Source organism: Streptomyces sp. NPDC087300, from assembly GCF_044744425.1.
Lineage (GTDB): Bacteria > Actinomycetota > Actinomycetes > Streptomycetales > Streptomycetaceae > Streptomyces.
Genome location: NZ_JBIUYI010000002.1, coordinates 255,168 through 708,950 on the forward strand (window position 1 = coordinate 255,168; position 453,783 = coordinate 708,950).

General features: G+C 71.2%; 406 protein-coding genes, 2 tRNA genes, 2 pseudogenes and 1 riboswitch (1 of these 411 cut by a window edge). Of the genes and pseudogenes, 217 read left to right on the forward strand and 193 right to left on the reverse strand.

Annotated features, from left to right (window positions below; translation table 11 throughout):
• Positions 1-235 precede the first annotated feature (235 nt).
• On the forward strand, positions 236-739 hold the full coding sequence (locus ACIO9J_RS06750; RefSeq protein WP_401993668.1) for an ATP-binding protein: 504 nt from the start codon (positions 236-238) through the stop codon (positions 737-739).
• 19 nt (positions 740-758) lie between these two features.
• Here the strand turns inward: ACIO9J_RS06750 and ACIO9J_RS06755 are convergent, their stop codons facing one another.
• On the reverse strand, positions 759-1,013 hold the full coding sequence (locus ACIO9J_RS06755; protein ID WP_401995861.1) for an LAETG motif-containing sortase-dependent surface protein: 255 nt from the start codon (positions 1,011-1,013) through the stop codon (positions 759-761).
• A gap of 167 nt (positions 1,014-1,180) precedes the next feature.
• Between ACIO9J_RS06755 and ACIO9J_RS06760 the strand changes: the two genes are divergently transcribed.
• From ACIO9J_RS06760 to ACIO9J_RS06790, 7 genes are all read left to right on the forward strand, one after another.
• Positions 1,181-1,513 carry a hypothetical protein gene (locus ACIO9J_RS06760; RefSeq protein WP_401993670.1) on the forward strand — a complete coding sequence of 111 codons (333 nt, stop codon included), beginning with the start codon at positions 1,181-1,183 and terminating at the stop codon, positions 1,511-1,513.
• A 265-nt stretch (positions 1,514-1,778) separates the two neighbouring features.
• Positions 1,779-3,041 (forward strand): Ig-like domain-containing protein, encoded by a 1,263-nt coding sequence (locus ACIO9J_RS06765; RefSeq protein WP_401993673.1) that lies wholly within the window; start codon positions 1,779-1,781, stop codon positions 3,039-3,041.
• A 176-nt stretch (positions 3,042-3,217) separates the two neighbouring features.
• Positions 3,218-3,904, forward strand: a complete 687-nt coding sequence (locus tag ACIO9J_RS06770) for an ABC transporter ATP-binding protein (RefSeq protein ID WP_401993675.1) — start codon at positions 3,218-3,220, stop codon at positions 3,902-3,904.
• Between the two features lie 200 nt (positions 3,905-4,104).
• Positions 4,105-7,434 (forward strand): S8 family peptidase, encoded by a 3,330-nt coding sequence (locus ACIO9J_RS06775; protein WP_401993678.1) that lies wholly within the window; start codon positions 4,105-4,107, stop codon positions 7,432-7,434.
• 225 nt (positions 7,435-7,659) lie between these two features.
• A complete protein-coding gene (locus ACIO9J_RS06780; protein ID WP_401993681.1) occupies positions 7,660-8,430 on the forward strand; it encodes a group II truncated hemoglobin in 771 nt (256 codons plus the stop codon).
• Positions 8,431-8,516: 86 nt separating this feature from the next.
• Positions 8,517-9,008, forward strand: a complete 492-nt coding sequence (locus ACIO9J_RS06785) for an ASCH domain-containing protein (protein WP_401993684.1) — start codon at positions 8,517-8,519, stop codon at positions 9,006-9,008.
• 6 nt (positions 9,009-9,014) lie between these two features.
• Entirely contained in the window at positions 9,015-9,839 is an 825-nt protein-coding gene (locus tag ACIO9J_RS06790; RefSeq protein ID WP_401993687.1) for an alpha/beta fold hydrolase, read from the forward strand.
• Here ACIO9J_RS06790 and ACIO9J_RS06795 read toward each other — a convergent pair.
• A complete protein-coding gene (locus ACIO9J_RS06795; protein ID WP_401993689.1) occupies positions 9,836-10,207 on the reverse strand; it encodes a VOC family protein in 372 nt (123 codons plus the stop codon). The two genes, ACIO9J_RS06790 and ACIO9J_RS06795, sit on opposite strands and share 4 nt — an antisense overlap.
• Before the next feature lie 189 nt (positions 10,208-10,396).
• Positions 10,397-11,449, reverse strand: a complete 1,053-nt coding sequence (locus ACIO9J_RS06800) for an NAD(P)-dependent alcohol dehydrogenase (protein WP_401993692.1) — start codon at positions 11,447-11,449, stop codon at positions 10,397-10,399.
• 129 nt (positions 11,450-11,578) lie between these two features.
• On the opposite strand from ACIO9J_RS06800, the gene ACIO9J_RS06805 reads away from it, so the two are divergent.
• Both ACIO9J_RS06805 and ACIO9J_RS06810 read left to right on the forward strand, forming a co-directional pair.
• Complete coding sequence (locus tag ACIO9J_RS06805) at positions 11,579-12,502, forward strand: helix-turn-helix domain-containing protein (RefSeq protein WP_401993695.1); 924 nt, start codon at positions 11,579-11,581, stop codon at positions 12,500-12,502.
• Positions 12,503-12,635: 133 nt separating this feature from the next.
• The gene (locus ACIO9J_RS06810; protein ID WP_401995863.1) at positions 12,636-12,998 is read left to right on the forward strand and encodes a helix-turn-helix domain-containing protein; all 363 of its coding nucleotides are present in this window, start codon (positions 12,636-12,638) and stop codon (positions 12,996-12,998) included.
• A gap of 26 nt (positions 12,999-13,024) precedes the next feature.
• Here the strand turns inward: ACIO9J_RS06810 and ACIO9J_RS06815 are convergent.
• The 5 genes and pseudogenes from ACIO9J_RS06815 to ACIO9J_RS06835 all read right to left on the reverse strand — a co-directional run.
• A pseudogene (locus ACIO9J_RS06815) lies at positions 13,025-13,723 on the reverse strand (ClpP family protease); the annotation flags it as partial.
• A complete protein-coding gene (locus ACIO9J_RS06820; RefSeq protein ID WP_401993698.1) occupies positions 13,684-14,340 on the reverse strand; it encodes an ATP-dependent Clp protease proteolytic subunit in 657 nt (218 codons plus the stop codon). The gene ACIO9J_RS06820 and the pseudogene ACIO9J_RS06815, both read right to left, overlap by 40 nt.
• 196 nt (positions 14,341-14,536) lie before the next feature.
• Entirely contained in the window at positions 14,537-15,472 is a 936-nt protein-coding gene (locus ACIO9J_RS06825) for a DUF5829 family protein (RefSeq protein WP_401993701.1), read from the reverse strand.
• 93 nt (positions 15,473-15,565) lie between these two features.
• Positions 15,566-16,273 (reverse strand): peptide-methionine (S)-S-oxide reductase MsrA, encoded by a 708-nt coding sequence (gene msrA / locus ACIO9J_RS06830; RefSeq protein WP_401993704.1) that lies wholly within the window; start codon positions 16,271-16,273, stop codon positions 15,566-15,568.
• 71 nt (positions 16,274-16,344) lie between these two features.
• The gene (locus tag ACIO9J_RS06835) at positions 16,345-17,463 is read right to left on the reverse strand and encodes a hypothetical protein (protein WP_401993706.1); all 1,119 of its coding nucleotides are present in this window, start codon (positions 17,461-17,463) and stop codon (positions 16,345-16,347) included.
• Between the two features lie 101 nt (positions 17,464-17,564).
• Between ACIO9J_RS06835 and ACIO9J_RS06840 the strand changes: the two genes are divergently transcribed.
• Positions 17,565-18,719 (forward strand): cystathionine gamma-synthase, encoded by a 1,155-nt coding sequence (locus ACIO9J_RS06840; protein WP_401993709.1) that lies wholly within the window; start codon positions 17,565-17,567, stop codon positions 18,717-18,719.
• 12 nt (positions 18,720-18,731) lie between these two features.
• Here ACIO9J_RS06840 and ACIO9J_RS06845 read toward each other — a convergent pair whose 3' ends face one another.
• From ACIO9J_RS06845 to ACIO9J_RS06855, 3 genes are all read right to left on the reverse strand, one after another.
• Positions 18,732-18,983 (reverse strand): hypothetical protein, encoded by a 252-nt coding sequence (locus tag ACIO9J_RS06845; RefSeq protein ID WP_401993712.1) that lies wholly within the window; start codon positions 18,981-18,983, stop codon positions 18,732-18,734.
• A gap of 16 nt (positions 18,984-18,999) precedes the next feature.
• Positions 19,000-19,482 carry a sigma factor-like helix-turn-helix DNA-binding protein gene (locus ACIO9J_RS06850; protein WP_401993713.1) on the reverse strand — a complete coding sequence of 161 codons (483 nt, stop codon included), beginning with the start codon at positions 19,480-19,482 and terminating at the stop codon, positions 19,000-19,002.
• A 64-nt stretch (positions 19,483-19,546) separates the two neighbouring features.
• Positions 19,547-20,065, reverse strand: coding sequence for a MarR family winged helix-turn-helix transcriptional regulator (locus ACIO9J_RS06855; RefSeq protein ID WP_401993716.1), 519 nt, complete (start codon positions 20,063-20,065; stop codon positions 19,547-19,549).
• A 157-nt stretch (positions 20,066-20,222) separates the two neighbouring features.
• On the opposite strand from ACIO9J_RS06855, the gene ilvA reads away from it, so the two are divergent.
• The 3 genes from ilvA to ACIO9J_RS06870 all read left to right on the forward strand — a co-directional run bounded on the left by ilvA (position 20,223) and on the right by ACIO9J_RS06870 (position 23,545).
• Complete coding sequence (gene ilvA, locus ACIO9J_RS06860) at positions 20,223-21,452, forward strand: threonine ammonia-lyase (RefSeq protein ID WP_401993719.1); 1,230 nt, start codon at positions 20,223-20,225, stop codon at positions 21,450-21,452.
• A gap of 201 nt (positions 21,453-21,653) precedes the next feature.
• Positions 21,654-22,679 (forward strand): ATP-binding cassette domain-containing protein, encoded by a 1,026-nt coding sequence (locus ACIO9J_RS06865; protein WP_401993722.1) that lies wholly within the window; start codon positions 21,654-21,656, stop codon positions 22,677-22,679.
• Entirely contained in the window at positions 22,676-23,545 is an 870-nt protein-coding gene (locus ACIO9J_RS06870) for an ABC transporter permease (protein WP_401993725.1), read from the forward strand. The genes ACIO9J_RS06865 and ACIO9J_RS06870 overlap by 4 nt, the downstream gene beginning before the upstream one ends.
• A 71-nt stretch (positions 23,546-23,616) precedes the next feature.
• On the opposite strand, the gene greA is transcribed toward ACIO9J_RS06870, so the two are convergent.
• Both greA and ACIO9J_RS06880 read right to left on the reverse strand, forming a co-directional pair.
• A complete protein-coding gene (gene greA / locus ACIO9J_RS06875) occupies positions 23,617-24,114 on the reverse strand; it encodes a transcription elongation factor GreA (RefSeq protein ID WP_401993728.1) in 498 nt (165 codons plus the stop codon).
• Between the two features lie 166 nt (positions 24,115-24,280).
• A complete protein-coding gene (locus tag ACIO9J_RS06880; RefSeq protein WP_401993731.1) occupies positions 24,281-24,688 on the reverse strand; it encodes a DUF4307 domain-containing protein in 408 nt (135 codons plus the stop codon).
• A 116-nt stretch (positions 24,689-24,804) separates the two neighbouring features.
• Here ACIO9J_RS06880 and mca point away from each other — a divergent pair, with 116 nt between their 5' ends.
• Both mca and ACIO9J_RS06890 read left to right on the forward strand, forming a co-directional pair.
• Positions 24,805-25,686, forward strand: coding sequence for a mycothiol conjugate amidase Mca (gene mca / locus ACIO9J_RS06885; RefSeq protein WP_401993734.1), 882 nt, complete (start codon positions 24,805-24,807; stop codon positions 25,684-25,686).
• Between the two features lie 19 nt (positions 25,687-25,705).
• Positions 25,706-25,912 carry a hypothetical protein gene (locus ACIO9J_RS06890; protein ID WP_401995866.1) on the forward strand — a complete coding sequence of 69 codons (207 nt, stop codon included), beginning with the start codon at positions 25,706-25,708 and terminating at the stop codon, positions 25,910-25,912.
• A 28-nt stretch (positions 25,913-25,940) separates the two neighbouring features.
• Here the strand turns inward: ACIO9J_RS06890 and ACIO9J_RS06895 are convergent, their stop codons facing one another.
• Positions 25,941-29,156, reverse strand: coding sequence for a tetratricopeptide repeat protein (locus tag ACIO9J_RS06895; protein WP_401993737.1), 3,216 nt, complete (start codon positions 29,154-29,156; stop codon positions 25,941-25,943).
• Between the two features lie 396 nt (positions 29,157-29,552).
• Here ACIO9J_RS06895 and ACIO9J_RS06900 point away from each other — a divergent pair, with 396 nt between their 5' ends.
• The 9 genes from ACIO9J_RS06900 (at position 29,553) to ACIO9J_RS06940 (ending at position 36,594) form a co-directional block, all read left to right on the forward strand.
• Entirely contained in the window at positions 29,553-29,747 is a 195-nt protein-coding gene (locus ACIO9J_RS06900; protein WP_401993739.1) for a cypemycin family RiPP, read from the forward strand.
• 215 nt (positions 29,748-29,962) lie between these two features.
• The gene (locus tag ACIO9J_RS06905) at positions 29,963-31,612 is read left to right on the forward strand and encodes an alpha/beta fold hydrolase (RefSeq protein ID WP_401993742.1); all 1,650 of its coding nucleotides are present in this window, start codon (positions 29,963-29,965) and stop codon (positions 31,610-31,612) included.
• Positions 31,602-32,162, forward strand: a complete 561-nt coding sequence (locus ACIO9J_RS06910; protein WP_401993745.1) for a hypothetical protein — start codon at positions 31,602-31,604, stop codon at positions 32,160-32,162. Before ACIO9J_RS06905 ends, ACIO9J_RS06910 begins: the two co-directional genes overlap by 11 nt.
• Positions 32,159-32,731 carry a CypD family RiPP peptide-cysteine decarboxylase gene (locus ACIO9J_RS06915; RefSeq protein WP_401993748.1) on the forward strand — a complete coding sequence of 191 codons (573 nt, stop codon included), beginning with the start codon at positions 32,159-32,161 and terminating at the stop codon, positions 32,729-32,731. The genes ACIO9J_RS06910 and ACIO9J_RS06915 overlap by 4 nt, the downstream gene beginning before the upstream one ends.
• Positions 32,724-33,491 (forward strand): class I SAM-dependent methyltransferase, encoded by a 768-nt coding sequence (locus tag ACIO9J_RS06920; RefSeq protein WP_401993751.1) that lies wholly within the window; start codon positions 32,724-32,726, stop codon positions 33,489-33,491. The genes ACIO9J_RS06915 and ACIO9J_RS06920 overlap by 8 nt, the downstream gene beginning before the upstream one ends.
• Complete coding sequence (locus ACIO9J_RS06925) at positions 33,488-34,120, forward strand: ATP-binding cassette domain-containing protein (protein WP_401993753.1); 633 nt, start codon at positions 33,488-33,490, stop codon at positions 34,118-34,120. Before ACIO9J_RS06920 ends, ACIO9J_RS06925 begins: the two co-directional genes overlap by 4 nt.
• Positions 34,117-35,664 (forward strand): hypothetical protein, encoded by a 1,548-nt coding sequence (locus tag ACIO9J_RS06930; protein ID WP_401993756.1) that lies wholly within the window; start codon positions 34,117-34,119, stop codon positions 35,662-35,664. The genes ACIO9J_RS06925 and ACIO9J_RS06930 overlap by 4 nt, the downstream gene beginning before the upstream one ends.
• Positions 35,665-35,846: 182 nt before the next feature.
• Positions 35,847-36,086 (forward strand): hypothetical protein, encoded by a 240-nt coding sequence (locus tag ACIO9J_RS06935; protein ID WP_401993759.1) that lies wholly within the window; start codon positions 35,847-35,849, stop codon positions 36,084-36,086.
• Between the two features lie 43 nt (positions 36,087-36,129).
• Positions 36,130-36,594 (forward strand): hypothetical protein, encoded by a 465-nt coding sequence (locus tag ACIO9J_RS06940; RefSeq protein ID WP_401993762.1) that lies wholly within the window; start codon positions 36,130-36,132, stop codon positions 36,592-36,594.
• On the opposite strand, the gene ACIO9J_RS06945 is transcribed toward ACIO9J_RS06940, so the two are convergent.
• A complete protein-coding gene (locus tag ACIO9J_RS06945; RefSeq protein ID WP_401993765.1) occupies positions 36,577-37,365 on the reverse strand; it encodes a polysaccharide deacetylase family protein in 789 nt (262 codons plus the stop codon). The genes ACIO9J_RS06940 and ACIO9J_RS06945 overlap by 18 nt on opposite strands.
• Before the next feature lie 318 nt (positions 37,366-37,683).
• Here ACIO9J_RS06945 and ACIO9J_RS06950 point away from each other — a divergent pair, with 318 nt between their 5' ends.
• Positions 37,684-38,079, forward strand: a complete 396-nt coding sequence (locus ACIO9J_RS06950; RefSeq protein WP_401993768.1) for a transposase — start codon at positions 37,684-37,686, stop codon at positions 38,077-38,079.
• Between the two features lie 268 nt (positions 38,080-38,347).
• Positions 38,348-38,692: a hypothetical protein gene (locus ACIO9J_RS06955; RefSeq protein ID WP_401993771.1), complete on the forward strand. Its 345-nt coding sequence runs from the start codon at positions 38,348-38,350 to the stop codon at positions 38,690-38,692.
• Between the two features lie 403 nt (positions 38,693-39,095).
• Here ACIO9J_RS06955 and ACIO9J_RS06960 read toward each other — a convergent pair whose 3' ends face one another.
• The 3 genes from ACIO9J_RS06960 to ACIO9J_RS06970 are packed head-to-tail and all read right to left on the reverse strand — an operon-like array spanning position 39,096 to position 46,294.
• Complete coding sequence (locus ACIO9J_RS06960) at positions 39,096-40,160, reverse strand: alcohol dehydrogenase catalytic domain-containing protein (RefSeq protein ID WP_401993774.1); 1,065 nt, start codon at positions 40,158-40,160, stop codon at positions 39,096-39,098.
• A gap of 6 nt (positions 40,161-40,166) precedes the next feature.
• Complete coding sequence (locus ACIO9J_RS06965; protein ID WP_401993777.1) at positions 40,167-44,888, reverse strand: SDR family oxidoreductase; 4,722 nt, start codon at positions 44,886-44,888, stop codon at positions 40,167-40,169.
• Complete coding sequence (locus ACIO9J_RS06970) at positions 44,885-46,294, reverse strand: acyltransferase domain-containing protein (RefSeq protein WP_401993780.1); 1,410 nt, start codon at positions 46,292-46,294, stop codon at positions 44,885-44,887. Before ACIO9J_RS06970 ends, ACIO9J_RS06965 begins: the two co-directional genes overlap by 4 nt.
• 901 nt (positions 46,295-47,195) lie before the next feature.
• Between ACIO9J_RS06970 and ACIO9J_RS06975 the strand changes: the two genes are divergently transcribed.
• On the forward strand, positions 47,196-47,642 hold the full coding sequence (locus ACIO9J_RS06975) for a LuxR C-terminal-related transcriptional regulator (RefSeq protein ID WP_401993783.1): 447 nt from the start codon (positions 47,196-47,198) through the stop codon (positions 47,640-47,642).
• Positions 47,643-47,670: 28 nt separating this feature from the next.
• A complete protein-coding gene (locus tag ACIO9J_RS06980) occupies positions 47,671-48,414 on the forward strand; it encodes a 4'-phosphopantetheinyl transferase family protein (RefSeq protein ID WP_401993786.1) in 744 nt (247 codons plus the stop codon).
• An 88-nt stretch (positions 48,415-48,502) separates the two neighbouring features.
• On the opposite strand, the gene ACIO9J_RS06985 is transcribed toward ACIO9J_RS06980, so the two are convergent.
• Entirely contained in the window at positions 48,503-48,985 is a 483-nt protein-coding gene (locus ACIO9J_RS06985; protein ID WP_401993789.1) for an SMI1/KNR4 family protein, read from the reverse strand.
• Between the two features lie 169 nt (positions 48,986-49,154).
• Here ACIO9J_RS06985 and ACIO9J_RS06990 point away from each other — a divergent pair.
• Positions 49,155-51,196, forward strand: a pseudogene (locus ACIO9J_RS06990) (thioredoxin domain-containing protein).
• 87 nt (positions 51,197-51,283) lie between these two features.
• Here ACIO9J_RS06990 and ACIO9J_RS06995 read toward each other — a convergent pair.
• The 3 genes from ACIO9J_RS06995 to ACIO9J_RS07005 all read right to left on the reverse strand — a co-directional run bounded on the left by ACIO9J_RS06995 (position 51,284) and on the right by ACIO9J_RS07005 (position 53,514).
• Entirely contained in the window at positions 51,284-52,036 is a 753-nt protein-coding gene (locus ACIO9J_RS06995) for a Mut7-C RNAse domain-containing protein (protein WP_401993792.1), read from the reverse strand.
• A 63-nt stretch (positions 52,037-52,099) separates the two neighbouring features.
• Positions 52,100-52,723 carry a TetR/AcrR family transcriptional regulator gene (locus ACIO9J_RS07000; RefSeq protein WP_401993795.1) on the reverse strand — a complete coding sequence of 208 codons (624 nt, stop codon included), beginning with the start codon at positions 52,721-52,723 and terminating at the stop codon, positions 52,100-52,102.
• Between the two features lie 74 nt (positions 52,724-52,797).
• On the reverse strand, positions 52,798-53,514 hold the full coding sequence (locus ACIO9J_RS07005) for a hemolysin III family protein (RefSeq protein ID WP_401993798.1): 717 nt from the start codon (positions 53,512-53,514) through the stop codon (positions 52,798-52,800).
• 247 nt (positions 53,515-53,761) lie between these two features.
• Here ACIO9J_RS07005 and ACIO9J_RS07010 point away from each other — a divergent pair, with 247 nt between their 5' ends.
• Both ACIO9J_RS07010 and ACIO9J_RS07015 read left to right on the forward strand, forming a co-directional pair.
• Positions 53,762-55,624 (forward strand): phosphoenolpyruvate carboxykinase (GTP), encoded by a 1,863-nt coding sequence (locus tag ACIO9J_RS07010; protein ID WP_401993801.1) that lies wholly within the window; start codon positions 53,762-53,764, stop codon positions 55,622-55,624.
• Positions 55,625-55,847: 223 nt separating this feature from the next.
• On the forward strand, positions 55,848-57,566 hold the full coding sequence (locus ACIO9J_RS07015; RefSeq protein WP_401993804.1) for an Ig-like domain repeat protein: 1,719 nt from the start codon (positions 55,848-55,850) through the stop codon (positions 57,564-57,566).
• A gap of 77 nt (positions 57,567-57,643) precedes the next feature.
• Here the strand turns inward: ACIO9J_RS07015 and ACIO9J_RS07020 are convergent, their stop codons facing one another.
• Positions 57,644-58,054, reverse strand: a complete 411-nt coding sequence (locus tag ACIO9J_RS07020; protein ID WP_401993807.1) for a hypothetical protein — start codon at positions 58,052-58,054, stop codon at positions 57,644-57,646.
• Between the two features lie 81 nt (positions 58,055-58,135).
• Positions 58,136-59,347 (reverse strand): pyridoxal phosphate-dependent aminotransferase, encoded by a 1,212-nt coding sequence (locus tag ACIO9J_RS07025; RefSeq protein WP_401993810.1) that lies wholly within the window; start codon positions 59,345-59,347, stop codon positions 58,136-58,138.
• Between the two features lie 253 nt (positions 59,348-59,600).
• Here ACIO9J_RS07025 and ACIO9J_RS07030 point away from each other — a divergent pair, with 253 nt between their 5' ends.
• The 3 genes from ACIO9J_RS07030 to ACIO9J_RS07040 all read left to right on the forward strand — a co-directional run bounded on the left by ACIO9J_RS07030 (position 59,601) and on the right by ACIO9J_RS07040 (position 61,407).
• Complete coding sequence (locus ACIO9J_RS07030; RefSeq protein ID WP_401993813.1) at positions 59,601-60,452, forward strand: trypsin-like peptidase domain-containing protein; 852 nt, start codon at positions 59,601-59,603, stop codon at positions 60,450-60,452.
• 149 nt (positions 60,453-60,601) lie between these two features.
• A complete protein-coding gene (locus tag ACIO9J_RS07035; RefSeq protein WP_401995869.1) occupies positions 60,602-60,883 on the forward strand; it encodes a MerR family transcriptional regulator in 282 nt (93 codons plus the stop codon).
• Positions 60,884-61,203: 320 nt separating this feature from the next.
• The gene (locus ACIO9J_RS07040) at positions 61,204-61,407 is read left to right on the forward strand and encodes a cold-shock protein (protein WP_030788646.1); all 204 of its coding nucleotides are present in this window, start codon (positions 61,204-61,206) and stop codon (positions 61,405-61,407) included.
• 95 nt (positions 61,408-61,502) lie between these two features.
• On the opposite strand, the gene ACIO9J_RS07045 is transcribed toward ACIO9J_RS07040, so the two are convergent.
• Positions 61,503-62,093 (reverse strand): hypothetical protein, encoded by a 591-nt coding sequence (locus tag ACIO9J_RS07045; RefSeq protein ID WP_401993816.1) that lies wholly within the window; start codon positions 62,091-62,093, stop codon positions 61,503-61,505.
• 110 nt (positions 62,094-62,203) lie between these two features.
• On the opposite strand from ACIO9J_RS07045, the gene ACIO9J_RS07050 reads away from it, so the two are divergent.
• Positions 62,204-63,682 carry a cellulase family glycosylhydrolase gene (locus ACIO9J_RS07050; protein WP_401993817.1) on the forward strand — a complete coding sequence of 493 codons (1,479 nt, stop codon included), beginning with the start codon at positions 62,204-62,206 and terminating at the stop codon, positions 63,680-63,682.
• A gap of 108 nt (positions 63,683-63,790) precedes the next feature.
• A complete protein-coding gene (locus ACIO9J_RS07055) occupies positions 63,791-64,651 on the forward strand; it encodes a trypsin-like serine peptidase (RefSeq protein WP_401995872.1) in 861 nt (286 codons plus the stop codon).
• A gap of 12 nt (positions 64,652-64,663) precedes the next feature.
• On the opposite strand, the gene ACIO9J_RS07060 is transcribed toward ACIO9J_RS07055, so the two are convergent.
• Both ACIO9J_RS07060 and ACIO9J_RS07065 read right to left on the reverse strand, forming a co-directional pair.
• The gene (locus ACIO9J_RS07060; RefSeq protein ID WP_401993820.1) at positions 64,664-66,541 is read right to left on the reverse strand and encodes an amidohydrolase family protein; all 1,878 of its coding nucleotides are present in this window, start codon (positions 66,539-66,541) and stop codon (positions 64,664-64,666) included.
• 18 nt (positions 66,542-66,559) lie between these two features.
• Positions 66,560-67,867 (reverse strand): amino acid deaminase, encoded by a 1,308-nt coding sequence (locus tag ACIO9J_RS07065; RefSeq protein ID WP_401993823.1) that lies wholly within the window; start codon positions 67,865-67,867, stop codon positions 66,560-66,562.
• 129 nt (positions 67,868-67,996) lie between these two features.
• On the opposite strand from ACIO9J_RS07065, the gene ACIO9J_RS07070 reads away from it, so the two are divergent.
• From ACIO9J_RS07070 to ACIO9J_RS07085, 4 genes are all read left to right on the forward strand, one after another.
• Positions 67,997-69,067, forward strand: coding sequence for a sugar kinase (locus tag ACIO9J_RS07070; protein WP_401993826.1), 1,071 nt, complete (start codon positions 67,997-67,999; stop codon positions 69,065-69,067).
• Positions 69,064-69,864 (forward strand): IclR family transcriptional regulator, encoded by an 801-nt coding sequence (locus tag ACIO9J_RS07075; RefSeq protein ID WP_401993829.1) that lies wholly within the window; start codon positions 69,064-69,066, stop codon positions 69,862-69,864. Before ACIO9J_RS07070 ends, ACIO9J_RS07075 begins: the two co-directional genes overlap by 4 nt.
• 7 nt (positions 69,865-69,871) lie before the next feature.
• Entirely contained in the window at positions 69,872-70,282 is a 411-nt protein-coding gene (locus tag ACIO9J_RS07080) for a RidA family protein (protein ID WP_383331629.1), read from the forward strand.
• Positions 70,283-70,394: 112 nt separating this feature from the next.
• Positions 70,395-71,879 (forward strand): GntP family permease, encoded by a 1,485-nt coding sequence (locus ACIO9J_RS07085; protein WP_401993832.1) that lies wholly within the window; start codon positions 70,395-70,397, stop codon positions 71,877-71,879.
• Between the two features lie 74 nt (positions 71,880-71,953).
• On the opposite strand, the gene ACIO9J_RS07090 is transcribed toward ACIO9J_RS07085, so the two are convergent.
• Genes ACIO9J_RS07090 through ACIO9J_RS07100 form a run of 3 tightly spaced genes read right to left on the reverse strand, consistent with a single transcriptional unit; the run spans position 71,954 to position 73,219 of the window.
• Positions 71,954-72,145: a hypothetical protein gene (locus ACIO9J_RS07090; protein ID WP_401993835.1), complete on the reverse strand. Its 192-nt coding sequence runs from the start codon at positions 72,143-72,145 to the stop codon at positions 71,954-71,956.
• A 20-nt stretch (positions 72,146-72,165) separates the two neighbouring features.
• Positions 72,166-72,357, reverse strand: a complete 192-nt coding sequence (locus ACIO9J_RS07095; protein WP_401993838.1) for a hypothetical protein — start codon at positions 72,355-72,357, stop codon at positions 72,166-72,168.
• Between the two features lie 10 nt (positions 72,358-72,367).
• Positions 72,368-73,219 carry a helix-turn-helix domain-containing protein gene (locus ACIO9J_RS07100; protein ID WP_401993841.1) on the reverse strand — a complete coding sequence of 284 codons (852 nt, stop codon included), beginning with the start codon at positions 73,217-73,219 and terminating at the stop codon, positions 72,368-72,370.
• Between the two features lie 271 nt (positions 73,220-73,490).
• On the opposite strand from ACIO9J_RS07100, the gene ACIO9J_RS07105 reads away from it, so the two are divergent.
• Positions 73,491-74,000 carry an ATP-binding protein gene (locus ACIO9J_RS07105; protein WP_401993844.1) on the forward strand — a complete coding sequence of 170 codons (510 nt, stop codon included), beginning with the start codon at positions 73,491-73,493 and terminating at the stop codon, positions 73,998-74,000.
• Between the two features lie 54 nt (positions 74,001-74,054).
• Here ACIO9J_RS07105 and ACIO9J_RS07110 read toward each other — a convergent pair whose 3' ends face one another.
• Together ACIO9J_RS07110 and ACIO9J_RS07115 are read right to left on the reverse strand one after the other, a co-directional pair.
• Positions 74,055-75,635, reverse strand: coding sequence for an alpha/beta hydrolase (locus tag ACIO9J_RS07110; protein ID WP_401993847.1), 1,581 nt, complete (start codon positions 75,633-75,635; stop codon positions 74,055-74,057).
• A 158-nt stretch (positions 75,636-75,793) separates the two neighbouring features.
• Positions 75,794-77,140: a M14 family metallopeptidase gene (locus ACIO9J_RS07115; protein WP_401993850.1), complete on the reverse strand. Its 1,347-nt coding sequence runs from the start codon at positions 77,138-77,140 to the stop codon at positions 75,794-75,796.
• 180 nt (positions 77,141-77,320) lie between these two features.
• On the opposite strand from ACIO9J_RS07115, the gene ACIO9J_RS07120 reads away from it, so the two are divergent.
• Complete coding sequence (locus ACIO9J_RS07120; RefSeq protein WP_401993853.1) at positions 77,321-78,658, forward strand: Nramp family divalent metal transporter; 1,338 nt, start codon at positions 77,321-77,323, stop codon at positions 78,656-78,658.
• A gap of 55 nt (positions 78,659-78,713) precedes the next feature.
• Here the strand turns inward: ACIO9J_RS07120 and ACIO9J_RS07125 are convergent, their stop codons facing one another.
• A complete protein-coding gene (locus ACIO9J_RS07125) occupies positions 78,714-79,715 on the reverse strand; it encodes a chitinase (protein ID WP_401993855.1) in 1,002 nt (333 codons plus the stop codon).
• Between the two features lie 272 nt (positions 79,716-79,987).
• On the opposite strand from ACIO9J_RS07125, the gene ACIO9J_RS07130 reads away from it, so the two are divergent.
• The 11 genes from ACIO9J_RS07130 to ACIO9J_RS07180 all read left to right on the forward strand — a co-directional run bounded on the left by ACIO9J_RS07130 (position 79,988) and on the right by ACIO9J_RS07180 (position 89,469).
• Positions 79,988-80,938, forward strand: a complete 951-nt coding sequence (locus tag ACIO9J_RS07130) for a hypothetical protein (RefSeq protein ID WP_401993858.1) — start codon at positions 79,988-79,990, stop codon at positions 80,936-80,938.
• 110 nt (positions 80,939-81,048) lie between these two features.
• Entirely contained in the window at positions 81,049-81,759 is a 711-nt protein-coding gene (gene cpaB / locus ACIO9J_RS07135; RefSeq protein ID WP_401993861.1) for a Flp pilus assembly protein CpaB, read from the forward strand.
• Between the two features lie 10 nt (positions 81,760-81,769).
• Positions 81,770-83,389, forward strand: a complete 1,620-nt coding sequence (locus ACIO9J_RS07140; RefSeq protein ID WP_401993864.1) for a CpaE family protein — start codon at positions 81,770-81,772, stop codon at positions 83,387-83,389.
• Entirely contained in the window at positions 83,386-83,799 is a 414-nt protein-coding gene (locus ACIO9J_RS07145; protein WP_401993867.1) for a TadE/TadG family type IV pilus assembly protein, read from the forward strand. The genes ACIO9J_RS07140 and ACIO9J_RS07145 overlap by 4 nt, the downstream gene beginning before the upstream one ends.
• Positions 83,800-83,833: 34 nt before the next feature.
• Positions 83,834-85,171 carry a CpaF family protein gene (locus ACIO9J_RS07150; RefSeq protein ID WP_401993869.1) on the forward strand — a complete coding sequence of 446 codons (1,338 nt, stop codon included), beginning with the start codon at positions 83,834-83,836 and terminating at the stop codon, positions 85,169-85,171.
• Positions 85,168-86,109 carry a type II secretion system F family protein gene (locus ACIO9J_RS07155; protein WP_401993872.1) on the forward strand — a complete coding sequence of 314 codons (942 nt, stop codon included), beginning with the start codon at positions 85,168-85,170 and terminating at the stop codon, positions 86,107-86,109. Before ACIO9J_RS07150 ends, ACIO9J_RS07155 begins: the two co-directional genes overlap by 4 nt.
• A gap of 40 nt (positions 86,110-86,149) precedes the next feature.
• The gene (locus ACIO9J_RS07160; protein ID WP_401993875.1) at positions 86,150-87,040 is read left to right on the forward strand and encodes a DUF5936 domain-containing protein; all 891 of its coding nucleotides are present in this window, start codon (positions 86,150-86,152) and stop codon (positions 87,038-87,040) included.
• A gap of 286 nt (positions 87,041-87,326) precedes the next feature.
• Complete coding sequence (locus tag ACIO9J_RS07165) at positions 87,327-87,530, forward strand: hypothetical protein (protein ID WP_401995875.1); 204 nt, start codon at positions 87,327-87,329, stop codon at positions 87,528-87,530.
• Between the two features lie 11 nt (positions 87,531-87,541).
• Complete coding sequence (locus tag ACIO9J_RS07170; RefSeq protein WP_401993878.1) at positions 87,542-88,132, forward strand: pilus assembly protein TadG-related protein; 591 nt, start codon at positions 87,542-87,544, stop codon at positions 88,130-88,132.
• 32 nt (positions 88,133-88,164) lie between these two features.
• Positions 88,165-88,758, forward strand: coding sequence for a hypothetical protein (locus tag ACIO9J_RS07175; RefSeq protein WP_401993881.1), 594 nt, complete (start codon positions 88,165-88,167; stop codon positions 88,756-88,758).
• Positions 88,759-88,761: 3 nt separating this feature from the next.
• Complete coding sequence (locus ACIO9J_RS07180; RefSeq protein WP_401993884.1) at positions 88,762-89,469, forward strand: OmpA family protein; 708 nt, start codon at positions 88,762-88,764, stop codon at positions 89,467-89,469.
• Between the two features lie 66 nt (positions 89,470-89,535).
• On the opposite strand, the gene ACIO9J_RS07185 is transcribed toward ACIO9J_RS07180, so the two are convergent.
• Positions 89,536-89,844 (reverse strand): hypothetical protein, encoded by a 309-nt coding sequence (locus tag ACIO9J_RS07185; RefSeq protein ID WP_401993886.1) that lies wholly within the window; start codon positions 89,842-89,844, stop codon positions 89,536-89,538.
• 245 nt (positions 89,845-90,089) lie between these two features.
• On the opposite strand from ACIO9J_RS07185, the gene ACIO9J_RS07190 reads away from it, so the two are divergent.
• Positions 90,090-90,869 (forward strand): class I SAM-dependent methyltransferase, encoded by a 780-nt coding sequence (locus tag ACIO9J_RS07190; protein ID WP_401993888.1) that lies wholly within the window; start codon positions 90,090-90,092, stop codon positions 90,867-90,869.
• A gap of 123 nt (positions 90,870-90,992) precedes the next feature.
• A complete protein-coding gene (locus ACIO9J_RS07195) occupies positions 90,993-91,352 on the forward strand; it encodes a winged helix-turn-helix transcriptional regulator (RefSeq protein WP_401993891.1) in 360 nt (119 codons plus the stop codon).
• A gap of 227 nt (positions 91,353-91,579) precedes the next feature.
• On the opposite strand, the gene ACIO9J_RS07200 is transcribed toward ACIO9J_RS07195, so the two are convergent.
• On the reverse strand, positions 91,580-91,951 hold the full coding sequence (locus ACIO9J_RS07200; RefSeq protein ID WP_401993894.1) for a DUF192 domain-containing protein: 372 nt from the start codon (positions 91,949-91,951) through the stop codon (positions 91,580-91,582).
• A gap of 347 nt (positions 91,952-92,298) precedes the next feature.
• On the opposite strand from ACIO9J_RS07200, the gene ACIO9J_RS07205 reads away from it, so the two are divergent.
• Positions 92,299-92,835, forward strand: coding sequence for a hypothetical protein (locus ACIO9J_RS07205; protein WP_401993896.1), 537 nt, complete (start codon positions 92,299-92,301; stop codon positions 92,833-92,835).
• A gap of 97 nt (positions 92,836-92,932) precedes the next feature.
• On the opposite strand, the gene mgrA is transcribed toward ACIO9J_RS07205, so the two are convergent.
• A complete protein-coding gene (gene mgrA, locus ACIO9J_RS07210; protein ID WP_401993899.1) occupies positions 92,933-93,970 on the reverse strand; it encodes an L-glyceraldehyde 3-phosphate reductase in 1,038 nt (345 codons plus the stop codon).
• A gap of 111 nt (positions 93,971-94,081) precedes the next feature.
• On the opposite strand from mgrA, the gene ACIO9J_RS07215 reads away from it, so the two are divergent.
• The 4 genes from ACIO9J_RS07215 to ACIO9J_RS07230 all read left to right on the forward strand — a co-directional run bounded on the left by ACIO9J_RS07215 (position 94,082) and on the right by ACIO9J_RS07230 (position 99,165).
• A complete protein-coding gene (locus ACIO9J_RS07215; protein ID WP_401993902.1) occupies positions 94,082-94,855 on the forward strand; it encodes an isoprenyl transferase in 774 nt (257 codons plus the stop codon).
• 333 nt (positions 94,856-95,188) lie between these two features.
• Positions 95,189-96,511: a PhoH family protein gene (locus ACIO9J_RS07220; RefSeq protein ID WP_401993905.1), complete on the forward strand. Its 1,323-nt coding sequence runs from the start codon at positions 95,189-95,191 to the stop codon at positions 96,509-96,511.
• A gap of 382 nt (positions 96,512-96,893) precedes the next feature.
• Positions 96,894-97,640, forward strand: coding sequence for a lytic transglycosylase domain-containing protein (locus ACIO9J_RS07225; RefSeq protein ID WP_401993908.1), 747 nt, complete (start codon positions 96,894-96,896; stop codon positions 97,638-97,640).
• A 136-nt stretch (positions 97,641-97,776) separates the two neighbouring features.
• Positions 97,777-99,165 carry an AI-2E family transporter gene (locus ACIO9J_RS07230; protein ID WP_401993910.1) on the forward strand — a complete coding sequence of 463 codons (1,389 nt, stop codon included), beginning with the start codon at positions 97,777-97,779 and terminating at the stop codon, positions 99,163-99,165.
• Positions 99,166-99,260: 95 nt separating this feature from the next.
• Here the strand turns inward: ACIO9J_RS07230 and ACIO9J_RS07235 are convergent, their stop codons facing one another.
• Positions 99,261-99,794: an alkyl hydroperoxide reductase gene (locus ACIO9J_RS07235; RefSeq protein ID WP_401993913.1), complete on the reverse strand. Its 534-nt coding sequence runs from the start codon at positions 99,792-99,794 to the stop codon at positions 99,261-99,263.
• A 15-nt stretch (positions 99,795-99,809) separates the two neighbouring features.
• On the reverse strand, positions 99,810-100,364 hold the full coding sequence (locus ACIO9J_RS07240) for a peroxiredoxin (RefSeq protein ID WP_098244520.1): 555 nt from the start codon (positions 100,362-100,364) through the stop codon (positions 99,810-99,812).
• 158 nt (positions 100,365-100,522) lie between these two features.
• Between ACIO9J_RS07240 and ACIO9J_RS07245 the strand changes: the two genes are divergently transcribed.
• A complete protein-coding gene (locus tag ACIO9J_RS07245; protein ID WP_401993916.1) occupies positions 100,523-101,476 on the forward strand; it encodes a LysR substrate-binding domain-containing protein in 954 nt (317 codons plus the stop codon).
• A gap of 35 nt (positions 101,477-101,511) precedes the next feature.
• On the opposite strand, the gene ACIO9J_RS07250 is transcribed toward ACIO9J_RS07245, so the two are convergent.
• From ACIO9J_RS07250 to ACIO9J_RS07260, 3 genes are read right to left on the reverse strand one after another with little or no spacing between them, the layout of a single operon-like run.
• Positions 101,512-103,929, reverse strand: coding sequence for an FtsX-like permease family protein (locus tag ACIO9J_RS07250; RefSeq protein ID WP_401993919.1), 2,418 nt, complete (start codon positions 103,927-103,929; stop codon positions 101,512-101,514).
• Positions 103,926-104,612, reverse strand: coding sequence for an ABC transporter ATP-binding protein (locus ACIO9J_RS07255; protein ID WP_401993922.1), 687 nt, complete (start codon positions 104,610-104,612; stop codon positions 103,926-103,928). Before ACIO9J_RS07255 ends, ACIO9J_RS07250 begins: the two co-directional genes overlap by 4 nt.
• A complete protein-coding gene (locus ACIO9J_RS07260) occupies positions 104,609-105,136 on the reverse strand; it encodes a PadR family transcriptional regulator (RefSeq protein ID WP_401993925.1) in 528 nt (175 codons plus the stop codon). The genes ACIO9J_RS07255 and ACIO9J_RS07260 overlap by 4 nt, the downstream gene beginning before the upstream one ends.
• Positions 105,137-105,374: 238 nt before the next feature.
• Here ACIO9J_RS07260 and ACIO9J_RS07265 point away from each other — a divergent pair, with 238 nt between their 5' ends.
• The gene (locus ACIO9J_RS07265) at positions 105,375-107,612 is read left to right on the forward strand and encodes a transglycosylase domain-containing protein (RefSeq protein WP_401993927.1); all 2,238 of its coding nucleotides are present in this window, start codon (positions 105,375-105,377) and stop codon (positions 107,610-107,612) included.
• Between the two features lie 84 nt (positions 107,613-107,696).
• Here the strand turns inward: ACIO9J_RS07265 and ACIO9J_RS07270 are convergent, their stop codons facing one another.
• The 5 genes from ACIO9J_RS07270 to ACIO9J_RS07290 form a co-directional block, all read right to left on the reverse strand.
• On the reverse strand, positions 107,697-109,139 hold the full coding sequence (locus ACIO9J_RS07270) for a catalase (protein WP_401993930.1): 1,443 nt from the start codon (positions 109,137-109,139) through the stop codon (positions 107,697-107,699).
• Between the two features lie 93 nt (positions 109,140-109,232).
• Positions 109,233-111,317: a SpoIIE family protein phosphatase gene (locus tag ACIO9J_RS07275; RefSeq protein WP_401993933.1), complete on the reverse strand. Its 2,085-nt coding sequence runs from the start codon at positions 111,315-111,317 to the stop codon at positions 109,233-109,235.
• Positions 111,318-111,379: 62 nt separating this feature from the next.
• On the reverse strand, positions 111,380-112,021 hold the full coding sequence (locus tag ACIO9J_RS07280; protein ID WP_401993936.1) for a class I SAM-dependent methyltransferase: 642 nt from the start codon (positions 112,019-112,021) through the stop codon (positions 111,380-111,382).
• Positions 112,022-112,137: 116 nt separating this feature from the next.
• Positions 112,138-112,821 carry a DUF402 domain-containing protein gene (locus ACIO9J_RS07285; protein ID WP_401993939.1) on the reverse strand — a complete coding sequence of 228 codons (684 nt, stop codon included), beginning with the start codon at positions 112,819-112,821 and terminating at the stop codon, positions 112,138-112,140.
• 32 nt (positions 112,822-112,853) lie between these two features.
• The gene (locus tag ACIO9J_RS07290) at positions 112,854-114,266 is read right to left on the reverse strand and encodes a class II fumarate hydratase (RefSeq protein ID WP_401993942.1); all 1,413 of its coding nucleotides are present in this window, start codon (positions 114,264-114,266) and stop codon (positions 112,854-112,856) included.
• 122 nt (positions 114,267-114,388) lie between these two features.
• Here ACIO9J_RS07290 and ACIO9J_RS07295 point away from each other — a divergent pair, with 122 nt between their 5' ends.
• On the forward strand, positions 114,389-115,930 hold the full coding sequence (locus tag ACIO9J_RS07295; RefSeq protein ID WP_401993945.1) for a ricin-type beta-trefoil lectin domain protein: 1,542 nt from the start codon (positions 114,389-114,391) through the stop codon (positions 115,928-115,930).
• A 142-nt stretch (positions 115,931-116,072) separates the two neighbouring features.
• Here the strand turns inward: ACIO9J_RS07295 and ACIO9J_RS07300 are convergent, their stop codons facing one another.
• On the reverse strand, positions 116,073-117,749 hold the full coding sequence (locus ACIO9J_RS07300; RefSeq protein WP_401993947.1) for a fumarate hydratase: 1,677 nt from the start codon (positions 117,747-117,749) through the stop codon (positions 116,073-116,075).
• 182 nt (positions 117,750-117,931) lie between these two features.
• Between ACIO9J_RS07300 and ACIO9J_RS07305 the strand changes: the two genes are divergently transcribed.
• Together ACIO9J_RS07305 and ACIO9J_RS07310 are read left to right on the forward strand one after the other, a co-directional pair.
• Complete coding sequence (locus tag ACIO9J_RS07305; RefSeq protein WP_401993950.1) at positions 117,932-118,621, forward strand: DUF1707 domain-containing protein; 690 nt, start codon at positions 117,932-117,934, stop codon at positions 118,619-118,621.
• Positions 118,622-118,746: 125 nt separating this feature from the next.
• Positions 118,747-119,121 (forward strand): WhiB family transcriptional regulator, encoded by a 375-nt coding sequence (locus ACIO9J_RS07310; protein ID WP_401993952.1) that lies wholly within the window; start codon positions 118,747-118,749, stop codon positions 119,119-119,121.
• A 99-nt stretch (positions 119,122-119,220) separates the two neighbouring features.
• On the opposite strand, the gene glpX is transcribed toward ACIO9J_RS07310, so the two are convergent.
• The gene (glpX, locus tag ACIO9J_RS07315) at positions 119,221-120,252 is read right to left on the reverse strand and encodes a class II fructose-bisphosphatase (RefSeq protein WP_401993955.1); all 1,032 of its coding nucleotides are present in this window, start codon (positions 120,250-120,252) and stop codon (positions 119,221-119,223) included.
• A 154-nt stretch (positions 120,253-120,406) separates the two neighbouring features.
• On the opposite strand from glpX, the gene ACIO9J_RS07320 reads away from it, so the two are divergent.
• Complete coding sequence (locus ACIO9J_RS07320) at positions 120,407-120,925, forward strand: DUF4245 domain-containing protein (RefSeq protein WP_401993958.1); 519 nt, start codon at positions 120,407-120,409, stop codon at positions 120,923-120,925.
• Positions 120,926-121,003: 78 nt separating this feature from the next.
• Here ACIO9J_RS07320 and ACIO9J_RS07325 read toward each other — a convergent pair whose 3' ends face one another.
• The 4 genes from ACIO9J_RS07325 to ACIO9J_RS07340 form a co-directional block, all read right to left on the reverse strand.
• Complete coding sequence (locus ACIO9J_RS07325; RefSeq protein WP_401993960.1) at positions 121,004-121,594, reverse strand: malonic semialdehyde reductase; 591 nt, start codon at positions 121,592-121,594, stop codon at positions 121,004-121,006.
• A gap of 240 nt (positions 121,595-121,834) precedes the next feature.
• The gene (locus ACIO9J_RS07330) at positions 121,835-122,092 is read right to left on the reverse strand and encodes an exodeoxyribonuclease VII small subunit (protein WP_401993963.1); all 258 of its coding nucleotides are present in this window, start codon (positions 122,090-122,092) and stop codon (positions 121,835-121,837) included.
• 9 nt (positions 122,093-122,101) lie between these two features.
• A complete protein-coding gene (gene xseA, locus ACIO9J_RS07335) occupies positions 122,102-123,319 on the reverse strand; it encodes an exodeoxyribonuclease VII large subunit (protein ID WP_401993966.1) in 1,218 nt (405 codons plus the stop codon).
• Between the two features lie 149 nt (positions 123,320-123,468).
• Positions 123,469-124,860, reverse strand: a complete 1,392-nt coding sequence (locus ACIO9J_RS07340; protein ID WP_401993968.1) for an APC family permease — start codon at positions 124,858-124,860, stop codon at positions 123,469-123,471.
• A gap of 85 nt (positions 124,861-124,945) precedes the next feature.
• On the opposite strand from ACIO9J_RS07340, the gene ACIO9J_RS07345 reads away from it, so the two are divergent.
• On the forward strand, positions 124,946-125,929 hold the full coding sequence (locus ACIO9J_RS07345; protein ID WP_401993971.1) for a 4-hydroxy-3-methylbut-2-enyl diphosphate reductase: 984 nt from the start codon (positions 124,946-124,948) through the stop codon (positions 125,927-125,929).
• A gap of 54 nt (positions 125,930-125,983) precedes the next feature.
• Positions 125,984-126,727: a polyphosphate--glucose phosphotransferase gene (ppgK, locus tag ACIO9J_RS07350; protein WP_401993974.1), complete on the forward strand. Its 744-nt coding sequence runs from the start codon at positions 125,984-125,986 to the stop codon at positions 126,725-126,727.
• 124 nt (positions 126,728-126,851) lie between these two features.
• On the opposite strand, the gene ACIO9J_RS07355 is transcribed toward ppgK, so the two are convergent.
• Entirely contained in the window at positions 126,852-127,556 is a 705-nt protein-coding gene (locus ACIO9J_RS07355; RefSeq protein WP_401993977.1) for a DUF6542 domain-containing protein, read from the reverse strand.
• A gap of 202 nt (positions 127,557-127,758) precedes the next feature.
• Here ACIO9J_RS07355 and ychF point away from each other — a divergent pair, with 202 nt between their 5' ends.
• Both ychF and ACIO9J_RS07365 read left to right on the forward strand, forming a co-directional pair.
• Positions 127,759-128,847, forward strand: coding sequence for a redox-regulated ATPase YchF (gene ychF / locus ACIO9J_RS07360; protein ID WP_401993980.1), 1,089 nt, complete (start codon positions 127,759-127,761; stop codon positions 128,845-128,847).
• A 144-nt stretch (positions 128,848-128,991) separates the two neighbouring features.
• A complete protein-coding gene (locus tag ACIO9J_RS07365; RefSeq protein WP_401993983.1) occupies positions 128,992-130,404 on the forward strand; it encodes an amidase in 1,413 nt (470 codons plus the stop codon).
• An 8-nt stretch (positions 130,405-130,412) separates the two neighbouring features.
• Here the strand turns inward: ACIO9J_RS07365 and ACIO9J_RS07370 are convergent, their stop codons facing one another.
• A complete protein-coding gene (locus tag ACIO9J_RS07370) occupies positions 130,413-132,863 on the reverse strand; it encodes a discoidin domain-containing protein (protein ID WP_401995878.1) in 2,451 nt (816 codons plus the stop codon).
• Positions 132,847-133,800, reverse strand: coding sequence for a sigma factor (locus ACIO9J_RS07375; protein WP_401993986.1), 954 nt, complete (start codon positions 133,798-133,800; stop codon positions 132,847-132,849). The genes ACIO9J_RS07370 and ACIO9J_RS07375 overlap by 17 nt, the downstream gene beginning before the upstream one ends.
• A gap of 196 nt (positions 133,801-133,996) precedes the next feature.
• On the opposite strand from ACIO9J_RS07375, the gene ACIO9J_RS07380 reads away from it, so the two are divergent.
• From ACIO9J_RS07380 to ACIO9J_RS07415, 8 genes are all read left to right on the forward strand, one after another.
• Positions 133,997-135,571, forward strand: coding sequence for a S8 family peptidase (locus ACIO9J_RS07380; protein ID WP_401993989.1), 1,575 nt, complete (start codon positions 133,997-133,999; stop codon positions 135,569-135,571).
• A 286-nt stretch (positions 135,572-135,857) separates the two neighbouring features.
• Positions 135,858-136,721, forward strand: coding sequence for a DUF4190 domain-containing protein (locus tag ACIO9J_RS07385; RefSeq protein ID WP_401993992.1), 864 nt, complete (start codon positions 135,858-135,860; stop codon positions 136,719-136,721).
• Positions 136,722-136,815: 94 nt separating this feature from the next.
• Positions 136,816-138,027, forward strand: coding sequence for an alpha/beta hydrolase (locus ACIO9J_RS07390; protein ID WP_401993995.1), 1,212 nt, complete (start codon positions 136,816-136,818; stop codon positions 138,025-138,027).
• Positions 138,028-138,139: 112 nt separating this feature from the next.
• Positions 138,140-138,895, forward strand: a complete 756-nt coding sequence (locus ACIO9J_RS07395) for a GntR family transcriptional regulator (protein ID WP_401993998.1) — start codon at positions 138,140-138,142, stop codon at positions 138,893-138,895.
• 348 nt (positions 138,896-139,243) lie between these two features.
• The gene (locus tag ACIO9J_RS07400; RefSeq protein WP_055547635.1) at positions 139,244-139,429 is read left to right on the forward strand and encodes an SPOR domain-containing protein; all 186 of its coding nucleotides are present in this window, start codon (positions 139,244-139,246) and stop codon (positions 139,427-139,429) included.
• A gap of 188 nt (positions 139,430-139,617) precedes the next feature.
• The gene (locus tag ACIO9J_RS07405; protein ID WP_401994001.1) at positions 139,618-140,019 is read left to right on the forward strand and encodes a (deoxy)nucleoside triphosphate pyrophosphohydrolase; all 402 of its coding nucleotides are present in this window, start codon (positions 139,618-139,620) and stop codon (positions 140,017-140,019) included.
• Between the two features lie 126 nt (positions 140,020-140,145).
• Positions 140,146-140,553: an ATP-binding protein gene (locus ACIO9J_RS07410; RefSeq protein ID WP_401994004.1), complete on the forward strand. Its 408-nt coding sequence runs from the start codon at positions 140,146-140,148 to the stop codon at positions 140,551-140,553.
• A 173-nt stretch (positions 140,554-140,726) separates the two neighbouring features.
• Complete coding sequence (locus ACIO9J_RS07415; protein ID WP_401994007.1) at positions 140,727-143,387, forward strand: SpoIIE family protein phosphatase; 2,661 nt, start codon at positions 140,727-140,729, stop codon at positions 143,385-143,387.
• Between the two features lie 50 nt (positions 143,388-143,437).
• Here ACIO9J_RS07415 and ACIO9J_RS07420 read toward each other — a convergent pair whose 3' ends face one another.
• The 6 genes from ACIO9J_RS07420 to ACIO9J_RS07445 form a co-directional block, all read right to left on the reverse strand.
• Positions 143,438-144,151: a PspA/IM30 family protein gene (locus ACIO9J_RS07420; protein WP_401994010.1), complete on the reverse strand. Its 714-nt coding sequence runs from the start codon at positions 144,149-144,151 to the stop codon at positions 143,438-143,440.
• A gap of 154 nt (positions 144,152-144,305) precedes the next feature.
• Positions 144,306-146,402, reverse strand: coding sequence for a TPM domain-containing protein (locus ACIO9J_RS07425; RefSeq protein WP_401994013.1), 2,097 nt, complete (start codon positions 146,400-146,402; stop codon positions 144,306-144,308).
• A 313-nt stretch (positions 146,403-146,715) separates the two neighbouring features.
• The gene (locus tag ACIO9J_RS07430) at positions 146,716-147,921 is read right to left on the reverse strand and encodes a glycoside hydrolase family 1 protein (RefSeq protein WP_401994016.1); all 1,206 of its coding nucleotides are present in this window, start codon (positions 147,919-147,921) and stop codon (positions 146,716-146,718) included.
• 78 nt (positions 147,922-147,999) lie between these two features.
• Positions 148,000-148,911, reverse strand: coding sequence for a carbohydrate ABC transporter permease (locus ACIO9J_RS07435; protein WP_401994019.1), 912 nt, complete (start codon positions 148,909-148,911; stop codon positions 148,000-148,002).
• The gene (locus ACIO9J_RS07440; protein WP_401995880.1) at positions 148,908-149,786 is read right to left on the reverse strand and encodes a carbohydrate ABC transporter permease; all 879 of its coding nucleotides are present in this window, start codon (positions 149,784-149,786) and stop codon (positions 148,908-148,910) included. Before ACIO9J_RS07440 ends, ACIO9J_RS07435 begins: the two co-directional genes overlap by 4 nt.
• A gap of 162 nt (positions 149,787-149,948) precedes the next feature.
• A complete protein-coding gene (locus ACIO9J_RS07445; RefSeq protein ID WP_401994022.1) occupies positions 149,949-151,193 on the reverse strand; it encodes a sugar ABC transporter substrate-binding protein in 1,245 nt (414 codons plus the stop codon).
• A 353-nt stretch (positions 151,194-151,546) separates the two neighbouring features.
• On the opposite strand from ACIO9J_RS07445, the gene ACIO9J_RS07450 reads away from it, so the two are divergent.
• A complete protein-coding gene (locus tag ACIO9J_RS07450) occupies positions 151,547-152,533 on the forward strand; it encodes an acetylxylan esterase (RefSeq protein WP_401994025.1) in 987 nt (328 codons plus the stop codon).
• 306 nt (positions 152,534-152,839) lie between these two features.
• Here the strand turns inward: ACIO9J_RS07450 and ACIO9J_RS07455 are convergent, their stop codons facing one another.
• Positions 152,840-153,904, reverse strand: a complete 1,065-nt coding sequence (locus tag ACIO9J_RS07455; RefSeq protein ID WP_401995883.1) for a LacI family DNA-binding transcriptional regulator — start codon at positions 153,902-153,904, stop codon at positions 152,840-152,842.
• A 187-nt stretch (positions 153,905-154,091) separates the two neighbouring features.
• On the opposite strand from ACIO9J_RS07455, the gene ACIO9J_RS07460 reads away from it, so the two are divergent.
• Positions 154,092-154,826 (forward strand): SMI1/KNR4 family protein, encoded by a 735-nt coding sequence (locus ACIO9J_RS07460; protein WP_401994028.1) that lies wholly within the window; start codon positions 154,092-154,094, stop codon positions 154,824-154,826.
• 65 nt (positions 154,827-154,891) lie between these two features.
• On the opposite strand, the gene ACIO9J_RS07465 is transcribed toward ACIO9J_RS07460, so the two are convergent.
• The 6 genes from ACIO9J_RS07465 to ACIO9J_RS07490 form a co-directional block, all read right to left on the reverse strand.
• Complete coding sequence (locus ACIO9J_RS07465; RefSeq protein WP_401994030.1) at positions 154,892-155,815, reverse strand: hypothetical protein; 924 nt, start codon at positions 155,813-155,815, stop codon at positions 154,892-154,894.
• Positions 155,816-155,852: 37 nt separating this feature from the next.
• Entirely contained in the window at positions 155,853-157,130 is a 1,278-nt protein-coding gene (locus ACIO9J_RS07470) for an alpha/beta hydrolase family protein (protein WP_401994033.1), read from the reverse strand.
• 91 nt (positions 157,131-157,221) lie between these two features.
• Positions 157,222-157,992, reverse strand: coding sequence for a succinate dehydrogenase/fumarate reductase iron-sulfur subunit (locus tag ACIO9J_RS07475; protein WP_401994036.1), 771 nt, complete (start codon positions 157,990-157,992; stop codon positions 157,222-157,224).
• Positions 157,989-159,935, reverse strand: a complete 1,947-nt coding sequence (locus tag ACIO9J_RS07480) for a fumarate reductase/succinate dehydrogenase flavoprotein subunit (RefSeq protein ID WP_401994039.1) — start codon at positions 159,933-159,935, stop codon at positions 157,989-157,991. The genes ACIO9J_RS07475 and ACIO9J_RS07480 overlap by 4 nt, the downstream gene beginning before the upstream one ends.
• The gene (locus ACIO9J_RS07485) at positions 159,935-160,771 is read right to left on the reverse strand and encodes a hypothetical protein (RefSeq protein WP_401994042.1); all 837 of its coding nucleotides are present in this window, start codon (positions 160,769-160,771) and stop codon (positions 159,935-159,937) included. The genes ACIO9J_RS07480 and ACIO9J_RS07485 overlap by 1 nt, the downstream gene beginning before the upstream one ends.
• Before the next feature lie 79 nt (positions 160,772-160,850).
• Positions 160,851-161,153: a hypothetical protein gene (locus tag ACIO9J_RS07490; RefSeq protein ID WP_401994045.1), complete on the reverse strand. Its 303-nt coding sequence runs from the start codon at positions 161,151-161,153 to the stop codon at positions 160,851-160,853.
• A gap of 389 nt (positions 161,154-161,542) precedes the next feature.
• On the opposite strand from ACIO9J_RS07490, the gene ACIO9J_RS07495 reads away from it, so the two are divergent.
• The 8 genes from ACIO9J_RS07495 to ACIO9J_RS07530 all read left to right on the forward strand — a co-directional run bounded on the left by ACIO9J_RS07495 (position 161,543) and on the right by ACIO9J_RS07530 (position 173,060).
• Entirely contained in the window at positions 161,543-163,858 is a 2,316-nt protein-coding gene (locus ACIO9J_RS07495) for an ABC transporter family substrate-binding protein (protein ID WP_401994048.1), read from the forward strand.
• A gap of 318 nt (positions 163,859-164,176) precedes the next feature.
• Entirely contained in the window at positions 164,177-166,051 is a 1,875-nt protein-coding gene (gene typA / locus ACIO9J_RS07500; protein WP_401994051.1) for a translational GTPase TypA, read from the forward strand.
• Between the two features lie 542 nt (positions 166,052-166,593).
• Positions 166,594-168,219: an ABC transporter substrate-binding protein gene (locus ACIO9J_RS07505; RefSeq protein ID WP_401994054.1), complete on the forward strand. Its 1,626-nt coding sequence runs from the start codon at positions 166,594-166,596 to the stop codon at positions 168,217-168,219.
• A gap of 90 nt (positions 168,220-168,309) precedes the next feature.
• Complete coding sequence (locus ACIO9J_RS07510) at positions 168,310-169,239, forward strand: ABC transporter permease (protein ID WP_401994057.1); 930 nt, start codon at positions 168,310-168,312, stop codon at positions 169,237-169,239.
• Positions 169,232-170,182: an ABC transporter permease gene (locus ACIO9J_RS07515; RefSeq protein WP_401994060.1), complete on the forward strand. Its 951-nt coding sequence runs from the start codon at positions 169,232-169,234 to the stop codon at positions 170,180-170,182. The genes ACIO9J_RS07510 and ACIO9J_RS07515 overlap by 8 nt, the downstream gene beginning before the upstream one ends.
• 11 nt (positions 170,183-170,193) lie before the next feature.
• Positions 170,194-171,255 (forward strand): ABC transporter ATP-binding protein, encoded by a 1,062-nt coding sequence (locus ACIO9J_RS07520; protein ID WP_401994063.1) that lies wholly within the window; start codon positions 170,194-170,196, stop codon positions 171,253-171,255.
• Positions 171,248-172,402: an ABC transporter ATP-binding protein gene (locus ACIO9J_RS07525; RefSeq protein WP_401994066.1), complete on the forward strand. Its 1,155-nt coding sequence runs from the start codon at positions 171,248-171,250 to the stop codon at positions 172,400-172,402. Before ACIO9J_RS07520 ends, ACIO9J_RS07525 begins: the two co-directional genes overlap by 8 nt.
• Positions 172,403-172,502: 100 nt before the next feature.
• Positions 172,503-173,060, forward strand: coding sequence for a GNAT family N-acetyltransferase (locus ACIO9J_RS07530; RefSeq protein WP_401994069.1), 558 nt, complete (start codon positions 172,503-172,505; stop codon positions 173,058-173,060).
• Positions 173,061-173,209: 149 nt separating this feature from the next.
• Here ACIO9J_RS07530 and ACIO9J_RS07535 read toward each other — a convergent pair whose 3' ends face one another.
• From ACIO9J_RS07535 to ACIO9J_RS07555, 5 genes are all read right to left on the reverse strand, one after another.
• Positions 173,210-174,286, reverse strand: a complete 1,077-nt coding sequence (locus tag ACIO9J_RS07535; protein WP_401994072.1) for an ABC transporter ATP-binding protein — start codon at positions 174,284-174,286, stop codon at positions 173,210-173,212.
• Positions 174,287-174,312: 26 nt separating this feature from the next.
• Positions 174,313-175,338 (reverse strand): ABC transporter ATP-binding protein, encoded by a 1,026-nt coding sequence (locus ACIO9J_RS07540; RefSeq protein WP_401994075.1) that lies wholly within the window; start codon positions 175,336-175,338, stop codon positions 174,313-174,315.
• Positions 175,339-175,358: 20 nt separating this feature from the next.
• A complete protein-coding gene (locus ACIO9J_RS07545; protein ID WP_401994078.1) occupies positions 175,359-176,339 on the reverse strand; it encodes an ABC transporter permease in 981 nt (326 codons plus the stop codon).
• Between the two features lie 110 nt (positions 176,340-176,449).
• Positions 176,450-178,234, reverse strand: coding sequence for an ABC transporter substrate-binding protein (locus ACIO9J_RS07550; RefSeq protein WP_401994080.1), 1,785 nt, complete (start codon positions 178,232-178,234; stop codon positions 176,450-176,452).
• A 105-nt stretch (positions 178,235-178,339) separates the two neighbouring features.
• Positions 178,340-179,365, reverse strand: coding sequence for an ABC transporter permease (locus tag ACIO9J_RS07555; protein WP_401994083.1), 1,026 nt, complete (start codon positions 179,363-179,365; stop codon positions 178,340-178,342).
• A gap of 386 nt (positions 179,366-179,751) precedes the next feature.
• On the opposite strand from ACIO9J_RS07555, the gene ACIO9J_RS07560 reads away from it, so the two are divergent.
• The 5 genes from ACIO9J_RS07560 (at position 179,752) to ACIO9J_RS07580 (ending at position 185,526) form a co-directional block, all read left to right on the forward strand.
• The gene (locus ACIO9J_RS07560; RefSeq protein ID WP_401994086.1) at positions 179,752-181,383 is read left to right on the forward strand and encodes an ABC transporter substrate-binding protein; all 1,632 of its coding nucleotides are present in this window, start codon (positions 179,752-179,754) and stop codon (positions 181,381-181,383) included.
• Between the two features lie 67 nt (positions 181,384-181,450).
• Positions 181,451-182,374: an ABC transporter permease gene (locus ACIO9J_RS07565; protein ID WP_401994089.1), complete on the forward strand. Its 924-nt coding sequence runs from the start codon at positions 181,451-181,453 to the stop codon at positions 182,372-182,374.
• Positions 182,367-183,338 (forward strand): ABC transporter permease, encoded by a 972-nt coding sequence (locus ACIO9J_RS07570; protein WP_401994092.1) that lies wholly within the window; start codon positions 182,367-182,369, stop codon positions 183,336-183,338. The genes ACIO9J_RS07565 and ACIO9J_RS07570 overlap by 8 nt, the downstream gene beginning before the upstream one ends.
• 15 nt (positions 183,339-183,353) lie before the next feature.
• On the forward strand, positions 183,354-184,391 hold the full coding sequence (locus tag ACIO9J_RS07575) for an ABC transporter ATP-binding protein (RefSeq protein WP_401994095.1): 1,038 nt from the start codon (positions 183,354-183,356) through the stop codon (positions 184,389-184,391).
• A gap of 61 nt (positions 184,392-184,452) precedes the next feature.
• A complete protein-coding gene (locus tag ACIO9J_RS07580) occupies positions 184,453-185,526 on the forward strand; it encodes an ABC transporter ATP-binding protein (protein ID WP_401995886.1) in 1,074 nt (357 codons plus the stop codon).
• A 3-nt stretch (positions 185,527-185,529) separates the two neighbouring features.
• On the opposite strand, the gene ACIO9J_RS07585 is transcribed toward ACIO9J_RS07580, so the two are convergent.
• Positions 185,530-187,716 (reverse strand): prolyl oligopeptidase family serine peptidase, encoded by a 2,187-nt coding sequence (locus tag ACIO9J_RS07585; RefSeq protein ID WP_401994098.1) that lies wholly within the window; start codon positions 187,714-187,716, stop codon positions 185,530-185,532.
• A 146-nt stretch (positions 187,717-187,862) separates the two neighbouring features.
• On the opposite strand from ACIO9J_RS07585, the gene ACIO9J_RS07590 reads away from it, so the two are divergent.
• From ACIO9J_RS07590 to ACIO9J_RS07625, 8 genes are all read left to right on the forward strand, one after another.
• Positions 187,863-188,057, forward strand: coding sequence for a hypothetical protein (locus tag ACIO9J_RS07590; RefSeq protein ID WP_401994101.1), 195 nt, complete (start codon positions 187,863-187,865; stop codon positions 188,055-188,057).
• 31 nt (positions 188,058-188,088) lie between these two features.
• On the forward strand, positions 188,089-189,012 hold the full coding sequence (mshB, locus tag ACIO9J_RS07595) for an N-acetyl-1-D-myo-inositol-2-amino-2-deoxy-alpha-D-glucopyranoside deacetylase (RefSeq protein WP_401994104.1): 924 nt from the start codon (positions 188,089-188,091) through the stop codon (positions 189,010-189,012).
• Between the two features lie 152 nt (positions 189,013-189,164).
• Positions 189,165-189,533, forward strand: a complete 369-nt coding sequence (locus ACIO9J_RS07600; protein WP_401995888.1) for a DUF6113 family protein — start codon at positions 189,165-189,167, stop codon at positions 189,531-189,533.
• A 166-nt stretch (positions 189,534-189,699) separates the two neighbouring features.
• A complete protein-coding gene (locus tag ACIO9J_RS07605; RefSeq protein ID WP_401994107.1) occupies positions 189,700-191,856 on the forward strand; it encodes a hypothetical protein in 2,157 nt (718 codons plus the stop codon).
• Between the two features lie 129 nt (positions 191,857-191,985).
• Complete coding sequence (locus ACIO9J_RS07610; protein ID WP_401994110.1) at positions 191,986-192,918, forward strand: ABC transporter ATP-binding protein; 933 nt, start codon at positions 191,986-191,988, stop codon at positions 192,916-192,918.
• Entirely contained in the window at positions 192,915-193,673 is a 759-nt protein-coding gene (locus tag ACIO9J_RS07615; RefSeq protein WP_401994113.1) for an ABC transporter permease, read from the forward strand. The genes ACIO9J_RS07610 and ACIO9J_RS07615 overlap by 4 nt, the downstream gene beginning before the upstream one ends.
• On the forward strand, positions 193,670-194,866 hold the full coding sequence (locus ACIO9J_RS07620) for a sensor histidine kinase (protein WP_401994116.1): 1,197 nt from the start codon (positions 193,670-193,672) through the stop codon (positions 194,864-194,866). The genes ACIO9J_RS07615 and ACIO9J_RS07620 overlap by 4 nt, the downstream gene beginning before the upstream one ends.
• Complete coding sequence (locus ACIO9J_RS07625) at positions 194,863-195,471, forward strand: DNA-binding response regulator (protein ID WP_401994118.1); 609 nt, start codon at positions 194,863-194,865, stop codon at positions 195,469-195,471. Before ACIO9J_RS07620 ends, ACIO9J_RS07625 begins: the two co-directional genes overlap by 4 nt.
• Before the next feature lie 30 nt (positions 195,472-195,501).
• On the opposite strand, the gene ACIO9J_RS07630 is transcribed toward ACIO9J_RS07625, so the two are convergent.
• The 3 genes from ACIO9J_RS07630 to ACIO9J_RS07640 form a co-directional block, all read right to left on the reverse strand.
• Positions 195,502-196,356 (reverse strand): transglutaminase family protein, encoded by an 855-nt coding sequence (locus tag ACIO9J_RS07630; protein ID WP_401994121.1) that lies wholly within the window; start codon positions 196,354-196,356, stop codon positions 195,502-195,504.
• A 79-nt stretch (positions 196,357-196,435) separates the two neighbouring features.
• Positions 196,436-197,284, reverse strand: coding sequence for a tetratricopeptide repeat protein (locus tag ACIO9J_RS07635; protein WP_401994124.1), 849 nt, complete (start codon positions 197,282-197,284; stop codon positions 196,436-196,438).
• An 84-nt stretch (positions 197,285-197,368) separates the two neighbouring features.
• On the reverse strand, positions 197,369-198,370 hold the full coding sequence (locus tag ACIO9J_RS07640) for a GNAT family N-acetyltransferase (protein ID WP_401994127.1): 1,002 nt from the start codon (positions 198,368-198,370) through the stop codon (positions 197,369-197,371).
• A 143-nt stretch (positions 198,371-198,513) separates the two neighbouring features.
• Between ACIO9J_RS07640 and fdxA the strand changes: the two genes are divergently transcribed.
• Together fdxA and ACIO9J_RS07650 are read left to right on the forward strand one after the other, a co-directional pair.
• Entirely contained in the window at positions 198,514-198,834 is a 321-nt protein-coding gene (fdxA, locus tag ACIO9J_RS07645; RefSeq protein ID WP_030573070.1) for a ferredoxin, read from the forward strand.
• A 136-nt stretch (positions 198,835-198,970) separates the two neighbouring features.
• Positions 198,971-200,068: a bifunctional succinyldiaminopimelate transaminase/glutamate-prephenate aminotransferase gene (locus ACIO9J_RS07650; protein WP_401994130.1), complete on the forward strand. Its 1,098-nt coding sequence runs from the start codon at positions 198,971-198,973 to the stop codon at positions 200,066-200,068.
• Positions 200,069-200,137: 69 nt separating this feature from the next.
• Here ACIO9J_RS07650 and ACIO9J_RS07655 read toward each other — a convergent pair whose 3' ends face one another.
• Together ACIO9J_RS07655 and ACIO9J_RS07660 are read right to left on the reverse strand one after the other, a co-directional pair.
• The gene (locus ACIO9J_RS07655) at positions 200,138-200,581 is read right to left on the reverse strand and encodes an ATP-binding protein (protein WP_401994133.1); all 444 of its coding nucleotides are present in this window, start codon (positions 200,579-200,581) and stop codon (positions 200,138-200,140) included.
• A gap of 325 nt (positions 200,582-200,906) precedes the next feature.
• Positions 200,907-201,863 (reverse strand): heavy metal transporter, encoded by a 957-nt coding sequence (locus tag ACIO9J_RS07660; RefSeq protein WP_401994135.1) that lies wholly within the window; start codon positions 201,861-201,863, stop codon positions 200,907-200,909.
• Between the two features lie 62 nt (positions 201,864-201,925).
• On the opposite strand from ACIO9J_RS07660, the gene dapE reads away from it, so the two are divergent.
• On the forward strand, positions 201,926-203,005 hold the full coding sequence (gene dapE / locus ACIO9J_RS07665) for a succinyl-diaminopimelate desuccinylase (protein ID WP_401994138.1): 1,080 nt from the start codon (positions 201,926-201,928) through the stop codon (positions 203,003-203,005).
• A 98-nt stretch (positions 203,006-203,103) separates the two neighbouring features.
• Positions 203,104-203,862: a TIGR00730 family Rossman fold protein gene (locus ACIO9J_RS07670; protein WP_401994141.1), complete on the forward strand. Its 759-nt coding sequence runs from the start codon at positions 203,104-203,106 to the stop codon at positions 203,860-203,862.
• A 71-nt stretch (positions 203,863-203,933) separates the two neighbouring features.
• On the opposite strand, the gene folP is transcribed toward ACIO9J_RS07670, so the two are convergent.
• Entirely contained in the window at positions 203,934-204,794 is an 861-nt protein-coding gene (gene folP, locus ACIO9J_RS07675; RefSeq protein WP_401994144.1) for a dihydropteroate synthase, read from the reverse strand.
• Between the two features lie 125 nt (positions 204,795-204,919).
• On the opposite strand from folP, the gene ACIO9J_RS07680 reads away from it, so the two are divergent.
• A complete protein-coding gene (locus ACIO9J_RS07680; protein ID WP_401994147.1) occupies positions 204,920-205,321 on the forward strand; it encodes a DivIVA domain-containing protein in 402 nt (133 codons plus the stop codon).
• A complete protein-coding gene (locus tag ACIO9J_RS07685) occupies positions 205,318-205,908 on the forward strand; it encodes a DNA-3-methyladenine glycosylase I (RefSeq protein ID WP_401994150.1) in 591 nt (196 codons plus the stop codon). The genes ACIO9J_RS07680 and ACIO9J_RS07685 overlap by 4 nt, the downstream gene beginning before the upstream one ends.
• 7 nt (positions 205,909-205,915) lie before the next feature.
• On the opposite strand, the gene ACIO9J_RS07690 is transcribed toward ACIO9J_RS07685, so the two are convergent.
• Complete coding sequence (locus tag ACIO9J_RS07690; RefSeq protein ID WP_401994153.1) at positions 205,916-206,716, reverse strand: enoyl-CoA hydratase-related protein; 801 nt, start codon at positions 206,714-206,716, stop codon at positions 205,916-205,918.
• A gap of 39 nt (positions 206,717-206,755) precedes the next feature.
• On the opposite strand from ACIO9J_RS07690, the gene ACIO9J_RS07695 reads away from it, so the two are divergent.
• Together ACIO9J_RS07695 and ACIO9J_RS07700 are read left to right on the forward strand one after the other, a co-directional pair.
• Positions 206,756-207,037: a hypothetical protein gene (locus ACIO9J_RS07695; protein WP_401994156.1), complete on the forward strand. Its 282-nt coding sequence runs from the start codon at positions 206,756-206,758 to the stop codon at positions 207,035-207,037.
• Positions 207,025-207,192: a DUF3117 domain-containing protein gene (locus tag ACIO9J_RS07700; protein WP_003966491.1), complete on the forward strand. Its 168-nt coding sequence runs from the start codon at positions 207,025-207,027 to the stop codon at positions 207,190-207,192. The genes ACIO9J_RS07695 and ACIO9J_RS07700 overlap by 13 nt, the downstream gene beginning before the upstream one ends.
• A 172-nt stretch (positions 207,193-207,364) precedes the next feature.
• Here the strand turns inward: ACIO9J_RS07700 and ACIO9J_RS07705 are convergent, their stop codons facing one another.
• Entirely contained in the window at positions 207,365-208,063 is a 699-nt protein-coding gene (locus ACIO9J_RS07705; RefSeq protein ID WP_401995891.1) for an O-methyltransferase, read from the reverse strand.
• A 153-nt stretch (positions 208,064-208,216) separates the two neighbouring features.
• Here ACIO9J_RS07705 and sigE point away from each other — a divergent pair, with 153 nt between their 5' ends.
• The 5 genes from sigE to ACIO9J_RS07730 all read left to right on the forward strand — a co-directional run bounded on the left by sigE (position 208,217) and on the right by ACIO9J_RS07730 (position 213,435).
• Positions 208,217-208,990 carry an RNA polymerase sigma factor SigE gene (sigE, locus tag ACIO9J_RS07710; protein WP_401994158.1) on the forward strand — a complete coding sequence of 258 codons (774 nt, stop codon included), beginning with the start codon at positions 208,217-208,219 and terminating at the stop codon, positions 208,988-208,990.
• Complete coding sequence (locus tag ACIO9J_RS07715) at positions 208,987-209,985, forward strand: anti-sigma factor family protein (protein ID WP_401994161.1); 999 nt, start codon at positions 208,987-208,989, stop codon at positions 209,983-209,985. The genes sigE and ACIO9J_RS07715 overlap by 4 nt, the downstream gene beginning before the upstream one ends.
• 130 nt (positions 209,986-210,115) lie before the next feature.
• Complete coding sequence (locus ACIO9J_RS07720; RefSeq protein WP_401994164.1) at positions 210,116-212,026, forward strand: trypsin-like peptidase domain-containing protein; 1,911 nt, start codon at positions 210,116-210,118, stop codon at positions 212,024-212,026.
• Positions 212,027-212,175: 149 nt separating this feature from the next.
• Entirely contained in the window at positions 212,176-212,646 is a 471-nt protein-coding gene (locus ACIO9J_RS07725) for a sec-independent translocase (protein WP_401994167.1), read from the forward strand.
• 120 nt (positions 212,647-212,766) lie between these two features.
• Positions 212,767-213,435 (forward strand): hypothetical protein, encoded by a 669-nt coding sequence (locus ACIO9J_RS07730; protein WP_401994170.1) that lies wholly within the window; start codon positions 212,767-212,769, stop codon positions 213,433-213,435.
• 75 nt (positions 213,436-213,510) lie between these two features.
• Here the strand turns inward: ACIO9J_RS07730 and ACIO9J_RS07735 are convergent, their stop codons facing one another.
• The 3 genes from ACIO9J_RS07735 to ACIO9J_RS07745 are packed head-to-tail and all read right to left on the reverse strand — an operon-like array spanning position 213,511 to position 216,513.
• Positions 213,511-214,644, reverse strand: coding sequence for an Mrp/NBP35 family ATP-binding protein (locus ACIO9J_RS07735; protein ID WP_401994172.1), 1,134 nt, complete (start codon positions 214,642-214,644; stop codon positions 213,511-213,513).
• Between the two features lie 44 nt (positions 214,645-214,688).
• Positions 214,689-215,246 carry a DUF1003 domain-containing protein gene (locus tag ACIO9J_RS07740; RefSeq protein ID WP_401994175.1) on the reverse strand — a complete coding sequence of 186 codons (558 nt, stop codon included), beginning with the start codon at positions 215,244-215,246 and terminating at the stop codon, positions 214,689-214,691.
• Positions 215,236-216,513, reverse strand: coding sequence for a magnesium transporter MgtE N-terminal domain-containing protein (locus tag ACIO9J_RS07745; RefSeq protein WP_401994178.1), 1,278 nt, complete (start codon positions 216,511-216,513; stop codon positions 215,236-215,238). Before ACIO9J_RS07745 ends, ACIO9J_RS07740 begins: the two co-directional genes overlap by 11 nt.
• Positions 216,514-216,760: 247 nt before the next feature.
• Between ACIO9J_RS07745 and ACIO9J_RS07750 the strand changes: the two genes are divergently transcribed.
• Complete coding sequence (locus tag ACIO9J_RS07750; protein ID WP_401995894.1) at positions 216,761-217,477, forward strand: hypothetical protein; 717 nt, start codon at positions 216,761-216,763, stop codon at positions 217,475-217,477.
• An 80-nt stretch (positions 217,478-217,557) separates the two neighbouring features.
• Here ACIO9J_RS07750 and ACIO9J_RS07755 read toward each other — a convergent pair whose 3' ends face one another.
• Both ACIO9J_RS07755 and ACIO9J_RS07760 read right to left on the reverse strand, forming a co-directional pair.
• Positions 217,558-218,070, reverse strand: coding sequence for a hypothetical protein (locus tag ACIO9J_RS07755; protein WP_401994181.1), 513 nt, complete (start codon positions 218,068-218,070; stop codon positions 217,558-217,560).
• A 53-nt stretch (positions 218,071-218,123) separates the two neighbouring features.
• Complete coding sequence (locus ACIO9J_RS07760; protein ID WP_401994184.1) at positions 218,124-219,260, reverse strand: magnesium and cobalt transport protein CorA; 1,137 nt, start codon at positions 219,258-219,260, stop codon at positions 218,124-218,126.
• Positions 219,261-219,760: 500 nt separating this feature from the next.
• Here ACIO9J_RS07760 and ACIO9J_RS07765 point away from each other — a divergent pair, with 500 nt between their 5' ends.
• Positions 219,761-220,345, forward strand: a complete 585-nt coding sequence (locus ACIO9J_RS07765) for a suppressor of fused domain protein (RefSeq protein ID WP_401994187.1) — start codon at positions 219,761-219,763, stop codon at positions 220,343-220,345.
• Positions 220,346-220,363: 18 nt separating this feature from the next.
• Here ACIO9J_RS07765 and ACIO9J_RS07770 read toward each other — a convergent pair whose 3' ends face one another.
• Positions 220,364-221,617 (reverse strand): MFS transporter, encoded by a 1,254-nt coding sequence (locus ACIO9J_RS07770; RefSeq protein ID WP_401994189.1) that lies wholly within the window; start codon positions 221,615-221,617, stop codon positions 220,364-220,366.
• Between the two features lie 163 nt (positions 221,618-221,780).
• Here ACIO9J_RS07770 and ACIO9J_RS07775 point away from each other — a divergent pair, with 163 nt between their 5' ends.
• From ACIO9J_RS07775 to ACIO9J_RS07785, 3 genes are all read left to right on the forward strand, one after another.
• A complete protein-coding gene (locus ACIO9J_RS07775; protein WP_401994192.1) occupies positions 221,781-222,422 on the forward strand; it encodes a DUF6758 family protein in 642 nt (213 codons plus the stop codon).
• A 302-nt stretch (positions 222,423-222,724) separates the two neighbouring features.
• Complete coding sequence (locus ACIO9J_RS07780) at positions 222,725-223,600, forward strand: PHP domain-containing protein (protein ID WP_401994195.1); 876 nt, start codon at positions 222,725-222,727, stop codon at positions 223,598-223,600.
• 114 nt (positions 223,601-223,714) lie between these two features.
• A complete protein-coding gene (locus tag ACIO9J_RS07785) occupies positions 223,715-224,320 on the forward strand; it encodes a MarC family protein (RefSeq protein ID WP_401994198.1) in 606 nt (201 codons plus the stop codon).
• A 111-nt stretch (positions 224,321-224,431) separates the two neighbouring features.
• On the opposite strand, the gene ACIO9J_RS07790 is transcribed toward ACIO9J_RS07785, so the two are convergent.
• Positions 224,432-224,584, reverse strand: coding sequence for a hypothetical protein (locus ACIO9J_RS07790; protein ID WP_401994200.1), 153 nt, complete (start codon positions 224,582-224,584; stop codon positions 224,432-224,434).
• Positions 224,585-224,823: 239 nt separating this feature from the next.
• Between ACIO9J_RS07790 and ACIO9J_RS07795 the strand changes: the two genes are divergently transcribed.
• Complete coding sequence (locus ACIO9J_RS07795; protein ID WP_401994203.1) at positions 224,824-225,777, forward strand: NYN domain-containing protein; 954 nt, start codon at positions 224,824-224,826, stop codon at positions 225,775-225,777.
• 26 nt (positions 225,778-225,803) lie between these two features.
• On the opposite strand, the gene ACIO9J_RS07800 is transcribed toward ACIO9J_RS07795, so the two are convergent.
• From ACIO9J_RS07800 to ACIO9J_RS07810, 3 genes are all read right to left on the reverse strand, one after another.
• Positions 225,804-226,676 (reverse strand): alpha/beta fold hydrolase, encoded by an 873-nt coding sequence (locus ACIO9J_RS07800; protein ID WP_401994206.1) that lies wholly within the window; start codon positions 226,674-226,676, stop codon positions 225,804-225,806.
• A 110-nt stretch (positions 226,677-226,786) separates the two neighbouring features.
• On the reverse strand, positions 226,787-227,314 hold the full coding sequence (locus ACIO9J_RS07805; RefSeq protein ID WP_401994208.1) for a DUF4232 domain-containing protein: 528 nt from the start codon (positions 227,312-227,314) through the stop codon (positions 226,787-226,789).
• A 140-nt stretch (positions 227,315-227,454) separates the two neighbouring features.
• A complete protein-coding gene (locus tag ACIO9J_RS07810) occupies positions 227,455-229,704 on the reverse strand; it encodes a DEAD/DEAH box helicase (RefSeq protein WP_401994211.1) in 2,250 nt (749 codons plus the stop codon).
• 461 nt (positions 229,705-230,165) lie between these two features.
• Between ACIO9J_RS07810 and ACIO9J_RS07815 the strand changes: the two genes are divergently transcribed.
• Positions 230,166-230,903 carry a ferritin-like fold-containing protein gene (locus ACIO9J_RS07815; RefSeq protein WP_401994214.1) on the forward strand — a complete coding sequence of 246 codons (738 nt, stop codon included), beginning with the start codon at positions 230,166-230,168 and terminating at the stop codon, positions 230,901-230,903.
• A 201-nt stretch (positions 230,904-231,104) separates the two neighbouring features.
• On the opposite strand, the gene ACIO9J_RS07820 is transcribed toward ACIO9J_RS07815, so the two are convergent.
• From ACIO9J_RS07820 to ACIO9J_RS07835, 4 genes are all read right to left on the reverse strand, one after another.
• The gene (locus tag ACIO9J_RS07820) at positions 231,105-231,374 is read right to left on the reverse strand and encodes a hypothetical protein (protein WP_401994217.1); all 270 of its coding nucleotides are present in this window, start codon (positions 231,372-231,374) and stop codon (positions 231,105-231,107) included.
• 164 nt (positions 231,375-231,538) lie between these two features.
• Positions 231,539-231,766: a DUF3107 domain-containing protein gene (locus tag ACIO9J_RS07825; RefSeq protein WP_055543834.1), complete on the reverse strand. Its 228-nt coding sequence runs from the start codon at positions 231,764-231,766 to the stop codon at positions 231,539-231,541.
• A 139-nt stretch (positions 231,767-231,905) separates the two neighbouring features.
• Positions 231,906-232,547: a TetR/AcrR family transcriptional regulator gene (locus tag ACIO9J_RS07830; protein ID WP_401994220.1), complete on the reverse strand. Its 642-nt coding sequence runs from the start codon at positions 232,545-232,547 to the stop codon at positions 231,906-231,908.
• Positions 232,548-232,711: 164 nt separating this feature from the next.
• On the reverse strand, positions 232,712-232,939 hold the full coding sequence (locus ACIO9J_RS07835; RefSeq protein WP_401994223.1) for a hypothetical protein: 228 nt from the start codon (positions 232,937-232,939) through the stop codon (positions 232,712-232,714).
• A gap of 191 nt (positions 232,940-233,130) precedes the next feature.
• Between ACIO9J_RS07835 and ACIO9J_RS07840 the strand changes: the two genes are divergently transcribed.
• From ACIO9J_RS07840 to moeZ, 12 genes are all read left to right on the forward strand, one after another.
• A complete protein-coding gene (locus ACIO9J_RS07840; RefSeq protein ID WP_401994226.1) occupies positions 233,131-234,117 on the forward strand; it encodes an alpha/beta fold hydrolase in 987 nt (328 codons plus the stop codon).
• Between the two features lie 8 nt (positions 234,118-234,125).
• Positions 234,126-235,514 (forward strand): DUF3152 domain-containing protein, encoded by a 1,389-nt coding sequence (locus ACIO9J_RS07845; protein WP_401994229.1) that lies wholly within the window; start codon positions 234,126-234,128, stop codon positions 235,512-235,514.
• A gap of 67 nt (positions 235,515-235,581) precedes the next feature.
• Entirely contained in the window at positions 235,582-235,674 is a 93-nt protein-coding gene (locus tag ACIO9J_RS07850; protein ID WP_317850838.1) for an Ms4533A family Cys-rich leader peptide, read from the forward strand.
• A gap of 180 nt (positions 235,675-235,854) precedes the next feature.
• Complete coding sequence (locus ACIO9J_RS07855; RefSeq protein ID WP_401994233.1) at positions 235,855-237,579, forward strand: ABC transporter substrate-binding protein; 1,725 nt, start codon at positions 235,855-235,857, stop codon at positions 237,577-237,579.
• Between the two features lie 2 nt (positions 237,580-237,581).
• Positions 237,582-238,508: an ABC transporter permease gene (locus tag ACIO9J_RS07860; protein WP_401994236.1), complete on the forward strand. Its 927-nt coding sequence runs from the start codon at positions 237,582-237,584 to the stop codon at positions 238,506-238,508.
• On the forward strand, positions 238,505-239,494 hold the full coding sequence (locus ACIO9J_RS07865; protein ID WP_401994239.1) for an ABC transporter permease: 990 nt from the start codon (positions 238,505-238,507) through the stop codon (positions 239,492-239,494). The genes ACIO9J_RS07860 and ACIO9J_RS07865 overlap by 4 nt, the downstream gene beginning before the upstream one ends.
• Positions 239,491-241,125, forward strand: coding sequence for a dipeptide ABC transporter ATP-binding protein (locus ACIO9J_RS07870; protein ID WP_401994242.1), 1,635 nt, complete (start codon positions 239,491-239,493; stop codon positions 241,123-241,125). Before ACIO9J_RS07865 ends, ACIO9J_RS07870 begins: the two co-directional genes overlap by 4 nt.
• Before the next feature lie 201 nt (positions 241,126-241,326).
• The gene (locus ACIO9J_RS07875; RefSeq protein ID WP_401994245.1) at positions 241,327-243,105 is read left to right on the forward strand and encodes a DUF3492 domain-containing protein; all 1,779 of its coding nucleotides are present in this window, start codon (positions 241,327-241,329) and stop codon (positions 243,103-243,105) included.
• Positions 243,102-244,358 (forward strand): hypothetical protein, encoded by a 1,257-nt coding sequence (locus ACIO9J_RS07880; protein WP_401994248.1) that lies wholly within the window; start codon positions 243,102-243,104, stop codon positions 244,356-244,358. The genes ACIO9J_RS07875 and ACIO9J_RS07880 overlap by 4 nt, the downstream gene beginning before the upstream one ends.
• A gap of 198 nt (positions 244,359-244,556) precedes the next feature.
• Complete coding sequence (locus tag ACIO9J_RS07885) at positions 244,557-245,510, forward strand: NAD-dependent epimerase/dehydratase family protein (RefSeq protein ID WP_401994251.1); 954 nt, start codon at positions 244,557-244,559, stop codon at positions 245,508-245,510.
• Positions 245,498-246,247 carry a spherulation-specific family 4 protein gene (locus ACIO9J_RS07890; RefSeq protein ID WP_401994254.1) on the forward strand — a complete coding sequence of 250 codons (750 nt, stop codon included), beginning with the start codon at positions 245,498-245,500 and terminating at the stop codon, positions 246,245-246,247. Before ACIO9J_RS07885 ends, ACIO9J_RS07890 begins: the two co-directional genes overlap by 13 nt.
• Positions 246,248-246,310: 63 nt before the next feature.
• Positions 246,311-247,489, forward strand: coding sequence for an adenylyltransferase/sulfurtransferase MoeZ (gene moeZ / locus ACIO9J_RS07895; protein WP_401994257.1), 1,179 nt, complete (start codon positions 246,311-246,313; stop codon positions 247,487-247,489).
• Positions 247,490-247,549: 60 nt separating this feature from the next.
• Here the strand turns inward: moeZ and ACIO9J_RS07900 are convergent, their stop codons facing one another.
• From ACIO9J_RS07900 to ACIO9J_RS07935, 8 genes are all read right to left on the reverse strand, one after another.
• A complete protein-coding gene (locus ACIO9J_RS07900) occupies positions 247,550-249,133 on the reverse strand; it encodes an alpha/beta hydrolase (protein WP_401994260.1) in 1,584 nt (527 codons plus the stop codon).
• Between the two features lie 140 nt (positions 249,134-249,273).
• The gene (locus tag ACIO9J_RS07905; protein WP_401994263.1) at positions 249,274-250,821 is read right to left on the reverse strand and encodes an alpha/beta hydrolase; all 1,548 of its coding nucleotides are present in this window, start codon (positions 250,819-250,821) and stop codon (positions 249,274-249,276) included.
• 647 nt (positions 250,822-251,468) lie between these two features.
• Entirely contained in the window at positions 251,469-252,866 is a 1,398-nt protein-coding gene (gene hemG, locus ACIO9J_RS07910) for a protoporphyrinogen oxidase (protein WP_401994266.1), read from the reverse strand.
• Positions 252,863-254,125 carry a TIGR04053 family radical SAM/SPASM domain-containing protein gene (locus ACIO9J_RS07915; protein WP_401994269.1) on the reverse strand — a complete coding sequence of 421 codons (1,263 nt, stop codon included), beginning with the start codon at positions 254,123-254,125 and terminating at the stop codon, positions 252,863-252,865. The genes hemG and ACIO9J_RS07915 overlap by 4 nt, the downstream gene beginning before the upstream one ends.
• Positions 254,122-254,844, reverse strand: coding sequence for a respiratory nitrate reductase subunit gamma (narI, locus tag ACIO9J_RS07920; RefSeq protein ID WP_401994272.1), 723 nt, complete (start codon positions 254,842-254,844; stop codon positions 254,122-254,124). The genes ACIO9J_RS07915 and narI overlap by 4 nt, the downstream gene beginning before the upstream one ends.
• On the reverse strand, positions 254,844-255,461 hold the full coding sequence (gene narJ, locus ACIO9J_RS07925; RefSeq protein ID WP_401994275.1) for a nitrate reductase molybdenum cofactor assembly chaperone: 618 nt from the start codon (positions 255,459-255,461) through the stop codon (positions 254,844-254,846). Before narJ ends, narI begins: the two co-directional genes overlap by 1 nt.
• On the reverse strand, positions 255,458-257,026 hold the full coding sequence (gene narH, locus ACIO9J_RS07930) for a nitrate reductase subunit beta (protein WP_401994278.1): 1,569 nt from the start codon (positions 257,024-257,026) through the stop codon (positions 255,458-255,460). Before narH ends, narJ begins: the two co-directional genes overlap by 4 nt.
• Positions 257,027-257,047: 21 nt before the next feature.
• On the reverse strand, positions 257,048-260,698 hold the full coding sequence (locus ACIO9J_RS07935) for a nitrate reductase subunit alpha (protein WP_401994281.1): 3,651 nt from the start codon (positions 260,696-260,698) through the stop codon (positions 257,048-257,050).
• A 159-nt stretch (positions 260,699-260,857) separates the two neighbouring features.
• Here ACIO9J_RS07935 and ACIO9J_RS07940 point away from each other — a divergent pair, with 159 nt between their 5' ends.
• Positions 260,858-261,625, forward strand: coding sequence for a YwiC-like family protein (locus ACIO9J_RS07940; protein ID WP_401994284.1), 768 nt, complete (start codon positions 260,858-260,860; stop codon positions 261,623-261,625).
• Positions 261,626-261,734: 109 nt separating this feature from the next.
• Here ACIO9J_RS07940 and ACIO9J_RS07945 read toward each other — a convergent pair whose 3' ends face one another.
• Entirely contained in the window at positions 261,735-264,548 is a 2,814-nt protein-coding gene (locus ACIO9J_RS07945) for a lysylphosphatidylglycerol synthase domain-containing protein (RefSeq protein ID WP_401994287.1), read from the reverse strand.
• 173 nt (positions 264,549-264,721) lie between these two features.
• On the opposite strand from ACIO9J_RS07945, the gene ACIO9J_RS07950 reads away from it, so the two are divergent.
• The 6 genes from ACIO9J_RS07950 to nudC all read left to right on the forward strand — a co-directional run bounded on the left by ACIO9J_RS07950 (position 264,722) and on the right by nudC (position 276,741).
• The gene (locus ACIO9J_RS07950; protein WP_401994290.1) at positions 264,722-265,132 is read left to right on the forward strand and encodes an MGMT family protein; all 411 of its coding nucleotides are present in this window, start codon (positions 264,722-264,724) and stop codon (positions 265,130-265,132) included.
• A 473-nt stretch (positions 265,133-265,605) separates the two neighbouring features.
• A complete protein-coding gene (locus ACIO9J_RS07955) occupies positions 265,606-269,109 on the forward strand; it encodes a UvrD-helicase domain-containing protein (RefSeq protein WP_401994293.1) in 3,504 nt (1,167 codons plus the stop codon).
• 151 nt (positions 269,110-269,260) lie between these two features.
• Positions 269,261-269,959 (forward strand): hypothetical protein, encoded by a 699-nt coding sequence (locus ACIO9J_RS07960; protein WP_401994296.1) that lies wholly within the window; start codon positions 269,261-269,263, stop codon positions 269,957-269,959.
• 619 nt (positions 269,960-270,578) lie between these two features.
• Positions 270,579-274,292: a UvrD-helicase domain-containing protein gene (locus ACIO9J_RS07965; protein WP_401994299.1), complete on the forward strand. Its 3,714-nt coding sequence runs from the start codon at positions 270,579-270,581 to the stop codon at positions 274,290-274,292.
• 10 nt (positions 274,293-274,302) lie between these two features.
• Positions 274,303-275,706, forward strand: coding sequence for a dipeptidase (locus tag ACIO9J_RS07970; RefSeq protein WP_401994301.1), 1,404 nt, complete (start codon positions 274,303-274,305; stop codon positions 275,704-275,706).
• Positions 275,707-275,793: 87 nt separating this feature from the next.
• A complete protein-coding gene (nudC, locus tag ACIO9J_RS07975; RefSeq protein WP_401994304.1) occupies positions 275,794-276,741 on the forward strand; it encodes an NAD(+) diphosphatase in 948 nt (315 codons plus the stop codon).
• A 22-nt stretch (positions 276,742-276,763) separates the two neighbouring features.
• On the opposite strand, the gene ACIO9J_RS07980 is transcribed toward nudC, so the two are convergent.
• The gene (locus ACIO9J_RS07980; protein ID WP_344522160.1) at positions 276,764-277,003 is read right to left on the reverse strand and encodes a mycoredoxin; all 240 of its coding nucleotides are present in this window, start codon (positions 277,001-277,003) and stop codon (positions 276,764-276,766) included.
• 94 nt (positions 277,004-277,097) lie between these two features.
• Here ACIO9J_RS07980 and ACIO9J_RS07985 point away from each other — a divergent pair, with 94 nt between their 5' ends.
• The 5 genes from ACIO9J_RS07985 to ACIO9J_RS08005 all read left to right on the forward strand — a co-directional run bounded on the left by ACIO9J_RS07985 (position 277,098) and on the right by ACIO9J_RS08005 (position 281,054).
• Entirely contained in the window at positions 277,098-279,365 is a 2,268-nt protein-coding gene (locus ACIO9J_RS07985; RefSeq protein WP_401995897.1) for an ATP-dependent DNA helicase UvrD2, read from the forward strand.
• A gap of 162 nt (positions 279,366-279,527) precedes the next feature.
• A complete protein-coding gene (locus tag ACIO9J_RS07990) occupies positions 279,528-279,869 on the forward strand; it encodes a hypothetical protein (protein WP_401994307.1) in 342 nt (113 codons plus the stop codon).
• 170 nt (positions 279,870-280,039) lie between these two features.
• Entirely contained in the window at positions 280,040-280,411 is a 372-nt protein-coding gene (locus tag ACIO9J_RS07995) for a WhiB family transcriptional regulator (protein WP_401994310.1), read from the forward strand.
• Entirely contained in the window at positions 280,408-280,731 is a 324-nt protein-coding gene (locus ACIO9J_RS08000; RefSeq protein ID WP_401994313.1) for a hypothetical protein, read from the forward strand. Before ACIO9J_RS07995 ends, ACIO9J_RS08000 begins: the two co-directional genes overlap by 4 nt.
• A 140-nt stretch (positions 280,732-280,871) precedes the next feature.
• Positions 280,872-281,054, forward strand: coding sequence for a hypothetical protein (locus ACIO9J_RS08005; RefSeq protein WP_401994316.1), 183 nt, complete (start codon positions 280,872-280,874; stop codon positions 281,052-281,054).
• 31 nt (positions 281,055-281,085) lie between these two features.
• Here the strand turns inward: ACIO9J_RS08005 and ACIO9J_RS08010 are convergent, their stop codons facing one another.
• Complete coding sequence (locus ACIO9J_RS08010; protein ID WP_401994319.1) at positions 281,086-282,498, reverse strand: ABC1 kinase family protein; 1,413 nt, start codon at positions 282,496-282,498, stop codon at positions 281,086-281,088.
• Positions 282,499-282,539: 41 nt separating this feature from the next.
• Positions 282,540-283,664 carry a ThiF family adenylyltransferase gene (locus tag ACIO9J_RS08015; RefSeq protein WP_401994322.1) on the reverse strand — a complete coding sequence of 375 codons (1,125 nt, stop codon included), beginning with the start codon at positions 283,662-283,664 and terminating at the stop codon, positions 282,540-282,542.
• A gap of 201 nt (positions 283,665-283,865) precedes the next feature.
• Between ACIO9J_RS08015 and ACIO9J_RS08020 the strand changes: the two genes are divergently transcribed.
• From ACIO9J_RS08020 to ACIO9J_RS08035, 4 genes are all read left to right on the forward strand, one after another.
• Complete coding sequence (locus ACIO9J_RS08020) at positions 283,866-284,489, forward strand: M48 family metallopeptidase (RefSeq protein ID WP_401994325.1); 624 nt, start codon at positions 283,866-283,868, stop codon at positions 284,487-284,489.
• 117 nt (positions 284,490-284,606) lie between these two features.
• Positions 284,607-286,313, forward strand: a complete 1,707-nt coding sequence (locus ACIO9J_RS08025) for a TerD family protein (RefSeq protein WP_401994328.1) — start codon at positions 284,607-284,609, stop codon at positions 286,311-286,313.
• 11 nt (positions 286,314-286,324) lie between these two features.
• On the forward strand, positions 286,325-287,008 hold the full coding sequence (locus tag ACIO9J_RS08030) for an AIM24 family protein (protein ID WP_401994331.1): 684 nt from the start codon (positions 286,325-286,327) through the stop codon (positions 287,006-287,008).
• Between the two features lie 16 nt (positions 287,009-287,024).
• Positions 287,025-287,780 (forward strand): AIM24 family protein, encoded by a 756-nt coding sequence (locus ACIO9J_RS08035; protein ID WP_401994334.1) that lies wholly within the window; start codon positions 287,025-287,027, stop codon positions 287,778-287,780.
• Between the two features lie 104 nt (positions 287,781-287,884).
• Here the strand turns inward: ACIO9J_RS08035 and ACIO9J_RS08040 are convergent, their stop codons facing one another.
• Both ACIO9J_RS08040 and ACIO9J_RS08045 read right to left on the reverse strand, forming a co-directional pair.
• Positions 287,885-288,409 carry an NUDIX hydrolase gene (locus tag ACIO9J_RS08040; RefSeq protein ID WP_401994337.1) on the reverse strand — a complete coding sequence of 175 codons (525 nt, stop codon included), beginning with the start codon at positions 288,407-288,409 and terminating at the stop codon, positions 287,885-287,887.
• Positions 288,406-289,878 (reverse strand): zinc-dependent metalloprotease, encoded by a 1,473-nt coding sequence (locus tag ACIO9J_RS08045; RefSeq protein WP_401994340.1) that lies wholly within the window; start codon positions 289,876-289,878, stop codon positions 288,406-288,408. The genes ACIO9J_RS08040 and ACIO9J_RS08045 overlap by 4 nt, the downstream gene beginning before the upstream one ends.
• Positions 289,879-290,066: 188 nt before the next feature.
• Here ACIO9J_RS08045 and ACIO9J_RS08050 point away from each other — a divergent pair, with 188 nt between their 5' ends.
• The 4 genes from ACIO9J_RS08050 (at position 290,067) to ACIO9J_RS08065 (ending at position 293,435) form a co-directional block, all read left to right on the forward strand.
• Positions 290,067-291,179 carry an SDR family oxidoreductase gene (locus tag ACIO9J_RS08050; RefSeq protein ID WP_401994343.1) on the forward strand — a complete coding sequence of 371 codons (1,113 nt, stop codon included), beginning with the start codon at positions 290,067-290,069 and terminating at the stop codon, positions 291,177-291,179.
• Positions 291,180-291,392: 213 nt separating this feature from the next.
• Positions 291,393-291,857 carry a molybdenum cofactor biosynthesis protein MoaE gene (locus tag ACIO9J_RS08055; RefSeq protein WP_401994346.1) on the forward strand — a complete coding sequence of 155 codons (465 nt, stop codon included), beginning with the start codon at positions 291,393-291,395 and terminating at the stop codon, positions 291,855-291,857.
• A 130-nt stretch (positions 291,858-291,987) separates the two neighbouring features.
• Positions 291,988-292,239: a hypothetical protein gene (locus ACIO9J_RS08060; protein WP_401994349.1), complete on the forward strand. Its 252-nt coding sequence runs from the start codon at positions 291,988-291,990 to the stop codon at positions 292,237-292,239.
• Between the two features lie 110 nt (positions 292,240-292,349).
• Positions 292,350-293,435: a PDZ domain-containing protein gene (locus ACIO9J_RS08065; RefSeq protein WP_401994352.1), complete on the forward strand. Its 1,086-nt coding sequence runs from the start codon at positions 292,350-292,352 to the stop codon at positions 293,433-293,435.
• A 73-nt stretch (positions 293,436-293,508) separates the two neighbouring features.
• Here ACIO9J_RS08065 and ACIO9J_RS08070 read toward each other — a convergent pair whose 3' ends face one another.
• Positions 293,509-294,048, reverse strand: a complete 540-nt coding sequence (locus tag ACIO9J_RS08070) for a PPA1309 family protein (RefSeq protein ID WP_401994355.1) — start codon at positions 294,046-294,048, stop codon at positions 293,509-293,511.
• A gap of 148 nt (positions 294,049-294,196) precedes the next feature.
• Between ACIO9J_RS08070 and ACIO9J_RS08075 the strand changes: the two genes are divergently transcribed.
• From ACIO9J_RS08075 to ACIO9J_RS08090, 4 genes are all read left to right on the forward strand, one after another.
• A complete protein-coding gene (locus ACIO9J_RS08075) occupies positions 294,197-297,139 on the forward strand; it encodes a UPF0182 family protein (RefSeq protein ID WP_401995900.1) in 2,943 nt (980 codons plus the stop codon).
• Positions 297,140-297,190: 51 nt separating this feature from the next.
• A tRNA-Met gene (locus ACIO9J_RS08080) sits at positions 297,191-297,264 on the forward strand.
• A gap of 226 nt (positions 297,265-297,490) precedes the next feature.
• Positions 297,491-299,302: a sel1 repeat family protein gene (locus tag ACIO9J_RS08085; protein ID WP_401994358.1), complete on the forward strand. Its 1,812-nt coding sequence runs from the start codon at positions 297,491-297,493 to the stop codon at positions 299,300-299,302.
• A 66-nt stretch (positions 299,303-299,368) separates the two neighbouring features.
• Positions 299,369-299,442 (forward strand) — tRNA-Met (locus tag ACIO9J_RS08090).
• A gap of 86 nt (positions 299,443-299,528) precedes the next feature.
• Here ACIO9J_RS08090 and ACIO9J_RS08095 read toward each other — a convergent pair.
• The 4 genes from ACIO9J_RS08095 to ACIO9J_RS08110 form a co-directional block, all read right to left on the reverse strand.
• Positions 299,529-300,662: an ABC transporter substrate-binding protein gene (locus ACIO9J_RS08095; RefSeq protein WP_401994361.1), complete on the reverse strand. Its 1,134-nt coding sequence runs from the start codon at positions 300,660-300,662 to the stop codon at positions 299,529-299,531.
• A gap of 64 nt (positions 300,663-300,726) precedes the next feature.
• Entirely contained in the window at positions 300,727-301,605 is an 879-nt protein-coding gene (locus ACIO9J_RS08100) for an ABC transporter permease (protein WP_401994363.1), read from the reverse strand.
• A complete protein-coding gene (locus ACIO9J_RS08105) occupies positions 301,602-302,378 on the reverse strand; it encodes an ABC transporter ATP-binding protein (protein WP_401994366.1) in 777 nt (258 codons plus the stop codon). The genes ACIO9J_RS08100 and ACIO9J_RS08105 overlap by 4 nt, the downstream gene beginning before the upstream one ends.
• 210 nt (positions 302,379-302,588) lie before the next feature.
• Positions 302,589-302,999, reverse strand: a complete 411-nt coding sequence (locus tag ACIO9J_RS08110) for a Fur family transcriptional regulator (RefSeq protein WP_401994369.1) — start codon at positions 302,997-302,999, stop codon at positions 302,589-302,591.
• A 127-nt stretch (positions 303,000-303,126) separates the two neighbouring features.
• Between ACIO9J_RS08110 and ACIO9J_RS08115 the strand changes: the two genes are divergently transcribed.
• Entirely contained in the window at positions 303,127-304,596 is a 1,470-nt protein-coding gene (locus ACIO9J_RS08115) for a catalase (RefSeq protein WP_401994372.1), read from the forward strand.
• A 99-nt stretch (positions 304,597-304,695) separates the two neighbouring features.
• On the opposite strand, the gene ACIO9J_RS08120 is transcribed toward ACIO9J_RS08115, so the two are convergent.
• Positions 304,696-305,103 carry a cyclic nucleotide-binding/CBS domain-containing protein gene (locus ACIO9J_RS08120; protein ID WP_401994375.1) on the reverse strand — a complete coding sequence of 136 codons (408 nt, stop codon included), beginning with the start codon at positions 305,101-305,103 and terminating at the stop codon, positions 304,696-304,698.
• A gap of 210 nt (positions 305,104-305,313) precedes the next feature.
• Positions 305,314-306,114, reverse strand: a complete 801-nt coding sequence (gene hisN / locus ACIO9J_RS08125) for a histidinol-phosphatase (RefSeq protein ID WP_401994378.1) — start codon at positions 306,112-306,114, stop codon at positions 305,314-305,316.
• Positions 306,115-306,323: 209 nt separating this feature from the next.
• Between hisN and ACIO9J_RS08130 the strand changes: the two genes are divergently transcribed.
• A complete protein-coding gene (locus tag ACIO9J_RS08130) occupies positions 306,324-306,929 on the forward strand; it encodes a TetR/AcrR family transcriptional regulator (RefSeq protein ID WP_401994381.1) in 606 nt (201 codons plus the stop codon).
• A 30-nt stretch (positions 306,930-306,959) separates the two neighbouring features.
• On the opposite strand, the gene ACIO9J_RS08135 is transcribed toward ACIO9J_RS08130, so the two are convergent.
• The gene (locus ACIO9J_RS08135; protein ID WP_401994384.1) at positions 306,960-308,642 is read right to left on the reverse strand and encodes an ABC transporter family substrate-binding protein; all 1,683 of its coding nucleotides are present in this window, start codon (positions 308,640-308,642) and stop codon (positions 306,960-306,962) included.
• A gap of 205 nt (positions 308,643-308,847) precedes the next feature.
• On the opposite strand from ACIO9J_RS08135, the gene ACIO9J_RS08140 reads away from it, so the two are divergent.
• The 3 genes from ACIO9J_RS08140 to ACIO9J_RS08150 are packed head-to-tail and all read left to right on the forward strand — an operon-like array spanning position 308,848 to position 312,831.
• Entirely contained in the window at positions 308,848-309,831 is a 984-nt protein-coding gene (locus ACIO9J_RS08140) for an ABC transporter permease (protein ID WP_401994387.1), read from the forward strand.
• Positions 309,832-309,874: 43 nt separating this feature from the next.
• Positions 309,875-310,744 (forward strand): ABC transporter permease, encoded by an 870-nt coding sequence (locus ACIO9J_RS08145; protein WP_401994390.1) that lies wholly within the window; start codon positions 309,875-309,877, stop codon positions 310,742-310,744.
• Positions 310,741-312,831 carry a dipeptide ABC transporter ATP-binding protein gene (locus ACIO9J_RS08150; RefSeq protein ID WP_401994392.1) on the forward strand — a complete coding sequence of 697 codons (2,091 nt, stop codon included), beginning with the start codon at positions 310,741-310,743 and terminating at the stop codon, positions 312,829-312,831. The genes ACIO9J_RS08145 and ACIO9J_RS08150 overlap by 4 nt, the downstream gene beginning before the upstream one ends.
• 7 nt (positions 312,832-312,838) lie before the next feature.
• Here the strand turns inward: ACIO9J_RS08150 and ACIO9J_RS08155 are convergent, their stop codons facing one another.
• The 4 genes from ACIO9J_RS08155 to ACIO9J_RS08170 form a co-directional block, all read right to left on the reverse strand.
• A complete protein-coding gene (locus tag ACIO9J_RS08155) occupies positions 312,839-313,162 on the reverse strand; it encodes a DMT family transporter (protein WP_401994395.1) in 324 nt (107 codons plus the stop codon).
• A gap of 111 nt (positions 313,163-313,273) precedes the next feature.
• Entirely contained in the window at positions 313,274-314,284 is a 1,011-nt protein-coding gene (rsgA, locus tag ACIO9J_RS08160) for a ribosome small subunit-dependent GTPase A (RefSeq protein WP_401994398.1), read from the reverse strand.
• Positions 314,285-314,301: 17 nt separating this feature from the next.
• Complete coding sequence (gene aroA, locus ACIO9J_RS08165) at positions 314,302-315,627, reverse strand: 3-phosphoshikimate 1-carboxyvinyltransferase (protein WP_401994401.1); 1,326 nt, start codon at positions 315,625-315,627, stop codon at positions 314,302-314,304.
• 32 nt (positions 315,628-315,659) lie between these two features.
• Entirely contained in the window at positions 315,660-316,382 is a 723-nt protein-coding gene (locus ACIO9J_RS08170) for a M50 family metallopeptidase (protein WP_401994404.1), read from the reverse strand.
• A 49-nt stretch (positions 316,383-316,431) separates the two neighbouring features.
• On the opposite strand from ACIO9J_RS08170, the gene ACIO9J_RS08175 reads away from it, so the two are divergent.
• The 10 genes from ACIO9J_RS08175 (at position 316,432) to ACIO9J_RS08220 (ending at position 326,690) form a co-directional block, all read left to right on the forward strand.
• Positions 316,432-317,247: an SOS response-associated peptidase gene (locus tag ACIO9J_RS08175; protein ID WP_401994407.1), complete on the forward strand. Its 816-nt coding sequence runs from the start codon at positions 316,432-316,434 to the stop codon at positions 317,245-317,247.
• 49 nt (positions 317,248-317,296) lie between these two features.
• Positions 317,297-317,968 carry an alpha/beta family hydrolase gene (locus tag ACIO9J_RS08180; protein WP_401994410.1) on the forward strand — a complete coding sequence of 224 codons (672 nt, stop codon included), beginning with the start codon at positions 317,297-317,299 and terminating at the stop codon, positions 317,966-317,968.
• Positions 317,969-318,199: 231 nt separating this feature from the next.
• On the forward strand, positions 318,200-318,883 hold the full coding sequence (locus ACIO9J_RS08185) for a sigma-70 family RNA polymerase sigma factor (protein ID WP_401994413.1): 684 nt from the start codon (positions 318,200-318,202) through the stop codon (positions 318,881-318,883).
• Complete coding sequence (rsrA, locus tag ACIO9J_RS08190; RefSeq protein WP_401994415.1) at positions 318,880-319,188, forward strand: mycothiol system anti-sigma-R factor; 309 nt, start codon at positions 318,880-318,882, stop codon at positions 319,186-319,188. The genes ACIO9J_RS08185 and rsrA overlap by 4 nt, the downstream gene beginning before the upstream one ends.
• A gap of 192 nt (positions 319,189-319,380) precedes the next feature.
• Positions 319,381-320,727 carry an HD-GYP domain-containing protein gene (locus tag ACIO9J_RS08195; protein ID WP_401994418.1) on the forward strand — a complete coding sequence of 449 codons (1,347 nt, stop codon included), beginning with the start codon at positions 319,381-319,383 and terminating at the stop codon, positions 320,725-320,727.
• A 62-nt stretch (positions 320,728-320,789) separates the two neighbouring features.
• Positions 320,790-322,001 carry an HD-GYP domain-containing protein gene (locus ACIO9J_RS08200; protein WP_401995903.1) on the forward strand — a complete coding sequence of 404 codons (1,212 nt, stop codon included), beginning with the start codon at positions 320,790-320,792 and terminating at the stop codon, positions 321,999-322,001.
• Positions 322,002-322,160: 159 nt separating this feature from the next.
• Complete coding sequence (locus tag ACIO9J_RS08205) at positions 322,161-323,141, forward strand: tetratricopeptide repeat protein (RefSeq protein ID WP_401994421.1); 981 nt, start codon at positions 322,161-322,163, stop codon at positions 323,139-323,141.
• A gap of 113 nt (positions 323,142-323,254) precedes the next feature.
• Positions 323,255-323,905 (forward strand): peptide deformylase, encoded by a 651-nt coding sequence (gene def / locus ACIO9J_RS08210; protein ID WP_401994424.1) that lies wholly within the window; start codon positions 323,255-323,257, stop codon positions 323,903-323,905.
• Positions 323,906-324,207: 302 nt separating this feature from the next.
• Positions 324,208-325,320, forward strand: a complete 1,113-nt coding sequence (cyc1, locus tag ACIO9J_RS08215; protein ID WP_401994426.1) for an epi-isozizaene synthase — start codon at positions 324,208-324,210, stop codon at positions 325,318-325,320.
• Positions 325,317-326,690 (forward strand): cytochrome P450, encoded by a 1,374-nt coding sequence (locus ACIO9J_RS08220; RefSeq protein ID WP_401994428.1) that lies wholly within the window; start codon positions 325,317-325,319, stop codon positions 326,688-326,690. Before cyc1 ends, ACIO9J_RS08220 begins: the two co-directional genes overlap by 4 nt.
• A gap of 66 nt (positions 326,691-326,756) precedes the next feature.
• On the opposite strand, the gene ACIO9J_RS08225 is transcribed toward ACIO9J_RS08220, so the two are convergent.
• From ACIO9J_RS08225 to ACIO9J_RS08260, 8 genes are all read right to left on the reverse strand, one after another.
• Positions 326,757-327,779 carry a ribonucleotide-diphosphate reductase subunit beta gene (locus ACIO9J_RS08225; RefSeq protein WP_401994431.1) on the reverse strand — a complete coding sequence of 341 codons (1,023 nt, stop codon included), beginning with the start codon at positions 327,777-327,779 and terminating at the stop codon, positions 326,757-326,759.
• The gene (locus tag ACIO9J_RS08230; protein WP_401994434.1) at positions 327,779-330,172 is read right to left on the reverse strand and encodes a ribonucleoside-diphosphate reductase subunit alpha; all 2,394 of its coding nucleotides are present in this window, start codon (positions 330,170-330,172) and stop codon (positions 327,779-327,781) included. Before ACIO9J_RS08230 ends, ACIO9J_RS08225 begins: the two co-directional genes overlap by 1 nt.
• A gap of 127 nt (positions 330,173-330,299) precedes the next feature.
• A riboswitch (cobalamin riboswitch) is annotated at positions 330,300-330,431 on the reverse strand.
• An 80-nt stretch (positions 330,432-330,511) separates the two neighbouring features.
• Entirely contained in the window at positions 330,512-331,006 is a 495-nt protein-coding gene (locus ACIO9J_RS08235; protein WP_401994437.1) for a GNAT family N-acetyltransferase, read from the reverse strand.
• 77 nt (positions 331,007-331,083) lie between these two features.
• Positions 331,084-332,730, reverse strand: a complete 1,647-nt coding sequence (mctP, locus tag ACIO9J_RS08240) for a monocarboxylate uptake permease MctP (RefSeq protein ID WP_401994440.1) — start codon at positions 332,728-332,730, stop codon at positions 331,084-331,086.
• A complete protein-coding gene (locus ACIO9J_RS08245) occupies positions 332,727-333,002 on the reverse strand; it encodes a DUF3311 domain-containing protein (protein WP_401994443.1) in 276 nt (91 codons plus the stop codon). The genes mctP and ACIO9J_RS08245 overlap by 4 nt, the downstream gene beginning before the upstream one ends.
• Positions 333,003-333,112: 110 nt before the next feature.
• Positions 333,113-333,289: a YbdD/YjiX family protein gene (locus ACIO9J_RS08250; RefSeq protein ID WP_401995906.1), complete on the reverse strand. Its 177-nt coding sequence runs from the start codon at positions 333,287-333,289 to the stop codon at positions 333,113-333,115.
• Between the two features lie 17 nt (positions 333,290-333,306).
• Positions 333,307-335,421: a carbon starvation CstA family protein gene (locus ACIO9J_RS08255; RefSeq protein ID WP_401994445.1), complete on the reverse strand. Its 2,115-nt coding sequence runs from the start codon at positions 335,419-335,421 to the stop codon at positions 333,307-333,309.
• Positions 335,422-335,540: 119 nt separating this feature from the next.
• Entirely contained in the window at positions 335,541-336,323 is a 783-nt protein-coding gene (locus tag ACIO9J_RS08260) for a GntR family transcriptional regulator (protein WP_401994448.1), read from the reverse strand.
• Positions 336,324-336,690: 367 nt separating this feature from the next.
• On the opposite strand from ACIO9J_RS08260, the gene ACIO9J_RS08265 reads away from it, so the two are divergent.
• The 4 genes from ACIO9J_RS08265 (at position 336,691) to ACIO9J_RS08280 (ending at position 341,473) form a co-directional block, all read left to right on the forward strand.
• A complete protein-coding gene (locus ACIO9J_RS08265) occupies positions 336,691-337,965 on the forward strand; it encodes an extracellular solute-binding protein (protein WP_401994451.1) in 1,275 nt (424 codons plus the stop codon).
• 182 nt (positions 337,966-338,147) lie between these two features.
• Positions 338,148-339,137: a carbohydrate ABC transporter permease gene (locus ACIO9J_RS08270; protein ID WP_401994454.1), complete on the forward strand. Its 990-nt coding sequence runs from the start codon at positions 338,148-338,150 to the stop codon at positions 339,135-339,137.
• On the forward strand, positions 339,134-339,964 hold the full coding sequence (locus ACIO9J_RS08275) for a carbohydrate ABC transporter permease (RefSeq protein WP_401994457.1): 831 nt from the start codon (positions 339,134-339,136) through the stop codon (positions 339,962-339,964). Before ACIO9J_RS08270 ends, ACIO9J_RS08275 begins: the two co-directional genes overlap by 4 nt.
• Before the next feature lie 9 nt (positions 339,965-339,973).
• The gene (locus tag ACIO9J_RS08280) at positions 339,974-341,473 is read left to right on the forward strand and encodes a glycoside hydrolase family 3 protein (protein ID WP_401994460.1); all 1,500 of its coding nucleotides are present in this window, start codon (positions 339,974-339,976) and stop codon (positions 341,471-341,473) included.
• Positions 341,474-341,585: 112 nt separating this feature from the next.
• On the opposite strand, the gene nagB is transcribed toward ACIO9J_RS08280, so the two are convergent.
• A complete protein-coding gene (gene nagB / locus ACIO9J_RS08285) occupies positions 341,586-342,371 on the reverse strand; it encodes a glucosamine-6-phosphate deaminase (protein WP_401994463.1) in 786 nt (261 codons plus the stop codon).
• Between the two features lie 307 nt (positions 342,372-342,678).
• Here nagB and ACIO9J_RS08290 point away from each other — a divergent pair, with 307 nt between their 5' ends.
• Positions 342,679-343,785 carry an SIS domain-containing protein gene (locus tag ACIO9J_RS08290; protein WP_401994465.1) on the forward strand — a complete coding sequence of 369 codons (1,107 nt, stop codon included), beginning with the start codon at positions 342,679-342,681 and terminating at the stop codon, positions 343,783-343,785.
• Positions 343,786-343,818: 33 nt separating this feature from the next.
• Here ACIO9J_RS08290 and ACIO9J_RS08295 read toward each other — a convergent pair whose 3' ends face one another.
• Entirely contained in the window at positions 343,819-344,577 is a 759-nt protein-coding gene (locus tag ACIO9J_RS08295) for an SDR family oxidoreductase (RefSeq protein ID WP_401994468.1), read from the reverse strand.
• Positions 344,578-344,671: 94 nt separating this feature from the next.
• On the opposite strand from ACIO9J_RS08295, the gene ACIO9J_RS08300 reads away from it, so the two are divergent.
• A complete protein-coding gene (locus ACIO9J_RS08300; protein ID WP_401994470.1) occupies positions 344,672-345,289 on the forward strand; it encodes a TetR/AcrR family transcriptional regulator in 618 nt (205 codons plus the stop codon).
• Between the two features lie 367 nt (positions 345,290-345,656).
• On the forward strand, positions 345,657-347,123 hold the full coding sequence (locus ACIO9J_RS08305; RefSeq protein WP_401995909.1) for a sensor histidine kinase: 1,467 nt from the start codon (positions 345,657-345,659) through the stop codon (positions 347,121-347,123).
• A 201-nt stretch (positions 347,124-347,324) separates the two neighbouring features.
• Here the strand turns inward: ACIO9J_RS08305 and ACIO9J_RS08310 are convergent, their stop codons facing one another.
• Together ACIO9J_RS08310 and ACIO9J_RS08315 are read right to left on the reverse strand one after the other, a co-directional pair.
• Positions 347,325-347,582 carry a WhiB family transcriptional regulator gene (locus ACIO9J_RS08310; protein ID WP_016639615.1) on the reverse strand — a complete coding sequence of 86 codons (258 nt, stop codon included), beginning with the start codon at positions 347,580-347,582 and terminating at the stop codon, positions 347,325-347,327.
• 316 nt (positions 347,583-347,898) lie between these two features.
• A complete protein-coding gene (locus ACIO9J_RS08315; RefSeq protein WP_401994473.1) occupies positions 347,899-348,867 on the reverse strand; it encodes a diacylglycerol/lipid kinase family protein in 969 nt (322 codons plus the stop codon).
• An 80-nt stretch (positions 348,868-348,947) separates the two neighbouring features.
• Between ACIO9J_RS08315 and ACIO9J_RS08320 the strand changes: the two genes are divergently transcribed.
• Positions 348,948-349,406: a hypothetical protein gene (locus ACIO9J_RS08320; protein WP_401994476.1), complete on the forward strand. Its 459-nt coding sequence runs from the start codon at positions 348,948-348,950 to the stop codon at positions 349,404-349,406.
• Here the strand turns inward: ACIO9J_RS08320 and ACIO9J_RS08325 are convergent, their stop codons facing one another.
• The 3 genes from ACIO9J_RS08325 to ACIO9J_RS08335 all read right to left on the reverse strand — a co-directional run bounded on the left by ACIO9J_RS08325 (position 349,407) and on the right by ACIO9J_RS08335 (position 351,368).
• Positions 349,407-350,438 carry an RNA polymerase sigma factor SigF gene (locus ACIO9J_RS08325; RefSeq protein WP_401994478.1) on the reverse strand — a complete coding sequence of 344 codons (1,032 nt, stop codon included), beginning with the start codon at positions 350,436-350,438 and terminating at the stop codon, positions 349,407-349,409.
• Positions 350,435-350,848, reverse strand: a complete 414-nt coding sequence (locus ACIO9J_RS08330; RefSeq protein ID WP_030780840.1) for an anti-sigma regulatory factor — start codon at positions 350,846-350,848, stop codon at positions 350,435-350,437. Before ACIO9J_RS08330 ends, ACIO9J_RS08325 begins: the two co-directional genes overlap by 4 nt.
• Before the next feature lie 259 nt (positions 350,849-351,107).
• Entirely contained in the window at positions 351,108-351,368 is a 261-nt protein-coding gene (locus tag ACIO9J_RS08335; RefSeq protein WP_055551725.1) for a UBP-type zinc finger domain-containing protein, read from the reverse strand.
• Between the two features lie 46 nt (positions 351,369-351,414).
• Between ACIO9J_RS08335 and ACIO9J_RS08340 the strand changes: the two genes are divergently transcribed.
• Positions 351,415-353,013, forward strand: a complete 1,599-nt coding sequence (locus ACIO9J_RS08340; protein WP_401994481.1) for a Na+/H+ antiporter — start codon at positions 351,415-351,417, stop codon at positions 353,011-353,013.
• On the opposite strand, the gene ACIO9J_RS08345 is transcribed toward ACIO9J_RS08340, so the two are convergent.
• The 4 genes from ACIO9J_RS08345 to ACIO9J_RS08360 all read right to left on the reverse strand — a co-directional run bounded on the left by ACIO9J_RS08345 (position 352,992) and on the right by ACIO9J_RS08360 (position 357,736).
• Complete coding sequence (locus tag ACIO9J_RS08345; protein ID WP_401994484.1) at positions 352,992-353,951, reverse strand: 1-aminocyclopropane-1-carboxylate deaminase/D-cysteine desulfhydrase; 960 nt, start codon at positions 353,949-353,951, stop codon at positions 352,992-352,994. The two genes, ACIO9J_RS08340 and ACIO9J_RS08345, sit on opposite strands and share 22 nt — an antisense overlap.
• A gap of 88 nt (positions 353,952-354,039) precedes the next feature.
• Positions 354,040-354,630, reverse strand: a complete 591-nt coding sequence (locus ACIO9J_RS08350; RefSeq protein ID WP_401994487.1) for an N-acetylmuramoyl-L-alanine amidase — start codon at positions 354,628-354,630, stop codon at positions 354,040-354,042.
• A 140-nt stretch (positions 354,631-354,770) separates the two neighbouring features.
• Positions 354,771-355,007 (reverse strand): hypothetical protein, encoded by a 237-nt coding sequence (locus ACIO9J_RS08355; RefSeq protein WP_401994490.1) that lies wholly within the window; start codon positions 355,005-355,007, stop codon positions 354,771-354,773.
• Between the two features lie 101 nt (positions 355,008-355,108).
• Positions 355,109-357,736: a rhomboid family intramembrane serine protease gene (locus tag ACIO9J_RS08360; RefSeq protein ID WP_401994493.1), complete on the reverse strand. Its 2,628-nt coding sequence runs from the start codon at positions 357,734-357,736 to the stop codon at positions 355,109-355,111.
• 183 nt (positions 357,737-357,919) lie between these two features.
• Here ACIO9J_RS08360 and ACIO9J_RS08365 point away from each other — a divergent pair, with 183 nt between their 5' ends.
• Both ACIO9J_RS08365 and ACIO9J_RS08370 read left to right on the forward strand, forming a co-directional pair.
• Complete coding sequence (locus ACIO9J_RS08365) at positions 357,920-359,326, forward strand: family 2B encapsulin nanocompartment shell protein (RefSeq protein WP_401994496.1); 1,407 nt, start codon at positions 357,920-357,922, stop codon at positions 359,324-359,326.
• 150 nt (positions 359,327-359,476) lie between these two features.
• Complete coding sequence (locus tag ACIO9J_RS08370) at positions 359,477-360,610, forward strand: family 2 encapsulin nanocompartment cargo protein polyprenyl transferase (protein ID WP_401994499.1); 1,134 nt, start codon at positions 359,477-359,479, stop codon at positions 360,608-360,610.
• Between the two features lie 178 nt (positions 360,611-360,788).
• On the opposite strand, the gene ACIO9J_RS08375 is transcribed toward ACIO9J_RS08370, so the two are convergent.
• The gene (locus ACIO9J_RS08375) at positions 360,789-361,265 is read right to left on the reverse strand and encodes a hypothetical protein (RefSeq protein ID WP_401994502.1); all 477 of its coding nucleotides are present in this window, start codon (positions 361,263-361,265) and stop codon (positions 360,789-360,791) included.
• A gap of 799 nt (positions 361,266-362,064) precedes the next feature.
• Here ACIO9J_RS08375 and ACIO9J_RS08380 point away from each other — a divergent pair.
• The 3 genes from ACIO9J_RS08380 (at position 362,065) to ACIO9J_RS08390 (ending at position 364,191) form a co-directional block, all read left to right on the forward strand.
• Positions 362,065-362,679, forward strand: coding sequence for a GNAT family N-acetyltransferase (locus tag ACIO9J_RS08380; protein WP_401994505.1), 615 nt, complete (start codon positions 362,065-362,067; stop codon positions 362,677-362,679).
• A 47-nt stretch (positions 362,680-362,726) separates the two neighbouring features.
• Positions 362,727-363,116 carry a hypothetical protein gene (locus ACIO9J_RS08385; RefSeq protein WP_401994508.1) on the forward strand — a complete coding sequence of 130 codons (390 nt, stop codon included), beginning with the start codon at positions 362,727-362,729 and terminating at the stop codon, positions 363,114-363,116.
• 100 nt (positions 363,117-363,216) lie between these two features.
• The gene (locus ACIO9J_RS08390) at positions 363,217-364,191 is read left to right on the forward strand and encodes a hypothetical protein (protein WP_401994511.1); all 975 of its coding nucleotides are present in this window, start codon (positions 363,217-363,219) and stop codon (positions 364,189-364,191) included.
• A 33-nt stretch (positions 364,192-364,224) separates the two neighbouring features.
• Here the strand turns inward: ACIO9J_RS08390 and ACIO9J_RS08395 are convergent, their stop codons facing one another.
• Complete coding sequence (locus ACIO9J_RS08395) at positions 364,225-364,737, reverse strand: CGNR zinc finger domain-containing protein (protein WP_401994514.1); 513 nt, start codon at positions 364,735-364,737, stop codon at positions 364,225-364,227.
• 26 nt (positions 364,738-364,763) lie between these two features.
• Here ACIO9J_RS08395 and ACIO9J_RS08400 point away from each other — a divergent pair, with 26 nt between their 5' ends.
• Positions 364,764-365,678 carry an EamA family transporter gene (locus ACIO9J_RS08400; protein ID WP_401994518.1) on the forward strand — a complete coding sequence of 305 codons (915 nt, stop codon included), beginning with the start codon at positions 364,764-364,766 and terminating at the stop codon, positions 365,676-365,678.
• A 95-nt stretch (positions 365,679-365,773) separates the two neighbouring features.
• On the opposite strand, the gene ACIO9J_RS08405 is transcribed toward ACIO9J_RS08400, so the two are convergent.
• On the reverse strand, positions 365,774-366,556 hold the full coding sequence (locus ACIO9J_RS08405) for a tyrosine-protein phosphatase (RefSeq protein ID WP_401994521.1): 783 nt from the start codon (positions 366,554-366,556) through the stop codon (positions 365,774-365,776).
• An 81-nt stretch (positions 366,557-366,637) separates the two neighbouring features.
• Between ACIO9J_RS08405 and ACIO9J_RS08410 the strand changes: the two genes are divergently transcribed.
• Positions 366,638-367,276: an HAD-IA family hydrolase gene (locus tag ACIO9J_RS08410; protein ID WP_401994524.1), complete on the forward strand. Its 639-nt coding sequence runs from the start codon at positions 366,638-366,640 to the stop codon at positions 367,274-367,276.
• A gap of 19 nt (positions 367,277-367,295) precedes the next feature.
• Here ACIO9J_RS08410 and ACIO9J_RS08415 read toward each other — a convergent pair whose 3' ends face one another.
• Positions 367,296-368,201: an aminoglycoside phosphotransferase family protein gene (locus ACIO9J_RS08415; RefSeq protein ID WP_401994527.1), complete on the reverse strand. Its 906-nt coding sequence runs from the start codon at positions 368,199-368,201 to the stop codon at positions 367,296-367,298.
• A 92-nt stretch (positions 368,202-368,293) separates the two neighbouring features.
• Here ACIO9J_RS08415 and ACIO9J_RS08420 point away from each other — a divergent pair, with 92 nt between their 5' ends.
• Complete coding sequence (locus ACIO9J_RS08420) at positions 368,294-369,211, forward strand: sigma-70 family RNA polymerase sigma factor (RefSeq protein ID WP_401994530.1); 918 nt, start codon at positions 368,294-368,296, stop codon at positions 369,209-369,211.
• Between the two features lie 44 nt (positions 369,212-369,255).
• Here the strand turns inward: ACIO9J_RS08420 and ACIO9J_RS08425 are convergent, their stop codons facing one another.
• A complete protein-coding gene (locus ACIO9J_RS08425; protein ID WP_401995912.1) occupies positions 369,256-371,397 on the reverse strand; it encodes a GTP-binding protein in 2,142 nt (713 codons plus the stop codon).
• Positions 371,398-371,598: 201 nt separating this feature from the next.
• Positions 371,599-372,705 (reverse strand): lysostaphin resistance A-like protein, encoded by a 1,107-nt coding sequence (locus tag ACIO9J_RS08430; RefSeq protein ID WP_401994533.1) that lies wholly within the window; start codon positions 372,703-372,705, stop codon positions 371,599-371,601.
• A 101-nt stretch (positions 372,706-372,806) separates the two neighbouring features.
• Here ACIO9J_RS08430 and ACIO9J_RS08435 point away from each other — a divergent pair, with 101 nt between their 5' ends.
• Both ACIO9J_RS08435 and ACIO9J_RS08440 read left to right on the forward strand, forming a co-directional pair.
• Positions 372,807-374,915 carry a sensor histidine kinase gene (locus ACIO9J_RS08435; protein WP_401994536.1) on the forward strand — a complete coding sequence of 703 codons (2,109 nt, stop codon included), beginning with the start codon at positions 372,807-372,809 and terminating at the stop codon, positions 374,913-374,915.
• Positions 374,915-375,565: a response regulator gene (locus tag ACIO9J_RS08440; RefSeq protein WP_401994539.1), complete on the forward strand. Its 651-nt coding sequence runs from the start codon at positions 374,915-374,917 to the stop codon at positions 375,563-375,565. Before ACIO9J_RS08435 ends, ACIO9J_RS08440 begins: the two co-directional genes overlap by 1 nt.
• 92 nt (positions 375,566-375,657) lie before the next feature.
• On the opposite strand, the gene sodN is transcribed toward ACIO9J_RS08440, so the two are convergent.
• Positions 375,658-376,053, reverse strand: a complete 396-nt coding sequence (gene sodN / locus ACIO9J_RS08445) for a superoxide dismutase, Ni (protein ID WP_401994542.1) — start codon at positions 376,051-376,053, stop codon at positions 375,658-375,660.
• A gap of 144 nt (positions 376,054-376,197) precedes the next feature.
• Here sodN and sodX point away from each other — a divergent pair, with 144 nt between their 5' ends.
• Positions 376,198-376,632: a nickel-type superoxide dismutase maturation protease gene (sodX, locus tag ACIO9J_RS08450; RefSeq protein ID WP_401994545.1), complete on the forward strand. Its 435-nt coding sequence runs from the start codon at positions 376,198-376,200 to the stop codon at positions 376,630-376,632.
• On the opposite strand, the gene ACIO9J_RS08455 is transcribed toward sodX, so the two are convergent.
• Positions 376,515-377,165, reverse strand: a complete 651-nt coding sequence (locus tag ACIO9J_RS08455) for a CGNR zinc finger domain-containing protein (RefSeq protein ID WP_401994548.1) — start codon at positions 377,163-377,165, stop codon at positions 376,515-376,517. The genes sodX and ACIO9J_RS08455 overlap by 118 nt on opposite strands.
• Positions 377,166-377,256: 91 nt before the next feature.
• On the opposite strand from ACIO9J_RS08455, the gene ACIO9J_RS08460 reads away from it, so the two are divergent.
• The gene (locus tag ACIO9J_RS08460; protein WP_401994551.1) at positions 377,257-378,042 is read left to right on the forward strand and encodes a class I SAM-dependent methyltransferase; all 786 of its coding nucleotides are present in this window, start codon (positions 377,257-377,259) and stop codon (positions 378,040-378,042) included.
• A 109-nt stretch (positions 378,043-378,151) separates the two neighbouring features.
• Here the strand turns inward: ACIO9J_RS08460 and ACIO9J_RS08465 are convergent, their stop codons facing one another.
• From ACIO9J_RS08465 to ACIO9J_RS08475, 3 genes are read right to left on the reverse strand one after another with little or no spacing between them, the layout of a single operon-like run.
• Positions 378,152-378,904, reverse strand: coding sequence for an amino acid ABC transporter ATP-binding protein (locus ACIO9J_RS08465; protein ID WP_401995914.1), 753 nt, complete (start codon positions 378,902-378,904; stop codon positions 378,152-378,154).
• Between the two features lie 11 nt (positions 378,905-378,915).
• Positions 378,916-379,857 (reverse strand): amino acid ABC transporter permease, encoded by a 942-nt coding sequence (locus ACIO9J_RS08470; RefSeq protein WP_401994553.1) that lies wholly within the window; start codon positions 379,855-379,857, stop codon positions 378,916-378,918.
• A gap of 34 nt (positions 379,858-379,891) precedes the next feature.
• Positions 379,892-380,848, reverse strand: a complete 957-nt coding sequence (locus ACIO9J_RS08475) for an ABC transporter substrate-binding protein (protein WP_401994556.1) — start codon at positions 380,846-380,848, stop codon at positions 379,892-379,894.
• A 493-nt stretch (positions 380,849-381,341) separates the two neighbouring features.
• Between ACIO9J_RS08475 and ACIO9J_RS08480 the strand changes: the two genes are divergently transcribed.
• The 4 genes from ACIO9J_RS08480 to ACIO9J_RS08495 all read left to right on the forward strand — a co-directional run bounded on the left by ACIO9J_RS08480 (position 381,342) and on the right by ACIO9J_RS08495 (position 384,655).
• On the forward strand, positions 381,342-382,565 hold the full coding sequence (locus ACIO9J_RS08480; protein WP_401994559.1) for an NADP-dependent malic enzyme: 1,224 nt from the start codon (positions 381,342-381,344) through the stop codon (positions 382,563-382,565).
• A 254-nt stretch (positions 382,566-382,819) separates the two neighbouring features.
• Positions 382,820-383,782, forward strand: a complete 963-nt coding sequence (locus ACIO9J_RS08485) for a zinc-binding dehydrogenase (RefSeq protein WP_401994562.1) — start codon at positions 382,820-382,822, stop codon at positions 383,780-383,782.
• Positions 383,783-383,873: 91 nt separating this feature from the next.
• The gene (locus ACIO9J_RS08490) at positions 383,874-384,083 is read left to right on the forward strand and encodes a helix-turn-helix domain-containing protein (RefSeq protein ID WP_098244732.1); all 210 of its coding nucleotides are present in this window, start codon (positions 383,874-383,876) and stop codon (positions 384,081-384,083) included.
• Positions 384,083-384,655, forward strand: a complete 573-nt coding sequence (locus ACIO9J_RS08495) for a Clp protease N-terminal domain-containing protein (protein WP_401994566.1) — start codon at positions 384,083-384,085, stop codon at positions 384,653-384,655. Before ACIO9J_RS08490 ends, ACIO9J_RS08495 begins: the two co-directional genes overlap by 1 nt.
• Before the next feature lie 554 nt (positions 384,656-385,209).
• Here ACIO9J_RS08495 and ACIO9J_RS08500 read toward each other — a convergent pair.
• Together ACIO9J_RS08500 and ACIO9J_RS08505 are read right to left on the reverse strand one after the other, a co-directional pair.
• Positions 385,210-386,268, reverse strand: a complete 1,059-nt coding sequence (locus tag ACIO9J_RS08500; RefSeq protein ID WP_401994569.1) for a helix-turn-helix transcriptional regulator — start codon at positions 386,266-386,268, stop codon at positions 385,210-385,212.
• 1 nt (position 386,269) lies between these two features.
• Positions 386,270-387,163, reverse strand: a complete 894-nt coding sequence (locus ACIO9J_RS08505) for a DUF4097 family beta strand repeat-containing protein (RefSeq protein WP_401994572.1) — start codon at positions 387,161-387,163, stop codon at positions 386,270-386,272.
• Between the two features lie 166 nt (positions 387,164-387,329).
• On the opposite strand from ACIO9J_RS08505, the gene ACIO9J_RS08510 reads away from it, so the two are divergent.
• On the forward strand, positions 387,330-388,154 hold the full coding sequence (locus ACIO9J_RS08510) for a hypothetical protein (RefSeq protein ID WP_401994575.1): 825 nt from the start codon (positions 387,330-387,332) through the stop codon (positions 388,152-388,154).
• Positions 388,155-388,221: 67 nt separating this feature from the next.
• A complete protein-coding gene (locus tag ACIO9J_RS08515; protein ID WP_401994577.1) occupies positions 388,222-388,578 on the forward strand; it encodes a hypothetical protein in 357 nt (118 codons plus the stop codon).
• Positions 388,579-388,626: 48 nt separating this feature from the next.
• On the opposite strand, the gene ACIO9J_RS08520 is transcribed toward ACIO9J_RS08515, so the two are convergent.
• The 6 genes from ACIO9J_RS08520 to ACIO9J_RS08545 form a co-directional block, all read right to left on the reverse strand.
• Positions 388,627-388,812 (reverse strand): DUF6104 family protein, encoded by a 186-nt coding sequence (locus ACIO9J_RS08520; protein ID WP_024761804.1) that lies wholly within the window; start codon positions 388,810-388,812, stop codon positions 388,627-388,629.
• 158 nt (positions 388,813-388,970) lie between these two features.
• Positions 388,971-392,756: a multifunctional oxoglutarate decarboxylase/oxoglutarate dehydrogenase thiamine pyrophosphate-binding subunit/dihydrolipoyllysine-residue succinyltransferase subunit gene (locus ACIO9J_RS08525; RefSeq protein WP_401994580.1), complete on the reverse strand. Its 3,786-nt coding sequence runs from the start codon at positions 392,754-392,756 to the stop codon at positions 388,971-388,973.
• Between the two features lie 277 nt (positions 392,757-393,033).
• Entirely contained in the window at positions 393,034-394,113 is a 1,080-nt protein-coding gene (locus tag ACIO9J_RS08530; RefSeq protein ID WP_401994583.1) for an ATP-binding protein, read from the reverse strand.
• 13 nt (positions 394,114-394,126) lie between these two features.
• Positions 394,127-394,867 carry a response regulator transcription factor gene (locus tag ACIO9J_RS08535; RefSeq protein ID WP_135330435.1) on the reverse strand — a complete coding sequence of 247 codons (741 nt, stop codon included), beginning with the start codon at positions 394,865-394,867 and terminating at the stop codon, positions 394,127-394,129.
• Positions 394,868-394,932: 65 nt separating this feature from the next.
• A complete protein-coding gene (locus tag ACIO9J_RS08540) occupies positions 394,933-395,664 on the reverse strand; it encodes a spermidine synthase (protein WP_401994587.1) in 732 nt (243 codons plus the stop codon).
• 63 nt (positions 395,665-395,727) lie between these two features.
• Complete coding sequence (locus tag ACIO9J_RS08545) at positions 395,728-397,323, reverse strand: glycoside hydrolase family 3 protein (protein WP_401994590.1); 1,596 nt, start codon at positions 397,321-397,323, stop codon at positions 395,728-395,730.
• A gap of 20 nt (positions 397,324-397,343) precedes the next feature.
• Between ACIO9J_RS08545 and ACIO9J_RS08550 the strand changes: the two genes are divergently transcribed.
• From ACIO9J_RS08550 to lon, 3 genes are all read left to right on the forward strand, one after another.
• Positions 397,344-397,853, forward strand: a complete 510-nt coding sequence (locus ACIO9J_RS08550; RefSeq protein ID WP_401994593.1) for a TetR family transcriptional regulator C-terminal domain-containing protein — start codon at positions 397,344-397,346, stop codon at positions 397,851-397,853.
• Between the two features lie 102 nt (positions 397,854-397,955).
• Positions 397,956-398,849, forward strand: coding sequence for a rhomboid-like protein (locus tag ACIO9J_RS08555; protein WP_401994596.1), 894 nt, complete (start codon positions 397,956-397,958; stop codon positions 398,847-398,849).
• Between the two features lie 89 nt (positions 398,850-398,938).
• Positions 398,939-401,344: an endopeptidase La gene (gene lon, locus ACIO9J_RS08560; protein ID WP_401994599.1), complete on the forward strand. Its 2,406-nt coding sequence runs from the start codon at positions 398,939-398,941 to the stop codon at positions 401,342-401,344.
• Positions 401,345-401,414: 70 nt separating this feature from the next.
• On the opposite strand, the gene ACIO9J_RS08565 is transcribed toward lon, so the two are convergent.
• Positions 401,415-402,248 (reverse strand): lysozyme, encoded by an 834-nt coding sequence (locus ACIO9J_RS08565; protein WP_401994602.1) that lies wholly within the window; start codon positions 402,246-402,248, stop codon positions 401,415-401,417.
• 257 nt (positions 402,249-402,505) lie between these two features.
• Here ACIO9J_RS08565 and ACIO9J_RS08570 point away from each other — a divergent pair, with 257 nt between their 5' ends.
• Positions 402,506-402,994 (forward strand): MarR family winged helix-turn-helix transcriptional regulator, encoded by a 489-nt coding sequence (locus ACIO9J_RS08570; RefSeq protein WP_401994605.1) that lies wholly within the window; start codon positions 402,506-402,508, stop codon positions 402,992-402,994.
• A 46-nt stretch (positions 402,995-403,040) separates the two neighbouring features.
• Here ACIO9J_RS08570 and ACIO9J_RS08575 read toward each other — a convergent pair whose 3' ends face one another.
• Entirely contained in the window at positions 403,041-403,886 is an 846-nt protein-coding gene (locus tag ACIO9J_RS08575; protein ID WP_401994608.1) for a hypothetical protein, read from the reverse strand.
• A gap of 359 nt (positions 403,887-404,245) precedes the next feature.
• Here ACIO9J_RS08575 and ACIO9J_RS08580 point away from each other — a divergent pair, with 359 nt between their 5' ends.
• The 5 genes from ACIO9J_RS08580 (at position 404,246) to ACIO9J_RS08600 (ending at position 410,097) form a co-directional block, all read left to right on the forward strand.
• The gene (locus ACIO9J_RS08580; RefSeq protein ID WP_401994611.1) at positions 404,246-407,209 is read left to right on the forward strand and encodes a nitrate- and nitrite sensing domain-containing protein; all 2,964 of its coding nucleotides are present in this window, start codon (positions 404,246-404,248) and stop codon (positions 407,207-407,209) included.
• Between the two features lie 8 nt (positions 407,210-407,217).
• On the forward strand, positions 407,218-407,772 hold the full coding sequence (locus ACIO9J_RS08585; protein ID WP_401994614.1) for a roadblock/LC7 domain-containing protein: 555 nt from the start codon (positions 407,218-407,220) through the stop codon (positions 407,770-407,772).
• Complete coding sequence (locus ACIO9J_RS08590; RefSeq protein WP_401994616.1) at positions 407,769-408,188, forward strand: DUF742 domain-containing protein; 420 nt, start codon at positions 407,769-407,771, stop codon at positions 408,186-408,188. Before ACIO9J_RS08585 ends, ACIO9J_RS08590 begins: the two co-directional genes overlap by 4 nt.
• On the forward strand, positions 408,169-408,786 hold the full coding sequence (locus tag ACIO9J_RS08595) for a GTP-binding protein (RefSeq protein WP_401994619.1): 618 nt from the start codon (positions 408,169-408,171) through the stop codon (positions 408,784-408,786). The genes ACIO9J_RS08590 and ACIO9J_RS08595 overlap by 20 nt, the downstream gene beginning before the upstream one ends.
• A 72-nt stretch (positions 408,787-408,858) precedes the next feature.
• Positions 408,859-410,097 carry a styrene monooxygenase/indole monooxygenase family protein gene (locus ACIO9J_RS08600; RefSeq protein WP_401994622.1) on the forward strand — a complete coding sequence of 413 codons (1,239 nt, stop codon included), beginning with the start codon at positions 408,859-408,861 and terminating at the stop codon, positions 410,095-410,097.
• Here the strand turns inward: ACIO9J_RS08600 and ACIO9J_RS08605 are convergent.
• The 4 genes from ACIO9J_RS08605 to ACIO9J_RS08620 form a co-directional block, all read right to left on the reverse strand.
• On the reverse strand, positions 410,067-411,224 hold the full coding sequence (locus ACIO9J_RS08605; RefSeq protein WP_401994624.1) for an NlpC/P60 family protein: 1,158 nt from the start codon (positions 411,222-411,224) through the stop codon (positions 410,067-410,069). The genes ACIO9J_RS08600 and ACIO9J_RS08605 overlap by 31 nt on opposite strands.
• Positions 411,225-411,452: 228 nt before the next feature.
• The gene (locus ACIO9J_RS08610; RefSeq protein WP_401994627.1) at positions 411,453-411,725 is read right to left on the reverse strand and encodes a hypothetical protein; all 273 of its coding nucleotides are present in this window, start codon (positions 411,723-411,725) and stop codon (positions 411,453-411,455) included.
• 22 nt (positions 411,726-411,747) lie between these two features.
• A complete protein-coding gene (locus tag ACIO9J_RS08615) occupies positions 411,748-412,473 on the reverse strand; it encodes a TetR/AcrR family transcriptional regulator (RefSeq protein ID WP_401994630.1) in 726 nt (241 codons plus the stop codon).
• 82 nt (positions 412,474-412,555) lie between these two features.
• Complete coding sequence (locus ACIO9J_RS08620; protein ID WP_401994633.1) at positions 412,556-413,494, reverse strand: diiron oxygenase; 939 nt, start codon at positions 413,492-413,494, stop codon at positions 412,556-412,558.
• 157 nt (positions 413,495-413,651) lie between these two features.
• On the opposite strand from ACIO9J_RS08620, the gene ACIO9J_RS08625 reads away from it, so the two are divergent.
• Entirely contained in the window at positions 413,652-414,758 is a 1,107-nt protein-coding gene (locus ACIO9J_RS08625) for a ferritin-like domain-containing protein (RefSeq protein ID WP_401994636.1), read from the forward strand.
• 24 nt (positions 414,759-414,782) lie between these two features.
• On the opposite strand, the gene ACIO9J_RS08630 is transcribed toward ACIO9J_RS08625, so the two are convergent.
• The 7 genes from ACIO9J_RS08630 to ACIO9J_RS08660 all read right to left on the reverse strand — a co-directional run bounded on the left by ACIO9J_RS08630 (position 414,783) and on the right by ACIO9J_RS08660 (position 421,814).
• On the reverse strand, positions 414,783-416,240 hold the full coding sequence (locus tag ACIO9J_RS08630) for a peptidoglycan D,D-transpeptidase FtsI family protein (protein ID WP_401994639.1): 1,458 nt from the start codon (positions 416,238-416,240) through the stop codon (positions 414,783-414,785).
• On the reverse strand, positions 416,237-417,601 hold the full coding sequence (locus ACIO9J_RS08635; protein WP_401994642.1) for an FtsW/RodA/SpoVE family cell cycle protein: 1,365 nt from the start codon (positions 417,599-417,601) through the stop codon (positions 416,237-416,239). Before ACIO9J_RS08635 ends, ACIO9J_RS08630 begins: the two co-directional genes overlap by 4 nt.
• Positions 417,602-417,679: 78 nt before the next feature.
• Positions 417,680-418,030, reverse strand: a complete 351-nt coding sequence (locus ACIO9J_RS08640) for an SH3 domain-containing protein (RefSeq protein ID WP_401994645.1) — start codon at positions 418,028-418,030, stop codon at positions 417,680-417,682.
• Positions 418,031-418,241: 211 nt separating this feature from the next.
• On the reverse strand, positions 418,242-419,552 hold the full coding sequence (locus ACIO9J_RS08645) for an ATP-binding protein (protein ID WP_401994648.1): 1,311 nt from the start codon (positions 419,550-419,552) through the stop codon (positions 418,242-418,244).
• On the reverse strand, positions 419,549-420,283 hold the full coding sequence (locus ACIO9J_RS08650; protein ID WP_401994651.1) for a hypothetical protein: 735 nt from the start codon (positions 420,281-420,283) through the stop codon (positions 419,549-419,551). The genes ACIO9J_RS08645 and ACIO9J_RS08650 overlap by 4 nt, the downstream gene beginning before the upstream one ends.
• Before the next feature lie 51 nt (positions 420,284-420,334).
• Complete coding sequence (locus tag ACIO9J_RS08655; protein ID WP_401994654.1) at positions 420,335-420,994, reverse strand: class F sortase; 660 nt, start codon at positions 420,992-420,994, stop codon at positions 420,335-420,337.
• Between the two features lie 142 nt (positions 420,995-421,136).
• Positions 421,137-421,814, reverse strand: coding sequence for a hypothetical protein (locus ACIO9J_RS08660; protein ID WP_401994657.1), 678 nt, complete (start codon positions 421,812-421,814; stop codon positions 421,137-421,139).
• A 264-nt stretch (positions 421,815-422,078) separates the two neighbouring features.
• Here ACIO9J_RS08660 and ACIO9J_RS08665 point away from each other — a divergent pair, with 264 nt between their 5' ends.
• Positions 422,079-422,888, forward strand: coding sequence for a nuclease-related domain-containing protein (locus ACIO9J_RS08665; RefSeq protein ID WP_401994660.1), 810 nt, complete (start codon positions 422,079-422,081; stop codon positions 422,886-422,888).
• Positions 422,889-422,921: 33 nt separating this feature from the next.
• On the opposite strand, the gene ACIO9J_RS08670 is transcribed toward ACIO9J_RS08665, so the two are convergent.
• The 3 genes from ACIO9J_RS08670 to ligD all read right to left on the reverse strand — a co-directional run bounded on the left by ACIO9J_RS08670 (position 422,922) and on the right by ligD (position 425,234).
• On the reverse strand, positions 422,922-423,350 hold the full coding sequence (locus ACIO9J_RS08670) for a nuclear transport factor 2 family protein (RefSeq protein ID WP_401994663.1): 429 nt from the start codon (positions 423,348-423,350) through the stop codon (positions 422,922-422,924).
• 103 nt (positions 423,351-423,453) lie between these two features.
• On the reverse strand, positions 423,454-424,341 hold the full coding sequence (locus tag ACIO9J_RS08675; RefSeq protein WP_401994666.1) for an ATP-dependent DNA ligase: 888 nt from the start codon (positions 424,339-424,341) through the stop codon (positions 423,454-423,456).
• Positions 424,338-425,234 (reverse strand): non-homologous end-joining DNA ligase, encoded by an 897-nt coding sequence (gene ligD, locus ACIO9J_RS08680; protein ID WP_401994669.1) that lies wholly within the window; start codon positions 425,232-425,234, stop codon positions 424,338-424,340. The genes ACIO9J_RS08675 and ligD overlap by 4 nt, the downstream gene beginning before the upstream one ends.
• Positions 425,235-425,294: 60 nt before the next feature.
• On the opposite strand from ligD, the gene ACIO9J_RS08685 reads away from it, so the two are divergent.
• Positions 425,295-426,443: a Ku protein gene (locus ACIO9J_RS08685; protein ID WP_401994672.1), complete on the forward strand. Its 1,149-nt coding sequence runs from the start codon at positions 425,295-425,297 to the stop codon at positions 426,441-426,443.
• A gap of 30 nt (positions 426,444-426,473) precedes the next feature.
• Here ACIO9J_RS08685 and ACIO9J_RS08690 read toward each other — a convergent pair whose 3' ends face one another.
• The 9 genes from ACIO9J_RS08690 to ACIO9J_RS08730 form a co-directional block, all read right to left on the reverse strand.
• The gene (locus ACIO9J_RS08690; RefSeq protein WP_401994675.1) at positions 426,474-427,244 is read right to left on the reverse strand and encodes a thioesterase II family protein; all 771 of its coding nucleotides are present in this window, start codon (positions 427,242-427,244) and stop codon (positions 426,474-426,476) included.
• A 201-nt stretch (positions 427,245-427,445) separates the two neighbouring features.
• Positions 427,446-428,684 (reverse strand): NADase-type glycan-binding domain-containing protein, encoded by a 1,239-nt coding sequence (locus ACIO9J_RS08695; protein ID WP_401994678.1) that lies wholly within the window; start codon positions 428,682-428,684, stop codon positions 427,446-427,448.
• On the reverse strand, positions 428,681-429,355 hold the full coding sequence (locus ACIO9J_RS08700; protein ID WP_401994681.1) for a phage tail protein: 675 nt from the start codon (positions 429,353-429,355) through the stop codon (positions 428,681-428,683). The genes ACIO9J_RS08695 and ACIO9J_RS08700 overlap by 4 nt, the downstream gene beginning before the upstream one ends.
• A gap of 29 nt (positions 429,356-429,384) precedes the next feature.
• A complete protein-coding gene (locus ACIO9J_RS08705; protein ID WP_401994684.1) occupies positions 429,385-431,376 on the reverse strand; it encodes a putative baseplate assembly protein in 1,992 nt (663 codons plus the stop codon).
• 6 nt (positions 431,377-431,382) lie between these two features.
• Positions 431,383-431,796, reverse strand: a complete 414-nt coding sequence (locus ACIO9J_RS08710) for a GPW/gp25 family protein (RefSeq protein ID WP_401994687.1) — start codon at positions 431,794-431,796, stop codon at positions 431,383-431,385.
• A gap of 55 nt (positions 431,797-431,851) precedes the next feature.
• Positions 431,852-433,771, reverse strand: a complete 1,920-nt coding sequence (locus ACIO9J_RS08715) for a VgrG-related protein (RefSeq protein ID WP_401994690.1) — start codon at positions 433,769-433,771, stop codon at positions 431,852-431,854.
• Entirely contained in the window at positions 433,768-434,517 is a 750-nt protein-coding gene (locus ACIO9J_RS08720) for a LysM peptidoglycan-binding domain-containing protein (protein WP_401994693.1), read from the reverse strand. Before ACIO9J_RS08720 ends, ACIO9J_RS08715 begins: the two co-directional genes overlap by 4 nt.
• A gap of 1 nt (position 434,518) precedes the next feature.
• Positions 434,519-434,956 carry a phage tail protein gene (locus ACIO9J_RS08725; protein ID WP_401994696.1) on the reverse strand — a complete coding sequence of 146 codons (438 nt, stop codon included), beginning with the start codon at positions 434,954-434,956 and terminating at the stop codon, positions 434,519-434,521.
• A gap of 65 nt (positions 434,957-435,021) precedes the next feature.
• Entirely contained in the window at positions 435,022-436,803 is a 1,782-nt protein-coding gene (locus tag ACIO9J_RS08730; RefSeq protein WP_401994699.1) for a hypothetical protein, read from the reverse strand.
• Positions 436,804-436,951: 148 nt separating this feature from the next.
• Here ACIO9J_RS08730 and ACIO9J_RS08735 point away from each other — a divergent pair, with 148 nt between their 5' ends.
• Positions 436,952-437,812, forward strand: a complete 861-nt coding sequence (locus tag ACIO9J_RS08735; protein ID WP_401994702.1) for a hypothetical protein — start codon at positions 436,952-436,954, stop codon at positions 437,810-437,812.
• 833 nt (positions 437,813-438,645) lie between these two features.
• Here ACIO9J_RS08735 and ACIO9J_RS08740 read toward each other — a convergent pair.
• The 4 genes from ACIO9J_RS08740 to ACIO9J_RS08755 form a co-directional block, all read right to left on the reverse strand.
• Entirely contained in the window at positions 438,646-438,807 is a 162-nt protein-coding gene (locus ACIO9J_RS08740) for a DUF6760 family protein (RefSeq protein WP_401994705.1), read from the reverse strand.
• Positions 438,804-439,268, reverse strand: a complete 465-nt coding sequence (locus ACIO9J_RS08745; RefSeq protein WP_401994708.1) for a hypothetical protein — start codon at positions 439,266-439,268, stop codon at positions 438,804-438,806. Before ACIO9J_RS08745 ends, ACIO9J_RS08740 begins: the two co-directional genes overlap by 4 nt.
• On the reverse strand, positions 439,268-439,711 hold the full coding sequence (locus ACIO9J_RS08750) for a phage tail protein (RefSeq protein ID WP_401994711.1): 444 nt from the start codon (positions 439,709-439,711) through the stop codon (positions 439,268-439,270). Before ACIO9J_RS08750 ends, ACIO9J_RS08745 begins: the two co-directional genes overlap by 1 nt.
• 91 nt (positions 439,712-439,802) lie before the next feature.
• Entirely contained in the window at positions 439,803-441,392 is a 1,590-nt protein-coding gene (locus ACIO9J_RS08755; RefSeq protein ID WP_401994714.1) for a phage tail sheath family protein, read from the reverse strand.
• A gap of 986 nt (positions 441,393-442,378) precedes the next feature.
• On the opposite strand from ACIO9J_RS08755, the gene ACIO9J_RS08760 reads away from it, so the two are divergent.
• Genes ACIO9J_RS08760 through ACIO9J_RS08770 form a run of 3 tightly spaced genes read left to right on the forward strand, consistent with a single transcriptional unit; the run spans position 442,379 to position 448,748 of the window.
• On the forward strand, positions 442,379-445,714 hold the full coding sequence (locus ACIO9J_RS08760; protein ID WP_401994717.1) for an AfsR/SARP family transcriptional regulator: 3,336 nt from the start codon (positions 442,379-442,381) through the stop codon (positions 445,712-445,714).
• Positions 445,715-445,767: 53 nt separating this feature from the next.
• Complete coding sequence (locus tag ACIO9J_RS08765; RefSeq protein WP_401994720.1) at positions 445,768-447,363, forward strand: peptidoglycan-binding protein; 1,596 nt, start codon at positions 445,768-445,770, stop codon at positions 447,361-447,363.
• A 5-nt stretch (positions 447,364-447,368) separates the two neighbouring features.
• Positions 447,369-448,748: a hypothetical protein gene (locus ACIO9J_RS08770; RefSeq protein WP_401994723.1), complete on the forward strand. Its 1,380-nt coding sequence runs from the start codon at positions 447,369-447,371 to the stop codon at positions 448,746-448,748.
• 160 nt (positions 448,749-448,908) lie between these two features.
• Here the strand turns inward: ACIO9J_RS08770 and ACIO9J_RS08775 are convergent, their stop codons facing one another.
• From ACIO9J_RS08775 to ACIO9J_RS08785, 3 genes are read right to left on the reverse strand one after another with little or no spacing between them, the layout of a single operon-like run.
• Positions 448,909-451,002 carry an ATP-binding protein gene (locus tag ACIO9J_RS08775; RefSeq protein ID WP_401994726.1) on the reverse strand — a complete coding sequence of 698 codons (2,094 nt, stop codon included), beginning with the start codon at positions 451,000-451,002 and terminating at the stop codon, positions 448,909-448,911.
• Complete coding sequence (locus ACIO9J_RS08780; protein ID WP_401994729.1) at positions 450,999-451,643, reverse strand: DUF4255 domain-containing protein; 645 nt, start codon at positions 451,641-451,643, stop codon at positions 450,999-451,001. Before ACIO9J_RS08780 ends, ACIO9J_RS08775 begins: the two co-directional genes overlap by 4 nt.
• Positions 451,643-452,335, reverse strand: a complete 693-nt coding sequence (locus ACIO9J_RS08785) for a response regulator transcription factor (RefSeq protein WP_401995917.1) — start codon at positions 452,333-452,335, stop codon at positions 451,643-451,645. Before ACIO9J_RS08785 ends, ACIO9J_RS08780 begins: the two co-directional genes overlap by 1 nt.
• A 199-nt stretch (positions 452,336-452,534) precedes the next feature.
• Between ACIO9J_RS08785 and ACIO9J_RS08790 the strand changes: the two genes are divergently transcribed.
• Positions 452,535-453,311 (forward strand): endonuclease VII domain-containing protein, encoded by a 777-nt coding sequence (locus ACIO9J_RS08790; RefSeq protein WP_401994731.1) that lies wholly within the window; start codon positions 452,535-452,537, stop codon positions 453,309-453,311.
• Positions 453,312-453,457: 146 nt separating this feature from the next.
• Here ACIO9J_RS08790 and ACIO9J_RS08795 read toward each other — a convergent pair whose 3' ends face one another.
• Positions 453,458-453,783 carry the 3' portion of a hypothetical protein gene (locus ACIO9J_RS08795; RefSeq protein WP_401994734.1) on the reverse strand. Its footprint extends 334 nt past the window's final position, so only the last 326 of its 660 coding nucleotides appear in the window; its start codon lies beyond the right edge, outside the window; the stop codon is at positions 453,458-453,460.

The following is a 453,783-nucleotide window of genomic DNA, read 5'->3' on the forward strand; positions in this document are numbered from 1 at the left end:
GGGCGGCATCGGCGTTCACTTTCCTTGCTGCGTACCGGAGTTGTCACCCACACGAGTGGGAATGGAAGCTCTTCCCGCCTTTGATGTAAGACCTTACATTTTCGCCGCTACGGTGTGTGGAGTACGCCGCTCAACTGGCTCCGCCCTCAAGTCGGAAGCGCACCGCAAGCCGCGACACTGCCACCGCCCGGCGCAGCCGAAGAGCATCCAAGTCCCGCCACCGCAGGAGGCATTCATGGTCACCGTATCCCCGCCGAAGCCCACCTCGGACCCGCTCGTCGAACCCGTCCCCTGGGCGTACGCCCTTCAGTTGCCGCATGACGCCCGTGCCCCGCGCGTCGCCCGCAGCACGCTCCGCGTGGTCCTGGCCACCCATGGGCTCATGGCGTTCGCCGAGGCCGCCGAACTGTTGACGTCGGAGCTGGTCAGCAACGCCTACCTGCATGCCGAAGGAGACGCCACCCTGCGGCTGCGCGCGCTGGACGGTGGGCGGCGGTTGCGGGTGAGCGTGTGGGATTCGAATCCGCACATCCCACCCCCGTTCGACCGGCGGCCCGGCGGCCCGGGGCTGTGCTCCGTGCCGGTCGAGGCGGACGGCGGGCGTGGGCTCTTCCTCGTATGCCACTACGCGGACGCGTGGGGCGGCTACCCGCTGGGCGACGACCTCTTCGGGCGCGGCGGAAAGCTGCTGTGGTGCGAGCTGGGGCGCCACGCGGCGCGGCAGGGGGCAGCGGCGTGACCGTCAGGGGCGCGGCCCCTCAGTAAGCCGTCCCGTCCGACCTCTCCCTGCGTACCGAGAACGCCACGAAGCCCGCCCCCAAGCCCAGGAACGCCGTTCCGCCGATCACGTACGGCGTGGTGTCGAAGCCGCCCGTCTCGGCCAGGCGGGCGCTCTCGTCCGCGGCCGTGTACGCGTCGGTCTCCTGGTGGGCGGTGGCGGTCGCCGCGGGGCGCTCGCGGGGTATCCCGTGCGACGCGGGGGACGTCGCGTTCGCGGAGGGGACGAACCACATCGCGCCGAGCAGGGCTCCTGCGGCGGTGGCGGTCAGCAACGATCGGCGTGCGGACACGGAATCGGATCCCCCTTGTGGCGCTGGCGAATTGGCCGTGTGGGGCGATGGTAATGAAAGCCGCGGGTCGCGGGAAAGTCGCGGGGGACACGGGCCTTACGCTCCGTCGTATGAGTGCAGATGACACATCACGTTTTGTACGCCTGAGGGTCGAAATGGTCGTCGAGGTGGACGACGCGCAGAAGCTGACCGGCGCCGCGCTCGCCCGCGTCGCCGAGGACGAGCAGATGCCCGCCGACGAGCGCGCGCACGCCGAGGCCGCCGTCAAGGCGGACGAGGCGGAGGCGCTCGCCTATCTCGTGGACCCGTTCGACCTGGTCAGCCAGGTCCCCGGGGTCGAGCTCACCCAGGCGTCGTGGAGCAGCGAGCAGATCGACTACGACCCCGATTCGCCGGACTGGGACCCGGACGAGGATGATGGCGGCGAGGACGACGACGTGTAGCGACCCCGGGCACCGGAAAGAAGCGGAACCAGGGGCCCCGGACGGCAACCGTCGTCCGGGGTTCCGGCGTCTCAGGATGCACGGCGAGTGGCCGTCACTCGCCGCACAGTGACGTTCGGCCGTCATTCCAGCACCACGGACGTGGTGTTCCCCACATTCCCCGCGGATGTGGAACGGGACGAACCGGGCAGGACGTTATGCGGGCGGGATTTCGGGGACTCTCGGGGTTGGTTTTGGGGATTCGGCAACTATGGAGATGCGTGTGATGACGGACAGTAGGCGTCCCGGGTCCAGGCGCGGGCGCAAGAGCCTCGCGGCCGTGTCCGCCCTGGTGGGTGGCGTCCTGGTGCTCTCGGCCTGCAGCAGCGACGACGGTGACAAGGCGTCGGGCGGCAAGGAGTCGCAGAGCCAGGTCGACGAGGCCGCGGCCAAGAAGACCTCGGCGGCGCGGATCAAGATCGCGCCGAAGAACGGCTCCGACAACGCAAGCATCAACAGCGCGGCCAAGGTCACCGTCAGCGACGGCACCCTCTCGGACGTGACGATGAAGACCGACGCGGGCAAGACGGTCGCCGGTCAGATAGCCGCGGACAAGAAGAGCTGGAAGCCCAGCGCCCAGCTCGAGCGCGCCACGAAGTACGAGATCTCGGCCACCGCCAAGGACTCCGAGGGCCGCAAGGCGCACGAGAACTCGACGTTCACCACGGTCTCGCAGGCCAACAGCTTCATCGGGAACTTCACGCCCGAGGACGGCTCGACCGTCGGCGTCGGCATGCCCGTGTCGATCAACTTCGACAAGGCGATCACCAACAAGAAGGACGTGCAGTCCTCGATCAAGGTGTCGTCCACCAGCGGCCAGGAGATCGTCGGTCACTGGTTCGGGAACAACCGCCTGGACTTCCGCCCCGAGGACTACTGGAAGGGCAACTCGACCGTCACGCTGAAGATGAGCCTGGACGGCGTCGAGGGCGCCGACGGCGTCTACGGCGTGCAGCAGAAGACCGTCCAGTTCAAGATCGGCCGCGACCAGGTCTCCATCGTCGACGCGAAGACCAAGACGATGAAGGTCACCCGCGACGGCAAGGTCGTGAAGACCATCCCGATCTCCGCGGGCTCGCCCGAGAACAAGACGTACAACGGCAAGATGGTGATCTCCGAGAAGTTCAAGGAGACCCGGATGGACGGCGCGACCGTCGGCTTCAAGGACGGCGACGGCAAGGGCGAGTACGACATCAAGGACGTGCCGCACGCGATGCGCCTGTCGAACTCCGGCACCTTCATCCACGGCAACTACTGGGGCTCGCCCTCGATCTTCGGCGGCGCCAACACCAGCCACGGCTGCATCGGCCTCCAGGATGCCAAGGGCGCGGGCGACAAGAGCACCCCGGGCTCCTGGTTCTACGAGAACTCGATCACCGGTGACGTCGTCGACGTCCGCAACACCGGTGACAAGGTGATCGCCCCGGACAACGGCCTCAACGGCTGGAACATGGACTGGGCGCAGTGGAAGGCCGGCTCCGCCGTCTGATCCCACGCGCTCCCGCGTGAGCCCGCGCGCCCCGGCGCGACACGGTGGCCCGCACCCCCACGGGGGTGCGGGCCACCGTCGTCGGTGGCGCCGCCCGCCTCGCCGCCCACTCCTTCTCATCCTGCTTTCAAGCGCGCCTTATCCGTTCATCACCGGGCGTACCTACCTTCGCGACCATGTACGAGCTCAGAGGCGTCACCAAGCGGTACTGGCGCGACGGGGAGACGGTGGACGCGCTCGCCGGTGTCGACCTGGTCGTCGGCGACGGGCACCGGCTCGTCGTCCAGGGCCCCGCCAGGAGCGGCAAGTCCACGCTCCTGCGGCTGCTCGGCGGCTTCGGCAGGCCCACGGCGGGCAGCGTCGAACTGGACGGCACCGATCTGGCCGCGCTGCCCGAGGCGCGGCTCGCGGCGGTCCGTGCCGAGTCGATCGGCTATGTCTCGGGGGACGGCGATCCGGTGCCCGCGCTGAGCGTCCTGGAGAACGTCGAGACGGCGCTCGCGCCGCTGGGGTTCGGCGGGGCCGCCCGCCGTGCACGGGCCGTCGACGCCCTGGAGTCGGTGGGCCTCGGCGCGTTCGGCGACCGGCTGCCCGGTGAGCTCCACGACGGCGGCAGACGGCGCCTGGCCATCGCCCGCGCCCTGGCCAGACGCCCCAAGGTGCTGCTCGCCGACGAGCCGACCGCCGATCTGGCGGGGGCCGTCCGCGACGAGATCATGGAGCTGCTCGAAGAGATCTGGAAGACGCACGGCCTGACCTTCGTGATGGTCACCCACGACGGCGCCGTGGCGGGCCGGGCACCGCGGCTGGCCAGGATCGCGGGCGGGCGCGTTTCGGTCGCGCGGAACGTGGTGCCGAGGTAGCGGCGAGCGGGCTCCGGGACCTCCACCTCGGCCTGCTCCCGGCCCCGCCCGGATCGGCCTCCGTTACGCCCCCGTGAATTCGCCACCGCCTCAACTCCCCACATCTGTCTCACTATTGAGCAGATGTTCCCCCCTGGGCATACTTCGACTTCCGAGGGGCGGCAGCCCCTTAACCTCCAGGGGGAGACTTGCACAGACAAGTGAAGAGAGCGTGCGGGGCCGGTATCGCCACGGCGGTCGCCGTGGCACTCGCGGCGGGCATGACCAGCCCGGCCACCGCGGACCCGGCCGCCGCGGGACAGTCGGCGGGGAAGACCGCGGGTGAGCTGACGGCCAAGCGCCACGTCACGCTGATCACCGGTGACCGCGCGACGCTCGACGCCCGAGGGAACGTGGTCGGGTTCGACCGTGCCGAGGGGCGCGAGCACATACCCGTACAGGTGCGCCGCAGCGACGGCCACACGCTGCTCATACCCGCGGACGCACGGCGTCTGATAGCCGAGGGCCGGGTCGACCGACGGCTCTTCGACGTCACGGAGTTGAGCGCCAAGCGCACCCTCGCGGCCCAGCGCAAGGGCCTCAAGCTGATCGTCGGCTACAAGGGCGCGGCGGCCGGCGCCAAGGCCGATGTCCGCGGCGCGGGTGAGACCACCGTGCGCCGGTCCCTGAAGTCGCTGAATGCCGACGCCCTCACCACCCCCGAGCGGGACGCCGCCGACCTGTGGAAGGCGCTGACCAGCGAGCAGGCGGGCGTCCGTACGACGGCGTCCGGCATCGCCCACGTCTGGCTCGACGGCATCCGCAAGGCGAGCCTGGACAAGAGCGTCAAGCAGATCGGCGCCGACAAGGCGTGGGACGCGGGCTACGACGGCAAGGGCGTGAAGATCGCCGTCCTGGACACCGGTGTGGACGCCACGCACCCCGACCTCAAGGACCAGGTCGCCGCCGAGAAGAACTTCACCGGCTCCGCGGACGCCAAGGACCACTACGGACACGGCACCCACGTCGCCTCCATCGCGGCGGGCACCGGCGCCAAGTCGGGTGGCAAGTTCAAGGGCGTCGCGCCCGGTGCCAAGCTGATCAGCGGCAAGGTCCTCAGCGACGAGGGCTACGGCGAGGACTCCGAGATCATCGCGGGCATGGAGTGGGCGGCAGCCGAGAAGGCGGACGTCGTCAACCTCAGCCTGGGCGGCGGTGACACCCCCGGTGTCGACCCGCTGGAGGCGACGGTCAACAAGCTCTCCGCGGACAAGGGCATCCTCTTCGCGATCGCCGCGGGCAACGACGGGATGCCGGGCTCGGTCGGCTCGCCCGGCAGCGCGGACGCGGCCCTGACCGTCGGCGCGGTCGACGACGACGACAAGCTGGCGGACTTCTCCAGCCAGGGCCCCCGGGTCGGCGACGGCGCGATCAAGCCGGACGTGACGGCCCCCGGTGTCGACATCACGGCAGCGGCCGCCCCCGGTTCCGTCATCGAGAAGGAGGTCGGCCAGAACCCCGAGGGCTATCTGACGATCTCCGGCACCTCGATGGCGACCCCGCACGTGGCGGGCGCCGCCGCGCTGCTCAAGCAGCAGCACCCGGACTGGAAGTACACCGAGCTCAAGGGCGCGCTGACCGCCTCCACCAAGGGCGGTAAGTACACGCCGTTCCAGCAGGGTTCGGGCCGCATCGCGGTCGACAAGGCCATCAAGCAGTCGGTGATCGCCGACCCGGTCTCGGTCAGCTTCGGCACGCAGCAGTGGCCGCACACCGACGACAAGCCGGTCACCAAGAAGGTCACCTACCGCAACCTCGGCAAGGACCCGGTCACCCTCGACCTGACCGCCGAGGCCACCGACCCCAAGGGCCGTCCGGCCCCGGCAGGTTTCTTCACGCTCGGCGCGAAGAAGGTGACCGTCCCCGCGGGCGGCACCGCCTCCGTGGACCTGACCGCCGACTCGAAGCTGGGCGGCACGGTCGACGGCACCTACTCCGCGTACGTCGTGGCCAGCGGCGGCGGCCAGTCCGTGCGCACCGCCGCCGCGGTCGACCGCGAGGTGGAGTCGTACGACCTGACGCTGAAGTTCATCGCTCGTGACGGCAGCCCCGCCAAGACCTACGACGGTGACCTGGAGGGTCTGAGCGGCCTCGCCACGGGCAAGTCGTACAACCCCTACGACGAGTCCGGCACCGTCAAGGTCCGGGTCCCCAAGGGCGGTTACATCCTGAACTCGGGCATCTACGTCGACCCGGCCGACTTCAGCAAGGGTGCCGACTGGATCGCGCAGCCGAAGCTGAACGTCACCAAGGACACGACGATCACGTTGGACGCGCGGACGACGAAGCCCGTCGACATCACGGTGCCCCAGGGTGGGGCCAAGTTGGATTTCGCCTCTGCGGACTTCAGCGTCGACACCCCGAACGCGGGCTACGGCTTCGGCTGGTGGCTCGACTCGTACGCGAACTTCCGATCCAAGCACCTCGGTCCGCAGGTCACCGACGGTTCGCTGTTCCAGCAGTGGAGCGGGCACTGGACCAAGGGTGACGACACCGAGTACGACATCGTCACCGGTGGCCGGGTCAAGCAGATCGCGACCGGGTACACCAAGCACTTCAAGGCGGCCGAGTTGGCCAAGGTGAAGGTGGACGTCGGCGCGTCGTACTCAGGCAAGAAGGGTTTGCTGAGTGCCATGGGTGTCCTCCCGGGCAGCTTCAGCAGTTCCTCGGCCGGTGTGCTGCGTCCGCTGCCCACCACCCGGACGCTGTATCTGTCGAGCGTGGACAAGGCGAAGTGGAGCCTTGACATGGAACAGCACGGAACCCTGCCGGACGGTCGGCCCACCGTTGAAGCCGGTTACACGCTCGGCGCCGCGCAGACCTTCAAGGGTGGGCAGAGCTACGAGAAGACCTTCAACACGGCCGTGTTCGGGCCGCGCATCGGCGGCGACTACGGCGTCTACCGCGACGGCAACGAGATCACCGGCTCCCTGCCGCTGTTCGCCGACGGCAAGACGCACGCGGGCTCCTCGGTGTACTCGTCCGTGAAGACGACGCTGTACCGCAACGGCACGAAGGTCGGCGAGAACGACGACCCGCTGGTCGGCGAGAAGCCGTTCAAGGTGCCCGCGGCCGACGCGGCGTACAAGCTGTCGACGTCCGTGAAGCGCAGCGTCAACGTGGCCGCGGCCTCCACGCGCATCGACGCGAGCTTCACCTTCCGCTCCAAGAAGGTCGACAGCGCCAAGCTCCCGGTCTCCACGGTGCGGTTCAGCCCCGCGGTCGACCTGAGCAGCAGGGCGGAAGCGGGCAAGAAGCAGTCCGTGCCGGTCTCGGTCCTGGGCGCGGCGGCCGGCTCGAACCTCAAGTCCCTGGCGGTGTACGTCTCCTACGACTACGGCCAGACCTGGAAGAAGACCACGGTCAGCGGCGGCAAGATCTCCGTGCAGAACCCGGCCGCGGGCAAGGGAATCTCCTTCCACGCCAAGGTCGCGGACAAGAAGGGGAACAAGTCGACGCTGTCGATCTACAACGCGTACTACGGGAAGTGAGCCTCCCGTACTGACCGACGCGCGGACAGCGCGTCGACGCGGGCGCGGCGCCGAAGGGGCAGGCGATCTGAGATCGCCGGACACCCGTCGGCGCCGCGTCGTCGTCCGTGCTACGCGCACAGCGAACTGGCCATCCCCCAGGGGCAGTTGTCGGCCACAGTGCTTCTGGAACATCGGTGCCGGTCCGGCGGCATCGGGGCCCGTCCCGGAGGAAGCCGCCGTCTCATGACCCTGCACACCGTCGAGTACATCCGCTATCGCATACCGGCCGACCGCTCGGCGGAGTTCCTCGCCGCGTACACCCGCGCCGCCGTGCCGCTCGCCGCCGCCCCGCAGTGCGTGGACTATGAACTCACGCGCTGCGAGGAGGACTTCGAGCACTTCGTCCTGCGCATCACGTGGACGTCGACCAAGGACCACATGGAGGGCTTCCGCGGCTCGGAGCGGTTCAGGGAGTTCTTCGCGGAGATCCGGCCCTATGTGGAGCACATCGAGGAGATGCGCCACTACACGCCCACCGCGGTGCGCGGCACCGGCGCCTCCACGCCCACGCTGTACGCCTGGGCGGGCGGTGCGGAGCGGCTCTCCCGGCTGACGGAGATCTTCTACGAGAAGGTCCTCGCGGACGATCTGCTGGCACCCCTCTTCGCCGGTCTCGACGAGGAGCACGCCGCGCACGTCGCCCAGTGGCTCGGCGAGGTCTTCGGCGGCCCCGCACGCTACTCCCAGGAGCACGGCGGCCACTCCCACATGGTCACCAAGCACCTCGGCAAGGGCATCACCGAGCCCCAGCGCCGCCGCTGGGTCAACCTCCTCCAGGACGCCGCGGACGACGCGGCCCTGCCCACCGACGCCGAATTCCGCTCGGCCTTCGCCGCCTACATCGAATGGGGCACGCGCCTGGCGGTCCACTTCTCCGGCCCCGAGGCCACCCGCCCCACCGACCAGCCGGTCCCGCTGTGGAACTGGGGGGCGGCGCCGCCCTACCAGCCCTGAGCCCGATCAGCCCTGAGCGGCGGCCCGGTGGCACGGCGGGCCTGAGCGGCGGCCCGGTGGCACGGCGCGGCGATTACTGTGAGGTCATGACGACCTTCCCGCCCTCGCCGTCACCCGCGGACCGCACCGCCCACGACGGGCTCCCCAAGGCCGAGTTCGCCTTCCCCGGAGCGCTGCGCGACCAGCTCGTCGCGGCGATCCTGGACGGGTCCAAGACCTCCACCACCGGGCTCGTGGCCGGCTACGAGCACGAGGGTGAACCGCTGCCCCGGGCCGGGGAGCGGTCCGTGGTCGTCGACTCCGAGGGGCGGGACGTCGCCGTCATCGAGGTCACCGAGGTGCGGATCGTGGCGCTCGGCGAGGTGGACCTCGCGCACGCCGTGGACGAGGGCGAGGGGTTCACGACGGTGGCGCAGTGGAGGGCCGGGCACGAGGAGTTCTGGCACGGGGCCGAGATGCGGGAGGCGATCGGGGACGCGGGGTTCACCGTGGACGACGGGACCCGGGTCGTCCTCGAACGCTTCCGGCTCGTCGCCGACCTGCGCGAGCGGCCCGCGGCCGGTCCCGGGGAGAAGTGAGCGGACGTGCCCTTCGCCGAAGCGGCCGACGGCGTCGCGCTCCACTACGAACTGCACGGCCAGGGGGAGCCGTTGGTGCTGCTGAGCGGGCAGTCCAACGACCACCACTGGTGGGATCCGGTGCGCGCCGACTTCGCCGCGCGCTTCACCGTCGTGGTGACGGACCACCGGGGGACCGGCCGCAGCGACCGGCCCGACACCGACACGTACAGCACCCCCGGCTTCGCCCGTGACGTGCTCGCGGTCCTCGACCACGCGGGGATCGGGCGCGCCCACGTCTACGGCACGTCGATGGGCGGGCGGATCGCCCAGTGGCTCGCCGCCGACTTCCCCGAGCGCGTCGAACGCCTCGTGCTCGGCTGTACGTCGCCCGGCGGCCCGCACGGCGTCGAGCGCGGGCCCGACGTCCGCGCGGCCCTGACCCAGGCCGATCCGGACGCCGCGCGCCGCGCTCTGCTGGAACTCATGTACACCCCGGCCTGGCTGGCCGAGCAGGAACGCCTCAGCCCCGGGCGGACGTACCACACCGTGGGCGATCCCACGATGCCCGCGTACGCCCGCCGCCGGCATCTGCGGGCCAGCGCCCGGCACGACGCCTGGGACGCGCTGCCAGGGATCAAGGCCCCCACGCTCGTCGTGCACGGCACGGACGACGTGTTCAACCCGGCAGCCAACGCCCCGCTGCTCGCCGGGCGCATCCCGGACGCGCGGACCCTGCTCGTGCCCGGCGCCCGGCACGCCTACTTCGAGGAGTTCGCGGACGTGGCCACCGAGCCGGTGCTCGCGTTCCTCGCCGGGTCCCCGGAGCCGTGCTGGCCCCCGGAGGCCTAGGCCCTGGTGAGGATCTCCAGGATGTGGCCGTCCGGGTCGTCCCAGTAGACGCCCCGGCCGCCGCCCCTGGTGTTGATCTGATCGGGGTGGTGGTGGTGCGGGTCGGCCCAGTGCGGAAGGCCGCGCTCCTTGATGCGTCCGAAGATCGCGTCGAAGTCGTCCTCGGACACCAGGAAGGCGTAGTGCTGCGACACGATCGGGCCGCCGTCGCCGTCGGCGTAGTCGAGGGTGACCCCGTTGGGGATCGTGACGGGGAGGAACGGGCCGTCCTGCGGGCCCACTTCCAGGCCGAGGACGTCCGCGAGGAACTGCGCGGACGCCTTCTTGTCCGTGGCCGTGACGATCGTGTGGTTCAACTCGATGGACACCGTGTGACCTCCTCGGCTGCCGTGACTCCCGCTGGATCGCGGTGACATGGCAACCGTAGGCGCGGGCCCCGCGAGCCGTATCGGTCACAGGGCCCCGGTGCGCTGCGCATTGCGGACTAGGCCCCGGGACCCAGAACGGTTCCGGCCACCGGTGTCCGGCGCGGCCGTCGCCGCCCGCGCCGGCCGGGATCAGATCGTCGCGTTGTCGATCACGAAGCGGTAGCGCACGTCGCTGGCGAGCACCCGCTCGTACGCCTCGTTGATCTGGTCGGCGCCGATCAGCTCGATCTCCGCGCCCAGCCCGTGCGCCGCGCAGAAGTCCAGCATCTCCTGGGTCTCCTGGATGCCGCCGATGCCGGAGCCCGCGAGGGTCTTGCGGCCGGCGATCACCGAGAACAGGTTGAGCGAGACGGGCTCCTCGGGCGCGCCGACATTCACGAAGGCGCCGTCCGTGCGGAGCAGGCCCAGGTACTTGTCCAGCGGCAGCGGCGCCGAGACCGTCGAGACGATCAGGTCGAAGGACGAGGCGAGCGCCTCGAAGGTGGCGTCGTCGCTGGTCGCGTAGTAGTGCTCGGCGCCCAGCTTCAGGCCGTCGTCCTTCTTGCGCAGCGACTGGCTGAGCACGGTGACCTCGGCGCCCATCGCGTGCGCGATCTTGACGGCCATGTGGCCGAGACCGCCGAGACCGACCACGGCGACCTTCTTGCCGGGGCCCGCGTTCCAGTGCGCGAGCGGGGAGTACGTGGTGATGCCGGCGCAGAGCAGCGGCGCGGCCACGTCGAGCGAGAGCCCGTCGGGGATGCGGACGGTGAACGCCTCGTCCACGACGATGTGCGTGGAGTAGCCGCCGTACGTCGGCTCGCCGTTCTTGTCGAGCGCGTTGTACGTGCCGATGTTGCCCTGCGCGCAGTACTGCTCCAGGCCCGCCCGGCAGTTCTCGCACTCGCGGCAGGAGTCGACCATGCAGCCGACGCCGACGCGGTCACCGACGGCGAACTTGGTGACACCGGGACCGACCTCGGTCACGACTCCGGCGATCTCGTGGCCCGGCACCATCGGGTAGATGCCCTCGCCCCAGCCGTCGCGGGCCTGGTGGATGTCCGAGTGGCAGATACCGGCGTACTTGATGTCGATCAGGACGTCGGACTCGCCGACGGTGCGGCGGGGGACGGTGGTGCGCTCCAGGGGCGCACCCGGAGCGGGAGCGGCGTAGGCGGTAACGGTGGTGATCTGCTTCGTCATGCTTTCGAGCATGCCGATGACCTGCGGACTTACCCAGACACCTGTTCTGCCTACGTCCAGCGGTCCTACCACTGGCGGGGTCAGGCTCGGAATCGTACGACTCCGGGGACTGGCTGGATACTGGAGAGCATGGACGGACGGATGGGCGGACGCGAGGACGGCACGGACGGGGTACCGGAGGCGCAGGCCCTGGACCGCAGGGCCGAGCTCAGCGAGTTCCTGCGCACCCGCAGGGCGCGGCTCCAGCCCGCCGACGTCGGCCTGCCCGACTTCGGCCGCCACCGCAGGGTGCCGGGGCTGCGCCGCGAGGAGCTCGCGCAGCTCGCCGGGGTCTCCGTCGCGTACTACACCCGTCTCGAACAGGGCAACGGCCGCAACGTCTCGGCGGAGGTGCTCGACGCCATCGCCCGCGCCCTGCGCCTGACCGACGCCGAGCACGCCCACCTCATGCACCTCGCCAAGCCCAAGGCGCACAAGAAGAAGAAGGCGGGCCGCCCGCAGTCCCTGCGGCTCGGGCTGCGTCAGCTGCTCGACGCGATGGACGGCGTGCCCGCCTACGTGGTCGGCCGCCGCGCCGACATCCTCGGCTGGAACGCGCTCGCCGCCGCGCTCTTCGGCGACTGGGGCGAGCTCGCGCCCAAGGACCGCAACTGGGCGCGGATCTCCTTCCTCGACCCGCGCTCGCGCGAACTGTTCGTGGACTGGGAGCAGAAGGCGTCGGACGTCGTCAGCCACCTGCGGATGGACGCGGGCTGCTACCCCAACGATCCGCAGCTCTCCGCCCTCGTCGGTGAACTCTCCGTCAAGAGCGAGGAGTTCAGGAGCCTGTGGGCCCGGCACGACGTCCGCGAGAAGGGCCACGGCACCAAGCGGATGCACCACCCGCTGGTGGGCGACCTGACCCTGTCGTACGACACGCTGCGGCTGCCCGACGACGGTGACCAGTCCCTGATCGCCTATCACGCGGCGCCCGACTCGGCCTCGGCGCAGTCCCTGCGGCTGCTGGCCAGTTGGGGCAAGGACGCGTCGTCGGTGGGGTCGGCGCGGTCCTGATTTCGCGAGGGGCGGAACGCCGGGCGCTGTCCTGTGGCGTTCTCGCTCCTAGGCTGGGGGAGTGAGCAGCCATGAGGCGTATGAGTCGAAGCGGAAGCCGCAGCAGGAGCCGGGGCGCGAGCCGCGGCAGGAGGTGCGGCGGAAGCCGGGTGTGGCCCGCGTCATTCCGCTGCGGCCCGCGGGCCCGGAGGGAGCGAAGGAGGCCAAGGAGCCGCTCTGGCGTGACCTCGTCGGGGACGTCCTGCGCCGTGAGCGCCTCGCACAGGAGCGCACCCTGAAGGACGTGGCGGACGCCGCCCGGATCTCCATGCCCTACCTCTCCGAGCTGGAGCGCGGCCGCAAGGAGGCCTCCTCCGAGGTCCTCGCGGCCGCCGCCCACGCGCTCGGCCTCGGCCTGCCCGAGCTGCTCTCGCTGGCCCAGACGCGCCTGGCCGGCCTCCCCCGTGCGAGGCCGGCCAGGGCGTCGTTCCAGGGCGAGGTCAGGCTGGCCGCCTGATGTCCTGGGCCGTCTGACACCCGGGATCAGGCGGCCACGGGGACGACCCGCCTGCTGAGCACCTGGTCCGCCAGGCCGTACGCCACGGCCTCCTGCGCGGTGAAGAACTTGTCCCGGTCCATGTCGGCGCGCAGGGTCGCCACGTCGTGCCCGGTGTGCCGGGACAGCACCTCCTCCACCTGGGAGCGGATCCGCAGCATCTCCTTGGCCTGGAGGCTGAGGTCGGAGACCGTGCCCTGCTGGCCCCGGCTCGCGGGCTGGCCGAGCAGCACGCGCGCGTGGTCGAGCACGAACCGCCGTCCCGGGTCGCCCCCGGCCAGCAGTACGGCGGCGGTGGAGGCGGCCTGGCCGACGCAGAACGTCGAGATCGGCGCGCTGATGAAGCTCATCGTGTCGTAGATCGCCATGAGTGAAGTGAACGATCCGCCCGGCGAGTTGATGTAGATCGCGACCTCGCGGTCGGGCGCGGACGACTCCAGGTGGAGGAGTTGCGCGATGACGACGTTGGCGACGCCGTCGTCGATCTCCGTGCCGAGGAAGATGATGCGCTCGGACAGCAGGCGGCTGTAGACGTCGTAGGAGCGTTCGCCCTGCGGGGTGCGTTCGACGACGGTGGGAATGGTGTACTGACTCATCTTCGGCTCCATTCTCTGAACGATCCTCTGGCCCGACATCTGACTCCCTCTCAAGTCCCCAGCCCGATACGGTGCTTGGGTCCCGCGGGGCGCACGTCCGTCAGCGACTCGACGACCTGGTCGACCATGCCGTACTCCTTGGCCTGCTCGGCCGTGAACCAGCGGTCGCGGTCGCCGTCGCGGGAGATCGTCTCCTCGCGCTGGCCCGTGTGCTCGGCGGTGATCCGCTCGATCGCCTTCTTCGTGAACTCCAGGTTCTCGGCCTGGATGGCGATGTCCGCGGTGGTGCCGCCGATGCCGGCCGACGGCTGGTGCATCATGATCCGCGCGTTGGGCAGCGCGAAGCGCTTGCCCGGGGTGCCGACGCAGAGCAGGAACTGGCCCATGCTGGCGGCGAATCCCATGGCGAGCGTGGAGACGTCGTTGGGGATCAGGCGCATGGTGTCGTAGATGGCGAGTCCGGCGGAGACGGAGCCGCCCGGACTGTTGATGTAGAGCCCGATGTCGGTCTTGGGGTCCTCCGCGGACAGCACCAGGAGCTGTGCGCAGACGCGGTTGGCGGAGACCTCGTCGACCTGCGTTCCGAGCAGGATGATCCGCTGGTCCAGCAGTTGCTCGGCGAGCCGGTCGTCGATCCGCGAAGGAGCGGTGTCCCCGTCCGCTCCCCGGGGCCGCGCCACGTCCCACCCGCTGTCGTTCACAGACATGGTTCCTCCCACGATTCCCGCGGCTCTCGACGCCGCGCCCTGCCCTCACTGTTGCCCGGGGCGGGCCCCGCTGTCAGAGATCTCGGCTGGTGGCAGATTCGCTGAGGGCAGAGGGGCGGCACGGACGGGCACGGCCCCCGTCGGCGCCGAGGGGCGGGGACGGGGGCCGTGCCACGTGCCGGATCGTGGGCGGCGGTTACTTGGGAGCGGGGAAGGTCCAGACGGCGTGGGCGCCGGGGCCGACCGTGAGGGTGGAGCCGCCGAGCCGCTCCACGTGGCGCTTCACGGGGTGGTTCAGGGACATCTCGACCTGTCGCACCCCCGCACGGTCACGCGTGGCGGGCGTGAGACGGATGGTCGTGCCACCGCCCCGTGCGACGACGCCGTCGTCCGGCGTGGTCGACACCTGGAACCCGCCGGCCCGGAGCAACGGCACCGTGTTGTCGAGGTCCCGGGGAGTGACCGCGATGCTGAGGGACGTCACGTCGCGCATCAGGTGGTCGCGGTAGGCGTCGGAGAGGTAGCGCTCACGGCCCACGTCGCCGGGGTAGGCCGCCGGTTCGGTGTTGCTGCGCGGGTCCGCGAAGTACTCGGGCCTGTACTCCATCCCCCAGGCGCCGAACGCGTCGTACTGGTCGGTGGTGAACACCGCGTCGAACCACGGCACCCGCACTCCGTCGCCGAAGTCCCGCGTCTGGGCGAACTGCACCGGCTTCTCGACGCCGAGGTCGCGCAGCCGGTCCAGGACCTTCGCCATGTCACCGGCGCGCTCGGTGGAGATCCCCATTCCGGCGGAGCCGAGGGTGCCGTCCGGCCCGGAGATGTCCCCGATGCCGAAGAGTTCGAGGTACGTCTCGCGGCCCATCAGATAGCGGCCGGTCCAGGTCTGTCCGTCGGCGCCGGTCGTGGTGCGCACCTGGAAGTTGGCGAACTCCCGCAAGTAGGTGGAGTGTTCGATCGCGTCGGCGGTCTCCCGGTCGAACACTCCGTAGGCGTGGTTGTAGAAGAGCAATTGCCGGCCGGAGGGCGGCTTCCCCTCGTCGGCCTGCACCGTCGCGCTCCCCTGTACTGCCCCCACCAGGGCAAGCGCGACAACCATGACGACCCGCAACACTCTGCGCAGCAGCATCATGCGGGTCATCGTAGGAGGTGGGGGCGGGGTTCGCCGCGGGTTGCCGGAACTACCCGAACTACCGGAACCCCGCAACAAACGGAACTACCGCATCTACTCGGCGGGCTCCGGAGCCGTGGCCACCCCGGTCGGGCAGGACGCGCCCCAGTTCGTCTCGAACGGCTCCTCCAGCGTGACGCCGGTGCCGCCGATCCCGCAGTACCCGTCGGGGTTCTTGTCGAGGTACTGCTGGTGGTACGCCTCGGCGGGCCAGAAGGGCCGCTCCGCGGCGGGCAGCACCGTCGTGGTGATCGTGCCGTGCCCGGCGGCCGTCAGGACCTTCTGGTACGCGTCCCTGGACGCGGTGGCGACGGCCTCCTGGTCGGCGGAGTGGGTGTAGATCGCCGAGCGGTACTGCGTGCCGACGTCATTGCCCTGGCGGAAGCCCTGCGTGGGGTTGTGGGACTCCCAGAAGAGCTTCACCAGCGCCGCGTACGACACCTTGGACGGGTCGAAGACGACACGCACCGCCTCGGTGTGGCCGGTCAGGCCGGAGCACGCCTCTTCGTAGGAGGGGTTCTCGGTGAAGCCGCCCTGGTAGCCCACGTACGTCGTCCAGACGCCCTCGGTCTGCCAGAACTTGCGCTCGGCGCCCCAGAAGCAGCCGAGGGCGAAGTCCGCGACCTCCAGGCCGTCGGGGTAGGGGCCGAGCAGCGGGTTGCCGAGCACCGTGTGGCGCGAGGGGACCTCGAATTCCGGGGTCGCCCGGCCCTTCAGAGCCTGCTCGGGGGTGGGGAGCTCGGGCGTGCGTCCGAAGATCATGTGGGTCTCTCCTCGTGCGTGACAGGGGTCCTCCGTGAGAACGCTCGTCCGGCCTCCGGCATTCCTGCGGCTCAGTGCGACAGCGTCGCCGGGTTGCCGCCGTTCGCCTCGTACCCGGCGACCGCGAGCGCGCGGTACACCGCGTAGTCCGCGGCCGGGTCCTGCGACAGCGTCCAGGGCAGCGCGCCGACGTGGCCGTCCACGCGCACGAGCTGGTTCATCGCCTCGGACCAGCGCTCGCAGCGCACCAGGAAGAAGACCAGGAGGTGGCGCACGTGCGCCAGCATCGGGTCGTCCGCGCGCGCGGCGTGCACCGCGAAGAGCGCGCCCTCGACGGCCTTGGTGACGATCTCGCTCTGGTAGAAGCCGCGGACCAGATTGACCTCGGGCAGGTGCTCGTACACCGCGAAGAGCGGCAGCGCGGCGAGCAGCGAGCCCCGGGGCGCGCGGGCCGCGGCGGCCTCCGCGAAGCCGTACGCCAGGTCGCGCGAGCCGTGCCACTTCTCGCACCAGTAGTGCAGCGCCGCCAGGTGCGCGCCCATGTGCGCGGGCGCGCGGTCCAGGATCTTCAGCCACAGCTGCTCGAAGTCCTCGCGGGAGTACGCGAGGCCGCGCGCGATGGAGAGCTCGACGATGTACGGAACGGGGTCGCCGGGGGCGAGCAGTGCCGCCTGCCCGCAGGCCGCCTTGGCCTCCTCCAGGATGATCCGGAACTCGTCCGTGCCCTGCGTCGAGGTGCGCCACGCCTGCTGGACCAGGAACTCCGCGTGCACCGCCGCGCCGCCCGCGTCCTTGGGCGCCTCGGCCCGCCACACCCGCAGCCACTGCCCGCCGGGGCCCTCGCTCACGCCGCCGGGCCGCTGCTGGAGCTCCAGGGAGGCCGCGCCGGCGAAGGCCTGCACCCGCTGCCAGCGCCGCTCGCCGTGCGTCTCGGTGCCCGCCAGGAGCTGGGAGGCGGCCTTCCACTCCTGCGTGCGCTGCACGAGGTCGAGGACTTCGAGGAGATCGGCGTCCGGGCCCGGCATGCGGATGTCCAGCTCCTCCTGGCGCAGGAAGCCGTAGTTCGCCGGGTCCGCGGCGTCCGGAGCGCCCGGGTCGACCTGCCGGATTCCGCCGCGCCTGCGCAGCAGTACGGGCCCGAGGACCGCGCCGATCATGACCACTGCCATCAGGACCCAGAGAATCTCCATGGGACAAGCGAACCAGACGCGTCCGACAATTGGCCAACCTGGCGGGACGTACCCGTACCGACCCGGCGGAAGGACCCGTGCGCGCACTACGCTCAGGCCGCATGAGTGACTCGCACAGCACGCAGAATTTCGAGACGGTGGCGATCCACGCGGGCAACACCGCCGATCCCCTCACCGGCGCGGTCGTCCCGCCCATTTACCAGGTCTCCACCTACAAGCAGGACGGCGTCGGCGGCCTGCGCGGCGGCTATGAGTACAGCCGCAGCGCGAACCCGACGCGCACCGCCCTGGAGGAGAACCTCGCCGCCCTGGAGGGCGGCAGCCGGGGCCTGGCCTTCGCCTCCGGTCTCGCCGCCGAGGACTGCCTCCTCCGTACGCTGCTCGCCCCCGGTGACCACGTGGTCATCCCCAACGACGCGTACGGCGGCACCTTCCGCCTGTTCGCCAAGGTCGTCTCGCGGTGGGGCGTGGAGTGGTCGGTGGCCGACACCTCCGACCCGGAGTCGGTGCGGGCCGCGCTGACCGACCGTACGAAGGCGATCTGGGTGGAGACCCCCTCCAACCCGCTGCTCGGCATCACCGACATCGCGGCGGTCGCGCAGATCGCCCGCGAGGCCGGTGCCCGCCTGGTCGTCGACAACACCTTCGCGAGCCCCTACCTCCAGCAGCCGCTGGCGCTCGGCGCGGACGTCGTCGTGCACTCCATGACGAAGTACATGGGCGGTCACTCCGACGTCGTCGGCGGCGCCCTGGTCGTCAACGACGCGCAGCTGGGCGAGGAGCTGGCGTACCACCAGAACGCGATGGGTGCCGTCGCGGGCCCCTTCGACGCCTGGCTGGTGCTGCGCGGCATCAAGACCCTCGCGGTGCGCATGGACCGGCACGGTGAGAACGCCACCCGCGTCACCGAGATGCTGACCCGGCACGCACGCGTGACGCGCGTCCTGTACCCGGGCCTTCCGGAGCACCCCGGTCACGAGATCGCCGCCAAGCAGATGCGGTCCTTCGGCGGCATGGTCTCCTTCCAGGTCGAGGGCGGCGAGGAGGCGGCCGTCGAGGTCTGCAACCGCGCCAAGCTGTTCACCCTGGGCGAGTCCCTCGGCGGCGTCGAGTCCCTCATCGAGCACCCGGGCCGCATGACGCACGCCTCGGTGGCGGGTTCCGCCCTTGAGGTCCCCGCGGACCTGGTGCGCCTCTCCGTGGGCATCGAGTCGGCGGACGACCTCGTCGCCGACCTCCAGCAGGCCCTCGGCTAGAGCCCTGGCCCGTTACCAGCGGGTGAGCGGTGGAGTCGTCCGCGAGGGCGGCTCCACCCAGGGCTGTGCGAAGGACGCCCAGACGGCGAAGGCGACCGCGGCCGCCAGGAGCAGCGTCCAGAACAGCCGCCGTGCCGCGGTACGGCGGCGCAGCATCCGCCCGCCGCGCCGCACCGCGTCGGTGTACAGCTCGGGCGGGACCGGCGGCGGAGTGCCCTCCAGGAGGCGCCGTACGGCCGTTTCCTTGCGCTCGTGCTGGCTCATCAGCGTGCCGCCCGCCTCATGAGGGTGCCGCCCCGCTCAGCGCGCGCGTGGGCGCGGGGCCGCGCGGGGGATGCAGGACCGTCGCCATCGCGCGGGCGCAGATCGTGTGCACCCGGTCGGTCGGCAGCCCGAGGAGCGCCGCCGTCTGTTCCTCGGCCACGCCTTCGTACATCCGCAGGACGAGCACGAGGCGCTCCTGCGGGCCGAGCCGCTCCAGTACGCCGCCGTGGCCGCGGTGCCTGCGCCAGGCCGCCCGGCCGAAGCGCAGGGCGAGCTGCTGGCGGGTGCGGTCGTAGGGGTCCTCACCGCGCAGCCGGTCCCAGATCGCGTACGTGTGCGCGAGGGAGGCGGTCAGCAGGGCACGCGCGCGTGGATTGTCGTCGGCGGGTTCGGCGGTGAGCAGTGTGGCGGCATGCAGCAGCCGCCCTGCCGCGCCCGCGACGAACGCCTCGAACTCCCGGGCACGGCGGGCGTTCTGGAACGCCTGCCGTTCGCGCACCGCACCTCCCGGCCACCAGGAACGGGGATCCCGGTCTCATCTGAGGCCAGACGCGGGGCCGGGGTCAAGACTCCGGAGCGGGCGGAACCTCTCCACCGGGCGCGGAGTGTGACGTCTGGCGCGCCGAGAGGGCGGAATTGAAGCGCGTGAGGAGCGCGCAGAAGCTCTCGCGCTCCGCCGGGTCCCAGTCCTGCGTCAGCTCGGCCATCAGCTCGCGCCGCGAGGAGCGCACCTCGTCGAGGCGGGCCTGGCCGCGCGGCGACAGCTGGAGCACCACGGCCCGGCCGTCCTCGGGGTGCGAGGTGCGCTTGACGAGCCCGGTGTCGACCAGCGGTGCGACCTGCCGGGTGACCGTCGACGAGTCGATGCCCATGCTCGCCGCGAGCGCCTTGACGCCCATCGGGCCTTCCTTGTCGAGCCGGTTGAGCAGCAGATACGCGGCGCGGTCCATGGAGTTGCGGACCTGGCCTACGCCGCCGAGGCGGGTCTGCTCCGCGCGGCGGGCGAAGACGGCCACCTGGTGCTGCAAGGTGTCGAGCAGGCCGGGGTCGCTGGCGGTCGTCATGTCCGGAGTTGTGGGCATGGCCGGGGGCTCACTTCATGCGAGGGCAGTGGGTTGGGGGACAGGGTACGCGGCCGGAGCCCGGACCGTACCTGCGCTGCGCAAACCTACGGGGAGAACGGTCTCGGCCCTTGGTCACCGCAGGAGGAGTCGGACGACGGCTGCAAGACTTGCCGTCATGAGCTACCGCACGCGCGACCCCTTGCCGACGGTCACCCTCGACGATGTGCGCGGCGCGCAGAAGATGCTCTCCGGAGTGGCCCGGTCCACGGCGATGGAGGGCAGCAGGCACCTGTCGCGGCTCGTCGGCTCCCCGGTGCACCTCAAGTGCGAGAACCTCCAGCGGACCGGCTCCTTCAAGCTGCGCGGCGCCTATGTGCGCATCGCGGGCCTGCTCCCCGAGGAGCGCGCGGCCGGTGTGGTCGCCGCGAGCGCGGGCAACCACGCGCAGGGCGTGGCCCTTGCCTCCTCGCTGCTCGGGGTGCGCTCCACGGTCTTCATGCCGGTCGGCGCGCCGCTGCCCAAGGTCGCGGCGACCCGGGACTACGGCGCCGAGGTGCGGCTGGAGGGGCAGGTGGTCGACGAGACGCTGGCCGCCGCGCAGGAGTACGCGCGCGAGACGGGCGCCGTCTTCATCCACCCCTTCGACCACCCCGACATCATCGCGGGCCAGGGCACGGTCGGCCTGGAGATCCTGGAGCAGTGCCCCGAGGTGCGCACGGTCCTCGTCGGCGTCGGGGGCGGCGGTCTCGTGGCGGGCGTCGCGGTCGCGGTCAAGGCGCTGCGGCCCGATGTGCGCGTGGTCGGCGTGCAGGCCGCGGGCGCGGCGGCGTACCCGCCCTCGCTGGCCGCCGGGCACCCGGTGTCGATCGTGAACCCGGCGACGATGGCCGACGGCATCAAGGTCGGCCGCCCCGGAGACGTACCGTTCCTGCTGGTCGAGGACCTGGTGGACGACGTCGTCACGGTCTCCGAGGACGCCCTGTCCAGCGCGCTGCTGCTCTGCCTGGAGCGGGCCAAGATGGTCGTCGAACCGGCCGGCGCGAGCCCGGTGGCCGCGCTGCTCAGCGAGCCGAAGGCGTTCGAGGGCCCGGTGGTGGCACTCCTTTCCGGCGGCAACGTGGATCCGCTCCTGATGCAGCGGATCCTGCGCCACGGCATGGCGGCGGCGGGCCGCTATCTGTCGCTGCGGCTGCGCCTGACGGACCGGCCGGGCGCCCTGGCCACGCTCCTCGGGGTGCTGTCGGAGGTGGACGCCAACGTGCTCGACGTGAGTCATGTGCGCACCGATCCGCGGCTCGGGCTGACGGAGGCGGAGGTCGAGCTGCACCTGGAGACGAAGGGGCCCGCGCACTGCGTCGAGGTGGGCGCGGCGCTGCGGGACGCGGGCTACACGGTCATCGGCTGAGCCCGGAGGTCTTCGGCGGAGCCCCCGAGATCCTCGGCGGAGCCCTGAGACCCGTCCTTGGGGAGCTTCTTCGGAAAAACAGCGGCGCGGACGCGATGTATCGCGTTATGGTGTGTCCTGCGTCACCGGTCGCCGGGCGAGTGAAGTCCGGCAAATCTAAGCTTTTCCGTAGGAAGTCACCCACACCACGGGAGAACCCACATGCCAGGCGCCATCTACGCCGAAGGCCTGGTGAAGACCTTCGGCGATGTAAGGGCTCTGGACGGCGTCGATCTGGATGTCCCGGAAGGCACCGTCCTCGGCCTCCTCGGTCCGAACGGTGCGGGGAAGACCACGGCGGTCCGCTGCCTGACGACGCTCCTCACACCCGACAGCGGAAAGGCCGTCGTCGCGGGCATCGACGTCCTCAAGCACCCGAACGAGGTGCGCCGTTCGATCGGCCTGTCCGGCCAGTTCGCCGCCGTGGACGAGTATCTGACGGGCCGTGAGAATCTCCAGATGGTCGGCCAGCTCTACCAGATGCGGGCCAAGGAGGCGAAGGTCAGGGCGGTCGAGCTGCTCGACAGGTTCCACCTCACGGACGCCGCGGACCGGCCCTCCAAGACGTACTCAGGAGGCATGCGCCGCCGCCTCGACCTCGCCGCCGCGCTCGTCGTGTCGCCGCCCGTGATGTTCATGGACGAGCCGACCACCGGCCTCGACCCGCGCAACCGCCAGCAGCTCTGGGAGGTCATCCAGGAGCTCGTCGCGGGCGGTACGACGCTGCTCCTGACCACCCAGTACCTCGAAGAGGCCGACCACCTCGCGCACGACATCTGCGTCGTCGACCACGGCCGCGTCATCGCGCGCGGCACCTCCGACCAGCTCAAGGCGCAGACCGGCGGCGAGCGCGTCGAGGTCGTGGTGCACGAGCGCGAGCACATCACCCCCGCCGCCGAGGTGCTTCGCGGCTTCGGGAAGGGCGAGGTCGCCGTCGCCGAGCACACGCGCAAGCTGACCGTGCCCGTCACCGGCGGCGCCAAGCTGCTCGCCGAGGTCATCCGCGAGCTGGACGGCCGCGGCATCGAGATCGACGACATCGGGCTTCGCCGCCCGACCCTGGACGACGTCTTCATCTCCCTCACCGGCCATGTCGCCGAGCTGACGGACGACGGCGCCGGCGCGGACGCGGAGGGCGCGCCGGACACCCAGGGCAGGACCAAGGGCAAGAAGGAGGCCGACCAGTGAGCACCGTCACCGACACCGTGCGCACGACGGGTCCCAGGCCCGCGGGCGGCATCGGCCAGTCCGTCAGGGACTCCCTGGTCGTCGCCAAGCGCAATCTGATCCGCATGACCAGGATTCCGGAGATGATCCTCTTCGGGGTCATCCAGCCGGTGATGTTCGTGGTCCTGTTCACGTACGTCTTCGGCGGCTCGATCAACATCCCAGGGGCGCCGGCGGGCAGTTCGAGCGCCTACAAGGAATTCCTGATGGCCGGCATCTTCGCCCAGACCGTCACCTTCGCCACCGCGGGCGCGGGCGCGGGGATCGCGGACGACATGCACAAGGGCCTGATCGACCGGTTCCGCTCGCTGCCGATGGCACGCGGCGCGGTCCTCACCGGGCGCACCCTCGCCGACCTCGTGCAGACGGCCGTGACGCTCGCCGTCCTCGCGGTCGTGGCGCTGCTCGTCGGCTGGCGCACCCACGAGAACATCGGCAAGGTGCTGGCCGGCTTCGCCCTGCTCCTGCTGCTGGGCTACGCGTTCACCTGGATCGGCGCCCTGATCGGCCTCTCGGTCCGCACCCCGGAGGCCGCGACCTCCGGCGGCCTGATCTGGCTCTTCCCGCTGACCTTCATCTCGAACGCGTTCGTCCCGGTCAACGGCATGCCGAAGGTCCTCCAGTACGTGGCCGAATGGAACCCCTTCAGCGCCACGGTGGCAGCGGCCCGCGAGCTCTTCGGCAACACGATCGACGGCGTCCCCAAGTCGGTCACCGGCGCCTGGCCGATGGAGCACCCGGTCTGGGCCTCGCTGATCTGGTCGGTCCTGATCATCGTCTTCTTCCGCACGCTGGCGGTGCGGAAGTACCGCAGGGCGGCGGGCTGAGACACGGCGAAGGCCCCCGGCGCCGTGCGCCGGGGGCCTTCGTCGTGGACAAGGACGCGGAAGAGCCGCGCTCAGGCCTGGTACGGCTTGGCCGCGAGGATCTTGACGGAGGCGAGCTTGCCGTTCGGCAGCTCGTACTGCGCGTCCTCGCCGATCTTCTTGCCGTTCACGCCGGTGCCCAGCGGGGACTGCGGCGAATACGTCTCGATGTCGGTGCTCGCGTACTCACGGGAAGCGAGCAGGAAGGTCACGGTGTCGTCCTCGTCGCCGTCGAAGGCGATGGTGACGACCATGCCCGGCTCCACGACACCGTCGTCGGCGGGGGCCTCGCCGACCCGGGCCGTCTCCAGGAGCTGGGTCAGCTGGCGGACGCGGAGCTCCTGCTTGCCCTGCTCCTCCTTGGCCGCGTGGTACCCGCCGTTCTCACGCAGGTCGCCCTCCTCGCGCGCCGCGGCGATCTTGGCCGCGATCTCGGTGCGCGCAGGACCAGACAGGTACTCCAGCTCGGCCTTGAGCTGGTTGTACGCCTCCTGGGTCAGCCAGGTGACGTTCTCGCTCGTCTGGGTCACAGGTGCTCCTCGTAGGTACTGGGAATACAAAGCATCGCCCTACCCAGAAGGATGTTCCCTCACGGGTGGGCGAAACCACGAGCCTAACAATTCAGGCGCGCCAGGGGGAGGACATAAGCCATCAGAAATACGTCAGCGCAGGTGAGCGCCGCAAAGGCGGTGAGCCTCAGTCGGAGTGGCAGCCGAGCAGCTCGGCGTTGGTGCCCCGGGCCCTGGTGCGCAGCGTGACGAGCTTGTCCACGCGGTCCTTCCGCTGGTCGAAGCGGAAGTCCGCGCGGCCCACCTCGGCGCCGTCCTCGGACTGCGAGCGCAGCGTGCAGTAGCCGCGGGCGTCGCTGTCCTTGCGCACTTCCAGGTGGACCTTGACGGTGTCGTCCGAGACGACGTCGAAGGTGATGACCTCGGCGCTCAGCTTCGTACCGTTGATGTAGTCGTAGCCGAACCAGCCGACGACGGCGAGGAAGAGGACACCGAGCACGGCGCCGACCAGCTTGAGCTTGCGATCGGCGGCCTCGTCGGCCGTACGCGAGCGGCCGTAACGGCCCTCGGGGAGCTTCGAGCCCACCGCCGCCATGATCGTCCTCCAGGAACAGGGGATGCCGGAATTTTCCGCCCCCCGGTTCCGTCACTATAGAAGCCTCCCATCGCGCCGAAGCACCCAGGGGCGCCCGATTATCCAAGGATCGAGTCTTGACTGAGCAGCTGCGACTGATGGCCGTGCACGCCCACCCCGACGACGAGTCGAGCAAGGGCGCGGCCACCATGGCCAAGTACGTGTCCGAGGGGGTGGACGTGCATGTCGTGACCTGCACGGGCGGGGAGCGCGGCGACATCCTCAACCCCAAGCTCCAGGGCGACACGTACATCCAGGAGAACATCCACGAGGTGCGCCGCAAGGAGATGGACGAGGCGCGCGAGATCCTCGGCGTCAAGCAGGACTGGCTCGGTTTCGTCGACTCCGGGCTGCCCGAGGGCGACCCGCTGCCGCCGCTGCCCGAGGGCTGCTTCGCCCTGGAGGACGTGGACAAGGCGGCCGGTGAGCTCGTCCGGCAGATCCGCTCCTTCCGTCCGCAGGTCATCACGACGTACGACGAGAACGGCGGATACCCGCACCCCGACCACATCATGACCCACAAGATCTCGATGGTCGCCTTCGACGGTGCGGCGGACGCAGAGAAGTACCCGGAGTCGGAGTTCGGCCCGGTCTTCCAGCCGCAGAAGCTCTACTACAACCAGGGCTTCAACCGGCCGCGCACCGAGGCGCTGCACCGGGCGATGCTCGACCGCGGCCTGGAGTCGCCGTACGGGGACTGGCTCAAGCGCTGGGACGAGTTCGAGCGGGTCGAGCGCACGCTGACCACGCACGTTCCGTGTGCCGACTTCTACGAGATCCGCGACAAGGCCCTGATCGCGCACGCCACGCAGATCGACCCCGACGGCGGCTGGTTCCGCGTCCCGATGGAGATCCAGAAGGAGGTCTGGCCCACGGAGGAGTACGAGCTCGCGAAGTCACTCGTCGATACTTCCCTCCCCGAGGACGACCTCTTTGCGGGCATCCGCGACAATGCCTAGCGTGAACGCACATCTGGCAATGACGCAGCTCGTCCCTCTCGCCAAAGAGGTCGACGAGAACAAGGTGACTCCCGGCGTCCTCGGCTTCATCGTGTTCGCGGTGATGGCCGTGGCCGTCTGGGGCCTGATGAAGTCCATGAACCGGCACATGGGGAAGGTCGACTTCAAGGAGCCGGAGGACACCGCCGCGAAGGCGGCGTCCGACGCCGAGCCCCAGCGGAGCTGACCCCCGCGCGCACCCGCGGCCGCGGTGATCAGGGGGTCGGCACCGTCACCCCCATCACCTCCCGCGCATGGCGGCTCGGCACCATGCCGAGGCGCCATGCCTGCCATCCCGTTTCCAGGTCGGCGCCCCGCTCCAGGAGCAGGGCGAACGCCTGGACGTAGTCGGCGAGCTTGCCGTCCCGGGTCGGGTGCTCCTCGCGTGCAAGAACCGCCAGCTCCTCCTGGGCGACCGCCGTGCCGATCTCCCAGCCGCCGGGCGACGCGTACGGCAGCAGGGTGCAGCGCAGGAAGCGCGCCCAGTCGCCGCCGCGGCGGTCGCCGTACGAGGCGAACAGCTCGATGGTGTCGTCGCACAGGGCCAGCGCCTGCTGGGTGCGGTTGTTGCCCGCGTCCACGACGACCAGCTCCAGGCACGTCCAGGCCTCGCCGTGCGCGACGCCGATGCGCTGGAAGTCGGCGCGGGCGTCCATCAGGAGCTGGCGGGCGAAGCCGGAGTTGCGCAGCGAGCCCGTCTGGGCGGCGCGCTGGTCGCGGGTCACGCGCGCCGAGTGGTGGCGGGCGCACGCCAGGCCGTACACGTCCCGCATCCGGGAGAACATCGTCCGGGCCCGCTCCAGCTCCCGCACCGCCTGGTCGAGGCTGCCGGTCTCCTCAAGTGCCTGGCCCAGGTAGTACAGGGACCAGGCCTCGCCGCGCGCGTCCTCGTTGTCGCGGTGCCGGGACACCGCCTGGCGCAGCCCGTCGACGGCGGGCGAGGGGTCGCCGTCCACCAGGCGGGCGCGCGCCAGCTGCGTCATCGCCCAGGCCTCGCCGCGCGGGTCCCTGGTGCGGCCGTACAGATCGAGGGCGCTGCGCAGCTCGCCCTCCGCGCGCGGCACGTCGCCCATGCGCAGCCGGAGCTGGCCGAGCTGGAAGTGCGTCCAGGCCTCGCCGTGCACCGAGCCGCCCGCGCGGTGCAGGACCAGGGCCGTCTCCAGCATGGTGAGGGCCTGCGCGAGACGGGCGCGGTCCCGCTCCACCGCGGCGAGCGCGTGCAGCGTCCAGGCGCGGTCGCCCGCCAGCTCGTCGGCTGACTGGAGTTCCAGGGCCTCGTTGAGGCGGGCGGCGGCCTCCTTGAGGTTGCCCTGGTGGTGCAGCGTGATGCCGAGCGAGCCGAGGGCGCGGGCGGCCGCCGCGTCCTGGTGGGCCTCGAAGTAGAGGTCGACCACGGAGTTCAGCGTCGTACGCGACTGGTCGAGCTCGCCGAGCTGGCGGGCCGCGATGCCGGTGCGCCACTGCACGCTGCGGCCGAGCAGGCCCTGGTCGATGGCGTGGGTGAGTTCGTTGATCTCGCCGAGCCGGTAGAGGTCGCCGCGCAGCAGGCAGTAGTCGCACAGCGCGCCGAGGAGGCTCAGTACGGCCTGCTGGTCGACGCCCTCCGCGTGCCGCAGCGCCGCCGTGATGAACGTCGACTCGTCGTCCAGCCAGCGCAGCGCCGCGTCCAGCGAGGTGAAGCCGTGCTGTCCGAACTGGTCGGCGCGGGTGGAGGTCTTGCCGTCGACGAGGCGGATCACCGTGTCGGCCAGCTCGCCGTAGCTGGCGATGAGGCGTTCCTGCGCGGCGGTGCGCTCGGCGGGCTCCTCCTCGTCAAGGAGCCGGGCCTGGGCGAAGGTCCGTACGAGGTCGTGCAGGCGGAAGCGGCCGCCCCGCAGCTGGTCGACGAGTCCGGCCCGGGAGAGCGCGGACAGCCGGCGGGCGGCCTCCTGCTCGTCGGTGGCGAGCAGCGCGGCGGCCGCGGCGGTGCCGAGCGAGGCCCGGCCGGCCAGCGCGAGGCGCCGCAGCAGGCGGCGGGCCGACTCCGCCTGGTCGGTGTAGCGCAGCCACAGGACGCGCTCGACGGGGCCGACCTTGTCGACGGGGCCGTACGCGGAGAGGTCACCGGCGAGCCGGCGCGGTGAGCGCGGGCCGAGCGCGGAGCCCGCGGCGCGCAGCGCCAGCGGCAGGCCGCCGCACAACTCCCTTACCTCGTCGGCCGATTCGGCGTCGTAGGGCCCTGAGAGGTCCTCGGCGCTCTCCCGCAGCAGCTCCTCGGCGCCCGCCTCGTCCAGTGCCTCGACCGGCAGCAGGTGCACCCAGGCGGGCAGGTCCGAAGGGAGCTCCAGGGGTTCGCGGGTGGTGACGAGGACGAGGCTGTCGGAGCGCTCGGGGACCAGGGTGCGGACCTGCTCGGCGTCGCTCGCGTCGTCCAGGACGATGGTCACCGCGAGGCCGGTCAGATACTGGTGGTACAGCTCGCTGAGCCGCTTGACCTGTTGCTCCTGCGAGGAGCGCTCGCGGAAGAGCAACTGCTCGCGCGGGGCGCCCAATCGATTCAGCAGATGCAGCAGGGCGTCCCGGGTGGACAGCGGGGTCTCTCGCGGGGCGTCGCCGCGCAGGTCCACCACGCACGCGCCGCGGAACTGGTCGCGCAGGTCGAGCGCGGCCCGCACCGCGAGTGAGGTGCGCCCCGATCCCGGCACGCCGTGCAGCATGACGACGGTGGGCCGGGTGTCGGTGCTGGCGCGCGCGGCGTGCACCCACTGCGCGATCCGTGCGAGTTCGGTCCTGCGGCCCGCGAAGGGCCCCGAGTTCTCCGGGAGTTGGGCGAAGGACTGTTCAAGGACGGAGCGCCTGCGCGCCGCCGCGCTCTTGTCCGTGCCGCGCAGTTGGGGCGCCGGCTTCTTCGCCGTCCGTGCGCCGGTCGACGCGGCGAGCACCCGCTGCTGGTCCAGGAAGGGCCGGATGCCGCGTACTTCGAGCGCCGTCAGCCATTGCAAGCGCAGCTGCTCGGGTCCGCCCGGCTGGCTGAGCGCCCCCGCGCGGCGGCTGGCCGCGGGCAGATGGGCGGCCGTCACCTTCGCGACGGTTGCCGCCGCGCCCGCCACGGCGACGACGGCGCCGGTGCCGAGGGCCGTGCCGATGCTCGTGCCGAACGAGAGGTCGGAGACGCCGGCGGCGATCGCCGCGACCACCGCTACCAGAAGAGGAGTCCCCGCGCCCTCGCGTGCGTATCGCTGGCCGAAAGTGAGCTGTCCGGCTTGTGCCTCGTCGAGGGCGTGGGTGTACGTGTCGTACTCCTCGCCGGCCGTCTGGGCCATCGCGTCCAGGGCGCCGCGCGCCCGCGAGAGCAGGACGCCCCCGTCGACGCGTCCGCCCGCACGCCGGACCTCTTCCTCGACCGCCCGTGCCAACAGCCGCTCGGCCTCGGCCCGATGGCTGTCCCGCATATGGGTTCCCCCTCCGAGAGCAACAGTTGCCCGCCGTGCACAAGTGTCCTGCGTACGGGGCCCGGAAGCGAGGGCACCGGCGAATTGGTGACCTTTCCGCGGGGGCGTCAGGACGTGATCCTCCGGCGTGGCGGGGCGGCGAGCCCGCTCCACGGTTGGCTGAAAATGTAGTGGCGCATGTGGCGCGACAACTCCCTTGTGGCGCAAGGTTGTTGAAGGGTCAATTGTGCTTGACGCGTTCTTGAACGTCTGCTTATGGTCGGTCCGCGACGTCAAGTTGCAGACGTTGTGCGGCACGTTCACTCAGAGCGGGCGACGGGGGTGGCAACGTTCGGTACGCCGAAACCATTCGCTCGCATTGTCCACCGACGAAAGGTTAGTGAAGTGCGATCTGAATTGACTGTTAAGCGAACCGATTCCGCTGCCGTCCGCCCCGAGGCGATGGCCGCACAGGACTTCGCGAACACCGTTCTCAGCGGTGCGGCGCCGGGCTTCCACGCGGACTGCGAGACCCCCGCCATGGCCACCCCGGCCACGCCGACCGCAGCTCAGTTCGTCATCCAGGGCAGCACCATATGCCTCGTCTGCTGACGAACGATTGACCCACGCGCCGGAGGAGCCCGGTTTTCCGGGCTTCTCCGGCGCGCGGTTCCTGAATGCTCGTGACGGCGACCAGGTGTGCGGGGGAGACGAAGAAGCCGGTGAATTGGAAGCCGTGGAGACAGCGCGCCACGAATGCCACCACCGCCCAACAGGCGGCTGATCGCGTATTTCTGCCGATAGCGGTCGGACAAATCTTTGCGTCCGTGGAGACTCTCTTTCTCCGGGAGGAATTCGAGGACGACGGATATCTGCGGGGCACCTCGGCGGCGCAGTATCCGCAGGGCAGTCTGCGCAACAGGCTCGGCCGCGTCCTCGACCATCCGCGCACCCCCAGGGTGCTCGCCGGAGTGACCCTCGCCGCGTCGGCGGGGCTGCTGCTGGCCCGCGGGAACCGGAAGGCGCAGATCGCCGCCGCCACGGTCATCGGCACCTGCAACCGGCTGAGCGAGGTCCGCACGCCCTACGGCAGGGACGGCGCCGACCAGATGACCGCGGTCATCACCCAGTACCGCGCCCTCACGGCGCTGATCCCCGACGAGAAGGTCTCCGACGACCTCTTCCTTCGGGCCGTCAACTTCCAGGCCGGGCTGAGCTATGCGGTCTCCGGCATCGCCAAGGCCTTCGGCAGCAGCTGGGTCCAGGGCGACGCGCTGCTCGAAGTCCTCCAGACGGAGGCCTACGGCAGCGGCCCCGCCGCGGCGCTCCTGCGCAAGTACCCGAAGATCTGCCGGGCCCTGACGGTCGGCACGGTGGCGTGGGAAGCGTCCTTCCCGCTCGTCTACCTGCTGCCGCGCGACCAGGCCTCGCACGCGCTCACGGCGGTCAAGGTCTTCCACGCGGGCGTGGCAGCGGCGATGGAACTGCCGCGCTTCGTCTGGGGGTTCTACGGCTCGCACGGCGCGGTCGGCTATGTCCTTGACACCCGTGGAGCGCGGCGCACGTTCGAGAAGACCGTGGTCGGCATCGCCGGCGGCGTCGGCCTCGCGAGCGCGCTGATCGCCCGCGAGAAGCGCGCGATCGCCGCGCAGCGCAGGCTCGGACCCAAGGGCGCGGCCCGGCTCCGGCACGCCGACGGCGACGTCGAGTACCGCGTGGACCGGCCCGCCGACGGCTTGGCGTCGCGCTCGGTGATCGTCCTCGAATGCGGCCTCGGGCAGTCCCTCGAATCGTGGGAGTGGGTCGCGCAGAGCCTGGCCACGCACCACACGGTCATCCGCTACCACCGCGCCGGGTACGGCCTCACGACGTCGCGCGCGCCGAGCGGGGACCTCCTCGCCGCGGTGCTCGACGAGGTCGGCGCCGAGGGCGAGGTCGTGGTGGTCACCCACTCGATCGGTTCGCTGAGCGCGGCCTCGTACGTGGGCGACGAGCGCTTCGCGGGCCGCGTCGACAAGCTGGTCGTCGTCGACGGCACCGACCCGGTGCTCCTGGACGAGGACCGCACGGACCGCAGGCGGCTCGGCAAGTTCCTCCAGGCGCAGGTCTACACGCTCTTCGCGGCCGTGACCGGGATCTACGAGTGGGCGCCCAACGCGGTGGAGCGGCAGGCGGGTTACACCCCCGACACCCAGTACAGCCACGTGCAGTTCGTGTTCTCGCCGCGGAACATCGTCAACTCGGTGCGGGAGTACCGGGGGATGGGCACCGGCGACGCCGTCGCGCGCCTCGGCGCCGTCGAGTCGGTCCTGGTGATCGCCTCGGACGAGTTCGCCGAGCAGCAGGCGGTCCTCGCCGAGAAGCTCGGCGCGAAGATCCAGGTGGTGCACGGCTCCGCGCACCGGTCGATCATCGGATACCGGGACCATGCCGAGCAGGTCGAAGGCGCTATCAGAAGGTTCATCGATGCTTGCTGACCGGATCAAGGGCGCGACGGGCTCCGTCGCCGTGGGCGTGCTCACGGCGCACCTGGTGGCGACCGTCCTGCAGAACACCCCCGACTCCTACAACCAGGACCTGCGCAAGTTCACCGGCGGCTGGCCCATTCCCGGCTGGCGGTTCTTCGCACCGAATCCGGGCGTGCAGAACGTGCACCTGCTGATCCGCGAGACGACCCCCGAGGGCCCGACGCCGTGGCGCGACGTGACCCCCGTGGTGCCGCACGGGTGGACGCAGGTCCTCTACAACCCGCGCAGCCGCGGTCCCAAGGCGCTGTTCGACGCGATGCAGCAGCTCTCCGTCATGAGCGCCAACCAGGCCGACTTCTCCTGGGTCACCCAGAGCCTGCCGTACGACCTGGTGCTCGCGGCGAGCCGGGCCGCGGCGGTGGAGGACGCGCAGGCCCTGCAGTTCCTGCTGATGAACGTGTTCCCCAGCGCGCCGGTCGAGCACCGGATGAAGCCGATCCTCACCTCCGAGTGGATCCCGCTGGGCACCGCCCCGCGCCTGGCGGGAGCCGCCGGGTGAACGTGGAGAAGTTCGAGGGCACGGAGCTGCACGTCCACATCACGGGCTCCATCAGCGCGGCGCTCGTGCCGTGGTGGATCCACTGGCTGCGGGAGCTCCATCCGGAGCTGACCGTGAACGTGTCGGTGACGTCGGCCGCCTCGCGGTTCCTCGCCGTCCGCTCGCTCCGGCACCTGGCCAACGGCAAGGTGTGGGTGGACTCCTGGGACGACGAGGGGACGCCGCCCGAGGTCAACTCCGGCCGGAGCGGCGGCTCCGAGTGCTTCCTCGTCTTCCCCGCGACCCTGGACACCGTGATGCGCCTGGCGCAGGGGCGCGCGGACTCGCCCGCCCTCCTGATGCTCCAGGTGACCGACGCGCCGATCGTGATCGCGGATACGTTCCCGGGGTCCAACGAGATCGTCGAGAGTCATGTGCGCACGCTCAAGCTCCGGCCGAACGTCGCGTTCGCGCCGCGGGTCAACGGCGTACGCGCGAGCAACCGGGCGACGGCCGAGGTGGGCTTCAACCTGCCCGGTGCCCTGGCCGTGGCCAACAGAATGCTGAAGGAAGGTCGACCCGGTGAGTGACCCGAGCGTGTACGACGAGGCGGCGATCGAGGCCTACGACCTGGTCTCCTCGATGCTCTCCCCAGGGGCCGGGCTCGCCGCCTGGGTGTCGGCGCACCGGCCGCTGGACGGCCTCGACGTCCTGGACCTGGGGTGCGGCACCGGCGTGTCCTCGTTCGCGCTCGCCGAGGCCGGCGCGCGGGTGGTGGCCGTCGACGCCTCCCGGCCGTCCCTCGACGTCCTGGAGAAGAACCGTCTCGACCGGACCGTCGAAGCGGTGGAGGGCGACTTCCGCGAGCTCCGGTTCGACTCCGCGTTCAACGTCGTCACCCTGTCGCGGAACACCTTCTTCCTCGCCCAGGAGCAGGAGGAGAAGATCGACCTCCTGCGCGTCATCGCCCGCCACCTGAAGCCGGGCGGCGCGGCCTTCCTGGACTGCACCGACCCCGCCGAGTTCCTGCGCACCGGCGGCGACGCGCACTCGGTCACCTACCCGCTGGGCCGCGAGCGCATGGTGACGGTGACGCAGACGGCGGACCGCGCGGGCCAGGAGGTCCTGAGCATCTTCCTGGTGCAGAGCGCGTCGACCCTCACCGCGTTCCACGAGAAGGCCACCTGGGCTACGCTCGCGGAGATCCGGCTGATGGCACGGATCGCAGGCCTGGAGGTGACGGCCGTCAACGGTTCGTACGCGGCGGAGCCCTACGGCGCGACGTCGCGGAACATGCTCGTGGTCCTTGAGCTGCCCGGTGAGTCTCGTGATGCTGGAGCCGCCCGGTGAGTGACGTGCCCGCGATCGCCGCGGCGGGCGCCTCGGTCGTCCTGGACGGCACCACGCTCCTCGCACCGACGACGTTCGAGGTGATGCCCGGCGAGTTCTGGTGCCTCACCGGCAGCAACGGCTCGGGCAAGACGACCCTCCTGCGCGCCTTCCTCGGCAGCCGCAGGCTGACGGACGGCGCCGTCCTGGTGCGGGGCGAGTCCATCGACCTGGCCAGGCCCCGGCACCGGCGCCTTGTGGCATCCCTGGTCGAACCGGTGCCCGTGGCCCGCGACATGACGCTGCGCGAGCAGGTGACCCTGGTCGCCGCCTCCTGGTACGGCAACACCAGGGCGACCGCCGAGCGCGCCGAAGAGGTCATCGGACAACTGGGCCTGGACGAGCTGGACGAGCGGTTCCCCTCGCAGCTCTCCTCCGGTCAGCTCCAGCTCTTCAACCTCGCGCTGACCCTGGTCCGCCCCGCCGACGTCATCCTGCTCGACGAGCCCGAGCGGCACCTCGACAGCGATCGCGTCGACCTCGTCGCCACGCTGCTCACCGAGCGTGCGGAGGAGGGAACCGCGTTCCTCGTCGCCACCCACGAGGCCGCCATGGTGGACGCCTGCGACGGCGTCATGGAGTTGGGATGACGACGGACAGCATCACCGCGGTCGAGTCCGACCCCAGGGCCCGCGTCCACGCCGTACGGCACCGGTACGCCCGCCGCGGCGACCGCGCCACGGCGCACGACTGGGCGTACACCATCTACCTCTGCGTCATCCTCGCCTTCGTCTACGTGGCGCCCGTCGTCTACCTCGTCAGGACCTCGCGGGCACTCCTCTCCCTGGAGTCCGCGGAGGCGGCGACGCCCGTGGCGTGCCTGGCCGCGGCCGCGGTGGTCTGGGGCGCCCAGCTCACCGGACGGTTCTGGGGACCGCTGGTGCTCAAGCCGTTCCTGCTGCACGTCTTCACGTCCACGGACCTGTCCCCGACGCACTACCTCGGCACGATCGCCCGCCGCCGCCTGGCGTACGCCGGACTCGGCACGCTGCTCGCGGTGTGCACGGCGACGTTCCTCGCCACCGACCTGTTCGACCGGCAGGGCGCCGCGCTCGTACCGCAGGGCGTGGCCGTCGCGGTCGGCATCGGCGCCGTCGCCCCCGTGGCGTGGCTGTGGGGCCAGGTCAGGACGGTGCGCGAGAACCTGCTGCTGGCCGCCGCGGTGGGCGCCGCGGCCGCCGTCGTGGCGCTGCTCGGCCACTCCGACTTCCTGGGCGGCGGCGGCCTGTGGCCGGCCGCCGCCGTGCTCGCCCTCTCCGCAGTGGCACTCGGCCGCTCCGCCTTCCGGTCGGTGCCCACCGTCGACCTCGCCCGGCTCGCCCGCGAATCGGCGCGCGCCGCCGAGGCCCAGACCTTCGCCTGGACGGGCACCCTGCACCACGCGCTCGACCTGTACCGCCCGGCGCCGCGCGGACTCACGAAGGCCCTGGTGCGTCCGGACGGGCGCCTGCGCGGTCACCTCGCCCAGGGCGCCATCCGCGCGCTGCGCACACCGGGCCGCGCGTGCGCGGGCGCCGCGTTCCTGCTGGCCGGCGGCGCCCTCCTGACGCTCGGCGTCGCGGAACCTGACGCCCGCCTCGCGACGCTGACATGGGTGACCGGCGCGGTCGCCGTCTACTGGGGCTCGGGGTGGGTCGGCGAGACCTGGCGCGGCCTGCGCGACGAGCTGACCCTGGCCCCGCTGTTCGGCGAGTGGTGGGGCGGCCTGCTCGCCCGCACCGTGGCCTGGCCGGTCGTCGCCGTGCTGGCCGCGGTGGGGCTCGCGAGCGGCGTCACGGCCCTGGCCCTGTGGCCGTTCGGGAGCGGGACGGCGGACGCGTCGCTGCTCGCCGCGGGCTCCCTGGTACTCGTGCTCGGCGCCAGGTTCCTGCGCGAGATGAAGATGAACCTGCCGATCGAACTGCTGCTCCCCATCATCACACCGCTGGGCGACCTCTCCGGACTCCGCGTCTTCATCTGGCAGTTCGACGGACTCGTCGTCGTCCTGGCCGGCGTCCTGATGATGAACGAGATGCCGTCCGCGTCCGGCGCACTTCTGGTCGCCCTGGGCACCACGTCCTGGTGCGTCTGGGCGGGCCTGCGCCGCACGGGGTGGGCCCGACGGGGCCTGTTCACGCGCCTGGGCCGGGTGTAGCGGCGCGCTGCCCCGCCGCTCACGGGGCGGCGGGGGACGGGCTCACCCCAGGTCAGAACTACCTGGTTGTGTTCAGCTACTGGCACCAGTGGCAGCCGGTCGACGCCTTCGAAGAGGCGCGCGAACGCGGCGTGCCGGTCCTGCTCAGCGTCGGCTGCAGCACGATGGCAAGGAGTGTCACTGTGGATACACAGGATGACCAGGTGGGCGGCGAGATCGACGCCTGGGGCGCCGACCAGCTAGCCGCCTCTCCCGAATGGGCTCCCGAGCAGTATGTGCACGTCCGCTCGTGCCTGGAGGGCGACTCCGTCCTCGAACAACTGCTCACGGCCGGGCACGGATTCGACGCCGGAGCACGAGGACCGCCCCGCACCTGCGAACGCCGAGCCGACCACGCCTTCGGAACCCACGCCGACGGCTGACCGTCCATACGCTCACCTCGGTAACTCGGCACTTCGTGACGCTGTGCGCAAGGCGGCCATCGCCGCCCGTGCCACGAGGACGGCGGCCGACAAGGCGGAGACCGCCGCCGATTGCGCCGAACGGGCCGTGGCCATCCGAGAAGTCCGGTCGCTGGACGGCACGATCGCGGAACGTACCGCCCGACTGCACGGCGCTGAGGCCCGAATCGAGGACCTTGAACAGCAGTTGGCCGCGACGGGCCGTTTCGGACGGGCGGCGCTCCGCGGAGACGAGCGTGCTGCGGTCGAGGCGGACCGGGAAGCCCTCCTTCGTACGCGCGAGGAGACCGCCCGGGAGCTGGAGCAGATGGGCACCCGGCTCCAGGACGTTACCCGGCAGGCCGGACCCGTCAACGAGCACGAAGCCGTGCTGACCGAAGCTGACATGCCGCAGCAGGAGAAGGCCGCGCTGCTTCGGCGGGCCGAGGCCCTAGGGAGAGGGGCACTCCAGCTAGAGCGCCCCTTCTGACCTGGTGAGGAGCATGCGGAGGTCGATGAAGCGGTAGCCGCGGGCGACCACGGCGTCGAGGATCCGTGGCAGGGCCAGGGCGTCGAGCACGGCGCCGCTGCCCGTACGCGTGCCGACGTGCATCTGGAGGATCATCCCGGGCCGCAGGGCCTCAAGCGCCCTGCCCACCGCGAGATCCACGGTCATGCCGCCCTCGGCGCCCTTCCAGCCGTTGGTGTCGGCGGTGAACTCGATGTCGGCGAATCCGAGCGCGTTGACCTCCCTGATGAGGGCGGGTCCCGTGGCGCTGTAGGGGAACCGGAAGAACGGGGTCAGTGCGCTGCCCGCCCCTGCCATGCGCAGGGCCACGTCCGCCGCCCTGACCTGACGGGCCCTCACCTCGGCGGTCACCTCACGGAAACGGGGATGGCTGTAGGAGTGGTTGCCGAGGCCGTGCCCTTCGCGCACGATCCGCCGTACGGCCTCGGGTTTCCGGTCGGCGAAGTCGCCGGTCAGGAAGAACGTGGCGGGCGCCTGCCGCCGGGCCAGTTCACCGAGGACGGAGTCCAGCCCGCCGACGTCCCAGGCCGCGTTGAAGGTCACGGCCATGACCCGCTCGCGCGTGCGCATCACGCGGTTCTCCGACCCGAACAGCGCCCGCAGTCCCGAGTCGTCCGGGACGGCGGCGCGACCTCCCGGAGCGGCTTGGGCCGACCCGGCGGTGAGCCCCGGCAGTACTGCCCCCGCGAGGCCGAACAGCCCGGTGCCCAGCACGCTTCGGCGACGCGCCACGGCACGGTTCACAGCATCCGAGGAGTTCATCAGCATGTGCCCTTCGGAATCGGACCATCGACGTCGATCGTCGCGGTCGACGCATACCGACCCTGCCCGACGGCTCCCTGACGCCCCGGCCGCCACGCCGGATCCACGCCGCGCTCACACCGGAACGATCAGCCTCCGAGCGGCAGCCGCGCCGTCAGCCCCGGCCACGGGAACCACATGTCCGGCCGCCCTCATGTCGATCACTCCCCCCGCGCTCCCTGATCACTCCGGTACGCCTCCATTTCGCCGAGCGCCAGGGCCCATCTGGTGGGTCAGTGACGATCAGGCGTGGACGCTCGTTCCAGGCGTGTGGGGCGAGGCGGGCGTTGGAAGTGTCACCGCAGGGTGATCAATGGGATTCTGTTCCGGTTGCGGACTGGTATCCCGTGGCGCACCACGAAGATCCACCTGGTCGGTGAAGGCGGCCTGCGGCCTTTGGCCCTGCTGATCACTCCGGGGCGGTGGGGCGACGCACCCCAGATGATTCCGGTCCTGGACCGCATCCGCGTCGCACGGCCGAACGGTGGGCGCTCGCGCACCCGCCCGGACCACCTCAGCGGCGATCGCGCCTACAGTTCCCGGCGCAATCGCCGCTACCTGCGCCGCCGATGGTTCGACAAGCGGGCCTATGTCTTTCACGACACTGTGACCGTTGCCGCCGTTCGCCTGTGGCTTCGTGCATGACCCGCCAGACGGAACCCAGCCACACGCAGGACAGCCGCAGGACTGAGAGGTCGCGTTGAGCCGAGCCGAAGGCGAAGCCAACGCGACCGCGTAGCCCGGATGGCAGAGCGCGCGAGCGCCCCCCGGCGAGCAGGGAAAGTTGCTCCTGTACGCCCCTTGATCACCTCTGAGCGCCTTCGGATCGGGGCTCACGGAAGCGATCTACCGGAGACGATCATTCCGGATGGCTGACATCTGGTCGGCTGCCACTGAAGAGAGGAACCCCCCCGTGCGTCTTCGTCATGCGGTCGGCGCCGCCTTCGGCGCCCTCGCCCTCATCGCGACCATCCCCGCCTCGGCCAACGCCACCGACGGCTTCTTCATGTACCAGTACGGCGACTCGGCCAACCCAAGTAGTGGGCAGCTGGAAAATCCGAGCACGGCCGTATGCATCAATATCCCCGAGGTCGAGGGCAAGCCCGGCAGCGCGTTCTCGGCGAAGAACGACGTAGGCGACACCCTGGGCATGATCTACAGCGAAGAGGACTGCCAGGGCGTGGCCACGGAGATCAACTTCGGCGCCGAGCTCGGCCGCGATGTGAAGTTCAAGTCCGTGATCCTTGAGATTGAGTGAGCCGCCACACTCCGCCCCGGTGCGAGCCGCCACACTCCGCCCTGGTGCGAGCCGCCACACTCCGCCCTGGTGCGAGCCGCCACGGCCCGCACCGGGGCGGAGCCGCGTGCGAGGTGGCGCCCGGGCGCGTGCGTACTCGGCCACCGTGCGCCGGTCCAGACCCAGCTCACGGGCCATTGCGCGGAGTGAGCGGCCTGAGTCGGCGACTGTGTGCACCGCCTGGAACAGCCGCTTGGCGTGACGCCGGGCGGGAGTGTCATCCGCTGCGGACGGTTCCGGCGACGGCGGTGGCATGCCGACGGGCGTCGAGCCGCACGAGCGGCGTCCGTTGCTTCCTCTGCCCCGGGCCCGGGCGCGTCCGTCCGGCCGCGGGGCGAGCCAAGGCCCTTGGCTCGCCCCGCGGTCACGGGCACAGTACGGCCCTGCCTCGGATCCGGCCCGCCTTCAGATCGGCAGCGGCGCGTGCCGCGTCCGCCAGCGGGTAGCGGCGGACGTGCCCGAGGTCGAGGCGTCCCGCGTGGGCCAGTTGCAGCAGATCGTGCAGTTCGGTGAGGCCGCCCCAGACGCTCGTGGACAGTTCGGTCTCGAAGGGCACGTCGGGGCTGCCGACCCCGAGGGAGACGGTGCCCCCCTTCGCACCGACGACCAGACAACGGCCGGAGGGGCGCAGCACGGCCGCGGCCAGTTTCATCGACTCGGCGGTACCGACCGTATCGATGACCGCGTCCACCTCACCGCCGGGCGCCAGGTCGCGCAGGCAGCCGGGCCCGTCGGCGAGCCCTGCGAGGGCATCGGCGCCGAGCCGCCGCGCATGGTCGGCGAGTTCGGCCGGGCGTCGTACGCAGCTGACGACCATGGCCGGGGCGAGCAGCCGGGCCAGTTGGACGGCGAAGGAACCCACACCGCCCAGACCGATCACGACGACCGCCCCGCGTGGACCACGGGAGGCCAGTGCGGGGAGCGCGCGGCGCACGGCATGGTAGGCCGTCAGCCCGGCATCGGTCAGCGGGGCCGCCTGCTCGGCCGGAAGCCCCTTGAGGGGGAGCAGGTGGCGGGCGTCGGACACAGCGACGTACTCCGCGAAGCCGCCCGCACGGCCCACGCCGAGCCAGCCGCCGGCGCCGGGGCACAACTGCTGGTGGCCGGTCGTGCAGCGTGCGCAGTCGCCGCAGCCGCCGGGGCCGTACACCGCGACCGGGCTGCCTTCGGCCACGTCGGCGGGTGGCCGTGCGTCCGGGCCCAGTTCGGCCACCACCCCTGCCACCTCGTGCCCGAGGACCCAGGGGAACTCCGGCAGCGGGAACAGGGGCGCCAGCTCACCGGCGGCCAAGTGCAGGTCGGTGCCGCACAGGCCGCACGCCCGCACCTGGACGAGTGCCCCGTGCGGAGGGACCGGAGGCAGCGGGTGGTCCCAGGCCGCGAGCGGGGAGCCGTAGGCGGTGAGCAGAACGGCCTGCATCGTGGGCATGGCGGATCACAACGCCTTTCCGGGGGAGGCGAGGGACGGGACGCGGGAGGCCAGGGTGCGGTGCTCGGCCGAGCCCAGTTGCAGGACCACCGGAGCGGTGACCCGGCCCCGGATGAGTTCCGCCAGGAAGTGCGCCGCGCCTTCGTCCTGGGTGAGCCCGCTGAGCTGGGCCCGGCGCGCGCCCAGCGCCTGGGTGAGGGGCGCGGAGCCCATGCCGACGTCCCGCCACAGGGTCCATGCGATGGTCTGTTCGTCGTGCCCGGTGGCATGGGCCAGTGCCGCGCAGGCGCCGAGGTAGTCGTTGGCGGCGGCGTAGTCGGCTTCGCCGGGCTGGCCCAGGGTTCCGGCGAGCGAACCGAAGTTGACCCAGCGACGGCAGCGGGTGCCGAAGGCGTCCTTGAGGTGGTGGTAGCCGGTGGTCTTGACCTCGGACACGGCGCGGAAGTCGGCGAGGGACTTGCGGCCGGGGACAGTGGAGCGGTTGATGCCCGCGCCGTGCACGAAGAGATCGATGCGGGGGTGCTGATGGAGGACACGGGCGGCCGCGGCGGTGACGGAGTCGGCGTCGGTGACGTCGCAGCGGACGTAGTGGACGCGCTCGGAGCCGAGAAGAGAGCGCAGCTCACCGAGGGTTCGGCTGGTCTCGGAGGCGGCACCGGCACGTTCGTGGGCGCGGACGGCGTCGGCGAGGGAACGGCCAGGGTGGGCGGCCAGCCAGTCGCGTAGGAACGCCTTCCGTTCCTGACCGACGGCTGCATCCGGGTCCTCGTCGGGCTCGGGTGAACTCCCCAGGAGCCACAGGTGGACCCGGGCGGTCGCGGCCAGTGCGCGCAGACAGGCCGCGGTGATACCCCTGGCGCCGCCGGTGGCGACCACCACCGCGTCGTCGGACACCAGTGCTTCGCCGGCTGGCGGCCCGGCGGCCCGGACGCGTTCCGTGTAGCGCCGTCCACCCCGGTGATGCACCCCCTGTGCAGCGGGCGCGCAGGCCGTTTCCGCGGCGAGCCCGCGCAGCCCTTCGTCCAGGTCGGTGCTGTCGGTGAGCACCGTGGTGAAGCGCAGGCCGGGCAGGTCCAGGGTCAGGCTCTTCGCCAGGCCGGTGAGGAGGGCGGTGTCGGGATGCGGCGTGGAGCCGAGGAACGCGCGCAGACACAGCGTCAGGAACGAGCCGGCGTCGGCGTTCTCCTGCCACAGTCGGCGGGCGGCGAGGAATCCGAGTTCCTGGAGGCGGACGGTGGCTGCTTCGGCATGCGGGACGTGCGGTGGTTTCGGTGCGGCGCAGAGGTTCACCAGACGGACGTGGCGGAAGCCCACCGCGAGGGTGTCCAGGCTGGTGTCGGTGACCTCGGTGAGGGTGTGAACGGCGGGGTGCGCGGCGCCCGACCGCGTGCAGACGACGACAGAACCGGAGTGCCGTTCGGCCAGCGTGTCGGCGATGTGGCTGTCGTCGCAGATGACGAGGGTTCCCGGGGGCATGGCCTCGACGGGGGTGCGTACGGCGGTCGGGGCCTCCTGAACACGCCCCAGGACGTGGCGACGGGCGGTGAAGGCCGCGCCCGGGGCGCCGACGTCGCTCTCGGCCTGCTTCTCGCCCACGGCCGCACCGCCCCGAGCGGAGCGGCGCAGCACCAGGGAACGGGCCCGGCCCGGTACCCGTACCACCGGCGTGTCCGCCTGGCGCAGTGCGGTCGCCAGCGCCGCTGCCGGGTCGTCGCACTGCTGAGGGCTGTCGGGCACGGTGCGGGTGGCCGCTGCCACCCGATCCGCCGTGACTTCGGCGAGCACCGGCCAGCCGTGGGCGCGGGCACGGTCGGCGCGGGCGAGGGCGAAGAGGTGGGTGGTCGCCGCGGTCTGCGGGCCCGCGTGGGTGAGAGCGGTGGCCCAGGGATCCGGGTTCGTCGGAGGGGACAGCACGAGCGCCAGTTCCAGGTCGCCGCCGCGCAGGTAGCGGGTGGCGAGGTCGACGGCCGCGTGCAATGAATCGGGGCCGTCGCACACGGCCATGGCCAGGCCTCGCAGGTTCTCCCGGTTGGTGATGCGGGACGGGGTGACGTTGGGCATCAGACCCGGTGCGGTGTCGGGGCCGATCGGCGCGGCCCGGTTCTGAAGTGCGGTGAGCCCGGAGCGTACGCCGACAGCGGCGCGGGGCATCCCGGACGCGGACAGGTCGTCGGCGATGCGTGCGACCACGGTGCGGTAGGCGCGGGCCGTGACGTCCGCCGAGCGGGCGGGCGGTTCCCACATCGCCGAGATCACACCGGTGCGTTCGGCGATGTCGGGGTCCTGCCACAGACGTCCGTGCTCGGCCGCGAATCGCTCGGTCACGAGCAGGGCCTGGACCTGCGTCGCGTCGATCTCCCGCACCGTCCGTGGGGTCAGGCGCAGTTGGCCCGCCGGGGGAGGGGTTGGGGAGGTGGGCGGCGTCGGCAGGGCGGTGAATGCGAGGAGTACCAGAGGCACGTCGCTGTCGGCCTGGGAGGCCGGGGCGGGAGCGGGTTGGTACGGGTCGCTGACCAGGAGATGGGCGTCCGTACCGCCGAAGCCGAATCCGGAGATCCCGGCGACGCGCGGTGACGTGTTCCCGGACCGGCGCCAGGGCACTTCCACGGTCGGTACCTCTACGGCCGGCAACTGTTCGGCGAGGCTGGCCGGCAGGCGTGTGAAGCGGGCCTGGGCCGGGATGAGGCCGGCGTCGAGCGCGGTCACGGCCTGGACGAGGGAGACGGCGCCCGCCGCCCAACCGGTGTGTCCCAGTACGGACTTGTTCGCCGTCACGGTGACGGGGCGCTCGCCCCTGCTCTGCTGGATGACGGTCAGTTCGGTGCTGTCGCCTGCCACGGTGCCGGTGGCGTGGGCGAGCAGCCACTGGGACGGGGTGCTCCGGGGATCGCGGTGGCGTGCGGTGGCCCGTTCGATCGCGTGGCGCTGGCCTTGGGCGTTGGGGGCGCTGATGCTCTTGCCCCGGCCGTCGCAGGCGGCGCCGAAGCCGCTGAGTACCGCGAGGACACGGTCTCCGTCCGCGCGCGCCCGGTCGAGACGTTTGAGAGCGACGATCGCCGCACCGTCCGTGAACATGGTTCCGTCGGCGGCGGCGTCCAGCCCGCGTACGTCTCCGGAGACGGAGAGGCCCTGGAGCTTGCTGAACATCACCGAGTAGCGGGGCGTGTTCTGGTAGACGCCGCCGCACAGCGCCACCTCGCAGCGTCCCTCGCGCACGGCCCTCGCCCCCAGGTCCACGGCGTACAGGGAGGAGGAGCAGGCGGTGTCGACGACGAGCCTCTCGGTGAGCTGCGGGAACAGTCCCTCCAGCGCGGCGTCCAGGACGGCCTCGGGCAGCAGGGTGCTCGGATCGTCGGTCAGCCGGGGCAGGTGCTTGCGCAGTACCGCCTGAAGCCGGGTCGTGTCCGCGGTGCCGGCCCAGGTACGCAGCAGCAGCCCGAGAACGTTCTCCTCCAGGTCCTGGTTGCCGTCCACCCACTGACCGCTGTAGCAGGCCACGCGGTGGGCCTCTTCGATGCGTACCTGCTCCGCGGCCTGGATGAGGCTGTGCCGCAGCCAGTGCGCACAGTCGCCGCCCGATGCGGGGCGCGCGGCCTTGGGATGCGGTACGAAGTCGTGCAGGTATCCGGAGAGCCGTGAGTACGTCTTGTCCTCGGCGGTACGGTCGGCGGACCAGAAGTCGTCGATGTCGAAACGGTCGTGCGGCTCGTCGAAGACCGGACGGCCTTCCTTCACCAGCCGGTGCAGTTCCTCGGGCGAGGAGGCGCCGGGAACGGCGATGCCGCAACCGACGACGGCCACCAGATCGCCGTCCGTGCCCGGGGCGGCCCGGGGCGCGGGCTCGGAGACCGACAGTGAGGCCGTACCTACCCCTGCTCCAGCCGTACGGGCCCCTGTTCCCGGTGTTTCCGGGAGCCCGGGGGCCGCCGGCCGTCGGGGTGGCGACAGCATCACGCCGCCCAGCGACAACCCTCCGTCCGCCATCACGGACTGCCCCGTGACCCACTCGGCCGCCGGGGAGGCGAGGAACCCGACGACTGCGGCAAGGTCTTCGGGGCGTCCCATACGCCCCATGGGGGTCGCTGTCGTGACCGCCGCGCGCACCTCGTCCGGGTGCGGGAACAGTCCCGTGACCCTTCCCTCGATGAAGCTGGCGTTCGCCGTGTTGACCCGGATGCCGAGCGGTGCGTACTCGTACGCCAGATAACGGGTGTACGCCTCCTGCGCCGCCTTGGAAGCGGCCACGGCAGCGTAGTTGTCGATAATGAACTGTGTGCCGATGGAGGAGACGTTCACGATGGCCGCGTGCTTCCTGCCGCGCATGAGCGGAATCGCCTCGGCGCAGGACCAGCGGACGCCGTGGAAGTTGAGGCCCATCACCCGGGCCCAGTCCTTCTCGGTCAGCTCGGGGAGCGGCACGAAGCTGCCGTACGCGGCGTTGTTCACGAGGACGTCCAGTCCGCCGTGGCGTTCCCGCACCTCGGCGAACATCTGCCGGACGCTGTCCTCCTTGGCGACGCTGGCACGGATCAGCTCCGCCGACAGCCCGTCACCCGTCAGCTCCGCCAACGTGTCCTCCGCCGCCTCCTGGGAGTGGAACCAGTTGATCAGAACGTGGGCGCCCCGTTCGGCGAAGTACCGTGCTGTCGCCCGGCCGACCCCCTTGCTGGCGCCCGTGATCAGTACGACGCGTCCCGTGAACTCGCCCGTGGCAGGCTCGCCGCTCATGCCACCGCTCCCGTCCCGGCCTGGGTCTCCAGCAGTGCGGCGACCTCACTCAGGGTGGTGTACTGAGTGATCCGGAGCGTGTCCGGAAGGTCTCCCAGGCCGTACTGCTCCATGGCCTGCGCGAGTACTTCGGTCTGCCGGATGGAGTCGACTCCCAGGTCGCCTTCCAAGTCCGCCTCGGCATCGATGAGTTCCTCGGGATACTCCAACGCCTCGGCGTACAAGGTGCGCAGGTCGGCGAGGAGTTGGCCGTGCGCGGGCAGAGTGCCGGATTTCCGGGCCTGTCCGGTCCTCGCGTCTGTTGTCGTGGCAGCCGCTGTTGCCGGCTGCGGCACGGAGGCGACCGGACCCAGGCCGGGGGAGGTGTCGGTCACCGGTTCCGCGGCGCCTCGGGGGCGTACGACATGGGGTGCTGCGGAGGCGGGCAGCGCTGTCACGACCCGCAGCAGACCCCGCAGTTCCTCCCCGGAGACGGTTGACTCCAACGGCGCCACCGTCTGGATCTGCGCGACCGCCGCACGGGCCAGTCCCGTCAGCGTGGAGCGGGCTCCGGCCTCGACGAAGAAGTCCGTTCCGGCCGCCTGCAGTTCACGCACGGCACGCAGGAATCCGACCGGGTGGGTCAGATGCGCGCACATCAGCCCGGTGACGTCGTCACCGTCCGCGTACCAGCGGTGATGCAGGGTCGAGTGCACGGGAAACCGCATCGGCCGCACCGGGACATCGGCGAGAGCCTGCTCCAGGTGCCGGGCTACGGGTTCCAGGAACCGGTGGTGGTAGGGGTGGGGAGACTCCAGCCGCTTGCGCGGAACACCGAGTTCACCGGTGATCGCGGCCAGCTGCTCCAGGGATGTGTCAGGGCCTGAGAGCATCGTCTGGCGCGGACCGTTGACCGCGGCCACGTCGATGTCGACCAGCCCCGCACCGGTGACGAGCCGGTGCGCCCGCTCGGCGGACAGGCCCACTGCCAGGAGTCCTCCGGCCGGTACGTCGTAGGCGCCCATCGCCTTGTCACGTTCGCACAGGACCCGGGTCCCGTCAGCGACGGAATAGGCACCTGCGGCGGTGAGCGCGGTGATCTCACCCACGCTGTGCCCCACCAGTACGACATCGCTCAGGCCGAGTTCCTCGACGGCCAGCGTGGCGAGGACCAGTGACGCCGCGAAGATCGCGACCTGAAGCCGGCCGGGGTCATCGGCCAGGAGGACGTCGAGCGAGGGCGAATCGGAGTCGGTGAGAAGCGGTGACACAGGAGCGACGCCGTACTGCGCCGCCGTTCGGTCGATGGTGTCGAGTTGCTCGGCGACCAGTTCGTGGTCGCCGTGCAACTTGTGCAGGGCCCCCGGCAGGTAGGCACCTTTCCCGGGGAAGAGCAGCGCGGTACGGGGAGCGGTCAGGACAGTCATACGGACATACCTCCGGGACGAAGGGCACAGGGACGAGGTGAACGGGTCGGACGGCACAGGCCTGGGACCCAGCCGGCCACAGGGCCTCGCTGCGGGGCGAGGTCCAGGACCGCGCGCGGACATTCGGGCCGGGGCGGAACCCGCCGAGTCCCGGGGTTCCAAGGGGACATGACGGATGCGGCGGGCAGCCTGATCGGCAGTCGTGACACCGCCGGGGCATCGTTCGGCCAGAGGCGTGGATGCCAGGGCCCGCGACAGGGCGCTTTCCTTGCTGCCCTTTCCCGACCCGTGCTGCGTCTTCGGCGTGGGTCACGCGCAGGCGCGAATCCCTCCACGGAGCGGTAGTTCATGAAGAAGCAGGTGCCGTTGAGCTGTTCGCGATCCGGAGTACGTCCGTCACCCGTGGCAGCGCGACGGCGTCGCACCACCGCACGGTGCGCACTCCCGCTCGGCAACCGCCGCCTCCAGGGCACCGGCGAGCCGCACCGGCTGGGCCATGACGTCGCCGACCTGGCCGCCTCACCGTCCCTCGTACGCGTACATCTGCCGCTGACGGCACAGCGGTTCGGGTGTCACCTCCTGTCCCGCTCGGAGCAGGGGGGCTTTGGGCGGTTTTCCGGCAAGACGAGGACAAGGGGCCCGCAACCCGCCGAGTCGGAGCCGGCACGGTGACCGCCCCTCCGCACGAGGCCACCGGCGGCCGTCAGGAAAGGGTGGGTCCCGGGCCGAACTCCGCCTCCATGGGGACCGACTCCTCGTCCTGCTCCACCGCCATCGCGCTCCTCGGCATCTGTGACGACTTCACCTGCTGGATTTCACAATGAATCTCAACATTCCTGATAGCAATAGCCCTAAAGGGCTACTACCACACATCAGGGACAACTCCTTATAGTTTGCAAACGTGAGCGCATGTGATCCTGTTGACACCTCCCACGGACTCCAGCCACTCGAACCTCTGGCCGACCAGGACCTCCCCCCATACGAACTCACCGTCGCCATCAGGCACGCCGTCATCCAACTGGGCGATAGCGCGGACCAGTTGGCTTCAGACGCGAAACCACTACCGGAAGACGCGGAGCCAACCACCGACGACACGGGGCTCCGGGCCCCCCAGGCCCCCCGGGCCGCCTGCAGCCTGAGCCGCCGAGAGCTCGGCGTGGCGCTCCTGATTGCGCAAGGACACACCAACCAACGGATTTCCAGGACCCTGGGGATCTCTCTCAACACGGTCAAGAACCACAACAAGAAGATCCTCGCGAAACTGGGGCTGCGCAGCAGGACCGAAGTGGCCATCGCCGTCCACCGCGTACCTGGGCAATGCCGGGGAAACCGGAACGGCGATGCCTGACGGCACTTCCCCCCGCTGGTCCCAGGGCATGCCCTCTCCCGAAGGGCTGGTCGCGCAACCCGGCCCGGCCTCAACGTCCCTGTACTGGTGGCCCGTTCCACAAGTGCGTCCCGTGTCGGCTCCCCAGGTGCTGACCCTTCGGGAGAGACGCCGTGTCACAGCACTTCCGCCCAGCCCGGGGGCCATCTACGAGTCCACCCGGACAGGAACTCGTATCCTCCTGGCGGCCTTGCTCGACGAGGATCCGCGTCGCCTCGTCGTGCGTCGTACTCGCTGCCCCTTGTGCGGTGCCCACCGGCACGGTCCACCTGAGGTCGCCACCCCTCGTGGCCCGTCACCGGTACAGATCGCGCTGACGCATACGGCCGGCGTGGTTCTGCTCGCCGTGTCGACGGAGCATCGGCCCGGTGTCGATGCAGAGATGCCGCACCGTAGTCGTGCCCAGCCGTCCCCGGCAATGCTGCGACTGCTCTCCGGGCCGGTGGAAGCAGCCCACATCACAGCGGCGAATTACCTGAGGGCCTGGACTCGCAAAGAAGCGATCGCCAAGGCCATGGGGGTCGGTCTGGGCGTCCCGCTGCCCGCGCTCCGGGTTCGGCCTGAACATGAGAGTCCTCTGGAGATCCGCGTTCTCCCGGGCCCCTGGTCCGATGTCTGGCGCGTGGACGACCTGAGGTGTCCACTGCCCGGCGCGGAGGGCACGGTCGCGGCACTGGCGACACCGAGCCGGGGGAGCCGTCCTGGCCCGGACGGACGACGTCCTCGAACCTGAACGACACCCAGTCCAACAGCGGAGTCGTCCACGCTCGCGCTTGCCCTCTGCGCACGACACCTCGACGTAGGGCACGACCACGTCCGCCTCAGCCGATGCCGACATTTGACACCCCCAGCAGCTCCCCCAGCGAAGAGGCGTAAGCCTTCGCGTTGTCGGTTTCACGGAAGCGCAGGACCGGTACGGTCCCGCCTGGATGCCCGGCATCCAGAAGCAGCCCGTAGTGCGCGTCCGTCTCGGCCAGCGCAGGGATCCATGACGGCTTCCACCAGTCCTCGTCGCCGATGTCATCGGCAATGCGGAGATGGTTCTGGTACCGGTCGATGATGCCTTGACAGTCGAGGAACACCTCCCCGCCGGGAAAGATCTTGGAGCCCAGGTGAGGAATGAGCTTGAAGCCTCCGGCCTCCGGCCTCCGGGAGTCCTTCGCCGTGCTTCCGTTGTTCAGGCGGAGCCATGCTTCAAGAACATCGGGAATTTCACACCTAAGCGCTCTGCCGAGCGTAGCGATGTCCTCATCTGTCGCTGGTTGGCTCAGCGCCTGCGCACTGAGCGGGGCGTTCACCTCCATCCACCGGACGATCCTCGTCCACGCTGACATGACGTCATCGACCTCTCCGGTTGTGCTTCCTCGGCCGGAGCGGCAGACTCCTGATCACGTGTTGCATGCGAGCTCCTACTCCTGGCCTACCCGGTGGAAGATGCGGGCCGGACGGAGTGGATCGTGAAACTATGCCGGTATGAACCGACTGGCTAACTCGCAGTCGCCCTACCTGCTCCAGCACGCCTCCAATCCAGTGGACTGGTGGCCATGGGGAGAGGAGGCGATGACGGAAGCTAAGCGGCGGGACGTGCCCATTCTCTTGAGTGTGGGCTATGCGTCCTGCCACTTATGCTTCTACTAATTCACTGGTGCCACGTCATGGCCCACGAATCCTTCGAGGACGCGGCGACGGCCGCGCTCATGAACGAGAACTTCGTGAACATCAAGGTCGACCGGGAGGAGCGGCCCGACGTCGACGCCGTCTATATGGAGGCCGTGCAGGCCGCGACGGGGCAGGGCGGCTGGCCCATGACCGTGTTCCTCACGCCCGACGCCGAACCCTTCTACTTCGGCACCTACTTCCCGCCGGAGCCCCGGCACGGCATGCCGTCCTTCCCGCAGGTCCTCGACGGCGTCCACCGGGCGTGGACGGACCGGCGCGGCGAGGTCGCCGAGGTGGCGGGCAAGATCGTGCGCGACCTCGGCGAGCGGCAGCTCACGCAGGGCGGGGACGGCACGCCGGGCGAGGACGAGCTGGCGCAGGCGCTGCTCGGCCTGACCCGTGACTACGACGCGGCGCACGGCGGATTCGGCGGCGCCCCCAAGTTCCCGCCGTCGATGGCCGTCGAGTTCCTGCTGCGGCACTACGCCCGCACCGGCGCCGAGGGCGCGCTCCAGATGGCCGCCGACACCTGCGAGCGGATGGCCCGCGGCGGCATCTACGACCAGCTCGGCGGCGGCTTCGCGCGCTACTCCGTGGACCGCGAGTGGGTCGTGCCGCACTTCGAGAAGATGCTCTACGACAACGCCCTGCTGTGCCGCGCGTACGCCCATCTGTGGCGGGCCACCGGATCGGACCTGGCGCGCCGCGTCGCCCTGGAGACCGCGGACTTCATGGTCCGCGAACTGCGCACGAACGAGGGCGGGTTCGCGTCCGCGCTGGACGCGGACAGCGAGGACCCGGCGACCGGCGCGCACGTCGAGGGCGCCTACTACGTATGGACGCCCGCCCAGTTGAGGGAGGTCCTGGGCGACGCCGACGCGGAGCTCGCCATCGCCCGCTACGGCGTGACCGAGGAGGGCACCTTCGAGGAGGGCGCGTCCGTCCTCCAACTCCCGCCCACCGAAGGACCGGTGGCGGACGCGGCGCGGCTCGCGTCGATCCGTGAGCGGCTGCTCGCCGCGCGCGGGGAGCGCCCCTCGCCGGGACGCGACGACAAGGTGGTCGCCGCCTGGAACGGCCTGGCGATCGCCGCGATCGCCGAGGTCGGCGCGTTCTTCGACAGGCCCGATCTGATCGCGGCCGCGGTGGGCGCGGGAGACCTCCTCGTACGCCTCCACATGGACGCCCGCGCCCGGCTCGCCCGCACCTCCAAGGACGGCAGGGCGGGCGCCAACGCGGGTGTCCTGGAGGACTACGCGGACGTGGCCGAGGGCTTCCTCGCGCTGGCCTCGGTGACGGGGGAGGGCGTCTGGCTGGAGTTCGCCGGCTTCCTCCTGGACCACGTGCTCGCGCAGTTCGTGGACGCGGAGAGCGGCGCGCTCTTCGACACGGCGGCCGACGCCGAGCAGCTGATCCGCCGCCCGCAGGACCCGACGGACAACGCGGCGCCCTCCGGCTGGACGGCGGCCGCGGGCGCCCTCCTGTCGTACGCGGCGCAGACCGGCGCCGAGCCGCACCGCACCGCGGCGGAGCGGGCGCTCGGCATCGTCAAGGCGCTCGGCCCGCGGGTGCCGCGCTTCATCGGCAACGGACTCGCCGTCGCCGAGGCCGCACTCGACGGACCGCGCGAGGTGGCCGTCGTCGGCGAGGTCCTCGGCGACCTGCACCGCACGGCGCTGCTCGGCACGGCGCCGGGCGCGGTCGTCGCGGCGGGCGCGGAGGGCGGTGACGAGCTTCCGCTGCTCGTGGGGAGGGGGCGGATCGCGGGTCGCCCGGCCGCGTACGTCTGCCGCGGTTTCGTCTGCGACGCGCCGACGACCGACCCGGCGGACCTGGCGGCGAAGCTGTCGGGGTGATCCTTCGGGGTGATCCCCGGGGCTCCGCCGTCCCGGCCGCCGTCCCGGCCGTCGTCCCGGCCGCCGTCCCGCCCCAGACCCCGCTCCTCAGTCGCCGGAGAGGCTGAGGCGTTCGGCTCCCCCGAACTCCTCCACCGCCCGCCCCACGATCGTCTCGAGGCGATCGTGGTGGGCGCCCCGCCAGAACACGCGGGCGCAGCCCTCGCACTCGGCGAACACGTCGTACGTCCCCTTCGTCCCGCCCTCAAGGCGGTCCGCCACCTCCTCCTTGGTGGCGGACCGCAGGGTGCCGTTGCAGGCCGTGCAGCGCGTCCAGGGGGCCAGGCGCGGGGCGAACCTGCCGAGCACGTCGCGGAGTTGGTCGTCGGGGCGGTCGCTGTAGACGTAGCCGCCCGCCCACAGCTCGCGGCGGCGCAGCAGGCCCCGGTCGCGGCTGAGCAGGACGCGGCGCTCGGCGGCCGAGAGCGCGGCGAGCGCCGGGTCGCCGATGTCCGTGCTCTCGTACGCCGCGTCGACGCCGAGGAGCCGCAACCGCCTGGCAAGTGTGCCGAGATGGACGTCGAGGAGGAAGCGGAGCGGGGCGCCCGGCACCTCCTGGGGGCGGGACACGGCGCGGACGGCGACGGTCTCGCCCGCCACGGGGACGTGCCCGGCGGCGGCCTCGCGGCCGTCGACCACGAGCGCGCCGACCTCGGTGAGGGGCACGCCGAGCGATTCGACGACGTGGCCGAGCGTGGCGGCGCCGTCCGTGACGGCCCGGGTGGGGCCGCCCCTGCGCTCGTGCGGGACGAACAGGGCCAGCTCGGGGGCGAAGCTGACGAGGATCTCCGGACCGTTCATGCGGTCAGGATGGCACGGCAAGTGCCGTGGCCACCCGGGGTTTTCGCGCGTTCCTCAGGGGCTCTACGGGCCGGCGAACCCGCTCGTCAGCATGGCGAAGGTGCGGTCCACGAGGGCGCTCAGATCGTCCTCGTGGTCGTGCTCGGCCCAGTACGCCGTGGTCTCGGTGAGCGCGCCGATCAGGCCCATGGAGAAGACCCGCACCTCCAGGTCGCCCGCGTCGCGGCCGGTGCGCTCGGCGATGACGCGGCACAGGACGGCGCCGGTGACCGACATGCTCTCCAGCATCCGGGAGCGCACGGCGGGCACCTCGGTCATCAGCTTGGTGCGCAGCCGGGTGACCTCGGGCTCCTCCGCGAGGCCGAGCGAGACGGCCCTGCGGAGCACGTGCCGCAGCGACTCCACGATCGGCTCGTCGGCGGGCCTGGCCCGCAGTTCGCTCTCCAGGAGCGGGTCGTACTCGTCGGTGAGGACGATGTCCTCCTTGGTGGGGAAGTAGCGGAGGACGGTGGAGGGGGAGACCTCCGCGGCCTCCGCGATCCGCTCGACCGTCGTCGCCTCGTACCCCTGTTCCCTGATCAGCCCGTAGGTCGCCGCGCGGATCGCCAGACGGGTCTTGAGCTTCTTGCGCTCGCGAAGGCCAGGACGGGGGGCGCTCGCGGGGGCGGGGGCGGATGCGGCGGTCATGACGTCATTGTCCCCGCGGGCAGGAAGAAAAGTGGCCGCGGCTGGTGAGCCGCGGCCACTGGAGAGGGGGCGCGTCAGCCGTGCTGGTACGCCACCAGGGAGATGCCTACGTAGTGCACGGCGAAGGCCGCGAGGGTCAGGGAGTGGAAGACCTCGTGGAAGCCGAAGAAGCGGGGCGAGGGGTTGGGGCGCTTGATGCCGTAGATCACGCCGCCCGCGCTGTAGAGCAGTCCGCCGACGACGACCAGGACGAGCACCGCGATGCCGCCGGTGCGCATGAAGTCCGGCAGGAAGAAGACCGCGGCCCAGCCCATCGCGATGTAGCACGGGGTGTAGAGCCAGCGCGGGGCGCCGACCCAGAAGACCCGGAAGGCGATGCCCGCGACGGCGGCGCCCCAGATGCCCCAGAGCAGCCACTGCCCCGTCGCGTCGGGGAGCAGCAGCATCGTCAGCGGGGTGTAGGTGCCCGCGATGATCAGGAAGATGTTGGAGTGGTCGAGTCTGCGCAGTACGCCGTCGGCCCGCGGGCCCCAGTTGCCCCGGTGGTAGAGCGCGCTCACGCCGAAGAGGAGACACGCGGTCAGGGCGAAGATGCCGCAGGCGATCCGGCCGCGGGTGGAATCCGCGAGCGCGGTGAGCACCAGGCCGGCGATCAGCACCGCCGGGAACATGCCGGCGTGCAGCCAGCCGCGCATCTTCGGCTTCGCGGGGAGCGGCAGGGGCAGTGCGGGTGAGGCGAGGGAACCGGCGCCCGTGGGCTCCGGGATCGCTTCGGGGACGGGGGCGGTCATGAGCGGCATCGTACCTACGGACCCGTAAGTCGGACATCAATCGCACCGAACCCTGACGTCCTCGTACAAGTGGCGATGCTCACGCCGCTCAGGTGTGAAGCCCTCTGGACAGATGCGCGGTTGCGTCGGATGATCAAATGAGTGCGGTCGGCACCGGATGAGCGCCAGAGGGAAATTCACGTGAAGCGTCCGGGTCGCGGCCCCCACGGGGCATACATCATCAAAAACCCCTCGATTAGGAGCAATCGTGGCGCGCGACATCGCGGCTCCCGTGTCCTTGGACACTGTCCCGACCAACCACCAGGAGCTGGCCTCCTGGGTGAACGAGATCGCCGAACTGACGCAGCCGGACAGGGTCGTCTGGTGTGACGGCTCAGAGGCCGAGTACGAGCGCCTGTGCGAGGAGCTCGTGGCGAAGGGCACGTTCAAGAAGCTCGACCCGATCAAGCGTCCGAACTCGTACTACGCGGCCTCCGACCCGACCGATGTCGCGCGCGTCGAGGACCGCACCTTCATCTGCTCCGCGAAGGAGGAGGACGCGGGCCCGACCAACCACTGGAAGGACCCCGCCGAGATGCGGGAGATCTTCGCCGGTCAGCAGGGCGTCTTCCGCGGCTCCATGCGCGGCCGCACGATGTACGTCGTGCCCTTCTGCATGGGCCCGGTCGGCTCCCCGCTCTCCGCCATCGGCGTCGAGATCACCGACTCCGCGTACGTCGCCGTCTCCATGCGCACCATGACCCGCATGGGGCAGCAGGTCCTCGACGAGCTCGGCGCGGACGGCTTCTTCGTGAAGGCCGTCCACACGCTCGGCGCCCCGCTGGCCGACGGCGAGGCCGACGTGCCGTGGCCCTGCAACTCCACGAAGTACATCTCGCACTTCCCCGAGGACCGCGAGATCTGGTCGTACGGCTCCGGGTACGGCGGCAACGCCCTGCTGGGCAAGAAGTGCTACGCGCTGCGCATCGCCTCCGTCATGGCGCGCGACGAGGGCTGGCTGGCCGAGCACATGCTCATCCTGAAGCTGACCCCGCCGCAGGGCGAGTCGAAGTACGTGGCCGCCGCGTTCCCGAGCGCCTGCGGCAAGACGAACCTCGCCATGCTGGAGCCCACGATCTCCGGCTGGACCGTGGAGACCATCGGCGACGACATCGCCTGGATGCGGTTCGGCGAGGACGGCCGCCTCTACGCGATCAACCCCGAGGCGGGCTTCTTCGGCGTGGCGCCCGGCACCGGCGAGCACACCAACGCCAACGCGATGAAGACGCTCTGGGGCAACTCCGTCTTCACGAACGTCGCGCTCACGGACGACGGCGACGTCTGGTGGGAGGGCATGACGGAGGAGACTCCCGCCCACCTCACCGACTGGAAGGGCAACGACTGGACCCCCGAGTCCGCCCGCGAAGCAAATGGATACCGTCCCGCCGCGCACCCGAACGCGCGCTTCACCACGCCCGCCTCGCAGTGCCCGATCATCGCGCCCGAGTGGGAGGACCCCAAGGGCGTGCCGATCTCGGCGATCCTCTTCGGCGGCCGCCGTGCCTCTGCCGTGCCGCTGGTGACCGAGTCCTTCGACTGGAACCACGGCGTCTTCCTCGGCGCGAACGTGGCGAGCGAGAAGACCGCCGCCGCCGAGGGCAAGGTCGGCGAGCTGCGCCGCGACCCGTTCGCCATGCTGCCGTTCTGCGGCTACAACATGGGCGACTACATGGGGCACTGGGTCAATGTCGGTAAGGCCGCCGTGTCCAAGGGGGACCAGGCCAAGCTGCCCAAGATCTACTACGTCAACTGGTTCCGGAAGAACGCCGACGGCAAGTTCGTCTGGCCCGGATTCGGTGAGAACTCGCGCGTCCTGAAGTGGATCGTGGACCGCCTGGACGGCAGGGCCGAGGGCGTCGAGACGCCGATCGGCATCCTGCCGACGGTCGACTCGCTGGACACGGACGGCCTCGAACTGGCCCAGGACGACCTGGAGTTCCTGCTCACGGTCGACAAGGAGGTCTGGCGCGACGAGGCCTCGCTGGTGCCCGAGCACCTCAACACCTTCGGCGACCACACGCCCGCGGAGCTGTGGGACGAGTACCGCGCCCTGGTGAAGCGTCTCGGCTGACGCCCCACCTTCCGGACGGGCCCCGCACAACGGCGTGCGGGGCCCGTCCGCGCGTGCGGGGCCCGTCCGCGTCCGCCGGGCGGCCCCGCCGCGACGCGCGCACAACTTGAACGCCTTGCCTTCACATCCCCCTCACATGCTTCAATGAGCCGCACGGGGCCCGACGATCACCACGGGCCGTCAAAAATGCCTGTGGGGGGCCAAGTTGAAGAATTCTCAGGGGTTGAGACGTGTCACGGGTGCCGCGCTCGCGGTGGTGCTCGGCTCGGCGGGTCTGGTCGCGGTCGGCACGCCCGCCGCGTACGCCGCCACTCCCTCCGACGAGGTGGCCAAGCTGCCGATCTCGTCGTTCGGCGCGCTGGTCGTCGACTCCGCGCACGAGCGCGTCTACGTCACCGACGGGAGCAAGGGGAGCGGGGCCAGCCAGGTCCTCGTCTACAACTTCCAGGGGCAGCGGGTGGGCTCGCTCCCCACCGACAAGGCCGTCTCCGGCATGGCGCTCAGCGCGGACGGCGCGACGCTGCACGTGTCGCAGTCGAACCGGATCCTGACCTTCGACACGGAGACGCAGGCCAGGACCGGCGCCAAGTACACGTCGTACGACGTGTACTGCGGCCGTGAGATGGCCCTGGCGGGCGGCAAGACGTGGTTCACCGAGACGGCGTACACCGACTCGTACTGCGACAGGACCGACAACACCACGACGCTCAACCAGGCCGCCGACCCCTCTCCGGTCAGCACCGGCTGGAGCACCCAGGGGCGGATGCGCCTGGAAGCGGGCCCCGAGGCCCCGGACCGGCTCGTGATGGGCCAGGCGGCCGCGGACCCGGCCGCCAACCCGTTCCTGACCACGTTCGACGCGAGCGGCGACACCCTGGTGCGCGGCCCCCAGCGGCGCTTCGCGGACGCCGCGGGCAAGGGCGCGCTCGACCTGAAGGACATCGCGCAGAGCACCGACGGCAAGCGGATCGCCGTCGCCGACGCGGCGTACGGCACCCGGCTGCTCGACGCCGGGGACCTGTCGGACGCCCCGCGGGGCTACCAGCCGCTCCCCCAGGGCGCGAAGGCCACCGCGGTGGCCTTCAGCGGCGACGGCAAGTACGTGGCGCGGGGCGCCGCGGCCACCGGCAGCACCGCCGATCTGCTGATCCAGCCGGCCGACCCGGCGGACGGCACCGAGCCGCTGGAGTTCGCCTTCGAGAGCGAGCTCGACGGCGCGCGGGTCGTGCCGCAGGGGCTCGGCTGGTCCAAGGACGGCGCGCGGCTCTTCGCCGTGACGTCCAGCGGCTACCAGCACTGGCTGCACGTCATCAAGCCGCCGGCCGCGCAGTACGACTCGCGCTTCACCGGCACGCTCGGCACCACGCCCGCCAAGCCGGTGGTCGGTGAGCCGCTCGGCATCCGCGGCAGGCTGGAGCTGACCGGGCCCGCGGCCGCCGAGCCCGCCAAGGTCGTCGCGGTCCGCAAGGACGCCGAAGGGACGCAGGAGGTGGCGGCCGCCAAGGTCGCGGCCGACGGCAGCTTCACCGTCCTGGACGTGCCCGACCGGCTCGGCGAGGCGACGTACACGCTGCGCTTCCTCGGCGACGTCACGCACCGGCCCGCCGAGGACGTCACGGTCACCGTCGACGTCGCCAAGGCGCCCACGTCGGTCGAGCTGACGGCGCCCGCGGAGGCGACCCGCACGGGCGGTGTGGAGATCACCGGCAAGCTGACCGGACAGGGCCGCGCGCTGCCGTCCGGGATCGGTCTGAAGGTGACCCGCACGGACCGGTTCGGGACGACGGGCGAGCTGACGTCGGCGTCGGTCGCGGCCGACGGCACGTTCCGGATCAAGGACCTGCCGAACAAGCGCGGCAAGACGGTCTACGAGGTGGGCTACGCGGGCGACGAGCTGCACACGGCGGCGTCGGCGCGGGCCACGGTCAAGATCACCGGCTAGGGGGGCGGGTACCCCCAGCCGTCACCCTCGCTGGTGGCACCCGGTCCGCGGCCTCCCCGGCCGCGGACCGGGGCCGTTCAGGAGGCGCCGACCAGGCGCGTGGCGTCCGCGTGGACGTCCATGCGCTCGGCGGCCAGGATCGCGGCCGCGGTGTCGGCGCGCGATGCCGCGACGACCAGGGCGCGGCCCGCGAGGGCGTGCGCGCGCTGGTGCAGGGCGGCCACATGGGGCTCGTGGATGGCGGCGGCGACGGACGAGCGCGGCGGCAGCACGCCGTGCCGGAGCCGGGCGACCTGGTGCGCGATGCGCTCGGCCGCGGTGTCGAGTTCGCCGGACGGGGCGAGGGCGCGCAGCTCGTCGGTGACGGCGAGCAGCGCCGCGAGGTGCCCGGCGAGCTGGATGTCCAGCTCCTCCTCGCGGGAGCGGTGCGGGAAGACCGCGTCGTCGGCCATCGAGTGGACCGACTTGGTGCGGATCGGCTCGTACATGGGATGGCCTCCAAGCGGTTTCTTGAAAGCCATCCTAGCTTAGATTCTGTCTAAAGTTGAGCCGGACCCGTGGAAGGCCCCTCACGGCTGGCTGTAGCCGTCCAGGAAGTGGCCGATCCGGGTGACCGCCTCCGCGAGGTCCGTCGCGGTCGGCAGGGTCACGACCCGGAAGTGATCGGGCTCGGGCCAGTTGAAGCCGGTGCCGTGCACCACCATGATCTTCTCGGCCCGCAGCAGGTCGAGGACCATCTGCCGGTCGTCCTTGATCTTGAAGACCTTCGGGTCGAGCCGCGGGAAGAGGTAGAGCGACCCCTTCGGCTTCACACAGCTCACGCCGGGGATCTGGGTGAGCAGGTCGTACGCCGTGTCGCGCTGCTCCAGGAGGCGGCCGCCGGGCAGCACCAGATCGTTGATCGTCTGGCGTCCGCTCAGCGCCGCGACGACGCCGTGCTGGCCCGGCATGTTCGCGCACAGGCGCATGTTGGCGAGGATCGTCAGGCCCTCGATGTACGAGGAGGCGTGCGCCTTCGGGCCCGAGATCGCCACCCAGCCCACCCGGTACCCCGCGACCCGGTACGCCTTCGACATGCCGTTGAAGGTGAGGGTCAGCAGGTCGGGGGCGACGGCGGCGGTCGGCGTGTGCGTCGCGCCGTCGTAGAGGATCTTGTCGTAGATCTCGTCCGAGCAGACCAGGAGGTTGTGCCGGCGGGCGATGTCGGTGAGGCCGCGCAGCATGTCCTCGCCGTAGACGGCGCCGGTCGGGTTGTTCGGGTTGATGATCACCAGGGCCTTGGTGCGGTCGGTGATCTTGCGCTCGATGTCGGCGAGGTCCGGCATCCAGTCCGCCTGCTCGTCGCAGCGGTAGTGCACCGCGGTGCCGCCGGAGAGGGAGACCGCGGCCGTCCACAGGGGGTAGTCGGGGGCCGGGACGAGCACCTCGTCGCCGTCGTCGAGCAGGCCCTGCATGGCCATCACGATGAGCTCGGACACGCCGTTGCCGATGAAGACGTGTTCGACGTCGGTCTCGATGCCGAGGGTCTGGTTGTGCATGACCACCGCGCGGCGGGCCGCGAGCAGGCCCTTCGCGTCGCCGTAGCCGTGCGCGTCGCCCACGTTGCGGAGGATGTCCTCCAGGATCTCGGGCGGGCACTCGAAACCGAAGGCGGCGGGGTTGCCGGTGTTGAGCTTGAGGATGCGGTGGCCCGCGGCCTCCAGGCGCATCGCCTCCTCTAGGACCGGGCCCCGGATCTCGTAGCAGACGTTGGCGAGCTTGGTGGACTGGATGACCTGCATGTCCGCGAGGGTAGCCGTCCGGCCGGGGCGGGGCGGGCCTTTTCCCGGCCGGTGATCCCCGGGCGCGGGCCCCGCGCGGCGGAGCACGGGAAGCCCCCGCACCCCTCGCGGACCGCTCCCGAAGGCAAATCTGTTCTGTCAGCGGTCAGTTGTGTCCGTATGCGGTCTTGTCCTCGGGCCCCGGGGCCTCAACAATGCGCATGACAAAACCGAAGTCACTTCGGTCACACAGTTACTCAGAGGGGACCCCCACATGAAGAAGCCTCTCGTCGGTGCGTGCTTCGCCGCCCTCCTGATCGGAGCGACGGCGGCGCCCGCGACGGCAGTGAGCAACGAGGCACCCGCGAAGCCGAGAGCCAAGGCCGTCAACTTCGCGGGAACGGTCGCGCTCAGCAACTGTTCCGGCTCCGTCGTCCGCGTGCCCGACTCGAAGCCCGGCGACCCCGCGCTCGTCCTGTCCAACGGCCACTGCCTGGAGAGCGGCTTCCCCGGTCCCGGTGAGGTCCTCGTCGACCGGCCGTCGTCCAGGAGCTTCACGCTGCTCAATGCCTCGGGCGGCAACGCGGGCACGGTCAAGGCGAGCAAGATCGCGTACGGCACGATGACCGACACCGACATCTCGCTCTACCAACTCACCAGCACCTACACCCAGATCGAGAGCAAGTACGGGATCAAGGCGCTCGAACTGAACTCCGCGCGCCCCGAGCAGGGCCGGGCGATCACCGTCGCGTCCGGCTACTGGAAGAAGCTGTACAAGTGCAACGTGGACGGCTTCTCGTACCGCCTCAAGGAGGGGAACTGGACCTGGAAGGACTCGGTCCGCTACACCCCCGCCTGCCAGACGATCGGCGGCACCTCGGGCTCCCCGGTGATCGACGACCAGACCGGCAAGGTCGTCGCCGTCAACAACACCGGCAACGAGAGCGGTGAGCGGTGCACGGACAACAACCCGTGCGAGGTCGACGAGAACGGGAAGGTCACGGTCCGCAAGGGCATCAACTACGCGCAGCAGACCTACTGGATCGTGCCGTGCGTCGCGCCCGGCAACAAGATCGACCTGAGCCGTTCGGGCTGTGAGCTGCCGAAGCCCTCGGCCGTGAAGTAGTCACCGGCGGGCGCCCGCGCCCCTGCGAAGGCCGCGCAAAGCTGTCACGGCCGAAGCAGACATGCGCGGGCGCCGTTGGTAGCGTTCCACCGGTGAAGCCCACGCACGGCCCCGACCGGCTCGATGACGACGACTACCCCGCCTACACGATGGGCCGGGCCGCCGAGATGATCGGTGCCACCCCCGGCTTCCTGCGGGCGGTCGGCGAGGCCCGGCTGATCACGCCGCTGCGCTCCGAGGGCGGCCACCGCCGCTACTCCCGCTACCAGCTGCGCATCGCCGCGCGCGCCCGGGAACTCGTCGACCAGGGCACACCCGTCGAGGCGGCCTGCCGCATCGTCATCCTGGAGGACCAGCTGGAGGAGGCGCTGCGCGTCAACGAGGAGCTGCGCGGCGGGGACGGCGCCGGAGCCGGGACGCGGGCCGGGTGAATATCTGGTCCGGCAAATAGAGAATTTCGCACGATGCGCGATGAGGGTTATTCGCGTACGGCGGTTCGGTGACAGTTCGGGCGCAGTTCCGGGCAACAGTTCCAAACAGGAAATCCGGCGCCGACGAGAGTGCCGTGCTACTGTCGATATCAGTTGCAGTTGTGGTTCCCAGAGACTTCAGGTGCTCCGGTCGGCGATCCGTGCCGACGGGGCACTTTGTTTTTCCGGCCGTTTTCGGACGGCTGGACGGGGCAATCATCGCGGCGACGTGGAGTCCGCACAGTGTGGGCTCCCGGGCACTGCCCCGAAGGAGATATGACATGGCTACTGGCACCGTGAAGTGGTTCAACGCGGAAAAGGGCTTCGGCTTCATCGAGCAGGAGGGTGGCGGCGCCGACGTCTTCGCCCACTACTCCAACATCGCCACCCAGGGCTTCCGCGAGCTCCAGGAAGGCCAGAAGGTGACCTTCGACGTGACGCAGGGCCAGAAGGGCCCGCAGGCCGAGAACATCGTTCCCGCCTGACGCTCACGCGTACTTCGTAGCTGGGGCCCGCACTTCGGTGCGGGCCCCAGCTCGTTGCGTTTCGGGGGTTTCAATTCACGCGCCCGAATTGTTTTTCATTTATTCTCCGCGGGTTCCGTTTGCGCGCGGGATGCCGCATCCGTCGTTTCCGGGGTGAATTCCCGGGCGCCCGCCCGGCCCGTGCAGGCCGCCGCGACGCCCGGCAGCCAGCCGAGGGCCAGGCCCCATAGCGCACCGGCCAGCGCCCCGGCCAGTACGAGACCAGGCCAGCCCCAGAGGCCCGCCTCGACCATCCGGGCGGCGACCAGGCCCCGCCAGACGCCCGCGGCGGCCGCGCCCGCGATCAGCGCCGTCCAGCCCGCGAGCAGCCTGCGTCCCCCGCCGGACGCGGGGCGCAGCCGCAGATGACGGCGCATCCGCGCGGCGGCCACGGCGATCAGGAGCAGGGCCGCGAAGTTCTCGCAGAGCTGCCAGGACCAGTCCGTCGCGCCCAGCGGGGTCGCGCGCAGGCCCGGCAGGGCGAAGGGCACGCCCAGCGCGCTCGGCGCCACCGAGAGGCCCGCCCGCGCGGTGAACGCGGTCAGCAGGGTCGCGCTGCCGTGCAGCAGTACGAGCAGCAGGCAGACGCAGGCCACCACGGCCGTGCCGTCCGCCCGTGCCCGCAGTGCGTCGATCGTCGTCCGCATGGCGCGTCACTGTAGGGCGCGCGGGCCGCGGCCGACAGGGGTCCGGCCGGGGAAAGTGAACAATGCTCAGGTCTGTTGCGGCGGGGTCCCCGCGATCTACCATCCGGGCCATGAAGTCCCCCTGGGCGATGAAGTCCCTCCGGGCCGTGAAGTCCCGTGGGGCGGCGCGTACTTGGGCCGTCGGCGGCCTCGTGCTGGCCGTCGCGGCCGCGCTGCTCGTCGCGGTCGGCCCCGAGGGCGCGGGCGCCGGCCGCGCCGACACCGCGAGCGGCCACCGGTGGATCACCGACCGGCAGGGCAGGGCCCTGGTCCTGCGCGGCCTGTCCACGGCGAGCAGCGCCAAGCAGGCGGCCGACGGCATGCCGTGGATCGAGGAGAAGGACGTCGCGCGCGAGCGGCGCGACCTCGGCACGAACTTCGTCCGCTTCCTCGTCCAGTGGCGCAACATCGAGCCCGCCCCGGGGGACTACGACAGGACGTATCTCGAACGGGTCGCCGAGCGCGTGCGCTGGTACGGCGAGCGGGGCTATCACGTGCTGCTCGACCTGCACCAGGACGTGTACGGGCCCGCGGTCGGCGGCAACGGCGCACCGCCGTGGGCCACCGAGACCGACGGGCTGCCCGCCGCCCCCACCGACCCCTGGGAACTCGGCTACGCCGAACCCGGGACCGTCCGCGCCTTCGACCGTTTCTGGGGGACGGTCGAAGGCGGCGGGCGCGATCTGCGCGGGCACTACGTGGGCGCGCTGCGCGAGCTGGCCCGGTACTTCGCCGACGACGACACCGTCATCGGCTACGACCTGATGAACGAGCCCTGGGGCGGCAGCGTGCAGGGTCCCGCGTTCGAGTCGGGGCCGCTCGCCCGGCTCTACCAGGACGGCATCGACGCGGTCCGCGCCGTCGACCGCGACCACTGGATCTTCGTCGAACCCTCCGCCATCGGCGCCAACTGGGGCTTCGCCACCGGCCTGCCGCGGCTGACCGACCCGCGCGGCGACGGCGAAGCGGCCAGGATCGCGTACGCGCCCCACCTCTATCCCCTCCCCATGGACCTCGGCGGCGGCTACACCTCAGACACCAAGGGGCAGGTCGACGCGTCGCTGCGGTCCTGGCGCGAGCAGACCGAGAAGGCCGCGCGGCGGCTCGGGGCGCCCGTGCTCATCGGGGAGTTCGGGCTGGACGTGGGGCTGCCCGGCGCAATGGAGTACGTCGAAAAGGTGCAGCGGACCGCCGACGAGATGGGGGCGGGCATCGCCTACTGGTCCAACGACCCCGGTTCCTGGGCCCCTTGGGACGCGAAGCTGCGGCCGACCGCGCTGCTGCCCGTGCTCGACCGGCCCTATCCCCGGGCCGTCGCGGGCGATCCCGTCGGCTACCGGTGGGACGCGGCGGACAAGGCGCTCACCGTGCGCTGGCGGGGCAAGGCCGGGGTGCGCGGCGGCACGGAGGTGTATCTGCCCGCGCGGCACTTCCCCGACGGCGGGCGCGTGACGGGCGCGGAGCAGGGCTCCTGGGACCCCGAGTCCCGGATCCTCACGCTCGGTTCGGGACCCGGTGAGCACGCCGTCCGCATCACGCCGCGGGGGTGAAAGGGAAGAGTTCCGACCTCTTGTCCGTCCGCAACAGGGACCCCAAGAATGCCCGTGACAACCGCACGATCGGCGTACGTCACAAGGGGGGCTCCACAGATGGGAAAGATGGGCAAGGCGCTCACGGGCGGACTGCTCGCGCTCGCACTGGCCGGCGCGGGGGCGGCACCGGCCTTCGCGGGGAACACCCAGCCGGCCGGGAAGACACCGGCGAAGAAGGCCAAGGCGGTCGACTTCGCGGGGACGGTGGCGCTCAGCAACTGCTCGGGCTCCGTCGTCCGAAGCCCCAAGTCGAAACCGGGCGACCCGGCGCTCGTCCTGACCAACGGCCACTGCATCGAGTCCGGTTTCCCCGGTCCCGGTGAGGTGGTCGTCGACCAGCCGTCCACCCGCACCTTCAAGCTGCTCGACGCCAAGGCGGGCGAGGTCGCCACGCTCACCGCGTCCAAGGTGTCGTACGCGACGATGACGGACACCGACATCACGATCTACCAACTGACCAGCAGCTACCGGGACATCACCAAGAAGTACGGCATCAAGCCGCTGGAGCTCGCGGACAGCCACCCGGTGAAGGGGCGTGCCATCACGGTCGTCTCCGGCTACTGGAAGAAGACCTACAGCTGCGACATCGACGGCTTCGCCTACCGGCTCAAGGAGGGCGACTGGACCTGGAAGGACTCGGTCCGCTACACCCCGGCCTGCCAGACCATCGGCGGCACGTCGGGTTCGCCCGTCATCGACCACAAGACCGGCAAGGTCACCGCGATCAACAACACGGGGAACGAGGACGGCGAGAAGTGCACGTTCAACAACCCCTGTGAGGTCGACCGCAAGGGCAAGGTGACCGTGCGCAAGGGCATCAACTACGCGCAGGAGACGTACGGGATCGTGCCGTGCGTCGGCAAGGCGAGCCGGATCGACCTCGACCGGCCGGGCTGCAAGCTGCCCCGGCCGGCCGCACAGCGGTAACGAGCGGGTCCGTCAGGGGGTCCGGCGTACGGAGCGTCCCGCGATGACGTCCGTGCGTCGGCCGTCCCGCATCACGAACCTGCCGTCGATCAGGACGTGCGGGATGCCGGTCGGCAGCGTGCGGGGGGCCTCGAAGGTGGACCCCGCCGCGACCGTCTCCGGGTCGAAGAGGACCAGGTCGGCGCGGTAGCCCTCGCGGACCGTGCCCCGGTCGGCCAGGCGCAGCCGGGCGGCCGGGCGCGAGGTGAGGTGCGCGACGGTCTCCTCCAGGGTGAGGACGCCCAACTCCCGTGCGTAGCGCCCCAGATACTGCGGGAACGTGCCGTACGCGCGCGGGTGCGGCTTGAAGCCCTGGAGGATGCCGTCGCTGCCGCCGGTGTGCACCCGGTGGCGCATGATCGCCTGGACGTTCTCCTCGTGGCCCACGTGCTGGAGGATCGTGGAGCCCAGCTTGTCGTTGATGAGGAGACGGCGCGCGGTGACCCACGGCTCCTCGCCGCGCTGGGCGGCGGACTGCGCGATCGTCTTGCCGACGCAGGAGGCCAGGCCCGGGTCGCTCACCCCGGAGATCTCGATGGTGTCCCACTCGATGGGCACGCCGTGGCAGCCGTCGGCGCCGATGACCTCCATGTGGTGGCGGATCTTCTCGGCGGTCCCGTCGTCCTGGAGCCGCGTGAGGATCGCGTCGGGACCGCCCTCGCTCGCCCAGCTGGGCAGCATCGCGACCAGCGTCGTACAGCCCGGCGTGTAGGGGTACGTGTCCAGGGTGATGTCGGCGCCCTTGGCGAGCGCGTCGTCCAGGAGCGCCAGCAGGTCGGGCGCCTTCCCCTTGTTCACGCCGAAGTTCATGGTGGCGTGGGCGAGGTGGAGGGGGCAGTGCGCGGTACGGGTGAGCTGCACCATCTCCTCGTACGCCTGGAGGGCGCCGGCGCCGTAGCTGCGGTGGTGGGGGCAGTAGTAGCCGCCGAACCGGGCCACCACCTTGCACAGCTCGGTGAGTTCGGAGTCGTCGGCGTACATGCCGGGCGTGTACGTCAGGCCCGACGACATGCCGACGGCGCCCTCCCGCATCCCCTCGGCGACGAGCTGCTTCATGCGGTCCAGCTCGGCGGGGGTCGCCGGGCGGTCGTCCCAGCCCATCGCGTGCATGCGGACGGTGCCCTGCGGGATCAGGTACGCGGCGTTCACCGCGATGCCGTGGCCGCCGTGGGCGTTGTCGAGCGCGTCCAGATAGCCGCCGACCGTACGCCACGAGAAGTCGATGTCGCTGCCGTCGCCGTTCCAGCCGGTGATGGCCTGGCGGACCTGGGCCAGGGTGCGGTCGTCCACGGGGGCGTAGCTCAGACCGTCCTGGCCGATGACCTCCAGGGTGACGCCCTGGGCGGCCTTCGCGCTGTGCGCGGGGTCTCTGAGCAGGGCGAGGTCGCTGTGCGCGTGCATGTCGATGAATCCGGGCGCCAGCGCCAGGCCCTCGGCGTCCAGGTTGCTCTGCCCCGTGGGGCGGGGGCCCGCGCTCCCCTCCTTGTGGATGGTGCTGATTCTGCCCTCGTGTATGCCGACGTCGGCGCGGTAGGAGGCACCTCCGGTGCCGTCTATGACGCGTGCGTCCCGGATCACCAGGTCCATGGTGGTGCCTTTCCTCTGCGTTCGGCTTTGGCTGTGTCTGCGGCTGCTCTGTGGTGCACCCGGCCTCCGGCCGGGTCTGTCGCTCCCACCCGCACCACCCGTGCGGGTTTCGTTGCCGGGTGCGGGTGGCCCTGGCGGTGGGGGCTTCGGGTCCCTACGTTCAGGGCCCGGCGCGGAGAAACGGGTGGGCGGGTGGGAAGGATCCGGCGCGGAGCGGCGGTTTAGGCCCCTACGCAGGGGAACCGGTGCGGACAAGCCACCCACCCGCCCAAGACCCCCCGGTCAGAAGTACGTGCGGATGTAGTCGACGACCGTCCCATCCCCCTCCACCAGGGGGATCAACTGCCACTTGTCGAACGCCGTGCACGGGTGCGAGAGGCCCATGCCGATCCAGTCGCCCACGGCGAGTTCCGCCTCGGGCGTCGTACGGACCCAGCCGTGCTGGTCGGAGAGGCCGGTGACCGTGACGCCGGTCGCGGGGGACTCCACCCCACCCCGCCGTACGACCTGCGCCTCCGGCAGATCGAGGTCGTACGCCGCGTCCCGCTTGCCCGCGTTGGTGAACGCCTGCTCGGCGGAGGGCCGCGAGACCACCTGGGCCCAGAGCCGGAAGGCGGGCTCAAGGGCGCCTTCCTCGGGCACCCGGTTGAACGGCGTGAGGTGCCGGTAGTGGCCGTCGTCGTGCGAGACGTACGCGCCCGAGCGCAGCAACTTCAGTACGGGCAGGGACAGTTCGGGGATCTCCGCGAACACGTCGGCGACCGCGTCGAACCACGCGCTGCCGCCCGCGCTGACCACGACCTCCGGCAGATCGGCGAACCGCCCCGCCTTGTCGAACTCGACGAGCAGCGCGACGAGCCGGCGCAGCCACGCGGTGACCGTCCCGGTCGACGCGTCGGGGACCTCGCCCTCGTACCCGGCGATGCCCACCAGGCGCAGCGTGTCCGAGCCCGCGACGGCGTTGGCGATCTCGAAGCACTCGGCCTCGGTGCGCGCACCGGTCCGCGCCCCGTCGCCCGCGGCCAGTTCGACCACGACGTCGACCGGACGGGTGGCGCCCGCCTCGCTGAGCGCGGCGTGCATGAGGTCGGCTCCGCGTACGGAATCGACGTAGCAGATGAAGCGGAAGCCGGGGTCGGCGGCGAGTTCACCGGCCAGCCAGCGCAGCGCCGCCGCGTCGACGAGTTCGTTGGCGAGGAAGATGTTCGGGACGCCGAACGCCCGTGCCACGCGCACCTGGTGGGGGACCGCGAGGGTGATGCCCCAGGCGCCGCGGTCCAGTTGGCGACGGAAGAGCTGGGGGGCCATGGACGTCTTGCCGTGCGGGGCGAAGGCGAGGCCGTGCCGCTCGGCGTACGTCTCCATGAGCGCGAGGTTGTGTTCGAGGCGCTCGGCGGAGAGTGCGAGGACCGGGGTGGTGAAGCCGTCGGTGAAGAGGTTCCTGCGCTGGGCCGCGAGCTCGCCGACGGTGAGTCCCTCCGCGTCCGGCGGCAGTCCCTTGAAGCGGTGGTCCACCCGCTCGTCGGCGAGCCGGGCGAGCCGGTCGTCCGGTGACTCGGCGGGACGGACGACGGCGTTGTCGGCGGCCATGGGCGCCTCCTCCAGGAGTGCGTTGCATCATCTGCAACGGTCATTGCGTATGTCGCTTACTGCTGTCTAACATCCGAGCCAACGCCGGGTCAACGGATCCGGAGAGTCGGTTGAGGGGCTGAAGAGATCGTGACCGCACAGGCAGCCGCAGGAGCGGCCGCACCCGCAGCAGTGGACGTCGTGGCGCTCGGTGAGTCCATGGTCACGTTCCTGCCCGCGCGGCCCGGACGCCTCGCCGACGTGCCGTCCTTCGGCCGCGGGATCGGCGGCGCCGAGTCCAACGTGGCCTGCGCGCTCGCCGCCGCGGGGCACACCGCCCGCTGGGTCAGCCGGGTCGGCACCGACGGCTTCGGCGACCACCTCGTCGAGACGATCGGCCGCTACGGGGTCGACACCTCCGCCGTCGGCCGCGACCCGCACCGGCCCACCGGCATCTACTTCCGCACCGCCGACGACCGCGACACCGACGCCCACGAGGTCGTCTACTACCGCGCGGGCTCCGCCGCCTCCGCCATGTCGCCGGGCTCCGTGGACGCGGACGCGCTCACCTCGGGCCGCATCCTGCACCTGTCGGGCATCACGCCCGCGCTCTCCGCCGACTGCCTCCAGCTCGTACGCCACCTGTGCGCCCGGCGCGAGGACCGCCGCCCGCTCGTCTCCTTCGACGTCAACCACCGGCCCGGCCTGTGGAAGGGCGCGGCGGCGGGCCCGGACGTCCTGCTCGACCTCGCCCGCGGCGCCGACCTGGTCTTCGTCGGCGAGGACGAGGCCGCCGCGGCCTGGGGCGTCACCGGCGGCCCCGAGGCCATCCGCGCCGCCCTGCCCGAGCCCGCCACCCTCGTCGTCAAGCAGGGCAGCAGCGGCGCCACCGTCTTCGAGCACGGCGCGGAGCCCGTCTTCAAGGCCGCCCTGCGCGTCGACGTCGTCGCACCGGTCGGCGCGGGCGACGCCTTCGCCGCCGGTTTCCTCTCCGCCACCCTGCGCGGCCTGACCGCCGCGCAGCGCCTGCGGCACGGCCACCTGATGGCCGCCGCCGCCCTCACCGTCCCCGGTGACCTCGCCACACCCCCTGCCCGCGCACACGCCGACCGCCTCGCCGCCCTGGACGACGCCGCCTGGGGGACACTGCGTCTCGGCCCCGGCTGGACGGCGCACGTCCCGGAGGACACCGAGGCCGAGGAGGAGGTACGTACCCCATGAGCCAGACCGTCGACCGCGCGCTCTCGATCCTTCCGCTGCTCGCCGAGGGCCCCGCCGACCTGGGCCAGGTCGCCGACCGGCTCGGCGTCCACAAGTCCACGGCGCTCCGACTCCTTCGCACCCTCCTGGAACACGGCCTGGTCTTCCGCCAGTCCGACCAGCGCTACCGCCTCGGCGCGCGCCTCTTCGCGCTCGCCCAGGAGGCCGTCGAGAACCTCGACGTACGCGAGATCGCCCACCCCCACCTCCTCGCGCTCAACGAGAAGTGCGGCCACACGGTCCACCTCGCCGTGTACGAGGAGCAGGAGGTCGTCTACATCGACAAGGTCGAGAGCCGCTACCCGGTGCGGATGTACTCCCGCATCGGCAAGCCGGTGGCGATCACCGTCGCCGCCGTCGCCAAGCTGCTGCTCGCCGACTTCCCGGAGGCCGAGCGCCGCGCCATCGCGGAGAAGCTCGACTACCCCACCTACACGTCCCGTTCCACACCCAACGCCCCCGCCTTCCTGCGGGAGCTGGACAAGGTGCGCGAACAGGGCTGGGCCACCGACCTCGGTGGCCACGAGGAGTCCATCAACTGCATCGGGGCCCCCATCCGCGGTGCGGACGGGCGTGTCGTCGCCGCGATGTCGGTCTCCGCGCCGAACGTGGTCGTCACGGCCGAGGAACTCCTCACCCTGCTCCCGCTGGTGCGCCGCTCGGCGGACGCCATCAGCAGGGAGTACTCCGGCGCCGTCCCCGAGGCGAAGGCCGAGGCGACAGCCGATCCGAAAACCACCCCTCTCAAGGAAGCCTGATCAGCGAATGACCGAGAAGACCGCCCTCACCCCGGCCACCCACACCACCCCGCCCGCGAAGTTCTCCCACGGCGTGAAGAAGGGCAACATCCTTCAGGTCGCCGGCCAGGTCGGCTTCCTGCCCGCCGAGGAGGGCAAGGCCCCCACCCCCGCGGGCCCGACCCTGCGCGAGCAGACCCTCCAGACCTTCGCCAACGTCAAGGCGATCCTCGAAGAGGGCGGCGCGACCTGGGACGACGTGATGATGATGCGCGTCTACCTCACGGACGTGGACCACTTCGCGGAGATGAACGAGATCTACAACGCCTACTTCGAGGAGCAGGGCCTGAAGGCCCCCGCCTCCGCCCGCACCACCGTCTACGTGGGCCTGCCCAAGGGCCTGCTCATCGAGATCGACGCGCTCGCCGTCCTCGGCTGAGCCGCATCCACCACCAGCAAGCCGTTCGTCGTCACGGCGCGGCGCCTCTCCGCAGGGCGCCGCGCCGCGATCCCCCCTGCTCCGAAAGCCCCATGCACTTACGAGGTCAAAGATGTCCCCGTCCCCCTTCACCGCGCTCGCGGCCGCCCCCGAGGCGCCATCGCACACCGGCGGAATCCTCACCCTGATCGACGGCACGGCGGGTCTCCTGACCGTCGCCGCGCTCGGCATCGTGCTCCTGCTCTTCCTGATCATCAAGATCAGGCTGCAGCCCTTCGTGGCGCTGCTCGCGGTCTCCATAGTCGTCGGCCTCTCGGCCGGCCTCTCCGTCACCGAACTCTTCGGCACGGTCCAGAAGTCCGACGCCGTCTCGGTGATCGAATCGGGCATGGGCGGCATCCTCGGCCATGTGGCGATCATCATCGGCCTCGGCACGATGCTCGGCGCGATCCTGGAGGTCTCCGGTGGCGCCGAGGTACTGGCCTCCCGCCTGCTCGGCCTCTTCGGTGAGAAGCGCGCGCCCCTGGCCATGGGCCTGACGGGTCTGATCTTCGGTGTCCCCGTCTTCTTCGACGTCGGCATCTTCGTCCTCGCGCCGATCGTCTACGCCGCCGCCAAGCGCTCCGGCAAGTCGATCCTCCTCTACTGCCTCCCCCTGCTCGCGGGTCTCTCCATGACCCACGCGTTCCTGCCCCCGCACCCCGGGCCCGTGGCCGCGGCGGGACTGCTGAAGGTGGACCTCGGCTGGGTCATCCTCATGGGCATCGTCTGCGGCATCCCCGCGGTGCTCGCCGCCTGGGCCTTCTCCGCGTGGATCGGCAAGCGCATCTTCGTGCCCGTGCCGCAGGACATGGTCGAGGCGGCCGACGAGGCGAAGGCCGCGGTCATCGCCGAGCAGCGCGCGGCGGGCGTCCAGCCCAGCGAGAAGCCGGTGCCGCTCGGCGTCGTCTTCACCATCATCGGTACGCCGCTGCTCCTGATCCTGCTCGCCACCTTCTCCTCGATCGCCTTCGACCCCTCCACCTTCCGGTCGGTCATCGAGTTCTTCGGCAGCCCCTTCGTCGCCCTGACGATCGCCCTGCTGATGGCGTACTACCTGCTGGGCATCCGGCGCGGCTGGTCCCGCAAGTCCCTGGAGACGGTGTCCACCTCGTCCCTGAAGCCGGTCGGCAACATCCTCCTGGTGGTCGGCGCGGGCGGCATCTTCGGCGCGGTCCTCAAGGCCAGCGGCGTCGCCACGGCCATCTCGGACACCTTCCAGGACGTCGGCCTGCCGATCATCGTCCTCGCCTACCTGCTCTCCCTGATCCTGCGCGTCGCCCAGGGCTCGGCGACGGTGGCGATCGTCACCACGGCGGGCATCGTGGCCCCCCTCCTCTCCGAGGGCGACTACTCGCAGGCGTTCGTGGCCCTGGTCATCATGGCGATCTCGGCGGGCTCGATCTTCGCCTCGCACGTGAACGACGGCGGCTTCTGGATGGTCGCGAAGTACTTCGGCATCTCGGAGCGGGACACGCTGAAGACGTGGACGGTCCTGGAGTCGGTGCTGTCGGTGGCCGGGTTCGCGGTGGCGGGTGTGGTCAGCCTGTTCGTGTGACGGCTCTCGCCCTCGTACGCCGACGGGGCACCTGGCAGCGCTTGCCGGGTGCCCCGTCTCGTCTGTGCGCGACCCTAGAGGAGGTGGTCTGCTTTGCCTGCTTTGATGTCTCGGATGAGGGTGCGGAGGGCTTCGCGGGTGTCGGTGAGGGGGTTCTCTTCTTGACCGGCTACGGCGATGTAGGCGTTGCCGGTGGCGTCGGTGCCTATGCGGAAGCAGCTGGCGCCCTCGCCGCAGAAGGGGTCTTCCCACGTGATCTCGGGCATGGTGTCGCTCCTGGAGATCGCTAGAGGAGGTGGTCTGCTTTGCCTGCTTTGATGTCTCGGATGAGGGTGCGGAGGGCTTCGCGGGTGTCGGTGAGGGGGTTCTCTTCTTGACCGGCGATGGCGATGTAGGCGTTGCCGGTGGCGTCGGTGCCTATGCGGAAGCAGTTGTTGCCTTCGCCGCAGAAGGGGTCTTCCCAGTTGATGCCGGTCACGGTGTCGCTCCTAGAGGTCACGGGCGATGGTGCGGATGAGGTCACGCGAGGCTGTGGGCGACAGTGCCGCGTGGTCCATCCAGGCCAAGTGGGCACGGTACTTGGTGAGCTGCGCCTCGGCGTGAGTGAACTCCGGCCCGTGTGCGGAGTCCAGTTGAACGGTGTCGAGTTGTGGCACGGCCCCGTCCGCGTACAGCAGCGCGTGCCCGGCTCCAGGGAATCCGCCCACGCTGGTGGGGATGACGCGCACCTCGATCGTTGCGTGCTCGGATTGCTTGCTCAGGTGGTCGAGTTGCTGCCGGGTCGCCTCGGTGCCGCCGAAGGGCATACGCAGAGCCGCTTCGTGGACGTAGGCAATGTAGGGAAGGGGGTCGGCCCGCTCGAAGACCCGCTGGCGCTCCATGCGATGTGCCACGCGTAGCTCGACTTCGAGGCGGGTCAAGGGAGGTAGCACGGCGGCGAAGATCGCTCGGGCATACTCCTCGGTCTGGAGCAGCCCGGGCACATGGACGACCTGGGCGGTACGTACGCGCGTGGCGCACCACTCCAGCTCGGCGATGTCCAGGAGCCCGGACGAGAGCGTGCCTCGGTGTCTCTCCCACCAGCCGCGAGCCTTGCTGTCGGCCATGGATACGAGAGCCTCAACGTAACTCTCGTCCGCGCAGGCGTAGTTGCAGGCGAGGGTGCGGACACGCTCACCGGAGAAGTGGCGAACTCCCGACTCCATGTTGGACAGCCTCGTCCGGTCGATCCCGAGGAGTCCTGCGGCGTACTCCGTCGTACGGCCCGCGGCTAGACGCATCTTGCGCAGCTCGGCCCCGAGGCGCTTCTGCCGTTCCGTCGGTGTTGTTCTGGTCGCCATGCCGCCCCTTCTTTTGCCGTGGTGGCCCAGTCTGCCTGTGCGGGGCACCGCCGTCCATCTCGTTAGGGGTAATTACCCCTTAGTTATATGGACACTGTTGCCCCAGCTCTACTACCTTAAGTAACGCACAAGCTACACACGGCAGTTGGCAGTGCATCGCGCGAGCCTGCCCGCAACCTCCTCCCCTGGGAGGGGCGCGGCCCGCGTCAGGGAGACGAGCCACCGACGGCCGAGGTCAGGACAACACCCGCTCGCTCCGAAGGAGTTCCGCATGTCCACACCCGTAGGGCAAGCAACCGTGACGATCTGCCCCACCCGGAGTGACCACTCCGCCCCCACCCCCGAAACCCTCGCGTACAGCCTCACCCTGCCCTCCACCCTCACGTCCCCGGCGATCGCCCGCGCAGCGACCCGCACCGTGCTCGCCGCGCACGGGCTTGCCGTACTGGTCGACCCGGCGACGCAGCTCGTGGGTGAACTGGCCGCGACCGCCTGTCAGTTCAGCACCACGGCCGAGATCTACCTCTCCCTCCGCTTCCGTGAAGGAACCCTCCGCGTCATCGTCTACGACAGTCACCCCAGCCACACGCACCCGCGACTCGCCGCCGCCTGTGACGCCCGTCGCCGCGCGGCGCTGCGACTGCTCGCGTGCGTGGCGCGGGCCTGCGAGGGGGACTGGGGATTCGGGGAGGCGCGGGAACCGGGCGGAGGGACGCGGATGTGGGCGACGGTGCCGTACGCCGGGGGAGCGACGTACGGGGCGGCGGCGCCACTGGGGTGACGCGGAAACGGGGCACCCGGCGGCGTGCTTGCCGGGTGCCCCGCGTGTAGCGCCCTAGCCGGACCTCCGGGAGCAGGTCCGGTCGGAAGCGGGCAGCTTGCCGGTGGCCAGGTAGCGGTTGACCTGGTTGTCGACGCAGGCGTTCTCGTAGAGGCCGTAGACCGCGTGCCGGTTGGCACCCTTGACGGTGATCAGCTTGGAGCTCGGCAGCAGGCCGTGCAGGGCGACGGCGCCCTTGTGCGGGGTGCGCGGGTCGCCGGTGGCGGACACGATCAGGGTCTTGGCGTCGCGCTTGACCTGGGTCGGCCGCTCCTGGGGCCGGTCCCAGAAGGCGCACGGGCCGATGTTGTTGTTCACCGCGGCGAAGCGCGGGAACGCGGCGCGGCCGCGCTGGATGTCCCGCCAGTAGACCTCGGGGTCGCGCGGGGCGGCCTTGTCCCCGCAGATGACCGCGGTCTGCGCACTGCCCATGGTCGACTGCTCGCCGGTCGTCGCGAGCCGCAGGAGCCCGGCGAACTGCGGTGAGAGCGTGGTCGGTTGACCGGCCGCGGCCTTGTTCAGCACGGACAGCTGCTCGCCGAGGGACGCCCGCGAGGCGTCGGTGTCGCTGTCGAGCCCGGCGAGCAGGACGAACGGGACCTGGCTGTCGTCGAGCCGGAAGGTGTCCGGGCCGGCGCCGACGGTCAGCGGGCCGCGCGCGGACTTCTTGATGACGCGGTCGATGGTGGCGAGGACCTGGGCGCGGCTGCGTCCGAGGCCGTAGGTGTCGTCCCGCCGGGCCGCCCAGGCGGCCCAGTCGGCGAGCGCCCGCTCGTTCTCGCCGACGGCCTCCTTCAGCAGCCGGGGGCCGAACTCGCGCGGGTCGATGGCGCCGTCCAGGACCATGCGGTCGGTGCGGCCGGGGAACATCTGGGTGTAGACGGTGCCGAGGTAAGTGCCGTACGAGTAGCCGAAGTAGGAGATCTTGCGCTCGCCGAGCGCGCCGCGGATGACGTCCATGTCGCGGGCCGTGTTGCGGGTGCTCACGTGCGGCAGCACGTCGGCGTTGGTGGCGCGGCACTTGGCGGCCAGGTCCTTCTGCAGGTCGACCTGGCGCTCGAAGCCCGCCCGGCCGAGACCGGCCGAGAAGAGCGTCGTGCCGACGTTCCAGCCGCAGTCCAGCGGGGTGCTGCGGCCGACGAAGCGCGGGTCGAAGCCCACGATGTCGTACCGCGGACCCGTCTTCTTCATCCACGCGTGGAACTCCGGCGGTGACTGGACGGCGCCGTTGCCGGGGCCGCCGTTGTTGAGCAGCATCGAACCGATGCGGTGGCGGGTGTCGGTGGCCTTGAGCCGGGATATCGCGACGGTGATCGTACGGCCCCGGGGCTCGGAGTAGTCGAGCGGCACGGTGACGTCCGCGCACCGCACGCCCGCCTCGTCCAAGTCGCGGCCCATGGCGTCGTCAGGCCCCTTGACGCAACTGCCCCAGCCAAGGCGCTGGTCGTAGTAACGGTCGAGCCCGGCAGCGGACTTGGACGCGGTGGTGGGCTTCGGCGCGGCGGCGGTCGCGGTCGTGGCGGTCGCGGCCGTCGCGGCGGGCGCGGCGCCGAGGCAGGTGGCGAGGACGAGGCCGACGTTCCGTATATGTCTCATACCGTCAGACGCTAAGCGGAACACCAGCCCCCGCTCACTACGGCTGTCTCCCCGGCTTTCGTTGGGGGCTGCCCCCGCCCGTCGTCCACTGGACCCGGCCGAAGGCGCGCCGCGGCCCCGGACCCCTGCGTGGGCCCGGGGCCGCTCCGCCGCGAGCGTCAACTCGTGCAGTACTGCTGCTCCTTCCCGATCGACCGGTACATGCAGTCCGAGTTCTCCAGGAGTTGGAGGACCGCGTCCCGGTTCCTGGCCGTCTCCCGCTCGATGACCTCGTCGGGCGGGTAGAAGCCGCCGCCGCCACCTCCGGACGACGGGTACATCTCGAAGGTGTAGCTGAAGATCTTCTGGTTGCCCCACAGCCAGTCGTCGATCGAGCCGTCCGTGATGTAGAGGTCACTGGACTGCTCGGGCGTGTAGCCGTTGCTCGCGGCCATCTTCCTGCCGACCGCGGCGTGTGCGTCGCGGTCGTCCTGGGTGAGGCCGGGGGCCGTGTCGCTGTACGTGTAGCCGTACGGCCACAGGACCAGCTCGCTGTAGGTGTGGAAGTCGATGGCGGCCTTGATCTGCTGCTTGCCGCCGACGACCCGGCTGCGTACGAAGTCCGCGACCACCTTCACCTCGGGGGCCGACTCGCCGCTCTTGCCGCGGTAGGTCTCGGAGCCCGTGGAGCCCGAAGAGCCGCCGCAGCAGCCCCACTTGAAGTTCCAGTTGCGGTTCAGGTCGGTGCCGACGTTGGAGGAACCGCTGTTGGGCTGCCGGTTCTTGCGCCAGCTGCGGTAGGAGCCGGTGGCGATGTCGTACTCGCCGCCGTCCGGGTTCATGTCGGGCACGATCCAGATCTCGCGGGAGTCCACCATCTTCTTGATGCGCGCGTCGGAGGCGTAGCCCGCGCCGAGTTCGCGCAGGAGGTACAGCGCCATCTCGACGGTCAGGTGCTCGCGGGCGTGCTGGTGGTGGGTGAAGAGGACTTCCGGCTCGGCCTCGTCGGTGGCGGCGTTGTCGCTGACCTTGATGGCGACGATGTCCCTGCCGGAGTACGACTTGCCGATGACCTTCTTCGTCATCAGGCCCGGGTAGGCCGCGATGCGCTGGTCGATCTCCGCGTTCATCTCGGCGTAGTTGTGGTACCTGGCGTCGGCGGGCGGGAAGTCCTTGACCTTCACGCCCGGTCCGGCGCCGCGCTTCGGGGGGCCTGCCAGGGCCGTGAGCGAGTAGCCCGACTCCCGTAGCTTGGCGGCCTCTTGTCCGTCGGCGGAGACGACGACCGCGCGGGCGTCGATCTCGTCGATGGCGACGCCGGTGCGGGCGAGCGCGGTGCGGGCCGCGCGGTCGTCGCGGAGCGGGATCTCGTACTGGCGTATCTCGTCGTCGTCCGTGGCGGCGGCCTTCCGGGGGGCCTGGCCGGCCTGGCCCGGTGAGGCGTTGGCGGTGATGGGGGCCGCCACGGCGAGTGCGAGAAGTGCCGCTAGCGCGGCGGATCTTCTGCCGCGTATCCGAAGTCGCATGAAGTCTCCTCGGGGGTGGGGGTGGGTTCAGTGCGACGCGTGCGGTGCGGGCCCATCGTGGAGGTGTGGCATGCTCCGGTCAATGCTGTCTTTGGCCAAACCGTCACGCACCGCGCTGACCGGCACGGCGGCCCGCACCAACCCCTTGTGCACCAGCTGTCTTTGCGGTTTCTTGATCGCATGGCTGAAACCACGGGTGGCGGGACCGGAACGGGTGAAGGCACGGGCGAAGGCGTCGTCCGGCTCCGCAAGGCGAGCTGGAAGTACGTCGGCCCGGGCATCGTCGTCGCGGCGACCGGCGTCGGCGCCGGCGACCTGGTCGCGACGCTCATCGCGGGCAGCAAGTTCGGCTACACCCTGATGTGGGCCGCGATCATCGGCTGTCTGGTGAAGATCTCCCTCGCCGAGGCGACGGGCCGCTGGCATCTGGCCACCGGGCGCACCCTCTTCGAGGGCTGGCGCAGCCTCGGGCAGTGGACGACCTACTACTTCGCCATCTACGTGGTCATCTGGGGCTTCGTGTACGGCGCGACGGCCATGTCGTCCAGCGCCCTGCCGCTCGTCGCGCTCTTCCCCGACGGGCCGAGCCTGAAGACCTGGGCGATCCTGTGCGGACTGCTCGGCCTCGCCTTCGTCTGGTTCAACCGGTACGCCGTCTTCGAGAAGGTCATGACGGTCGTCATCGGCATGAAGTTCCTGATCGTGGTGTACGTCGCGATCCGTGTCGCCCCCGACCTCGGCAACGCCTTCGCGGGCCTCGCGCCGGTCCTCCCCGACGGTTCGCTCCTGTACACGCTCGGACTGATCGGCGGCGTCGGCGGCACCATCACCATGGCCGCGTACGGGTACTGGGTGAACTCCAAGGGCTGGACCGACATCAGCTGGCTCAAGGTGATGCGGCTCGACAACCGCGTCGCGTACATCACCACCGGCGTCTTCGTCGTCGCCATGATGATCATCGGCGCCGAGCTCCTGCACTCCACGAACGTCGCCCTCACCTCCGGCGACCGGGGCCTCATCGACCTCGGCAAGGTCCTGGAGGACAAGTTCGGCGCGGTCACCGCCAACCTCTTCCTGATCGGCTTCTTCGCCACGTCCTTCGGCGCGCTGATGGGCGTGTGGCACGGCGTGAGCCTGATGTTCGCCGACTTCGTGGAGCGCATCCAGCGTGAGCGCGGCGGCCCGGCCGGTGCCGAAGAAAAGGCGGAGGGCATGGTCGCGGAGGTCGCCGCGGGCAAGCGCGAGAAGTCGGTGCCCTTCCGGGCCTATCTGCTCTGGCTGACGTTCCCGCCGATGGGTCTGCTCTTCCTCGACCAGCCGTTCGGCCTGGTCATCGCCTACGGCGTACTCGGCGCGTTCTTCATGCCCTTCCTCGCCCTGACCCTGCTCTGGCTCCTCAACACCTCGCGCACGCCCAAGGAGTGGCGCAACGGCATCCTGAGCAACGTGATGCTCGCGGGCGCCGGACTGCTCTTCCTCGTCCTGTGCGTGCAGCAGGTGCGCGACCTGCCCTGGTGACGCGCGCAGCGCCGCCGGGGGAGCGGCGGCGCTGCGGTCCTTGAGGGGGGAGGGGTTACGGCAGGCCGTGGACGTGCGCGCCGACCGACTTGGACCAGGAACTGCCGTCCGTCGCGTCCCAGTTGGTGGACCAGGCCATCGCGCCCCGGATGTCCGGGTACGTCTTGGACGGTTTGAACGAGCCGCAGCCGGTGCCCTTGGCGAGACAGTCGAGGGCGTCGTTCACCACGTCGGGCGCCGCGTAGCCGCCGCCGGCCGCCCGGCTCGACGCGGGCACGCCGATGCCGACCTGGGACGGCGCGAGGCCGTTCTCCAGCTGGATGCAGGCCAGCCCGGTGAGGAAGTCGACCGTGCCCTGGCTGTAGACCTTGCCGTCGCAGCCCAGCATCGAACCGCTGTTGTAGTACTGCATGTTGACCACCGTGAGGATGTCCTTCACGGCGAGCGCGGTCTTGAAGTACTCGTTCGAAGGCGACTGCATGTCGATGGTCTGCGGCGCCATCGTCAGCACGAAGCCCGAACCCGCCTTGGACCCGAGGGACTTGAGCGCCTGCGTCATATAGGTGGAGTTGAGGCCGTTCTCCAGGTCGATGTCGACCCCGTCGAAGCCGTACTCCTGCATGAGCTCGTACGCGGAGTCGGCGAACGCGGCCGCCGATGCGGCGTCGTTGACCGCGACCGCGCCCTTCTCGCCGCCGACGGAGATGATCACCGACTTGCCCGCGGCCTGCTTGGCCTTGATGTCGGCCTTGAACTGGTCGACGGTGTAGCCGCCGAGTCCGGCCGAGTCGAGGTTGAAGGTGATCTGGCCCTGGGTGGCCGTGGCGTCGGCGAAGGCGACGGCGACGATGTCGTACTCGTCCTGCACGTCGGCCAGCTTCTGCACCTGGGCACCGTTGTCGAAGTTCTGCCAGTAGCCGGTCACCGCGTGCTTGGGCACGGCGCGGGTCGCCGCGTCCGCGCTGCCCGCGCCGCCGGTGATCAGGCCGGTGACGGCGAGTGCCAGGGCCGTGAGCGATCCGAGTACTGCTCCCGCTCTGCTCCGTGTGCGGTCCACTGTTGCCTCCGGTGGGGGGAGTTGGTGGGGGGAGATGCTGGGGGAACGGTGGCCACCGTCGTTCGCCAGGGTGGTGCCCGCTCGGCATGGTGTCCCTGGCTTGGTCGTACAAGTTGGTCCAGACCAATTGAGTTGTCAAGGCCTCAAGCACCACTTGGTTCACGCCGCGCCGCACCCACCTCCACATGAACAGTGCGAAGTTGGGTGTTGAGGCGACCATGACGTGGATATGGTGCTGAGGCAGGAGTGCACGAGGACCGGGGGTGTACGCGTTGCCGACCGCCATAGCCGTCACCGGCCCCGATCTCGTGCTGCCGTCACCCGACCGGCACACCCCCTCGGCAGCCGTGCTGCAGAGCGCGGTGCGCTCCTCGCGGGCGTACTCGCTCGACCAGTCGATCACCGAGATGGACACGCTCATCGAGCACCACGGCTATGTGGTCGTGCTGTGCCCGGCCTCCGCGCCCCCGGCCGTCGTCCACCGGCTGCACGCGGTGCGTGCGGTCCTGGAGAGCGACCGCGTCGCCATCCTCCGCTCCGACCTGCCGCCGCTCGGCATCGCCGTACTCGCCCTCCAGCTGCGGCAGTTGTCGATCTGCGACTTCAGCCCCGGCGTGCTCGCCTCCGCCGCGCGGCTGCTCTCGCACTACATCTACGCGGGCGCCCTGCTCGGCTCCGTCGCCAAGCTCGACCGGGTGCCCGTCACGCTCCAGTCGCACGCCAAGTCCTGGGTGCCCGGCACCCAGTTCGCCGTCCTCGCGACCCCCAGGCCCGAGCTGGTCAAGGTCAGCGGAGACGGCGAGGCCCGGCTCCAGGGCCCCGGCTTCGGCACCAAGCTGCTCTACGCGCCGGGCCGGATCTCCCCCGACTGGGTCACCACGACGCTCGCCCCCGCCTGGCACGCCCAGGGCGTCGAGGAGGCGCGCCTTCCCGCGGAGTCCGCGCGCTGGTGGGCGACCGGCAAGCTCGTCGAGTTCGCCGCCGCCATCCCGGACATCTCCGTCCTCTACCAGCTGGTCTCGTCCGTACGCCGCGACGACTGCCACTGGTGCGGGCTCGAACTCATCGGTGACCGCTGCGCGTTCTGCGCGGCACCGCTGCCGCCGCCCGCCGAACGCCCCGCGCAGCAGACCCGCGCCCTGACACCGCCGGGTGCCCGGCTCCGCCCGGCCGGGTCAGGCCCCGGCCGCGGCCCGACCGCCCTGCCCAGAGGCGCCACCTAGGCCCGCCCGCTCCGCCTCGCACCCGCACCTCGTACGCGACCGACGACCGCACGCGCGCCACCCCGCTCACCGTCCGTAGCCAACCGCACCCGATCGAGGTAGTCCGGCCCATGAACTCACGCCAGCGCCGCGGCGTCATCCTGCTGGTCCTCTCGGTCCTGTGTGCGCTCGGCGCGTTCGCGGGCGTCCTCTCCGTGATCCGCGACGTGAACTCGAAGGTGGGCCCCGAGGTCGCGGCGTACAAGCTCAAGGGCGACATCGCGCCCTACAAGGAACTCACCTCCGGGCAGTTCGAGAAGGTCGAGATGCCCGAGCGGTGGCTGTCCGACAACGCGGTCACCGACCTCCGCGAGATCCGCGGCAAGATCGCCGTCACCCAGCTGCGCAAGGGCTCGCTGCTCCAGTCCGACATGATCGTGAAACAGCCCGAACTGGAGCCGGGTCAGCAGGAGATCGCCATCATGATCGACGCGGCCACCGGCGTCGCGGGCAAGATCACCCCGGGCTCGACGGTCAACATCTACGCCACGTTCAAGGGCGAGACCGACAAGGCGAAGGACCAGTCCAAAGTCATCGTGGAGGGCGCCAAGGTGCTCGACGTCGGCAAGCTGACCCCGCTCGAACCGAACCAGGACGACCGCACGCGCCGCAAGGCGACGGAGGCCGTGCCGATCACGTTCGCCCTCGGCACGGCCGACGCGCAGCGCGTCGCGTACGCCGAGTCGTTCGCGACCCACGTCCGGCTCGCCCTCGTCGGCGCGGGCGGCGACGCCACCGTGCCGCCCAGGGACCGGACGTACACCCTCGACGAGGACAAGTAGGAGGTCTCGTATGGCCACTCGGATCCTCCCCGCCGTCGGCGACATCGACGCCGCGAGGGCGCTGTCCACCCTCGTGGGACAGCTGCCCGACGCCGAACCCGCGCTGCCCGTCGGGGACTCCACCGCGCTCCTGGACACCCTCGCCAGGCTCGCCGCCGAGTCCCTCGACGAGCTGCCCGAGGTCGTCCTGGTGCACGAGCGGATCGGTCCCGTCGCCGCGCTCGACCTGATCCGCGACCTCGTGCTGCGCTTCCCCGCCGTCGGCGTCGTCCTGATCACCGCCGACACCAGCCCCGGCCTGCTCACCGCCGCCATGGACTCCGGGGCGCGGGGCATCGTCACCTTCCCGCTCGCCTACGACGCCCTGGCCGAACGCGTCCAGGCCGCCGCGTCCTGGTCCACCGGGATGCGCCGCCACCTGGGCAGCGGGGGCATCGAGCTGTACGGGGGCGGCGGCGCTCCCGGGGCGCCGGGCGCGGGCACCGTCGTCGCGGTCAGCGGGGCCAAGGGCGGCGTCGGCGCGACCGTCACCGCCGTCCAACTGGCCCTCGCCGCCCAGGCGTCGGGGCGCTCCGTGGCCCTCCTCGACTTCGACCTCCAGTCCGGCGACGTCGCCTCCTACCTCGACGTGCAGTTCCGGCGCTCCGTCGCCGACCTCGCCGCCATCACCGACATCACGCCCCGCGTCCTCCAGGACGCCGTCTACACCCACGAGACCGGCATGGGCCTGCTCCTCGCCCCCGCCGACGGCGAACGCGGCGAGGAGGTCACCGACCGGGTCGCCCGCCAGACCGTGGGCGCCCTGCGCGCCCGCTACGACGTGGTGGTCGTCGACTGCGGCGCCTTCGTCACGGCGGCGAGCGCGGTAGCCGTCGAACTCGCCGACCAAGCCCTGCTGTTGGTGACGCCGGATGTGGTGGCCGTACGCGCAGCCAAGCGCATGGTGCGGCTCTGGGACCGCCTCCAGATCCGCAAGGCCGAGGAGACCGTCACCGTCGTCAACCGGCACGGCAAGGCCTCCGAGATCCAGCCCTCCCTCGTGGAGCGCGTCACCGGCACGAAGACCGCCAGGTCCACCGTGCCCGCCGCCTTCAAGGAACTCCAGACCGCCGTCGACGCGGGCCGCATGCAGGACCTCGACAGCCGCTCCTCGGTGAAGCAGGCGCTGTGGGGCCTGGCCGGCGAGCTCGGCCTGATCGACCAGGAGGCCGCGGGCCACGGCAGGCGCGGCGGGCTCGCCCTGCGCAAGAAGGCGGCGTCCGCCGACCGGGGCGCGGTCACCCTCGAATTCGCCGGGATGTTCCCGCTGCTGCTCGTCGTCATGACCCTGCTGTGGCAGTGCGCGCTCTACGGCTACTCGTACTCCCTCGCGGGCAACGCGGCGGACGAGGCGGCGCGGGCGGCCACGGCGGCGTACGCGACGGGCGACGGCGGCGGGGCGGCCTGCGCCACGGCGGCCAAGAAGCACTTGCCGGACGCCTGGCAGAACGCGGGGATCTCCTGCAACGACGAGGGCCCCGTGTGGAAGGCCCACGTCTCGGTCAAGGTCCCGGTCTTCTTTCCGGGCATCGACGCGGGGTGGACGGTCAAGGCGGAGGCCGGGGCGGCGAAGGAGGGGGAGGACGGGTGAGGCCCGCCGCGAGCAGGCGGGGGAGGGCCGGGACGGGAGCGCCGCGTCGGCGCCGCTGGGACGACCGCGGAGTATCGATCCTGGAGTTCGCGGGCTTCCTGCCGATCCTGCTCCTCGTGGGGCTGGCGGCGATCCAACTGGGCCTCGTCGGCTACGCCGCGAACCAGGCCGGTTCAGGCGCCCGCGCGGCGGCCCGCGCCGCATCGCAGGGCGACTCGGGCGAGGCCGCGGGGGCGGCGGCCATGGACAGCGGCCTGAGCGCCGAGGTTCACGTGGGCAAGGGCGACGCCACGACTACAGCCACCGTAGAGGTCCAGGTCCCCAGGCTGCTCCCCTTCATCGGCACGGACTGGCGCGTCACCAAGGAGGCCACGATGCCGAACGACCACGATGACGGCGACACCGGCTGAATCCCCGTACCGCCTAAGGAGGTTGAAGCACACCATGAGCCTGCGCGACCGCGTCGCCCCCACCCACCACACCGAGCCGAGCCGCGACGACGGCCTCGTAGCCATATACCGCTCCAAGCTCCTCGAAGAGATCGACCTCGCCGAGATGTCCTCGCTCGCCGCCGCGGACCGCCGCGTCCGCCTGGAGCGCGTACTCGGCCACATCATCAGCCGCGAGGGCCCGGTCCTCTCCACCTCCGAGCGCTCCCAGCTGATCCGCCGCGTCGTCGACGAGGCGCTCGGGCTCGGCGTCCTCGAACCGCTCCTCGCCGACGCGTCCATCACCGAGATCATGGTCAACGGCCCCGACTCGATCTTCGTCGAGCGCAACGGCCGCGTGGAGCAGCTCCCGCTCCGCTTCGCCTCCAACGACCAGCTCATGCAGACCATCGAGCGCATCGTCTCCACGGTCAACCGCCGCGTGGACGAGTCGAATCCGATGGTCGACGCCCGGCTGCCCACCGGCGAGCGCGTCAACGTCATCATCCCGCCGCTCGCCCTCACCGGCGCGACCCTCACCATCCGCCGCTTCCCGCGCGCCTACACGCTGCCCGAACTCATCGGCCTCGGCTCGCTCGACGAGCACATGCTGATGCTGCTCGCCGCGTTCGTGCGGGCCCGCTTCAACCTCATCGTCAGCGGCGGTACGGGCACCGGCAAGACGACCCTCCTCAACGCGCTCTCCGGACTGATCCCGGCCCATGAACGCATCATCACCATCGAGGACTCGGCGGAGCTCCAGCTCCAGCAGGAGCACGTCATCCGCCTCGAATCCCGCCCCCCGAACGTGGAGGGCAAGGGCCAGATCACCATCCGCGACCTGGTCAGGAACTCACTGCGCATGCGCCCCGACCGCATCATCGTCGGCGAGGTCCGCGGCGGCGAGACCCTCGACATGCTCCAGGCCATGTCGACCGGCCACGACGGCTCGCTCGCCACCGTCCACGCCAACACCGCCGAGGACGCCCTGATGCGCCTGCAGACCCTCGGCTCCATGTCGGAGGTGCAGATCCCGTTCGAGGCGCTCAAGGACCAGATCAACTCGGCGGTGGACGTGGTCATCCAGCTCTCCCGGCACGGCGACGGCTCCCGCAAGGTCTCCGAGATCGTCCTGCTCGTCTCGCACGGCCGCCAGCAGTTCCGCATCGTGCCCGTCACCCGCTTCGTGCCGCGCCCGCTCGGCGCCGACCGCGTCGTGCACGGCTACTTCGAACACCTGCCGCTGCCGCGCGAGGTCGCGGACAAGCTGTACGTCGCCAACGAGCCCGTGCCACCGGCGTTCGGCGTGGCGGAGGCCGTCGACGTCATGAACACGAGGGAAGCCATCGGATGAACGACCCCGCCCTCCTCGCGCTCGGCGCCACGATCCTGACCGGCACGCTCGCCGTCGCGGGCATCCATACGTACGCGTCGGGGCGGGCCCAGCGCCAGGCCCTGGTCGACCGTCTCGCGCTCGGCCCCGGCGACGGCGGCGCGCAGGGCCGCACCCGCCGCTTCGCCTCCGTGGACCGCCGCCTGCGCCGTACGCGCCTCGGCCGCGACATCCACCTGCGCCTCTCCTCGACCGGACTCGACCTGACGGCGGGCGAGTTCTTCACCTACGTCGTCGCGGTCGTCGCCGCGCTCTGGCTGATCGCGGCCGCCACCCTCGCCCCCTTCTTCGGCCCGATCGCGGGCATCGTGGCGATATGGGGCGCGATCGCCTTCCTCAACTGGCAGCGCCAGAAACGCATCGAGGCGTTCATCAACCAACTCCCCGACGTGGCCCGCATCCTGGCGAACGCCACGGCGGCGGGCCTGGCCCTGCGTACGTCACTGGCGATGGCGGCGGAGGAGCTGGAAGCCCCCGCGGGCGAGGAACTCTCGCACGTGGCCGACCAGTTGACGCTCGGTCGCTCGATCGACGACACCCTCGGTGAACTGGCCGAACGCCTGCCGTCCCGCGAGCTGATAGTCCTCGTGACCACCCTGGTCCTGTCCAACAAGGCGGGCGGCACGGTGGTGAACTCCCTCCGCAACCTCACCCAGACCCTGGAGGACCGCAAGGAGACGAGGCGCGAGGTCCGCACCATGCTCTCGGAGGTCCACGCGACGGCCTTCACGGTCCCGCTGCTGGGTCTGGGCTCGCTGCTGTTGATCAACTCCTCGAACGAGGGAGCGCTGGAGCGGGTGACCGGCTCACCGATGGGCCAGACACTGATCCTGATCTCGCTGGGCCTGTACGGCATAGGTTTCTTCGTGATCAGACGCCTGGGCAAGATCGAAGTCTAGAAGAATCCTTGGAAAGCACCGACCTGGCAGGGGAGTTACGTTGATAGCGCTGGCGTTGGCGGCGGTGATGGGCCTGGCCGTGGCGGGTGTCTGCCAGGGCATCCGCATGTACCGCGCGGACGCGAAGCTGCCCACCGACCTGGCCGTCGCCCTGGAGGTCGGCGCGACCCGCGTCTCGGTCGCGGGATCGGCGGTGGACCGCCTGGGCATGCGCTTCGCGCCCCTCGTGCTGCGCCTGATGGGCCCCCGCAGGGTCGACGCCAAGCGCCGCAGGATCGACATGGCGGGCAACCCCGGCGGCCTCACCATCGACCGCTACGCGGCCCGCCGCGCGGTCTACGGCATCTTCGGGGTCGTCCTCGGCCTCGTCTTCCTGACCAACGGCTCCCCGCTCTTCGGCCTGCTGACCCTCGCCTTCGGCGCGACGGCGGCGGACGGACTGATCTGGCAGGCGATCAGGGAACGCAAAGAGGTCATCGACCGCACGCTGCCCGACTTCCTCGACGTGCTCGCGGTGGTCGTCTCGGCGGGCCTCGGCTTCCGCCAGGCACTCGACCGCGTCGCGGAGAAGTACGAGGGCCCGTGGGCGGACGAACTCCGCATCACCCTGCGGCAGATGGACATGGGCGTCAGCCGCCGCCAGGCCTTCGACGAACTGCGCCGCCGCAACGCGTCCGAGCAGGTGGCCCAGTTCGTCTCCGCGCTCCAGCAGGGCGAGGAGCTGGGCTCCCCGATCGCGGACACCCTGATCCAGCTCGCCACGGACATGCGCCGCACGGACGCGCAGAACTCCCGCCGCAGGGCGGCGAAGACGATCCCCAAGGCGACGATGGTGACGCTCGTCTTCATGCTGCCCGCGACGATGATCCTCATCGCGGCGGGCATGTTCCTCGGCTCGGGCTCCGACTTCGGCTCCATCCTGGGGCGTTGAAGTGCGCCGGGCGAAGGCAGGGACATCGACTCCGCGAAAACCCTTCGCGGCTGCAACTCGATGTGGGACAGTCGGGTCTGAGTTCACGGTTCGCGGGAGGGGACTTCGTGCATGGTGATCTCAACGAGGGGGAAGAGAACCCGCCAACTTACGGACCGGGCGACCGGGATACCGCATACGTTGCGCAGAGTTGCTGCCGATGCACGCCTTGTGGCGTACGTTTCCTCTGACCACAAAGGGCGCGGTATCTGGTGGGAGAGAAGGAGCCGTCGTGCTGAAGGAACGCGTGCTCAGAGTCTGGGTCGACTGGACGGTGGCGGTCGCTTCCCGGGTGCGGGGGAGGGAGCGGGATGCGGGGGCCGGGTTTGTGGAGTATGCGGGGCTCATGATTCTTATTGCGGGGATCTACACGCTGATCGACGGACTGGCCCTCGACAACAAGATCTCCACGGCAATCGGCAATGCGGTGAGCGACGTCGTAGGAGGATGACGCGTCGCTGCTTGCGAAACGACCGAGGGCAGACTCTTCCCATCTACATTTGGCTCACGGGGATTTTGCTCTTTGTTGCGTTCGCCTTCTTCGCGTTCGCCCAGGCCGCCTCGGCTCGGAACGGAGCCCAAACAGCTGCTGACGCCGCTGCGTTGGCGGCTGCCCAGGACGCCAGGGATGAGCTCATCGATGGATTGGTGCTGTCCATCGGTGAGAGTGACGACTGGCTCGACTGGCTGGCCGGAGACAGGTTCACCGGCGAAGGAGCCCAGCAGGCGGCATCTGCGCTGGCTGCGGAGAACGACTCCACCGCCACCGTTTCACCCGCCGAAGTGAACGGCTATCCGGGCTTCCGGGCGGAGATCGAGACCAACTACACGGTGGGCGACTCGATTATCCCTGGCACGGAGTCCAAGCACGCCAAGGCCGATGCCACAGCCATCATCAAGCCCCGCTGTGACGTCGATCCGTCGGCCGACCCGAAGAAGGCCGTGGAGCTCAAGTGCGACGGTGAACTTCCCTTCGAGATCGACCCCGATGAATTCGAACCGGGCGACCTCCCGGATGCGTCCGTCCTCTTCTCTGTCCACCTGGCCGACTGACCGGTGATCGACGAAAGAAGGAAGCCGTAGCGATGAACACTCGGCGCACCATGTTGGCCCGCAGGGCAATGACCGCTGTGGCGATCACGACTGGGCTGGTCCTCACGGTCGCCGGTTGTGGCGGCGGCGGTGACGGGGATGAGAAGAAGTCCGACAAGAACTCCCAGCCTTCGTCGCCCGCCAAGAAGGGCGACGGCAAGGAGGAGTCGCAGAAGCCTGCTGCCGATGAGGTCCTGGCCGAAGCCAAGGGTGACGGAGTCACGCTTGTGATCACGTCGGCGAAGCGGGACGGAGGCGGCTTCCTCACCGTCTCGGGCAAAGTCACCAACTCGTCCGGAGGCCTCTGGACGGGTGGCCAGTGGCGCGGGGACGAGAAGGAGCTGCAGAAGAACGGAGGCTCCGTCGCCGGGGCCAGTCTCGTGGACGGGCAGGGCAAGAAGCGTTACCTGGTCCTGCGGGACACGAGCGGGCGCTGCCTCTGCACCAAGTTCGAGGGCGGCCTCGACTCAGGGCAGACGGTTGACTGGTTCGCCCAGTTCCCGGCCCCGCCGGAAGGCACCGACAAAGTGACCTTCCAAGTCGGATCGATGCCCCCCGCCCCCATAGAGATCTCCGAGGGCGAGTGACCCATGATCCGCCACCCACTCACCCGCACCGCAGGCGCGGCCACCCTCACGGCGCTGGTGATCCTGCTGGCCCCGTGCCCGGCGGTCGCCGCGGACGACGACCCCACCGCCCCCCCTGGCAGCACCACCACCTCCCCACCCCCCGAAGTCGACTCCAACAGCCCCGGCCTGAAGCTCGCCGACGGCGCCACGCTCGCGCCGGCCAAGGTGCTGGACATCAAGTCCGTCGTCGAGGACCTCGGCGGCGAGGAGCGGCGCGAGGACACCAACACGGATGTGAAGTTCGCGCTCCAGGCGGAGGTCCTGTTCCCCAAGGACAGCGCGAAGCTGAACCCGGAGGCGAGCGCGCGGATCAAGGCGATCGCCGAGGAAGCGAAGACGCAGAAGGCCACGGACGTCCGCGTCTTCGGCTTCACGGACGACCTCGGCTCGTACTCCCACGGAAAGAAGCTCTCCCGCCAGCGCGCGGAAGCCGTGCACGACCAGCTGTCGAAGTACCTCGGCCCCGAGGTGACCTACGCCGTGCGCGGCTACAGCGAGGACTACCCGATCGCGGACAACGGCTCGGAGGAGGGCCGCAAGAAGAACCGCCGCGTGGAAGTCTCCTTCCCACGAGGCGCGTCCGGCACCGGCGGCGACTCCGGCACCAGCGACGCCCCTGGTAACGGAAGCGACTCCGGCACCGGAAGCGACTCCGGAACTAGCCGCTGAGCCACGGATACCGCGCCACGTCCCCGCCCGCGTACTCCGGATCCAAGTAGACGAAGCACCGCTGGATCAGCCAGTCCCTGATCTCGAAGACGTCGCAGAAGCGGCCCGCGCCCCACGCGGGCAGATCCGCCCGCCACGGCCCGTCCCGGTGCTCCCCGTGGGGAAGTACACCTGGGCGTCGTCCGCGAAGAGATCGAGGAGCGGGACGCCGTCGACGGTCTTGCCGCCGTGGTCGAGCGCCTTGAGATAGGCGAGCACGACGGACTTGCGCTGCTCGTCGGTCATGGCCGGGCGATGCGGGGCCGGACGATCCGGGGCCGGGCTGTGCGAGGTCTGGCCGGGCACGGTCATGGCGTGGTCCTCCCGTAGACGCACCTTCGACGCACCTTCTGCGCGCCCTCTGTGCTCTGCGCACGCTGGAGATCCCGTAGTCCCCCGTAGTCCGGAGTGTGACGGCCCCGCGGTCCCGCCGTCACGCCCGGTGCCTGAACCCGCACCGCAACCCGCACCGCGCTCCCACGCCGAGAACCCGACACCGCCCCCGTGACCTGCACCTTCCGCGCAACCGTCCGCCGAAAACCGCCGTGCGTCCCGCCGTCCCCGATGCGATCATGGGGTTCATGAGTGCCACGAGCCCCGACCGTCCCCGCAGCTTCGACGACCTCGTCGAGGAGGCCGTCGCCGCGCCCACCGCGGGGTGGGACTTCTCCTGGTTCGACGGCAGGGCGACCGAGGCGCGGCCCTCGTGGCGGTACGCGGAGGCCATGGCGGATCGGCTCGCCGGTGCCACCGCGTCGCTCGACATCCAGACCGGCGGCGGCGAGGTCCTCGCCTCCGCGGCCACGCTGCCCCCGCTGGCCGTCGCCACCGAGGGCTGGCCGGCGAACGTGGCCAAGGCCACCGCCCTGCTGCATCCGCGCGGGGTCGCCGTCGTCGCGTCGCCCGAGGACGCGCCGCTGCCGTTCGCGGCCGAGGCGTTCGACCTGGTGACCAGCCGGCACCCGGTGAAGGCCCACTTCCACGAGATCGCGCGCGTGCTGCGCCCCGGCGGCACGTACTTCGCACAGCACGTCGGGCCCGCCAGCGTCTTCGAGGTCGTCGAGTACTTCCTGGGGCCGCAGTCGGCTGAGACCAGGAACGGACGCCATCCGGACCTGGAGCGCGCCGAGGCGGCGGCCGCGGGTCTGGAGGTCGTCGAGCTGCGGGCCGAGCGGCTGCGGATGGAGTTCTTCGACGTGGGCGCCGTCGTGCACTTCCTGCGCAAGGTCATCTGGATGGTGCCCGACTTCAGCGTCGAGAAGTACCGGCCGAGGCTGCGTGAGCTGCACGAGCGGATCCAGGCGGAGGGCCCGTTCGTGGCGCACAGCGCCCGCCACCTCTTCGAACTCCGCAAGCCGTAGCGGGCAGCCGCACGCGTGGCGATAGCGATAGCGGTACCCGTAGTCGTACGCATATGACAGCTCCGCCGGCCCCTTAGGTACTGTCGATTCGGCAAGTGACCTGGCGGATCAGAGGAGTTGACCATGCGGAAGGACGACGAGCCGTACTCCTGCGGACTCGACGCCGCGGTGGATGTCGTCGGCGGCAAGTGGAAGCCCATGATCCTGTGGGCGCTGAACGACGCGACGACGCTGCGCTTCGGCGAGCTGCGGCGGCAGATCATCGGGGTCAGCGAGAAGGTGCTGATCCAGCAGCTGCGGGAGCTGGAGTCGGACGGCATCGTGCACCGTGAGGTGTACCGGGAGGTGCCGCCGAAGGTCGAGTACTCACTGACCGCACTCGGCACCTCCCTCAACACGGCCCTCATTCCCCTCGGGTTGTGGGGCGATCAGCACATGCAACAGGTGATCGCCAACAAGGCGGGGGCGGAGAGCGCCGCCTGAGGGGTAATTCCGGCATACGGGATCAACTGTGCGTGGCGCGCAAGTCGTGCATACGTCGTGGACGGTGACGTACGTCCCGGAATCGAAGCCTTGATTCCGCATTGTTATCAAGACTGGCTCGTTCCGCCCCTAAGCGTCACGTAAGTTCAGACCAAGGCTAATTCGCGTGAGCAAAGCTCTGCGTGCGGTGCCGTGCGGCGGAGGGGGCCGCGCGGCACCGCGAGCCGTCACTCCGTACCGTGCAGGGCGATCCGCGCACCCCGGCGTACGCCCCATCCGTCCATCGATCCGGCCGCCGCTTCGAGGACGTGCCGGGCCCGTGGTCGCGGCAGTCCCACCCGGCCTGGACGCATCGTCCGCACGGACAGCACGCGCAACTCACGGTCCAGATACGCCACATCAATGGCGAAGCGCATCCCGAGGGTGTGTACGCCGCGCGCCGGAGTCAGCAGGAGCGCCCCCGCGATCCCCGCGCGCCCGAGCAGCCCGCGCCGCCGCGCCCGCGCCGAGTCCGCGATCTCCACATCGATCTCCGGGCCCCGCGCTCCGGTCTCCCGCGGCGTCGCCGTCGGGGCTCCGGAGACCGTCATCGTCGCCATGGCCGCGACGGTAGCGGCCGGGCGTCCCGATGCGTCAAGCGCGCGAACCGTGCCGGGGTCCCTCTTGGGGGGTATCGCCGCGCCCGGCCGAAATCCGCCTCAGAACGCCGAATTCCGCTGCCAGAACGGGGTCTCGCAGTTGTCGGCCGGTCTCGGAGAGTAGTTGTGGAGCGCCAATGCACGCAGCATCACTTACGAAGGGTTATGGTGGAAACCCCCCCTCGGGCCGGTCCGTCTCCCCCCCACGGACCGGCCCGTTTTTTTGCCCGCGCGCCCGGCGGCCCCGCCGCCCCCGCGCGAAGGCCCGTACGACGGCGGAAGATCGACATCCAGTTATGGTCAGGGACATGTCGAACCAGTTCCCCCCACCGCCCGGCCCGCAGCACGATCCCCAGCCCGGTCCCCAGGGCGCCCCCCAGACCAATCCCCAGGTCAACCCCCAGGCAGGTCTCCCCACTTACACCGGCCCCGCGCAGGACGCCGGCTACGGATACGGCCCCGGCTACGGATACGGCCCCGTGCCCCCGCACCAGATGCCCGGTGTCGTCCGCGCCGCGCAGATAGTCCTCTGGGTCTTCGCCGGACTCATCGTCCTCGGCACGGTCGGCCTGATCTTCACGGTCAACCCGGAGACCGCGGGCGCCGCGCTCGGCGTGAACATCTGCCTGCTGGTCTCCGCGGGCATGGCCTTCCGCTACGGGACCGTCGGCAACGGCATCCGCGTCACCTGCATCGTCCTGATGAGCGTGCAGATCGCCTTCGCCCTCGGCGGCGCGGCGAGCGGCAGCCCGGCCGGCCTGCTGCCGCTGGCCGGCGCCATCGCCGTCGTCGTGCTGCTCGCCCAGCGCACGGCGGGCGCGTGGTTCAAGCGCCCGCGCGCCTGACGGCGGACGGACCCACAGGAAGTACGGGAAGTACAGGAAGTAGGGGAGGGCCCCGCACCGGACACCGTCCGGTGCGGGGCCCTCCGCGTCACACCCGTCAGGCCCGGCCGGCCCAGATGTTGGTGCCGGGCGTCGACACCGCGAACGTGTCGATGGCCTTGAGCTCCTCGTCCGTCAGCTTCGGACCCGCGAGCGCCGCCACGTTCTCCTCCAGCTGCTTGACGCTGGAGGCGCCGATCAGCGCCGAGGTCATCCGCTCGTCGCGGAGCACCCAGTTGAGGGCGAGCTGGGCGAGGGACTGGTCCCGGCCCGCCGCGATGTCGTTCAGGCCGTTGAGACGACGTACGACCTCGTCGCTCAGCAGGCCCGGGTCGAGCGACTTGCCCTGCGTCGCGCGGGAACCCTCCGGGATGCCCTTCAGGTACTTGTTCGTGAGCAGGCCCTGGGCCAGCGGCACGAAGGAGATGCAGCCCATGCCCGCCGCCTCCAGGGTGTCGAGCAGGCCGTCGTCCTCCGTCCAGCGGTTGATCATCGAGTACGACGGCTGGTGGATGAGCGCGGGCACGCCCATCTCCCGCAGCAGGCGTGCCGCTTCGGCGGTCTGCTCGCTGTTGTAGGAGGAGACGCCGACGTACAGGGCCTTGCCCTGCTGGACGGCGGAGGCGAGCGCGCCCATCGTCTCCTCGAGCGGGGTGTCCGGGTCGAAGCGGTGGGAGTAGAAGATGTCCACGTAGTCGACGCCCATCCGCGCGAGCGAGGCGTCGAGCGAGGAGAGCAGGTACTTGCGGCTGCCCCACTCGCCGTACGGGCCGGGGTGCATCAGATAGCCGGCCTTGGTCGACAGGACGAGCTCGTCGCGGTGGGAGGCGAAGTCCTGCGCGAAGAGCTTGCCGAAGTTCAGCTCCGCCGAGCCGGGCGGCGGCCCGTAGTTGTTCGCCAGGTCGAAGTGGGTGACGCCCAGGTCGAAGGCGCGGCGCAGGATCGAGCGCTGGGTGTCGAGGGCCTTGTCGTCGCCGAAGTTGTGCCAGAGGCCGAGCGAGACGGCGGGCAGTTTCAGGCCGCTGCGCCCGGTGCGCCGGTACTCCATCGAGTCGTAACGGTCCGTTGCCGCGCGATAAAGAGACGTGTCGTTCATGAGGACGAAGCTACGTCAGAGCGCCGGAAGCCGGTGGCGCGTGCCCCGGTTTCACGGCGGTACGCTTTCGCCTTCGGGGACTGCCGTCTGCACGGAGGGGTTGGAAACACCGTGAACCTGCGGGACAGGCTGCGCGGCCTGCTGGTCAGGCTGTACGCACGCCGGGTGGAAGGTCACCTGGACCATGACCAGGTGCCCAAGCACATCGGGGTCATCATGGACGGCAACCGACGCTGGGCGAAGGCCGCCGGGTCCACCACGGCCCAGGGCCATCAGGCCGGCGCGGACAACATCGGCGAGTTCCTCGGCTGGTGCAGCGAGACGGACGTCGAGGTCGTCACGCTGTGGCTGCTCTCGACGGACAACTTCGACCGCCCCCAGGACGAGCTGGGTCCGCTGCTCGGCATCATCGAGGACACGGTCCGCTCGCTGGCCAGGGACGGCCGCTGGCGCGTCCACCACGTCGGCGCCACCGACATCCTGCCCTCGGGGATGCACAACGTCCTCAAGGAGGCGGAGGAGGCCACCGCCCACGTCAAGGGGATAGTGGTCAACGTGGCGATCGGCTACGGCGGCCGCCAGGAGATCGCCGACGCGGTCCGCTCGATGCTGCTCGACGCCGCCGACAAGGGGGAGTCGCTGGACGAGGTGGCCGAGAAGGTCGACGTCGACCTCATCGGCAAGCACCTCTACACCCGGGCCCAGCCGGACCCGGACCTGGTGATCCGAACGAGTGGTGAACAGCGCCTGTCCGGGTTCATGCTCTGGCAGACCGCTCACTCCGAGTACTACTTCTGCGAGGTCTTCTGGCCGGCCTTCCGGAAGGTCGACTTCCTGCGCGCGCTGCGGGATTACGCGGCACGGCACCGTCGCTACGGGGGCTGACTCCCGCACGCCCCTGAGGTCGGGGTAACCCAGAGTTAACCAACGCGTCGTCATATGCCCTGGCATGGCTGCGCTTGTTCGAGGGAATAAGCCTTCCAGGCCGACATCCGATTCACGGATGTCGGATCTCAGCGGACGGCACGGGGCCGTCCGCCCGGGAGGCCCTTTGCACCAGGACGACCGCACGGAGAGTACGTACTCCGTCGGGAACCGGGAGGGCCGGATTCCGGCCCGCGCATCGCGGTCCGAGACCGGCCGGGATTTCTCCCGCCCGACCCGGCCCAGCAAACCCTCCGTCGCTCCCCGACCTCATCCGAGGGGGTACGTCCTTCCGTGGTGACCAGCACAAAGCGCCGCATGCCCGACAGGCGCACCTATGTTCTCGACACCAGCGTCCTGCTGGCCGATCCCAATGCCCTGACCCGCTTCGACGAGCACGAAGTCGTGCTGCCGATCGTCGTGGTGACGGAGTTGGAGGCCAAACGGCACCATCCGGAGCTCGGTTACTTCGCCCGGCAGGCGCTGCGCCTGCTGGACGACTTCCGCATCCGGCACGGCCGTCTCGATGCCCCGATCCCCATCGGGGACCTGGGCGGCTCGCTGCGCGTCGAGCTCAACCACTCCGATCCCGGCGTGCTCCCGGCCGGCTACCGGTTGGGGGACAACGACTCACGGATCCTCGCCGTCGCCCGCAACCTCCAGGCGGAGGGGTACGACGTCACGGTCGTGTCGAAGGACCTGCCGCTCAGGATCAAGGCGTCGTCGGTCGGTCTGCTCGCCGAGGAGTACCGCGCCGAGCTCGCCATCACGGACTCCGGCTGGACCGGAATGTCCGAACTGACCCTCTCCGGCGAGCAGGTCGACCTCCTCTTCGAGGAAGACACCCTGTACGTCCCCGAAGCCGCCGACATGCCGGTGCACACGGGACTGACCATCCAGTCGGAGCGCGGCAAGGCGCTCGGCCGCGTCACGGCCGAGGGCAACGTCCGCCTCGTGCGCGGCGACCGGGAGGCCTTCGGTCTCAAGGGCCGCAGCGCCGAGCAGCGCATCGCGCTGGACCTCCTGCTCGACCCGGACATCGGCATCATGTCGATGGGCGGGCGCGCGGGCACCGGCAAGTCGGCCCTCGCGCTCTGCGCGGGCCTGGAGGCCGTCCTGGAGCGCAGGCAGCACCAGAAGGTGATGGTCTTCCGGCCGCTGTACGCGGTGGGCGGGCAGGAGCTCGGCTATCTGCCGGGCACCGAGGCCGAGAAGATGGGTCCCTGGGCGCAGGCCGTCTTCGACACGCTCGGCTCGGTGGCGGGCAAGGAGGTCATCGAGGAGGTCACGGCGCGCGGGATGCTCGAAGTGCTCCCGCTCACCCACATCCGCGGGCGCTCGCTGCACGACGCGTTCGTGATCGTGGACGAGGCGCAATCCCTGGAACGGAACGTCCTGTTGACCGTTCTGTCCAGGATCGGGGCGAACTCCCGGGTCGTCCTGACCCATGACGTGGCCCAGCGCGACAACCTGCGCGTGGGGCGGTACGACGGAGTGGTCGCCGTCGTCGAGAAGCTGAAGGGCCATCCGCTCTTCGCCCACGTCACGCTCACGCGCTCGGAGCGTTCGCAGATCGCGGCCCTGGTGACCGAAATGCTGGAGGACGGTCAGATCTGAGGTAGTAGGCGGCAGTTGTGCCGCATGGGGCGCCGCCCGGCAAAGCGAAGGAGCTTAGCCGGGCGGCGTCTTGATGCGCGCCTCTTTCCGTAAAACTCCTGGGGCAAACGAGGTGTGAGCTTTCCCACGCAACGGAGAATTGCCTCGCGGCGTTCGGCTGGGGCAGAGTCTGGGTCCTGTCAGGCCCCGCATGCGACACACGTGTACCCCCAGCGGTACGGCACAACAGAACTTCATAGTGGCCGTCGCATGCCGCCCGAAGCACCACGCGGCGCTCCCACACCGGGAGTTGTCCACCGGGCCCGTGCCTCCCGTGACCGATTTGCCAGCGGAGGCCAGCGCCAGGGGCACGATTGCGTCCGCGGGGTCACCTATGCGGGCGATGCTGGAAGGAAACCGTGTGAGCCGGATTTCGGTCCGGGGATTCGCCGTGGCATCCGCCACCGCGGTCACCACCGTCGGCGCTGTCGTGGGTGTGGCTTCGGGCGACACCCAGCCCTCGAACACGAACGATCTCGAGGCAGCGGCAAGCGACGCGACGCTCCTCGCAGACATACCCGCGGGCCAGCAGGCCCAGGTCCAGACCGCTTCTCTGACGCAGCAGGCCGACGCCCAGGCGATGGCCGCGGACACCGCTGCGAAGAAGACCGCCGCGGAGGAGGCCCGTAAGCAGGCCGCCGCATCGGCGATCGAGAAGCAGAAGGCCGCGGCGAAGGCGGAGAAGGAGGAGGCAGCCGCCAAGGCCGCCGCCAAGAAGGAGCGCGAGGAGAAGGCCGAGACCAAGGCCAGCCGTTCCTCCGGACGCGATGCTTCCAGCTTCGCTCCCCAGAGCTCTTACTCGGTCTCGCAGGTCCAGGCGATGGCACGGCAGATGGTCCCCGGGGACCAGTTCCAGTGCTTCAGCAACATCGTCAACCACGAGTCGACGTGGAACTACAAGGCCACCAACGCCTCTTCGGGCGCGTACGGCCTCGTTCAGGCACTGCCGGGTTCCAAGATGTCGTCGGCCGGCGCCGACTGGCAGACGAACCCCGCCACCCAGATCAAGTGGGGCCTGAACTACATGAACGACCGCTACGGCAGCCCGTGCGGTGCCTGGAGTTTCTGGCAGGCGAACAACTGGTACTAGGCCCCCGCAGGCCCGTACCGTGCTCAACCTTTCGAGGCCCCTCACCGTCCTTCGGTGAGGGGCCTCGCACGTGTACGGTCGGTCCGGACAGCTCCAGGGGGGAGTGGTGGGGAAAGACGGGGGAAGAGGACGGATCATGTCGCGAGTGCCAGGGTGGCTCGGACGGCTCGGTGCACGACTGAGCGAGATGAGCGAGCGGTTGAACGAGCAGCGCCGCGACAAGGACGTCGACGACGCCGACGACGTGGTGCGTGAGGGCCGCGACGACCCGGCCGGGGAGGCCGGGGCGCGCGAGGCCGTCCACGACCGCGCCGCCGACGGCCCGGACGGGCAGGGCGCCGAGCAGGAGCAGGAACACGTGCCCCCGCCGCCCGCCTACGCGCCGGCCATAGCGGCAAGGCCCGACCCCGTCGCGGCGGTGCCGTGGGGGATGCGGGTCGCGGCCGAGGCCGGCTGGCGGCTGCTCGTCCTCGCGGGCACGCTCTGGGTGCTCATGAAGGTCATCAGCGCCGTGCAGTTGGTGGTGCTCGCCTTCGTGGCCGCCCTGCTGATCACCGCGATGCTCCAGCCCACGGTGGCCCGGCTCAAGCGGCTCGGTCTGCCGCGCGGTCTGGCGACGGCCGTGACGGCCATCCTCGGCTTCGTCATCATGGGCCTGGTCGGCTGGTTCGTGGTCTGGCAGGTCATGGACAACGTGGACGAACTGTCGCGCCAGGTCCAGGACGGCATCGAGGATCTGCGCAAGTGGCTGCTCAACAGCCCCTTCCACGTGACCGAGGACCAGATCAACAACATCGCCAAGAGCCTGCGCGACGCGGTCGGCGCCAACACCGAGGAGCTGACCTCCGCGGGCCTCGAAGGCGTCACGGTCATCGTCGAGGCGATGACGGGCATCCTGCTCGCGATGTTCTCGACGCTCTTCCTGCTCTACGACGGCAAGCGCATCTGGCAGTGGACGCTGAAGCTGGTGCCCGCGCAGGCGCGGCCGGGTGTCGAGGGCGCGGGCCCGCGGGCCTGGCGCACGCTCACCGCGTACGTGCGCGGCACGGTGATAGTGGCTCTGATCGACGCGATCTTCATCGGCCTCGGCATCTACTTCCTCGGGGTGCCGATGGCGGTGCCGCTCGCCGTCTTCATCTTCCTGTTCGCGTTCATCCCGCTGGTCGGCGCCGTCGTGTCCGGCGCGCTCGCGGTGGTCGTCGCACTGGTCACGCAGGGCGTGTTCACCGCGGTGATGGCGCTGGCCGTGGTCCTCGCCGTACAGCAGATCGAGGGCCACATCCTGCAGCCGTTCATCCTGGGCCGCGCGGTGCGGGTGCATCCGCTCGCGGTCGTGCTCTCCGTGGCGGCGGGCGGCCTGGTGGCCGGGATCGGCGGCGCGGTGGTGGCGGTGCCGCTGGTGGCCGTGACGAACACGGTCGTGGGCTACTTGCGGGCGTACTCACGGGAGGCGGCGCTGAAGCAGTCGCCGCAGCCGCGGGGCGCGACGGCGACGGATGCCGCTCCCGTGGAGTCGCCGAAGTAGCGTCGGCGTACGCGAAACGCCGGACGGGCTGAAGGGATTCAGCCCGTCCGGCGTTTGAGGACGAACCCGGCGGAGCCGGTGATCGACAGGGCGGACTACTCCGCCAAGTGAGCCTCAGAGTCAAGCGTGACGCCGACCGCCTGGATGACCGAGGCGACCTTGAAGGCCTCCTGGATCGTCTCGCGGTCGACGCCGGCCTTGCGCAGCACCTGCTCGTGCGAGTCGAGGCACTGGCCGCAGCCGTTGATCGCGGAGACCGCGAGGGACCACAGCTCGAAGTCGACCTTCTCGACGCCCGGGTTGCCGATGACGTTCATCCGCAGACCGGCGCGCATCGTCCCGTACTCGGAGTCCGAGAGCAGGTGACGCGTGCGGTAGAAGACGTTGTTCATCGCCATGATGGCGGCGGCCGACTTGGCGGCCGTGTACGCCTCGGGGGAGAGGTTGGCCTTCGCCTCGGGCTCCAGCTCGCGCAGCACCTTCGGGGAGCGGGACGCGATCGCGCAGGCGAGCACGGTGCCCCAGAGCTGCTGCTTCGGCAGGTCGCTGTTGCCGATGACCGAGCCCAGGTTCAGGCGGAGGTCCTTGGCGTAGTCCGGTATGGCGGACTTCAGTTCGTCGAGTGCCATGTCAGAAGGCTCCGTTCACTCGCCCGAGAGGAGCGCGACCGGGTCGAGGGTCTCGTCGCCCTTGGACCAGTTGCAGGGGCAGAGCTCGTCCGTCTGGAGCGCGTCCAGGACCCGGAGGACCTCCTTCGGGTTACGGCCGACGGAGCCCGCGGTCACCATCGTGAACTGGATCTCGTTGTTCTGGTCGACGATGAAGACGGCGCGCTGCGCGAAGCCGTCCTCGCCCTCGATGCCGAGGTCACGCATGAGCTCGTGCTTCGAGTCGGCCAGCATCGGGAAGGGCAGGTCGGTGAGGTCCGGGTGGTCCTTGCGCCAGGCGTGGTGCACGAACTCGGAGTCACCGGAGAAGCCGAGGATCTGGGCGTCACGGTCGGCGAACTCGTCGTTCAGCTTGCCGAAGGCCGCGATCTCGGTCGGGCACACGAAGGTGAAGTCCTTGGGCCACGCGAAGACGATCTTCCACTTGCCCTCGTAGGTCTTGTGGTTGATCTGCTCGAACTCCGAGCCCTTCTCCAGCGAGACACAGGCAGTCAGGTCGAACTCGGGGAACTTGTCACCGACAGTGAGCACGCGCTCTCCTTGCAGCAAAGAAAATCCCTTTTGGGGAGTTTCCTGGGGGGTTGGACTGCTGTCGATGGTGGCACAGGGTGCATTGATTAGGGAAATAGCTAGAGTGGGTCATGTTGATCGGTTCCAGCTATCAGTCACCGTCGTATAGAGGAGTGCCCGTGGCCACCCCCAAGGCCGTCACCAAGAGAGGCGTGCGCCAGCCGAGCCTCGCCCAGCTGCGGGCCTTCGCCGCCGTCGCGGAACACCTGCACTTCAGGGACGCGGCCGCCGCGATGGGGATGAGCCAGCCCGCGCTCTCCGGCGCCGTCTCCGCCCTGGAGGAGGTCCTCGGGGTGACGCTCCTGGAGCGTACGACGCGCAAGGTGCTGCTCTCACCGGCGGGGGAGCGGCTCGCGGTGCGCGCCAAGGCGGTGCTCGACGAGGTCGGCGCGCTGATGGAGGAGGCCGACGCGGTCCGCGCGCCGTTCACCGGGGCGCTGCGGCTCGGTGTCATCCCGACCGTGGCGCCGTACCTGCTGCCCGCCGTGATCACGCTGGTCCACGAGAAGTACCCGGACCTCGACCTCCAGGTGCACGAGGAGCAGACCTCCTCGCTCCTGGAGGGGCTCACGGCGGGGCGGCTCGACCTGCTGCTGCTCGCCGTGCCGCTCGGGGTGCCCGGGGTGAGCGAACTCCCGCTGTTCGACGAGGACTTCGTGCTCGTCACGCCCCTGGACCACTGGCTCGGCGGCCGCGAGGGCATTCCGCGCGAGGCGCTCAAGGAGCTGAACCTGCTGCTCCTCGACGAGGGGCACTGCCTGCGCGACCAGGCGCTCGACATCTGCCGCGAGGCGGGCCGCGCGGACGCGCCCGTCACCACGACCGCGGCCGGGCTCTCCACGCTGGTCCAGCTGGTGGCGGGCGGGCTCGGTGTGACGCTCCTGCCGCGCACCGCCGTACGCGTCGAGACCAGCCGCAGCAATCAGCTCCTGACCGGGTACTTCGCCGATCCCGCGCCGACCCGGCGGATCGCGCTCGCGATGCGTACGGGGGCCGCGCGGGCCGCCGAGTACGAGGAGTTGGCGCTCGCCCTCAAGACGGCGGTACGGCCGCTGCCGGTGCGGGTGGTGTGAACCCGCACCGGCAACGTGCCTGAGGACGCGCGGAGTTACTCCGTGCGCAGGCCGTCCGGGCGCATCATCCTGCGCAGGGGCGGCAGGCTCAGGAGGGTCACCGCCACGACCATCGCCGCGCCCGCGCCCGTCAGCGGCACGAACGACCACCAGTCGGTGACGCCGTGGTCGATCATGCGGGTCATCACCACGCCCAGGCCGAGCCCGCCGCCGATCGCGAGGGCGAGGCCCAGGGCGACGGGGAGCGCCGTCTGCCACAGCAGCGACCACGCCATCGACGAGCGGCGCGTACCGAAGGCGGTGAGGACCGCGAGCAGCCGCTTGCGCTCCCGCAGTTGCTCGATCATCGACACCAGCATGGACGCCGCGATCAGGGCCATCGTGGCGCTCGCGCCGATCTGCAGACCGCGCGCGATCGAGGCGTACTGCTTGTCGCGGTCGACCGCCTGGAGCGAGTCCACGCCGATGAAGGGACCGAGCCGCGCCGCCGTGTTGCGCACGTACTCCTCGGCGTCGGGCACCTTCGGGTCGATCTTGACCCAGGAGGTCGTCGACGCGTCGTCCAGCTTCTTGATGTCGACGGCCGAGGGCGTGGCGAAGATGCCGTCGATCTTCGTGCCGGACGGGTTGGGCCTGGCGTCGACGGTGGTCGTGCCCTTCGGCAGCGTCCACAGGACCGGCTTGGCGTTCTTGTCGAAGTCGGGGTCGGGGCCGACGTTGACCGGCTTGCCGGGGCGCGCCGTCTGGTCCACCCAGCCGTTCTGCTCCTTGCTCCCGGTGTGCGCGACGAACGTGTCGCCGTCCTTGCAGGAGCCGATGTGCGCCAGCTCGCGCAGGGTCGCGCAGCTGCCGATGGTCAGCTGCGTGGTCGGCGTCATGTCGTTGACCTTCTTGCCGCCGGGCCGGGTGACGAACGCCTGCACGGTCCCGACGACCTTGGTGACGCCCTCGGTCGCGGTGAAGTCGTCGATCATCCGCTGGGCGAGCGGGCCGCTGGCGGTCCCGCTGCGGACCGTGAGCTCGGCGCGCGTGGTGTCCTGCCCGGTGACCTTGTTGAAGTCGTCGTGCATGGAGGCGAACATCATCTGGAGCGCCACCGCGCCGGCCACCGCGACGGTGATCCCGCTGACCGCACGGGATGCCGTGCCGGTGGTCAACTGGAGCCTGCGGACGGCGAGCTGCCAGGGCACGGGACCGCCGCGCAGGCGTCCCACGACGGCCTCGACGAGCCAGGGCAGGAGCGCGCTGAGCCCGATCAGGGAGAGCGCCGAACCCACCGCGATCGCCGTCACGTTGACCGCGTCGTTCCCCATGGAGCGGTCGATGCGGCCGGAGTAGAGCAGGGTGCCGATGCCGACGACCGGCAGGAGCACCCGCCACCACAGGCGGCGCTTGCGCTGCTTGGCGCCCCGGAACACGCCGAGCGGTTCGATGGCGACCGAGCGCAGCGAGACCAGCGTCACCAGGACCGCCGACACCGGCACGGCCATCGCGACCAGCGCCACCAGGGCGGCCGACGGCACCATGTCGGACGGGTAGGCGCTGACGTTCGTCAGGTCGACCACGCCCACCAGCTGACGGAGCAGCAGGAAGAGCACGGCGCCCACGGCGAGGCCGAGGACCGCGCCGAACAGCGCCTCACCGGCCGCGATCCTGCGCACCGCGCGGGCGTCGGCGCCGACCAGGCGCAGGGCCGCGAGCCGCCGGTCGCGCCGGTCGCCGCCGAACCGCACGGCCGTACCGATGAAGATCGCCACGGGGGTGAGGAGGACGACGCAGATCAGGACGACGAGTGCCATCAGGAACGGGTCGAGGGGCAGTGAGTCGTCCTGCCCGAACTGCTCGACGCGGTAGTTGTTGCCGGTCGCGGTGATCTTGTCGCTGCCCGCGTAGTAGAAGAGCTCCACCGGTGAGAGGAGGCCCGCCTCGCCGATGGTGCCGGTCACCCGGACGTCGGGGAAGCGCTCCTTCAGCAGCTTGTTCGCCGGGTCGTCGAGCAGATCGCGCATCGCGGGCGAGACGACCATCTCGCCGGGCCCGGGGATCTTGTCGAGTCCCGGCGGCAGCGCCGGGCTCTTGCCGTCGGCGCGCAGGAAGAGGCCGGTCAGGCTCTTCCCGTGGAAGGTGGTGCCGGTGTTGCGGATGACCACCGTCGAGTCGCTCGCCTTGAGCGGCTCGCCGTCGAAGGAGGAGTGCGGCGTGCGCGCGAACGACCGGTCGTCGCGGTTGTGCAGCAGGTTGGGCACCGACGCCGCGCCGAGCAGCAGCGCGACGCCGAGGCCGACGCCGACCGCGGTCAGGATCGTGCGGGTCCAGCCCTCGCGCCCGCCGCCCGCCGCGAACCTGATGCCCATGCCCAGGTCGCGCAGCCAGGCCGCGACGCCCTGGGGCGCGACGGCGGCGGGGGCGGGGCCGGTCGCGGCGGCCGGCGGGTGCACCTTGGTGGCACTCATGCGATCCGCTCCATGTCGCGGGACTTGCCGTCGCGCACGACGATCTCGCGGTCCGAGTACGCGGCCACCCGGGTCTCGTGCGTGACCAGGACGACGGCGGCGTTGGTGGAGCGGGCGGCGTCGGTGAGCATCTCCATGACGCGCTCGCCGTTCAGGGAGTCCAGGGCGCCGGTCGGCTCGTCGGCGAAGATCACCCGGGGGCTGGTGGCGAGGGCGCGGGCCACGGCGACGCGCTGGCCCTGGCCGCCGGAGACCTCGCCGGGCCGCTTGGCGCGCACCTCGCCGACGTCGAGGCGGTCCATCCAGGTCAGCGCGGTGGCCTCGGCCTGCTTGCGCTTGACGCCGTTCAGGCGCAGCGGCAGCGCGACGTTCTCCACACAGGTCAGCTCGGGGACCAGCTGGCCGAACTGGAAGACGAACCCGAACTCGCTGCGGCGCAGGGCGCTGAGCTCGGCGTCCGACATGCCGGTCAGCTCGCGGCCGCCGTAGGTGATGGAGCCCTTGTCGGGCCGGACGATGCCGGCCAGACAGTGCAGCAGCGTCGACTTGCCCGAACCGGAGGGGCCCATGACGGCGACGACCTCGCCGGGGTGGATGGAGAAGTCCGCGCCGTCGAGCGCGGTCGTCGGGCCGTACTCCTTGTGGAGTCCGTCGGCCGTCAGAAGGGAACCTGCGGGGGTCATGCGGAGCGCACCTCCTGGGCGAGCTTGCCGAGACGTGCGGCGGCCAGTTCCAGCCAGCGCAGATCGGCTTCGAGATGGAAGAGCGCGTGGTCGCAGATGAGCTGATCGGCGAGATCGCCCTTGCGCTTGCGGTCGGTGAGGATGCGCATCAGGCGCAAGTGTTCGGCGCGCTGCACGTCGAGCAGCTCGGCGGCGTCGCGGCCGGTGAGCAGGGCCAGGACGACCTTGGTGTAGAGGGTCGACTGGAGGTAGGGCTCCGGCTTCTCCGGGGTGCCCAGCCAGCGGTGGACGTCGGTGATGCCGGCCTCGGTGATCGCGTACCGCTTGCGCTCGGGGCCCTCGCCCGCCTCTATGCCGTCGACCTCGACGAGGCCGTTCTTCAGCAGCCGGGACATGGTCGAGTAGACCTGCCCGTAGTGCAGGGGCTTGTCGTGCCCGAAGCGTTCGTCGAAGGCGCGCTTGAGGTCGTAGCCGTGCCGGGGGCCCGACTCGAGGAGTCCCAGAAGGGTGTGGCCAATGGACATGCGGAGCACTCTACACGGTGTGTATACCTGCGATGTATATCCACCGTTTAGAGCTCACAGGTTCGATATCTGGGCAACCATCTGGGCCTTGGGATCGTCGGTTTCATAGGGGCAGGTGCTCATTGTCACGTCCGGAAAAGACCGGATCGGCAGGAGTTTGCCCCGAGGTGCGGTGTTAGCTTCATGAGCTGACTCGACGTACGCATGAGGACTAGACGGAAGCGGAGCACTCTCAGTCATGGGCCGAGCCGAAGAACGACAAGCGCGGCAGCGCGGTGCCCGCCGGGCAGCGCGCGGGCGCACGTCCGGCGGCAAGCGCACCGGCATACGCCGCTTCTTCACCTGGAAGAAGCTCCTCGGGACGTTCTTCGGGTTCATCCTGCTCGGCATGCTCGGTTTCGTGATCCTGTACCTCGTGGTGGACATACCCGAGGGCAATGCCGCCGCGAAGAAGCAGAGCAACGTCTACCGGTACAGCAACGGCAAGGTCATCGCGCGCACCGGCGACGTGAACCGCGAGATCGTCGACCTGGACAAGGTCCCCGAGGCCGTCCAGAAGACCTTCGTCGCCGCCGAGAACAAGTCCTTCTACAAGGACGAGGGCATCGACTTCAAGGGCACCGCCCGCGGCGTCCTCAACACGGTGACCGGCAAGGGCAAGCAGGGCGGCTCGACGATCACCCAGCAGTACGTCAAGAACTACTACCTCAGCCAGGACCAGACCGTCAGCCGCAAGCTGAAGGAGCTCGTCGTCTCGCTGAAGGTGGACCGCGAGAAGAGCAAGGACGACATCCTCGCGGGCTACATCAACACCAGCTACTACGGCCGCGGCGCCTATGGCATCCAGGCCGCCGCCCAGGCCTACTACGGCATCGACGCCAAGAAGCTGGACGTGAACCAGGGCGCCTACCTCGCCGCGCTGCTCCAGGCCCCCAGCCAGTACGACTGGGCGGTCGCGTCGCCGACCGGCAAGAAGCTCGTCAAGCAGCGCTGGAACTACGTCCTCGACAACATGGTCGAGGAGGGCTGGCTGGACTCCGGGAAGCGGGCCGGGCTGAAGTTCCCCACGCCCGAGCCGCCCAAGGCGCCGCCGGGACGCGAGGGCCAGATCGGCTATCTGGTCGAGGAGGCCAAGCGCGAGGTGCTGCGCGACAGCGGCCTCAGCGAGGCCGAGTTCGAGGCCGGCGGCTACACGGTCACGCTGAACATCGACCCGAAGAAGCAGAAGCAGCTGGAGAAGGCCGTCGACGCCAAGCTGAACGACAAGCTCGACCGCAAGAAGAACAAGGCGGACGCCCGGGTCCAGGCGGGCGCCGCGTCCGTCGACCCCAAGACGGGCAAGGTCCTCGCCATGTACGGCGGCGAGGACTACGTGAAGCACTACACGAACAACGCGACCCGCCGCGACTACCAGTCGGCCTCCACCTTCAAGCCGCTGATCCTCGCCGCGGCCCTGGAGAACGGCGCACGGACGCAGGACGGCAAGCCGATCACGGCGAGCACCGTCTACGACGGCACCAGCAAGCGCCCGGTCAAGGGCAGCGACGTCGCCTTCGCCCCGCCGAACGAGGACGACGTCAGCTACGGCCCCGTCACCGTCCAGAAGGCGATGAACAAGTCCGTGAACTCCGTCTTCGCGCAGATGGGCGTGGACGTGGGGATGTCCGAGGTCATGGACATGGCGGGCAAGCTCGGCATGAACGTCAAGGGCCTGCCCGCGGTGCCCGCCCAGACCCTCGGCTCCATGGGCGCGAGCCCCCTGGAGATGGCGGGCGTCTACGCCACGCTCGACAACCACGGCAAGAAGGTCACCCCGGCCCTGGTCGCCTCCGTCGAGCACAAGGACCGCACGGTCGACCTGCCGAATCCGATCGGCGAAGAGGTCATCAAGCGCGGCACCGCCGACTCGATCACCTCGGTCCTTACCGGCGTGGTCGACGACGGTACGGGCCGCGCGGTGCGCAACGACTCGCAGGACATCGCGGGCAAGACCGGTACCTCCGACGACAACAAGTCGGCCTGGTTCACCGGCTACACGCCCAAGCTGGTCACCTCGGTGGGCCTGTTCGGAGAGGGCGAGAAGGGCAACCAGGTGTCCATGCGGGGCGCGGGCGGCTTCAAGCGCATCAACGGCTCCGGCTTCCCCTCCGAGATCTGGGCCGCGTACACGTTCGACGCGATGGGCGCGCCGAGCGAGTTCGACCTGGACACGAGCATGGGCGCGGCCGTCGCGCCGCCCGCGGAGCCGACGACCGAGGAGCCCAAGGACCCGACGGGCGAGCCGACGAAGCCGGACGACGATCCGACGACGAAGCCGACGACCAAGCCGACGCCGACGACCGATCCGACCCCCACGACGGATCCGACGCCGACCACGCCGACTCCGACGATCACCCAGCCCACCGGTGATCCGGACCCGTCGAGTTCCGTCGGGATCCCGGAGGATCCGGACGACTCGCTGTCGGGCAGGGACTGACGTCCGGGACCGCACGGCGGCACGGCGACGAAGGCGCCCCGAACCGGATGGTTCGGGGCGCCTTCCGCGTGCCGCGGGGGTCCGTCAGCCGTCGCTGACCTTCGCCGCGACCCGGTCGCCGAGGTCCTTGTCGACGTTGCGCCAGTACTGCAGGGCGCGCTCCAGCACCGGCTTGGAGACGCCGTCGAGCAGATGGCCGCTGATGTTGCCCACCAGACGCTCCCGCTCGGCGTCGTCGAGGACCTGCCTGACCTGGGTGCCCGCCTGGCCGAAGTCGTCGTCCTCGGCGTGCGGGGCGTAGGCCTCGCGGACCATCTCGCCCACCACCTGCCAGCCCGCGGGGTCCACGGACTGCTGGACGGCCGCCGCGGGGCCGCCGTAGGAGTTGGGGGCGTAGGGCCGCGCCACGTTCGCCGGCTCGTAGCGCATCGGGCCGTCCTTCGCGTACGAGGAGATCGGCGAACGCGCGTGGTTGGGCGGCAGCTGCGCGTAGTTGGGGCCGATCCGGTAGCGGTGCGTGTCCGGATAGGAGAAGAGCCGGCCGAGCAGCATCTTGTCCGGGGACGGGCCGATGCCGGGCACCATGTTGGAGGGCTCGAACGCCGCCTGCTCGATGTGGACGAAGAAATCCTCGGGGTTCTTGTTCAGGGTCATCCGGCCGACGTCGATCAGCGGGTAGTCGCCGTGCGGCCACACCTTCGTCAGGTCGAACGGATTGAAGCGGTAGTCCGCCGCGTCCTCGAACGGCATGATCTGGACCTTCAGCGTCCAGCTCGGGTGCTCGCCGCGCCCGATCGCGTCGTACAGGTCGCGGCGGTGCGCGTCGCCGTCGGTGCCCGCGAGCGTGTCGGCCTCGTCCTGGGTGAGGTACTCGATGCCCTGATCCGTCTTGAAGTGGTACTTCACCCAGAACTTCTCGCCGCCGCCGTTGATCCACATATAGGTGTGCGAGCTGTACCCGTTCATGTGGCGGTACGTCTTCGGGATGCCGCGGTCGCCCATCAGCCACGTCACCATGTGCGCGGACTCGGGCGAGAGGGTCCAGAAGTCCCACTGCATGTCGTGGTCGCGCACCGCGCTGCCCAGGGTGCGCTTCTGGGAGCGGATGAAGTCCTGGAACTTGATCGGGTCGCGGACGAAGAAGACCGGTGTGTTGTTGCCGACCATGTCGTAATTGCCGTGCTCGGTGTAGAACTTCAGCGCGAAGCCGCGGGGGTCGCGCCAGGTGTCGGGGGAGCCCTGCTCACCCGCCACGGTCGAGAAGCGCGCCAGCATCTCGGTGCGCCGGCCCACCTGGAAGAGGTCGGCCTTGGTGAACTGGCTGACGTCGTTGGTGACTTCGAAGGTCCCGTAGGCGCCGGAACCCTTGGCGTGCACCACGCGCTCGGGGACCCGCTCCCGGTTGAACTGGGCCATTTTCTCGATGAGGTAATGGTCGTGGAGCAGGATCGGGCCCGTCGAGCCGACGGTGAGCGAGTGTTCGTCGCTCTCGACCGGGATCCCGGCGTTGTTGGTCGTGTACGTCATGAGCGTCCTCCCATCGGACGGAGCTCGGGCAACACACGCCAGTGAACTCTTCCGACAGGCTGTCGGCAACATTTGGAGAACGTCGATTCCGGTTCAGGGCATCGGCTGGTTCCGGTTCAGTTCGAACCAGACCACCTTTCCGGTGCTCAGCCGCGTGGCACCCCACCGCCGGGCCATCTTGTTGACCAGGTAGAGGCCGCGCCCGCCCTCGTCCGTCGCCCGCGCCTGGCGCAGCCTGGGCAGCTGCGGCACGTCGTCGCCGACCTCGCAGCGCAGCACGTCGGTGCGGAGCAGACGCAGCGTGATCGGCCGCGACGCGTACCGCACGGCATTGGTGACGACCTCGCTGACCAGCAGCTCCACCGAGTCCGTCATGTCCTCGAGGCCCCAGCGCACCAGCGCGCTGCGGGCGAGCCTGCGGGCCCGGGACGGCGTCGCGTCCTCCGGTTCCAGGAACCAGTACGCGACGTCGCTGGGCGCGATGCCGTCGAAGCGGGCGGCGAGCAGCGCGATGTCGTCGTCCCGGTCGCCGGGGCCGAGCATGTCGAGCACCTCGTCGCAGAGGGCCTCCAGGGGTGGCGGGTGGTCCGGCCCCGTCAACTGGGCGGTGGCGGCGAGACGTTCACGCAACTGCTCTATGCCGGTCCACACGTCCCGGAGCCGGGACTCGACGAGCCCGTCCGTGTACAGGAGCAGCGTGGCGCCCGCGGGGGCGTCGAGCTCCACCGCCTCGAAGTCCACACCGCCCACACCGATCGGCGCCCCCGGCGGCACCCGGAGCACCTCGGCGCGGCCGCCCAGGTGCAGCAGGACGGGCGGCGGGTGTCCCGCGTTGGCGATGGTGATGCGGTGCGAGACCGGGTCGTACACCGCGTACAGGCAGGTCGCCATGCGGTCCGAGCCGAGCCGCTGGGCCTGCTCGTCCAGGTGGTGCAGGACCTCCTGGGGCGGCAGGTCGAGCCCGGCGAGGGTCTGCGCGGTCGTCCGCAGCTGGCCCATGATCGCCGCCGACGTCATGGAGTGCCCCATGACGTCGCCCACGACCAGGGCGACGCGGCTGCCGGGCAGCGGGATCGCGTCGTACCAGTCGCCGCCGACCCGGGCCGTCTCGGCGGCCGGCAGATAGCGCGAGGCGAGCCGGACCCCGGTGGGGCGCGGCAGCGTCTCGGGCAGCATCGTGCGCTGCAGCTCGTCGGCGATGTACGCCTCGCGGCCGTACAGGACGGCCTTGTCGATGCCGAGCGCGCTGTGCGTGGCCAGCTGCGCCGCGACGAGCAGGTCGTCCGCCTCGAAGGCGGCCCTGTCGGGGCGGCGCAGGAACACCGCGGCGCCGATCACCCGGCGCCTGCCCCGCAGCGGGGCCAGGATCGCCCGCTGCCCCGAGGGCACCGTGCGGCCCTCGCCGAGCAGCTCGGGCAGCGCCGCGCGGGCCGCCGCCGAGTCCGCGAAGACCGGGCGCACGCCCCGCAGCACCTCGGCGAGCGCGCCGCCGGGACGCACCTCGCACAGCTCCGCGGTGGACATCACCTCCGTGATGTCGGGCTGCACCACCTGGAGCGCGGGCATCGTGCCGCCGCTCTCGGTGTCCGGGTCCTCGGAGGTCTCGTCGATGGAGCGCAGCCGGTCGGTACGGCGCAGGCGCAGCACCAGCGGTCCGATGGGGCGCTCGTCGCCGACCGGGAGCGGGTCGCGCAGATAGACCAGGATCGCGTCGGAGAACGTCGGCACCGTGGCCCGGCACAGGCCCATCACGATCTCGTCGAGGTCGATGCCGCGGGCGATGCGCCGGGTGGCCGCGCCCACGTAGCGCAGCCGGTCGCCGTCGCGCCGCATCGCGGCGGGCCCGGTGCCGGGCGGCCTGGGCGCGCCGACGCGCCGCTCCTCGCCGTCCGGCGGGCCGGGCGCGGCGGGTGCCGGAAGGGCGGGGCCGCCCTCGGGCTCCGGGCGCGGCCGGTGCGGGTCGGGCTCGGCGGCGGAGGACTGGGAGTGCTCGTCACCTGACGTCATCGGGGCTCCCGAGGGCGCGTCGCCCGTGCGTGCCTGTGCCGGTAAGGCGGCGGTGCCCCCGCTCTCCGGCGTCTCGGGGGAACGCAGCAGCGCCCCGCGGGGATCCGCGGGGGCGGTCGTCCCGGCACCTGGTGCCTTGCGACCCTCGTGGGGGGTGAGGTGCTCCGTCACGCGTTTCGAATCCGTCCGTCCGGGGCTGCGCGCCGTGCGCGCCGTCCAGCGTTGCACGTTGCTCAGCCGCGTCGGCAGTGCAGAAAGACCTGGTGCTCGGGTGGTGCGTCGGTGCTCGCGGGGGCGTACGAGTACGTGTCCTCGCCGGTGATCTCGAAGCCCGCGTCCTGTACGACCCGCCGCAGTTCGTCCCGCAGGTAACCGGATACCCGGATCGTGTGCCCCAGGAACGGAATTGCCGAGTCGTCCAGATCGGCCTCGACCATGGACAGCTCCATCAGGCCGCCGGGACGCAGCAGCGAGTGCAGCCGCCGCAGCGCACCGGGGATCTCGGCGCGCGGCAGCATCAGCAGGGCGAAGAAGCACGCGACGGCGTCGAACGTGCCGACCCCGTCCGGGCCTTCGGCCCTGAGGTCGGCGATGTCCAGCAGCCGGAACTCCGCTGCCGGGACGTTCTTTCCCGCCAGTTCGAGCATGCCCGAAGAGATGTCCGTGCCGAGCACGGTGTGACCCGATCCGGCCAGCTGCAGAGCGGTCGGCAGACCCGTTCCGCAGCCCACGTCGAGGATCCGGGAGCCGGGCGCGAGCGCGTCGAGCAACCGGCGTCCCGCGGCCAACTGGCCCTCCTTGTGGGGGAAGGCGTCGTCGTAGTGCTGCCCGATGGCGTCAAAGGCCTCGGCCTGGCCCCTGCGGTCCTCGCTCACGTTCTGCCGCCCCTCGATGACTTCCTGTCAGGCACCGTGCAGACCCACCGAGTTACTGCTGTGCGCCCTTGCGGAGGACGATCCTACGTTTGAACCACGGGGGCGCATCAAGGGTCTCATGAGGACACATGCGCGGGCGTACGGTCCCAGTCATCCGGCAGCGGCGGTACGACCCAGGACGGATCGGGACGCCAGTGCTGCCAGCCGTCCGAAAAAGGTGCCCCCCAGGCGCCGATCACGTCAAGGGCGGCCCGGCCCGCCGCGCGGACGTCAGCGGCCTTTCCCGCGTCCAGCAGGCCCACCCGCAGGGCCTGCGCGAACTCGTCCTCGTCGTGCCAGCGCCAGCTGCGGTCGGGGCGCACGGAGATGTCCAGAAAGTGATCCTCGGAGTCCACGCCGCCATCCCAACGGGTGCGCGGCTCCTCGAGGTTCACGTACCAGTTCTTGAACGTCCAGTCCGGATCCCAGAACAGCCAGACCGACCACGGCTCGCCGGTCCGGGCGAGCTTGAGCACGCCGGTGCCGAACCAGCGGTCCCTGCGGACGGCGCGCGGCCTGGTGTAGCGGGTGGCGAGCGGCTCGCGGTGCACCGGGGTCCCGTCGGCGATCACCGGCTTCACCAGCTCGGTGCCCGGCGCCATCCACACGGCGAGCAGATCCTCGCTGTCCCGCACGACGGTGACGGGGCGACAGATGTGGAACCGGCGACCGGCGTTCTCCCGGTACCGCCACAGAATGTGCTCCCCGGGCGCCCACCGAGCCGCCCCACCCGTCGCCGTCTTCCCGTCGAGCTCTGTCATGAACAGATACTAGACGCCCGGGGAGCGCGGGCTCAGGGGTGTGTCATGCGCAGCACATCGAGCGCCTCGTCCAGCTGCTCAAGGGTGAGATCGCCCCGCTCGACGTACCCGGACTCCAGAACGACCTCACGGATCGTCCTGCGCTGGGCGAGGGACTTCTTCGCGACCTTCGCCGCCTCCTCGTACCCGATGTACTTGTTCAACGGCGTCACCACGGACGGCGACGACTCGGCGTACTCGCGGGCCCGCTCGCGGTCGGCGGTGATCCCGTCGACGGTCCGGTCGGCGAGCAGCCGCGACACGTTGGCCAGCAGCCTGATCGACTCCAGGACGTTCTTGGCGATGACGGGGAGCATCACGTTGAGCTCGAAGTTGCCCGCGGCGCCGGCCGCGGCGACCGTCGCGTCGTTCCCCGTGACCTGCGCGGCGACCATCAGCGCGGCCTCCGGGATCACCGGGTTCACCTTGCCGGGCATGATCGACGAACCGGGCTGGAGGTCCGGCAGGCTGATCTCGGCGAGACCCGTGCGCGGCCCCGACGCCATCCAGCGCAGATCGTTCGCGATCTTCGTCAGGCCGACGCCGATCGTCCGCAGCTGCCCGCTCGTCTCGACGATGCCGTCCCGCGCGCCCTGCGCCTCGAAGTGGTCGCGGGCCTCGGTCAGCGGCAGCCCGGTCGTCCGCGCGACCTCGGCGATCACGGCGGCGGAGAAGCCGGGCGGGGTGTTGATGCCGGTGCCCACGGCCGTGCCGCCGAGCGGCAGTTCGGCCAGGCGCGGCAGCGAGGCGCGCAGCCGCTCGACGCCGTAGCGCACCTGCGCCGCGTAGCCGCCGAACTCCTGGCCGAGGGTGACGGGCGTGGCGTCCATCAGGTGGGTGCGCCCGGACTTCACGACGTCCGAGAACTCCTCGGCCTTGCGCTCCAGGGCGGCGGCGAGGTGTTCGAGGGCGGGGATCAGGTCCCCGGTCACCGCGCCGGTCGCCGCGATGTGGATCGAGGAGGGGAACACGTCGTTCGACGACTGGGAGGCGTTGACGTGGTCGTTGGGGTGCACGTCGCGGCCGAGCCGCTCGGTGGCGAGCGTGGCCAGGACCTCGTTGGTGTTCATGTTGGACGAGGTGCCGGAGCCCGTCTGGAAGACGTCGACGGGGAACTGGTCGTCCCAGCGGCCCTCCGCGACCTCGCCCGCCGCGTCCGCGATGGCGTCGGCGACGTCCTCGTCGAGCACCCCGAGCCCCGCGTTGACCTTGGCGGCGGCTGCCTTGATCCGCGCGAGGGCGGCGATGTGCGCCCGCTCCAGGGTCTGCCCCGATACGGGGAAGTTCTCCACCGCGCGCTGGGTCTGCGCACGCCACTTGGCGTGCGCGGGAACCCGCACCTCACCCATGGAGTCGTGCTCGATCCGGAACTCGCCGGTGCGGTCGTCGCTGGCGTCGCTGGTCATGCTCTCGAACCTACCTCTCGTTCAAACCCCGTAAAAAGTTGAGCACTTGTCTTGTTCCAGGTATTCCCAAGCCTGCTACTGACCAGTAAAAACCCTGGGTAACACCGAACCGGGGAGGCGCAATGAAGCGCATCAGGCGCAGCGGACGGAGCCGGCTGCGATGTTCGTTCGCGGCAGCCGTCGCGATGACGGCCGTGCTCGGCACGGCGGCGGCCGTGCCCGCCCAGGCCGCACAGGACGACGGGACGAAGGTGGCGCCGAAGGCGACGCCGCTCCCGCCGGACCTGGAGAAGATCCGCGCGGACGAGGCCACCAAGCTCTACGGCAGTCCGGGCGAGCGCCCCATGGCCGACCGCAAGACCGGCCTGATCTCGCTCGGCGACAGCGAGATCTCGGGCGAGGGCGTCGGCACCTACGAACCCGGCACGAACGGCCCGGACAACTGGTGCCACCGCTCGCCGGACGCCGCGATCCACCGCACCGGCATCCCGGCCGACGTGACGTACAACGTCGCCTGCTCGGGGGCGCAGACCGCCAACATCAGGATCGGCGGCCAGAAACAGTACGCCGACGAGCTGGTGCAGAGCGACAACCTCGCGATCAAGGCCCGCAACACCAGGATCAAGACGGTGATGCTCGTCATCGGGGCAAACGACGACCTGGACTTCTCCGGGGTGATGACGGACTGCGTGACGCGCTACCTGCTCAGCCAGGGCGCGTGCGCGGGCAAGTACAACGACGGCTGGCAGGCGCGGGTCGACGGCCTGGTGCCCAAGGTCGAGCAGTCCATCCGCGACCTGAAGACCGTCATGAAGGACGCCGGCTACCAGGAGGGCGACTACAAGCTCGTCGCCATGGGGTACCCGAGCCCGATCGGCCCGGACTTCCGCGACAACCCCCAGTTCCCCGGCAAGCTGGCCTGCGGCGGACTCGGCTACGACTCCGACACCGAGTGGGGCCGCAACTACGCGGTGCCGACCTTCGAGACCGGCATGCGCAAGGCCGCCAAGAACGCGGGCGCGACGTACCTCGACAACTCCCGGCTCTTCCAGGGGCACGAGGTCTGCATGGAGGACACCTGGGCGCGCGGTCTCTACATCGACCTGTCCAACCCCTTCCCGCCGGACTCCAACTCGGTGCGCCAGTCCTTCCACCCGAACGCCCGCGGCCACGCGGCCTTCGCGTCCTGCCTGACCCAGATCTACAACTCGGGCCAGCGTGAGGGCAGTTGCGCGGACCCGGCGAGCACGGGCAGCCCGAAGCTGTACCCGGGCGCGTGGGACGACCTGTACAAGCCGCTGAAGAACGAGGCCACCGGCACCTGCGTGGACGTCGACGCCTCCAAGAGCCGCAACGGCACCAAGGTCCAGGGCTGGGACTGCACCGGCAACCGCAACCAGACCTGGTGGTACGACGGCGCCCAGCAGTCGCTGCACACCGGCCTGACCCAGGACCGGTGCCTGGACGTGCCCGACAGCGCGTACAAGGAGGGCGCCGCGGTCACCCTGTGGAACTGCCACGGCGGCGGCAACCAGAAGTTCGTGCGGGAGGCGGGCACGGTGCGTCCCGCCGCCGCCGGCGGGCTCTGTCTGACCCTCTCGGGGGCCAAGGAGCCGGTGCGGCTGCAGAAGTGTGACGGGTCCGCGGGCCAGCGGTTCGCCTGACGGTTCGTCATGCCCGCGGGTGCGTCGTGGCCGGGCGCGCCCACGCGGCGGAGCCGCACGTGTCAGGGCCCCGCGCCCTGAAGGGGCGCACCCGGCGCCGATCGCAGAAGGGCCCTCTCTCCGGAGAGGGCCCTTTTCCGTCCTACGCCTGGCCGGGCCCGCGCACCGGAATGTGCGTGAACGTCGGCTCCGGGGCCGGGTTCTGGAAGAAGTCGTTGCCCTTGTCGTCGACGACGATGAACGCGGGGAAGTCCTCCACCTCGATCTTCCAGACCGCCTCCATGCCGAGCTCCTCGTACTCGACGACCTCGACCTTCTTGATGCAGTCCTGCGCCAGGCGCGCCGCCGGGCCGCCGATCGAGCCCAGGTAGAAGCCGCCGTGCGCGTCGCACGCGTCGGTGACCTGCTTGCTCCGGTTGCCCTTGGCCAGCATCACCTTGGAGCCGCCCGCGGCCTGGAACTGCTCTACGTAGGAGTCCATCCGGCCCGCCGTCGTCGGCCCGAAGGAACCGGACGCGTAGCCCTCGGGGGTCTTCGCGGGACCGGCGTAGTAGACGGGGTGGTCCTTCAGGTACTGCGGCATCTCCTCGCCCGCGTCGAGCCGCTCCTTGATCTTGGCGTGCGCGATGTCGCGGGCCACGACGAGGGGGCCGGTCAGCGAGAGGCGGGTCTTCACCGGGTGCTTGGTGAGCTCGGCGAGGATGTCGTCCATCGGCTGGTTGAGGTCGATCTTCACGACGTCGGCCGACTCGTCCAGGTGGGAGTCCTCGGTCTCCGGCAGGAAGCGCGCCGGGTCCGTCTCCAGCTGCTCCAGGAAGACGCCCTCCGCGGTGATCTTCGCGGTGGCCTGGCGGTCGGCCGAGCAGGAGACGGCGATCGCGACGGGCAGCGAGGCGCCGTGCCGGGGCAGGCGCACCACGCGCACGTCGTGGCAGAAGTACTTGCCGCCGAACTGCGCGCCGATGCCGATCTTCTGGGTGAGCTCGAAGACCTTCTTCTCCAGCTCCTCGTCCCGGAAGCCGTGGCCGAGCGCCGAGCCCTCGGAGGGCAGCTCGTCCAGGTAGTGCGCGGAGGCGTACTTGGCGGTCTTCAGGGCGAACTCGGCGCTCGTGCCGCCCACGACGATCGCCAGGTGGTACGGCGGGCACGCGGCCGTGCCGAGCGAGCGGATCTTCTCCTCCAGGAACTTCATCATGGAGGCCTCGTTGAGGACGGCCTTCGTCTCCTGGTAGAGGAAGGACTTGTTCGCCGAGCCGCCGCCCTTGGCCATGAAGAGGAACTTGTAGGCGCCGCCGTCGGTCGCGTACAGCTCGATCTGGGCGGGGAGGTTGGAGCCGGTGTTCTTCTCCTCCCACATGGTCAGCGGGGCCATCTGGGAGTAGCGCAGGTTCAGCTTCGTGTACGCGTCGAAGATGCCCTTGGAGAGCGCCTTCTCGTCCTCACCTTCGGTGAGGACGTGCTGTCCGCGCTTGCCCATGACGATCGCGGTGCCGGTGTCCTGGCACATGGGGAGCACGCCCGCGGCCGCGATGTTCGCGTTCTTCAGCAGGTCGAGGGCCACGAACTTGTCGTTGCCCGACGCCTCCGGGTCGTCGACGATGCGCCGCAGCTGGGCCAGGTGCGCGGGCCGCAGGTAGTGCTGGATGTCGTGGATCGCCTCGGCGGCGAGCTTGCGCAGCGCCTCCGGGTCGACCTTGAGGAACGTCCGCCCGTCGGCCTCGAAGGTGGCGACACCCTCGGAGGTCACCAGCCGGTACGGGGTGGTGTCCTCTCCCAGCGGGAGCAGATCGGAGTACGCGAACTCAGGGCTGGGTGACATTACGGCCATTCCTCACTCGGCAGACAGCGGCGCGGCCTCCATTGGCGACGCGCCAACCAGCGTAGAGCGCGCGGTGCGGGCCGGGTTTGTGAGGTAAGGCTCAGTAAATCCGCGGCCCCTCGGTCTCCCGGGTTGTCCACAGGGGGTAGTCGCGATCTATCGCGTTTGGGTACGCTGCTGATGTGGACCTCGAAAAGCGCCCCTCGCAGCCCGCTCCCGCCGTGACCGACGAGCCGGGCTCGCTCCGTGCCTCCGACGCCGACCGGGACCACACGGCGGACATCCTCCGCGAGGCCCTGGCCGAGGGCCGCCTCACCGCCGAGGAGCACGCCGAGCGCATCGAGGGGGTCTACAGCGCGCGGACCATGGCCGAGCTGGAGCCCTGGGTCAGGGACCTGCCCGCGGCGCACGGCCGCGCGCCGGTGGGCAGCCACGCCCCCGCACCCGCCCCCGCCAGGCCGTCCCCGGGCGCCGTCCCGCCGGTCGCCGACGAGAACCTGGTGGCGGTGCTCAGCAGCAGCGTCCGCAAGGGCCGCTGGCGCGTGCCCCGCCGCACGCATGCGTACGCGATCTTCGGCAGTGTCGAGATCGACCTCAGCGAGGCGATCTTCGAGCAGCGCCAGGTGGTCATCAAGGCGGTCGCGATCTTCGGTTCCGTCGACGTCCGCGTCCCGGAGAACGTCTCGCTGCGCGGCAGCGGCACCGGCGTTCTTGGCAATTACGAGGTGGACACGCTCGACTCCGCCGACCAGGACGCCCCCGTCGTCTTCGTGGACGGCATGGCGATCCTCGGGAACATCGAGGCCCGGCCCAAGCGCGGCCGGATCGTCCGCGATCTGCACAAGCAGCTGCGCAAACACCTCGGACACTGACGGCGCACGGACCTCTGACGGCGGCTGAACTTCCGTACATCGGAACTCAGTGCATAGGCGCGCACACAGCGGGTAGAGCTTGCTGCATCGTCTCTCGCTCGCGAAGCCGTCGTCAGGAGTAGACCGTGCTGCAACCGTCGCATCAGTCCCCGCAGGTCGCCGCCGTACCGGCTCAGCGGGGGCCAGTGCGGGACCGGAACGATGACGCCCCATGGCACACCGAAGCCGTGTGCCGCCGAGACGAAGCCGGACTGTTCTTCGCCCCGTCCAAGGAACCGACCGCGGCCAGGCTCTCCCGCGAGGAGGCGGCGAAGCGCGTCTGCGCCCGCTGTCCCGTGATGGTCGAGTGCCGCGAACACGCCCTGCTCCAGCCCGAGCCGTACGGGGTGTGGGGCGGCCTGACCGCCGCCGAGCGCCGCGTGGTCCTGGCCCGCCGCCGGCGGCGCGACCTGGAGCTGAAGAAGGCCGCGCACACGGCGGGGATCGCCGCCGCGGGCTAGGGCCCGCACCGTTACCGCGCACGCCGAAGGGGGCGTCCCCCGCACGGGACGCCCCCTTCGGCGTGGGTGCGCTCGGCCGGCCGCGGCCGACGGCTCAGCTCACTTGGCGCGGTCGAAGTCGATCGCGCTGTACGCGCGCAGCTTCGACAGCCGGTGGTCGGAGTCGATCTTGCGGATCGTGCCCGACTTGGAGCGCATGACCAGCGAGGACGTCGACGCGGTCGCCGCGCGGTAGCGGACGCCCTGGAGCAGCTCGCCGTCGGTGATGCCGGTCGCCACGAAGAAGACGTTGTCCCCGCGGACCAGGTCGTCGGTGGAGAGCGTGCGGTCCAGGTCGTGGCCCGCGTCGATGGCGCGCTGGCGCTCGGCGTCGTCCTTGGGCCACAGCTTGCCCTGGATCACACCGCCGAGGCACTTGATCGCACAGGCCGAGATGATGCCCTCGGGGGTGCCGCCGATGCCCATCAGCAGGTCGACGCCGGTGCCCTCGCGCACGGCCATGACCGAGCCCGCGACGTCGCCGTCCGAGATGAACTTGATGCGGGCGCCGGTCTCGCGGATCTCCTTGACGATGCCCTCGTGCCGGGGGCGGTCCAGGATCATGACCGTGACGTCCTCGGGCGAGGAGTTCTTGGCCTTGGCGACGCGGCGGATGTTGACCGACGCGGGCGCGTTGATGTCGACGTAGTCCGCGGCCTCCGGTCCTGTGACCAGCTTGTCCATGTAGAAGACGGCCGACGGGTCGAACATGGCGCCGCGGTCGGCGGCGGCGAGCACGGCGATGGCGTTCGGCTGGCCCTTCGCGGTCAGCGTGGTGCCGTCGATCGGGTCGACGGCGATGTCGACCTCGGCGCCGGTGCCGTCGCCGATGCGCTCCCCGTTGAAGAGCATCGGGGCTTCGTCCTTCTCGCCCTCGCCGATGACGACGACGCCGTTCATCGAGACGGTGTGGACGAGGGTCCGCATGGCCCTGACAGCGGCGCCGTCCGCGCCGTTCTTGTCGCCGCGGCCGACCCAGCGGCCCGCGGCCATGGCGGCCGCCTCGGTGACCCGGACCAGCTCCAGGGCGAGGTTGCGGTCGGGAGCCTCGGGAGAAACCACGAGCTCGGAGGGGAGATGATGCTCGGTCATCGGAGCGCACCTTTCTGCTTGATACGACGACGGCCGGATGAGGGATTTGTGAATGACTCTATCCGCAGGCTGACAAAATGAGCAGAGGGCCCCACGCATGAGCGGACCGGGCACCGGGGGAAGGGCTGGATCCGGCGCCTGAGACCATGGGTGCGTGGCAGGCAGACAAGGCAACCAGACCGTCAAGAACATGCTGTGGTCGTTGGTGGTGATCGCTCTCGTCGCGGGCGTGATCTACATCTTCATCCCGCATGACGACTCCAAGAGCCCCGTCGAGCGGAAGGACTACCGCGTGGAACTCCTGACCGCTCGCCGCGCCGCGCCCTATCCGGTGGCGGCGCCCGAGGGGCTCTCCAGGGACTGGAAGGCCACGTCGGTGCGGTACAAGGGCGAGGAGCACAACAGCTGGCACCTCGGCTTCCTCGACCCGCAGGACGAGTACGTGGCGATCAAGCAGTCCACGGACAAGCCCTCGAAGTTCGTCGCGGACGTCACCAAGGAGGCCAAGCGCACCAAGGCCACCGAGGAGATCGGCGGCCAGGAGTGGCAGCGGTACAAGGGCGAGACGTACGACGCCCTGGTGCGCACCGAGAAGGGCGCCACGACGGTCGTCCTCGGCACCGCGCCCTTCGACCGGCTGACGAAGATGGCGGAGTCCCTGAAGACGTCCTGAACACCTGACGGCACCCGGGTACGGGTACACGAGAGGCCCCCGGCGGTTGCCGGGGGCCTCTCGTCGTACGCGGGTCGCTCAGACCGTCGTGACGACGTCCTCGTAGGACAGGCGCGGGGAGCGCGGGAACCAGGGGTTCTCGCCCGGCTTGCCGATGTTGACGACCATCAGCGGGGTGTGGTCGTCGTCCAGGAACTCCTTCTGGATGCCCGCGGCGTCGTAGCCGGTCATCGGGCCCGCGGCCAGGCCGGCGGCGCGCACGCCGATGATGAAGTACGCGGCCTGGAGGCCGGCGTTCAGCGACGCGGCCTGCTCGCGGACCGGGCGCTCGGCGAAGAAGGCGTCCTTGGCCTGCGGGAAGTGCGGGAACAGCGCCGGGAGCTCCTCGTGGAACTCGTTGTCGGCGGAGAGGATCGCGACGAGCGGCGCGGTGGAGGTCTTCGGCCGGTTGCCCTCGGCCATGTGCGCGACCAGGCGCTCGCGGGCCTCGGGGGAGCGGACCAGGGTGACGCGCAGCGGCGACTGGTTGAACGCGGTCGGGCCGTACTTGACCAGGTCGTAGATCGCCTGAACCTGCTCGTCGGAGACCGGCTCGTCGGTGAAGGTGTTCGCGGTGCGGGCCTCGCGGAAGAGCAGGTCCTGGGCGGCGGGGTCAAGGGCGAGAGACATGGATCTACCTTCTCGATACGTACGGGGCTGTCGGGCATGCCCGTTTCCGGGCTTGCGTCCACGACAATACGCCGTCACTGTTCAACTTTCAACAAAAGCCTGTGCTACGTGATCCGCTTCACAAGCGGCGGGCCGGAGAGGTGCCGCCGTGGAAGTCGGCGAGGTGCCGCCTCGGACGTCGGTGACGTGCCACCTCGGAGGTCAGTGACGTGCCACCTCGGAGGTCAGTGACGTGCCGCCTCAGGAATCGGCGTCGTCGTCCGGGTCGCCGTCGGCCGCCGGGGCCGCGAGGGCCGCGTCCAGGCGGGCGCGGGCGCCGTCCAGCCAGCGGCGGCAGACCTTCGACAGTTCCTCGCCGCGCTCCCACAGGGCCAGCGACTCCTCCAGGGTCGTGCCACCGGCCTCCAGGCGGCGCACCACCTCGATCAGTTCGTCCCGCGCCTGCTCGTAGCCGAGGGCGTCCGCCGGGCCCGCGGCCTCGTCCGTTGTGCTGGTCATGAGCCCACCCTAAATGTCGTCTCGTGTGGTTCGTACGGTGAATTCGCCCCCGGCGACCCGGGCCCGCAACTCCTCGTCGCCGCCCACCTCTTCGGGGTCGCGCACCACGGAGCCGTCCGCCTTCTGCAATACCGCGTACCCCCGCTGGAGGGTCGCGGCGGGGGAGAGGGCCACCACGCGCGCGTGGGTGTGCGTCAGCTCCGAGCCCGCCCGGTCAAGGAGGTGCCCGAGCGTGCGGCGGCTGCGGTCGACGAGCGCGGCGACCTGCTCCTCGCGCTCCTCGATCATCCGGTGCGGATGCTCCATGGAGGGCCGGGCCAGGGCGTGCGCGAGGCCGCGCTCCTCGCGGTCGAGGTAGGCGTCGATGCTGCGCCGCGCGCGGTCCCGCAGCCAGCGCACCCGCTCGTGCTCCTCGCCGACGTCCGGCACGACCTTCTTGGCCGCGTCGGTCGGCGTGGAGGCGCGCAGGTCGGCCACGTGGTCCAGGAGGGGGTTGTCCGGTTCGTGGCCGATCGCCGAGACCACCGGCGTACGGCACGAGGCGACCGCCCGTACCAACTGCTCGTCCGAGAACGGGAGCAGGTCCTCCACGCTGCCGCCGCCCCGCGCCACGATGATCACGTCGACCGCGTCGAGCGCGTCGAGGTCCTTGACGGCCTGGACGACCTGCGGCACCGCGTGCACGCCCTGGACGGGCACGTTGCGCACCTCGAAGCGGACGGCGGGCCAGCGGTGCCTGGCGTTCTCCAGGACATCGCGCTCGGCGGCCGACGCGCGGCCCGTGACCAGCCCGATGAGCTGCGGCAGGAAGGGCAGCGTCTTCTTGCGCTCGGGTGCGAAGAGCCCCTCGGCGGCCAGGCTCTTCTTCAACTGCTCGATCCGCGCGAGCAGTTCACCGACGCCGACGGGCTTTATCTCCGCGGCCCGCAGCGAGAGCTGGCCACGCGGCGCGTACCACTCGGGCTTGGCGTGCACCACGACGCGGGCGCCCTCGGAGACGACGTCCGCCACGGCGTCGAACACCTGTCGGTAGCAGGTCACGCTCACGGAGATGTCGTGTGACGGGTCGCGCAGCGTCATGAAGACCACGCCGGCGCCGGGCCTGCGGGACAGCTGCGTGATCTGTCCCTCGACCCAGACGGCGCCGAGCCGGTCGATCCAGCCGCCGATGAGGCGTGACACCTCCCCGACGGGTAGCGGGGTGTCCGCGGACGTGTTGAGAGCCATGCGTTGAGCCTAGTCGGCGGGTATGACACCGCTGTGGCGTCCGCACCGGGGTGACGCCCTGCCGGGAGGTCGGATCCCGGGTGCGGGTCGTCCTTGGCTGAGCGCGCAGTTCCCCGCGCCCCTTACGGGGCCGCGGTTCCCCGCACGCCTTACGGGGCGACCACGCGCCGCCCCCGCCGCTGTACGAACAGGACCACCAGCCCCACCGCCAGCCAGACCGCGCCGACCACCTGGGCCGAGCCCGACGCCTCCCAGATGACGGCCACCACGATCGCGGCGCCCAGGACCGGGAGCAGGATGTGCCGCCACCAGCTGAAGGCCGCGTCGCGCTGCCGGATCGCGAACCAGCCCACCACGCTCGCGTGCAGCAGCAGGAACGCCGTGAGTGCCCCGATGTCGACCACCGACACCAGGTGGTCCATCCCGTCGTCCCGCCGGGCCGCCCAGACCGCCGCGACCATCGTGACCACGGCCGCGCACAGCAGCGCGACCCGCGGCGTCCCCGAGTCCGTCCTGGACAGCGCCTTCGGCAGCCTCCGGTCCCGCGCCATGGCGAACAGCAGCCGCCCCGCCGCGGCCTGCCCGGCGAGCGCCGCGAACGCCGCCCCGATCGCCTTGCTGACCGCCACCAGCTTGGACAGCCACACTCCGGCCGCCGCCTCCGACGCGTCGTAGAAAGCGGTCCCCTGCTTGCCGGGGTCCGCCGCGAGCTCGGCCGACGACAGCGGTTCGATGAGCGCCACCAGATACGTCTGGAGGATGAACAGGAAGCCCGCGAGCGCGAGACAGATCAGCACCGCGCGGGCGACCTTCGCCGAGCCGCCCGTGACCTCCTCGGCGAACGACGCGATCGCGTCGAAGCCCAGATAGGAGAGCACGGCGATCGACACAGCGCCGATCACCGCGGAGAGCGCGAACGTGCCCTGCGAGCCGTCACCGGTCAGCGGCGAGAGCCAGCCCCGCTGGGCCCCGTCCTGGACGAGTACGACGACGGCGGCGACCACGAAGACGAGCAGCACCACCACTTCCATCGCGAGGACCGCGAAGCCGACCCGCGCCGCCGCCCGTACGCCCCACAGGTTCAGCGCGGTGGTGATGAGCACGGCGAGCGCCGTCCACACCCACCGGGACACCGAGGGGACCAGCGAGTTCATCGCGATCCCGGAGAAGAGATAGGCCACCGCGGGGATGAGCAGGTAGTCGAGCATCGCCATCCACCCGGCGATGAACCCGGGCCCCTGGCCGAGCCCCACGCGCGCGTAGGCGAAGACGGAGCCCGCAAGGGGGACCACCTTCACCATCTGCGCGTAGCTGAATGCGGTGAACGCCATGGCGACCGTCGCGATCAGATAGACCAGGGCGACCGCCCCGTGCGACTTCGCGTCGAGCGTTCCGAAGACGCCGACCGGGGCCATCGGAGCGATGAAGAGCAGGCCGTAGACCACGAGGTCCCGGAAGCCCAGACTTCGCCGCAGCCCTTCGCCCTCGGCGGGTTCGGTGCCCCCGGCGGGTACTCCGGTACTGGCGGACTGTCCGGACATGGTGCCTCCGTAGCTCAGCGCAGGCCCCCAGTGTCTCCAAGAAGCCGATCTTTGACGCGCTGAACGCGGCCTTACGATGGTGGGTATGACTGCAACGCCTGGCACCCGCCGTGTCCTGCTCGCCGCTCCCCGTGGCTACTGCGCGGGCGTCGACCGTGCCGTGATCGCCGTCGAGAAGGCCCTGGAGCAGTACGGGGCCCCGATCTATGTCCGCCACGAGATCGTCCACAACAAGTACGTGGTGCAGACCCTGGAGAAGAAGGGCGCCATCTTCGTCGACCAGACGGCGGAGGTCCCCGAGGGCTCCATCGTGATGTTCTCGGCGCACGGCGTCGCCCCGACCGTCCACGCGGAGGCCGCCGAGCGCAAGCTCGCCACCATCGACGCCACGTGCCCGCTGGTCACCAAGGTCCACAAGGAAGCGGTCCGGTTCGCCAAGGAGGACTACGACATCCTCCTGATCGGGCACGAGGGCCACGAGGAGGTCATCGGCACCTCCGGCGAGGCCCCCGACCACATCACCCTGGTCGACGGCCCCGACGACGTCGCGAACGTCGAGGTCCGCGACCCCGACAAGGTCGTCTGGCTCTCCCAGACCACCCTCTCCGTGGACGAGACCATGGAGACGGTCGACGCCCTCAAGGGCAAGTACCCGAACCTCCTCTCGCCGCCCAGCGACGACATCTGCTACGCCACGCAGAACCGTCAGATCGCGGTGAAGAAGCTCGCCGAGGACGCCGAGCTGGTCATCGTCGTCGGCTCCAAGAACTCCTCGAACTCGATCCGCATGGTCGAGGTCGCCCTGGAGGCGGGCACGCCCGCCTCGCACCTGGTGGACAACGCCGAGGAGATCGACGAGGCCTGGCTGGAGGGCGTGACCACGGTCGGCCTGACCTCCGGCGCCTCCGTGCCCGACGTCCTGGTCGACGGCGTCATCGAATGGCTGGCCGAGCGCGGGTACGGCGACGTGGAGACCGTGAAGACGGCCGAGGAGTCGATCACCTTCTCGCTGCCCAAGGAGCTCCGCAGGGACCTGCGCGCCGAGGCGGCCGAGCTGTCCCAGCGCTGACAGCGCCGACCGGTCGAGCTGTCACCGCGGTGACCGCCCCGTAACGTGGAGTCCATGCAGATCTTCGGTGTGGACATCGGCGGATCCGGGATCAAGGGCGCTCCCGTGGACCTGGACCGCGGAGACCTTGCTCAGGAACGGCACAAGGTACTGACCCCGCATCCGGCGACGCCGGACGCGGTGGTCGGGGGCGTCGGCGAGGTCGTCGGGCACTTCGACTGGACGGGCCCGGTCGGCGCGACCTTCCCCGGCGTGATCACGGACGGCACGGCGCGCACGGCGGCCAACGTCGACAAGAGCTGGATCGGTACGGACATCAGGGCGCTGCTCTCCGACCGGCTCGGCGGCGTCCCCGTCACCGTCCTGAACGACGCGGACGCGGCGGGCGTCGCCGAGATGCACTTCGGCGCGGGCGCCGGCCGCACCGGCACGGTCATCCTGCTCACCTTCGGCACGGGCATCGGCAGCGCGCTGTTCACCAACGGCCGCCTGGTGCCGAACACGGAGCTCGGCCATCTGGAACTGCACGGCCACGACGCGGAGAAGCGGGCCTCCTCCAAGGCCCGCGAGGACGAGGACCTGAGCTGGGAGCACTGGGCCAGGCGTGTCCAGAAGTACCTGGCGCACGTGGAGATGCTGTTCTCGCCCGAGCTGTTCATCATCGGCGGCGGCGTGAGCCGCAAGGCGCACAAGTTCCTGCCGCTGATCGAGGGCATCAGCGCGGAGATCGTTCCCGCGCAGTTGCAGAACAACGCGGGGATCGTGGGGGCGGCGATGGCGGCGGCGGGCAAGGCGTAACGCTCCGCTGTGGCGGACCCGGGGCTGCGCCGGTCCCAGGGGCGTGCCGGTCCCGGGGTGTGCCGGTCCCGGGGCGCGCCGGTCCCGGGGCGCGCCGGTCCCGGGGCGCGCCGGTCGCGGGGCGTCAGGAGGCGGACAGCCGCTTCCCGCCGCGCGTGGTCCCGCCCGTGGTCCCGCCCGTGGTCCCGCCTGTGGGACCACCCGCGTGACCCCCTGCGGGGCCGCCCGCGGGACGGGCCTGCCGGCGCTGCGCCATCAGCCTGACCTTGCGTACGGTCACGATGAGCCCGGCGACGAGCGTGCCGCCGTACAGCCAGCCCGCGTGCAGCGCGAGCGAGGTCACGAGCCCCATGAAGTGCCCGCCGAACCCGCCCGTGCCCCCGGAGATCGGCACGATCCCCGTGGCGAAGGCGATCGGCACCGCGACCGGCGCGGTGACCAGGTCGGCGGGGCGCACCCACAGCGCGGTGAGCGCGGCCACCGGCAGGAAGAGCACGCCGTACGTGACGGCGGACTCACCGATCAGCAGCCAGATCAGGCAGGCGAGCAGGAACATCACCGCCGAGCAGAAGAGCCCGCTGCCAAGACCGGTGAGCCGGGGGTTCGGCACCCGGCGCAGCGCCCGGTACACGGGCATCCTGCTCAGCGCGAGGACGAACGGCGGGACGGTCCTGCGGGGACGTGCCGAGGCCCGGTAGACGGTCGCGGACCCGGCGGACCGGTCGGCGGCGGGGCCGCCTTGCGGAGGCAACGGCGCGGTGCGCCGCTGCCGGGCCTTGGGGGTGGCCTTCGGGGCGGACTGAGGGGGACGCGTCCTGTGTTGCTCCACCGGACCAACCTAGGTCGGCCCCCGGGCGGAATCGTGCGCGGGACACGCGCTTTGGCCGAGCTTGGCCATGCGTTCGATACGTAGCCGGTTAGGAGACGGGGGCCGGGCCCGCACGCCGTAGACTGGGGGATCGCCCCGAGGTCGCTGCGGCCCTCAGGGCCGCCCACCCCAAGACCTCACCTCACGTACGGGAAGTCGCAACGTGTCGCTCACGATCGGAATCGTCGGTCTGCCCAATGTCGGCAAGTCGACCCTGTTCAACGCCCTGACCAAGAACGACGTCCTTGCGGCCAACTACCCGTTCGCGACGATCGAGCCGAACGTGGGCGTGGTCGGCGTCCCCGACCCCCGCCTGACGAAGCTGGCCGAGATCTTCTCCTCGCAGAAGATCCTTCCCGCCACGGTCGACTTCGTCGACATCGCGGGCATCGTGCGGGGCGCGAGCGAGGGCGAGGGCCTCGGCAACAAGTTCCTCGCGAACATCCGCGAGTCGGACGCGATCTGCCAGGTCATCCGCGCCTTCAAGGACGAGAACGTCGTCCACGTCGACGGCAAGGTCTCGCCCAAGGACGACATCGAGACGATCAACACCGAGCTGATCCTCGCCGACCTCCAGACCATCGAGAAGGTCCTGCCGCGCCTCCAGAAGGAGTCGCGCATCAAGAAGGACATCGCTCCGAAGGTGGCAGCGGTCGAGGCGGCCAAGGAGATCCTGGAAAAGGGCGACACGCTCTTCTCCCAGGGCATCGTCCAGGGCTCGGGCAAGGAGGAGCTCCTCCACGACCTGCACCTCCTCACCACCAAGCCCTTCCTCTACGTCTTCAACGTCGACGAGGACGAGCTGACGGACGACGCCTTCAAGGCGGAGCAGAGCGCGCTGGTCGCCCCCGCGGAGGCGATCTTCCTCAACGCCAAGCTGGAGCAGGACCTCGCCGAGCTCGACGACGAGGAGGCACTCGAACTCCTCCAGTCCGTCGGCCAGGAAGAGCCCGGCCTCGCCACCCTGGCCCACGTAGGCTTCCGCACCCTCGGCCTCCAGACCTACCTCACGGCAGGCCCCAAGGAGTCCCGCGCCTGGACGATCAAGCAGGGCGCCACGGCCCCCGAGGCGGCCGGCGTCATCCACACGGACTTCCAGAAGGGCTTCATCAAGGCCGAGGTCATCTCCTTCGAGGACCTGGTCGAGACGGGCTCCGTCGCTGACGCTCGGTCGGCGGGGAAGGCGCGGATGGAGGGCAAGGAGTATGTGATGCAGGACGGGGATGTGGTGGAGTTCCGGTTCAACGTGTAACCACTTAGCTCCCGCATGGAGCTGAACCTCACGAGGGGTCCAGCTCTATGCCCGTTGGCGAGCCGTCCCCGACCCGTCAGCCCCGCCCCCGTAGAAGGCCGATATCAGCCCCACCACCCCCCGCCCCGCGGGCAGACTCCCCGCATGGACATCTGCCTGCTGGACGCCACCGAGCTCGTACGTCTCGTTCGGCGGCGGGAGGTCTCCGTGCGGGAGGTGGTGGTTGCTCATCTGGAGCGGATCGAGCGGGTCAATCCCGTCGTGAACGCCATCGTCACGCTCGATGCGGAAGGGGCGATCGCCGCAGCCTCGGCGGCCGATGAGCGGATCGCCTGCGGGGCCGAGCCGGGGCCCCTGTGCGGGCTTCCCATCGCCTTCAAGGACACCCATCTCACCCGGGGGATGCGGACCACGCAAGGGTCGCCGCTGCTCGCCGACTTCGTGCCCGATGAGGATGAACTCCTCGTCCAGAGGATCGAGTCGGCAGGGGCAATCCGTATGGGGAAGACCAACATCCCTGAATTCGCCGCCGGTTCGCACACCTTCAATCCCGTCTTCGGCGCCACCCACAATCCGTACGGGCTCGACCGCAGTGCCGGCGGTAGTAGTGGAGGTGCGGCCGCCGCGCTCGCCGCCGGGCTTCAGCCGATCGCCGACGGCAGTGACATGGGCGGGTCGCTGCGCAATCCGGCCTCCTTCTGCAATGTCGTCGGGCTGCGTACGACGCCGGGGCGCGTGCCGTCCTATCCGGCCCTCGACGTGTGGGGGAGCCTGACCGTCGCGGGGCCGATGGGCCGCACGGTCGGCGACGTCGCGCTGCTGCTCTCGGTGATGGCCGGGCCCGATCCGCGGTGTCCGCTCTCCTTGGAGACGCCGGGCGAGACGTTCCGGGCGCCCCTTGAGCGTGATCTCCGGGGGCTGCGGGTCGCCTGGGCGCCCGATCTCGGCGGGAGGGTGCCCGTCGATCCCGATGTGCGTGCCGTGATCGGTGAACAGGTCAAGTTTTTCGCGGAGTTGGGGTGTCACGTCGAAGAGGACTGCCCCGACCTCGACGGGGCCGACGAGGTCTTCCGTACGTTGCGCGCGCAGTCCTTCGAGCAGTCGCTCGGGGTGTTCCTGGAGGCGTCACCCGGCGCCCTCAAGCCCAGCCTCGTCTGGAACATCGAGGAGGGGCGCAAGCTCACCGGCGCCGACCTCGCCCGCGCCACCACCGAGCGCACCCGCATCCATCTGGCCGTGGCCCGCTTCTTCGAGCGGTATGACGTGCTGCTCGCCCCGGTGAGTCAAGTGGCGCCGTTTCCCGTCGAGTTGGAGTATCCGGTCGTCGTCGACGGGCAGCCGCAGCACACCTACATCGACTGGATGCGCTCGGCCTACCTCTTCTCCGTCCCCGCCACGCCCGCGCTCTCCGTGCCCGCCGGGTTCACGCCCGACGGGCTTCCCGTCGGGCTGCAGATCGTCGGCCCCTCACGTGCCGACCGTGCCGTCCTGGAAGTGGGTGCCGCCTACGAAGCCGCGACCGGGCACGGACGGCGCCGACCGCGGCTTCCTGAGTGATGACAGTTCTAAGGGTGACGGATTGCCTTCAACTCCCTTAGAGACGGCGGCGTTTGGACTGCGCCGACCGTGATCCGTACGTAGCGGACCGGCGTCGCGTCGGGGGCGTGCCAGGTGTCGCCGTTCCTCGACGCCTCCACTCGGTGACTCGCCGGCCGCACCGCCCAGTCGGGGGTGATCGCGCCGAGACGGGCCGGGCGGCCGAGGTCGACGGTCAGGGACGCGTTCCGCGCCGTCGGCGACCAGGTCGTGGCCGGGTTGCCGTCCACCGCCGCGGCCGCGTAGAGACCGGGGTCCTCGGAGGTGGCCGTCGCCGGGCGGCAGCGTGCCGCGTTGGTCGTCGGGGTCAGGTCGGGGCGGCGGGTCTTGAGTGTGGCGGGGGCGTTGGTGGTGACGGTGAGTGTGCCGTCGCGCGGTGACTCGACGCGGAAGGGGGATCCTGAAGTCAGCCTGACCGTCGTCCTCTTGGGGCCGATCGCGATGTCGTACGTCCGGGCGCGCCACCGCATCCCGCGCAGCGTCACGCCCTCGGCGAGCTGCGGCGGCAGCGTCGGGTCCAGGTGCAGCGCGTCGTCCTCGCGCAGCCGCAGGCCCGTCAGGCCGTGCGTGAACACCTGGAGGAAGCCGCCCTTGCCGGTGAGGAAGTCCTGTGCGGGCGAACCGGCGAGCGCGTCGCCCGCGCCCGCCTTCGTGCCGCGCGCCTCCGAGAAGAGCGCGAACGGGCCGCGCATGAAGGGGCGTACGGACCGCTGGAGGTAGGTGTACGCCGAGCAGCCGGGCTCACCGATCGCCGCCGCGTCGATCGCGTGCACGGAGTCCGTCATCGCCGGTCCGTCCGGGTCGGTGCGGGCGCTGTAGTGGTCGAGCGTGGCGGCCGCCGCGCCCTTCGGCATGGGCCAGTCCAGGGGGTAGGTCAGCAGGACGGTGTCGGCCTGCTTGATGGTCGACCCGGCGTAACCGGCGTACTGGAGATAGATCTTGCGCTTCTTGTCGTACGGGATGCGGATCCTGCCGGCGGTCCGCGTCCATGCCTCGGGGGGCCGATGGCCGAGGGCGCGGGCGGCGCGGGCGGCCGCGCGCAGGGAGGTCGCGGCGACGGCGTTGGTGTAGACGCCGTCGGTGACGCCGTTGCTGTACTCGTCGGGTCCCGCGACGTTCTGGATGGAGTAACTCCCGTCCCTGTTAAGGGTGGTGCGCGACATCCAGTATTCGGCGATGCCCTTCAGGAGTGGTCCGCCGCGCTCGCGCAGCCAGGCGCGGTCGCCCGTCGCGAGGTAGTACTGCCAGGCGGCGAGCGCGATGTCGCCCTGGAGGTGGTTCTGTTGGACGCAGTGCGGCGGGTACCAGCTCTGGCACTCCGACCACAGGGCGCCCCGGCTCGCGCTGGTCCACGGATAGAACAGGCCCTTCACGGAGGTCTTCCGTGCGTTCTCGCGGGCCGCATCCGCGGTGAAGTGGCGGTAGGAGAGGACCGGTTCGGCGAGCTCGGGGCGGGTCGCCAGCAGTGCGGGGAACATCCAGGTCTCGGCGTCCCAGAAGATCATGCCCGCGTAGTTGTCGCTGGTCAGACCAGTGGGCGCGATGCTGTCGCGGGAGCCCGCGCGGGTAGATGAGAGAAGTCCGTACTGCGCAGTACGCGCCCAGAGTTGGAGGTCGCGGTGTCCGGGGATCTCGATGTCGGATGCCCAGAGCCGACGCCAGGCCGCCGTGTGCGAGGCGAGGAGCGCGTCCCAGCCGAGCGCGGCGGCCCGGCGCGAGGCGCTCTGCGCGGCGGCGCGCGGCGTGCGCGAGGTGAGGGCGGTGTCGACGCCGACGTACTTGGCGATGTCGTACGTCCCGCCGTCCTGGACGCGGAAGTCGGCCGACTGGCTGTTGCTCAACTCCCGTGCGCGGCCCGCCTCGTGGGTCACGCCTGGCGCCTTGAGGGTGGAGGTGACGGCGCCGTCCGTGCGGGTGCCGTCGGTGCGGAAGGTCACGTCCATCGTCTTCTTGCCGCGCGGCCCGCCGCCGGTCTGCGCGATCCGCCTCGCGCCGCGCCCGTCGACGCGGTCGGTGACGGTGGCGGTGCCGGTCCAGTGCGGGGTGAGGCGCAGCCGTACGGCGCCGGTGTGCGCCCGGTCGCGGGCCGCCAGGACGTCGTACGTCAGGTCGGTGCGGCGCCCGTCGGACGTGGTCCAGGTCAGCGAGGTGCGGACGAGGCCGCAGCGCAGGTTCAGGGTCTGCCGGTAGCCGGAGACTCGGCTGCGCGGCCCGTAGGTCTCGCTGCCGACGGTGACGTCGAGGGCGGTCCAGTGGGGGAGCGCGGCGATGGCCTCGCGCCCCGCGGTGTTCTCGGGGCCGCGCGCGTACAGGCCCGCCGCGAACGCGCCGTCGTAGCGCGGGGTGTAGAGGGGCCAGCCGGTCTTTTCGTCCTTGTCGCCCGGGTCGGGCGGGCTGTAGCCGCTACCGGCGGGCGGCACGCGTACCCCCAGGTAGCCGTTGCCGACGTACGGGTTGTAGGCACCTTTCGCGGGGCCGCGCCGGGTGGCGGTCGGCGTCCAGGCCGGGTCGCCCGGGGGGCCGCCGCAGCGTGACTCGGGATGGGGGGTGGGGGCGGGGGCGTCCGCTACGGCTGTGGGGGTGCCGGTGCTGATCAGGGTCAGGGCGGCGGTCAGGAGCGCGGTGGCGAGGTGTGGCTGCACGGGCTGACGATGCGCTGTGGGACGGCCCGGACACGGCATGCCGCGCCGGGGCCGTCCTGCGGACGGGTGGTGCGTGAGCGCGTGGGGGTGAGGTGCGCGCCGGGGGGCGTCTGGCCGACGCGGCCCCTGGAGCGCCTCTGGTGGCGCCCGCGCCCGCCGGAAACCCCGGGCGTGGGCGCGCCGTCTGCCGCCAGTGCGCCGACAGCACGTTTCTGGCCACGCCGAGGAGCCAGGCCCGCGCGGGCCCGCGCGCCGCGTCGAACCCGCGCCGCGCGGCGTACGCCTGGAGCCACGCCTCGGCCAGCAGATCGTCCGCGGCGCCGGGCGCGCGCCGGGCGAAGTACCCGTGCAGCGCCGCCGAGTGGCGTACCACCAGCGGTTCGAGGGCCGTCGCGTCCCGTGTGGCGCGGGACAGCGGGGCTTCGTCGCTGACGGGTCCCGCCCGTTCGTCCGGTGTCATGAGCGCTCCCTCCGAGGCTGCCGGGCGGCGGTCCCACCCCGTACTCGGCGGCGGGCCGCCGGAGCGTTCGCGCCCATCACTCCGCGGCCTCTCCACGCCCACCTTGCACCCACCCCCGCCCGCCCCCTCCGCACCGCCGCCACCGGCCCGGCCTGGCCGAGGAGCCTGGCCGAGAACCCGCCCCGCGACGCCCCGCCCCGTCCGCCGTGATCCACCGGTCGGTCCCCCTTGTGGCAGTTGATGACGATGCGTCATGTCGGGTGCGTGGCAGGCGTGTTACGTCCGAACCTGACCCTTGTGGGATTCCTATGGATCCGCCAATCTTTCGTCCCGACGGAGGCAAGGAACGGCAAGTCGTCTTGACATGTTCCTGTCTGATGCTTCCGCGAGTGTGGGCACCAACGGCACCCAACCCCCACCAGCGCACCACCTATTGAGGAGGACCCCTCAGATGGCAGTGATGCGTCATACCCGCCGAAGACTGGCCGGGATCAGCGCGACAGCGGTCGCGGCCCTCGCCCTCGGCGTCGTCTCCGCCCTTCCGGCGACCGCTCAGCCGGACCGTGCGGAGGGCACGATCGAGAACGCCGGTCTGCCCGGCACGATCAAGAACAGCTACATCGTGAGCCTCGACAAGGACGCGCCCAAGGCCCGCTCCGCCGAGGGCAAGGCCCTCGCCAAGGAGTACGGCGCCACGATCGAGCGCACCTACGACAAGGCCCTCAACGGCTACGCGGTCGAGCTCACCGAGTCCGAGGCGAAGAAGTTCGCCGCCGACCCGGCCGTCGACGCCGTCGTGCAGAACCGGACGTTCACTGCCACCGCGACCCAGAACAACCCGCCGTCCTGGGGTCTGGACCGCATCGACCAGAAGAACCTGCCGCTGGACCAGAAGTACACCTACCCGGACTCCGCGGGCGAGGGCGTCACGGCGTACATCATCGACACCGGTGTCCGCATCAGCCACACCGACTTCGGCGGCCGCGCCTCCTACGGCTACGACGCCATCGACAACGACAACACCGCGCAGGACGGCCACGGCCACGGCACGCACGTCGCGGGCACGGTGGCGGGCACCCTGCACGGCGTCGCCAAGAAGGCCAAGATCGTCGGCGTCCGCGTCCTCAACAACCAGGGCTCGGGCACCACGGCGCAGGTCGTCGCGGGCATCGACTGGGTGACCAAGAACGCGGTCAAGCCCGCCGTCGCCAACATGTCGCTCGGCGGCGGCGCCGACAGCGCGCTCGACACGGCCGTACGCAACTCCATCGCGTCCGGCATCACCTACGCGGTCGCGGCGGGCAACGAGTCGACCGACGCGTCCACCAAGTCGCCCGCGCGCGTGGCGGAGGCCATCACCGTCGGCGCCACGACCAGCACCGACGCCAGGGCGAGCTACTCGAACTACGGCAGCATCCTCGACATCTTCGCGCCCGGCTCCTCGATCACCTCGACGTGGAACACCAACGACACGGCGACCAACACCATCTCCGGTACGTCGATGGCCTCCCCGCACGTCGCGGGCGCGGCCGCGATCTATCTGGGCCAGAACCCCACGTCGACCCCGGCGCAGGTCTCCGCGGGCCTGGTCAGCGCCGCGTCGACCGGCGTCGTCGGCAGCCCCGGCTCCGGCTCGCCCAACCGCCTCCTGAACGTCACCGGCGGCACCACGAACCCGCCCGGCAAGACGTTCAGCAACCCCGACGACTACGCGATCAACGACAACGCCACGGCCGAGTCGCCGATCACCGTCAGCGGCGTCACGGGCAACGCGCCCGCGTCCCTGGCCGTCCCCGTCGTCATCCAGCACACCTACATCGGCGACCTCCAGGTCCAGCTGATCGCGCCGGACGGCACGGCGTACACGCTCAAGGGCTATGGAACCGGCGGCAGTTCGGACAACATCAACACCACGTACACCGTGAACGCCTCCTCCGAGGTGGCCAACGGCACGTGGAAGCTGCGGGTCAGCGACAACGCGGCGCAGGACACCGGGAAGATCGACTCCTGGGGTCTGCAGTTCTAGGCCGTAAGCCCCGCAGGCCCTGACCGGGGCCGGCGCGGTGCGCACGCTCCCGCCCCCGGGGTGGTCCAGGTCGTCGCCGACCAGGGCCGCTCCGGGGGTGAGGGGTGTCCGGGCGGCGGGTGTGCGGGGCCGGGTGGCGGGGTCCGTGCGGCGGCCGGGAGCTCGGGGTCGTACGCGGGCAAAGTGCCCGAGATAGCGGGATTTGCGGCTCCATTGCCCTTTCGCCCCCGCTCCCGACTACGATGCGCCAAGCTCTTCGCAACGCCCACCTCAGGAGCATGGCCCCGTGGACACACCGCCGCCGCCCGGTCCTTACCCGCCCTACCCGGGGCCGCAGGGCCCGCACGGACAGGCCCCGTACCAGAACGGGCAGCCCCCGTACGGGTACGGGCAGCCCCCGTACCAGCAGTGGCCGGGGCCGTACTCGCCGTACTCCCGCCCGCCCGTGAACGGCTTCGCGATCGCCTCGCTGGTCCTCGGCATCCTGTGCTGCATACCCGGCGTCGGTCTGATCCTCGGGCTCGTCGGCCTCTCGCAGATCAAGAAGAAGGGCGAGCGCGGCAAGGGCCTGGCGATCGCGGGAAGCATCCTCTCCGCGCTCGGCGCCGTGCTGCTCGTGCTCGCCGTCACCACGGGCACGGCCCGCGACTTCGTGGACGGCTTCAGGGAGGCCGCGCGCGAGTCCCGCAGCGCCACCTTCCCCGTCGGCAAGGGCGGCTGCTTCAACGTCCCCGACAGCGATCTCGGCAGCACCACGTACGAGTACGAGATCGACGAGGTGCCCTGCGCCAGGCCGCACGACGCCGAGGTCTTCGCGTCGTTCCGCGTCAACAACGACAGCTTCCCCGGTGACGCCGCGGTCCAGCGCCTCGCCGAGCGCAGGTGCACGGCGTACGCGACCTCGTACTCGAAGGGCTCGTCGGCCGATCTGAGCTCCGCCGAGGTCGTCTTCTTCGTCCCGGACCGCGCGACCTGGCGCTCCGGCAACCGGCACATCACCTGCCTGTACGCCGCGGTGGACGAGTCGCGTTCCCTGGAGGGGTCGTTGCGGGGCGACGGTACGGGGGACGGCACGGGCGGCGGTACCGGTGGTGGCACCAGTGGGCGCCCGGACGACGGGGCGGACGGCGGCGACAGCGCCGAGGTCTGAGCGGCGGCTGTCTCAGGAGGGGCGCGCGGCGCGGATGGTGCCCAGGGCGTCCGTCCTGAGGGCTTTTTGTCCGCTTCTGTGATATTTCTTCGGCGTGACGTCCGTCAAGCCGCCGCCCGCCGCGGCACGGGCCCTGCTCCTCTCCGCCGGACTCCTGAACACCGCGCTCGCCGTGCTCGTCGCCGCTCCGCTGCCCCGCGTCCCGCTCCTGGTGCTCGTCGCGGCCGCCGTCACCTCCTGGGGGCTGCTGCTCGTGCCGCCGGGGCTGCTCGGCCTCGTGGCCGCGGCGGCCGCCGGACGGCGCCACCCCTGGTGCGCGGGGCTCGCCGCGCTCGCCTCCTTCGCCGCCCTGGTGTACGGCGTGATGCCGTACGCCGCGGCTCTGGGCGCGGCCGAGCGGGCGGGTCAACACCTCGGCGCTGCACGCTACTTCGACGGCGTCAACTACGCGAAGGTGCCTGCCCGGGGGCGTTCCGTCACGTACGCGCGCGTGGGCGACGGGCACGGCGCCCGGCGCAAGCAGAAGCTGAAGCTCGACCTGTGGGCGCTGCCCAAGCGGCACGCGGTGCGGCACCCGGCCGTCGTGTGGGTGCACGGCGGCGGCTGGAACAAGGGGCACCGCAGCCAGACCCCCGAGTGGAACAGGTGGTTCAACGCGCGCGGGTGGTCCGTCTTCGACGTCGACTACCGCCTCGCGCCCCGGGCCACCCAGCTCGACCAGATCGCCGACGTGAAGTGCGCGGTGGGCTGGGTGCGGCGGCACGCGCGCGTGTACGGCATCGACCCCGACCGCCTTCTCCTGGCGGGCAGTTCGGCCGGCGGCAACCTCGCGCTCTCGGCCGCCTATACGGAGGGTGACGGCCGGGTCCCGGCCTCCTGCGCGGTGCGTGACAGCTCCGTGGCCGGGGTGATCTCGCTCTACGGGCCCACCGACATGCGGCGCCTGATCGCCGGGACCGTGCTGCGCCGCGACCCCATGATGCCGCGCCTGATGGGCGGTTCGGCCGCAGCCGTGCCCGCCCGCTACCGGCTCGGGTCGCCCGCGCGCCTGGTCAGGAGCGATGTGCCGCCGACACTGTTGTTGCACGGAAGTGCGGACCGCGCGGTTCCGGTCGGCCAGGCGCGCGAGCTCGCACGGCGTTTGAAGGGGGCGGGGGCCCCGGCGACGTACGTCGAACTTCCGTGGGCCGATCACTGTTTCGACGTGAACTGGGGCGGCTGGGGCAGCCAGATCGCCCGCGCGGCGACCGAACGTTTCCTCACCACGCTTGAGCGATCGCTATATCCGGGGAAAGGCCCTGCGTAAAGACCTGCGGGGAGAGAAATCATCACTTCGGGTGATTCCTTGGCCTTGGGTTGCACCCAACAACCCACGGTTGCCAGGCTGTTGCTGTCTGTCAACCTGATGGGAGTGGCCAGTGACTTTCGGTGAGCAGCCGGCGTATCTGCGTGTCGCGGGTGATCTCCGCAAGAAGATCGCCGACGGTTCGCTGCCGCCGCACACCCGGCTCCCCTCGCAAGCCAGGATCCGCGAGGAGTACGGAGTTTCGGACACGGTCGCCCTCGAGGCCCGGAAGGTCCTGATGGCCGAGGGGCTCGTCGAGGGCCGCTCCGGTTCGGGGACCTATGTGCGCGAGCGACCCGTCCCGCGCAAGATCGCCCGCACCGGGTACCGCGCCCTGTCCGGCGGCTCCACGCCCTTCCGCCAGGAGCAGGCGGCCGACGGCGCGCGCGGCACCTGGGAGTCCCGCAGCGAGCAGGCGGAGGCCAGCGCCGTGATCGCCGAGCGGCTCGGCATCCGCGCGGGCGACCGCGTGATGTGCACCCGGTACGTGTTCCGGGACGCGGGCGAGGCGATGATGCTCTCCACCTCCTGGGAGCCGCTCGCCGTCACCGGCCGCACCCCCGTGATGCTTCCCGAGGAGGGCCCGCTCGGCGGCTGCGGGGTGGTGGAGCGGATGGCCGCCATCGACGTGGTCGTGGACAACGTGGCGGAGGAGGTCGGCGCCCGCCCCGGCCTCGCCGAGGAGCTCACCGCGCTCGGCGGCGTCCCCGGCCATGTCGTCATCGTCGTCCAGCGGACGTACTACGCATCGGGCCGCCCGGTCGAGACCGCCGACGTCGTGGTGCCCGCCGACCGCTACCGGATCGCGTACCACCTGCCGGTCAAATGACCCCGGCGCACGCTGCCCCGCACCGGCCCGCCCCGGACTGCTGAGCCCCGCCCCGGCGACCCGGTAGGGCGGCTTTCGGCTCTTTCGCCTCGGCCCCCACGTCCCTCGTCCACGCCTCGTTCACGGCCGTCCGTCCGGCCGCCGTCGTGGACCGGCCGGGGGCGCATCCGCGCGATGCGCCCCCGCCTCCGGGCGCCCGTTGGCCGATTGCGCACCTCCTGCGTATCTCTTTGTGCAAACTCGTATCCGCTGAGTAAAGGTCGGGCGTAGGCTCGGGCATATGCGGATTGCGGTTTCCTTACTGATCGAGGCGTGGGGCGCGCCGGGGGCGGCGAGCGGAGGGGCGCGATGAACGACGGGACGGTTCTGCTGCCCTGGCTCGTGATACGTCAGGACGACAACGGCAACCGCTACCGCGTGGGCAGGTACGCGACGAAGGCCGAGGCACAGAAGATCGCGGACAGCCTCGACGACCGCGGCCACAAACAGCTGTACTGGATCGAAAAACTGAGCCCGAACGGCAGCGGCCGCTGAATCCGGGGCCCTGAGGGGCCCCGTCAGGGGCGCGGGGAACTGCGCGCCCAGCCACAGCGAACGCGCAGGCAAAGAGACCACCCGAACCACCCCGGACGGGGACGGGCGACCCCGGACGGGCTGGGGGCCCCGGACCACCCGGACCACGGGAACGCCCAAGCACAGCGCAGCGTCTACGCTCACGAGACATGAACGAACGCATCGTCGTAGGCGCCGCCCTGTACGACGACGACAACCGCCTGCTCGCCGCACGCCGCTCCGCCCCGCCGGAACTGGCGGGCGGCTGGGAGCTGCCCGGCGGGAAGGTGGAGACCGGCGAGCGCTGCGAGGACGCACTCGTGCGCGAGCTCCGCGAGGAGCTGGGCGTCGAGGCCGTACCCCTGGAGCGGGTGCCCGGACAGTGGCCGCTGCCCAAGGGGTACGCGCTGCGGGTGTGGAAGGCCCGTCTGGTCTCGGGCGAGCCGAAGCCCCTGGAGGACCACGACGCGCTGCGCTGGCTGACGCCGGACGAGGTCTGGTCGGTCGACTGGCTGGCCGCCGACGTACCGGCGGTGACGGCGGCGCTCGCGCTGCCGGGCGCCGGACACTGACTCCGCCTACGCCGTTCGTGCCACAGTGCGCCCAGGTAAGCGGTAATCCTGCCGGGATATCGGGTATGTGCCCATTAACCCCATGAAACCGGACAGGTTCCGCATCTGGTCTGGAAGTGATTCGGCGTGATCGACACTGAAGGCGACTGCGCCGAATGGGACTTTCCCGCGGACCCCGGCGCCGTCCGCACCGCCCGTGCCGTCGTCCGCGAACAGCTCGGTGAATGGGGCCTCGCGCAGCTCGGTGACGTCACCGTGTTGCTCGTGAGCGAGTTGGTGACCAATTCGCTGCGCTACGCGTCGGGGCCCATCGGCGTACGTCTCGTACGCCCCGTGGACCCCATGGGCACGCTGCGTGTGGAGGTGTCCGATCCGCTCCCCGACCCGCCCCTTGAGCGGACCGCGGGGCCCGATGACGAGGGCGGTCGTGGCCTTCAGCTGGTGGCCCGCTCGGCCAGGAGCTGGGGCACACGGCCGGGCCGTACGGGCCGGACGGGAAAGACGGTGTGGTTCGAGCTGGCGCTGCCGGGTTAGAAGACTGGCAGTGTGCGATGGGCGTCGGGCACAAGAGCGGCACGGGCCAAAAAGAGTCGAGTCCGTGCTGTGATCGTGAACGCCGTGTGGCGCGTTGCCGTAGTGCTGGATACTGCGGTCAGCCGCATGCGGTGACCGGTGCCGGACGCGGTGAGCTGGAGGGGACGGTTCGCGTGAGCGAGATACCAGCGAAGACGACGGAGCCGAGTGGCCCGTCGGGCGACGCGACTGCCGAGGGTGCCGGCGACGGCATGACCGAGGAGCCGGGCGATGCCGGGGCCGAGGGGCCCGTGGCGACGCCGCCGGGCGACGAGACCTGGCAGCGCAATCCACCCGGCTCGATCTACGACCACATCAAGGTCGCCTCGTTCTCGATCGGCGCCGACGGCCTGGTCGACCAGTGGAGCGTGCGCGCCGAGCGGCTGTTCGGCGTGGCCGCGCGGGACGCCGTGGGCAAGGACCCGATCGAGGCCTTCGTGCCGCCCGAGCTGCGCGCGGGCGGTCACCGCAAGATGGCGGAGATTCTCGACGGGCGCGAGTGGACGGGCGTCGTCCCCTTCCGCTTGCCCGAGGGCGGCGAGATCGACGGCGGCGGCACGGAAGGCGTCGCCGAGGTCTACGTGATGCCGACCGAGACGGAGGACGGCGAGCGGGCCGCGGTCTGCATCGTCGTCGACGTCCGGGCGCTCCGGCAGATCGAGACGGACCTCGCGGCCTCGCAGGCCATTTTCGGCCAATCTCCGTTCGGCTTCCTGCTGTTCGGCACCGACCTGAAGGTGCAGCGCGCCAACCGCCGCTTCGTCGAGGTCTTCGGCGGCGGCGCCGAGGACCAGCGCGGCCGTACCGTGCACGACTACCTGCCGCGCCACGAGGCCGACCGCATGGCCGCCGCGCTCAAGCGGGTCCTGGAGACCGGCGACGCCGTCACGGACATGCAGATCGTGGGCCCCACGCCCGGCAGCGCCGACCGCAGGCACTGGTCGATCAACCTCTACCGCGTGCACAGCGGTTCGGGCCGCCCCATCGGCGTCGCGGGCCTCGGCACCGACGTCACCCGGCGGCACGCCGCGGCCCGCGAAGCCGCCCACGCCCGCCGCAACCTCGCACTCCTGAACGAGGCCGGCGCCCGCATCGGCAACTCGCTGGACCTGGAGACGACCGCGAGGGAACTCCTCGACGTCGCCGTCCCCGGCTTCTGCGATCTGGCCTCCGTCGACCTCTACCAGGGGCTCCTCGACGGCGACGAGACACCGCCCGGCCTCGCCGACGGCAGCGCCGAGCTGCGCAGGGTCGCCTTCGCGAGCGCCGTGGCGGACGCTCCGTTTCCGGCGGGCACCGGGCCCGTGGACGTCGGCGCCGTGCACCGCTACGCCTTCACGTCGCCCTGCGCCGATGCGCTGCGCACCGCCAGGCCCCGGTTGCTCACGGCGGGGGACGACGAGTCCGCGAGCCGCCTCACCGGCGGCCTCATCCAGTCGACGCTCGCCGTGCCGATGGTCGCGCACGACACCGTGGTCGGCCTCGCCCAGTTCTCCCGTACGAAGGGCAGCGAACCCTTCGGGGAGCGCGACCGGGCCCTCGCCGTCGAACTGGCCGCGCGTGCCGCCGTCTGCATCGACAACGCCCGGCTGTACCGCAGGGAACACGAGCGCGCGCTGATACTGCAACGCTCCCTGCTGCCGCCCGGCGACCCCGAGGCGTCCGGACTCGACATCGCCTGCCGCTATCTGCCGGGCAACGCGGCCACCGAGGTCGGCGGCGACTGGTTCGACGTCATCGAACTCCCGGGCCACCGCACCGCCCTGGTCGTCGGCGACGTCATGGGCCGCGGCCTGCGCGCCGCCGTCGCGATGGGCGAACTGCGCACCGCCGTACGCACCCTGGCGCTGCTCGACCTGGAGCCCGCGGACGTCCTCTCCGCGCTCGACGAGATCGCCCGCGGCCTCGGCAACCCCGCGGGACCCCAGCAGGCCACCCGCGCGGCCCGCAAGGCCGCCGACGCGGACCTCAGCGAGGTGTACCTCGCCACCTGCGTCTACGCGGTCTACGACGCCGTCACGCGACGCTGCACCTTCGCCAACGCGGGCCATCTGCCGCCCGTGCTCGTCGAGCCGGGCGAGCCCGCGCTCATGCTCGACGTGCCCCCCGGCATGCCGCTCGGCGTCGGCGGCGAGCCCTTCGAGGACGTCGAGGTCGAACTCCCCGAGGGCGCCCTGCTCGCGCTCTACACCGACGGCCTGGTCGAATCCCGCCACCATCCGCTCGACGAGGGTCTGAACGCGTTCGTACGCGCCCTCAGCGACGCCCCACCGGCCCTGGAGGACGTCTGCGACCACGTCCTGAACACCCTCGACACCCACCACGGGGAGGACGACATCGCGCTCCTGATGGCGCGCGTCGAGGGCCTTCCCGCCGAGCACGTCGGCGACTGGACGCTGCCGCGCGACCCCAAGTCGGTGGGCCGCGCCCGCGAACTGGCCTGCGAACAGCTGCGCTCCTGGGACCTGGAGCGGCTCTGCGACACGGCGGAACTGCTGGTCAGCGAGCTGGTCACCAACGCTCTCAGATACGGCGAGGGCGACATCAGGCTCCGCCTCCTGCTGGACCGCACCCTGGTGTGCGAGGTGTGGGACGGCGGCTTCGTGCAGCCCCGTCGGCGCCGGGCCCGCGACACGGACGAGGGCGGGCGCGGACTCCAGCTCGTCGGGCTCCTGAGCGCGGCCTGGGGCTCGCGCAGGACGCCGCACGGCAAGACGGTCTGGTTCGAGATGGCGCTGCCGAACGGTGATGTGGAGCCGATGGACGCGGCGGAGGCGCTGCTCAGTCTGTTCTGATCAGCCTGTCGTTGTGCTCCTTCCGCGTCGGCCCGCTGTGAGCGGGCCGGTCACGTGGTGGCCTTGAGGGCGGCGAGGCGGGCCTCGACCTCCGCCGCGTCGCCCAGGCCGTCCAGCTCCTCGAACTGCGCGTCGAGCGAGGACGCGGCGAGCTCCTGCTTGCCCAGCGCCCGCGCCTCCTCGCGCCGCACCTTCTCCTCGAAGCGGCTCAACTCGCTGGTCGGGTCCAGGACGTCGATGTTCTGGGCCGCGTCCAGCATCTGGTTCTGGGCCTGCGCGGTCTTGGCGCGGGCCACCAACTGGTCGCGTCGCGCCTGCAGTTCCGTCAGCTTGACCTTCATCCGGTCGAGCCCGGACCGCAGCTTGTCCACGATCTCGGTCTGCGAAGCGATCGTCGGCTCGGCCTCCTTGGCCTCCTTCTCGGCCTGGAGCTGCCGGCCGAGCGCCACCTTGGCGAGCCGGTCGAACTTGTCGGCCTCCGCCGCGTTCCCTTCCGCGCGCAGTCCGTCGCCCTTCTTGCTGGCGGCGAGCGCCTTGGCGCCCCACTCCAGGGCCGCGTCCTGGTCCTCCTTGTGGTCCTGTTCCAGCATCCGCAGGTTGCCGATGGTGGTCGCGACCGCCTCCTCGGCCTCCCGGATGTTCGCCGTGTAGTCGCGGATCAGCTGGTCGAGCATCTTCTGGGGGTCCTCGGCCTGGTCGAGCAGCGCGTTGATGTTCGCCTTGGCGAGCTGGGCGACGCGGCCGAGGATGGTCTGCTTGGTCATGGCTGTCCTTTGCGTCCGGCTTCGCGGTCAGATCTTCGTGAAGGGATCAGATCCTCGTGGAGCGGTTCTTCGTAGGGCGGTGCTTCGTGGGGCGGTGCTTCGTGGGGCGGATCTTCCTGGAGGGGTTCCGCCTGAGGGGTTCTTCCTGGAGCGGTCAGAATCGTCCGCCTCCTCCCCGGCGCCCCCGCGTCCCGCCGCCACCGAAGCTCCCGGGCCCGCCGCCACCGAAACCGCCCCCTCCGTAGTGACCGCCTCCGCCGCCCCTGCCACCGCCCATGCCCCGGCCCATGCCTCCCAGGAGCTCGCCCAGGATGATCCCGCCGAGCACCGCGCCGCCCGTGCCGCCGCCCCGCCCACCGCCTCCGCCGAGCCCTCCGTAGGGGTTGCCGTAGCCCCGTACGTCCCGTTCCGCGAGCTGCTGTGCCTGCCGGGCCAGCGCGTCCGCCTGCTGGGCGTCGGCGAGCGCGGCCGTGGCGTCGTCGTCCTGGGCGGAATCCGCCTGCGCGAGGTGGCGCTGGGCCTCGGCCAGGCGGGTCCTCGCCTCGCTGCCGACGGCGCCCCGGTGCGTGGTCACGTAGTCCGCGGCCACGCCGACGGCGCTGCGCGCGGTGAGCAGGGCCTGGGCGAGCAGGGACCGGGAGCGGCGGTCGGTGACCTCGCGCTCGCGGGCGCCCGCCAGTGCCGCGTCGAGTGCCGCGTCGGCCTCCTCCACGCGGCGCAGGGCCTCGATGGGGTCGTAGGGCCCCGCGGAGGCCAGCCGGCGCACCTCGGCGACCACGGACTCCGCGCGGGCCGCACGGCCCCGCAGATCGGCCGTGGAGACGCCTTCCGCGGTGCCTTCCAGGAGGCCGCGCGCGTCGGCGAGGTCCGTCTCGGACTCGGCGAGCGCGGGGGTCAGCTTCTCGGCGGCCCGCGCGAGCTCGTCGGCGAGGCGGTCCACGGCGTCCACGAAGGTGGCCGCCTGGTCGACGGCGCCCTCGGCGGCGCGCAGATGGACGGCGGCGTTCCCGGTCTCGCCCGCGTCGAGGGACTGGCGGGCCTGGTTGAGGTGCGTGGTGGCGAAGACCAGCCGGTCCTTGGCCTGCTCGACATGGCCGACGACGGACGCGGAAGCGGTCGGCGCGTACGTGGTGCGCAGCGCGGCGAGGGTGTCGTCGGCCGCGGTGGTGCGCCCGGCCACCTGCCGGAACACCGTTTCCGCGTGCTCCAGGGCGGCCGGGGCGTTCTTCTCCAGGGCGCGCAGTTGGTCGAAGCCCGCCGTCTCCGCGTCGAGGCGGCGGCCCGCCTCCGTGCAGCGCGCCACGATCTCGTCCAGCATGCGGCGCCTGGTCGCGTCGTCCTCGGGGAAGGCGTCGTCGAGCTCCTGGCGCAGCCGGAACGCGGCCGTCAGCTCGGACTGCGCGTAGGTGAGCGCGGCGCTGAACGGCCGTACCGCCTCCTCGCCGTACTGCGCGGTGGCGAAGCCGAGTTCCTCGGTGCTGGTGCGGATCGCGTCGTCGGCCTCGACGAGCAGACGGCGTGCCTGGCCGTCGAGCTCGGGCAGCGGGGTGAGGTCCTCGGCCGCGCCCCGGTTCCAGCCGCCGCCGGGCGTCGTACGCGTGGTCATCCGCTTCCTGCGCCGCTTGTACGCGACCGTCGCCGCGACACCGGCCGCGCCCACCGCCACCACGGGGAGCACCAGGTCACCGGCGGTGGAGTCGTCGCCGGCGCCCGGGTCGGCCTCGCCCGGGGTGATCGCGGGGGTCGGCACCGCCTGTCCCGCGAGCACCGCGCGGTAGCCGTCGGCGGCGCCGATGGCCGCGCCCGCCCAGTCGTTCTCGCGCAGGGCGGGCCGGATCGCGGTGGTGGCGACCTCTCTGAGCTGGGCGTCCGTGAGCCGCGACGCGTCGTCCACGGAGTAGGCGAACTGCCGGTCGCGGGTGGCGACGGCGAGCAGTACGTCGTCGATGCCGAGGCCGTTGCGTTCGGCGGTGGCGTCCGCCCAGCTCTGCGCGGAGCGGCCGGAGAAGTCGCGTACGTAGACGACGAAGAGCTGCACGCCGCGGTCGTCGTAGAGCCGGTCGAGGGCCTGCTCGGTGGCGTCGTCGCGGTCCCCGAGCGCGCCCGTCTTGTCGGTGATCTGGCCGGAGCGGGAGAGCGTGACCGGATCGTCGGCGGCCGCGGGCGGGGGACTCAGCAGCGCGAACCAGGCGAGCAGCACGGCCACCGCGGCCGCTGCCGCCCGCCCGGCCAGGTGCGAGGGCGGCGTCACATTTGGGAGCGTATGGCGGTATCCGGGGTGCCGCGACCGGACCGGAAACGGCAGCCCGGAGCGACACCCGGGAGCGCACCCGGGAGGAGCGCCTCAGATGCTGAGGCGCTCCTTGGCGAGCAGCGGCCGCACGCGCGTGGGGTGCGCGGGCTCGTGCGGGTCGTGCGTGCGGCGGTGCGGGGGCCGGCCGCTGTCAGGTGCGGCCGGCCCCCGGTATGGGGCGCGCCCGCGAGGGGCGCGGGGAACGGCGCGGCCGGGCACGGCGAACCGTGGCGGCCCCGCGGAGTTCCTGCCGGGCGGAGCGCGGGCGTTCCTACTGCGCGAGGCGCGGAAGTTCTCGCGTGCGGCCGAGCCCGCCCAGCCAGTGGGCGGACGGCTTGGGCGTGCGGGCGAACGTCTCGCGGTCCCAGGCGATCAGCCCGAAGGCGGGCAGGTAGGAGCCCCACTCGTAGTTGTCCAGGGCGCTCCAGGCCAGGTAGCCCCCGATGTTGAGGCCCTCCGCCAGGCAGGCGGCGACCTCGTCGAGCGCGCCCTTGTAGTAGTCGACGCGGCGCTCGTCGTCGTCCGTGGCGATGCCGTTCTCGGTGACGATCAGGGGCACGTCGGCATCGGCGAGCACGGCGGCGGTGTGGCGCAGCGCGTGCCCGACGGCGGCCGGGTAGTACTCCCACTGCGTGAGGGTCCGCTCGGCGTCGGCAGGCGCGGGTATCGGGCCATCGGGGCCGATCCGGGTGCGCGTGTAGGACTGCACGCCGAGCCAGTCGTCGCCGCGCGCGGCCTCGATGAAGACGTCCTCGCGGGGGTGGCGGTAGGCGGCGGTGACGTCCTCCGCGCCGGGCAGCGCCTGGTAGACCTGGTTGGCGACGGTCCAGCCCACGCGGATCGCCGGGTCGATCGCCCTGACCTCCTTGACGGCGGCGCGGTGCGCGGCGATCACCGCGTGCGTGGTCTCCTCGTCCGGGGTCGGCAGCCCGGCGGGCGGGAAGCCGATGTCGCCGCGCTTGGCCTGCCCGGCCATCACGGCGATCATGTTGGGCTCGTTGATGGTGCAGACGTACGGCACCCCGTCGGCGATGACCGGCGCGCAGGCGGCGACGTAGCGCGCGAACAGCTCGGCGGAGTCCTCGGCCGTCCAGCCGCCCCGCGCCTCGAACCACTGGGGCACGGTGAAGTGGTGCAGGGTGACCATCGGCCGCAGACCGCGCTCGATCGCGCCCTCGACCATCCGCCGGTAGTGCGCGAGCTCCGCCCGGGAGAAGCGGCCCTCGGCGGGCTCGATGCGGGCCCACTCGATGCTGAACCGGTAGTCGGTGAAGCCGAGTCCGGCGAGCACGTCCATGTCCTCGGGCCAGCGGTGGTAGCTGTCGCAGGCGTCCAGGCTGGGCTCCTGGATGTGGGTGCCGGTGCTGTGCTCCTTCACCCACCAGTCGCTGTTGGTGTTGTTGCCCTCGATCTGGTGGGCGGCGGTGGAGGCGCCCCACAGAAAGCCTTCGGGGAACGGGATCGGGGTGTGCGTCATCGCGAGATGTCTCTCTCTTGCAAGGTGGGGGAGTGCCGGGTGGGGGAGTGCCGGGCGGGGCGGGCGGCGGCCCGGGGGCTACTTCATGCCGGCGGTGGCGATGCCCTGGGTGAAGTACCGCTGCAGTACGGCGAAGACGATCAGTACCGGCAGCACGATCAGGAACGCCCCGGCCATCAGCATCCCGTTGGAGCCGGACGACTTGTTGGGGTCGGTCGCGAAGGTGGCGAGGGCGACCGGGAGGGTGTACTTGTCGGGGTCGTTGGTCGCGATCAGGGGCCAGACGAAGTTGTTCCAGGACCCGAGGAACGTGAAGATCGAGAGCGTCGCGAGGGCGGGCTTCACCAGTGGCATCACGATCCGCCAGAAGATGTACCACTCGCTGGCGCCGTCCATCCGGGCCGCTTCGAGCAGCTCGTCGGGGATCGACTGCATGAACTGCCGCATCAGGAAGACCCCGAAGGCACCGGCCGCGAAGGGCAGCACGAGGGCGGCGTAGGAGTCGATCAGCTGAAGCTTGCTCATCAGCACGAACAGGGGCAGCAGCATCAGATTGCCGGGCACCATCAGGGCGCCGAGCACCAGCGCGAAGATCTTGTTCCGGCCGATGAAGTTCAGCTTGGCCAGGGCGTATCCGAGCATCGAGCAGAAGACGAGATTGGCCACGGTGACGAGCACCGCGACGATCACCGAATTCATGAAGTAGAGCGGCAGATCGAGCTTGTCGAGCAGCCGGTCGAAGCTGTCCAGGGTCCACTCGGACGGAATCCACACCGGCGGACTCGCGGTCAGGTCCCCGGCCGTCTTGAACGCCGAAAGGGCCATCCACAGGAACGGCGCGGACATGATGAGGAGGCCGGCGGAGAGGAGCACATAGACGAGCGGCCGCTTCAGGCCGCGCCGGGCGCCGGAGGACTTCTTCGCGCCCGGAGTGCCGGAGGAGTTCTCCGGTCCCTCCTGCTTCTGCACCACCAGGGAATCGGCGCTCATTTGGTGTTGTCCTTCAGCAGTCGGAGCTGGAGCACCGTGATGCCCATGATCACCACGAAGAGGACGTACGCCATGGCGCTGGCATAGCCCATGTGGAAGAAGTTGAAGCCCTCGCGGTACATGTTCAGCGACACGGTGAGCGTGGAGTCCGAGGGACCGCCCTGCGTCATGACGAACGGCTCCTCGAAGACGTTGAGATAGCCGATCGTGGTGATCACCGTGGCGTAGAGCAGCGTGGGCCGCAGCAGCGGGACGGTGATCCGGCGGAACTCCTGCCAGGTACCGGCCCCGTCCAGCTTGGCGGCCTCCCGTACCTCGGTGGGAATGGCCTGTAGTCCGGCGATGAAGAGCACCATCACCGTGCCGAGATTGCGCCAGACGGCCATGGCGATCAGCGAGGGCATGGCGAGCGTCTCGCTGCCGAGGAAGTCCGGTGCGGTGAGACCGAGTTCGGCGCAGAGCCCGGCGATGAGCCCGTCGCTCGGATCGAGCACGAAGCGCCAGACGACGGCCACCGCGACGATGGAGGTCACGACGGGCGCGTAGAAGCCGACCCGGAAGAAGGTCCGGGCGCGATCGATCCCGTTGTTGAGGAGGACGGCCACGAAAAGACCGAGGAAGACGGTGAGCGGAACGCCGATCACCACGAAGTACCCGGTGTTGAAGAGGGACTTGAGGAACTTCTCGTCGCCGAAGAGCTTGGTGTAGTTCTCCAGGCCGATGAAGTTCGCTTCCCAGGGGCGGGTCACGTTGCGCAGCCCGAAGTCCGTGAAGCTCATGGCCAGCGTGGCGACGATGGGGAACGCCATGAAGACGGTGAAGAGAACCAGGAACGGGGTGGAGAAGAGCCACCCGGCCAGATTCTGCACGCCCATGCCGCGCCCGCGCCCGCGCCCGCTCCCGCGCCGTCGGCCGTCGCGGCCGTCGTGGCCGCCCTTGGATCCGGCGGCCCGTGACGCTCCCGTCTCCTGGGAGCCGTCCCGCACCCCGGCCACCGGTACGGCGGCCTCTCCGCTAGTGGTGCTCATGGTCGCCGCCTACTTCACGAGGTTCTCGATCTCGGACTGCGCCTTCGCGGCGGCGTCCTCGGCGGAGGCCTTGCCCTGGGTCACCGACTCGATGGCCGCGTCGACCTTGGAGGTCACCTCGGTCCACTTGGCCAGCGCGGGCGAGGTCTTGGCGGTCTCCATCTGCTTCTTGAAGACCTGGAGACCGGCGTTGTCGGCGAGCTCGCCGCTCTCCCACGCCTCGGTGTTGGCGGGCAGATCGCTGGTGCGCTCGAACCAGTCGGCCTGGCCCTCGGCGTCGGTCAGGTACTGGATGAACTTCTTGGCGGCGGCCTTGTGCGCGCTGTCCTTGGAGATCACCAGGCTCGATCCGCCCGCCATCGAGGTGGAGGTCTTGTCGGCGGGGACGGGGGCGACGGCCCACTTGCCCTTGAGGTCCGGGTACTGGTCCTTGATCAGGGTGCTGATCCAGGGGCCGGAGAAGAACATCGGGACGTCGCCGGTGTTGAAGTCCTTCAGCGGGTCGTAGCCGGGCTGCGCGCTCTTCGTGCTGAGCCCGTCCTTCATGTACGCGCCGTACTCCTTGAGGGCCTTCACCGTGGCGGGGCTGTCGAAGGCGGCCTTGCCGTCCTTGTCGACGATCTCGCCGCCCGCCGAGTACAGGAAGGAGTAGAAGGACTGCACGGTGTCGAGGCCGCGGGGCTGGAGGTAGATGCCCCACTTGCCGTCGCCCTTGTCCCGCAGGGCCGTCGCCATGTCCCGCAGGCCCTTCCAGTCGGCCGGGGGCTCGTCGACGCCTGCCTTCTTCGCGAGGTCGGTGCGGTAGTAGAGCACGCGGGTGTCCACGTACCAGGGCACGCCGTACGAGGTGCCGTCCACCTCGCCCTGCTGCCAGCCCGCGGGGAAGAAGTCCTTCTCGTCGAAGGTCTTGGTGTCCACCGGTTCCAGGACGCCGAGTTCGGCGAACTCGCCCATGTAACTGCCGCCCATCTGCGCCACGTCGGGCAGCTTGCCCGCGGCGGCGGCCGAGACCAGCTTCTGGTGGGCGACGTCCCAGCCGACGGGGGTGACCTTGACGGTGATGTTCGGGTTCGCCTTCTGGTACTCCTCGGCGACCTCCGCGAGCTTCTCGCCCTCGGCACCCATGGCCCAGACGGTGAGCGTCTGCTTCTTGTCGGCGGCGACTTCGTCACCGGCGGAGCTGCCGCACGCGGTGACGGCGAACGCCGTCGCGAGTGCGATGGCGACCGAAGCGGTTCTGGCGGCGGGGTGCATGGACGGCTCCTCCTTGAGCTTCCCTGACGTTCCGGCGTCTCGCGGCGCCGGATGTATGCGCTGTCTGTAAGCGCATACATCACTCTGTGGCAGTGCCCCTGGTGACCGCAAGAGGGTCTTGGTCACACTCCCGTAACGGGGGTGAGGAGGGGGGTGTGGGTGATCTGCGTGGCTTGAGCAAGCTATGCGGAATGTTTGCACCCTGAAAGGAAATGTGGCGGTCGCCTCATGCGTCGCAGACCAGTTGGGCCGGGGTGGCCTGCCGCGCCGACGGACTGGTCCGTTCCGCCCGGCTACGCTCCGCCCTGCCCGTCTCCGCCCCGCCCCGCTCCGGGCCTGGTTAGGGTCGCGGCATGCCCGCGTTCTCGCACGACTTCCCGTTCGACCCGGCGTACGGCTACACGCGCGAGGACCTCCTCGCCGTGCCCGCGCCGCCCGCACCGGCCGACTTCGCCGCCTTCTGGCGGGCCCGCCACGAGGCCGCCCGCGCGATCGCGACCGCGCCCGTCGTCGGTCCGGTGGAGGAGGTGCGCGACGGTGTCCGTGTGTACGGGGTGACGTACGCGTCGGTCGGCGGGGTGCGGCTCGGCGGCTGGCTCGTGCTGCCCGCCGAAGACCCCGTGGAGCAGGGGTTCGTGGTGGGGCACGGCTACGGCGGGCGGGATGAACCGGGGCCGGACGTTCCGCTGCCGCTGCCCCGTTCGGCCGCGCTGCTGCCCTGTGTGCGGGGCATGGCGACCCGGGGGCGTCACCCCGGCATCCCCGACCGGGCCGACGCGCACGTCCTGCACGGCATCGGGTCCCGCGACACGTATGTCATCGCGGACTGCGTGGCCGACCTGTGGTGCGCGGCGTCGGCGCTGCTCGAACTGGTCCCCGAGCTGACCGCGGGAGTGCGGCGGCCCGCCATCGGCTACCTCGGGGAGAGCTTCGGCGGCGGGCTCGGCGCGCTCGCCCTGCCCTGGGACGAGCGCTTCGCTGCCGCGCAGCTGACCGTGCCCACCTTCGGCAACCATCCGCTCCGGCTCACGCTCCCGTGCGCGGGCAGCGGCGAATCGGTCCGCGCGTACCACCGGGCGCACCCCGAAGTCGCCGATGTGCTGCGCTACTTCGACGCGGCGACGGCGGCGACGTACCTGCGCCTGCCGACCCTCACGGCGCCCGCGCTCTTCGACCCCTCGGTCCCTCCGCCGGGCCAGTTCGCGGTGCACAACGCGCTCGCGGGCCCGCGCGCACTCCACGTACTCGAGGCGGGTCACTTCGCGTACGAGGGCGCGGAGAGGGAGGCGCGGGACCTGCGTGAGGCCCGCGCCGCGTTCTTCGCCACGCACCTGGGCTGAGGGCCGCGTCCATCGGCTGACTGCCGCGCCCTGGCTGGCGGCGAGGCCCATGCGCCTCGGCTGACTGCCGCTCGCCCCGGGGCCGGTTGGCGGGTGCCTCGGCTGACCGACGTGCGTCTGGGCCTGCTGACCACGCACCTCGGCTGCCCGCCGCTCACCTCGCCCGGTTGGCCGACGCCTCGGCTGGCCGTCGCGCCCCAGTAGCCAACCGCTCGCCCGGGCCCGTGGCCGCGCGCCTCAGTCGACCGCCGACCGCCGACCGCCAGCCGCATCGGCCGACTCACCCTGCCCGCGGGCCCGTAGGCCCTACCCGCACCCGCAGCTCGTCCGGCGCACCACGCTCACCGGGAGCATCAAATCGACGGGGTCGCGGTCGCGTTCCGGGCCGAGGCGGCGCACGAGGAGTTCGACCGCCTCCTCGCCGAGGCGGCGCATCGGCTGGCGCACGGTCGTCAGCGCGGGTCGCACCAGGCGGCCGAGCGGGATGCCGTCGAAGCCGGTGACAGCGATGTCGTCCGGCACCCGCACGCCGCGCCGCTCCAGCGCGTGCAGCGCGCCGATGGCCATCTGGTCGTTCGCGAAGAGCATAGCCTCGGGCGGTGACCCGGCCGCCTCGGCCCGGTCGAGGAGCGCGTCGGCGGCGCGCGCGCCCTCCGCCTGGGTCATCATCCCGGCGCGCAGATCGGGCTCTTCGCGTACGGGAAGGCCCGCCTCCCGGCACGCCTCCTGATAGCCGAGGAACCGCGCCTGCGCGTCGGGCGAGCGCTCCTCGCCGCCGATGAAGACCAGCCGCCGCAGACCGTGGTCGGCGATCAGGTGCCGGGTCAGCTCGCGCTGGCCGTCGGCGTTGGCGACCTCGATGTGGTCGAGGTGGTCCAGCTCGTCGTTCTCGCGGGGCCCCGCGAGCATCACGACGGGCAGCCGCCGCGAGATCACGTCCAGGTCCTCGGTCGGCACGGTCCGGGAGAGGACGGCGAAGCCGTCGACCCGCCCCGCGACCTTGGCGACCAGGCTCTCCGGGCCGCCCTTGAGCGACGCGGCGATCAGCAGCGCGTACCCGTGGCGGCGGGCGGCCCGTTCCATGCCGCGGATGATCTGGTCGGAGTAGAGCATGAAGGCGTGGTCGTCGTCGGCGTCGGCCGCGGCGGCCTCGGTCTCGGTGTCCGGGTCCGAGTGGTCGGGGAAGCAGAGCCCCAGCACGCCGGTGGAACGGCTGGCGAGCCCGCGGGCGTTCCCGCTGGGCACGTAGCCGAGCTCGCGGGCCGCGGCGAGGACCCGTTCGCGGGTCTGCTCGCGGACCGAGTCCGGGTTGCGGTAGACCCGCGACACCGTCGCGATGGAGACGCCCGACCGCTCGGCGACGTCGTACACCGTGGGAGTTGTGCTCACCCGATCGCCTGCTCGTTTCTCGCTGCTGATGTCGTGATCGTTGTCCTGGCCGATGCCTCACGGAACCGGCCCCGGCCGGATTGAAAGCGCATTCACACTAGGCGCGTACGGTGACCGTGAGCAAGGCCGGGTCCCCTTCCGGGGGTGTCGGGAACGGGGAGGTGCGCAGGTGGGCGGGGTCTGGGCAGGCGTGCGGGAGCGGGTGCTCGCGCTGCGTGAGGCGCCGAACGGGCGGGCGGTCTTCGGGGCGTACTTCCGCGAGCACGGCCACCGCTTCGAGCTGCGCCCGGTGCTCACCGAGGAACAGGTCGGGGCCGTGGAACGGCGGCGCGGCGTGACGTTCCCGCCCGAGTACCGCGCGTTCCTGCTGGAGGTGGGCGCGGGCGGCGCGGGCCCGGACTACGGGCTGTTCCCGGTGACGCCGGACGAGTACGAGGATGAAGGCGAAGGGGGGTACGAGGGCGAAGGCGCGTACGCCGACGACGATGCGGTCCCGGGCGAGGCCGACGCCCCGCCCCCGCTCTTCCGCCCCGAGCGCACCGCCGAGTGGGAGGAGCACCAGGCGGCCGAGCCCTGGCGGACCGCGTACGGCGACACGGACGAGGAAGCCGAGAGGTTCCGCCGGGACCACGCCGCCTGGGACGCCCGCGACGACGAACTCCTGGAGGGGCTGACCGACGGCGCCCTCTACGTGAGCGAACAGGGCTGCGCCTACTACACGCTGCTCGCCCTCACCGGCCCCGAACGCGGCACGATGTGGCACGACGCCCGCGCGGCGGCCGAAGGCGTGATTCCGGTCGAGTTCGTCGGCAGCACGGAGAGGGTCACGTTCGCGCGGTGGTACGTCCACTGGCTGACGGTCGCGGAGCGCCGGGCCTGGCAAGAGCCCACGCCCGCAGCGTAGTTCGGGGTCACCTCGCCCCGCACTCCGTCACCGGGACGAGACCCGCGTCCCTTCCCCACGTCCCCTCACCCCTTCGACCGCCCCCAGATCAGCAACCCCGGCAGCTCGCCCGTCTTGTCGTTGTCACCGGGGCGCAGTCCCGACTCGGCGCGGTTCTTCCACGTCATCGAGACCAGCGGGGTCCCGCCCTCGCCGACGGTCACCTTCGAGCCCGCGTAGCGCTCGCCGGGTGCCGTCTTCTCGCGGAGCCGGGCCGCGGCGTTCTTCGCCGCCTTGCGCGAGCCCGTCCGCGCGCACAGCTTCTCCGTGGACGACTCGCGGTCCTTGCCGAGGCGCCCGCCGATCGCGAAGAGCACGGTGTCCGCGTCCGCGCGCTCGGCGTAGTACGACGCCTCGTACACGTCACCCAGGCAGTCGGCGACCTCCGCGTAAGTCTCCTTGTCCAGAAGGGACTTGTCGGGGGCTTCGATGCCGAGTGCGACGTCGGAGCGGATGCTGGTGCGGACGGATTCGGAGGCCTCGAACGTCGTCGGCTCGCCGGACTTCTTGTAGCGGGTGCCGCCGTCGGAGTCGGTGGGCTTGTAGCCCTGCTTCTTCATGGCGCGGGCGATCGCGTCCGTGTCGAACCGGCCGGTGAGCAGCGAGCCGTCGCCGACCTGGACGGCGGCCCGTACGTCCTTGGCGTCGAAGCCCCAGTCCGCGCGGACGCTGCCGCCCGTGTAGCCGTGCTGGACGACTTCGAGGATTCCGTACCCGGCCAGGCCGCGGTAGAGCGCGGGGTCCGCGGCGACGAGCCGGCGCGCGGTCCGCACGTCCCGGTAGGTCACCGCCTGGTCGGCGGCCGACGCGGGCACCGCGTCGAGCGCCCGTTCAAGACCTGTGTCGCCGTCGCCGCCCCCGTCGTCCCCGCCGGGCAGGGAGCACGCCGCCGCGCTCGCGGTCAGCGCGCCGGTGAGCAGCACGGCCAGGAAGGGGCGGGGTAGACGCATGCGCGGCAGTGTGGCACAGGGGGCCGGGCGGGGAGGCTCACCCCGTGAACTCGATCTCCGGGTACCGGGCCGAAGGACCGTCGAGCAGTCCGTCGTCCTCGTTCTTCAGCCACCGGTCGAAGAACGAGGCCACGTAGGCGCGTTGGGCCGTGACGGCCCGTCCCGGATCGACCGTGCCGATGTTCTTCTCCAGGGTCGCGCGGTCCGCCCCGGTCTGCGGAAGGAGCGCGGACAGGTCGGTGTAGGCCTGGTGCAGGGAGCCGCGCAGCGTCAGCTCGCGGTGCGGTCCCGTGCTGTGGGAGAGGAAGGCGCGCCAGGACGGTTCGGTGGGGCGGTCGCTGCCCATCAGCAGGAACGGGCGGTCCAGGCCGTGTTCCGCGACCGGCATCAGGTTCGTGCCCTGCGGCTCGGAGTTGAACTCCAGGGTGCCGTCCAGGTTCACGCCCGCCCTGACCCTGCGGTCCTCGTACATCGTCTGCGCGGCGGCGATACCGCCCGCGGAGTGGCCGACCATGCCCACGCGCCGCCGGTCGACGAGCGCGGACAGGCCGTGCGGCAGCGAACCGAGGCTGTCGAGGAGGAACTTGGAGTCGGCGACCCGTACATCGGTGGTCTTCTTGAGCAGTTGGGGCACGGTGCCGTTCTTCTCGGCCTCCTGGAACGCCTTCATCACCGGTCCGAAGTCCTTGACCGAGCCGTCGGGGAACTGCACCGCCGGGCTCTCGTAGGTGTGGTCGAGGGTCACCACGACGTAGCCGCGGCCGGCCATCTCCTCGACGAGTGCGGTGCCCCAGGTGCGCGGGTCGCCCGCACCCGCCGCGTACACGAGCACGGGACGCCGCCCGCCCCGGGTGTCGGCGGGCGCGCCCTCGCGGGCGTGCGTGCGCGTGGCGGCGAAGTCGAGCGCGCCCTTGGGGATGCCGTGCGGCGCGCTCGCGTCCCAGGGGGCGGCGGCGCCCGGCGCCATGTAGCGCGCCCGCGGCCGTCCGTCGCCCGCGCCGGGCGCGGCCGGGTACCAGACGCTGACCATCAGCTCCCGGTACGGCTGCGCGGGCACCCACGGGTCGTGCCGCGAACGGTCGACGAGCCGCGCGGAGACGGTTCCGATGCCGTAGGGGCCGGTGGGCGCGGGGAGGCGGGCGGCGACGGCCCCGGCCTCCGTGGCCGCACGCGCCGACCCGGGCGCGGATGCGGACGCCGACGCGGACATCGGCAGCAGGGCCGCCGCGAGCCCGGCGGAGGCGAGCCCCAGCAGCGTACGACGCGTCAAAGCCGAGGAGCCCGAGGAAGCCGTGGAGTCCGAGGAAGAAGTCATGCCTCCATGCTGGTCGCGGCCCGTCCGCCGAACCATGGGGGAGATCACGAGAATCCCCCTGGGGGATTACCCCCAGGGGCCCGTCCGGCGGCTACTCCCCGCGCCGCCGGATCTTGTTGCCGAGCCAGACCAGCGGATCGTACTTGCGGTCAACCGCCCTTTCCTTCAAGGGGATCAGCGCGTTGTCCGTGATCTTGATGCCCTCGGGGCAGACCTCCGTGCAGCACTTGGTGATGTTGCAGTAGCCGAGCCCGTGCTCGTCCTGCGCGGTGCGTTTGCGGTCCAGGCCGGAGTCCGCCGCCGCGTCCAGCGGATGCATGTCCAGCTCGGCGACCCGCATCAGGAAGCGCGGCCCGGCGAAGGCGCCCTTGTTCTCCTCGTGGTCGCGCACCACATGGCAGGTGTCCTGGCACAGGAAGCACTCGATGCACTTGCGGAACTCCTGCGAGCGGTCCACGTCCGTCTGCTGCATGCGGTACTCGCCGGGACCGAGGTCGGCGGGCGGTACGAAGGCCGGGACTTCGCGCGCCTTGGTGTAGTTGAAGCCGACGTCCGTCACCAGGTCCCGCACCACGGGGAAGGCCCGCAGCGGCGTCACCGTGATGACCTCGTCGGGTTCGAAGACCGACATGCGCGTCATGCACATCAGCCGGGGCCGCCCGTTGATCTCGGCCGAGCACGAACCGCACTTGCCCGCCTTGCAGTTCCAGCGGACCGCGAGGTCGGGCGCCTGGGTGGCCTGGAGGCGGTGGATGATGTCGAGGACGACCTCCCCCTCGTTGACCTCGATCTTGAAGTCCTCCAGGGAGCCGCCACCGGTGTCCCCGCGCCAGACCCTGAATTGCGCGTCGTACGAACTCACTCGTACAGCTCCTCTTCGGCCAGGTACTTGACCAGCTCCTCCTTCTCGAAGAGGGCGAGCAGGTCCGGGCGGATGGGCTCGGTGCTCACGCGGACGAGGTCGATCTGGCCGCGTACGGGATCGGTGGCGGCCAACCCGCCGCTGGGATCGGCGAGTTGGCAGAGCAGATTGACCCGGCGCCACTCGCGGCTCATCGCGGGATGGTCCTCGCGGGTGTGGCCGCCGCGGCTCTCGGTGCGCTCCAGGGCGGCCCGCGCCACGCACTCGCTGACGAGCAGCATGTTGCGCAGGTCGAGCGCGAGGTGCCAGCCGGGGTTGAACTGCCGGTGCCCCTCGACCCCGGCCCGCCGGGCACGCACCCGCAGGTCGGCGAGTTTCTCCAGGGCCTGGGCCATCTCTCCCTCGCGGCGGATGATGCCGACCAGGTCGTTCATCGTCTGCTGGAGTTCCTGGTGGAGGGTGTACGGATTCTCCGGCGTCGCCCCGTCCTCGGGCCCCTCGGCGCTGAACGGCCGCAGTGCCTCGGCCGCCGCGGTGTCCACCTGCACCTCGTCCACGGCGGGCCTGGCGGTCAGGCCCGCGGCGTACCGCGCCGCGTGCAGCCCCGCGCGCCGTCCGAACACGAGCAGGTCGGAGAGCGAGTTGCCGCCCAGCCGGTTCGAGCCGTGCATGCCGCCCGCGACCTCGCCCGCGGCGTAGAGCCCGGTGACGCGGCGCGCGGCCGCGGTGTCGGAGTCGACCGCGATGCCGCCCATCACGTAGTGGCAGGTCGGCCCGACCTCCATCGCCTCCGCGGTGATGTCGACGTCGGCGAGCTCCTTGAACTGGTGGTACATGGACGGCAGTCGGCGCTTGATGACGTCGGCGGGCATGCGCGTGGAGACGTCCAGGAAGACACCGCCGTGCGGCGAGCCGCGGCCCGCCTTCACCTCGGAGTTGATGGCGCGCGCGACCTCGTCGCGGGGCAGCAGTTCAGGGGGGCGGCGGTTGTGGTCCGGGTCGTCGTACCAGCGGTCGCCCTCCTCCTCCGACTGCGCGTACTTCTCCTTGAAGACGTCGGGCACGTAGTCGAACATGAACCGCTTGCCCTCGGAGTTCCTGAGGACGCCGCCGTCGCCGCGCACGGATTCGGTGACCAGGATGCCCTTCACCGACGGCGGCCAGACCATGCCGGTCGGGTGGAACTGCACGAACTCCATGTTCAGGAGCGGGGCCCCGGCGAGGAGCGCCAGCGCGTGTCCGTCACCCGTGTACTCCCACGAGTTCGACGTCACCTTGAAGGACTTGCCGATGCCGCCGGTCGCGAGCACCACGCTCGGCGCCTCCAGGACGAAGAAGCGGCCCGACTCGCGGTCGTAGCAGAAGGTCCCGCAGACCCGTCCGCCGCCGCCGTCGCCGGTCTCCTCCTTGAGGACCCGGGTGACCGTGCACTCCTGAAAGACCTTCAGACGTGCCTCGTAGTCGCCGAATTCGCGGAAGTCCTCCTGCTGGAGCGCGACGATCTTCTGCTGGAGGGTGCGGATGAGTTCGAGGCCCGTGCGGTCGCCGACGTGGGCGAGGCGCGGGTACTCGTGGCCGCCGAAGTTGCGCTGGGAGATCCGGCCGTCCGGCGTGCGGTCGAAGAGGGCGCCCCAGGTCTCCAGCTCCCAGACGCGGTCGGGCGCCTCGCGGGCGTGCAGCTCGGCCATCCGCCACTGGTTGAGGAACTTGCCGCCGCGCAGCGTGTCCCGGAAGTGGACCTGCCAGTTGTCGCCGGAGTTCACGTTGCCCATGGAGGCCGCGATGCCGCCCTCGGCCATCACCGTATGGGCCTTGCCGAACAGGGACTTGCAGATCACGGCGGTCCGCGCGCCCTGCTCGCGGGCCTCGATCGCGGCCCGCAGCCCGGCCCCGCCCGCGCCCACCACGACGACGTCCCACTGCTGCCGTTCCACTGGAGACATCAGAACAACCTCGGATCGTCGAAGGCGCCGGACGCGAGCAGGTACACATAGAAGTCGGCGAGCGCCACGCTCACCAACGACGCCCAGGCGAGCAGCATGTGACGGGCATTCAGCTTTCCGACCCACTGCCACATGCGGTAGCGGACCGGATGCTTGGAGAAGTGCTTGAGCTTGCCGCCGACGATGTGCCGGCAGGAGTGGCAGGAGAGCGTGTACGCCCAGATCAGCGAGATGTTGACGACGAAGATCAGGGTGCCGAGGCCCATGTGGCCCCACGCGTAGTGCTCGTCGCGGAAGGAGAGCACGGTGTCGTACGTGAGGATGCCCGCGACCGGGACCGCCGCGTAGAAGAAGTACCGGTGGATGTTCTGGACGATCAGCGGGAAGCGGGTCTCACCCGAGTACTTCTTGTGCGGCTCGGCGACCGCGCAGGCCGGTGGCGACGCCCAGAAGCCCCGGTAGTACGCCTTGCGGTAGTAGTAGCAGGTCAGCCGGAAGCCGAGCGGGAAGATCAGGATGAGCAGCGCGGGGGACAGGCCCCACCAGCTGCCGAAGAGATCCCAGTTGGGGCCCGAGCGCATCGGCGCGCAGTTGTCGGCCAGGCAGGGCGAGTAGAATGGCGACACGTAGGGCGCCTGGTAATAGTCCGCGTTCGCGAACGCCCGCCAGGTCGAGTAGACGACGAAGGCGAGCAGCCCGGCGGCCGTCACCGCGGGCGCCAGCCACCAGCGGTCGGTCCGCAGATGGGCAGCGCCGATCGCGGCGCGCGTGCCGTCGCGCACGCCGCCTGCCGGGGTCCTGCCACTTTTCGGTTGGGGTTCCGTGCCGGTGGCCAACGAGGCTCCACTCCTTCTTCCGCGGTTGGGGGAGGGGCTCTGAGGGGCGTGGCTCAGGGCGGGGCGGGGGTGCGGCCCGTCAGGGCGCGTGGCGGTCGCGGGCGCCCAGGCCCTCGTCGTCGGAGTCCGTCCACAGAGAGCTGTCGTACGGCGTGTCGGGGATCGTCACCAGGTCCGGCCCGCGTGGCCGCACGCCAGGGGCCGGTGCGGCCGCGCGCAGCAGGGCGACGCTCTCGCGCAGATGATCGGTGTCGGTGCGCACCCGGCGTACGTCGACGCTGTCCGCCAGCTCGTCGCCGGCCTGCCGCTCCAGCTTTCCCACGGTGCGGACCAGTTCGTCGACACAATGCTGAACAGCCGTCAATTCATCGTGCAGAGCCATGATTTGCCCTCACTTCGAGTGTGCGGTGGCAACGCTCATGCGCCTGCGAGTGTCGCGCGTCACATCCCGGCTTGTGAAGAGATCTGCACCGATTGCCGGATCGCGGGCCGCGAATGCGCCGGATCACGCGCCGATCGCGTCGGCCACGACCGAAAGTGTCCGCCGGTGACCGCGGACCGCCGGCCGCCGGCCGGGGGTGGGGCGGCCCGTTGGGCCGCACGAGTGGGATATGGGCGCCGGTACGTCGTGCCTCCACCGCGCCGCCGATCCCGTCGCCTTCAGTGGGGCGATAGATGTGATCAGCTCCATATACCCCCAAACGTGATCAAACCCGGCCCGGACCTGGCAGCGGGCGGCCGGGCGAGCCCCGGACCCCGGAGGTACCAGCCATGTCCCACGACCGCGCAAGAGTCGTCGGCGTCAGATCTGTCGTGTTCCTCGCGACGGGGGTGCTGGCTCTGCCCGCCCTCGCCGGGTGCGGCTCGAACGACGAGGCAGGACGGCCGACCGCGGGCCAGGACGTCGCCCCCGCGGCCCGGGACCTGGTCGCCGACGGGGGGACCGTGAAGTGGGCGGTCGACGCCCTGCCCGAGACCCTCAACACCTTCCAGGCCGACGCCGACACCGGCACCTCGCGGGTCGCGGGCGCGGTCCTGCCCTCGCTGTTCCGGCAGGACGCACAGGGCAGGACGCAGGCCAACCCCGACTTCCTGGAGTCGGCGTCGGTCGTCGAGCGCGAGCCCAAGCAGGTCGTCCTGTACAAGCTGAACCAGCAGGCCGTCTGGAGCGACGGCCGCGAGATCGGCGCCGACGACTTCGCCGCCCAGTGGCGGGCCCTCGCGGGCAAGGACACCGCGTACTGGACGGCCAGGAACGCGGGCTACGACCGCATCGAGAAGATCGAGCGCGGCGCGAACAACCTGGAGGTGCGGGTCTCCTTCGCCAAGCCGTACGCCGACTGGCGCTCGCTGTTCTCGCCGCTGTACCCCAAGCAGGTCATGGGCACCCCCGACGGTTTCAACGACGGCGCGCGCCGCAAGCTGAAGGTGACCGCGGGACCCTTCGCGCTCGGCGACGTCGACCGCAAGGCGGGCGACGTGACGCTGACGCGCAACCCGCGCTGGTGGGGCAGGCCCGCCAAGCTCGACAAGATCGTGCTGCGCGAGGTGGCGCGCGACGAGCGGGCCAAGGCGCTCGCCGACGGTGACGTCGACCTCGCCGAGATCGACCCGGCGGAGGCTGACCGGATCTCGCTCGCCGCCCGCGACAAGGGCGCCCAGGGTCCGCCGGCCCACGGCCCCGGCTCGGCGGTCACCCCCGGCAAGGCGCTGCGCTCCTGGGCGATCGCGCACGGCTCCGACGAGGAGGCCGCGGAGAGCGAGGCGGCGGCGCGCAGCAAGACGCGCAAGGCCGTCAAGAAGTACGCGAAGGAACAGACGGGCCTGCGCGGCTACGTGGTCCGCAAGTCCCTGGAGCCCGCCTACACCCAGCTGGCGCTCAACGGCTCCGAGGGCCCGCTCGCCGACGACCGGGTGCGCCGCGCGGTGGCCCGCGCGCTGGACAGGGAGCAGCTCGCCCAGACCGTGCTCAAGCCGCTCGGCCTGCCCGCGGAGCCGGTCGGCAGCCATCTCGCGCTCGCCGGACAGCAGGCGTACGCGGACAACAGCGGGGCCCTCGGCGAGCAGGACACCACCGAGGCCAGGGCACTGCTCGCGGACGCGGGCTGGATGCCGGGCGCCCCGCTCAAGGACAAGAAGGCCAAGACGGCGGGCAGCGAGGCGGACCGCAAGAAGAAGGCGCGCGACTCCGACGAGGGTTCCGAGGCCTCCGGGGACGACGGCACGTACATCGTCGGCGAGGACGACGGGAAGCCCGGCGACAGCGGCACCACCGTGCTCGCCCCGGCCCCCGCTGCCGCTTACCAGCGGGCCGCCCTGAACCGCCAGGCCGATGTGCTCGGGCTGCCCCGCGAGGCCGAGAAGGAACAGAAGAAGGACCCGGGCGGCCAGGCCAAGCAGCGCGCGGAGAAGCAGTCCGCCGCCAAGTCCCACGCGGGCGCGCGGGACCAGGCCAAGGGCGGCGCCCCCGGCGCCTACGCGCCCAAGGGCACCGCGGCCCCCGCCGCGGTCGGCGGCCCGCTCGCCAAGGACGGCAAGTCCCTCACGCTGCGCTTCGTGCTCCCCTCGGGGCAGGGCTCGGAGCCGCTGCGCGCGGTGGCCGACCGGATCACGCGGATGCTGGAGAGGATCGGCGTGCGCACCGAGGTCTCCAAGGTCGCCGACGACAGCTACTTCAAGGACCACATCGCGTCCGGACAGTACGACCTGGCGCTCTACTCCTGGCCCGCGTCGGCCTTCCCCGCCACCGACGCACGGCCGATCTTCGCCAAGCCGGTCCCGGCCGCGGACGGTTCGCTGAACGTCGAGCAGAACTACACGCGGGTCGGCACCGACCACATCGACCAGCTCTTCGACGAGGCGGCCGGTGAGCTGGACGACGAGACGGCCCGTTCCCTGGTCAGGAAGGCCGACGCGCGCATCTGGGCGGAGGCGGGCTCCATCCCCCTCTACCAGCGGCCCCAGCTGGTCGCGGCCCGGCCGAACCTGGCGAACGCGGGAGCCTTTGGCTTCCAGTCGCCGGAATTCGAGGACATCGGCTTCCTGAAGCCGGGCGCCAAGCCGTCGACCGGGCCTTCCGCCATGTGAGAGACCATGTGAGAGACCACGTGGGAGACGTGGCGTACACCGAGTCTTCACGTATCTGACGCTCAGATTCCGCTCAACTCCCTTGCCCGCCGTACACCCCGGCGGGCAAGGTCATGTCTACCCATTGACCTGCGGATTTGCCCCTCGCCGCCGACGTGCCCCAAGCCTCGTCGGCGCCCCTGCCCGCACCCCCGCGGAGGCCGCCTCCGCGCGAGCCACGTAGACTGGGGTGAGGCCGTGGCGTGTTCTGCCCGGCAGGGCACGCGTACCGGACCGTACGCGCCGCCGTCCACTCTTCCCGGGAGAAGCGCAGCTCGTATGCCCACGCGCCATGACATTCGTAACGTCGCCATCGTCGCCCACGTCGACCACGGCAAGACGACCATCGTCGATGCCATGCTCAAGCAGGCCGGTGCCTTCGCCGCGCACGCCGCTGAGTCGCTCGACGACCGCATGATGGACTCGAACGACCTGGAGCGTGAGAAGGGCATCACGATCCTGGCCAAGAACACGGCCGTCAAGTACCACCCCAAGGATGGCGGCGACGTCATCACCATCAACATCATCGACACCCCCGGCCACGCCGACTTCGGTGGTGAGGTCGAGCGCGGCCTGTCGATGGTGGACGCGGTCGTCCTGCTCGTCGACGCCTCCGAGGGTCCGCTGCCGCAGACCCGCTTCGTGCTCCGCAAGGCCCTCCAGGCCCGGATGCCGGTCATCCTGTGCATCAACAAGACGGACCGCCCGGACTCCCGGATCGACGAGGTCGTCAACGAGACGTACGACCTCTTCCTCGACCTGGACGCCGACGAGGACCAGATCGAGTTCCCGATCGTCTACGCCTGCGGCCGTGACGGCGTCGCCTCGCTGACCAAGCCGGAGGACGGCACCGTCCCGGCGGACAGCACCAACCTGGAGCCGTTCTTCTCGACGATCCTGGAGCACGTCCCCGCTCCGCAGTACGACGAGGAGGCGCCCCTCCAGGCCCACGTCACCAACCTGGACGCGGACAACTTCCTCGGCCGCATCGCGCTCTGCCGCGTCGAGCAGGGCGAGCTGCGCAAGGGCCAGACCGTCACCTGGATCAAGCGGGACGGCACCCAGTCCAACGTCCGCATCACCGAGCTGATGATGACCGAGGCGCTCACCCGCAAGCCCGCCGAGAAGGCCGGCCCCGGTGACATCTGCGCCATCGCGGGCATCCCGGAGATCATGATCGGCGAGACCCTCGCCGACCCCGAGAACCCGATCGCGCTGCCGCTGATCACGGTCGACGAGCCCGCGATCTCCATGACCATCGGTACGAACACCTCGCCGCTGGTCGGCAAGGGCGGCAAGGGCCACAAGGTCACCGCCCGCCAGGTGAAGGACCGCCTGGACAAGGAGCTGATCGGTAACGTCTCGCTCCGTGTCCTGGACACCGAGCGTCCCGACGCCTGGGAGGTCCAGGGCCGTGGTGAGCTCGCGCTCGCCATCCTGGTCGAGCAGATGCGCCGCGAGGGCTTCGAGCTGACCGTCGGCAAGCCCGAGGTCGTCACCAAGCAGGTCGACGGCAAGACGCACGAGCCGATCGAGCGCATGACGATCGACTCGCCCGAGGAGCACCTCGGCGCCATCACGCAGCTCATGGCGACCCGCAAGGGCCGCATGGAGACCATGACGAACCACGGTTCGGGCTGGATCCGCATGGAGTGGATCGTCCCGTCCCGCGGCCTCATCGGCTTCCGTACGGAGTTCCTGACCCAGACCCGCGGCACCGGCATCGCGCACTCGATCTTCGAGGGTCACGAGCCGTGGTTCGGCGACCTGCGAACCCGTCACAACGGCTCGCTGGTCGCGGACCGCTCGGGTTCGGTCACGCCGTTCGCGATGGTCAACCTCCAGGAGCGCGGTGTCATCTTCACCGAGGCCGGCACCGAGGTGTACGAGGGCATGATCGTCGGCGAGAACTCGCGCGCCGACGACATGGACGTGAACATCACCAAGGAGAAGAAGCTCACCAACATGCGTGCGGCCTCCGCGGACACCACGGAGAACGTGGTCCCGGCCCGCAAGCTGTCCCTTGAGCAGTCCCTGGAGTTCTGCCGCGACGACGAGTGCATCGAGGTGACCCCGGAGACCGTGCGCATCCGCAAGGTCGTCCTGGACCAGAAGCAGCGCGGCCGCACCGCGTCGCGCGCCAAGCACAGCTGACGCGCGGCCCCCTGAGGGGCCTGCACAACTGAGGCTGGCCTGCGGCCAGTTCGGGCATCAGAGGCCGGTTTCCTTCGCTCCTGCCGGAGCGCGGGAAACCGGCCTCTCGCGCGCCCGGTGGCGGTACCGTGGCGCTGCCCGGCGGCCCTGCCGCCCGCACCTCGGCGATCTCTCCTCGCGATGGTGGAGCGAGGCACCCTTCGGCAACCGGATTTCAGACGCCGAACGTCCGCTATGCGGACGTCACTGACCGTTAGATGTGTAACACGTCCGTTTCGCAACCATCTATCTCGGATCGGTTTGTCCGGATTTTGGAAGTTGTACGTGCCAGGTGTGATTGAACCGAGACCAAAAGGGTGTGGTCGGGCGGTACCTCATGGCTAATAGTTGACCGCGTATAGCTCGGGTCAATGGGTCACGCGCTGTGGGGAGCGCCGACTCACGAGCACACTGGGGTACACGATCTTCGCCGTCAGGGGTGTCGGCGGGATTCTTCGTACCCCCTCTCGTAGTGAACAAGTGGACTCATGAGGAGGAACCCCATGCGTGGTGCCAAGAGCGCCAAGTGGGTCGCGATAGCCGGTGTTGTGGCGCTGACTGCCACCGCTTGTGGCGGCAGCGACAGCGGCGACAACAGCAATCGCAAGGTCGACCCCAAGGGGATCGTCAGCTACGCCAACGGTGAGCCGCAGAACGCTCTGCAGCCGTCCAACACCATGGAGGCGTACGGCAGCGTCGTCATCGACTCGCTCTTCACGGGCCTGGTCCACTACGACAAGAAGGGCGACATCACCTACGAGAACGCCGAGTCGGTCACCCCCGACAAGGACTCGAAGGTGTGGACCGTCAAGCTGAAGCCGGGCTGGAAGTTCCACAACGGCGAGGCGGTCACCGCCAAGTCCTACGTGGACGCCTGGAACTGGGCCGCCGACCCCGCCAACGGTCAGCAGAACAGCGCCTGGTACCGCGACATCCAGGGCTACGACGAGGTGCACCCGGCGAAGGGCAAGGCCAAGAAGAAGGTCATGTCCGGTCTGAAGGTCGTCGACGACAACACCTTCACGATCTCGCTGAAGAGCGGCATCCCGTACTACGCCTACAAGCTCGTCTACGCGCCCTTCTACCCGCTGCCCTCGGGCGCGCTGAAGGACCCGAAGAAGTTCGGCGAGGCCCCGGTCGGCAACGGCCCGTACAAGTTCCAGAAGTGGGACCACAAGAAGCTGATCTCGGTTCGCGCCTGGGACGGCTACAAGGGCGCCAACAAGCCGAAGAACGGCGGCGTCGACTTCAAGGCCTACAACAAGGACACGGCGGCCTACGCCGACCTGAAGTCGGACAACGTCGACTCGATGCCGATCGTCCCGAACAGCGAGATCGCCAACTTCAAGCAGGACTTCGGCGACCGCGCGATCGACATGGACTTCTCGGCGCTCAACACGGTCAACTTCGCCTTCTACACCAAGCAGTGGAAGGACATCGACCCCAAGGTCCTCCAGGGCCTGTCGATGGCGATCGACCGCGACACCATCGCCAAGACGGTGTTCCACGGCACCCGTGAGTCCGCGACCGGCTGGGTCGCCAAGGGCGTCAAGGGCTACCAGGACGACGCCTGTGGCGAGTACTGCAAGTTCGACGCCAAGAAGGCCAAGCAGTCCATCAAGGACGGCGGCGGCGTTCCCGGCAACAAGATCTCCATCCAGTACAACGCGGACCAGCCGCACAAGGACTGGGTCGTCGCGGTCTGCAACTCGATCACCAACGCGACCGGCGTCAAGTGCGTCGGCGACCCGGTGACCGACTTCGCCGCGGACACGGAGATCCGTGACCAGAAGAAGGTCAAGTCGATGTACCGCTCCGGCTGGGTGCTCGACTACCCGTTCAACGGCAACTTCCTCGCCGACCTCTACGGCACCGGTGTCGACGGCAACAAGGGCGGCTTCTCGGACAAGAAGTTCGACGAGCTGACCAAGAAGGCCGACGCGGCGAAGACCATCGAGGACTCCGCGAAGCTGTACCAGCAGGCCGAGAAGGAGCTGGTCAACACCTTCCCGGGCATCCCGCTCTGGTACAACAAGACGCTCTCCGCGTACTCCAAGAACGTGAAGAAGGTCGAGTTCGACCAGGCCGGCGACCCGGTCCTCACGGACGTCGAGGTCTTCGAGAAGTAGCAGTCGTCGGAGTACCGCTCCCGCGAGGTGACGCCCGGCGATCCCGGGCGTCACCTCGCGGGCGGCTCCGCAATGGACGGAGGCACCACCATGGGGCGTTACGTCGCGAGGCGACTGCTCCAGATGATCCCGGTCTTCATCGGGACCACCTTGCTGATCTTCCTGATGGTCAATGTGCTCCCCGGTGACCCGGTGGCGGCACTCTGGGGAGACAAGCCGCCGGACCCCGCGCAGGTCGCGCAGATCAAGCACGACCGTGGGCTTGATCTGCCGCTGTGGCAGCAGTATTTCCACTACATGGGTGGACTGCTGCAGGGCGACTTCGGCCACACCATCGCAGGCAACCGGCCCATCCTCGACGAGATCACGCAGGCCTTCCCGGTCTCGCTGCGACTCGCCGTCATGGCCTGGACGTTCGAGCTTGTCGTCGGCATCACGCTGGGCGTGCTCGCCGGCATCCGGCGCGGTCGCGTGCTCGACAACGCGGTGACGCTCTTCACGCTTCTCGTGATCTCCGTCCCGATCTTCGTGTTCGGCCTGTTCTTCCAGCTGATCTTCGGCAACCAGCTCGGCTGGGTCACGCCGACGGTGCAGGACTCCGAGAACATCGGGGAGCTGCTGCTGCCCGCGCTCGTGCTCGGTCTGGTCGGTCTCGCCTACGTGGCGCGCCTGACCCGCACCTCGATCGCCGAGAACCGGCAGGCCGACTACATGCGCACCGCCGTCGCCAAGGGACTGCCGCGCAGGCGGATCGTCACGCGGCACCTGCTGCGCAACTCGCTGATCCCGGTGGTCACCTACCTCGGTACGGACATCGGCGCCCTCATGGGCGGCGCGGTCATCACCGAGGGCATCTTCAACGTGACCGGCGTCGGCAACCTCCTCTACCGCGCGTTGGGCCAGCGCGAGGGAGCGGTCATCGTCGGTGTCGTCACCGTCCTGGTGCTCGTGTACCTCCTCGCCAGCCTGATCGTCGACCTGCTCTACGCGGTCCTGGACCCGAGGATCCGTTATGCCTGACATCACCAAGACCACGGACCAGACGGTCACGCCCGTGGGGCCCCAGACCGTCGTCGTCGACGCCGGCGAAGCGCCCGGCAAGCCGCGCAGCCTGTGGGGCGACGCCTGGCGTGACCTGCGCCGCAGGCCGCTGTTCCTCATCTCGTCGGCGCTGATCGTGGTGCTGCTCCTGGTGGCCGCCTTCCCGGGCCTCTTCACGAGCGCCGACCCGAAGTACGGCGACCTGACGAACCACTTCCTGCAGAAGCCGAACCTCACGCACTTCTTCCAGGCGGACTGGTTCGGCTACGACCGGCAGGGCCGCAGCGTCTACGCGCGTGTCGTCTACGGCGCCCGCAACTCGATCATGGTCGGCCTCGGCGTGACCATCCTCGTGACCGTCTTCGGCGGCCTGATCGGCATGCTCGCGGGCTACTTCGGCGGCATCTGGGACAGCCTGCTCTCCCGGATCACCGACGTGTTCTTCGGCATCCCGTTCCTGCTCGGCGCCATGGTCGTCCTGAACGCCTTCACCGTGCGCAACGTCTGGGTGATCACCGGCGCGCTCGCCTTCCTCGGCTGGACGCAGATCGCCCGCGTGATGCGCGGCGCGGTCATCACCACCAAGCACGCGGACTACGTGATGGCGGCCAAGGCGCTCGGCGCGGACACCAAGCGGATCCTGTTCCGGCACATCCTGCCGAACGCCGTCGCACCCGTGATCGTCATCTCGACCATCGCGCTCGGCACGTACATCGTCGCCGAGTCGACGCTCTCGTACCTGGGTCTCGGTTTCGGTGACGACGCGCTCTCGTGGGGCGGCGACATCTCCGACGCCCTCAGCGACATCCGGAACAACCCGCACACGTTGATCTTCCCCGCCGGGATGCTCAGCCTCACCGTGCTGGCGTTCATCATGCTCGGCGACGCTGTACGCGAAGCCCTCGACCCGAAGCTGCGCTGAGGGAGGCGTACATGACCAGCATCGATCTCAAGACCGACTCGATCCCCGCCCCCCGCTCGGGCGAGGAGAAGAGCGGCAGGCTCCTGGACGTGAAGGACCTGCACGTCGAGTTCCACACGCGCGACGGCGTGGTCAAGGCCGTCAACGGCGTCAACTACAGCGTGGACGCGGGCGAGACGCTCGCCGTGCTCGGCGAGTCCGGCTCTGGCAAGTCCGTGACGGCCCAGGCCATCATGGGCATCCTCGACATGCCGCCCGGCAAGATCCCGCAGGGCGAGATCCTCTTCCGCGGCCAGGACATGCTGCAGATGTCCAACGAGGAGCGCAGGAAGATCCGCGGCCGCAAGATCGCCATGATCTTCCAGGACGCGCTCTCGTCCCTCAACCCCGTGCTCTCGGTGGGCTACCAGCTCGGCGAGATGTTCCGGGTGCACGAGGGGCTGAGCCGCAAGGAAGCCAAGGCCAAGGCCGTCGAGCTGATGGAGAAGGTCAAGATCCCGGCCGCCAAGGAGCGGGTGAACGACTACCCGCACCAGTTCTCCGGCGGTATGCGCCAGCGCATCATGATCGCGATGGCGCTCGCCCTTGAGCCGGACCTGATCATCGCCGACGAGCCCACCACGGCCCTCGACGTGACCGTCCAGGCGCAGGTCATGGACCTGCTCGCGGAGCTCCAGCGCGAGTACCACATGGGCCTGATCCTGATCACCCACGACCTCGGCGTGGTGGCCGACGTCGCGGACAAGATCGCGGTCATGTACGCGGGCCGGATCGTCGAGACGGCGCCGGTGCACGAGCTCTACAAGCGCCCGGCACACCCGTACACGCGGGGCCTGCTCGACTCGATCCCGCGCCTGGACCAGAAGGGCCAGGAGCTCTACGCGATCAAGGGCCTGCCGCCCAACCTGCTCAAGATCCCCGGCGGTTGCGCGTTCAACCCGCGCTGCCCCAAGGCGCAGGACATCTGCCGTACGGAGATCCCGGCCCTGGTGCCGGTCACCGAGCAGGACGGCACGGAGCTGGCCGGGCGCGGCAGCGCGTGCCACTTCTGGAAGGAGACGATCCATGGCTGAGCCGAAGAAGCTCTCGAAGGCCGACGAGCCGCAGGACGCGACGCCCAACGTCTCCGAGGTGGAGACGGTCGACGCGGCCACCGCCGAGGAGGCCGTCGCGGCCATCGAGGCGCCGGTCGAGCGCGGCGAGCCGATCCTCCAGGTCCGCAATCTGGTGAAGCACTTCCCGCTCACGCAGGGAATCCTCATCAAGAAGCAGGTCGGCGCGGTCAAGGCGGTCGACGGCATCTCCTTCGACCTGTACCAGGGCGAGACGCTCGGCATCGTGGGCGAGTCCGGCTGTGGCAAGTCCACGGTCGCCAAGCTCCTGATGACCCTGGAGCGGGCCACGGCCGGCGAGGTCTTCTACAAGGGCCAGGACATCACCAAGCTGTCGGGCCGGGCGCTGAAGGCGGTCCGGCGCAACATCCAGATGGTGTTCCAGGACCCGTACACCTCCCTCAACCCCCGTATGACGGTGGGCGACATCATCGGGGAGCCGTACGAGATCCACCCCGAGGTGGCCCCGAAGGGCTCGCGCCGCCAGAAGGTCCAGGACCTCCTCGACGTGGTCGGGCTCAACCCCGAGTACATCAACCGCTACCCGCACCAGTTCTCGGGCGGCCAGCGCCAGCGCATCGGCATCGCGCGCGGTCTGGCCCTCAACCCCGAGATCATCATCTGCGACGAGCCGGTCTCGGCCCTGGACGTCTCCGTCCAGGCCCAGGTCATCAACCTGATGGAGAAGCTCCAGGACGAGTTCAACCTCTCCTACCTCTTCATCGCGCACGACCTGTCGATCGTCCGGCACATCTCGGACCGCGTGGGCGTGATGTACCTCGGCAAGATGGCGGAGATCGGCTCGGACGAGCAGATCTACGAGCACCCGACGCACCCGTACACGCAGGCGCTCCTCTCGGCCGTCCCGGTGCCGGACCCGGAGGCCCGCGAGGGCCGCGAACGGATCATCCTCACCGGCGACGTCCCGTCGCCCGCCAACCCGCCCTCGGGCTGCCGCTTCCGCACCCGCTGCTGGAAGGCGGAGGACAAGTGCTCCAAGGAGGTCCCGCTGCTCGCGATCCCGGAGCGGTTCAAGGGCGCGGACACTCCGGCCGCACACGAATCGGCGTGCCACTTCGCCGAGGAGAAGGCGGTACTGGTCGGCTGACGGCCGCCGCGCGGTGACTGAACGGGGAGCGCCCGGGACCGAAGAGGTCCCGGGCGCTCCCCGTTTTCCCCGAGTGCTCCCGGAACAGGAGGAGGGGCCGATGACCGACGGACCGGGCGGGATAGAGGCGGGCGGGGGACTGTCTCTGCGGCCTTGGCGGGAGGAGGACACCGCGGAGGTCCTTGCGGCCTTCCGCGCGCCGCTGATGGAACGGCAGGCGGACGAGCCCGTCGACTCGACGGGCACGGCGGCCCGCTGGATCGCCCGCCGCGCCGCGGAACGCGCGGCCGACTCGGCGTACGCCTTCGCCGTGGTGGACGCCGGGGACCGGCCCCTCGGTCACGTCGCGGTGGGCGCCGTGAACCGCGTGCACGACACCGGCTGGGTGTCGTACTGGACGGTGCCGCGGGCCCGCGGCCGGGGCGTGGCGGCCCGCGGCTGCGCGGCGCTCGCCCACTGGACCTTCACGGAGCTGGGCCTGTTTCGCCTGGAACTGGGACACCGCACCGACAACCCCGCCTCATGCCGCGTGGCCCACGCCGCCGGCTTCGCCGTGGAGGGGCTCCAGCGGCGGAAACTGGCGTACGACGGCGTGCGCCACGACGTGGAGCTGCATGCCCGTCTCGCGTCCGATCGGGTGCGGGGGAGTCACCTCTGACAACTTGCGGCCGCCCGGCGGACGGGTGCCCGGACGGAAGGCCCGCGCTGCCCGGAGGTGCGCGGGCCTTCCGCATGGCCCGGCTCCGGGTGTCGCGCCCAGCTCGGGTCAAGGGGGAGGGGCGGGGCCGGAGCCGGGTGGCTGGGGGGCTACAGGTGTTTGCGGGGCTGGGGCGGCTTGCGGTCCTGCGGGGTGTTGCGGGCGCCGGGGATCGCCAACTCCGAGGCGGGCTCCGGGAAGTGACAGGCCGTCAGGTGGCCGTCCCGGTTGTCCGCGATCTGGACCAGCGGCGGGCTGTCCGTCGCGCACTTGTCCTGCGCCTTCCAGCAGCGCGTGCGGAAGCGGCACCCCGAGGGCGGGTTGACCGGCGAGGGCACGTCGCCGGTCAGCAGGATGCGTTCGCGGCGCGGCACCTCCTCCGCGGTCGCCTCGGGCACGGCGGACAGGAGCGCCTTGGTGTAGGGGTGGCGCGGGTTGCCGTACAGGTCCTCGCGGTCCGCGATCTCCACGATGCGGCCCAGGTACATCACGGCGACCCGCTGCGAGAAGTGCCGTACGACGGCCAGGTCGTGGGCGATGAAGAGGAACGCGATGCCCAGGTCCTGCTGGAGCTGCTGGAGCAGGTTGACCACCTGCGCCTGGATCGAGACGTCGAGCGCGGAGACCGGCTCGTCGGCGACGATCAGTTTGGGTTCCAGGGCCAATGCCCTTGCCACGCCGATGCGTTGGCGTTGCCCGCCGGAGAACTCGTGCGGGAAGCGGTTGAAGTGCTCGGGGTTGAGGCCGACGGTCTCCAGGAGTTCGCGCACGCGCGCCTCCCTGCCGCCGGCCGGGTTGATGTCGTTGACCTCCATCGGCCCCGAGATGATCTTGCCGACCGTCTGCCGCGGGTTCAGCGAGGCGTACGGGTCCTGGAAGATCATCTGGATCTCCGAGCGGACCGGCGCCAGCTGCTTGCGCGTGGCGTGCGCGATGTCCTGCCCGCGGTAGGAGATCCGCCCGCCCGTCGGCTCCAGGAGGCGCGTGACCAGGCGTCCCGTCGTCGACTTGCCGCAGCCGGACTCGCCGACCAGGCCGAGGCTCTCGCCCTCGGCGACGGTGAAGTCCAGGCCGTCCACGGCCTGCACCGCGCCGATCCTGCGCCGGAACGGGAAGCCGCCCATGACAGGGAAGTGTTTGGTCAGCCCGCTGACTTCCAGGAGAGGAGTGGGAGTGGTGCTGCTCATCGTCGTGAAGTCCCGTCTCTTGTACGTCAGTCGGTGCGCGTGCCCGCGAAGTCGGCGAAGAACTCGGTGCGCTGTTCCGCCGTGAGGTGGCAGGCGGCACCGCGCCCCCCGGAGAGTTCGAGGAGCGGCAGCTCGTCCGCGCAGCGCCCGCCGCCCACCTGCTCGGTGAACGTGCACCTCGGGTGGAAACGGCAGCCGGAGGGCGGGTTGAGGAGGCTCGGCGGGGTGCCGGGGATGGGCGAGAGCGGGACGTCCACCGGGCCTTCGAGTGAGGGCATGGAGCCCAACAGGCCCCAGGTGTAGGGATGCTGGGGCGCGCGCAGGACCTCCTGCTTCGTGCCCCGCTCCACACACTTGCCGCCGTACATCACCAGGACGTCGTCAGCGATGTCCGCGATCACGCCGAGGTCGTGCGTGATGAAGATGATCGACGTGCCGAACTCCTGCTGCAACTCCTTGAGCAGGTCCATGATCTGCGCCTGGACCGTCACGTCGAGCGCCGTCGTCGGCTCGTCCGCGATCAGCAGCGCCGGGTCGCAGACCAGCGCCATCGCGATCATCGCGCGCTGGCGCATACCGCCGGAGAACTGGTGCGGATAGTCGTCCACGCGCAGATCGGGCTGCGGGATGCCGACCTTCGTCAGCATCTCGATCGACCGCGCCCGCGCCTCCTTCTTGGAGGCACCGGTGTGCTTGCGGAACGTCTCGCCGATCTGCCGGCCGATGGTGTGGTACGGCGAGAGCGAGGCCAGCGCGTCCTGGAAGATCATCGCCATCTTGTTGCCGCGCAGCCGCTCCAGCTCCCGCTCGGTGGCGGTGAGCAGCTCCTGGCCGTCAAGGAGGATCTCGCCGTCGATGACGGCGCTGTCCTTGTGGTGCAGGCCGAGGATGGCGAGGTTGGTCACGGACTTGCCGGAGCCCGACTCGCCCACGATGCCGAGGGTCTTGCCCTGCTCCAGCTCGAAGTCGAGGCCGTCGACGGCCTTGACCATGCCGTCCTCGGTGGAGAAGTGGACGTGCAGGTCCCGTACGGACAGGAAGGGGGTACTCATCAGTTCTCGCTTCCTGAGCCCTAGGCCAGCCGTACGCGCGGGTCGATCAGCGCGTACAGGGCATCGACGATGATGTTGAAGACGACGATCGCCGCCGCGGCCACCAGGACCACGCCGAGCAGCAGCGGCAGATCGCTGGTGTCGACCGCCTTCACGGAGAGTTCACCGATGCCGTGCAGGGCGAAGGTCTTCTCGGTGATGATCGCGCCGCCGAGGAGCACCCCGAGGTCGAGGCCGAAGATGGTGACGATCGGTCCCATCGCGCCGCGCCAGGCGAAGCGGAAGAACACCGTGCGGCGCGAGAGCCCCTTGGCTCTGGCCGTGCGGACGTAGTCCTCGTTCATCGACTCGACCAACTGGGAGCGCGCCATGCGCGTGTAGTTGGCGGTGAAGATCAGCGCGAGCACCAGCCAGGGGATCAGCAGCCCGGAGAACCACTTGGCGGGGTTCTCGGAGACCGGTGTGTAGGAGGGCCGGTCGAGCAGGTGCAGCTGGTCGGTGAAGAGGTAGACGGCGAAGACGCCGACGACGTAGATCTGCATCGACGAGGCGATCAGCGAGGCGGACGAGGCGATCTTGTCCGCGGCCCTGCCCTGCTTGACGGCGGCCAGCATGCCGGTGCCGACACCGAAGACGACGAACACCACGGCCGCGCCGAGCGAGAGCGACACGGTGGTCGGGAAGCGGTCGAGGATGGTGGCGAGGACGGGCTCACGGTTGCGGAACGAGTAGCCGAGGCACGGCGCGTCGCAGAAGCCGTAGGTGTCGTAGTCGCGGCCGACGAACAGGCCCTCGAACCAGTGCCAGTACTGCACGGGCACCGGGTCGGCGATCCCCAGGTTGTGCTTCACCAGCGCCAGCGTCTCGGGCGGACAGACCTTGCCGCAGGCCAGACGCGCGGGGTCGCGCGGGGCGGTGTAGAAGAGGAGGAAGACGATGGCGCTGATGATCAGCAGGATCACCGCGCCGCCGACGATGCGGCGAATGAGGAAGCGGAGCATGGGCGTTGGGATTCCTGACGGATGCCGTGAGGGAGGTGGTGTCCGGGGCGGACGCCCGCGTGGGGAGTCCGCCCCGGGGGCCGGTCGTCAGGCCATGACGTTCACCGTCGTCAGGCCTTGACGAACACCTTGGAGAGCAGCGTGGCGGCGAACTGCGGGTCGTGGATGGCGCCGCCGACCTTGGAGCCGTGCAGGTACCAGCGGCGCTGGAAGGTCTCCGGGATGATCGGCACGACCTCCTTCATGATCCGCTTGTCGAGGGCGGCCCAGGCCTTGCCCGCTTCCTGGGGGTCGGAGATGACCGAGTTCTTCTTGATCGCCTCGTTGATCCAGGGGATGTTCACCTGCGAGACGTTGTTCTGGCCGTCGCCGATCGCGTCGCCGTCGAACAGCGGCTGCATCATGGTGTAGGCGGTCGGCCAGTCCGGGGACCAGCCGAACCACATCACGTCGAACTTGTTGTCCAGGCGCTGGGCCTGGTCGTAGAAGTCCGTCGAGTTGAGCGGCTTGATGACCGGGTCGAAGCCCGCGGCCCGCAGGTTCTTCTCGATGACGATCTTGGTCTTGTCGTACGTGGGGCGCCGCGGGAAGGCGTACACGATCTTCGTGCCGAGCTTGCCCGCCTTCTTCAGGATCTCGTGCGCCCGCTTCACGTCGCCCTGCGGCTTGTCGAGCTTGCCGTACAGGTCGAACTTCTCGCGGCCGATGATGTCGGGGCTGAGGATCGTCGTCGCGTAGTCGCCCGCGCTGGTGCCGCCGTAGATCTTGCGGCTCTGCTCGAGCGGCCAGGCGATCAGGAGGGCCTTGCGGACCTCCAGGTCGGGCACGCGCTTCATGTTGATCGCGAAGTAGTACGTGCCGGTCGACAGGCCGTTGAAGCTGCGCGCCTTGATGTCGGGCGTGGTGAGCACCTTCTGCATGCGCTCGGCGGGGATGTTCTCGTAGAGGGCGACCATCTGCTTGTCGTTGCCCTGGTCCGCGATGAAGCGGTCGCAGGACTCCAGGCCCGTGGGACCGAACTCGAACTCGAAGCCGTCCGGGTAGCCGTTGCGGATCGGGTCCGTCTTGGCGTCCCAGTGCTTGTTGCGCGTGAACGTCATCGACTTGTCGATGGAGCGGGCCTTGAGGATGTAGGGGCCGCAGGAGAAGGGCGCCTTGTCGTACTTCTCCTTGGTGTCGTGCTTCACCGGGGTGGGGGAGTACGAGCTCATCGCCAGCGTGAAGTTGAAGTCCGGGCGGGCTTCCTTCAGCTTGAAGGTGATGGTCTTCTTCGCCTTGTCGGTGACGATCGAGTCGAGGTGCTTGCCCTTGTAGGGACCCTCGTACGCGTCACGCCACTTGGCGCCCTTGCCGGTCAGCGCCATCTGGACGAAGGTGGCGCTCTCGGTGATGAACGAGGCCCACAGCCGCTCGATGCCGTGCCGGACGTCGTCGACCGTCAGCTCGCTGCCGTCCTGCCACTTCAGGCCGTCCTTCAGCGTGAAGGTCCAGGTCTTGTTGCCGTCGGTGGCCTTGCCGGTGTCGGTGGCGAGGTCGCCGACGAGGGTCTGGCGGCCCTTCATGTCGGTCTTGTAGCCGGTGAGGGCGCGCGCGAAGAGCATCGCGACCGAGGAGTTGTACGCGAAGTAGATGCGCTGCGGGTCCATGTGCGACACGTCGTCCTCGGCGACGCCGTAGATCGTGCCGCCCTTCTTCGCGCCGGGGACCTCGGCGGCGGGGCCCGCGGAGTCCTCCGCGGTGCCGATCTTCACGTTGGCGCCCGTGTACTCGGTGGCCCCGCCGTGCGAACCGCCCTTGCCGCCGCCCGAGTCGCCGCTGCTGCACGCGGAGAGGACGAGCGAGCCGCCCGCCGCCAACGACGAGGCGATGAGGAGGTTTCTGCGGGAGATTGCCATGTTGCTACCAACCCTGTGTGTGAAGGAAGAAGAGCGGAGAAGGCTGAGATGGCGGTGCGGGTGGGCCGGTACGCCCCCGTCGGGCGGGCCGGCCGCGGGGGAGCGTCAGCGCCTGGTCTTCGGGTCGAGCGCGTCGCGCACGGAGTCGCCGAGGAGGTTGAAGGCGACCACGAAGATCACCATGGCCAGACCGGGGAACACCATGAACGTGATGTCGTCCTGGTAGTACTTCGAGCCGTTCTGGATCATCACGCCCCAGTCCGGGGTGGGTTCTTCGAGTCCCACGCCGAGGAAGGCGAGTCCGGCCTCCGCGGTGACGAACAGCGGCAGGGCGAGCGTCGCCTGGATGAGGATCGGCGTCCACAGGTTGGGCAGCAGCTCCTTGAAGATGATGCGCGCGGGAGACGCTCCCGTGACCTTCGCCGCCTCCACGAACTCCCGTTCGCGCAGGGCGAGCACCTCACCCCGGAGCAGTCGCGCGATGGGCGCCCAGCCGAACGCGGTCATCACCGTGATGAGGCTGGTGACGATCAGCCACATCGGGGTCTTGTCCGTGGGGCTGACCAGGATCGAGATCATCACGGGGAAGAAGGCGATGTAGAAGAGCGTGGAGGGGAAGGCGAGCAGGATGTCGATGATCCGGCCGATGAGGTAGTCGGTCTTGCCGCCGATGTACCCCGCGGTGATGCCGATGACGATCCCGAAGAACGTCACGAGCAGCGTCGTGACGGACGCGATCAGCAGGGAGTTGCGCATCCCGTAGAGCAGGAAGGTGAAGACGTCGCGGCCCAGGGTCGGCTCGACGCCGAACCAGAAGTCGCCGTCGATGCCGCCGTTCGCCTTGACCGGATAGCCGAACTCGTTGAGCAGCGAGGGGTCGTCGAGTCCGTACGTCGTGTACGGATCCTTCCCGTACACCTTCGCGATCAGCGGCGCGCACAGGGCGATCACGAAGAAGAAGACGACCACGCCCGCGGCGATGACGCCGGACTTGTCCCGCTTGAACCGGGTCCAGGCGAGCCGCCCTGGTGAACGGCCCTTGCTGCCCTGATCATTGGGCGATTCGGGTGCGCCGTCGGTCTTGTCCGTCACTTCAAGCGTGGCGGCAACGGCGGGAGTTGGCGAGGTCATGGCACTCCAGGCCCGGCAGGGTCGTCAGGAATCCGCAGGACAACCGGGCACCTACGGGCTAGGCGCGACTTTCGCAAGGCGTTTCCCGCGCGGTCAATGAATCGTCAGCCGCCTTGAGTCGACCTTGGGATCCTTTGCCGCGATTTTGCGTAAGGTTGGCATGCTCATTGCCTTCGCGTAATCAAGCGTGATGGACAACTCGGATTGTTCATGACAATCGCGGCAATGAGTCCGTTATACGGGCGGCGCTGTCTCGGAATGCGTACATCCGGATGGGCTCCGACTCGTACGGGTGGAGTAAATGTGCGCTTCATTCCTCCTGAGGCGATATTTGGCGGTAAGTGAGACAGATCACGTATCGCAGAGCTTCAGGACAGGAGGACTCCATGCGTGGAGCCACGCACGCCAAGTGGGCCGCAGGTGCGGTCGCCGTCGCCCTCGCGGCGACGGCCTGTGGTGGCGGGGGAAGCGGCGGCGGTGGCGGCGACGGCTCCGGCATCGTGAGCTCCTCCTGGGGAGACCCGCAGAACCCGCTCGAACCCGCGAACACCAACGAGGTCCAGGGCGGCAAGATCCTGGACATGGTCTTCCGCGGCCTGAAGCGGTACGACCCGAAGACCGGCGAGGCCAAGGACATGATCGCCGAGTCGATCGACACCAAGGACGCGCAGAACTTCACGGTCAAGATCAAGGACGACTGGAAGTTCAGCAACGGCGAGAAGGTCACCGCGAAGTCCTTCGTGGACGCCTGGAACTACGGCGCGAACCTCAAGAACAACCAGAAGAACGCCTACTTCTTCGGTTACATCGACGGCTACGACAAGGTCCACCCGGAGAAGGGCGACCCGAGCGCCCAGACCCTCTCCGGGCTCAAGGTCGTCGACGACAAGACCTTCACGGTCAAGCTCAGCCAGAAGTTCTCCACCTGGCCCGACACCCTCGGCTACCCGGCCTTCGCGCCGCTGCCCAAGGCGTTCTACGACGACCACGACAAGTGGCTCTCCAAGCCCGTCGGCAACGGCCCGTACACCGTGGACTCGTACACCAAGGGCTCGAAGATGTCCCTGCGCAAGTGGGACGGGTACCCCGGCGACGACAAGGCGCAGAACGGCGGTGTGGACATGAAGGTCTACACCGACAACAACACCGCCTACACCGACCTGATGGCGGGCAACCTCGACCTCGTCGACGACGTCCCCGCCTCCCAGCTCAGCAACGCCAAGAACGACCTCGGCGACCGCTACATCAACACCCCCGCGGGCATCATCCAGACCGTCGCCTTCCCGTTCTACGACAGCAAGTGGAACAAGCCGGGCATGGAGAAGGTCCGCCAGGGCCTGTCCATGGCGATCAACCGCGAGCAGATCACCGAGGGCATCTTCCAGAAGACCCGCACGCCCGCCACCGACTGGACCTCGCCGGTCCTCGGCGACGACGGCGGCTTCAAGGACGGGCTCTGCGGCGACCCCTGCAAGTACGACGCGGCCCAGGCCAAGAAGCTGGTCGCGGAGGGCGGCGGCATCCCCGGCGGGCAGCTCAAGATCACGTACAACGCGGACACCGGCTCCCACAAGGAGTGGGTCGACGCCGTCTGCAACTCCATCAACAAGGCCCTCGGCAACGACAAGGCCTGCGTCGGCAACCCGGTCGGCACCTTCGCCGACTTCCGCAGCAAGGCGTCCAAGCAGGAGCTGGACGGCGCCTGGCGCGCGGGCTGGCAGATGGACTACCCGCTGATCCAGAACTTCCTGCAGCCCGTGTACTACACGGACGCCCCGTCCAACGACGGCAAGTACGACAGCAAGGAATTCGACAAGCTCGTCGACCAGGCCAACGCGGAGACCGACAAGGCCAAGGCCGTCAGCACCTTCCAGGACGCCGAGAAGGTCCTGGCCAAGGATATGCCGGCCATTCCGCTCTGGTACCAGAACGGCAGCGCCGGCTACTCGGACAAGGTCTCCGACGTCGCACTGAACCAGTTCAGCGTGCCGGTCTACAACGAGATCAAGGTCAACTGAGACGCCGGGAGCGGCCGCCGTCCCCGCGCGGGCACCGGCGGCCGCTCCCCCTAATTCCGGAGCCCCCATGGGACGTTATGTGATCCGGCGTCTGCTGCAGATGATCCCGGTCTTCTTCGGCGCCACGCTGCTGATCTTCCTGATGGTGAACGTGATGGGCGACCCCGTCGCGGGCCTGTGCGGCGACCGCAAGTGCGATCCCGCCACGGCCATGCAGCTGAAGAAGGAGTTCGGCCTCGATAAGCCGGTGTGGCAGCAGTACCTGACGTACATGGGCAACGTCTTCACCGGTGACTTCGGCACCGCCTTCAACGGCCAGAAGGTCACCGAGCTGATGTCGGCCGCCTTCCCCGTCACCATCCGGCTGACCATCGTCGCCATCGTCTTCGAGATCGTCATCGGCATCTCGCTCGGCGTACTGACGGGGCTGCGGCGCGGGCGGCCGATCGACACCGTCGTACTGCTCGTGACGCTCGTGGTGATCTCCGTGCCGACCTTCGTCACCGGTCTCGTCCTGCAACTGGTGCTCGGCGTCCAGTGGGGGGTCATCAAACCCTCGGTGTCCAGCGAGGCACCCTTCAACGAACTGCTCATCCCCGGCCTCGTGCTCGCCTCGGTCTCGCTGGCGTACGTCACCCGGCTCACCCGCACCTCCATCGCGGAGAACCGGCGCGCCGACTACGTCCGCACCGCCATCGCCAAGGGCCTGCCGCGCCGCCGCGTCATCACCCGGCACCTCCTGCGCAACTCCCTGATCCCCGTCGTCACCTTCATCGGCACCGACGTGGGCGCGCTGATGGGCGGCGCGATCGTCACCGAGCGGATCTTCAACATCCACGGGGTCGGCTTCCAGCTCTACCAGGGGATCCTCCGCCAGAGCACACAGACCGTCGTCGGCTTCGTGACCGTCCTGGTGCTGGTCTTCCTGGTGGCCAACCTGATCGTCGACCTCCTGTACGCCGTACTCGACCCGAGGATCCGCTATGCCTGAACCCAAGGAGCCGCAGGGCGCCATCGCCGCGACCGGTGCGGGCGGCGCGATGGACCTCGCCACCAGCGAGGCGACCTCCCTGACCCCGGGCGGGCCCGACGGCGGGGGGCCCTCGGCGCCCGCGCGCAGCCTGTGGTCCGACGCCTGGCGCGATCTGCGGCGCAACCCGATCTTCATCGTCTCGGGCCTGATCATCGTCTTCCTCGTGATCATCTCCCTGTGGCCCTCGCTCATCGCCTCCGGCAACCCGCTCGACTGCGACCTCGCCAACCGGCAGAAGGGCTCGTCGCCGGGGCACCCCTTCGGCTTCAACGAGCAGGGCTGCGACGTCTACACCCGGGTCGTGTACGGCACCCGGGTCTCGGTCACCGTCGGCGTCTGCGCCACCCTCGGCGTCGCCATCCTCGGCAGCGTGCTGGGCGGGCTCGCCGGGTTCTTCGGCGGCGCCTGGGACGCGATCCTCTCCCGCATCACCGACATCTTCTTCGCCATCCCGGTCGTCCTCGGCGGCCTGGTGCTCCTGTCGGTGGTCACCAGCTCCACGGTCTGGCCGGTGGTCGGCTTCATGGTGCTGCTCGGCTGGCCGCAGCTCTCCCGCATCGCGCGCGGCTCGGTCATCACCGCCAAGCAGAACGACTACGTGCAGGCGGCGCGGGCCCTGGGCGCCTCCAACTCGCGGATGCTGCTGCGGCACATCACGCCGAACGCCGTCGCCCCGGTGATCGTCGTGGCGACCATCGCGCTCGGTACGTACATCGCCCTGGAGGCCACGCTCTCCTACCTCGGCGTCGGCCTGAAGCCGCCCACCGTCAGCTGGGGCATCGACATCTCGGCCGCCTCCCAGTACATCCGCAACGCCCCGCACATGCTGCTCTGGCCGGCCGGCGCGCTGGCGATCACCGTGCTCGCGTTCATCATGCTCGGCGACGCGGTGCGCGACGCCCTCGACCCCAAGCTGAGGTAGGCGCAGATGGCAACCATGGCATCCGAGACCTCCGTACCCGGGGCGCCGGGCGCGGCCAAGCTGCTCGAAGTGCGCGATCTGCACGTGGAGTTCCGCACCAGGGACGGCGTCGCCAAGGCCGTCAACGGCGTCGACTACGCCGTCGCGGCGGGCGAGACCCTCGCCGTCCTCGGCGAGTCGGGATCCGGCAAGTCCGTGACCGCCCAGGCCGTCATGGGCATCCTCGACGTCCCGCCGGGGAAGATCACCGCGGGCGAGATCCTCTTCCAGGGCAGGGACCTCCTCAAGCTCAAGGAGGACGAGCGGCGCAAGGTGCGCGGCGCCGGGATGGCGATGATCTTCCAGGACGCGCTCTCCTCGCTGAACCCGGTGCTCAGCGTCGGCGAACAGCTCGGCGAGATGTACGTGGTCCACAAGGGTCTTTCCAGGAAGGACGCCAAGGCCAAGGCCGTCGAGCTGATGGACCGGGTGCGCATCCCGGCCGCCAAGGAGCGGGTCGGCCAGTATCCGCACCAGTTCTCCGGCGGCATGCGCCAGCGCATCATGATCGCCATGGCGATGGCCCTGGAACCCTCGCTGATCATCGCCGACGAGCCCACCACGGCGCTCGACGTGACCGTCCAGGCGCAGGTCATGGACCTGCTCGCGGAGCTCCAGCGCGAGCTGAACATGGGCCTGATCCTCATCACCCACGACCTCGGGGTCGTCGCGGACGTCGCCGACACCATCGCCGTGATGTACGCGGGCCGCATCGTCGAGAAGGCTCCGGTGCACGAGATCTACCAGGCGCCCGCGCACCCCTACACCCGGGGCCTGCTCGAATCGATCCCGCGCCTGGACCAGAAGGGCCAGGACCTCTACGCGATCAAGGGCCTGCCGCCGAACCTGATGAACATCCCGCCCGGCTGCGCCTTCAACCCGCGCTGCCCGATGGCCCAGGACGTCTGCCGCACCGACGAGCCGCCGCTCGCGAAGGTGACGTACGAGGGCCTCGCCGCCGACCGCAGGAGCGCCTGCCACTTCTGGAAGGAGACGATCGATGCGGCCCGGTGAAGGCGGTGCGCACGTGAGCAAGAAGCAGTTGGCGGAGGAGGGCGAGACCGCGCGGCAGCTGATGGACAAGGCGCGGGCCGAGTCGGACTTCGCCGCGCACGGCTCGGCCTCCGGGCACGAGCCGATCCTCCAGGTGCGCGGACTGGTCAAGCACTATCCGCTGACCCAGGGCATCGTGATCCGCAAGCAGGTCGGCGCGGTCAAGGCGGTCGACGGCGTCGACTTCGAGCTGACCCAGGGCGAGACGCTCGGCATCGTGGGCGAGTCCGGCTGCGGCAAGTCGACCGTCGCGAAGATGCTCGTCAACCTGGAGCGGCCGACCGCGGGTGAGATCCGGTACAAGGGCGAGGACATCACCAAGCTGTCGGGCCGGGCGCTGAAGGCGGTCCGGCGCAACATCCAGATGGTGTTCCAGGACCCCTACACCTCGCTGAACCCGCGCATGACGGTCGGCGACATCATCGGGGAGCCGTACGAGATCCACCCCGAGGTCGCCCCGAAGGGCTCGCGCCGCCAGAAGGTCCAGGACCTCCTGGACGTGGTCGGGCTCAACCCCGAGTACATCAACCGCTACCCGCACCAGTTCTCCGGCGGCCAGCGCCAGCGCATCGGCATCGCGCGGGGTCTCGCCCTCAGGCCCGAGGTGATCGTCGCCGACGAGCCGGTCTCCGCGCTCGACGTGTCGGTGCAGGCCCAGGTCATCAACCTGATGGAGAAGCTCCAGGACGAGTTCAACCTCTCCTACGTCTTCATCGCCCACGACCTCTCGATCGTGCGGCACATCTCCGACCGGGTCGGCGTGATGTACCTGGGCCGGATCGTCGAGATCGGCTCGGACGAACAGATCTACGACCATCCGACCCACCCCTACACACAGGCGCTGCTCTCCGCCGTGCCGGTGCCCGACCCGGAGGCGCGCGAGCACCGGGAGCGGATCATCCTCAGCGGCGACGTGCCCTCGCCCGCCAACCCGCCCTCGGGCTGCCGCTTCCGCACCCGCTGCTGGAAGGCGCAGGAGCGGTGCGCCCTTGAGGTGCCCGAGCTGGCGGTGCCCGCGGCGTTCAGGGGCGAGAGCGGGCCCGCCGCGCACGACTCGGCGTGCCACTTCGCGGAGGAGAAGCAGGTCGTGCCGTAGCCCCTACGCCAGCCCCAACGACCGCTTCAGGAAGTCCACTTGAAGCAGCAGCAGGTTCTCCGCGACCTGCTCCTGCGGCGTCATGTGCGTGACGCCGGACAGCGGGAGCACCTCGTGCGGGCGGCCCGCGGCGAGCAGCGCGGAGGACAGCCGCAGGGAGTGCGCCACCACCACGTTGTCATCGGCGAGCCCATGAACGATCAGCATCGGGCGGTGCGGCTCGGCCGCTGCCACGAGGCCGTCGTCCCAGACCAGGGAGTTGTGGCGGTAGATGTCCGGAGACTTGTTCGGGTCGCCGAGGTAGCGCTCCTCGTAGTGGGTGTCGTAGAGCCGCAGGTCCGTCACCGGGGCGCCGACCACGGCCGCGTGGAAGACGTCGGGGCGGCGCAGCGCGGCCATGCCGGCCAGGTAGCCGCCGTAGGACCAGCCGCGGATCGCCACCCGGTCCAGGTCGAGGGGGTACTCGCCGGTCGCCGCGAGCGAGTGCAGCGCGTCGACCTGGTCCTCAAGGGTGAGCGTCAGATCGTTCTTGATCGACTTCTCCCAGGCGGGGGAGCGGCCCGGGGTGCCGCGGCCGTCCGCGACGATCACCGCGAAGCCCTGGTCCGCGAACCACTGGGAGGTGAGGAAGATGTTGTGCGCATGCTGAACGCGCTGACCGTGCGGGCCGCCGTACGGATCGAGCAGTACCGGAAGCGGCCCGTCCGCCGCCTTGTATTCCGAGGGGAGCAGGACGGCGCACGGAATCTTCCGCGCGCCCCCTTCGGTGAGGCTGACGCGCGGCGTGAGCCCCGGGCGCCGGGCGTGTGAGGCGACGGTCGCCACCTGCTTGCCGTCGCGCTCCACCCGCACCTGGGAGCCGGGGCGGTCCAGGGTCGCGGAGACGAGCACGGTGAGGCCGCCGGCCCGGACCGCCGAGTGCACCCCGGGCTCCCGCGAGACGCGCTCCACGCCCAGTTCGTTGACGCGGTAGACATGGATCTCGCCGGTCTCGGGTGCCGCCGCGGCCGCGCCCGCCGACGCCGAGATCAAGACATCTTCCTCGGTCACGTCGAGCACCGCGCGCACGTGCAACTGCGGCCCCGTGAGCGGCCGTTCGCCCCACGCGAGGACCCGCGCGCCGCCCTCGTCCACGATGCGCACCAGCTTGCCGCTGGGGGACCAGCAGGGGACGCCGGGGAAGAGGTCGAGCCAGGCCGTCGCCGGATCGGCGTCCTCCGCGTGCACCATCCGCGTGGACCCGTCGTCCGGGTTCACCGCCAGATAGAGCTGGCCGCACTGGTCGCGCGACTGCACGAGCAGCAGCGGCGCACCATCCGCCGACCAGTGCACACGTGCGAGATAGGGGAAGCGGGCCCGGTCCCAGACCACCTCGGTGCGGGTGCCGTCCAGGCCGAGCACGAACAGCCGTACGTCCGCGTTGTCCGTGCCCGCCGCCGGATACGCGACCCGCTGCGGCTCCCGCTCCGGGTGCGCGGGGTCGGCGATCCACCAGCGCCGCACGGGGGCGTCGTCGACCCGCGCGACCAGCAGCCGGTCCGATTCGGGCGACCACCAAAAGCCCCGCGACCGCGACATCTCCTCGGCCGCGACGAACTCCGCGAGCCCATATGTGACGGTTTCCTCCTGGCCGGATTCCGGCGCGGCCAGCGCCCGGTCCGCCGTGCCGTCGGCACCCGTCACGCGCAGCGCGCCCCGGGCCACGTACGCGATGTGCCGCCCGTCGGGCGACGGGCGCGGGTCGAGCACGGGTCCCGGCGTCGGCAGCTCGCGCGTCGTGCCCGCGAGCAGCTCGGCGGTGAAGAGCCTGCCCGACAGCGCGAACGCGGCCAGCTCCACCGCGGCGTCCGTCGCGTAGCCCACGATGCCCGCGCCGCTCTCCCTGCTGCGCTCGCGCCGCGCGCGCTCCTGCGCCGACAGCTGCTCCCGCGCGCCGCCGAGCAGCGCCCCCGGGTCGGCCGCCACGCGCTCGCCGCCGCCGTCGGCCACGTCGAGGACCCAGAGCTGGTGCGTGCGGTCCGTGCCGGACGGGGAGCGCAGGAAGACGACCCTCGATCCGTCGGGGGCCGCCGTGAACGCACGGGGCGCGCCGAGCGTGAAGCGCTGGGTGCGGGCATGCTCGCGCGGGAAGGAGAGCCGCTCCGCAGGGCTCTCGCCTGGCCTGTCGTTTCCGGGGTTCTCGGTGGTCATCCCCCGAGCCTAGGGCGCATGCGCCCCCTGTGCTGCCGTGCTCCGACTCATGCGTCCACACGGATAGTTATGATCCGTAGCGCTTGGTGGGTATGTACCTGCTGGCGTCCGCACTGGGTTACGGCAACGACTTGGAGGTGACCGCCGTGGCACTCTCGATTTCGGCGGTGGTGCTGCTGGCGATCATCGTCTTCCTGTTGGTCAAGAAGTCAGGACTCAAAGCCGGGCACGCGGTCGTCTGTACGCTGCTCGGCTTCTACCTGGCGAGCTCGTCCGTCGCGCCGACGATCAACGAGCTGACGACGAACGTGGCGGGGATGATCGGCGGCATCAAGTTCTGAGCCCTCCCCGCGGTGCTCGTAGGGTGGTCCCATGACGGAACTGCCCGCCCGGCGCCTGCTGCTCGTGCACGCGCACCCCGACGACGAGTCGATCACCACCGGCGCGACCATGGCCAGGTACGCGGCCGACGGCGCCCATGTCACGTTGGTGACCTGCACGCTCGGCGAGGAGGGCGAGGTCATCCCGGCCGAGCTCGCCCATCTCGCCGCCGACCGCGAGGACTCCCTGGGTGCCCAGCGCATCGGGGAGCTCGCGGCCGCCATGAAGGAGCTGGGGGTCACCGACCACCGCTTCCTCGGCGGCACCGGGCGGTACCGCGACTCCGGGATGATGGGCGCCGAGCAGAACCACCGGGCGGGTGCCTTCTGGTCGGCCGACCTCGACGAGGCGGCCGCGCACCTCGTCGAGGTGATCCGCGAGGTGCGCCCGCAGGTCCTCGTGACGTACGACCCGGACGGCGGCTACGGCCACCCCGACCACATCCAGGCGCACCGCGTCGCGATGCGGGCCGCCGAGCTCGCCGCCGAACCGGCCTTCCGCGCCGACCTCGGCGAGCCGCACACCATCGCCAAGATCTACTGGAACCGCGTGCCGCGCTCCGTCGCCGACGAGCGCTTCGCGTGGATGGCGGACGCGCTGCGGTTCTCGCCCTTCACCACCCCGGCGGTCGTCGACGACGTGCCGGGCGTCACCGACGACGAGCGCGTCACCACCGAGATCGACGGCACCGCCGTCAAGTCGGCGAAGGCGGCCGCGATGCGCGCCCACGCCACCCAGATCCAGGTCAGCGAGCCGCTCTTCGTCCTCTCCAACGACCGCGCCCAGCCCATCTTCGACGTGGAGTACTACGAGCTGGTGCGGGGAGAAGTGCCGACAGGGGACGGCGGTCGTGAGCGCGATCTCTTCGCCGGCCTCGAAAGGGTGACGGATGTGACTGAGGTGACCGCGCTGTGAGTACGCGTTCTCGTGCGTCGTCGGGAGCCGGTGCTCCCAAGCCCTCGAAGAAACCTTCCGGTTCGGGTTCCGGTTCCGGTTCGGGCCCGGCCGCCGCTCAGGGCGCCGCCGCCGCGGCCGCCGCTCCCGCGGGCAGCTTCCTCGCCCAGCCCCTGCGGCTGGGGAGGTTCCCCGCCTACGCCGGGCTCTTCGTGCTCGGCGCCCTCGTCGGCACGGCCGGGGCGCTGGTCCAAGGGGGCTTCTTCCCCGCCGGGTTGCTGCTCGGGCTCGTCGGTGCCGCGGGCGCCTTCTACGGCGGTGCGCGCGCGGTCGGCACCCGGGCGGGCGCCGTGGCGCCCGCGGCGGGCTGGCTGGTCGCCGTCGTCCTGCTGACCGCCACCAGACCCGAGGGCGACTTCATCTTCGCCGCGGGGCTCGGCTCGTACGGGTTCCTGCTCGGCGGCATGGCGGTGGCTGTGATGTGCGCCACGCTCGGCCAGCCGTCGCAACCGGGCGGCTCCGCCGCCCGACTTGGCAAGTGACGTACCACTTCGGCCCGTGTCCCGCACGGGTTTGACGCCGGTCACAGGATGAGTGCCGAGCGCGGCCAGTATGGTGGTGCGGCCGCCGAGCCTCCCCCACCTCCGGCCGGGGGGACCCCCTGCGAGAGGCCGAGACGGGCGGCGGAACCAACCGGGAGAACCTGCCTTGAGTCGTGAAACTGACAGTTCGTCCTCCGGGCCCCAGGGGCGCGGTGGAGCCGCATACCCCTCGGGGACGCCGCCGTACGGCTCCCCCGCACAGGGCGCTGCCGCGGACGGCGGCGCGGACGGTGCGCGGCGGCAGGCCGCCGACGAGCGGCCGGACGAGCCCGAGACCCAGACCACACTGACCACGCGGATCCGCATCAACATCCCCGGATCGCGCCCCATCCCGCCGGTCGTCGTACGGACGCCCGTCGGCGAGGGTGACGCCGTGCGCGCGGACGACGAGGGCCGCCGTGAGCCCCCCGCGCCGGGTGCTCCCGGTGCGGGCGAGGCCGGCCAGGACCCGTCGGCCGGGGTCCCGCTCGCCTCCGGCGGCGCCGGTGCGCGCCGTGCGGCAGGTGACTCCCTCGGTTCCGGTTCGGCTTTCGCCACGGGTGCGTCGCAGGCCTCGTCCGGCGGGGGCGGCGGCGCCCCCGAGGAGAAGACCAGCGACTGGTTCGCGCCGCGCAAGTCCGCGCCGGGCGCGGGCCCCGCGGCCAACGGCGGCTCCCCGGGCGCCGGTTCGGGCGTCCCCGGCGGCTCCCTCGGCCAGGGCGCGCCGCTCGACCAGGGCGACCCCTTCGACCGGAGCGGTACCGGCTCCGGCGGCTACGACGTGTCCGGCGCGGTGGCCTCGGGCCCCCTCGGCTCCGGCGCCCCGCAGGGCGGCGACCCGACGCGCGGCGACCTGCCGTACTTCTCCGGGGGCGCGGACGACTCGCGCGGCCAGGGCGGCCCCGCGGGCCCGACCGGCGGCCCGGTGACCGGCGACAGCCCGCTGACGCCGCCCCCGGCCCACGGCGGCCCGCACGGCGGCCCCGCCAACTCGGCGGGCCGGACGCCCCGTTCCGGCGGTCTGAGCGACGACACCGCGATCCTGACGCCGCAGAAGGCGGGCCCCATGACGCCGCCCGGCGGGCCGCGGCCGCCCGCCTCCGGCGGTCCCGACTCGCTGCCGGGCGGTCCCGGCGCGCCCACGCCGGGCGGCAACGTCTCCGGCGAGACGCTGACCAGCGGCATCCCCGTCGTACCGCCCGCCCAGGACAACTCGCCGTTCGCGGCAGGCGCGGGGGGCGACGGTCCGGTCGCGCACACCCCGCCGAAGCTGCCCGAGCCCGTCCGCTCCGACGTGCCGCCCGCCGCGCCCGCGCCGAAGGCGAAGCCGAAGAAGAAGGGCCGCAGCAAGCTGGTCCTCCTGGTGGCCCTCGTGGTCGTCGCGGGCTGCGGGGCGTACGGCGCGGGCCTGTTGATGAACCACGCCGACGTCCCCAAGGGCACCACGGTGCTCGGCGTCGACATCGGCGGCGGCACCCGCGACGAGGCCGTCAAGAAGCTCGACGCGGCGCTCGGCGAACGCGTCACCAAGCCCCTGAAGCTGTCGGTGGACGGCACGCCGGTCACGCTCAAGCCGGACCAGTCCGGGCTGACCCTGGACAGCCAGTCCACCGTCCGCGAGGCCGCGGGCAGCGACTACAACCCCGTCTCGGTGGTCGGCTCGCTGTTCGGCGGCGAGCGCGTCGTGGAGCCGGTCATGCCGGTCGACGAGGAGAAGCTGGCGGCGGCCCTGGAGCGCGCCGCGGGCGGCTCGGGCTCGGCCAAGGAGGGCACGGTCAAGTTCGTGCCCGGCAAGGCCGTCCCGGTCTACGGCAAGGTCGGCAAGGGCATCGACGCGGCCGCCTCGGCGACCGCCGTCGCCCAGGCCTACAAGAAGCAGGTCGAGACCGGCAGCGCGGGCACCGTCCAGGTCCCCGTCACCACCCGCAAGCCGACGGTCTCCAAGGCCGCGGTCGACCAGTTCATGACCCGCTTCGCCAAGCCGGCCATGTCCGCCAACGTCACGATCTCGGCGGGCGGCAAGTCGATCCCGCTGGGCCCGGCGAAGTCGCTGCCGAAGGTCCTGGAGACCAAGGTCCTCAAGGACGGCACGCTCCAGGAGCACTACAACCTCGAAGAGCTCAAGAAGCTCTACGGCAACGTCTTCGACGGCGTGCTGATCCAGCGAGGCAACGGGGACAAGACGCCCGTCCAGCCGACCGACGTCGCCCAGGCGATGGGCAAGGCGCTGATGGGCAAGACGCCCGCCGAGCGGATCGGCGTGATCGAGACCAACGCCAGCTGACACCGCTGGTCACGAGAGGCCGGGCACCCGCCGACGCGGGCGCCCGGCCTTCCGTATGACATCTGTCATCCCGGACACGCAACACACGACACTGCCGCCGCCCGCCGCCGCCCGGCGACGATGGATCACATGACGACGACCACGAAGGCGCCCGGTACCCCGGCCGTGCGCTTCGAGCAGGTGACCAAGAGCTACGGCGACGTGCGTGCCGTGGACGCGCTCACCCTCGACCTCAGGCCCGGCGAGACCGTGGCCCTGCTCGGGCCGAACGGCGCGGGCAAGTCCTCCACGCTCGACCTGCTGCTCGGCCTGCGGCAGCCGGACAGCGGCACCGTGCGGGTCTTCGGCACCAGCCCGCGCGAGGCGATCACCGCCGGCCGGGTCGGCGCCATGCTCCAGAGCGGCGGCCTGATGGACGAGGTCACCGTGCGGGAGCTGGTGCGGCTCGCCTGCGCGCTGCACCCCAGGCCCCACCGGGTGGGCGACGTGCTCGCCCACGCGGGCGTCACCCAGATCGCCGACCGCAAGGTCAACAAGCTCTCCGGCGGCCAGGAGCAGCGGGTGCGCTTCGCGCTCGCCACGGCCGGCGAGAACGACCTGATCGTCCTGGACGAGCCGACCACCGGCATGGACGTCACCGCCCGCCAGGCGTTCTGGGCGACCATGCGGGACCAGGCCGAACAGGGCCGCGCGGTCCTCTTCGCCACGCACTACCTGGAGGAGGCCGACGCGATCGCCGACCGCGTCCTGGTGCTGCACCGCGGCCGGCTCCTCGCGGACGGCACCGCCGCCGAGATCAAGGCCAAGGCGGGCGCCCGCAAGGTCTCCTTCGACCTGGCCGACCTCGACGAGGCCCTGGCGGCCGAGCTGCGCGCGCTGCCCTTCCTGACCACCGTCGACGTGTCGGGCCACACCGTCCGTCTTCAGTCGACGGACGCCGACGCCACCGTGCACGCGCTGTACGGCCTCGGCGTCTACCCCCGGAACCTGGAGGTCGCGGGGCTCGGCCTCGAACAGGCCTTCGTGGCAATCACCGAGGCCGAGGAGGCCAGGACCCGATGAACCAAGCCTTCGCCTCGCGCGCGCTGGTCAAGCTGGAGATCACCCGCTCGCTGCGCAACCGCAAGTTCCTCTTCTTCTCCGTGATCTATCCGTCGCTGCTCTTCCTGATCATCGCGGGCGGCCAGTCGAGCACCGAGAAGGTCGAGGGGACGGGCCTGAACCTGCCCGCCTTCTTCATGGTCTCGATGGCGTCCTTCGGCGCCCTCACCGCCGTCCTGATGGGCAACAGCGAACGCATCGCCAAGGAGCGCGAGAACGGCTGGGTGCGCCAGCTGCGCCTGACCTCGCTCCCCGGGCGCGGCTACGTCCTCGCCAAGACCGCGAGCGCGGCCGTGGTGAGCCTGCCGTCCATCGTCGTGGTGTTCGTGGTCGCCGCAGCCGTCAAGGACGTCCGCTTCGACGCCTGGCAGTGGCTGGCCCTGGTCGGCGCGATCTGGGCGGGCAGCCTCTGCTTCGCCGCGCTCGGCGTGGCCATCGGCTACCTCGCGACCGGCGACGCGGTGCGCCCGATCACGATGATCGTCTACTTCGGGCTCTCCGTGCTCGGCGGCCTGTGGATGCCGACGACGACCTTCCCGCAGTGGCTCCAGAACATCGCGTCCTGGCTGCCCACGCACGCGTACGCTGCCCTCGGACAGGCCATCGAACTGGGCAACGCCCCGCACGCGAAGGACGTCACCCTCCTCGTCGCCTACTTCCTGCTCTTCGCGGGCGGCGCCGCGTGGCTGTACCGGAAGGACACACTGAAGGCGTGAGCGAGAACGAAGCCGTGGGCAACGAGCTGCACCCCGTCTACACGTTCGGGCGACCGCCCCAGGGCCGCAGGCAGTTCCTGACGAAGGCGGCCTGGATCGGCGTCTGGCTGATCTTCCTGAGCTCCCCGATCAAGGACCTGACCGAGGGCCGCCACACGCCCTTCGCCACGGTGTGCGGCTGGCTCGGCCTCGCGGTTTTCGTGGGCTGCTATCTGACCCTGGTCTTCCGCTACACCACGAGGATCCTCCACTGGGGCGCCGTCATCGGCTCGTTCACGGTGCTCGTCGTCCTGGCCGCGACCCTCTCGTTCTGCTTCGGCGACCAGTGGCTCGGGCTCTTCGTGTACGTCGCGGTGTCCGCGGGAGCGGTCCTCCCGGTGCGGTACGCGCTGTGGGTCATCCCCGCGGTCACCGTCCTGATGATCCTGGTGGGCCTGCGCGACGACGGGATCGGCGACCTGATCACCAACCTCGGCGTGATCACCCTCCTGGTGGGCTTCGCGATGTCCGGCGTACGCGAACTGATCCGCACGACGATCCAGCTCCGCCAGGCCCGCGCCACCGTCGCCCAGCTCGCCGCCAACGAGGAGCGGCTGCGGCTCGCCAGGGACCTGCACGACCTGCTCGGCCACTCGCTCTCGCTGATCACGCTCAAGAGCGAGCTCGCCGGGCGGATGCTCCCCACCGACCCCGACAAGGCGGCCCAGCAGGTCGCCGACATCGAACAGGTCAGCCGCCAGGCGCTGGTGGACGTGCGCGAGGCGGTCTCCGGCTACCGGCGGCGCACCCTGGCGGGCGAGCTCGCGGGCGCGCGCACGGCGCTCACCGCCGCGGGCGTCGAGGCCGACGTGCCGCTCGAAGCCCCCGCCGAACTGCCCGGCGAGGAGGGCGAGGCGGCCCTCGCGTGGGCGCTGCGGGAGGCCGTGACCAACGTCGTACGGCACAGCGGCGCCCGGCGCTGCACGGTGACGTTCACGGCCCGCCAGACGCTCGCGGGACGGCGCTTCGAACTGTGTGTGGAGGACGACGGCTCGGGCGGCCCGCCCGCCGCGCCGGGCAACGGCCTGACGGGCCTCGCCGAGCGCGTGGCGGCCGTCGGCGGCGACCTGGAGACCGGCCCCGCCGCCCGCCACGGCTTCCGCCTCACCGTCCGCGTGCCGCTCGCCGACGCGGCCGTAGGATCCCCCTCATGAGCATCAGGGTTCTCCTCGCCGAAGATCAGTCGATGGTCAGGGAGGCCCTGGCCGCCCTGCTCGGTCTCGAACCGGACATCGAGGTCGTCGCCCAGGTGTCCCGCGGCGACGAGGTGCTCGCGGCCGCCCGCTCGCACGACGTGGACGTGGCGCTGCTCGACATCGAGATGCCGGGGTGCACGGGCATCGAGGCGGCCGCCCAACTGCACGGCGAACTGCCCGGTTTGAAGGTGGTCATCCTCACCACGTTCGGGCGGCCCGGCTATCTGCGCAGCGCCATGGAGTCCGGCGCCGACGCGTTCCTGGTCAAGGACGCGCCCGCGGCCCAGCTCGCCGCCGCGGTGCGCAAGGTGCTCGCGGGGGAGCGGGTCATCGACCCGACGCTGGCCGCCGCGGCCCTCGCGGGGGGCGCGAACCCGCTCACCGACCGCGAGCGCGAGGTGCTCCGCGCGGCCGCCGACGGCGCCACCAACGCCGAACTCGCCAAGGACCTGCACCTCTCGCAGGGCACGGTCCGCAACTACCTCTCGACGGCGATCCAGAAGCTGGCCGTGCGCAACCGCGCCGAGGCCGTCAAGGTCGCCAGGGACAAGGGCTGGCTCTGAGCCGCACCCCGAACGCCCGCGCGTGAGCGGTCAGTTCAGCATCGCCCGCGCCCCGTGCGCCTGCCGCCGCACCCGGTCCGCCGTCGCCGCGTCCTCGGCGGCGACCGCGTCGGCGTACGCGTCGAGCTCCCGCGCGCCCCTGAGGTAGTCCCCGCGCTGGACCAGGAGTTCGGCGCGCTCGTAGTGCAGCCGGGCGGGCGGCGCGGGCAGCAGCAGCGAGAGGTCGATCGCCCACAGCGAGACGTCGGAGCGTTCGGGCCGTGGCGCGGCCCAGGCGCGGACGTTGTTCAGGATCCGCCACACGATGTCCAGGGTCCCCGCGGGCCGCAGCATCGACGGCGCGAGCGGCTCCCCGGTGGCCGCCGCGACGAGCAACTCGGCGTCGTTCGCGGTCAGTACGCGGCCGCCGGCGAAGGCGTCGGCGAGCACCTGGTCCCGCCCGCTCCCGAAACCGACCACGAAGTGGCCAGGCAGCGCCACGCCGTGCACGGGCGCGCCCGCGCGCCGCGCCACCTCCATCCAGAGCACCGAGAGCAGGATCGGCAGGCCCCTGCGGCGGCTGAGCACCTCGTGCAGGAGGGAGGACTCCAGGCGCTGGTAGACACCGGGGCCGCCCTTGAACCCGTAGCGCCGGCCCAGGAGTTCGGCCACCGCGAGGGCCCAGGCGCGGGGCTCGTCGGCCGTTCCCGGGCCGCGCGCGGAGACGCTCTGCGCGACCTGCCGGGCCAGCCGGTCGAGCAGCCGCCGCGCCGCGCCGATGTCGGCCGTGCCGAGCGAGGGGTCGGCCTCCGTGCCGATCAGCAGGCAGAGCAGTGCGAGATCGGGCCGCGCGGACCCGGCCTCGTCCGCGAACAGGCGCCGCCACTGGGCGGTGGGGGGATGCATACGTCGGTGGTGCCCGGTCGGGCCGATCGATACGTCCGTCCGGGGTCGGCGCGGTGCGGCAAGTGGCGAGCCGCGCGCGTCAGTTGAGCATCGATCGGGCGGCCCGCGCCTGGTGCCGCACCCGCTCCGCCGTGGTCGGCTCGACCGTCGTCACCACATCGGCGTACTCGTCCAGGGCCTGCGCGCCGCCCAGGAAGTCCCCGCGCTGTACGAGGAGTTGGGCCCGCTCGTAGCGCAGCCTGGCCGGGTGCGAGGGCAGCAGCAGGGTCAGTTCGAGGGCCCACAGCGCGACGTCGGAGCGCTCCGGGCGGGCGGCGGCCCAGGCGCGGATGTTGTTGAGGATGCGCTGGATGATGTTCAGCGGGTCGGCGGGCGTCAGCATCGAGGGATGGATGCCGCCGCCCGTCTTGCCGGCCACCAGGAGCTCCGCGTCCGCGCCGGTGAGCAGCCGCCCGCCGTCGAACGGGTCGGCGAGCACCTGGTCGTCCTTGGGGCCGAAGCCGACCACGAAGTGGCCGGGAAGGGCCACGCCGTAGACGGGCGCGCCCGCGCGCCGCGCCACCTCCATCCACACCACCGACAGCAGGATCGGCAGGCCCCTGCGCCGCCGCAGCACCTCGTGCAGCAGCGAGGACTCAAGACGCTGGTAGTCGCCCGGCGTCCCCTCGAACCCGCACTGCCCGCCGAGGAGTTCGGCGAGCGCGGCGGCCCAGGCCCGCGGCCCGCCGGGCCGGAACGGCAACAGGCCCGCCAGGCGGTCCAGTTCGATCTCGGCCGCGTCGATGCCCGCCTCGTCCAGGGCGGGGTCCGCCTCCGCGCCGATCAACAGGCACAGCGGCGCGAGACCGGGCCGTTCGGACCGTGCCTCGTCGGCGAACCGCCGCCGCCATTCGCCGGACTCCGCGTGCATACGTGCCTCGTGTCTCATGCCCCTACGGGCGTTGTTTCCCGTGCCGTGCTCTCGTGCAGTGCTGCTCGTCCATGAAGGTGTACCGCCCGCGTACGGACCCGCTCAGCCGGCCCCGTACCGGTAGTGGTGGTAGGCGTGATGTGCCGAGAAGCCCATCGCGCCGTACAGCGCCCGCGCACCGTCGTTGTCGTCCTCCACCTGTAGCCAGGCCGCCGACGCGCCCTCCGCGACGGCCTGCCGGGACAGCGCGGTCATCACCGCGGTGGCGAGCCCCTGGCGCCGGTGCCCGGGGTCCACCTCGACCGCCATGAACCCGGCCCAGCGCCCGTCCACCACGCACCGCCCGATCGCGGCCGGGGAATCACCGCTCCCGGGCACGGAAGCGAACCACACCGAGGGCCCGCTCGCCAGCACCTTGAGCACATGCGGTCCGCGAACCCCGAACCGCTTGTACCGCCGCAGCCACGCCTCGTCATAGGACCGGGAGAGTTCCACGCGGGTCACGTCCGCGTCCAGGTCCCCGACCGGGGCGAGTGCGCCGATGTGCAGTTGCGCGCTCACCTCGCGCGCCCAGCCGCGCGCCTCCAGCTCGGCGCAGAGCAGCTCCTGGGTGCCCTCGGCGCCGGTCGCGGCCTGGACGTAGGCGGGCAGCTCCCGGGCCGCGTACCAGTCGCGCACGCGCTCCAGGGCCTCGTCCAGGGGGACACCGGGATCGCCGAGGGGCAGCACCGAGTTGGCCCGCCGGGTGAAGCCGGCGGCGGCCCGCAGCTCCCAGTCGCCGAGCGGCTCGCTCTCCACCGGCTGCCAGGCCCGCGCGCTCACCCGCGCCAGCTCCCGGTACGAGGCGGCGGGCCCCCGCCTGCGCGCCGGAGCGGCCGGCACGACCTTCCCCGCGACCAGTGAACGCTCGTCGATCCGGACGCTCTCACCGTCACGTCGTGTGATGAGCACCACACCGTCGTTCCACGATGTGAGAACGCCCACCGTGTCGGTGAACTTCTCGGCAGGCTCAGGCGCCCCGCTCATGCGTCGAACAGAGACGCGTTTACCCACGTCAGCAGGGGTGATTCGGACCTCAAGCCGTCCGCCCGCAGTGAATTCCACAGCTCTGTACGCCCCTCCTGTTCGGATCATGCCCGGGAACGGAGATACTAGGGGCGGGCATCGACGACGCCGCGCTCCCGCGCGCCAGGCGAGCGGAGCCTGAGGACGGCCCGCCAACGCCCGTATCGAGGAGGAACGACAGCGTGACCTACGTCATCGCGCAGCCTTGTGTCGACGTCAAGGACAAGGCGTGCATCGAGGAGTGCCCGGTCGACTGCATTTACGAGGGCTCCAGGTCCTTGTACATCCACCCGGACGAATGCGTCGACTGCGGAGCCTGCGAACCGGTCTGCCCGGTCGAGGCGATCTTCTACGAGGACGACACTCCTGAGGAGTGGAAGGACTACTACAAGGCGAACGTCGAGTTCTTCGACGAGCTCGGTTCGCCCGGTGGCGCGAGCAAGCTCGGTCTGATCGAGCGCGACCACGCCTTCATCGCCGCCCTGCCGCCGCAGAACCAGTAACGGCAGTTCGAGCGCCGCCCCGGTCCCGTACGGCACGTCCGCTGTACGGGACCGGGGCATTTGCACAGCGGCGTACGCACGCGACGTACGCACGTACCAGCGCCTTACGCACCACACGCATTACGGGAGTCACCACGTGTCCGTAGTCTCCGACCGTCTTCCCACCTTCCCCTGGGACAAGCTCGAGCCGTACAAGGCCACGGCGGCCGCCCACCCCGGCGGCATCGTCGACCTCTCGGTGGGCACCCCGGTCGATCCGGTGCCCGAGCTCATCCAGAAAGCGCTGGTCGCGGCCGCGGACTCGCCGGGCTATCCCACGGTGTGGGGCACCACGGAGCTGCGCGACGCGATCACCGGCTGGTGCGAACGCCGCCTCGGCGCCCGCGACGTCACCCACCGCAACGTCCTGCCGGTGGTGGGCTCCAAGGAACTGGTGGCCTGGCTCCCGACGCAGTTGGGCCTCGGCCCGGGGGACGTGGTCGCCTACCCGCGGCTCGCCTACCCGACGTACGAGGTGGGGGCGCGCCTGGCCCGCGCGGAGTACGTCGCCTACGACGACCCGACCGAGCTCGACCCGACGCACCTCAAGCTCCTGTGGCTCAACTCGCCCTCGAACCCGACCGGTCGGGTCCTGTCCAAGGACGAGCTGACCCGCACCGTCGCCTGGGCGCGCGAGCACGGCGTGCTGCTCGTCAGCGACGAGTGCTACCTGGAGCTCGGCTGGGAGGCGGAGCCCGTCTCGGTGCTCCACCCGGACGTGTGCGGCGGTTCGTACGAGGGGATCGTCGCCGTCCACTCGCTCTCCAAGCGGTCCAACCTCGCGGGCTACCGCGCGGCGTTCGTCGCCGGTGACGCGGGCGTGCTCGGCGATCTGCTCCAGATCCGCAAGCACGGCGGCATGATGACGTCGGCGCCGACCCAGGCCGCCGTGGTGGCCGCGCTCGGCGACGACCAGCACGTGCGCGAGCAGCGCGAGCGGTACGCGGCCCGGCGCACGGCCCTGCGCGACGCGCTCCTGAAGCACGGCTTCCGCATCGAGCACAGCGAGGCGAGCCTCTACCTGTGGGCGACCCGCGACGAGTCCTGTTGGGACACCGTCGGGCACCTCGCCGAGCTCGGCATCCTGGTGGCGCCCGGCGACTTCTACGGCCCGGCCGGCGAGACCTTCGTCCGGGTGGCGCTGACCGCGACGGACGAGCGCGTGGCGCAGGCGGTCGCGCGCCTGGCCGCCTGAGGCGCGCCGGCGACGGACACGCGAAGGGCCCGGAGCCATCGGCTCCGGGCCCTTCGCGCGTGCCGTGGATCAGCCGAGGGGCAGACCCTTGAGCGGCAGCTGGTCGGTGGGCAGACCGCCCTTGGTGACGGCGTCGGTGGGCAGACCGCCGTCGGTCGCCGTGCCCGCGGTGTCGCCGAGCACCTCGCCCGCGCTGCCCGCGACGTCTCCTGCGGCCTTCTGGGCGGCCGGGGTGGTGGTCTTGGCGCCCTTGCCGACGGCCTTGCCCGCGGCCGGGACGGCCTTCTTCACGGCCTTGCTGCCGGTGTCACCGGCGAGCTTGCTGACGTTCTGGGCGGCACCGTCGACGGTGTTGCCCAGATTCGCACCGTCCACAGCGGTCAGCCCGCCCAGGTCGGGGGCGGCCGGGAGGGCCGCGGCGCTTGCGGAGCCGGCCGCACCGACCACGGAAGCTGCACCCGCTGCGCTGAGCAGCGCGGCACGGGCGATCCGGCGGGTCAGGGGGAGGGACATGATGCTCCTTCAGACGGGAGAGAACGTTGGGTCGTCCGGCCGGATCGGCTCCGGCGTGCCACCGGATGGGTTCCGGCGATCGGACGCAGTGACTACCGCTCGAAGTCCGCGAAGGTTGCGGTGGGCCAACGTAAAGAGTTGGCAATGCGTCGCATTATCGGCTGCGGATAAAAACGGGCAAACGCCATCGGGTCAGAATCGCCGCGGAATCCTTAATCCCCTTTGTTCTCAAGGGATTTGGGGAGTACGGGGGTGGGTAGGGGGAAAACCGCGCGTGATGGCACCGGCCGATGATCCCCGTGCCCCGATCGAGTGATCGGCCGTACTACTGCCCGGTGGTGATTCGGACCTCGGAGACGTCCCGCGCGGGCCCCGCGGCGCCGCTCCCGCGGTCCTTCGCCGTCCTCTGCCACCGCCCGGCGCCGTCCCCGGCGTCCCCGCCGCCCGTGAAGTCGTCGGCCGACATCGCCCGCCACTCGCGTCCCGCGTAGGAGACCCGCTCGATGCGCAGCGCGGAGGCCTGGGCCACCGCCCAGTGCGCCAGCTCCCAGCCGCGCTCGGGGGCGCCGCCGCCCGCCGTCGTCATCGTCGAGGTCACCGGCACCGACACCGTGCGGCCCCCGGCGTCGTCGGGCCGCACCGCACGGCCGAAGTCGCGGGCCAGCGCGGCCCGCACCCGCGCGGGACCGCCCGGATCCGTGCCGGGCCTGCCCTCGCAGTCGAGGGTGGCGGGCGCCCGCCCGGTCAGCGCGGCGGCGAGCACCGACGCGTCCGGCTCGTGCTTGGCGTACGCCTGCGGATAGCCGCTGTGCTGCACGCGCTGGGCGGCGACCGTCAGGGGCAGCCGCGAGTAGCCGGGGACGTCGGCGAGATGGGCGTAGAAGCGGGCCGAGGAGTACGCCGGGTCCATGATCTGCCGCGCGTCGCCCCAGCCCTGCGAGGGCCGCTGCTGGAAGAGGCCGAGCGAATCCCGGTCGCCGTGGCTGATGTTGTGCAGGCCCGACTCCTGGAGCGCGGTGGCCAGGGCGATGGTCACCGCCCGCTCGGGCATGCCGCGCGAGGTGCCGACCGCGGCGACCGTCGAGGCGTTGCGCGCCTGCTCGGCGGTGAACGTGTACGAAGCGCCGTCGCCGTCGCCCGACACCACCGTGCACCGCGGCTCGGGCCTGCCCCCGTACACGTACTGCACCGCCACGTAGCCCGTGACGGCCAGCAGCACGGCGCACGCGGTCCACAGACGCAGGAGACGGCCGCGCCGCAGCGGGGTGGGGGGCTCAGGCACGCGTCCAAGGTACTGGAGTCCACCGAGCGGCCGTCGGTACCTGTGAGGTTAGGGTCGTGCGCATGACGCAGACCCCTCTTGACCTCACGTTGGACGCCGCGGAGCTGACCGCACGGCTGGTCGATTTCCCGTCCCCGAGCGGGTCCGAGAAAGAGCTCGCCGACGCCATCGAGACGGCCCTGCGCGCTCTGCCGCACCTCACCGTCGACCGGCACGGCAACAACGTGGTGGCCCGCACGAACCTCGGCCACGCGGAGCGGGTCATCCTCGCCGGGCACATCGACACCGTGCCGATCGCGGACAACGTGCCCTCCCGCCTGGACGACGACGGCGTCCTGTGGGGCTGCGGCACCTGTGACATGAAGTCGGGCGTCGCCGTCCAGCTGCGCATCGCGCAGACCGTGACCGAGCCCAACCGCGACCTGACCTTCGTCTTCTACGACAACGAAGAGGTGGCCGCCCACCTGAACGGCCTCGGGCACGTCGCCGAGGCGCACCCCGACTGGCTCGCGGGCGACTTCGCGATCCTCCTGGAGCCCACCGACGGCCTGGTCGAGGGCGGCTGCCAGGGCACGCTGCGGGTGCTCCTGAAGACGAAGGGCGAGCGGGCGCACTCCGCGCGCGCGTGGATGGGCTCCAACGCCATCCACGCCGCCACCCCGATCCTCCAGAGGCTCGCCGCGTACGAGCCGCGCAAGCCGGTCGTCGAGGGCCTCCAGTTCCACGAGGGCCTCAACGCCGTCCGCATCGAGGGCGGCGTCGCCACCAACGTCATCCCCGACGAGTGCACCGTCACCGTCAACTTCCGCTACGCGCCCGACCGCAGCGAGGAGGAGGCACTCGCCTTCGTACGCGACTACTTCGCGGACTGCGGCGTCGCGGAGTTCATCGTCGACGACCACACGGGCGCGGCCCGCCCCGGCCTCACCCACCCCGCGGCCGCCGCCTTCGTGGCGGCCGTCGGCGGCGAGGCCCGCCCCAAGTTCGGCTGGACGGACGTCGCGCGCTTCAGCAGCCTCGGTGTGCCCGCGGTCAACTACAGCCCCGGCGACCCGCTGCTCGCCCACAAGGTCGACGAGCGCGTCGAGGCGAAGCGGATCCCGGAGGCGGAGGAGCGGCTGCGCGGCTGGCTGACGGCATAGCACCGGTGAGGCTCCTGGTACCGGACATCCCGAGGTCCCTCGGACGTAACCCGCGTAGACCTACGCTGTGAGTCACGCACGTATGGAGGGAGCAGACGATGAGCAATCCCGAGGGCCCCGAGGCCAGGAAGCGTCCCGAGGAGCAGCGGCTCGGCCCGGTCCTGCGCAGGCGCGACCAGGTGCAGCCCGGCACCACCGACCAGCGTCTCCTCGACTCCGACGGACCTTCTGAATGGGTGCACACCGACCCCTGGAGAGTCCTGCGCATCCAGTCCGAGTTCATCGAGGGCTTCGGCACGCTCGCCGAACTCCCGCCCGCGATCAGCGTGTTCGGCTCGGCGCGCACCGCTGAGGACTCGCCCGAGTACGCGGCGGGCGTGGAGATCGGCAAGGCGCTCGTGGAGGCCGGTTTCGCGGTCATCACGGGCGGCGGGCCCGGCGCGATGCAGGCCGCGAACCAGGGCGCGGTCGAGGCCAAGGGCACCTCGGTCGGCCTGGGCATCGAGCTGCCCTTCGAGCAGGGCCTCAACCAGTACGTCGACATCGGTGTGAACTTCCGGTACTTCTTCGTCCGCAAGACGATGTTCGTGAAGTACGCGCAGGGCTTCGTGGTCCTGCCCGGCGGCCTCGGCACCCTGGACGAACTCTTCGAAGCGCTCACCCTCGTGCAGACCCGCAAGGTCACGCGCTTCCCGATCGTCCTGTTCGGGTCGGCGTACTGGAACGGCCTGATCGAGTGGCTGCGCGACACGGTCATCGCCCAGGGCAAGGCGTCCGAGGCGGACCTGCTCCTCTTCCACGTCACGGACGACGTGGAAGAGGCGATCTCCCTGGTGACGAAGGAAGTCGGAAAGTAGCGCCCCGCGCGCGGGGGCGGGCCCTCAGGCCGGCCCTCGCGCGCGCCACGGCGGGCGGCCGGTGCCTGTGGTCAGGCCAGTCCTCGCCGCGCCACGGCAGGCGGCCGGTGCCCCGCGATCGTCGCCACCATGTCGAGCACCTGGCGCGTCTCCGCGACCTCGTGCACGCGGTAGACCTGCGCGCCGAGCCACGCCGAGACCGCCGTCGTCGCCAGGGTGCCGATGACGCGTTCCTTGACCGGCTTGTCGAGGGTCTCGCCGACGAAGTCCTTGTTGGACAGCGAGACCAGGACCGGCCAGCCCGTGTCCGTCATCTCGCCCAGCCTGCGGGTGGCCTCCAGGCTGTGCCGGGTGTTCTTGCCGAAGTCGTGCCCCGGGTCGATCATCACGGACTCGCGCGGCACGCCGAGTTCCACCGCGCGCTCGGCCAGACCGACCGTCACGCGCAGGATGTCGGCCATCACGTCGTCGTACGTGATCCGGTGCGGCCTCGTACGCGGCTCGGCGCCCCCCGCGTGTGTGCACACCAGGCCCACCCGGTAGCGGGCCGCGACCTCCGCGAGCTTCGGGTCGACCCCGCCCCAGGCGTCGTTGAGCACGTCGGCGCCCGCTTCGCAGACCGCCTCGCCCACGTCGTGCCGCCAGGTGTCGACGCTGATCACCACGTCGGGGAACCGCCTGCGCACCTCGGCGACGAAGCCGACCGTGCGGCGCGCCTCCTCCTGCGCGGTGACCTCCTCGCCGGGTCCCGCCTTGACCCCGCCGATGTCGATGATCGCGGCGCCCTCGGCCACCGCCTGCTCCACCCGGGCCAGCGCGGGCTCGTCACGGAACGTGGCGCCCTGGTCGTAGAAGGAGTCCGGGGTCCGGTTGACGATCGCCATGATCACCGGCTCGTGCGCGTCGAACTCGCGCCTGCCAAGCCTGAGCATCCCCTGTGGTCCTCCTGGGTCCTTGTCGCACTTCGGCCGCCTGCGACCTTAACTGTCAGTGGCGCATGGCACGATCGGACCCTGACAGTTTCAGCACGGGCAGTCGAGCGTGGGGGCCTGAAGAGATGGTCTTGTTCTTGTTCCTGGTCATCGCCCTCGTGGTGGTGGTCGGCGCGGTGACGCTCGCCGTGGTCGGCGGCGGCGAGGGCGGGGCGCTGCCCGACGCCGCGCCCGAGCGTTTCACCGACCCGCTGCCCGAGGACCGCCCGCTGCGCCGCGCCGACGTGGACGAGGTGCGCTTCCCGCTGACCCTGCGGGGTTACCACATGGGTGAGGTGGACGAGGTGCTCGGCCGCCTCGGGGCCGAGCTGGCCGAGCGGGACGCCCGCATCGCCGAGCTGGAGGCGGCCCTGGCCGGTGCACAGGCCACCGCGGTCGGCGACAAGCGCCTCTTCGAGGGGTACGCGCCACGCGCGGCGGCCCCGGCCCCCGACGAGCACGAGCGGCAGACAGGGGACGACCAGTGAGCACGAGCGACGCCGTAGCGGGTCCCGACGGGGGCCTGCGCTGCCCCTGGGGCCTGTCCACCGAGGACTACGTGGCGTACCACGACGACGAATGGGGCCGCCCGGTCCACGGCGACGACGCGCTGTACGAGCGGCTCTGCCTGGAGGCGTTCCAGTCGGGCCTGTCGTGGATCACGATCCTGCGGCGCCGCGAGGGCTTCCGCACGGCCTTCGCCGACTTCAAGATCGCCTCGGTCGCGGAGTTCACCGACGAGGACCGCGAGCGGCTCCTCGTCGACCCCGGGATCATCCGCAACCGCGCCAAGATCGACGCGACGCTGGCCAACGCGCGCGTGCTCGCCGACTGGTCCGAAGGCGAACTGGACGCGCTGATCTGGTCGTTCGCGCCGGACGCCGCCGCACGCAAGGCGCCGAGGAAGCTCTCCGACGTACCCGCGATCACCGACGAGTCCACGGCCCTGTCCAAGGCCCTCAAGAAGCGCGGCATCCGCTTCGTCGGCCCCACCACGGCGTACGCGTTGATGCAGGCCTGCGGCCTGGTCAACGACCACCTCGCGGACTGCGTGGCCCGCGAGGCGGCCGGCTAGCCGAGGCTCAGCGGCCGAGGTACTCGGGCTTCTCCTTGGCGATGAACGCCTGGACGGCGATCGTGTGGTCATCGGAGCGGCCCGCCCTCGACTGGAGCTCGTCCTCCTTGTCGAGCGCCTCGTCCAGGGTGTGCCCCGCGGCATAGGCGAGAGACTCCTTGAGGGCCCCGTAGGCGAGCGTGGGGCCCTCGGCCAGGGTGCGGGCCACCCGGGCGGCCTCATCGGCCAGCTCGGCGGCGGGTACGACCTTGTTGGCGATGCCCAGGTCGTACGCCTCCTGCGCGCTGATGTTGCGCGGGAAGAGCAGCAGATCGGCGGCCCTGCCCGGACCGATCACCCGCGGCAGCGTCCAGGAGACGCCCGAGTCCGCGGTCAGCGCGACCCCGGCGAAGGACGTGTTGAACTTGGCGGTGTCCGCGACCACGCGGTAGTCGGCGGCGAGCGCGAAGCCGAGGCCCGCCCCCGCGGCGACGCCGTTGACCCCGGCCACCACGGGCTTCGGCATCCCGGCGAGGGCCCGCACGATGGGGTTGTAGTGCTCCTTGACCGTGGTCATCGTCTGCCCGGTGCCCGCCTCGCGGTCCGCGGCGAGGAACCCGATGTGCTCCTTGAGGTCCTGGCCCACGCAGAAGGCGCGCCCGGTCGCGGTGAGCAGAACGGCGCGCACGGCGTCGTCGTCGGCGGCGGCCCGCGCGGCGTCGCGCAGCGCGACCTTGGCCTCGGTGTTCATCGCGTTCATCGCGTCGGGGCGATTGATCGTGATCGTGGCGAGCCCGTCGCTCACCTCGTAGAGCACGCTGTCGGCCATGGTGTTCCCCTCCGCTGGTCCAGTACGTAGGCGCTCAGCATGACGGAGATCATCGGGCTCCGGTACGGAGCCGGATATGTGACCTGCGTCAAAGAAATCCGGGTCTGTGAGGCGTATGAGGCGGCGAAGTATCGCAGCCACATCGCCGAATTGGGTGGTTTTGCGGGCGCGCGTTGCGCAAGCGATGCCGACCGATGTTGGTCATCGGGTCCTGCCATGCGGGATAATGGCCTGGAAGCAATGTGTTCGATGCCGGTGACACCTGGGTTGTCGGCTGCGATGAGCTGGTTTCAGGAAGGGGAACGAGCATGGCGGCCATGAAGCCGCGGACGGGCGACGGCCCGCTCGAGGTGACCAAGGAGGGGCGGGGCATCGTCATGCGCGTTCCGCTCGAAGGCGGCGGACGACTTGTCGTCGAACTGACTCCGGACGAGGCCGACGCGCTCGGCGACGCCCTGAAGAAGGTCGTCGGCTGACGCGGAAGCGCGCCCACACTTTTCACTGCCCCGGCATCGTACGACGATGCCGGGGCAGTGTTGTGTCAGCCCCCTGCCGAGGGCAGGGCCAGGATCCGCGACGGGGCCACCCCCTCGTTTCCGCGCTCCCCGTCGGGCAGGGTGCCAACCGATGCGAGAGCCCCTGGAACCGTCATCGCTTGACGGCGCAGAGCAACCCATCCCCGACCGGCAACAGCGAAGGCACGAGGTCGGAACTCTCCCGTACCGTGCGCAACAGATCCCGCACGCGAAGCACCTCCACCGGCTGCGGCCCCGAGTCCACGGTCCTGCCGTCGGCGAAGACGCCCTCGAAGCAGACGAGCCCGCCGGGCCGCAGCAGGCGCAACGATTCAGCGAGATATTCGAGGGACTCCGTGCGGTCACCGTCGCAGAAGACGAGGTCGTAGCCGCCGTCCGCGAGGCGCGGCAGGACGTCGAGGGCGCGGCCGGGGATGAACCGGGCGCGGTTGCCCGCGAACCCGGCGGCACGGAAGGCCTGACGGGCGAACTGCTGGCGGTCCGGCTCGGGATCGACCGTGGTCAGTACGCCGTCCGGCCGCATGCCGTGCAGCAGATGGATCCCCGACACCCCGGTCCCCGTACCGATTTCGGCCACCGCTTTCGCGTCAGCCGTGGCGGCGAGCATCCGCAGCGCGGCGCCGGTGCCGGGCGACACCGAGGGCAGCCCTGTCTCCTGGGCCCGGTCCCGGGCCCAGCGCAGCGCCTCGTCCTCGGCGACAAAGGCGTCGGAGAACGCCCAGCTCGTCTGCCGGTTGCCGGTAATGGCCCTCTCCTGTCCCCGTGGTTGCCTGGCCGTGACTGTATCCGTTGGGGCCGGGAACCCGCAGATGGGACCGGGCGTTATGAGGGGGTGGGAGTGCTACGGGGGTAACGGATGGATCAAGACCGGAAGCGGGCGCCTCGAAGGGGCAGGACACCTACGCGGAAGCCCGTACCAAATTCACGTAAAAACGCTTATCCGGAGCTAACGGGCGAGGTGGTTATGGTAGGGGCTCCACTGGACACCACCAGAGCCGACAGGGGAGGTGCGGCTGCGTCCGCGGATCGGGGAGGAGCGCTCCGGCGTTTTCTCAGGTTGGCGGGTGAGCCGAAATCCGTGACCAACACCGCTGACCGATTCCGCGCCGACGACTCCGCTCAGACCGCGACCTTTGCCGCTGACGCGGATGCGCAGGCGTGGACTCCGCCCACCTGGGAGGAGATCGTCAGCACGCACAGCGGCCGCGTCTACCGCCTGGCGTATCGCCTGACCGGTAACCAGCACGACGCCGAGGACCTCACGCAAGAGGTCTTCGTCCGTGTCTTCCGGTCCCTTTCGACCTACACGCCCGGCACCTTCGAGGGCTGGCTGCACCGGATCACCACCAACCTCTTCCTGGACATGGTGCGCCGCAAGCAGCGCATCCGGTTCGACGCGCTCGGGGACGACGCCGCGGAGCGGCTGCCCAGCCGCGAGCCGTCCCCCCAGCAGGTGTTCAACGACACGCACTTCGACGCGGACGTCCAGCAGGCGCTCGACACCCTCGCGCCCGAGTTCCGTGCCGCCGTGGTGCTCTGCGACATCGAGGGCCTCTCGTACGAGGAGATCGCCGCGACCCTGGGCGTCAAGCTGGGTACGGTCCGCAGCCGTATCCACCGCGGCCGCTCGCAGCTGCGCAAGGCGCTCCAGCACAGGTCGCCCGAGGCCCGCGCCGAGCGCCGCTCGCTCGCGGTGACGGGGGCCGTGGCGCTGGGAGGAGGGGGCGCGACCGCGTGAGTGGATCACGGTCGAATCCTGCCGAACGGCACCTAGCCGAGGCCGAGCAGCATCTGGGGGACCGACTCGCCGCCCTGGTGGACGGCGAGTTGGGCCATGACGCGCGCGAGCGCGTCCTCGCACATCTGGCGACCTGTCCGATGTGCAAGACCGAGGCCGACGCCCAGCGTCGGCTGAAGAGCGTCTTCGCGCAGGCGGCACCGCCGCCGCCGACCGAGAGTTTCCTGGCCCGGCTCCAGGGTCTTCCAGGAGGGGGCATCGAGCCCCCCGGGGACGGGGACGGATTCGCCACCGGATCGACCGGATCGGCGGGACTGCCCAGCTCCGGAGTCTTCGGCGTGAGCACGGAGTCCTTCGTGGGGTACGCGCCGTCGGGCCCCCATGCCGCGGTGCTCCCCAGCGAGCAGCGGGGCTTCCGCATCCATGACGTCGGCAAGCACGAGCCCGAGCGTTCGCCCTGGCGCGGGCGCCGGTTCGCGTTCGCGGCCGCGGGTGCGGTGTCGCTGGCCGCGATAGCGCTGGGCGGCGTCACGGCGGGCGCGCCCGCCGACGTGAGCGACTCCCGGGCCGGCGGCTCGGGCAGCAACAGCAATGTGACTCCGCAGCGCACCCAGGGCTCGGGCCCCGCGGCCACGTCGGACTCCACGCGGCGGCGCGGCGGCGGCAATCCGCTGTCGGTGCAGGGCAGGCGGCCCGGCACCTTCGCGGCGCCGGTCGCCCCGACCGAGGTGTCGGGTCCCTTGCTGCCCGGCGCCCCCACGCAGCCCCTGCACCAGGATCCGGTGTACGCGCTGACCGCGCCGATGCTGGGCGGCGCCGCCGCGATGTCCCCTTTGATACGTCCGCCGTCCCCGGACCGGGGAGCCGCCGAGACCCAGGGCTCCGAACCGCCGGGCACGGAGGGCTCCATGGGGCCGCTGGTGGCCGAGTCGTTCAGCGCCGCCACGTCGGCGCCCGGCGCGGGACCGCTGAAGGGAACGTCGCAGCTGCGCTGACGTGACGTCGCCCTGCGCTCCGGCGGGGGAACCTGGTTGAATCCTCGGTGGGCCGTGCTCGCCGGGGGTTCGGCGGGCGCGGGGTTGAGTACCTAATCGGCGTCCGCCGCGGGCCAGTTGTGGGGAGAACATGGACGAGGGGAAGCCCACGAAGGCGAAGTGGTGGAGCCGACCCCGGCCGGAGGCACCGTCCCCCGTCCCGGCCCAGCCGGACGAGGCGGCACACGCCCCGACGCCGTACGCACCGCCCCCGGTCGACCCGGCCCCGTCCATCCCGCCGGGCTCACCGCCTCCGGCGGACGGGGTCGCGCCGCCGCCGCCGCACGTGCCGGCTCCGGTGGACGGGGGTTCGTCAGCCCCGCTCTTCCGTGACGCGACGCACTCCCTGCCCATCGCCGCGGCCGACGAGGCCCCGGGCGGTCCGATACCGGGCGCCCCGATACCGGGTGACTCCGGCCCGAGCGACTCCGGCCCGGGGGACTCGGCGACGCCCCCGGCGTCTGCTCCCACACCCACACCCACCCCCGACGCCGCGCCGCCCGTCGAGCGGCCGCGTCCCCTGCACGACCCCGACCCCTACGGCACACCGCCGTACGGCGAGCCGGGCCCTTGGTCCCTCGCCCCGCCGGTGCAGCACCCGGCGGCGACCCCGGCGCACGGCACGGCGCTCCCGGGGCCCCCGGGCTCCCCGCACGGAGGGACCCCTCCGCACGGCACACAGACCCCGCCTCCCACCCCACCGCCGCCCCACGGCGCCACGCCCCCGCACGGCACCCCTGCCCCCACCCCGCACCACCACCACGCCCCCGCGCCCACCCACGGCGGCGCCCCGCCCCCGTACGGCAGTGCGCCCCGGCAGCCGTACGACCCCTGGAACGCGCCGCTCCAGCAGACCGGTGCGTTGCCCGCCGAGCCGCCGGAGAAGCGGCGCAAGCGGGCGCGGCGGGTGCTGGTCGTCGGGTTCGTCCTGATCGCCCTCGTGTCCGGTGGCATCGGCGGTGCGATCGGCTCGTATCTGGAGCGCAACGGGGGCGTCGGGGACATCGAACTCCCGCAGGTGGACAAGGAGTCCAAGGACCGGCCCAAGGGCAGCGTCGCCGGCATCGCCTCCGCGGCCCTGCCCGGCGTCGTGACCCTGCACGTCAGCGGCGACTCGGCGCAGGGCACCGGCACCGGCTTCGTGCTGGACGCCAGGGGCCACATCCTGACCAACAACCACGTGGTCGAGCCCGCGGGCACCGGCGGCGAGATCTCCGTGACCTTCAGCGGCGGCGAGACCGCCAAGGCCGAGGTCATCGGCCGCGACTCCGGCTACGACCTCGCGGTGGTCAAGGTCTCCGGCGTCCGCGGACTGCACCCGCTGACCCTCGGGAACTCCGAGAACGTGCAGGTCGGCGACCCCGTCGTAGCCATCGGCGCCCCCTTCGACCTGGAGAACACGGTGACCTCCGGGATCATCAGCGCCAAGGAGCGGCCCATCACCGCGGGCGGCGAGAAGGGCGACGGCAGCGACATCTCCTACGTCGACGCGTTGCAGACCGACGCCCCCATCAACCCGGGCAACTCGGGCGGACCGCTGGTCGATTCACAGGCCCGTGTCGTCGGCATCAACAGCGCCATACGCTCCGCGGACGACGGCTCGGAGCAGGGCGGCGGCCAGGCGGGTTCGATCGGCCTCGGCTTCGCCATCCCCATCAACCAGGGCAAGCGGGTCGCCGAGGAGCTGATCAACTTCGGCAAGGCCACGCACCCGGTGATCGGCGTCACGCTCGACACGGAGTTCAACGGCGACGGTGCCCGCATCGCCGACAAGGGCAAGGACGGCGGCCCCGCCGTCAACACGGACGGTCCCGGCGACAAGGCGGGTCTCAAGCCCGGTGACGTCATCACCGAGGTGGACGGGAACGCCGTGCACTCCAGTGACGAGCTGATCATCAAGGTCCGCGCGCACCGCCCGAAGGACCGTCTCGCGCTGACGGTCGAGCGGGGCGGCGCGGACCGCGAGGTGACCCTGGTGCTCGGGTCCGCGAGCGGGGACTGAGCGGGGTCCGGGTAAAGGACTGACCAGGTGTGCCCCGGGTTGTCGTGCAGCGGCTACCGGTCGGACACGAGCGCCGGGTACCGTGGTCACGGTCCAGACCACGCAACGGGCTGAGGACAACGGGCTGAGGACATCGCAAGGAGCTCAAGGTGTTCAATGACATTGGCGCACTCGAGATAGTGACGCTGGTCGTCCTCGCCGTGCTCATCTTCGGCCCCGACAAGCTGCCGAAGGTCATCCAGGACATCTCCCGCACCATCCGCAAGATCCGCGAGTTCTCGGACAGTGCGAAGGCGGACATTAGGGAAGAGCTGGGACCGGAGTTCAAGGACTTCGAGTTCGAGGACCTGAACCCGAAGAAGTTCATCCGCAAGCAGCTCGACAACGACGAGCTCGGGCTCAAGGAAATCCGTAACGGGTTCGACCTCAAGAAGGAGATGAACGAGGTCGCGGACGCGGTGCACGGCCGCGAGAGCACTTCCTCGGATGACTCCGGCGACTCCTCCGAGGCGCCCGTCGCGCTCTCCAAGGGGGCCCGCGTCGACATGCTGAAGAAGCCCGCGGAACCCAAGAAGCTCGAGGCCGGCGACCGTCCGCCGTTCGACGCGGACGCCACCTGAGCCATCGCCTGAGCCACCGCCGGGAACGGGTGTGGCTATCCTGCCTTGTTGTCCGGCGTGAGGACGCCCGAGGGGGGCGGGCCGCTCCGGACCGACGAGAGCGAGGAGGCGGCCGGGTACATGGAGACGACAAGTCGGGTAGGCGCGCAGGCGCCGGCCGCGGACGGCACCGCACAAGCGGTGCCCTCCGCCCGGCGCACGGTCGACGGCTACCTGCTGGCGCCCTTCCCCTGGTACGGCCTTGACGAGGCCTTCACGGGGCAGCGCTGGCTGATGCAGGTCGGCGCGACGGCGGACGGTGCCGTGGAGCACGGTTCGATCGGGCACGGCGACGAGCCGTCGGTCCGTGCCGAGGGGACCCTCGGCACCAGCGACAAGGAGCGCTTCGCGGTCGTGGTGACCGTGGCGGCCAATCCCGTGCGGCGCAGTTCGGACGGCACCGGCGTCCTGGAGGCCACCTCGGTCTCCTCGGCGGCCTGGCTCGCCGGAGTGGGCCTGCTGTCGCACACCTGGCCGGGGCAGATGGACCACACGCTGCGCGACGACTGGCTGGACCAGCAGACGGAGACGGCCTGGGTCCTCGCGGACGACCTGGAGGGCTCCGACTGGTCGGCGCTCTCCCTGCCGGTGGACGGGGTGCCGACGCCGTTCCACTACCGCGAGTCCGAGTTCGGCTGGGTCCTCGCGGGCTCCACGAAGGAGGGCGTGCACCTCGGCGCCTACGGGCGCGGGATGAGTGCGTACGGGCTCGGCTTCGCCGTCATCAAGGACATCGCCGAGTACGCCTGACACTCCGTGGGGCGCGTGGTTCTGTGCGGGCCGGTTCGTGGCCGCTCGCGCAGTTCCCCGCGCCCCTTACGGGTCTCAGAACTTGTTGCGCGGCGTGACCCCGAGCGACATGCCCGCAAGACCGCGCTGGCGGCCGCCCAGCTTGCCCGCGATGGCGCGCAGCGCCGAGCCCGCGGGGGACTCCGGGTCGGTCAGGACGACCGGCTTGCCCTCGTCGCCGCCCTCGCGCAGGCGTACGTCGATCGGGATGGAGCCGAGGACGGGGACCGTCGCGCCGGTCGTCTTCGTGAGGCCCTCGGCGACCCGCTGGCCGCCGCCCGTGCCGAACACGTCGACCATCTCGTCGCAGTGCGGGCAGGGCAGCCCCGACATGTTCTCGACGACGCCGACGATCTTCTGGTGGGTCTGCACGGCGATGGAACCGGCGCGCTCGGCGACCTCGGCCGCGGCCTGCTGGGGCGTGGTGACGACGAGGATCTCGGCGTTCGGCACGAGCTGCGCCACGGAGATCGCGATGTCGCCGGTGCCCGGCGGCAGGTCGAGGAGCAGCACGTCCAGGTCGCCCCAGAAGACGTCCGCGAGGAACTGCTGGAGGGCGCGGTGCAGCATCGGGCCGCGCCACACGACCGGTGCGTTGCCCGGGGTGAACATGCCGATGGAGATGACCTTCACACCGTTCGCGGACGGCGGCATGATCATGTTCTCGACCTGGGTGGGCTTGCCGTCGGCGCCCAGCATCCGGGGGACGGAGTGGCCGTAGATGTCCGCGTCCACGACGCCGACCTTCAGGCCGTCGGCCGCCATCGCGGCCGCGAGGTTCACCGTCACCGAGGACTTGCCGACGCCGCCCTTGCCGGAGGCGACCGCGTAGACACGGGTGAGGGAGCCGGGCTTGGCGAAGGGGACCTCGCGCTCGGCGGTGCCGCCGCGCAGCGCGGCGGCGAGCTCCTTGCGCTGGTCGTCGCTCATCACGTCGAGCGTGACGTCGACGCGGGTGACGCCCTCGACGGCGGCGACCGCGTCCGTCACGTTCTTGGTGATCGTCTCGCGCATCGGGCAGCCGGAGACCGTCAGGTACACGGTGACCGCCACCGCCCCGTCGGCGGCGATGTCCACCGATTTGACCATCCCCAACTCGGTGATGGGTCGCTGGATCTCGGGGTCGTTCACCGTCGCCAGTGCTTCAAGCACCGCGTCTTCCGTAGCCATAGGACCGATAGTACGGCGGGGTGTCCCCGGCCGGGAAAGGCCCGTCAACGGTCGCCTACATCACTTCCCCGCCGGTGCTCCTGCGGGAATAGGGCGCGCTGCTCCTCCAGCTCCTTGACCAGGTCCTGGAGTTCGGAGCGGATCCAGTCGCGGGTGGCGACCTCGCCGAGTCCCATGCGCAGCGAGGCGATCTCGCGGGTGAGGTACTCGGTGTCCGCGATGGAGCGCTCGTTCTGCTTGCGGTCCTGTTCGAGGTTGACGCGGTCGCGGTCGTCCTGGCGGTTCTGCGCGAGCAGGATCAGCGGCGCGGCGTACGACGCCTGGAGCGAGAGCATCAGGGTCAGGAAGATGAACGGGTACTGGTCGAAGCGGTAGGCGTCGGGGGCGGCGATGTTCCACACCACCCACATGATGATGACGACCGTCATCCAGACGATGAACCGGCCCGTGCCGAGGAAGCGGGCGATCCGCTCCGACATCCGCCCGAACGCCTCCGGGTCGTAGTCGGGCAGCAGCTTGGTGCGCGGGACGCGCGGCTGGTCCAGACGGAACCGGGAGGGCCGTTGCTCGGCGCGGTTCTCGCGGTCGCGGTCAGCCGCCATGTCCGGCCCCCTCCTCCTCCAGATGGAACTCCGTCTCACGCCAGTCGTCGGGCAGCATGTGGTCCAGTACGTCGTCGACGGTGACCGCCCCGAGCAGCGCGCCGCCCTCGTCGACGACGGGCGCGGCCACCATGTCGTACGTCGCGAAGAACCCGGCGACGGCGGGCAGGGTGGCGTCCGGGGCGAGGGGCAGCAGGTCGTCGTCGAGGATCGAGCCGACCAGCGTGTAGGGCGGATCGCGCAGCAGCCGCTGGAAGTGCACGGTGCCCAGGTACTTGCCGGTCGGCGTCTCGTCCGGCGGGCGGCACACGTACACCTGGGCGGCGAGCGCGGGGGAGAGGTCCTCCATGCGGACCCTGGCGAGGGCGTCGGCGACCGTGGCGTCCGGGCGCAGCACGATCGGCTCGGTGGTCATCAGACCGCCCGCGGTGCGCTCCTCGTACGCCATCAGGCGCCGCACGTCGGCCGCGTCGTCCGGCTGCATCAGGGTGAGCAGCCGCTCCTTGTCGTCCTCGGGCAGCTCGGCGAGCAGGTCGGCGGCGTCGTCGGGGTCCATGGCCTCAAGGACGTCCGCGGCGCGCTCCTCCTTGAGCTTGCCGAGGATCTCGATCTGGTCGTCCTCGGGGAGCTCTTCGAGGACGTCGGCGAGCCGGTCGTCGTCGAGGGCGGCCGCGACCTCTGCCCTGCGCTTCGGCGACAGATGGTGCAGCACGTTGGCGAGGTCGGCGGGGCGCAGCTGTTCGAAGGTGGCGAGCAGGTTCTCCGCGCCCTGCCCGTGCTCCTCCAGCGAGAAGCCGTCGACGGCCGACCAGTCGACGGTGAGCGTCTCGCCCTTACGCCGGAACGTTCCGCCTTTCCCCTTGCGTACGAAGACCCGGTCGATCTCCCAGTCGCGGCGGGCGGGAAGTTGCTGGACCGACACGTCGAGGACGGTCACCTCCTCGCCCGTGTCGACGAGATTGACCCTGCGGTCGAGCATCTCGCCGAGGACGAGCCGTTCCGTCGGCCGCTGCTCGAAGCGCCGCACGTTCAGTACGCCCGTGATGATGACCTGGCCGGACTCGACGCCGGTGACGCGGGTCATCGGCAGGAAGATCCGCCGCCGCGTCGAGAGCTCCACGACCAGGCCGAGCAGCCGCGGGGGCCTGCGCCCGACCCGGAGCATCACGACCACGTCGCGCACCCGGCCCACCTGGTCGCCGTTCGGGTCGAACGCGGGGACGCCGGAGAGGTGCGAGACGAAGACTCTGGGGGCGCCTGCCGCCATCTGTGCGCTCCCTTCTCACCTGGGGATTCATCCCCCTTGATCCGGCAATACGGGCTTCAGGCTAGCCCGTCCCCGTCGGATGCGCCCCGGCGGAGGGTCCGGACGGACTGGCGCCGTACCACTCGGTCGGCACAGGTACGCTGCCGTACTGCCGAAGCCGTAGAGGCCGTCCGCACGAGAGGCAGCGCCACCTGTGACCGCACTTCCCCTGGCAAGCCGGACCCGCAGGGCCGCACTCGTGAGCGCCATGTGCGCGGGCCTGGTGGCGGGTGGCACCAGTCTGACGGGGTGCAGCAGCGAGGACCCGGACGCGGGCACCAACGGCGTCGGCAAGCTGACCGCCACGAAGATCCAGAGCAAGTCGAGCAGCGCGGCCGAGGCCGCGTCCGCCGTGCGGCTCTCCGGCACCGTGGTGAGCAAGAACCACACCTACAGCCTCGACATGCAGGTCAAGGACGAGGGCGGCACCGGCACCGTCACCTCCAAGGGCCAGACGTTCCAGCTCCTGCGCGTCGGCGAGCAGCTCTACCTGAAGGCCGACTCGGAGTTCTGGACGCACAAGAAGGGCCAGGGCGACGGGAAGGGCGCGCAGGGGGACGAGGCGGCCGCGGCCAAGCTGGACGGCAAGTACGTCAAGGTCCCCGAGGGCGACCCCGCCTACGAGCAGCTGAGCGGCTTCACGGACAAGAAGCTGCTCCTGGACGGCATGCTCACGCTCCACGGCGAGCTGGCCAAGGGCGACCGCGGCAGTACGGGCTCGGTGCCCAGCATCAAGATCACCGGCGACGACGGCGCGGGCGGCACGCTCACCGTCTCCCTGGACGGCAAGCCCTACCCCCTGCGCCTGGACCGCGGCGGCGACGCGGGCACCCTCAAACTCACGGACTGGGGCAAGGACTTCAAGGTCGCGGAGCCGGACAAGACGGAGCTGGTCGACTACGGCAAGCAGCTGCCGACGTCGTAGGGGGGCGAAAGCCCCTTCAGGGGCGCGGGGAACTGCGCGAGCAACCACAACAGGCCCGCAGCCGGCGAACGTCCCGGAGTTCAGCGCCGCTTCCGCTTGAAAAGCAACCGCGGCAACGCCCCCGGCACCGCCTGCCGCGTAGTCGCCACGGTCGGCAACGGCGCGGCCGCCAGCGACTCCTCGGGCAACTCGGCGACCCCGTCCAACGGGGTCAGCCGAACGACCCGGCACTGCTCGGCCCACCGCACGGTGATCCCCTCCGCGTCGGACGCGTTGAGCCGCTTCCCCTTGAGCTCGGCGACCGCCGCGTCCCACGGCTCGGAGCCGGGCGCCAGTTCGCTGACCCGCCCGGTCCAGGCGACCACCCGGCCCCCCTTGTCCTTGCTGCGTACGGTCACCTCGGCGGTGCCCCCGTCGACGAGGCCGGGCAGCGGCTGCTCGCCGGGACCGTCGCCGACCAGGTGCGCGGCGCCCTCGTGCCATACGTGCCACAGCGCACGGGCGGGGGAGTCCTCGCCCTGTACCCAGATGAGGCCGGACTTCTTGGTGGCCTCCTCGACGAGGGCGCGGCCGAGCAGCGGGTCAGCAGTCATGGCGGCAGCCTATCGAGTGACGTGCGCGGCCGGCCGTGGCCGGAGCGGGGCCGTCACAGCCAGCCGTTGCGCTTCAGGGTGCGGTGGATCGCGAAGCAGGCGCCGCCGATGAGGGCGAGCACCATCGGGTAGCCGTAGCGCCACTGCAGCTCGGGCATGTGATCGAAGTTCATGCCGTAGACGCCGCAGACGGCCGTCGGCACGGCGATGATCGCCGCCCACGAGGTGATCTTGCGCATGTCCTCGTTCTGCGCGACGGCGGCCTGCGCGAGGTTGGCCTGGAGGATCGAGTTGAGCAGCTCGTCGAAGCCGATCACCTGCTCCTGCACGCGCGTCAGGTGGTCGGCGACGTCACGGAAGTACTTCTGGATGTCGGGGTCGACGAGCCGCATCGGCCGCTCGCTGAGCAGCAGCATCGGCCGCAGCAGCGGGGAGACGGCCCGCTTGAACTCCAGGACCTCGCGCTTGAGCTGGTAGATCCGCCCGGCGTCGACACCGCGCGAGCTGCCCTTGCCCTTGCTCGGCGCGGAGAACACCTCGCTCTCCACGTCGTCGATGTCGTCCTGCATGGCGTCGGCGACCGCGAGATAGCCGTCGACGACGTGGTCGGCGATGGTGTGCAGGACGGCGGAGGGGCCCTTGGCGAGCAGCTCGGGGTCCTCCTGGAGGCGGCGGCGCAGGGCGCGCAGCGAGCCGTGCCCGCCGTGCCGCACGGTGATGAAGAAGTCCCGGCCGGTGAAGCACATCACCTCGCCGGTCTCCACGATCTCGCTGGTGGCGGTGAGTTCGTCGTGCTCCACGTAGTGGATGGTCTTGAAGACGGTGAACAGCGTGTCGTCGTAGCGCTCCAGCTTGGGGCGCTGGTGCGCGTGGACCGCGTCCTCCACGGCGAGCGGGTGCAGCCCGAACTCGGCCGCGATACCGGCGAATTCGGCCTCGGTCGGCTCGTGCAGGCCGATCCACGCGAAGCCGCCCCGCTTGCGCACCTCCAGCATCGCCTCGTGCGGCGTGAGGGCGTCGGCGCACTCCAGGCGCCGCCCGTCCCGGTAGACGGCGCAGTCGACGACGGCTGACGCCGCGTCACGGGTCGCGTCGTACGGGTACGGGGACGCGGAGGACGAGGGATAGCCGCCGCCGTCCTTGCGCAGCGAGGGGCGTACGGCGGCACGAAGGTCGCGGATCATCGACATGGGCAGGCTCCTTCGACGGAGGCCGCCTGCGACGGTTGGAACTGCCCGGAATGGGGACGTCCTACTGCGGGAATGTTTGGCACGTCCACAAAGCGGGGAGCACCGCACCGTCGCGGTGGCAGCTTCGCTACTGACACAGATCAGGGAACTCAGACAGATCAGGTGAAAACGAAGTGCTCTTCCGTCGCACACGGCACGAACGGCGCATGCGGTGCGTGTGTGTGCTGGCGCAGCTACCGGGCTGCGTGATTCACCGGGCGGAAGAGCGGGTGGTACTGCACGGTCGACTTCGGTCCATTGCAGCCCCACCTCCTCCGGCCGGTCCCCCGTAAGGGAAGTCCCATGCGCCCTCTGCACCCGTGGCGCAAAGTCAGTGTCTGTCCGCAGGGCTTGAAAGCGACGCTTCTGCGCGCTGCCCTGAGCCAGCGGCCAACACTATCAGCCGACTGAAGTGTCAAGCCCCCGCTTTGCGCTTCACTGACGAGTTCTATGCTCGCGTCATGGCTGATGTTCTTGCCCTCGTCGAGGCCCGTCTCCGTACTGGCCTGGGGGAACCCGACGCGCGCGCCGCGGTGACCTTCCTCGGCACCGACCGCTTCGAAGTGCTGAGGTTCACGGACGGCGACATCGTGCGCTACGCCACGCTCGGCATGTCGCTCCAGCCGATGACGGACCCCACCGCCGCGCTCGCCGACCCGGTCAAGGGCCCGCGCGCGGAGCTGGTCCTCTCGGTACGGGGAGGGCTCGCCGACACCGACAAGGTGCTGCGCCCGCTGGCCGTTCTCGCCGCCTCGCCCCAGGTCGAGGGCCTCGTCGTGGCGCCCGGCGCCTCCCTCGACGTGGGCGAACCGCTGTGGCCGGGCGCGCCGTTCACCTCGGTCCTGGTCGCCGAGCCTGGCGGCCTGGTCGAGGACCTGGACCTCGACGAGCCGTTGGAACCCGTACGTTTCCTGCCGCTGCTGCCCATGACGCCCAACGAGGCGGCGTGGAAGCGGGTGCACGGCGCGGCGGCCTTGCAGGAGCGCTGGCTGAACAGCGGGACGGACCTGCGCGATCCGCTGCGCAAGTCCGTCCCGCTGGACTGAAGTACCGCCCCGAGGCGCTCAGTTGGCGAAGACGGTGACGCCGTCCTCGGTGGCGTGCCGCGGCTGGAGCTCCTCGGCCTCGTGGGTGAGGGCCTCCTTGCGGACCCAGACCACGACCGCGCCGAGCACCGCGGTGACGGCCGCGACCACGAACGGGATGTGGATGTTGCTCCACTCCTCGATCTTCGGCGCGAAGAACGGCGCGGCGGCCGCGGCGAACCAGCGCACGAAGTTGTAGCCGGCGCTGGCCACCGGGCGCGGCGCGTCGGATACGCCGAGGGCGAGTTCGGTGTAGACGGTGTTGTTCACGCCGATGAAGGCACCGGACAGGATCGTGCAGACGACGGCGGCGGTGTGGTTGCCGTACCCGAGTACGAGGACGTCCGCGGCGAGGAGCACCAGCGAGCCGCCGAGCACCTTCAGGGAACCGAACCGCTCTTGCAGCCGCGGCGCGACGAGCACCGAGAAGACCGCGAGCAGCACGCCCCAGGCGAAGAAGACCGCGCCCGATTTGTACGGCGTCATGTTCAGCACGAACGGCGTGAAGGCCAGCACGGTGAAGAACGTGTAGTTGTAGAAGAACGCCGAGGCCGCCACGGAGGCGAGTCCGCCGTGGCCGAGCGCCTTGACCGGGTCGAGCAGTGACGTCTTCCGCGCGGGCTTCGGCTGCTCCTTGAGGAACGCCGTGATGCAGAGGAAACCGATCGCCATCAGCGCGGCGGTGCCGAAGAACGGGTAGCGCCAGCTGGCGTCGCCGAGCAGCGCGCCGACCAGGGGGCCGCAGGCCATGCCGAGGCCGAGGGCCGACTCGTAGAGCAGGATCGCGGCCGCGCTGCCGCCGGCCGCCGCGCCGACGATGACGGCGAGGGCGGTCGACACGAAGAGCGCGTTGCCCAGGCCCCAGCCCGCCCGGAACCCGACGAGTTCACCGACCGAGCCCGACGTACCGGACAGGGCCGCGAAGACGACGACGAGCGCGAGCCCGAGGAGCAGGGTCTTCTTGCCGCCGATGCGGCTGGAGACGAAGCCGGTCACCAGCATCGCGACGGCGGTGATCAGGAAGTACGAGGTGAACAGGAGCGAGACCTGGCTGGCGCTCGCGTCCAGGCCCTTGGCGATGGAGGGCAGGATCGGGTCGACGAGCCCGATGCCCATGAAGGCCACGACGGACGCGCCCGCCGTGGCCCAGACGGCCTTCGGCTGGCGCAGGAGGCTGGTCGCTCCCGCGTCGAACGGATCCCCTTCGGCGGGGCCTCCCGTACTGCTGTTCATACAGCCGCTCCTTCACTGCTTCCACTGAGGTCGTTGACGTATACACATATTAAGTTAGGGAGCCTAAAGGATGCAAGCTACATGTAGTTTTGCCTGGTGACGGCGCCACCGGACGGGTGATCGTCCTTGACGGGGGGACGACCGGGGAGGACCGTTGGGCGCTATGAGGGGCGAACCCAGTTGCCCGAAGTGTGGTGGCCGGGTCAGGGCTCCCGGTCTCTTTGCCGACTCCTGGCAGTGCGATGTGCACGGCACCGTGCACCCGCTGCAGCCCGTGATCCCGCCCAGCGTCGAGGCCCTCCAAGTCGTGGTGCACCGTGCGCAGGTGCCGGTGTGGATGCCGTGGCCGCTGCCGGTCGGCTGGCTGTTCACGGGCGTGGCCTGCGCGGGCGACGATCGCAGCGGCGGCAGGGCGACGGCGGTGGCCTGCTCGGGGCCCGCCCCGCTCGGCGGCGTCGGAGAGCTGGTGCTCGTCGCCGAGGAACTGGGCGTCGGTCTCGGCGCGCGCTACGCGGGCATCGACGGACCCGACCCCGGGCCCTCCATGAGCGTCGAGAAACCCCCGCAGGCCAAGGTCCTCGCGGCCGGCCGGCCCACCCCGATGTGGCACGTGTCCGGCACCCCGGACGACCGCGCCGTCTTCGCGGGCGAGGCGCGGGGCCTGTGGCTGTGGGCCATCGCGTGGCCGGAGCAGTCGGGGCTCCTCATGTACGACGAGCTGGTCCTCACGGATTTGCGGGACGCGGGGGCGGAAGTGGATCTGCTCCCGTGCGGGGCGCTGTCACCTCGGTTGATCACGCCGTAGGTGTTGGGCGGTGGGGTGCTTCATGCCCTTGGTTCGCGGGGCCCGCACCGGGGATCGCGCAGTTCCCCGCGCCCCCTGTCTCCTGCGGCCGTCACCGATCCGCGGGCCCGTCGCGGCTGGGCGCCGTAATGAAGGGGCGCGGGGAACTGCGCGAAACCCCGGCGCGGGCCCGCGGGCCGGGGCACCAGCCACGGGGCCGGTCCGTGAGCGACGCCTCGTCCGCCGGGGCGGGTGGAGCGTTCGATTCCCGTTATCCTTGACCGTCCCCTTATGCCACCCCGTCAGAGCCTGGAGTCCGCAGCGTGCGCATCGATCTGCACACCCACTCCACCGCATCCGACGGCACGGACACCCCCGCCGAGCTGGTGCGCAACGCCGCCGCCGCCGGCCTTGACGTCGTCGCGCTCACCGACCACGACACCACCAGGGGATACGCGGAGGCCATCGACGCGCTGCCCGCCGGACTCACCCTCGTCACCGGGGCCGAGCTCTCCTGCCGCCTCGACGGCGTGGGCCTGCACATGCTGGCGTACCTCTTCGACCCCGAAGAGCCCGAGCTGGCCCGCGAGCGCGAGCTGGTCAGGGACGACCGGGTGCCGCGCGCCCAGGCGATGGTCGGCAAGCTCCAGGAACTCGGCGTCCCGGTGACCTGGGAGCAGGTCGCGCGCATCGCGGGCGACGGATCCGTCGGGCGTCCGCACGTCGCCGAGGCCCTCGTCGAGCTGGGCGTCGTGCCGACCGTCTCCGACGCCTTCACGCCCGAGTGGCTCGCCGACGGCGGCCGCGCGTACGCGGGCAAGCACGAGCTCGACCCCTTCGACGCCATCCGCCTGGTCAAGGCGGCCGGCGGCGTCACCGTCTTCGCGCACCCCGCCGCCGTCAAGCGCGGCCAGGTGGTGCCCGAGGCCGCGATAGCCCGGCTCGCCGCGGCGGGCCTCGACGGCATCGAGGTCGCCCACCCGGAACACGCGGGCCTCGCGCCCGAGACCCGCGCCCGGCTGCGCGGGCTCGCGGCGGACCTGGGCCTGCTCGCCACCGGGTCCAGCGACTACCACGGCAGTCGCAAGACGTGCGTGCTCGGGGAGTTCACCACCGACCCCGAGATCTACGGCGAGATCACCCGCCGCGCGACGGGGGCGTTCCCCGTGCCGGGCGCGGGCGGACACTCCGCCGCGTAACACCTCGCGACACCCGCACACCACTGCGTCCCTTCCGCGGCGGTGGCTGCCGTGCCCCGTGCCCGGCGCCGACCGGCGCGGCTCCTTCGTACGACTCTCCGCAAGGCCATCACTGTGTTCGACGTTGCCGTTTTCGGATCCCTCTTCCTCACGCTGTTCGTGATCATGGACCCCCCTGGGATCACCCCGATCTTCCTCGGCCTGACCGCCGGGCGTCCCGCCAAGGTGCAGCAGCGGATGGCCTTCCAGGCCGTCTGCGTCGCCTTCGGCGTGATCGCCGTCTTCGGTCTCGTGGGCCACCAGATCCTCGACTACCTGCATGTCTCCGTGCCCGCGCTGATGATCGCGGGCGGTCTCCTGCTGCTGCTCATCGCGCTCGACCTGCTCACCGGCAAGACCGACGAGCCGAAGCAGACCAAGGACGTCAACGTCGCGCTCGTGCCGCTCGGCATGCCGCTGCTCGCCGGTCCCGGCGCGATCGTCTCGGTCATCCTGGCCGTGCAGAACGCGCACAGCGCCGCCACGCAGATCTCCGTCTGGTCGGCGATCGTGGCGATGCACGTGGTGCTGTGGCTGGTGATGCGGTACTCGCTGCTGATCATCCGCGTGATCAAGGACGGCGGCGTGGTCCTGGTGACCCGGCTCGCGGGCATGATGCTCTCCGCCATCGCCGTGCAGCAGATCATCAACGGCGTGACGCAGGTGATCAACGGGAGCTGAGGCTTCCCGCCGCCGGACATGCGAACCGGACATGCGAAAGGGCCCCGTACGCATCCGTACGGGGCCCTTCGGCGTCTACGTCGTCACATCACATGGCGTCATACATGAGCGTTACGAGGCCGTGGATTCGGCCGGGCGGATGTAGATGCGCTGGCCTATGGCTGCGGCCTGCTGCACGATCCGGTTGACGGAGGCGGCGTCCACGACGGTGCTGTCCACGGCGGAACCGTCGACGTCGTCAAGTCGCATGATCTCGAAGCGCATAGTGGCTTCTCCCTTCGTCTGGTCATCCTCCTGAAGGAGAACTACTGAGTTCGGCCAGGCCGGTGCCCGACCGATAAGTGTGGGTCGCGGGGCGGGAGCGCCTCGCGTTCCTGATGGGTACAACGAGTTGCCACCAGCAAACATTCCCTACGCTAAGGAAATTTTTCGAGAACCTAATTACCTACGAGTAGCGGGACCGGTTGTGTTCGCTGTGTGACCGGCGGGAGACTGGGACACCTATGAACGACGCCGACCACAGCGCAGCCGCCCCCGACGCGGGCGACCCGGGCGCGGACGAGATCAGCGCTGCCGACATCAGCGCCCAGCTGGAGCGCGCCAACGGCCTCCTAGAGCGGATGCTCGCCGAGGTCGCCAAGACCCCGTCGACGCACGCGATCTTCGTCGACGCCGGATATCTCTACGCAGCGGCGGGCCGGCTCGCCGCGGGCACCGAGGACCGGCGGGCCTTCGACCTCGACGCCGAAGGGCTCATCGAGGCGCTCATCGACAAGGCCCGCACGATCTTCGCGGACAGCCGCCTGCTGCGCGTCTACTGGTACGACGGCGCCAGGCGCCGCATCCACACCACCGAGCAGCAGTCCATCGCCGAGCTGCCCGACGTCAAGGTCAGGCTCGGCAACCTGAACGCCAACAATCAGCAGAAGGGCGTCGACTCGCTGATCAGGACCGACCTGGAGTCCCTCGCCAGGCACCGGGCCATCAGCGACGCCGCGCTGATCGGCGGCGACGAGGACCTGGTCTCCGCGGTCGAGGCCGCGCAGGGGTACGGCGCGCGGGTCCACCTCTGGGGCATCGAGGCGCCCGAAGGACGCAACCAGGCGGAGCCGCTGCTCTGGGAGGTCGACAGCCAGCGCACCTTCGACCTCGACTTCTTCAAGCCGTACGTGACGCGGCGCGCGGCCACGACGTACGAGGCGGGCCCCTCCGCGCACCGGCCCTCACGGGACGACGTCCGCTTCGTCGGCGCCCAGATCGCCGCGAAGTGGCTCGCCGCCCGGGGGCGCGAGGCGCTGGTGGGGCTGCTGCCCGGACACCCGTACCTGCCGGGCTCGGTGGACCAGGAGCTCCTCGTCGAGGCGGAGCGTCTCCTCCAGTACTCGCTGCGCGGCCAGTCGGACCTGCGCAGGGCGCTGCGCGACGGGTTCTGGGACCACCTGCAGACGCAGTACTGACTCCGTAGTGGCCGGTCAGCGGCCGGTCAGACGCCGTCCCAGAAGGCGATCAGGGCCGCCGCCGTCTGCGCGGGACGGTCCGTGTTCGGCGAGTGCTCGGCCCCCGCGATCACCGAGCGGCGGGCCCCCAGACGCCGCGCCATGTCGTCCAGGAGCGGCACGGGCCAGGTGTCGTCGCGCTCGCCCGAGAGCACGTGCTTGGGCAGCGGCACGGCGGCGAGCTCGGCCACCCGGTCCGGTTCGGTGGAGAGCTGCCTGCCGGTGGCGACGAGCTGCGCGGGGTTGTGCCGCAGCCAGCGGGCGCGCAGCGCCTCGCTGTCGTCCGCGCCGGTGTCCGCGTCCTCGGGCGGCGGCGGTTCCATGGCCCGCATCGCCTGCCAGACCTCGTCCATCGACATCACCTGGAGGGCGTCGGCGAGCATCTTGGCGCGGGCCTGCTGGGTGGGGGCGATCGCGGCGGGGCCCGACGACATGAGCGTGAGCGACGCGAAGGCGCCGGGGGAACGGAGCACGGCGGCGCGGGCGACCTGGCCGCCGAGGGAGTGGCCGAGCAGGGCGAGCGGTCCGGTGCCCTCGTCGGCGGTGAGCACCGCCGCCTGGGCCAGCACGTCGCGGGCCAACTCCTCCTGGGCGTAGGCCGATTCGTCGTCGGGGCCCGCGCTCTCGTACTGGCCGCGGCCGTCCACCGTGACCGCGCGGTAGCCCGCGGCGGCGATCGGCTCCAGGAGGGCGATGAAGTCCTCCTTGCTGCCGGTGAAGCCGGGCAGCATGAGGACGGCCCCTCTGACCGGAACGCCGGGCGGCGGGACCGCGTCGAGCACCGCGAAGTCGCCGCGGTCGGTCCGGAGGGTGCGCGCGGTGGCGCACGCGGGCGGGACGAAGGTGGGAGGCCTGCTCATGGGCCGAGGCTAACCGGTCGGCCGCACCGCGCGGCAGCGTGCCCGAGGGCCGCCCGCCCCCGCCGGTCACCGTGGTGCCGGACGAGGGCGGACGGCCCGTCTCCCAAGCCTCAGGAAGGCAGCGCGGCGTCGGCCTGGGCCCGCGTCGGCTTCCACCACGTGGTCACCGGCTCCCAGACGCGCACGCCGTCGGGCAGGCCGAGGGCGTCGGCGGTGAAGCTGCGGCCCGCGTGCGAGGGATCGCCCGCGACGGTCACGAAGTCCACGACGCGGGCCTGCGGATTGCCGGGGTCGTCGACGGTGCGCACGGCCGCGTACGCCGTACGTCCCGTGGCGAGCCGGTACGGGGCGCTCTCGCCGGGCGGCACCGGCTGGGCCGCGCCGTCGAGGTCGCCGAAGGTGATGGTCGGGATGCGGTCGACGACACAGGCCGGGCCGCGGTTGGTGACGCTGACGCGGAGGACGCCGGCCTCGTCCGACGCGGACGCCGCCACGCGCAGCGACGCCTCCTTGCAGGTGGCCGCGCGGGCGGCGGAGTCGGCGGGGTGGGCCCCCGCGGCGGGGGCGAAGGTCAGCAGGGTGGCACCGAGGCCGGCCGTGGCCGCGGCCGCGGCCGCGAGAAGGGAGCGAGCGTGCATCGAGATTCGTCCTCTGTTCCGCTTGTTCCGGATGATCCGCTGTCGTCCTGGATGACCGGTGAAGGGCCCCGGTGGTTGTACGACGCGCGAAGGCCCGCCCCGAATGGGGGCGGGCCTTCGTACGAGCGCGTGAGCCGGCGTCAGCTCTCCGTGGCCTCCACGGGCTCGGCCTTCTTGCGCGTACGGCGCTTCGGCTTCTCCGCGGCTGCCTCGGCCGCTTCCACCGGAGCGGCGGCGGCCTTGCGGGTCCGGCGCTTCGGCTTCGGCTCCTCCGCGGACTGCGCGGGGATCTCGGCCTCGACGGCTTCGGCGGCCTTGGCCGCGGCGGTCTTGCGCGGCTTGCGCTTGGGCTTCTCGGCCGGGGCCTCGGCCTCGACCTCGGGGACGGCCGCCTCGGCGACCTTCTCCGCGACCTTGCGCGTACGACGACGGGGCTTGGACACCGGGGCCTCGGCCTCGACGGCCTCCACGACGGGCTCGGCCGTCTCGACCGCGGCGGCGGCCTTGCGGGTCCGGCGCTTCGGCTTCTCGGCGGGGGCCTCGGCCACCTCCGTGGCGCCTTCGGCGGTGTCCACCGCGACCTCGGCGGCCTTGCGGGTGCGGCGGCGCGGCTTGGCGGCCGGGGCCTCAGCGGTCTCGGCGACCTCCGCGACCTCGACGGCTTCGGCGGCCTTGGCCGCGGCGGTCTTGCGCGGCTTGCGCTTGGGCTTCTCGGCCGGGGCCTCGGCCTCGACCTCGGGGACGGCCGCCTCGGCGACCTTCTCCGCGACCTTGCGCGTACGACGACGGGGCTTGGACACCGGGGCCTCGGCCTCGGCGGCCTCCACGACGGGCTCGGCCGCGGGGGCCTCGGTCACGGTCGTCGTGCCCTCGGCCGTGGCCAGGGCCTCCGACGCGGCACCGCCGCGGGTGCGGCGGCGACGGCGCGGGGTGCGCGGCTCCGTCGCCTCGGGGGCCGCGATGGCCTCCGGAGCAGCGGCGGGCGTGACCGGCGCGGTCGTGGCGGTCGTGGTCGCCGTGGCGTCCAGCGGGCTGCCGGCACGCGTACGACGGCGGCGCCGCGGGGTGCGCGCGGGGCGCTCCTCCTCGGCAGCGGCCGGACCCGAACGGTCCCGGCCGCGGTCGCGGTCCCGGCCCCGGTCGCGGTCCTGCGTACGACCACCGGAGCGGCCGCCGCTGCCACGGCCGCCGCGGCCACCGGTCTCGCCGAGGTCCTCGATCTCCTCCGCGCCCAGACCCGCACGGGTCCGCTCGGCGCGCGGCAGAACACCCTTGGTGCCCACCGGGATGTCGAGCTCCTCGTACAGGTGCGGCGAGCTGGAGTACGTCTCCACCGGGTCAGGGAAGCCCAGGTCGAGGGCCTTGTTGATCAGCTGCCAGCGCGGGATGTCGTCCCAGTCGACCAGCGTGATCGCGATGCCCTTGGCGCCCGCGCGGCCGGTGCGGCCGATGCGGTGCAGATAGGTCTTCTCGTCCTCGGGGGACTGGTAGTTGATGACGTGCGTGACGCCACCGACGTCGATGCCGCGCGCGGCGACGTCGGTGCAGACGAGCACGTCCACCTTGCCGTTGCGGAACGCGCGCAGCGCCTGCTCGCGGGCGCCCTGGCCGAGGTCGCCGTGCACGGCGCCCGAGGCGAAGCCGCGCTTCTCCAGCTGCTCGGCGATGTCGGCGGCGGTCCGCTTCGTACGGCAGAAGATCATCGCGAGTCCGCGGCCCTCGGCCTGGAGGATGCGCGAGACCATCTCGGGCTTGTCCATGTTGTGCGCGCGGTACACGTGCTGCTTCGTGTTCGCGACGGTCTGGCCCTCGTCGTCCGGCGCGGTGGCGCGGATGTGCGTGGGCTGCGACATGTAGCGACGGGCGAGGCCGATGACGGCGCCCGGCATGGTCGCCGAGAACAGCATCGTCTGGCGCTTCACGGGAAGCATGTTGATGATCTTCTCGACGTCGGGCAGGAAGCCCAGGTCGAGCATCTCGTCGGCCTCGTCGAGGACCAGGCACTTGACGTGCTTGAGGTCGAGCTTGCGCTGGCCCGCGAGGTCGAGCAGTCGGCCGGGGGTGCCGACGACGATGTCGATGCCCTTCTTGAGGGCCTCGACCTGCGGTTCGTAGGCACGGCCGCCGTATATGGCGAGCACGCGGACGTTGCGCGCCTTGCCCGCGGTCAGCAGGTCGTTCGTCACCTGCTGGCAGAGCTCGCGGGTGGGGACGACGATGAGGGCCTGCGGCGCCTCGGTCAGCTGCTCGGGCTCGGCGCGGCCCGCCTCGACGTCGGCGGGGACGATCACGCGCTCCAGGAGCGGGAGTCCGAAGCCGAGCGTCTTGCCGGTGCCGGTCTTGGCCTGGCCGATGACGTCCGTGCCGGAAAGGGCGACGGGGAGCGTCATCTCCTGGATGGGAAAGGGATTGATGATGCCGACGGCCTCAAGGGCCTCGGCCGTCTCGGGGAGAATTCCGAGATCGCGGAAAGTCGTAGTCAGGGCATTGCCTCTTCTGTGGACGCAGTCCGAGGCGAACGCTGGGGGTCGTGACCGTGCCACTACCGCCGGCTGCTTGGGGGGCGGGCCGGGGGCGCGGGACCACTGCCTGCGCTCGAGCGCTCGTACCGCTGAGGTTCCCTCCCCGTGCCGTCCGCACTGTGCGGGCCGCCTGGAGGGCTGTCAGGTCGGAGCCGATCGGGCCACCGACCGGGCATCCTCATTCGTACGGCCCGTCGAATATTCAGCGGGCGCATTACCACTGTACCCCGGAATCTCGCATGCGTGTCCGGCGAATTGGTCACATGGTCGTGGTCACAGTGCATGACCAGGGCCTTCCGCGTTACGGCAGGCGGGCTATTGTGCGCTTCATGGAGACTCCTGACACCCCTGCTGAATCCGCCCCCGAACCGACCGGAGTCGCCGCCCAGGACTGGGCGAAAGCTTCCGCCGAGCCGCACTACCGCGCCGCGGTCGTGGACCTCCTCGGTGCGCTCGCCTACGGGGAGCTCGCGGCGTTCGAGCGGCTCGCGGAGGACGCGAAGCTGGCGCCGACACTCGGCGACAAGGCGGAGCTCGCGAAGATGGCGTCGGCCGAGTTCCACCACTTCGAGCAGCTCAGGGACCGGCTCTCGGCGATCGGCGCGGAGCCGACCGAGGCGATGGAGCCGTTCGTCGCCGCGCTCGACGGCTTCCACCGGCAGACCGCGCCGTCGGACTGGCTGGAGGGCCTGGTCAAGGCGTACGTCGGTGACTCGATCGCCAGCGACTTCTACCGCGAGGTGGCGGCCAGGCTCGACGCCGATACCCGCGAGCTGGTGCTGGGCGTCCTGGACGACACCGGGCACGCCAGCTTCGCCGTGGAGAAGGTGCGCGCCGCGATCGACGCGGATCCGCGGCTGGGCGGGCGGCTCGCGCTGTGGGCGCGGCGGCTGATGGGTGAGGCGCTCTCGCAGTCGCAGCGGGTGGTCGCCGACCGGGACGCCCTGTCGACCATGCTGGTCGGGGGCGTGGCCGACGGGTTCGACCTCGCGGAGGTCGGGCGGATGTTCTCTCGGATCACTGAGGCGCACACGAAGCGGATGGCTGCGTTGGGGCTTGCGGCCTAGCTGAACCGTGGGGTGCGCTGTTCCGTGCGGGTGCTTGGGGGTTTTTGCGCAGTTCCCCGCGCCCCTTGAGGTTCTGGACGGCGCGTTGTTCCGTGCGGGTGCTTGGAGGCTGGGCGCGCAGTTCCCCGCGCCCCTACAGGGGCCCTCAGCCCGCGCCCCCTCGGCCCGCACCCCTTGCAGGGGCTCCTCAGCCCCCGCCCCTCAAGCCGTTGCCGAGTGGCGCAGTCTGCTTCGGGTGGGGCGGAGGAGGAGTGAGAGCAGGGCCGCGGAGACCGCCAGGGCGCCTGCCAGGGTGGCGGGGGCGTGGCCGGGGCCGAGTGCCATGTGGGTGATGAAGGCGCCGACGAGGGCGCCCGCGGGGCCCGTCGCAAGGACCAGGCTGCGCGCCGGCAGCCGGTGGCCGAGGCGGTGCGCGGCGGCCCATGCCAGGACGAGGCCGAGCAATGTCGCGCCGAGTGCTTCCAGAATCACGGTGGTGCCCTCCCTCGCGGCCAGGTGCAAATCGGTCGTAGCCGGTCTACCCCAGGCGGCCGGAATGCAACCCTCCGTCATCCGGCACCCGCACCTCCGTTCCGGTCAACACGCAAGAAGGGCCCGGTGGTTGGTGACCACCGGGCCCTTCTCGTGTGTGCGTCCTACAGGGCGCTGAAGCCCACCTTGCGCGCGGTGGGCTCGCCGAGCTCCACATACGCGAGGCGGTCGGCCGGAACCAGGACCTTGCGGCCGTGGTCGTCCACGAGGCTCAGCAGCGGCGACTTGCCGGTCAGCGCCTCGGACACCGCGCGCTCGATTTCCTCGGCACTCTGGCCGCTCTCCAGCACGATCTCGCGGGGCGCGTACTGCACGCCGATCTTGACCTCCACGGCTTTGTCCCTCCGACGGTCAGTCTGTGCGCGGCCGTCCGCGCCGTACCCAGCACACATTAGCCCGGTGAGGGGACGTGGAAGGACGCGGCCATGAACGCCGGTAGCGAACACGCGGCGGGAACAAAAAGGCGAACGGTCAGTGGCCCTCGATGCCGTGCAGCGGGAAGCCCGCGATACCGCGCCAGGCCAGCGAGGTGATCAGCTCCACCGCCTTGTCGCGGGGGACCGTGCTGCGGCTGGCCAGCCAGTAGCGCGCGACCACCTGCGAGTATCCGCCGAGGCCGACGGCGAGGAGCATCGCCTCGTCCCTGGGCAGGCCGGTGTCCTCGGCGATGACCTCGCAGATCGCCTCGGCGCACTGGAGCGTGACGCGGTCCACGCGCTCGCGGACCGCCGCCTCGTTGGTCAGGTCCGACTCGAAGACCAGCCGGAAGGCGCCGCCCTCGTTCTCCACGTACGCGAAGTAGGCGTCCATCGTCGCGGCGACGCGCAGCTTGTTGTCCGTGGTGGACGCGAGCGCCGTGCGGACGGACTGCAGCAGTGACTCGCAGTGCTGGTCGAGCAGGGCGAGATAGAGGTCGAGCTTGCCCGGGAAGTGCTGGTAGAGCACCGGCTTGCTGACGCCGGCGCGCTCGGCGATGTCGTCCATCGCGGCCGCGTGGTAACCCTGTGCGACGAATACCTCCTGGGCCGCGCCCAGAAGCTGATTGCGTCGGGCACGGCGCGGCAGGCGTGTGCCCCGCGGGCGTGCCGCCTCTGTCTGCTCGATGGCTGTCACGCCGCCTCCCAATCGTCCGATGTGCGGTGAGCGCCGCGCCGCCATCGTACTTTTCGGTAACAGTGATGTGCGCGGTGCGAGCGCAGAATTTCACGTACTGGACCACCGCAGAAGGGCCCAGCGACTGCGCGTAGCAGGGCAAACACGGGCAGGTCGCCGCGGGCCTAGCGGTAGTCGTCCTCGTCGAGACTGACGACGCGGGCCTGTTCGGCGAGGTCCGCCTCGTTCGCGGTGCCCGGGTCGGCGTCCCGCAAGGAGTCGTCGCGCTCGGGCGTGAGATCCGTGTGCTGCTCGACGGAGTCGGCCTCCGGGGCCTCGACGTCGGCTTCGGCCGCCGCCGCTGGAGCGCCGTCGGGCTCGAAGGTGTCCGGGTCGCTGGGATCGACGGTCATCGTGGCTCTCTTCCCTAGTGGTGCCTAGTGGTGCGAGTGCCCTGTTCGCCCTCTTCTATGAGCGTAGGAGAGAGCCGGGCGGGGCGCTATGCGATCGTTCGGCGGGTGGCCCGGGAGCCGTGTGAGAGCTGTGTGCGATCTGTGACAGCGAACACGTGAACTACCGCGTGATCGTCTCGTAACATTGCGGCATGTCTTCGACCGAGCTGCCGAACCTCTTGGCCAGTGCCGTCGCCCCCAAGCCGGGTGCCGTGGCGGTCGCGGAGGGCGAGCGGCTCGACTCCGTGGGCCTGCCAGGGCTCACGCTGAACGTGCGGTCCAGGCCGTCGACCGGCACCGGACTGCCGCCCGCGCTGTACGTGCACGGGCTCGGCGGCTCCTCGCAGAACTGGTCGGCCCTGATGCCGCTGCTCGACGACGTCGTGGACTGCGAGGCGATCGACCTGCCCGGGTTCGGCGACTCGCCGCCACCGGACGACGGCGACTACTCGATCACCGGGCACGCCCGCGCGGTCATCCGCTATCTCGACGCCCGCGCCCGCGGCCCCGTGCACCTCGTGGGCAACTCGCTGGGCGGCGCCGTGACCACTCGGGTCGCCGCCGTGCGCCCCGATCTCGTCCGCACGCTGACGCTGATCTCGCCCGCGCTGCCCGAGCTGCGGGTGCAGCGCACCGCGTTGCCGACCGGGCTGCTCGCGCTGCCCGGCGTCGCGGCGCTCTTCACCAAGCTCACCAAAGAGTGGACGGCCGAGCAGCGGGTGCGGGGAGTCCTGGGGCTCTGTTACGGCGATCCGGGCCGGGTCACACCGGAGGGATTCAGCGCGGCGGTGCGGGAGATGGAGCGCAGGCTCCAGCTCCCGTACTTCTGGGACGCGATGGCGCGCTCGGCGCGCGGGATCGTGAACGCGTACACGCTGGGCGGCCAGCACGGACTGTGGCGGCAGGCGGAGCGGGTGCTCGCGCCGACCCTGCTCGTCTACGGCGGGCGCGATCTGCTCGTCTCGTACCGCATGGCGCACAAGGCGGCCGCCGCGTTCCGTGACTCGCGACTGCTGACCCTGCCGGAGGCCGGGCACGTGGCCATGATGGAGTATCCGGAGAGCGTGGCCACCGCCTTCCGCGAACTCCTCGTGGATACGGGCGAGTTGGCCAGTCATCGTATGGATTCGGGGAGCTGAGGCGGCGCGTGGGACGACATAGCCGCAGCGGTCCGGCCGACACCGAGAACACCACGGACACCTCTGACATACCGCTCGCCCAGGGCGCGGACCGCCCGCCGCCCCCCGGCACGGGACGCCGGCGGAAGGCACCGGCACCGGCCTCGACGGCCACACCGACGCCGGGCGGCACCCCGGCCCATGGCACTCCCGCGCACGGCACTCCGCCCCGAGGCGTTCCGCACGTGCGGGGCGGACACCCCGAGCAGCGGGAGCCCGGTGGCGGCTGGGGCGATGTCTCAGGGTCCGGTGCCGGGCCGCGGATGGGCGCCGGATATACGGTGCCGGGGCCCCGGCGCGAGTACGTCGCGGCCTTCCCCGACCGGGGCGGCGACCAGCGCCGCGGCGCCCCCGCGGCGCCGAAGGTCACGACTTCGCCCGCTCAGGACGCGCCTCCGCCGCCTCGTGACCCGTACGCCTCCGTCACCGACTGGGACGAGGACGCCGAGCCCCCGCTCGCCACCGAAGGCGCCGACGGCGGGGACGGCGCAGGGACCGAGGCCGAGCCGGAGAGCGGCGGCAGGAGCGGCAAGGGGCGCGCCTTCGCCGGTATCGCGGCCGCCGCGGTGACCACCGTGCTCGCGGTCGTGGTGGCCGGACAGGTCGCCGGCGGGTCCAAGGACTCGTCGGCCGAGAGCCAGTCGGTGCCCGGCGGCGGCGCGCGCGACACCGACGACCCCGCCTCACGTTCGGACTCGCGGCCGACCCCGCCGAAGGGCCGGGAAGCGGCCCCCGCGACGTACGAGCAGAAGATGGGCAAGAAATACCCGCTGGACGCGAAGCTGAAGGCGTCCGGGGACTTCGAGGCGATATCCGGATTCGACAAGGCCCCCGGCAAGGGACGCCTTTTCCGCTATCGCGTCGATGTCGAGAAGGGGCTCGGTCTGGACGGCGAGCTCTTCGCGCAGGCCGTGCAGAAGACCCTGAACGACGACCGGAGTTGGGCCCACGCGAAGGCCCGCACCTTCGAGCGGATATCGTCCGGCAAACCCGACTTCGTCATCACCCTCGCAAGCCCGGGAACCACCGCGGACTGGTGCGCGAAATCCGGTCTCGACACGACCCAGGACAATGTCTCCTGCGATTCCGCGGCGACGGAACGCGTGATGATCAATGCCTATCGGTGGGCGCAGGGCGCGAAGACCTACGGCGACGCCGTGCAGAAGGAATTCGGCAACGTCATCTTCCCGTACCGCCAGATGCTGATCAATCACGAGGTCGGGCACCGGCTCGGCTACAACCACACGGACTGCACCAAGGACGGCGACCTCGCGCCCGTCATGCAGCAGCAGACCAAATTCCTCGATCATGACGGGATCAAGTGCAAGGCCAACCCCTGGGTCTTTCCCAAGAGTTGAGCCGGGGGGTCGTGGCGCACCGGCGGACGTTTTGACATCCGCCGGAACTTCGATCATATTTCTCCGCATGTCGAACCGTCACGCCCCCTCTAGCGCCGCCATCGAGCTGGCGCTGCTCGGCGTGACCGCGCTCTGCGTGGCCGACATCCACTGTTGCTGACCACCGCCCCGGTGCGTGCGTCGCATTCTTCCGGCTCCGGCTGCCCCTAGGTCCTCATCGGCCCCGCGCTGCCCCTCGCCGGATTCCGCTGCCTTTTCCCGCACCTCTCCGGGGCGAGCTCTGCTCAATTCCCTTTGATCCGCCGCTCTTCGGCGGCGTTCCCCGAGAGGTCTCCTTCCGATGCGTCAAGCGTCCGTCATAGCCCGCCGCGTGGCAGCGGCATCCGTCAGCCTGGTCCTGGCCTCGGGCGCCGCCGCCTGCGCGGGCCCCAAGGACGGCGACGCCGGGAGCGGCGGCGACGGCAAGCCCGCCAAGGGCGGCACGCTCACCGTCCTCAACCGCGACCCGCAGACCCACTTCGACCCCGCGCGGCTCTACACCTCCGGCGGCGGCAACGTCCCCAGCCTCGTCTTCCGCACGCTGACCACCCGCAACCGCGAGGACGGCGCCAAGGGGACCGAGGTGGTGCCGGACCTCGCCACGGACCTGGGCAAGCCCAGCAAGAACGCCACCGTGTGGACGTACACCCTGAAGAAGGGCCTCAAGTACGAGGACGGTTCGCCGATCACGACCGCCGACGTCAAGTACGGCATCGAGCGGTCCTTCGCCGGTGAACTCAGCGGCGGCGCCCCCTACTTGAGGGACTGGCTGGTCGGCGGCGACAAGTACGAGGGGCCTTACAAGGACAAGGGCGGCAAGGGCCTTGAGTCCATCGAGACGCCCGACGAGCGCACCATCGTCTTCCATCTGAACAAGCCCGAGGGCGAGTTCCCCTACGTCGCGACGCAGACCCAGTTCGCGCCCGTGCCGAAGGCCAAGGACAAGGGCACCAAGTACGAGGAGCACCCGGTCTCCTCCGGGCCCTACAAGGTCGTCGAGAACGAGAACTCCGGCGAGCGGCTGCGCCTGGAGCGCAATCCGCACTGGTCCGCCGCGACCGACCCGGAGCGCAAGGCGTACCCGGACGCGATCGACGTGCGCTCCGGGCTCGACTCGTCCGTCATCAACCAGCGGCTCGCCGCGGGCCAGGGCGCGGACGCCGCCGCCGTCACCACCGACACCAACCTCGGTCCCGCCGAGCTCGCCAAGGTCACCGGCGACAAGGAACTCGCCTCCAACGTCGGCACCGGGCACTTCGGATACACCAACTACCTGGCGTTCAACCCGAAGGTGAAGCCCTTCGACGACCCGAAGGTGCGCCAGGCCATCTCGTACGCCGTGGACCGCTCCTCGGTGATCAACGCCGCGGGCGGCTCCTCGCTCGCCGAGCCCGCCACCACCTTCCTGCCCGATCAGAAGTCGTTCGGCTACACGAAGCACGACCACTTCCCCGCGGGCGCGTCGGGCGACCCGAAGAAGGCAAAGGAGCTCCTGAAGGAGGCCGGTCACAAGGACGGGCTCACGATCACGCTGACGCATTCCAACGCCAAGAACTTCGAGACCAGCCCGGAGATCGCCACCGCGATCCAGGACGCGCTGAAGAAGGCCGGGATCACCGTCAAGCTCCAGGGCCTCGAGGACAACGACTACCAGGACAAGGTGCACAGCGCGCAGGACGAGCCCGGTCTCTTCCTCGGGCACTGGGGCGCCGACTGGCCCTCCGGCGGCCCCTTCCTCGCGCCGATCTTCGACGGCCGGCAGATCGTGAAGGACGGCGCCAACTTCAACTCCGGCTTCCTGGACGACGCGTCGGTCAACGACGAGATCGACGAGATCAACGAGCTCACCGACCTGAAGGCCGCCGCCGCGCGCTGGGGCGCCCTCGACAAGAAGATCGGCGAGCGGGCGCTGACCGTGCCGCTCTTCCACCCGGTCTACAAGCGCCTGTACGGCAAGGACGTCAAGAACGTCGTCATCAGCGACTGGACCGGCGTGCTCGACATCTCCCAGGTCGCGGTGAAGTAGCCGTGACGACCTTCTGGCGGCGGCTGCGCGACCAGCGCGCCGCACTCGTCGCGGCGGCCGTCGTCGCGCTGCTCGTCCTGGTGGCGCTCGCCGCGCCGCTGCTCACCGCCGTCGAGGGGCAGGACCCCACCACGTACCACCCGGACCTTGTCGACTCGGCGCGCGGCGGCGTGCCGGTGGGGCCGTTCGGCGGGATCAGCGCCGAGCACTGGCTCGGGGTCGAACCGCAGACCGGGCGCGACCTCTTCGCCCGCCTCGTGTACGGCGCGCGGGTCTCGCTGGGCGTCGCGCTCGCCGCGACCGTCGTGCAGGTGTTCCTGGGCGTCGCCGTCGGGGTCGCGGCCGGCTTCGGCAGCCGCTGGGTGGACCAGCTGCTCAGCAGGGCCACCGATGTCATGGTGGCGCTGCCGCTGATGGTGCTCGCGCTCGCGCTGATGGCGATCGTGCCCGGCGGATTCCCGCGTCCCGTCCTGGTCGCCCTCGTGATCGGCCTGGTGGCCTGGGGGAACATGGCCAAGATCGTGCGCGCCCAGACGGTCACGCTCAAGGAACTCGACTACGTGGCGGCCGCGCGGCTCAGCGGCTGGGGCTCGGTGCGGATCGCCCGGCGCGAGCTGCTGCCCGCGCTGGCCGCGCCCGTCATCACCTACGCGGCGCTGCTGGTCCCGGTGAACATCACGGTCGAGGCCGCGCTGTCGTTCCTCGGCGTCGGCGTGAAGCCGCCGACCGCCTCGTGGGGACAGATGCTCACGGCCGCCGACGTCTGGTACCAGGCGGCGCCGCAGTATCTGCTGCTGCCCGCGGGCGCGCTGTTCGTGACCGTGCTCGCGCTCACCGTCCTCGGTGACGGGGTGCGCGCCGCGCTCGACCCGCGGGCCGCGTCCCGGCTGCGGGTCGGCACGGGCCGCAGGCAGGAGGCCAAGGCATGACGGGGTTCCTGCTGCGCCGCCTGATCGGCGCCGCCCTCACGCTCTTCGCCCTCTCGGTGATCATCTACCTGGTGTTCTACGCGGCACCGGGCGACGTCGCCCAGATCACCTGCGGACCGCGCTGCTCGCCCGCCCAAGTGCAGCAGGTGGCCGAGCAGTTGAGGCTCGGCGATCCGCTGTACGTCCGCTACGGGGAGTTCCTCCAGGGCCTCTTCGTGGGCCACGACTACTCGACCGGCACGGGGATGGAGCACTGCGACGCGCCCTGCCTCGGTCTCTCCTACCAGAGCGACCGGCAGGTCACCGAGCTGATCCTGGCGAAGCTGCCGGTCACCGCATCGCTCGCGCTCGGCGCGATGGTGATGTGGCTGATCCTCGGCGTGGGCACCGGCGTGCTCTCCGCCTGGCGGCGCGGCAGGATCAGCGAGCGGGTGCTCACCGCGGTGACGCTCGCGGGCACCGCCACGCCGGTCTTCGTCATCGGACTGCTGCTGATGATCGTGGTCTGCGGCCAGCTCCAGTTGCTGCCGTTCCCGCAGTACGTCGACTTCGCCGACGACCCGACGCAGTGGGCGTGGAACCTGCTGCTGCCCTGGCTCTCGCTGGCCCTCATCGAGGCCGCCAAGTACGCGCGACTGACCCGCTCCTCGATGCTGGAGACGCTCGCCGAGGACCATGTGCGCACCTTCCGCGCGTACGGCGTGGGGGAGCGGTCCATCATCGGCAGGCATGCGCTGCGCGGCGCCTTCGCGCCCGTCATCGCGCTGACCGCCAACGACTTCGGGTCGATGTTCGGGGGCGCCATGCTCACCGAGACGCTGTTCGGGCTGCCCGGCATCGGGCGCGAACTCGTGCACGCCGTCAAGGTCGTCGACCTGCCGGTGGTGGTCGGGATGGTCATGGTCACCGGCTTCTTCGTGGTGCTCGCCAACGCCGTCGCGGACGTGCTGTACGCGGTGGCCGACCGAAGGGTGGTCCTCGCATGAGTCTCGTACAAGTCACCGATCTCACGGTGGAGTTCGGGTCGGGCGTGCGTGCCGTGGACGGGCTCTCCTTCACCCTCGCGGCGGGCGGCGCGCTCGCCCTGGTCGGCGAGTCGGGGTCCGGCAAGTCGACGGTGGCGGCCGCGCTGCTCGGGCTGCACCGGGGGACCGGCGCGCGGGTCGAAGGATCTGTCCTGGTCGACGGCCTCGACGTGCACGGGGCGTCGGACGCACAGCTGCGGCGGCTGCGCGGCGGGCAGGCCGCGATGGTCTTCCAGGATCCGCTGTCCTCCCTCGACCCGTACTACGCGGTGGGCGACCAGATCGCCGAGGTGTACCGGGTGCACACGGGGGCCTCCCGGCGGGCGGCACGCGCGCGTGCCGTGGAGGTGCTCGACCGGGTAGGCATTCCCGACGCGGCGCGCCGGTCGCGGGCGCGGCCGCACGAGTTCAGCGGCGGCATGCGCCAACGCACGCTCATCGCCATGGCGTTGGCCTGCGAACCCGCCCTGCTCGTCGCCGACGAGCCGACCACCGCGCTCGACGTGACCGTCCAGGCCCAGATCCTCGACCTGCTGCACACTCTGCGCCAGGAGACCGGCACGGGGCTGCTCCTGGTCACGCACGACGTGGGCGTCGCCGCCGAGAGCGTGGACGACGTGCTGGTGATGCGCGGCGGGCGCGCGGTGGAGCGGGGCGCGGTGCGCGACGTCCTCGGCGCGCCGCGCGAGGCGTACACCAGGGAACTGCTCGACGCGGTGCCCCGGGTGGACGCCCCGCGCGTCCGCGAAGGGGGCGAGCGGGGTGACGTCGTGCTCGAAGCCACCGGTCTGCGCCGGGAGTTCGGGCGTGGCAGGCGGGCGGTCACGGCGGTCGACGACGTGTCGCTCACCGTGCGCAAGGGCGAGACCCTCGGGATCGTGGGGGAGAGCGGCAGCGGCAAGACCACGCTCGGCCGCATGCTCGTGGGTCTTCTGGAGCCGACCGCCGGGCAACTCCGTCACGGGGGTGCGGAGCAGCCCGGCGGCCGGGTCGGGACCGATGTGCAGATGGTGTTCCAGGACCCGGTGTCCTCGCTCAACCCACGGCGCTCCATCGGCGAGTCCATCGCGGACCCGCTGCGCGCGCGGGGCGCGGCCGACTCCCTCGTACGGGAACGGGTGGCCGACCTGCTGTCCCGCGTCGGGCTCGAACCCGGGCACTACGACCGCTATCCGCACGAGTTCAGCGGCGGTCAGCGCCAGCGCGTCGGCATCGCGCGGGCGCTCGCCGCCGAGCCGCGGGTCATCGTGTGCGACGAGCCGGTCTCCGCGCTCGACGTGACGACCCAGGCCCAAGTGGTGGGACTCCTGGCCGAGTTGCAGCGCGAGCTGGGGCTCGCGCTGGTCTTCATCGCCCACGACCTCGCGGTGGTACGCCAGGTCAGCGACCGGGTCGCGGTGATGCGCGGGGGCCGGATCGTGGAGTGCGGCCCGGCCGACGAGGTGTACGGCGCGCCCCGGGACCCGTACACGAGGCGGCTGCTCGCGGCCGTGCCCGCGCTCGATCCGGCGGCGGCCGCGCGGCGGCGCGCGGCCCGTGAGGAACTGGCGGCGGCAGCGGCGGCGGACGGCCAGGAGATGGCCGCAGCCTGACTCTCCGTAGCGAAAGGGGGCGTTCGGGGCGCTATAGCGCGACGGAACGCTACCGACGCGGGAAAGTTACGGCCGTTCACCCCTTTTGGTGGCGCGATGGACAACCGTCCATCGCGCCACCGGCATGACCGCATACGTTCGTCCCGCTGCGAGCCGCCGGTCCAACGGTGGCTCCCCAAACGGGAGATCGGGGGTGCACACGTGCGCATAGGACTGCTTACGGAGGGTGGCTATCCGTATGTGAGCGGTGAGGCCAGGCTCTGGTGCGACCGGCTCGTGCGCGGGCTCGGGCAGCACGAATTCGACATCTACGCGCTCAGCCGCAGCCGGCGACAGGAGGAGCAGGGCTGGATCGAGCTACCGCCCCAGGTCAGCCGGGTGCGCACGGCGCCGCTGTGGGCCGTCGACGACGACGCGCTGTCCGGCGCGGGCCCCCGGGGAGGCCACGGGAGGCGGGCCAGGCGGCGGTTCACGGAGTGCTTCGGGGAGCTCGCCACCGTGGTCTGCCGGGGCGGTTCCGAGGGCGGCGCGGGCGGTGCGGCGGACGGCTCCGACGACATGGCGGACCGTTTCGGCAACGCGCTGTACGGACTCGCCGAACTCGCCCGCGACGAAGGCGGCCTGGCCGGTGCGCTGCGGTCCGAGGCCGCCGTGCGCGCCCTGGAGCGCGCCTGCCGTGCGCCCGGCGCGCTGCGCGCCGCCCGCACCGTCCGGGTCACCGACCTGCTCGCCGTCGCGGACCTGGTGGAGCGCGCGCTGCGCCCCCTCTCCCTCGACTGGTACACCGACGACGGTCTTGGCGCGGTCGACCTGTGCCACGCCACCTCCGGCGGACCCGCCGCCCTGCCAGGACTGCTGGCCAGACACTTCGCCGGAGTCCCGCTGCTCGTCACCGAGTACGGCGTGCAGCTGCGGGCGCACTACCTCGCCGCGGGCGAGACCGGCCTGAGCGCCCCCGCGCGGGCCCTGCTCGCCTCCTTCCACGGACTGCTCGCCGCCGAGGTGTACGACAAGGCCACGCTCATCACCCCCGGCAACACGCACGCCCGCCGCTGGCAGGAGCGCTGCGGCGCCGACCGGGCCAAGCTGCGCACGGTCCACCCCGGGATGGAGTCGGACCGCTTCACGGAGGTCGGCGAGAGCGGCTACGAGGACCCCGCCGCCGACCCCGGCACGCTCCTGTGGGTCGGCCGCATCGAACCCGCCAAGGACCTGATCTCCCTGCTCCACGCCTTCGCGGACGTCCGCAAGGAGGAGCCGGGGGCGCGACTGCGCATCGTCGGGGCGCCCGCCGAAGGGCCCGAGGCGGCGGCCTATCTGGCGCACTGCCGCGCGCTCGCCGCACAGCTCTTCCCCGACGAGGCCGACGGCGCGCACGCGGTCGGCGACAACCCCGTCTCCTTCGAGGAGATCGGCGGACCCGAGACCCCGGAGCTCGCCGACGCGTACGCGGCAGCGGGCGTCGTCGTCCTGTCCAGCGTCGTCGAGGGCTTCCCGATCAGCCTCGTCGAGGCCATGTTCTGCGGACGCGCGACCGTCTCGACGGACGTCGGCGCGGTCGTCGAGGTCATCGGCGGCACGGGCCTTGTCGTGCCGCCGCGCAATCCACGGGCGCTCGCCGAGGCGTGCGTGGCGCTGCTGCGCGACCCCGAGCGAGGCGCGCGCCTGGGCGCGGCGGCGCGGGCGCGGGCGCTCGAACTCTTCACCGTCGAGCAGAACGTCGCGGCGTTCCGCGGGATCTATCTGGAGATCGTCTCGCACTGTCCGGTGCGCAGGGACGCCCTCGACGAGTCGGGCGAACCGGTGCCGTTCGCCCACCCCGCGGAGGCGTCCGTACCGGGCCGCTGGGCGGTCGCGGTGGGACCCGCGGCCGGCGCCGAGCCAGGCAACGAGAGTGCCGGAGTGCCGAGTTGGGCCGTGCACCGCCTTCCGGAGGACGCCGGACCGAAGGGCGCGGCGCTGAAGGGTGCGGCGGTATGAACGGCGTGGAGCGGCAGGACCCCGACGCGGTGGACGCGCCCCGGGCCCCGCGGGGCGCGGGCGGCTGGGACGCGCGGTCCGAGGAACTCCTCGCGGCGGCGGCCGTGCCGGGCCCCGGCAGGGCGGAGCGCGCGCGGGCCGCGGTCGCCAAGGCGGCGCGGCGCGGCGGCGCCGACCCCGTGAAGGCCCTGATGCACCGGCACCGCGAGCTGTGCGCCCGCGCCGTCGACCCGCTGGAGATCGCCGCGGGCCTGGAGGCGCACGGCGTCACCGACCGCACCGCCGCCCGCTTCCGCCACCGCGACGTGTTCGCCCTGGCCGAGGAGATGTACGCGCGCGTGCCGCGCGATGACGACGACGGCACCGGTCAGATGGCGCCGAGCACCGCCGATGACGTACGCAACCCGCCCGAAGTACCGCCCGGCTGGGCCCTGTTCGCGCTGCTGCCCGGAGCCGTCTGCGCGCTCGCCCTCGGCGGGATCGCCCTCTCCGGGGGCGGTACGCGGCTCGGGGTGGGGCTCGGCGGGGCGGCCGCCGTGGCGGCGGCCCTGCGCATCGCCCTGCGGTACGGGCCGCTGCGCGCCACGGCACCCGCGTCCCCCGCCACGCGCGCGTGGGCGTGCGGGCTCCTGGCGTACGCACTCCTGGGCGACGGGCTGCTGGCGGGCGTCGTGGCGGGCGGTCCCGACGCGTTCTGGACGCCGTCCCTCGCCGCCGCCCTCGGTCTCTGCCTCGCCGTCGCGCCCGCGATCTGGTGCGCCCGGCTGTTCGCCGTACGGGCCAGGGGCAGGCTCGGGGCCAGCCGCGGGCTCGATGAATTCGCCGCGTCCGTAAGGCCGTTGCTGCTCGGCGTGCTCGCCCTCTTCCTGGTGGCGCTCGCCGCCCTCCTCGTCCTGTCCGATGCGGTGCTCGGCGCGTGGGGCGCCTCGAAGGGCGCACTCGGCGGGGCCGCCGCGCTCGGCGCGCTGCTGCTGCTCGCCCGGCTGCTCGCGGTCTACGGATTCACCCGCGCGCCCGCCCTGCTGCTCGGCGCGGCGGGCACGGCCGAAGCGGCCGCCGTGGCCCTGGTCGTCGCCGGGCGGCTGCCCGGGTGCGAGGTGCTCGCGCGGCCCGTCACGGCCGCCGTCGACGCCTGGGGCCCCGGCGCGGTACCCGCCCTCGCCTGCGGCCTCCCGGCCCTCGCCCTCCTCGTCCACGCCACCAGGACCCTGACCAGGGCATCCGCCCATGCCGGCCCCGGCGGGGCGCTGTGAACCGGCGCGCCACCGGCGCCTTCCACCGGCCTGCTACCCGCCCCGCGGGGGCCCTCCCGCACCACCGTGCCGACCACTCTCCCGCGGGGCCGACACCGCGGGCCTTATCCCGGCACCACGGCAACTTCCCGAAGGAGAAAGACAGATGATCACCCGCAGCCGCCTCCGCCTCCGCGCGGTAACCCCGGGAGGCCCCCGATGAGGGTGCTGCTGATCGGAGCCAACGGATACCTCGGCCGTTTCGTCGCCGACCGGCTGCTCGCCGACCCGGCGGTGCAGCTGACCGCGCTCGGCCGCGGCGACGACTCGGACGTACGGTTCGACCTCGCGAGCGGCAGCCCCGGCGCGCTCACCCGCTTCCTCGACGCGGTCCACCCGGGCGTCGTCATCAACTGCGCGGGCGCCACCCGAGGGGGCGCCCGCGAACTGACCCGGCACAACACCGTCGCCGTCGCCACCATCTGCGAGGCCCTGCGCCGCAGCGGCTGCGGGGCGCGGCTCGTGCAGCTGGGCTGCGGCGCCGAGTACGGGCCGAGCCAGCCGGGATCCTCGACCGCCGAGGACGCGGTGCCCCGGCCCGGCGGCCCCTACGGCGTCAGCAAGCTGGCCGCCACCGAACTCGTGCTCGGCTCCGGGCTCGACGCCGTCGTCCTGCGGGTCTTCTCGCCCGCGGGCCCCGGCACCCCTGCGGGCTCGCCGCTCGGCAGACTCGCGGAGGCCATGCGGCGCGCTATGCAGGCCGGTGACGGGGAGCTCAAGCTCGGCGGCCTCGGTGTGCAGCGGGACTTCGTCGACGTACGGGACGTGGCGCGCGCCGTGCACGCCGCCTCGCTCTCCGCGGCCCAGGGCGTCGTGAACATCGGCGCGGGCCGTGCCGTGCGCCTGCGGGACGCGGCCGCCGTGCTCGCCCGCGTCGCGGGGTACGGCGGCGCGCTGCACGAACTCGACCAGGTGCCCGTGCGGGCATCCATCGGGCACCCCCGCACCGAATCAGAACACGGGGCCCCGACCGCGTACCCCTACCCGGACGGCTGCGGCAGCTGGCAGCAGGCGGACGTGCGCACGGCGCGCGACCGGCTCGGCTGGCGGCCCCGCATCAACCTCGAAGAGTCACTCGCCGACATCTGGATGGAGGCCGCATGCCGCATCTGACCAGGACCGCCACGGGTGCCGCGAGCACCGACGTGCGCATCGGCTTCGGCATTCCGGGCTTCGCCCACCCGCTCGTCGCCCCCGCCGAATGGTCCGAACTCACCCGCCCCGGCACCCCTTTGAAGTGGGTTGTCCTGAATGTCGCGAACGGTCCGGGGGAGCGGCCCGACCCGCACTGCCTGGAGGCCGCGGGACGGCTGCGGAACGCGGGCGTCCGGGTGCTCGGTCACCTCGACCTGACGTACGGCGCCCGCCCCTTCGGCGAGCTGGTCTCCGACGCCCACCGCTACCTCGACTGGTACCAGGTCGACGGCTTCTCGCTCGACCGCTGTCCGACCGAGCGGGCCGCGCTGCCCGAGGTGCGCAGGACGGTCACGACGCTGCGCGCGCTGATCGACGACGCGCACGTCGTGCTCGGGCACGGCACCCATCCGTATCCCGGATACGCCGAGACGGGCGACCAGTTGGTGACCTTCTCGGGCCCCTGGAGCGACTACCGCTGGTCGCAGGTGGCCGAGTGGACCGCCGACTATCCGCCCGAGCGCTTCTGCCACTTCGTGCACGGCATGCCGCGCGGTCATCTGGAGGAGGCGCTGCGCATCGCACGCTGGCAGGGCGCCTCGACGATCTACTTCACCGACCGGGTCGGCGACGGCGGCACGAACGCGCCCTGGGAGTCCATGCCCGGCTACTGGGACGAGATCGTCTCGCGCATCGGAACAGGTGTCTCGGAATGAAGGGGGGCGTGGCAGTGTTACACGCAGAACAACCGTTCCGAATTTCCGACCAACGGAGTCCCCGTGTCGCTGCCACCCCTGGTCGAGCCCGCCTCTGAGCTCACCGTCGACGAGGTCCGCAGGTACTCCCGCCACCTGATCATCCCCGATGTCGGGATGGACGGGCAGAAGCGGCTGAAGAACGCCAAGGTGCTCTGTGTGGGCGCCGGTGGCCTCGGGTCGCCGGCGCTGATGTACCTGGCCGCCGCCGGTGTCGGCACGCTCGGCATCGTCGAGTTCGACGAGGTCGACGAGTCCAATCTGCAGCGCCAGATCATCCACAGCCAGGCGGACATCGGCCGCTCCAAGGCGGAGTCCGCGAAGGACTCGGTCCTCGGCATCAACCCGTACGTGAACGTGATCCTCCACGAAGAGCGGCTCGAGGCCGAGAACGTGATGGACATCTTCAGCCAGTACGACCTGATCGTCGACGGCACGGACAACTTCGCGACCCGCTACCTGGTCAACGACGCGTGCGTGCTCCTGAACAAGCCGTACGTCTGGGGTTCGATCTACCGCTTCGACGGCCAGGCGTCCGTCTTCTGGAGCGAGCACGGTCCGTGCTACCGCTGCCTGTACCCGGAGCCCCCGCCGCCCGGCATGGTCCCCTCCTGCGCCGAGGGCGGCGTGCTCGGCGTGCTGTGCGCGTCCATCGGTTCCATCCAGGTCAACGAGGCCATCAAGCTCCTCGCGGGCATCGGCGAGCCCCTGGTCGGCCGCCTGATGATCTACGACGCCCTGGAGATGCAGTACCGCCAGGTCAAGGTCCGCAAGGACCCCGACTGCGCGGTCTGCGGCGAGAACCCCACCGTCACCGAGCTCATCGACTACGAGGCCTTCTGCGGCGTCGTGTCCGAGGAGGCCCAGGAGGCGGCGGCCGGCGCGACGATCACTCCCAAGCAGCTCAAGGAGTGGATCGACGCCGACGAGAAGATCGAGATCATCGACGTCCGCGAGCCGAACGAGTACGAGATCGTCTCGATCCCCGGCGCCAAGCTGATCCCCAAGAACGAGTTCCTCATGGGCACCGCGCTGGAGAGCCTGCCGCAGGACAAGAAGATCGTCTTGCATTGCAAGACGGGTGTCCGCAGTGCGGAAGTCCTCGCGGTCCTGAAGTCCGCGGGCTTCTCGGACGCGGTGCACGTGGGCGGCGGCGTGATCGGCTGGGTCAACCAGATCGAGCCCGACAAGCCGGTGTACTGACAGCCGGTGCACTCGGCCTGCTGAAGAGGCCCCTCTCACCGACGGTGAGAGGGGCCTTTCTCATGAGCAGACCTTGCCGTCCTTCGGGACCTTGCCGGTGAGGAGGTAGTCGTTGACCGTGCCGTCCACGCAGTCGCTGCCGTTGCCGTACGCCCCGTGGCCCTCGCCCTTCCAGGTCAGCAGCGTGCCGACGCCCTTGCCGAGCTCGTCCGCCATCTTGCGGGCGCCCTCGTAAGGCGTGGCCGGGTCGCCGGTGTTGCCGACGACGAGGATCGGGGCGGCGCCGGGGGCGCTCACCTCGGGGGACTCGTGCTGTCCGGCCACCGGCCAGTCGTGGCACCAGCCCGCCGTGTCCCAGCCGAGGAACTCGCCGAAGACCGGGGAGATCTCACGGAACCTGCCGAGCCGCTGCTTGGCCTCCTCCGGGGTCGTCCGCGCCTTGTCGTCCAGGCAGGAGATCGCTCGCTGCGAGTGGCTCTGCGTGCTGTAGTGCCCGGAGGGATCGCGTTCGTTGTAGGCGTCGGCGAGCTGCAGCAGCGAGCTGCCGTCGCCCTTCTCCGCGTCCTGGAGGGCGCGGGTCAGCGTGGGCCAGGTCTGCTTGCTGTAGAGCGTGATCGTTATGCCGGTGATCGCGAGGGACTCGGTCAGCTCGCGGTCGCCGGAGGTGCGCATGGGCGCGGCGTCCAGGCGCTTGAGCAGCTTCACGATCTTCGCGGAGCCGCTCTTCGGGTTCTGGCCGAGCGACGTGAAGTAGTTGTCCAGGGCGCGCTGGAAGCCGCGCGCCTGGTTCTCGGCGTGGCCCACCGAGTCCGCGCTCGGGTCGACGACCGCGTCGAGGGTGAGGCGGCCGACCCGCTCGGGGAACAAGTGTGCGTACGTACCACCGAGTTCGGTGCCGTACGAGATGCCCATGTAGTGCAGCTTGTCGTCGCCGAGGACCTGGCGCATGACGTCCATGTCGCGGGCCGCGTCGGCCGTGGAGACATGGCCGATCACCTTCTTCGCGCCGCGCGCGCAGCCCGCGCCGAAGTCGGCCGCGTCCTTGAAGTACGTCTCCTCCTCGGCCGCCGTGTCCGGCGTGAGGTCGACCTTCCGCTCGGCCGCCTGCGTCGTCCTGTCGTCGCGGCAGCGCACGCCCTCGCTGGCCGCGACGCCGCGCGGGTCGAAGCTGACCAGGTCGTACCGCTCCCGCAGCGAGCCGTACATGTCGGCGAAGGACGGCAGCCCGGAGACCCCCGAGCCGCCGGGGCCGCCGAAGTTGAAGATCAGGGAGCCGATGCGGTCGCCCTTGCCGGTGCTCTTGGCGCGGATCAGGGCGATGCCGATGGTCTCGCCCTCCGGCTTCGCGTAGTCCAGGGGGACCTTGAGGGTCGAGCACCGCCACTGCGCGCCGGGCGCGGTGCTTCCTTCGGGCGCCTCGCAGCGGGACCAGTCGAGCTTCTGGGCGGTGACCGAGGCCGGCAGGGTCGATGAGGGGTCGGGCTTCGGCGTCGCGTCGGGGCCGTTCGCCGATGCGTCCTTGCCGCCGTTCCTGCCGCCGCCCTTGCCGTCCCCCTCGCCGTCGTCCGACGAGCAGCCGACGGCGAGCCCCGCCATCAGGACCCCTGCGGCGGCCAGGGCCGCGGAACGCACGAAACGCTGCATTGAGGCGCTTCCCCCCTTGGAAGACAGTCCCGCCATAGTAGGCGGGGGCGCTGACACGGGCCCGGACAGGCCGGGGTGGGTTGGTTCGGGGTGGGTTGGTCAGAGGTGGATCGGTTCGGGGTGGGGCGGGCCGGAGTGGGTCAGCCGCAGACCGTTTCCGGCTTCGGCACCGTGCCGTCCAGCAGGTAGCCGTTCACGGCGTCCCGTACGCACTTGTTCTTGCTGTCGTACGCCCCGTGGCCCTGGCCCTTGTACGTCAGCTCGACCCCGACGCCCTTGCCGAGCGCCTGCGCCATCTTCCGTGCGCCTTCGTACGGCGTGGCCGGGTCGCCCGTGTTGCCGATGACGACGATCGGCGGCGCGCCCTCGGCGCCGACGTCCGGGTGGTCGGCCTGGCCCTCCACCGCCCAGTCCGTGCAGCCGACCATGCCCCAGGCCAGGTAGTCCCCGAACAGCGGTGACGCCTTGCGGAACTCGGGGAGCTTCTGGTCGACGTACTGCGTGGTGTAACGCGCCTTGTCGTCCGCGCAGTTGATGGAGACGTTGGCGGCCTGGATGTTGCTGTACTCGCCGTTCTCGGCGCGGCCGTTCATCGAGTCGGAGAGCAGCATCAGGATCTTGCCGTCACCGTCGTACGCCTCTTCGAGTCCCTGGGTGAGGTACGGCCAGAAGTCCTTGGAGTACAGGGACTGCGCGATGCCGTTGGTGGCGGCGGTCTGGGTCAGCTCGCGGGGCGGCAGGCCGGGGATCGGCTTGTCGTCGAGGTCCTTGAGGAGCTTGGCGATCCGGTCCTTGACGTCCTGTTCGGTGTCGCCGACCGGGCAGTCCTCGACCTTGGACGTGCAGTCCTTCGCGAAGTTGTCGAGCGCGAGCTGGAAGCCCTTGGCCTGGCCGAGGGAGCCCTCCTCGGCCGTCTGGGTGGGGTCGACCACCGCGTCGAAGACGGCCCTGCCGACCTTCTTGGGGAACAAGTGGGCGTAGACGCCGCCGAGTTCGGTGCCGTACGAGATGCCGAAGTAGTGCAGCTTGTCGTCGCCGAGCACCTGGCGCATCAGGTCCATGTCGCGGGCCGCGTCGGTGGTGCGGACGTGCGGGAGCGTCTTGCCCGAGTTGTCCTCGCAGGCGCCGTTGAACGTCTTGACGTTCTCGACGAGCTTCTTCTTCTCGGTGTCGTCGTCGGGGGTGGAGTCCTGCTGGAAGTACTCGTCCAGCTGTTCGTCGTCCTCGCACTTGACGCCGGCGCTGCGGCCGACGCCGCGCGGGTCGAAGCTGACCAGGTCGTAGCGGGTGCGCAGCTTGGCGTAGTCCGCGCCGAAGGCGGGCAGCGTGGTGACGCCGGAGCCGCCGGGGCCGCCGAAGTTGAAGACGAGGGAGCCGATGCGGTCGGCCTTCTCGCCGCTCGTCGCGGCCTTGATCAGCGCGATGTCGATCGTGTCGCCCTTGGGGGCCGACCAGTCGAGCGGCGCCTTCATGGTGGCGCACTGCCAATCGGCTCCGCCGGGCAGCGGTGAGGGGGCGTCGCCGCCGCCCTCGGCGGCGTCGGGCGCGGGGCAGTCCTCCCAGCTCAGCTTCTGGTCCGGCAGGGCCTCGTCCTTGGAGTCGCTGCCGCCGCAGGCCGCGAGGGCGGCGACGAGCAGGGCGGCGGTGGCGGCCACGGCGGTGGCGCGCGGCTGGGACTGTGTGGGCATGTGCCCATCCTGCGGGGGGTGCTGACGGGGCGCTCGGGGCGCGGGCCGTGTGGGTGAGGGGGGCGCCTTGGGGGCGCCTCGGGGCGGGGTGTGGGGCGCGTCGCCTGCGGGCGGTGTGTGGCGTCGCCTCTGGCCGGTGGGTGGGGCGGGGCCGCGGCGGTATGTCCGTCCTCGCTATCCCGGTGAGCCGTCATGGTCGTGCACCTCGGCTCATGGCCACTTGTGCTCCGGGCAGACATACCGCCGCGTCCCCTCGGGCCGCCTCGCGGCTGCGGGCCGGTGGGTGCTACCGCCACTGCTGCCGTCACCGGCACGGCTGACGCTGGGGCTGCCGCCACCGCCGTCACTGGCACCGCTGACGCCGGGACCACGGGCCGGGTGGCCGGGGTGCTACCGCTGTGGGCAGATGTTCCGCACGGCGGAACGGGTGGGCACAGCCCCCGTCGCCGAGGGGCGGGTGCGGGGGCGTCTGCCACGGTGCGGGTGGGGTGGGCACGGTGCCGAGGGGCGGGCCTGCCACGGTGCGGGTGGGGGGTCACGGTGCCGAGGAAGGGGGGGGCGTGCGCCACGGGTGGGCCCCCACGGGGCCGAGGCGTGGGGCGGGGGCGTCTGGCACGGGGCGGGCGGGCGTAGGCGCGGGGTGGGGCTCAGCCCTCGGTGAGGGCCCGCGCGGCATCCGCCCCAGTGGACACGCACGCCGCCACCCCCACCCCCTCATACGCCGCCCCGCACAGCTGAATCCCCGACAGCTTGCCCACGGCCTCCCGTACGCGGGCGATCCGCTCCTTGTGGCCCACCCCGTACTGCGGAAGCCCCCGCTCCCAGCGCGTCACCCGCGCGGCGACCGGCTCGCCGATCGAGCCGAGCGCCTGGTGCAGCTCCATGACCGAGCTGCGTACGAGATGGCGGTCGGGAACGTCGAGCCGGTGTTCCTCGCACACGCGGCCGATCGAGGTGCGCAGCAGGAACACGTCGGGTGCCGCCTCGCTCTGCCACCGCCACTTGTTGGAGAGGAACGTGGCCGCCTTGATGGTGCGGCCGTCCACGGCCGGTACCAGGAAGCCGTTGCCCTCGGGCAGCGCGTCCCCCCGCGCGAGCGCCTTCGTCCGCGGGAACGCCATGGTCACCACGGCCGTGCTCGCGTGCTGGATCGCGCCGAGATCGGCGTCGGCGAGCGGCGCGTGCGGGCGCAGCAGCTCGGCCGCCTCGTACGCCGGCACCGCGAGGACCACCGCGTCCGCCTCCAACAGGAGCGGCCCGTCACCGGTCACGGCGAGCACCCGCCACCGCCCCGTCGCGGTGCGCTGCAGTTCACGCGCGCGCGTGCCGGTCAGGATCCGCGCACCGCTCGCCTCGGCGACGGCCCGCGGGAGCCGTCCCGTACCGCCGCGCAGGCCCTGGACGGGGACGACGCGGGGAGCCTGCGTCGCGCCCTGCGGCGCCCGCATCCCGCGCAGCGCGGACAGCAGCGGCTCCCCCCGTTCGGCGACCGCCGCCACCCGCGGCAGCGCCGCCCGCAGCGAGAGCCGGTCGGGCCGGCCCGCGTACACCCCGCCGAGCAGCGGCTCCACCAGACGGTCCACGGTCTCCTGGCCGAGCCGCCCCGCGAGGTACTCGGCCACCGACACGTCCTCGGTGAGCGCCTCGGCGGGCAGCGTGTCCTCGTGGCGCAGCCTGGCCGTCCCCTCCTCGGACAGCAGCCCGGTGTCCGCAAGCGCGTCGGGGTCGGCCGGGATGCCCATGACGTGGCCCTGCGGCAGCGGCCGCAGCGCGCCGTCCGACCAGAGGGTGGTGGGCGCGGGCGCCGGATCGCACAGCTCGGCGCCGAGGCCGACCTCCTGGGCGAGCCGTACGGCCTCCGGGCGCAGCGCCATCAGCGACTCGGCGCCCTCGTCCACGGCCGCGCCCGCGAGCGTGCCCGTACGGAGCTTGCCGCCGATGCGGGCGCCGCCTTCGAGGACGGTCACCTCCGCGCCGCCGCGCAGCCGCCAGGCGGCCGTCAGACCGCTGATGCCGCCGCCGACGACGATCACTGAACGCGTCATACCGCGCTCCCTTCCGTGCGGGCACCGCGCGCGGGACGGGCGGTCGCCGCGTCCGCGAGCAGTTCCCGCAGCTCGTCCTGGTAGGGGAAGCTCCCCGGTTCGTAGGCACACCACGGGTCGGCGGCGAGCACCCGCCCTGTCGCCCCGTACGCGCGCGAACGGGAGCCCCCGCACACGGTGTTGAACTCGCAGCGCCCGCACGCGCCGCCGAGCAGCGAGGGGTCGCGCAGCGTCGCGAAGAGCGCGGAGCCCCGGTAGATGTCGGCGAGCGGATGGTGCTTCACGTTGCCCGCCGACAGCGGCAGGAAGCCGCTGGGGTGCACCTCGCCGGTGTGCGAGACGAAGACGAAGCCGCGGCCCGACGAGACGTCCATGGGCGGCCTGCGCACCGCGCGCCGTTCCCCTTCGTGCAGCCCGAGCGCACGCGCGCGTGCCGTCAGGCGGGCGTACAGGGGGCCCAACTCTGGCCGCTCGCCGTGCCGTTCCAGAATGGTCCGCTGGAGTGCCACGCGCCGGAAGTGATGGCCCTCGGTGGTCTTGGTGGCGAGCACCGCACCGGTGTCGTACAGGAAGTGCAGGACGTCCTCGACCTCGTCGGCGCCGAGCGCGGACAGCTGCTCGCCGCGCCCCGTCGGCACCAGCACGAAGCCACTCCACAGCATCGCGCCCTCGCGCCGCACCAGGGCCGCGATGTCCGCGAGGTCCTCCAGGCTGTCGCGGGTGACGGTCGTGTTGACCTGCACCTTCAGCCCCAACTCGCGGGCGGTGCGCCAGCCTTCGATGGTCCAGTCGAACACCCCGTCGACGCCGCGGAAGGCGTCGTGGCGCGCGGGCGTGGACCCGTCGACGCTCAGCGAAAGGGCGATGGCTCCCGCGTCCCGTACCGCTGTCAGGTTGGCGCGGCCGAGCGTCGGCGTCCCCGAGGGGGAGACGGCGACGCGCAGGCCGAGGGCCGTGCCGTACGCGATGAGGTCGGTGAGGTCGGCCCGCTGGAACGGGTCCCCGCCGGTGATCACGAAGAGCGGGGACGGCTTCCCGAAGGCGGCGATCTGGTCCATGAGGCGGCGGGCGTCCGCGCCGTCGAGCTCCCGCGGGTCACGCTCGGGCTGCGCCTCGGCCCTGCAGTGCAGACAGGCAAGCGGGCACGCGCGCGTGGTCTCCCAGATGACGATGAAGGGCCGCTCGTCGACGGCGTGCCGGGGCCGCCGTACGACGCGTGCCGTGGCGCCCCTGGGCCGGCCGGCGGCGCCGTCGCTCATGAGACGCGCTCCCAGCCGCGCCGGGGCTTGCGCCCCGCGAGCTGCTCGGGGTCCCGGCTGCGGTAGACGACGTACGGCCTGAAGAGGTACTTGAAGGGGGCGCTCACGATGTGCGCGAGCCGCGAGAAGGGGATCAGCGCGAACAGCGCGAACCCGAAGACGATGTGCAGCTTGAAGGCGAGCGGCGCGGCGCCCATCAGCTGGTAGTCGGGCTGGAGCGTGAACAGGCTGCGGAACCAGACGGAGATGCCCTCGCGGTAGTTGTAGTCGACCGCTCCGGTGGAGTTGAGGACGGTCGCGATCAGGCCGAGCAGCATCGCGCCGAGCAGCACCGTGTACATCAGGTGGTCACTACGGAGAGTGGCCTTGCGCACGGCGGGCACCCGCAGGCGCCGGTAGACGAGGATGCCGATGCCGACGGCCGCGGCGAGCCCCGCGACGGCGCCCGTGGAGATGGCCATCAGGTGGTACGTGTGGTCGCTGACGCCCACCGCGTCCGTCCAGCTGTCCGGGATCAGCAGCCCGACGACGTGGCCGAGCACCACGAAGGCCATCCCGAAGTGGAAGAGCGGCGATCCGATCCGCAGCAGGCGCGACTCGTGGAGCTGCGAGGAGTGCGTGGTCCAGCCGAACCGGTCGTAGCGGGCCCGCCACACCAGGCCCGCGACGAGGAGCGTGACGGCGACGTAGGGCATGACGCCCCACAGGAGGAGGTCCATTACGCCGGGGTCCTTTCCGGGACGGTGGGCCAGGGCAGTTCGATCCCGGGGCCGAAGGGTTCGAGCCCGACGAGTTCCTGGGGCGGCCCGCTGCGGGCCAGCGCCTTCGCCTCGGCGCGGGTCTTCGGAGAGGGGCCGGGGAGCGTCCCGCAGACCGCTTCGAGCACGCGCGCGTAGGGCGTGCCCATGTCGGTGACGGCCAGGCGCAGGAGTTCGAGCCCGGCGCGGTTCTCCTCCAACAGGGCGGTGCCCGCATCCTCTTCGCGTGCCGCGAACTCCAGGAGCACGGGCAGGAAGTCGGGCAGTTCCTCGGAGTCGAACTCCAGGCCGTGCTCCCGGTAGACGCGCTTGACGCGCACCAGGGAGAGCCCGCGGTTGCGGGTGTCGCCGTCGGACCACCAGGTGAGGTAGAGGCAGCGGCGGTTACGGGTGTCGAAGACGTCCGTGTAGTGCGCGGCGAGGTCCAGCGGACGGTGCACACGCGCGTGGGCGATGAATTCCCGCAGCGCGGGCTCGTCCACCGCGTCGTGCAGCAGGTCCAGATCCGCGTAGAGGCGCTCGTCCGGGTACTGAAGGAGCCGCCCGGCGACGAGCCGGACGACGGCGTCGGGGGTCATGCGCTCCTCCTGGTGGGGCTGAGGTTGAGCAGGACGCGCTCCTGGAGGGCGCCGCCCGGGGCGTCGGCGACCGGGCAGCCGTCGGCGGCGTCCGCGGTGCCCGAGGCGTCCGCGGCGTCCTTGAAGGGGTGTGCGTCCGCGAGGGCGTCCGCGTCCGCGCGGGCCGCGGTCGGGATCACGTACCTGTCCTCGTACTTGGCGATCGCGAGGAGCCGGAACATGTCCTCCATCTCCTGTCCGGTCAGGCCGACCGCCCCGGCGATGGACTCGTCGCGCTCCTGGCCGAGGTTGACGCGGCGCATGTACGCGCGCATGGCGGCCATCCGGCGGAGCACCGCCTCCACGGCGTAGGTGTCGCCCGCGGTGAGCAGCGCCGCGAGGTACTCCACCGGGATCCGCAGCGCGTCGATGGCGCCGAACAGGTTGCCCGCGTCCTCGCCGTCCCGCCCGGCCGCGGCGACCGCCTCGACCACCGGGGAGAGCGGCGGCACGTACCAGACCATCGGCATCGTGCGGTACTCCGGGTGCAGCGGCAGCGCCACCTGGTACGTCCTGATCAGGTCGTACACGGGGGAGCGGCGGGCCGCGTCGAGCCACTCCTCGGTGATGCCGCCGGCGCGCGCGGCGGCCGCGACCGCCGGGTCGCGCGGATCGAGGAAGCACTCCAACTGGGCCGGGTAGAGGTCGTGTTCGTCCTCGACCGAGGCGGCCTCCGTCACCTTGTCGGCGTCGTACAGCATCACGCCGAGGTAGCGCATGCGCCCCACGCACGTCTCGGAGCAGATCGTCGGCATCCCGGCCTCCAGGCGCGGGAAGCAGAACGTGCACTTCTCGGCCTTGCCGGTGGAGTGGTTGAAGTAGACCTTCTTGTAGGGGCAGCCGGTGACGCACATCCGCCAGCCCCTGCACTGGTCCTGGTCGACCAGGACGATGCCGTCCTCCACGCGCTTGTACATCGCTCCGGAGGGGCACGACGAGACGCACGCGGGGTTGAGGCAGTGCTCGCAGACCCGCGGCAGATAGAACATGAAGCTCTGCTCGAACTCGAAGCGGATCTTCTCGCCGACCTCGTCGCGGATCTTCTCGACGAGCGGGTCCTTGGGCCCGTGCTCGGGCGCGCCGCCGAGGTTGTCGTCCCAGTTGGGGCCCCACTCGATCGTGCCGATGGGCTCGCCGGTGACCTGCGAGACCGGCTTGGCGACGGGCATGTCGTCGCCGGCCGGGGCGTCGGTGAGGTTCTTGTACTCGTACGTCCAGGGCTGGTAGTAGTCCGAGATCTCCGGCAGTTCGGGGTTGGCGAAGATCTGGCCGAGCCGCTTGAGGCGCCCTCCCGCGCGCAGCCGCAGCCGCCCCGACCTGGTCCGCTCCCAGCCGCCGTGCCACCGCTCCTGGTCCTCCCAGCGTCGCGGATAGCCCTGCCCGGGGAGCGTCTCGACGTTGTTGAACCAGACGTACTCGGTGCCCTTGCGGTTGGTCCACGCCTGCTTGCAGGTGACCGAACAGGTGTGGCAGCCGATGCACTTGTCGAGGTTCATGACCATGGCTACTTGGGCCATCACGCGCATGGGTTCAGTGCTCCGGGGCTTCTAGTAGGACACGGTCTGCGAGCGGCGGCGGATGACCGTCACCTCGTCGCGCTGGTTGCCGGTCGGGCCGAGGTAGTTGAAGGCCCAGGTCAACTGGGCGTAGCCGCCGACCAGATGGGTGGGCTTGAGCATGATCCGGGTGAGCGAGTTGTGGATGCCGCCCCTGCGGCCCGTCTTCTCCGTCTTGGGGACGCCGACCGTGCGCTCCTGGGCGTGGTTCATGTAGACCGTGCCGGGCGGCATCTTGTGGGAGACGATCGCGCGGGCCGTGATGACGCCGTTGCGGTTCACCGCCTCGATCCACTCGTTGTCGCGGACCCCGATGGCCTGGGCGTCCTGCGGGGACATCCACACGGTCTGGCCGCCGCGCCCCAGCGTCATCATGTAGAGGTTGTCCTGGTACTGGGAGTGGATCGCCCACTTGTTGTGCGGGGTGAGGAAGCGCACCGCGACCTCGCGGCCGTCCGGCTGAGAACCCAACTCGGGCTCTCCGTAGAGGCGGTGCATGTTCAGCGGCGGCTTGTAGACGGGCAGTGCCTCGCCGACCTCGTGGATCCAGTCGTGGTCGAGGAAGAAGTGCTGGCGCCCGGTGAGCGTGTGCCAGGGCTTCAGGTGCTCGGTGTTGACGGTGAACGCCGTGTAGCGGCGCCCGCCGGACTCGCTGCCCGACCACTCCGGAGACGTGATGACCGGCACCGGACGGGCCTGGGTGTCCGCGAACGTGATCCGCTTGCCCTCGGCCTCGGCGGCCAGATGGGCCAGCTCCGTCCCGACGCGCTTCTCCAGGGTGTGGAAGCCCTGGGTGGCCAGGCGGCCGTTGGAGGTCCCGGAGAGCGACAGGATCGCCTCACAGGCCCGCTGCGCGGTGTCCAGGCGCGGCCTGCCGTCGGCGACGCCGCCGCGCGCCGTGCCGTTCTTCTGCTTCAGGTACGCGACCTCCTCGGCGACGTCGAAGGTCACCGCCTTCGTGGTCACCCCGAGCTTGTCGACGAGCGGGCCGAGCGCCGCGAACTTCTCACCGACCGCTCCGTAGTCGCGCTCCACGACGGCGAGGTTGTACATGGTGCGCCCCGGTACCGGCTCGCACTCGCCCTTCGACCAGTCGAGGGCCACCCCGCCGGGCTGCGCCATCTCGCCGCCAGGAGTGTCGTGTTGCAGCGCCGTGGCGACCAGGTCGTGGCGTACGCCCAGGTGGTCGCCCGCCAGTTCGCTGAAGCGCCGGGCGACGGCGAGGAACGTGTCGTAGTCGGTGCGGGCCTGCCAGGGCGGGTCCACGGCGGGCGTGAACGCGTGCAGGAAGGGATGCATGTCGGTGGACGACAGGTCGTGCTTCTCGTACCAGGTGGCGGCCGGCAGGACGACATCGGAGAGCAGCGTCGTGGACGTCATCCGGAAGTCGAGACAGAGCAGCAGATCGAGCTTGCCCTCGACGTCCTCGGCGTGCCACTTCACGTCGCGCGGCGCACAACGCGGCCCGTCGTCGGGCAGGTTGGAGTGGGTGCCGAGCAGATGCTTCAGGAAGTACTCGTTGCCCTTGGAGGACGAGCCGAGCAGATTGGCCCGCCACACGTTGAGCACGCGCGGCCAGTTGCCCGGCGCGTCGGGATCCTCTCCCGCGAAGCCCAGCGTGCCCTCCTTGAGCTCGCGGACGGTGTTCGCCACCGGGTCATCGGCCTCGCCGAGCTCCAGCGGATTGCGGTCGAAGGTCGGGTACGACGGCATCCAGCCCATCCGCGCGGACGCGGCCAGGCAGTCGGCGCCGGTCATCCCCTCGAAGCGGCCGTCGCCGAGCGGCGAAGCGAGGGACTCGGCGGGCAGCGTGTCGTAGCGCCACTGGTCGGTGTGGAGGTAGAACCAGCCCGCGCCGATCATGTGCCGGGGCGGCCGCGCCCAGTCCGACGCGCTCGCGAGCGTCGCCCAGCCGGTCACCGGACGGCACTTCTCCTGCCCTACGTAGTGGCCCCATCCGCCGCCGTTGCGCCCCTGGCAGCCGGTGAGCGTCAGCAGCGCCAGGAAGGCGCGGTAGATGGTCTCGGAGTGGAACCAGTGGTTGGTGCCCGCGCCCATCAGGATCATGCAGCGGCCCTGGGAGGCCTCTGCGGTCTCGGCGAACTCCCGCGCCACGCGCGTGGCCTGCGCCGCGGGCACCGAGGTGAGCGTCTCCTGCCAGGCGGGCGTGCCGGGCTGGGCGGCGTCTTCGTAGGAGTGGGGCCACTCACCGGGCAGCCCCGCGCGCGGGACGCCGTACTGGGCGAGCATCAGGTCGAGGACGGTGGTGACGAGTCGGCCGCCGATCCGGCGCACCGGAACTCCCCGGCGGATGACAGCGTCGGCGTCGTCCTCGAAGCGGGGCAGCAGGATCTCGGCGCTCTCGGTACCCTCGCCGTGCAACGTGAGCCGGGGCACGGTGTCACCCAGGTCGAGGTTCCAGTCGGGCTTCTCGGAGGCGCCCCAGCGGTGGCCGAGCGTGCCGTTGGGCACCGTCGGCTCGCCGCTCGCGTCGTCGATCAGGACGGTCTTCCACTGCGCGTTCTCGGTGTCCTCGCCGAGATCCGCCGCGGTGAGGAACTTGTGCGGTACGAGGCCCTTCTCCGTCTCGTCGAGCGTGACCAGGAAGGGCAGGTCCGTATAGCGGCGTACGTAATCCTGGAAGAACGGCGTCTGCCGGTCGACGAAGAATTCCTTCAGGATTACGTGGCCCATGGCGAGCGCGAGCGCACCGTCGGTTCCGGGGTGCGGATGCATCCACTCGTCCGCGAATTTCGTGTTGTCCGCGAAATCCGGCGACACGGTGACGACTTTCTGCCCCCGATAACGCGCCTCGGTCATCCAGTGCGCGTCCGGCGTCCGCGTCACCGGCACATTGGAGCCCCACATCATGAGATACGCGGCGTCCCACCAGTCGCCCGATTCGGGCACGTCGGTCTGGTCGCCGAACACCTGCGGCGATGCCACGGGGAGATCCGCGTACCAGTCGTAGAACGACAGCATCGGGGCGCCGATGAGGGAATGGAAACGCGCGCCCGCGGCATGCGAGGCCATCGACATCGCGGGAATGGGGGAGAAGCCGGCGATCCGGTCGGGGCCGTGCTCCTTGATGGTGTGGACGTGCGCGGCCGCGACGATCTCGACGGCCTCGTCCCACGTCGCCCGCACCAGACCGCCCTTGCCGCGCGCCTGCTGGTACTTCCTGCGGCGCTCCGGATCGGCCTGGATGTCCGCCCAGGCGAGCACCGGGTCCTTCAGCCGGGACTTCGCCTCGCGGTACATCTCAAGGAGGGTTCCGCGCACATGCGGATACCGCACGCGCGTCGGCGAATACGTGTACCAGGAGAAAGAGGCGCCGCGCGGACACCCTCGGGGTTCGTATTCGGGACGGTCGGGCCCGACGGACGGGTAATCCGTGGCCTGCGTCTCCCAGGTGATGATGCCGTCCTTGACGTACACCTTCCACCGGCACGAGCCCGTGCAATTCACGCCGTGCGTGGAATACACGACCTTGTCATGACTCCATCGATCCCGGTAGAAGACTTCGCCGTCCCGGCCGCCGACATGCTGCACCCGGTGCAGATCATCGGACGTCTCGGCGGTACGGGAAAAGAAACTTCCGGCCTTCACGAGCGTCTCCGCGACGTCTTTTCTCTGCTGCAACGTCACATCTCCTGGGCGTCCCGAAGAAAAGGCCGCACGGCACGTGCCGCCTGCATCGACCCTAAGCCTCAATTCGGTTGCCACCCCGGGGACTTAGGTCCCTCACAGGCGTGACCTCTTGCCGGAATTCCACGGGTCCTGTGCTGCCAGACTGGACGCATGGCCAAGGAGAAGAGGGGCGTGCTGCGCACCTGGCTGCCGAACCAGCACGGTGCGTGGGCGATGCTCGCGGTGCCCTTCACCGCGGGCGTCTTCCTCGTCGACGGGCCGGGACTGGGTCCCCGATGGGCCCATCTGCCGCTCTTCCTCGCCTGGTTGACGGGGTACGTCGCGGCCTTCCACGTACAGCAGTGGCTCAGGCTGCGCCGCCTCTCCCGCAACCCGCGCGCCCCGCGCCGCCACGTGCGCCCCGCCCTGGGCTCGGCGGCGGTGTGCGCGGCCTGTGGCGTGCCGCTCCTGTTCGGCTTCCCCTGGCTGCTGCTCGCGGCGGCCTGCGCGGCCCCCTTCGTGGCGCTCAACACCTGGTACGCCCGGCGGAACAGGGAACGGACGCTCCTGAACGGCCTGGCGGCGGTGGTCCCCGCCTGCGGCATGCTCCTGGTCACCCTGCGGATGGGCGGCGGCGACCTCGCCGACGGCTGGCGCCCCGCCCTCGCGTGCCTGCTCTTCTTCGTGGGGACCGTGCCGTACGTGAAGACGATGATCCGCGAGCGCGGCTCACGCACGTACTACCGGGCCTCGGTGACCTACCACGCCCTCGCCGTGCCCGCCGCGTACCTCCTGAACCCCTGGCTCGCGATCCTGTTCGCGGCCTATCTGGCCCGCGCGGCGCTGCTCCCCGGCAAGGGCGTGAAGGTGCCGGTGGTCGGCGCCGTGGAAGTCGTGGGCGCCGTACTGCTCCTGGTGGCGCTCCTGCTGCTGTTCTGACCGGCGAGGGCTTGGAGCGGCTTCCTGAAGGGCTTTCGGGAGGGGCTTCCTGAAGGGGGCTTCCGGAGGGGGCTTCCTGAAGAAGGGGCTCTCTACGGAGAGGCCATCCTCAAAGAAGCCCCTTCCTTGTCAGATGGTTGAAGAACAGCCACCCGGGGAGCACCGGCAGCCACAGCGTCAGGAGCCGGTAGAGCAGCACCGCGGGCGCCGCCACGTCCTTGGGCACCCCGACCGCGATCAGACCGAAGGTCAGCGTCGCCTCGACCGCTCCCACGCCGCCCGGTGTCGGCGCCGCCGAGCCCAGCGCGTTGCCCGCCAGGAAGACCACCGCGACGCTCGCCAGACTCAGCGTCGTCATCTCGTCGCTGCCGAACGCGCGCACCGAGGCGTCCAGACAGAGCACGAAAAGGAGCGTCAGGAGCAGCATGCCGCCGATGCCGGTGAGCAGCTTCTGCGGCCGCTGGAGTACGTCCAGCATGCGCGGCACGACCCCGGCGAAGAGCGACCGCACGCGCGTGACGACGAACTTCCGCAGGAACGGGATCGCCGTCACCACGAGCACCAGCACCGCGACCGAGAGGAGACCGGCGATGACGGTGCGGGACGGCGTGAACGACGGCGTCTTCTCCGTACCGGTCAGATAGCCGAAGATGAGCAGCAACATGATGTGCGAGCCGAGCCCGAAGAGCTGCGAGGCCCCGACGCTCGCCACCGCGAGCCCCGAGCGCACCCCGGAGCGCTGCAGGAAGCGCGTGTTGAGCGCGACGCCGCCGACCGCCGCGGGCGCCACGATCTTCACGAACGACCCGGCGACCTGCGCCGCCACCGTCCGTAGGAACGGCACCCGCTCCGGCACGAAGCCGAGCAGGCTCATCGCGGCGGCGAAGTAGCTCAGCGCGGAGAAGCCCACCGCCGCGGCCACCCAGCCCCACTGCGCCTCCTGGAACAGCGTGCCGAACTCGACGTGCGTGAGCTGCGACAACAGGAAGTACGCGCCGATGGCACCCGCGATGAAGCTGATCAGCGTGCGCGGCCTGATCCGCTCCAGCTGCGCGGGTTCGACCGGCGCCGTCGGGCGGATCAGCAGGACCTGGTGGCGGATCTGGGTGAGCAGATCCTCCTCGCGGGCCTGGTCCAGCGCGTCGTCTATGGCCTGCTTCTCGGCCTGCCGCTCCTGCTTGGCGGCCTGCTTCTCCTGCTTCTGGGCCTGCTTGCCCGACTGCGCGACACCGGCCTGTTCCTCGTCGGGGACGTCCGCGCGCACGCCCTGCTTGGCCTTGCGGGACGCCTCGAGGACCGCGTCACGCTCGCGCTGGGACCGCTCCCTGGCCAGCCTGCGCAGGGTGGCGCGGGTGGTGCGGGTGAGGGCGATCGGCTGCAACAGCGGCAGACAGTCGGCGACCGCGTCGGGGCCGAGGACCTCGACGGCCGACGCCACCGCGCGCTCGGCGCCCACCCGCAGGCCGACGGCGGTCAGGAGCTGGGCGATGTCCATCCGCAGCACCAGGTCGCCCGCGGCGATCTCACCGCCGCGCAGATCCGTGAGGATCACCGTGCCGGAACGATCCACCAGAATCGCGTCCCCCGCGAGCCTGCGGTGCGCGATCCGGCGGGACTGCAGTGCCTGCACCTGCCGCCAGGTCTCGCGCAGCAGCTCATCGGTGATGGCGTCGTCCGGCAGGGAGTCCAGGGACCGGCCGCCCATGTGCTCGTAGACGAGCATCACCGCGTCCGGGCCGAGCTCCGACGTGGCGATCAGCTTGGGCGCGTGCGCCCCGGCCGCGATCGCCGCGTACGCGAGCAGGGCCTCCTGTTCGAGGGCCTGGCGCAGCGACTGGAGGCTGCGCCGCTGGGTGATCCCGCGCAGCGTGAGCCTGCGCCACACGCGGTAGAAGAAGCCCTGCGCCTGTTGCTCGCGGTCGATGACCGTGACGTCGAGCGGAGGGCCGTCCTCCAAAGTGACGAAATAGCGCCGCCCCCGGTCGCCGTGCTCGCTGTCCGGGGACTCCTCGCGCGCGGCGCTCACGGGGTGGAAGCCGACGTGCCGCAGGCCCGCCAGGAGCGTCTGCCCGGTGGGCCTGACGTTCGGCGAGCCGACCGCGTAGAGCGTGCCGTACGCCACGGTCCAGCCGATGAGCACCGTCAGGATGATCGAGAACGGCGTCGTGTAGCCGGTGACCAGCATGGTGAACGCGTCGAGCAGCAGCACCACGAACAGCACCAGGCGCCAGCGCGGTCTGCGGGACATCCCGACGGCCGTCATGTACGCGATGACGGGCGCGAGATAGCCGTGCACCGGGTCGGTGAAGGCGTGGATGTCGGCGGGGGACGGCTTGGTGAGCGCGTCCTGGATGGAGCCGGGCGCGGCCTTCGCGACCCAGAGGTCGGTGGCCAGCGTGACGCCGTGGGCGAGGACGGCGGCGAGGACCCCGTCGGCGATGCGCAGTCCGTCGCGTTTGATCAGCCGCTCGATGGCGAAGGCGACGGGGACCAGCAGGACCCCGATGCTCGCGACGAGGCCCGCCACCTTGATCAGCAGGTCGGGCGCCTGCTCGGTGCCCTTGTCGATGTCCTGTTCGAGTCCGGACGTCGTGCCGTGCGCGAACGCGGCGATCGCGAGGAGCACGGCGATGGCCAGCACGCCGACGAGCAGTCGCATGAGGTCGGAGGGGCGGTGCACGCGCGCGGCGAGCAGCGGTTCGTCGCGCTCCACGCGGTCGGTGTGTGCGGCGTCGTCCTCGGGACACACGGTGTCGCCATCGGGGTGCCCGGCGCCGCCGTGCTCGGCCTGCTCGGTCTCGTTCTTCTCGGTCTTCAGGGCGCGCTCACCGGTGTCCAGGTGTGACTCGGACGCAGAGGTGCCCGCTTTCTCATCGGGATGCACGCCCTGCCGTTCCGTCGTCTCTTCTTGATCTCGTATCACCAGTCACCGCCCGCACGATGGTGGCATGCCAGCTCGCCGCAGGGGGGCAGCAGGGGGCAACGCAAGGACGCGAAGTGGTCACGAAACGACACTTTGCGTCCGGTGCCGGGGGCCTCCGTACGGTCCGTGCCGAGCCGGTCGCGGTGTCGGCGGGGTGCGGCAGGATGGGCCGGATGAACGAGGAGAGCCGAAGGGAACAGGCCCCGTCCGACCATGCGGCGCAGGCCCTGCCGGAGTATGCGGAGCGGGTCCTCGACGTCGCGGAACTGATCCCTCCGGGGCGCGTGATGACGTACGGAGACGTCGCCGAGTGGCTGGAGGAGGGCGGACCCCGGCAGGTGGGACGCGTGATGGCCCTCTACGGAGGAGGCGTTCCGTGGTGGCGTGTCGTGCGCTCGGACGGAGTACTGCTGCCGGGGCACGAGCTGCGCGCCCTTGAGCGGTACCGCGAGGAGGGCACCCCCTTGCGACAGGCATCGCGCGCCGCCCAGGGACATCTCCCCAAGCTCGACATGCGCAGGGCGCGCTGGGACGGCGGTGACGTCGGCTCCGGAGGGGGCGGTCATGGTGACGGCGCCTCCTGAGGAAGGGGGCGTGGCGACGTGGTCTCCGGGGCGGCTCGTGGTGACGTCGTCTCCGGGGAGGCCGCTCGTGGTGACGACGCTGCCGTCTCCGGGGAGGCCGCTCGTCGTGACGACCTCTCCGGAGAAGCCGGTCATGGTGATCTCGTCTCCGGAGAGGCCGGTCATGGTGATCTCGTCTCCGGAGAGGCCGGTCATGGTGATGTCGGCCACGCGGCCGGTGGCCACGGCGTCGGTGACGTCGGCGATGACACGAGGGCCGACATCACGGGGGACGCTCGCCCGCAGGCTCCGGAGGCTCACATCTGACAGCTTCCGCCATCCCGGGGCCCGACGGGGGACCGGTGGCCCGTACGGGGGAAGCACCGCGTCCCCCGCATCCACTGGCGTAGCGTCGACAGCACGCATCCCCGTCACCTCTCGGCCACCGCCCGGCCGCTCATCGACCAGCACACCCACCAGGACCGGCGACCCACGTGAGCACCCCTTCTTCCGCCCGGCACATCCGGCACCCGTCGCACCACCAGGTACGACAGGGGACCCCGGGTGCCTACCGACTGGTGCGTACTCTGCCGGACCCACTGGATCCCCCTCGCTTGGACGCACGCCAGCGCGCGGTGGTTGACCACAGGGGCGGACCGCTCCTCGTTCTCGCGGGACCCGGCACCGGCAAGACGACCACGCTCGTCGAGGCCGTCGCCGCCCGCGTCGCCGAGGGCGCGGACCCGGCGCGGATCCTGGTGCTCACCTTCAGCCGCAAGGCCGCGGTGGAACTGCGCGACCGCATGGCGCTGCGCATGGGCGCGGCGCGCGCCCCGCAGGCGACCACGTTCCACTCCTTCTGCTACGCCCTGGTCCGCGCCCACCAGGACACCGACCTGTTCGTCGAGCCGCTGCGGCTGCTCTCCGGACCCGAGCAGGACGTGGCGGTCCGCGAGCTCCTCGCGGGCCAGGTCGACCTCGCGCAGGAGGGCCGCGCGCACATCCGCTGGCCGGACGAGCTGCGCGCCTGCCTCACCACCCGCGGCTTCGCCGACGAGGTGCGCGCGGTGCTCGCCCGCAGCCGCGAGCTGGGCCTCGGGCCCGCCGCCCTGGACGACTTCGCCCGGCGCAGCGGGCGCCCCGACTGGGGCGCGGCGGCCTCCTTCCTCGCCGAGTACCTGGACGTGCTCGACATGCAAGGAGTGCTCGACTACGCGGAACTGGTGCACCGCGCGGTCCTCCTCGCGCGCCGCCCCGAGGTGGCACGGGCGCTCGGCGCGCAGTACGACGCGGTCTTCGTGGACGAGTACCAGGACACGGACCCGGCCCAGGTGCGGCTGCTGCGCGCGCTCGCCGGGGGCGGCAGGTCCCTGGTCGCCTTCGGGGACCCCGACCAGTCGATCTACACGTTCCGCGGCGCCGACGTGAACGGCATCCTGGAGTTCCCCGACGCCTTCCCGCGCGTGGACGGCACCCCGGCGTCCGTCGAGGTCCTGACGACGTCCCGCAGGTCGGGCGCGCAGCTGCTCGCCGCGACCCGGCTGCTCACCCGCCGCATGCCGCTGACCAGGCTGCCCGCGGAGAAGGTGCGGGTCCACAGGGAGCCGACGCCGGTCCGCGACGGCGGCCGCGTCGAGGTCTACACGTACCCGACGGCCGGCACGGAGCTCGACAACGTCGCGGACATCCTGCGCCGTGCGCACCTGGAGGACGGGGTCCCCTGGAGCGACATGGCGGTCCTCGTCCGCGCGGGCGCCCGCACGATCCCCGCGGTCCGCCGCAGCCTCAGCGCGGCGGGCGTGCCCCTCGACATCGACGGGGACGACATCGCGCTGCGCCACGAGCCCGCGGTGATGCCGTTGCTGACGGCGCTGCGGGTGGTGGCGACGGCGGTCATGGCGGATCCCTCGGAATCCATGGATCCCACGGACGTCTCGGAACCCACGGATGTCTTGGATCCCACAGATGTCTCGGATTCCACGGACCCCTCAGGCCCCTCGAAACCCGGGGACGTCTCAGATCCCACAGATCCCTCGGAACCCAAAGCCGTCTCAGACTCCACGAGCCCCTCAGATCCCACGGACTCCACAGAACCCACGGCCCCCCAAAAAACCACCGCCCCCGCCTGGCTGGACACCGAGACCGCCCTCACCCTCCTGACCTCGCCCCTGGCCGGCATGGACGCCGCCGACCTGCGCAGGCTCGGCCGCGCGCTGCGCGAGGAGGAGCGCGCCGCGGGCAACCATCTGCCGCCGCCCTCGGACGAGTTGCTGGCCCGCGCCCTCGCCGAGCCGGAGCGCCTCGTCGCGCACGACCCGACGTACGCCCGCGGCGCCCAGCGCCTCGGCGCGCTGCTGCGCAAGGCCCGTGAGCGTCTCGCGGGCGGCGGTACGGCCGAGGAGGCGCTCTGGGAGCTGTGGGACGGCACCCCGTGGCCCAAGCGCCTGGAGCGCACCGCACGGCGCGGCGGCGCGGCCGGGCGCAACGCCGACCGCGACCTCGACGCGGTGTGCGCGCTGTTCGCCGCCGCGGCCCGTGCCGAGGAGCGCACCGGCGGCCGCGGCGCCCTCAACTTCCTCGAGGAGACCGAGGCGCAGGACATCGCCGCGGACACGCTCACCCGCAGGGCCGTACGCCCCGACGCCGTACGCCTCATGACGGCGCACCGTTCCAAGGGCCTGGAGTGGCGGCTCGTCGTGGTCGCGGGCGTCCAGGAGGGCCTCTGGCCCGACCTGCGCCGCCGGGGCTCGCTCCTGGAAGCGGACCGCATCGGACGCGACGGCCTCGCCGAACCGCTCACTCCGGGAGCGCTGCTCTCCGAAGAACGCCGTTTGTTCTACGTCGCGGCCACGCGCGCGCGGGAGCGCCTCGTCGTCACCGCGGTCAAGGCGCCGGCGGACGACGGCGACCAGCCCTCCCGCTTCCTCACCGAACTCGGCGTCGAACCAAGGGACATAACGGGCCGCCCGCGCCGCCCCCTCTCGGTCTCCGCGCTCGTCGCCGAGCTGCGCGCCACCACCGTCGACCCGCGCGTGTCGGAGCCCCTGCGCGAGGCCGCGGCCCAGCGCCTGGCCAGGCTCGCCGCGCTCGGCGACGCCGACGGACGTCCCCTCGTACCGTCCGCGCACCCCTACCGCTGGTGGGGCATGTACGAGCCGACGGCGAGCGAAGTCCCCCTGAGGGACCGCGACAAGCCCGTCGTACTCTCCGGCAGCGCGCTCGACCAGCTCGCCAACACCTGTTCCCTGCAATGGTTCCTGGGCCGCGAGGTGAAGGCGGACGCCCCCGCGACCGCCGCCCAGGGCTTCGGCAACGTGGTGCACGTGCTGGCCGACGAGGTCGCGTCCGGGCGTACGCCCGCCGACCTCGCCGTCCTCATGGAGCGCCTCGACTCGGTGTGGGACGCGCTCGCCTTCGACGCGCCGTGGAAGTCGGCGCAGGAGAAGGAGCACGCGCGCGTAGCGCTCGAACGCTTCCTCCAGTGGCATGTGATGGACCGCGCGAGCCGCACGTCCCTCGCCAGTGAGCACGGCTTCGACGTGATGCTGGAAGCGGGTCCCTACGAAGTGCGGGTGCGCGGCTCCATGGACCGCGTCGAGCAGGACGCGGAAGGCCGCGCCTACGTAGTGGACTTCAAGACCGGCAAGCAGGCGCCGACCGCCGCCGAGGTCGCCCGCCATCCGCAGCTCGCCGTCTACCAGCTGGCGGTGCGCGAGGGCGCCGCGGACGACGTCTTCGGAGGCGTACGTCCCGAGCCGGGCGGTGCCGAACTGGTGCAGCTGCGCCAGGGCGCCGCCAAGAAGAACGGCGGCGAGGCCCTGCCCAAGGTCCAGGCCCAGGAGCCCCTCTCCGGAGAGTGGATCGGCGACCTCCTCGCGACGGCCGCGGGCAAGGTCCTCGACGAACGCTTCACACCGACCGCGGGCCAGCACTGCACGCACTGCGCCTTCCGCGCCTCGTGCAGCGCGCGCCCCGAGGGCCGGCACGTAGTGGAGTGACGCCACGGACAGCTGTGCCCTTGGTGGCAAAGCTCACGTCCAGGTGCCCGCAGTCATAGCAGGCTCACAGGCCATCTAAAGTCTCGGTAAACCTGAACAGTGCACTCGGCGGACCATCCGATCGTGCACCTTCCTGAGGAGACACACGCATATGGCAGCCAACCGGAAGCTCCTGGCAGTGGCCGTCGCCTGTGCCGCCGCCGTCATCGGCGTAACGGGCTGCAGCAGCGACGGCGACAAGGACCCCTTCGACGGCATGAGTGCCGACAAGATCGCCGAGAAGGCCTCCAAGGCTTCCAAGGACGCCGGGTCCTACCGCATGACGGGCCAGATGAAGCAGAGCGGCCAGTCGAGCGACATCGAGTTCGTGGTCGCCGAGTCCGGCGACTGCAAGGGCACGGTGGGTTCCCGGGAGAAGGGCACCGCTGAGTTCCTCGCCTCAGGTAAGTACTCGTATGTCAAGGTCGACGACAAGTTCTGGGAGGACAAGGGCGACAGCAGCACCGCTGAGCTGGTCAAGGGCCGTTGGGTCAAGAAGGCCAACGCGAAGGGTGGCAGCCCCTGTAACCCCGACGGCATGTTCAAGGCTGACAAGCTCAAGAAGCTGGAGCGGGAGAAGGACACTGAAGTCGACGGCAGGAAGGCCGCTGTCCTGACGAAGAAGAAGGGTGAGGAGACCACCACCTTCTACGTCGCGATGGAGGGTAAGCCTTACTTCCTGAAGGTTGTGAACAAGGGGGGCGAGGCCCCCGGCACGGTGAACTTCAGCGACTACGGCAAAACCGTCGCGGTCAAGGTCCCCTCGGACGACGAGATCGTGGACCCGACGAAGATTTCTGCCGGCTCCTGACCCCACGCGCTGCATACTGCGGCGGCGCCCTGCTCAAATTTCAGACCCAGGTATCGCTCTCCGGGGAGTAGATCGGCGACCTCCTCGCGACGGCCGCGGGGGCAAGGTCCTCGACGAACGCTTCACACTCACCACTGCATGCACTGTGCCTTCCGTGCCTCGTGCAGCGTGTGTCGCGAGGGCTGGCACGCCGGGCCGTGAAGAAGCCCCGAAAGATCAACAAGTGGTCCAGGGCGGCAAGCATGATTGTCGGCGTCTTGGCCATGCCCCTTGCTGCCGCGACGCCGGCCTCGGCGATGGCGAGCGAGAAGACGCGTCTGTACAACTGCAGGGCATTCGTGAAGTGGGGCGGATACACGGTTGGCCCGAAGGTGAAGAACGCGTGCAAGGTCGCGGCCAAGGGCGCAGGTACGCCCGCGTTTCCGTTCCAGGTTTCTGCGTGCACGTCCTTGATGGCGACTCTTGGGATACGCCAGAGCGTATATAACGACGCGTGTTTCGTGGCGGCCGGGCGATAGGGCTGCCGCCCCGAGCCCATTGACATCTGATGCGATGGGTGTGGGATCACTGACAGCCGGGTCCGTCCCGGATGTCAGTGGCCACCGCTAGCCTCTCTGACGTGCCCCCTCGCATCACCGACCCCGAGCAGCTCAAAGAGCTGCTCGGCATCCCGTTCACCCCGGAGCAGACGGCCTGCATCACCGCGCCGCCCGCCCCGCAGGTGATCGTGGCCGGAGCCGGGTCGGGCAAGACGACGGTGATGGCGGCCCGCGTGGTCTGGCTGGTCGGCACCGGCCAGGTCGCCCCCGAGCAGGTCCTCGGCCTGACGTTCACGAACAAGGCGGCGGGCGAACTCGCCGAGCGCGTGCGCCAGGCCCTCGTCAAGGCGGGTGTCACCGACCCTGAAGCGGTCGACCCGGACAACCCTCCGGGCGAGCCCGTCATCTCCACGTACCACGCCTTCGCGGGCCGTCTCCTGACCGATCACGGCCTGCGCATCGGCCTCGAGCCGACCTCCCGGCTGCTCGCCGACGCCACCCGCTTCCAGCTCGCCGCGCGCGTGCTGCGCGAGGCGCCTGGCCCCTATCCGGCGCTGACCCGGTCCTTCCCCGACCTCGTCAGCGACCTCCTCGCCCTCGACAGCGAGCTCGCCGAGCACCTCGTGCGGCCCGAGCGGCTGCGCGCGTACGACACCGAGCTGCTGCGCGCCCTGGAGGGCGCCAAGCTCAGCAACGCGGATCTGCGCAAGGTCCCCGAGACGGCGGCCGCACGGCTCGAACTGGCCGAGCTCGTGGGTCACTACCGCGCGGCCAAGCGCTCCCGCGACCTGCTCGACTTCGGTGACCAGATCGCCCTGTCCGCGACGCTCGCCCGCACCAGGGGCGAGGTCGGCGAGATCCTCCGCGACGAGTTCCGCGTCGTCCTCCTCGACGAGTACCAGGACACCTCGGTAGCCCAGCGCATCCTCCTGGCCGGCCTGTTCGGCGGCGGCACGGGCCATCCGGTGACCGCGGTCGGCGACCCCTGCCAGGCGATCTACGGCTGGCGCGGCGCCTCCGTGGCGAACCTGGACGACTTCCCCGAGCACTTCGCGTACGCCGACGGCCGCCCCGCCACCCGCCACGCGCTCAGCGAGAACCGCCGCAGCGGCGGCCGCCTCCTGGACCTCGCCAACGGCCTCGCGGAGCCGCTGCGCGCCATGCACGCGGGCGTGGAGGCCCTGCGGCCCGCGCCCGGCGCCGAGCGCGACGGCGTGGTGCGCTGCGCCCTGCTGCGCACGCACGCCGAGGAGATCGACTGGCTCGCCGACTCGATCGCCCACCTGGTGCGCACCGGCAAGGCACCCGGCGAGATCGCCGTCCTGTGCCGCACGGCGACGGACTTCGGCGAGATCCAGGGCGCCCTGGTCGCCCGCGACATCCCCGTGGAGGTCGTCGGCCTCTCCGGCCTCCTGCACCTCCCGGAGGTCGCCGACCTCGTCGCCGTCTGCGAGGTCCTCCAGGACCCGGGGGCCAACGCCTCCCTGGTGCGGCTCCTGACCGGCCCGCGCTGGCGCGTCGGCGCCCGCGACCTCGCCCTCCTGGGCCGCCGCGCCCGCCTCCTCGTACGGCACGGGCACGCCGCCCCCGACGACCCGGACCGGCGCCTGGCCGAGGCCGTCGAGGGGGTCGACCCGGCCGAGGTCATATCGCTCGCGGACGCGCTGGACACCTTCCTGGAGACACCGCTCACCGCGGACGACGCCTCCGGAGGGGACGACGGGCTGCCGTTCTCGGCGGACGCGCGCGTGCGCTTCGCCCGGCTCGCCGCCGAACTGCGCGAGCTGCGCCGCTCGCTCGCCGACCCGCTGATGGACGTACTGCACCGGGTGCTCGCCGTGACGGGCCTCGAAGTGGAGCTCTCCGCCTCGCCGCACGCCCTCGCGGCCCGCCGCCGCGAGACGCTCTCCAACTTCCTCGACGTCGCCGCCTCCTTCGCCGCCAACGACCAGGGCGCGTCGCTGCTCGCCTTCCTCGGTTTCCTGCGCACCGCCGCCCAGTACGAGAAGGGCCTCGACAACGCCCTGCCGGGCGGCGAGAACACGGTCAAGGTGCTCACCGCCCACAAGTCCAAGGGCCTGGAGTGGGACGTCGTCGCCGTCCCCGGCCTGGTCAACGGCACCTTCCCGAGCGCACAGGGCCGCGAGAAGTGGACCGCCCAGGCCAAGGTCGTGCCGCACGAGCTGCGCGGCGACACGGCCACGCTGCCCGACGTCGACGCCTGGGACGCCAAGGGCATGCGGGCCTTCCACGAGGAGATGAAGGACCACCAGCGCACCGAGGAACTCCGCCTCGGGTACGTCACGTTCACCCGCCCCCGCTCCCTCCTCCTCGGCTCGGGACACTGGTGGGGTCCCTCCCAGAAGAAGCCGCGCGGCCCCTCCGACTTCCTCCAGGCGCTGTACGACCACTGCGCGGTGGGCCACGGCGAGATCGAGGTCTGGGCGGACGAGCCGGCCGAGGACGAGGAGAACCCGGCGCTGCACGAGGCGACCGCCGACCACGCCTGGCCGCTGCCCCTGGACGACGCCTCCCTGGCCCGCCGCCGCGCGGCCGCGCGGACGGTCCTCGACCACCTGGACCGGCTGACGGGGGAGAGCGCACCCGAGCACGCCCGCTCCCACGAGGAGGCCCACCCGTCGGCGTACGACGACGTGTCCCCGGCCGACGACCCCGAATGGCCACCGCCCCCTCCGGAGGACGAAGAAGGCCCTTACGTAGAGGACCCCTATGTAGAGGCCCCCTATGTAGAGGGCCCCTACGCAGAGGGTGCCTACGGAGCGGGCTCCTTCGAAGAGGGCCGCTACGAAGACACCGGCCGCCCCGAGGACGCCGACCCCGCGGACTGGGACTCCCTGGCCACCGAGCGCCCCACCCTCCCGCACCCCGCGGAGGCCCCCGGCACCGCGACCGCACGCCCCGGTCCCCCCGCCGGCGGCGGCCACGCACGCGTGCCGCTGCCCGCACCCGCGCCCGACGCCCGCCCGCACCCCGCCGACCGCGTCCCGGACGCCCGCCCCGCGCCGGACGGCTCCCGCGCCCGCCTCACCCCGGAGGAGGCCCGCACCCTCGCCTCCTGGGACCGCGACCTGGACGCCCTGACCGGCGAGCTGCTGCGCGCCCGCGAGGCCGTCAGGGACGTGCCCGTGCCGCCCTCGCTCACCGCGTCCGAGCTGATGCGCCTCGCCGCCGACCCCGACGGGTTCGCGCAGGAGCTGGCCCGCCCCATGCCCCGCCCGCCGCAGCCCGCGGCCCGCCGCGGCACCCGCTTCCACGCCTGGGTCGAGTCCCGTTTCGAAGCGCTCACGCTGCCGATGCTCGACCCGGAGGACCTGCCAGGCGGCGGCCCCGACGAGGCCGAGATCGCCGACGAGCGCGACCTGGAAGCCCTCAAGGAGTCCTTCGAGCGCACCGAGTACGCCCGCCGCACGCCCTACCGCGTCGAGGTGCCCTTCCAGTTCGTGATCGCCGGCCGCGTCATCAGGGGCCGCATCGACGCCGTCTACCGGCACGGTGACGGAGATGACACCACGTACGAGATCGTCGACTGGAAGACCAGCCGCACCCACAGCGCCGACCCCCTCCAGCTCGCCGTCTACCGGCTGGCCTGGGCCGAGCAGCAGGGCGTCCCTCCGGAGTCGGTGAAGGCCGCCTTCCTGTACGTGCGCAGCGGGGAGACCGCACGCCCCCGGCACCTGCCGGGCCGCGCCGAGCTGGAACGCCTGCTGCTCGAAGAACCGGCGGCGGCCCCGGACCCCGAACCGCCGGAAGAGCCGACCCCGGATGGCGGATAGGCTCGTGACCATGAGCGAGACACCGGACAGCGCCGTCCGTACGTACATCGAGACCCACCGCGCCGCCTTCCTCGACGAGCTCGCCGAGTGGCTGCGCATACCGTCCGTGTCGGCCCAGCCCGATCACGCGCCGGACGTGCGCCGCAGTGCCGACTGGCTCGCCGCCAAGCTCAAGGAGACCGGCTTCCCGACCGCCGAGGTCTGGCCGACGCCGGGAGCACCCGCCGTGTTCGCCGAGTGGCCCTCCGACGACCCTCAGGCCCCCACCGTCCTCGTCTACGGGCACCACGACGTGCAGCCAGCCGCCCGCGAGGACGGCTGGGACACCGACCCGTTCGAGCCGGTCGTCGAAGGAAACCGCCTCTACGCGCGCGGGGCCGCCGACGACAAGGGCCAGGTCTTCTTCCACACCCTCGGCGTCCGCGCCCACCTCGCGGCCACCGGGCGCACCGCGCCCGCCGTCCACCTGAAGTTGCTCATCGAGGGCGAGGAGGAGTCGGGCTCCCCGCACTTCCGCGCGCTCATCGAGGAGCGCCGCGAGCGCATCGCCGCCGACGCGGTGATCGTCTCGGACACCGGCATGTGGTCGGAGGACACCCCCACCGTCTGCACCGGCATGCGCGGCCTCGCCGACTGCGAGATCGAGCTGCGCGGACCCGACCAGGACATCCACTCCGGTTCCTTCGGCGGCGCGGTCCCGAACCCCGCCGCCGAGGCCGCCCGCCTCGTCGCCGCCCTGCACGACGAGGACGCGCGCGTGGCGATCCCCGGCTTCTACGAAGGCATCACGCCCCTCACGGACCGCGAGCGCGAACTCTTCGCCGAGCTGCCCTTCGACGAGGAGCGCTGGCTGCGCACGGCCAAGTCGTACGCGACCCACGGCGAGGCCGGGCACACCACCCTGGAGCGCATCTGGGCCCGCCCCACCGCCGAGGTCAACGGCATCGGCGGCGGCTACCAGGGAGCGGGCGGCAAGACGATCGTCCCGTCGTCCGCGTTCCTCAAGCTGTCCTTCCGGCTGGTCGCCGGCCAGGACCCGGACCGCGTCGAGGAGGCCGTGCGCACCTGGGTGGCCGACCGGATGCCCGCGGGCATCCGCCACACGATCACCTTCGGCGCCGCCACGCGCCCGTGCCTGACCCCGCTGGACCACCCGGCGCTCCAGTCCGTCGTCCGCGCGATGGGACGCGCCTTCGAGCAGCGGATCCGCTTCACGCGTGAGGGCGGCTCTGGACCGGCCGCCGACCTCCAGGACGTCCTCGGGGCGCCCGTGCTGTTCCTCGGCATCTCCGTCCCCTCCGACGGCTGGCACGCGCCGAACGAGAAGGTCGAGATCGACCTGCTCCTCAAGGGCGTGGAGACGACCGCCTACCTGTGGGGCGACCTCGCGGAGAACTGGCGCGATGCACACTGAGAGTCCCCGGATCGCCGGGCCCGCCCGGCACACCACTGAGCACGTCCTGCTGAACCACCCATTCCATCGGGGGAGTTGGAAGCACCTGTGACCACCTGGACCGACCGCACCGCAGACCGGCCCGTCTCGCTCACCGCGCCCAGCGGCATCGACCGCGCGGCCCACCACCGCATGGACGAGGCGTGGCTCGCCGCAGCCTGGAGCCACCCGACGACCCGGGTCTTCGTGGTCTCCGGTGGTCAGGTGCTCATCGACGAGACGTCCGAGGGCACCACGGAACTGGTGATGACGCCCGCCTTCGAAGCGCCCCTCACGGAGGAGCACCGCTACTTCCTGGGCACCGACGACGACGGCGTCAGCTACTTCGCGCTCCAGAAGGACACCCTGCCGGGCCGCATGGACCAGTCCGCGCGCCCTGCGGGGCTGCGCGAGGCGGGACTGCTGCTCTCGCCCCGTGACGCGGGCCTGATGGTGCACGCCGTCGCCCTGGAGAACTGGCAGCGCCTGCACCGCTTCTGCTCCCGCTGCGGCGAGCGCACGGTCATCGCGGCCGCGGGGCACATCCGCCGCTGCCAGGCGTGCGGCGCCGAGCACTACCCGCGCACGGATCCCGCGGTGATCATGGCGGTCAGGGACGCCGAGGACCGCATCCTCCTGGGCCGCCAGGTGCACTGGCCCGAGGGCCGCTTCTCGACCCTCGCGGGCTTCGTCGAGCCGGGCGAGTCCATCGAGCAGTCGGTGCGGCGCGAGGTCTTCGAGGAGGCGGGCGTCACGGTCGGCGACGTCGAGTACGTCGCCAGCCAGCCCTGGCCCTTCCCCTCCAGCCTGATGCTGGGCTTCATGGCCGACGCGACCTCTTCGGAGATCAACGTCGACGGCGAGGAGATCGAGGAAGCCCGCTGGTTCTCCCGGGAAGACCTGCGGGCCGCATTCGAGTCCGGAGAGGTCCTGCCTCCCTACGGGATCTCGATTGCGGCCCGTCTGATCGAGCTCTGGTACGGCAAGCCCCTGCCGAAGCCGGGGACCGTGGGCTGAGCTGCGTCCGAGGCCCGCGGCCTCAGGCCAGCTTCTGCTTGACCTGCGCGAGCGAGGGGTTCGTGAGCGTGGAGCCGTCCGGGAAGAGGACGGTGGGAACCGTCTGGTTTCCGCCGTTCGCCTTCTCGACGAAGGCCGCGGAGTCCGGGTCGTGCTCGATGTTGATCTCGTTGTACGTGATGCCCTCGCGGTCCATCTGACCCTTGAGGCGGCGGCAGTAGCCGCACCACGTGGTGCTGTACATCGTCACAGTGCCCGGCATCTCTAGTGTGCTCCTTCATCGCGCGGGGTGCTTCTTCGCAATCAATCGAAACGTACGCGACCCGGCCACCATTCCCGCATTAGTACGACCGGCACTGCCTGCCTGTGGACAACCGGCTCACCCGCCCCCGGCGACCTGGCAGCATGGCGGGGTGACATCAGCAACGCATTCCACCCTCTTCCCGCAGGTCCCGGACTCTGCCGACGCGGTGCTCGCCGGGCTCGACCCGGAGCAGCGCGAGGTGGCCACCGCCCTGCACGGGCCGGTGTGCGTCCTCGCGGGTGCCGGCACGGGCAAGACCCGGGCGATCACCCACCGGATCGCCTACGGCGTGCGCGCGGGGATCCTCCAGCCCGCCAGCGTCCTGGCCGTCACCTTCACCAACCGCGCGGCGGGGGAGATGCGCGGCCGGCTGCGCCAGCTCGGCGCCTCCGGCGTCCAGGCCCGCACCTTCCACTCCGCGGCCCTGCGCCAGCTCCAGTTCTTCTGGCCGAAGGCGGTCGGCGGCTCACTGCCCCGCATCGTCGACCGCAAGATCAAACTCGTCGCGGACGCGGCCGCCGCCTGCCGCATCCGCCTCGACAGGAACGAGCTGCGGGACCTGACCAGCGAGATCGAGTGGTCCAAGGTCACCCAGACGGTTCCCGCGGACTACGCGGCGGCCGCCGCCAAGTCCGGCCGTGACGTCCCGCGCGACCCGGCCGAGATCTCCCAGCTCTACGCGGCGTACGAGGACCTCAAGCGCGACCGCGCGGTCATCGACTTCGAGGACGTGCTGCTGCTCACTGTCGGCATCCTCCAGGACCGGCACGACATCGCCGAGCAGATCCGCAGCCAGTACCAGCACTTCGTGGTCGACGAGTACCAGGACGTCAGCCCCCTCCAGCAGCGCCTCCTGGAGCTGTGGCTCGGCGAGCGCGACAGCCTCTGCGTCGTCGGCGACGCCAGCCAGACGATCTACTCCTTCACCGGTGCCACCCCCGACCACCTGCTGAACTTCCGCACCCGCCACCCCGGAGCGACGGTCGTCAAGCTGGTCCGTGACTACCGCTCCACCCCTCAGGTCGTCCACCTCGCCAACGGCCTGCTCTCCCAGGCCCGCGGCCGCGCCGCCGACCACCGCCTGGAGCTGATCTCCCAGCGCGACTCCGGCGTCGAGCCGGTCTACGTGGAGTACGCGGACGAGCCGGCCGAGGCGGAAGGCGCCGCCCGCCGCATCCGCGCCCTGCTCGCCGACGGAGTCCCGGCCAGCGAGATCGCGGTCCTCTTCCGTACGAACTCGCAGTCGGAGATCTACGAACAGGCGCTCGCCGACGCAGGAGTGCCCTATCAGCTGCGCGGCGCCGAGCGGTTCTTCGAGCGCACCGAGGTGCGGGAGGCGGGCGCGGCCCTGCGCGGCGCGGCCCGCTTCGGCGGCAACGACGCCCTCCTGGACGACGTGGTCGATCTGCCCTCCCAGGTCAGGGCCGTGCTCTCCACCAAGGGCTGGACCACCCAGGCGCCCGCGGGCTCCGGGGCGGCCAGGGACCGGTGGGAGTCCCTCGCGGCGCTCGTGCGCCTCGCGGAGGACTTCGCGCGGGCCAAGCCGGAGGCGACCCTCGCCGACCTGGTGGCCGAGCTCGACGAGCGGGCGAACGCCCAGCACGCGCCCACCGTGGAGGGCGTCACGCTGGCCTCGCTGCACGCGGCCAAGGGTCTGGAGTGGGACGCCGTGTTCCTGGTCGGCCTGGCCGAGGGCATGATGCCGATCACCTACGCCAAGACCGACGAGCAGATCGAGGAGGAGCGCCGGCTCCTCTACGTCGGGGTGACCCGCGCCCGTGTCCACCTCTCCCTGTCCTGGGCCCTCTCCCGCTCCCCGGGCGGCCGCCCCAGCCGCCGCCCCACCCGCTTCCTGGACGGCCTGCGACCGGGCTCCGGGGCGGGCGCGGCGGCGCGGTCCGCGGGCGGCGGCCCCGGCGGCGTGGAGCGCGGCAGCGGCGGCGAGGGCCCGGCCGCCGTCGCGGGCCGTCGGCAGCGCAAGAACCGCACCCCGGCTCGCTGCCGCGTCTGCGGCCGGACGCTGACCGAGGCGGGCGAGATGAAGCTCATGCGGTGCGAAGACTGTCCTTCCGACATGGACGAAGGACTCTACGAACGTCTTCGGGAGTGGCGATCGGGCCAGGCGAGCCGCCTGGGACAGCCCGCGTACTGCGTCTTCACGGACAAGACCTTGATCGCCATCGCGGAGGCCGTGCCGGACGACGAGGGCGAGCTGGCCCGGATCCCGGGCGTCGGCGTCCGCAAGTTCAACCGCTTCGGAGCCGACGTCCTCGCCATCTGCGCAGGTCAAGAGCCTGTAAGGGGCGCCGATGAAGAATGATTCAAACTCGTCGAAAAAATAGTTTGCGCATGCGCAAGGAAGACCCATAGGTTCTTAACACGGAAACGGCGGGCTTCTCCGAAGCCCCGGTTCCGTGCTGTACTTGACAGTCCGCAGGATCGGCTCGCCGATCCCCTAGACGCCGAGAGGAGGCGAATTCCAGTGATCAGCATCAACGAGAGCTTCATCAGCACCGTCAAAATGACCGATCGCTCGGTCGTCGCTTCCTGCCTGCTCGGCTTCTCGAACCAGGGCACCGGTCTGTCCGGCGGCATCCCCGCTACCCGTCCGATGTCCCCCGCCCTGCCTCTCGCCGGTCTCCCGATCGTCGAGGCCAATGAGGGCAATGAGCGACCGACCAAGGCACCGGAAGCAGCAGTAGCGGAGGCGCAGGCTCAGGCCTATGCCTTTGCGGCAGCCGGTGCCGGATTCCGGAAGCAGACGACGCAGCACCACACGATGTGGGCCTTCCGTGGGCTCGAACCCTGGAGTGATCCAGTCTGATCCTCGATCAGACCGGCGCCTTCAGGGCCGCGGAACCCCACCCGGGATCCGCGGCCCTTCTGTTTTCCCCAGAACAGGGAGAACAGCGTGAAGGGGCCGACAGCAAGACCCGGTACCAGCCGCCAACCGGCCGACCCAGGCCGGCACGACCAGACGAGGAAAACACCACCGTGCAACTCGAAGCGCACGCCCCGTCCGTACCGCCTTCACAGACGCTCCCCCCGCCCGCAGCACCCACGGAGGACCCGACCTTGACTCCCCTCACCGCGCTCACCGCGCTCGACGACGCCATCGAGAACCTCGGCGTACCCGTTCCCTGCCGTGCCTACGACCCGGAGGTCTTCTTCGCCGAGTCGCCGGTCGATGTCGAGTACGCCAAGTCCCTCTGCCGTACCTGCCCGCTGATGGAGGCCTGCCTCGCCGGCGCCAAGGAGCGGCGTGAGCCGTGGGGCGTCTGGGGCGGCGAGCTCTTCGTGCAGGGCGTGGTCGTAGCCCGCAAGCGGCCGCGTGGCCGTCCGCGCAAGAACCCGGTCGTCGCATGAGCACCGCCGGAACGATCGATCGCCCCCTCACGCACGACCCCCAGAAGCAGGCCCCGATGAAGGCAGCCACCAGCGAGCCCGCCGGCTCTGCGATCACAGACTTCACCACCACCGGTGCGAACACCTCGCGCCAGAACAGGACCCGAGAGATGCAACTCATCCCAGAAGCCATGGCTCGTGCGCATATGCACGAACGCATGCGTGAGGCCGAGGCCCAGCGCCCGGCCGAGCGCCTCATGGCGGCCCGCCGCATGCAGCGCCGCGCTGAGCGCGCGTCGATGCGTGCCCGGCGCGCGCTCGCCATGGCCGTCATGCAGTAGGAGCCGCCGAGCGGCTCAGTGACACGACAGATGCAGGCGGGGGCCGGTCCGAACGGACCGGCCCCCGCGGTGCGTTGCGCTCACCGATCGTCCCCGCGCGGCGTTATGGTCGCCGGGTGGACCAGCAGAATCCTCAGCCCATGGGCACGGAGAATGCGGGCACGGAGAATCTCGTGTGCTCCCGCTGCGGCACGGTCGCCGACGGCGCGCCGCCGACCTGGACCTGCTCCATGGAGAACGGCGCCCGGCACTACTTCTGCGACGCGTGCGCGCGCGACAACATCAGAGCCATCGAGGGGCGCCTGGATTCCCCCTGGTGGTGACCGGTGGTGACCAGAGGCGACCGGTGATGGCTCAGGCCTCGGCCGCGGCGTCGCTCTCCTGACCTGCCGCGGTCTCGTCCGTCGCCCCGTCCTCTTCCTCCGCTTCAGCCTCGGCCTCAGACTCCACGGCGAAGCCGGGCAGCCATTCCTCCAGCTCGTCCCGCATCCGCACCGTCGAGCCCAGCTGGCACAGCACCCCGATCGTGCTCAGCGTCACGCGGTGTATCAACAGATACGACGGCGGCAGGTTGAGCTGCTTGCCCAACTGGTAGGCGGGGGAGCGGGGGTCGGCCACCCGGGCCGCCTGGCTGCGCATCCAGCCGCGCGTGAACGTGAACTCGTCGACCAGCATGGGCTCGATGATCGGGAGCAGATAGTCGAGCACCGCGTCCGGTTCGAGGTCGACGGTCTCCTTGACGAAGCCCTCCTCGCGCAACATCTCGTAGACCGCGTCGGCCTCGCCCTCAAGCGTCATCCGCAGCGATTCGCCGATGGGCACGGGCAGCCCGCCGGGCAGCCGGTCCACCGTGCCGAAGTCGAGGACGCCCAGGCGCCAGCCGCTCTTCTCGTCGGGCAGCAGCCGGAAATTGCCCGGATGCGGGTCGGCGTGCAGCAGTCCGGTACGCGCGGGGCCCGAGAAGAGGAAGCGAGCCAGCAGCTGACCCGCCCGGTCGCGCTGCTCCTGCGTGCCGTCCGCGATCACCTCCGACAGGGGCGTCCCGTCGATCCACTCGGTCACCAGGACCTGCTCGCTCTGGTGCACCACCGCGGGGACGACCACATCGGGGTCGTCCATGAACTCCTCCGCGTGCGCCTGCTGGGCCTGTGCCTCCAGGCCGTAGTCGAGCTCCTCGGAGACCCGGTCGCGCAACTCCGTGATCAGCGGCTTGATGTCCATGCCCGGAATCAGCGGGCCCAGCAGCCGGGCGAACCGGCTCAGTTGATTCAGGTCGGACAGCAGCGCCTCACCCGCGCCCGGGTACTGGACCTTGACCGCCACCTCGCGCCCGTCCGCCCAGACGGCCCGGTGCACCTGGCCGATCGACGCGGCCGCCGCCGGTTTGTCCGTGAACTCCAGGAAGAGATCGCGCCAGTCCTCGCCGAGGCGCTCCGCGAGCACCGCGTGGACCGTGCGGGTCGGCATCGGGGGCGCCGCTTCCTGCAACTTGGTGAGCGCCGCGCGGTAGGGACCCGCGACCTCCTCGGGCAGCGCCGACTCGAAGACGGACAGGGCCTGTCCGAACTTCATCGCCCCGCCCTTCAGCTCGCCGAGGACCTTGAACAGCTGCTCCGCCGTGCGCTGTTGCAGCTCACGCCCGACGATCTCCGCGGACTTGCCCCCGATCCGCTTGCCGAGCCCCCAGGTCGCGCGCCCCGCGAAGCCGAGCGGGAGCGCGGCCAGTTTGGCGGTACGGGTGACCGCCTTCCGGGGAAGATCAGACATGCGCCCCTCCAAGTCCCAGACAGCCGCGCCTTGTCAGGCGGTTACCCGGCCATTGTGTCGTGCGGCTCTCGGTCCACGGTGGCCTGATCCCCCTTATTGCGCACACCCGCTCCGCAGGGGCAGGCGGGATGGGGCCAAACCGGACGAGAGTGCCACTCGAATCCGGGCACGGACGCCTCCCAGCGGGCGCCGGCGCAGGCCGACGAGACCCCGTCCAGAAAAGCGAGCGCATGTCCCGCGGCCAGCCCCGCGGCCGAGGTCGACAGGGCCAGATCACAGGAGGGGACCTGCCGGGCGAGCCCCGAGCGCCACTGCGCGAGCATCCGCGGCCAGGTGGGATCGCGGTCCGCGCGGTGCTGGAAGAGACAGCCCGCACACGCCGTCGCCCCGGGCAGGACCAGGGGACCCACCACGGCGGTGCCCTCGATCACCCCGGTGTAGAGATGCGGAGTGCCTGAGGCGATGAGCCCTTCGACGGCGGCCGGGTCCGGGGCGTACGCGGCGAGTCCGTCCCGGGGCGCGACGATCACGAGCGAGAGCGCCGCTTCGCCCCCCGGTGCCCGGGGCGGACGATCGGGGGCCCACTGCCGCACGACGCGGCGCGCGGTCGTGTCCCTGCGCTCGCCGATCGACTCCGCGGGCAGCCCGCCCGGCGCCACGTCCCACGGCTCGACATGCCCGCCCTCCAGCACGTCCACCCGGCCCACGCCCGCCCCGGCGAGCACGGATGCCAGCATCGCGCCGACCCGCCCCGCGCCCTGCACCCGTACCGTCATGGAGCGGCGTGCCGCCAGCTTGTCGATCGCCTCGCCCGGTTCGGGGGAGAGCAGCGAGAGGGAGGCCAGGTCGGACCGCAGCCGGTCCATGACCGCGCCCCGCTTGCGCAAAGCCGCGGCCGCGGAGCCGCCGCCCGTCGAGTCGTCGAGCAGCCCGGCCCGGGACAGCTCGCCGAGCAGCCGGTCCACGTGACCGTCCGGCAGGCCCATCCGCTGTGCCTCCGCCCGCAGCAGCGGCAGCCCGCGGGTCCCGTCGAGCAAGGTCAGGAAGCTGCTCGTCGCCGTGTCCATCGGGCCGAGCATCAAGGCGTGCGCGGGGGCCACCCCGAACTGCACGGTGCTCAGGTCACGCCAGCCGCGCCGCAGCGCCGGCTTCAAGATCGGATGCATGGTCGTCCCCCGTAGGCCGCTCGGCACGTCCCGTCCGCCGTGTCGATCGATTGCCAGAATGCCCGTCACGCCGAACCGCCGCTTCGCGTTGTCCACAGGCAGGGGATGCTTGTCGTACTAATCAAACGCACGGGGATCGGAACCCCGCCGAACCGTCCCGGAGGCGGGACTTCCCCCATGTCCAGCGGGTAACGTCGGGGCGTGCCCGCCGACCCGTCCCCACGCGTCGCTGGGGAGACCTCGGCGCATCGCGCCGGAACTCCGCAGCGCAGCACGACCAGTCCACCGTCGTCCGGCGGAGGTGCCAGCGCGGTCGAGGTCAGACGGAGCGCACGCCGCCGCAGAACGGTCTCGGCCTACCGCGAGGGCGACCGCACCGTCGTCCTCATTCCCGCCCGGATGTCCGAGGCGGAGGAGCAGCGCTGGGTCAACGTGATGCTGGACAAGCTCGCGGCGCAGGAGAGCAAGCGTCTCCTGGGGGACGCGGAGCTCGCCGAGCGCGCCGGGCGGCTGTCCGAGCAGTACTTCGAAGGCCGGGCCAGACCCGCGTCCGTTCGCTGGGTCACGAACCAGAACACCCGCTGGGGTTCCTGCACCCCTTCGGAGGGCAGCATCCGCCTTTCGCACCGGCTGCAGGGCATGCCCGAATACGTCGTCGACTACGTCCTCGTCCATGAACTGGCGCATCTCCTCGTGCCCGGACACGGCCCTCGCTTCTGGCGTCTTCTGGAGGCCTACCCCCGTACGGAGCGGGCCCGGGGATACCTCGAGGGGGTGGTCGCGGCCGGCCGGCTGCCCCATCTGCCGGCCGCCCGCGAGGAGTGAACGTCCGCCGGATCTCCCCGTTGTGTAGCGGGTCTGTACCGGCTTGGCTCGCCGTCGGACTTTGCGGTTAGCCTGACGCGACGCATTCACATTCGGGATGGGGGACGGTCGTTACGTATGGCCAGGGAATTCCAACGCGGCCACAAGGCCAAGATCAGTGACCTCACCGCGGGGACCGATCTGTACGTAGGTGTACAGATCGCTGCTCCCGGACTGACGTTCGACATCAGCTGCTTCGGCCTGGACGCGAGCGAGCGGCTCTCGGACGACCGTTACTTCATCTTCTTCAACCAGCCCAAGTCGCCCGAGGAGTCGATCCAGCTCCTGGGCGCCCAGGCCGGCGACACCGAGTCCTTCCGGGTCACGCTCGACCGCATCCCGCAGCTGATCCAGCGCCTCTCCTTCACGGCGACGATCGACGGTGCCGGGCAGATGTCGCAGGTCGCCTCCGGATACGTCCGCATCGTCGCGGGCGGCGAGGAAGTGGCCCGCTACGCCTTCAGTGGCGCGGAGTTCTCCACCGAGCGCGCCGTCATGCTGGCCGACTTCTACCTGAAGGACGTCTGGCGGTTCGCCGCGATCGGCCAGGGGTTCGACGGCGGGCTCGACGCCCTGCTGAAGAACTTCGGCGGAGAGGTCGCGGAGGAAGAGCCCGCGGCCCCGCAGCAGGCGGCCGCCGCGCCCTCCTTCGCGCCGCCCCCGCAGGCCGCGGCGCCGCCCGCCTTCGGTGCGCCGGCCGCGGCCGCGCCCCCGCAGGCGCCCGCCCCGGCGCCCGCGCCCGAGCCCGCCCCCGCGCAGCACTTCGCGCCGCCGCCGGCTCCCGCGCCCGTCGACCCGTCGGTGCACGCCGCACAGACGATCGTGGCGCCGATGCACCAGCCGCCCGGTGGCACCGTGCCGCCCCCGCCGGCCCCCGCGCCGTACGGTCAGCCCGGCCAGCAGCCCCCGCAGCAGCCGCAGTTCGGCCAGGTGCCCGGGCAGCAGCAGGCGCCGGGCCTGGGCGCGCCCCTGCCGCCCGGTTACGGCCAGCCGCCGCAGGCCCCGATGCCTCCCGGTTACGGCCAGCAGCCCGGTGCCCCGATGCCGCCCGGCTACGGGCAGCAGCCTCCGGGCGGTCAGTTCCCCGGCCAGGCCGGGGCTCCGCAGGGCGCCGCTCCGCAGGGCGCCGGTGTCGCCGCGGCCCTCCAGAAGTACCGCGAGGCCCCCACCGGACAGCGTTGGACGCAGCAGAACGAGAAGCTGGTCCGCGTCGACCTGGGCGTCGCCGACCAGCCGATCCTGGCCCGCCAGGGCAGCATGGTGCTCTACCAGGGCAAGGTCGAGTTCAGCTACAAGGGCGCCGGCTTCGCGGGCCGCATCGTGGGCAACGCGACCGGCCAGGAGATGCAGCTGATGCGGTGCTCCGGCCGGGGCCAGGTCTTCCTCGCCGAGGAAGGCACGCATCTGCACCCGATCGAACTCCAGGGCGACGCGATCTGTGTCTCCGCGGAGAACGTGCTCGCCTTCGACGAGACGCTCCAGCACGAGGTGCGCAGGATCGAGGGCCACGGCATCCCCGGTGGCGCGCTGTTCGTCATGCAGTTCCAGGGCACCGGCACGGTCATCGTGAAGACCCACGGCGTACCCGTCGTGCTGCCCGTGACGCCGACGACGTTCGCCGACTGCCACGCCGTCGTCGCCTGGTCGGCCGCCGCACAGGCGATCGTTTCCAGCCAGGTGCGGCTGCGCAGCAACGCGTACGCGGGTTCCACGGGGGAGAGCGTGAACCTCCAGTTCCGTGGCGCGCCCGGCAATTTCATCGTCGTCCAGCCGTACGAGGTCTGAGGGAGCCCGTCATGAATCAGCAGCAGCTCGCGGGCTTCGCTCCCGCACCCGTCGCCGCGCGCATGGAGAACCACGGCCACCACATGGTCAAGGTCGCCATGCAGACCGGCAACGACCTCTTCGCGCGCGTGGGCTCGATGGTCGCCTACGAAGGGTTCGTGCAGTACGAGCCGAATCCGCCCGCCGTCCGTCAGGTCGCGCGCGAGTGGATGACCGGCGAGGGCGCGCCCCTGATGAAGTGCTCCGGAGACGGCCTTCTCTATCTCGCCGACTACGGAGCGGACGTCGTCGTCATCAACCTGGCGGGCGACTCCCTCTCGGTGAACGGCACCAACCTGCTCGCCTTCGACGCCTCCCTCCAGTGGGGCGTGGAGCGGGTCAAGGGCATGGCCAAGTTCGCCGGACAGGGCCTGTGGAACATCAAGATCTCCGGCCAGGGCTGGGTCGCGCTGACCTCCAGGGGCACCCCGATCGTCGTCGACTGCGGCCGCGGCGAGGACGAGACGTACGTCGACCCGGACGCCCTGATCGCCTGGTCCCCGAACCTCAAGGTGAAGGGCAAGCGCAGCTTCAAGGCCGGTTCCCTGATCGGGCGCGGCAGCGGCGAGGCCTACCAGATGGGCTTCTCCGGAGAGGGCATCGTCGTCGTACAGCCCAGCGAGGACAGCACCGACCGTCTCCGAGCACGGGGCTGAGGGGGAGCAACACACCATGCAGAGCCCACTTTTCGCGCATGCCGAACAGCAGACGCAGGAGCGCTACTCCGTCCAGAACCCGCAGATGCTGCGGGTCGCCCTGGAGGGCCACGACGACGTCCTGGCCCGCAAGGGCGCCATGGTCGCCTACCAGGGGCTGATGGAGTTCGACGCCGAGTACCAGAGCCGGGGCAACCAGCGGGCCCGCGCGCACACCGGCGAGGGCCTGGACCTCATGCGCTGTCACGGACAGGGCACGGTCTACCTCGCCAACCTCGCCCAGTACATCCACGTGGTGGACGTGGAGCAGGACGGCCTGACCGTGGACAGCAGCTACGTCCTCGCGATGGACTCGTCGCTGACCCACCAGGTCATCGCCGTCGACAGCCAGTACGGCATCTCCGGGTCGGGCAAGTACCAGCTCAACATCACCGGGCGCGGCAAGGTCGCCCTGATGACGTCGGGCCAGCCGCTGATGCTCCAGGTCACCCCTGACCGGTACGTCAACGCCGATGCCGACGCGATCGTCGCCTGGTCCAACGGCCTGCGCGTCCAGATGCAGGCCCAGACCCATTCCTCGGGCGTGTGGCGGCGTCGCGGCAACACGGGCGAGGGCTGGGAGCTCAGCTTCATGGGACAGGGCTACGCGCTCGTCCAGCCCAGCGAGATGCTGCCGCCGCAGAACGCGATTGTCGGGCGGGGCGCCCAGGCGCAGTTCGGGATGGGTCAGCAAGGTGCCCGGGGGCAGAACCAGGGCAACGTCTGGAGCTGAACGCTCCGCCGAGGTTGAGCGGAGGAGGGGCGCGGGGATCCGTGTGCGGGCCGTATGTGGCTGGTCGCGCAGTTCCCCGCGCCCCTTTCAGGGGCCCGCCTGGACTACAGGCGTGCCCTCGTCGCCTCCAGGAGGCGTACCACCGACTCGTCGGCGACGTCCGCCACCTCGTCGTACGCGAACCAGCGCAGGTCCAGTGACTCGTCGCTGATCGCCTCCACCGCGTCGGAGGGGGCCAGCGTGGCGTACTGGACGTCGAGGTGCTGGTTGCACGGGCCCGGGATCGGGTGCTTGTCCAGGCGGACGGGGCCGCCCGCGAGGAGCGTCAGGCCAGGGACGCCGGACTCCTCGGTGGCCTCACGCAGCGCCGCCGCGGCCAGCGTCGCGTCCCCCGGCTCGCAGTGGCCGCCCATCTGGAGCCACATCCGCAGCTTCTTGTGCAGGGTCAGCAGCACGCGCCCGCGCGAGGGGTCGACCACCAGGGCGCTCGCCGTCACATGGCCCGCGGTGCAGGGCTTCCACATGCCCGCCTCGCCCTGTGCGGACAGGTGGTCCAGATAGATCTGGCGCAACTCCGGCTGGTCGTCGTACCCCTTCAGTACGAGGACGGCGTCGTCGTACAGGCTCACTTGCCGCCGTCCTCGGTGCCGGTCTCGCCCTTGTCGTCCTTACCGTCCTTGGTGCCCTCGTCGCTGCCCTTGGCCGCCTCGCCGAGCATCTTGTCCAGCTCGGAGAAGTCCAGCTGCTCGCGGTGCACGAAGCCGTCGGGGTCGTCCAGGTCGGAGGCCGTCGGCAGCATGTCCGGGTGCTCCCAGAGGCCGTCGCGGCCGTCGACACCGCGCGCGTCCGTGAGCGAGGCCCACAGGCGCGAGGCGTCCCGCAGACGGCGCGGGCGCAGCTCGAGACCGATCAGCGTGGCGAAGGTCTGCTCGGCGGGACCGCCGCTGGCACGGCGGCGGCGCAGTGTCTCGCGCAGCGCGTCGGCGGAGGTCAGACGCGGCTTGGCGGCGGCGTGCACCACGGCGTCCACCCAGCCCTCGACGAGCGCGAGAGCCGTCTCCAGGCGGGCCAGGGCGGCCTTCTGGGCGGGGGTGTCCTCCGGCTGGAACATGCCCTGCTGGAGCGCTTCCTGCAGCTGCTCGGGGTTCTGCGGGTCGAGCTGGCCGACCACGTCCTCCAGCTTGGCCGTGTCGACCTTGATGCCGCGCGCGTACCCCTCGACGGCGCCGAACAGGTGCGAGCGCAGCCACGGGACGTGGGCGAAGAGCCGCTGGTGGGCGGCCTCGCGCAGCGCCAGGTAGAGCCGCACCTCGTTCTTGTCGATGCCCAGGTCCTTGCCGAAGGCCTCGATGTTCACCGGCAGGAGCGCGGCCTTGCCGGACGGGCCGAGCGGGAGGCCGATGTCGGTGGAACCGACGACCTCGCCCGCGAGCACGCCGAGGGCCTGGCCGATCTGCTGGCCGAACATGGCGCCGCCCATGGAGCGCATCATGCCGATCAGCGGGCCCGCCATGGCCTGCATCTCCTCGGGCAGCACATCGCCCATGGCCAGGCCCACCCGCTCGGCGACCGGGTCGACGAGCTCCTTCCACACCGGCAGGGTCGCCTCGACCCACTCGGCGCGGCTCCACGCCACGGCCGTGCCGGACCCGGAGGGCAGCGACGTCGCGTCGTCCAGCCACAGGTCGGCCAGGCGGACGGCCTCCTCGACGGCGGAGCGCTCGGCGGGGCCGACGCTGGCGTCCTTGGTGCCGTCCGACGTGCCCTGGGACACGGTCTGGCGGGCGATGTCCTTGGCCATGTCCCAGTTCACCGGGCCGCCCTCGTACGAGAGCATCTGGCCGAGCTGCTGGAAGGCGGCACCCAGGTCGTTCGGATTCATCGAGCCGAACATCGCGGCGAACGGATTGTCACCGCCAGGGCCGCCAGGTCCGCCGGGTCCGCCCGCTCCGGGGAACCCGAAACCGAACGGGTTCGCGGGGCCGCCTGCGCCCTGTCCCCCGCCCTGTCCCTGTCCAGGGGATTCCTTCTTCTTGCCCTCGTCGCCGTCTTCCGGCTCCTCCGGCGGAAGGCCGAATCCGAATGGGGTGTCACTCACGGGATTCCTCGGCTCGTCAGGCCGCCGGTATCGTTCCGGCGGCGGCGCTACAACACCACCCAGCGTAGACACCGTGACGGGATCGGGCCTCGGTGCTTCGCCGACTCATGGCCTGCGGCAGGATGGATGCCACCTGGTACGTACGCGTCATTCGCGTACGTACTGAAGACAACCGCTGGAGACGCCCGGTGAGTTCCCCAGATCCACAGGTTCGCGCAGCGCGAAACCCCTCAACCCCGTCGCCTGTCCGAGGGCCCGTCGTCGCCGTCACCGGCGCCGCCTCCGGGGTGGGCGCGCTGCTGACCGAGCGCCTCGCGGCCTCGGAGGAGATCAAGCAGGTCATCGCCATCGACGAGCGCCGAGGCGACTGCTCGCAGGCTCAGTGGCACATCCTGGACGTCAGGGACCCGGCGATCGCCGAGAAGCTGCGCGGCGCCGACGTCGTGGTGCACCTGGCGCTCGACCTCGACCTGGAGACCGACGGCGCCGCCCGCACCGCGTACAACGTACGCGGTACCCAGACCGTCCTCACCGCGGCCGCGGCCGCGGGGGTGCACCGTGTGGTGCTCTGCACCTCGGCGATGGTCTACGGAGCGCTGCCCGACAACGAACTGCCCCTCTCCGAAGACGCCGAACTGCGCGCCACCGCCGAGGCCACCGGCGTCGGGGACCTGCTGGAGGTCGAGCGGCTCGCCCGCCGTGCGCCCCGCGCGCACCCCGGCCTCAACGTCACCGTCGTACGCCCCGCGACCCTGGTCGGCGGCACGGACACGGCCCTGACCCGGTACTTCGAGTCGCCCCGCCTCCTGGTCGTGGCCGGCTCGCGGCCCGCGTGGCAGTTCTGCCACGTCGAGGATCTGTGCAGCGCTCTGGAGTACGCCGTCCTGGAGAAGGTCGACGGCGAGCTCGCCGTGGGCTGTGACGGCTGGCTGGAGCAGGAGGAGGTCGAGGAGCTGAGCGGGATCCGGCGCATGGAGCTGCCCTCGGCGGTCGCGCTCGGCGCGGCGGCCCGGCTGCACCGCATCGGTCTCACACCGTCCCCGGCCGGTGACCTCGCGTACACGATGTACCCCTGGGTGGTCAGCGTCAGCGGGCTGCACGACGCCGGGTGGCGGCCGCGGTGGACCAACGAGGAGGTCCTCGCGGAGCTGCTCGAAGAGGCCTCCGGCCGGCGCACGGTCGCGGGACGGCGCCTGGGCCGCAAGGACGCGACGGCGGCCGGTGCCGCGGGCGCCACGGTCGCGCTGCTCGGCGCCGCGGCGGTGGTGCGCAGGGCGCGCAAGGCCCGGCGGCGCATCTAGGGCGTGCGGCGGGGGCGGTCCGGCCACGCGCGCGGGGCGGCCGTCCTCGCCGGGAGCCGTGCCGTCCCTTCGCGGCCCGCACGCCCATCGCGCCCTTCGCGCGCGGGAACGGAGCGAACGGGAGCGCCCTGTAGAGAGCTCCAAGGCGTGACGCGCGCGTGCCGGTCGAAAGGTCTATTCCGCGTCGGCCGCGGAGTGCGGCACCATGGCGGCATGGCACGCACCACGATGGACCACCCCGGCGAGCAGGCCGCCCAGGACCCGATCCGCCTCCTGGAGATCCGCGAGACGCCGCTCTCCCTGGACGAGGTCTTCCGGGCCGTCGGCGACGACGCCGCGGGCGGCACGGCGCTCTTCGTGGGCACGGTCCGCAACCACGACGGCGGCGCCGACGTCGACGAGCTCGGCTACTCGACGCACCCCACCGCCGAGGCCGAGATGCGCCGGGTGGCCGAGAAGGTCGTCGCCGAATATCCGGTGCGCGCGCTCGCCGCCGTGCACCGCGTCGGTGACCTGGCGGTGGGCGACCTCGCGGTGGTCGTGGCCGTCTCGTGCCCGCACCGCGCCGAGGCCTTCGCCGCCTGCCGCAAGCTGATCGACGACCTCAAGCACGAGGTGCCGATCTGGAAGCACCAGCGGTTCTCGGACGGCAAGGAGGAATGGGTGGGCGCTTGTTGAGGCTGCCGGGGCGCGAATGACACAGGTGGCTCCGGTTGCGTAACCGGACCCCTGCCGTGAGCGTTGATCCTGCGGATGGTTAATCTGCTGATCTGTCAGTTGTGGTCGCTCATGGGGTCAGGAGGTCGACGTGGCATCACTCGCCTGGTTGCTGATTCCGGTGCTCGCCGCGGTCGGCGCGGGGCTGTGGGGCAGCTGGGCCGCCCGCAACCGCAAGTCGGGCCGGACGGGCGACGTCTCCGAGCTCAACGGCTACGCGGCGTTCCGGCAGGCCATGGAGAAGTCCTACGCGTACGAGACGGCGGAGAAGCCGCACGCGCGCGAGGCGGCCGAGCAGCCCCTCGCGCACGACGCCATGGAGAAGTCGCACTCCGGCACCTGAGGCCGGCGGCTGAGGCCGACCGCCCGGGTCAGCACCGCGCCAACCTGTGAATTCCCCGTACGGACCGGCCCCAGGGGTGCACTGACAGGCCTGTCCCGTACTGTCGTTCCATGCCACGCCGCACCACGACGATGCTCGCGTCCACCCTGATGCTGATCGCGCTGCTCTGCGCCGGAGTGCTCATCAAGGTGCCCTACTCGGAGATGTCCCCGGGGCCCACGGTGAACACCCTCGGCGACCACGACGGCGAGCCGGTGCTGCAGATCTCCGGGCACAAGACCTATCCCACGACCGGCAACCTGAACATGACGACGGTCAGGGTCACCAGCGCCGACTACAAGATGAACCTCGCCGAGGCCGTGTACGGCTGGCTGGCCCACGACAACATCGTGGTGCCGCACGACACGCTCTACCCGGACGGCAAGACCGAGCAGCAGTCCTCCCAGGAGAACGCCGAGGAGTTCAGCCAGTCCCAGGAGAGCGCCAAGGTGGCGGCACTCAAGGAGCTGGACATCCCGGTGAAGTCGCAGGTCATCGCCTCGACCGTGTTCAAGGACAGCCCCGCGGAGGGCAAGCTGCACGCGGGCGACGTCATCCGGAAGGTCGACGGCACACCCGTGCGGGAGTGGACGGACGTCGCCAAACTCGTCACCAAGCACAAGGCGGGCCAGGACGTCGTCTTCACCGTGGTCCCGGTCAAGGAGGCGGCGGCCGCCGAGAAGGCGGGCAAGGAGCCGACCAGGACCGAGGACGTGAAGATGACCACGGACAAGGCGTCGGACGGCCGTGCGGTCGTCGGCATCGAGGCCGGGACCGACCACACCTTCCCGTTCACCATCGACATCAAGCTGGCCGACGTCGGCGGGCCCAGCGCGGGCCTGATGTTCGCCCTCGGCATCGTCGACAAGCTGACCCCGGACGATCTGACCGGCGGCAAGTTCGTGGCGGGCACCGGCACCATCGAGGACAACGGCAAGGTCGGGCCGATCGGCGGCATCGAGATGAAGACGGTCGGCGCGCGCGCGAAGGGCGCCGAGTACTTCCTCACGCCGAAGGACAACTGCGCGACGGCCGCGAAGGACGTCCCCGACGGGCTCACCCTGATCAAGGTGGACACCATCGACGACGCGGTGAAGTCCCTGAAGGACCTCCGCAAGGGGCACACCGCCGACCTGCCGAAGTGCACCGCCAAGTAGCGGCGGGGCAGGAAGCGGGCGGACGTACGCGGGCGGGGGAGCCCCACCCGCGTACGGGACGTACAGGGGGCCGTTACGCGAAGGTCGAGGCCAGCGCGTCCGCCAGACCGGGCACCAGGTCCGAACCGGTGAGCACCTCGGTCGGCGAGTCCTTCGCGCGCAGCCGCAGCGCCGACTCACGGGCGCCGTCACGGAGCACCGCGACGGTCATGCGGACCTCCTGGCGGTCCGGGTGCTCGGCCACCCACTTGGCGAGCTGGGCCTCGCTCAGACCCTCGGGGACGGACGTCTCGGCGGACGGCGGCAGCATCAGCCGCTCCACCGTGAGGGCGCAGCCGGCCACCGCGTCCGGCCAGGCGATGGTGCCGAGGAACTCGTCCAGCGGCTTCTCCGCGGGGATCTCCTCCTGCTCGATGGGGGTGAATCCGGCGTGCTCCACGCCGTCGTCGAGGCCGAGCTGGGAGGCGAGGCCGGGTTCTTGGGTGCGCAGTCGCGCCGTGTCGACGAGCGCGAAGAGGCGTGCGGGCCGGTCCCAGCCGAGGCCGGATGCGTACTCGTCGATCTCGAGTACGGCCCGGGTGAGGGGACTCGCTGCCATGGGAGTGTTGGACATAGTCACAATCCTGCCTCGTTAGTCCCGGGAAACGGGAACCGAGTAAAGCGTAGGTAAGTTGCATAGGTGTGGGTCCGCGATCTCGGGGGCCTGACGGACCAACAGCGAATCAACAGCGAACTTCGAGGTGCGCACCTTGGCTTTCCAGATGCCGGACCGCGGCGGAGGCCCGACGGGGCCACGGATCAGAGTGGGCCGACCATCCCGGCGGGTCCGGACCCTGCTCATGACACTGGGCGTCCTGGCCGTACTGGCCATGGCCTTCGTCATGTTCGCGGGGTTCTGGACGGACTGGCTGTGGTACCGCTCGGTCCACTACTCATCGGTCTTCACCACGACCCTGTGGACCAAGATCGGTCTCTTCTTCGTCTTCGGCCTGCTCATGGCGGCCGCTGTCGGAGTGAACATCTGGCTGGCGCACCGCCTGCGCCCGCCGCTGAGTGCCATGTCGATGGAGCAGCAGAGCCTCGACCGGTACCGCATGGGCATCGCCCCGTACAAGAAGTGGCTGCTGATCGGGATCACCGCCCTGGTGGGTCTGATCGCGGGCGCTTCGGCCGCGGGGCAGTGGCGCACCTGGCTGCTCTGGATCAACGGGGTGCCCTTCGGCCAGAAGGACCCCCAGTTCCACATGGACGTGTCGTTCTTCGCGTTCGACCTGCCCTGGTACCGCTTCCTGCTGGGCTTCGGCTTCGCGGCCGCGGTGCTCTCCCTGGTCGCCGCCGCCCTGACGCACTACCTGTACGGCGGGCTGCGGATCACCAGTCCCGGCGCGCGCGCGACCGCGGCGGCCACGGGGCACCTCTCGGTGCTGCTCGGCGTCTTCGTCACGCTCAAGGCCATCGCGTACTGGCTCGACCGGTACGGCCTGGCGGTGAAGTCCAGTGACTTCAAGGCGACGGACAACTGGACGGGCCTGAAGTACGTCGACGCGAACGCCTACCTGCCGGCGAAAACGATCCTGTTCTGCATCGCCGTCATCTGCGCGATCCTCTTCTTCGCGACGCTGTGGCGGCGCACCTGGCAGCTGCCGGTCATCGGCTTCGGTCTGATGGTGCTCTCGGCGATCCTCATCGGCGGGCTCTACCCCGCGATCGTCCAGAAGTTCCAGGTCCAGCCGAACGAGCAGGCCAAGGAAGCGCCGTACATCGAGAAGAACATCGAGGCGACCCGCAACGCCTACGGCATCAGCGGGGTGAAGCCCGAGGACTACAAGGGCGCGGGCAAGGTCGACCAGGACGCCAAGAAGAAGCGTGAGAACGCGGACACGGCGGCCAACTACCGGCTGAACGACCCGAACATCGTCTCGCCGACGTTCCAGCAGCTGGAGCAGGAGCGCAGCTACTACCAGTTCCCCAAGACGCTGGACGTGGACCGCTACAACGGCCAGGACACCATCGTCGGCCTGCGCGAGCTGAACGTGAACAAGCTCGACAAGCGGAACTGGATCAACGACCACTTCGCCTACACCCACGGCTACGGCATGGTCGCCGCCAAGGGCACGGAGACGAAGCCCGGCTCCAAGGGCGCCCCGGCGTTCACCGAGTCCGGCCTGCCCACCACCGGCAACCTCGGTGAGTACGAGCAGCGGATCTACTACGGCGAGAAGACCACGCAGTACTCGATCGTCGGCGGGCCCCAGAAGGAGCTCGACTACGAAGAGGACGGCGGCGGTCAGAAGACCTACAGCTACAAGGGCAAGAGCGGGGTCAACCTCTCCAACCCGATCAACCGCGCCGCGTACGCGGTGTCCTTCGGAGAGCCGCAGATCCTCTACTCCGGAGCGATCGGCGAGGGCTCGCGGATCCTGTACAACCGCACGCCCAAGGAGCGCGTCGAGGCGGTCGCCCCGTGGCTGACGATCGACGGCGACGTCTATCCGACGGTCGTCGGCGGCCGCATCCAGTGGGTGGTGGACGCCTACACGACGAGCAACGGCTATCCGTACGCGTCGCGCACCACGCTCGGCGACTCCACCGCGGACTCGCTGTCGCAGGCCGACAGCCAGCGCACGGTGATCGCCCAGCAGAACCAGGTCAACTACATCCGCAACTCGGTGAAGGCGACCGTCGACGCGTACACCGGTGAGGTCACGCTCTACACCTGGGACGACAAGGACCCGGTCCTGAAGACCTGGAAGAAGGCGTTCCCGGGCACCGTCAAGGACAAGGGCGACATCCCTCCGTCGCTGATGGACCACCTGCGCTACCCGCAGGACATGTTCAAGGTCCAGCGCGAGCTGCTGACGAAGTACCACGTCACGGACGCCGGCCAGTTCTACAACGCGAGTGACGCCTGGCAGGTGCCGAACGACCCGACGAAGAAGGACGACAGCGCGGTTCCGCCGTACTACTTGTCCATGAAGTCGCCGGGACAGAGCTCGCAGCAGTTCTCGCTGACGACGACGTTCACCCCGAGTGAGCGGCCCAACCTACGGGCCTTCATGACGGTCGACGCCGATGCCAGAAGCGACAACTACGGCAAGATGCAGCTGCTGAGAGTCAGGGGTGACGTCGACGGCCCGGAACAGGTGCAGAACAAGCTGAACTCCATGACGGAGGTCGGCAACTTCGTCCGGGACATGAAGGGCGCCGACTCCGACGTCCTCTACGGCAATCTGCTGACCGTGCCACTGGACGACGGCTTCCTGTACGTCGAGCCCGTCTACGTACAGGGACGCAAGTCGGCGTATCCGCTGCTGAAGAAGGTGGCCGTGTCGTACGGCACGGAGACGGCCTTCGCGGACTCCCTGAAGGAGGGCCTCGACCAGGTCTTCGGGGCGGACGGAGGCACCAAGCCACCGGCTGACGACGGTGGCACCACCAAGCCGCCGAAGACGAACGACCCGACGGTCCAGGACGCCCTCGACGACGCCCAGAAGGCGTTCGAGGACGGCGAGAGCGCCATGAAGGACAACGACTGGAAGGCGTACGGCGAGGCCCAGGACCGCCTCCAGGAGGCGCTGGAGCGGGCCGAGGAGGCCTCGGCCAAGGCCGCCGACAAGAGCGACAAGGGCGGCAAGAGCGGCGGTCAGGCGGCGGACAAGAACGCCGACAAGAACGCTGACAAGAACGCCGACAAGGGCGACTGACCGGGCGGTCAAGGCACCACCTCGCGCCGTGGTACGGTTTGAACACAACGGCGCGGGGTGGAGCAGCTCGGTAGCTCGCTGGGCTCATAACCCAGAGGTCGCAGGTTCAAATCCTGTCCCCGCTACTGCAAGGTGAAGGCCCGGATCCTTACGGATCCGGGCCTTCGTCGTGTGTGATGGTGCCCCACGTGTGCGGGTGTCCTATGCCAAGAAACGCGAACGGTGCTCTGTCGGGGGAGAGTTGGGGGATCTGTGTTTCACTTATCTCTCTGTGGGCATGTCGACAAAACGCTGAAGTGACCTCACTGGCTGCGGTATACCAGGTGTACCCAGGTTGCAGGTGGTGCGACGATGGACGTTATGGGGGACAAGGCAACTCTGTTGGAGACAGGGCGGTTTGTGCAGCCGGCCGACCGGGAGGATCCCGGGGCGGCCGCCGAGGAGATGCGCCATCGGCTGGCCGCCGAGGCCGGGGACGTCGACGCGATGAGCGTCCTGGGAAGTCTGCTGCTGCGCCGCGGTGATCTCGACGGGGCCGAATCTCTGCTGCGGGCGGCGACCGCCGAGGGCGACCGCGCCGCGGCGAACAATCTGGGTGTCCTTCTCCACCAGCGCGGATACGCCGACGAGGCGGCCGGCTGGTGGCGGGTCGCCGCGGTCGCGGGGTCCGCGGCGGCGGCGCACGCGCTCGGACGGCACCACCGCGAGCGCGGCGACGAGCCCGCCGCCGAGTACTGGCTGCGGCAGTCCGCCGAGCAGGGCCACACCCTGGGGGCGTACGCCCTCGCCGATCTCCTGGAGCACCGGGGTGACGTCGGGGCGGAGCGCTGGATGCGCACCGCTGCCGAGCGCGGGCACCGCGAGGCCGCCTACCGTCTCGCGCGGGCGCTCGACCGGCGCGCCGACGCGGAGGGCGCCGAGCGGGGCGGGCGGGCCAGGGACGGCGCGCCCACGCCCGCCGACGAGGCCGAGCAGTGGTACCGCCAGGCGGCCGCGCGCGGGCACCGGCGTGCCGCTCTGCACCTGGGCGCGATCCTGGAGCAGCGCGGTGACCTCAAGGAGGCCGGGCGCTGGTACCTGAACTCCGCCAAGGACGGCGAGTCCAGGGCCGCCTGCGCGCTCGGGTTCCTGCTGCGGGACGCGGGCGACGAGGAGAGCGCCGCCGTGTGGTGGCTGAAAGCCGCCCAGGACGGCGACGGGAACGCGGCGAACGCGCTCGGCGCGCTGCACGCGGAGCGGGGCGAGACGCAGACCGCCGAGCGGTGGTACCGCGCCGCGATGGACGCGGGCGACGTGAACGGCGCGTACAACCTCGGGCTGCTCTGCGCCGAGCAGGGGCGCACCGCGCAGGCCGACCAGTGGTACCGCCGTGCCGCCTACGCCGGGCACCGCGAGGCCGCCAACGCGCTCGCCGTGCTGCTGTTGCAGGGCGGGGACGCGGCGGGCGCGGAGCCGTGGTTCTCCAAGGCGGCCGAAGCGGGCAGCGTGGATGCCGCCTTCAACCTCGGGATCCTCTACGCGAGCCGGAACGACGAGGCGGCCGCCCTGCGCTGGTACGAGCGCGCGGCGGCGGCCGGGCACACCGACGCCGCGCTCCAGGTGGGCACGGCGCGGCTGCGCGAGGGCGACGAGCAGGAAGCCGAGCGGCACCTGCGGTGCGCGGCGGGCGGCGGCAGCGCGGAGGCGGCCTACCGGCTCGGCACCGTGCTCGACTCCCGGAGCCCGTCCGCGGGGCCGCCGGTCCTCGGCGAGCCCGCCGCGGAGAAGACCGAGTGCGAGGAGTGGTACGAGCGGGCCGCGGAGCTCGGGCACCGGCGTGCCCAGGTCCGGGTCGGCATGCTGGCCGCGGGCCGTGGTGACGTGGTCCAGGCGGCGCGCTGGTACCGGCTCGCCGCCGAGGCCGGCAGCCGCAACGGCGCGTTCAACCTCGGGCTGCTGCTCGCCAGGGAGGGCAGCGAGCCGGAGGCCGCGCTCTGGTGGACGCGGGCGGCCGACGCGGGGCACGGCAGGGCGGCGCTCCGGCTCGCTCTCCTGTACGCCCGGCGCGGGCAGCTGGCGCAGGGGCAGCGGTGGGCTTCGCGGGCGGTCGAGCTGGGGCCCGCGGAGGTGGCCGAGCGGGCCGCCCGGCTCAAGGAAGCGCTCCACCAGGAGCTGACGGCGTGACCTGGGGCGGCGGCGCGGAAGGGATTTGCGCTGGTCGTAGCCCTGACGTAGAGTTGTGTTCACCGACGCGGGGTGGAGCAGCTCGGTAGCTCGCTGGGCTCATAACCCAGAGGTCGCAGGTTCAAATCCTGTCCCCGCTACTGACGGTCGAGGGCCGGAAGCCATTTGGTTTCCGGCCCTCGATTTATTTCCGGCCCGTCATCTGTGGCCCGTCATCCGTGACGCTTCATTTGTGGCCCACCGCTTCCGCGTACAGCTTGCGGTTCACCGTCCTGGACTCGGGGATCTTGTCGCCCTCCGAGACACCCGCCGCGCGGTACGCGTCCTGGAGGCGGTCGGTGGTGCCCGCCCGGATCTCCCAGTCCATGCGCAGCGAGGGGGTCGACTTCAGGACCGCCTCGTCGGTCTTCAGGAGTTTCGCCAGCTCGCCGACGAAGGCCGGATCCTTCTTGTAGTCGCCCGCGAAGTACGTGTTGACCGTCCTGATGTACGCGCGCAGCAGGGCGACGCCCGCGTCCGGGTCCTTGGTCAGCAGGTTCGGGCCGAAGAGCAGGCCGCCGAGGGGCTCGCCGCGCGGCTGGCCGCCCAGGAACGCGTACTGCTTGTCGCCGTCGACCTTGCGCCACACCGGGTCGAGCAGCCAGGCCGAGTCGGTGCCGCCGTTCTGGAGCGCGGTGAGGACGTCCGCGGAGCCGAGCTGCTGGAACTGGATCTCGTCGAGGCCGCCGCCGTGCTTCTTCAGGGCTTTGTTCATGGGGTACGCGATGACGGAGCCCTTGCCGATCATCGTGCCGAGCTTGCGGCCGGCCATCGGGACGTGGGCCGCCGTCTCGTTCTTCTTGAGCTTCACCCACAGGCCGCTCTTGGAGGCGGCGGCGGGGGAGAAGTTGCCCGCCGTCCACTTGATGTCGAAGCCGCTGTTGACGCCGTTCATCACGGCGGCCTCGGGGGCCGCCCACTGGGCGTCGATGTCGCCCTTGGCGAGCAGCGGCAGGGCGTCGGGGGTGGGCAGCACCTTCAGCTGGACCTTCAGGCCCTCCTTCTTGAACTCGCCCTTGCGTACGGCCATTTGGAGCGGGGCCACGTACTCGGCGCTCAGGGTGCCGGTCGCGATGGTCAGGCTGCGCTCCTTGGCCAGTGGCTTGGGCGCAGGCGTGTTCGGCGCGCAGCGGGCCGGCGCGCGGTCGGGGTCCAGGTCTGCGGGGTCGGTCCAACTGCCCTTGCCGCAGCCGGACACCGAGGTGACCTCGCGGGGTGCGGCGGGCGTGGAGGGGGCCGCGTCGTCCTCCTTCGCGCAGCCCGTCGCGGCGAGCAGCGCGCCCGTCGCGAGCAGTGTCAGTGCGGTGGTGCGGGTGCGCATGGTGCCTCCGGACACAGGTCTGCGGTGTTCCGTACGCAAGGCGTGTCCCGTACGGAAGGTGGGGTCATGACTGGCTCCGGCCCCGGTCGCGTGGGGCCCAGGGGGTGAGCAACCGGCCCGCGATACGGACCAGTTCGGAGAAGACGACGCCGAGCACGGCGACGCAGACGATGCCGACGAACATCACGTCGTTCTGGAAGAGCGCCCGTGAGTCGAAGATGAGATGGCCGAGGCCGTCCGCCGCCGCGATCTGCTCCGAGGCGACGATCACGAGGACCGCGACCCCGGCGGCGATCCGCGCGCCGACCAGCACGGCGGGGAGCGAGGCGGGCAGCAGGACGTGGCGGAACATCTGGCACGGCGAGGCGCCGAAGACCTGGCCCGCGTCGCGGTGTCCCGACGGCACGGCGAGCACCGCCGCCATCGTGGAGATCCAGACGAAGAAGAAGACGGTCGCGGCGACCAGGGCGACCTGCGGGCCCTCGCCGAGGCCGAACATGTTCAGGAAGACGGGCAGCAGCGCCAGCTTCGGCACGACGTAGAGCGCGTCGAGGGTGGGCTCAAGTGCCGCACGTACAAGGGAGAGTGAGCCCATCAGAAGGCCGAGGGCGTACCCGGCCACGGTGCCGATCGCGTATCCGGCGAGTACGCGCTTGAGCGTCGCCCAGACGTCCGGCCACAGTTCGCCGTCGGCCGCGCGGCCCCAGCCGTCCTCGATGATGGTCTGCGGCGCGGGGTAGACGCGGTCGTCGATCCAGCCCTGGACGGCGGCGAGCTGCCACAGCAGGATCAGCGCCGCGGGGACGCCGACGGCGAGCGACAGTTCGAGGACGCGGCGTCTGCGATGGGTGCGGGTGGGATGCAGTTCGCGGGGGCCCGGCCTTCTGACCAGGAGGCCCTCCCCGGGTTCGCCGGGGGTGGTCTTGCTCGTGACGGTGCTCATGCCGCCGCCTCGGTGCCGACCTCGCCGCGCAGCAGGTCCCACAACTCGCTCTTGAGCGCGGTGAATTCGGGGGCCGCGCGGACCTCGCCGGTGCGCGGGCGGGGGAAGGGCGGGCGGCGCTCGGCGATGATGCGGCCGGGGCGGGCGGACATCACCAGGACGCGGTCGCCGAGGACGATCGCCTCTTCCAGGCTGTGGGTGATGAAGAGGGTGGTGGTGCGGGTGGTCTGGGTGAGGGCGAGGAGTTCGTCCTGGAGGATCGTGCGGAGCTGGGCGTCCAGGGCGGCGAAGGGCTCGTCCATCAGCAGGATCTCGGGTTCCACGGCGAGGGCGCGGGCGATCGCCACGCGCTGGCGCATGCCGCCGGAGAGGGCGGCGGGGTAGGCGTCGGCGAAGTCGGCGAGGCCCATGCGGGTGAGCCAGTCGGTGGCGCGGGCGTTCGCCTCGCGGCGGGGGACCTTCTGGATGTCCAGGCCGAAGCGGACGTTGGCCTGGACGGTCTTCCAGTCGTAGATGCCGTAGTCCTGGAAGATCATCGCGGCGGGTCTCTGCGAGGCGGTGCGGATGGCCAGCTCGCCGGAGCTGGGGCGGAGGAGGCCTCCCGCTATCCGGAGCAGGGTCGATTTTCCGCATCCTGAGGGGCCGACGATGCAGGTGAACTCGCCTGGGGCGATCGTGAGGTCCAGGGGGCCCAGGGCGTGGACTGCTTTGTCGCTTCGGCCGAAGGTGCGGGTCACTGCGTGGGCTTGGAGTTTGGGGTGCGGGTCTCCCACGGGGTCTCCTTGCGGAGGGCAGACGGATGGGGCTTGGCGTCGCCGAGAATATGACGCACCGTCAGTTTCTGGAAGGGGGCGCCTTGGCTGGGATTCGTTGTTCCCCGCGGGGCGTGGCCGTTCTGTGGCTGTCGGGCCACACGTGCGCCAAGGGGCCCGGCACCATTCGGTGCCGGGCCCCTCGGGGTGTGCGTATGAAGCGGCCTGCGGCTACGCGCAGTTGGGGCAGATGCCCTTGTACGTGACCTCCGCGCCCTCGACCGTGAAGCCGAAGCGTTCGGAGTCGGGGAGGCTGGCCAGGGGGTTGCCCGTGGGGTGGACGTCGCGGATCGCGCCGCAGCGGGCGCAGACCAGGTGCTGGTGCGGACGGTGTGCGTTCGGGTCGTACCGCTTGGCGCGGCGGTCCGTAGAGACTTCGAGGACCTCGCCGAGGGTCACCAGCTCGCCCAGCGTGTTGTAGACGGTCGCCCGGGAGATCTCGGGCAGCTTGTCGACGGCGCGGGCGTGCACTTCGTCCGCCGTGAGATGGACGTGGTCCCCGTCGAGCACCTCGGCCACGACGCGTCGTTGGGCGGTCATGCGCCAGCCGCGTCCGCGCAGTCGTTCCAGTAGGTCACTCATGAGGGCCAGCCTAACAGGCAAGGGACCTAAGTCCCGAACGGGTGTGACTTTGGACGTTTACTTGACTTAGACAATGTCCATTGTAGGATCGGAACCGGCATCCGCCAAGGGACAGGATTCGCAGGTAATGACGCAGGAGGCGCACGTGACGCAGGGACCGCTCACCACGGAGGCCGGAGCGCCGGTCGCCGACAACCAGAACAGCGAGACCGCGGGCGTCGGCGGGCCGATGCTCATCCAGGACCAGCTGCTGCTGGAGAAGCTCGCCCACTTCAACCGCGAGCGGATCCCGGAGCGCATCGTGCACGCGCGCGGCGCCGGGGCGTACGGCACCTTCACGCTCACCCGGGACGTCTCGCAGTGGACGCGCGCCAAGTTCCTCTCCGAGGTCGGCAAGGAGACGGAGACGTTCCTGCGGTTCTCCACGGTGGCGGGCAACCTCGGCGCGGCCGACGCGGTGCGTGACCCGCGCGGCTTCTCGCTGAAGTTCTACACCGAGGAGGGCAACTACGACCTCGTCGGCAACAACACCCCGGTCTTCTTCATCCGGGACGCCATCAAGTTCCCCGACTTCATCCACACCCAGAAGCGCGACCCGTACACGGGCTCGCAGGAAGCCGACAACGTGTGGGACTTCTGGGGCCTGAGCCCCGAGTCCACCCACCAGGTGACCTGGCTCTTCGGTGACCGCGGTATCCCGGCGTCCTACCGCCACATGGACGGCTTCGGCTCGCACACGTTCCAGTGGAACAACGAGGCGGGCGAGGTCTTCTGGGTCAAGTACCACTTCAAGACCGACCAGGGCATCAAGAACCTCACCGCGGCCGAAGCCGAGGTGCTCGCGGGCCAGGACCCCGACTCGCACCAGCGCGACCTGCGCGAGGCCATCGAGCGCGGTGAGTTCCCGAGCTGGTCCGTGCAGGTGCAGATCATGCCGGCGGCCGACGCGGCGAAGTACCGCTTCAACCCGTTCGACCTCACCAAGGTGTGGCCGCACGCGGACTACCCGCCGATCGAGATCGGCAAGCTGGAGCTCAACCGCAACCCGGAGAACATCTTCGCCGAGGTGGAGCAGGCGATCTTCTCGCCCGCGCACTTCGTGCCGGGCATCGGCCCCTCGCCCGACAAGATGCTCCAGGGCCGCCTCTTCGCGTACGGCGACGCGCACCGCTACCGCGTCGGCATCAACGCCGACCACCTCCCGGTGAACCGTCCGCACGCCACCGAGGCGCGTACGAACTCCCGTGACGGCTCCCTGTACGACGGCCGTCACAAGGGCGCGAAGAACTACGAGCCCAACTCCTTCGGCGGCCCGTTCCAGACGGACCGGCCGCTCTGGGCGACCACCGCGGTCGCGGGCGGCACCGGCAACCACGAGACGCCCTCGCACGCCGAGGACAACGACTTCGTGCAGGCCGGTGACCTCTACCGGCTGATGTCGGAGGACGAGAAGGCGCGCCTGATCGAGAACCTCGCGGGCAACATCGCGGGTGTCTCGCGCGAGGACATCGCGGAGCGCGCGATCAACAACTTCCGCCAGGCGGACGGTGACTTCGGCAAGCGGCTCGAGGCCGCGGTCCAGGCCCTTCGCGGCTGAACCGCTTGTCGTAGGTGGGTGGCGGGCCGGATCCCTTCGGGGGTCCGGCCCGCCGCCGCGTCCGGTCGCCTTCCGTAGCCGTAGCCGTAGCCGTCGCGGTCAGCCCGCCAGCGTGGTAGCGGCCGTCGCGCGCCGGGCCGGGGCCCAGGAGCGGATGATGTCGCGGACCGAGACGATCCCGGTCGGTTCGGTGCCCTCCATGACGATCAGGTGCCGGAAGCCGCCGTGCGACATGGCGTCCGCGGCGTCCTCCAGGCTCCAGCCGGGGGTGGCGAAGACGACGTCGGTCGTGGTGTGGGTGCCCGCGGTCTCCAGGTCGGGATTCTGGCCGAGTCCCAGGGAGTTGAGGATGTCGCGTTCGGTGAGGATGCCGAGGCCGTAGGTGTCGGGGTCGAGGACGACGGCCGCTCCGACGCGGCGCTCCGACATCAGCCGGGCCGCCTGGCGGAGGGTGTGGGCGGGGCCGATGGTGAGGACCATCGTGCTCATGGCGTCGCGGACGAGCATGGGCGTGAGCCACCTCCTTGGTGAAACCACGGGCTCCCGGTGGGCGAAGGATTGCCTCCGCTACCTGGCTGGAGAATGGTTTCACAAGTTCACAAGTGGGGGGACTCTCAGAGTCGCAGCCATGCGGGACGCCAACAAGGGGGCGCGCGTGGTCAGTTCAGGGCGTGCGCCGCGCGGTCCACGCGCCCTGCGCCGCCCGGCGGCGGGGGCTCAGTAGCGCTGGTTGACGTAGCCGAGCAGCTCGTCGTGGAGCAGTCCGTTGGACGCCGCCGCGTTGCCGCTGTGCGGGCCCGGCCTGCCGTCGAGGCCGGTGAAGCTGCCGCCCGCCTCCGTCACCACGATCGCGTTCGCCGCCATGTCCCAGAGCGAGAGCTCCGGCTCCGCGCAGATGTCGACCGAGCCCTCGGCCACCATCATGTACGGCCAGAAGTCGCCGTAGCCGCGGGTGCGCCAGACCGCACGCGTGAGGTCCATGAAGCCGTCGAGGCGGCCCTGCTCCTCCCAGCCCGAGAGCGAGGAGTACGCGAGGGAGGCGTCCGAGAGCCGGGAGACCTCGGAGACCCGCAGCCGGGTCGCCGAGGTGAGGCTGCGGCCCGTGTAGGCGCCGCCGCCCTTCGCCGCCCACCAGCGGCGGCCGAGCGCGGGCGCGGAGACGACGCCGACCACCGGCTGGTAGCCGCCCTCGCCCGCCTCCATCAGGGAGATGAGCGTGGCCCAGACGGGGACGCCGCGCACGTAGTTCTTGGTGCCGTCGATCGGGTCGATCACCCAGCGGCGCGGGCCCGTGCCCTCGATGCCGTACTCCTCGCCGAGGATCGCGTCGCGCGGCCGTGCGCGCTGCAGCTGGGAGCGGATCAGCTCCTCGGCCGCCTTGTCGGCCTCGCTCACCGGCGTCATGTCCGGCTTGGTCTCGACCTTCAGGTCGAGGGCCTTGAACCGGTCCATGGTCTGGGCGTCGGCGGCGTCCGCGAGGACGTGGGCGAGACGCAGATCATCGTGGTAGTCGGGCATGAGTGAACAGTATCGATCTCGTACAGCACGAGCCACAGCACCCATGCGCACGGGGCGCAGCACCCGTGTGCGAGGCGTCGGGCGCCCGTGCGCGAGCCGTCGGGTGCCCGGGGGCGGGCCGTAGGCCACCTCGCGCCGGAGCTATTGACAGTGCTGCCGAGCGCGTCAACTCTGGCCCTGGAGCCGCTTCGGCCCCCGGGGAGGCGACGATGCCTGCAGCACGGGAATCCTTACTTGACGCGGCCTACACCGCGCTCGCCCGGCGACCGTGGCCCGGCGTCCGCATGGTCGACGTCGCGGCTGTCGCCGGGGTGTCCCGGCAGACCCTCTACAACGAGTTCGGCAGCAAGGACGGGCTCGCCCGCGCCCTGCTGCGGCGCGAGACGGACGGCTATCTGCACGGCGTCGAACGCGCGCTCGCCGAGGAGCGCGAGCCGGCCGAGCGGCTGGCCGCCGTGGCCGCCTGGACGGTGGGCGCCGCGCGCGGCAACGCGCTGGTGCGGGCCGCGCTCACCGGCTGCTGGGGCGAGCGGCTGCCCGCGCCGAGCAGATCGGCGGGGTCCACCTCGCCGGTGCCCGCGCAGCGCCGCGCGGACGCCGGGGTGCCCACGGCGGGGGAGCTGCTCGCGCTGGTGCGGGACCGCGCGGTCCTCGCGCTGGGCGGCCGTGGCCGGGCCAGGGACCCGGAGCTGGCCCTGGCCTGCGAGAGCGCGGTCCGGCTCGCGCTGTCCTACGTCGTGGCGCCCGCGGGGAACGAGGACGACCCCGCGGAGCTGGTCCGCGGGGCCATCGGGCGCTGGGTGGCGGCGAAGTAGTCCGGCGCGCCAACTGGACGTACGCGGCGGTTACTTGAGCCAGCCGACCTTCAGGTAGTCCCGGTCGGCGAGGCCCTCGGCGCCGAAGTTCGCGAGGCCCGCGCGGACGGCGTAGATCTGCGGGCGCTGGTAGAGCATGAAGGAGTGGCCGAGCTTCCAGATCTCGCGGTCGGCCTCGTTGTAGAGCGCGACCGACTCGGCGCGGTCGGTGGTCCGCGCCGCCTTGGTGAGCAGCTCGTCGATCTTCGCCGAGCCGACCGAGCCGAAGTTCTGGAAGAGGTTCTTGCCCTGCGGCCTGCGGTAGGTGCCGTAGGCCATCGACAGGTAGACCTGGTCGACGTTGCGGAAGCTCACCAGGTCGAAGTTGCCCGTGTTGACGTACTTGTTGAAGTAGTCGTTCGGCGGCACCTTCTTGATGTTGACCTTCACGCCGACCGCGCCGAGCTGCTGCTGCACGATCTGCGCCTGGTCGACGGAGGCGCTGACCGCGTCGGCGTCGATCACGTAGTCGAGCGTGAGCTGCTTGCCGCCGCGGGTGCGGGTCGCCCCCTCCGCGCCCTTCCAGCCCGCCTCGTCGAGCAGCTTCTTCGCCTTCTCCGGGTCGTACGTCGCGTGGTCGCCCGAGTTCTTCCGGTAGCCCTCCTGGTTGGGCATGAAGAAGTGGCTGTCCAGGGTCCTGAGTTCGAAGCCCAGGTCCTTGGCGAAGGAGGTGTTGATGCCCTTGCGGTCGATCGCGGCCTGGAGGGCGTTGCGCACCTTCACGTCCTTGAGGGCGCCGTGCGCGCCGTTGAACGTGATGTGCACCTCGTCCCAGCGCGCGCCCCTGCGGATGTCGGTGTTCTTGGCCCCGGCGAGCCGCTTGTAGTCCTCGGGCAGGATCGCGTTGGTGTAGTCGATCTCGTTGTTGAGGTACGCGTCGGTCTTGGCCCGGGTGTCCATCACGCGGTAGACGATCGAGTCCAGCTTGGGCCTGGGGCCCCACCACTTGGGGTCGGGCACGGCCGTGACGGTCTGCGCGGTCTTGTCGTACTCGCCGAGCTTGAAGGCGCTCGCGGTGATCGGGGCCTTCTCCGCCCAGCCGCTGTTGAACTTCTTCGGGCTGTCGATGTACGCGGCCGGGTACAGCGGGTCGAAGAGGCGCTGCCAGTCCGCGTAGGGCTTGTCGAAGGTGACCCGGACGCCGTGGGCGTCCTTGCCCTTCTCGACCTCGGATATCTGGTCGTAGCCGGAGGTGTCGACAGCCTCGTACGCCTTGTCGGAGCCGTTCAGGGCCTTCCACTGGGCCTCGAAGTCCCGCCAGGACAACGGCTTCCCGTCCGACCACTTGGCCTTCGGGTTCAGCTCGTACTCGACGACCTGGGGGCTGGTGGAGACCACCTTCGCCGAGGTCAGGAAGTTCTCGTTCAGGTGGTGGGCGCCCTTGGCGTCCGAGGTGAACAGGTCGGGCAGGACCAGGCTGATGACCGACTGGGCGTCGCCCTGCTGGCCGTCGACCTGGTTGATGTTGTACTGCGTGATCCACTGCTCGATGCCGATGCGCAGCGAGCCGCCCTGCTTGAGGTCGCTCACCGGGTGGGCGTTGATGTCCTGGCCGTCGGCCGCGGGGGCGGCCTTCTTCCGGGGCGCCTTGTCGTCGTCGGACGAGCCGCAGCCCGCCACCACCAGGGTGGCCGAGAGGGCGGCGGCTGTCGCGAGGACGGTGGATCTGCGCATGGGTCTTCCTTCGAGGGCGACGGTGACGGGCTCGGGGCCGACCGTAAGCCCGCGTGATCACGATCGGGCCGCTGTCGATATGACTGACATGCGCTCTTCATGACGGTGCAACAGTTGATCAGCATGCTGGTCCTCGTAAGCCGATGACCTGCACGTTCCGCTGCTTGGCCCGGCTCCGGTGACCCTGACTGGGAGGGCGAGAACCGTGTCGGCCTATCTGGCAAGACGGCTGGGCTACTACGTGGTCCTGCTGCTCGCCGCCGTCTGCCTGTCCTATCTGCTCGCCTCGTACGCGCTCGATCCGCGCGCCTACTACGAGGGCAGGCAGCCGCCCCTCTCGCCCGCCTCGGTCGACCACCACCTCACCGCGATCGGCGTCAACGACAAGGAGCCGCTGCTCGGCCGGTTCGCGAGCTGGGCGGGCGGGGTGCTCCGCGGCGACCTGGGGCGGACCATCGACGGACAGCCGGTGGGCGAGGAGTTCGGGCGGCGGCTCGGGGTGAGCCTGCGGCTGCTGGTCGTGGGGACCGTCGGCGGCACCGTGCTCGGCGTGCTGATCGGCGCCTGGACGGCCGTGCGGCAGTACCGGCTCTCCGACCGGGCCGCCACGCTCGTCTCCTTCGCGCTGCTCTCCACGCCCGTGTTCCTGCTCGCCGTGCTGCTCAAGACCGGGGCGATCTGGTTCAACCAGACCACGGGCACGGACGTCATCCAGTTCACCGGCGAGAAGAGCCCCGGCGTCGACGGCGGACTCCTCGCCGTCCTGAAGGACCGCTCGGTGCATCTGCTCCTGCCGACCGTCTCCGTGGCGCTCGGCGCGATCGCCGGATACAGCCGCTACCAGCGCAGCGCCATGCTCGACGTGCTCGGCTCCGACTATCTGCGCACCGCGCGCGCCAAGGGGCTGACCCGGCGGGCCGCGTTCCTCAAGCACGGGCTGCGCACCGCGCTCATCCCGATGTCCGCCTTCTTCTCGTACGGCTTCCTCGGGCTCTTCACCGGTGCCACCTTCACCGAGACGATCTTCGGCTGGCACGGCATGGGCGAGTGGTTCATCGGCTCCGTCGGCAAGAACGACGTCAACTCCGTCGTCGCCGTCAACATCTTCGCCGCCGTGGTCGTGCTGCTCTCCGGCTTCCTCGCCGATCTGCTGCACGCCGCGCTCGACCCGCGCGTACGCCACGCGTGAGGGCGGCACGACCCGATGGGAACGACCTGATGGGAACGGTCCGATGACCGCCGCTGTCCGCACCCGCCGCTTCCTGCGCGGCCCCGGCGTGCTCGCCGGGGGCACGGTGCTCGTGCTGCTCTTCCTGCTCGCCTTCGTCGGCCCCCACGTCTGCGGCTGGACGTACAGCGAGATCGACTACACCGCCCTGCGCTCGGGGCCCTCGGCCGAACACTGGTGGGGCACCAACCGGATCGGCCAGGACGTCTTCGCGCAGACCGCGCGCGGCCTCCAGAAGTCGCTCGTCATCGGCCTGCTCGTGGCGTTCTTCGCGACGGGCGTGGCCGCCCTGGTGGGGGCCTGCGCCGGGTACTTCGGGGGCTGGGCCGACCGGATCCTGATGTTCCTGGTCGATCTGCTGCTCGTCTTCCCGGCCTTCCTGATCATCGCGATCGTCTCGCCGCGCCTGAAGAGCGGCGGCTGGCTCGCCTTCGTCGGGCTGCTCGCCGTCTTCGGCTGGATGATCACCGCGCGCGTGGTGCGATCCATGACGCTCTCGCTCAAGGAACGCGAGTTCGTGCGCGCCGCCGTGTACATGGGCGTGGGCCCGTTCCGCGTCATCTGGCGGCACGTCCTGCCGAACATCGCCTCCTTCCTCATCATCGACGCGACCATCGCGGTCGGCGGCGCCGTGATGAGCGAGACCGCGCTCTCCTACTTCGGCTTCGGCGTGCAGCCCCCGGACATCTCGCTCGGCACGCTGATCGCCAACAACACGGCGGCCGCGCTCAGTTACCCCTGGATGTTCTTCTTCGCCGCGGGCCTGCTGGTGCTCTTCGTACTCGCGGTCAACCTGGTCGGCGACGGACTGCGCGACGCCCTCGACCCGACCGCACGCACCAAGCGCGCCAAGCGCCGGAAGGACCACCGATGACGAGCGCACCCGAGGCCCCCAGCAGCGCCCCCGTACTCCAAGTGCGCGACCTGAGAGTCGACTTCGGGGACGCCCCCGCGGTACGAGGCGTCGGCTTCGACCTGCGCCGCGGCGAAGTCCTCGGCCTGGTCGGCGAGTCGGGCTCGGGCAAGTCCGCGACCGCGCTCGCCGTCCTCGGACTGCTGCCGGACCACGCCGCGGTGGGCGGCTCGGTGCGCCTGGCCGGCACGGAACTCCTCGGTGCCGGCGACCGCGAGCTCTCCCGTGTGCGCGGCGGCCGCATCGGCATGGTCTTCCAGGACCCGCTGTCCGCGTTCACGCCGGTCCACCGGATCGGCGACCAGATAGCCGAGGCGGTCCGCGCCCACCAGGACGTGTCCGGGCAGGCGGCGCGCGAGCGTGCTGTCGACCTGCTCGACCTGGTCGGGATCCCCGAACCCCGGGCGCGCGCCCGGTCGTTCCCGCACGAGTTCTCCGGGGGCATGCGCCAGCGCGCGATGATCGCGATGGCCGTCGCCAACGACCCCGACGTGATCCTCGCCGACGAGCCGACCACCGCGCTCGACGTCACCATCCAGGCCCAGGTCCTCGACGTGCTGCACACCGCACGACGCGAGACCGGCGCCGCGCTGCTCCTGGTCAGCCACGACCTCGGGGTGATCGCGGGCGCCGCGGACCGGGTCGCGGTGATGTACGCGGGCAGGATCGTGGAGACGGCGCCGGTCGACGAGCTGTTCGCACGGCCCCGGATGCCGTACACCCTGGGCCTGCTCGGCGCCGTGCCGCGGGTGGACGGCGCGGGGCCCGCGGTCCTCGTGCCGGTGCCCGGCACGCCGCCCGCACCCGCCGAGCACCCCGCGGGGTGCGCGTTCGCGCCGCGCTGCCCGCTGGCCCAGGAGCGCTGCGGCCAGGGCGACGCGCCCGCGCTCGCCGCCGCGGGCGCCGACCACGAGGTGGCGTGCGTGCGGGCCGACGAGGTCGCGGCGGGCCGGCTCGGGCCACTGGACGTGTTCCCGGTGCCGGAGCTGCCCGACCCCGTCCCGGTCGCCGACGACCGCGCGCCCGTCCTGCGGGTGCGCGGCCTGGCCAAGACGTTCCCGGTGCTCAAGGGCGCCGCTTTCAAGCGGCGGGTCGGCAGCGTGTACGCCGTCGACGGCGTCGACCTCGACATCCGGCGCGGCCAGACCCTGGCCCTGGTGGGCGAGTCGGGATCGGGGAAGTCGACCACGCTCTTCGAACTCCTGAACCTGGCGGCGCCGGAGGCCGGGGAGATCGAGCTCTTCGGGCGGCCCGTGGGGGCGTGGGGCAGGGCGGAGCGGCAGGCCGCCCGGGGCAGGGTGCAGATCGTCTTCCAGGACCCGCAGGCGAGCCTGGACCCCCGGCTGCCGGTCGGCGACATCGTCGCCGAGCCGCTGCGCGCCCAGGGCGTGGCCAAGCGGGACATCGCCGCCCGGATCCCCGGACTCCTCGCCCAGGTCGGCCTCGACCCGGCGCACGCCACCCGCTATCCGCACGAGTTCTCCGGCGGGCAGCGCCAGCGCGTCGGCATCGCGCGGGCGCTCTCGGTGGAGCCCGAGCTGCTCGTCCTGGACGAACCGGTCTCGGCCCTGGACGTGTCGGTGCAGGCGGGCGTGCTCAATCTGCTGCGACGCCTCAAGGCCGAACTGGGCCTCGCGTTCCTGTTCGTCTCGCACGACCTGTCGGTGGTGCGGCACATCGCCGACCGGGTGAGCGTGATGTACCTGGGCCGCACCGTGGAGACCGGCGCGGTCACCGACGTCTTCGAGCGGCCCCGCCACCCGTACACGCAGGCGCTGCTGTCCGCGGTGCCGGTGCCCGATCCCGTACGCGAGCGGGCGCGCACCCGGATCCTGCTCGCGGGCGATCCGCCGAGCCCGACCCGGCGCCACGAGGGCTGCCGGTTCCGGGCCCGCTGCCCCGTCTACGCGGCGCTCGGCCGGGATGCGGACCGGGCGCGCTGCGAGCGGGAGGTGCCGGTGGCCGGGGACGGCGCAGGAGACGGCGTCCCGGACGGCGAATCGCACACGGCGGCCTGCCACTTCCCGCGGGTGCGGGAGGTCGTCTGAGGAGGGCTCAGTGCGCCGAGCCGGACAGCTGGAGCCCGATCACGCCGATGATCACGAAGGAGATCGAGACGAGCTTCAGCGTGGAGACCAGGTCGCCGAGGAAGACCATGCCGTAGATCGCGGTGCCCGCGGCGCCGATGCCCGTCCAGACCGCGTACGCGGGCCCGACGTCCAGCTTCTTCAGGGCGAGCGTCAGCAGACCGAAGCTGCTGAGCGCGAAACAGGCGAACGCGATCGTCGGCCAGAGCCGGGTGAACCCGTGCGAGAGCTTCAGACAGACCGCGAAGCCGGTCTCAAGAATCCCCGCCACGATGACCAGCAGCCACGCCATGTCCCTGCCTCCCGTACCCGTATACGCTCCGCGACCGCTTCGTCTGGCTTGAATCCGGCTTGGTGCGATTATGCATTTACCTATGCCGGTACGGCGCAAACAACGGGCAGTTCAGTCGCCGTCGCGTCGCTCCCGCGTTGCGAGCAGCCTGCGCAGTGAGTAGAGGCGCTGCGGGTCGGCGTGCCCGGCGGCCACCCAGGCGTCCAGGGCGCAGTCCTTCTCGTCGTGGCTGCACCCGCGCGGGCAGTCCACCGTCCCCGGCTCCAGGTCGGGGAAGGCGAGGATGACGCGCGACGGGTCCACATGGTGGAGCCCGAACGACCGTACGCCCGGAGTGTCGATCACCCAGCCGCCCGCGCCCGCCAGAGGGAGCGCGAGGGCCGACGTGGTGGTGTGCCTGCCGCGGCCCGTGACCGCGTTGACGTGCCCGGTGGTGCGCCGCCGCTCCTTCGGCACGAGCGCGTTGACCAGCGTCGTCTTGCCCACGCCCGAGTGGCCCACGAACGCGGTGACGCGCCCGTCGAGCAGCTCGTGGACCTGCGCGAGCTCGGCGCCGTCGGTGAACTCCTCGCGGCTGGTCACCACATAGGGGATGTCCAGCGCGGCGTACGTCTCCAGGATCTTGTCGGCGGGGGCCAGGTCCGACTTGGTCAGGACGAGGATCGGTTCGAGCCCGCCGTCGTAGGCGGCCACGACACAGCGGTCGATCAGGCGCGGGCGCGGCTCGGGGTCGGCGAGCGCGGTGACGATGGCGAGCTGGTCGGCGTTGGCCACCACCACGCGCTCGTAGGGGTCGTCGTCGTCCGCGGTGCGGCGCAGGACCGAGCTGCGCTCCGAGATCCGCACGATCCGCGCGAGGGTGTCCTTGTTGCCGGACAGATCCCCGACGACCGAGACCCTGTCGCCCACCACGGCGGCCTTGCGGCCCAGCTCGCGGGCCTTCATGGCCATCACGATCCGGTCGTCGACCAGGACGGTCAGCCGCCCGCGGTCGACGGTGAGGACCATCCCTTCGGACGCGTCCTCGTGCTTGGGCCTGATGTGGGTGCGGGGGCGGTTGCCCTTGCGGTTGGGGCGGACGCGGATGTCGTCCTCGTCGGGGTTCTTGCCGTAGCGGCGCATGGCTCTCGATCCGCCCGTCAGTTCCCGAGCATTCCGGTCCAGAGGTCGGGGAAGTCAGGGAGCGTCTTCGCCGTCGTCGCGACGTTCTCGATCTCCACGCCCGGCACCGCGAGGCCGATGATCGCGCCCGCGGTCGCCATGCGGTGGTCGTCGTAGGTGTGGAAGACGCCGCCGTGCAGCCCGCGCGGCCGGATGTGCAGGCCGTCGGCGGTCTCGGTGACGTCACCGCCCAGCTCGTTGATCTCCTTGGTGAGCGCGGCCAGGCGGTCCGTCTCGTGCAGGCGCAGATGGGCGACGCCGCGCAGCGTGGAGGGGGAGTCGGCGAGCGCGGCGACGGCCGCGATGCCCGGGGTGAGCTCGCCGACCTCGCTGAGATCGACGTCGATGCCGTGCACCGAGCCGGAGCCGGTGAACACCAGGCCCTGCTCGGTCAGCTCGCAGGAGCCGCCCATCTCCGTGAAGATCCGGCGCAGCGCGTCGCCGGGCTGCGTGGTGTGCGCGGGCCAGTCGGGGATCGTGACCGTGCCGCCGGTGACCAGGGCGGCGGCCAGGAACGGCTGCGCGTTCGACAGGTCGGGCTCGACGGTCAGGTCGCGGCCGAGCAGGGCGCCGGGGGTGACCCGCCACACGTTCGGCTCGCCGCCCGACTCCGGGGTGTCCACCTGGGCGCCGATCGCGCGCAGCATGTCCACGGTCATCCGGATGTGCGGCATGGACGGCAGCGGGCCGCCCACGTGCCGCACCTCCACGCCCTGGTTGAAGCGCGGGCCCGAGAGCAGCAGGGCGCTGACGAACTGGGAGGAGGACGAGGCGTCGATCTCGACCCGGCCGCCCTCCAGGGCGCCGCCGCCGTGCACGGTGAGCGGCAGGGCGCCGGGGCTGCCGAGCGTGGTGTCGTCGATGCGGGCGCCGAGCACGCGCAGGGCGTCGATCACGCCGGTCAGCGGGCGCTCGTACGAACGGGGGTCCCCGTCGAAGCGGATCGGCCCGTCGGCGAGGGCGGCGACCGGGGGCAGGAAGCGCATGACCGTACCCGCGTTGCCGACGTCGACCGTGGCCGGGCCCTGGAGGCCCGAGGGGATCACGCGCCAGGCCTCGCCCGAGCCGTCCGGGCCCACGCCCTCCTCGATGCCCACGCCCATGGCGCGCAGCGCGCCGGCCATCAGCAGGGTGTCGCGGGAGCGCAGCGGGCGGCGCAGCCAGCCGGGCTCGGCGGCGAGCGCGGCGAGGACGAGCGCGCGGTTGGTGACCGATTTCGAACCGGGGACGTGGACCGTCGCGGTGACGGCTCCGCTCGCGTGCGGGGCGGGCCAGAGGGCGGTGTGCGCCGGGGTTTCGGTCATGCCCTCACTTTAGTGGCTGGCCGTGCCCCCGATCAGACGTCAAGGAGCCAGCGGGCCCCGCCCATCAGGGAGCACAGCGAGACGGCGTGGAAGAGGAAGAGCCACATCCCCGCGGGCACGTGGGTGAGCCGGGACAGCTGGTCGGCGTCCGAGTCGCCCGCACCGCCGCGCCTGCGCTTGGACTGCAGCTCGAAGGCCGGACGCACGCCGCCCAGCAGCAGGAACCACACCACGGCGTACGCGAAGGCCGCCTGCACGTCCGTCGTGGCCAGCCAGGAGACGACCAGGAAGGTGCCGCCCGCGACGATCACGGTCAGGGCGCCGTACGCGTTGCGGATCATCACCAGCATCAGAGCGAGCAGCGCGGTGGCGATCCACAGGAACGCCGTGATCCGCCCCGACGCGAGCAGGGCCGCGCCGCCGAGGCCGAGCAGCGGCGGCGCGGTGTAGCCCGCGGCCGCGGTCAGGATCATGCCGATGCCGGTGGGCTTGCCGCGCGAGACGGTCAGGCCCGAGGTGTCGGAGTGCAGCCGGATGCCGTCCAGGCGGCGCCCGGTGAGCAGGGCGATCAGGCCGTGGCCGCCCTCGTGCGCGATGGTGATGGCGTTGCGGGCGACGCGCCAGACGTTGTGCGGGACGACGACCGCGAGGGCCACCACGCCCGCCGCGATCACCAGCCACTGCTCCGGCGCGGCCTGGGTGCCGAAGACGCGGTCCCAGAGGTCCGGCAGGCTGGCGTTGGCGGTGCTTTCCATTGCTCGGACGGCTCCCTCTGGTCGTACGCGGTCTGGCAGTCTGGCACGTATGTGCGGACGGTATGCATCCAGTCGTAGGCCCGAGGATCTCGCAGGAATCTTCGAGATCGAGAAGTGGGAGCCCGAGGAGGCCCTGGCCCCCGATTTCAACGTGGCGCCCACCAAAGAGGTCTACGCGGTCCTCGACCGTGCTCTCAAAGACGCCGAGGACCCGCGTCCGGTTCGCCAGCTGCGCACGCTGAAGTGGGGACTCGTGCCCTCCTGGGCCAAGACGCCCGAGGGCGGCGCCCGGATGATCAACGCCCGCGCGGAGACCGTCCACGAGAAGCCGTCCTACCGCCGCGCCTTCGCCACCCGCCGCTGCGTCCTGCCCGCCGACGGCTATTACGAGTGGGTGACCGCGCCCGACGAGCGGCAGCTCGAGGTCGAGGGCAAGAAGAAGAGGCCGCGCAAGCAGCCCTACTTCGTGACGCCCGCCGACGGCTCGGTCTTCGCCATGGCCGGGCTCTACGAGTTCTGGCGGGACAAGACCCTGCCCGACGAGCACCCGCTCGCCTGGTGGGTGACGTGCACGGTGATCACCACGGAGGCGGAGACCACACCGCTCGCGGCCGGTCCCGACGAGGGCCCGCGCTCGCTCGCCGACATCCACCCGCGGATGCCACTGATGCTGACGCCGGACCGCTGGGACGCCTGGCTCGACCCCGCCCGCACGGACGTCGAGGACCTGCGCACCCTCCTGGAGCCGCCGCCGCACGGTCTGATGCGCGCCTACCCGGTCGCCACGGCCGTCAGCAACGTCCGCAACAACGGCCCGGAGCTGTTGAAGGAGCTGGAGGGCCCCGAGGAGGGCACGCTCTTCTGACCGCGCACGGACGCCCGGTTCCCGCGCCCCGCTCTGGCACCCTGCTCAGGTGACCAAGAGCGAGACCGTGCAGAGCGAGACCGTGCAGAGCGAGACCGTGCCGACCGACGCCGGTGAGGCGAGGATCACCTGGCATCCGGCCCCCGGGAAGAGCGCCCGCCTCCTGCTGGCCGTCAGCCACGGCGCGGGCGGCGGCATCGAGGCCCGCGACCTCCGGGCCATCGCGGCCGCGCTGCCCGCGCACGGCGTGAGCGTCGCCCTGGTGGAGCAGCCCTGGCGGGTCGCGGGCAAGAAGGTGGCGCCCGCGCCGAAGACCCTGGACGTGGGCTGGCGGGGCATCTGGCCGGTGCTGGCGAAGCGGGGGCTCCCGGTGATCTCCGGCGGGCGCAGCGCCGGTGCGCGCGTCGCCTGCCGCACCGCCGGCGAACTGGGCGCCGCCGCCGTGCTCGCCCTCAGCTTCCCGCTGCACCCGCCGGGCAAGCCGGAGAAGTCCCGCGCCGACGAGCTGCTCGGCGCGGGCGTGCCGACCCTCGTCGTACAGGGCGGCAACGACCCGTTCGGCAAGCCCGCCGAGTTCCCCGACGGGACGTACGAGCTGACGGAAATCCCGTACGGCGATCACGGGTTCGCCGTGCCCAAGCGGGCCGACATCTCCCAGGAGGAGGCCGTGAAGCGCATCACGGACGCGGTGGCCCGCTGGACGGGAATGTTGGACGGGTGACCTCTGTTGTCGACAACAGATGGCAAACGCCGTCACAAGCTGTTCGTACGAGAGGGAGTCCGCCGCATGGGTTCGACCATCTGCCCGAACCGCTCCACGTCGTCTGACCTGGAGTGGACGGTGCTGAGCGCGCCCAAAACCACACCTATTCGGGCGGCGCGGGGAGCGGATCGTCGTCTATCCTCCGATTCGAGTGGGGCTGCTTTCGGCCTCACCACGTCGTTGGAGGAGGTGGGTCCGGTCACTGGGACCGACGCAGGGGCCGAGCACGGCCAGGCGGAGCAGCCCCGAGAAGGTTCGGAGAGGTCCGAGACGGCCGCGGAGCGCACGGCCCGCTTCGAGCGGGACGCGCTGACGTTCCTCGACCAGATGTACTCGGCGGCGCTGCGCATGACGCGCAATCCGGCGGACGCGGAGGACCTGGTGCAGGAGACCTACGCGAAGGCGTACGCGTCCTTCCACCAGTTCCGTGAGGGCACCAACCTCAAGGCGTGGCTCTACCGCATCCTCACGAACACCTTCATCAACTCGTACCGCAAGAAGCAGCGCGAGCCCCAGCGCAGCGCCGCCGAGGAGATCGAGGACTGGCAGCTGGCGCGTGCGGAGTCGCACATGTCCACCGGTCTGCGTTCCGCCGAGTCGCAGGCGCTCGACCACCTGCCCGACTCGGACGTGAAGCAGGCGCTCCAGGCGATCCCCGAGGAATTCCGCATCGCGGTCTATCTGGCCGACGTAGAGGGCTTTGCGTACAAGGAGATCGCGGACATTATGGGGACACCCATCGGTACGGTGATGTCCCGACTGCACCGCGGCCGTCGCCAGCTGCGCGGCATGCTGGAGGACTACGCCCGTGACCGCGGGCTCGTCCCGGCGGGCGCCGGGGAGTCGAACGGAACGAAAGGCTCGGGCTCATGAGCTGCGGAGAGCCGCACGAGACTGACTGCAGTGAAGTCCTTGACCATCTCTACGAGTTCCTCGACCACGAGATGCCGGACAGTGACTGCACCAAGTTCGAGACGCACTTCGAGGAGTGCTCTCCGTGCCTGGAGAAGTACGGCCTCGAGCAGGCGGTCAAGAAGCTGGTGAAGCGCTGCTGCGGCCAGGACGACGTCCCCGTCGACCTGCGGGCCAAGGTGATGGGACGCATCGACCTGATCCGCTCGGGGCAGGCCGTGCCCGAGCGTGACATCACCCAGGACGTGGCGGCGGGCGAAGCCTGACGCTCCCTGAACCGCCGTGCCAGCGGCGTGAGTTGACCATCGAGGGCGGGTCACGACATTTTCTGTCGTGGCCCGCCCTCGTTCTCCCGCTTCTCCCCTCCGGTCACTCGAACGTGCTAATTCACGGCCGCTGGGTGCTGGCCGGAAGGCAGCCGTTCTAGTCTCCGGACCTGGAACGGGGAGGAGACCTCCATGCGGTCGGTGCCGGCGCGGGCCCGCGTGTACATCCTGTGCGTCGCCCTGGCGGGCGCCGCCTGCGTCGCGCCCGCGCTCGGCGCCCGCACGCCGTGGACCGCCGTCGTCCTGCTCGCCGTGCTCTACGCGGGCTGCGAGCAGATCACCCGGTGCCGCTTCGTCGGCCGCCGCGCCCCGCGCGGCCTCGGCACCTTCTTCCCCGTGCTGCTCGCCGGGGTGTTCCTGCTGCCGCCGTCGGCCGCCGCGCTCGTCGCCGTGCCCGGCGCGCTGCTCGCCCGCGTCGACCGGCATCCGCGCTGGGTGCGCAGGCTCTGGCGCGCGGCCCAACTCGCCGTCGCCGCCTGGGCGTCGGCGCGCGTGTACGCGGCGCTCGGCGGGCCCGCCGCCTGCGCGGCGCCCGACTTCCCGTACGTCCTGGGCCCCGCGGGCGCCGCCGTCTGCGCGTTCTCCGCCGTGCTCGCGACCCTGGACGGCGGGGTCGCCGTGACCGCCGAGCGGGTGCCCGCGCGCCTCGCCTGGCGGGGGCTCTTCCCGCGCGCGCTCGCGCCCGTCGCCGTGCACGGCCTGGCCGGGCTGATGATGGCGGTCCTGTGGACCAGTCCGTACGGCCCCGCCGCCGGGCTGCTCGTGCTCCTCCCGATGGGCGTCTCCTGCTGGGTGTTCGCGCAGTACCACCGCGAGCGCGCCGCCCACCAGGCCACCATCAGGGCGCTCGTGCAGGCCGTCGACCTCAAGGACAGGTACACCCGCGGCCACAGCGAACGGGTCGGCCGCGCCTCGGTCCTCATCGCCCGCGAACTGGGCATGGACGACGAGCGCGTGGAGGTCCTGCGGTTCGCGGGCATCCTGCACGACGTCGGCAAACTCGGCGTACCCACCAGGCTGTTGCGCAAGGAAGGCCCCCTGACACCGGAGGAGCGGCGCGTCATCGAGCTGCACCCCGAGTACGGACACGAGATGGTGCGCGGCATCGGATTCCTCGGCGACGCGCGGGCGGCGATCCTGCACCACCACGAGCGGATCGACGGGAGCGGATACCCGTACGGGCTCACCGGGGCGCAGATTCCCGAGTCCGCGCGGGTGGTGGCCGTCGCGGACGCCTTCGACGCGATGACGTCCACCCGGTCCTACCGGCGGGCCCGCCCCGTCCCCGTCGCCCTGGAGGAGCTCGCCCGGTGCGCGGGGGCGCAGTTCGACCCCGCGATGGTCGGCGCGCTGGCGCGTGCGCTTGAGCGGTACGGGTGGCATCCCGGGGTCACATCGGACGTCCCCGCCCAGACGGGGCTCGTGCCGCCCGCGCCGGTTCTGCCCGCACCCGCGGTGCGCGGGTCGGTGCCGTGGTGAGTGCCGCCGTTCCGCTGCCCGGCACCGGGGGTCGTGCCCACCCGTCCCGCCGTGCGGGACGCCTGCCCACAACGGTTGCGTGCTGCCTCGCCGTCCTCTCGCTCGGGTGGACCCTCTGGCACGGCGTCACCGAGGGGAAGGCCGCGTTCGCCTTCGGGGTGCTCGTCGCGCTGGGGGAGCTGGCCCGGTGGGGGAGCACCAGGGACCGGGAGCCCGCGCCGCTGGGTGCCGCCGGGGCCCTGGCGTACGCCCTGCTGGGGGAGAACGCGGGGCAGCCCACGCACCACGGCGCCCCGCAGGTGATCGCGGTGGTCGTCGCGGCCGCCCTGGTGGGCGCCGTGCCGCACGTGGCGCTGGGCAAGGGGCCCTCTGCCGACCACATGGCGCGGCGCGTGCTGACCGTCGGCTTCGCCGCCGTGTGCTTCCAGCCCCTCTACAACGCGGGGAAGTTGAAGGACTGGTTCGGCCACGGGCCGTACTTCGCGCTGGTCATCGTCGCGCTGCTCGTGCTCACCGCGCTCTGCGACGCCGTGCTCGCCGCGGCCACGGCGCACGCCCGCACCGGCTGGCCGTTCGGCCCGCTCCTGGGGGAGGAGCTGCGGGCCATGCTCGGCATCGGCTCCGCGGTGTGCGCGACGGGCGCGGTGATGGCGCTCGCGGTGGCCGTGGCGGGCCTGTGGGCGCTGCCCGTGTTCAGCATCCCGCTGCTGCTCACCCAGCTGTCCTTCCGGCGGTACGCGGCCGTCCGCGCGACCTACCGGCAGACCATCGCGTCGCTGGCCAGGGCGACGGAGATCGCCGGGTACACCCCCCAGGGGCATGCCCGCAGGGTCGCGGGGCTCAGCAGGGCCGTGGGGCGTGACCTGGGCCTCTCCGAGCCCGACCTCGTCGTCCTTGAGTACGCGGCGCTGATGCACGACATCGGCCAGCTCTCCCTGGTCGACCCGGTCCCCGCGGGCGCCACCGCGGCCCTGCCCGAGCCGGAACAGCGCCGGATAGCCCTGCTCGGCGGGGCCGTGGTGCGTCAGACAGGGGTGGACTCGGCGGTCGCCGTCGTGGTGGAGCGCCAGGCGGATCCGTACCGCGATCAGCCGCTCACCGCGCGAATTGTGCGCACCGCGAACGCGTACGACGAGATGGCGCGGGGAGAAGGACCCACAGGGTCCCTCGACGGCCCGCTACAGGCCCTGGAGCGGCTGCGTCTCGCCACCGGCCGCGACTACCAGCCCGAGGTCGTGGAGTCCCTCGCACGGGTGCTGTCACGGCGGGCCTGAGGCGGGCCAGGGCTGGGTAACCCATGGGTAATGAGCGGCCGTCCGACCGTACGTGGTTGGATGCGAAGCAGAGGGTGCACGGGGGCACGGACCCCGACGCCGCGCCCTCTGAGGATGTGAGTTCCAGAAATCGTGACAGGCGGGAATCAGGCGGGAATCGTGAGGATCTTCGGCAAGGGACGGCACCGGCCCTCCGCCTCATGGCGGCAGGCGACCGACCGCGCGTTCACGCTGATCGGCGACGGCCGGTACGAGGACGCGGGGGCACTGCTCACGCGCGCGGCGGATCTCGAACCCTGGTTGTCCGAGTCCTGGTTCAATCTCGCGCTCCTGCACAAGTTCCGGCACGACTGGGAGCAGGCGCGGGCCGCGGGGCTGCGCGCCGTCGCGCTCCTCGACCGCTCGGCGGGCGCCCCCGACTGGTGGAACGTCGGCATCGCGGCGACCGCGCTCCAGGACTGGCCGCTGGCCCGCCGCGCCTGGCAGGCGTACGGGCTGCGGGTGCCCGGCGGCGTCGCGGCGTCCGGCGAGCCCACGGGCATGGAGCTGGGCAGCGCGGCCGTGCGGCTCTCGCCGGAGGGCGAGGCCGAGGTCGTCTGGGGCCGCAGGCTCGACCCGGCCCGCATCGAGCTCCTGTCCATCCCGCTGCCCTCCTCCGGGCGCCGCTGGGGCGAGGTCGTGCTGCACGACGGCGTCCCGCACGGCGAGCGGACGACGGCGGCCGGCCACTCCTACCCCGTCTTCGACGAGATCGAGCTCTGGGCGCCCTCGCCCGTGCCGACCTGGGTGGTGCTCCTGGAGGCCGCCACGGAGGCGGACAGGGACGCCCTGGAGCAGCTCGCCGCCGACGCCGGCTTCGCCGCCGAGGACTGGTCGTCCTCGGTGCGCCTGCTGTGCCGGATGTGCTCGGAGTCCCGGATGCCGAGCGACGAGGGCGACGGCGAGCACCTGGACCCGCACGACCACAGCGAGCCCGGACACCCGGGCCCGCTCGGCCACCGCAGCCCCGGAGCGGTCTGGGTGCCCGAGCGCGAGTGCGGCATCGCGGCGCCCGCCGCCCTGGTGCGCGGCCTGCTCGACGGCTGGGTGGCGGACAGCCCGGACTCCCGCGACTGGCGGGACCTCGAAGAGGTCTGCTGAGCGGACGGCGGGCCGGCGGGGAGCTTCGCGGACCCGAGGAGGTCCCCGGCCACTTCGCCGTAGGCTGTACCGGCACAAACTCGTGAGGGCTTCAAGGAAGGCGTACGGCGGACATGGCGCAGGACACTGAGCAGCAGACCTCCGGCGGGGTGCTCCCCGTCGACGACGAGGGCTTCGTCATCGACACGGAGGACTGCGAGGAGCGCGAGACGGCCTTCCGTGAGCGCGGCACCTCCCGGCCGATCACGGTCGTCGGCAATCCGGTCCTGCACAAGGAGTGCAAGGACGTCACCGCCTTCGACGCCGACCTCGCGAAGCTCATCGACGACATGTTCGCGAGCCAGCGCGTCGCGCAGGGCGTGGGCCTCGCCGCCAATCAGGTCGGCGTCGACCTGAAGGTGTTCGTCTACGACTGCATGGACGACGAGGGCGTGCGCCACGTCGGCGTGGTCTGCAACCCGGTCCTCCAGGACCTGCCCGCGGAGAAGCGCAGCCTGGACGACTCGGGCGAGGGCTGCCTCTCCGTGCCGACCGCGTACGCCCCGCTGGCCCGGCCCGACTACGCCGAGGTGAGCGGCCAGGACGAGCAGGGCAACCCGATCAAGGTGCGCGGTACGGGCTACTTCGCACGCTGCCTCCAGCACGAGACGGACCACCTGTACGGCTACCTGTACATCGACAGGCTGTCCAAGCGGGAGCGCAAGGACGCGCTGCGGCAGATGGAAGAGGGCACGCCGCGCTACCCCGTGGTGCCGAATGACTGACGTGCGCGACGCCTGAGAGGCGTGGGCACCGCGTGACACGAGCGGCCCCTGGTCGGGAACTACTCCCTGACCAGGGGCCGTTGCCGTGAGCCGATCGGATGTGCGAGCAAAACCGGCTGTCAGTGATCCATATTCAGTCACGTAAGGGGAGGTTCTCGGCACTGGGGGGTAGTGAATGGCGCAAATCTGTTCCCTGAACGGTCAGTTGTGGTGCTGAATGGAAAGCGCGGGGATACGCAACGGCGCGCGCCCGGCACGGCGGGAGGGGCGTGGGTCCACAGGCGGCTGAAAGGGGTTTGTTCGTGCCTGCATATTCCGGGAGCACTTCACAGACACAGCCACACACACAGACGGTATCCGTCCCACCGGCGCTGGCCGTTCCGGTGATCGAGGCGGAGTTTCCTCGCCGTCTGCATCCGTATTGGCCAAAGCTTCAGGAGAAGTCCAGGACCTGGCTCCGCGAAATGCGGCTCATGCCTCCGGACAAGGTCGAGCGGTACGCGGACAGCCTGTGCTACACCGACCTGGTGGCGGGCTACTACATTGGCGCGCCGGACGAGTTGCTCAGCGCGATAGCCGACCTCAGCAGCTGGTTCTTCGCATGGGACGACCGGCACGACAGGGACTCGGTGCACGGCAGGGCGGCACAGTGGCGGTGGCTGTGCCGGGGCCTGCACGCGACCCTCCACGAACCGCGGCAGTACCTGCACCACAGGGACCCGTTGGTCGCGGGGTTCGCGGACTGCGTCCTGCGGCTCTACTCGTTCCTCGGTCCCAGCTGGAACGCCAGGTTCGCCCGGCACTTCCACCCGGTGATCGAGGCGTACGACCAGGAGTTCAGGAACCGGCGCACCGGCACGGTGCCCACGGTCGAGGCGTACGTCGAGCTGCGCCGCCTCACGTTCGCGCACTGGGCGTGGATCGACCTGCTCGAACCCACCGCGCGGTACGAGCTGCCGCGCCCCGTGCGCAAACACCCCGCATACCGGCGGGCGGCACTCGCGACCCAGGATTTCTCGGCCTGGTACAACGACCTGTGCTCACTGCCGAAAGAACTCGCGGGAGACGAACTGCACAATCTCGGTATCAGTCTCATCCACCACGAGAAGATGACGCTGGAAGAGGCGGTCGCGGAGGTCCACAGGCGCGTCACCCGATGCGTCACGGAATTCATCGCGGCCGAGGAAGAAGTCCACGTATTCGCCGCGAAGTTGGTGGAGGGAACCACGGAGGGAAGGGAACTCGCGGACGCGGTGGAATCGTGCGTCTTCAATATGCGGAACTGGTTCTCCTCCGTTTATTGGTTCCACCACGAATCCGGCCGCTATCGCGTGGACAGCTGGGACGACCGGTCCATACCCCCCTACGTCACGGAAAGCACCGTGGCGGAAAACGAACTGGTAGGTGAGGAATGAGCGTCGAATCCGCGATACCCGCCCCCGCCGCGTCAGGACCGGGCCCGCTGCGCACCCCGCCGCTCGTCGGCGGGGGAGCGCCCTTGCTGGGCCACGCCTGGAACCTGGTGCGTGACCCGCTCGGATTCCTCGCCGCGCTGCGCGACCACGGGGATCTCGTACGGATCAGGCTGGGACCCAAAACGGCGTACGCGGTGTGCGATCCGGAACTCGTCGGCGCCATGCTGAAGAACCCCGAGTACATCGTCGGCGGCCCCCTCTGGGACACCCTGGAGGTCCTCCTCGGCAAGGGCGTGGCGACCAGCAACGGCCGGCTGCACCGGCGCCAGCGCCGCATGATGCAGCCCGCGTTCAGGCCCGAGCGGATCGCCGACTACGCCAAGGTGATGGAGGAGGAGGCGCGCGCCACGGCGGCCCGCTGGGAGCCGGGGAGCACCGTCGACGTCGGCGCGGAGATGTTCCGCACGGCGGTGCGCATCGTCTCCCGCTCGCTCCTGGAGGTCGACTCCATCGGCGAGAAGGCGGACCGCATCAGCGCGTCGCTGCACACCGTCTTCGACGGGCTCTACCGCCGGATGGTGCTCTCGGTCGGGCCGCTGTACCGCGTGCCGACCCCGGCCAACCGGCGCTTCGAGCGCGCGCTCGCCGATCTGCACGCGATCGTCGACGAGATCGTCGCCGAGCGCCGTGCGGCGGGCCCGGGACCGGACGACCTGCTCGCGGAATTGCTGCGGGCCACGGACGAATCCGGGGCGCCGATAAGCGATCAGGAGATCCACGACCACGTGGTTTCCCTGGTCGTCGCGGGAGCCGAGAATGTGGCGTCGACTCTGGCGTGGGCCTTCCATCTGCTGACCGAACACCCGGAGCAGGAAAGGCGGTTGGTTGAAGAGGTAAATTCCGTGGCGCAGGGGCGGGCGATCACATTCGCCGACCTGGGCGAGCTGCGGCACCTCCGCAATGTCGTCACGGAGGCCATGCGTATACGACCCGCGGCTTGGATATTCACCCGCAGGTCCGTGGCCGAAACCGAGCTTGGCGGCTATCGCATTCCGGCGGACGCCGACATCGTCTACAGCGTGTACGCCATGCAGCGCGACCCGCGTTCCTTCGAGCGGCACTTGGAGTTCGACCCGGACCGCTGGAATCCGGAACGCGCTTCAGAGGTCCCGGAGTTCGCGATGATGCCGTTCAGCGTCGGCAACCGAAAGTGCCCTGGCGACCACTTCAGCCTCGCTGAACTGGCCCTGATCCTGGGCACGGTGGCTCCGAAGTGGCGCCTGACGCCGGTCGACGAGACCGACACCGGCACCAGGATCGGCATCACGCTGCACCCCAAGCGGCTCGTCCTGCGGGCCGAAGCGCGCTGACCGAGCGGTGTGCCCACCCCACCCCCCGTGACGGGGCGGGCACACCGGGAGCCGGTTGCGCCAGGCTCAGAACTCGTCGTCGAAGGAGACCGAACCCTCGACCGCGACCTGGTACGCGGAGGGCCGCCGCTCGAAGAAGTTCGTCAGCTCCTGCACACCCTGCAACTCCATGAAGGAGAACGGGTTCTCCGAGCCGTAGACCGGCGCGAAGCCGAGGCGCTGAAGACGCTGGTCGGCGACGCACTGGAGGTACTCGCGCATCGAGTCGGTGTTCATGCCGGGCAGGCCATCGCCGCACAGATCGCGGGCGAACTGCAGCTCGGCCTCGACGGCCTCCTTCAGCATGTCGGTGACCTGCTGCTCGAGCGCGTCGTCGAAGAGCTCGGGCTCCTCCTTGCGGACCGTGTCCACCACGTCGAAGGCGAAGCTCATGTGCATCGTCTCGTCGCGGAACACCCAGTTGGTGCCGGTCGCGAGGCCGTGCAGCAGACCGCGGCTGCGGAACCAGTAGACGTACGCGAAGGCGCCGTAGAAGAACAGGCCCTCGATGCACGCGGCGAAGCAGATCAGGTTGAGCAGGAAGCGCCGGCGGTCGGCCTGCGTCTCCAGGCGGTCCAGCTTCTCGACCTCGTTGATCCACTTGAAGCAGAACTCGGCCTTCTCACGGATCGAGGGGATCTCCTCGACCGCGTCGAAGGCGGCGGCGCGGTCCTCCGGGTCGGGCAGGTAGGTGTCGAGCAGCGTCAGATAGAACTGGACGTGCACGGCCTCCTCGAAGAGCTGACGGCTCAGGTAGAGCCGCGCCTCGGGGGAGTTGATGTGCTTGTAGAGCGTCAGCACCAGGTTGTTGGAGACGATCGAGTCACCCGTGGCGAAGAACGCGACCAGGCGGCCGATCATGTGCTGCTCGCCCGGCGAGAGCTTGGCGAGGTCGGCGACGTCCGAGTGGAGGTCGACCTCCTCGACGGTCCAGGTGTTCTTGATCGCGTCCCGGTAGCGCTCGTAGAAGTCCGGGTAGCGCATGGGACGCAGGGTGAGTTCGAAGCCCGGGTCGAGCAGGTTCTTGGCGGAGCTGGTGGTGCTGGACATTACTGGCAGGCCTCGCAGGACTCGGGGTTTTCCAGGGAGCAGGCGATCGCGTCGGGGTCGCTCACCTGCTGGGGGACGGGGGCCGCGGCGGTGGCCTGGGAGCCGCCGGCCGCGCGGGCGATGCGCGTCGCCGGGCGCGAGCGCAGGTAGTACGTGGTCTTCAGGCCCCGCTGCCAGGCGTAGGCGTACATCGAGGAGAGCTTGCCGATGGTCGGCGTCTCCAGGAACAGGTTCAGGGACTGCGCCTGGTCCAGGAACGGGGTGCGGTCGGCCGCCATGTCGATCAGGCCGCGCTGCGGGATCTCCCACGCGGTGCGGTACAGCGCGCGGACCTCTTCGGGCACCCAGGTGAAGCCCTGCACCGAGCCGTTGGACTCGCGCAGCGCCTCACGGGTCTGCGCGTCCCACACGCCGAGCCGCTTGAGCTCCTGCACCAGGTAGGAGTTGACCTGGAGGAACTCGCCGGACAGCGTCTCGCGCTTGAAGAGGTTGGAGACCTGCGGCTCGATGCACTCGTACACGCCCGCGATGGACGCGATGGTGGCCGTCGGCGCGATCGCGAGGAGCAGCGAGTTGCGCATGCCGGTGGTGGCGATCCGCTCGCGCAGGGCCGCCCAGCGCTCGGGCCAGGTCAGCTCCACGCCGTAGTGGTCCGGGTGCAGGACGCCGCGCGCGGTGCGGGTCTTCTCCCAGGCGGGCAGCGGGCCGTTGCGCTCGGCGAGGTCCGCGGACGCCTCGTACGAAGCGAGCATGATGCGCTCGGCGATGCGGGTGGAGAGGGCCCGCGCCTCGGGCGAGTCGAACGGCATCTTCAGCTGGAAGAAGACGTCCTGGAGGCCCATCGCGCCGAGGCCCACCGGGCGCCACCTGGCGTTGGAGCGCCCGGCCTGCTCGGTCGGGTAGAAGTTGATGTCGACGACGCGGTCGAGGAAGGTGACGGCGGTGCGGACCGTCTCGTCGAGGCGCTCCCAGTCGATGTCGCCGTCGACGACGAAGGCGCCGAGGTTGACCGAGCCGAGGTTGCAGACGGCCGTCTCCCCGTCGTCCGTCACCTCCAGGATCTCCGTGCAGAGGTTGGAGGAGTGCACCGTGTGGCCGGGCTCCGCCGTCTGGTTGGCGGTGCGGTTGGCGGCGTCCTTGAAGGTCATCCAGCCGTTGCCGGTCTGCGCGAGGGTGCGCATCATGCGGCCGTACAGTTCCCGGGCCGGCATGGTCTTCTTCGCGATCCCCGCGGCCTCCGCCTTGCGGTAGGCGGCGTCGAACTCCTCGCCCCACAGGTCGACGAGCTCGGGCACGTCGGCCGGCGAGAACAGCGACCAGTCCTGGTCGGCGGCGACCCGGCGCATGAACTCGTCGGGGATCCAGTGCGCGAGGTTGAGGTTGTGCGTGCGGCGCGCGTCCTCACCCGTGTTGTCGCGCAGCTCCAGGAACTCCTCGATGTCGGAGTGCCAGGTCTCCAGGTAGACCGCGGCCGCGCCCTTGCGGCGCCCGCCCTGGTTCACCGCGGCGACCGAGGCGTCGAGGGTCTTGAGGAACGGCACGATGCCGTTGGAGTGCCCGTTGGTGCCGCGGATCAGCGAACCGCGCGAACGGATGCGCGAGTAGGAGAGGCCGATGCCGCCCGCGTGCTTGGAGAGCCGCGCGACCTGGTGGTAGCGGTCGTAGATCGAGTCGAGCTCGTCCAGCGGGGAGTCGAGGAGGTAGCAGGAGGACATCTGCGGGTGCCGGGTGCCCGAGTTGAACAGCGTCGGCGACGACGGCAGGTAGTCCAGGCGGCTCATCAGGCGGTACAGCGCGGCGACCTCGTCCAGGGCGCGGGCGCTGCCGTCTTCCGCCAGGCCGCTCGCCACGCGCAGCATGAAGTGCTGCGGGGTCTCGATGACCTGCCGGGTGATGGGGTGGCGCAGCAGGTAGCGGCTGTGCAGCGTGCGCAGGCCGAAGTAGCCGAAACGGAAGTCCGCGCCGTCCGCGAGCGCGGCGTCCACGAGCGAGTCGAGCCGGGCCGCGTGCGCGGTCACGAAGGACGCGGTGCGGTCGGCGATCAGGCCCTCGCGGTGGCCGACCGCGACGGAGTCGGTGAAGGAGTGCACGCCCTGCGTGGCCGCTTCCTCGCGGATGCCGATCGACAGGAGCCTGGCGGCGAGCTTGGAGTACGCGGGGTCCTCGGAGATGAGCCCCGCGGCCGCCTCGGTCGCCAGTTCCCGCAGCTCGGCCACGTCGGCGCGGGCCGACCTGCCGCGCAGCGCGGCGGCGGCCACCCGGCCGGGGTCGGCGTCGGGGAGGTCGGCGGTGAGGTCGGTCAGGGTCCGCAGCAGCGCGGTCCCTGGCCCGTCGGTACCCTCGGCGGTCGGCGTGGTCGTCGCTGACGCAGGTTCGGCAGGCGCGATGGTCACGTGGAGCTCTCCCTCGCTCGGCTCTGGGCCAGGGGAGGGAATGGTGCACGGGCGCACCCGGGCAGGGCGGCGTACCGCGTCCACCGGCCCACTCCACGAGGCCCGGACGGTCGGCACCCGGGCCGGACGGCTCGGGTGCGCTGCCGGCAGGTCCTCGGACTTGCGGGTACGACAAAGACGTACACATACACCGTTGCGGGACAGTTCCGGACTTGCACCGGATTCCCCTGCGACGGCAGCGAGCACGAGCATACATCTTGTGCCGGGTTTCTGAAGCAGGCCCACATCTTGTGTCGGCACCGAACGGGCGGTCGTGCGGGTGGCTCTGCGAGGAGTGTCCTAGAACGTCAACTCGTAGGTGAGCAGCGTCAGGTCCGGGATCGGCTGCCAGTCCCGCTCCGGGGTCCGTACGAAGCCGAGGCGCCCGTAGAGCCGGTGGGCGGCGTGCATCGAGGGCTGGGTGGACAGGACGAGCCCCGTGCGGCCCGCGTCCCTGGCGCGCCGCAGGCACTCCCGCACCAGCGCCTCGCCCGCGCCCCTGCCGCGCGCCGCGGCGGAGACGGCCAGCATGCGGATCTCCGCCTGGTCGTCCCGGGCGATGTCGGCCATCGGACCGCCGGACGGGACGAAGGCCACGCAGCCGAGCGGCTCCTCGTCCGCCGCGGCCACCAGGACCTGGGCCTGCGCCGCGCGCCCCGCCACGTCCCGCAGCACCGTCAGATAGGGGTCGTCGGCCCCGAGGCTCAGATGTCCGTCGGCGAGGTACGCCCCCGCGGTGAGGTCGCCCAACGCCTCGTACTCGTCGGGACGCGCGTGTCTGATCGTGATGTCCATGCGGCGAAGTGTGCAACAGGGGTACGACGACGGGCCGCCGGTTTTCCGGCGGCCCGTCGTCGTACCTGTCGAACGGTTCAGTGCCCGGCGCCCGCCGTCGCCTTCGGCAGCTCGGTGGCGACGCCGGGGTCGCCGGCGTCCGCCGTGTAGTCCCCGGGCGACGTCTCGTCGACGCCCTCGGGGGCCTTCAGCGCCTTCAGGGCGAAGGTGAGGACCACGGTCACGACCACGTTCAGGACGAACGCGGTGAGGCCGATGTAGCCGATCTCACCGATGCCGGGGATGGTGTCGGACGAGCCGCCGAAGTGCTTCTGCGTCGGCGACGCGACGCCGTACGCGGCGAGCGTGCCGTAGACCATGCCGACCGCCCAGCCCGCGAGCAGCGCCCAGCGGTGGAACCAGCGGGTGAACAGGCCGCCGACCAGCGCGGGCATCGTCTGGAGGATCCAGATGCCGCCGAGCAGCTGGAAGTTGATCGCGACGGTCTTGTCCATGCCGAGGACGAAGACCAGCGCGCCCACCTTCACCATGAGCGAGACCAGCTTGGAGACCTTGGTCTCCTGCTCGGGCGTCGCGTCGGGCTTGAGGAAGTCCTTGTAGATGTTCCGGGTGAAGAGGTTCGCCGCGGCGATCGACATGATGGCGGCGGGCACGAGCGCGCCGATGCCGATCGCGGCGAAGGCGACGCCGGTGAACCAGTCGGGGAACATCTCCTCGAAGAGCTGGGGGATCGCCAACTGCCCGTTGTCGACCTTGATCCCGGCCGCGATCGCCATGAAGCCGAGCAGCGCGAGCAGTCCCAGCATCAGCGAGTACAGCGGCAGGATCGTGGTGTTGCGGCGGATCACGTTGCGGCTCTTGGAGGAGAGCGTCGCCGTGATCGAGTGCGGATACATGAACAGCGCGAGGGCCGAGCCGAGCGCCAGCGTGGCGTAGGTCCACTGGCCCGCCTCGGCGGGCGCGAGCGCGCCGCGCGGCTTGTCGGTGGCCGGGTTGGTCTGCGCGAAGGCGTCACCGGCCTTGGCGAAGATGTCGTCGAAGCCGCCGAGCTTGATCGGGATGTAGATGATGGCGACGATGATGACGAGGTAGATCAGGCCGTCCTTCACGAACGCGATCAGCGCGGGGGCGCGCAGCCCCGAGGAGTACGTGTAGGCGGCGAGCACCGCGAAGGCGATGAGCAGCGGCAGGTCCTTGACGAACCAGTTGGTGTCGGGGCCGCCGCCGACGCCCATCACGTCCAGGACGGCCTGGATGCCGACCAGTTGGAGCGCGATGTACGGCATCGTGGCGAGGATGCCGGTGACCGCGACGGCCAGCGAGAGCCCCTTGGAGCCGAAGCGGCCGCGGACGAAGTCCGACGTGGTCACGTACCCGTGCTTGTGCGAGACCGACCACAGGCGCGGCAGGAAGGTGAAGATCAGCGGGTAGACGAGGATCGTGTACGGGACGGCGAAGAAGCCGGCCGCGCCCGCCGCGTAGATCGCCGCGGGGACGGCGACGAAGGTGTACGCCGTGTACAGGTCGCCGCCGAGCAGGAACCAGGTGACCCAGGTGCCGAACGACCGTCCGCCCAGGCCCCATTCGTCCAGGCTCTGGTCGTTGTCGGCCCTGCGCCAGCGGGCGGCGAGGAAGCCCATCACCGTGACGGCGATGAAGAAGAAGATGAAGACGCCGAGCGCGACGCCGTTGACGCCGCCCGTCCCCGATGCGAGCACGTTCATCGTCCGGCACCTTCCTGGAGCTGCCGGGCCTCGGCCTTGCGGATCCGCTGGTCGCGCTGCCACAGCTTGTACGCGATCATCGTCAGCGCCGTGGAGATGAGCACCCACAGCATCTGGTACCAGTAGAAGAACGGGATGCCGATGAAGGTCGGTTCGATCTTCGCGTAGGAGCTCACCCAGAGCATCGCGACGAACGGCGCGACAAGACAGAGGGCGATGACCACACGGACCGGCGTGACCACCGGTCGGTTCACTTCAGGCGCATCAGACATGTCACGGCTCCGCTCCCTCGCTCATCCCCTGCTTGATGTGCGGGAAATCTAAGCGAGAGTCTTGATCTATGGAACCCCCGTCCGGATAACGGACGGGTCAACATGCCTGCTCAGCAGCAGCGGAACGCTTGTCGCGGGTCCGACTCCTGGCGGTCCGTCCGCATTCGCTCGAACTCCCTGCGGGACGGTACGGATACGCCTGGATGCTCCCTTCGCGCGTGTGCGACATAGCGGTCGTACGCGGATTCGTCGGTCAACTCCCGTGCGTACCAGCGCACCCACCGCATCCCGCGCAGCACCCACGTCACGGCGTGAGCTCCCGCTTCTCCTCGCGCGTCGGGAACAGCCCGTCGGGCGCGGACAGTTTCGACTCCACGTACGGTGCCTCGCTCAGCCGGGACGCCGCGGGATGCCGGACGTGCTTGACGCAGATCCGGGCCGCGTCGGCGATCACGACGACGATGAGCAGCGCGAGCGCGGCCGAAAGGACGCCGTCCACCGTGGAGTTGGTGACCACGGTGTGCATGTCGTCCATGGTCTTGGCGGGCGGCAGGACCTTGCCCGCGTCGATGGCGTCCTGGTAGTTGGAGCGCTGCTGGAAGAAGCCGACGCGCGGATCGCTGGAGAACACCTTCTGCCAGCTCGCGGTGAGCGTGACCGTGGCGTCCCAGACCAGCGGAATCCCGGTGATCCAGGCCCACTTGAGGCGTCCGGACTTCACGAGCAGCGTCGTGCAGACGGCGAGCGCCACGGCGGCGAGGAGCTGGTTGGCGATGCCGAAGATCGGGAAGAGCTGGTTGATCCCGCCGAGCGGCTCGTGCACGCCCACCCACAGGAAGTACCCCCACAGGCCGGTGACCGCGGCGCTGGTGAGGATCAGGCCCGGCTTCCAACTCACGTTCCTGAAGGGCTTGTAGAGGTTGCCGAGCATGTCCTGGAGCATGAAGCGGCCCACCCGGGTGCCCGCGTCGAGCGCGGTGAGGATGAACAGCGCCTCGAACATGATCGCGAAGTGGTACCAGAACGCGCGCATCGAGCCGCCGGTGACCTTCGAGAAGATCTCCGAGACGCCGATCGCGAGGGTGGGCGCGCCGCCCGTGCGCGAGAGCAGCGAGGACTCCTCGACGTTCTTGGCGGCCTGCGCGAGATCGGCCGGCGAGATCGAGTACCCGAAGCCCGCGACGGCCTTCGACGCCTCCTGGACGGTGTCGCCGATGACGCCCGCGGGCGCGTTCATCGCGAAGTACAGGCCCGGGTCGATGATGCTCGCCGCGACCAGCGCCATCACCGCGACGGACGACTCCATCAGCATGGAGCCGTAGCCGATCATCCGGACCTGCGTCTCCTTCTGGATCATCTTCGGCGTCGTGCCCGAGGAGATCAGCGCGTGGAAGCCGGAGAGGGCCCCGCAGGCGATGGTGATGAAGACGAAGGGGAAGAGCGATCCGGCGAAGACCGGGCCGTCACCGCGCGAGGCGAAGTCGGTCACCGGGTCCATCTTGAGCGTGGGCAGGGTGAGCACGACACCGAGCGCGAGCAGCAGGATGGTGCCGATCTTCATGAAGGTGGAGAGGTAGTCGCGCGGCGCGAGCAGCATCCACACCGGCAGGATCGAGGCGATGAAGCCGTACGCCACCATCCAGATCACCAGCGTCGACGGCGCGAGCGTGAAGGTGTCGGCGAGCGAGGACTCGGCGACCCAGCGGCCCGCGACCAGCGCGAGCAGCAGCAGGGCGATGCCGATCAGGGAGACCTCGCTGACCCGTCCCGGCCGCAGGACACGCAGGTAGAAGCCCATGAGCAGGGCGATCGGGATGGTCATCGCGATGGAGAAGGTGCCCCACGGCGACTCGGCGAGCGCGTTGACGATGACGAGCGCCAGCACTCCGAGCAGGATGATCATGATGGCGAAGGTGGCGAGCAGCGCGGCGGCCCCGCCGAACGGGCCGATCTCCTCGCGGGCCATCTGCCCCAGCGACTTGCCGTCGCGCCGGGTGGAGAAGAACAGCACGACCATGTCCTGCACGGCGCCCGCGAAGATCACGCCGACGATGATCCAGATGGTGCCGGGCAAGTACCCCATCTGCGCGGCGAGTACGGGCCCCACCAGCGGCCCCGCGCCCGCGATCGCGGCGAAGTGGTGGCCGAGCAGCACCCGCCGGTCGGTCGGGTGGAAGTCCATGCCGTTGTCGAGCCGCTCGGCGGGGGTGGCCCGGGTCCTGTCGACCTTGAGCACCTTGTACGCGATGAACTTGGAGTAGAAGCGGTACGCGATGGCGTAGCTGCCGAGGGCCGCCGCGACCATCCAGACGGCCGACACCTCCTCGTCGCGGGCGAGGGCGAGAACGGTCCAGCCCGCGGCGCCGACCAGCGCGACGAGGGACCAGATGACGATGGTTCGAGGATTCGCTGTGCGCACCGGGCCGTCCTCCCGTTCACCATGCGATGACGGGAGGAACCTAGAGCAGCGAAGTGATCCGCGCCAGACCTCGGAAGGGTGCGATGGGCGGGAGGGCCCTCGGGGGCGGTGGTGCCGGATCAGTCCGTGGGGCGCTTGAGGCGGGCCACGAACTTGTACCGGTCGCCGCGGTAGACCGAGCGGACCCACTCCACGGGCTGTCCCGCGCCGTCCAGCGAGTGCCGGGACAGGAGCAGCATCGGCAGGCCGACGTCGGTGCCGAGCAGGCCGGCCTCGCGCGGGGTGGCCAGCGAGGTCTCGATGGTCTCCTCGGCCTCCGCGAGGTGCACGTCGTACACCTCGGCGAGCGCGGTGTAGAGCGAGGTGTACTTGACCAGGGAGCGGCGCAGCGCGGGGAAGCGCTTGGCGGAGAGGTGGGTCGTCTCGATGGCCATCGCCTCGCCGTTGGCCAGGCGCAGCCGCTCGATCCTGAGGACCCGGCCGCCCGCGCTGATGTCGAGCAGGCCGGCGAGGGTGTCGTCGGCGGTGATGTAGCCGATGTCCAGGAGCTGCGAGGTGGGCTCAAGGCCCTGGGCCCTCATGTCCTCGGTGTACGAGGTGAGTTGGAGGGCCTGCGAGACCTTGGGCTTGGCGACGAAGGTGCCCTTGCCCTGGATGCGTTCGAGGCGGCCCTCGACGACCAGCTCCTGGAGGGCCTGGCGCACCGTCGTACGCGAGGTGTCGAACTCGGCGGCGAGGGTGCGCTCCGGGGGGACGGGGGTGCCGGGGGGCAGGGTTTCCGTCATATCGAGCAAGTGACGCTTGAGGCGGTAGTACTTGGGTACGCGCGCGGTGCGTCCGACGCTCGCACCCTCCGTGGACGCGCCCACGTCGGTCCCCGTGCCACCCGCTTCGGTGCCCATGTTCCGCCCACCCGTCTCCCGGCCGGTGCCCCTCACCGGCGCTCCTCCTGAGCTCGCTGTCCGGGGGGACCTTCTGCGCGCGGCACCCTGGTCCGGCTCCTGTGCTGCTGCCGTCACCGGCTCCTCCGTCTGTCGCGGCTCACATCGTGGCACGGTACGGGCCGAGCAGACTCCGCCTGCTCAGGTGTCGGTCCGATAACGGACGCGACAGCCCTTCTTATACACCCTTGACACCCCTAAAGGTCTAGGCCAAGCTCCCCGTACTGGTCTACACCATTAAAGACCAGGTTCCAGTCCCACGGGCAGATCTCGGTCCATTTGGTCGCTGCGGGTGGGGGGTTGACTGGCATCCCTTGAGGAGGGTGACGTGAAGCGCAAGCTCATAGCGGCCATCGGTGTCGCGGGCATGTTGGTCTCGGTCGCGGCGTGCGGCGGTGACGACGACGACAAGAAGGCCGGGGGTGCCGACAGCTTCAAGGGCGAGACCCTGACGCTCTGGGCGATGGACGGTTCGACGCCGGACCAGTGGCAGAAGGATGTCACGGCGGCCTTCGAGAAGAAGACCGGCGCGAAGCTCAAGTTCGAGGTCCAGCAGTGGAACGGCATCCAGCAGAAGCTGACCACCGCCCTCTCCGAGGAGAACCCGCCCGACGTCTTCGAGATCGGCAACACCCAGACCGCCGCGTACGCCAAGACCGGTGGCCTCGCCGAGCTCGACGACCTCAAGAAGTCGATCGGCGCCGACTGGACCGAGTCGATGAACAAGGCCTCGGTCATCGACGGCAAGCAGTACGCCGCCCCGTGGTTCGTCCTCAACCGCGTCGTGGTCTACAACAAGAAGATCTGGGCCGACGCCGGCATCAAGGAGCTTCCCAAGACCCGCGCCGAGTTCCTCAAGGACCTCAAGCAGATCGGCGCGAAGACCGACGCCGAGCCGATCTACCTGCCCGGCCAGAACTGGTACCACTTCGTCGGCCTGACCATCGGTGAGGGTGCCGAGCTGGTCAAGAAGGACGGCGACAAGTACGTCTCCAACCTGGACGACCCGAAGGTCATCAAGGCGATGAAGACGTACAAGGAGTTCGCCGACCTCTCCAAGGCCCCCAAGAACAAGGACGAGGCCACCCCGCAGCAGGCCGAGGTCTTCGCCAAGGGCAAGACCGGCGCCTTCATCGGCATGAGCTGGGAAGCGCCCACCGCCATCAAGGCCAACCCGAAGATCGAGAAGGACATCGGCTTCTTCACGATCCCCGGCGCCACGGCCGACAAGCCCGAGGGCGTCTTCCTCGGCGGCTCCAACCTCGCCATCGCCGCGACCAGCAAGAAGCAGGAGCTCGCCAAGGAGTTCCTGAAGATCGCGCTGTCCGACAAGTTCGAGGGTCAGTTCGCCAAGGAAGGCGGCACGATCCCGAACAAGAAGGCGCTGGAGTCCAACCTCAAGGGCAACCCGGCCGCCGAGGCCGCCGCCCCCGCCACCGCCCACGGTGGCACCACCCCGCTGATCCCGGAGTGGGGCGCGGTCGAGAACCCGCCGAACCCGATCAAGAACTACATGACCGCGGTGCTCAACGGTAAGTCGCCTGCCGCCGCCGCCAAGCAGGTCGAGGGCGAGCTCAACAAGCGCCTGGCGCAGAAGCAGTAAGGACGCGTGCCCTGCCGGGGGCGGCGGGTGACACGACCCCGCTGCCCCCGGCGTACCCATGCGCACCCCGCGTCCTCCCGCGCCGCCCACAGCGCCCCCGCGCTGACCCGGCGCCCCGCGCCGACCCAGGCGCCTCGCGCTGACCCCAGCGCTTCGCGTTGCCCACGAAAGAGATGGCGAGCATGACCGTGCAGAAGACCGAACGGCCGCCCTCCGGCCCGACGGAGGTGCAGACACCGGACGGCGGACCACGGCCGGTCGGGCCGCACAGATCCCCAGGACGTCTCACCGGCCTGGCGCCCTATCTGCTCCTTGCCCCCGCGATCGTCGTCACCCTGCTCCTGCTCGGCTGGCCGCTCGTCAACAACGGGGTCCTGTCGTTCCAGAACCTCAACATGCGGCAGTTCATTCTGCACTTGACCGAGTGGAACGGATTCGACAACTACAAGGAGGTCCTCACCGGCGAGGACTTCTGGCGGGTCACCGGACGCTCGGTCGCCTTCACCGCCGTCAACGTCGTACTGATCATGGTCCTCGGCACGCTCGTGGGACTGCTGCTCGCGCGCCTCGGCCGGAAGATGCGCACGTTCCTGCTGCTCGGCCTCGTCCTCGCCTGGGCGATGCCCGTCGTCGCGGCGAGCACCGTCTACCAGTGGCTGTTCGCGCAGCGCTTCGGCGTCGTCAACTGGGTGCTCGCCAAGATCGGCTTCGAGTCGATGGCCGACCACGACTGGCTGGCCACGCAGTACTCGACGTTCTTCGTCGTCCTGCTGCTCATCGTCTGGATGTCCATCCCCTTCGTGGCGATCAACCTCTACGCCGCCACGACCACCATCCCCAAGGAGCTGTACGAGGCCGCCGCGCTGGACGGCGCCGGCGCCTGGAAACAGTTCACCCAGGTCACGCTGCCGTACCTGCGGCCCTTCCTCTACGCCACGACGTTCCTGGAGATCATCTGGGTCTTCAAGGCGTTCGTGCAGGTCTTCACGATCAACGAGGGCGGACCCGACCGGCTCACCGAGATCCTGCCCGTCTACGCCTACATCGAGGGCATGGGCAACCAGCACTTCGGCATGGGTGCCGCGATCGCGCTGCTCACCATCGTCATCCTGCTGGCCATCACCTCGTTCTACCTGCGGATCGTGCTCAAGCAAGAGGAGGACGAGCTGTGAAGCGCTCGCTGATGGGCCGCCTGTGGCCCAACCTGGTCGCTGTCGTCATCTTCCTCTTCTGCGTCTTCCCCGTGTACTGGATGTTCGCGACGGCCTTCAAGCCGACCGGCGACATCATCGCGGAGGACCCGGTCTGGTTCCCGACCAACGCCACCTTCGAACACTTCAAGACCGCGGTGAAGGCCGACCACTTCTGGACGATGGCGGGCAACTCCCTCATCGTCACGCTCCTCGCCGTGCTCTTCTCGCTCATCATCGGCGTGACCGCGGCCTTCGCCCTGGCCCGGATGCGCTTCAAGGGCCGGCGCGGCTTCATCATCGGCTTCATGCTCGCGCAGATGGCGCCGTGGGAAGTCATGGTCATCGCGATCTACATCATCGTGCGCGACGCGGACATGCTGAACAGCCTGATCCCGCTGACCCTCTTCTACATGGTGATGATCCTGCCCTTCACGCTCCTCACGCTGCGCGGCTTCGTCGCCGCGGTACCCAAGGAGCTGGAGGAGTCCGCCATGGTCGACGGCTGCACCCGCATGCAGGCCTTCCGCCGCGTGATCCTGCCGCTGCTCGCACCCGGCCTGATGTCGACCTCGCTCTTCGGCTTCATCACCGCCTGGAACGAGTTCCCGCTGGTCCTCGTGCTCAACAAGGAAGCCGAGTCCAAGACCCTGCCGGTGTGGCTCTCCAGCTTCCAGACCCAATTCGGCGACGACTGGGGCGCCACCATGGCGGCCGCCTCGCTCTTCGCCGTCCCGATCCTGATCCTCTTCGTCTTCCTGCAGCGCAAGGCCGTCAGCGGCCTGACCGACGGCGCAGTGAAGGGATAACGCCGCACCATGACGACCTCCACCACCCACGCCGGTGACACGCTCACCCGCAACGCCCTGACCGTCCTCCAGCCCGGCTTCGACGGCACCACCGAGGTGCCGGACTGGGTGCGCCGCCGGATCGGCGAAGGCCTCGCCTCCGTCAGCCTCTTCGGCCGCAACGTGCGGACCGCCGAGCAGGTCACCGCGCTCACCGCGCAGCTGAAGGCCGAGCGCGACGACCTCCTCATCGCCATCGACGAGGAGAGCGGCGACGTCACCCGCCTGGAGGTGCGCACCGGCTCCTCCTACCCGGGCAACCACGCGCTCGGCGCCGTCGACGACCCCGACCTCACCCGCGAGGTCGCCGCCGACCTCGGCCGCCGCCTGGCCGCCTGTGGCATCAACTTCAACTGGGCGCCGTCCGCGGACGTCAACGCCAACCCGGACAACCCGGTCATCGGCGTACGGTCCTTCGGATCCGACCCCCTCCTGGTCGCGCGGCACACCGCCGCCTACGTCGAGGGCCTGCAGTCCTCCGGCGTCGCCACCTCCGCCAAGCACTTCCCCGGACACGGCGACACCGCCGTCGACTCGCACCACTCGGTGCCGCTCATCGACGTCGACAGGAACGTGCTCGACTCCCGTGACCTGGCGCCGTTCCGCGCCGCGATCGCCGCGGGTACGCGCGCCGTGATGAGCGCCCACGTGCTTGCCCCGGCCCTCGACCCCGACAACCCGGGGACCCTCTCCCGCCGCATCCTCACGGACCTGCTCCGCGGGGAACTCGGCTACGAGGGCCTGATCGTCACCGACGGCATGGACATGCACGCCATCGCGGGGACGTACGGCTTCGAACGCGGCTGTGTCCTCGCCATCGCCGCGGGCGCCGACGCGATCTGCACCGGCGGCGGCCCCTCCGACGAGGGGACCGTGCTGCGGCTGCGGGACGCCTTCGTCGAGGCGGTCCGCACCGGGGAACTGTCCGAGGAACGCCTCGCCGACGCGGCCGCACGCGTGCGGGCGCTGGCGAGCTGGACCTCGGTGTCGGGCGCGGCCAGTCGTTCGGGGGGCGCGCCCGACACCGAGATCGGCCTGGTCGCGGCCCGCCGCGCACTGACCGTCACCCGCGGCGAGACCTACGCGGCCCCGGTCACCGAGGCCCCCTACGTCGCCGCCTTCAGCCCCGTCGCCAACATCGCGGTCGGCGACGAGACCCCGTGGGGCCTGGCCGCCCCGCTGGAGCGGCTGCTGCCCGGCACGGAGTCCGGCAGCTACTCCGGCGAAGGATCGGGCGACAAGGCGCTCGCCGCCGCGGGCGACCGGCGCATCGTCGCGGTGGTCCGCGACGCCCACCGGCACACGTGGATGTCCGACGCCCTGAAGACCCTCGTCTCGGCCCGCCCCGACACCGTGGTGGTCGAGATGGGCGTCCCGCAGTCGGCCCCGACCGGCGCCCTCCACGTCGCCACGCGCGGCGCGGCCCGGGTGTGCGGCGAGGCGGCGGCGGAGGCGATCACGCGCGGCTGATCGCGGACGGTCGCAAGGACCCGCATACGGCATACGAAGAGGGGCGCTCCCGACCGGGAGCGCCCCTCTTCGTATGCCGTACGCGTGCCGTACGGCTCCTAGGCCTACAGACCTAAATGCCCTGCCAGTCGGGCTTGTTGACGAAGGTGTGCCGGAAGTAGTCGGCGAGCTTCAGCTTGGAGGCCGCGGCCTCGTCCACCACGACCGTGGCGTGCGGGTGCAGCTGGAGCGCGGACGCCGGCACGACCGAGGCCACCGGACCCTCGACCGTCGCGGCCACCGCGTCCGCCTTGCCCTCACCCGTGGCGAGCAGCACCAGGTGCCGCGCCTCCAGGATGGTCCCGATGCCCTGGGTGATGACGTGGTGCGGGACCTGCTCGATGTCGCCGTCGAAGAAGCGCGCGTTGTCCACCCGCGTCTGCTCCGTCAGCGTCTTGATCCGCGTCCGCGAGGCGATCGAGGAGCACGGCTCGTTGAAGCCGATGTGCCCGTCGGTGCCGATGCCGAGCAGCTGCAGATCGACGCCACCGGCCTCGGCCAGCGCCTTGTCGTACGCCTCGCAGGCGGCCTGCACGTCGTCCGCGCTGCCGTCCGGGCCCATGAAGGACGTCTCGTTCAGCCCGAGCGGCTCGACGACCTCGCGCAGGACCACGGAACGGTAGGACTCGGGGTGCCCGGCCGGCAGCCCGACGTACTCGTCGAGCTGGCAGATGCGCGCACGCGAGGCATCCACGGCACCGGCGGCGACCTTGGCGGCCAACGCCTCGTAGATGGGCAGCGGGGTGGATCCGGTGGCGACACCGAGCAGGGCGTCAGGCTTACGGCGCACCAGGGCGGCCATGGCCTCCGCGATGAGCTCGCCGCCTGCCTTGGCGTCCGGGACGATGACAACTTCCACGCTGGGCCTGCCGATCTGGAGAGGGGCTCAAGAGGACTGGTGGTATAGACCAATCTAGCAGAGCTGTGCCGCCAGAACAGTCGATTCCTGCGGTCCATGCTCGGCTCTCCACACCACGTCCGCCCGTCGAGCGCGGGTCGAGCGCGGGTCGAGTGCGCGTCGAGCGGCCGTCGAGCACGCGCCACCCACCCGGACCCCGGACGGCATCCCTGCCCGCTCTCCCCGCCCTGCCCCTACCCCCGCCTCCCCCTCGCCCCGCAGCCCGCAGCAGAGGCGCCCCCGGCCCCGAGCAGGGAGAGTGGGAGGCATGACCGCCATGACTCCGCAGGGCGGGCGCGACCCGCAGGCCGGGCACGACCCGCAGAGCGAGCAGCCGGGCCGGATCATGTGCCGGGAGATGGCCGAGCAGCCCGAGGTCCTGCGCCGCATCCTCGACACCGGCGCCCCCGAGATCCGGGAGACCGCGCGCCGCGTCGCCGAGAAGAAGCCCCGGTTCGTCCTGCTCTCCGGCCGCGGCACCTCCGACCACGCCGCGCTCTACGCGAAGTACCTCCTGGAAGTACGCCTCGGGCTGCCCTGCGGCCTGACCTCGATGTCGACCATCACGGCCTACGGAGCCAAGCCCGACCTCAGGGACGTCCTCGTCGTCACCGTGAGCCAGTCGGGCGGCTCGCCCGATCTGGTGGCCTCCGCCCAGGCCGCGCGCGAGGCGGGCGCCATCACCCTGGCCGTGACCAACAACCCGGACTCACCCCTGGCCGCCGTCTGCGAGCACCACATCGACATCCTCGCGGGACCGGAGAAGGCGCTCCCCGCGACGAAGACGTACACCGCGTCCCTCCTCGCTCTCCATCTCTTCGTCGAACGGCTCGCCGGACCCGGCGACGACGCCGGGTCCGCCGCGTCCCTGCCGGACTTGGCGGCCCAACTCCTCGACCGGCAGGGCGAGGTCAAGAACCTGGCCGCGCGCTACCGCTTCGCGGACCGCATGGTGATCACCTCCCGTGGCTACGGCTATCCGACCGCGAAGGAAGCGGCCCTGAAACTGATGGAGACCAGCTACATCCCGGCGCTCGCCTACTCCGGCGCCGACCTCCTGCACGGCCCGCTGGCCATGGTCGACAACATCTCGCCGGTCATCGCGGTCGTCACGGACGGCCGGGGCGGCGCGGCACTCCAGCCCGTGCTCGACCGGCTGCGCGGCCGCGGCGCCGATCTGGTCGTGATCGGCCCCAGGGCCCAGGTCGAGCAGGCGTCGGCCGGGTTCGTCCTGCCGACCGAGGGCGTCCCCGAGGAGCTCCAGCCGATCCTGGAGATCATCCCCCTGCAACTGCTCGCCTATGAGGTCACCATCGCCCGCGGCCAGGACCCCGACTCGCCCAGGGCGCTCGCGAAGGTGACGGAGACGCGCTGACCGGGAGGCGCCGGCCCGCGCATCCGGCCCCGGTCACAGGCCCAGCATCGACCCGCCCGTCGCGTCGATGTACTGACCGGTGATCCAGCGCCCGTCCCGCGAGGCCACGAACGAGACGATGTCCGCCACGTCGGCGGGTGTGCCTATGCGGTCGAATGTCGAGTACCCCGCCATCTCGGCGCGCTGATCCTCGGGGACGCCGTCCATCATTTCCGTGCCGATGATGCCCGGCGCGACCGCGTTCACCGTGATTCCGCGCGGGCCGAGCTCCTGGGCCAGGGTGTGCGTCAGGACGTTCACCGCGCCCTTCGTCATCGAGTACGCCACGGTGACGGGGAAGGCGATGCGCGTGACTCCCGACGAGATGTTGATGATGCGTCCGCCGTCGCGCAGCCGGCCGAGTCCCTGCTGGGTGACGAAGAACAGCGCCTTGGCGTTGACCCCGAACACCCGGTCGTAATCCGCCTCCTGGACCTCTCCCGCGTGGGCGTAGAGCCCGATGCCCGCGTTGTTCACCAGGATGTCCAGACCGTCCGCGTGCCGGTCGAACTCCGTCCAGAGCGTCTCGGCGTCACCGGGCACCCCCAGCTCCGCGCCGAACGCGAAGGCTGATCCGCCCGCGTCCTCGATCGCGGTCACGGTCTCCTTCGCCGCGACCTCGTTGCTGCCGAAGTGCACGCCGACCCGTGCCCCGTCGCGTCCCAGCCGCTCCGCGATCCCGCGGCCGATGCCCCGGCTGCCGCCCGTGACCAGCGCCGTCTTTCCCGCAAGCCTGCCCGCAGATGCACCCATGACCAGGCGCCCCCTCTTTCTCTAGTGGTCGCTACAGAAAAAACCGTATCCGATCCCGATCTCATTTACTAGTGCCCGCTATACAATTCACTCCATGGCGACGAAACAGCGTGGACGCCCCCGCTCCTTCGACCGTGAGACGGCGTTGGAGCAGGCGATCCGGACCTTCTGGGAGAACGGGTACGAGGCGACGTCGGTCTCCGACCTCACCCGCGTCATGGGCATCGGGGCCCCGAGCCTCTATGCCGCGTTCGGCGACAAGCGGACGCTCTTCGACGAGGTCGTCGTGCGGTACGGGCTCACCCACGGCGCCTTCGGCGGCCGCGCCCTCGACGAGGAGCCGACGGCGCACGCCGCCGTCTCGCGGCTGCTGCACGAGGCCGCGGCCGAGTTCACCGACCCCTCCCACCCCCGCGGCTGCCTCGTCATCTCCGCGGCCACCAACTGCACGACGCCGGAGGTGGAGGAGGCCCTGCGCGAGCGCCGCAACGCCAACGTGGCGGCCATGGCGTCCCGCGTCGGCGCGGCCGTCGCGGCGGGGGAGCTGCCCGACGACACCGACCCCGAGGCCCTCGCCCGCTATGTGGCGGCGGTCTTCCAGGGCATGTCGCAGCAGGCCAGGGATGGCGCCACGAGGCAGGACCTGGAGGCGGTCGCCGATCTCGCCATGCGCGCGTGGCCACAGGGCCGACTGTCGGAGAAGGGAACCTGACACTCGGAGGAAGAGACGACAACAAACATCTGCCGACGCGTAGACATAGGAGAATGGTCTAGTCCACAATGCGTGGGTAAAGCATCCGCCCTCCCCGCACAGGAGGGTGGACCGAGGAGCCGGCGCTCTCTGCCCTGACCGCGCCGGAGCCTCCCGATCGGCGGCCAGTACCGCACATTCTGGCGGCCGATGCACCTGAAGGGCTGCGGTGCCGTGGGCGGGCTGAGGGTCCCGCCCCTGGCGCCGCGGCTCGTCGGGCAGCGCGCGGCCCCTCACCGCGCCGCAGGACGGCCGTCGGCCCACCGGCGGAAACGTCGGGGGAGCGGCCCCGCGGAGAGCGAAAGGTACGCTCGCACGCGTGCCCTCCATGAACGAACTCGTACGCCAGCACACCGCCCTCGGCGACTCCGACCTCGAGTGGCTGCACCTGCTGGTCTCGGAGTGGCAGCTGCTCTCCGACCTCTCCTTCGCCGACCTCGTGCTCTGGGTCCCCACGCGCGACGGCACCCGCTATGTCTCCGTGGCACAGATGCGGCCGAACACCGGCCCCACCTCCTACCAGGACGACATGGTGGGCCACCTGGTCCCGCGCGGCCGCCGCCCCCTCCTGGACGCCGCCCTCGACGAGGGCCGCATCGTGCGCGAGGGCGACCCGGAGTGGCGCGAGGAGGTTCCGGTGCGGGTCGAGTCCATCCCCGTACGCAGGGAAGGGCGCGTCCTCGGCGTCATCGCCCGCAACACCAACCTGCTGACCGTGCGCACCCCTTCGCGCCTGGAGCTGACCTACCTCCAGTCGGCGTCCGACCTCGCGCAGATGATCGCCGCGGGGTCGTTCCCGTTCCCCGGGCAGCAGGTCGACATGGACGCCTCGCCGCGCGTGGGTGACGGTCTGTTGCGGCTCGACGCCGACGGCGTCGTCCAGTACGCGTCGCCGAACGCGCTCTCCGCGTACCACCGCCTCGGCCTCGCCTCCGATCTCGTCGGCCACCACCTGGGCACGGCGACGGCCGAACTCGCGCCGTCCCGCGGTCCCGTGGACGAGGCGCTCGCCAAGGTCGCCAGCGGCTGGGCGCCGCGCGAGTTCGAGATCGAGGGCGGCGACGGCGTGATCCAGCTCCGCGCGATCCCGCTCAAGCCCAAGGGGCCGCGCATCGGTTCGCTCGTACTCCTGCGCGACGTCACCGAACTCCGCCGCCGCGAGCGCGAGTTGATCACCAAAGACGCGACCATCCGGGAGATCCACCACCGGGTGAAGAACAACCTCCAGACGGTGGCGGCGCTGCTGCGTCTCCAGGCCCGCCGAATCGATTCCGCCAAGGGCCGCGAGGCGCTCGAAGAGGCCGTACGACGGGTGGGCTCGATCGCCATCGTCCACGAGACGCTCTCGCAGAACCTGGACGAGCGCGTGGAGTTCGACGAGATCGCCGACCGGGTGCTCGCGATGGTCGCCGAGATCTCACCCGGCAAGGTGACGGGCCGGCGCACCGGCCGCTTCGGGATCCTCGACGCCGAGGTCGCCACCCCGCTGTCGATGGTGCTCACCGAGATCCTGCAGAACGCCTTGGAGCACGGGTTCCGCGAAGGGGACACCGGCACGGTCGAGGTCTCCGCGGTCCGCGGCGGCACCAGCAAGGAATCGCGGCTCCTGATCACCGTCCAGGACGACGGCGTCGGACTGCCCGACGGCTTCGATCCGCACCGCTCGGGCAATCTCGGCCTGCAGATCGTGCGCACCCTGGTCGAGGGGGAGCTCGGCGGCACCTTCGACATGGTCCGCGCCCCCGAGCGCGGCACACAGGTCATCCTCGACGTACCGGTGCGCGGCGACAAATAGCGTCGGCAAACGGGCAAGTACGCACACGGACGCAAAAAGCGCCGCACAGACGAAAGCAGTGAGCCCCGGACCTAGGTGGTCCGGGGCTCACTGCTCACGTTGCGTTGCGCATCGGGGGTACTGCGCGGCTGCGGCTCGGGGGCGGGAGATGCGTACTCGCTGTACGCGCCGCCAAGCTCAGGCTCGTGGGGGGCGTGGTCGTCAGGCGCTGGCCTGGCGTGCACGGTTGCGAGCGGCGCGGCGCTTCATTGCGCGGCGCTCGTCCTCGCTGAGGCCACCCCAGACGCCGGAGTCCTGGCCGGACTCGAGCGCCCACTGCAGGCACTGCTCCATGACGGGGCAGCGGCGGCAGACGGCCTTGGCTTCCTCGATCTGCAGCAGCGCAGGACCGGTGTTGCCGATGGGGAAGAAGAGCTCGGGGTCTTCCTCGCGGCAAACGGCGTTGTGACGCCAGTCCATGGCTGCTACCTCTCCTTGGTATTACATGCGGGTTGCTTGTGAATGTGAACGCTTTCACGAATCCCCCCGCACGGGAAGGGCCGACAACCAGTCGCCTGGTGTGGACCTTTGGTGGAGGAGGGGTTCTGGCTCTCTGCGGGGCCGATGTTGCGGGCCGTCCCGATCGCCATGTAGAGATTCGCAAACCTCGGCTGCGGATACAACCCCTTCAGGAAAGTTTTTTTTGATTCCTCAGTGTCGACTGGGTCACAGCCGTACTTCCATGGGGTGGACCCTGGCCTAAACGTTCGAGTGAAAGGACTTTAGGCCCTTCCACTCACACAATCACACGCAGTGCACGGCGTACGCCTGTGAACGTCACGCTCGTCCGCAGCCCGAGGTGGTCACCGTCCATCTGGAGGGGCAAGGGGACCTTCGATTGCAAGGTGAAGTCCGTGAGGTCGTGGAGCGTAACCGCGTGCTTACCGTGCGGTCCGCGATCCGGCGTCGACGTCAGGAGCTGCGTGCCGTACCTGGCCACCGCGGCGGTGGAGAGCTTCTTCAGACCGAGCACGTCGAGGCCGGTGTCGAAGGAGGCCTGCGGGGACGCGTACAGGGGGCGATTGCCCAGGTAGGAGTAAGGGGAGGTGTTGCAGACTATGGACATCACCAGATCGGTCACCGGGTCCTCGCCGGGCCGCTCCAGCGTGATCATCCCGTGCCTGCGGTGCGGCTCGTCGAGGAACTGGCGGAGCACCTGGCGCACATAGAGGGCGTGCGTCGAGCGCCTGCCGAGCTCCCGCTGCTGTTCGACCCTGCCGACCACTCCACCGTCGAAGCCGAGTCCCGCGCAGAACGTGAACCAGCGCGACGGCACGGCCTCGTCCTCCGTGCCCGGGGTGCCGCCAGCGATGCCGAGGCCCACCGTGCGCTCACTGCCCTCGCGCAGGGCGTCAAGGAGGGCACCGGTGGCCTCCACGGCGTCGTTCGGCAGCCCCAGGGCGCGCGCGAAGACGTTGGTGGAGCCGCCGGGCACCACGGCGAGGCGCGGCAGCCGGTCCGGGTCGGGGCCGTGGTGCAGCAGTCCGTTGACGACCTCGTTGACCGTGCCGTCGCCGCCGAGGGCGACGACCAGCTCGATGTCCTTGCTCTCCGCGGCCTGCCGGCCCAGGTCCCTGGCGTGGCCGCGGTACTCCGTAGTGACCGCTTCGAGCTTCATCTCGCTCGCCAAGGCGTGGACCAGGACGTCACGCGTACGCGCACTGGTGGTGGTTGCCGCTGGATTGACCACGAGGAGTGCACGCATGCGAAGCAGACTACCTAGCCGTCTTTACCTGGCCCAGACCGAGGTGCCGGGCGGCGCCTACGCAGAGCTACCCTGCTGGGGTGAGTACTGAGCGGAAATCCACCCCCGAAGCCCCGGAGACGCCCGAGACGGGACCGCGTCCCGGACGGCTGACCGCCGCCGCGGCACTCGCGGGACTGGAGGGGCTCGCCCTCCTCGGCGGGGGTCTCTACATGCTCGTGATGGGGCTCGCGGGATCGCCCGACAGTCCGCGCCAGGCCGAGACGGGCGGCATCACGCTGATCGTCCTCGCGCTGCTGCCGCTGCTCGCCGCGCGCGGGCTGCTGAAGCTGCGCCGCTGGAGCCGGGGGCCCGCGATCATCACCCAGATCATGGCGCTCCCGGTGGCGTGGCAGCTGTTGCAGGCCGACAGCGCGGCGATCCCCGCGGGCATCGCGCTCGCGGTCGTGGCGGTCGCCTCGCTCGTCCTCCTGCTCAGCCCCTCGACGACCGAGGCCCTGGGGATCCGGGGCCCCGGTGCCGCGCAGGACCAGAAGTAGTCACTCCTCGACGAGGAGCTTCTCGCGCAGCTGTGCGAGCGTGCGCGCGAGCAGGCGCGAGACGTGCATCTGGGAGATGCCGACTTCCTGGGCGATCTGCGACTGCGTCATGTTGCCGAAGAAGCGCAGCAACAGGATGCGCTTCTCGCGCGGCGGCAGGTCCTCCAGGAGGGGCTTGAGCGACTCGCGGTACTCGACGCCCTCCAGGGCCTCGTCCTCGGCGCCCAGGGTGTCCGCCACGGCCGGTGACTCGTCGTCCGTGTCGGGGACGTCCAGGGACAGCGTGGAGTACGCGTTCGCCGACTCCAGGCCCTCCAGGACCTCCTCTTCGGAGATGGCCAGCTTCTCCGCCAACTCGTGCACGGTGGGGGAGCGGCCGTGCAGCTGGGACAGCTCGGCGGTCGCCGTCGTCAGCGCGAGACGCAGCTCCTGAAGACGCCGCGGAACGCGGACCGCCCAGCCCTTGTCGCGGAAGTGCCGCTTGATCTCGCCGACGACCGTGGGCGTCGCGTACGTGGAGAACTCCACGCCGCGCTCCGGGTCGAAGCGGTCCACGGACTTGATCAGACCGATCGTGGCGACCTGGGTGAGGTCGTCGAGCGGCTCGCCGCGGTTGCGGAAGCGGCGGGCCAGGTGCTCGACGAGCGGCAGGTGCATGCGGACGAGCTGATTGCGCAGCTCCGCGTACTCCCGACTGCCGTCCTTCAGGGCGCGCAACTCGATGAACATCGCGCGTGCGCCGCTGCGGTCCTGCGGATCGTGCCGGCCGTGCTGGTGCTCGCTCATGTTTCCCGCCCGTCGCCCGCCGCCTCGGCCGGAGAGCTTCCTGCGCCCGTCCTCGGCGGTCGGCTCTGCCTGCTCCGACACATCGGCCACCGTCAGCGGACCCGGCTTCTCCGGCTCCTCCGGGTGCGGCTTGGCCTGCTGCTCGGGGATTCCGGTGGTCATACGGGGCATCCCCTCCCTGCCGCCGACGGGCAGACCTTGTGTGCCGCGCTCTTCTTCCCGCACCGGCCCGTCCCCGTTCCTCACGCCGGCCCGGGTCCCGCGCCGCGCTTCTTGTAGAGGCTGATCGAGACGGTGTTGTCCTCGGCGACGGTGGAGTCGACCTGGCCCGCCAGGGCCGACAGCACAGTCCAGGCGAAGGTGTCCCGCTCAGGGGCCCGGCCGTCGGTCGTGGGAGCCGAGACCGTCACCTCCAGTGAGTCGTCGACGAGCCGGAAGACGCAGCTGAGCACGGAGCCGGGCACGGCCTGCTGGAGCAGGATCGCGCAGGCCTCGTCGACCGCGATCCGCAGGTCCTCGATCTCGTCGAGAGTGAAGTCCAAACGCGCCGCGAGGCCGGCCGTCGCCGTCCGCAGCACCGACAGGTAGGCGCCCGCAGCCGGAAGGCGGACCTCCACGAAGTCCTGATTCCCGGGCTCGCCTGCGATCTGGGACACCCTCACCTCCAAGGTGGTACAAGCACTTTCGGGGCTCCGGTCCCGCCGAGCAGCGGCGGGTCCGGACTGCGTCACACGGGTAACGCACCACGTCGTTCTGCGGTGACGCTACCGCGCTCCACAGCTCTGTGTCCCGGGGACCCCGCCCCGATGCTGTCACTCATAGTAAGCCTACGGGTACGGACAGTGGCTAGGGGTCTGCGGGCCCAATTGCAAACTACGGACCGTCACTTCGACAGGCAGGTGACGTACCCAGGCCTCAGACGATCGAACCGTCCACGAAGCACCAGCGCCAGCTCTCGCCCGGTTCGAAGGTACGCATCACCGGATGTCCGGTGTCCTTGAAGTGCGCGGTCGCATGCTGGAACGGCGACGAGTCGCAGCAGCCCACGTGCCCGCACAGCAGGCACAGCCGCAGTTGGACGGGGTGGCTGCCGACCGCGAGGCACTCGAGGCACGTTTCGCTCAGCGGCTCGGGTTCGGGGTGCGGCAGCGCTGTGACGTGCGAGCACTCGTTCATGATGGCCAGGTTACGACGGGAACGCGGAAGGCGGAGGGGTCTGGCGATGGACGTATTGCCGCTGGTGGCACTGATCGCGGCGAGCGCGGTGGTGGCCGGGGCCGCGCGCAGGACTCCGGTACCGGCGCCGCTGCTGCTCGTCGGGGTGGGGCTCATCGCCGCGTACATCCCCGGAGTGCCCGACTACCACCTGGATCCGCACGTCGTGCTGCCGCTGATCCTGCCGCCCCTGCTGCACACGGCCGCCCTGGAGAGCTCCTATCTGGACCTGCGTGCCAACCTCAGGCCGGTCGCGCTGCTCTCGGTCGGTTACGTCCTGTTCGCCACGCTCGCCGTCGGCTGGCTCGCGTATCTGCTCATCCCCGACCTGCCGCTGACCGCCGCGCTCGTCCTCGGCGCCGTCATCGCGCCCCCGGACGCGGTCGCGGCGACCGCCATCGCCCGCCGGGTGGGGCTGCCCTCGCGGATCACCACGATCCTCCAGGGCGAGTCCCTGGTGAACGACGCGACCGCGATCACCGCCTACAAGGTCGCGCTCGCGGCGGCCGTCGGCGAGGGCGCGAGCTGGGCGGGCGGCATCCAGGAGTTCCTGGTGGCTGCGGTCGGCGGGGTCGGCGTCGGGCTGCTCCTCATGGTGCCCATCCACTGGCTGCGCACCCACCTGAAGGAGGCGATGCTGCAGAACACGCTGTCGCTGCTCATCCCCTTCGTCGCGTACGCGGCCGCCGAGCAGGTCGGTGCCTCCGGAGTGCTCGCCGTGGTCGTCGTCGCGCTCTACCTGGGACACCGCTCCTGGCAGGTGGACTTCGAGACGCGGCTCCAGGAGGCCGCGGTGTGGAAGGTCGTCGCGTTCATCCTGGAGTCGGCGGTCTTCGCGCTCATCGGGCTCCAACTGCCCGTCGTGCTCAAGGGGCTCGGCGAGTACGGAGTGGGGCAGGCGGTCTGGTACGCGGTCGGGGTCTTCGTCTTCGTCGTGCTGGTGCGGTTCGTGTGGTCGTACCCGGCGACGTATCTGCCGCGGTGGCTCTCGACGCGGATCAAGGAGCGCGAGAGCGACATGGACTGGCGGCGGCCGCTGATCGTCAGCTGGGCGGGGATGCGGGGCGTGGTCTCGCTGGCGATCGCCTTCTCCATCCCGCTCGTGATGGATGACGGGGAGCCCTTCCCCGCGCGCAATCTTGTCTTGTTTTTGACCTTCACCACGGTGATCGGCACGCTCGTCGTGCAAGGACTCTCGCTGCCCTGGCTGATCCGTGTCCTGAAACTGCCGGGCCGCGACGCGCAGGCGCAGACCCTCGCGGAGGCGCAGGCGCAGAACGCCGCCTCACAGGCCGCCGAGGCTCGGGTGGAGGAACTCATGCGGGACCGCCGCAACTGCCTTCCTCCGCCCCTCCAGGACCGTCTGCGCACCGTTCTGGAGCGGCGCCGCAACTCCGTGTGGGAGCGACTCGGTCAACCCAACCCCGTCACGGGGGAGTCGGCGGACGACACCTACCGCAGGCTGGCGCGCGAGGCGATCGCCGCGGAGCGCGAGGTGTTCGTGCGCATGCGGGACGAACGGCGCATCGACGACGAGATGATGCGGACCCTGCTGCGCAAGCTGGACCTGGAGGAGGCGGCCGCCTACCGGGAGGTCGAGGACTGAGCCGGCTCCTCGCGCGTGCCGGTGATCACGGCGGTGAGGCGGGTCCCGGGGCAGAAGGCGCCCTCTTCGGAGAGGGCGGTCAGCGCGTACAGGAGCTTGGCGACGTAGAGGCGCTCCACGGAGAGGCCGAGCGCGTGGCCGTGCCGGTCCTCGAAGTCCTCGGCGAAAGCCAGGAGTTCGGGGGTGGTGCGGGCGTAGCCGCCGCAGTGGAAGCGGTCGTCCAGGCGCCAGTTGCCGGTCGGGGCGCCGAACGCGCCGCGTTGCAGCTCCCGTATGTCGGAGCCCAGGAAGCCGCCCTTGAGGACCGGTATGCCAAGGGCCCGACGGTCGGGGCCCAGCCCGGCGGCGAGGCCCGCAAGGGTGCCGCCGGTGCCGCAGGCCACGGCCGCCACGTCGGTGCTCCCGCGCAGCTCCTCGCCGAGCGCGGTACAGCCGCGTACGGCCAGGGAGTTGCTGCCGCCCTCCGGGATCACGTACGCGTCGCGGGCGTCCGCCGCGCTCAGCAGCCCGGCCAGCGTCCCGGGCTCGTGCTTGCGGCGGTACGTCGCCCTGTCGACGAAGTGCAGCCGCATGCCGTCAAAGACGCAGCGGGCCAGGGAGGGGTTCAGGGGGCGCTCGGCGAGTTCGTCGCCGCGGACCACGCCGATCGTGGCGAGGCCGAGGAGACGGCCCGCGGCCGCGGTGGCGCGCAGGTGGTTGGAGTAGGCGCCGCCGAACGTGAGCAGGGTGTCGTGGCCCGCCGCGGTCGCGGCCGCCAGGTTCAGGACGAGCTTGCGGTACTTGTTGCCCGGCAGATCGGGGTGGATCAGGTCGTCCCGCTTGAGCCGCAGCCGCACGCCGTGCCGGGCGAACCGGTCGTCCTCGACGCACTGGAGCGGCGAGGGCAACAGGGGACGGGGGCCGGCCGGGGCGGGTGTGACGGGCGGGGTGTGGCGCACCCCGCCATTGTCCCCCGTGGCCTGCCGTCCGGCAGGGGAGCCCGTGCCGGGCTCCCTGTGGGCTCCTTCGTACCGGGCTCCCCGTGGGCTACTTGAGGCGCTCCTCGATGCGGTCGCGCATCCAGTCCATGGTGAAGCCGCGCGGGTCCACCTTGCCCGGCTGCCACTCCAGGTGACCGATGACTGAGCGCTGCGTCCAGCCGTGGTGGCGGCAGATCGCTGCCGAGACCTTCTCGATCGCCGCCAGCTGCTCGTCGGGCCAGGGGTCCTCGCCGTCGCCGAGGTTCTCGCACTCGAAGCCGTAGAAGTAGCGGTTGCCGTCGGTGTTCGCCTCGTTGTCGGGCGGCAGCCGCTTCTCGGCGATCACGGCGCGCAGGACGTCGTCGTCGCCGAGGCCCGCGTGATTGGCGCGGCCGTAGCCGACCAGGTGGACGCGGCCGTCCTTGGTGATGACGCCGTGGCAGAGCGGGCCCGGCAGCGACGCGTATCCGTCGCGGCAGATCTCCACCGTGCGCTGGCTGCCCGACGTCACCGTGTGGTGGATCACGACGCCGTGCACGGGCCCCCAGGGGCCCTTGTGGTTGCGGTTGTGGTGCTCCCAGTCGCCGACCTCGACGACGGTCACGCCTTCGTCTCGCAGGATGTCCAGGAACGTGCCCGCGGACATGGGTGGGGCCATGACCGGCTCCTTTGCGGGGCGCGACGGCCGCCGGTCGCGGTCCGCCTCGTACGCCCTGCTTTTACCCGGAACTCCGGTGCCCGGACCAGTCGTTCGGAACCAATCCGGTGACTGTTCGGGCACCGTGCGAGCCGATCCGGTCAGTTGCCGTGCAGGAAGCCGTCGCCGTTCGCCGCGATGTGCGACTCCAGGGCCTGGAGGGCCTGCTGGGTGTCCTGAGGGGAGCCGGTGCCCCGACGCTCCGCGTAGTACGCGGCGCCCAGCTTCTTCAGGAGGGCGTCGCCCGCCCGCTTCTCCTGGACCTCGTCGACCTTCTGCTTGCCCTGGGCGAGCGCGCTCTGCGCCTGTTCCTTGGCGCGATCCAGGAAGCCTGCCATTGCTGTCTCCTGCCGGTCGGTGCGGTGGGTGCGGGTGGTGCCTGTGTCCCGCGTGGGTTTCAACGGGTGCGCGGATCTTGGAGTTCCCCGCGCCCGTCCGGTCATGCCGTGAGCTTGCGCATCAGGCGTACCCCCTGGGCCGGCTTCATGTGCGGCAGATACGCCTTGCCGATGGCCCGGGTGATGTTGGGCAGGGCCGCCGGGTCCGGATAGCACATGTACATCGGCCGGTACGTGGGCTGGAACTTCGCCTTGAAGTTGAGCAGGGAACGGAATCCGTAGACCGGTTCGAGGACGCGGCCCGCGTAGTCCAGGAGGCGCTGGAGCGCGGCGGGCGGCTCACCGGTGTCGGAGCGGGCGAGCGGCGCTCCGGAGAGGCTCAGGAACGCGGCGCCCTCCTCCTTGAAGCCGAGCGCCGCCGACGCGATCAGGAACTCCATCGAGCCGCGGAAACCGTCGGAGCGGCGGCGCATGAAGTCCAGGGTCCAGCCCACCGGACGCGGCTCGACCGGGGCGCCGCCCGCTTCCCCGTTCCCGCCCCCGGACGAACCGGCGTCTCCGTAGACCGGCATCCAGCTCGTGATGCCGTGCACCGTGCGGTCCTCGTCGACCGCGAGCAGACAGCGCACATACGGATCGTCCAGCTCGTCGAGGCCGCCCAGCGTGAAGCCCATCTCCGGCAGCCCCTTGTCGGCCACCCACTCCTCGGAGATCGAACGGATCTGGTCCGTCAGGGCGATCGGCGCCTCGGGGAAGGAGTGCCACTCGGCGGTGATGCCCTCCTTCTTGGCCTTGTTCAGGGCCGTGCGCACGTCCTGCCACTTCTTGCCCGTGAAGGCCAGCTCCGGGAGCGGTACGACGGTGTCCTCGGCGACCTGCACCGAACTCCAGCCCAGCGCGTCCGTGCGGGCCTTGGCGTCGGCCGTGACGCTGTAGAAGCACGGCGTCCAGCCCCGTTCGTCGCAGTACTCGGCGAAGCCGTCGATCGCGTCCGCGCGCGCCGACTCCTCCCCGAAGGGGTCACCCGTGGTGAGCGCGACCGTGGAGTGCACCCGGTAGGCGACGGCGGCCCGGCCGTCCGCGGAGAACCAGTAGTGGTTGCCCGGCCAGGTCGTCAGATACGAGAGCGTGGAGCCGCCGTGCGCCGAGAGCAGGGCACGCGCGCGTGAGGCCGCGTCGTCGTCGGCGTGCGTCAGGGGCCGCCGGAACGCCACGAAGAGGGCGATCAGGGTGACCACCCAGAAGAGCATCCCGCAGTACTCGTACAGCGCGAGCGCGGTCCCGCCGACCGGTACGGGGGCCTGCCCCTGGAAGAAGAACGGTTCGTAGCTGGGCGGAAAGAACTGGGTGGGCAGGCCCGACACCAGCTTCGAGAACGTCGCGTCGGGCGTGAACTGGTCGCGCACCGCGTAGCCGATGCCCACATACGCGAGGCAGGCGAGGAGCAGCGCGCCGCCCGCGGTCCCCAGGAGCCAGGTCACGGTGGCCCGCGCGAGGAGCTGGTCGAAGAGCCTGCGGGTGAGGAAGAGCAGCACCAGGACAAGCAGCGGCAGCAGCATCTGTTCGACGACCGCCTGGATCATCGCGGCCTTCTGGTCGGCCTGGTCGCTGCCCTCCAGTACGTAGCGGTCCGCGTGCGAGACGATGTCGCTCAGCAGATACGCCATGAGCCCGAGCCACAGCAATTGCGCGGCCACCGTGATCCGCCAGGAGAGCCGCAGACCGCGCCGCAGCCCCTCGGCGAGGACGAGCAGCAGCAACGGGATGGCGATGCCCATCAGCATCGCGGGAGAGCCGTAGAAGTGGTCCTGGGCCTGGATGCGGGCACACTCCGTGCCCCCGCTCACGCAGGCGTCGGCGATCTCCTGGGCGCTGGGACCCCCGGAGACGTACAGATCGAGCACGTTGAAGGGGCCGAGCGAGTCCTTGTAGAGCGTGGCGACCAGGGGGCCGATCGCGGAGGCCGCCACCACCAGGGCGACCAGGACCCGGCCCTCGGAGTGCGAGGCGTGCGGCATCCGCAGCCGGTGCGTCTCGCGGTGCGCGAGCGCACCGATGCCCAGACCGACCACCGTGCCGGCCAGGACCAGCACGCCCTGGAGATGACCGACGTACAGCGCGAGCATCAGCGGGAAGACGATCAGGATCAGCTGGAGCCTGCGCCGCCACAGGGCGCTGAGCCGGAAGCTGAGGAAGGCGCCGACGGCGCAGGCGGCGACGGCGGGCGTCGCGGTCAGGTCCTGAGCGAGCCCGTCGAGCCAGTCCTCGCCCGCCAGCGAGCCGAGCTTGACGACCCCGGTGCCCAGGAGCGAGCCGAGCACCTGCCCGAGGAAGAACACCATGCCGGTGCGCAGCGATCCCATGCGCTGCTCGGCCGCGGAGCCGAGCAGCAGCAACAGCAGGGTCGAGCCGATGTAGTTGCCGATCCCCGAACACCACAGGACCGACGTCAGCGGCGTCCACCAGCGGCCGTCGGCGAGCGCGGGCACACCCACGCCCACGTTGTCCAGGAGCGACCGGGGCGGGCCGCCGCCGAGACTGCCCGTGAACGCGCCCACCGCCCACAGCGCGACGACGGCGAACACGGTGACGGGCGCGCGGCGGACCGGTTCGAAGGCCCGGCCGACGGCGCGCAGCCAGCGCACCGGGCCGTGCTCGCCCGGCGGCGCGAGCGGGGCCGGAGGGGCCGGGTCCTCCGCGGCGGCTGCGGATGCCTCGGAGGTGGTCATCTCCCGAGCCCACCAGCCGCCGGGGTCCGACACATCCCGGGCTGGGCCGAACGAGTGGAAACGCCCTCCCTGCCCAGTCGAGGGCTGGTCCATTCCCGCTCGTTTGTGTAATGGCGCGGGCACGCTGCGTGCTGGAAGGCTGGGCGGCGTAGATCACCGCAGGTACGTGGGAGGGCATAGCCAATGTCGGTAGGCGAAGAGATCCGTGCCGAGTCGGAGCAGCCGCAGCAGAGCCTCGGCACGTCGGCCGCACGGAATCTGGCCACCACCACCAAATCGGCACCGCAGATGCAGGAGATCAGCTCCCGCTGGCTGCTGCGAACGCTGCCATGGGTGCAGGTGCAGGGCGGCACCTACCGGGTGAACCGAAGGCTGAGCTACTCGGTGGGTGACGGCCGGGTGACCTTCGTGAAGACGGGCGACCGCGTCCAGGTCATCCCCGCCGAGCTCGGCGAGCTCCCGATGCTGCGGCACTTCGAGGACCAGGACGTGCTCGGCGAGCTGGCGCAGCGCTGCCAGCAGCGCGAATTCGCCGCGGGCGAGGTCCTCGCCTCCTTCGGCAGCGCGGCCGACGAGGTCTTCCTGCTCGCGCACGGCCGCGTGGAGAAGGTCGGCACGGGCCCCTACGGCGACGACACGGTGCTCGGCACGTTCGCCGACGGCGCCTACTTCGGGGAGCAGGCGCTCCTGGACTCCGAGTCGATCTGGGAGTACACCACGCGCGCGGTGACCGCGTGCACCGTCCTCGCGCTGCCCCGCCAGGACCTCGAACAGGTCGCCGAGCGCTCGGAGTCGCTGCGCGCCCACCTCCAGCAGCTGCGCTCCATCCCCGCGCAGCGCACCAACACGTTCGGCGAGGCGCCCATCGACCTCTCCGCGGGCCACGTCGGCGAAGCGATGCTGCCCAGCACCTTCGTCGACTACGAATCGTCCCCGCGCGAGTACGAGTTGAGCGTCGCCCAGACCGTGCTGCGCATCCACACGCGCGTGGCCGACCTCTACAACCAGCCGATGAACCAGACCGAGCAGCAACTGCGGCTGACCGTCGAGGCGCTCAAGGAGCGCCAGGAGCACGAGCTCGTCAACAACCGCGAGTTCGGCCTCCTGAACAACTGCGAGTACGACCAGCGCCTCCAGCCGCACGACGGCGCGCCCAGCCCGGACGACCTGGACGAACTGCTCAGCCGCAGGCGGGGATCCAAGCTCTTCCTGGCCCATCCGCGCGCGATCTCCGCGTTCGGCCGCGAGCTCAACAAGCGCGGACTCGTCCCCGAGACCATCGACGTGGAGGGCAACCGGATCCCGACCTGGCGCGGCGTGCCGATCTACCCGTGCAACAAGATCCCGGTCACCGAGGCGCGGACGACCTCCATCATCTGCATGCGTACGGGCGAGGAGGACCAGGGCGTCGTCGGACTGCGCCAGACGGGCATCCCGGACGAGATCGAGCCGAGCCTGTCCGTGCGGTTCATGGGCATCAGCGAGCAGGCGATCATCTCGTACCTGGTCTCGACCTACTACTCCGCCGCGGTGCTCGTGCCCGACGCGCTCGGCGTCCTGGAGAACGTCGAGATCGGCCGCTGGAGGTGACCGAACGGCCCTGGGCGCGGGCCGGTTCGGGCCGGGGTCCATGGCCGGGCCCGTGTTCGTGTCCTGGCCCGTCGCACGGGGTACATGCCTTGCGTACGCGCCCACAGGCCGAGGAAACGCCACCGTCCACATCCTCTTCGGGGTGAGTCCATGACGGACACGACGACGGATACGGGCACGGGTACGGACACAGGTGCGGAGAGGGGCGCGGGCGCGGGTCCGGTCGAGGGTGCTGGTCCCGGTGGCGGTGCGGGTGGGGAGCACGAGGCCGCCGAGATACTGGCGGCCGCGCGGCTCTGTGTCGACCCCGAGCTCCGGCGGGCCGTGGACTCGCTGCCCGGGTCCATGCGCAGGGTCGCGCTCTACCACTTCGGGTGGGAGCACGTGGACGGTACGCCCGCGGCCGGGCACCCGGGCAAGGCCATCAGGCCCGCGCTGGTGCTCGCCGCGGTGCGGGCGCTCGGCGGGGAGCCCGCGATGGCCGTACGGGCCGCGGCGGCCGTGGAGTTGGTGCACAACTTCACGCTGCTGCACGACGACGTGATGGACCGCGACACCACGCGTCGCCATCGGCCCACCGCGTGGACCGTGTTCGGTGACGCCGACGCGATCCTCGCCGGTGACGCGCTGCAGGCGCTGGCGCAGCGGCTGCTCGCCGAGGACCCCCACCCCGGGGCCTCGGTGGCGGCCGCCCGCCTCGCGGCCTGCGTCGTGGAGCTCTGCGCGGGGCAGCACGCGGACTGCGCGCTGGAGCGGCGCGGGCCCGACGAGGTCACGCTCGACGAGTGCCTCGCGATGGCCGAGGCCAAGACGGGGGCCCTGCTCGGGTGCGCGTGTGCGCTGGGGGCGGTGTACGCGGGGGCGGGGTGCGAGGAGGTCGAGGCGCTCGACGGGTTCGGGCGCGAGGCGGGGCTCGCCTTCCAGCTCATCGACGACGTCATCGGGATCTGGGGGGATCCGGGGCGGACCGGGAAGTCCGCGGGGGCGGATCTCGCGGCCCGGAAGAAGTCGTTGCCGGTGGTGGCCGCGTTGGGGTCGGGCACGGCGGCCGCGGTCGAGCTGGCCGAGCTGTACGCGCCGGGGGCGAAGGGCGCGGCGGGGGAGGGGGAGTTGGCGCGGGTCGCCGGTGCCGTGGAGCGGGCCGGGGGACGGGACTGGGCGCAGGGGCACGCGGCCGACCGGATGTCCCGTGCCGTGGGCCAGTTGGCCCGCGCGGTGCCCGATCCGGCAGCCGCGGGCGGGCTGTTGGCGCTCGCGGAGTTCGTTACACGGCGTACGTACTGAGGCCGTTTCCGCGGGCGCCGGGTGGCGACGGGGGGTCCGGACCGATCACCTAGTGGTCGGCTGTCGAAGTCCTTCGGGAGTTGGCTCCGGAGCCGATGTTCTGCGTGGCCTCTTCTCAGGCCTCAGGCCTCAGGCCTCAGGCCTCAGGCCTCAGGCCTGGGGACCGGATTGTGCGTGCTCAGGACAGGGTTGCGGCCCGGCGTCGTACCAGCAGATTCTGCACAGTGAGGGTCACCGCCAGATACAGGTAGAGGGTCGAGGGCCCGAGCAGTCCGACTCTCGTGGTGTGGTCGATCCATGCGTCGAGGCCGACGTGCACCACGAGGGAGACGAGCCATAGGGCCGTGGTAGCCGGCGTTCCCTTGCGTAGCACCTCGCCCTCAGCGGCACACCACACCTTCACGGTGCGGGCGCGCACCAACCCGAACCCTCCGGCGACAACGAAACTCGCCACCACTAGAGCGATGGTCGCGGCACCCAGCGGATGCTCCTCCACCACAGAGGCCACCCCGAAGGCGAGCGCGACTATCCCGAGCGCCCCCAGGACTCCCAGCAGCACCAGCCCGCCCTTTCCCCGTACGGGCCGGGTGCGCAGTTGCCGACGTATCACCAGCGCGACGATCACGATCCCGATGACGATGCTGCCGCCGTTCACCGTCGAGTCCCCCTTGTGCACCGCTCCATGACGGCTGAACGGCAATGAGCTGACTCCAGGATGAAGTTGCTGGTGGGAAGGGTTGCGCGGGTCCGGTCGGTGGCTCTCACGCTGATAGTGGGCCGGCCGGGCAGTGAGTGACTCCCTGTCAGCTTCTGCGCGTGGGAGGTCTTGGTCGACTCCGAGAGAATGGACATGGAAGCATCCTGCCTCGCCTCGTCAGGTGATGCGGCAGCCTTCGGCCGATAAGATCGAATTCTGCTGACTGGCCTGCTTGCGCTCCCTGTTGCCGCCGCCTGTCCGATATCGCCGACCGTCTCGCAGAGGTACCGGCTGAAGAAGATGGCCTACGGCCGCAAGCATGTGGACACAGTGCGTGCGGACTTGGAGGGGCCGGTTCGCCGAAGAGGGCATGCCCGGGCCGGCCGACCGCTGACGCACCGGTCGCCCGCCCTCGTTCACCGCGCTGCACCGCGGCGGCTCCCTGGCCTGCCTGGCCGCCCATGACGTCCGCCGCGCGAAGGCCCAACGACTTCCCCGGCTTGACCCAAGTCGGGGACCGGCTTCGGGCCTTCGAAGTCCGTTACAACGCCACAGCACAGCCGTTCCAGCGGAAGTTCACCACCTCCGGCCTGGACGATCTGCTGGCCAGGCTCGACCGGTACACCACCCATCACCAGCAAGAGTCCTCCGTGGCACTCACAACATGATCAACCCCCGAAGGACTTCGACAGCCGATCACTTAGGCTGCAACCGCTGGAGCATGGTGCGCGGTGGGGCGTGAGGTGAGGGGCGGGCTGTGGTGGTGGGGATACGGCGGGCCGGGGAGGGCGACCGGGAGGATGTCGTCCGGCTGCTCGACGAGGCGTTCATGCAGGACCCGGTGAGCAGTTGGGTCTTTCCCGGCGAGGAGCACCGGCTGCGGATGCACGCCGGGCTGATGGAGGCCTTCTTCGATCTCGCACTCGCCGAGGGGTTCGTCGACGTGACCGAGGACGGCGCTGCCGCCGCCCTGTGGTGGTCGGTGCCGGCCGGGGTGCCCGAAGGGGAGGAGGACGGGCCCGCGCTGCTGCGCGAGGCGGTGGAGCCGGCGAACGAACGCGTCGAGCTCATCGGCCGGTTGACGGACTCGGTCCACCCGACCGACCGGGCCCACCAGTATCTGCACCTGATCGCCGTGCGGCCGGGGCGGCAGGGCGAGGGGCTCGGCACGGCGCTGGTCGACGCGGTGCTCGAGCGGTGCGATCGCGAGGGGCACCACGCGTACCTCGAAGCGAGCAACGCGCGCAGCCGCGATCTGTACGCGCGGCTCGGTTTCGTCTTCATGGGGACGACGCTGGACCTGCCGGACGGGCCGCGCATGTGGCCGATGTGGCGTGAGCCGCGCGGAGTCGCGGGCGGGATCAGCGGCTGACGCCGCGGGGGCTGCCTCGCCGTTCGTGGCCGCAATAGCCTGAGGGCATGGGCAGCGATGGGGGCGGGGCCGGCCCGGGTGCGCAGGACGAACCCGTGTGCGGGCACTGTGGACAGAACGTGGGTACGGCGATCAGGCGGCGCAAGGTGCTCGGGGTGTTCGTCCCCGTGTGGGGCCCGGGGCCGTGCCGCAACGCGGAGTGCGAGGCGTGCGTCGTGGACGACGAGGGCGGGGAGCCTTCGGGGCGGTCGGCCGCGCGGCGCCGCGGGCACGGGCACTCCCACTCGCGGGTCAGGTCCAGGGGGCGGCCGCGGGACGGCGAGGCCGGTGAGGGCGCGGCGCCTTCCGGAGCGGAGGGTGTGACGCCCTCCGGCGGTGAGGACGTGACGCCTTCCGGCGGCGAGGAGGCCTCTGACAACGCCGGTGGGGGCGGCTGACGTTCGCGCACCTGGCGGCGTCGAGGCGACCGGCTGACCGGGGCGGCTCCCGGGCGGGGATAGGGTCCCACGGTCGGTGATGTCGCCTGGGAGGGGTGCCATGAGGGTGCGGTGGGGTGTGCTCGCTCTGGCGAGTGCGGTGGGCGCGGTGGGGACCGTGCTGACGGGATGCGGTTCCGGAGCGGATGACGGGGTGCCGGGCCGGCGGCTCGACGCCGGAGAGCCGAGGGTCACCAGCCACGCGGACTATCCCGCGACTCCGCTGAGCAAGTACGAGCTGAGCGACCGCGACAACAAGCGTAAGGAGCAGGCGACTTCGCGTCTCGTGCAGCGGTGCATGCGCTCCTACGGCTTCGCGGACTTCCCCCTCTACCCCCGGCCGGAGAAGCCCCAGGAGATGGGCGAGACCTTCAGCCTGACGGCGCTCTCGGTCTCCCCGTACGGCATGCTCGACCTCGAACAGGTGCGCCGTTGGGGCTACGGCTTCGACCCGGACCAGGCCGAGTTCACGCCGGAACCCCTGGGGCCCGAGGGGCGGGCCGTGACGAGCCAGGAGCGGGAGGTCCTGAACGACTTCGGCAGGGCCGGGCACGCGCGCGCCGTGGTGGACGGCCGCAAGGTCCCCGAGGGCGGCTGCACCGGGGAGGCCGCGCGCCGGCTCATGGGGGACGAGGCGAAGCGGATGCGCCTGTGGGGTTACGTCGACGAGCGCTCCGTGGAGATCGACAAGGTCGTCGCCAAGGACGCGCGCGTGCGCCGGGTGTTCCGTGACTGGTCGCGCTGCGTACGGGACAAGGGCTTCGCGTCGTACGAGAGCCCGGCGGCGGCCTTCCGCGACGAGGGCTGGCGTAAGGGTGCGTCGGGCGGCAACACGGCGCGTACGAAGCGGGAGTTGGGCACGGCCGTCGCCGACGTCGAGTGCAACAGGAAACTGAACGTCGCCGGGGTGTGGTGGGTCGTCAGCGCCGAGAAGGAGCGCGCCGACATCCGGCGCAACGCGGGGCGGTACGAGGCCGTGCGCGCGGATCAGGAGCGGTTGCGGGCGGGGGTCCGCGAGGTGCTCGGCGAGGGGTGAGGGGTACGCGTTCCGGCGCCGAGGTCCGTCGTCTCAGCGCCGTCGTCGGTCGCGGTGGCGGGCGACCGCGTCGTTGTTCGCGCACCGCACCGAGCAGTACGCGCGGCGGCCGTTGCGGGACGTGTCGACGAAGGCGGTGCCGCAGGACGCGCGGGCGCAGCGGCCCAGGCGGTGGGCCTCGGCGAAGCAGACGACGTAGGCCAGGCCCGCGGCGGTGAGGGCGCGGACGTGGGCGGCCGGGTCGGCGGCGGGCGCGCTGTAGTGGAAGTGCGGATGGCCATCGTGCAGGGTGATGCGCGGGCTGCTCGACGCCTGCGCGAGGAGGGCGTTGACGCGGGCGCACCGGTACGGGAGGTCCTGCGGCCCGAAGCATTCCGCGAGCCGCGCGGCCCAGCCCCGGAGTTCGGCCTCCTCGGCGGCGCTGAGGGCGTGTTCGGTGACGCCTCGCGCGGCGAGGAGCGGGGCCAAGGGGGCGTCTCCAGCAAGGGAGTTGACCAGGTCGGCGGCGAGCAGGGCCGCCTCGCCCCCGTAATGGTTGAAGTGCATAAGGGCATGACACCACGCTGACGGACGTGAGAGACACGGCGCGGGGGCAGAGGCGGGAGCGGGACGGTGGGCGGAGTCCGGGGCGTGACGGTGATGGTGCCGCGCGGGCCCCGGGTGCGCGCCTCGCCGCCGGGCTCGTGCTCGCGCAGGTACTCAGCCTGCAACTGGGTTCCGCGCTGGCCAAGGGGACGTACGGCCAGGTCGGGCCCACCGCGCTGGCGGGGATGCGGCTCGGGTTCGCCGCGCTCGTCCTGTGGACCGTGGTCAGGCCGCGGCTCGCGCGCCTGACGGCCGCGCAGTGGCGTGCGGCGGCCGGTCTCGGTGTCGTCTTCGCGGGCATGAACACCGCCTACTTCCAGGCGATCCGCCACCTCCCGCTGGGCGTCGCGGCGACCCTCGAACTCCTCGGCCCGCTGGCGCTCGCGCTCGCGCTGTCCCGCGGGGCCGCGCATCTCCTCTCCGGGCTGCTCGCGCTCGCCGGGGTGCTGTTGCTCGCGGTGCCCGGTGGCGCGCTGCCCGGCGCTGGTATCGCGGCGGGGGTGGCGGCCGCGCTGTGCAGGGCCGGGTACGTGGTCCTCAACCAGCGGGTGGGGCGCCTGTTCCCCGGGTGGGACGGGCTGACCGTGGCCCTCGGGATCGGGGCCTGCCTCCTGGTGCCGGTCGCCGCGGCGACCGACGGACGATCTGTCGCCGCGCACCCGGCGCTGCTGGGCACCGGTTTCCTGGTCGCGCTGCTCTCGTCCCTGCTCCCGTACTCCCTGGACCTACTGGCCCTGCGCCGCATCGGCGCACGGACCTTCGGCGTCCTGCTGGCGCTCGGCCCCGCGGTAGGAGCGGCCGTGGGCTTCGCCGCCCTCGGCGAGCGGCTCGGGCCCCGGGAGTGCGCGGCGATGGCTCTGGTGGTCGCGGCGGGGGCGTGGTCCGTGCGGACGGCGGAGTGAGTGGGGGGGGAGTGAGTGGGGGGGGCGAGCCCGGGGTGGGCGCCGGGCGCCGGGTTCTTGTGCGGCTGGGTTTGGGCCCGGTCCCGCCCCCCCACCTACCCCCGCCCCTCCTCCAACAACGCCCCCCGCAACCCCGCCACGAACTCCCCATCCGTGCCCAGGAGTTCATCCGCGTACCCGCGCACGGACCCGTACCGCTCGGCAAGCGCGGCGAGGAACAGGGTCATCACCTCCGCCGGGGCCCTGCCGTAGCCGGGCCAGATTTCGGTGGCTTCGGGGTGGGCTGTGTGCCAGTCGGCCAGGAGGCGGGGTGCGGCCTGGTCGGTGAGGGTGAAGTCGTCGGTGATCACGTCGTGGGGGACGTCCAGCAGGGCGAGGACCAGGGCGGCGATCAGGCCGGTGCGGTCCTTGCCGGACGCGCAGTGGAAGATCACGGGTGCCTCGTCGGCCGCCGATGCCGCGATGACGTCGAGCGCGCCCCTGATCTCCTTGACGCCGTCGTGCGCCACCTCCAGGTACCGCTCGGCGAGATACGGCCCAGGGTCGACGTCCGGGCCGAGCGCCGCCTGGTCGTAGGGCCGGTGCTCGATGCTCAAGTGGTGGTACGCGAGTCCGGGCAGCTCGGGCACCCGGCCCTTGGCGTCGATCTCCCAGTCGTAGCGCAGATCGACCACGGCGCGCGGGCCGAGGGCGCGGAAGCGGGCCCAGTCCGCACGCTCGGCCTCGTCCGCCCCGTCGTCGGCCCGCAGCTTGCCGAGCGAGTCGGCGCGGTACAGCAGCCCCCACCGCACCGAGCGCCCGTCGGCGGCGCGCAGGCCGCCCAGGTCGCGGACGTTGTGCAGGCGGGCGAAGGGTATGTGTCTGTTCTCTCGGTTCACGTGACGAGACCTTAGAGGGGCGGCGGATTCGAGGGGTGGGCATTTTCCGTACGCCGCCGCACCGCGTGATAGACACGTGCGATGACGATCTCCGGCCGGGCGTTCGACGCCGTACTGAGTGACCTCGACGGCGTGATCCGCTTCTACGACATGGCGGAACTGGAGCAGCTGGAGCGCGCCGCGGGGCTCACCGCGGGCAGCACCGCCGAGGTCGCCTTCGCGCCCGAGACCGACCTGCCGCTGATGCGCGGCGAGATCACCAAGGAGCAGTGGACCGAGGCGATCGCGCGCGGGCTCGCGGACCGGGTGCCCCGCGAGCGCGGCAGGGAGCTCGCCACCACGCTCGCCGAGGCGAAGTTCCGGGCCGACGAGGTGGTGGTGGGGATGCTGCGGCAGGCCCGCGCCGCCGGTCTGCCGGTGCTGCTCGTCACCAACGCGACGCCCTGGCTCGCCGACGACCTCGCGCTGCTCGGCCTCACCGGGCCCACCGGCCTCGTGGACGACGTGATCAGCAGCGCCGACCTCGGCATCGTCAAGCCGGACCCCCGCATCTACGAGACGGCGGCGCGGCGGGCCGGCGTCGACGCGGCCCGCTGCCTCTTCGTCGACGACCGCCAGGAGAACGTGGACGCGGCCGTCGCGCTCGGCATGACCGGGCTGGTCTACCGCGAACACGCCGATCTGCGGGCGGTGTTGGAGCCGGTGCTGCGGGCAGCCTGAGGCCGTACGGGAGCCAGGGCTACCTCCCGTACGTACGGAAGTCGTCGAGCACCGCGTCCAGATGACGCAGCGACGCCGTCACCCGCGAAGGCACCGCGAAGAACGGGTCGTCGGGCACCGGAAGGGAGCCGGCGAGGGCGATGCCGCGGGCCCGCGCCCACGTCGCGTCGTCCTGGGCGGCCGCGGCGCGGAACGTGTCCCGTGCCGAGGCGGGCAGGAACATCCAGGCCGGGATCAGATCGCAGGCCGGATCGCCCACGGCGAGCGTCCCGAAGTCGATGACCGCGCTCAAGTGCCCGTCCACGGCGAGGAGGTTGCCGGTCGCGAGGTCGCCGTGCAGCCACACCGGCGGACGGTCCCAGGCGGGCGCGGCGAGCGCGGCCTCCCACACCGCCGTCACGGCGTCCGTGTCGACGATCCCGTCCAGCTTGGCGATCTTCGCGCGTACGAGGGAGTCGGCGGCCAGCGCGTCACACTCCGTGCCGACGCGCTCGCCCCGGAAGGCGTTGCTCAGGGAGGGGGCCGGGCCGCCGGTCGCGTCGATTTCCTGCAACGCCCTGATGAAACCGGCCAGTTCGGTGGCCGTGCGCAAGGGGTCGGCGAGGCCGTCGGTGGTCGCCGCCTCGCCGTCGAGCCAGCGCTGGACCGTCCACGGGAAGGGGTAGCCCTGCCCCGGCCGCCCCTGCGCGACCGGCGCGGAGACGGCGAGGGGCAGCTGCGGGGCGAGCCACGGCAGCCACCGCTGCTCGCGTTCGACCTGCCCGACCCAGCGTGCGTAGCGGGGCAGCCGGACGGACAGGGCTTCGCCGAGGCGGAACGTCGCGTTGTCCATGCCGGGCAGCGGCACGGACGCGACGGGCAGATCCGCCCAGTGGGGGAACTGCTCGGCGAGCAGTCTGCGGACGAGAGCGGCGTCGATCAGCACGGAAGGATCCTCAAGGCAACGGGGGTGAACGTCACACCGGAACGGTCCGGTCCGTCATTGTCATGACGGACCGCGACGGGAGAATGTGACGCATGGACCAGAACGATGAGGCCGCCGCGGCGGCCGCCCTGGCGGCCAGGTTCGAGGAGCACAGGCCCCGCCTGAACGCCGTGGCGTACCGCATGCTCGGCTCCCTCGCCGAGTCCGAGGACGCGGTCCAGGAGGCGTGGCTGCGGCTCAGCCGTTCCGACTCCGGCGAGGTGGCGAACCTCGGCGGCTGGCTGACGACCGTCGTGGGGCGGATCTGCCTCGACCTGCTGCGCTCGCGGCAGTCCCGGCGCGAGGATTCCCTGGACGTCTCCATGGACACGCACGTTCCCGACCCGGTGGTCGGCCGCATGGGCGCGGTCGCCGACCCCGAGCAGGAGGTGCTGCTCGCCGACTCGGTGGGCCTCGCCCTCCTCGTCGTCCTGGAGACCCTCGCGCCCGCCGAGCGGCTCGCGTTCGTGCTGCACGACATGTTCGCCGTGCCCTTCGACGAGATCGCGCCCGTCGTGGAGCGGTCGGCGGCCGCGACCCGGCAGCTGGCCAGCAGGGCCCGCCGCCGGGTGCAGGGCTCGGCGCCCGCGCCGGACGCCGACCTCGCCAAGCAGCGCGAGGTCGTCGAGGCGTGGATGGCCGCGACCCGGGCCGGTGACTTCGAGGCGCTGCTCGAACTCCTCGACCCGGACGTCGTGTTGCGCGCGGACTCCGGCGAACTGGCCTCCGGCCTCTCGAAGTTGGTGCGGGGCGCGGCGACGGTGGCCGGGCAGGCGGCGATGTTCGCGCGGTTCGCGCCGGTCTCGCGGATGGTCCTGGTCAACGGGGTGCCCGGCCTGGTCGCCGTCCCGGACGGCGAGCCGTTCTCCCTCGCCTCGTTCACCGTCGTGGACGGCAGGATCGTGGAGATCAACATCATCGCGGACCGGGCGCGGCTCGCGGAGCTCCGCATTCCGTCGTTCGACGACTGAGGGGAATCCCCCTGCCCCGGTGGGGCAGGGGGAGAGGGTCGGTCTCATGTGACCGGCTCCTCCCGGCCCCCGCCGGACGTACGGCGCACCACCCGCAGCAGATAGTCCTTGCGGCTCAGCGGATCGTGGTCCGTCCGCGCACGGGTGGGCGGCGTGCCCCGCACCGGCTCGTAGTGGTCGAAGGCGGACTCCAACTCGCCCTCGCCGCGCGTGAGTCCGGGCAGCTGCTGCTCCAGGGCGTGCACCTGCTTCGCGGGGATGTCGCCCTCCAGCCGGTACGACGCGCCGCTCGTGGTCGGCGCGTGCGGCACGGCGCGCAGCCGCGCGAGCGCGGGCAGCACCGCGCCGAACGTGTCACCGGGCACGTCGAGCACGAAGCGGTGCATCGGCTCGTGCACCACGGTGCCCGCCCGGCGCAGCGCGTCCATCAGGACCAGCGGCGTCAGGTTCCTGAAGTCGCCCGCCGTGCTCGACATGCTCTTGTCGAAGGTGCCGTGCGCGTGGCTCTGCCGCGGCCAGTAGCCGCAGTGCGTCATCGTGACCACGCAGTCGGGCACGCGCCAGCCGTGCAGGCCCTGGTCCAGGGTCTCCCTGACGGTCTCCTCGACCGCGCGGAAGAACGCGTACGGCATCGCGCCGAGCTCGACCCCGAGCCGGAACTCCACCCCGGCGCCGACCGGCGCGGGCGCCACCCGCAGGCCGACCGTGGCGAGGAACGGGTTGGGGTCCTTGTCGATGATCTCGAACGCCTCGCCGGTGCCCGCCACCCGCTCGACGCAGATGGTGGTGGTCTCGCGGAAGGTGACGTCGAGCCCGAAGTCCTCGGCGAGCGTGGCCTGGACGACCTCCTTCTGCACCTCCCCGTAGAGCGAGACGGACACCTCCTTGCGGACCGGATCCTGCCGCAGGCCGATCAGCGGGTCCTGCTCGGCGAGCTGGGTCAGCGCGACGTGCAGGGCGCCCCGGTCGGCGGGGCGCAGCGGGGCGACCACGGTCTCCAGGGTCGGCGGGGCGAAGTGGTGCGGGCCGGAGCCCGCGCCCCCGGCCCGCCCGGAAGGGGCGCCGAGCGCATCGCCGATGCGGACGCCGCCGAGGCCCCAGAGCTTGCCGATCTGGCCCGCGCGGACCTCCGTACGGCGTACGTCGGTGCCCTGGTCGAAGACGGTGACCGCGGTGACCTTGCCTTCGCGGGGGCCGGGCGGTGCGCCCTCGGGCCTCGAGATGTCGACGCGGTCGCGGGTGCGGAGCGTGCCGGAGAACATCCGCACATAGGCGATCTTCTCCCCGGCGGCCCCGCGCTCCACCTTGAAGACGCTCCCGGACACGGGCTCTTCCGGGTCGTCGGCGTCCTCGGCGGCCGGGGCGTTCGACGGCAGCAACTCCCGGATTCCGTCGGTCAGTTCGCCGACACCCACGCCCGTCATGGCCGAGCCGAAGAAGACGGGGTGCACCAGCGCGCGGCGGGTCTGCCGGGCCAGTTCGGCGTGCAGTCGCTCGTACGAGAGGGTGGCCGGGTCCTCCACGTACGCGGCGAGGAGCGTGTCGTCGTGGGCGGTGAGCAGCTCGGTCAGACGGGCGGTGAAGCCGTCGTCCCCGGCCGGCCCGGTGTCCCCTGCGGTGTCCTTCGCCGTGAACGGGACGAAGCGCGCCGCGCGTGTGCCGAGGCCGGGGACCGTGCCCATCGGGACGATGTCCGGCGTGAGCCGCTCGGCGATGTGCTTGAGGACGCCCTCGTACCGGGCGCCGCGGCGGTCCGCCTTGTTCACGAAGATCAGCGTGGGGATGCGCAGGCGGCGCAGGGTGCGCAGCAGGACGCGGGTCTGCGCCTGTACGCCCTCCACGGCGGAGACCACGAGCACGGCGCCGTCGAGCACGCTGAGGACCCGCTCCACCTCGGCGATGAAGTCCGGGTGGCCGGGGGTGTCGATCAGGTTGACCTTGACGCCGGTGCCCGCGCCGGTGCTCGCGTCGGCGCCTTCGGAGACGCCTTCGGGCGCGTCGATGAGGAACGAGACGACCGCGGACTTGATCGTGATGCCGCGCTGTCGCTCCAGGGCGAGCGAATCGGTCGTGGTGCTGCCGTCGTCGACGCGGCCGGGCTCGTCGATGACGCCGGCGGCGTACAGGAGCCGCTCGGTCAGGCTGGTCTTACCGGCGTCGATGTGGGCGAGAATGCCCAGGTTCAGGGTGTGCGGAGCTGATGAATGCACGTACCGTCATGTCCTTAGAAGAGGGGTGACTTCCTTCCGGGATGGACATGCACGAACGCCGCATTTCTTCTCCTACCTGGACTACGCCGGGCTTGCGCCGACTCCACTCAGTGCATCAGGCGCCCCACGCGCGCGGCAACCGAATTACCGCGCGCCGCCTGCGCGCCGCCCCGGGGATCAACGCCCCGCACCGGCACCCGCACCGGCACTCGCACCCACCCCCGCCTCCGCCCCCACACTCACCGACCGGATCCCCCGCCGCCGCGCCAGCCACAGCACGACCGCCGCGTACCCGCAGAGCATCACGACGTCGACGCACACCGACGTCCACGGCATGTCGGCCGCCGTCTCGTCGGAGGCGAGCGCCCCCGCGATCGCCGCGGAGACGCCCATCGCGAGCAGGTTGTTGAGCACGTGCAGACCGATCGCCGCCTCCAGACCGCCCGTACGGATCGTCAGCACGCCCGCGACGAGCGCGAACACCACGAGGTCCGCGAAGCCCCACGGCGTGCCCCACCCGTGGGCCGCGGCGAACAGCGGGGCCTGCGGCAGGATCGCCAGCCACGGCGAGCGGCACCAGGCGCCGACCGCCTGGGTGAGCCAGCCACGGAACACGTACTCCTCGGCGGCCGCCTGGAACGGCACGAGGACGCACACCACGGCGAGCCCCAGCAGGAAGTCGCCGAGCCCCGCCCACTCCGTACCCTCCGTCCCGGTGCCTCCCGCGTCGGGCAGCAGCATCATGACGCCCAGCGAGCCCGCGACGAGCGGGAGGGCGACGAGACCGCACCGCACGAGCCAGCCCCACCGCAGCCGCCCCGCGACCGACGACACGGTCCCCTGGGGGCGCCGCTGGACCCAGCGCGCGGCCATGAACACCACGGGGAGCAGCAGGGCCAGCGAGAGCAGGGCCTGCGCCGTCTCGCCGATGCCGCCCCAGACCTGGAACCCGTCATCGCCGGTGGGCCTGCCCAGGATCCCGCCGGCTATCTCGCCGCCCACCAGGACCGCGACCGCGGCGGCGACGGCACCGACGAGCACGAGGCCGGTCCCGGCGAGCGGCCGCCACCACTGATGGCGTCCCGTCACCAGGGCGAGCCGGTGGTAGGGGAGGGGCGGAGCGACGTACGGAACCTGCGGCACGTGCGGGGGCCGTGGGCCGTACCACCCGTAGGGGGAGTGCGGAGCGTACGGGGGCGCGGGGGACTGCGGGGGCGGCGCGTAGGCGTACGGGTCGGCCGGGTGCTGTGGCGCGGGCCCGGCCGGCGGGGGCGTCGTCGTCATGCTCTTCAGCATCCCCGCAGCGGCGCGCGCGGACGTCGGCCGCCGGCACGATCGTGCTCTCTAACCAGGGATAGACGCCGCTCCGTATCCTTGGGCCCGATATGGAGCGGATACGGAACTGGCTGCTGCCCGTCCTCCTCGCGATGCTGCAGCTCGCCTACTGGCCGGGCCGCTCGCTGCGGGACGGGGACCCCGTCGGTGCCGACCGGCTCGCGGCGGGGCTCGCCGTGGCCCTCGCGGTCACCGTCGCGCTCGGCGTGCGCCGCAGGCACCCGGTCGCCGCCACGGTCGCGGTCGAGGCCGTCCTGATCGCCTGCGTGTTCCTGCCGGACGAGATGGTCCTGGTGCCCGAGATCGGCCTGACGGTCGCGCTGTACTCGGTCGCTGTGCGCGGCGCGGGCCGCACGGCCGTGCTCGTCGGGTCGGCCGTCCTGCTCTGCGACGCGGGCCGCGCGGTCCTCGACCTCGACCAGGGCGTCGAGGTCTTCGGCGAGATCCTGACGAACTGCGCGGTCGTCCTCGCCGTCCTCGGCCTGGGACGCGGGCGCCGCCGCTGGCACGCCGGACGCCGGGCGGCCGCCAGGGACCTGGCGCGCGCGGAGGCCGAACGGGGCAGGGCGGCCACCACCGAGCGCCGGCGCCTGGCCCGCGAGCTGCACGACGTCAGCGCCCACCACCTCACCTCGGTCGTGGTCACCGCGGACGCCGCGCTGCGGCTCGGCGACCGCAGGCCGGAACTGACCGCGCAGGCGCTGGAATTCGCCGCCGAGGGCGGCCGCGAGACGCTGGCGGCCCTGGACCGCCTGGTGGCGATGATGCGGACGTCGGCGGCGGACGAGGACAGCGCCGTCGAGGAACGCGTCGACGAACTCGCCGCCGGTTTCGCCCGGCTCGGACTGCGCCCCGCCGTGACGGTGGCACCGGAGCTCGCGGCGCTGACGGGGCCGGTGGCCGACGCGGCGTTCGGCATCGTGCGCGAGGCCCTCACGAACGCCCTCCGGTACGCCCCGGGCGCCGCGGTCCGCGTACGCCTGGTGGTCTCGGACGGCGACGACGCCGGGGGCGTGGTCGACCTGACCGTCGAGGACGACGGGGCGCGCGGCACGGCAAGCGCCTCCGCGAGCCGGCAGCGGCTCGGCTCGGGACGCGGTACCGCGGGCATGCGGGAGCGGGCGGCCGCGCTCGACGGGACGCTGGAGGCGGGGCCGCGCCCGGAAGGACCCGGCTGGTCCGTGCGCGCCCGGCTGCCGCGCGGCACGGCACTTCCGGTCGGCGGCGCCGCGCGCCACCCGGCCCTGCGCGGGCTCGACGCGACCGACGGCGCCACCGCGCTGGCCGTCGCCGCGCTCACCGTCATCGCGGTCCTGGTCGAACGCTCCTCCGACGTCGGGATGGCCGTCGGCCCGGCCGCCGCGCTGGCCCTGCCGCTGCTGTGGCGGCGCAGGGCGCCCTGGGCGGTGTTGTGCGCCGTCCTCGGCCTCGGGTGGCTCGCGCCCCTCGGCGTCGCCTTCGGGCTGCTCCACAAGGACACGGCGCTGTGCCTGACGGTGGCGAGCGGCGCCGCGGTGTGCGTGGCCCTGTACGCGGTGGCGGCGCACGCGGGACCGGCCCGGCACACCTGGCCCGCGACGGCGGTGGCCGCGGGCGGACTCTCCCTGACGTGCCTCGCCCTGGCGTCGTCCGACGGCATCCAGGAGCTCGAAACGGACGGTGGCTTCGGCCTGTTGGTCTTCCTCGCCGTCCTGGCGGGCGTGGTGTTCCTGTTCCCGACGGGCGCGCTCTGGGGCGTCGGGACGGCCCTGCGGACCCGGCGCGAACGCGTCAGGGCCTTCGAGGGCCACGCGCTCGCGAGCACGGTCCACGCGGCGGTCGCCACGGCGTACGAGGAGCGCCGCAGGATCGCCGCGGAGCTGCGCGGCGAGGTCCTGCGCCACGCGTCCGGCGTGGGCACCGCGGCCGACGCGGGCGACCTGGCGGCCGTGGCGGAGCGGGCGAGAGCGGCGCTCGCGGCGATGCGCGACCTGCTGGCCGCGCTGCGCGAGACGACCGCCTCCCACGACGACCCGACCGCCCTGACCGCGACCGGCCCGACCGCGACCGCACCCTCGCCCCCGACCCCCTCCGAGAGTCCGAAGGAGACACTCCCATCACCCCCCACAACGACCCCGCAGCCGAAGCTCACCACCCCGGAGCTGGAACCGTCCGAGTGATGATCGTCGACGACCAGGCCGTGGTCCGCGCCGGATTCGCGGCGATCGTCGACGCGGAGCCCGACCTGGACGTGGTGGGCGAGGCGGCGGACGGCGCGGACGCCGTGCGCCTCGCGGCCCTGCTCGCGCCCGACGTCGTCCTGATGGACATCCGCATGCCGGGCATGGACGGCCTGACCGCGACCCGCCTGCTCACCGCGGACCAGGGGCCCACCGCCGCGCGCGTCCTCGTCCTGACCACCTTCGACCAGGACGCCTACGTCCACGACGCGCTGCGCGCCGGTGCCTCGGGCTTCCTGCTCAAGGACGCGCTGCCCGAGGAACTCCTCGCCGGGATCCGGGTGGTGGCCTCGGGCGAAGCGATGCTCGCGCCCACCGTCACGCGCCGTCTGATCGACGCCTTCGCCGACACGGCACCGGCCCCCGACCCCGAGTTCCTGGCGTCCCTCACGCCCCGCGAACGCGAGGTCCTGACCCTGGTGGCCGCGGGCCACACCAACGCGGAGATCGCCGAGGCGCTCGGTGTGACGACCGGCACGGTGAAGTCCCATGTCAACGCGCTGCTCGGCAAGTTGAACCTGCGCGACCGGGTCCAGGCCACGATCCTCGCGTACGACCTGGGCCTCGCCCAGCCGCGCCGGGCGCACTGACGGCCGGGCGCACTGCCGCGGCGGCCGGGCCTGTCCGGAAACGCCGACAGCACCCGGCTCCGCGCGGACGCCGGGTGCTGTCGGATGAAGCGTCAGGCCTTCTTGGTCTCCCAGAAGATCTTGTCGATCTGGGCGATGTGGTCCAGCGCCTTCTGACCGGTGGCCGGGTCCGTCGAGCCCTTGGCGGCCGAGAGGGCCTTGAGGGCGTCGTTGACCAGCTGGTGCAGCTCCGGGTACTTCTCGAAGTGCGGGGGCTTGAAGTAGTCGCTCCAGAGCACCGAGACGTGGTGCTTGGCGAGCTCGGCTCGCTGCTCCTTGATGACCGTGGCGCGCGCCTGGAAGTGCGCGTCGTCGTTGGCGGCCATCTTTTCCTGCACGGCCTTGACCGACTCCGCCTCGATGCGGGCCTGGGCCGGGTCGTACACGCCGCAGGGCAGGTCGCAGTGGGCGCTGACCTTCACCTTGGGGGCAAACAGGCGGGAAAGCATGTCGCTGTCCTTCCTCGTGATCGTCTTCTCAGGTGGGACATTACTCCGTGAGGGGCGGGTTTTCGCGAGTGCCCCCATGGGCTTAGGACAAAAGTCCAGGGTCAGACTGGGACTGGTGGAGGATAGGACCGGGGAGGTGCGGTGATGCCGGAGCTGTCACAGGAGAGCGAGCGCGGACGGGCCGTTCTGCCGTTCGGCGCGGCGGAGGTGAGGGGCCCTTCGATGGTGCCCACGCTGTGTCACGCGGACCGGCTGCTCGTGCACTGGGGCGCGCGGGTGCGCCCGGGGGACGTGGTGGTGCTGCGCCATCCGTTCCAGCAGGACCTGTTGGTCGTCAAGCGCGCCACCGAGCGCCGCGACGGCGGCTGGTGGGTGCTCGGCGACAACGCGTTCGCGGGCGGCGACAGCACGGACTACGGCGTCGTGCCCGAGGAACTGGTGCTGGGGAAGGTGCGGTTCCGCTACCGCCCGCCGGTGCCCGGACGGCGTTCGCCGTTCGCGATGGCGCGCTGGGCGCTGTCCGCCGTGCGGCCCGTGCCGGCCGACCGCTCCGTCTCCAGGCGCTTGCGGGCGCGGTAGGCGGCGACGTTCGCGCGGGTCGCGCAGCGGTCCGAGCAGTAGCGCCGGGAGCGGTTCGTCGAGGTGTCGAGATAGGCGTTGCGGCACGGCACTGCCTCGCACAGGCCGAAGCGGTCCACGCCGTGCTCGGTGAGGTGGAAGGCGAGGCCCATCGCGGCGATCGCGGCGTATCCGGCGGTCGCGTTCGAGGAGTGGTCCGCCAGGTGCATGTGCCACAGCGGGCGGCCGTCCTCGTCCCGGTGGTCGTGGCCCGAGATCTGCGGGCTGACCGGGAACTCCAGGAGCAGTGAGTTCAGCAGGTCCACGGCGAGCGTCTCGTCGCCCCCGTCGGCCGCCTCGAACACCGCCCTGAGCCTGGCCCGCACCGAACGGAAGCGCGTGAGGTCGGACTCCGTGGCGCGCCGGGCCATCTGCGTGCTCGGCCCGAACAGCTCCTTGATCACCTCGACCGAGGTCAAGGAGTCCTTGTCGCGGCCCGGCTCCTCGCTGTTGACCAGGCGTACGGCGAAGTCTGAGTAATGGGCCAGTTCCACTTGTAGTCCTTACGGGCGCGGGCTATCGTCGAGTCGTCGGCCGGTAATGACCGATGGCGGTACCAGGGTATTACGAAGTGGAGGGGTTCTGATGGCTGGAGCGGGGACCGGAACCGAGACCGGTGCTGAGACCGGGACCAACTGGCGTTCCTGGCAGGACAGTTGGGACCGGCAGCAGCAGTGGTATCTGCCCGACCGTGAGGAGCGGTTCCAGATCATGCTCGACATGGTCGAGGCCGTCGTCGGCCCCGCGCCGCGCGTGCTCGACCTGGCGTGCGGTACGGGAAGTATTACGGACCGGCTCCTCAAGAGGTTCCCGGACGCCACCAGTGTCGGCGTCGACCTGGACCCCGCGCTGCTCACCATCGCCGAGGGCACCTTCGCCGGGGACGACCGGGTCACCTTCGTCACCGCGGACCTGAAGGACCCGGAGTGGACGGCCGCGCTCCCGTACGACTCGTACGACGCGGTGCTCACGGCGACGGCGTTGCACTGGCTCTTCAGCGAACCGCTAGCCACGCTCTACGGCCAGGTCGCCGGGCTCGTCCGCGACGGCGGCGTCTTCATGAACGCCGACCACATGCCCGACCCCGCGACGCCGCGCGTCAACGCGGCCGAGAGCGCGCTGCGCCACCGGCGGATGGACCGGGCCAAGGCCGAGGGCGTCCTCGACTGGAAGGAGTGGTGGCAGCTGGCCGCCGCGGATCCGGTCCTCGCGGCGCCCACGGCTGCGCGCTTCGCGATCTACGGGGAGCATGCGGACGGGGACATGCCTTCGGCCGAGTGGCACGCGCGTACTCTCCGCGACGCGGGGTTCGGTGAGGCCCGCACCGTCTGGGCGTCGCCGTCCGACGCGCTGGTGCTTGGCCTGAAGTAGCAGTGCCGAAGGGGCGGTACGGATCCGGATCCGTACCGCCCCTTCGCGTAGTTCTTCGCGTGCGGGCGCGTCGTGGTTGCTCGCGCAGTTCCCCGCGCCCCTTACGGGGCTAAAGCACCTTCGACAGGAACGACTGCGTCCGCTCGTGCTGGGGGTTCGTCAGGACATCACGCGGGTGGCCGGACTCGACCACCACGCCCTCGTCCATGAAGACGAGGCTGTCGCCGACCTCGCGGGCGAAGCCCATCTCGTGCGTGACGACGATCATCGTCATGCCGGACTCCGCGAGGTCGCGCATCACGTCGAGCACGTCGCCGACCAGCTCGGGGTCGAGCGCCGACGTCGGCTCGTCGAAGAGCATCAGCTTCGGGTCCATCGCGAGCGCGCGGGCGATCGCCACGCGCTGCTGCTGGCCGCCGGAGAGTTGCGAGGGGTAGTTGCCCGCCTTGTCGGCGAGGCCGACGCGTTCGAGCAACTGCCCGGCGCGCTCCCGCGCCTGGGCCTTGGCGATGCCCTTGACCTGGACCGGCGCCTCCATGACGTTCTCGAGGGCCGTCATGTGCGGGAAGAGGTTGAAGCGCTGGAAGACCATGCCGATGTCCCGGCGCTTCAGGGCGACTTCGCTGTCCTTGAGCTCGTACAGCTTGTCCCCCTTCTGCCGGTAGCCGACCAGCTCGCCGTCGACGTAGAGACGGCCCGCGTTGATCTTCTCCAGGTGGTTGATGCAGCGCAGGAACGTCGACTTGCCGGATCCCGACGGGCCGATGAGGCAGAACACCTCGCCCGACTTGACCTCCAGGTCGATGCCCTTGAGCACCTCCACGTTGCCGAAGGACTTGTGGACGCCTTCGGACTTCACCATGGCGGTCGTCATCAGCGAACACCTCCCGCGCGGTTGCCCAGCGACAACATGTTGGCCTTGATCTTCTGGAACGGGGTGTCCGGCAGGGTGCGGGACGAGCCGCGTGCGTAGTACCGCTCCAGGTAGTACTGACCGACGCTGAGGATCGACGTCATGATCAGGTACCAGGCGGCGGCGAGCAGCAGCGTCTCCACCGTCGCGCCCGACGAGGTGCCGATGTCCTGGGCGTACTTGAGGAGTTCGTAGTACTGGACGGCCGCGACGAGCGAGGTCGTCTTCAGCATGTTGATGAACTCGTTGCCCGTCGGCGGCACGACCACGCGCATCGCCTGCGGGAGCACCACGCGGCGCAGCGTCTTGCCGTGGCTCATGCCGAGCGCGTGCGACGCCTCGGTCTGGCCCTCGTCGACCGAGAGCAGCCCCGCGCGGCAGATCTCCGCCATGTAGGCGGCCTCGTTGAGGCCGAGGCCGAGCAGCGCCGTCAGGAACGGCGTCATGAAGTCCGACCACTCGTCCTTGTAGATCGGGCCGAGGTTCACGTAGTCGAAGACGAAGCCGAGGTTGAACCAGACGAAGAGCTGGACCAGGACCGGCGTGCCGCGGAAGAACCAGATGTAGAACCAGGCGATCGAGGAGGTCACCGGGTTCTTCGACAGGCGCATCACCGACAGGATGACGCCGCCGACGACGCCGATGAGCATCGAGAGGAACGTCAGGATCAACGTCTCGCGGACACCCCTGAGGATGCGCTCGTCGAAGAAGTTGTCGGGGATCGCGCCCCAGTTGATGTCGCCCTGCGAGAAGGCGTAGACGATCGCGGCGAGGACGCCGATCGCGAGGACAGCGGCGACGTAGCGGCCGAAGTGGCGGACCGGGATGGCCTTGATGGCCTCCGCGGGGCGCGCCTTCGGGACGTCGTCCCCGGGGCCCTTCTTGGAGATGTCGGTGGTCACGGGAGTGGCCTTTCAGCGACTAGGAGGGACGCGGTCACTTGCCGCCGTTGACCTTGGCTTCCTTGACCGCGCCGGCCTCGACGCCCCACTTCGAGATGATCTTGTCGTACTCGCCGTTCTTGATGATGGCGTCGAGTGCGGCCTTGATCGCGTCGCGCAGCTCCGGGTTCTTCTTGGAGACCGCGATGCCGTACGGGGCGGCCTGGACCTGCTCGCCGACCAGCTCGAAGTCCTTGCCGCCGCCCGAGGTCTTCACCGCGTACGCGGCCACGGGGAAGTCGGAGGAGCCCGCGTCCGCGCCGCCGGAGCGCAGCCGCGTCTGGGCCTGCTGGTCGTTGTCGAACTGCTCGATGGCGATCTTCTTGCCGTCCTTGCACTTCTTCGACTCGGCCTTGGCCAGGTCGTGCGAGACGGTGCCGCGCTGGACGACGATCTTCTTGCCGCAGAGGTCGGCCCAGGTCTTGATGCCCTGGTCCTCGCCCTTCTTGGTGTAGATCGAGACGCCGGCCGTGAAGTAGTCGACGAAGTCGACGCCGGTGCCGACCTTCTTGCCGGTGTCCTCGTCGACGCCCTCCTGGCGGTTCTTGGTGTCGGTCATGGCCGACATGGCGATCTGGTAGCGCTTGGAGCGCAGGCCGCCGAGGAGGGTGTCGAAGGTGCCGTTCTCGAACTCGAAGTCCACGCCGAGCTGCTTGCCGAGCGCCTTGCCCAGGTCCGGGTCGATGCCGACGGTGTTGCCCGACTTGTCCTTGAACTCGACCGGCGGGTAGGCGATGTCGGACCCGACCTTGATGACGCCCTTGTCGCGGATGTCCTTGGGGAGCTTGTCGGCGAGCGGGGCGTTGCTGACCGAGTCGGACCCCTTGTCCTTGGTCTGGTCGCCGCAGCCGGACAGCAGCAGCGTGCCGGCGACCGCGATCGCGCCGACCGCGGCAATCCGGGACTTCGCGGACTTCGCTGCGGTCTTACGACAAAGGGAGCTGGCGGTCATGGTGGGTCCTCCGGCGGATGAGGGAGTTGCCGATGGGTCGGGCACACACCTTCGGGTGTCGCGACCTCGTGTGATGACGGCATCTTGCCATTCGGGCCGTCCGATTCTGGGTGCCGGAGATGTCAAAATCGGATAACGGGCCAGCCTCGAATCCGAACAGGCCGGTACAGCAAGGGTTTATCGGTACGGGAGCGAATCATCGTTAACCGAGGGAAAGCCGACCTATCTCGCGATGCGGACGCAGTGAATGCACTTTTCGGTAAAATCGGGCATATGACCTAGGGTCGAAACAAATACAGGTCGTCGGCGGTCGGACCCATCCGGTAGAAAAGACGGTTACACCCCTCATCCGGGGCCCAGGGCGCGTGTGCGGCGCGCTCGCGTGTTCGTACCTCCCTCCGCCGACAGGTGGAGAACGGACGCGGTGCCCGCCCACTTCTCAACCAGGAGTGGACACCCTCAACTGATGAATAAGACTTAAGGGGTCAGACAAGTGGCAGCGGAGATCGTCAATCCTCGCAGCGACAGCAATACGGATCGCGTGGGCCCTGCGGGTGCAGATGAGCCCTTCGATCCGGCGTTTGCGCTGCATCGCGGCGGCAAGATGGCCGTGCAGGCCACCGTGCCGGTCCGCGACAAGGACGACCTGTCCCTCGCGTACACACCCGGCGTCGCGAAGGTGTGCAGCGCCATCGCCGAGCAGCCGGAGCTCGTGCACGACTACACATGGAAATCCAATGTCGTCGCCGTGGTGACCGACGGGACCGCGGTGCTCGGTCTCGGCGACATCGGCGCCGAGGCCTCCCTCCCCGTGATGGAGGGCAAGGCCATTCTCTTCAAGCAGTTCGGCGGCGTGGACGCGGTGCCGATCGCGCTCGCGACCACCGACGCGGACGAGATCGTCGAGACCGTGGTGCGGCTCGCCCCGTCCTTCGGCGGCGTGAACCTCGAGGACATCTCGGCCCCGCGCTGCTTCGAGATCGAGCGCAAGCTCCAGGAGCGGCTCGACATTCCCGTCTTCCACGACGACCAGCACGGCACGGCCGTCGTGACGCTCGCCGCCCTGCGGAACGCGGCCAAGCTGACCGGGCGCACGCTCGGCGACCTGCGCGCCGTCATCTCCGGTGCGGGCGCGGCCGGTGTGGCCATCGCCAAGTTCCTGCTCGAAGCGGGACTCGGGGACGTGGCCGTGGCCGACCGCAAGGGCGTCGTGAGCCGGGACAGGGGCGACCTGACCCCGGTCAAGCGGGAGCTCGCGGAGATCACCAACAAGGCCGGTCTGAGCGGCTCGCTCGAAGCGGCGCTGGCCGGTGCCGACGTGTTCATCGGCGTCTCCGGCGGCACCGTCCCGGAGCCCGCGGTCGCCTCGATGGCGCCCGACTCGTTCGTGTTCGCCATGGCCAACCCGAACCCGGAGGTCCACCCGGACGTCGCGCACAAGTACGCGGCCGTGGTGGCGACCGGCCGCTCCGACTACCCGAACCAGATCAACAACGTCCTCGCCTTCCCCGGCATCTTCGCCGGTGCGCTGCAGGTCCGGGCGTCGCGGATCACCGAGGGCATGAAGATCGCCGCCGCCGACGCCCTCGCGGCCGTCGTCGGCGACGAGCTCTCGGCGGACTACGTGATCCCCTCGCCGTTCGACGAGCGGGTCGCCCCCGCCGTCACGGCGGCGGTCGCGGCCGCGGCTCGGGCGGAGGGTGTCGCCCGGCGCTGACGTTCTGGCCCCGCCCTCGGTGGCGGGGCTCTCGTCCCACGGGCTCTCGTCCCACGACGCCCACCCGATTCCGGTCCGTCCGGAAACGGGTGGGCGTTTTCTGCTGCTTGCTGCGGGGCTTGCTGCGGGGCTTGGGGCGGGGGGGTGCTGTGGGGGTTGCTGTGGGCGTGCCCCGCGCCGCCGGGGGCGTCGGGACGCGTGTCACAGCGGTACGTGGTTCCGTACGGCCGCCCGGCCTGCCTATCGTCGGCGGCATGTTCGCTGCCTATGCCGCCCGTATCGACCGTGACCAGCCCCTCGAAGGACTTGAGTTGGGGGAGCGGCCCGCCCCCGAAGCGCGTCCCGGCTGGTCGACCGTGAACGTCCGCGCCGCCTCCCTCAACCACCACGACCTGTGGTCGCTGCGCGGGGTAGGCCTGGCCGAGGACAAGCTGCCGATGATCCTCGGCTGCGACGCCGCCGGCACCGACGAGGACGGCAACGAGGTCGTCCTGCACTCCGTCATCGGCCAGTCCGGCTACGGCGTCGGGCCCCGCGAGGGCCGGTCCATCCTGACCGAGAAATACCAGGGGACCTTCGCCGAGCAGGTCCGCGTCCCCACCTGGAACGTGCTGCCCAAGCCGAAGGAGCTGTCCTTCGCCGAGGCCGCCTGCCTGCCGACCGCGTGGCTCACCGCCTACCGGATGCTCTTCACCAACGCCGGTGTGCGCCCCGGGGATTCGGTCCTCGTGCAGGGCGCGGGCGGCGGCGTCGCCACGGCCGCGATCGTCCTCGGCAAGGCCGCGGGCCTGCGGGTCTTCGCCACCAGCCGGGACGAGGCCAAGCGGAAGCGAGCCGTCGAACTCGGCGCCGTGGAGGCCGTCGAGCCGGGCGAGCGGCTGCCGCAGCGGGTCGACGCGGTGATCGAGACGGTGGGCGCGGCGACCTGGTCCCACTCGGTCAAGTCGCTGAAGCCGGGCGGCTCGCTGGTGATCTCCGGGGCGACGAGCGGCGACCGGCCCTCGCACGCCGAGCTCACCCGGATCTTCTTCCTGGAGCTGAAGGTGGTCGGCTCGACCATGGGCACCAAGGACGAGCTGGAGGACCTGCTCGCCTTCTGCGCCGCCACGGGTGTGCGTCCCGTCATCGACGAGGTGCTGCCGCTGGACCGGGCGCGCGAGGGGTTCGAGCGGCTTGAGGCCGGGGGGCAGTTCGGGAAGATCGTGCTGGAGGTCTGAGGGCGGGTCGGTCCACTTCCCGGTCTTGTGCCGTGCGTACTCATGTCAACTGTGGTTGACGCTTCATGCCTGTCAATGTAGGTTGACAGGCATGAGCGAAGCAACGGATCTCGCCGAGCGTGCGGGTGATCGCGATCCACGGATCGGGCTGCGTGCCGTGTCCGCGCTGCGGAAGCTGGTGGAGCAGTTGGAGGCCGTGCAGGTGCGCAGTGCGCGCGTGCAGGGCTGGTCCTGGCAGGAGATCGCCGCGGAGCTCGGGGTGAGCAGGCAGGCCGTGCACAAGAAGTACGGGAGGCAGTGATGTTCGAACGGTTCACGCGGAGTGCCAGGGACGTCGTCAAGGGTGCGGTCACCCACTCCGAACGGGCGGGGCACGACAGCGTCGAGGAGGCCCATCTCCTCCTCGCGCTCCTCGACCGCGAGGGCAGCCGGGCGTCCTTCGTCCTGGCCGCGCTCGGCGCGAAGGAGCGGCGGGACTCGATCGCCGCGGCGCTCGAAGAGGTACGGCGCAGGGGCGGGATGAGCCGGGCGGACGTCGACGCGTTGGCCGGGCTCGGCATCGACCTCGGCGAGATCGTCTCCCGGGTCGAACAGGTGCATGGGGAGGGGGCGTTGGCGGGTTCCCGGCGGGGGCCGGCGGGTGTCGTACGGTCAGGGCGCCGGCCCTTTACGCCCGAAGCCAAGGATGTGCTCGTACGGGCGCTGCGTGTCGTCACCGGTGAGCGGGGGCGGCAGCTCGGCGACGAGCACCTGCTGCTCGCGCTCACCCTTGGACGGGGTGCCGTCGCGGACGTCCTGGCGGAGCACGGGGTCACTGAGGGGTCCGTGCGGAGGGTTCTCCAGGGCGGGGACGGGCAGGCGCTGGCCGGCTGAGTACTGCCCTGCGGGCGGCTCTTCTCGTACCCACCCGCTCCACCCGTGCTCCCACCCGAAGGGTCGATGTCTCCTGTGGGGGCGGACCACCGTCGGCGGCCGACGGGTTGGCTTCCGGCGGGATGTGGGATGCGGGGGCTGCCGGTAGGCGCCAGCGGCCAGCCGCTGGCTGAGAGGCGGCAGGCGCCGGTCGGTAAGCGGCCAGTGGCCAACTGCGCGGCGGCAACCGCCAGGCGCAGTCCGTCGAGCGGTAGTCACGAGTCGGCCCGCCGCCCAGCGGCGACCGCCAGTGGCCAGTGGCCCAGAGGCGACTGCTGGCCGTGGGCCGTTAGGCATCAGTCGGCGAGCCGTCCAGCGGCAACCGTCAGCGGCTAACCGTCCGGCAGCAACCGATAGGCGCCATCCGTCGAGCGGTAGTCACGAGTCGGCCCGCCGCCCAGCGGCAACCGCTCGTGGCCAGTCGCCCCCAGCCGCCCGGCCGAAGCCGCCAGTCACAGTCGACGGCGGGGGGAGTCGCCGGTCGCACCACTGGACCGGCGGCGCCCCGCCCCACCTCACCCCCGCGGCGACCGCAGCGTCGAGGCGATGTGGGCCGCTGCCTCTGACAGGTGCCTGCGGGCCTCGCGGACCTGGTCGGGGGAGACTCCGTGGTCGCGGGCCGCGTCGCGGATGTCGTCGCGGAAGCGGTCCAGGAGGCGGTCCAGGTCGCGGGCCGGGTCGTCGGTCGGGTCCTCCTTCGCCCAGTCCGGGACGTAGTTCACGGTCACGCCCTCGGGGCCGGCCTTGGTGAACGTGGGCTTCGCAGCCGTGTCCTCCGGGGCGCGGCCGAAGCCCTTGCCGAAGTCCTTGCCGAAGTCCTTGCCGAACTCGCCGAACTCCTTGGCCAGTTCCGTGAGGCCCTCCCGCACGCCTGTCGGCCAGTCGCCGCGCGTGAAGTGGTCCTGCACCTGCTCCTGGACGTGCCGGGCGATGCGCTGGAACTCCTCCTTGGCCTGCGTCTGCGCCTGCTCCTGCGCCTCCTTGGCCTGGCGGCGCGCCCGCTGGGCCTCGTCGCGGGCCCGGCGGCTCTCGTCCTTCGCCCGCCGCGCCTGCTCCTTCCACTCCTGCTTGGCGCGCTTGAACTCCTCCTTGGCCTGGCGCCAGCCCTCCTTGTCGCCCGACGCCCAGTCGAAGAAGTCCGACGGGTCGGGGTAGGCGCGGCCCTTGCGGCCGCCGGACGTGCCCGCACGGGCCTCCTCCGCGGCCGCCCGCATCTCGCGGCGCAGATCGCCCGCCGCGCCCTGCACGCCGTCGCGGATCTCGGCGGCGAGCTCGGCGACGGACTCGCGGATCTCCAGCTCCAGGTCGGCCAGTTCACCGCTGCGGTCGGCCAGCTCGGCGCGTCCCGCGTCCGTGATGGAGTACACCTTCCTGCCGCCCTCGGTGGTGTGCGTGACCAGGCCCTCGGCCTCCAGCTTCGCCAGGCGCGGATAGACCGTGCCCGCCGAAGGCGCGTACAGCCCCTGGAAGCGCTCTTCGAGGAGTCGGATCACCTCGTACCCATGGCGGGGCGCCTCGTCGAGCAGCTTCAGCAGGTACAGGCGCAGGCGGCCGTGGGCGAACACGGGGGGCATTTCAGAGCACCTTCTTGTCGGTCGTGTCGTTCTTGGCGGTGTCCTCCGGGGGGATCTCCAGGGGGACCTCGTCGTAGGGATCTTCCTCCACCGGGGGCCTGCGCAGGAGCGCGATGGAGCCCGAGACCGTCGTCGCCTTGAGCCTGCCCCGGCCGCTGCCGAGCCGTCCGGTGATCTTCTTCGCTCCCCACTGGCCGCTCACCCGCAGGTCCTCGAAGGCGTTCGACACCGAACCGCTCGCGGTGTCCACCTCCACCTCCGCGTCCGCCGGGTGCGGCAGCCGGATCGCGATCTCACCCGAGACGCTCGTCAGGGCGACGTCCGTCGCGCCGCCCGCCGGGTCCAGGTCCACGATCATCGAGCCGCTCACCGAATCCGCCCGGACGGAGGAACCCGCCGCCTCGACGACGGTGAGGTCACCGGAGACGGAGGAGAACCGCAGGGTGCCGGTGACGTCCTGCGCCTCGACGCTGCCCGAGACCGTCTCCGCGCGGGCCGGTCCCGAGAGCCCCACGAGGGTCGTCTGGCCGGTGACGCCGCGCACCTCCGTGCGCCCCTCGATGCCGGAGACCATGGCGCCCGCGCCCACCGTGCCCACCTCGACGCGCGCCCCCGAGGGCACGGCGAGCGAGACGACCGCGCTGCGGCGCCAGCCCTTGCGGTCGAGCCACTTCAGGAAGCCCTTCCAGGGCAGGTCGTCGTAGGCGACGGTGAGGATGCCGTCCTCGTGGGTCACCGTCAGGGGCGGGCCCTCGATCTCGGAGACTTCGAGGCGGGCGGAACCTTCGTCCGTGCCCACGACGTTCACCGTTCCGTTGACGACGCGCACGTGCAGTGCCGTCACGGGGGCGTCGAACGTGAGCTTCCGGGGCTCGGCGACGGACCACTCGGACATGGGTGACCTCCTCGGCGGATCGGACGCGACGCGCCATATCGCGTCTCTGTCATTCACGATATATCGCGGATACGGAAAGTCAAGACTGAATGCGACAGCCGGTCCGGACATGGCGGTCGGGCGTCTGATTTATGCGCAGGATTACGATCTGTCCTAGCGTGGGGCCATGTCGTCCGATGTCTCCGAGCGCGCCGGCTCCGCGGGTGCGCTGCTGCTCTGCCGGGCCGAGCCCGACGCCGTCGATGCCGTCGCCCAGCTGCTGCGCGAGCGCATGCTGCTCGTGCCCGCCGGGCCCGGGTGGAGCGTGCTCGTGCCCGAGGGCAAACCCTGGCTGCACGGTGACGAGCCGGTCGACCGCGTCCTCACCGGCTGGGCCACGGCGCTCGCCGTCGGGTCGACCTGGCCCGTGCTGGCCCTGTGGTGGGACTCGGACCGTTCCGGTTACACCCTCGCCGCGGGCTTCCGGCGCACGGTCGGCTATGTGTGGCTGGCCAACGGGACGCCGGTCGGCGAGGACGAGGCGATGCGGACGTTCGCCGCGCGCCTGGGCCTCGATCCCGTGCTCGACATGCAGTCACTCGACGCGCTCGCCCGCCCCGACACCGAGGCCGACGCCCGCGCCAGGATGCTCGGGCTCCTCGCGGTCCTCACCCGCACCGGACTCGGGCTCCCCACGGGCCTCACCCCCGGCGAACCGGCCGACCGGCTGCGCGAGGTCGCACGCGTGCAGCGCGGCGCGCGCCAGGTGGAGTGGTCCGGCTGGCGGGACGCGGTGCGCGCGGAGTTCGACGTGGTCGAGAAGGGCCCGCTGGGCCCCTGGGTGCGCGGCCCGCGGGCCCGCGCCATCGCCGCGGCACAGGTCGCCGCCGGACTCCCGCTGGCCGTGTGGGCGGTGCGCCGCCGCAGCGGCGGCTGGGCCACGGCGGCCGCGCTGCTCCTGGCGCAGGGCGCGCTGGGCCTCGCGTACGACAGGCTGCGCGCCCGGGACTGACGGGCGCCGGCGGCCTACGCCTCGGGTCCCGCGTGCCCGCGCCCGCGCCGCGCAGGCGCGGAAGACCATGGGCCCTGACGCGTTCCTCGGCGTCGAACAGGCCGTCGTCCTCGACACGGACGTCGACCGCGCCCGCGAGGTGGCCACCCAACACGTCGGCTTCTACGTCACGCGTGCGCCCCACCAGGCGGCCAACATGCGCCGTCTGGGATTCGGCGACGAGGACATGGCCGGTGGGCGGCCGAGTCGCCGGCTCGTCGACGCGATCGTCGCCTACGGAGACGTGGACGCGCTCCACGCGCGCGTGCGGGAACATCTCGACACGGGTGCCGACCACGTCTGCGTACAGGTCCTCACCGAGGATCCGGCGGCCCTGCCGCTGCCGCAGTGGCGGGAACTCGCCCCCGCCCTGCTCGGCAGGTGATCACGACGGCGGCCTGTCAGTCGGCTGCTCGGCTGCTCGGCTCTTCGGTTACTCGTCGTCGTCCTCGTCGTCGTCGAGGCGCGCGAGCCACGTGGCCAGGCGCTCGACCGGGACCTCGAAGTCCGGGTTGAGGTCCACGAAGGTGCGGAGCTGCTCGGCGAGCCACTCGAAGGTGACCTCCTCCTCGCCGCGCCGCTTCTCCAGCTCCTCGATGCCACGGTCGGTGAAGTACAACTCATGCTCCTGGTACGGACGGTCGATGGCTCTTCATCGTATGCGCAGGGCGTTCGCGCAGGGCGCGGGGCGCCTCACCGGGCGGTGAACGCCGGTGGGCCCGGCACCGAGCGACGAACACTCGGGGCCGGGCCCACCGGACGCGGGACCGCTGAGGCCTAGGCCTCGAAGACCTCGCTCAGGAGCTGCTCCTGCTCCTGCTCGTGGCGCTTCTTCGAGCCGACCGCCGGGGACGAGCCGTGCGGCCGCGAGATGCGGCGCAGGCGCTCGCCGTGCGGGATGTCGGCGCCGACCGCCAGGTCCAGGTGGTCGATGAGGTTGAGGGCGATGAAGGGCCACGCGCCCTGGTTCGCCGGCTCCTCCTGCGCCCACAGGTACTTCTCGGCGTTCGGGAACTTGGCGATCTCCGCCTGGAGCTCGGCACCCGGCAGCGGGTACAGGCGCTCGATGCGGATGATCGCGGTGTCCGTGACGCCGCGCTTGGTGCGCTCCGCCTCGAGGTCGTAGTAGAGCTTGCCCGCGCAGAACACCACCTTGCGCACCGCGGCCGGGTCCACCGTCGAATCGCCGATCACCGGGCGGAAGCCACCGCTGGTGAACTCCTCCGCCTTCGACGCGGCGGCCTTCAGACGCAGCATCGACTTCGGGGTGAAGACGACCAGCGGCTTGTGGTGCGGGTTGTGCACCTGCCACCGCAGGAGGTGGAAGTAGTTCGACGGGAGCGTCGGCATGGCGACCGTCATGTTGTTCTGCGCGCACAGCTGGAGGAAGCGCTCGATGCGGGCGGACGAGTGGTCCGGGCCCTGGCCCTCGTAGCCGTGCGGCAGCAGCAGCGTGACGCCGGAGTGCTGGTTCCACTTCTGCTCGGCGGCCGAGATGTACTCGTCCACCACCGTCTGCGCGCCGTTGACGAAGTCGCCGAACTGCGCCTCCCACATCACCAGGGCCTCGGGGCGGGCCAGCGAGTAGCCGTACTCGAAGCCCATCACCGCGTACTCGGAGAGCAGCGAGTCGTAGACGTTGTAGCGCGCCTGGTCCTCGGAGAGGTACAGGAGCGGCGTGAAGTCCTCGCCCGTCTCGCGGTCGATGAGGACCGCGTGCCGCTGGCCGAACGTGCCGCGGCGCGAGTCCTGGCCCGACAGGCGGACCGGGGTGCCCTCCAGGAGCAGCGAGCCGATGGCGAGGGTCTCGCCCATGCCCCAGTCGATCGTGCCCTCTTCGACCATCGTCGCGCGGCGCTGCAGCTGGGGCAGCAGACGCGGGTGGACGGTGACCCGGTCGGGGATGTTGACCTGGGACTCGGCGATCCGCTTCACGGTCTCCTGGGAGATCGCGGTGTCGATCTTGACCGGGAACTCGGCCTCCGGCGTGCTCACCTCGGCCTCGCCGGGCTGCGCGGTGGCCTCGCGGACCTCCGTGAAGACCTTCTCCAGCTGGCCCTGGAAGTCCTGCAGCGCCTGCTCGGCCTCTTCCAGGGTGATGTCGCCGCGACCGATGAGGGACTCGGTGTAGAGCTTGCGCACCGAGCGCTTCTTGTCGATCAGGTCGTACATCAGCGGCTGCGTGAACGCCGGGTTGTCCGACTCGTTGTGACCGCGGCGGCGGTAGCAGATGAGGTCGATCACGACGTCCTTGTTGAACGCCTGACGGAACTCGAACGCGAGCCGGGCGACGCGGACGACGGCCTCGGGGTCGTCGCCGTTCACGTGGAAGATCGGCGCCTCGATCATGCGGGCCACGTCCGTGGCGTACATGGAGGAGCGCGACGACTCCGGGGCGGCGGTGAAGCCGACCTGGTTGTTGATGACGATGTGGACCGTGCCGCCGGTGCGGTAGCCGCGCAGCTGCGACATGTTCAGCGTCTCGGCGACCACGCCCTGGCCCGCGAAGGCCGCGTCACCGTGCAGGGCGACGGGCAGGACCGTGAAGTCCGTGCCGCCCTTGTTGATGATGTCCTGCTTGGCGCGGGTGATGCCCTCGATGACCGGGTCGACCGTCTCCAGGTGGGACGGGTTGGCCGCGAGCGAGACCTTGATCTGCTCGCCGTCCAGGCCGGTGAAGGTGCCCTCGGCGCCCAGGTGGTACTTCACGTCGCCGGAGCCGTGCATGGACTTGGGGTCCATGTTGCCCTCGAACTCGCGGAAGATCTGGGCGTACGACTTGCCGACGATGTTGGCGAGGACGTTCAGGCGGCCGCGGTGGGCCATGCCGATGACGACCTCGTCCAGACGCGACTCGGCGGCGCTGTCGATGACGGCGTCGAGCAGCGGGATGACCGACTCGCCGCCCTCCAGGGAGAAGCGCTTCTGACCGACGTACTTCGTCTGCAGGAAAGTCTCGAAGGCCTCCGCGGAGTTCAGCCTGCGCAGGATGCGCAGCTGCTCCTCGCGCTCCGGCTTCGTGGCGTGCTGGCGCTCGATGCGGTCCTGGAGCCACTTGCGCTGCTTCGGGTCCTGGATGTGCATGAACTCGACGCCGGTGGTGCGGCAGTACGAGTCGCGCAGGACGCCGAGGACGTCGCGCAGCTTCATCATCGACTTGCCGGCGAAGCCGCCGACCGCGAACTCGCGCTCCAGGTCCCACAGGGTGAGGCCGTGCTCGGTGATGTCCAGGTCGGGGTGCTTGCGCTGCTTGTACTCCAGCGGGTCGGTGTCGGCCATGACGTGGCCGCGCACCCGGTAGGAGTGGATCAGCTCGAAGACGCGGGCGGCCTTCGTGACGTCGTCGTCGTGCGAGGCGTCGATGTCCTTGAGCCAGCGGACCGGCTCGTAGGGGATCCGGAGCGCCTTGAAGATCTCGTCGTAGAACTCGTTCTCACCGAGGAGGAGGTTCGCGACGATGCGCAGGAACTCGCCGGAGGCGGCGCCCTGGATGACCCGGTGGTCGTAGGTCGACGTGAGCGTCATGACCTTCGAGATGCCGAGCTTGTTCAGGGTGTCCTGGGAGGTGCCCTGGAACTCCGCCGGGTAGTCCATCGAGCCGACGCCCATGATGACCGACTGGCCGGGCATCAGACGCGGGACCGAGTGGACGGTGCCGAGGCCGCCGGGGTTGGTCAGCGAGACCGTGACGCCGGTGAAGTCGTCCATGCCGAGCTTGCCGTCGCGGGCGCGCCGGACGATGTCCTCGTAGGCCTGCCAGAACTCGAAGAAGTTCAGGGTCTCGGCCTTCTTGATGCCCGCGACCACGAGCTGGCGGTCGCCGTTGGGCTTCACCAGGTCGATGGCGAGGCCGAAGTTGATGTGCTCCGGCTTGACCAGGGTGGGCTTGCCGTCCTTCTCCACGAAGGAGTGGTTCATCGACGGCATGGCCTTGATGGCCTGCACCATCGCGTACCCGATGAGGTGCGTGAAGGAGATCTTCCCGCCGCGGGCGCGCTTGAGGTGGTTGTTGATGACGATGCGGTTGTCGAAGAGCAGCTTCACCGGGACCGCGCGGACCGACGTCGCCGTCGGGACCTCGATCGAGGCGTTCATGTTCTTCGCGACAGCGGCGGACGGGCCGCGCAGCGTCACGTACTCGGGACCGGCCGGTGCCTCGGTCGCGGGCTCCGCCTTGGCGGCGGGCTTCGCGGCAGCGGGCTTCGCGGCGGGGGCCGGAGCGGCGGCGGCGGGCTTCGCGGCAGGAGCCGCCGGAGCCGCGGGGGCGGCGGGCGCAGCCGGGGCCGCGGGCTGCGCGGGAGCGGCGGGAGTGGTGGGCGCGGCCCCCGCGGCCGCGTCACCCGCCGGCTTCGCCGGGGCGGCGGCTACGGAAGCGCCCACCCCTGGCTTGTAGTCGGCAAAGAAGTCCCACCAGGCTCGGTCGACCGAATTCGGGTCCTGGAGGTACTGCTGATAGATCTCGTCGACGAGCCACTCATTGGGACCGAAGGCGGCGGCAGGGTCCTTGCCCTGGCCGTCTTGGTCGGTCGAGATGCTCGAGTTACTGGGGGACTGTGGCGACACGGCGGTAACCGCCCTCTTCCGCTTCACAAGGTGATGGACAGCGGGAATTAAGGCTACGCCTCCATTGCCGCGAGGTGCAGACCGGGCCCGTCATCCGTCGCGTAAGTCACACCGGAACGTGGGTTTCAGGGCCGTAAATGGCGGGAAACAAGCGAGGTTCTTCAACGCGAGATGGCCGCGCGGGTACGCCGATCAGGCCTCTACGCGCGGCGGCGGGACCCGGGCGGGGCTGAGACCTGCCCGGTGATCCGCTTCCTTGTTGAACCCTACGTCAACTTCACACTTCGGGCAGGCCCGGAAGGGTGACCTGGATCCGGCAGCCCCGAGGGGATTCGGCCACTCCGATGTGGCCGCCGTGCAGATCGACCGCCCAGCGGGCGATGGCGAGGCCGAGGCCCGTGCCGCCGTCGTTGCCCTGGCCGTGGACGGGGGCGCCCGCGTGGCTGCCGCGGTTGAAGCGCTCGAAGACCCGGTGCCACTCCGACTCCGGGATGCCGGGGCCCTCGTCGAGGACCTCCAGGTCCAGGGACTCGGGGTAGGGGCCGCGCCGGGCCCGTACCGTCACCCGGCCGTGCGGCGGGCTGTGCTTGACCGCGTTGTCGATGAGGTTTGCCACCACCTGGTGCAGCCGCTCCGCGTCGGCGTGGGCCGTCAGCTCGGGTGGCGAGACGTCCAGGTGCAGATGGACGTCGGTGCGGGTGTGGCTGCCCGAGCCCGACGCGATGCCCGCGCGCGCGGAGGCGACCATGTTGGCCTCCTTGAGGACGCCCGAGAGGTAGGGCCACACCTCGAAGCGGCGGGCCTTCAGCGGGACGACGCCGTTGTCCAGGCGGGACAGGTCCAGGAGCGTGTCCACGAGCCTGCCCAGGCGCTCGGTCTGCTTCAGGGCGGTGCGCATGGTCTCGGGGTCGGCCGCCGAGACGCCGTCGACGACGTTCTCCAGGACCGCGCGCAGCCCCGCGATGGGGGTGCGCAGCTCGTGCGAGACGTTGGCGACGAGCTCCTTGCGCTGCTGGTCCTGGGCCTCCAGGTCGTCCGCCATGCGGTTGATGGTGGAGGCCACGTCACCCAGCTCGTCGCGCCGGTCGGCGCCGCGCACCCGGCGCGTGTAGTCGCCGTGCGAGACGGCGCGGGCCACCGCGTTCATCTCGTCCAGCGGCGCGGTGAGGCTGTGCGCCACGAACTGGGTGATCAGCAGCGTGGCGATCACCGAGAAGACGGTGATGAAGCGCAGCTCCGTCTCGGTCTTCATGGCCACCAGGAGCAGGCCCGTGGTGATGAAGACGGAGACGACGACCAGGGCGCCGAGCTTCGTCTTGATGGAGAACGGCCGCAGCCCTCCGAAGGGCCCGCTCATCGCAGGACCCGCCTCATGGCGTGGGTGTCTCGAGGGCGTACCCGACGCCGTGCACCGTGCGGATCCGCTCCGCGCCGATCTTGCGGCGCAGCGCCTTGATGTGGCTGTCGACGGTCCGGGTCCCCGAGGCGTCGGCCCAGTCCCACACCTCGGCGAGCAGCTGCTCGCGGGAGAGGACGGCGCGCGGGGTGTTGGCCAGGCAGACGAGCAGGTCGAACTCGGTGGGCGTCAGATGGACGTCCTCGCTGCGCACCCGCACCCTGCGCTGCGCGTGGTCGATCTCCAGCTCGCCCAGGCGCAGGATGCCGCTGCGCGGCGTGGTCGCGGCGAGCGCGGCCCGCTCGACCCTGCGCAGCAGGACGTGCACGCGCGCCGCGAGCTCCCGCATGGAGAACGGCTTGGTCATGTAGTCGTCCGCGCCGACACCCAGCCCGACCAGCATGTCCGTCTCGTCGTCACGCGCGGTGAGCATGAGGACCGGGACGGGCCGCTGGGCCTGCACCCGGCGGCACACCTCCAGGCCGTCGAAGCCCGGCAGCATGATGTCGAGAATCAGCAGGTCGGGCTGCCACGCCTGGGCGGTGTCGACCGCCGCGGGACCGTCGCCCGCCGTTTGCACGACAAAACCCTCGGCACGCAGCCGGGCGGCGATGGCGTCGACGATCGTCGGGTCGTCCTCGACCACCAGCACCCGGCGCTGGGCGCCGGGCATCGCCGCCGTCGCGCCGTTGTGGGAGGTGTGTGTCTGCTCCATCGCCCGCCCCTGACACTGATCGCTTGTGTTCGGTCAGCAGGGTACGGGGCGCGAAGCCACCTCGGCTACGCAGCCCTTACGCCGAGATGAACCACGTCGGGGACGCCTCGGGCAACGGGGATCTCTTTGGTGCGTACCCCACAGAATCCGGCATTCCGTAGAGCGTCGTCGAAAGCGGACGAGGGCTGGGCGGACCAGACGGCGAGCACTCCGCCGGGGTTGAGGCGGGCTTTGCAGGAGGCCAGACCGGTGGGCGAGTAAAGGGAGTTGTTGCCCTCCGTCACCGTCCAGTCGGGCCCGTTGTCGATGTCGAGACAGAGGGCGTCGTAGGTGTCGTCGGTGCCCGAGAGGTACGCGACCAGGTCTGTGTGCAGGATCTCGGTGCGCGGATCGGCGAGAGCGGCGCCGGAGAGCTCGGCGAGCGGTCCCGTGCGGTGCCAGTCGATGATCGCCTGCTCGCGCTCGACCACGGCGATGCGTCCCCAGCGGGGGTCGGCGGCGGCGTGCGCGAGGGAGAAGCCGACGCCTAGGCCGCCGATCAGGAGGTCGGGCGCTCCGCTCCGACCAGCGGCGTCGGGGACGGCGGGCGCGACGGGGGCAGTGGAAGCGTCGCGGGTGCCGAGGGCGTCGAGCGCCGCGTCGACGAGCAGCCGCTCCGAGCTGCCGTTCGAAGTGTCCATCAGGAAACAGCCGTTGGCGATGATCTGCAGCAGCTCACCGTGGCGCCGCAGTACGACCTCGCCGTACGGGCCCTCGCGCCGATCGAGGACGACGGGGGCGGTGGTGTGGGTGTGCATGGTGTCCAGCGTAGAAGAGGACACCACGCAGACCCACACATTTCCCACCGCACCCGTCGGGCCTCACACCGCCAGGCCGGACCCCACGGGGAAGACCGGGTCCACGGTGTCGTTCGGCACGTCGGCGCGGGCCGCCTCGACCGCCGCCATGGAGCGCGGCAGCTCGAACGGGAGGCGGCCCTCGGCCCGCGCCCGCCCGAAGGCGACGTCGAGCAGGGCCGCGTCGCTCGCGCCGAAGTCGGCGACGAGTGCGGCCGCCCGTTCGGCGATCTCCGGTATGACGGCGGCCCGTTCGAGGTTGATGCCGACCAGCGTGGGGACGGTGTCGAGCAGCCGCAGGATCTCCGTCAGCTCGTCGCCGGGGAAGGCGAGCGTGCCGGAGTGGAAGAAGGACTCGAACTTGTTGGCGCGCTGCTCGTAGGGCGTGCGCAGGCGCAGTACGGCGACGTCCGCGTCGGCGGGGTCGCTCACCACCTCGCCGTACGCGGCGGCGGTCTCCGCCGAGAGCCCGCGCACGTACACCTTGGGGCGGCCGGGCAGCGGCAGCAGGGACTGGTTGGTCAGGACGGTCAGGGAGCGCCGCTGGGCGAGGTCGCCCGCGCGGGTGAACTCCGCCTTGCCCACGGTCCGTTCGGCCAGGTCCACGTCGACGTAACGGCGCTCGTCGAACAGTCCGAGGACGAACTTCTCGCGCAGCAGCCTGCGCACCGACGCGTCGACGCGGGACTCCTCGACGCGGCCCGAGCGGACCAGCTCCACGATCACCTCGGGGCACTCCTCGCCGCCGAACTGGTCGGCGCCCGCGTCGAGCGACTTCGCGGCGCGCTCGGCGGCGGACAGGTGCTCGACGCCCCAGGCGCGGGCCTCGTGCGTCTCGCCGAAGATGGCCGCGTCGTTGAGCAGCCCCCAGTCGGTGCAGACGATGCCGCCGAAGCCGAGCCGCTCCCTCGACAGGCCGGTGATCACGCCCTTGTTGAAGCCGAAACCGACCTCTTCCCAGTCGGTCCCGATCGGCTGGCCGTAGTACGGCATGATCTGCGAACACCCGGCGTCGATGGCCGCCTTGAAGGGCTCCAGGTGGTGCTCGCGCATGCCGCCCGGGTAGATCTGCTCCTTGCCGTGCGCGAAGTGCGGGTCCTCGCCGTCCTTCTGCGGGCCGCCGCCGGGGAAGTGCTTGACCATGGCGGCCACGGAGTCGGGCCCGAGCCGGGGCCCCTGAAGGCCCTTGAGGTAGGTCCGCACGAGCGCGCTCGTCGTCCCGGCGCTGGAGCCGAAGGTGCCGGACTGGCGCGACCAGCGGGGCTCGGTGGCCAGGTCGATCTGCGGGTGCAGCGCGACCCGGAAGCCGACGGCCAGGTACTCGCGGCGCACCGTGTCACCGAACTCCTCCACCAGCCCGGCGTCACCGATCGCGGCGAGCCCGAGCGGCTCGGGCCAGGCGGAGAAGGCGCCGGAGTTGAAGGACGCGCCGATGTTGTCGGTGAAGGAGTGCCGGGGGTCGGTGGAGAGGGTCACCGGGATGCCGAGCCGGGTGGCCGCGGCCATCTCCTGGACGCGGTTGACCCAGGTGGCCATCTCCCTGACGCCGTACTGCCCGAGGAGGTTGAAGTGGCTGAGGTGCTTGCCCTCGATCAGCTCGGGGGTGGTGTGCGGTAGCAATCAGCGCGAGCCCGGCGGCGATGACCAGGGAAGCGGCGAGCACGTACGGCTTGCGGCGCCCCGAGCGGTCGGAGAGGACACCGCCGAGCAGCGAGCCAGCGATCACCGCGATCACCATGGCGACGGTGCCGGTGAAGAGCACGCCCGCCTCCCCGGCCGAGGCCTTCGCCCAGATCCTCGACCTGGCCGAGCACAACACGCGCCGACCCGGCCGCACCAAGATGTTCAACGTGCTGGCCGCCGAGGCGGGCGACCCCGGCCACCCCGCGCACCCCTTCTTCGTACGGCGCTACGCGGCGGTCGTGGGCCATGTCGCGGGCGCCCTCGAACACGCGAAGGCGGCCGGCGGCCTCAAGCAGGACACGGACTGCGTGGGGGTGGCGGAGGAGCTCGCCGCGGTCATGGACGGCCTCCAGCTCCAGTGGGCCCTGAATCCCGGGCACTACGACATGACGACCCGGCTGCGCCGCTATCTGGACCGGACCCTGCGCTCGCTGACCGGCGACGGCTCGGGCCTCAACGCGAAATGAACCTCACAGGTTGCTGTGAATCGCCCCTCACGTGGCGTCGGTCATAGACAACGCCGGAAAAAGGGGCAAAGGGTGGGCCGGGACGGAAGGAGCGCCTCACCCGTGAACCACAGCGTCAAGCCCGCCGAGGCCGCGCCCGGAGCCGAGCAGGACCCGGAGCCGCACCTGAACGCCATACCCAGGCAGCCGGGGCGAGGGCCCCTGCGGACGGGCGGCCGCGATCCGGGCGCCGGAGACGGTGCCGGTGCCGGTGGCGCCGTGGGCAGTGTCGCCACGTCCGCCGGTGGCGCCGGGAACCGAGCCGCCGCACCCGTCCGTGGCACGGTGGCGCACGCTCCCGGGGCGAGCCCGCAGGGCAAGCGCACCCGCCCCGCCCTCCGCCACCTCCTCCCCACCCCCAAGGGCACGCCCTTCACCTTCGCGTACGCCTTGGTCCTCGCCGCCACCTCGCTGCTCACCGAGTACGCCGACCCGGACCTCGTCTACTCCCTGCTCCAGGGTTCGAGCACGGACGTCACCAACCTGGCCCACGCCCCCGGCCTGGTCCTGGTAGCCAGCGCGCTGTGGATCGCGGGCGGCGTCACCTCGCCGTACGCCATCGTCTTCCTGCTCGTCCTGACCGCGCTGGAACGCCGCATCGGCGGCTGGCGCACCGCGGGCGTCTTCCTGCTCGGGCACGGCGTCGCCACGCTCGCCACCGAGGTCCCCGTGGGCCTGTCGGTCCTCGCGGGCCAGCTGCCGGACAGCTCCCTGCACCGCCTCGACTACGGCATCAGCTTCGGCGTGGCCGCCAGCGTGGGCGCGCTCGCGGGGCTGCTCGCGCCGTGGCTGCGCTGGGCCGTCCTGGGCGGCTTCGGCTGGATGCTGATCGACGACCTGATCGCGTTCACCGATCCGATGACGAACTGGGGCCATCTCCTCGCGCTCCTGATCGGCGTGGCCACCTGGCCCCTGCTGAGGCGCGCACGGGCACGGAAATCCCCGGTCACGCGCTGATCGCTGACAGCGAACACTCCCCGGGGAACATCCCGAAGCTCACAAGCATTGAGTCGGTACAGCTCAACTTGAGTGCCGAAGGGGAGATCATGGCTTCGACGTCCACACCGCTCACTCTGCCCGTGCTGCCGCTCGACGACGAGGTCGTCCTGCCCGGCATGGTCGTGCCGTTCGACCTGTCCGACGCCGACGTACGAGCCGCCGTGGAGGCGGCCCAGGCGGCCGCGCGGTCCAGTGGCGACAGCAAGCCGAAGGTGCTGCTTGTTCCGCGCATCGACGGGACGTACGCCTCGACGGGCGTGCTCGGCACCGTCGAACAGGTGGGCCGGCTCTCCGACGGAGACCCGGGCGCCCTCATCAGGGGCCGCGGTCGCGTCCGCATCGGCGCGGGCACCACGGGGCCCGGCGCCGCCCTCTGGGTGGAGGGCGTCCAGCTCGACGACACGGTCCCCGAGCCCCTGCCGGGCGCGGTGACCGAGCTCGTCACGGAGTACAAGGCGCTCGCCACCAGCTGGCTGAAGAAGCGCGGCGCCTGGCAGGTCGTCGACCGCGTCACGCAGATCGACGACGTCTCCGCGCTCGCCGACAACTCCGGCTACTCGCCGTTCCTCACCACCCAGCAGAAGATCGAACTCCTGGAGACCGAGGACGCGGTCGCGCGCCTCAAGCTCGCCACCGCACAGCTGCGCGAGCACCTCGCCGAGCAGGACGTCGCGGAGACCATCGCCAAGGACGTCCAGGAGGGCGTGGACAAGCAGCAGCGCGAGTTCCTGCTCCGCCGCCAGCTGGACGCCGTCCGCAAGGAACTGCGCGAGATCAACGGCGAGCAGGACGGTGAGGAGTCCGACGACTACCGCACCCGCGTCGAGGCCGCCGACCTGCCCGAGAAGGTCCGTGAGGCCGCCCTCAAGGAGGTCGACAAGCTGGAGCGCTCCAGCGACCAGTCGCCCGAGGGCTCCTGGATCAGGACCTGGCTGGACACGGTCCTCGAACTGCCGTGGAACGAGCGCACCGAGGACGAGTACGACATCAAGGGCGCCCAGGAGATCCTCGACGCCGAGCACTCCGGGCTCCAGGACGTGAAGGAGCGCATCACCGAGTACCTCGCGGTGCGTAAGCGCCGCTCCGACCGCGGCCTCGGAGTCGTCGGCGGCCGCCGCGGCGGCGCCGTCCTGGCCCTGGTGGGCCCGCCCGGCGTCGGCAAGACCTCGCTCGGCGAGTCGGTGGCGCACGCCATGGGCCGCAAGTTCGTGCGGGTCGCGCTCGGCGGCGTGCGCGACGAGGCGGAGATCCGCGGCCACCGCCGTACGTACGTCGGGGCGTTGCCCGGACGGATCGTGCGGGCGATCAAGGAGGCCGGGTCGATGAACCCGGTCGTGCTCCTTGACGAGATCGACAAGGTGGGCTCGGACTTCCGGGGCGACCCGGCCGCCGCCCTCCTCGAAGTCCTCGACCCGGCACAGAACCACACGTTCCGCGACCACTACCTGGAGGTCGAACTCGACCTCAGCGACGTGGTCTTCCTGGCCACCGCCAACGTGCTCGAAGCCATCCCCGAGGCCCTGCTCGACCGCATGGAGCTGGTCAGGCTCGACGGCTACACCGAGAACGAGAAGGTCGTCATCGCCCGCGACCACCTGCTCCCGCGCCAGCTGGAGCGGGCCGGCCTGGACGAGGACGAGGTGGTCCTCGACGAGAGCGCGCTGCGCAAGCTCGCCGGTGAGTACACGCGCGAAGCGGGCGTACGCAACCTGGAGCGGTCCGTGGCACGGCTGCTGCGCAAGGTGGCGGCCCAGCACGAACTGGGCGAGCGCGAGCTGCCGTTCACCGTCACCGACGAGGACCTGCGGGGCCTGATCGGGCGGCCGCACCACGTGCCCGAGTCCGCCCAGGACCCGGCCGAGCGCCGTACCGCGGTGCCGGGCGTGGCCACCGGGCTCGCGGTCACCGGGGCGGGCGGCGACGTGCTCTTCGTGGAGGCGTCGCTCGCGGACCCGGAGACGGGTGCCTCCGGTCTCACGCTCACCGGCCAGCTCGGCGACGTGATGAAGGAGTCGGCGCAGATCGCGCTGAGCTTCCTGCGCTCGCGCGGCGCCGAACTGGAGCTGCCGGTCGGCGATCTGAAGGACCGGGGCGTGCACGTGCACTTCCCGGCGGGCGCGGTCCCCAAGGACGGGCCGAGCGCGGGCGTCACCCTGACCACCGCCCTCGCCTCGCTGCTCAGCGGGCGCCCGGTCCGCACGGACGTGGCGATGACCGGTGAGATCTCGCTGACCGGCCGGGTCCTTCCGATCGGCGGTGTCAAGCAGAAGCTGCTCGCCGCGCACCGCGCGGGGAACACCACGGTGATCATCCCGAAGCGGAACGAGGCGGACCTCGACGACGTCCCCGCCGAGGTCCTGGAGAAGCTCGACGTGCACGCGGTCACCGATGTCCGCCAGGTGCTCGAACTGGCCCTGACCGAGGCCGAGGTGAGGGTCCCGGCGGCGGCGTAGCGACAGGAACGGCGGTCACCCCGCGGCGCGCGGGGTGACCGCCGTTCCCGTACGTCGGGGAAAGGGGTGCTCAGCCGTTGGCGAGCGCCACCACCCGGTCGAGGGCGCCGTTGAACTTGTTGTGGTCACCGACCGTCGGTCCCGACGAGGTGTACTGCCACATCGTGTGGAAGCCCCAGCCTGCCGGGAGTTCACCCGGGCTGGTGTTGTAGCGGGGGATCCACAGCGGGTTGGAGGAGCCGAAGCCGCCGTAGTTGCCCGTGCACTGCTTCCACCAGCTGGTGGCGGTGTAGATCACCGCGTCGCGCCCGGTACGCGCCTTGTACGTGGTCAGGAAGTCCCGGATCCAGCTGACCATCGCGGACTGCGACTTGCCGAAGCAGGCCGCGCCGTACGGGTTCCACTCGATGTCGAGCGCGCCGGGCAGCGTCCTGCCGTCGCGCGACCAGCCGCCGCCGTTGCTCGCGAAGTAGTTGGCCTGGGCGGCGCCGCTGGAGGTGTCGGGCGTCGCGAAGTGGTACGCGCCGCGGATCATGCCCACGCCGTACGAACCGTTGTACTGCTGGGCGAAGTAGGGGTTCTTGTACGAGGTGCTCTCGGTGGCCTTGACGTAGGCCCACTTCACGCCGCTGTTCCACAGCGTCTGCCAGGCGACGTTGCCCTGGTGGCTGCTGACGTCGACGCCCTCGGTCTGGGCGGCGTCACCGCCGGCGGGGCGGCCGCCCTGGCCGTCGTGTTCGATGACGCCTTGGCCGAGCCGCGCGGTGCCGCGGTCGGGGACGTCGTCCGCCTGGGCCGCCGTGGGGAGCGTCAGGAGGAGGGAGAGAGCGGACAGTACTGCGAGGAGGACCCCCGCCGGCGACAAGCGCGAGCGGCGGGCCGGTCCGGGTCTGTGCACGGGCATCTGCGTGCCTCCGAAGGCCTCGGTGGTGCTCGGTGGGGACCTGTCGACATGCTGTGGTGTGAACATGTCACTTGAAAGCTACGCACGTAGACCGGGGGGAGGGAAGAGGGCGCGGGTTCTGCCGTTGGTCCACTCCTGTGACGGTGTCATCGGAGCGGCACCGTCCCGACCTTGCGAAATACTGGTCAGGCCGCTGCCACGACGGCCACGGCGCGCGGGTCATCCGGCGATAACTTTCAGAATCGGGAAAGCGGGACATGGGTGCAGCAGAAGAGGGTGTGAAGGGCGGCGCGCACGACGGCGTCGAACAAGGGGTGGACAGCGAGTTCCTCTCCCTGGAACGGGAGTTGTCGCTCCTGATGCGCCGCGCGCGGGCCTCCTCCGGCGAGATGGCGCGCCAGGTCCACCCCGACCTGGAGCCCGCCGCCTACGGCCTGCTCGTCTGCCTGGACGACTCGGGACCGCAGCGGGCCACCGACCTCGCCGCGTACATCGGCGTCGGCAAGGCCACCATGAGCCGTCAGCTGCGGGCCCTGGAGGAACTGGGCCTGGTCGCCAGGGAACCCGACCCCGCCGACGGGCGCGCCTGGCTCATCCAGCTCACGCCCGACGGACGCACCCGCTACCGCACGGTGCGCGAGGGGCGCCGCGCCCAGTACGTGCGCCGCCTCGCGGGCTGGGACCGGGCCGAGGTCGCCGAACTCGCCCGGCTGCTCGGCCAGCTGAACGCGAGCGCGGACACCTGAGCCGCGCGTCCGCGGGCGCTTCCCGGAGCTTCGTGGGCGGGCCCCCTCAGAACTCCGCGTAGACCACCGCGGCGTCGTCGTGCCGCTTCCCGCGCGGGAAGGCCAGGCACCGCGGGTCCGCCGCCTCCAACTCGCGCACCCGGTCGATCAGATGCTGCGGGCCCTCCTTGCGCACCAGCGCGAAGCACTCGGTCCAGTCGCCCTCGCGGAACGTGTCCGTCCAGCGCCCGGCGCCGTCCGTGAGTGCCGCGACCGCCGTCACCTCCGCCCGCGGCGTCTCGCCGGTGACCGCGCGCAGGGCGGCCGAGGGGTCGGCGGCGGCCGTGTAGAAGCCGTCCTCCGCGTTGCGCAGGGCCTCCACCTTCGCCGCGTAGGCGCGGCCCGCCACCTCGCGCTCGGCCGAGCCGCGCGGCAGGGCGCGCACCTGGTCGCGCAGGGCGCGGACCGTGGGCGGCAGCTCGGCGAGGCGCCGGTCGAGGACCGTGGTCACCGGGCCGCGCTCCCCGGCGAGCAGCAGCGCGGAGTCGGAGAGGACCAGATGCTCGACGCGCTCCGCGTCCCAGCGCACCAGGACCACGGTGGCCTGTGGGGTGCGTGGGTGAGAAAGGTCACAGGTTGAACTATGCGCCTCGGCGGTACGCGAGATGGACGCGGCCAGGATCTCAGGGAGCGTCATATCCCGCATTGAAACGGACAGTTCGCTCAATGCGCCGCCGAGTCGCGCGGTGAACCAGGGGACGGAATGCAGACAGCCGACCGATCCCTCGGGCGGCGTGACGCCGTCGAGGAGGACGAGCGATCCGCCCTGTCCGGAAGCGGGCAGCGCGACCGACGCGTAGTCCTCGTTGGGGCGCGCGGGGTCGCCGGGTTCGGTGGCGAGTTCGATACGCATCCGGTCAGTCTGCACGACCCCTTCACGAGGGCCACCAGAAGCCGCAAAGGGGTGGGGGAATGGCCCGCACCAGCGGAAGGCGCGCCTGAATTCGACCGGAATGATCAACTCCGACGGGGTGTGGCGGCGCATCCTGCCAAAGCCTGTGGGAGACGTCCAACCGGCACACCGCGCGGGCCCACCGGCCCGCCGGCCGGGACTTGCCCGCCAACTCCCCGCCGATGTTCACTCCTTCGGGTGGCCGGGCAGGCGATGCGCGGCTGCCACTCACCGGCACTGGAAGGGTCGGGAGCCGTACCAGGGGCGCGCTCGTGTTGACAGATCGTCACCCGGGCCCCAGGGCAGACGAAAAACCAAGAATGCGAGCACCGGTGCAGATGATGCGGCCTGGGCGCAAAGGCAAGCAGTCGGCCTCCCGAGGGGCCACGCCGGGCGCGACCACCCCGACCGAGCGTGCGCCGGAGCGCACCGCCACGGATCCGTCGGAGGTGCCGCCCGAGGCATCGTCGGCCCCCGGAGCCGCCCCGTCCGCATCGGACGACGCGGGACCCGTCCCCTCTTCCGGTACGCCCGCAGGCACGCCCTCAGGGCCTTCCGGCACCGCCGCGGACCAGTCCGCCGCCGAACCGACGCCCGCTCCGGCTTCCCCCGCGCCGGGGCCCCTCGCGCCGCACGTCAACAAGGCGCCCACCGCGCGCGTGCGCAATCGGCTGATCCTGGCCGTGGCCGTGGTGGCCGCCGCCGTCGCGGGAGCCGGTGCGCCCGCGATCCTCGCCGCCTCCGGCGAACTGAACGACGCGCAGAGCCTGGTGACACTCGCCCAGCAGACCCAGCAGGCGGTCTCCCTCGGCCACTCGCTGGCCGACGAGCGCGACGAGGTCACCTCCTTCATCGCCGCGGGCCGGCCCCAGGGCGACGGCCTCTCCAAGAGCCGCAGCGCCCGCGTCGACCGGCAGATCGACGAGCTGCGCCACGCGGAGGCGCCCGCCGGGCTGCGCGACGACCTCGCCGATGTCGGCGCCGTCCGCAGAGAGGCGCTCACCGGCAAGAGCACCGCTCTCGAAGCGCACGAGGCGTACACCAAGGTGATCGCCGAACTGCACGGCCTCACCCGCGACCTGGCCGAGCGGCTGCCGCCCGAGGCGAACAAGGGCGCCCTCGCCCTCGCCGACCTGGACCACGCCGTCGAGCAGGCCGCCGCCGCCCGCGGCCTGCTGCTCGCCGCGCTCGCCGTGCCGGGAGCGGCGTCCACGTCGCCCGGGATCGACCCGGTCACCGGCCTGCCCAGCACCGTCGACGAGGAGTCGCCGGCCGACGCCAAGCGCCGCGACGAGCTCAGCGCCGCCGCCCAGCAGGCCCACGTGCGCGAACTGGCCGCGCTCGCCGACTTCAGCGACACCGCGGGCGACTCCGCCCGCGCGACGTACGAATCGACCGTCACCGGCTCCGAGGTCGGCACGGCAGAGAAGTACCTGGCCCGCCTCACCGACCAGCCCACGCTCTCCGCGGCCGAGCGGGGCTACGACCGCAAGAAGGTCGACGCCGCGCTCTCCGCCCGCATCGAGACGATGCGCGGCAGCGAGTCCGCGCTCGGCGTCGCCCGCACCAAGCAGCTCGCCCAGCTGCGCGACGACGAGGTCACCGCCCTGGAGATCCGCGTCGCGCTCGTCGGCGTCTGTCTCCTCGTGGCGGTCGGAGTCTCGATGGCGGCGGCCCGTTCGCTGACCCGTCCGCTCGCCGTGCTGCGCCTCGGCTCGGCGCGCCTGGCCACCGAGCCCGCGCCGCAGGAGCCGATCCGCTTCACCGGCCGCGACGACGAGTTCGCCCAGGTCGTACGGTCCGTCAACGCCCTGCACGGGCACGCGGCCGCGCTGCACGAGCGGATCACCACCCTCGAAGCGGACCGCAAGCACCTCATCGGCAAGCGCGAGTCCATGGCGGACGAGCGCGAGGCCCTGCGCGCCGAACTCGAAGAGGCCTCCGCCCACTTGGAGCGGGTGCGCAAGTCAATCCACGGCACGTTCGTGAATCTGGCGCTGCGCACCCTCGGCCTGGTGGAGCGCCAGCTCGCCGTCATCGAGAACCTGGAGGACCGCGAGCAGGACCCCGACCGGCTCGCCACGCTCTTCAAGCTCGACCACTTCGCCACGGTCATGCGCAGGCACAGCGAGAACCTCCTGGTCCTCGCCGGTGCCGAGCACGGCCACCAGCACCCGGGCGCGGTCCCGCTGGTCGACGTGGTGCGCGCCGCCGTCTCCGAGATCGAGCGGTACGAGCGGGTCCGCATCGCCACGCTGCCGCCCCACGCGCACGTCGCGGGCTTCGCGGCGGACGACATCAGCCACCTCACCGCCGAACTCCTGGAGAACGCGACGTCGTTCTCGCCGCCGGACGCGTCCGTCGAGGTATCCGGCTGGCTCCTGGAGAGCGGCGAGGTGATGCTCTCCGTCCAGGACGAGGGCATCGGCGTCACCCAGGACCGGATGCGCGAACTGAACGCGCGCCTGACCGACTTCGACCCGGACGCGGCGTACGAGCAGGAGGGCGGGGAGGGCCTCGGCCTCGGGCTCTACGTGGTCGCCAGGCTCGCCGCGCGGCACGGGGCGCGGGTGCGGCTGCGGGAGCAGAAGCAGGGGGGCGTCGCCGCGGTCGTGGTGCTGCCCAAGTCGATCCTGGCGGCCGCGCCTTCGCCCGCCGTGGTCGTGCCGCCGCGCTCGGGCGAGACGCTGACGCAGCTGCCGGGCTCGGAGGCCGAGGCCAACTCCAACGTGCTCCCCGGGCGGCTGACCACCGCCGGGGAGGACCCGCTGATCGCGGCGGCGGAGCGGACTGTTGAGGCGGCTCTTCCGCAGGATCCGGGGCCGGTCCCGTCCGAGGAGCCTGTGCCCTCGTCGGAAACGACCATGGAGCTTGTGCCTCCGCCGTCGTCCGGTGAGCCGGAAACGGGGGCTGTGCCCACCCGTCCCGCCCAGCGGGACGCCTGCCCACAGCAGGGAGCCCCCGAGGCCCCGCAGCAAGAAGAACCCGAGCCTGAGCCCGAGGCGCCCAAGTGGGAGCGTGTCACCGACAAGGGGCTGCCCAAGCGAACGCCGAAGATCAGCGCGCCCGCGCCCGCCGCCCCCAAGGCGCGCGGATCCGTGGACGCGGAGGCGCTCCGCCGCAGGCTCGGCGGCTTCCACCAGGGCGCGCTGAGCGGCCGACGGGACGTGGAGGCCGAGATCGCGGGCGAACCGGCAAACCAGCCGACATCGCCGCAAGGTAACGAAAAGAACGCAGAAGCCGCAGACGTAATGGGGGATTCAGTCGAGGAGGCAAGCAGTTGACTGCGCCCATGCGCACGCCCAGTTCTTCCGCCGAAAAAACCGGTGCCGCCGGAGCGTCCACCGCGCGGCGCCCGTCCGCCGCGGAGTCCGCACCGGCCGCGTACGGACTGAGCAGCGAGGCCCGCAACCTGCACTGGCTGCTGACCAATCTCGTCGAGGAGGTGCCGGGCCTGCTCTCCGTCGCGGTGGTCTCCTCCGACGGACTGCTGCTGCTGTCCTCCGACCCCGGGCGCAACGCCGAACGGCGTCCCGAGAACCCCACCGGGCCCAAAGGCTCCAGCGCCGACCTCGCGACCATCGTCTCGGGCCTCGGTTCGCTCACCATCGGCGCCGCCAAGCTGATGGACGGCGGCGCGGTCAAGCAGACCGTCGTCGCGATGGAGGAGGGCAGCCTCTTCGTCATGTCGATCAGTGACGGCTCGCTGCTCGGCGTGCACGCGACGCCGGACTGCGACATGAGCGTCGTGGCGTACCACATGGCGCTGTTCGTCGGCCGCGCCGGGCACGTCCTCACCCCCGAACTCCGCAGCGAGCTGCGCCAGTCGATGGAGAGCGCCCGATGAGCAGCACGAGCAGCAGCCGTTCGACGCCGAAGCTGCCGCAGCGCGGCGGTGACCGAAAACCCGCCCGGGTGCGCCCCTATTCGCTGACCGGCGGGCGGACCAGGTTCGGTCACGTGCTGCTCGTCGAGACGTTCGTCGCGGCCCTTGAGGCGCCCGAGGAACGTCTCGAACTGCCCAAGGGCACGCTCTCCACCCGTGTCATGCCGGAGATGCGGGCGATCGTCGAGATCTGCCGCCGGATGCGCACGGTCGCGGAGATCGCGGCCCTCCTCAAGATGCCGCTCGGTGTGGTCCGCGTTCTCCTGAGCGACCTCGCCGACCAGGGAAAGATCCGCGTGTACGGAACGGGCCACGGCCCGGGACAGCCCGACCGCGCACTGCTGGAAAGGGTGCTGAGTGGACTCCGCCGTCTCTGAACTCCTCGAGGACGAGGGTCAGTTGCAGGCTTGGCAGACGGACAGGTCGCGTGCCCCGATCGCCACGAAGATCGTGGTCGCGGGCGGCTTCGGCGTCGGCAAGACGACGCTGGTCACCGCCGTCTCCGAGATCCAGCCCCTCCAGACGGAGGCGCTGATGACCGAGGCGAGCGCCGAGACCGACGACCTCAGCGGCACGCCGGGCAAGACCACCACCACGGTCGCCATGGACTTCGGCCGCATCACGCTCGACGACGACCTGGTCCTGTACCTCTTCGGCACGCCGGGGCAGCAGCGCTTCTGGTTCATGTGGGACGACCTGGTGCGCGGCGCGATCGGCGCCGTCGTGCTCGCCGACACCCGGCGCCTCTCCGACTGCTTCCCCGCGCTCGACTACTTCGAGAGCTGCGGCCTCCCGTACATCGTGGCCGTCAACCACTTCGACGGCAGCGAGGAGTTCGCGGTCGCCGATGTGCGCGAGGCCCTGACGGTGCCGCCGCACATACCGGTGCTGATCATGGACGCCCGGCAGCGGATCTCGGCGATCGAGTCCCTGCTCGCCCTGGTCGGCCACGCGCTCGACGCCACCCCGGAGTAGCCGCCCCCGAGCAGCTGACGCCACCCCCCACCGCATCAGCCTGTTGAGAACGTACGTAGGAGAAGTGCCCCCATGCGGAAGATACTTGTCGTAGGAGCCGGCCAGGCCGGTCTCCAGATCGCCCTCGGGCTTCAGGCACAGGGGTACGAGGTCACCCTGATGTCCAACCGCACGGCGGACGAGATCCGGTCCGGCCGGGTCATGTCCACGCAGTGCATGTTCGACACGGCGCTCCAGCACGAGCGGGACATCCAGGCGAACTTCTGGGAGTCGCAGGCCCCGAGGATCGAGGGCGTCGGCATCTCGGTGGCGGGCCCGGACGGTTCCCGCGTCATCGACTGGGTGGGCAAGCTCGACGGGTACGCCCAGTCCGTCGACCAGCGCGTGAAGATGGCGGGCTGGATGGACACGTTCGCCCAGCGCGGCGGCCAGCTGGTCATCCACGGCGCGGCGGTCGGCGACCTCGACTACTTCTCGCGCGCCTACGACCTGGTGCTCGTCTCGGCGGGCAAGGGCGAGCTGGTCACCATGTTCGAGCGGGACGCGGCCCGTTCGCCGTACGCCGAGCCGCAGCGCGCGCTCGCCGTCGCGTACGTGCACGGACTCGGCCCGCGCCCCGAGCACCCCGAGTTCGACGCGGTCCGCTGCAACATGGTGCCCGGCGTCGGCGAGCTCTTCGTCATGCCGACGCTCACCACCTCGGGCCGCGCGGACATCCTCTTCTGGGAGGGCATCCCCGGCGGCCCGCTCGACGTCTTCCAGGGCGTCAAGGACCCGAGCGCGCACCTGGCGCTCACCCTCGACCTCCTGGAGAAGTTCCTGCCCTGGGAGTACGCGCGCGCCACGAAGGTCGAACTGACCGACGCGGGCGGCACGCTGGCCGGGCGCTATGCCCCGACCGTGCGCAAGCCCGTCGGACGCCTGCCCGGCGGTGGCCTGGTCCTCGGCGTCGCCGACGTCGTCGTCGCGAACGACCCGATCACCGGGCAGGGCTCCAACTCGGCGTCCAAGTGCGCCGCTTCCTACCTCTCCTCCATCGTCGAGCACGGCGACAAGCCCTTCGACGAGGAGTGGATGCGGTCCGCGTTCGACCGCTACTGGGACACCGCGCAGCACGTCACCAAGTGGACCAACGCGATGCTGGGCCCGCCGCCCGAGCACGTCCTCAACCTCCTCGGTGCCGCGGGCCAGATCCCGGCGGTCGCCGACCGGTTCGTGGGCGGCTTCAACGACCCGGCCGACTTCGAGAACTTCTTCTACGACCCGGACAAGGCCGCCGCCTACCTGGCCTCGGTCGCGCCGGGCGCCTGAGCGCCGCCGTAGCCCAGATCGCTGCCCGAGGTGGCTCCCTCGGGCAGCTTCGGCGGGGTGTAGCCGTGCATGGCCCGGCCCTCGGGGTCCGGCCGCACCGCACCGAGCACGGGGTTCGCCGCGATGGGGGAGACCTTGACCCGCGCGCCGGGCCGCGGCGCCTGGACGACCATGCCGTCGCCCAGGTACATCGCCACGTGCGTGGCCTTCGGGAAGTAGACGACGAGGTCGCCGGGGCGCAGTGCGGACAGCGGGATGCGCGGCAGCTCGGCCCACTGCTCCTGACTGGTCCGGGGAATCTCCCGGCCCGCCCGCGCCCAGGCCCGCTGGGTAAGACCCGAGCAGTCGTACGCGTCGGGGCCCTCGGCGCCCCACTCGTAGGGCCGCCCGATCTGCCGTACGGCGAAGTCGAGCGCGCCGGCGCCCTGGCGTGAGGGCACCCGCGCCGCCTGGCCGCCGCTGAGCGCGCCGGACTCCAGGAACCTCCGCTGGGCGTCGGCCGTGCCCGAGTCCTCCGCCTCGCGCAGCGCGGCCAGCTGGTCCGCGGTGAGCGCGGCGAGCAGCTCCTCGACCTCCTTGAGCTGTCCGCGCACCTGGTCCCGCTGCTTCTTCTGCCTCCCGGCGAGGGCGAGTCGGGTGTCCAGGGCCTTCTTCGCGGCGCCCGCGAGGTCGTGCGCCTTCTTCTCGCCGCCGACCAGCCGCTCCACGGCGGCGGCCCGGCCCCTGGCCACCCGGCCGATCACATGACCCTGGTCGAGCGCGTGCTGCGGGTCGCGGGCGAGCAGCAGCCGCAGATAGGGGGACAGCTCGCTGACGCCCTGGTACTGCTGGCGGGCGAGGCGTCCCGCGTCGCCCCTGCTGTCGTGCACCGAGGCGCGCGCCCTGACCAGCTTCTTCTGGAGGTCCGCGGCCTTCTTGCGCTGCTCCTTGAGCTTCTCCTCGGTGGCGTTGTACGTCTCCGACGACTCTTCGGCGGACTGGTAGAGGCGCTGGAGGTCGGTCAGGAGCTCGGCGACGGGTCTGGCCCCGGGGCCAGGGGCGGGGTCGGCTCCCGCCGGGGGTGTGGTGGTGAGCAGGCCGCCGAGCGCGGCTCCGGTGCAGATCCAGCGCAGCAGGGTTCTTGACACCTCGTCACCTCCGGGGCGGGCCGGGGACTTCCCGGCGCGCACCGTGAGCATGGGGCCGTGCGTCGGGGTCCGCCTCCGGGCGGTGGGCGGGTGGCGCAATGTGGTCACCTATGCGGTGGGCGTCGGCGTGGGCTGTTGCATCGGGGCCCGGCTTGCCTCTGCGGGTGCGTCGTGGTTGCTCGCACAGTTCCCCGCGCCCCTAAGGGGCGCTACTCCTGCCCGCGCCGCTCAGCTCTTGTCCGGCTTCGACCACGGCCACTTCAGGCCGGTGTTCTTGTCGCCGTCGGCGTCGTACTCGTAACGCCAGCTCGGGGTGAGGGCGAGGCGCCTGCCCGTTTCCGCCGCCACCCGCCGGTAGACCAGGACCGTCGGAGGGCCGCCCGCGTCGTCGGGGACCGGCACCCGGTAGACCTTCGGCGGGTGCCCGGTCGGGCCGAGCAGGACGGACAGCACGCGGCCGTCCAGGGGGCCGCCGACAAAGGGGGTGTCTTCGCTCTTCACAGCACCAGTGTCACACCACGGGTCACAGGAGGTGCGCCGCGTCGCTGACCACCGGCAGGACGCGCCGCGCGAGGCCTCCGACGGGCCCCTCCGGGGTCTCCAGGCCCAGCGCCCACCGCACGACGTCGGCGGTCTGCGGATCGCGGCCCGCCGTCGCCACGAGCACCGCCATGAACTGCTCGACGAGCATGTCCCGCAGCTCGTCCAGGGACGGCTGCTTGTCCTCGTCCAGCCAGATCAGCGAGGCCGCCTCGACCGCCGTGATCCACATCCGGACGGTCATCCGCAGCCGGGGTCCTGGCTCGGGCACGTCCAGGTGGACCAGGATGTGGTCGGCGGCGGCCCTGCGCACACCGTCGACTATGGCGGTCGTCCGCGAGGTCTCGACCACGCTGCCGCCCTGGAGGAGCGCGCTGAATCCCGTGTCGTGCTGGTCGACGAAGGCCAGGTACCGGTCGAGCGCGCGGGAGAGGCGCTGGGTGAGCGGGCCCTGCGGGGGCTCGGCGAAGCACTGCTCCAGTTCGTCCGCCGCGGACCGCAGCGCCGCCTCGTACAACTGCTGCTTGCCGCCGGGGAAGTAGCGGTAGACGAGCGGCCGCGACACTCCGGCGGCCTCCGCCACGTCGTCGAGGTTGACCTCCTCGGGCGCGCGGTGCGCGAAGAGGGTCAGCGCGGACTCCAGCAACTGCCTCCGCCGCGCCTCGACGCTCAGACGGCGGTAAGCACGGGTGGTGGCAGGCGAGGACATGCCCGAAGCGTAACTCGGGGAGTGCCCCTTCAGGGGCGCGGGGAACCGCGCGACCAGCCACATGCGGCCCGCGGCGAAGGGGCTACGCCAGCAACCCCGAAGACCGCCAGAGCCGTCGCCCGACACCCCGCATCACACCGATGTCGTCCAGGAAGTCCGTGAGCCGCTTCGCGCCCGTCTGCATGACCTCACGGCGATGCCCGCTCGCCCGCACCTGCGCGACCGCCTCCCGCCGGTCGAGCCCGACGTTCGTGTACACCTCGGGGTTCACGAAGGCGATGGAGAAGACGCGGGCGGCCTCGCCGCAGCTGAGCCGGGTCAGGCCCCGTTCCCAGCGGGGCGCCGTCACCATCTGGCGGCGCAACTCCTCCCGGGCGTACCGGACGTGGCGTGCCTCCTCGACCACGTGGATGCGGGTCACGCCCCGTACGAGGGTCTGGACCCGCTCGTCAGGGAAGGTGAGCCGCTGCATCCAGTCGAGGATCTCCTCGCCGAGCAGCGTGCAGGCGAAGGAGCCCGGTGTGGTGGAGACGGTCTTGAGGACGCGGGCGAGGTTGTGGTTGAGGCGCGTGACGGGGTAGGTCGGGGCGCCGCCCTTCTCGATCATGCGCCCGAACATCATCGAGTGTCGGCACTCGTCGGCGATCTCGGTCAGCGCGTACCGCACGTGCGCGCTGGTCACCGGCTTGTCGTAGATGTGCCGCACGAGCAGCTGGATCAGGATGATCTCGAACCAGATGCCGAGCGAGGCGAGCGAGGCGGCCTCGTGCCGGGCGAGGTCGAACCGCTGTTCCTCCGACATCCGCTTCCACAGCGGGGTGCCGTAGAGGGAGACGAGCTCGGGCGGCCAGAACCACTTGCCCTCCTCGACCGGCGCGTCCCAGTCGAGCTCCCTGTCGGGGTCGAAGGAGTGCTTGGCGGAGGACTCCAGGAGTCGTACGGCCACCTGTTCCCGGTCCTTGAGCAGGCCGAGCGCGTCACGCAGGCCTTCGAGGGAAACGTCTTCCGGCGCGGTCGTCATGGCGGTTCCTGCCTTGTCGTGGGGGCCTGTGCGCGGGTGGCGGCACGGTCACGGGTTACCGGCGGTCACCACTTATGAGACTGCTTGTCAGCAAGACCGTCAATCCCTCGCGCACGACTTGTTGACCCCTCGTCTAGGAGCGTGTGAGCCTGCCCGTATGTCGACGCATGAGCTCTACACCACGCCACCCGGAGGACTCAACTGGCAGATCCCTTCCGCCGGTTCGGCCCGCTTCAGCTGGGAGTACGACGAAGGGCGCGACCGTCTCCTGGCCCTCTACCAGAAGGGCAAGGACAAGCAGTGGGACGGCAACAAGCGCATCGACTGGCACCTGGAGGTCGATCCGCTCGACCCCCTCGGCACCCCCGACGAGTCGATGTCGCTCTACGGCACGCCGCACTGGGCGAAGATGACCGAGAAGGACAAGGGCGAGCTGCGCAAGCACTACACGTCCTGGCAGTTCAGCCAGTTCCTGCACGGTGAGCAGGGCGCGATGGTGTGCGCCGCGCGCATCGTGGAGTCCGTCCCCGACCTGGACGCGAAGTTCTACTCCGCGACCCAGACCATGGACGAGGCCCGGCACGCCGAGATCTACGGCCGCTTCCTGCACGAGAAGATCGGGATGCTCTACCCGATCAACGACAACCTCCAGGCACTGCTCGGCGACACCCTGCGCGACTCCCGCTGGGACATGCCCTACCTCGGCATGCAGGTGCTCATCGAGGGCCTCGCGCTCGCGGCGTTCGGCATGATCCGCGACACGACGGACAAGCCGCTGCCCAAGCAGATCCTCGCCTACGTCATGCAGGACGAGGCCCGGCACGTGGCCTTCGGGCGGATGGCGCTGCGCGACTACTACAAGCAGCTCAGCGACGCCGAACTGCGCGAGCGCGAGGAATTCGTCATCGAGGGCTGCTACTTGATGCGCGACCGGCTGCGCGGCGTGGAGGTCCTGGAGAACTTCGGCATCCCGAAGGCACAGGCCGAGGAGTACAGCGAGCAGTCCGAATTCCTCTCGCTCTTCCGCCAGTTGCTGTTCTCGCGCATCGTGCCCTGCGTCAAGGACATCGGCCTGTGGGGCAAGCGCCTGCAACAGGCGTACGTCGACATGGGCGTCTTCGAGATGGGCAACGCCAACCTCGACCAGCTCATGGCCCAGGACGAGGAGATCGCCGAGAAGCTGGACGCGGAGCGCTTCGCGGCCGAGGAGCACGCGCGCGTGGCGGAGGTGTCGGACGCCATCGCGTCCGGTGAGTCGGTCTGACCGCGAGGCTCGGGCGCCGGGGCGTCAGCGCTTCAGTGCCGCCTCCATCACGGCCTTGGCGATCGGGGCCGCGCTGCCGCCCCCGCTGATGTCCCCGCGGTCCGCCGCCGCGTCCTCGACGACGACCGCGACGGCCACCGCGGGCTCCCCGGCGTCGGCGGCCTGCGCCCAGGAGACGAACCAGGCGTACGGCGTACCGGTGTTGTCGACGCCGTGCTGGGCGGTGCCCGTCTTGCCGCCCACCGTCGCGCCGGGGATCGCCGCGTTCGACCCCGTGCCCTCCTCGACGACGTCGGTCATCATCTCGCGCAGCTGCATCGCGGTGGCCGGATTCATCGCCTGGTGCAGGGACTTGCCGCCGGTGGTGTCCACGACGTCGCCGTCCCGGGTGGTCGTGCGGTCCACCAGGTAGGGGGACTTGACCGAGCCGCCGTTCGCGACGGCCGCGGAGACCATCGCCATCTGCAGCGGAGTGGCCCGGGTGTCGTACTGCCCGATGGCGGAGAGCGCGAGCTGGGCCTTGTCCATGGAGGTGTCGAAGTTGCTGGCCGCGACGGACGACGGGATCCGCAGACCGCTGTTGTTGAACCCGAAGTTCCGCGCCGTGCCCGCCATGTCGCTCAGTCCCGTGGAGACGCCGAGCCGGGCGAAGACCGTGTTGCACGACCACTCGAAGGCGTACCGCAGCGTCGCGTCGGTGCAGCCGTCCACCTCGTTGGTCAGCTGGGTGCTCGTGCCGGGCAGCGTGTACGGATTGGGGGACTTGGTCGGCGCGTCCAGGTCCGTCACCACGCCCGCGTCCAGCGCCGCCGCCGCGGTCACCACCTTGAACGTCGAACCGGGCGGATAGGTCTGCCGGATCGCCCGGTTCAGCATCGGTTTGTCCGCGCTCCCGTTCAGCTCCGCCCAGGCGTCCGCCACCGACTTGCCGTTCCCGGAGAGCCGTTCGGGATCGTACGAAGGGGTGCTCACCAGCGCGAGGATCCTGCCGGTGGACGGCTCGATCGCGGCGACCGCGCCCTTCTTGCCGCCGAGCCCCGCGTAAGCGGCCTGCTGCACGGCCGACTTGATGGTGGTGACGACCTTGCCGCCGGGGTTCTGCGCGCGCGTGATGTCGTTCCACAAGGGGAGCGGGGCGAGCATCGGGTCGGTGCCGGAGAGGATGTCGTCCTCGGCGTTCTCCAGGAACGTCGTGCCGTACACCTGCGAGGCGAAGCCGGTCACCGGCGCGTACAACGGGCCGTTCTTGTACGTGCGTTCATAGCGCAGCTGCTGCCCGGAGTCCCTGGAGCCGGTGACCGCGCGGTCGTCGACCAGGATGTCGCCGCGCGGCTGGTCGAAGCGGACGATGGCGCCCCGGCGGTTGGCCGGGTTGTCGTCAAGCGCGTCGGACTGGACGACCTGCACCCGGGTCGCGTTGACGAGCAGCGCGATCAGGAGCAGCGCGCAGAAGGCGGCGGCGTGCCGGATGTACCTGGTCATCCTGTCTCCTCGCCGACGGGCCTGCTGCGCGCCGAGTCGCTGACCCGGATGAGCAGCGCCACGATGATCCAGTTGGTGACGACGGACGAGCCGCCCTGCGCGAGGAACGGCATCGCCATGCCGGTGAGCGGGATGAGCCCCATCACGCCGCCCGCGATCACGAAGACCTGGAGCGCGACGATCGAGGCGAGTCCGATGGCGAGCAGCCGCCCGAAGGAGTCGCGCAGCGCGAGCCCCGCCCGGTAGCCGCGCTCCACCAGCAGGGCGTACAGCAGGAAGATCGCGCAGAGCCCCGCGAGGCCGAGCTCCTCGCCCGCCGTCGCCAGGATGAAGTCGGACTTCGCTGCGAAGCCGATGAGGATGGAGTGGCCGGCGCCGAGCCCGGCGCCGAGCATCCCGCCCGCCGCGAACGCGAAGAGGGACTGGGCCAGCTGGTTGGGGCCCTGGCCCGCGTCGATGGAGGCGAAGGGGTGCAGCCAGTCGGTGACGCGGCTGTGCACGTGCGGTTCCAGCGAGCCGACGGCGAACGCGCCGAGCGCGGCGAGCAGCAGGCCCACCGCGATCCAGCCGGTGCGCCCCGTGGCGACGTACAGCAGGATCACGAAGAGCCCGAAGAAGAGCAGCGAGGTGCCGAGGTCGCGCTCCAGGACCAGGACTCCGACGCTCAGCAGCCAGATGGCGACGATGGGTCCGAGCACGCGCCCGGTGGGCAGTTGGAGGCGCTTGAACCGCCAGACGGTGCGGCCGGTGTAGGCGAGCGCGTTGCGGTTGGCCGCCAGATAGCTGGCGAAGAAGACCGCGAGCAGGATCTTGGCGAACTCGCCCGGCTGGATGGAGAAGCCGCCGAGCCTGATCCAGATCCGGGCGCCGTTCACGGCGGGGAAGAAGATCGGCACGATCATCAGGACCAGCGCGGTGACGACGGAGAGATAGGCGTAGCGCTGCAGGATCCGGTGGTCGCGCAGGACGAGCACGACGGCGATGAACAGACCGACGCCGATGGTCGACCAGATCAGCTGGGTGGGCGCCGCCTCGTCGTTGGGGGTCTCCAGGTCGAGCCGGTAGATGAGCACGAGCCCGAGTCCGTTGAGGAGCACCGCGATCGGCAGCAGCAGGGGATCGGCGTACGGGGCGCGGAGACGGACCGCGAGGTGCGCGAGCAGCGCGAGCACGCCGAGCCCGGCGCCGTAACCGGCGGCGCCGGGCGGGACGGTGCCGTTCCTGGCGAGCCCGACGTCGCAGTAGCCGTACACGGAGAGCAGGACGGCGACGACCAGCAGGGCGAGTTCGGTGCCACGGCGCCGGGGGACGCGGACAGCGGGGACCACGGTGGATGCCGTGCCCGCTCTTGTTCCGGTCATGCCGGGAACGTAGCAAGCGACCGGCCCTAAAGTCCGTTTATGTCGACTATGTCGACCTTCGGAGCGGGCTCGGGGTGCTCAGCACCAGCGCGGGACCTGCCCGATGTTGGCGATGTAGTGCGCGGCGCCCCAGGCCCAGGTCCCGTCGGTGAGGAGGTACCAGAGGTTGTTGCGCTCGACGGTGTCGCCGGTCGTCTTGCAGAAGATGGTGACGACCTTGCCGTACGGCTCGCTGCGGATCACGCGGCTGCCGCGCGTCGGTGCGTCGCGGAGCAGGAGTCCGGACTTGGCGGTGACGCGGCCCTTGTAGACGGGCGGGTTGTTGTTGGCGCCGTCCAGGGCGGCGGCGGGTCCGGCGACGGTCAGCGCGGCGAGCGCGCCGCCGGCGGCGACTATGCCGAGCCGGGTGGCGGTGGTCCGCAGGGACATGGGGCCTCCTCGGGGATGTTGCGGCTTTCGCTTAAGCCGCGATTCACCGTAAAAGGGTCACGTTGCGCCTGCAATGGCACACGATGAGCCCCGTAAGGGGCGCGGGGAACTGCGCGAGCAACCAGAGAAAAGCCGCAGCCGCCTCTGCCGGGCAACGTGGCAGACGCGACTGCGGCTCGTCGCGCGCTGAGCGCGCAGTTCCCCGCGCCCCTTAAGGGGCCGTCTCGTCCGTGCCGGTGGGGGAGGGTTCCTCATAGGGCAGCCGCACCGAGGCGACCGCGCCCCCGTCGGGGGCGTTGGAGAACGTCAGGCGGGCGCCCAGGACCCGTGCCTGGCCCAACGCGATGGTCAGGCCGAGCCCGTGGCCCTTGGTCGTGCCCTCCGTGCGGAACCGCTGCGGCCCGTGCTCCACGAGGTAGCCGGGGTAGCCGTCCCCGTGGTCCCGCACGGTGACGACGGGGCCGTCGACCGTCACGCGCACCGGCGCCCGCCCGTGCTTGAGCGCGTTGCCGACCAGATTTCCGAGCACCCGCTCCAGGCGCCGCCGGTCGGTCTCCACGCACACGTCGCGTACGACGACGAGCTCCGTGCCGGGTCCCGAAGAGCGCACCACGCGTTCCGCCAGTGGAGCGAGGCGGTGCGCGTCGAGGTCCACGTGTTCGCTCTTCGCGTCGAGCCGCGAGATCTCCAGGAGGTCCTCGGTCAGCGTGCGCAGCGCGGCGACCCGGTCCCGCACCAGCTCGGTGGGCCGTCCGGGGGGCAGCAGCTCGGCCGCCGCGTGCAGTCCGGTCAGCGGGGTGCGCAGCTCGTGCGCCACGTCCGCGGTGAACCGCTGCTCGCTCAGGAGCTTGCCCTGGAGCGAGGAGGCCATCGTGTCCAGGGCGCCGGCCACCGCGGCGACCTCGTCCTGGTGGCGCGGCGTCCCCGTGGCGGACGGGCCCGAGTGCGGGTCGTTGACGCGCGCGTCGAGGTCGCCCGCGCTGATCTTCCGCGCCACCTGCGCCGTCATGTGCAGCCGCCGCGTCACCCGGGTCACCGCGAACGCGCCGACGAGGAGCGTCGCGCCGATGGCGAGGACGGAGGAGCCGAGGATGGCCCGGTCGAGGCCGTCGATGGTGCGGGCGCCCTGCGCGTAGTCGACCTGGACGGCGATGGCGCGGCCCCCGTCGGCGGGCCCCGCCGCCCACATCGTGGGCCGGGACTCGTGGGCGGCGACCATCGTGGCGCGCTGTCCGCTCACCGCGAGGTCGCGCAGGCCCGCGGGCAGGCCCGCCGGGTCGACGCCCGCGCCGGGGCCGAGCCGGTCGCCCGCCTCGTACCGCTCGGTGACCTCCTTGAGGCGGACCAGGGCGCGTTCGCGGGCCTGGCCCACGGTCTGGTTGGTCACCGAGACGTGCACGAGCGCGCCGAGCATCGCGGCGAGCGCGCAGCACATCACGGTGATGAAGACGGCCGCCTTCCAGGTCAGCGTCGCCGTCCAGGCGGGCAGCCGCGGCCCGCGCCGCGTCGTCCCGCGGCTCATCGCCCGGTCCCCGAAGGAGACGGCTTCGGCCTCTTGGAGGGAAGGTTCTTGGGGCGAGACGCGCTCGCGGAGCGAACGATCTCGTCGCTGGTCGGCAGCATCGCCTTCTGGTGCGCGTCCCAGGACCAGACGGTGTGGTACTCGTACCCCGGCAGGCTGGAGACGGCCCGGATGATCAGGTCGCGGGCGGCCAGTTCGACGCCGAGCACCGCGTCGCTCATCTCCATGATCTGGGTGAGCTGCCGGTCCTCCTCGGCGTAGACGCGGATGTCGAGGTTGTCGTCGGGCGTGGAGACGCCGACGATCAGGTCGTCCCTGCCGTCGCCGGTCAGATCGCGGTAGTACGCCTTGAGGACCGGGCACCGCCCCGTCCGTCCCGAGTTGTCGGCCGCGCAGTCCTTGAGCCGCTCGACGGTCTTCTTGTAGGCGGTGTCGGAGCGCTCGTACGTGCCCGGGTTCTGGGTGAAGTCCGCGCGCACGACGTCGGCCGGGTCGACCTTGTGCAGATCGCCGCCGGGCACCTTCACGCCGGTGACCTTCACGGCTTCTATCGCGCCGTAGTCCTCGGCGGGCGCGGACGGCGGCGGCAGGTCGGGCCAGAGGTGGGTGGGACCCTCGGCGGTCGGGGTCGCGCCCGCCCCGCGCAGGCCGCCCGGGTCGCCGCAGCCGCCGACGAGGAGTGCGGCGGCCGCGGTGAGGGCCGCGGCGAGCGCGAGCCGGCTGCGGTTCACTGCACTCCTGCCTGCCGCGGGTCGCGGCCTGTCGTGGCACCAGGCCTGTTGTTACGACACCAGGTCGGCGTAGAGAATGATGTTGTCCGAGCGGTGACCGCCCACGATCGGCCCGCCGCAGGTCAGCAGGCGCAGTTCGGGTCGGTCGGTCGCCCCGTACACCTTATTGGTGGGGAAGTCCTTCTTGTCGACCTGCTGGATCTCCCGGACCTTGAACGTCGCCGTGCTGCCGTCCGCGCGGGGCACCTCGACAGTGTCGCCGACCTTGACCTTCGCGACGTTCTTCATCAGCGCGGGGCCTTTCGCCGTGTCGTAGTGCGCGACGATCACGGCCGCGCCCTTCTCGCCGGGCGTGACGCCGCCGGTCCACCAGCCGGGCTCGTCCGCCTTGTCGACCGGCGGCACTTCGAGCTCCTGGTCCGCGCCCACCTTCAGATCGAGCATCGACTTGGCGTCGACGCCCGCCGACGGGATCCGCAGGCCGGTCGGCTCGGACGCCTTGAGCGGCTCGGTGGCGTGCCTGGCCTGCGTGGTCGCCGCGTTGTTGACCTTCACGTCCGGGGCCGGGTCACCCTTGCCGCCCTGTCCGCAGGCGATCAGACCGATGCCGAGGGTCGCCAGGAGGGCCGCGGACGCGGCGATGCGGGCGGTGTGGCGGCGCTGCCGGGCGGCGGGGGTCTCGGCGGGCTCGTAGTCGGTGGGGGTGCTCACGAGGACTCCTGGGGGGAGAGGTGGGGCAGGGGTGGGGGGCGCTGGGGCCGGAGGGCGGGAAGGGGCGCGGGCAGGGGTGCGGCCGCCGGACGGAGGTCGTCCGTCCGGCGGCCGGTGGGGAGGGGGACGGGGGAGCGGGGGCTCAGGAGTCCGTGCGGCCGCGGCGCAGCATCGCGAAGCCGAGGCCCGCGGCACCGGCCGCCGCCATGCCGCCGCCGGCCACCAGGAAGGCCGGGTCACCGGCGCTGTGCACGCCCTCGGCGCCGGCCTTGACGCCGCCCTTGGGGGTGACGGTCTTGTCGCCCGTGCGGTGCTGCTGCTTCTGGTCGTTCGTCGGCTGCGGGGTGACCTTCTGGTCGTGCTTGCCGTCCTTGTCCTTCAGGTACGTGATGCCGATGTGCCCGTTGGAGGGGTAGAGCTCGTACCGCACACCGCCCTGGGTGATCGTCGGGTGGGTGGAGGAGAGCGTCGCGATCTCCTTGCCCTTGACGATGATCGTCGCGACGTAGGCGCCGCCGCGGTTCTGCACCTTGGCCTTGGCGCCGTTGCCGAGGGTGACCTCGAAGACGGGCCCCCACTTGCCGCCCTTCTTGTCGCCGCTCTCGTCCTTGCCGCCCTTGCCGTCCTTCTGGTCGGCCGGATCGGTGGGCTTGGGCTTCGGCGTCTCGTCCTTGTGGTCCTGCGACGGCGGCTGCGTGGCGGTCGGTTCGGCCGGGGGTGAGTCCGCGAAGGCGCCCGCTGCGGGGATGAGCAGCGCGCCGCCGGCGAGGGCGGAGACGGCGGCGGTACGGAGGAGGGTGTGGCGGCGATGGGTGCTCACGGGACGTTCCTTACGGTCTGTCGGCTGGTCGCTCCGGTGTGATCGGGTGGACAGCTACGAAGTTAGATGTCCGCTATTGCGGCAATTCGGCGGCTATGTAACAGCACGCCATAGCTGTGCAGGCAGTGCCGTTACGGGACCGGCGGGACATCCGACAGGGACCGGTCCAAGTCGGCGCAAAGACGTCCCAACTTCACTCCGCCACCGACGGGTTCTTGCCCCCGGGCGTCCGGCCTGCTCCCATGGTCGAGGGGGTGGTGGTGCATGAGCGGACTGCGCGTCGTACCGGCTTGGCGGCATGGCCAGGAACGGCTTTACGTCTGCCTCGCCGACGGCAGGAACGTGGCGTGGTACGACCGGGAGGCGTCCCGGGTGAACCTGTTGAACGAGGACCGCGAGGCGGAGGTGCTCGACGCCCTCGGGCCCTTCCTGACCGGCCAGGTGGCGGTGGGCCCGCCGCCGGTGCCGACCCCCGCCGAGCTGGCCCGCCTGTCCCTGCACCCCGACGACGACCTCGCGCCGAACCGGCCGGGCGAGGCCCTGCGCATCGCTCTTGAACGCGATCCGGTGCCGCCCCGCAGGCTGCGCGCCGACGCCAGGCATCACGCGCTCGCGGGCGAGAAGGCGGTCGGCGACGCGCTCGACGGGCTCGAAGGCGCGGGCTGGCGCGTGCTGCACTCGGTCCCGCTGCCCGGCGGCGCCCGCATCCACCATCTGCTGATCGGCCCCGGCGGCCTGTTCTGCGTGGGCACCCTCGCCGTGCGCAAGCAGCGGGTGCGCATCGCCGACCCGCTGGTCACCGTCGGCCGCGGCGACCCCGTACCGCTGCTGCGCGGGCTGCGCTCCGACGCGGGCCGCGCCTCCTTCGCGCTGACGGCCGAGGTGCGGCCCGTCCTCGCCATCGCGGGGACGGGGGCCGCGGACCTGCACCTGGCGGCGCCGCCGCGCGACGTGCGGGTGCTGCGCGAGGCGGACCTGCCGGGCCTCGCGCACCTGGGCGGCGTGCTGAAACCGGCCGACGTGGAGGCGCTGCACGCGCTGGCCAGGGATCGCCGCGCCTGGCGGCGGGTCTGACCGCTCCGTCGAGGACCGGGGCGGAGCGGGCGGCTACAGGTTGTCCCCCCAGCCTCCCTGGATCATGGTCTGGAAGGCCCAGGAGCCGCCGCGCCTGATCAGGATGTCGGCGTAACGCAGGTGCTGCGTCTCGCCGTTCGCCGTCATCGCCGAGTCGGTGAAGACGACGGCCATCGCGGGGGAGAGGAAGACGGGCGTGCGCGTGGACTCGAAGGTGATGTTCTCGCCGCCCTCTCCCATCACGTGCGTCATGGTGGCCACGAACTGCTCGCGGTCCCACTGCGCGGCCCGCCCGTCGCCCGCGGAGTCGTCGCTGACCAGGTTGAGCGGGAAGACCGCGAGGTCGGCCATGCGCTCGACCTCGCGGCGCGCGCTGTGTCCGTCGTAGGCGGCGAACCAGGCGTCCAGGCTCGCGCGGTCCTCGTCGGTCGGGACGTATCCGGTCTCGGGAAGGAAGGTCACGCGGTCTCCTCTTCGATGATTCATCAAGTTTGACTACTGGTAGAGAAGGTATGCCGCGAAGGCCAGCTAGTCAAACTTGATTAATGGTGATGCCGATCACAGCTCACCGGAATCGCACCACGACCGCCGTCGCGTGCCGGGTCGTGTTCTGCCGCACCTCCACCAGCACCACCGGCTCCGCGGGCAGCATCGCGTACGTCACCTCGCCGATCCCGATCGCCGTCGCGACGCCCTCGCCCGCCGGTGCGGGCAGCGTCCGGGCCGCGGCCGCCCGCACCGCCGGGGAGAGCGGGGACGACACCACCGGGGTGCCGTCCCCGGGCAGCGCCAGCACCAGGGCCTGCGGGTGCGCGGGGTTCCCCGTGCAGCCGACGACCACCGCGTCGCGGGTGTCGCTGTGCCGCAGCTTCAGCCACGCGCGCGTGCCGCCCCGGTAGGCCCCGTCGAGCCGCTTGACCACCAGGCCCTCGACGCCGGTCGCGGGCAGCGTCTCGTACCAGGTCAGGGCCAGCGCACGGTCCGTCGTCGAGGGGACCGCCTGGAGCGGGGGCCCGAGCGGTTCGAGCAGCCGTACGAGACGGGCCCGGCGCTCCTGGTACGGCGTGCCCCTGCGGTCCTCGCCGTCCTCGGCGAGCAGGTCGAAGGCGGCGTACGAGGCGGGCAGGGTCCTGGCGAGCAGGGCGGCGCGGGCCCGGGTGGCCGCGGCCCGCTGCTGCACGGCGGCGAAGTCGATGCGCCCCTCGGTCCACACCACGACCTCGCCGTCCAGGACCGTGCCGGGCGGCAGCAGGGCGGCCGCCTCCGCGAGGTCGGGGAAGGCGGTCGTGACCAGGCGCCCGGAGCGCGCCTGGAGCGTCACCCGGCCGTCAGGGGCGTGGTGCACGACCAGGCGGTGGCCGTCGAACTTGGGCTCGTAGGCCCAACCACCGCCCTCGGGAAGGGAGTTCACGGCCTGGGCCAGGGCGACCCGCACCGGCGCGGCGAGGCTCACCGTGCGGCCCGCGCGGGCAGGGGTCTGGCCCGGTTGAGGTTGATGAGCGGGCCGAGCAGGTCCCCGTACCTGCGCAGGCGCGGCGCGATGTCGTCCGCGCGGAAGACCAGCAGGCCGGGATCGTCGCACTGCTCGATCTCCGCCCAGGTCACGGGGGTGGAGACGGTCGGCTCAGGGCGGGCCCGCAGCGTGTAGGGCGCTGCGGTGGTCTTCGCGGCGGCGTTCTGGCTGAAGTCGACGAAGACCTTGCCCGGACGCAGGCTGCGCGTCATCCGGTGCACGACGAGCGCGGGCAGCTCGCGCTCGGCCTCGACGGCCAGCTCCTTCGCGTACGCCGTGACCCGTTCGGCGGGTGTCGGCTCCAGCGGTACGAGCAGGTGCAGGCCCTTGCTGCCGGACGTCTTCGCGTACACGTGGAAGCCGTCCGCCGTGAGCCGGTCCCGCAGCCAGAGCGCGGCCGCGCAGCACTCCACGATGGTGGCCGGGGCGCCCGGATCCAGGTCGAGGACGAGCCGGTCGGCCTGCCCCGGGGCGTCCGCCTGCCACTGCGGGGTGTGGAACTCGGTGACCAGGTTGGCCGCCCACATCAGGGTGGCCAGGTCCTGTACGAGGATCTGGCGCGCGGTGCCGTCGGAGCGGGGCACGTCGGCGGTGCGCACCCAGGAGGGGGTGCCGGGGGGCACGTTCTTGGCGAAGAAGCGCTGGCCCTCGGGGCCGTCCGGGTAGCGCAGGAAGGAGACGGGCCGGTTGTAGAGGTGCGCGAGGAGGGCGCCGGCCGTACCGGCGTAGTAGTGCAGCAGCTCGCCCTTGGTGAAGCCGCCCACCGGGTAGAGCACCTTCTCCAGATTGCTGAGCGCGAGCCGTCGCCCCTCCACCTCCGTGATCGGCGTCATACGATGAGAGTCCCACAAATCGGTACGAATCGACCCCCCGCCCAGTGAGAGGTGCCGGACGTGCGATCCATATGGAACGGTGCGATCTCCTTCGGCCTGGTCAGCATCCCGATCAAGCTCGTGAACGCCACCGAGAACCACTCGATCTCCTTCCGCCAGATCCACACCGAGGACGGCGGCCGGATCCGCTACCGCAAGGTGTGCGAGCTGGAGGACCGCGAGGTGACGTCGGCGGAGATCGGCAAGGGGTACGAGGACGCGGACGGCTCGGTCATCCCCATCACGGACGAGGACCTGGCCGCGCTCCCGATCCCGACCGCCAAGACCATCGAGATCGTCGCCTTCGTCCCCGCGGACCGCATCGACCCGCTCCAGATGGACGCGGCGTACTACCTCTCGGCGAACGGCGTGCCCGCCGCCAAGCCCTACACGCTGCTGCGCGAGGCGCTCAAGCGCAGCCAGAAGGTGGCCATCGCCAAGTTCGCGCTGCGGGGCAAGGAACGGCTCGGCATGCTGCGCGTGGTCGACGACGTCATCGCCATGCACGGGCTGCTGTGGCCGGACGAGATCCGGGTCCCCGAGGGCGTCGCGCCCGACACGCACGTCACCGTCCGCGACGCCGAACTCGACCTGGCGGACGCCCTGATGGACACGCTCGGCGAGGTCGACATCTCCACGCTCCACGACGACTACCGCGACGCGGTCGAGGAGCTCATCGCCGCGAAGGTCGGCGGCACCGCGCCCACCGGGCGGACGCCCGCGGCCGAGGCGGGCGGCGGCAAGGTCATCGACCTGATGGCGGCCCTGGAGAACAGCGTCCGCGCGGCGCGGTCGGCGCGTGGCGAGAGCGCGGGCAAGGGGGAGGGCGACGGCGAGGACGACGGCGAGGTGGCCGAGGTGACCCCGCTGCCTGCCAGGCGCCGCAAGTCGGCGTCGTCGGCGTCTTCTTCGCGGTCCTCCTCCTCGGCGGCTTCGTCGGGGGCTTCCTCGTCCTCGTCCCGCAAGTCCGCCCCCGCCGCGCCCAAGCAGGTCGGCGGCAAGAAGTCGACGGCCGCCAAGAAGAAGACGGCGGCCGCGCCCGCGAAGAAGTCGGCGTCGAAGTCGGCGCAGAGCACCGGCCGCAAGACCGCCACGGCGGCCAAGAAGACGACGCAGAAGAAGTCCGCCACGGCGAAGAAGACCACGGCGAAGCGGCGCGCCTCCGCCTGACGGGAGCGCTGCGGGGAAGGCGGTCCGGCGTCACCCCACCCGGACGTCCCCCGTCGCGCTCCTGCGCAGGGCGGACGCGATCGTCGCGGTGACGTACGGCAGATGGGCGTCGAGGAAGAAGTGGCCGCCCGCCAGGACGTGGCAGTCGAAGGAGCCGCTCGTCTCCTCCGCCCAGCCGCGCACCCCGTCGACCGTCACGCGCGGGTCGTCCTCGCCGGTCAGGGCGATGACCGGGCAGTCGAGGCGCGGGCCCGCGCGGTGCACGTGGTCGTCGAGCAGCTGATAGTCGGCGCGCATCGGCGGCAGGATCAGCGGCAGCAGATCGGGGTCGGTGAGCAGTTCGTCGGCCGTGCCGGACAACTCCCGCATGTCGTCGAGGAGTTCGGCGTCGGTCAGCTCGCGGGCCGGGCGCGGTCCTGTGACGCGGCGCGGCAGCGCGGGCGCCTGCCTGCCGGAGACGAACAGGGCCACGGGCGGCCGCCCTTCGCCCGTCATGCGCCGCGCCGTCTCGTACGCGACGACCGCGCCCATGCTGTGCCCGAACAGGGCGAGCGGGGCGTCTCCCGGGCGGTGCGGGAGCGCGCCGAGCACCGCGTCGACGATCTGGTCGGCCCGCTCCGCGAACGGCTCGCCGCCCCGGTCCTGGCGGCCCGGGTACTGCACGACCAACGGCTCCACCGTGCCGCTGACGGCCGCCGACAGCGGGTGGTAGGCGCTGGCCGAGCCGCCCGCGTGCGGGAAGCAGAGCAGCCGGGCCGGGGCCTCGGGTGCGGGGTGGAAGCACCGTATCCAGTCGCTCACTGACCGCGTCCTCTCGTGATGTGGTCGCCTGCCGGACGCGGCCTGCGCCGCCGTCCCGCGTCCCGGACAGGATGTCATCCCCCGGTCCCGGCCCGGCCGTCCGAGCGGTCACGGGACGCACCACGGACAGCTCATGGGACGCACCACGGACAGTGAGGGGCGGCCCGGAACCGGGCCGCCCCTCACTGTCGTCCTACCGGCTCACTGCCCGCCGGTCGACCTGCCGAAGTACTCCAGCTCGGCGATGGCCACCTGGCTCTTGCCGCCCGCGCCGTACGCGGAGCGCAGCACCAGACGGGACGAGACGGCGTCGCGCACGCGCACGTCGATCTTCTGCGCGCCGCCGTCGTTGATCCGGCGCTTGAAGGTGCGCTCCTTGCCCGCCGAGTCGGTCACCACGAGGTCGAACTCCATGGGCCTGGCCTGCTCGGCGGCCTGCGCGGTGCGCGGCGAAGTGCCGGGCGTGATCATCATGTTGAGCAGATCGGTGGGCTGGCCGAAGTCGGCCTGCAGCCACTGGCCCGCCGAGTCGCCCGAATAGCCCGTGCCCCACCAGGTGTTGGAGTAGCCGTCGAAGGCCACCTTGGGCCCGTGCTTCGGCGCCGAGTGCGAGGCGCTGAAGTCGGTGGGGCGGACGGGGACGCGCTTGGCGAAGTGGTCCTGCACGGCCCGCGCGGCGGGCGGCCCGCCGAAGATCCCGCCGAGCACCACGCCGACGACGATCGCGGCCACCACGGCGCGGTAGATCCACCGGGTGCGGTCCCGGTTCAGGCGCGGCCGCTGCCCGGCGTACGGGCCTTCGGCGGGCGGGCCCGAGTGGTCCTTCAGGGGCGTCGCGCAGCTGCGGCAGAAGTGCCTGCGCGGCGCGTTGGGGACGCCGCAGCCGGGGCACGGCATGCCCGACTCGGGCTCGGCGGGCACGGCGGCCTGGCGCACCCGGGGGCGGGCGGCCTCGGGGCGGCCGGGCAGCACGCCGCCGGGCGCCTCGGGCCTGGCGACGGGCTCGGACTCGGGCACCGGCACGAGCAGCGACCTGATCGCGGTGTCGGAGTGTCCCGAGGGAGGCCGCTGGTCGTCCTGGCGCGGCTGGCCGCTGTCGGAGTAGTTCCCCGCGGGCTGCTGCTGGTGCGGGGCGTGGGGAGCGTGCGGCGGCTGCGCGGGCTCACCCGGCGCGGCCGTCGGCAGCGGCACGGTGGTCGCCGAAGCGCCCGGCACGGAACCCTCGCGCGCGTGGTCGCGTGCCGAGCCCGGGGGCAGGTCGGGCACCGGGTCGTCGGAGGGAGCGGCGGGTCCGGTGCCCGCGGGGGCGGCCGGGGTGTCCCAGCGCAGGAAGGCGCCGCAGGAGTCGCAGAAGGACTGGCCGTGCTGGCGGGCCGGGGTGCCGCACTCGGGGCAGGGAGCGGTGGAAGGGGAGTCTGGCATCTCAGGCTTCTCGGTCATGGGTGGGTTCCTTCAGGGACGGGTGCGGTGGTCACCTCGGCCGTGAAGGGGAGGTGGGCGGGACGGGCCGCGGCGACGACCGCGTGCAGGCGGTGGCTGTCCACGGATTCGGGATCGCGGACCCGCAGAGCGATGTGCAGGGCCGGACGCGGGCTGCCGGGGAACGAGCCCAGCGGCCGCGCCGACCAGGTGGCGCCGCCGCTCTCGGTGATCTCGGGCGCCACGCCGAAGGCGAGTTCGACGGCGGCGGCCAGGCCGCGCCGGGTGCCGCGCACCCGGTGCAGGGAGACCGCGGAGGCCACCGCGTGACGGCGCAGCGTCAGCGGCTCCGAGCCGTCGAGCTCCGTGCCGACCCAGTCGGTCAGCCAGCCGAGGAAGTCCTCGGGCGCGAGCGAGGGCGTGAAGTACGCCTCCAGGCAGTCCAGGACGGTGAAGACGGGGGCCAGCACGACGTCGAGCCCGGAGACGAAGCGCAGCGCGAAGTCGTCGTCGGCGAAGACGGCGGGCAGCTGCTCGCCGAGCGGATGCGCGGAGCCCAGCGAATCGATGCCGCCCCGGTGCGACGTGGGCGGCTGCCCCGCGCCCTGTCCGGTGCCGCCTCCGGTGGCCTGCCCCGCGGACGGCGAGCCCTTGGACATGTACGCCGAGGACGAGCCGGCGCCCTTGGACATGGACGCGGCACCGTCACCGACCGGCCCGCTCATCGCGCCTCGATGACGCGGACGCGGTGGTCGAACGGGAACAGCAGCGCGGACGGCGCGAGATCGATGCGGTCGGTGGCGTCGCCGCGCCGCCCGGTCAGCGGGTCGGCGGGGTGCAGGAGCACCTCGTCGACCAGCTCGACGCCGGGCACGCGCTGGAGCGCTGCGAAGATCTCACCGGCGCGCAGCGGCCGCCCGAAGGGCCAGCCGTCGCCGTGCGCACCACCGGTCAGCGGGTCCAGGTAGGCGTAGAGCGCGTCGAGCGCCTCGGCGCGCACCTTCTCCGACTGGGCCGCGCGGAAGGAGTGCAGCGTGGCGACGACCGTGACGCCCTGGTAGAACGGCGGCCCGACGGCGAGCCGGGTGCCGATCGGGCGGCGGTCGTCGAGGAACTGGGTGACGCGCGAGAGGAGTTCCTCGCCGGGCACCAGCTGCTCGAAGCGCATCCGGCCGCCCCGGTCGGGCACGGCCTGCGGGACGACCAGGACGCGGACCGCGTTCTCGCCCGCCTCCGAGGTGTCCGCGGCCAGACAGTGGATGCGGGCCGTCTCGGGGGCCGCGCGCCGCGCCAGCTCCTCGTAGTCGCGCGCGGTCACCGCACGCTCCTGGGCGCGCAGCGCGATCGGCGCGCGGACCTTGGCCTCCTGCACGGTCTCGCCGTCCACCCCGCCGCGCGCCGCCTCGCGGTTCTCCACGCGGGCGACGTACGGGATGGAGCTGCGGAGCACCTGGATGGCGCCGCGCGCCACGTTGCCCGCGCGGCCGCCGCCGGTGCGGTAGCGGCTCGCGCGGATCGCCGCGCCCTTGGCGGGCACCGCGCCGAACTGCCGCAGGGAGCCGTCCGGTTCGCGCACCGCGGGACCGAAGGCGATCTCACCGGTCGCCGCGTCCAGCGTGACGTGCGGGTCGAACGGGCCCGACGACGCGAAGTCCGACACGACCTGCCACTGGTGCCAGCCCGCCCCGCCGTTCTCGTCGTCGTCCCCGTCGTCGCCCGAGTGCTCGGCGATCTCCAGGACCAGCGGCGGCCGGTCGGCGACGACCGGCGCCTGGGCCAGGCGCAGCCGCTGGCCGGGGACGCCGGAGGAGTCGCCGAGGGACTCGTCGCGCACCACGTCGGCGTGCGCCACCGTCGTCGTACCGCCGATGGTGAACGCGGAGGCGGCCCGCACGGTCGGCGACGCGCTGTAGAACGGCTGGCCCTGCACCGCCTCGGTCACCCGGCAGCGCAGCCAGCCCGCGTCCTGCCTGCCGATCCGGGACACGGTGTGGCCCGCGGGGATGTGCAGCACCACGTCGCCCGGCCGGTTGAGGCCACCGGTGGCGTCCTCCTCCACCTCGCACTCCGTCCAGCCCTCCGCGGTCCACGCCTCCCACACCAGGGGCGGCTGGCGCGGGTCGACGCCGACGCCGTCGACGCGGCTGTCGAGCTGGAGCACGGCGGCGCAGCGCGGCACCGGGGCGCTCAGCCCGAACAGCAGGGTGTCGCCGGGCTGCGGGGATGCCGTGAAGGCGGCCACGTCGCGGCCGCCGAAGACGTCCTGCCCGCAGTCCTGCGGGGTGCCGCCCGACTCCTGGCGCAGCACCGAGGCCAGCTCGCAGGGCACCACCGTCAGGTCGCCCTCGGTCGCGAAGGCCACCGCCTCCTCGGTCTCGGTGCGGCTGGTGGCCACCTCGGTGCCGGCCGGCAGGACCACCGGCTCGGTCTGCGGCGCGGAGAGCCAGAAGGTGACGTCGGCGCGGGCCGCGGCGGGCGGGAAGAGGGTGACGCCGAGCAGGTCGAGGAAGGCCAGGTGGTTCTTCTCCGGCACCCGGTTGAGGCGGTACACGACCTGGTCGGCCATGTGCGCGACCGCCTCGATGAGGGTGACGCCCGGGTCGGAGACGTTGTGGTCGGTCCACTCCGGGCAGCGCTGCTGAATGTAGCGCTTGGCGTCGTCGACGAACTGCTGGAAGCGCCGGTCGTCGAGGTGGGGTGCGGGCAGGGCCATCGGACTTCAGACTCCGCTTTCGGTTTCCGTGGAAGGGATCACGTAGAAGGGGAAGACGAGGCTGCGCGGGTTGTTGGTGCCGCGCACGCTGTAGCTCACGTCGATGAACAGGACGGACGGCTCGTCGGGGGCGGGGCTGACCTCGACGTCCAGGACCTCGATCCGTGGCTCCCAGCGGTCCAGCGAGGACCGCACCTCGTACCTGATCCGGCCCGCCGTCGCCTCGTTGACCGGGGAGAAGACCAAGTCGTGCACGGCGCAGCCGAATTCGGGCCGCATCGGCCGCTCGCCCGGCGCGGTGGCGAGCACCAGCCTGATCGACTCCTCGATCTCGCGCTCGCGCCGGGCGAGCGCGATGCCGCCGCCCGCGTCCGTGCGCAGCGGGAAGGTCCAGCCCGCGCCGACGAACTGTTCACTCATGTCCCGTGACCCCCTTGAGTCGCATGTCCCTCACTGTCCTCGCGCCTCATGTCACCTAGAAGGGAATGCCGTTGCGCAGGACGGCCGGCGCGCTCAGCGCGACCGTGGCGGGCGAGCTGATCGCCGCCGCGGCGCCCGCGGAGACGGCCACCGCGCCGACGGCGGTGACGGAGACCGCGCCGACCGAGTTGACGGCCACCGCGCCCGCCGACTTGAGGCTGATGGCACCGGTCGCGTTGATGTCCGCGGCGGCCCCCGCCATGACGCCGAACTTCGCGCCCGCCTTGATGTCGACCGCACCGCCCGCGCTCATGGTCAGCGAACCGCCCGCGGTCAGCGACAGGTTGCCGCCCGCCTTGATGCTCACGTTCCGGGTACCGGTGATGGAGACCGAACCGTCGCTCTTGATGGTCACGCTGGTCTTCGTCTCGTCCATGTGGACGGTGAGGCGGCCGTTGCCGGTCTGGAGCCGGATGCCGCTCTTCATCCGGGACTTGGCGTCGACGAGCTCCATGGTGTGGCCGCTGCGCGAGGAGATGGAGCGCCAGTTGACCCGGCCGCTGGTCGGGTCGATCGGCTGGAGCCCGTCCGTGTTCGGCGTCGGCTTGTCCCTGCCGTTGTACAGACCGGCCAGGACGTAGGGGTGTTCCAGCGAGCCCCGGTCGAAGGCGACGAGCACCTCGTCGCCCACCTCCGGCATGATCAGACCGCCGCCGCGTACTCCGCCCATCTGCGCGATCCGGCACCAGTCGCTCTCGTACGTGTCCGAGAGCCACGGGAAGCGCAGCTTGACCCGGTTCATCCGCTGCGGGTCCTTGGCGTTGCTGACCAGCGCCATGGCGACGCCCGGCATCGGCGGCGCGGCGTCCGCGCCGCCCGAGGCGAGCCCGTACAGCGAACGGAACTGCCGCCCCGACACGGTCACCCAGGTGGTGAAAGGACGCCCGGACTCGAAGACGTGGCGCACCCCGGTCGCCGTGTACTTCCCCTCGAAGGGGAAGCCCGCGCCCTTGAGCGCCACCGGCCTGCCCGGCTGGAGGTCGGGGTTGCCCGTGACCGCGACCTCCAGCTCGGCGAACGATCCTGACACGTCGTCGGCGAGCGACTTGGCGGCGTGCCTGACCTGCGCCTGGGCGGTGTACGGCGTCTGCGTGCTGGTCAGTTCGGACTTGCCGAACGGCTTGGAGAGCTGCGCCGGGGTGATGTCGGCGTCGATGTCCTTGCTGACGGTGGCCGGGGACGTCGAGGACAGCGCGCGCTTGGACCGCACGTCCCAGCCGCGCGCACCGGCGGTGGACACCTGCCCGGAGGCGGTCACCGCGACCCGGCTGTGCTGCGCGTTGTGCCGGAACTCCAGGACGTACGGGCTCTGCGCGGACGGAGTGGTGTCGGCGGGCGCCCCCGCGGCGGGCTTGAGGCCCGCGAAGCACAGCTTGCCGTCCTCGTCGAGGTAGAGCCGGGTGTCGTTCTCCTGGGCGAGGCGGGACAGGAAGTCCCAGTCCGTGATGTTGGGCTGGGTCGCCAGCTCGTACACGGTCGGGGTGGAGTCGATCTTGCCGAGCTTCATCCGGTTCAGACCCGCGACGCGGCGCACGATGTCGGAGGCCGTCATGTTCGGGTAGCCCTGCACGCGGCGGTTGCGCAGCAGCCGGTGCCCCGGGTCGTAGCCGCGCACCACGAGGGTCCTGCCGCTCGCGTCCGCGTCCACCTCCAGGGCGGTCACCTCGCCGGTCAGCATGGGCTTGCCGCGCACCCCGTCGGTGAACGGGCAGAGCACCGCGTCCGCGCCCACCTTGATCTGCCGGAACTTCTCCAGGATGTCGCCGCCGCTGTCGACGAAGGTCAGCTGGAAGGCGGACGGCACGTTCACGCTGGAGTCCACCCAGCCCTCCACGAGCAGCACCGCGAGCTTGTCGGGCAGCCGGGAGCCGCCGATCTCGGCGTGCAGGACACTCGTGTACGTCTTCTCGCTCATGCGGACTCCGGTTGAACGGGTGCGATGCGGGGCTCGTCGGCGGCGGGCAGCAGCAGCTCCGTGCCCGGCCGCAGCCGCATCGGGTCGTCGATCTCGTTGGCCTCTGCGATCAGCCGCCAGCGGGTCGCGTCGCCGTACTCGCGCCAGGCGAGCGAGGCCAGCGAGTCACCGGCGACGGTGCGGTGCACGCGCCGCGCGGACAGCGCGCCCGAGGTCGGGTTCTGCCCCTTGGTGGGCATGGCCACCTCGGTGAGGGACAGCGAACAGGTGGCGCGCAGCGGCTCGCCGGTCGGGTTGAACAGGGTGTACGACGCGCTGACGCTGGTCACGTACGCGACGAACTGCACCGTGTTGAACGACCCCCAGGAGAACCGCACCCACGGCGGCGAAGGCCGCTTGGTCGACACGCTCTGCGGCGTCACCTCGCAGCAGGAGAGCAGCAGTTCCACCTGCTTCTGCACCTTGCCGCCGGTCGGCGTGCCCGAGGAGTCGAGGAAGACCTCCAGCTGGAGCGTGGCCGGCTGGGCGCCGGTGAACTTCGGCGGCGCGCCACGGGTGTAGGCGACCGCGGGCTGCGTGCGCCACTCCGCGGTACGGCCCATCTGCAACTGCGTCGGATTGAACTGGAACTCCACCTCACCGATCCGCCCGCCCATCGAACCACCGAGATCGGTGGGCGGCTGGTGGATGGCGAGGGCGGCGCGGACCAGGCTCGCGCCCGCCTTGCCGCCGGTCGGCGCGGCCATCTCAGGCACCTCCCGCGTCGGTGAAGCCGTGATGGGCGATCTCAAGCGTCTCGGTCGCCACGCTCGGGCTGTCCGGGCTCAGGCTCGGCCCCTGCCAGCTCACCGGGAGGACCTCGACGAGCCCCCACTGGGCGACGATCGACCCGTCCGCGCGCAGCGCCGCGATCTGCGCGGTGGGCCGCGAGATCCCGGTCGCGATGGACGAGATCCAGGCGGCGACGCGCGAGGTGTCGGCGGTCAGCGGCCGGGTGAGGCGGATCGTCGAGAACGTCACGCGGGTGGGCAGCTGCCAGACGAAGCCGTTGTTGCCGCCCTCCTGCCGCTGCTCCACCTCCACCTGGGAGGACAGACCCTCACACCCGTTGAACAGGCCGAGGTCCTGGCCGTCGATGGTCAGCTTGAAGAAGACGGTGGAACCGGGGTCCAGGGTCGAGGGCATCGGGCTGTTCTTTCCTGTGGCGGGCGGAGGGGTGACCGGGTGGTCGTGGACGGCGGGCGGACGGGTCAGCGGCCGTGGTCACGCAGCCGCCCGAGCCGCTCGCGGTCACCGCGCAACTCGGCCCGCAGCAGCCGCGAGAGGGGCGACACGAGACGCCGCGCGAGCTCGTCCATCTCGGCGGGGGAGGGCGGCTTCGCGGGCGCGGACCCGGCATCCGAACCGGAGTCGGAACCGGCGTCGGAGGCCGCCTTGGCGGGCTGCGAGTTCGCGGCCTGGCTGCCTTGCTCGCCGGGGCCCGGGGTGCGCTGGAGGGGCGCGGGGCGCTGCGGCGCGGGGGCGGGTGCCGGTGCGGGCGCGGGGGCCGGGGGCGGCGGGGGCGCGGGCGCGGGGGTCGGCGCCGCCGCGCGCCGCTGGACGGTCGGGCGCACCGGGGCGGGCGGCGCGGGCACGGCACGCGGGGGCGCGGACGCCTGGGCGGCGTGCCTGGCCAGCGGTACGACGACGGGGGCCGCGGCGTGGAAGGCCTCGGCGGAACCGCTCGCGGCGGAGCGCTGGAGCGGGACGGGGCCGGGGGCGGCACCCGGGCCTGGTGCGGACGCCTTCGGCGGGACGTTCCCCGGGGCGTGCCTCGGAGCGTTCTGCGGGGCGTTCGACGAAACGTTCGGGGGAACGGGGGGTACGGGCGCGGAGTCGCCCGGTGCCTGGACCGAGAGCCCCCGCGAGGAGCTCAGGGGCAGGGGAGCGGCCGCGCCGATGCCGCCGGGCCGGTAACTCCCGGGCGCGATGCGCCGGTTGACGGGCACGACGGGGAGAGGGCCGGACTTGGCCACGGGGGCCTTGGCCGGTGCCTTCTCGGGGGCCTTGGCGGGTGCCGGTGTCGCTGCCGGTGCCGACGCCGGGGGAGGCGTGGGTGCGGCGGCTGCTCGCTGCACGGGGGCGGAGGACGCAGAGGGCACGGAGGGCGCGGTGGGCGCGCTGGATGCGTCGGGCGCGGCGGGTGCCTTGGGCTCCGGAGGCGTGACGGGCGCGCCGATGGGGCTCCGCCGGGGGACCCCCGTGTCGCCGGGAGCCTTGTTGCCGGGAGCAGGCGCAGGCGCGGGAGAAGGCGTGGGCGCGGGCGAGGGCCCGCTGGTGGGCACCTCGCTGAGCGGCGACCCAAGTCCCGTACGGGGCCGCCCCGTCGGAGCGGCCGCGCTGCCGCCGCCGTCGGGCTTGCGCTGGATGCGGCGTACCGGGGCCCGACGCTGCACGGACGGGACGGGGGTAGTACCCGCCCGTGCAGCGACGGGACCCGCCGCCTCGGACGCGCCCGCGGACGTGCGGGCGGTCCGGGTCTGCGTCCCCGGACCGGCCGGGGGAACCGGGCCGGGGACTTCGGCCGGCCCGGAAGGGGCCGAGTCTGGGACGGTGTCCCCGGCAGCGCTCGTCCGCGCCTTGGGCACGGTGGGCACCGACCCGACGGGGAACAGCTGCCGCTGCGGCTCCGCGGGCGGCGTCGCCGACACCAGCGGGGACCGCTTCACGGGCATCCGCTGCACGACGGGAACGGCCGGGCTCAGCGCCTGGACGTCCGTGTCCGACAGGGGAGTCAGGCGGGGCCCGGGGCCGTCGCCCACGGCCGCGTCGCGTTGTACGGGGGAGTGCCGCACCTCGGGCGTTCCCGCGTCGCGGCCGGTGGCCGACCGCCGCACGGGGGGCGTGGCTCCGTCGGCCGTACGGGCTCCGCCTGCCGGGGAGTCGTCCGAGCCGGGCACGGAGAGGGACCGGTCACCGGCGAGCGGGGCGGTGCGGCCGGGCCCGTCCGTCGTACGCGCCCCGGAGTCGGAGGCCGCGGCGGCGCGCTGCACGGCGGGGCCGGAGGCGGACGGCGCGGGGGCGCCGGGGGAGGCGGGAGCCGCGGGCCTGGCGGGACCGGGCGCCGGGGAGGAGCTTTGCGGGGGGCCCGAGGGGCCGGACGTAGGAGACGTACGGGAAGTCCCGGACGGGGCGGGGGCCTTGGCCGGACCCGGAGCCGCCGACGAGCCGGGTGCCTTGGACGGACCCGAGGCCGAGGGCGGGCCGGAAGTCGTGGTGGAGCGCGGAGTCGCCGAAGGACCGGGCGTCGCGGCCGGACCGGAGGTACCGCTGGACGGGCCCGCGGACTTGGACCGCTGGACGGCCGGGGACGGCGTCGAGGCGGCGGAGGGGCCGGAGTCGGCGGGCGGGCTGAGAGGTACGACCGGCCCCGACGAGCCGGACGGACGGGCAGCCTTGGAGGGCCCCGAGGCGGCGCTCTGCCCGGGGGCCTTGGACGGAGTGGAGGTCTCGGAGGGCCCTGAGTTCTTGGGCGTACCGGGCGTACCGGGAGTGCCGGTCGGTCCCGAGCCCTTGGGCGAGGGAGACGCTGCGGACGGGTTCGTACTCCCCGACGGGCCGGAAGAGTCGGCCGGTCCTGAGCCCTTGGGCGCACCGGGAGTGCCGGTCGGTCCCGAGCCCTTGGACGGGCTGGAGGCCGCGGAACGGCTGGAAGGACCGGACGGGGCCGGGGTCCCCGACGGGGCGGAAGACCCGGAGGGGCTGGGCGTTCCGGACGGGCCGGAGCCCTTTGACGGCTCGGAAGTCGCGGAGCGGCTGACGGGAACCGACGGGGTCGGGGTCGCGGACGGGCCAGGCGTCACGGACCGCCCGGAAGCCGCGGACGGACCCGGTCCCTGGGCCGGGCCGGACGACGTGGCGGCGCCGGGACCCTTGGCCCCGCCGGAAGCCCCGGCAGGACCGGGCGTCACGACAGGACCCGAAGTACCGGACGGGCGAGCGGCCCTGGACGGGGCCGCGGCTCCGCCCGGACCCGGAGCCGAGGACGGCCGAGATGCCTGAGCCGGGCCGGAAGCCGAGGTCGGGCCGGAAGCCGACGGCGCAGCGGAAGTCCCACCAGGCCCCGCAGCTCCACGAGGCCCTGAAGCCGCACCCGGCCCCGAAGTCGCACCCGGCCCCGAAACAGCCCTCTGCACCGGAGCCGCCGCAGTCCCAGGAGCCGCAGCACCTCCCGACGGAGCCGTCCGTGTCACCGGAGCCGGAGCCGCACCTGCCACCGGAGGAGCTCCCCGCCCCTGTGCCGCCGTACGAGGCGCCGCAGCAGACCCACGCCCCCGAGGCGCCGTCTGCCCACCGTTGCCGAAGGCCCCGGCCGTACCCGTACCGGCGGACTCCTCGGCAGCGCTCTCCGCGCCGCCCTCGCGCCGCACCGGCAGCCGCAGGGAGGGCAGGTCGAGATTGCCCGGGGTGCCCGCGACGGGGGTGAGGACGTCGCGGAGCAGGCCGCCGGGGGCCGAGGAACGTACGGCGTGGCCCAACTGGCCGCCGAAGGACGGGTTCTGGTGGGTGGCGAGCATCGAGGCGAAGCCCGGCTCGGAGACCGGGCGCGGCGCCGCGAGGACCCGCTGGACGGGCGGCGCGGCGGCCCAGCCGCCGTCACCGCCACGGGGCACGGCGGCAGCCGCACCCTCCGTACGCGCGTCCGGAGCGGATGCCTCCGATGCGGATGCCTCCGCGGCGCCCGGGGTACCCGGCGTATCCGAAGTACCCGGAGCGACCGGCGCCTCCGGCGTCACCGCGGCATCCCGCGGCCCCCGGGACCGATCCCCCCGGCCCCACCTGAACAAGCCCATCACTTACCTCGACTCACCGACCACCGACACCACACCGTCCCGTCACTGCCGTGCTGCTTCGGCCTGTTCCACCAGCGAGGCCGTCCGCGACACGTACGCGCGCCGGTCGGCGTGCTCGAGGTCGAGGATGTCGTCCAGGCCCCAGTGGAAGTGATAGGCGAGGTACGCGACTTCCTCCTCGATGCGGTCGGCCGCGTACGTCACGATTCCCCCAGGCGGCTCCCGGCCAGCTCCACCTCGAAGGACTCCGAGCAGTGCGGGCAGGCCACGGCCGCGCGGGTGTGTCCTTCCGCGTTGATCTGCCGGTAGAAGTCCTGGAGGAAGGCGAGGTCGGAGGCGAACATGTTCTCCACCGTGCCGTCGTGCACCGCGCCGAGCGTGCCGAGCCGGGTGATGACCCGGCCCAGCAGCACGACGGAGAGATAGGCGGGGTTCTCGCGCACGCGCACGTCCCGCAGCGGGACCAGCTCGTCGCGCGCCGTCGCGAGCCGCATCGAGCCGTTGCGGTGCACGGTGCCCGACTCGTCGACGTACCCGCGCGGGAGCTCGAACTCGAACTCCGTGCGCAGGGATTCACGGGCCCCGGCCGCGCCGTTGCCCGTGGCGGGTCCCGCCGGACCCGCCGTACCCGCTGCCATGCCCGCCGCCGGGCCGTCACGCCGCATTACTCGATGACCAGCTCTTCGAAGACGATGGTGACCTGCTCGGTCAGCGCGGCGGCGTCGCCGGCCTTGACCCCGCTGGTCTCCACCTTGCTGCACCAGGCGTTGCGCAGGTTGTAGCGCTTCACCGGGGAGTTCTGGTAGTCCATCATCATGATCGTGGCGTTCTTGCGCGCCGAACCCATGTCGCCCTGAATGGACTTGTTGATCCACTCGCTGAAGACGGGGCTCTGCGTCATGCCGCGGGTGACGGTGCACTCGCCGGCCTTCTTCACGCCGGGCATCTTCTTGACGACGGGCTTGCCGTCCGCCGAGACCTGCTGGTACTCGATGACGTCCTGCTCCATCGACAGGCCGGAGACCTCCTGGAGGTACTCGACCATGACGCCGTCGATCTGGAGGCCGAAGTTGTGTGTGGTGAGCGCATCACCGGGCTGCAGGGACAAGGGAGTTCACTCCTGTTGCGGTTCTTGCGAAAGCGAATACGAATGTGGGGACCAGAAGCGCGCGGGCCTCGCGGCCCGCGCGCGGGGCGTGCTACTCCTCCAGCTCGCCGCCACCGCCGGAGAACTGGGCGAGGCGGAACACCACGAACTCGGCGGGCTTGACCGGCGCGATGCCGATCTCGCAGACGACGCGGCCGAGGTCCACCGACTCCGGCGGGTTCGTCTCCTCGTCACACTTGACGTAGAAGGCGTCCTCGGGACGCTGGCCGAACAGGGCGCCCGAGCGCCACTCGTTGACCAGGAACGCCGAGACGTTGCGGCGGATGCGGGCCCACAGGGCGTGGTCGTTCGGCTCGAAGACGACCCACTGGGTGCCGATGAGGATCGACTCTTCGAGGTAGTTGAAGTAGCGGCGCACGTTCAGGTAGCGCCAGGCCGGGTCGGAGGCCATGGTGCGCGCGCCCCACACGCGGATGCCGCGGCCGGGGAAGGCCCGGATGCAGTTCACGCCGATGGGGTTGAGCAGGTCCTGCTCGCCGCGGGTGATCTGGAGGTCCAGGTCGACCGCGCCGCGCACGATCTCGTTGGCGGGCGCCTTGTGCACACCGCGCTCGGCGTCGTTGCGCGCCCACACACCGGCCATGTGGCCGGACGGGGGCACGACCACCGACTGGCCGGTCGCCGGGTCGAAGGACTTGATCCACGGGTAGTAGAGCGCGGCGTAGCGCGAGTCGTACCCGGCGAGCTCCTGGCGCCACTGGCGGACCTGGCGGGCGTTGAGGCCCGGCGGCGGGTCGATGATCGCCATGCGGTCGCCCATCAGCTCGCAGTGCGAGATGAGACCGAGCTGGACGGCCTTGACCTGCTCCTCGTCGATCAGGCCCTGCTGGTAGGCGGCCATCAGGTCGGGCACCGCGACCATGTTGATCTCGTCGAGGGCCTCCAGGCCGCCGAAGCCGGTGCGGTCGGCGGAGTCGCCGATGAACTGGCCGGTCTGGACCGGGGCGGCCGCACCGTTCGACGCGGGCACGGCGGGGGCCGGCGCGGCGGTGGGCGGCGTCAGGGTGACGGACTGCGCGTCCGGCTTGGCCACCTGGCCACCGGCCGCGGCCTCTTCGAGGACGATCACCTTGGAGCGCTGCTTGACCTGCGTGACGACGTAGTTGCGGGCCGTCTTCTTCGAGCTGACGTCGAAGCTCTCGACGACCTTGTCGCCGTCCTTGACGACCAGCTTGAAGCGGTCGGCGGCGCTCTCGCCCTCGCCGTCCTGCACCTCGACGGTCAGGGCGCCGCCGTTGGTGCTGCCCGCGGCGATCGCCGCGACGGTGAAGCCGCCGAGCGCCACCGGCGTGCCGGCGGTCAGCTCCTTGGGCGCCTGCGCGGCGGCCGCGGTGGTCTGCTGCGGCTCGTCGGCGCTGCTGCCGCCGACGCGCACGACGTACGCGGCGGAGCCGCCGTTGTTGAAGAAGCCGTAGACGGAGTGCGCCAGGTAGTACCCGTCCGTGAACTCGCCGAACGCGGCCACGTACTGCGACCAGTTGGTCACCAGTGTCGGCTCGTTGAGCGGTCCGTGCGGGGCGAGACCGACGAAGGCCGCCACCGAGGTGCCGACGCCTTCGATGGGCCGCGAGCCGCTGGCGACTTCCTCGATGTAGACGCCGGGGGACAGGTAGTTGGGCATGTTCCGTTTTCTCCTCGCGATGACGGGATCCCGCGCCGGCACGTCGGCCCGGGTGTGCCGGATTCCCCGTGGCCGCGGTCTGCTCCCGCTGGTCGTACGGTCGCCTACGACGATGTCGCAGGTCGCGGCCGCGGAGTAGAGACGGATGGACGTCACCGAGGGCAGAGGCCACTGCCCGTTCGGCCACCGCCCGGATCGACGGGCGGCGCACGGCACGTGACGCGGCTCATCGCGCGGGATCGGTCCGGTCGGTGTTCGGACGCCCGTGCCGATGGTGCGGCGCGGGTGCTCCTCGTCACAGAGGCGGACGGACGTCCCCGGGGGCAGGGTGGACTGCCCGTTCGATCATGGAGGGGAAGACGGCGCGCGGGCCCGGCCGAATGTGACCCCTCGATGGCGCGTATGCCTCACCTGGTGGCTCATTTCATGTCAATTGCTGGTCAACAAGGTGGGCAAGGTTCGTACGGGGTCCTGGTGGCCCGGGGCACTGACGTAACGTTTGGTGCGTATGGCCAACCGCGGCCAGTACGAACGGGCACATTCGCGGTGCGTCACGGGGCAAGGGGTGCGGGCTGACAATGCGGGGCGACGCGGACGGCGACGCGGGCCGAAACACGGAAACCGAAGCGGAATGGACTGGTCCAGGCCGCCCGGGGGGTCCGGGCGGCCTGCGTGACCCGAGCGGTGCGGGCGATCCGAGCGGTGCCGGTGACGCGAGCGGCTCGGGTGTCCCGGCCGCGCTGAGCGGCCTGCGGGAGCCGGGCGGGCTCGGAGGTCCGGCCGTACCGGGTGATCACGGTGGCCGGGGTGGCTCGGGGAGCCTGAACGGTGCGGGTGGTCCTGGGGGCCTGAACGGTTCCGGCCGCCCTGGGAGCCTGAACGGTGCGGGTGGACCCGGGAGTCCGAACGGTCCCGGCGGCCCGGGGAGCCTGAGCGTTCCGGGCGGCCCCGGAAGCCTGAACGCTCCGGGCGACCCCGGGCACGCGTTGAGTTTTCAGCTGCTCGGGCCCGTCCGCGCCTGGCGCGCCGGGCGGCAGCTGGCGCTCGGCTCTCCGCAGCAGCGCGCCACCCTGGCAGTGCTGCTTCTCAGCCACGGCCGCCCCGTGTCCGTCTCCGAGCTGGTGGACGCGCTGTGGGGCGAGGAGCCGCCGCCGCGCGCGGTCGGCACCCTCCGTACGTACGTCTCCCGGCTGCGCTCCCTGCTCGAACCCGACCGGCAGGCCAGGGGGCGCGCCAGCCTCCTCGTCTCCGCGGCCGGCGGCTACGCCCTGCGCGTGCCGCGCGCCGCGCTCGACGCGACCGCCCTCGAAGACCGGCTCACCGCCGCCCGCCGACTGCGCGGCGCCCGCCAACACGCGGGCGCCTACGGCGAGTTGACCGCCGCCGTCGCCCTGTCGAACGGCGCCCCCCTCGCCGGACTGCAAGGCCCCTACGCCGAGCGCCAGCGCGACCGGCTCACCGAACTCTCCGTCACGGCGCAGGAAGAACTCTTCGCCTGCGCCCTGGAGCTTGGCCGCTACTCGGAGGCCACCCCGCCGCTGCGCGCCTTCGCCGCCGAGCACCCGCTGCGCGAGCGCGCCCAGGCCCTGCTGATGCTGGCCCTGCGCAGGGGAGGCCGGCAGGCGGACGCCCTCGCCGTCTACGAGACCACCCGCCGCACCCTGGCCACGGAGCTCGGCGTCGACCCCGGCGCGGAACTCGCCACGCTCCACGAGGACCTCCTGAACGGCGACACGTTCCCGGCGCCCTCGGCCCCCAGGCGCACCGCGGGAACGGTCCGGCAGGGCCCGTCCCAGCGCGTCGGCGCGCAGCGCGCGGGCGCCACGCGGCGGGCCCCCGACGCGGCCAGGGAACGCGGCGCCACCCGCGCCCCGGACCGCGAGGAAGTGGACGCCCAGGCCCGCGCACGCGACCGGCGCCCGGCCGCCGGTGTCGCCGTCAGGCGCCCGATGTGCACCGAAGCCCCCGAGACCCTCGCCGCCCCGGACGACGCGGTGCCCTCCGAGGGCACCGCGCCCCATCCCCGTACGCAAGGACCTGCCGCCCCGGGCCAGGGCGCGCCCCCGCCCCGCCGCCGCGCCGCCCAGGCGCAGTCGCCCGACGCGCCCACCCGCATGAACCCCGTCCCCGCCCAACTGCCCCCGGACGTACCGGACTTCGCGGGGCGGCAGCTGGAGGCCGCCGCGCTCTCCGAGGTGCTGCGCACCGCCGTCGACGGCAGCACCATGGCGATGGCCGCGCTCACCGGACTCGGCGGCGTCGGCAAGACCACCCTCGCGGTGCACGTGGCGCACGCCGCGCGCGCGGAGTTCCCCGACGGGCAGCTCTACGTGGACCTGGGCGCCGCCCCCGACGCCTCGCCGGACGGCCGCAGCGCCAGCGCCCTGGTCGGATTCCTGCGCGCCCTCGGCGTACCCGAGGGTGCCGTGCCCGACGGTCTCGACCAGCAGACCGCCCTGTACCGCTCCCTGCTCGCAGGACGCCGGGTCCTCGTACTCCTCGACAACGCCCGCGACACCGCGCAGGTCCGCCCGCTGCTGCCCGGCACCCCGGGCTGCGCGGTCCTGGTGACCAGCCGTTCGCGCACCATCGCGCTGCCCGGCGTACGCCTCGTCGACGTCGACGTCATGGACGAGGCGCAGGCCCTCGGGCTGCTCGCCACGATCGTCGGCGCCGAGCGGGTCGAGGCCGAACCCGCGGCCGCCGGTGAACTGGTCGCCGCCTGCGGCGGGCTGCCGCTCGCCGTCCGGATCGCCGCCGCCAGGCTCGCCGCGCGGCCAGGACGTTCCGTCGCCGACCTCGCGGCCCGGCTGCGCGACGAACGCCGCAGGCTGGACGAGCTGCGGGTGGCCGACCTCGGCGTCGAGGCCACCTTCCGGCTCGGCTACGAGGTGCTCGCACCCGAACTCGCCCGCGCCTTCCGCATCCTGTCGCTCTGTTACATGCCCTCGTTCTGCCGGGGCGCCGCCGCGTCCTTGCTCGACCTGAGCGAGGAGGAGGCGGAGGCGACCGTGGAACGCCTGGTCGACGCGGGCCTCATGGAGCTGCACGACGACGACCGCTACCGCTATCACGACCTGGTCAGGCTGTTCGCCGCCCGCCAGTGCGAGCGCGAGGAGAGCGCCGCCGAACGCGCCGCGGCCCGCCTCCGCTTCCTCGACTACGTACTGGCCACCGTCATCACCGCGATCCGCCGTACGAAACCGCAGAGCGTGCTGCCCGCACTGCTGCACCGGCCCGCATCCGACGGCAAGCACCTGCCCGACGCGGCCGCCGCGCACGACTGGCTGGTGGTGGCCCACACCCGGCTGTACGCGGCCGCGGAGAACGCCCTGCGCCACATACCCGACGAGGCCCCGGGCCCCGACGCGGCCACCGGCACACCGCCGCCGGGCCTGCGCCCCACCGTCGACCTGCTCACCGCCTGGTCCCACCTGGTGGCGGGCACCGCACGCCACCGCGACCTGGAACCGCTCACCGAACTGGCCCTGGAGACCGCCCGGCGGCACGGCGACGACCTCTCCGCGGGCCGCGCCCTGCGCCTCCTCGGCACCCTGCACTACGGCACCGAGACGTACGCCCGCGCCGAACGCCTCCTGCGCGAGAGCCTGCGCCTCGGTGAGTCCGCGGGCGACCCGCTCGTCGGCGCCGAGAGCAGCCACGAACTGGGCATCGTGCTCATGGGCATGGGCCGCGCCGAGGAGGCCGTCGAACAACTCACGCGCGCCTACGACAGGTTCGGCGCGCTGGAGGGCCGCGGCGACCGGATCCAGGTCCTCGCCCACCTGGTCCGCGCCTACGCCGCGCTCGGGCGGCACGCGGACGCGGACACCGCGCGGGCCGAGGCGCTGGGCCAGGCCCGCGCCTCCGGCAGCACCGCCACCCTCGCGCACGCCCTCTACCAGATCGGCTGCGCCCTGCTCGGCGAAGGACGCGCGGCCGAGGCCGCCGACCGGCTGCGCGAGGCACAGCGGCTGCACCGCTGGTCGCGCTCGCCCCGCTGGGAGGCGCTGTGCTGGGCCCGCCTCGCCTCCTGCGAACTCGCCGAAGGCCGCCCCGCGGAGGCCCTGACCTGCGCGGACCAGGCCCTGACCATGGAGAGCGAGCTCGGCGACGTGTTCTGCCGGGCGCTGGCGAGGGCCGCGCGCGGCAGGGCGCTGCTCGCGGGCGGAGACCTGGAAGGGGCCCGCGCCGCCCTGCGCGGCGCGCACCGCGTCATGGAGCGGCGCGGCGCCGTGGAGGCCATCGAAATCGCCGCGGTGCTCGCCGAGTTGGACGCGGCACCGGAACAGGGACGCAAGGGCAGCCCGGTCTGCCCCTGAGGCGGCCCTTTCGTACAGGGGAACACCGGAGCACGCCCTCTACCGTGCCCCATATGACGTGGTGGAACTCCCTGGACCCGGCCGCGGTGTCGGTCGATCCCGGTGACCGTGCCGCTGCGCGGCTTCGTGTACGCAACACCGGCGACACGGTCGAGGAGTACCGCCTCACGGTGGTCGGCGCCCCCGCGGGCTGGTCCCGCGTCGAACCCGAGGTCCTGCGCCTGTACCCGGGCAGCGAGGGCACCGCCGAGATCTCCTTCGCGCCGCCCCGCTCGCCCGACGCCCCGGCGGGCCCCACGCCGTTCGGCATCCGCGTCCAGCCCAAGGAACAGCCGGAGAGCCGCGACGTCGTCGAGGGCCAGGTCACCGTCTCGCCGTTCGTCGAGGTGCGGGCCGAACTCCTGCCGCCCACCGTCGTCGGACGCTTCCGGGGCCGGGCGTCCGTCGCCGTGGACAACCTCGGCAACACCCCGCTCACCGCGGCGCTCAGCGCCCGCGACGACGCGGGCCGGCTCTCCTTCGACGTGGACCCCGGCAGCATCCAGGTGGCCCCCGGCCGCGCCGCGTTCGCCCGGATCACGGTCCGCCCCCAGCAGGTGCGGTGGACGGGCGCGGCCCAGCCGCACCCGCTGACCGTCTCCGTGCGCCGCTCCGGCGACGAGAACGCCTACGAAATGCCGGGCAGCTTCGACCAGCGCCCGGTCCTGCCCCGCTGGCTGCTCACCGTCGGCAGCGTCGTCGCGGCGCTCGCCGTCGCCTTCGTCGTGTTCTGGTTCTCCTTCTCGCCCAAGGTGTCCGGCGGGGCCAAGGAGAACCAGGCCGCCGCCACGCCCAACGCGGCGCCGCAGGGCGGCGAGAAGGAACAGCTCGACGACGCGCCCCCGCCCCCGAAGGGCAAGGACACCGGCGGCGACGGGGGCGGCGGCGCCGAGGCGCCCGCGGGCCCCGGCGGCGGCTCCGGCTCGTCCTCCGGCGGCGGTGGCGGCGGCAGCGGCTCCGACGGCGGTGGCTCCGCCGCGAAGAAGACCAAGAGCGGCGGCGGCAGCACGGCCAAGGTGGGACCGGCGTGGGGACGCGGCTACCAGAAGGACGTCGTCGTCGAGTACGCCCAGCGCCGCCTCGAAGCGCTCGGCTCGAAGAACAAGTGCCAGCTGACCGGCGACTGGTCGCCCGGCGTGATCGACGCCAACACCGAGGCCAGCCTGATCTGTTACCAGCGGGCCGTGATCCGCGACGGCGAGAGCACCGGCCACAACACGGCGCAGATCTTCGCCACCGACGAGGAGGGCACCCTGGGCCGGGCCACCCTCACCTCGCTGTGGGCGCAGGGCATCAGGCCCGACGACGTCCGCTCGGGATCGGACAACTGGCAGGTCGTGCAGTTGGAGGCGGCGTTCTGGTGGGCCTCGCAGGCCGGCATCAGCGACGACGACCTGGACCGCGACCGGGCCTACGCCCAGTACGGCGTCAGCTACTTCGAGAACGGCCGACAGGCCCCGAAGACCGTCAGATACGGCAGCAACACGGCCCAGCACATCAAGGATTACCAGAAGGCGGTCGGCCTGCCCGCCAGCGGTGTCGCGGACAGCGCCACCTTGCAGGCCATGGTCGGCGGAAGCGTGAAGAACCCCGGAGTGGTAGGGCGTTGAGCTATATGTGGAGCGCACTGGAACCTACGGCGACCACCGTGGAGCCCGGCTCCGTGGCGAAGGTGCGTCTACGGATCCGCAACACAGGTGACACGGTCGAGGAGTACCGGCTGCACATGGTCGGAGCGGTGGCCGGCTGGTCCCGCGTCCAGCCCGACGTGCTGCGCCTGTATCCCGGCGCGGAGGGCATCGCCGAGATCGACATCGCCCCGCCGAGAACCTCGGACGCGCAGGCGGGCCCGACGCCGTTCGGCGTCCGGGTGCAGCCGCGCGAGGCACCCGAGGCCACCAGCGTGGTCGAGGGCCAGGTGACGGTCGGCCCGTTCACCGAACTCCGTTCGGAACTGGTGCCCTCGGTCGTCCGCGGCCGGATCCGCGCCAAGGCCGCCATCGCCGTGGACAACCTCGGCAACCAGCCGCTGACCACCTCCTTCTCGGGGCGCGAGAACGGCGAGGAGATCGAGGTCGTCTCCGACCCCGGCTCCGTCCAGGTCTCCCCGGGCCGGGCCGCCTTCGCGGACCTCGGGATCAAGCCCGGCGCGGTGAGCTGGATCGGAGGCACCCGCAAGCACCCCTTCGCCGTCTCCGTGCTGCGGGCCGGTGTCACCGAACCGGTCGAACTGCGCGGCACCTACGTCCAGCCGTCGGTGATCCCGCGCTGGGTGGCGGTCGTCGGCTCGATGCTCCTGGCGCTGGCCATCGCGTTCGCCGTGGTGTGGTTCCAGCACAAGCCGGCCTTCTCCACGCAGGCCAAGGAGAAGATCGAGCAGCAGAAGCCGCTGCCGCAGAACGACGACATGAAGCCGGCGCCCAAGCCCAAGCCCTCCGAGAAGAAGGAGGAGCCGGAGCCCCCGAAGCAGGACACCGGCGGTGGCGGCGGCGACAACAAGCCGGGCGGTGGCGGCGGTGGCGGCGACGACAAGCCCAAGGGCCCCAAGACGCACACCATCCGCAGCGTCGAGGGCAGCGGCTGGTACCTGGAGGTCGTGAAGGGCGAGCAGACCGACGGCACGTACGTCGGCCAGAACCCCGACCTCACGGACAAGTTCGGCAAGAACCAGGACTGGATCCTGCACCACTACCCCGAGTCCGACACCTACTCCCTGACTCCCGCCAGCGCCCCCGGCATGGTGATGGACCAGAAGGAGAACACCAACATCGTCCAGGTCGTCCACGCCGCTCCGGAGGACATCAAGACCGGACGCCTGCGCGACAACCAGAAGTGGAAGCTGGAGAAGCGCCCGGACGGCAAGACGCGGATCGTCGCGGTCGGCTCCGGCGAGTGCCTGGTCGACATGCAGAACGACACGAGCGCGGTCACGTGGAAGTGCGACGACCGCAACAGCATGGGCTGGACGATCGACGGCTGGCCGGAGCAGGGCTGAGTCCGGGCACAACGCCCCCTGAACAGGGCTGGCTCCGGGCACAACGCCCCTGAACAGGGCTGAGTCTCCGGGCACAACGCCCCTGAACAGCGGGAAGCGGGTGGCGCGCCTCGGCGCACCACCCGCTTCCGCGTATCCGTCAGGACCCTGCCGGGCGGGCTCACCGCCAGGGCAGCGAGACCCCCGGCTCCAGCCGGCCCATCTTGCGGTACTCCCGGCGCGCACCGGCCCGTACGTCCGCGCCCGAGACGGGACCGCCGTGCCCCGCCGCGAGATACCCGGCGGTCACCGCGGCCGACCTGATCGCGCCGCCCGCCAGCTCGAAGTCCTTGGCGCAGCGCGTGATCTCGTCCTCGATGTCCGCCGCGCGCGGCGTGCCCGCGAGGCAGGTGTGCCACAGCGCGATCCGCTGTTCCACGTCGGGGAACGGGAAGTCGACCACCAAGTCGAGCCGCCGGGTGAACGCGTCGTCGATGTTCGCCCGCAGATTGGTGGTCAGCACGGCGATCCCGTCGAAGGCTTCGAGGCGCTGGAGCAGATAGGCGCTCTCCAGGTTGGCGTACCTGTCGTGCGAGCTCTTCACCTCGGACCGCTTGCCGAAGACGGCGTCCGCCTCGTCGAACAGGAGCACCGAGTCGGTGCGGTCCGCCTCGGCGAAGATCCGCTCCAGGTTCTTCTCGGTCTCGCCGATGTACTTGTCGACCACGGCCGACAGGTCCACCACATAGAGGTCGAGGCCGAGTTCACCGGCGACCACCTCGGCGGAGAGCGTCTTGCCGGTGCCCGAGTCGCCCGCGAACAGCGCGATCACGCCGCGCCCGCGGCCGCCCCCGGTGCGCAGCCGCCACTCGCCGAGCACCTGATCGCGGTGCCGGGCCCGCAGCGCCAACTCCCGCAGCAGGCCCAGTGGTTCATCGGGCAGTACGAGATCGTCGAAGCCCACCGCGGGCCGGATCCGCCGGGCGTGCCGGTCCAGGAGCGGCGCCGACTGCTGCCGTGCGCTGAGCTGGACGTGCGCGGCGGTCAGCCCCGTGCCCTCGAAGGCGGCGAGACCGACGGCGGCGCGGGCGGCCCGCCGGATCTGGGCCTCGCCGAGCCGGTAGGGCGCGATGGCCTCCGGCAGGTCGAACCCCAGCTCCGCGTCCTGCCCGAGCCCCGCCCGCCAGGCGCGCGGTGCGTCGGTCTGCTCCTGCGGCGCCTCCAGGGCGAGGATCCCGGCGTCCGGCACCCAGCCCGGGTCGTAGGCGTCGCTGCCGAAGAACACCACGGGTACGTCGCCGGTCGCCAACTGCCGTACGAGCGGGCCGGGTTCGGCGGACAACGGCCCTACGAGGAGCGCGGCGCCACGCAGCCGTGCCTCGCGGAGCAGCGCGACACAGGTGCGCGCGGTCAGGGCGGCGGCCTGCTCGGACTCGCCGGCCCGCCCCGGTACGTTCCCGGCCCCCGAGCCGTCCGAGAGCGCGGGCCGGTACAGCAGGACGGGCAGTCCCGCCGCCCGCAACGCGTCGGCCACCGGCTCGGCGGCGGTGCCCTCCCTGCGCTCGCGCAGATGCACGAGGAGAGGACCTTGAGCGGCGGCGACGGCGGCGAGCCGAGCGGCGACACCCTCTCGCGGCGCGACCACGTCCCCCTCGACGGGCAGCAACTCCACTCCGCCGCCCACGAGTTCGGGATCGACGCCGTCATCGCCGAGCAGCCAGGCCACCACCCGCTCGGGCACCCGCAACGCCTGCCCCGGCAACGGCCGCTCCTCGTCCTCGAGCTGGACGAGCCCACCGGCACGCAGCGGCGCCAGCGGATGGAAGCGCCCGCGCGCGACGGGGTCGTGCGGCCCGGTCCCGACGAGGTCGAGCGCCAGCGCCATGGTGGCCCGGCGCCGTCCGACGTCGTCGTTGAGGTACCCGTACAACGGCTCGAAACGACGGTCGACGTCGGGAGCGAGCGCGGCGAGGAGGATGTGCTGGTCGAGCGGGCTGAGGGCGAAGACACGGGCGAGCTCACGGAAACTGTCCGGAAGCGACGCCTCACCGTCGACGCCGTCCGTGGCAAGGCCCTCCACGCCCTCCCCGGGGCTGCCGCTCCCCGGGGCCGCCGCTCCTTCCCGAGCGATCCGCATCGCACTCTCGGCCGTCACGTACAGCCCGCGCAGCGGATCGCCCGCGGTGGGATCGTCGGTGCCGCGCCGCTCGACGAGCTCGGCCACGCGGGCGCGCAGCGCGTCGAGCCGGCCGAGCAGGGGGTAGGGCCCGCTCACGGACCCTCCGTACGGTCGCCCCGGTCCGCGACGGACTTGCGCAGCACACGGGGCCGCGCGTCGGCGTTCTCGCCGTCGAACCCGCGGACGACGACCGCGCTCTCGGTGACCGGCGGCGCCACTTCGTACGTGGGCGAGACCGGGAACGGCACGGTGACCACGACGTCGAGCGACGGCTTGAGCTCACCGCCGAGCGCGGACCAGATGTCGGCGATCGACCGTGACTCGGGCGGCGGCACGGCGACGCTGAGCGGCATCGAGGCGTTCAGCGCGGCGAGCGACTCGGGCAGCGCGGCGGGTGGCAGCAGCTCGTGGGGGAGGAGGGCGCCGAGACAGGCGGAGAGCAGCCGGTGCTCGTCCTCGGGCCGGTTGGTCCAGGCGGTGAGCAGGTACGAGAGCCGGAACCAGCGGGGCGGCTGCCGCCTGCGCAGCACCGTGCCGTCGGGCCCGCGCTCGGCGTAGGCGCCGCGCTCGCGCCGGGCCACGTCCTCGCGGATGTCGTAGAGATAGGCGTTGAGCGTGGGAGCGTTCCGCCGGGCGGCCCAGTCCCGCGTGGGCGCCTCGAAGACGACGTCACCGGCCGCGTCGGGAAGGGCCCCGCGCAGCAACCCGCGCAGGACCTCGTCGACGTCGTGAATCACTAGATGTACCCCTCCCGCAGCGCGTACGCGACGGCATGCGCGCGGTTCTGCAGCTGCAGGCGCGTCATCAGCGCGTGCAGAACGTTCTTGACGGTCCGTTCGGAGTAGGCGAGCTTCTCCGAGATCTGCTTGGTGTCGAGCCCTTCGGCGATCAGCCGCACGACGTCGACCTCGCGCGGGGCCATGCCGAGCGTCGGCACGAGCGCCCCGGAGGCGCCGGGCGAGGAGTCGAGCGCGGACCGCCGCAGCTGACCGAGCTGGGTCATGAGCCGGTTGATCAGGTCCGGCGGCAGCTCGCCCTCACCGCGCGCGGCACTGTGCACCGCGCGCAACAGCTTCTGCGGGGTGGCCTGGTGGCGCCAGAGGATGGCCTGCACGCCGTACTCCACGACGGCCATCAGCTCGGGCTCGCGCAGCTCGGTGGCGATCAGCACGACGCGCTGCTCGCCACATCTGACGAGCCGTCGCAGCTCGGCACCCGCGACCTCGTCGAGCCGGTCGACGAGCATGACGGCGACCTGCCCCGAGTCATCGGCGACCGCCTCGGCACTCCCGACGCGATCCACCAGCTCGACACTGGGCTGCTGCCGGAGGTGACTGATGACCCCGGCCCGCCCCAAGGGATCCGCGGCATGCACAGCCACGGAGATACGTGTATCTGGCACTGGTTTTCCCTGTCTTCCCCCGAGCATCAATAGGCACAGGGTGCGCATGACGAATCAACATTCGATTGCCGATGGATCAACGGGGCTTGCGCGGGGCGTCGGGCGGGGGTGCCGGCGGCGGGAACACCTGCTGTCCAGCTGTCCAGCTGTCCGGCGAGCTAGTCTCGCCCACGCCAAAGCCGATCAAGGACCGTACGGACCGTACGGACTGTGGGGACTGTGGGGAATGACGACCAAGGACTGTGAACAGTGCGGAACGCCGTTCGTCCGGACGGGCCCGGCCCGCTACTGCGGCGACGATTGCCGCACGGAGGTCCAGGCGGTCCAGCTCACGGCGAGCATGTACGCGCTGACGGTGGAACAGACGAAGGCCGTCCGCGCCGTACAGGCTTGCATGATCTGCGACGCGACCGCATCCGGTTTCGAGTCCGGCATCTTCGCGGTGGACCACTGCCACGACACCGGCGTGGTCCGCGGCGCGCTCTGCCAGTCCTGCAACTTCCTCCTAGGCAACGCGCGCGACAGCGTCGACGTCCTCCTCTCCGCCATCAAGTACCTGGTCAAGGACCACGCGGCGGAACCCTGGAACCAGGGCAGATCCCGCGACGAAGAGACGGCGGAACGCCAGGAATCCCGCCTGACGGCCCGCCTCTCCCGCACGGAGAAGTCCCTGGCCGCGTCCGAGTCCCGCGTCAAGGAGTTGGAGGCGATCCTCGCCGAGGTGGCCGAGGACACGGCACTGGCGGCCCGCCGCAGAGCCAGGGACGCGGACGCCCTGGACAGATTCATAGCGGAAAGGGTGACCCCGACCCCACCAACGGACCCCCGCATACCGGCAAGCACGGTACGCGCCGCTTGGTCCGACTGGTCCGGAGGCACCACCTGCCCGGTCCAGAGCCTCCACGAGGCGCTGCACAAGCTGGGCGGGACGCTGCGGAGGACGAATACGGGGAGGTATTGGGAGGGGATTGGGCTGCGCGAGGTTACCCGGGTAGTCGATTGAGCGCGCTGACACAGCGTGGAGATTCTGCTGACCCGCTACGCGAAGTGCCTAGATGGGGCCGTCACGGGGTCGCCGACCGACGCGTCGAGGACCTGTTCCGCGCATACGAATGAGACAGCCGCCGCATCACGAGGCCCCTTGGCACGTCACGGCAGATCTACCGATCCATTGACCGGACGACGTTCCGCTTCCAACTGCCGCGCGAGCGAGTTCCGCGCACTGTCCAGAGCTGTCACCGCCTCCAGACGCCACCGTTCGAACTCGGCCTCGACCTCGGCTTCGACGCCCAGGTCTTGCCGCAGAGCGACTCGGAGCAGATAGACGCCATCGGACAGGGGGCCCATGAACCATGCCGTCGCTCGTCGGTAGGCCGCTTGACGATCGGAGCCACTTGGCAGTTGCTTGACGACGGAGTATCCGACTCCGAGGGATCTGTTCAGGCTGGAGGCAACGTCGAGGACGTCGCCGGCCA

Excerpts from the sequence above, each read along its gene's own strand:
- ACIO9J_RS06750 (WP_401993668.1), top strand. The coding sequence starts at position 236 with ATGGTCACCGTATCCCCGCCGAAGCCCACCTCGGACCCGCTCGTCGAA.
- ACIO9J_RS06755 (WP_401995861.1), bottom strand. The coding sequence starts at position 1,013 with ATGTGGTTCGTCCCCTCCGCGAACGCGACGTCCCCCGCGTCGCACGGG.
- ACIO9J_RS06760 (WP_401993670.1), top strand. The coding sequence starts at position 1,181 with ATGAGTGCAGATGACACATCACGTTTTGTACGCCTGAGGGTCGAAATG.
- ACIO9J_RS06765 (WP_401993673.1), top strand. The coding sequence starts at position 1,779 with ATGACGGACAGTAGGCGTCCCGGGTCCAGGCGCGGGCGCAAGAGCCTC.
- ACIO9J_RS06770 (WP_401993675.1), top strand. The coding sequence starts at position 3,218 with ATGTACGAGCTCAGAGGCGTCACCAAGCGGTACTGGCGCGACGGGGAG.
- ACIO9J_RS06780 (WP_401993681.1), top strand. The coding sequence starts at position 7,660 with ATGACCCTGCACACCGTCGAGTACATCCGCTATCGCATACCGGCCGAC.
- ACIO9J_RS06785 (WP_401993684.1), top strand. The coding sequence starts at position 8,517 with ATGACGACCTTCCCGCCCTCGCCGTCACCCGCGGACCGCACCGCCCAC.
- ACIO9J_RS06800 (WP_401993692.1), bottom strand. The coding sequence starts at position 11,449 with ATGACGAAGCAGATCACCACCGTTACCGCCTACGCCGCTCCCGCTCCG.
- ACIO9J_RS06805 (WP_401993695.1), top strand. The coding sequence starts at position 11,579 with ATGGACGGACGGATGGGCGGACGCGAGGACGGCACGGACGGGGTACCG.
- ACIO9J_RS06820 (WP_401993698.1), bottom strand. The coding sequence starts at position 14,340 with ATGTCTGTGAACGACAGCGGGTGGGACGTGGCGCGGCCCCGGGGAGCG.
- ACIO9J_RS06825 (WP_401993701.1), bottom strand. The coding sequence starts at position 15,472 with ATGATGCTGCTGCGCAGAGTGTTGCGGGTCGTCATGGTTGTCGCGCTT.
- msrA (WP_401993704.1), bottom strand. The coding sequence starts at position 16,273 with ATGATCTTCGGACGCACGCCCGAGCTCCCCACCCCCGAGCAGGCTCTG.
- ACIO9J_RS06835 (WP_401993706.1), bottom strand. The coding sequence starts at position 17,463 with ATGGAGATTCTCTGGGTCCTGATGGCAGTGGTCATGATCGGCGCGGTC.
- ACIO9J_RS06840 (WP_401993709.1), top strand. The coding sequence starts at position 17,565 with ATGAGTGACTCGCACAGCACGCAGAATTTCGAGACGGTGGCGATCCAC.
- ACIO9J_RS06845 (WP_401993712.1), bottom strand. The coding sequence starts at position 18,983 with ATGAGCCAGCACGAGCGCAAGGAAACGGCCGTACGGCGCCTCCTGGAG.
- ACIO9J_RS06855 (WP_401993716.1), bottom strand. The coding sequence starts at position 20,065 with ATGCCCACAACTCCGGACATGACGACCGCCAGCGACCCCGGCCTGCTC.
- ilvA (WP_401993719.1), top strand. The coding sequence starts at position 20,223 with ATGAGCTACCGCACGCGCGACCCCTTGCCGACGGTCACCCTCGACGAT.
- ACIO9J_RS06865 (WP_401993722.1), top strand. The coding sequence starts at position 21,654 with ATGCCAGGCGCCATCTACGCCGAAGGCCTGGTGAAGACCTTCGGCGAT.
- ACIO9J_RS06880 (WP_401993731.1), bottom strand. The coding sequence starts at position 24,688 with ATGGCGGCGGTGGGCTCGAAGCTCCCCGAGGGCCGTTACGGCCGCTCG.
- ACIO9J_RS06890 (WP_401995866.1), top strand. The coding sequence starts at position 25,706 with ATGACGCAGCTCGTCCCTCTCGCCAAAGAGGTCGACGAGAACAAGGTG.
- ACIO9J_RS06895 (WP_401993737.1), bottom strand. The coding sequence starts at position 29,156 with ATGCGGGACAGCCATCGGGCCGAGGCCGAGCGGCTGTTGGCACGGGCG.
- ACIO9J_RS06910 (WP_401993745.1), top strand. The coding sequence starts at position 31,602 with ATGCTTGCTGACCGGATCAAGGGCGCGACGGGCTCCGTCGCCGTGGGC.
- ACIO9J_RS06930 (WP_401993756.1), top strand. The coding sequence starts at position 34,117 with ATGACGACGGACAGCATCACCGCGGTCGAGTCCGACCCCAGGGCCCGC.
- ACIO9J_RS06960 (WP_401993774.1), bottom strand. The coding sequence starts at position 40,160 with ATGCCCACGATGCAGGCCGTTCTGCTCACCGCCTACGGCTCCCCGCTC.
- ACIO9J_RS06965 (WP_401993777.1), bottom strand. The coding sequence starts at position 44,888 with ATGAGCGGCGAGCCTGCCACGGGCGAGTTCACGGGACGCGTCGTACTG.
- ACIO9J_RS06970 (WP_401993780.1), bottom strand. The coding sequence starts at position 46,294 with ATGACTGTCCTGACCGCTCCCCGTACCGCGCTGCTCTTCCCCGGGAAA.
- ACIO9J_RS06980 (WP_401993786.1), top strand. The coding sequence starts at position 47,671 with ATGCCCTCTCCCGAAGGGCTGGTCGCGCAACCCGGCCCGGCCTCAACG.
- ACIO9J_RS06985 (WP_401993789.1), bottom strand. The coding sequence starts at position 48,985 with ATGGAGGTGAACGCCCCGCTCAGTGCGCAGGCGCTGAGCCAACCAGCG.
- ACIO9J_RS06995 (WP_401993792.1), bottom strand. The coding sequence starts at position 52,036 with ATGAACGGTCCGGAGATCCTCGTCAGCTTCGCCCCCGAGCTGGCCCTG.
- ACIO9J_RS07000 (WP_401993795.1), bottom strand. The coding sequence starts at position 52,723 with ATGACCGCCGCATCCGCCCCCGCCCCCGCGAGCGCCCCCCGTCCTGGC.
- ACIO9J_RS07005 (WP_401993798.1), bottom strand. The coding sequence starts at position 53,514 with ATGACCGCCCCCGTCCCCGAAGCGATCCCGGAGCCCACGGGCGCCGGT.
- ACIO9J_RS07020 (WP_401993807.1), bottom strand. The coding sequence starts at position 58,054 with ATGTACGAGCCGATCCGCACCAAGTCGGTCCACTCGATGGCCGACGAC.
- ACIO9J_RS07025 (WP_401993810.1), bottom strand. The coding sequence starts at position 59,347 with ATGCAGGTCATCCAGTCCACCAAGCTCGCCAACGTCTGCTACGAGATC.
- ACIO9J_RS07030 (WP_401993813.1), top strand. The coding sequence starts at position 59,601 with ATGAAGAAGCCTCTCGTCGGTGCGTGCTTCGCCGCCCTCCTGATCGGA.
- ACIO9J_RS07035 (WP_401995869.1), top strand. The coding sequence starts at position 60,602 with ATGGGCCGGGCCGCCGAGATGATCGGTGCCACCCCCGGCTTCCTGCGG.
- ACIO9J_RS07040 (WP_030788646.1), top strand. The coding sequence starts at position 61,204 with ATGGCTACTGGCACCGTGAAGTGGTTCAACGCGGAAAAGGGCTTCGGC.
- ACIO9J_RS07045 (WP_401993816.1), bottom strand. The coding sequence starts at position 62,093 with ATGCGGACGACGATCGACGCACTGCGGGCACGGGCGGACGGCACGGCC.
- ACIO9J_RS07050 (WP_401993817.1), top strand. The coding sequence starts at position 62,204 with ATGAAGTCCCCCTGGGCGATGAAGTCCCTCCGGGCCGTGAAGTCCCGT.
- ACIO9J_RS07055 (WP_401995872.1), top strand. The coding sequence starts at position 63,791 with ATGGGCAAGGCGCTCACGGGCGGACTGCTCGCGCTCGCACTGGCCGGC.
- ACIO9J_RS07065 (WP_401993823.1), bottom strand. The coding sequence starts at position 67,867 with ATGGCCGCCGACAACGCCGTCGTCCGTCCCGCCGAGTCACCGGACGAC.
- ACIO9J_RS07075 (WP_401993829.1), top strand. The coding sequence starts at position 69,064 with ATGAGCCAGACCGTCGACCGCGCGCTCTCGATCCTTCCGCTGCTCGCC.
- ACIO9J_RS07080 (WP_383331629.1), top strand. The coding sequence starts at position 69,872 with ATGACCGAGAAGACCGCCCTCACCCCGGCCACCCACACCACCCCGCCC.
- ACIO9J_RS07085 (WP_401993832.1), top strand. The coding sequence starts at position 70,395 with ATGTCCCCGTCCCCCTTCACCGCGCTCGCGGCCGCCCCCGAGGCGCCA.
- ACIO9J_RS07090 (WP_401993835.1), bottom strand. The coding sequence starts at position 72,145 with ATGCCCGAGATCACGTGGGAAGACCCCTTCTGCGGCGAGGGCGCCAGC.
- ACIO9J_RS07100 (WP_401993841.1), bottom strand. The coding sequence starts at position 73,219 with ATGGCGACCAGAACAACACCGACGGAACGGCAGAAGCGCCTCGGGGCC.
- ACIO9J_RS07105 (WP_401993844.1), top strand. The coding sequence starts at position 73,491 with ATGTCCACACCCGTAGGGCAAGCAACCGTGACGATCTGCCCCACCCGG.
- ACIO9J_RS07110 (WP_401993847.1), bottom strand. The coding sequence starts at position 75,635 with ATGAGACATATACGGAACGTCGGCCTCGTCCTCGCCACCTGCCTCGGC.
- ACIO9J_RS07115 (WP_401993850.1), bottom strand. The coding sequence starts at position 77,140 with ATGCGACTTCGGATACGCGGCAGAAGATCCGCCGCGCTAGCGGCACTT.
- ACIO9J_RS07120 (WP_401993853.1), top strand. The coding sequence starts at position 77,321 with ATGGCTGAAACCACGGGTGGCGGGACCGGAACGGGTGAAGGCACGGGC.
- cpaB (WP_401993861.1), top strand. The coding sequence starts at position 81,049 with ATGAACTCACGCCAGCGCCGCGGCGTCATCCTGCTGGTCCTCTCGGTC.
- ACIO9J_RS07140 (WP_401993864.1), top strand. The coding sequence starts at position 81,770 with ATGGCCACTCGGATCCTCCCCGCCGTCGGCGACATCGACGCCGCGAGG.
- ACIO9J_RS07150 (WP_401993869.1), top strand. The coding sequence starts at position 83,834 with ATGAGCCTGCGCGACCGCGTCGCCCCCACCCACCACACCGAGCCGAGC.
- ACIO9J_RS07155 (WP_401993872.1), top strand. The coding sequence starts at position 85,168 with ATGAACGACCCCGCCCTCCTCGCGCTCGGCGCCACGATCCTGACCGGC.
- ACIO9J_RS07175 (WP_401993881.1), top strand. The coding sequence starts at position 88,165 with ATGAACACTCGGCGCACCATGTTGGCCCGCAGGGCAATGACCGCTGTG.
- ACIO9J_RS07180 (WP_401993884.1), top strand. The coding sequence starts at position 88,762 with ATGATCCGCCACCCACTCACCCGCACCGCAGGCGCGGCCACCCTCACG.
- ACIO9J_RS07190 (WP_401993888.1), top strand. The coding sequence starts at position 90,090 with ATGAGTGCCACGAGCCCCGACCGTCCCCGCAGCTTCGACGACCTCGTC.
- ACIO9J_RS07195 (WP_401993891.1), top strand. The coding sequence starts at position 90,993 with ATGCGGAAGGACGACGAGCCGTACTCCTGCGGACTCGACGCCGCGGTG.
- ACIO9J_RS07200 (WP_401993894.1), bottom strand. The coding sequence starts at position 91,951 with ATGGCGACGATGACGGTCTCCGGAGCCCCGACGGCGACGCCGCGGGAG.
- ACIO9J_RS07205 (WP_401993896.1), top strand. The coding sequence starts at position 92,299 with ATGTCGAACCAGTTCCCCCCACCGCCCGGCCCGCAGCACGATCCCCAG.
- mgrA (WP_401993899.1), bottom strand. The coding sequence starts at position 93,970 with ATGAACGACACGTCTCTTTATCGCGCGGCAACGGACCGTTACGACTCG.
- ACIO9J_RS07225 (WP_401993908.1), top strand. The coding sequence starts at position 96,894 with ATGCTGGAAGGAAACCGTGTGAGCCGGATTTCGGTCCGGGGATTCGCC.
- ACIO9J_RS07230 (WP_401993910.1), top strand. The coding sequence starts at position 97,777 with ATGTCGCGAGTGCCAGGGTGGCTCGGACGGCTCGGTGCACGACTGAGC.
- ACIO9J_RS07235 (WP_401993913.1), bottom strand. The coding sequence starts at position 99,794 with ATGGCACTCGACGAACTGAAGTCCGCCATACCGGACTACGCCAAGGAC.
- ACIO9J_RS07250 (WP_401993919.1), bottom strand. The coding sequence starts at position 103,929 with ATGAGTGCCACCAAGGTGCACCCGCCGGCCGCCGCGACCGGCCCCGCC.
- ACIO9J_RS07255 (WP_401993922.1), bottom strand. The coding sequence starts at position 104,612 with ATGACCCCCGCAGGTTCCCTTCTGACGGCCGACGGACTCCACAAGGAG.
- ACIO9J_RS07260 (WP_401993925.1), bottom strand. The coding sequence starts at position 105,136 with ATGTCCATTGGCCACACCCTTCTGGGACTCCTCGAGTCGGGCCCCCGG.
- ACIO9J_RS07265 (WP_401993927.1), top strand. The coding sequence starts at position 105,375 with ATGGGCCGAGCCGAAGAACGACAAGCGCGGCAGCGCGGTGCCCGCCGG.
- ACIO9J_RS07270 (WP_401993930.1), bottom strand. The coding sequence starts at position 109,139 with ATGACGTACACGACCAACAACGCCGGGATCCCGGTCGAGAGCGACGAA.
- ACIO9J_RS07285 (WP_401993939.1), bottom strand. The coding sequence starts at position 112,821 with ATGACAGAGCTCGACGGGAAGACGGCGACGGGTGGGGCGGCTCGGTGG.
- ACIO9J_RS07290 (WP_401993942.1), bottom strand. The coding sequence starts at position 114,266 with ATGACCAGCGACGCCAGCGACGACCGCACCGGCGAGTTCCGGATCGAG.
- ACIO9J_RS07295 (WP_401993945.1), top strand. The coding sequence starts at position 114,389 with ATGAAGCGCATCAGGCGCAGCGGACGGAGCCGGCTGCGATGTTCGTTC.
- ACIO9J_RS07300 (WP_401993947.1), bottom strand. The coding sequence starts at position 117,749 with ATGTCACCCAGCCCTGAGTTCGCGTACTCCGATCTGCTCCCGCTGGGA.
- glpX (WP_401993955.1), bottom strand. The coding sequence starts at position 120,252 with ATGACCGAGCATCATCTCCCCTCCGAGCTCGTGGTTTCTCCCGAGGCT.
- ACIO9J_RS07325 (WP_401993960.1), bottom strand. The coding sequence starts at position 121,594 with ATGTCTCTCGCCCTTGACCCCGCCGCCCAGGACCTGCTCTTCCGCGAG.
- ACIO9J_RS07330 (WP_401993963.1), bottom strand. The coding sequence starts at position 122,092 with ATGACCAGCACAACGGACGAGGCCGCGGGCCCGGCGGACGCCCTCGGC.
- xseA (WP_401993966.1), bottom strand. The coding sequence starts at position 123,319 with ATGGCTCTCAACACGTCCGCGGACACCCCGCTACCCGTCGGGGAGGTG.
- ACIO9J_RS07340 (WP_401993968.1), bottom strand. The coding sequence starts at position 124,860 with ATGTCCGGACAGTCCGCCAGTACCGGAGTACCCGCCGGGGGCACCGAA.
- ACIO9J_RS07345 (WP_401993971.1), top strand. The coding sequence starts at position 124,946 with ATGACTGCAACGCCTGGCACCCGCCGTGTCCTGCTCGCCGCTCCCCGT.
- ppgK (WP_401993974.1), top strand. The coding sequence starts at position 125,984 with ATGCAGATCTTCGGTGTGGACATCGGCGGATCCGGGATCAAGGGCGCT.
- ACIO9J_RS07365 (WP_401993983.1), top strand. The coding sequence starts at position 128,992 with ATGGACATCTGCCTGCTGGACGCCACCGAGCTCGTACGTCTCGTTCGG.
- ACIO9J_RS07375 (WP_401993986.1), bottom strand. The coding sequence starts at position 133,800 with ATGACGCATCGTCATCAACTGCCACAAGGGGGACCGACCGGTGGATCA.
- ACIO9J_RS07380 (WP_401993989.1), top strand. The coding sequence starts at position 133,997 with ATGGCAGTGATGCGTCATACCCGCCGAAGACTGGCCGGGATCAGCGCG.
- ACIO9J_RS07400 (WP_055547635.1), top strand. The coding sequence starts at position 139,244 with ATGAACGACGGGACGGTTCTGCTGCCCTGGCTCGTGATACGTCAGGAC.
- ACIO9J_RS07405 (WP_401994001.1), top strand. The coding sequence starts at position 139,618 with ATGAACGAACGCATCGTCGTAGGCGCCGCCCTGTACGACGACGACAAC.
- ACIO9J_RS07420 (WP_401994010.1), bottom strand. The coding sequence starts at position 144,151 with ATGACCAAGCAGACCATCCTCGGCCGCGTCGCCCAGCTCGCCAAGGCG.
- ACIO9J_RS07430 (WP_401994016.1), bottom strand. The coding sequence starts at position 147,921 with ATGACGCACACCCCGATCCCGTTCCCCGAAGGCTTTCTGTGGGGCGCC.
- ACIO9J_RS07435 (WP_401994019.1), bottom strand. The coding sequence starts at position 148,911 with ATGAGCGCCGATTCCCTGGTGGTGCAGAAGCAGGAGGGACCGGAGAAC.
- ACIO9J_RS07440 (WP_401995880.1), bottom strand. The coding sequence starts at position 149,786 with ATGGGCGTGCAGAATCTGGCCGGGTGGCTCTTCTCCACCCCGTTCCTG.
- ACIO9J_RS07445 (WP_401994022.1), bottom strand. The coding sequence starts at position 151,193 with ATGCACCCCGCCGCCAGAACCGCTTCGGTCGCCATCGCACTCGCGACG.
- ACIO9J_RS07450 (WP_401994025.1), top strand. The coding sequence starts at position 151,547 with ATGCCCGCGTTCTCGCACGACTTCCCGTTCGACCCGGCGTACGGCTAC.
- ACIO9J_RS07465 (WP_401994030.1), bottom strand. The coding sequence starts at position 155,815 with ATGCGTCTACCCCGCCCCTTCCTGGCCGTGCTGCTCACCGGCGCGCTG.
- ACIO9J_RS07470 (WP_401994033.1), bottom strand. The coding sequence starts at position 157,130 with ATGACTTCTTCCTCGGACTCCACGGCTTCCTCGGGCTCCTCGGCTTTG.
- ACIO9J_RS07480 (WP_401994039.1), bottom strand. The coding sequence starts at position 159,935 with ATGTCTCCAGTGGAACGGCAGCAGTGGGACGTCGTCGTGGTGGGCGCG.
- ACIO9J_RS07490 (WP_401994045.1), bottom strand. The coding sequence starts at position 161,153 with ATGGCTCTGCACGATGAATTGACGGCTGTTCAGCATTGTGTCGACGAA.
- ACIO9J_RS07495 (WP_401994048.1), top strand. The coding sequence starts at position 161,543 with ATGTCCCACGACCGCGCAAGAGTCGTCGGCGTCAGATCTGTCGTGTTC.
- typA (WP_401994051.1), top strand. The coding sequence starts at position 164,177 with ATGCCCACGCGCCATGACATTCGTAACGTCGCCATCGTCGCCCACGTC.
- ACIO9J_RS07505 (WP_401994054.1), top strand. The coding sequence starts at position 166,594 with ATGCGTGGTGCCAAGAGCGCCAAGTGGGTCGCGATAGCCGGTGTTGTG.
- ACIO9J_RS07510 (WP_401994057.1), top strand. The coding sequence starts at position 168,310 with ATGGGGCGTTACGTCGCGAGGCGACTGCTCCAGATGATCCCGGTCTTC.
- ACIO9J_RS07515 (WP_401994060.1), top strand. The coding sequence starts at position 169,232 with ATGCCTGACATCACCAAGACCACGGACCAGACGGTCACGCCCGTGGGG.
- ACIO9J_RS07520 (WP_401994063.1), top strand. The coding sequence starts at position 170,194 with ATGACCAGCATCGATCTCAAGACCGACTCGATCCCCGCCCCCCGCTCG.
- ACIO9J_RS07525 (WP_401994066.1), top strand. The coding sequence starts at position 171,248 with ATGGCTGAGCCGAAGAAGCTCTCGAAGGCCGACGAGCCGCAGGACGCG.
- ACIO9J_RS07530 (WP_401994069.1), top strand. The coding sequence starts at position 172,503 with ATGACCGACGGACCGGGCGGGATAGAGGCGGGCGGGGGACTGTCTCTG.
- ACIO9J_RS07535 (WP_401994072.1), bottom strand. The coding sequence starts at position 174,286 with ATGAGCAGCACCACTCCCACTCCTCTCCTGGAAGTCAGCGGGCTGACC.
- ACIO9J_RS07540 (WP_401994075.1), bottom strand. The coding sequence starts at position 175,338 with ATGAGTACCCCCTTCCTGTCCGTACGGGACCTGCACGTCCACTTCTCC.
- ACIO9J_RS07545 (WP_401994078.1), bottom strand. The coding sequence starts at position 176,339 with ATGCTCCGCTTCCTCATTCGCCGCATCGTCGGCGGCGCGGTGATCCTG.
- ACIO9J_RS07550 (WP_401994080.1), bottom strand. The coding sequence starts at position 178,234 with ATGGCAATCTCCCGCAGAAACCTCCTCATCGCCTCGTCGTTGGCGGCG.
- ACIO9J_RS07555 (WP_401994083.1), bottom strand. The coding sequence starts at position 179,365 with ATGACCTCGCCAACTCCCGCCGTTGCCGCCACGCTTGAAGTGACGGAC.
- ACIO9J_RS07560 (WP_401994086.1), top strand. The coding sequence starts at position 179,752 with ATGCGTGGAGCCACGCACGCCAAGTGGGCCGCAGGTGCGGTCGCCGTC.
- ACIO9J_RS07565 (WP_401994089.1), top strand. The coding sequence starts at position 181,451 with ATGGGACGTTATGTGATCCGGCGTCTGCTGCAGATGATCCCGGTCTTC.
- ACIO9J_RS07570 (WP_401994092.1), top strand. The coding sequence starts at position 182,367 with ATGCCTGAACCCAAGGAGCCGCAGGGCGCCATCGCCGCGACCGGTGCG.
- ACIO9J_RS07575 (WP_401994095.1), top strand. The coding sequence starts at position 183,354 with ATGGCATCCGAGACCTCCGTACCCGGGGCGCCGGGCGCGGCCAAGCTG.
- ACIO9J_RS07580 (WP_401995886.1), top strand. The coding sequence starts at position 184,453 with ATGGACAAGGCGCGGGCCGAGTCGGACTTCGCCGCGCACGGCTCGGCC.
- ACIO9J_RS07585 (WP_401994098.1), bottom strand. The coding sequence starts at position 187,716 with ATGACCACCGAGAACCCCGGAAACGACAGGCCAGGCGAGAGCCCTGCG.
- mshB (WP_401994104.1), top strand. The coding sequence starts at position 188,089 with ATGACGGAACTGCCCGCCCGGCGCCTGCTGCTCGTGCACGCGCACCCC.
- ACIO9J_RS07610 (WP_401994110.1), top strand. The coding sequence starts at position 191,986 with ATGACGACGACCACGAAGGCGCCCGGTACCCCGGCCGTGCGCTTCGAG.
- ACIO9J_RS07615 (WP_401994113.1), top strand. The coding sequence starts at position 192,915 with ATGAACCAAGCCTTCGCCTCGCGCGCGCTGGTCAAGCTGGAGATCACC.
- ACIO9J_RS07625 (WP_401994118.1), top strand. The coding sequence starts at position 194,863 with ATGAGCATCAGGGTTCTCCTCGCCGAAGATCAGTCGATGGTCAGGGAG.
- ACIO9J_RS07630 (WP_401994121.1), bottom strand. The coding sequence starts at position 196,356 with ATGCATCCCCCCACCGCCCAGTGGCGGCGCCTGTTCGCGGACGAGGCC.
- ACIO9J_RS07635 (WP_401994124.1), bottom strand. The coding sequence starts at position 197,284 with ATGAGACACGAGGCACGTATGCACGCGGAGTCCGGCGAATGGCGGCGG.
- ACIO9J_RS07655 (WP_401994133.1), bottom strand. The coding sequence starts at position 200,581 with ATGTCCCTCCCCCTGACCCGCCGGATCGCCCGTGCCGCGCTGCTCAGC.
- dapE (WP_401994138.1), top strand. The coding sequence starts at position 201,926 with ATGACGCAGACCCCTCTTGACCTCACGTTGGACGCCGCGGAGCTGACC.
- ACIO9J_RS07670 (WP_401994141.1), top strand. The coding sequence starts at position 203,104 with ATGAGCAATCCCGAGGGCCCCGAGGCCAGGAAGCGTCCCGAGGAGCAG.
- folP (WP_401994144.1), bottom strand. The coding sequence starts at position 204,794 with ATGCTCAGGCTTGGCAGGCGCGAGTTCGACGCGCACGAGCCGGTGATC.
- ACIO9J_RS07680 (WP_401994147.1), top strand. The coding sequence starts at position 204,920 with ATGGTCTTGTTCTTGTTCCTGGTCATCGCCCTCGTGGTGGTGGTCGGC.
- ACIO9J_RS07690 (WP_401994153.1), bottom strand. The coding sequence starts at position 206,716 with ATGGCCGACAGCGTGCTCTACGAGGTGAGCGACGGGCTCGCCACGATC.
- ACIO9J_RS07695 (WP_401994156.1), top strand. The coding sequence starts at position 206,756 with ATGACGGAGATCATCGGGCTCCGGTACGGAGCCGGATATGTGACCTGC.
- ACIO9J_RS07700 (WP_003966491.1), top strand. The coding sequence starts at position 207,025 with ATGGCGGCCATGAAGCCGCGGACGGGCGACGGCCCGCTCGAGGTGACC.
- sigE (WP_401994158.1), top strand. The coding sequence starts at position 208,217 with ATGGTAGGGGCTCCACTGGACACCACCAGAGCCGACAGGGGAGGTGCG.
- ACIO9J_RS07720 (WP_401994164.1), top strand. The coding sequence starts at position 210,116 with ATGGACGAGGGGAAGCCCACGAAGGCGAAGTGGTGGAGCCGACCCCGG.
- ACIO9J_RS07730 (WP_401994170.1), top strand. The coding sequence starts at position 212,767 with ATGGAGACGACAAGTCGGGTAGGCGCGCAGGCGCCGGCCGCGGACGGC.
- ACIO9J_RS07735 (WP_401994172.1), bottom strand. The coding sequence starts at position 214,644 with ATGGCTACGGAAGACGCGGTGCTTGAAGCACTGGCGACGGTGAACGAC.
- ACIO9J_RS07740 (WP_401994175.1), bottom strand. The coding sequence starts at position 215,246 with ATGGCGGCTGACCGCGACCGCGAGAACCGCGCCGAGCAACGGCCCTCC.
- ACIO9J_RS07745 (WP_401994178.1), bottom strand. The coding sequence starts at position 216,513 with ATGGCGGCAGGCGCCCCCAGAGTCTTCGTCTCGCACCTCTCCGGCGTC.
- ACIO9J_RS07750 (WP_401995894.1), top strand. The coding sequence starts at position 216,761 with ATGTGCGCGGGCCTGGTGGCGGGTGGCACCAGTCTGACGGGGTGCAGC.
- ACIO9J_RS07755 (WP_401994181.1), bottom strand. The coding sequence starts at position 218,070 with ATGACTGCTGACCCGCTGCTCGGCCGCGCCCTCGTCGAGGAGGCCACC.
- ACIO9J_RS07760 (WP_401994184.1), bottom strand. The coding sequence starts at position 219,260 with ATGTCGATGATCCGCGACCTTCGTGCCGCCGTACGCCCCTCGCTGCGC.
- ACIO9J_RS07765 (WP_401994187.1), top strand. The coding sequence starts at position 219,761 with ATGGCTGATGTTCTTGCCCTCGTCGAGGCCCGTCTCCGTACTGGCCTG.
- ACIO9J_RS07770 (WP_401994189.1), bottom strand. The coding sequence starts at position 221,617 with ATGAACAGCAGTACGGGAGGCCCCGCCGAAGGGGATCCGTTCGACGCG.
- ACIO9J_RS07775 (WP_401994192.1), top strand. The coding sequence starts at position 221,781 with ATGAGGGGCGAACCCAGTTGCCCGAAGTGTGGTGGCCGGGTCAGGGCT.
- ACIO9J_RS07790 (WP_401994200.1), bottom strand. The coding sequence starts at position 224,584 with ATGCGCTTCGAGATCATGCGACTTGACGACGTCGACGGTTCCGCCGTG.
- ACIO9J_RS07795 (WP_401994203.1), top strand. The coding sequence starts at position 224,824 with ATGAACGACGCCGACCACAGCGCAGCCGCCCCCGACGCGGGCGACCCG.
- ACIO9J_RS07800 (WP_401994206.1), bottom strand. The coding sequence starts at position 226,676 with ATGAGCAGGCCTCCCACCTTCGTCCCGCCCGCGTGCGCCACCGCGCGC.
- ACIO9J_RS07805 (WP_401994208.1), bottom strand. The coding sequence starts at position 227,314 with ATGCACGCTCGCTCCCTTCTCGCGGCCGCGGCCGCGGCCACGGCCGGC.
- ACIO9J_RS07810 (WP_401994211.1), bottom strand. The coding sequence starts at position 229,704 with ATGACGCTCCCCGTCGCCCTTTCCGGCACGGACGTCATCGGCCAGGCC.
- ACIO9J_RS07815 (WP_401994214.1), top strand. The coding sequence starts at position 230,166 with ATGGAGACTCCTGACACCCCTGCTGAATCCGCCCCCGAACCGACCGGA.
- ACIO9J_RS07835 (WP_401994223.1), bottom strand. The coding sequence starts at position 232,939 with ATGACCGTCGATCCCAGCGACCCGGACACCTTCGAGCCCGACGGCGCT.
- ACIO9J_RS07840 (WP_401994226.1), top strand. The coding sequence starts at position 233,131 with ATGTCTTCGACCGAGCTGCCGAACCTCTTGGCCAGTGCCGTCGCCCCC.
- ACIO9J_RS07850 (WP_317850838.1), top strand. The coding sequence starts at position 235,582 with ATGTCGAACCGTCACGCCCCCTCTAGCGCCGCCATCGAGCTGGCGCTG.
- ACIO9J_RS07855 (WP_401994233.1), top strand. The coding sequence starts at position 235,855 with ATGCGTCAAGCGTCCGTCATAGCCCGCCGCGTGGCAGCGGCATCCGTC.
- ACIO9J_RS07865 (WP_401994239.1), top strand. The coding sequence starts at position 238,505 with ATGACGGGGTTCCTGCTGCGCCGCCTGATCGGCGCCGCCCTCACGCTC.
- ACIO9J_RS07870 (WP_401994242.1), top strand. The coding sequence starts at position 239,491 with ATGAGTCTCGTACAAGTCACCGATCTCACGGTGGAGTTCGGGTCGGGC.
- ACIO9J_RS07880 (WP_401994248.1), top strand. The coding sequence starts at position 243,102 with ATGAACGGCGTGGAGCGGCAGGACCCCGACGCGGTGGACGCGCCCCGG.
- ACIO9J_RS07885 (WP_401994251.1), top strand. The coding sequence starts at position 244,557 with ATGAGGGTGCTGCTGATCGGAGCCAACGGATACCTCGGCCGTTTCGTC.
- ACIO9J_RS07890 (WP_401994254.1), top strand. The coding sequence starts at position 245,498 with ATGCCGCATCTGACCAGGACCGCCACGGGTGCCGCGAGCACCGACGTG.
- ACIO9J_RS07900 (WP_401994260.1), bottom strand. The coding sequence starts at position 249,133 with ATGCAGCGTTTCGTGCGTTCCGCGGCCCTGGCCGCCGCAGGGGTCCTG.
- ACIO9J_RS07905 (WP_401994263.1), bottom strand. The coding sequence starts at position 250,821 with ATGCCCACACAGTCCCAGCCGCGCGCCACCGCCGTGGCCGCCACCGCC.
- hemG (WP_401994266.1), bottom strand. The coding sequence starts at position 252,866 with ATGACGCGTTCAGTGATCGTCGTCGGCGGCGGCATCAGCGGTCTGACG.
- ACIO9J_RS07915 (WP_401994269.1), bottom strand. The coding sequence starts at position 254,125 with ATGAGCGACGGCGCCGCCGGCCGGCCCAGGGGCGCCACGGCACGCGTC.
- narI (WP_401994272.1), bottom strand. The coding sequence starts at position 254,844 with ATGGACCTCCTCCTGTGGGGCGTCATGCCCTACGTCGCCGTCACGCTC.
- narJ (WP_401994275.1), bottom strand. The coding sequence starts at position 255,461 with ATGACCCCCGACGCCGTCGTCCGGCTCGTCGCCGGGCGGCTCCTTCAG.
- narH (WP_401994278.1), bottom strand. The coding sequence starts at position 257,026 with ATGCGCGTGATGGCCCAAGTAGCCATGGTCATGAACCTCGACAAGTGC.
- ACIO9J_RS07940 (WP_401994284.1), top strand. The coding sequence starts at position 260,858 with ATGGCCAAGGAGAAGAGGGGCGTGCTGCGCACCTGGCTGCCGAACCAG.
- ACIO9J_RS07950 (WP_401994290.1), top strand. The coding sequence starts at position 264,722 with ATGAACGAGGAGAGCCGAAGGGAACAGGCCCCGTCCGACCATGCGGCG.
- ACIO9J_RS07960 (WP_401994296.1), top strand. The coding sequence starts at position 269,261 with ATGGCAGCCAACCGGAAGCTCCTGGCAGTGGCCGTCGCCTGTGCCGCC.
- ACIO9J_RS07970 (WP_401994301.1), top strand. The coding sequence starts at position 274,303 with ATGAGCGAGACACCGGACAGCGCCGTCCGTACGTACATCGAGACCCAC.
- ACIO9J_RS07980 (WP_344522160.1), bottom strand. The coding sequence starts at position 277,003 with ATGCCGGGCACTGTGACGATGTACAGCACCACGTGGTGCGGCTACTGC.
- ACIO9J_RS08000 (WP_401994313.1), top strand. The coding sequence starts at position 280,408 with ATGAGCACCGCCGGAACGATCGATCGCCCCCTCACGCACGACCCCCAG.
- ACIO9J_RS08005 (WP_401994316.1), top strand. The coding sequence starts at position 280,872 with ATGGGCACGGAGAATGCGGGCACGGAGAATCTCGTGTGCTCCCGCTGC.
- ACIO9J_RS08010 (WP_401994319.1), bottom strand. The coding sequence starts at position 282,498 with ATGTCTGATCTTCCCCGGAAGGCGGTCACCCGTACCGCCAAACTGGCC.
- ACIO9J_RS08015 (WP_401994322.1), bottom strand. The coding sequence starts at position 283,664 with ATGCATCCGATCTTGAAGCCGGCGCTGCGGCGCGGCTGGCGTGACCTG.
- ACIO9J_RS08025 (WP_401994328.1), top strand. The coding sequence starts at position 284,607 with ATGGCCAGGGAATTCCAACGCGGCCACAAGGCCAAGATCAGTGACCTC.
- ACIO9J_RS08030 (WP_401994331.1), top strand. The coding sequence starts at position 286,325 with ATGAATCAGCAGCAGCTCGCGGGCTTCGCTCCCGCACCCGTCGCCGCG.
- ACIO9J_RS08035 (WP_401994334.1), top strand. The coding sequence starts at position 287,025 with ATGCAGAGCCCACTTTTCGCGCATGCCGAACAGCAGACGCAGGAGCGC.
- ACIO9J_RS08055 (WP_401994346.1), top strand. The coding sequence starts at position 291,393 with ATGGCACGCACCACGATGGACCACCCCGGCGAGCAGGCCGCCCAGGAC.
- ACIO9J_RS08065 (WP_401994352.1), top strand. The coding sequence starts at position 292,350 with ATGCCACGCCGCACCACGACGATGCTCGCGTCCACCCTGATGCTGATC.
- ACIO9J_RS08070 (WP_401994355.1), bottom strand. The coding sequence starts at position 294,048 with ATGTCCAACACTCCCATGGCAGCGAGTCCCCTCACCCGGGCCGTACTC.
- ACIO9J_RS08075 (WP_401995900.1), top strand. The coding sequence starts at position 294,197 with ATGCCGGACCGCGGCGGAGGCCCGACGGGGCCACGGATCAGAGTGGGC.
- ACIO9J_RS08085 (WP_401994358.1), top strand. The coding sequence starts at position 297,491 with ATGGACGTTATGGGGGACAAGGCAACTCTGTTGGAGACAGGGCGGTTT.
- ACIO9J_RS08095 (WP_401994361.1), bottom strand. The coding sequence starts at position 300,662 with ATGCGCACCCGCACCACCGCACTGACACTGCTCGCGACGGGCGCGCTG.
- ACIO9J_RS08100 (WP_401994363.1), bottom strand. The coding sequence starts at position 301,605 with ATGAGCACCGTCACGAGCAAGACCACCCCCGGCGAACCCGGGGAGGGC.
- ACIO9J_RS08110 (WP_401994369.1), bottom strand. The coding sequence starts at position 302,999 with ATGAGTGACCTACTGGAACGACTGCGCGGACGCGGCTGGCGCATGACC.
- ACIO9J_RS08115 (WP_401994372.1), top strand. The coding sequence starts at position 303,127 with ATGACGCAGGAGGCGCACGTGACGCAGGGACCGCTCACCACGGAGGCC.
- ACIO9J_RS08120 (WP_401994375.1), bottom strand. The coding sequence starts at position 305,103 with ATGCTCGTCCGCGACGCCATGAGCACGATGGTCCTCACCATCGGCCCC.
- hisN (WP_401994378.1), bottom strand. The coding sequence starts at position 306,114 with ATGCCCGACTACCACGATGATCTGCGTCTCGCCCACGTCCTCGCGGAC.
- ACIO9J_RS08130 (WP_401994381.1), top strand. The coding sequence starts at position 306,324 with ATGCCTGCAGCACGGGAATCCTTACTTGACGCGGCCTACACCGCGCTC.
- ACIO9J_RS08135 (WP_401994384.1), bottom strand. The coding sequence starts at position 308,642 with ATGCGCAGATCCACCGTCCTCGCGACAGCCGCCGCCCTCTCGGCCACC.
- ACIO9J_RS08145 (WP_401994390.1), top strand. The coding sequence starts at position 309,875 with ATGACCGCCGCTGTCCGCACCCGCCGCTTCCTGCGCGGCCCCGGCGTG.
- ACIO9J_RS08150 (WP_401994392.1), top strand. The coding sequence starts at position 310,741 with ATGACGAGCGCACCCGAGGCCCCCAGCAGCGCCCCCGTACTCCAAGTG.
- ACIO9J_RS08155 (WP_401994395.1), bottom strand. The coding sequence starts at position 313,162 with ATGGCGTGGCTGCTGGTCATCGTGGCGGGGATTCTTGAGACCGGCTTC.
- rsgA (WP_401994398.1), bottom strand. The coding sequence starts at position 314,284 with ATGCGCCGCTACGGCAAGAACCCCGACGAGGACGACATCCGCGTCCGC.
- aroA (WP_401994401.1), bottom strand. The coding sequence starts at position 315,627 with ATGACCGAAACCCCGGCGCACACCGCCCTCTGGCCCGCCCCGCACGCG.
- ACIO9J_RS08170 (WP_401994404.1), bottom strand. The coding sequence starts at position 316,382 with ATGGAAAGCACCGCCAACGCCAGCCTGCCGGACCTCTGGGACCGCGTC.
- ACIO9J_RS08175 (WP_401994407.1), top strand. The coding sequence starts at position 316,432 with ATGTGCGGACGGTATGCATCCAGTCGTAGGCCCGAGGATCTCGCAGGA.
- rsrA (WP_401994415.1), top strand. The coding sequence starts at position 318,880 with ATGAGCTGCGGAGAGCCGCACGAGACTGACTGCAGTGAAGTCCTTGAC.
- ACIO9J_RS08195 (WP_401994418.1), top strand. The coding sequence starts at position 319,381 with ATGCGGTCGGTGCCGGCGCGGGCCCGCGTGTACATCCTGTGCGTCGCC.
- def (WP_401994424.1), top strand. The coding sequence starts at position 323,255 with ATGGCGCAGGACACTGAGCAGCAGACCTCCGGCGGGGTGCTCCCCGTC.
- ACIO9J_RS08220 (WP_401994428.1), top strand. The coding sequence starts at position 325,317 with ATGAGCGTCGAATCCGCGATACCCGCCCCCGCCGCGTCAGGACCGGGC.
- ACIO9J_RS08225 (WP_401994431.1), bottom strand. The coding sequence starts at position 327,779 with ATGTCCAGCACCACCAGCTCCGCCAAGAACCTGCTCGACCCGGGCTTC.
- ACIO9J_RS08235 (WP_401994437.1), bottom strand. The coding sequence starts at position 331,006 with ATGGACATCACGATCAGACACGCGCGTCCCGACGAGTACGAGGCGTTG.
- mctP (WP_401994440.1), bottom strand. The coding sequence starts at position 332,730 with ATGAACGTGCTCGCATCGGGGACGGGCGGCGTCAACGGCGTCGCGCTC.
- ACIO9J_RS08245 (WP_401994443.1), bottom strand. The coding sequence starts at position 333,002 with ATGTCTGATGCGCCTGAAGTGAACCGACCGGTGGTCACGCCGGTCCGT.
- ACIO9J_RS08250 (WP_401995906.1), bottom strand. The coding sequence starts at position 333,289 with ATGCGGTGGGTGCGCTGGTACGCACGGGAGTTGACCGACGAATCCGCG.
- ACIO9J_RS08260 (WP_401994448.1), bottom strand. The coding sequence starts at position 336,323 with ATGGGCACCGAAGCGGGTGGCACGGGGACCGACGTGGGCGCGTCCACG.
- ACIO9J_RS08270 (WP_401994454.1), top strand. The coding sequence starts at position 338,148 with ATGACCGTGCAGAAGACCGAACGGCCGCCCTCCGGCCCGACGGAGGTG.
- ACIO9J_RS08280 (WP_401994460.1), top strand. The coding sequence starts at position 339,974 with ATGACGACCTCCACCACCCACGCCGGTGACACGCTCACCCGCAACGCC.
- ACIO9J_RS08290 (WP_401994465.1), top strand. The coding sequence starts at position 342,679 with ATGACCGCCATGACTCCGCAGGGCGGGCGCGACCCGCAGGCCGGGCAC.
- ACIO9J_RS08295 (WP_401994468.1), bottom strand. The coding sequence starts at position 344,577 with ATGGGTGCATCTGCGGGCAGGCTTGCGGGAAAGACGGCGCTGGTCACG.
- ACIO9J_RS08300 (WP_401994470.1), top strand. The coding sequence starts at position 344,672 with ATGGCGACGAAACAGCGTGGACGCCCCCGCTCCTTCGACCGTGAGACG.
- ACIO9J_RS08305 (WP_401995909.1), top strand. The coding sequence starts at position 345,657 with ATGAACGAACTCGTACGCCAGCACACCGCCCTCGGCGACTCCGACCTC.
- ACIO9J_RS08310 (WP_016639615.1), bottom strand. The coding sequence starts at position 347,582 with ATGGACTGGCGTCACAACGCCGTTTGCCGCGAGGAAGACCCCGAGCTC.
- ACIO9J_RS08315 (WP_401994473.1), bottom strand. The coding sequence starts at position 348,867 with ATGCGTGCACTCCTCGTGGTCAATCCAGCGGCAACCACCACCAGTGCG.
- ACIO9J_RS08335 (WP_055551725.1), bottom strand. The coding sequence starts at position 351,368 with ATGAACGAGTGCTCGCACGTCACAGCGCTGCCGCACCCCGAACCCGAG.
- ACIO9J_RS08340 (WP_401994481.1), top strand. The coding sequence starts at position 351,415 with ATGGACGTATTGCCGCTGGTGGCACTGATCGCGGCGAGCGCGGTGGTG.
- ACIO9J_RS08350 (WP_401994487.1), bottom strand. The coding sequence starts at position 354,630 with ATGGCCCCACCCATGTCCGCGGGCACGTTCCTGGACATCCTGCGAGAC.
- ACIO9J_RS08355 (WP_401994490.1), bottom strand. The coding sequence starts at position 355,007 with ATGGCAGGCTTCCTGGATCGCGCCAAGGAACAGGCGCAGAGCGCGCTC.
- ACIO9J_RS08360 (WP_401994493.1), bottom strand. The coding sequence starts at position 357,736 with ATGACCACCTCCGAGGCATCCGCAGCCGCCGCGGAGGACCCGGCCCCT.
- ACIO9J_RS08365 (WP_401994496.1), top strand. The coding sequence starts at position 357,920 with ATGTCGGTAGGCGAAGAGATCCGTGCCGAGTCGGAGCAGCCGCAGCAG.
- ACIO9J_RS08370 (WP_401994499.1), top strand. The coding sequence starts at position 359,477 with ATGACGGACACGACGACGGATACGGGCACGGGTACGGACACAGGTGCG.
- ACIO9J_RS08385 (WP_401994508.1), top strand. The coding sequence starts at position 362,727 with ATGGGCAGCGATGGGGGCGGGGCCGGCCCGGGTGCGCAGGACGAACCC.
- ACIO9J_RS08390 (WP_401994511.1), top strand. The coding sequence starts at position 363,217 with ATGAGGGTGCGGTGGGGTGTGCTCGCTCTGGCGAGTGCGGTGGGCGCG.
- ACIO9J_RS08395 (WP_401994514.1), bottom strand. The coding sequence starts at position 364,737 with ATGCACTTCAACCATTACGGGGGCGAGGCGGCCCTGCTCGCCGCCGAC.
- ACIO9J_RS08410 (WP_401994524.1), top strand. The coding sequence starts at position 366,638 with ATGACGATCTCCGGCCGGGCGTTCGACGCCGTACTGAGTGACCTCGAC.
- ACIO9J_RS08420 (WP_401994530.1), top strand. The coding sequence starts at position 368,294 with ATGGACCAGAACGATGAGGCCGCCGCGGCGGCCGCCCTGGCGGCCAGG.
- ACIO9J_RS08430 (WP_401994533.1), bottom strand. The coding sequence starts at position 372,705 with ATGACGACGACGCCCCCGCCGGCCGGGCCCGCGCCACAGCACCCGGCC.
- ACIO9J_RS08435 (WP_401994536.1), top strand. The coding sequence starts at position 372,807 with ATGGAGCGGATACGGAACTGGCTGCTGCCCGTCCTCCTCGCGATGCTG.
- ACIO9J_RS08440 (WP_401994539.1), top strand. The coding sequence starts at position 374,915 with ATGATCGTCGACGACCAGGCCGTGGTCCGCGCCGGATTCGCGGCGATC.
- sodN (WP_401994542.1), bottom strand. The coding sequence starts at position 376,053 with ATGCTTTCCCGCCTGTTTGCCCCCAAGGTGAAGGTCAGCGCCCACTGC.
- sodX (WP_401994545.1), top strand. The coding sequence starts at position 376,198 with ATGCCGGAGCTGTCACAGGAGAGCGAGCGCGGACGGGCCGTTCTGCCG.
- ACIO9J_RS08460 (WP_401994551.1), top strand. The coding sequence starts at position 377,257 with ATGGCTGGAGCGGGGACCGGAACCGAGACCGGTGCTGAGACCGGGACC.
- ACIO9J_RS08465 (WP_401995914.1), bottom strand. The coding sequence starts at position 378,904 with ATGGTGAAGTCCGAAGGCGTCCACAAGTCCTTCGGCAACGTGGAGGTG.
- ACIO9J_RS08475 (WP_401994556.1), bottom strand. The coding sequence starts at position 380,848 with ATGACCGCCAGCTCCCTTTGTCGTAAGACCGCAGCGAAGTCCGCGAAG.
- ACIO9J_RS08485 (WP_401994562.1), top strand. The coding sequence starts at position 382,820 with ATGTTCGCTGCCTATGCCGCCCGTATCGACCGTGACCAGCCCCTCGAA.
- ACIO9J_RS08490 (WP_098244732.1), top strand. The coding sequence starts at position 383,874 with ATGAGCGAAGCAACGGATCTCGCCGAGCGTGCGGGTGATCGCGATCCA.
- ACIO9J_RS08495 (WP_401994566.1), top strand. The coding sequence starts at position 384,083 with ATGTTCGAACGGTTCACGCGGAGTGCCAGGGACGTCGTCAAGGGTGCG.
- ACIO9J_RS08500 (WP_401994569.1), bottom strand. The coding sequence starts at position 386,268 with ATGCCCCCCGTGTTCGCCCACGGCCGCCTGCGCCTGTACCTGCTGAAG.
- ACIO9J_RS08505 (WP_401994572.1), bottom strand. The coding sequence starts at position 387,163 with ATGTCCGAGTGGTCCGTCGCCGAGCCCCGGAAGCTCACGTTCGACGCC.
- ACIO9J_RS08510 (WP_401994575.1), top strand. The coding sequence starts at position 387,330 with ATGTCGTCCGATGTCTCCGAGCGCGCCGGCTCCGCGGGTGCGCTGCTG.
- ACIO9J_RS08515 (WP_401994577.1), top strand. The coding sequence starts at position 388,222 with ATGGGCCCTGACGCGTTCCTCGGCGTCGAACAGGCCGTCGTCCTCGAC.
- ACIO9J_RS08530 (WP_401994583.1), bottom strand. The coding sequence starts at position 394,113 with ATGAGCGGGCCCTTCGGAGGGCTGCGGCCGTTCTCCATCAAGACGAAG.
- ACIO9J_RS08535 (WP_135330435.1), bottom strand. The coding sequence starts at position 394,867 with ATGGAGCAGACACACACCTCCCACAACGGCGCGACGGCGGCGATGCCC.
- ACIO9J_RS08540 (WP_401994587.1), bottom strand. The coding sequence starts at position 395,664 with ATGCACACCCACACCACCGCCCCCGTCGTCCTCGATCGGCGCGAGGGC.
- ACIO9J_RS08550 (WP_401994593.1), top strand. The coding sequence starts at position 397,344 with ATGACCAGGGAAGCGGCGAGCACGTACGGCTTGCGGCGCCCCGAGCGG.
- lon (WP_401994599.1), top strand. The coding sequence starts at position 398,939 with ATGGCTTCGACGTCCACACCGCTCACTCTGCCCGTGCTGCCGCTCGAC.
- ACIO9J_RS08565 (WP_401994602.1), bottom strand. The coding sequence starts at position 402,248 with ATGCCCGTGCACAGACCCGGACCGGCCCGCCGCTCGCGCTTGTCGCCG.
- ACIO9J_RS08570 (WP_401994605.1), top strand. The coding sequence starts at position 402,506 with ATGGGTGCAGCAGAAGAGGGTGTGAAGGGCGGCGCGCACGACGGCGTC.
- ACIO9J_RS08575 (WP_401994608.1), bottom strand. The coding sequence starts at position 403,886 with ATGCGTATCGAACTCGCCACCGAACCCGGCGACCCCGCGCGCCCCAAC.
- ACIO9J_RS08580 (WP_401994611.1), top strand. The coding sequence starts at position 404,246 with ATGCGAGCACCGGTGCAGATGATGCGGCCTGGGCGCAAAGGCAAGCAG.
- ACIO9J_RS08585 (WP_401994614.1), top strand. The coding sequence starts at position 407,218 with ATGCGCACGCCCAGTTCTTCCGCCGAAAAAACCGGTGCCGCCGGAGCG.
- ACIO9J_RS08590 (WP_401994616.1), top strand. The coding sequence starts at position 407,769 with ATGAGCAGCACGAGCAGCAGCCGTTCGACGCCGAAGCTGCCGCAGCGC.
- ACIO9J_RS08600 (WP_401994622.1), top strand. The coding sequence starts at position 408,859 with ATGCGGAAGATACTTGTCGTAGGAGCCGGCCAGGCCGGTCTCCAGATC.
- ACIO9J_RS08615 (WP_401994630.1), bottom strand. The coding sequence starts at position 412,473 with ATGTCCTCGCCTGCCACCACCCGTGCTTACCGCCGTCTGAGCGTCGAG.
- ACIO9J_RS08620 (WP_401994633.1), bottom strand. The coding sequence starts at position 413,494 with ATGACGACCGCGCCGGAAGACGTTTCCCTCGAAGGCCTGCGTGACGCG.
- ACIO9J_RS08625 (WP_401994636.1), top strand. The coding sequence starts at position 413,652 with ATGTCGACGCATGAGCTCTACACCACGCCACCCGGAGGACTCAACTGG.
- ACIO9J_RS08630 (WP_401994639.1), bottom strand. The coding sequence starts at position 416,240 with ATGACCAGGTACATCCGGCACGCCGCCGCCTTCTGCGCGCTGCTCCTG.
- ACIO9J_RS08635 (WP_401994642.1), bottom strand. The coding sequence starts at position 417,601 with ATGACCGGAACAAGAGCGGGCACGGCATCCACCGTGGTCCCCGCTGTC.
- ACIO9J_RS08640 (WP_401994645.1), bottom strand. The coding sequence starts at position 418,030 with ATGTCCCTGCGGACCACCGCCACCCGGCTCGGCATAGTCGCCGCCGGC.
- ACIO9J_RS08645 (WP_401994648.1), bottom strand. The coding sequence starts at position 419,552 with ATGAGCCGCGGGACGACGCGGCGCGGGCCGCGGCTGCCCGCCTGGACG.
- ACIO9J_RS08665 (WP_401994660.1), top strand. The coding sequence starts at position 422,079 with ATGAGCGGACTGCGCGTCGTACCGGCTTGGCGGCATGGCCAGGAACGG.
- ligD (WP_401994669.1), bottom strand. The coding sequence starts at position 425,234 with ATGACGCCGATCACGGAGGTGGAGGGGCGACGGCTCGCGCTCAGCAAT.
- ACIO9J_RS08695 (WP_401994678.1), bottom strand. The coding sequence starts at position 428,684 with ATGACCGAGAAGCCTGAGATGCCAGACTCCCCTTCCACCGCTCCCTGC.
- ACIO9J_RS08700 (WP_401994681.1), bottom strand. The coding sequence starts at position 429,355 with ATGTCCAAGGGCGCCGGCTCGTCCTCGGCGTACATGTCCAAGGGCTCG.
- ACIO9J_RS08705 (WP_401994684.1), bottom strand. The coding sequence starts at position 431,376 with ATGGCCCTGCCCGCACCCCACCTCGACGACCGGCGCTTCCAGCAGTTC.
- ACIO9J_RS08710 (WP_401994687.1), bottom strand. The coding sequence starts at position 431,796 with ATGAGTGAACAGTTCGTCGGCGCGGGCTGGACCTTCCCGCTGCGCACG.
- ACIO9J_RS08715 (WP_401994690.1), bottom strand. The coding sequence starts at position 433,771 with ATGAGCGAGAAGACGTACACGAGTGTCCTGCACGCCGAGATCGGCGGC.
- ACIO9J_RS08720 (WP_401994693.1), bottom strand. The coding sequence starts at position 434,517 with ATGGCCGCGCCGACCGGCGGCAAGGCGGGCGCGAGCCTGGTCCGCGCC.
- ACIO9J_RS08725 (WP_401994696.1), bottom strand. The coding sequence starts at position 434,956 with ATGCCCTCGACCCTGGACCCCGGTTCCACCGTCTTCTTCAAGCTGACC.
- ACIO9J_RS08745 (WP_401994708.1), bottom strand. The coding sequence starts at position 439,268 with ATGCGGCGTGACGGCCCGGCGGCGGGCATGGCAGCGGGTACGGCGGGT.
- ACIO9J_RS08755 (WP_401994714.1), bottom strand. The coding sequence starts at position 441,392 with ATGCCCAACTACCTGTCCCCCGGCGTCTACATCGAGGAAGTCGCCAGC.
- ACIO9J_RS08765 (WP_401994720.1), top strand. The coding sequence starts at position 445,768 with ATGACGTGGTGGAACTCCCTGGACCCGGCCGCGGTGTCGGTCGATCCC.
- ACIO9J_RS08770 (WP_401994723.1), top strand. The coding sequence starts at position 447,369 with ATGTGGAGCGCACTGGAACCTACGGCGACCACCGTGGAGCCCGGCTCC.
- ACIO9J_RS08785 (WP_401995917.1), bottom strand. The coding sequence starts at position 452,335 with ATGCTCGGGGGAAGACAGGGAAAACCAGTGCCAGATACACGTATCTCC.
- ACIO9J_RS08790 (WP_401994731.1), top strand. The coding sequence starts at position 452,535 with ATGACGACCAAGGACTGTGAACAGTGCGGAACGCCGTTCGTCCGGACG.